The sequence below is a fragment of the Stutzerimonas stutzeri genome, assembly GCF_019090095.1.
Taxonomy (GTDB): Bacteria; Pseudomonadota; Gammaproteobacteria; order Pseudomonadales; family Pseudomonadaceae; genus Stutzerimonas; species Stutzerimonas stutzeri_AN.
Window position 1 is genome coordinate 57,210 of the sequence record NZ_JAGQFP010000002.1, and the last position, 455,438, is coordinate 512,647.

Consider the following 455,438-nt stretch of genomic DNA (forward strand, 5'->3'; position numbering starts at 1 on the left):
GATACGTACCAGCGCCTGTTCGGCGACGGCCAGCTCACGGCGCTGCAGCTCGACCATCTTGTACAGCGTGGCCTTGTAGCGCTGCTGGTTGTCGCGCTGCAGCGGCGTGCTCATCGGCACGCTGAAGCCGCACAGGCGGCTGAGGCCGGTAATGTTGTTGCGGTAGCGCTGGCAGAGGTTCTGCTGGTACTGAACCTGCCCGAGCATCTGCTTGACCCGGTTGCCGCGCAGGCTGGCCAGGCGCGAAAGCGTTTCGATCTGCTGTTTCATGGCTTCCTGATGATGCTCTGCAAAAGGTTGAGACTGGTTTCCAGCTCCGCCGCCTCACCCACCTCCTGGCGCAGAAAGCGCTCGATGGTCGGTGCCAGCTGCACGGCGCGGTCGGTCTTGATGTCCGCGCCCGGGGTGTACCCGCCCAGCGGGATCAGTTCCTTGATCTTCTCGTAGGTGCTGTAGAACTCCTTGAGCTGGCGCGCCGCGCCCAGGTGCGGTGGCTGGCCGACCTGGCTCATGCAACGGCTGACCGACGCGCAGACGTCGATGGCCGGGTAATGCCCGGCATCGGCCAGGCGCCGCGACAGGACGATATGGCCGTCTAGAATCGCCCGGGCGCAATCGACGATCGGGTCCTGCTGGTCATCCCCCTCGGCCAGCACGGTGTACAGGGCGCTCAGGCTGCCGATGTCGTTGGCACCGTTGCCGGCGCTTTCCACCAACTCCGGCAACATGCCGAACACCGACGGCGGATAGCCCTTGGTGGCGGGCGGCTCGCCCAGGGCCAGGGCGATTTCGCGCTGGGCCATGGCGTAGCGGGTCAGCGAATCGACCAGCAACAGCACATCGTTGCCCTGGTCGCGGAAATAAGCGGCGATGCTGTGGCACAGCTCGGTGGCCTTGAGGCGCATCAGCGGTGATTCGTTGGCCGGCGCCACCACCACCACGGCCTTCTTCAGGCCCTCTTCGCCCAGCGAGTGCAGCAGGAACTCCTGCACCTCGCGTCCGCGCTCGCCGATCAGCCCGACCACCACCACGTCGGCCTTGGTCTGCCGAGTGATCATCCCCAGCAGCACGCTCTTGCCGACGCCGGACCCGGCGAACAGGCCGACGCGCTGCCCCTTGCCCAGCGTCAGGGTGGCGTTGATCGCGCGTACGCCGACATCCAGCGGTTCGCTGACCGGCTTGCGCTTGAGCGGATTGACCGAAGGCAGCTCGGCCGGCAGCGGATCGCGCCCGCTGAGCTTGCCCATTTCGTCCAGCGGCTCGCCAAGGCCGTTGACCACACGGCCCAGCCAGGATTCGTCGATGTGCAGCTTGGCGTCATCCGGTGCCGGAAACACCCGCGAGCCGGCCGTCAGCCCCACCGGCTTCTTGAAGGGCATCAAATAGGTGATGTCACGGTTGAAGCCCACCACCTGCGCTTCGAGCATGCTGCCGTCGCCCTGCTCGACAAAGCAGCGCTGGCCGGTCATGCGTTGGCAGCCGAGGCTTTCCAGCAGCATGCCGGAGACGCGCACCAGCCGGCCGCTGACCTTTGCCAGCTGCACCGTATCCAGCGAGCGCAACGCCTCGTCGAGCCGGAAGCTCTCGCGCAGGGACATGTCAGGCCTCTGCCCGGATATGTTCGGCCAGGGTGTCCATGCACGAATCCAGGCGCTGCTGGCAGCCGATATCGGCTTCGGCCTGGGCCGTCACCACCCGGCATTCGCCGAGCGCCAGCTTCTCGTCCGGGACCAGGCGCCAGGCCGCCGCGCGCTCGGGCGCCAGCTCCTTGATCCGCGTGCACTCTTCCGGATTGAGCAGAATACGAACCTCCTCCTGATCGCCCGGCATGGCCGCCAGCGCCTCCTCGGCCAACGTCAGCAGCTGGGTCGGATGCAGGGTCAGCTCGCAGCGGATCACCTGCTTGGAGACCTTCTGCACCAGCTCGAGCAACTGCTCACGGCGGGCCTGTTCGAAGTCCCGGCGGAAGCGCTCGACCTGCTCGACCAGCTGGTCCAGCGGGCGTGCCGCCTGGTCGAAGGCCTGCCGGCCCAGGGCGCGACCCTCCTCGCGACCGATGGCCTTGCCCTCTTCCAGACCACGCTCGAAACCTTCGCGATGCCCGGCTTCACGGCCCTGCTCGAGGCCTTGCTCGTACCCCTTGTCGATACCTTCCTGAAAACCATCGGCCACGGCACGCTGCAGCGCTGCGGGGTCGCCAGCCATGCTGTCGGCCAACTCGGCGGCGCTGCGCACTCGTGGCGGGAAACGGTACGGGCGCCACGAACGGCCTTCGCCCTTGATGATCTTGATGCTCATCGGCGCTTACTCGACGGTCTGTTCGCGGAACAGCTGGATCTGCAGGTCGCCATCGGCGGACATCTCGCGAACCACCGCCATGATGTCCTTGCGCACCTGCTCGACCCGCGACAGTGGCACCGGCCCCTGACGGCGGTTGATCGACTCCATCTGCTGCGCCTGACGCTTGGGCAGTGCCGCCTGGATGGCCTTGACCAGCGCGGGCTCGGCGCCCTTCAGCGCGACGACCCATTCGTCCAGCGGGATCACTTCCAGCAGGGTCTGCAGCACATCCGGGTTTTGCCGCGAGAGGATGAAGAAGTCATACATTTCATCCTCGATCTTCTCGACCAGGTCCTCGTTGTGCGCGCGCAGCAGCTCGAACATCTGGTCACGGTTGCCCTTGAAGCGGTTCATGATATCGGCTGCCTGCTTCACACCACGGACCTGCGAGCCCTGCGTGCTGAGCACCTGCAGGCTGCGATCGATCAGCTGTTCCAGCTCGGCGATCACGTCGCTGTTGACCTCGTTGAGGTTGGCGATGCGGTACAGCAGTTCGTCCTGGCGCTCGGCCGGCATGCACTCGAGCACATCGGTGGCCATGCCCGGCGGCAGGAAGGCGAGGAACACCGCCTGCATCTGCGCATGCTCCTTGGCGATCAGCGCGGCGAACTGCTTGGGATCGAGCCACTCCATCTTTGCCATCTTGGCGCGGATCTCCTCGCCATAGATGGAATCGAGCAGCGAACGGGTGATGTCGCCGCCCAGCGCCTTGCCGAGCATGCCGGCCAGGTAGGTCCGCGACGCGCCCTTGATGCTGCTCTGCTCCTTGTAGTCGTCGAAGAAGCGGCTGATCACGTCGGACACCATCGGCTGCTTGACGTTGGACAGCCGTGCCATCGCCTGGCTGATGCTGATGATTTCTTCACGGGTGAAGTTGCGCAGGATGCCGGCGGAGATCTCATCGCCCATGCTCAGCATGAGGATGGCCGCCTGGTCCAGCGAGCTCACCGAGCGCAAGTGCACCGGGCGCGCCTTGATTTCCTTGCTCGAGCCGGTTCCCGACTCAGCTGGCTGGGTTGAGGTCTCTTTCATTGCGGCCTATCCAATGCTTGAGGACTTCCGAAACGCGTTCCGGGTCGTTCTTGGCGAGCATCTGAAGATGCTCGATCTGCAGTTCCAGCCCCGATCCCGGCGCCGGCAGGCGGATTTCCGAGAGCGGGTTGAGTTCGCCGAAGATGTTCGCCCCGTCGGCGGCAGCCGGACGCGGGCTGGCCAGCGCAGCGCGGGTCTCGGCCTCGATCGCCGCCTGTGCCGGCGCTGCGGCGAGCGTGCCTTCGAGCGCTTCCGGCACGGGCTCATCGGTGCGCCGGGTCAGGCTGCGTACCGCCGGGCGTACCACGATCAGCAACAGCAGCAGGGCGATCAGCCCGGCGACGCCAAGCTTGGCCAGCGCATGAACCTGGGTGTTCTCCCACCAGGGCAGCGCTTCGGCCACGCTTTCAACCGCGGCGAATGGCAGCACGCTGAGGGTGAGCAGGTCGCCGCGCTCCTGCTTGAAGCCCACTGCGCTGCGCACCATGGCTTCCAGTTCGGCGCGCGCCTCGTCGCTCCAACCCCCTTCCGGTGCGGCCGCCGCGTTGAGCACCACCGCCACGCTCTGCTGGCGCAAGGCGAAGCCGGCGTGCTTCACATGGATCACGCTCTGGTCGTAATCGAGCTGGCGGGTGGCTTCCTCGCGCAGCGAGGTGGCGGCCTTGGTCTCGTTCTTCGGCGGGGCGGGTTCCTCGCCTTCCTTGGGCGGTGCCACCGGGCGGTTCGCCAGCGAGCCGGGAACGCCCAGTGCCAGCTGATCCAGCGCGCTTTCGTTACTCAGCACCTCGCGGCGCAGGCGCGGCGTCTCGCCGTAGGACTGCAGCGTTTCTTCCTTCTGGCTGAAGTCGATATCGGCGGCCACGCTGATGCGGTAGTTGCCGTTACCCAGCACCGGCGCCAGCACCTGCTCGATGTTGGCCACGGCTTTCTGCTGGTAGTCCTCGACCGCGCCCCAGTTCTGCGCCGGGCCGTTGCCGACGTTCAGCCCGCGCGACAGCAGGGCGCCATACTGATCGACGACGCCGACGTCCTCGGGCTTGAGATTGGGCACGCTGCCGGCCACCAGGTTGACGATGGCGCCCACCTGGTCGGGTGTCATCTTGTAGCCAGGCTCGAGCTGCAGCATCACCGAGGCCTTGGTCGGCGCGCGCTTGCTCACGACGAACGAGCTGTTTTCCTCCTGCGCCAGGTGCACGCGGGCATGCTGGATGCCTTTGAGCGCCATCACCGTGCGCGCCAATTCGCCTTCCAGGCTGCGTTTGAGGCGCACGTCCTGGACGAACTGGCTGGTGCCCAGCGGCTCTTCCTTGTCGAACAGCTCATAGCCGGCCGGCAGCGAAACCTTCACGCCCTTGGCGGCGAGCAGCATGCGCGCCCGTGACAGCTGATCCTCGCGGACCAGCACCTGCCCGCTCTGCGGATGGATGCGGTACTGCACGGCTTCGCCGTCGAGCACCTGCATGACCTCGGCGGCGGGGAAATCTTCACCGGCCCCGTGCAGCGGGCGGAAGGAGCCATTGTCGCGCCACAGGTAGAAGGCCACGGCGACGGCCAGGCCGGCGGCGATCACCGCCATGCCGGCCAAGGTCACCCGCGGGTCGAGCTGGAGGCCACCGGCGGGCAGCTTGCTTTTGATTTTCTGCAGCACGTCTTAGCTCTCACGCCGGATCAAAGCGGCATTCTCATGACGTCATCGAACGCCGTGGTCAGTTTGTTGCGCACCTGCAGCAACGCGGAAAACGACACGCTGGCCTTCTGGCTGTCGATCATCGCGCCCACCAGGTCGTCGCTCTTGCCGCTGTCCACCGCCGCCATGGCGGCGCCCGCCTGGTGCTGCTGGGCATCGACCGAGCGCATCGCCGCCATGAACAGGCCACCGGCATCCGGCGCCGCCTGCTCGGCCGGCTTGATGACGGTGCCACTGGCGACGCCCTGCAGCTGCTGCATGCGGCCCAGCAAATCCTGCTGCACCTGCGTGATTGAACTCATCGCTGGCTCTCCCCTGTTCGGTAATAAAAGTGTCTGAATCAGAAATTCAGCTCGATGCCCTGCTCGCGCATGGCATTGAGGCGATAGCGCAGGGCTCGCGAGGTCATTCCCAGGCTGGCAGCAGCCTTGGTCTTGTGCCCGTCGAACTTGCGGATGGTGTCGATCACATGCTGGTACTCGGCCCATTTGCCACTGGCGCGCAACGCGGCCTTGCCGGTTTCGGCGGTCGGCAGCGGCAGTCGCTCGCTGCGCACTTCGGCTTGCGGCGGTGCGGCCAGCCCGAGGTCCTGCGGCTGGATGAACAGGCCATTGCGCAACACCAGGGCGCGCTGCACGGTGTTTTCCAGTTCGCGGGCGTTGCCCGGCCAGTCGTGCTGCAGCAGGGCGCGGCAGGCATCGCTGGTGAACAGTTCTTCGTCCGCTTCCTGCGGTGCGTACTTGGCCACGAAGCGACGAGCCAGCGGCAGCACGTCTTCCTTGCGCTCACGCAGCGGGCTGATGTGCAGCGGCAGCACGTCGAGGCGGAACATCAGGTCGGCGCGGAAACGCCCTTCGGCGACTTCCACCTGCAGGTCACGGTTGGTGGCCGCGATGATGCGCACGTTGAGCTCGATTTCCTTGCGCCCGCCGAGGCGCTCCACGCGCTGCTCCTGCAGCACGCGCAACAGTTTGGCCTGCAGGCCCAGCGGCAACTCGCCGATTTCATCAAGTAGCAGGGTGCCGCCGTTGGCCAGTTCGAACTTGCCCGGCTGCGCCGCCACCGCGCCGGTGAAGGCGCCCTTCTCATGACCGAACAGAATCGACTCGAGCATTTGTTCCGGGATCGCTGCGCAGTTCACCGCGACAAAGGGCGCCTCGGCACTGGCCGAGAAGCGATGGATGTAACGCGCCATCAGCTCCTTGCCGGTACCGGTTTCGCCGGTGATCAGGATCGGCGCCCGGGTCAGCGATACACGCTGCGCCATCGCCAGCAGACGGCGGCCCGCCTGGGAGCAGGAAACGAAACTTTCTTGCGCGGCATCGGCGAATTCCTGACGGCGCAACAACGCACTTAATTGGCTCTCGCTGAACGGAGACAACAAGTAATCGACACACCCGAGTTCAAGCAAGGCGGCGGCCTTTTCCTGATCGGCGTATTGCACGACAGGAATAACGCTGATGGAACGTCCGCGGCGAATCAGTGCATCGACCTGCGTATATAAGGCCGACTGTTGCACTGCGCTGGTGACGATAAAAACCAGCGACGCACCTTTCAGTGCGGTGTTATCCAGCTCGCTCAGCTCAGCATATGAAAAGACCGCACAACCTTCTTTGCGCAGGCCCGCCTCAAGAAACTCACAACCCACTTCAGTTGATTGACCGACAATAATGACTTTCTTGCGCGCCGGCGCTGGAGCGAATAGCTCATCGCGTGAGTAGTTCATTGCCTGACTGAGACTGTTCAATGTGACCACCTTGGCGCCGTTACGCCTGTTGCACGAACACAACGCCGGATTCGCTGAAAATTTATTTAAGTCTTCTGGAACTTTCGTCGCCCTGTCTGTCCAACTCGCTGAACAAGACAGGTATCTGCAGCCGACCGCTCCGAAACAATTGCGCGCACGCTAACAAGCCCGCCCGGAACCGCCCAATCAGTTCCGCTAAAATTAAATCAATTGCTCATCGCTGATCTCAAAAAAGATCAATTGATACCTATTGATTTAATCCTCCCTCGCGCCCAAGCCTAGACTGGCGGCACGCTAGAGCTGTGCCCGTGATCTCAGGCAACGCAATCCCACCCTGGCCAAACCTTCTTCTGCTTAATACCCGCGCGATCGGCATCGCCCGCTGCGCAAGAACCAGGAACACCCGTTCACAACATGTCTGGCAATTCAAAAGTCCACCATGGCGTGCCCGCCCAAAGCCTGACTGTATTGAAACCGCAGAAGCTTGGCCGGCATCACCACAAGATCCCGCAGTTCATCAAGGAAACGACCAACAAAAACCCGCGTTTGATCGGTGACTACTTCCTGCGTAATTACCGGATCAGCCTTGAGCTGAGCAAAGTGGACGTACAGGAAGCCAATGAACGCACACCCGAGTGCATCTTCCGCTCGCCCATGGGGAAAGTTGGTTTTTCGATTGATCGCGCCCTGCTGACCGAAGCACTCGAGTGCTATTACGGCGGCACTATCGTGCCCAATCAGGACACTCCGCCGTTGAGTTCATCCGAAACGCGGATGCGCAATCGCCTGGGTCTGGACCTGAGTTATATCTTTGCCCGTTCCATTTTGTCCGGCGAGACGTTCGGTGAACTCGAGCCCTATGAAAATGATTATGAAGAAACCGTCTGGGAGTATGTGGCCGAGTTCGAATATATCAGCCACCTGACACACAGCCGCTCGTCGATCTTCATTTATCTGGATGCCGAACTGGTCGATGAACTCACCATGCGTCTGGCCGGCGCACCGCCCGAGCGCCTGAGCGGCAACCCGATCGACCATATCCAGCATCTGCCGGTACGCCTCGACTGCGTGGTCGCCTCGGTGCAGATGCCCCTGTCGCAAGTGCTTGCCTTGCAACTCAACGACATCCTCATGGTGCGCCCGCTGGACCGCTACGAGGTGCGCATCAACCAGCAGAAGCTTTTCCGGGGGACCGTCTTCGAGGAAGACGGCGCCCTGTTCCTCACTTCACTTGAAAGCGTGAAAGCCCAATGACCGCTCAACTGTCCGACAACGAATTCGAGAACCTCATCAACGAGGGCGACCTGAGCCTCGACGGTGCCGACGACGCCGGCCCCGCCGCTGCCACGAAACCTCAGGCACCGCGCCAGGACCTGAGCTTCTTCGGCAAGATCCCGGTCAACGTCACGCTGGAAGTGGCCTCGGCCGAGATCTCGCTGAAAGAACTGATGGAATGCGACACCAGCAGCGTCATCGTGCTCGACAAGGTCGCCGGCGAGCCGCTGGACGTGAAGGTCAACGGCACCCTGTTCGCCAAGGCCGAAGTGGTGGTGATGAATGGCAGCTATGGGCTGCGCATCGTCGAACTGTCCGGCACCAGCCTGGATGCGCTGACCCAATGAAACGGCGTCGCGGGCTGTTGCTGCTGTGCCTGCTGCTGGCCAGCCTGTTCCCGCTGGTGGCGCAGGCCGCCGGCGGCGAGATCACCCTGTTCAACCTGAACGATACCGAGAACGGCCAGGAATTCAGCGTCAAGCTGCAGATCCTGATCATCATGACGCTGCTGGGTTTCCTGCCGGCCATGCTGATGATGATGACCTGCTTCACCCGCTTCATCATCGTGCTGGCCATTCTTCGCCAGGCCATCGGACTGCAACAGAGCCCGCCGAACCAGGTGCTGATCGGTATCGCGCTGATCGTCACCTTGCTGGTGATGCGCCCGGTCTGGCAGGAAATCCACAGCGCTGCGTTCGAGCCGTTCCAGAACGACGAGATCAGCCTGGAGCAGGCGCTCGAAGTGTCCAAAACCAGCTTGTCGGGGTTCATGCTGGCGCAGACCAACAAGACCTCGCTGGAGACCATGGTGTCGCTGGCCGGCGAAGAAGTGCCCGAGAACCTCGACGACCTGGACTTCTCCCTGTTGCTGCCGGCGTTCGTGCTGAGCGAGCTGAAGACCGCGTTTCAATTGGGTTTCATGATCTTCGTGCCGTTTCTGGTAATCGACCTGGTGGTCGCCAGCGTGCTGATGGCGATGGGCATGATGATGCTCTCGCCGATGATGATTTCGCTGCCGTTCAAGCTGATGGTGTTTGTGTTGGTGGATGGGTGGGCGTTGTTGATGGGGACCCTGACCACCAGTATTCAGCCGTTTTAGGGGGCGGTGATGAAAGCTGTTCGCGCGGGCTTGAACCCACTCATCGGACCCTATTGTAGGAGCGCAGGGGGACGCTTAGTCCTTGCTCGCGAAGCTTTGTGGGCTCGGTGGCCTAGGCCTATTGCCCTGGCAGTCCGAAGCATTGGTTTCGCCCTGCTGGGCGAGTCACTTTTTCCAAACGCCGAAAAAGTAACCAAAAACGCTTGCCCCTGCATCCGGGTCTCGCTGCGCTCGACTTCCCTCATTCCATCCACGCTCCGGGGGCCGGCGTACAAGGGCCATCCATGGCCCTTTACGCCTCTCGCGGCATCCATGCCGCTCGCTCCCCTCCGCGCGGATTCCATTCGGCCTCCTGAAAGGGGCGTTCGGCGTCGTCTGGTAGGTCGTGCGATGGAAAAGCAGAGAGCCGTTTCGAACCAAGGTGAATTGACCAGTAGCTGTAGGGGATTCGTAGGGTGGAAAACTGCGAAGCATTTTCCACCGCAATCGACGCAGCGATTGGTCTCGAACCTTGTGCAAGAAACTCGGTGGGCAAGCTTCGCGTTACCCACCCTACGATCGCCCGAAACTCGCACAACCGCTTCGCTGCACGGCCCATCAAATACCGCCGAGTTGTCCCTTTCACAAGGCCGAGCGCAGCAGCTCGTAGGATGGGTGCAACCCATCAACCATGGGCGATGGGCTTCGCCCATCCTACGTTCTGGGCGGTGGCTGGCAGCTTGCTCGCCAGCAAACAAGCGAAGCGCTTTTGTTTCGCTGTTTACGGCCTTTCAGACGACTCGGACTCGAGTCCCCTTCAGGAGGCCGAGCGTAGGTGCTGCGCAGGGGGACGCGAGGCATGGATGCCGAGCGAGGAGTGATGGGACATGGATGTCCCTTCGCGACGACCCCCGGAGCAGCACCGGAGGGAGGGGAGTTTTGCGAAGCAAAACCCGGATGCAGGGGTGGCCTTCTTTTTGGTTACTTTTTCTTGGCCACACAAGAAAAAGTGACTCGCCCAGCAGGGCGAAACCACTGCCTCAGCCAACCCGGCCAGCGGCTGTAATCGCCCGGATCCAGAGCCCAACAGCTTCGCGGTCAAGACCGCTCCCACAAAAAGCGAAAACGCTCCCATGCTAACCCCCGACACCGCCGTCAACATCGTCTCCAACGCCATCCACGTCATCGTGCTGGTGGTCTGCGTGCTGGTGGTGCCGAGCCTGCTCGGCGGCCTGCTGGTCAGCATCTTCCAGGCAGCCACCCAGATCAACGAACAGATGCTGAGCTTCCTCCCGCGTCTGCTGATCACCCTCGGCATGCTGGTGTTCGCCGGGCACTGGATCCTGCGTACCTTCAGCGATCTGTTCATCGAAACCTTCACCCAAGCCGGGCGGCTGGTCGGTTAGCCGTGGGCAACGAACCCATCATGCAGGCCGGTCAGTACCTGCAGTCGCTGCTGGGGTACTGGTGGCCGTTCTGCCGGATCATGGCCGTGTTCAGCCTGGCGCCGATGTTCAGCCACAAGTCGCTGAGCATCCGTGTGCGGGTGTTGCTGGCCATGGCCCTGACGGTCGTGCTCACCGCCGCCTTGCCAGCCACTGCGCCCATAGACCCGCTGTCGATGAAGGGCATCCTCACGGCGCTGGAGCAGATCGCCATGGGCCTGCTGCTGGGCGTGGCGCTGATGCTGGTGTTCACGGTGTTCACCCTGATCGGTGACATCGTCTCCACCCAGCTCGGCCTGTCCATGGCGGTCTTCAACGACCCCATGAACGGCGTGTCCTCGGCCTCGATCGTCTACCAGCTGTACTTCATCCTGCTGGCGCTGCTGTTCTTCGCCACGGACGGCCATCTGGTGATCGTCACCATCATCTACCAGAGCTTCATCTTCTGGCCGATTGGCAGCGGCATTCACTTCGACGGCCTGCAGACCATCGCGCTGTCGCTGAGCTGGGTGATTTCCGCGGCCTTGCTGATCGCCCTGCCCATCGTGTTCTGCATGACGCTGGTGCAGTTCTGCTTCGGCTTGCTCAACCGCATCTCGCCGGCGATGAACCTGTTTTCGCTGGGCTTCCCCATGGCCATCATCGCCGGCCTGACGCTGATCTACCTGACCCTGCCGAACCTGTCGGAAGCCTACCTGCACCTGACCCGCGAGCTGCTGGGCAACATCGGCGAGATCTTGCGGAGTGGCCGCAATGTCTGAGAACAGTACCCAGGACAAAACAGAAGAGGCCTCCGAGCAGAAACTCAAGAAGAGTCGCGACGATGGCCAGGTCACCCGCTCCAAGGACGTCGCCACCACCGTCTCGCTGCTGGCGACGCTGCTGGTGCTGAAGTTCAGCTTCGGTTTCTTTTTCGATGGCCTGCAGCAGGCGTTCACCTACTCGTACATCAACTTTCATCACAGCGAGATGACGCTCGACGACCTGCAGCTGATCCTCACCCACAACCTGCTGGTGTTCATCAGTGTGCTGCTGCCGTTGCTGGTGACGCCCATCCTGGTGATCGCCTTCGCCCTGGTCCCGGGCGGCTGGGTGTTCGCTTCGAAGAACTTCGCCCCTAAATTCAGCAAGCTCAACCCGATTACCGGCCTGGGGCGGATGCTTGGCGCGCAGAACTGGACCGAGCTGCTCAAGTCATTGCTGAAGATCACCACCCTGCTCGGCGTCGCCGTCGGCCAGCTTTATTACGCCGCGCCCAAGCTGATCGCCCTGCAACGCAGCGACATCAGCAACGCCATCGGCAGTGCCTTTTCGCTGACCTTCGATCTGGCCATCGCGCTGCTGCTGGTGTTTCTGCTGTTCTCGCTGATCGATATCCCGCTGCAGCGCTTCTTCTTCCTGAAAAAAATGCGCATGACCAAGCAGGAGCGCAAGGAAGAGCACAAGAGCCAGGAAGGCCGCCCCGAAGTGAAGGCGCGGATCAAGCAGCTGCAGCGCCAGCTGGCCCAGCGGCAGATCAGCCGGGTGATCAAGGACGCCGACGTGGTGATCGTCAACCCGACGCACTACGCCGTGGCGCTCAAGTACGACCCGAAGAAGGCCGAAACCCCCTTCGTCATCGCGCGTGGCGTCGATGAAACCGCGCTGTACATCCGCAAGCTGGCCCAGGCCAACAACCTGGAAGTGGTCGAGCTGCCGCCGCTGGCGCGGGCGATCTACTTCAGCACCCAGGTCAACCAGCAGATTCCGGCGCCGCTCTATACCGCGGTCGCCCACGTACTGACGTACATCCTCCAGCTCAAAGCCTGGAAACAAGGCCGTCGGGCCAAGCCCAGGCTGGCCAGCGACATCCATATTCCCGAAGAACTGTTCAACCGAGCGCGATCATGAGCCTGATTCAGAAACTGACCCCGACCTTCAGCAGCGGTCGGATTGGAATCCCGCTGATCATCCTGTCGATTCTGGCGATGATCATCCTGCCGCTGCCGCCGCAGCTGCTGGACGTGCTGTTCACCTTCAACATCGCCATGTCGATCCTGGTGCTGCTGGTCAGCGTGTCATCGAAAAGTCCGCTGGATTTCTCGCTGTTCCCCACGGTGATCCTGATCACCACGCTGATGCGCCTGACGCTCAACGTCGCGTCCACGCGGGTGGTGCTGCTTGAGGGTCATACCGGCACCGGCGCGGCGGGTAAGGTCATTGAAGCCTTCGGTGAGGTGGTCATCGGCGGCAACTTCATCGTCGGCCTGGTGGTGTTCATCATCCTGATGATCATCAACTTCATCGTCATCACCAAGGGCGGCGAGCGGATCTCGGAAGTGACCGCGCGCTTTACCCTGGACGCCCTGCCGGGCAAGCAGATGGCCATCGACGCCGACCTCAACGCCGGCCTCGTGACCCAGGAAGAAGCCAAGGCGCGCCGCCAGGAAGTGGCCAAGGAAGCCGATTTCTACGGCGCCATGGACGGTGCCTCGAAGTTCGTTCGCGGCGATGCCATCGCCGGCATCCTGATCCTGCTGATCAACCTCTTCGGCGGCTTCGCCATCGGTGTGTTCGTCCATGGCCTGGGCGCCGGCGAAGCCTTCAAGCAGTACGCCCTGCTGACCATCGGTGACGGCCTGGTGGCGCAGATTCCAGCGCTGCTGCTGTCCACCGCGGCAGCAATCATCGTCACCCGGATCAACGAATCCAGCGACATCACCAGCCAGGTTCAGCGCCAGCTGCTGGCCAACCCGGCCTCGCTGTACACCGTGGCCGGCATCCTCTTCGTGCTCGGCTTGGTGCCGGGCATGCCGCACCTGGCGTTCATCGGCTTTGCCGCGCTGATCGGTTTCATCGGCTGGCGTGTGTCGCTGCACGAGCCGCCAGCTGCCGGTGCTGATCTGAAGGACATCCAGGCCATCGGCCAGGCAATGGACAAGGAAAAGGCACAGACGCTGGCCTGGGACGACATCCCGCTGGTGGAGCGTTTGTCGATTTCGCTGGGCTACAAGCTCGTCGGGCTGGTCAATGAAGCCTCTGGCGCGCCACTGCCGGCGCGGGTGCGAGGCGTTCGCCAGACGCTGTCCGAGCATCTGGGCTTTCTGCTGCCGGAAGTGCAGATCCGCGACAGCTTGCGGCTCAAGGCCTCGCAATACGACATCTACATCAATGGCGAGAAGATCGACGGTGCCGAGCTGCACGCCGACCGCCTGATGGCGATCCCTTCGCCGGAGCTCTATGGCGAGATCGACGGCATCCTCGGCACTGACCCGGCGTACCGCATGCAGGTGGTGTGGATCCAGCCGTCGGACAAGTCGCGCGCGCTGAACCTTGGCTACCAGGTCATCGACTGCGCCAGCGTGGTCGCCACGCACCTGAACAAGGTGGTGCGCGAGCATCTGCCGGACCTGTTCAAACACGACGACGTCGAGCACCTGATGCAGCGCCTGACCCTGCAGGCACCGAAGCTGGCCGAAAGCCTGAAGAATGCCCTGAGCTACACCCAGCAGATGCGCGTGTACCGTCAGCTGCTGCTGGAAGAGGTGCCGCTGCGCGACATCGAAACCATCGGCAGTACCCTGCTCGAATGCAGCGAAACCACCAAGGACCCGGTGCTGCTGGCGGCTGATGTACGCTATGCCCTGCGTCGCAGCATCGTCTCGACAATCGCCGGTGATCGCCGCGAACTGGCGGTCTTCGTGCTGGAAAACGCACTGGAAAACACCCTGCTCAATGCCCTGGCAATTGCGCAGCAAGCCGGCCAGGTGAGCCTGGACAACATCCCGGTGGAGCCGAGCCTGCTCAACCAACTGCAGAACAGCATGCCGGTAGTGAAGGAAAAGCTGCGCAAGGACGGCCACCCGCCAATCCTGACCGTGATGCCACAGCTGCGCCCGTTACTGGCACGCTACGCCCGAGTGTTCAGCCCCGGCTTGCACGTGCTGTCGCAGAACGAGATTCCGGATCGGGTCGGGGTGAACATACTCGGGACGCTCGGCTAGCCATGGCGCTGCGAGGGCGCGCAAAAGACAGAAGCTTCGCCCCGAGGTCGGGGCTCCCACAACTACAGCCGGACCCACCGTCCGGCGCCTGCCTGCGACACTAGTAGAAGGCTTCCTGCCCAGCCGCCCCGGGCGCCATAGGCGCTTTGTGGGAGGCGCGCCCTCGCGCCGAATGGGCCTGTAACGCGACAGAAGCTTCGCCCCAAGGTTGGGGCTCCCACAACTGCAGCCAGCCCCACCGTCCGGCGCCTGCCTGCGACACTAGTAGAGGCTTCCTGCCCAGCCGCCCCGGGCGCCACAGGCGCTTTGTGGGAGGCGCGCCCTCGCGCCGAATGCGGCCTGTAACGCGACAGAAGCTTCGTCCCGAGGTCGGGGCTCCCACAACCACAGCCAGACCCACCGTCCGGTGCCTGCCTGCGACACTAGTAGGAGAACTCCTGCCCAGCGGCCCCGGGCGCCACAGGCGCTTTGTGGGAGGCGCGCCCTCGCGCCGAAGGCGGCCGGTAACGCGTCACCCTTGCTTTGGACGACCGCACAGCCACGGCGTGCGAACCACTCTGCTCAAGCTGACCAAGGCAGAACCCCGCTACAGATTCTCCGCCAGGAACACCAGACTGCGGCCATGGGCCAGCGCCGCGGCGTTCTGGTTGTAGGCCGGCCGCGCCCAGCAGTTGAAGCCATGGTCAACGCCCGGGTAGGTCTCGATCTGGGCTTGGCCGACCTGGGCCATCTTTTCCTGCACGGCGGCAACCGCGTCGCTGTCGATGTGGTCGTCTTCTTCGGCGAAGTGGAACAGCGTCGGGCATTTGATCTTCTCCGCCTGATCCAGACGCTTCTCGATGCTGCCGGGGTAGTAACAGACCGCCGCATCGACGCCGGCGTTGGCGGCCAGCAGATAAGACAGCACACCGCCCATGCAGTAGCCCACCGAGGCCACGCGTCCACTGCAGTAGTCGCGCCCACGCAGCAGCTCGGCGCTGCGGCGCAGATCGTCAATGGCAAGCTCGAAGTCCAGCGCCTTCATCAGGGCAAAGGCCCGCTCCCAGTCGTCCCCGTCATAACCGAGCTGCACGCCCGGCTCGCTGCGCCAGAACAGATCCGGCGCCAGGACGACATAGCCATCGGAAGCGTACTGGTCGGCGACCGACTGGATGTGCGCGTTCACCCCGAAGATTTCCTGAATCAGCACGATGCCGGGGCCATGGCCGGTCGGTGGCAACGCCAGGTACCCTTTGTAGGTCTTGCCGTCTTGAGCGGGAATGTCGATCCACTGTGAAGTCATGTTCGTCTCCTCTGGGGTGATGGCGTGCCGACCAAGAGATGCCGACTCGGCACCGGAGGTCGCCACAAAGGGTTGCGACACAAGCCTCCCGCCAGAGTTCGCGCCCGACCGCGCCCTGCCTGCCACCGCACACCCGGTCGAGGCGTCCGGATTCACGGGAACGAAACCTTGCACCCACCGGGTCGAACCCCTATTCATGTCCATCCGTAATGCGAGGACCCGCCGATGCCCCATGGCCCCGCCGCCCAGCCGAGCCAGGACGCCGAAGGACGGCGCCTGTACCGCAAGGTCGCCTGGCGCCTGATCCCGTTTCTCTGCTGTTGCTACCTGGCGGCCTATCTGGACCGCATCAACGTCGGCTTCGCCAAGCTGCAGATGGCCGACCAGTTGCACCTCAGCGATGCGGCGTTCGGCCTCGGTGCTGGCCTGTTCTTCGTCGGTTACATCCTCTTCGAGGTGCCGAGCAACCTGATCCTCAAACGCGTCGGGGCGCGGGTCTGGATCGCGCGGATCATGGTCAGTTGGGGCGTGCTTTCAGCCTGTACCCTGCTGGTCACCACGCCGACCCAGTTCTACCTGCTGCGCCTGCTGCTGGGCATCGCCGAGGCCGGTTTCCTGCCGGGCGTCCTGTATTACCTGACACTCTGGTTCCCGACCCACCGGCGCGGGCGGATGATCGCCCTGTTCATGATCGGCCTGCCGCTGTCCAGCGTGATCGGCGCGCCGCTGTCGGGATGGATCCTCGAAGCCTTCGATCAGGTCCAGGGGCTGCGCGGCTGGCAATGGCTGTTCCTGCTCGAGGGCGTGCCCAGCGTACTGCTCGGGTTGCTGGCCTTGCGGCTGCTGCCCGAAGGCCCGCAGGACGCCGAATGGCTGGACCTGCGCGAGCAAGGCCATGTGCTGCGCGACCTGACGCTGGACGAGGCGCAGAGCCCGGCCAGCGGCGAGAGTTTTCGCCAGGGCTTCTTCAATCTGAAGGTGTGGATGCTCGGCGGCATCGATTTCGCGATCCTGCTCAGCGCCTACGCCATGGGGTTCTGGATGCCGACCTTCATTCGCCAGGCCGGCGTCGCCGATGCGTCCGATATCGGTCTGCTGACTGCACTGCCGAGCATCGCCGCGGTGTTCGGCATGCTGGCGCTCGGTGCCAGCTCGGATCGGTTCCGCGAGCGCCGCTGGCATATCATCCTGCCGTTCTGGATCGGCGCCGCCGCCATGGCGGCCAGTACCCTCTTCACCGATAACCTGATGGCGACAGTACTGCTGTTCTCCGTTGCCCAGGCCGCGATCATCGGTGCGGTTCCGGTGTTCTTCAGCCTGCCGGCAACCTTCCTCACCGGCACCGCGGCGGCCACCGGCTTCGCCCTGGCCTGCTCCTTGGCGAACATCGCCGGCCTGGTGAGCAACACGCTGATCGGGCTGGTACTGGACATCACCGGCCGCAGCGGCGGCGCCCTGTTGTTCTTCGCCGCCTGCCTGGTGCTGGGCTCGCTGCTGGTGGTGGCGCTGCCGGCCAAGGTGGTCAATCGCTAGGCTCAGCGGCGCTTGGGCAGCAACCGGCCGACCAGTTCGATGAATGCCGGGCTCGGCCGGTCGAGCGAGAAGCCCATCTCGAAGGCATCGCGGCGCGAATCCTTGCGCACCCATTGGCAGATCACCACCACGTGTACCTCACGCAGCTTCTCACCCTCGTCGGGCACATGCAGGATCATCTCGTAGCAACCGCTCACGCCCAGCGGCTGTTTGGCCACCAGGCGCAGGCCGCCCATCGACAGGTCGGCGAGGTAGCCCATCGGCTCACCGCTGAGGTGATTGGTCACCAGGATGCGACTGAGGTGGCGAAAGCTGAGGCGGGAGTGTTGGCGCATGGAAAGCTCGGCTGTCTCGTTCGACCGCTAGGGTTCGGCGCGAAACGGGGTCAGCGCCGACCAATGGTTGCTTAGAGGCAGCAGGCGACCGCAACTGGCCGAACATTAAGCCGGCCGTTGGGTTTTTTCCGATGCGGTGGTGCGCCGGCCGTACCGCGGCTGGCACACGCCGAGGGCCAAACGACTAACGTGGCTTGCGCGGCGCACGGGCCGGGTCGTCGCTGACCTCTTCAGCCATGTCCTTGGGCACGTTATAGGCGCCACCCGGGACGTCATCGCGATCGCCGCCGGCGACCTCTCCGTTGCGCATGCGCTCGGTGGCGCTGCCGCTCGCCGGCTCGCCACGCCTGCCTTTACGGTCTTCGATGGATTCGAGGTTTTCCTTGCCGCGTTCGGATGGATTCATGGGCATCTCCTGCGTCTGATTGCGGAATGGGCGACATGGGCCCGTCCAGGTAGGAAGGCCGACATTGGCAGAAGTTGCACGCCGATCAGGCCGCAGCGATGGCCGGCCATTCGGCGGGAACGCTGAACAAAAACTGTCCGCCGTGGCCCAAAAAGCATCAGGGGACCACCCTCACTGCCGCCGTGTGACTGTATGCAATTGACCCGAAGCCTGCCCGTAACCGCGATTCCCGTTAGCATCGAAACGGTCGAGTCCGCCAAGTCGCTCTACTTCGCCCTGCTCGACACGCCTGACAGCGAGGAGGTGCGAGCCCAAGCGGTCGACTACCTCAACGCTCAGCTGGAGGTCGCCGCCCGCTTGCCCTGCGACTTGCCGCAGACGCCTGCCGGCCTCGACGCATGGCTGGACGCACATGTCGCCAAAGTCGGCGGTGAGTACCAGGGCTACCTCGAGGCTCGCCGTGCCGGCGCCCCGCGCCGCTATTTCACCAGCAAGGCACATGCGTTGCATTTTCTGCGCGGCGTGGCGCCGACCAAGCTGGTCGACGGCGCCTGGCTCTATGGCCTGTTGCATCACTGGGATGATGCGCGTTTTACCGCGCTGATCCAGACCTACCTGGAAGAGCTCGGCGAAGGGCTGCCGGAGAAGAATCATGTGGTGCTGTACCGCAAGCTGCTCGCCAGCCAGGGATGCGACGACTGGCAAAGCCTGGACGACGACAACTTCGTCCAGGGCGCGATCCAGCTGGCCCTGGCCGAGCACGCCGAGCAGTTCCTGCCGGAGGTCATCGGCTTCAACCTGGGCTATGAGCAGTTGCCGCTGCACCTGCTGATCAGCGCCTACGAACTCACCGAGCTGGGAATCGACCCCTATTACTTCACCCTCCACGTGACGGTCGACAATGCCGACAACGGCCATGCGAAGAAGGCCATTCAGGGCCTGCTCGCTGCCTGGCCGCAGGTGGGTGACAGCGACGAGTTCTATCGCCGCGTCATGAATGGCTATCGCCTCAATGACCTGGGTGCCAGCACGCTCTCGGTGATCGGTGGGTTCGACCCGGAGCAGGAAGTGCTGCGCGTGCTGGAAAAGAAGGCCGGGGTCGGCCAGTTCGTGCATTCGGATTATTGCCGCTTCGACGGTTACACGGTGAATCAGTGGCTGGCCGAACCCGAGCGGATTGCCCAATTCGTCGAGACCTTGCAGCGGCGCGGTTGGATCAAGCGCCACGAAGATCCGCAGCACAGCCGCTTCTGGCAGCTGATCACCGGTGAACAGGCGCCCATGTTCGGCGTCTTCAGCGCCCACGAGCAGCAGCTGATTCATGACTGGATCGCCGGTGACTGGCTGGCGGAACAGGCGCCAGCCCGCGGCCGGCCCCGTCCTACGCTGGCCCAGCGGCCGAGCGCGGAGAGCGAGCGGCCCGCCCCGGTGCCTGATCAGGCGCACACCGTGAGCGATTTCGACCAGGAAACCCAACTGCTGGAGGCACAACTGGCGCAACTGCCGACGCGCGAGGCCCGCATGCGCCATCTCCTGCCGTTGCTGGCCCCGAGCCGCCACCACAGCGCCGCAGGCCTGTTGGCCACCCGGCGCTTTACCGGACTTTTCAACTGAAGGCGAAACCTCGCCAGGGAAGCGAAGCACATGACCACCGAAACAGCCCAGGACCGCGCCCTGCTACAGCTGGCGCAGGCGCTGCGCGAGCGCGGCTACCATTTCATCACCCCCACGCCACTGACCCACGAGCGGGTCAACGCGCGGGTGGAGAACCAATTGGCGAAGGACCTGGCCGGCGTGTTCGGCTGGAGTCGGCCGTTCCAGCACGAGCTGCTGCCCTCCTCGATATTCAGCCTGATGGATCAGGCCGGTGTGCTTGCGCCCTGTGACACGCGCTGGCGCAGCCGGGTGCGGCTGTCGAGCCTCGACGGGCAGTTGTTCGTGCACTCGGCCTACCCCACCGACGCGGCCGACGCGGTGTTTTTCGGCCCCGACACCTACCGGTTCGCCCATGCGATCCAGGCCCACCTGGACAACCACAAAGGGCATATCGGACGCGCCGTGGACATCGGCTGCGGCTCGGGCGCTGGCGCCATCCTGACGGCACTGGCGCGGCCCCAGGCCGAGGTGCTGGCGGTCGACATCAACCCGTCGGCGCTGCGCATGACCCGCATCAACGCGGCGCTGGCCGGGGCCGACAACCTCATCGCGCGACACAGCGACCTGCTCAATGATGTCGACGGCGAGTTCGACCTCATCCTGGCCAATCCGCCGTATCTGGTCGACCCGGACGAGCGCGCCTATCGCCACGGCGGCGGGCCGCTGGGGGCCGGGTTGTCGTTGGCGATCTTCGACAGCGCCCTGCAGCGTCTGGCGCCGTGCGGCACCCTGCTGCTGTATACAGGTGTCGCGATGCAGGGCAACGAGGACCCGTTCCGTCGCGAAATCGAACAACGCCTCGAAGGCCGCGGGCTGGAATGGCGATACCGGGAAGTCGACCCCGACGTCTTCGGCGAAGAGCTGCTCGACGGTGCCTACACCGAGTGCGACCGCATCGCTGCAGTGGTGCTGGAAGTGACGCGCCCGGCGGGCTGACGTGACCGCGTGGAAAACGCTTCGCGGTTTTCCATGGGGTGGCCATCCACCCTACAACCGGCCCAGGCGTAGGGTGGATAACGCCGCAGGCTTATCCACGCGTTCCAGATCTTGATAGGGGCACCAGAGCCGTAGGATGGGTGCAACCCGTCTATCCCGGGAGGCCACATCTACACCGGCAACAGCACCAGGCATGCCGACAAGGTGAGCAACGAGCCGAGCGTCGACAGCAGCACCACACGCGACACCCGCGACGCCTCGCGCCCGTAGAACTCGGCGAGCATGTACGGCCCGGTGCCCGTGGGCAACGCACTCAGCAACAGCGCAGAGTAGGCCCACAGCGCCGGCAGTTCGAAGACCTGAAATGCCAGGAACCAGGTGATCAGCGGCTGGACCACCAGTTTCAGCGTGACCAGCGGCCATACGCCGCTGACCTTGCCGCCCGGCTGTGGCTGCGCGAGGAACAACCCCAGCGATACCAGCGCACAAGGCGCCGCCGCCGCGCCCAGCAGTTTCAGCAAGGTCGCCACCGGCACCGGCAGCTCCAGCCCGCTCGCCGCCCACAACCCACCCAGCATCGGTGCCACCACCAGCGGGTTGCGCAGCAGCGCGACAGAGACCTTGCGCAGCGTCCGGCTGAAGCCCTGGCCGGCGTGCAGCCCGGTCTCTACACAGGCCAGGGCAATGGCGAACAGCACGCACACCACGATGATCGAAGCCACCATGGCCGGCTGCAGCGCCTCGTCACCCAGCACCAGCATGCACAGCGGAATGCCGATATAGCCGGTATTGGCATAGGACGCACCGAGTGCATCGAGGCTGGCATCGGCCAGCGGCTGTTTCTGCAGCAGGCGATAGCCCAGGGTGAAGCCGAACACCCCAAGACAGCCCACCGAAAACGCCGTGATGAAGCCCGGCTGCCAGAGCTGCGTCCAGGTGGAATTGGCGACGACGCTGAACAGCAGCGCCGGCAGCCCCAGCCAGACCACGAAACGGTTGAGCTCGGAGGCCCCCGTCGGGCCCATGCGACCGGTGCGGCGGCACAGGTATCCCAGGAAAATCAGGGCGAAGACAGGAAGGACGACGTTGACGACGGCGGACATGGATTCTCATCGGGTGGCGGTACGGGGGCGGGCTGCAGACCTTAGCAAAAAATGGCTTATCGCATTGTTCGGGGCGGTTTGCTTTTTTCGGTTGCTAATAAGCGCGTAAGTCCCCTCGCCCCTGCATATTGCGCTTTTGTGGGAGCGGTCTTGACCGCGAAGCTTTTGGACTTTGACTTCCGAGCCCAGGGCCCGATGGCGGAGCTGGCTGGGGCATTGGTGTCGCCCTGCTGGGCGAGTCACTTTTTGGACGCCGGGATGGCTGGTTTTAGTGAGCACAATGTCTTGCTCGCGCACTTTGCGCTGTTGTGGGAGCGGTCTTGACCGCGAAGCTTTGGACTTTAACTTCCGAGCCCAAGGCCCGATGGCGAAGCTGGCTGAGGCATTGGTTTCGCCCTGCTGGGCGACTTACTTTTTTCAATTGCCAAAAAAGTAAGCAAAAACGCTTGCCCCTGCATCCGGCCCCGGCTGCGCCGGGGTTCGTTCGCTTCATCGCCGCTCCGAGGGTCGCCGTACAAGGGCCATCCATGGCCCTATACGGCTCTCGCCGCATCCATGCGGCTCGCCCCTCTACGCAGCGACTCCACTCACCCTTCTGATGGGGCGTTTCGCGTTGTCTGGCGGTTTGTGCGAAAGAAAAACAGAGCCAAAGAGCCAAAGAGCCAAAGAGCCAAAGAGCCAAAGAGCCAAAGAGCCAAACAAAAGAGTCTAGAGCGGTCGGAGCGCGTGAGTGCAAGCCGTCAAGCGCAGCGAAGAACATCATGCATCCTACGTTTTTGCTTCTCTATATAAGCGCACGGCCCGGCAGACAACACCAAATCGCCCCTTTCAGGAGGCCGAGCGTAGATCGTAGGGTGGGTAACGCGAAGCTTACCCGCCGCTTTTCGAAGGCGAAGCTTGATACCGATCGACGTATCAATTGCGGTGGAAAATGCTTCGCAGTTTTCCACCCTACGAACTTTTGATGGCCATTGATTAAGTGACCTTGGTTCGAAACGGCTCTCTGCTTTTCCATCGCACGACCTACCAGACGACGCCGAACGCCCCTTTCAGGAGGCCGAATGGAATCCGCGCGGAGGGGAGCGAGCGGCATGGATGCCGCGAGAGGCGTAAAGGGCCATGGATGGCCCTTGTACGCCGGCCCCCGGAGTGCGGATGGAGTGAGGGAAGTCGAGCGCAGCGAGACCCGGATGCAGGGGCAAGCCTTTTTGCTTACTTTTTTGGCGCTTGAAAAAAGTGAGTCGCCCAGCAGGGCGAAACCAATGCGTCGGCCGACTCCGCCATCGGGCCCTAGGCTCGGAAGCAAAAGCCCAAAAGCCCAATACGCAGGACCAGGGCTTTTTTTGGTCCCTTTGGCAGACCGTCCATCCGGGCGACTGCCAAAAGAAACTCACCCAGCAGCGCGAAACCAAGCCCTCAACCAACTCGGTAATCACCTACAGCGCAAAACCAACCCGCGCAACGCGTCCCGTCGGCGACAGCCGGAATGCCCCTTAATGCAACATCGTCGAGGGACTGTACCCATTCGGCTCGGCCCGCGCCGCGGCGAACTCCGCCTCGACCTTCCCCCGCATCGCTTGCGGATCCGCCGGGAAGCCGCTGCGGTCACTGTAGTCCCACTCGGTAACGTAATGACTCTCGGCGGCCAACCCCTTGGCGCAGCTGATATCCAGTGCCGTGATACCAGCCACCGCCCCCGCGGCAATGGCCGCGTTGACCTGCTCGGTGCCGTTCTCGATGCTCAGGCCCAGGCCGACCAGGTCGAGGGCATCGCCGCCGATGCGGCCGTAGATCCAGGGTTTGGGATCGTCGGTGAGCAGCAGGCCGACGCCGGTGGCGATTTCGCGGGCCCCGCAGGCGCGGATCAGCCCTTCGTTGCCGGGCACGCCGAGGAAGCGGGCCAGCTTGCCGGGCATCAGCACCTCGGCCAGCCCCAGGCCGATGCTGAACCAGCCCAGCCCGCGGGCCAGGGTGCGGGCGGAATGGTTGGGGCGGGTAACGCGATGTGGAACGCTCATAACTATCTCCTCCGTCAGGGCTCATGGCTGCATGGCGGTCCCGGATCAGGGCCCCGCCAGCACTGCCCTTTAAGGTTTGAGAACGACCTTGATGCAGCCGTCATGCTTGTCACGGAAGGTCTTGTACATCTCCGGACCCTGCTCGAGGCTGACGCTGTGGGTGATGACGAAGCTCGGGTCGATCTGGCCTTCCTGGATGCGCTTGAGCAGGTCGTCGGTCCAACGATTGACGTGGGTCTGGCCCATGCGGAAGGTCAGGCCCTTGTTCATCGCCGCGCCGAACGGAATCTTGTCGATCAGCCCGCCGTAGACGCCGGGAATCGAGATGATTCCGGCCGGACGGCAGACGTAGATCATCTCGCGCAGCACGTGCGGGCGGTCGGTTTCCAGCATCAGCGCCTGCTTGGCGCGGTCGTACATCGAGTCGAACGAGCGCGCCGCGTGCGCCTCCATGCCCACCGAGTCGATACACTTCTCCGGGCCCTTGCCGCGGGTCAGTTCCTTGAGCCGTTCGAGCACGCTTTCTTCGTCGAAGTTGATGGTGATGGCGCCGCCAGCCCGCGCCATGGACAGGCGCTCGGGCACGTTATCGATGCAGATGACCTGCTCGGCACCCATCATGATCGCGCTGCGGATGGCGAACTGGCCGACCGGGCCGGCGCCCCACACGGCAACCGTGTCGGTGGGCTGGATGTCGCACTGCGCCGCAGCCTGCCAGCCGGTGGGCAGGATGTCGCCGAGGAACAGTACCTGTTCGTCGGTGAGGCCGTCGGGAATCACCACCGGGCCTACGTCGGCATAGGGCACGCGAACGAATTCGGCCTGCCCGCCGGCATAACCGCCGGTAAGGTGGGTATAGCCGTAGAGCCCGGCCGTGGTGTGGCCGAAGACCTTGTCGGCGACATCCTTGTTGCGGTTGCTGCGTTCACAGACGGAGAAATTGCCGCGCCGGCACTGGTCGCATTCGCCGCAGACGATGGTGAAGGGCACCACCACACGGTCGCCGACCTTGAGCTTCTTGTTCGCCGAGCCGACTTCCATCACCTCGCCCATGAACTCGTGGCCCATGATGTCGCCGTGCTGCATGCCGGGCATGAAACCGTCGTACAGGTGCAGGTCGGAGCCACAGATGGCGCAGGACGACACCTTGATAATGGCGTCACGGGGATCCTCGATCGACGGATCGGGGACGTGGTTGTCGCAACGAATATCATGCTTGCCATGCCAGCGAAGGGCTCTCATGGAAAAATCTCCTGGTTCGGTGTTCGGAAACGCCGCCGTGGTGGTCCTTCCTGATGTCTTCGCCGCGCTGCGGCAGCTGCTCCTGACCCGACTGCTGCCGTGCGGCAGGGTATATGGCGTGCGTGCTATCAGATTTTTAGTGTGCGCGGTGGCGGCAGAGTTGCGAGACAGGCTGCCTCGACGGGGAAATCACCGACGGGCTGTCATGCGTCGGCAGGGCCAACGAGGCCGCACGGGAGCCGCTCGCCCATGATCACGTCGCTCCGCCGGCCTGCACACACCGCCTGGCCACACGCTGTCGCCGGCTGTTTCGCGAGCAAAGCTCGCTCCTACAAAAACGGTGTGCTTATCCGGCGGCAACCGTTACCAGCGCCGTGCGACCACTCGCGACCCACTTGTAGGAGCACGCTCTGCGTGCGACCCCGCGCACTGAGGCCGACGTGATGCGCCGCGTCCAAGTCGCCGGTACACAAGTCAGCGCCGGGAGCGAGCCCGCTCACGAAACCGGTATGCACCGCTCGCGACCCACCTGTAGGAGCACGCTCTGCGTGCGAACCCGCGCGCTGAGGCCGAAGTGGTGCGCCGCGTCCAGGTCGCCGGTACACAAGTCAGCGCTATGAGCGAGCTCGCTCACGAAACCGGTGTGTACCGCTCGCGCCCCACCTGTAGGAGCACGCTCTGCGTGCGACCCCGCGCGCCGAGGCTGAGGTGGTGCGCCGCGTCCAGGTCGCTCGCTCGCGAACCGGCGCGCTGGCGCGCCGTCGCAGTCAGATCATCCGCGACGCGGCTTCTCAGCCCTTGCCCGGGCGCACGGAGGCGTAGCCGTTGCGATAGCTCGGATATTGCGGCGCCCAGCCGAGGGCGCGCGCCCGGGCGTTGCGGCAGCGTTTGCTGCCGGCGCGGCGGGTCATGCTCTGCTCGGCCCACTGGGTCACGCCAAGCCGTTCACGCAGGAAGTCGATTACCTCGTGCAGCGGCGCCGGGTCGTCATCGACGCCCAGGTAGCAGTCTTCCAGATCGCCACCGGCGTGATCGGTCTGCAGCAGGCAGGCGAGCAGCGCGGCGGCGTCGTCGCGATGGATGCGATTGCTGTACTGCGGCGGCTCACGGTCCACACGCAGGCCTGCGCGTACCTGATTCTGCATCCACGGCCGGGCCGGGTCGTACAACCCGGCCATGCGCACCCGGGTGGCCGGAATACCGCTGTCCAGCGCCAGCTGCTCGGCCTCGAGCATCACCCGGCCGGTGTAGCCGGTGGGCGCGGTCGGCGATGTCTCATCGATCCAACCACCGTCGCTCTGCGCATAAACGCCCGTGCTGGATACGAAGAAAAGCCGCTTGGGCTGCTGGCCACGCTGTTCGAGCCAGCCGAGCACATTACGCAGGCCATCGATATAGGCCGACCGGTAGCCGGGCTCGTCATGCTGGCTCGCCGAGGCGGCGTAGACCAGGTAGTCCAGCTTGCCATTGGGCCAGCTACGCGGCAGCTCCGCAGCCGACAGGTCGCCCTTGACCGGGAGGATGGGTACCGGTAGATCCGCCGCCTGGCGACGCAGGCCATAGACTGTCCAACCCGCCCGGCTGAGCTGCAATCCGAGACGAATACCCACATCGCCGCAGCCGGCGATCATTACCGAAGGTCGAGTTGCCATGGCGGTTGCTCCATAACCGTGCGGGCCACCGATCGGCCCACGTGGATCAAGTGTAACGCTGCCGCGAATCGGCCGCCGATCAGCTTTGACGGAACGGCTGGCAGCCAGTTGGTTCGAACACGAGCAAAGGCTATGCTAGCCGGCACTCTGATGGAATAACGCTATGACACTGACCGAACTGCGCTACATCGTCACGCTCGCCCAGGAACAGCATTTTGGCCGCGCGGCCGAACGCTGCCACGTCAGCCAGCCGACCCTGTCGGTGGGCGTGAAGAAGCTCGAGGACGAGCTTGGCGTGCTGATCTTCGAGCGGACCAAGAGCGCAGTCCGCCTGACGCCAGTCGGCGAAGGCATTGTCACCCAGGCGCAGAAGGTGCTCGAGCAGGCGCAAAGCATTCGTGAGCTGGCCCAGGCCGGCAAGAACCAGCTGGCCTCGCCGCTGAAAGTGGGCGCCATCTACACCGTCGGCCCCTACATGTTCCCGCACCTGATTCCGCAGCTGCACCGCGTAGCGCCGGACATGCCGCTGTATATCGAGGAAAACTTCACCCACATCCTGCGCGACAAGCTGCGTACCGGCGAGCTGGACGCGATCATCATCGCGCTGCCGTTCCAGGAAGCCGACGTACTGACGCTGCCGCTGTACGACGAGCCCTTCTATGTGCTGATGCCCGCCGGGCATCCGTGGACGAAGAAGGAAACCATCGACGCGGAGATGCTCAACGACAAGAGTCTGCTGCTGCTTGGCGAAGGCCATTGCTTCCGCGATCAGGTCCTCGAAGCCTGCCCGACCACCCGCAAGGGCGAGGCGCCGAGCCACACCACGGTGGAGTCCTCGTCGCTGGAAACCATCCGCCACATGGTGGCCTCCGGCCTGGGCGTATCGATCCTGCCGCTGTCGGCGGTCGATAGCCATCACTATTCGCCGGGCGTGCTGGACATTCGCCCGATGACCGCGCCGGTCCCCTTCCGCACCGTGGCGATCGCCTGGCGCGCCAGCTTCCCGCGACCGAAAGCCATCGAAGTGCTGGCCGACTCCATCCGCCTGTGCTCGGTCGCCAAACCGGCAGCGGCGAACGCCTGAAGCGATGAGCGAACTGGCGGCGGTGCCGGTTACCGCAATCAAGGGCGTCGGCGCCGCGCTGGCCGAGAAGCTGGCCAAGGTCGGTCTGGAAACGCTGCAGGACCTGCTGTTCCACCTGCCGTTGCGCTATCAGGACCGCACCCGCATCGTGCCGATCGGCGCGCTGCGCCCCGGGCAGGACGCCGTGGTCGAAGGCACGGTGACCGGCACCGACATCGTCATGGGCCGCCGCCGCAGCCTGCTGGTGCGCCTGCACGATGGCAGCGGCAGCCTCAGCCTGCGCTTCTATCATTTCAGCCAGGCGCAGAAGGAAGCGCTCAAGCGCGGCACCCAGGTGCGCTGCTACGGCGAAGTGCGCCCCGGTGCGTCGGGACTGGAGATCTACCACCCCGAATACCGCGCGCTGAGCGACAGCACGCCGGTCGCCGTGGAACAGACGCTGACCCCGATCTACCCGACCACCGAAGGCCTGACCCAGCAGCGCCTGCGCCAGTTGACTGAACAGGCACTGGCACGGCTCGGCCCTCACAGCCTGCCGGACTGGCTGCCCGCGGAGCTGACCCGCGACTACCGTCTGGCCAAGCTCGACGAAGCGATCCGCTACCTGCACCGGCCTCCGCCGGATGCCGACCTGGAAGAGCTCGCCGAAGGCCGGCACTGGGCGCAGCACCGTCTCGCCTTCGAAGAATTGCTGACCCACCAACTCTCGATGCAGCGTCTGCGCGAGAGCAGTCGCGCCCAGCACGCGCCACCGCTGCCGGTCGCCTGCGAGCTGCCAAAACGCTACCTGACCAACCTCGGCTTCCAGCCCACCGGCGCGCAGCAGCGCGTCGGCGCCGAGATCGCCTATGACCTGGCCCAGGACGAGCCCATGCTGCGCCTGGTGCAGGGTGACGTTGGCGCCGGCAAGACGGTAGTCGCCGCCCTCGCCGCCCTGCAGGCGCTGGAAGCCGGCTATCAGGTCGCGCTGATGGCACCGACCGAGATCCTCGCCGAGCAGCACTTCATCACCTTCTGCAAATGGCTGGAGCCGCTGGGCATCGAGGTCGCCTGGCTGGCCGGCAAGCTCAAGGGCAAGGCGCGCACAGCCGCACTGGAGCGCATCGCCGCCGGCTGCCCGATGGTGGTCGGCACCCATGCGCTGTTCCAGGACGACGTGCAGTTCCGCCGCCTGGCGCTGGTGATCATCGACGAACAGCACCGCTTCGGCGTCCAGCAGCGCCTGGCGTTGCGGCGTAAGGGCGTCGAGGGTCGACTCTGCCCGCACCAGTTGATCATGACCGCCACGCCCATCCCGCGCACCCTCGCCATGAGCGCCTACGCCGATCTGGACACCTCGATCCTCGACGAGCTGCCGCCGGGCCGCACCCCGGTCAACACCGTGCTGGTGGCCGACAGCCGCCGTCTGGAAGTCATCGAGCGGGTGCGCTCGGCCTGCAACGAGGGGCGCCAGGCCTACTGGGTCTGCACCCTGATCGAGGAATCCGAGGAGCTGACCTGCCAAGCCGCGGAAACCACCTTCGAGGACCTGTCGGCGGCGCTCGGTGGGCTCAACGTCGGGCTGATCCACGGCCGCATGAAGCCGGCCGAGAAGGCGGCGGTGATGGCCGAATTCAAGGAAGGACGGTTGCAACTGCTGGTCGCCACCACGGTGATCGAGGTAGGCGTCGACGTGCCCAACGCCAGCCTGATGATCATCGAGAATCCCGAGCGCCTCGGGCTCGCCCAGTTGCATCAGTTGCGTGGCCGGGTGGGCCGGGGCAGCGCGGCCAGCCATTGCGTGCTGCTCTATCATCCGCCGCTGTCGCAGATCGGCCGCGAACGGCTGGCGATCATGCGCGAAACCTGCGACGGCTTCATCATTGCCGAGAAGGACCTGGAGCTGCGTGGCCCCGGCGAAATGCTCGGCACCCGGCAGACCGGGCTGCTGCAGTTCAAGGTTGCCGATCTGATGCGCGACGCCGATCTGCTACCGGCGGTGCGTGACGCCGCCCAGGCGCTTCTGGCACATTGGCCGCAGCATGTCAGCCCGCTGTTGGAGCGCTGGCTGCGGCATGGTCAGCAATACGGCCAGGTCTGACGCTCGTCGACAAACGCAAACCACACTAACCATAAGGCTATACTGCGCCCATTGGGAATAAGACGGACACCGCTCATGAACAAGGCCGCCAGCAGCAACCACAACATCACGCTCCCGCCAATGATCGTCCAGTTGCTGGACAAGCTGGCGCTGCCCTACCGCATCTGCGAGGACCGCGCGGACTTCGATCCTTCCCGGCGCGTGCAGGCCGTACTGGTCGATGATGCCATCGGCGCGCTGCTGGTGCTTTACCCCCGTGACCACCTGCTCGACCTGCCAAGCCTGGTGGAGCTCACCGGACGGCAGCTGGTCGCGGTCAAGCCCGAGCGGCTGATGCGCATGCTGACCAAGCACGACCTGAAAATACTGCCCGGCCTGCCGCCCCTGACCAGTTCGCCGTGCCTGTACGAGGAGCGACTGCTGCAACAACCGGAACTGCTCGTCGAATCCGGGCAGCCGGGCGTGCTGCTGGCTATGGCAAGCAGTGATTTCAAATTGCTGCTGAGCAAGGCCAGCGCCGGGCGCTTCGCCGTACCCTTGAGCCAGATCCGGCCCAACCTCGACCGCCCCGAGGACGACAGCGCGCAGATCACCCAGGCGGTGCAGAGCTTTACCGCCAGGCGTATCCAGAAGCGCCTGGAAGAAACCATCGAGATCCCGCCACTGGCGCAGACGGCGCAGAAGATCATCAAGCTGCGCGTCGACCCCGACGCCACCGTGGATGACATCACCGGCGTGGTGGAAACCGACCCGGCCCTGGCCGCGCAGGTGGTCAGCTGGGCGGCCTCGCCCTACTACGCCGCGCCCGGCAAGATCCGTTCGGTGGAGGACGCCATCGTACGGGTGCTCGGCTTCGACCTGGTGATCAACCTGGCACTGGGCCTGGCGCTGGGCAAGACCCTGAGCCTGCCCAAGGATCAACCGCAACAGGCCACGCCCTACTGGCAGCAAGCGATCTATACCGCCGCGGTGATCGAGGGCCTGAACCGTGCCATCCCGCGTACCCAGCGACCCGAGGCCGGGCTCAGCTACCTGGCCGGACTGCTGCACAATTTCGGCTACCTGGTCCTCGCCCACGTCTTCCCGCCGCATTTTTCGCTGATCTGCCGGCACCTGGAAATCAACCCGCACCTGAGCCACAACGTCATCGAGCAGCACCTGCTGGGTATCACCCGCGAGCAGATCGGTGCCTGGTTGATGCGTTACTGGGGCATGCCCGACGAGCTGTCCACCGCGTTGCGCTTCCAGAACGACCCGTACTATCAAGGCGAGCATGCCGGACACGCCAATCTGGTCTGCCTGGCGGTACGCCTGCTGCGCAACCGCGGCATCGGCGACGGTCCCTACGGTGAGATCCCCGACGAGCTGTTCGGCCGCCTCGGGTTGAGCCGGGACAAGGCCAACGATGTGGTCAACAAGGTGCTCGACGCCGAGGCCGCACTCCGCGCCCTGGCGATGCAGATTCATCCCTCGACCTGAGTACACCTGAGCTCCGGGCCAGCCCTCGGCCCGGAGTCGCTACTCCCACCCTCTACTCTTGCTGCGGCTCCTGCTGCTCCTGCTCCTGCTCCTGCTCCTGCTCCTGCTCCTGCTCCTGCTCCTGCTCCTGCTCCTGCTCCTGCTCCTGCTCCTGCTCCTGCTCCTGCTCCTGCTCCTGCTCCTGCTCCTGCTCCGTTGGATCCTGGGCGTCGACAGGTTCCGGCGACGGCTCCGGGTCGGCCGCGGTCTCGGTGGCCGGACCGCTACTGCGTGGCTCGCCGCGCAGCCTGGCGGCCGCATAGCCCAGCGCAGGCCCGGCATCCGACCGGTCGGCGATGGCTTGCAGGGCCTCGTTCATGCCATCCCAGAACAGGCTCATCTCCGGCACCGAGGGCATCGGGCGACCGAATGTCACGCCATCCATCGAGATCCGCAGGTGTTCATCGGTGACCATGTCCCAGAACAGGCGTTTGTTCAGCGGTACGCCGATCGGCTTGTCCGCATTGACCCGGCTCAGGCCGTCGCGCGTCAGCAGGTAGTCTTCGATGAAGCGAGTGGCGGCGCCCGGATTCTGGCTGCGTGCCGACACCATCGCGCCCAGTACCCCGACGAAGGGACGGGCAGGCTGTCCGGCGACCGTCGGCAGCGGCGCCACACCGAAATCGATGCCCGCCTTGCGCAGCCCTTCCCACGCCCAGGGACCGGTCACCCATAGCGCCTGCTTGCCGCTGTGCATCGCCGCCTCGGCGGCGTTGCCAGGCATGCCGCCGGCCGGCAGCACGCCGGTCTCGACGAAGCGTTGCAGCAACCGGGCCCCGGTCAGGGCACCTGGATTGTCCACGCCGACATCCTTGATGTCGTACCCGCCATCGGCCTGACGCTTGAACACGTAACCGCCATTGGCAGCCAGCAGCGGCCAGCTGAAATAGGCGTTGGCGTAATCCCAGCCGATGGCCTTGATACCGCGCGGCGCGAGCGAAGCCTCGAGCGCGGCGATGTCTTCGAAGGCCGCCGGCGGAGTCGCGACCAGCGCCTTGTTGTAGATCAGCATGACCGCCTCGGCACCGACTGGGTAGCCCCAGGTCTTGCCACCGACGGTGAACGCATCCCAGCCGACGGAGACCAGCGCATCGCGCAGGGCTTGTGGCGGGTCGACCGGAACGACCAGGCCTTTCTCGATGAAATCGCCGAGGCGATCCTGAGGCCAGAGCACGATGTCCGGACCGCCGCCGGCGGCGCTCGCCTGCTCGAATGCTTTGGTCAGGTCATCGGGGTGTTCGACCCGCGCGGTAATGCCGGTCTGCCCGGTGAACTCCTCGGCGACCTGTTGCAGGCCCTGATAGCCCTTGTCCGAGTTGATCCAGATGAGCAGTTCGCCGCGCTCGGCAGCGCTGGCCACCAGCCCGCAGAACAACAACGGGAGGGCGATAAGTATCGGTTTGATGCGCATGCTTGGCTCCAGGCTCAATAGCGGTAACGCGAGATGTCGGCGATCATCCGCTCGGACAGCTGGTGCAGTTGGTCGGCCTCGCGGGCGGTCTGGTTGGCCGTCGCGGTGTTCTGTTCGGTCATCGACGCGATGGTCTCCACCTGAACGGCGATCAGGTTGCTCGCCGCGCTCTGCTCGCGGATGGCGTAGGAGATCTCGCTGGCCATCGCAACGGTCTGCGCCGAGGCGTCGCGAATCAGCTGCACGGCCAGCCCCGCCTCACGCGCACGCTCGGCACTGTGCTGCACGGTGCTGACCGCATGCTGCATGCGCGCCACAACATCGCTGGCACCCTGCTCGATGGCCTCGACGATGCCGGTGATTTCGCTGGCTGACTCCGCCGTGCGTGCGGCCAGTTTGCGTACCTCGTCCGCCACCAAGGCGAAGCCGCGCCCCTGTTCGCCCGCGCGTGCGGCTTCGATGGCCGCGTTCAGGGCGAGCAGATTGGTCTGCGCCGCCACGTCGCTGATCACGCTCATCACCGTCGAGATCCGCGTGGTCTCCCCTTGCAGATGATCGACACTCGCGGCCGTCCCGGTGACCTGCTCGGCGATCGCGCCCAGGTCATCGATCGTCGCCTGCATGACCGAGATCCCCTCGGCCGCGCGAGTGCCGGCCTGGGTGGAGGACTGCGCGGCGTCTTCGGCGCGTTCGGCGACGTGGCTGATGCTGACGGTCATCTCTTCCACGCCGGCAGCCATCTGGGTGGCGGCGTCGGCCTGGGTCGTCGAGCTGCTGGAAAAGCTGTTGGCGTTGGTGCGCAGGCCGGACGCCGCGCCGCCCACCTGCCCGGCGCTCTGCGCCAGGGTGTTGAAGCTGCGCTGCAACGCATCGACCATGCTGTTGAACGCCTGCACGGTCTGCCCGATCTCGTCGCCGGAACGCACCTCGACGCGCTGGGTCAGGTCGAGTTGCTCACCGATCGCCATGACCGTGCGGCGCATGGCCTGCAGCGGCTGCATGATCGAGCGGCCCAGCGCGAAGCCGAACCCGAGCATCACCACCAGAGCCAGCAGGACGATGCCGGACAACAGACTGAACGCGCCTTCATAGGCGTCGGCCGAGGCTTTCTGTGTAGCGTCCAGGCCGGCCTGTGCATCGGCCGCCAGCTGCGCGAGCAGCTGGGATGTGAGCACCGCCGCGTCTTCGATGAAGGGGCTGACGGCCAACTCCATCGCCGCTTCGGTCTGATTCTGACGGGAACGAGCCAGCGCGGTTTCGCAAACGATCAGATAGGCATTGACGGTCTTGCGGAACTCTTCCAGCGCTGCCGCGACCTCGGCGGAATCCGCCGCGGCGATGGCACGGGCAACCTCGGCGTCCAGCTCGCGGCTGCGTTCGGCCAGCAGCTGGTCGAGCTGCCGTTTGCGCACCAGATCCGGGTCGGCGATATGGCGGAAGATGATGCCGCGCAGCTCCTCGTAACGGGCCGCGAACGCTTTGGCATCGATCAGCCGGGGCGTTTCGTGGGTGGTCACCCGAACGACCGCACGGTCAATCTCCTTGAGCCCGTACAGTCCCAGTCCGCCGATGGCGAATAGCGCGAACAGGGCGATCGAAACGAGCGCCGTCAGGCGTAGCTTGATGGTCATGGAAGTCCTTGGGAATGGAGACGGGACGGCTGCGCCCTGGCGGAGACGCACAGGCGCAGCGGTATACGGTCCGTATCGACTTCCGGTCCCCGGCCTTGAACGCGACCGACGAGCGGCCTGCCTTAGCGCGCGCAGCCAGGGCAGCTTGGCGATCACCGCCAGGCTTGGCGCGACGAGCTCAGCCGCCGGCGCGGAAACTCACCCGGGCGTCCACCAATCCTTCACCGACCCGGCTGATGCTGACTTCGGCAAGGCTCGCGCCCGCCGCCTGCAGCTCGTCGAACCAGCTCAGCAAGGTGGCATAGGACGCCCCGGGCAGCGCCACCTGCAGGCTGCCGTCGTTGCCGATATCGAAGCTTTCGATAACCAGCCCACGCTGTTGCGCGCTCTGGGTTACCAGGCCCTGGAGCTGCTCGGGCGCCAGCGAGACCGACTGGTTGCGCGACATCTGCCGGGCCAGCTCGGTGTTCTGCTCCAGATAGCCGTACAGCTGGCGCTCCTGCTGGAACGCGGCGCGGGCATCGCGCGCGCGCTGCTGCGCCGGTTGCCAGAGCAACAGGTACAAGAGCACCACCAGCAGGAAGGCCCCGAGCAGGGTCAAGGACAGCCGCTCGCGCGGCTGCAGGCGCTGCCAGCGCAACCACAGCGGGGACTCGGTCAGGCGCACCTGCATTTGCTGTCTCAGATTCATCCCTGACCTCCGATCACCACACGCGCGCTGACCGCGTCGCCGTCGCGGCTGGCCGAGCCCAGCTGGACGTTTTCGGCGGTTTCGCCCAGGCGTTGGCGCAACTGCTCGAGCGTGGCGAAGTCGCTGGCGCGAACCTGCAGGGCGAGATCGCCGCGCGCCTGGTTGTAGTCGAGCTGACTGACGGTCACCGCAGGCCCGTCAGCCATGGCCCGCGCCACCTCGTCGAGCAGGCGCATGAAGCCCGACGGCCCGCCGGCACGCTGACCGATGTGCTCATCGAACTGCGCACGCAGGTTGACGATGCGCCGATCTTCGGGGAACAGCTCGCTGTACAGCGCACGGCTGGACTGCGCGTAACGCTCCGCCTGTCGCTCCAGCGTCCAGGCCTGGACCAGGTTGAAGACCAGTTGCACCGCCAGCACCAGCGCGAGCACCACCAATACTGGCTTCCACTGCCCCAGCCCACTGCCGGCGGCCTTCACCGCGAAATCGCCCTGGGCCAGGTTCAACGCCGCCGCGCGCCCGGCCGCGAGAAAGCGATAGGGATCGTCCACTGGCTGATAGTCATCGAGCAGCCGCGGTGCTTCGTCCACGGTGCCATGGCCGTGACGCGGTGCCGGGCACTGGTTGGCCAGATACGGCCATTGCTGGCTGTCAAAGGCCAGCCGCGCTTCCGGAGCGCCGCCCAGCAAGGCGCGTCCGCCGATGACCAGCAGCTGCGTGCCATCACGGGGCAAGAGGTCGGCGTCGACGTGGATGGCGACGATGGTCAAGCCCTGCGCCTGCAGGTCTTGCAGCCAATCGGCCAGCAGCTGTCGACGGACCGCGATGACCCGCCGCCGGCCGTCGTCCAGCGCATCGCCGTGCGTCAGATGCAGGTCGTCGACGTTCTCGGCCAGCAGCTCCTCCACCGCATAGGCCAGCGCCTGGTTCAACCAGCGGGCCTTGCGGGTCGGCAGATTGACCGCCACGGCGCTGCAGACCTCGACCGGCAACACCAGGGTCACCGCTGCCGGGGCCAGCTCGGCGCACCGGGCCAGCGACATCCAGCCGCCTTCACCCTCGCCCGGTAACCAGTAGACCTGTGATTCGGCACCGAGTCGGGTGCCGCAATCGGCAGGCAGAAACAGGCAATCCATCGGCTATCGTTCTCCATCGGTAGTTTGACGAGGCAGTCGCGGCGGCTGCCCCAGGTTGCGCTGAAGGACCCGGACGTCGCCGTTTTCCTCGCGCCGCAACCGGCTCACCAGAGCCAGCTGTCGATCACCCAGACGCACCTCGCTGGTGACCTGGAAGAATTGACTGGTCACCGCGATGTTGGTGCCTTGCAGTTGGACACCGCCAAGCGCCGGTTGCGCCATGAAACTCGCCGTATCGCGAAACGGCGCGGCTTGCCGGGCCTTGACCATGACCTCGGCCATCCCCGGACTGAGACTATCGGCCAGGCTCGACAGGACCATGGCGCTGGCGGTGTTGACGTTCAGTGGCATGTCGGCCGGCAACGCGGTGACGTAGGGTGCCAGACGCTGGAAATCCTCGTCGCGCATGTCCAGCAACAGGCGCAGTTCGGACAGATCGTCCAGCCGGCGCCCGGCGGTGCGATAGGGCGGGTCGAGCAGCAGATAGGCATTGTCTTCGGCACCCAGCTCACCGCTGGGTTGCTGGTCGCTGTCGAGCCAGTCGAGCAGCCGCTCGGCATAGGGCTCGCTGATCTGCAGGCGCAGCAGCAGGCGTCGGAACTGCGCCAGCGCCGCCGCGTTCGGCTGTTGCTGGCGCACCAGGCTGTTGAGGTTGAAACGTCCGGCGAGGTCTTCGATACGGATCTGCACCTGGCCCTGGCCTTCATCGAGGTCATAGGCCGGCTGCGGCAGTGCCCAGGGCTCGAGCAGATGATCGACAGGCGGCTGTGCCGTCCCGTTGCCGGATGCTCGCAGGTCACGCCGCAGGATCGACTGCGCCAGTGCCTCGCCACCCAACGCGTAGTGCCAGGCCTGGCGAGCCTGCACCTGGTTGGCGGTGCCGCGGATGGACAACTGCTGGCGGGCGATCATGCCGGCACAAACCACCGTGACGATGGCCACCACCAGCAATACGGTGATCAGCGCGACCCCGCGCTGGGCGCTCACTGCATCTCTCCTTCACCGTCCGGCTCAGGCACGCCCTGCGAATCGGGCTGAACGAACTGTGCCGCCGGACGCGGGCCGTCGGGCAGGCGCAACAGGCGTGTGATGGTACCGTAGCGCTGATGATCGAAGGACACCTCCACCGCCTGGGGCATCCGCCGCGCTTGCTCATCAGGGTCACCGCGACCGAACTCGAACGGCGGCCATTCCTCCTGCCAGCTACCGTTCGTATCCAGATAGCGCACGCGCAGCGCGGTCACGTCGTCCAGCACCTTCTGCACCCGCGGCTGGCTGTCCAGGTCTCGATCCAGAACGATCCAGTAGAGCCGCTCCAGGGTGTTGCCGGCGAGCTGCCAGCGCACCCGTTGCAGGTTGGCGCGACGCATGCCGGTGGGGTTGCGCCAGCCGCTGCGGGTCAGCTCCAGCGAGACCCCGCCCTCGGTGCCCGCCAACTGGCCGATGAAGGCGTTCTGCTCATCGCCGTAACCGTCACGCACCGGCCGCGGCACGGCCTGTATCAGATCCTGCTCCAGGCGCCACACGGCACGGCTCAACTGCCGCAGCTGCAGCTCCTGGGCGCGGACCACCTCGTCGCTGCGCAGCACCGATTCGAGCATGCGATAGGTCGCCAGGCCCAGCAACGCGAACAGGGCGATGGCGATCAAAAGCTCGAGCAAGGTAAAACCGGCAGGGGCACGACGCATCATGGCGGCACCCCGACAAAGCCGGTCAGACTGGTCACGGCACGCTTGTCGATCGGGCCGCCGCGCCCGCCGCGCGTCTCGGCAGCGGCGACCCAGACGCGAATACGCAGCAGCCCCGGTGTGCCACTGGTTTCCACTTCACTGAGCGTCTGCCAGCGACGCCCAGCGAACTCGATCGCCAGGTCTTCGCGGCCGATGCCCGGTGCGGGCTGCTGCAATTGCAGTTCGGTGAGGCGGTTGTCGGCGATCCAGCTGGCCAGGGTCAGCGCTTCCAGCCGTCCGGCATTGTTCAGACTGCGGCCGGCGGCGGTCAGCACCACGGCGGCGACGATGGCGAAGATCGCCAGCGCCACCAGCACTTCCAGCAGGGTGAAGCCATCCGCACGGAGCCGGCCACGGGTCATCGGCGCGTTTCCTGCGGCTCGGCACGCGGCATGCTGAAGCCATCGCTGGACACCACCCAACGGCTGCCGTCCGGCCGTTGATCGACGAAGGTCAGGGTGAACGGCGAGAGCTCGCCACTGGACAGGATCAACAGTTGCGGCTGTACCCGCGGGGCTCGGCGCCGCTCGCGGTCGCCCTTATCGGACAGGCCGATGGGGTCATCCTCGCGCTTGACCGGCGCCACCAGCTTCAAGGGGGCGCCATCGAGTTCCAGCTCCAGGCGCATCCAGTCCGGGGCACGGTGCGCCTTGTCGTCGCCGGCATCGCGCCAGCGAGCATCGGCTTCGTCATAACGCATCAACCGATAGCCGTCGCGGCTGATCAACAACCCGTACTCCCGGTTATCGAGCACCGCCTCGTCGGCCATCAGGCTGATCAGCGTCGCCAGCCGCTGCGCTTCGTCGCGCAATTCGCGAGACGAGTTGGTGTTGCCCATCGAGAGCACCGCCAGGCCCACCAGGCTGCCGAGGATCACGATGACCACCATCAGCTCGATCAGCGTGAAGCCGCCCTCCCGGCGCGCTCGAGGCATGGATCAGAGATCCCAGTTACCGATGTCCGCGTTCAGATCCGAGCCGCCCTGCTTGCCATCGGCGCCGTAGGAATAGAGGTCGTACTGGCCCTTGGTGCCGGGTGACAGGTATTGGTATTCGTTGCCCCAAGGGTCCTTGGGCAGGCGCTTGAGATAGCCATCGCGGTTCCAGTTCTTCGGCTGCGGATTGCCGCTGGGCTTCTCCACCAACGCCTCCAGACCCTGCTGGGTGCTGGGGTAGGAATAGTTGTCCAGCTTGTACATGTCGAGGGCAGCGCCGATGGCTTTGATGTCGCCCTTGGCCACGGTCACCTTGGCCTGGTCCGGGCGGTTCATCACCTGCGGCACCACCAGCGCGGCGAGGATGCCGAGGATGACCACCACGACCATGATTTCGATGAGGGTGAAGCCCCTCTGTTTGCGTTCGTTCAACGTCATGCTCACTAGCCCACCAGTTGGTTGAGAGAAAGAATCGGCAGCAGGATCGCCAGAACGATCACCAATACCACAGCCCCCATGAACACCAGCATGAAGGGCTCGAAAAGTCCCACCATCAGCGAGATCTGCGCGGCCAGATCGTTCTCCTGATTGCGGGCGGTGCGCGCCAGCATCTGGTCCAGCTCGCCGGACTTCTCGCCGCTGGCGATCATGTGCAGCATCATCGGCGGAAACTCGCCGGTGGCATCCAGCGCCCGCGTCAGGCTACCGCCTTCGCGCACCCGTTGTGCCGCCTCGATCACCCGGTCGCGAATATGCAGGTTCGCAATCACGGCGGCGGCGATGCCCAGCGCATCCACCAGCGGCACGCCACTGCGGGTGAGGATCGCCAGGGTCGAGGCGAAGCGCGCCGTGTTGGTCGCCCGCGCCAACCGGCCCACCAGAGGAATCCGCAGGATCAGTGCATGCCAGCGGCGCCTGAGCTGTTCATCACGCAGCGCCTGGCGCATGGCGAGCATCAGCGCGACGATGCCCAGCAATATCAGCCAGCCCCAGCGCTGTACCACCTCGCTCACCGCAATCAGGCCGGTGGTCAGCGCCGGCAGCGCTTGCCCGGTGTTGACGAATACCTTCACCACGTCCGGCACCACGTAGCCCAGCAGCAAGGAGACAATGGCCAGCGAGGCCACCAGCAGAATTACCGGGTACAGCAAGGCGAGCTGAATTTTCTGCCGCGACTGCTGGCGCTGGTCGGTGTAGTCGGCCAGCTGGTCGAGCACCAGGCCGAGGTGACCGGCATGCTCGCCCGCCGCCACCGTGGCGCGGTACAGCTCGGGAAAGGCCGAGGGGTACTCACGCAGTGCGCCGGCCAGACTATGGCCCTCCAGCACTCGCGCGCGCACGGCCAGCAGCATGGACTTGATCTTCTGCGAACTGGTCTGGGCGGCCGCCGCCCGCAAGGCCTCCTCGATCGGCAGCGCTGCCTGTACCAAGGTCGCCAGCTGGCGTGTCACCAGAGCCAGGTCACGCGCCGACAGCCCGCGACCGAAGGCGAAGCCGCCACCACCGCTGTCTTCCTTGGCCTTGGCCTGCTTGACCTCCAAAGGCGACCACTGCTTCTCGCGCAGCAGCTGGCGCGCCTGCCGGGCGCTGTCCGCCTCGATCAGGCCCTTCTGCTCGCGCCCCCGCGGGTCGAGGGCAATGTATTCGAACGCCGCCATCAGCGCAGGCCTGCGCCAGGGCAGTGAAAAGCTCGCGGTCGAGACCGCTCCCACAACGCCCTGTCACGCCGCCGACACAACGCCCCCGCTTCGAGCCCCAGGCTCGTGGGAGCGGTCTTGACCGCGAATCGCGCACCTACGCTGAGCGATGCCTGCACCTCACTCCCAAATCGCCTGCGCGCATTCATCATGGCCTGCGCCTCGAAACCAGCGTTCCACCGCACGCCCATGGGAGCGGTCCTGGCCGTGAGCGCTTCGGTGAAACCGAACGGAGCCTTCACCGTTATTCCTCCCGCGTCACGCGCAGCACTTCTTCGATGGTGGTCACGCCTTCACGCACCTTGCGCAGACCATCCTCGCGAATGCTCGGCCCCAGCCGGCGTGCGTGGCGGAGCATGTCCTGCTCGGGTGCACGGGTATGAATCATGCTGCGCAGGGTGTCGTCGAACATCACCAGCTCATAGATGCCCGTGCGCCCGCGATAGCCCAGCTGCCGGCAGACGTCGCAGCCCTCGGCGTGGTACAGCGTCGGCGCCTCGCTCGGATCGAGGCCGAACAGGGCGCATTCGGCTTCGTCGGCAACATAGGCGCGCTTGCAGTCATTACACAGCACGCGCACGAGGCGTTGGGCCAGCACGCCGAGCAGCGAGGAGGAAATCAGAAAAGGCTCGACGCCCATGTCCACCAGGCGCGTGACGGCGCCGATGGCACTGTTGGTGTGCAGGGTCGAGAGCACCAGGTGGCCGGTCAGCGACGCCTGCACCGCCATGTCGGCGGTTTCCTGGTCGCGGATCTCGCCGACCATCACGACGTCCGGGTCCTGGCGCAGAATCGCGCGCAGGCCACGGGCGAAGGTCATGTCGACCTTGGTGTTGACCTGGGTCTGACCGATGCCCTCGAGGTTGTATTCGATCGGGTCTTCGACGGTAAGGATGTTGCGGGTGCGGTCGTTGAGCGTGACCAGGCTGGCGTAGAGCGTGGTGGTCTTGCCCGAGCCGGTCGGGCCGGTGACGAGGATGATGCCGTGCGGCTTCTGTACCGCCTGTTCCATCACCCGGCGGTCGCGCTCGCTCATGCCCAGGTGACGCAGGGTCAGGCGCCCGGCCTGCTTGTCGAGCAGACGCAATACCACGCGCTCGCCGTTGGCCGAAGGCAGCGTCGAGACGCGGATGTCCACTTCCCGCCCACCGACGCGCAAGGAAATCCGGCCGTCCTGAGGAATGCGCTTCTCGGCGATATCCAATCTCGCCATGACCTTGATCCGCGACACCAGCAGCGCTGCCAGTTCACGTTTGGGCTGCACCACCTCGCGCAGGATGCCGTCGATACGAAAACGGATCACCAGACGCTTCTCGAAGGTTTCGACGTGGATATCCGAGGCGTTCTCCTTGATCGCCTCGCCGAGGATGGCATTGATCAGACGGATGATCGGCGCGTCGTCTTCCTGTTCCAGCAGGTCTTCGGTTTCCTGGATCTGGTCGGCCAGGCTGTGCAGGTCCATGTCGTTGCCGAGGCCCTCGACCATCAGCATCGCCGCCGAGGAATCATGCTGGTAGGCGGCGCTCAACGCCTGCTCGAACTCGTCTTGCGCCAGCCATTGCATCGCCAGTGGCCCACCGGCGATACGTTGCGCTTCCTGCAGGGCGGTCAACGGCGCGCCTTCACGGGCACACAGGCGCAGGCCTTCGGGACGATCGAGCAGGATCACGCCATGGCGGCGCGCAAAGGCGAACGGCAAGCGCCGCTGGACCGGTTCCAGCAGGGTGGTCATTTCGTTGACGTCCAGTTCGGGCATGTGAATTTCTCACGAATAATGCAATCGAAGTCCGTCGGCAGTCCCGACGCCGGCGCAACCAAGGGCTTTGGACTACGAGCACGGCATGACATTGCAGGCTTTTGCCGGTTTTTTTGTGCATTCGACGCAGCGACCGGCACCAAGGTCGCATATAGACAAGCCCGACGGCGAGTACACCGTCTATGTTGCGTCATTCATGATTGCGCCGCGCATAACTTGGTATGGAACCTTAGACGAACGTCTAAGCCAATGCTCGCGCTGTCTGCAGCCATGCAGCGCAACCGAATGGTCATTACGTGAACGAAGCGCCACTGGCTCGTTCTGATTAAAACAGTTGTTTGATAATCCGGGCGATTGCAAAATGCCGCGCTGACCAGGCTGTGGGAAACGTAGCGAGCGAGTTCAAGCAGGCGCAACGACCAGGGAATTCAGCAGCCGGAGGCTGCTCCCGGGTGTTTCAACCCCGCATGAACGAGCATCGCGATGCTCACACCGCCCTGTTCAGCAGGCTCTACCGAGTGCAGGGGCCGTTAGCCGATCCACACCCGAGCACCACCGCAGTGAACGGGCGAATACAACACCAGCGGTTTACAGCCGGTCGACCGGTACCGCCGCTGGTTACGATCAAGCAGGAGAACAAGAACAATGCACATTGGTGTTCCTCTCGAAACCAGGCCCGGTGAAACGCGCGTTGCCGCGACACCGGAAACCATCAAGAAGCTGATCGGGCAAGGGCATCGGGTGACGGTGCAGAGCGGAGCTGGCGTACAGGCCAGTATTCCGGACAGTGCCTTCGAAGCGGCAGGCGCAACCATCGCCGATGCCGCTGCGGCGTTCGCAGCAGAGATCCTGCTGAAGGTGAACGCACCGAACGAAACCGAACTGGCGCAGATGCAGCCCGGTACGGTTCTGGTCGGCATGCTCAATCCCTTCGACAATGAAAACATCGCACGCATGGCCGAACGCGGCATTACCGCCTTCGCCCTGGAAGCCGCGCCGCGCACCTCGCGCGCGCAAAGCCTCGACGTGCTCTCCTCTCAGGCTAACATTGCCGGCTACAAGGCGGTGATGGTCGCCGCCAACCAGTACCCGCGCTTCATGCCGATGCTGATGACCGCTGCCGGTACGGTGAAAGCCGCACGGGTACTGATTCTCGGTGCCGGTGTGGCCGGTCTGCAGGCCATCGCCACGGCCAAGCGTCTGGGCGCGGTCATCGAGGCCTCGGACGTGCGTCCGGCGGTGAAGGAGCAGATCGAGTCGCTCGGCGCCAAGTTCGTCGATGTGCCCTTCGAGACCGACGAAGAGCGCGAGTGCGCCGAAGGCGTCGGCGGCTATGCCCGGCCCATGCCGGCCTCGTGGATGGCGCGCCAGGCGCAGGCCGTGCACGAACGCGCCAAGCAGGCCGACATCATCATCACCACCGCGCTGATCCCGGGCCGCAAGGCACCGACGCTGCTGCAGGAAGAAACCGTGCAGCAGATGAAACCCGGCTCGGTGGTCATCGACCTTGCCGCCTCCCAGGGCGGTAACTGTCCATTGACCGAAGCCGATCAGGTAGTGGTCAAGCACGGCGTGACCCTGGTTGGCTACACCAACCTGGCGACCCTCGTGCCGGCAGATGCTTCGGCGCTATACGCACGCAACCTGCTGGACTTCCTCAAGCTGGTGATCGATGGCGAAGCCAAGTTCCAGCTCAATCTTGAAGACGACATCGTCGCCGCGTGCCTGATGTGCCGCGACGGCCAGGTCGTGCGGACCAACGGTTAAGGGAGCCCGAACGAATGGACCTGATATCTGATGGCATCTACAACCTGATCATCTTCGTGCTGGCGATCTATGTCGGCTACCACGTGGTCTGGAACGTCACCCCCGCCCTGCATACGCCGCTGATGGCGGTCACCAACGCGATTTCGGCGATCGTCATCGTCGGCGCCATGCTCGCCGCTGCCCTGACCGTCACGCCGATGGGCAAGCTGATGGGCACCCTGGCCGTGACCCTGGCCGCGGTCAACGTGTTCGGTGGCTTCCTGGTCACCCGTCGCATGCTGGAAATGTTCAAGAAGAAGGAGCGCGCAGGCGCCAAGGCGGAGTCCAAGCCATGAGCATGAACCTGATCACCCTGCTCTACCTCATCGCTTCGGTGAGCTTCATCCAGGCCCTCAAAGGCCTGTCGCACCCGACCACTTCACGCCGCGGCAATCTGTTCGGCATGGTGGGCATGGGTATCGCCGTGGTCACCACGGTGTTCCTGGTGTTCAAGCTCGGCGCGCAGCTGGCCGAAAGCGCCAGCCCCTGGGGCGGCCTGGGCTTCATCATCCTCGGCCTGCTGATCGGCGGCAGCGTCGGTACGCTGATGGCCAAGCGCGTCGAGATGACCAAGATGCCCGAGCTGGTCGCCTTCATGCACAGCATGATCGGCCTGGCCGCGGTGTTCATCGCCATCGCCGCGGTGCTCGAGCCGCAGTCGCTGGGTATCGTCCAGGCGCTCGGCTATCCGATTCCGGCCGGTAACCGTCTGGAGCTGTTCCTCGGTGCGGCCATCGGTGCCATCACCTTCTCCGGTTCGGTGATCGCCTTCGGCAAGCTGTCGGGCAAGTACAAGTTCCGCCTGTTCCAGGGCGCGCCGGTGGTGTTCCCCAACCAGCACAAGATCAACCTCGCCGTGGGCGTGGCGATTCTGGTACTGGGCCTGATCTACACCTTCAGCGGCAACTTCACCGCGTTCATGATCCTGGTGGCGCTGGCCTTCGTGATCGGCGTGCTGATCATCATCCCCATCGGCGGCGCCGACATGCCGGTGGTGGTCTCGATGCTCAACAGCTACTCGGGCTGGGCGGCGGCCGGTATCGGCTTCTCGCTGAACAACTCGATGCTGATCATCGCCGGCTCCCTGGTGGGCTCGAGCGGCGCGATCCTCTCGTACATCATGTGCAAGGCGATGAACCGTTCGTTCTTCAACGTCATCCTCGGTGGCTTCGGCGCCGATGCCGACGCCGGCCCGGCCAAGGGCAGCCAGGAACAGCGTCCGGTCAAATCCGGTTCCAGCGATGACGCCGCCTTCCTGCTGTCGAACGCCGACACCGTGATCATCGTCCCCGGCTACGGCCTGGCGGTGGCCCGCGCGCAGCATGCACTGATGGAGCTGGCCGAGAAGCTGACCCATATGGGCGTGACCGTGAAGTACGCGATCCACCCGGTTGCCGGCCGTATGCCTGGCCACATGAACGTGCTGTTGGCCGAGGCCGAAGTGCCGTACGAGCAGGTCTTCGAGATGGAAGACATCAACTCCGAGTTCGGCCAGGCCGACGTGGTACTGGTGCTCGGCGCCAACGACGTGGTCAACCCGGCGGCGAAGAACGATCCGAAGTCGCCCATCGCCGGCATGCCGATCCTCGAGGCTTACAAGGCCAAGACAGTCATCGTCAACAAGCGCTCCATGGCCAGCGGTTATGCCGGTCTGGATAACGAACTGTTCTACATGGACAAGACCATGATGGTCTTCGGCGATGCCAAGAAGGTCGTCGAGGACATGGTAAAGGCCGTGGAATAAGCGACACCGCGACACCAAAGCCCCTCCCGGCATAGCCGCGAGGGGCTTTTTCTTGCCCGATCAGCCGCCGAACACCCGCGCCAGGTGCGCTTCGTAACGCTGGATGTCGGCCTCGATCGAGGGTCGCTTCATGACATCCACGCAGAGGAAGGTCGGCAGGCCTGTCATGCCGAGAAATTCGTTGGCCTTGTGGAAGGGGAAGTAGACGGCATCCACCCCCTTGCCTTCGAAGAAGTCCGTCGGATCGTCGAAGGCCTGCTGCGGCGCGTTCCAGGTCGCCGAAATCATGTACTGCTTGCCCTGCAACAGCCCGCCGCTGCCGTACTTCTGCGAGGCATCGGAGCGCGTGCGCCCGTCGTTGGCGTAGAGGCTGCCGTGGCCCTCGGTGAATACCTCGTCGAGGTATTGCTTCACCGTCCAGGGCGCGCCCATCCACCAGCCGGGCATCTGATAGATGATCACGTCCGCCCAGAGAAACTTGGCGACTTCTTCGGCCAGGTCGTAACCGGCGTCGATCTGGGTTTGCTTGACGTCGAAGCCGGCACGGTCGAGAAACCGCAACGCGGTTTCGTGAAGCGTGGTGTTGTAGCGACCATCGGAATGGGCGAACTGCTTGGCACCGTTGAGGAGCAGGATTTTTTTCATGGAAGGCGTATCCAGCAAATGAGAATGGCGGGCAGCCTAACGAGCCGCGGCGCGGCAAAACAGCGCGCTCCGGGCAAAAGCGTCTTGATTGAAAGTCACAAATGCTCGGCCTGTTCTTGCCTTAGGCTGTGGGAACCAACCACTGGAGCACGCCCATGAGCGAACCTTGCGCCTTTATCCTTCATGCCCATACCCGGCCGGAGAAATCCGCTGAGTTCGAGGCGCTGTTTAGCCGCTACGTCGACGCCAGCCGAGCCGAAGACGGTTGCATCGAGTACCACATGCTGCGCGATATCGAGGACCCCACGCTGTTCATCTTCTACGAGGTCTGGCAGTCCGCCGAACACCTGCAAACGCATACGGCACTGCCGCATATGCAGCGCTTCCATGATCAACGAATGGAGTTCCTGACGCGCGACTTCGAGATTCGCCCGATCGAAATGCTCAGCACGCCATCGGCCAGGCGCGGCAACGAGCCATGAACAGTTTCGTCCTCCACCAGCAGTACAGTTGCCCAGCGACTGCAACTGAGCCGGCACAATCCACAGTGCCTGTGACTGTTACGTAACAGCGCGACGCGCGACCCTGTCTTCCCATAACTCATGCCCGCGCAGGCGGGAAGGAGAAGGCAGATGGAACGCGTACTGCCGCGCACGTTCAGGCTCGCTGCTGGCCCGATCTCGCTGAACCGTTTGGTCGATTTGCTGCACCAGTGGCGGCGGCGGGCGCGCACCCGTCGACAGTTGGCAGCGCTGGACGACCATCAGCTGTCGGACATCGGCATCAGCCATAGCGAGCGGATGGCCGAGCTGGACAAGCCTTTCTGGCGATGAAGCCGCCCTTCCCAGGCGAGGTCGTGCAGCCTAAGCTGAACGGCCCTGCCCGCCGGAGGGTCAAAGCCTCTGACGGCGCAAGCCCACCCAGCCTGGAGAAGACCATGAACAAGTACCTGTTGTCTGTTGCTGCGGCTGCCTGCCTGGTCGCCGGCCCTGTCTCTGCCGGTAGCTTCACCGGCACCATCGATGCCATCGGCGCCTCGCTGGTCAATACGGTTGAAGGTACGTCGGATATCACCTCGAACCTGGGCGACGACAAGCTGGTGATCGACGCCAAGGATGACGCTGCCCGTTTCGTCGCCAGCAACGGTCAGGCGCGCGGCGCTCAGCTGGAGGCTGCCCTGAAGCACATCCGCAGCCAGGCGCCGGACCTGCACGCCAGCGACCTGCAACTGGCCAGCGCAATCCTGGCGCTCTGACCCAGCACCGCGGGTTCGGCGCTGGCCCTGTGGCCGGCGTTTCGCTAGCCTTGGCGGCTGGTTTCGTTCAGCTTCAGGATCCACATGCGTTCGCTTTACCTTGCACTCGTCGGCTGCTGCCTCTGCGGCAGCGCCCAGGCATTCGACAGCCTCACCGGCGGCAGCGTCGCCTCCACCTACGTCGCCAGCCAGGTGACCAGCGCCCCGTTCGACAACAAACTGATTCTCGACTCACGCGACGACGCGGCCGCGTTCGTCGCCAGCCACGGCGAAGCGCGTGGTCCCTGGCTGGAAACCGCGCTGCGCTGGCTGCATGAGCAGCATCCGCACGTGGCCGCGAGCGACCTTGAACTGGCCGAGGCGATCCTCGTCCAATGACCCACCTGTTTTCATGAGCACCGTTATGAACTTCAAGCTGATCGCCGTGCCGCTCGCACTGGCACTCCTCGCTGGCGGCGCCCAGGCGCAGACGCTGGTCGCCACCAGCAACATCGTCATCAACGCACTGGATCGCAGCATCAACTTCACCTCCGACGTGACCAGCCGCATCAGCGACATGAAGGTGGTCAGCGAGGCCCGCGACGAGGCCGCGGGCTTCGTCGCCAGCGCCGGTGAAATCCGCGGAGCGCGCCTGGAGGCGGCCTTCGGCAGCTTGCGTGAAGCCTTCCCCGAAGCCCGACAGGCCAGCGATCTGGCCCTGGCCGAAACCATCCTCGCCCAGTGAAATCAGCGCGCGCCTGGTGGGCGGCCGTGGCATGGATGGTCATGGCCAACCTGTGCCAGGCCGAGCTGCGCCTGACTCCGGACGTGGAAGGCCTGGCTCCGGCCGAACGGGTCGCCACCCGGCAACTGCTTCGCGAAGCCATGGCCGCCCTGCCGCCGCGGATGATCGAACGGCTCGATCGGGACGTGCAGGTCCGCTGGTATGACGGGCTGGCTCACGACGTCTATGGCAGCGCCGGCGGTCGAACGCTGCTGCTCAACCGGCGCCTGCTGCCAGCCTTGACCGACGGCAGCGCGGCCACTGAACGCACGGCGCGCCCCCACGGCACGGTGCGCCAGGAGCTGCTGGCGACACTGATCCACGAACTGGCCCATCTCTATGACCGCTCGCACCTCTGGTCCGCGGCCAGCCGCCAGCAGCTTGGCTTCTGTCACCAGCGCGCCAGCAGCCTCGGCAAGATCGGGCTGCCGGATGATTGTCGCGGTCAGACCGAGCGGCGCTTCACCCTGAGCGACGACCCGCGTCTGCTCGACCTGGCCGGCTGGCCGCAGCGTGTCGGCCAGCGCGGCGAACGCGAGCGAGACAATGCCCAGGTGGCCCGCAGCCCGGACAGCTACGAGCTGACCAATCCACTCGAGTTCGTCGCGGTGAACCTCGAGTACTTCCTGCTCGACCCAAGCTACGCGTGCCGGCGGCCATCGTTGCACCACTACTTTCGCGAGCATTTCGGCTGGCAGCCGGCGAACGTACAGCCCTGTGCAAGCGGCCTGCCGATTCTCAACGCCGGTCATGATTTTGCCCGCACGCCCTTGCTCGAGCTCGATCCGGAACGGGTGTACGCGGTCGATTACCTGTTCGCCGAAGCCAACGACGCCTGGGTCAGCCGCTGGGGCCACAGCATGCTGCGCCTGGTCATCTGCGCACCCGGCCGGCCACGCGGGCCTGACTGTCGTCTGGATCTGGACCAGCATCTGGTGCTGTCCTTCCGTGCGTTCGTCGGCGACGTGCAGCTGTCCAGCTGGGACGGGCTCACCGGTGTCTATCCGTCGCGCCTGTTCGTCCTGCCGCTGGGCCAGGTGATCGACGAGTACACCAAGGTCGAGCTGCGCAGCCTCGCCTCGATCCCGCTCAAGCTTGATCGCGACGAGATCAACGCATTGGTGGCGCGCAGCGCCGAGCTGCACTGGAGCTACGACGGTAACTACTATTTTCTGTCCAACAACTGCGCGGTGGAGACCTTGAAACTGCTGCGCAGCGGCACCGCGCGCCCCGAGCTCACGGCGCTGGACAGTATCCTGCCCAGCGGACTGCTGGAACTGCTGATCAACCGAGGCCTGGCCGACGCCAGCGTGCTGGATGATCCGCGCGAGGCGCTGCGACTGGGGTATCGCTTCGATTCCTACCGCGACCGCTACCAGGCCATGTTCGCGGTGCTACGCGACCGCCTGGGCCTGCCACAAACGGACGTCGAAGCCTGGCTCGACCTCAGCGCCGAGCAGCGCCGCCCCTGGATCGAAAAGGCCGACCTGCGCGCCAGCGCCGCCCTGCTGCTGGTGGAGCAAGCGGCACTGCGCCGGCACCTGCTGTTGGCGCAGGAGGAACTGAAGAAACGCTACCTGGGCGGCCGTGAGCACGGCGATACCAGCCTGGCCAAGGCCGACGAAGCCTTGCAGGGCATCCTCGCCAACAGTGGCTATCTCAGCCGCCCGGCAGAGCTGCTTGAGGGCAGCGGCTATGGCTTGCCGCAGGCCAGCGAGTGGCAGCGCCTGGAGCAGGAAAGCAGCCAGCGCCAAGCGCGCCTCAACCAGCTTACCGAGGCCTTGAACACTGAAGTCCGCTCATTGCTGGGTGACGAGCGCCGGCGGGAACTGGAAAGCGTCGAGGTCAACCTGACGCAGATCGGCGACCACCTGCGCGGGCTGCACAAGGCCGCCGGCGGACTGCAACTGCCCTGACGCCCGTCGCGGGGTGCGCCGTTACCTCGCACCCAGATCGCGGGCAGAGCCCGCTCCTACAAAAGCCAAACCCAAGCCGGTCGCATGCGCCGCGCGCTCGCTTCCGTAGGAGCAAGCTCTGCTTGCGACCCGCAGCCACGCAGGCCCATACCTCGGGCACCCAGGTCGCGGGCAGAGCCCGCTCCTACAAAGCCAAACCCAAGCCGATCGCACACGCCGCACGCTCGCTTCTATGTAGGAGCAAGCTCTGCTTGCGACCCGCAGCCACGCAGGCCCATACCTCGGGCACCCAGGTCGCGGGCAGAGCCCGCTCCTACAAAAAGCCATGCCCAAGCCGATCGCACGCGCCACGCGCTTGCTTCTGTGTAGGAGCAAGCTCTGCTTGCGACCCATCGCCACGCAGGCCCGTACTCTCACACCCAGCTCGCGGGCAGAGCCCGCTCCTACCAAAAGCCATGCCCGAGCCGATCGCACGCGCCACGCGCTCGCCTCTGTAGGAGCAAGCTCTGCTTGCGACCTGCAGCCACGCAGGCCCATACCTCGCACCCAGATCGCGGGCAGAGCCCGCTCCTACAAAAAGCCATGCCCGAGCCGGTCGCACGCGCCACGCGCTCGCTTCTGTAGGAGCAAGCTCTGCTTGCGACCCGCAGCTACGCAGGCCCATACCTCGCAGCCCCAGATCGCGGGCAGAGCCCGCTCCTACAAAGCCATGCGCGAGCCGGTCGCACGTGCCACGCGCTTGCTTCTGTGTAGGAGCAAGCTCTGCTTGCGACTCGTCACCATGCCCTTACCTTGCGACCCGCAGCTTTTCTCGAGACGAAAAAAAACCTCGAACTTCGTTGGGGGAGGGGGAAGTTCGAGGTCCAAATCCGGACCGCTAGGGCGAGGTCCAGAGATCTGCCAACACTTAACACAACAAGGAGCATCGAAGGGCTTTTACACCCTTCGTAGCCTCAGACCGCCCTGTAGCTCTGCAAGTTCAACGCGGCTGAAAATATTTTCTGCCAGGTGCTGGCGGCGTCATGACTGCGGCGCAAGACGCGGCGAGCCATCACTCGCCGCCGCGGACACTCAGTGCGCCTCGTCCCAATTGTTGCCGACGCCGGCCTCGACCAGCAGCGGCACGTCCAGCTGAGCGGCCTGGCTCATCAGCGGGCAGATCTGCTCACGGACCTGCTCGACCAGGTCCTCGCGCACTTCCAGCACCAATTCGTCGTGTACCTGCAGGATCACCCGCGCATCCAGCCCGCTCTCCTGCAACCAGCCGTCGACCGCGATCATTGCGCGTTTGATGATGTCGGCCGCGGTGCCCTGCATGGGGGCGTTGATCGCCGTGCGCTCGGCGCCCTTGCGCATGGCGCCGTTCTTCGAGTTGATTTCCGGCAGGTACAACCGGCGTCCGAACAGCGTCTCGACATAGCCTTGCTCAGCCGCCTGGGCGCGGGTGCGCTCCATGTAGGCGAGCACGCCCGGGTAACGGGCGAAGTAGCGGTCGATATAGGCCTGGGCGTCGCCTCGGCTGACGTCGATCTGCTTGGCCAGGCCAAAGGCGCTCATGCCGTAGATCAGGCCGAAGTTGATCGCCTTGGCGCTGCGCCGCTGATCATTGCTGACCTGCTCCAGCGCGACGCCGAAGACCTCCGCCGCGGTGGCGCGGTGCACGTCCAGGTCGTTCTGGAAGGCGTGCAGCAGGCCGGCGTCCTGCGCCAGGTGCGCCATGATGCGCAGCTCGATCTGCGAGTAGTCGGCCGCCAGCAGCTTGTAGCCGGGCGCGGCGACGAAGGCCTGACGGATGCGCCGGCCCTCGGCGGTGCGGATCGGGATGTTCTGCAGGTTCGGGTCGGAGGACGACAAGCGCCCGGTCGCCGCCACCGCCTGGTGGTAGCTGGTGTGGATACGGCCGGTGCGCGGGTTGATCTGCTGCGGCAGCTTGTCGGTGTAGGTGCCTTTGAGCTTGCTCAACGAGCGGTGCTGCATGATCACCTGGGGCAACGGATAGTCCCGTTCGGCCAGTTCGGCCAGCACGCTCTCGGCGGTGGACGGCTGACCGCCCGCGGTCTTCGACAGCACCGGGCAACCGAGCTTGTCATAGAGAATCGCGCAGAGCTGCTTGGGCGAACCGAGGTTGAATTCCTCGCCGGCGATCTCGTAGGCCTCGCGCTCCAGCTCGACCAGACGGTTGCCCAGCTCGACGCTTTGCAGCCCGAGCAAATTGGCGTCGACCAGCGCGCCGTTGCGCTCGATGCGCGCCAGCACCGGCGCCAGCGGCATTTCGATTTCGTTGAGGACCTTGAGCAGCGACGGCGTGGCCTCCAGCTTGGCCATCAGCGTCTGATGCAGGCGCAGGGTGACGTCGGCATCCTCCGCCGCGTAAGGCCCGGCCTGTTCCACGGCGATCTGGTCGAAGGTCAGCTGCTTGGCGCCCTTGCCGGCGATGTCCTCGAAGCGAATGGTGCCCCGGCCGAGATACTTGAGCGCCAGGCTGTCCATGTCGTGGCGCGTGGCCGTGGCGTCGAGCACGTAGGATTCGAGCATGGTGTCGTAGGTCATGCCGCGCATCTCGATGCCGTAGTGCATCAGCACGTTCATGTCGTACTTGCCGTGCTGACAGATCTTGCGCTTGCCCGGGTCTTCCAGCAGCGGTTTCAGCGCGGCCAGGACAGCCTCCAGATCCAGCTGTTGCGGTACGCCCATGTAATTGTGGCCAAGCGGCACGTAGGCCGCCTTGCCCGCCTCGATGGCAAACGACACCCCAACCAGCTGCGCCTTCTGCGCGTCCAGGCTGGTGGTCTCGGTATCGAAAGCGAAACAGTCGGCGGCCTTCAGGTGTTCGAGCCAGGCGTCGAATTCGGCCTGCTCGAAGACCGTTCTGTACTCGGCCTCGGCCTGGATGGAACAGCCCTCGGGCTGCACCTCGCAGTTCTCGCCGGCCGCCTTGGCTTCACGCAGCAGTTCGTCGAGCCATTGCTTGAACTCCAGCTCGCGGTACAAGGCGATCAACGCTTCACGGTGTGGCTCGCCGGGCATCAGGTCCTCGACCTGCACGTCCAGCGGCACGTCGAGCTTGATGGTCGCCAGCTCATAGGACATGAACGCCGCCGTGCGATGCTCTTCGAGCTTGGCAGCCAGCGACTTGGCACCGCGAATCGGCAGCTCGGCGACCTTGTCGAGGTTCTCGTAGAGCCCCTTGAGGCCGCCCTCGATGCCGTTGAGCAGGCCGCAGGCGGTCTTTTCGCCGACCCCGGGCACGCCGGGAATGTTGTCGACCTTGTCGCCCATCAGCGCGAGGAAGTCGATGATCAGCTCCGGGCCGACGCCAAACTTGGTCTTCACGCCTTCGATGTCGTAGACGCTGCCACTCATGGTGTTGACCAGGGTGACGTGCGGGCAGACCAGCTGCGCCATGTCCTTGTCGCCGGTGGAGATGATCACGTCGCGCTTGAGCGCCGCGCATTGGCGCGCCAGTGTACCAATGACGTCGTCGGCCTCGACGCCGTCGATGCACAGCAGCGGCATGCCCAGTGCACGCACGCTGGCATGCAGCGGCTCGACCTGGCTACGCAGGTCATCGGGCATCGGCGGGCGGTGGGATTTGTATTCGGCGAACAGGGTGTCGCGGAAGGTCGGGCCTTTGGCATCGAAGACCACCGCGAAGGGGCTGTCCGGGTATTGCCGGCGCAGCGCCAGGAGCATGTTCAGGACACCCTTCACCGCCCCGGTGGGCTTGCCGGTGGAGGTGGTCAGCGGCGGCAGCGCATGAAAGGCGCGGTAGAGGTAGGACGAACCGTCCACCAGAACGAGGGGCGTTTGGCTCATGAGCAGGATCAACCTTTTCGGCGGGACCGCAGCTAGAATGCATCGGACCACTGGGCGACAAAGGGACAAGGTTATCATGCGTGCGATCAAACCTCTGATGCTGGCCAGCCTGCTGGCGCTCGTGCCGCTGAGCGGTTTCGCTCAGGACCCGGTCGAGGGTGAACCCGACGTGACCATCCGCCAGGAGGGCGACCGAACCGTCGAGGAATATCGGGTCAACGGCTTCCTCTATGCGGTGAAAATCACGCCCAAGCACGGCAAGCCCTACTTTCTGGTGCGCGCCGACGGCGACAGCAATTTCATCCGAGCGGACAAACCGGAGATGCTGATCCCGGCCTGGGAAATATTCAGCTGGTAACGCAGCAACGACGTTAACGGAAGCACTTCATGTCGGTATTCACACCGCTGCAACGCGAAGAACTCGAAGCCTTTGTGGCGCCCTATCGACTCGGGCGCCTGCGGACCTTCGAGGGCATCGCGGCGGGCAGCGAAAACAGCAATTTCTTTGTCAGTCTCGAGCAGGGCGAATACGTCCTGACGCTGATCGAACGCGGTCCCAGCCAGGATCTGCCGTTCTTCATCGAGCTGCTCGACGTGCTGCACCGCGCCGGCCTGCCGGTCCCTTACGCGCTGCGCGACGACCGTGGCGAAGCCCTGCGCTCGCTTGCCGAAAAGCCGGCACTGCTGCAACCGCGGCTGCCCGGCAAGCATGTCACCTCGCCCAACCCGCACCATTGCAGCGAGGTCGGCCGCCTACTGGCACGCCTGCACCTGGCTACCCGCGACAACCTGCTCGAGCGGCGCAGCGACCGCGGTCTGGACTGGATGCAGCAAGAGGGCCCAGGGTTGGCCTTGTCGCTGGACGAAGATCAGCTGCCCCTGCTACGCGATGCCCTGGCGGAGATGGCCGAGCTCAAGCCGAAGATTCTCGCCCTGCCGCGGGCCAACCTGCACGCCGACCTGTTCCGTGACAACGTGCTGTTCGAAGGCAACCACCTCACTGGGGTGATCGATTTCTACAACGCCTGCTCCGGGCCAATGCTCTACGACATTGCCATTGCGGTGAATGACTGGTGCACCCACCCCAACGGCGAGCTGGACGAAGAACGCTGCCAGGCATTGCTCGCCGCCTACTCCGCGCTGCGCCGCTTCACCCCGGCAGAAGCCGAGCTGTGGAGGCCGATGCTGCGCGTGGCCTGCGTGCGTTTCTGGCTGTCGCGCCTGATCGCCGCGCAAGCCTTCGCCGGCCAGGCCGTGCTGATCAAGGACCCTGACGAATTCCGCCGCCTGCTCGCTGCTCGCCAGCAATGCGATAGCGCCTTGCCGTTTGCCTTCTAAGCGCGTCTCGCCGGCGAGACGCAACCGCCCGGTCCTGGCACCTGCCGTTATAAAAACCCTGCGTGCATCCTGCACTCAAACGCCCTTGTCGCTGTCCAAGTCGATGACACAAGGAGTCGTACGGGATGTACGCATGAATAAAGCGGTGCTCGGGAAAGGGCTGACAACACGCACGTCATCGCATCGACGCCAAACCTGGCTGACCAGGAAACCGGCGCAACGCGGCTGGGGTAACATGCCCCACGCCGATCACTGGCTCGTCGCCACGACGCCGTTTGCCGCGGCCTGCAGGCCCGCGCGCTGGCGCAGCACCCGCCCCGATCACCGTCCTAACGCGCCGCTGCCCCGGGCATCGACGCTCATCCTGATGCGCTCGGCCGCGCCAGCCGAGCCGCATTGTTTTCAGGGAAAACACGCATGACCTCACGCTATGTAATCAACGCCTCGGTGAGCCCCAAGGGCAGTCTGGAAACCCTGTCTCAACGTGAAGTTCAGCAACTCAGCGAAGCCGGTTGCGGCAGCACCTACACCCTGTTTCGCCAATGTGCGCTGGCGATCCTCAACACCGGCGCGCGCATCGACAATGCCAAGACCATCCTCGAGGCCTACGACGACTTCGAGGTGCGCATCCATCAGCAGGACCGAGGCGTGCGCCTGGAGCTGCTCAACGCGCCAGCGGACGCCTTCGTCGACGGCGAGATGATCGCCAGCACGCGCGAGATGCTGTTCAGCGCGCTGCGCGACATCGTCTACACCGAGAGCGAACTGGGCAGCCCGCGCATCGATCTGAGCAGCTCGCAAGGGATCACCGACTACGTCTTCCACCTGCTGCGCAACGCCCGCACCCTGCGCCCCGGTGTCGAGCCGAACATGGTGGTGTGCTGGGGCGGCCACTCGATCAGCAGCGAGGAATACAAGTACAGCAAGCGCGTCGGCCATGAACTCGGCTTGCGCAACCTGAACATCTGTACCGGCTGCGGCCCGGGCGTGATGAAAGGCCCGATGAAGGGCGCCACCATCGCCCACGCCAAGCAGCGCATCATCGGCGGCCGCTACCTCGGGCTGACCGAGCCGGGCATCATCGCGGCCGAAGCGCCGAACCCGATCGTCAATGAGCTGGTGATCCTGCCGGACATCGAAAAACGCCTGGAAGCCTTCGTCCGCGTCGGGCACGGCATCATCATCTTTCCCGGCGGCGTCGGCACGGCAGAGGAGTTTCTCTACCTGCTGGGCATCCTGCTGCACCCGGACAACCGCGACCTGCCGTTCCCGGTCATCCTCACCGGGCCGGAAAGCGCGGCGCCCTACCTCCAGCAGTTGCGGGAGTTCGTCGGCGCGACGCTGGGCGAAGAGGCGCAAAAGCTCTATCAGGTGATCGTCGATGACCCGGCCGAAGTCGCGCGGCAGATGGCCGAGGGGCTGAAGGCGGTCAAGCAGTTCCGCCGCGAGCGCAACGATGCCTTCCACTTCAACTGGCTGCTGAAGATCGACGAAGGCTTTCAGCATCCCTTCGATCCCACACATGAAAACATGGCCAGTTTGCAGCTGACCCACGAGGTACCGCCGCATATCCTCGCCGCCAACCTGCGTCGCGCGTTCTCCGGCATCGTTGCCGGCAACGTCAAGGACAAAGGCATTCGCCGCATCGAGCGGTACGGCCGTTACGAAATCCATGGCGAACAGACGATCATGAAGCCGCTGGATCGCCTGCTGCAGGCCTTCGTCGAACAGCACCGGATGAAGCTGCCCGGCGGCCGTCCGTACGAGCCCTGCTATCGCGTCGTGACCTGAGGTTCGGAAAGGGCTGCGGTGGCGATCACCACCCGGCCCGATCCACGCGGTAAACGACGGAAGCGCCTGCGGCGATTCCATCCTACAACTCACCCACGCCAACGTAGGTTGGATCAGCCGTCGGCGTAATCCGACGGTCCGAAGGCGTAGTCCGGTGCTCCAGAGAGCGAACCGGCCGCCGCATCGTCTTCCGCCCAAGCCACGTGGTGAACGACGGAAGCGCCTGCGGCGATTCCATCCTACAACTCACCCAAGCCAACGTAGGTTGGATCAGCCGTAGGCGTAATCCGACGATCCGTAGGCGTAGTCCGGTGATCCAGAGAGCGAACCGGCCGCCGCCGCATCGTCGCCCGCCCAAGCCACGTGGTGAACGACGGAAGCGCCTGCGGCGATTCCATCCTACAACTCACCCAAGCCAACGTAGGTTGGATCAGCCGTAGGCGTAATCCGACGGTCCGTAGGCGTAGTCCGGTGATCCAGAGAGCGAACCGGCCGCCGCCGCATCGTCGTCCGCCCAATCCACGCACGGAAGCGCCTGCGGCGATTCCATCCTACAACTCACCCACGCCAACGTAGGTTGGATTAGCCGAAGGCGTAATCCGACGGTCCGAAGGCGTAGTCCGGTGATCCAGAGAGCGAACCGGCCGCCGCATCGTCTTCCGCCCAAGCCACGTGGTGAACGACGGAAGCGCCTGCGGCGATTCCGTCCTACAACTCACCCACGCCAACGTAGGTTGGATTAGCCGAAGGCGTAATCCGACGGTCCGTAGGCGTAATCCGACAATCCGAAGCCGCCGCCCCGAACGCGTCGTCCGACCCGCCTAACCGCACTTCGAATTGCCGCAATTCAGGCAGGTCGCGCAGCCGTCCATCTGCACCACCGCCTGGGTGCTGCATTTGCTGCACAGCTGCGCGCCAGCCGGAAAGCCCTCGCCGGGCTCCACCGTGGCCGCGCCCTGGCTGGCCTCGTACGCGGCACGCTTTTCCGCCAGGTACTTGAGCTGGGTGTCGTCCAGCGCATGGCCTTCGAGCATGCCGATGGCGATCAGGTGCCGCTCCAGCACGCCGCCGATCTCGGCAACGATGGATGGCATGTAGACACCGCCCTTCTTCAGGTAGCCGCCTCGCGGGTCGAACACGGCTTTCAGCTCCTCGACCAGGAAGGTGCAGTCGCCGCCCTTGCGGAACACCGCGGACATGATCCGGGTGAGCGCGACGATCCACTGGAAGTGGTCCATGTTCTTCGAGTTGATGAAGATCTCGAACGGCCGGCGCTGTTCGTGCGGGGTGCCGGCGTTGAGCACCACGTCGTTGACGGTGACGTAGAGCGCATGCTCGAACAGTGGCGACTTGATCTTGTAGGTCATGCCGACCAGCGTTTCCGGGCGTTGCAGACTTTCGTCCATTTCCACCACGGTGGCCTTGCCGGGCGCACTGTCCGCGGTAACGGCTGGGCGTTCGAGGGTCTCGTCGACAACCTTGAAGCCCTTGATGCGCTGGGTGATTTTAACGGTCATTGCGAATTCTCCATCCGGGCGGCCGGTGCCGCCCGGTGCTCAATACTTGCCGTAATAGCCTTCTTTCAGGGCATCGAACAGGTTGGCGGCGGTATTCACCTCGCCGTCGTATTCGACCTCCTGATTGCCCTTGAGCTCGACCACGCTGCCATCCTCGAGGGTGAAGCGGTACAGGGTCTTCTCCAGGTCGGCCTCCTTGACCAGCACGCCTTGGAAGGCGGCCGGGTTGAAGCGGAAGGTGGTGCAACCCTTCAAACCCTGGTGCCAGGCGTAGCGGTAGATGTCCTTGAACGCCTCGAACGGGTAGTCGGTGGGCACGTTGGCGGTCTTGGAGATCGACGAGTCGACCCAGCGCTGCGCGGCGGCCTGGATGTCGACGTGCTGGGTCGGGCTGACGTCGTCGGCGGTGATGAAATAGTCCGGCAGCTTCTCGCCTGGCTCGGTCGACCCCGGCTTGGCGCGCGGATTGATCAGCGTGCGATAGGCCAGCAGTTCATAGCTGAACACCTCGATCTTCTCCTTGGCCTTGCGACCGGGGCGGATCAGGTTGCGCGAGTACTGATGGGCGAAGCTCGGCTCGATGCCATTGGACGCATTGTTGGCCAGGCTCAGACTGATGGTGCCGGTGGGCGCAATGGAGCTGTGATGGGTGAAGCGCGCGCCCTGCTCGGCCAGTGCCTCGATCAGCTCGGGGGCGTATTCGGCGATCTTCTGCATGTAGCGCGAATACTTGGCGTGCAGCACACGGCCGGCCACCTGATCGCCGACCTTGTAACCGTCCCGGACCATTTCCGGCCGCTTGCGCAGCATCTCGGCGGTGACCTCGAAGGTCTGACTCAACAGCGGTGCCGGGCCCTTCTCCTTGGATAGTTCGAGTGCCTGCTCCCAACCCACCAGCGCCATTTCGCGGGCGACTTCCTCGGTGAATACGCAGGCTTCCGGGCTGCCGTAGCGCAGCTTGAGCAGCGTCAGCGTCGAGCCGAGGCCGAGAAAGCCCATGCCGTGGCGGCGCTTGCTCTCGATCTCGTGGCGTTGCTGCTCGAGCGGCAGGCCGTTGATCTCCACCACGTTGTCGAGCATGCGGGTGAAGACGCGCACTACCTCCCGGTAGCTGTCCCAGTCGAAGCGCGCCTCGCTGCCAAACGGGTCGATGACGAACCTGGTCAGGTTGACCGAGCCCAGCAGGCAGGAGCCGTAGGGGGGCAGGGGCTGCTCACCACAGGGATTGGTGGCGCGAATCGCTTCGCACCACCAGTTGTTGTTCAGCTGGTTGACCCGGTCGATGAGGATGAAACCCGGCTCGGCGTAGTCGTAGGTGGACACCATGATCATGTCCCACAGATGCCGCGCCTTGACCCGACCGTAGATCTTGCAGGCGACCAGGCCGTCCTCGCGTACCAGATAGTCATGGTGGATCGGCCACTCGCGCCAGAGCACCTGCTCGGCGTCGGCCAGATCCAGCTCGCCCGCCTCCTTGGCGTGCACCGGGAAGATCAGCGGCCACTCGGCATCGGCCTCCACCGCCTGCATGAACTCGTCGGTGATCAGCAAACTGAGGTTGAACTGGCGCAGCCGCCCGTCCTCGCGCTTGGCCCGGATGAATTCGCGCACGTCCGGATGACCGACATCGAAGGTGCCCATCTGCGCGCCGCGCCGCCCGCCGGCCGAGCTCACGGTGAAGCACATCTTGTCGAAGATATCCATGAACGACAGCGGCCCGCTGGTGTGCGCGCCGGCGCCGGAAACGAACGAGCCGCGCGGGCGCAGGGTGCTGAATTCGTAGCCGATGCCGCAGCCGGCCTTGAGCGTCAGCCCGGCTTCATGGACCTTGCCGAGGATGTCGTCCATCGAGTCGCTGATGGTGCCCGAAACGGTGCAATTGATCGTCGAGGTGGCCGGCTTGTAGTCCTGCGCACCGGCGTTGGAGATGATTCGCCCCGCCGGTATCGCGCCATGACGCAAGGCCCAGAGGAAGCGCTCGTACCAGTGCTCGCGCTGCTTGACTGGCTCGACCTCGGCCAGCGCCCGCGCGACCCGTTGCCAGGTTGCGTCGACGCTTTCATCGAGCGGCGTACCGTCCTTGCGCGTCAGGCGGTACTTCTGCGCCCAGATATCCTCGGACGCCGCCTGCAGGGCGATATCGGAGTGGGTTTTGCTGTTCGCCGCTATGGGCCCGTCCGTCTTCGCCATGCGCTGCGTATCCTCGTGTCAATGGAACGGAATCCAAAGGACGAAGCATAGTCACCAGCGCCGCCAGCGCTATGACGCGCATCAAGTCGACTGACGGGCGAACCACTCGAGCGCCAGGCGGCAGCATGCGGCCACCTGGCGCGGAACGATCAGAGTGATTCCAGGCAGCCGGCCAGCGAGCTGCCAAGCTCATCGATCAGCTGCTCGTAGCCGCCCGCCGACGCGTCGATGCCGTATCCCAGCGCATCCAGCTCGGCGACCTTCACCGGCAGTCCGCGGGTCAGGCTATCAGCCAGGCGCGGACGCACCGGTGGTTCGTAGAACACGCAGCTCGGCCCGGCCTGCTCCAGACGTTCACGCATCGCCGCCACATGGCGCGCGCCGGGCTGGGCTTCGCCACCGGCGCTGAACACACCGGCATGCTTGATCCCGTAGGCGGCCTCGAAATACTCATAGGCCTCGTGGAAGACGAAGAACGGCTTGGTTCGGGTCGCGCTCAGACGCTGGCTGAGGCGCTTGTCGAGGGCGTCCAGCCGCTGCTTGAACGCGGCGAGGTTGGCCTGGTAACGCTCGGCGTTGGCCGGGTCGGCCTTGCTCATGTCCTGCGCCATGCTTTCGGCGATGGTCACGGCGTTGGCGGGCAACAACCAGAGGTGCGCATCCAGGCTGCCGGGGCGGTGGGCATGATCGTGTTCGTCGTGGTCATTGTGACCGACGGTATGGGCGTCGGCGGCTTCATGCGCAGGGTCGTCATGTGCCGGCTCGTCGTGCGCTTCGTGGGCATGCTCGTCGTGATGGTCATGCTCGGCCTCGTGCGCGCCGGCCGCTTCGCCGAAGTGACGCAGCGTCACCCCGGGCAGCGACTGTATCGCCACGCTCGGTCCTTTGCGGCCTTTCAGCACGGGGGCGAGAAAGCCTTCCATGTCCGGACCTATCCAATAGAACAGGTCGGCGCTGCGAATCTGCCGGACGTCGGACGGGCGCATGGCGTAATGGTGGGGCGAGGCGCCCGGCGGCAGCAGGACGGCGGGCGTGCCGGCGCCGTCCTGAACGGCCGCGGCGATCAGCTGCAGGGGCTTGATGCTGGTCAGCACCTTGAGTTCGGCATGGGCGTGGGCGCTGCTGAACAGGCTGGCAGTCAGCAGAAGCGGTAGAGAAAAAAGACGAAACACGGTCAACACTCGATTGAACTGAATGGGTAACATAATAACGTCTCTAAGCCACCTCGTCTCCGCTCATGCCCAAGTCCCCGCTGGCCTGCACGCCCCATGATCATGACCACTGCGTAAGCAGCGCTCTGGCTGAAGCCGACCTCCTTTGCGAGCGCTCCGGTGTGCGCCTGACCGCATTGCGCAAGCGCGTACTGGAGCTGGTCTGGCAAAGCCACAAGCCCCTCGGTGCCTATGACATCCTTGCCGAGCTGACCGCCCAGGATGGCCGCCGCGCCGCGCCGCCCACCGTCTACCGTGCGCTGGATTTCCTGCTGGAGAACGGCCTGGTGCACCGCATCGCCTCGCTCAATGCCTTCATCGGCTGCAACCATCCGGAGCACCCGCACCAGGGCCAGTTCCTGATCTGCCGCAACTGCCACACCGCCATCGAGCTGGAGCAGCCCGCCATCAGCGAGGCGATCGACCAGGCTGCGCGCAACGTGGGCTTCCAGGTCGAAGCCCAGACGGTCGAGGTGGTTGGCCTGTGCGCGCCCTGCCGGAGCGCGGCATGAGCGAAGCGCTGATCCGCCTGGAAGACATCCATGTACGCTTCGCCAAGCAGGCGGTGCTCGAAGGGGCTCAGTTGCAGGTGCACGCTGGCGAGATCGTCACGCTGATCGGCCCCAACGGCGCGGGCAAGACCACCCTGGTACGCGCCGTGCTCGGCTTGCTCAAGCCCGATAGCGGCCGCGTCTGGCGCAAGCCCAGACTGCGTGTCGGCTATATGCCGCAGAAGCTGCACGTGGACCCGACCCTGCCGCTCTCGGTGCTGCGTTTCCTGCGCCTGGTCCCGGGTGTGGATCGCGCCGGAGCCCTGGCCGCGCTGAAGGAAGTCGGCGCCGAACAGGTCATCGACAGCCCACTGCAATCGATTTCCGGCGGCGAGATGCAACGGGTGCTGCTGGCCCGCGCCCTCCTGCGTCAACCGGAGCTGCTGGTGCTGGACGAGCCGGTGCAGGGAGTCGATGTCGCCGGCCAGGCCGAGCTCTACCGGCTGATCGGCCGGCTGCGCGAGCGTTACGGCTGCGGCGTGTTGATGGTCTCCCATGACCTGCATCTGGTGATGAGCGCGACCGATCAGGTGGTCTGCCTGAATCGCCACGTCTGCTGCTCGGGCCATCCGGAACAGGTCAGCACCGACCCGGCCTTCGTCGAGCTGTTCGGCCAGGATGCACGCAGCCTGGCGGTCTATCACCACCAGCACGATCACAGCCATGACCTGCACGGCAGCGTGGTCACCGGCAAACCGCATATTCACGGCCCGAACTGCAAGCACTAGACAGAGCCTCAGATGCCCGATTTCCTCCTCAACGCACTGTTCGCCGGCCTCGCGCTGGCACTGGTCGCCGGCCCGCTGGGTTCCTTCGTGGTCTGGCGGCGCATGGCCTATTTCGGCGACACCCTCTCGCACTCCGCGCTGCTCGGCGTGGCGCTGGGGCTGATGCTGGAGGTCAACCTGACCCTGGCGGTGATCGTCTGCTGCGTACTCCTCGCGGTTCTGCTGGTGACCTTGCAACAACGCCAGCCACTGGCCTCGGACACGCTGCTGGGCATCCTCGCCCACAGCAGCCTCTCGCTCGGCCTGGTGTCGTTGAGCTTCATGCAGGACGTACGCATCGACCTGATGGCTTACCTGTTTGGTGATCTGCTGGCCGTCAGCACGACCGACCTGACGTGGATCGTCGGCGGCAGCGCAATCGTGCTGCTGGGGCTGATCCCGCTGTGGCGGCCACTGCTGGCGGTGACCGTGCACGAAGAGCTGGCCAAGGTCGAAGGCCTGCCCGTGGCGGCCATCCGGTTGTCGCTGATGCTGCTGATTGCCATGGTCATTGCCGTGGCGATGAAGATCGTCGGCGTACTGCTGATCACCTCGCTGCTGATCATTCCCGCCGCGGCAGCCCAGCGTCATGCGCGCACGCCGGAGCAGATGGCGCTGGGCGCCAGCCTGGTCGGCCTGCTCGCCGTCTGCATGGGCCTGTCATTGTCGTGGTACGAAGACACACCGGCAGGCCCGTCGATCGTGGTGTCGGCCGCCGCGCTGTTCCTGCTCAGCTTTGCCTGGCGGCGCAGGGCCTAGCCGATGACCGCCCTGAAATACCTGAACGGCTACCCCGAGTCGCTGCAACAGCAGGTCCGCCAGTTGATCGCCGAGGGGCGCTTGGGCGACTATCTCGAGCGGCGCTATCCGCAGCGCCATCAGGTGCAGAGCGACAAGGCGCTGTACGGCTATGTACAGCAGCTGCGCCAAACCCATCTGAAGAGCGCGCCGGGTATCGACAAGGTGCTCTACGACACCCGGCTCGACCTGACCCACCGCGCCCTGGGGCTGCATACCGCGGTGTCACGGGTGCAGGGTGGCAAGCTCAAGGCCAAGAAGGAGATCCGCGTTGCGGCGCTGTTCAAGGAGGCCGCACCGGAGTTCCTGCAGATGATCGTCGTCCATGAGCTGGCGCACCTGCGCGAGAGCGAGCACAACCGCGCCTTCTACAAGCTCTGCGAACACATGATGCCGGGCTATGCGCAGACCGAGTTCGACCTGCGCTGCTACCTGCACTGGCGTGAACTGAGCGCCCGCTGAACGAAGGATGCGCACCAACCGGCGGTCAGAACCGCTGGATGGCTGGTAACCCAAGCGTCGCCCCCGAGAGGCCCGCATCGACGACCACCGGCCTGCTGCGCCAAATGCCCACAAACGCGTAGAATGCACGCCTTTGGCCAACTCATCCGGCCGCAGACGACGCACCCACAAGGTTCGCCCGTGATCGAATTTCATCAAGTCCACAAAACTTACCGGAGCACCGACGGCCGTGGCGCGGGTCGCGAGATTCCCGCGCTCAAGCCGACCGAGCTGACGATCGGCGCTGGCGAGGTGTTCGGCCTGATCGGCCACTCCGGTGCCGGCAAGAGTACCCTGCTGCGCCTGATCAATCGCCTCGAGGAACCGACGGGCGGTCGCATTCTGGTCAACGGCGAGGACGTCACCGCGCTGGACGCCGATGGCCTGCGGCGTTTCCGGCAGCGCGTCGGCATGATCTTCCAGCATTTCAATCTGCTGATGTCCAAGACGGTCGCCGACAACGTCGCCATGCCATTGCGCCTGGCCGGAACCTATTCGCGCAGCCAGATCGACGCCCGCGTCGCCGCCCTGCTGGAGCGGGTGGGCCTGCAGGAGCATGCACGCAAGTACCCGGCGCAGCTCTCCGGCGGGCAGAAACAGCGTGTCGGCATTGCCCGTGCACTGGCCACCGAACCTGACATTCTGCTCTGCGACGAGGCCACCAGCGCGCTCGACCCGCAGACCACGGCTTCGGTGCTGCAATTGCTGGCGGAAATCAACCGCGAGTTGAACCTGACCATCGTGCTGATCACCCACGAAATGGACGTGATCCGCCGCGTCTGCGACCGCGTCGCGGTGATGGACGGCGGCGAGATTGTCGAGCAGGGCCCGGTCACTGAGGTATTCCTGCATCCTAAACATCCCACCACCCAGCGCTTCGTGCTCGAAGACGAGGCGGTCGACGAGGGCGAACAGCGTGATGACTTCGCCCACGTGCCGGGCCGCATCCTGCGCCTGACGTTCCAGGGCGAGGCCACCTACAAGCCCTTGCTGGGCACCGTCGCGCGGGACACCGGGGTAGATTTCAGCATCCTTTCGGGCCGCATCGACCGCATCAAGGACACCCCCTATGGCCAGCTGACCCTGGCGTTGATCGGCGGTGATATGGCGGCCGCACTGGCCCGCCTGGATGCCGCTGACGTGCACGTGGAGGTGCTGCGCTAATGGACGCCCTATTCGGTTCGTTGTTTACCAACGTCGACTGGTACGAGATCTGGCTGGCGACCCTGGACACCCTGCTGATGCTCGGCGGCTCGCTGCTGTTCACCATCGTGCTGGGCCTCCCGCTGGGCGTGCTGCTGTTCCTCGCCGGCCCGCGCCAGTTGTTCGAGAACGGCCCGCTGTATGCCTTTCTGTCCTTCGTGGTCAACGTCCTGCGCTCGCTGCCGTTCATCATCCTGCTGATCGTGATGATTCCGTTCACGGTGCTGATCACCGGTACGTCCCTGGGCGTTGCCGGCGCGATCCCGCCACTGGTGGTGGGCGCCGCGCCGTTCTTTGCGCGACTGGTGGAGACCGCGTTACGCGAAGTCGATCGCGGCATCATCGAAGCGACCCAGGCCATGGGCGCCACCACCCGGCAGATCATCTTCAGTGCATTGCTGCCCGAGGCGCTCCCAGGCATCATCGCGGCCATTACCGTCACGGCCATTACCCTGGTGTCCTACACCGCCATGGCGGGCGTGGTGGGTGCCGGCGGGCTCGGCGATCTGGCCATCCGCTTCGGCTACCAGCGCTTCCAGACGGACGTCATGGTGGTCACCGTTGTCCTGCTGCTGTTGCTGGTGCAGGTCCTGCAAAGCGTCGGCGACAAACTGGTCACGCATTTCTCCCGTAAGTAATCGCCTGGCCCCGTCGTCCGCGGGGCCGCACAACCGTTTTCGGCGATCGGTTCGCCGTATCGATAAGGAGCTCTCCATGAAAAAACTGCTTGCCGCCTTCGCCGCTGTTGCGGCCTTCTCGGCCCAGGCCGCCGACGAGCTGAACGTTGCCGCCACGGCCGTCCCGCACGCCGAGATTCTCGAATTCGTCAAACCCCAGCTCGCCGAGCAGGGCGTCGACCTGAAGGTCAAGGTCTTCACCGACTACGTGCAGCCGAACATTCAGGTCGCCGAAAAGCGCCTGGACGCCAACTTCTTCCAGCATCAGCCGTACCTGGATGAGTTCAACAAGGGCAAGGGCACCGACCTGGTCAGCGTCGCTGGCGTGCACATCGAGCCCTTCGGCGCTTATTCGAGCAAGCTGAAGTCCCTCGACGAGCTGCCCAATGGCGCAACCGTGGTCATCCCCAACGACGCCACCAACGGCGGCCGTGCGCTGCTGCTGCTGCAGAAGGCCGGTGTGATCACGTTGAAGGACGGCGCCGGCATCACCGCCACACCCAAGGACATCGCCGAGAACCCCAAGCACATCAAGATCCGAGAGCTGGAAGCCGCCACCCTGCCGCGCGTGCTGACCCAGGTCGACCTGGCGCTGATCAACACCAACTACGCGCTGGAAGCCAAACTGAACCCCACCGAGGACGCACTGGTGATCGAGGGCAGCGACTCGCCTTACGTGAACATCCTGGTGGCCCGCCCGGACAACAAGGACAGCGATGCCATGCAGAAGCTGGCCAAGGCCCTGCACAGCGACGCCGTGAAGCAGTTCATCAAGGAAAAGTACCAGGGCGCCGTGGTCCCGGCGTTCTGATTGCAATTAGCGGCACCTTTGGAACCCCGCCCCGTGCGGGGTTTTTTATGAGTTGCTCACCGCCAAAGAAAGCAGCCAATGCCGAACCTGGCAGAGTTTCAGTGAATTGATTCATGTCGCAGCCCCCCGGTTGTTGAGGTCGCCTGGTTAGTACGTCAGTCTGCAGTCGCGATATATCTCCAAGGATGGAACCGACATGCACGCGCACGCTGACGTGACACCGATTTACCTAGCACCGAGAGCACCAAACAGCCGTCCTGCTGTAGGGAGTAACCAGGTGCGACATATCCTCCGGCCATTCGGCCTTTCCCTTCTTGCGACAGCACTGAGCGCCTGCGCCTCATTGGCCTCGCTCACAGCTGACAGCTTTACTTTCGAAGGGCAGCTACCCGCCAACTTCTCCATGCGAGCCCAGGCGCATTACGGCGTGGCTAACGGATGTGAGGGTCACAGCCAGGCACGCTCATTCGAGAGTGGCTTTCAGGACGCGCCGCAGCAGTATCGCTTCAAGATTCCCGTCACCTACCGCGACGGCCTTTGCGAGATGCAGCTGGCCCGTGTCGGGCTGTACATCCATGGCCGCTACGGCGAAAAGGACTGGCAACGCACCTATGACAACGGTGGCCTGGTGCTGGTCGACGCTTTGCCGCAAGGCGCGCCCGGTTTCGACGCGGAGGGCCACCTGAACAAGACGGCTGAATGCACATGGCTGTTTCAAGTCAGCAAGCTCTACCTAGAGCTGTCGAAGCTTTTGAGCTGCAAAGGGGCTGGCGCTCATCTATTGCGTAGCGAACTAGCCGGCAAAACGGTTCGGTTGGACGTACAGGCTAACCCAGCGGAAGAGCCCTCTTATGACCGGCGATGGATAAAAACCGACTCAGGCTGGCGTCCATGTATGGGCACGGATACATCCGAGCGCTGCCAGACTCCTCCTATATTTCAAACCTTCAAAATGAACGGTCAGGAATGCACCGTCTATCCCAACTGCAAGGAATGAACAAGGATGCGAACTGCCCTGGGCCGGCTACCCGGTCTTATCATGCTCGCGACAGCACTGAGCGCCTGCACCTCATTGGTCTCGCTCACAGCTGACAGCTTTACTTTCGAAGGGCAGCTACCCGCCAACTTCTCCATGCGAGCCCAGGCGCATTACGGCGTGGCTAACGGATGTGAGGGTCACAGCCAGGCACGCTCATTCGAGAGTGGCTTTCAGGACGCGCCGCAGCAGTATCGCTTCACGATTCCCGTCACCTACCGCGACGGCCTTTGCGAGATGCAGCTGGCCCGTGTCGGGCTGTACATCCATGGCCGCTACGGCGAAAAGGACTGGCAACGCACCTATGACAACGGTGGCCTGGTGCTGGTCGACGCTTTGCCGCAAGGCGCGCCCGGTTTCGACGCGGAGGGCCACCTGAACAAGACGGCTGAATGCACATGGCTGTTTCAGCTAAGCAAGGCGTACTCACGGAAAGGGCAAGTCAGCAAGCTCCTGAGCTGCAAGGGAGCGGGCGCACATCTGATGCGTGACGAATTGCCGGGCAAAACGGTTCGGTTGGATATTCAGACCAGCCCAGAAGAAAGACCCTACAGAGACGATACATGGCTCCGATTGCCAGAAGGCTGGAAGCCATGTTTACCGAAAGAAGGCTGGCAGCGTTGCCAAACGCCACCGTTGTTCCAAACCTTCAAAATGAACGGTCAGGAATGCACCGTCTATCCCAACTGCAAGGAATGAACAAGGATGCGAACTGCCCTGGGCCGGCTACCCGGTCTTATCATGCTCGCGACAGCACTAAGCGCCTGCACCTCATTGGTCTCGCTCACAGCTGACAGCTTTACTTTCGAAGGGCAGCTACCCGCCAACTTCTCCATGCGAGCCCAGGCGCATTACGGCGTGGCTAACGGATGTGAGGGTCACAGCCAGGCACGCTCATTCGAGAGTGGCTTTCAGGACGCGCCGCAGCAGTATCGCTTCAAGATTCCCGTCACCTACCGCGACGGCCTTTGCGAGATGCAGCTGGCCCGTGTCGGGCTGTACATCCATGGCCGCTACGGCGAAAAGGACTGGCAACGCACCTATGACAATGGTGGCCTGGTGCTGGTTGACGCTTTGCCACAAGGCGCACCCGATTTCGACGTGGAGGGCCACCTGAACAAGACAGCTGAATGCACATGGCTGTTTCAAGACAGCAAGCTCTACCTAGAGCTGTCGAAGCTTTTGAGCTGCAAAGGGGCTGGCGCTCATCTATTGCGTAGCGAACTAGCCGGCAAAACTGTTCGGTTGGATATTCAGACCAACCCAGAAGAAAGACCCTATTACGACGATACCTGGGTACGAGTCCCCCAAGGATGGAAACCATGCCTGCCGAAAGCAGGTGGATGGATACGTTGCCAGAACCCACCGGTATTCAAAACCTTCAAAATGAACGGTCAGGAATGCACCGTCTATCCCAACTGCAAGGAATGAACAGGGATGCGAACTGCCGTTGGCCGGCTACTCGGTCTTATCATGCTCGCGACACCACTGAGCGCCTGCACCTCATTGGTCTCGCTCACAGCTGACAGCTTTACTTTCGAAGGGCAGCTACCCGCCAACTTCTCCATGCGAGCCCAGGCGCATTACGGCGTGGCTAACGGATGTGAGGGTCACAGCCAGGCACGCTCATTCGAGAGTGGCTTTCAGGACGCGCCGCAGCAGTATCGCTTCAAGATTCCCGTCACCTACCGCGACGGCCTTTGTGAGATGCAGCTGGCCCGTGTCGGGCTGTACATTCATGGCCGCTACGGCGAAAAGGACTGGCAACGCACCTATGACAACGGTGGCCTGGTGCTGGTCGACGCTTTGCCACAAGGCGCGCCCGGTTTCGACGCGGAGGGCCACCTGAACAAGACGGCTGAATGCACATGGCTGTTTCAGCTAAGCAAGGCGTACTCACGGAAAGGGCAAGTCAGCAAGCTCCTGAGCTGCAAAGGGGCGGGCGCATATCTGATGCGTGACGAATTGCCGGGCAAAACGGTTCGGTTGGACGTGCAGGCTAACCCAGCGGAAGAGCCCTCTTATGACCGGCGATGGATAAAAACCGACTCAGGCTGGCGTCCATGTATGGGCACGGATACATCCGAGCGCTGCCAGACTCCTCCTATATTTCAAACCTTCAAAATGAACGGTCAGGAATGCACCGTCTATCCCAACTGCAAGGAATGAACAAGGATGCGAACTGCCCTGGGCCGGCTACCCGGTCTTATCATGCTCGCGACAGCACTGAGCGCCTGCACCTCATTGGTCTCGCTCACAGCTGACAGCTTTACTTTCGAAGGGCAGCTACCCGCCAACTTCTCCATGCGAGCCCAGGCGCATTACGGCGTGGCTAACGGATGTGAGGGTCACAGCCAGGCACGCTCATTCGAGAGTGGCTTTCAGGACGCGCCGCAGCAGTATCGCTTCAAGATTCCCGTCACCTACCGCGATGGCCTTTGCGAGATGCAGCTGGCCCGTGTCGGGCTGTACATCCATGGCCGCTACGGCGAAAAGGACTGGCAACGCACCTATGACAACGGTGGCTTGGTGCTGGTCGACGCTTTGCCGCAAGGCGCGCCCGGTTTCGACGCGGAGGGCCACCTGAACAAGACGGCTGAATGCACATGGCTGTTTCAGCTCAGCAAGGCGTACTCACGGAAAGGGCAAGTCAGCAAGCTCCTGAGCTGCAAGGGAGCGGGCGCACATCTGATGCGTGACGAATTGCTGGGCAAAACGGTTCGGTTGGATATTCAGACCAGCCCAGAAGAAAGACCCTATTACGACGATACCTGGGTACGAGTCCCCCAAGGATGGAAACCATGCCTGCCGAAAGCAGGTGGATGGATACGTTGCCAGAACCCACCGGTATTCAAAACCTTCAAAATGAACGGTCAAGAATGCACCGTCTATCCCAACTGCAAGGAATGAACAGGGATGAATAGCGTGAATACAGCGGGAAATTCGCTGTCCTGTCCCCAACGAACGGACTGGATAAGATTTCGCCTGGTTGACGAACATGGCGATGGAAAGCCGTACGCAAGACTGAGCTATACGCTGCACGACAGCCAGGGCCAACAGTATCTCGGCGTACTGGATGACGACGGCTTTGCTTATATAGACCAGATCTACTGTGGCCCGGCCGTTCTCGACCTATCAAAATTGGCTGATGGTCGCCTCGACCCATGGCATGAAAGATTAATTCTTCGCGATTCCTTCAAGATACCTCTAACCAACTTGCAGATCGCTGCTGAGCAATCCCCGTCTGGCCCCCGCCGACCTAATGGCCGCACCTACCTTGCCGAAGAGCGCGCCGGGCTGGAAACCGCCCTCTTACTGCGGGTGGAAGTCAGCGACCTGGTCGAGGCCAAAGGGCATTTGCCCGACCCTGATCCGGCCTGGCAGCCAAAGCCTTCCGCCATGCTCAAGCACAATGCCGGGAAGGCTTCCGAACGCACCGGCGTAGCGCTTAAACCCAATTGTCATCAGCTCCTGGAAATCAAAGCGCTACGCGCCTACAGCCCGCTGCTCTCGCGCGACAAGGCGTTTTGTGCCATCAATGCCTACCATCTAGCAGTTATGAGCACCTTCGTGTATGCGCCGTTCGGCGAGCCAAAGCAGCCGACCGGTACTTATGCTTCCAGCCCGCCTCCCTATAACCGCAGCGGGTGCATTGGGCACGTACTACGCGAACAACTGGCACGCTTGGAAAAAGCCACCGCGTTCGATAGTGCCCGCTACCAGCTGTTGTATGAAGAAGTGCCTTATTCCAAAAGGCTGGAGATCATGCCCTACGACCCGGCCCGCTACCAAGACGAAGCCGCCAAAGGCTGGGCCAATCCGGAAGACGTTCATTTTCTTTACGACGAAGAGACGGACACCCAGGCCTTCATTTCGCATAACGATAAGCTGGTGCTCATCTCCATCCGGGGCACGCTGGGAGCGCCAGACATGTTGCGAGATCTGGACGCGCGGCAAGTTCCTTACGCGGAAGGCTCAGGCCAAGCCCACCGAGGATTTTATGACTCGTTCCGGGCCGCAAAGGTATTCGTCGAGCGCTATCTGGACGCTTTCTATACGGGCGAGCAGGCCCTTATCGTTTGTGGACATAGCCTGGGTGGCGCAGTAGCACTTCTCTTAGCTGAATGGCTGCGGACAAACTGGTCGCGTGACATTCAGATCTACACATTCGGCGCCCCCCGCGCTGGCGACCGGACCTTTGTACAAAGTGCCCAAGCGCTCGTTCATCATCGTCTCGTCAATCACAACGACCCTATCCCTGCCATGCCCTTCGCCTGGCTGGATGCCGAGTGGAAGATGGTCAGCGCAGGTACCGTGGTGCTGTTCAGTTCACCGTTGTTGGGCGTGGCGCTGCTCCTGGGCGGGTTGCTCAACTTGCAAGGTGACCCTTACGAACACCATGGTCAACAACGCCACTTCGTACCCCGCAAGCCCGGCGGCGGTAGCGAAGTATCCATACTATGGCAACCCGACTGCGCCTTGATCGACGAACAGGCTTGTGCACGCTATGTCGGTGCCATTGATCTGCAAGGCGATATGCCAAAGCGAATGTCCTTCATCGAACAGGCATTCGCTGGTGCAGAGCATTCCTCGGACAGTGGCTATAGCCGTGCCATGCTCACCACGCTGCTGCGCTGGAATGCAGCTGTTGAAGAGCGGAAGGGTGTCTTGTTCACGCCCCGTGAAATCCACGACATCGACAAGCTGATCCAACTGGCCGAAGCCGAGCTGGCCAGTTGGCAGCCGCGAGATTTCATGGAGTTTCGCCGGGCTGTGAGAGTGCGTCACGATTCCCGCTTCTATAACAAATCCGATTTGGAGCTCCGCCAGATGTACGATGCAGGCGTCGCCCTGGCGCGCTCGCTTGGTAGGCAGCAGCGAGATGCCCTGGAACGCGCTAAACATCGGCTGCTGAACGAGGCGGGCAAAATTCTGACGGCTACCGATGTATTCGGCGACCTGATTCACCGTCATGACCTGCCTGAATTGGTCGCACAATGGCGTGGGCTGGAGCAAAACCAAAAAGCTGAAAAACTGGCCGACATAACGAGCCCCCCGGAACGTCAATACGCCTGAACGACGATAAAGACACCCGACCGGCACCGACCCGCTCGCTTCCACAAAGCATCTGAGCAGCGTGCTCCTGCCGACACGACTCGGCTCCGAACTTCGCCAGTACGCAGCGTTGATCAAGAATGGCGGCGCTGGCCAGGATCACGGGGAGCTTGCCAGCTTCACAGACGGCTAGCCTCGCGAGACTCGTCCCAGCGGATGCCATCTGCCGGGCAGGCCTTCTCCTCATATGCGCGGCCCGCCCTAACGCCCGCCCTCGCTGAGCAACAGTTTGCGCAACTGTTCGGCCAGCTTCTCGGTGCGCATCGGCGCGCGAATGAAGCCACGCAAGCGGCCGTCCGGGCCGATCAGCGCGAGGTTCGCGCCGTGATCGACGGTGTAATCCTGCTTTGAGGTATCCCCCGGAATGAACGGCACGCCCGCCGCGTTGGCAAGGGTCTGGATGTCCTCCAGCGGCCCGGTCAGACCGATGAAGCCGGCACCGAAATAATCCAAGTACTTCTTCAGTTGCTCGGGTGTATCACGCTCGGGATCGACGCTGACCAGGATCGGCTGTAGCCGTTGGTTTACGTCTTCCGGCAGTTTGCCGCGCAGCTGGCGCAGTTCGGCGAGCGTGGCTGGGCAGATATCCGGGCAGAAGGTGTAGCCGAAGAACAGCAGGTTCCAGCGCCCTTCGAGCTGCTCCATCGAAACCGCTTCGCCGTCCTGATTGGTCAAGCTGACGTCAGGCATGTCGCGTCCCTGGGGAAGCATGACGATACCGGCATCGAGCAACTCGGCGGTGTCGAGCTGGCGCTCGGTATTGAGCACCTTGTAAACCGTCAGGCCGATGACCAGTGCGACCAGCGCGACGAGGAAGAAGACGGTTTTCTGGATGCGGGTCATGGGGTTCCTATATTGGCTGCGTCTGGCCGGCGAGCGCGTCTAGCAAGCGGCCCTAGATATTGAGCAGCAGATAATGATCAACCAGCAGCGCGATGAACAGCGCGAACAGGTACCAGATGCTGAATTTGAACGTCTTGATGGCTGCATGCGGGCGGCTGTCGCGGTAGAGCACCAAGGTCCAGAACAGGAAGCGCGCACCCAGCAGGACGGCCGCGGCGAGGTACAGCGGACCGCTCATGTGGATGGCGAACGGCATGACGCTCACGGCCAGCAGCATCACGGTATAGAGCAGGATGTGCACCTTGGTGTAGTGCTCGCCATGCGTCACCGGCAGCATCGGCACGTTGACCTTGGCATATTCGGCCTTGCGGTGAATCGCCAGGGCCCAGAAATGCGGGGGCGTCCAGGCGAAGATGATCAGCACCAGCAGCAACGGCTCGGCCGTCACCTGGCCTGTCACTGCCACCCAGCCGAGCAGCGGCGGTGCAGCCCCGGCCAGACCGCCAATCACGATGTTCTGCGGCGTGGCGCGCTTCAGGAAGCCGGTGTAGATCACCGCGTAGCCGATCAATGAGGCCAGTGTCAGCCAGGCGGCCAGCGCGTTGGTGAAGGTCAGCAGCAGGCCCATTCCGGCGAGCGCCAGCAGCAACGCGAAGAACAGGGCGGCAGCCGGTGACACGCGGCCCTCGGCCAGTGGCCGCTTGTGGGTACGCGCCATCACCGAGTCGATTCGCCGATCGACCACATGATTGACCGCCGCGGCGCCCCCAGCGCACAGGGCAATGCCGAGGTTGCCAAAGACCAGCACGGTCCAGGGCACGCCCGCCCGGGTGGCGAGGAACATGCCGACCAGGGAGGTGATGAGCATCAGCAGCACCACCTTCGGCTTGGTCAGCTCGAGATAGTCGCGCCAGGTGGCCTGCGTACCGCGTTCGCTGAGAAGAGTCGCCATGGGGTTCTCCTTGTGGTCAAGCGCGAGGCAGGTCGAGCCCGCCTATCGTGTCTGGAGTCGGATGTGCCCGAGGCGCCGGCGCGACGGCGGCCTCGCGGCTCGTATGCAAGCGGTAGTTGATCAGCACCAGTACCAGCAGCAACAAGGCGCCGCCGCCGTTGTGCGCGACGGCGACTGCCAACGGCAGATTGAGCAGGACATTGCTGATGCCCAGCCCGACCTGCAGCGCCAGTGCGGCCAACAGCAGCCCGGCAAGGCGTGGCATCCCGTTGCGCCAGAGTTGGCCGCTCAGCACCAGTAGCAGCATCGTCACGGTCAGTGCGCCGAGCCGGTGAGTGAAGTGGATGGCGGTACGCGCTTCGCCGAAAAGCAGGCCGCCGAGGTAGTTGGGGCCGATGTCGTGGTGGGTCAGGTTGAAGGCGTTGGCGAAGTCCATTTCCGGCCACCACTCGCCGTGGCAGGTGGGAAAGTCCGTACAGGCCACCGCGGCGTAGTTGCTGCTGACCCAGCCGCCCAGCGCGACCTGGATGACCACCGCCAGCAGGCCCAGCATAGCGAGGCCTCTGATCCGCGCCGGGACCGCACGGAGCGCCGGGCTGGCCCCCGACAAGCGCAACGTCAGCAGAAACAGCAGGCTCAGGGTCGTGAAGCCGCCCAGCAGGTGTGCGGTCACCACCTGGGGCCAGAGCTGCAGGGTCACCGTCCACATGCCGAACGCCGCCTGGGTTATGACCACGGCCAGCAGCACCAGCGGCAGCTTGACCGGCTGCCCCGGTTGCGAGCGACGCCGCAGCGCCTGCACGGCAAGCGTGAGGATTACCAGCCCCAGTGCACCGGCGAAGTAACGATGGACCATCTCGTTCCAGCCCTTGTGCACCTCCACTGGCGCATCCGGGAAGCGCAACGCAGCCAGGCTCTGCGCCTGCTCGCTCATCGGCACGGCGAGAAAACCGTAGCAGCCGGGCCAGTCCGGGCAGCCGAGGCCGGCGTGAGTCAACCGTGTATAGGCTCCGAGCAGCACCACGACGACCGCCAACAGCGTGGCGACGAGAGCAAGACGGTATCCGGGTTTTGCCATCTGGTTCTCCTTGGGCGACCTCGTTGAGACTCCAGCGAGGCGGCCGAGTGCCTGGTTCAGCCGATCTGGGAGATTTTCAACAGGTGTTTGAGGTCTTCGAGAATCGCTTTTCCGTTGGCTTTGGCGTCGTAGCGCAGGACCAGATTGCCGTGCGGGTCGATGATCCACAGCTGCGCGCCATCGGGTGCTTGCCGGTTGCGCGCATAAGCGCCCGGGTCCAGCGCATAACGCTGCAACTGTGGGTATTCGCGCTGCAGACGCTGCTCGTAGTCCGGGCTCAAGGCCTGGGCGCTGGCCAGCGCATGGCTGGCACGGCCCGCCTCACGCGCCAGGCCGATATTGATCTGCCGCGCCAGGTAGACCAGTTGCTGGCAGTCCTCAGCACAGGATTGCGGCGCCGTCACCAGTAATTCCCAGCGTGGCTCGGCGGCAGCCGGCACGGTGACACCGAGCGTTTCGCGGCCCTGGCCGGTGGCGACCAACGCGCCGTGATAGGTTCGGCTTTCGGGGATCCAGAAGCCGAACCGATACATCGCTGTTGCCAGCAACATGGGGCCGATCACTACCGCCAGGATCAGCAGCAATTGCAGACGCCCGCGGCGACGTTGGGGTTGGGCGGGGTTGAAGGTCGGATTCATCGCGGTCACTGCTTGCTCCCCCGTGCCTGATGCACGCCGAAGTAGATGAACAACGCCAGCAGCGCCGCCGCCAGCGCAAACCACTGTACTGCGTAGCCCAGGTGCTGCTGCGGCTGCATGCTGGTGATCGGCCAGTCCGCGCGATAGGCCGCTGGGCCCGGCTCGAGGCGCAACTCGTATTCGAGCCCATCTCGTCCGAGCAACTGCCAGAGCGCGTTGGCGTCGACGTGATTGAGCAGCCTCGGCCAACCTTCGGTCATGCGCTCGTTGAGCAGGAACGGCTTGCCGGACGGCGCATAAACCCAGGCGGCCAGTTTCAGCGGTTGGTCCGGCGTATCGAATGTCGGTGGGACTCGTCGATCAGGCCAGGGCAGCCAGCCGCGATTGACCAGCACCCAGCGGCCGCTGGGCTCATCCCGGAACGGCTGTAACAGCTCCACGCCGACCCGGCCATCGCGCGTGCGGCTATCGAGCAGGAAGCTGTGCGCGGCATCGAAGCGCCCCTGCAGATAGACCCGCGCGTAAGCAGGATCCTCGAGCTGCTCGATCTGCTCTGGCGACACAGGCGCGGCGGCTTCTCGAGCGGCCTGCCGTGTCAGCATGTCGCGCTTCTGGTCGGCGCGCTCAAGCTGCCAGAACCCCAACCAGACCAGCAGCGGCAGCAGGCACAGCACCACCAGCGTGGGCAGCAGGCCTGGCTTGAAGCCGCTCATGGCACGTCCCGCGGCGTATCGATACGGCTGGCTATACTGCACCCCACTTCCCCCAGTTCACCTGTTACGGCGGGCCCGCTCATGCTCAAGGCGGTAATTGTTCTATTGTTAGTGGCCACGCTGGTCAGTCTGTTCAGTGGTCTGTTCTTTCTGGTCAAGGATGAGGGCCGCCGATCACGTGTGCTCACCGCCCTCTTCGTTCGCGTCTCCCTTACCGCCTTGACCGTCGCCCTCATCGCCTGGGGTTTCTATTCCGGCCAACTGCGACCGGGGTTCGGTTGAGGGGCCGCGGCGCAATACCTGGTACGCCTCCGCGACGCCCCCTGCCTCGCTAGAGGACGTAGACAAAAATGAACAGGCCGATCCACACCACGTCGACGAAGTGCCAATACCAGGCCGCTGCCTCGAAACCGAAATGCTGGTCAGGGGTGAAGTGACCGCGGATGCTGCGCACCAACATCACCGTCAGGATGATCGCGCCGATGGTCACGTGGGCCCCGTGAAACCCGGTGAGCATGAAGAAGGTCGCGCCGTAGATGCCCGAGCCAAGCGTCAGGCCCAGCTCGGTATACGCATGGATGTACTCTTCGATCTGCAGGCTGAGGAAGGCGACACCCAGCAGCACGGTGATGCCCAACCCCAGCTTGAGCTGCTTGCGGTGGCCCTTGCGCAGCGCATGGTGCGCCCAGGTCAGCACGAAGCTGGAGCTGACCAGCAAGATGGTATTGACCAGTGGCAGGCCCCAGGGGCTGATGGTGCCTTCCGGTGCGGGATAGACCTTGGGGTCCGGGTTGTTCAGCAGCGGCCAGCTGAACTCGAAGTTCGGCCAGAGCATCGCGCTGACGCCCTTGTCGCCTTCACCGTCGAGCCAGGGCCCGACCCAGTAGCGGACGTAGAACAGCACGCCGAAGAAGGCCAGAAAGAACATCACTTCGGAAAAGATGAACCAGCTCATCCCCCAGCGGAACGAGCGATCCATCTGGTGGCTGTAAAGCCCTGCGCGGCCCTCGCGCACCACTGCGCCGAACCAGCCGAACATCATGTAGGCGATCAGCAGGGCGCCGATAAAGAAGATCAGCGGCCCATGGGACTCGGCGCGGTCGGCCTTGAGGTCGTTGAACCAGGTACCCAGCCCGTAGACCGTGGTCAGCAGCGCCACCGTCGCGACGATCGGCCACTTGCTCTGGGCGGGAACGTAGTACTTCTCGTACGCAGGGGTCGGTTGGCTCATTGCAGACTCTCCTTGCCCGCCGCCCCAGGCGCCTGGACCACGGCGACCGGAGGCTGACGAGACGTGATGTCGAACAGGGTGTAAGCGAGCGTCAGGTGACGCACATCTGCGGGCAAATCACGATCGACAATGAAGCGCACCGGCATTTCGATGCGCTCACCGGGCTGCAGCACCTGCTGGGTAAAGCAGAAGCACTCGGTCTTGTGGAAATAGGCCGCCGCCTTGGACGGCGAGATGCTCGGCACCGCCTGGGCCGTCATCGGGTGATCGGTGGGGTTGAAGGCGACGAAGCGCATCTCCTGGGTGGCGCCAGGGTTCACGCTGACCTGGTCGGCCAGCGGCTGAAACTCCCAGGTCATGCCCGAGGCGTTGGTGGCCAGAAACTGCACCCGCACCTGCCGCGCTTCGTCTGCGGTCTGGGCCCCTTCGTAGGCGCCCGCCGTCTTGCCGTTGATGCCGAAGGCCTTGCACATGACATCGTAGATCGGCACCAGCGCGAAGCCGAAGGCGAACATCGCCACGACCACCAGCAACAGTCGGCGAATCAACTTGGCCAAAGAAAGCTCGTCATTCATCCCGCAGCCCTCGGTATATCGGCTGACCTGCCGGTGAACAGCTCGCGGTCGAGACCGCTCCCACCGGCGCCCCAAAGACCGTCACTGCTCGCAGAATCTCCCCGGGAGCGGTCTTGACCGCGAACAGACCCACCACCCCACTCAGGCCCTCCGTGGGAGCGGTCTCGACCGCGAAAGGCGCAACGCGGTCGTGTGCCCCGGCACGGCGTTCAGATGTCATGGCAGCGACTCGCCAGGCTAATCATGTTTCGGGCCGGTGCGGTGCTCATGCAGCTCATCCATCGTCGGCGGCACACTGAAGGTGTGATAGGGCGCCGGCGACGGCACGCTCCACTCCAGCCCTTCGGCGCCATCCCAGGGTTTGGCTGGCGCGGCCGGGCCGCCGCGGATGCACTTGATGACGATGAACAGGAACAGCAGTTGCGTGGTTCCGAACATGAAGGCGCCAATGCTCGACACCATGTTGAAGTTGGCGAACATCAGGTTGTAGTCCGGAATCCGTCGCGGCATGCCGGCCAGCCCGACGAAGTGCATCGGGAAGAACGCCAGGTTCATGCCGATGAAACTCATCCAGAAATGCAGCTTGGCCAGCGTCTCGTCATACATGTGCCCGGTCCACTTGGGTAGCCAGAAATAGGCCGAGGCGAAGATGCCGAAGATCGCCCCCGGCACCAGCACATAGTGGAAGTGCGCCACCACGAAGTAGGTGTCGTGGTACTGGAAGTCCGCCGGGGCGATGGCCAGCATCAGTCCGGAGAAGCCGCCGATGCTGAACAGGATGACGAACGCCACGGCGAACAGCATCGGCGCCTCGAAGGTCAGCGAGCCGCGCCACATGGTCGACACCCAGTTGAACACCTTCACGCCCGTCGGCACCGCGATGAGCATGGTGGCGTACATGAAGAACAGCTCGCCGGTCACCGGAATGCCGACGGTGAACATGTGGTGCGACCAGACGATGAACGAGAGGAAGGCGATAGCGCCGGTGGCGTAGACCATCGAGGTGTAGCCGAACAGCGGCTTGCGGCTGAACGCCGGGATGATCGAACTGACCGCGCCGAACGCCGGCAGGATCATGATGTACACCTCGGGGTGACCGAAGAACCAGAACACGTGCTGGAACAGCACCGGGTCGCCGCCGCCCGCGGCGCTGAAGAAGCTGGTGCCGAAGTGGATGTCCATCAGCATCATGGTCACCACGCCCGCCAGCACCGGCATCACCGCAATGAGCAGGAAGGCGGTGATCAGCCAGGTCCAGACGAACAGCGGCATCTTCATCAGCGTCATGCCGGGGGCACGCAAATTGAGAATCGTGGCGACCACATTGATCGCGCCCATGATCGAGCTGATGCCCATCAGGTGAATCGCGAAAATGAAGTAGGTCACGCTCTCCGGCGCATAGGTGGTCGACAGCGGCGCATAGAAGGTCCAGCCGAAATTCGGTCCGCCGCCCTCCATGAACAGGGTCGAGACCAACAGGCCGAACGCGGCGGGCAACAGCCAGAAGCTGAAGTTGTTCATCCGCGGCAGCGCCATGTCCGGCGCACCGATCATCAGCGGAATCATCCAGTTGGCCAGGCCGACGAAGGCCGGCATCACCGCGCCGAAGACCATGATGAGGCCATGCATGGTGGTCATCTGGTTGAAGAATTCCGGCTGCACGATCTGCAGGCCCGGCTGGAACAGTTCGGCGCGGATCACCATCGCCATCGAACCACCCAGCAGGAAGGCGCAGAAGCTGAACCACAGGTACATCGAGCCGATGTCCTTGTGGTTGGTGGTCAGCAGCCAGCGCGAGAGGCCCTTGGCCGGGCCGTGGTGGTGGTCATGCCCGGCATGCCCATGATCGTCGATCACTGCACTCATCGCTGCCTACCCCTTATTGACTGGCTTCTTCGGCCTGTTTGAAATCGAGCACGTCTTTCGGCGTAACCATGTCGCCCTTGTCGTTACCCCAGGCGTTGCGCTCGTAGGTCACCACGGCGGCCAGGTCGACTTCCGACAGCTGCGGGCCGAAGGCCGGCATGGAGGTGCCCGGACGGCCATGCACCACGACGCTGAGATGGTTCTCGGCATCGCCTGTGGCCACCGGCGAGCCCTTGAGTGCCGGGAACATCGGCGGCAGCCCCATGCCCGTGGGCTGGTGGCAGGAGGCGCAGTTGGTCAGGTAGACCTTCTCACCACGCGCCACCAGTTCATTGAGCTTCCACTCTTTGCTGGTCAGCTCAGCGAGCTTGGCGGCCTCGGCCTTCTTCTCGCCGAGCCAGGCGGCGTAGTCCTCGGCGGACTTGACCTCCACCACGATGGGCATGAAGCCGTGGTCCTTGCCGCACAGTTCGGTGCATTGCCCGCGGTAGATGCCGGGCCGCTCGACCCGGGTCCAGGACTCGTTGATGAAGCCGGGGATGGCATCCTTCTTCACCGCCAGATCCGGCACCCACCAGGAGTGGATGACATCTGCGGCGGTCACCAGGAAGCGCACCTTGGCGCCTGCCGGAATCACCAGCGGCTGGTCCACTTCAAGGAGGTAGTGCTCGCCCTTGGGCGCCAGGTTGTTGATTTCGTCGCGCGGTGTGGTGAGGTTGCTGAAGAACTCGACGTCCTCGCCCAGGTACTTGTAGTGCCACTTCCATTGGTAGCCGGTGACCTGGATATCCACATCCGACTCGGAGGCATCGTAGATGTGGATCAGCGTGCGGGTGGCCGGTACGGCCATGCCGATGAGGATCAGCAACGGGATGATGGTCCAGAGCACCTCGACCTTGGTGTTCTCGTGGAAGTGCGCCGACTCGAGCCGCTTGGAGCGGCGGTGCGCGAACATCGACCAGAACATGACCGCGAACACCAGCACGCCGATGATCACGCAGATCCAGAAGATGGTCATGTGCAGATCGAATACGGAGCGACTGACATCGGTCACACCGGTTCGCATGTTTACGTCCCAGGCCGCCTGGGCCTGCGCAAACAGCGACCACAGCCCAATCCCCATCCAGACTCGTGGATGTCGCGACATTGCGGGTTCCCCTTATGGTTCTTGTTATCCCGCCGACCGCCTGTCCGGTCGCAGTGCCGAGCAAAACGCTCACGCCCACGGCCTGACCACGCTCCGGTCTGGTTCCCCCCAAAGGCTGGTCGCCAGTCCTCGCTTTGCACGCGCAGTCGGATTCAATCGGTACGCTTACGAACGGAGTATAGACAGCGATCCAAACCTGGCAATTTCACCGCTCAGGCGCTGGCCTGAGCCTGCGCAGGCCGCTCGTTCTTCTTCACGCCACGCAGATTCATCAGCGCCAGGCACAGCTGCAGCGTGATCAACGCCCAGGCTTCGGCTTGCCAGCCCCAGACCACCCAGAGCAGATTGCTCAGCAGAAAACACCAGAATCCCACCGTGCGTCGTCGCGGCTTCAACGAGCCGATCAGCCAAGCAGCCAATACCGTGACCACCATGGCTGGCCATTGCAGCAGATCGATCCAGTCCAAGAGACCTCCAGAATGCACAGGCGCGCCGGCCGGCCAACGCGGCGGCGATACCTGGTTTGGGTCATGAAGCGCGCCGCAGAGTTCCAACGAGCCGCCCTGCGGCGTCGCCTTGCGCGCATCCGCAACCACGCCTGGACCCAATCGACAGGTTTCCGACGGCACAGCCCCAATAAACGATCGCCATCGTGCTAGAGGCGAACCGAGCCCCGTCCTACAGGCCTGCGCATCAAAGACGCAGCCGAGCCATTCGCGGTCGAGACCGCTCCCACGGGGCTGGCGTTGCACCAAAGGCCATGCGCGGCACTGCTCTTGTGGGAGCGGTCTTGACCGCGAGCTTTACAGCGAAGCCGCGCTCAGCGACTACAGCAACGTCATTTGCTGCCCCGGCGGGGCAAAGCGGGTGCAATCGAGGCCGTAGTTCTGGTCACGCCGGTTATAGCCGAGGCGCTTGCAGGCCAGCTGGAACCGTTGCGCGAGCAGCTGGGCAAACTGGCCCTCACCGCGCATCCGGCTGCCGAAGCGGCTGTCGTAATCCTTGCCGCCGCGCGACTGGCGCACCAGGCTCATGACGTGCGCGGCGCGCTGCGGGAAATGCTCCTGCAGCCACTCGTCGAACAGCGTCGCCACCTCATGCGGCAGCCGCAACAGCACGTAGCCGGCAGACCGCGCTCCGGCTTCCCGCGCGGCCTCCAGCATGCGTTCGAGCTCCATGTCGTTGATCATCGGGATCATCGGCGCGCACATCACACTCACCGGCACGCCGGCCTCATGCAGGGTACGCAAGACCCGCAAGCGCGCCGAGGGCGAAGCGGCGCGCGGCTCCATGATCCGTTTCAGTTCGTCATCGAGCGTGGTCAGGCTGACCGAAACGCTGGCCAGCCGCTGCTCGGCCAGCGGCACCAACAGATCCAGATCGCGCAGCACCAGCGAGCCCTTGGTGATGATGTGCACCGGATGCTTGAAGCGCAGCAGGATTTCCAGCGCCTGGCGGGTCAACCGCTGCTCGCGCTCCAGCGGCTGGTAGGCATCGGTATTGACGCCCAGCGCGATGGGTTGCGGCACGTAGCCTGGCTTGCTCAACTCCTGCTCGAGCCGCTCGGCCAGGTTGGTCTTGGCGATCAGCCGCGTTTCGAAGTCGATACCCGGCGACAGGTCCCAATAGGCGTGGCTGGGTCGGGCAAAGCAGTAGATGCAGCCATGCTCACAGCCGCGATAGGGATTGACCGAGCGATCGAAGCCGACGTCCGGTGACTGGTTGCGGGTAAGCACGCTCTTGGCCGTTTCCAAGCGCACCTCGGTGGCGCGGGTCGGCGGCACGTCCTGCTCCCAGCCATCGTCGTACGCCTCGCTACGCGTCGGGGCGAAACGGTTGTCCGGATTGATTGCGGTACCGCGGCCACGCGGCGTCGACGACGGAACGGGCATAGCCATATCCTGATAACTGTATTTATATACAGTATGCATGACTGCAATCCTCGCTCCATGCCGACCGTCGGGAAAATCAGGCGGGCCGGGGAATTTTTTCGGCAGTAGCCGGACAAACATCCCACTGCTTGAAATTCCCGGTATCGACATGGAGGTTGAGATGCCCGCCCGCCCCGGCCTGACGTCTGCTCGCGAGAACAACTTCGATTTCCTGCGATTCTTCGCGGCAACCCTGGTGCTGTTCGTTCACAGCTATCCGCTGACCGGGCGTCGCCCCGATGAACCCATCGAGCTGCTGACCGGTTACGAGAACGGCGGCGAATTTGCGGTTGCGGTCTTCTTCGTGATCAGCGGCTACCTGATCACCTCGTCGTGGCTCAACAGCAGTGGCACCAAGAGCTTCCTGATCAAGCGCGCTTTGCGGGTATTTCCCGCGTTGATCATGGCCGTGCTGCTGTCGACCTTCATCATCGGGCCGCTGGTCACCGACCGCAGCATCACCGAGTACCTGGCGTCTCCGCTGACCTGGACCTACCTGCAAAATGTCCTGCTGGTGACGCGCTTCGAACTGCCCGGCGTGTTCAGCCAGAACATCTATCCGGACGTGGTCAACGGCTCGCTGTGGACGCTGCCGCTGGAAGTGATGATGTACCTCGGTGTGATGGCCCTCGGCTTGACCCAACTGCTGAGGCCTCGCCTGATCTTCCTGCCCATCGCCGGCCTCGCCGTCGGCTACTTCTGGCTGCTCGGCCGCCTCGGGATCGAATCCTTCTTCATCGTTAATTTTTTCAAATTGGCGCTGCTGTACTTCACCGGCGCGGCGATCTACCTCTATCGCGACGCGTTGCCGTGGCGCGGCTGGATAGCCGTGCTGCTGGCCGCCGCCCTCGGCCTGACCTTCCATACCCAGGCGGGCCCCTACGTCTACATGGTAGCGCTGCCCTATCTGGTGATCTACCTCGCCTATGCACCGATCCCGCTGATCGCCCGGTTCGGCAAGTACGGCGACTTTTCCTACGGCATGTACATCTATGCCTTCCCGTTCCAGCAACTGACGATTTACCTGCTCGGCCCCGAGATTGGCGTGTTCGGGCTGACCGTCATCAGCCTCGCGCCAACGCTGCTGCTGGCGATCCTGTCCTGGCACCTGATCGAGTCACCGGCAATGAAACTCAAGCAGCGCTTCGCACGCGCGGCGCGTCCGGAACTGGCCGGCGGAAAGATCGCCGGCTGAGCCGGCACGGGGGTTCGGTTGCGGTTGCGACCTGGACGAGAGGCAGGCGCGGTGGATGCCAGCTCAACCCGCTGCGCGACGCACCTGCACCGATGCATAGCCAGCGCCGTGGTCATCGGTCAGGCATAGGACGCCGCGCTGCGCCAGCTCACGGGCGCGCCAGTAAAGCAACATGTCGGTCGCGAAAAAACCGTCGCAGCGGGCCATGACCCCGGCCATGGCGCGGGACAACGGCATGTCCTCGTCGCCGCAGGCTTCGGTCAGTTCATGGTCGATTTGCCGATAGTCCTCGCCGACGAAACGCCCCTCCAGCCAACGTCGTATCGCGGCGTTTTCCGCCACGGCAGCGCGCCACTGACTGGCGAGCGCGGCGACCCTGGCTGGCTCGACAGGCTGCGGCTGGTCGAGCGCCACCAGCGCTTCGGGCGTATGCATGGAAACCGCCATGCGTGCGCCGACCCGGCTGTCACCGGTGCCGCAGGCGACTTCGTAAAAGGGCAGCGAGCTTCCCTCCAGCGCCGCGGCTACGCGCGCCAGCATCAGCTGTTCGGACGCGCTATCCCCATGCCAGACGGTGACCGGCCGCGACTGGCCAGACAGCGCCTCGAGCCACAACGCATCGCCGGCGATGCCGGAGAAATCCGGGCGCGATGTCATGGCTGCGGGCCACAGGGTCTCCCAGAAGGCCAGCCGCCCCGAACACGGCGGCGTATCGATACCGGCAAGCGGGCCAACGGCCAGGTCATCGCGCAGCACGCGAACCTCGCTGCCATCAGCCAGCAGCGGCCGGACGCTGTCCGCGGCGAGGTCGCCACAGGTGAGATGCCACATGGCGAGCCTCCTTCGGATCAGTCGGACTTTTTCTTCAACTTCGGATTGGGAAAGAATTGCACGGCCTGCACCTGCGGATCGGCCGGCTTCGGCTTGGCCTGGTTGACCCGCGTACCCAATTCCAGGGGCACCGACTGGCCCTGGGCGTTGAGGGTATCGGCGTAGCCGCACTCGACGCACTCGCGATGCGGAACGCCGTCGACATCCCACATCTTGATGCTGTCGCTGGCGCTGCACGCCGGGCATACAGCCCCGGCGATGAAGCGCTTGGTGGTCACCTTGGGCGCGTCGCTCATGCCACGTTCTCCGTCAGGCCGAGGTGGCGCAGCAAGGCGTCGGTCGACGGCTCGCGACCGCGGAAGTCGACGAACAGCACCATTGGCTCCTGCGAGCCGCCGCGCGCCAGGATGGCCTCGCGGAAGGCGCGGCCCGTGTCGGGGTTGAACACGCCCTCTTCCTCAAAGCGCGAGAAGGCATCGGAGGACAGCACCTCGGCCCACTTGTAGCTGTAATAGCCCGCCGCATAGCCGCCAGAGAAGATGTGCGCGAAGCTGTTGGGGAAGCGATTGCTGGCCGGCGGACGCATGACCGAGACCTCGTCGCGGATGCTCTCCAGCACTTCCAGCACGCTGCGGCCGTCGCCGTGCGTGGCGTGCAGCTCGAAGTCGAACAGCGAGAACTCCAGCTGGCGCACCATCATCAGGCCGGACTGGAAGTTCTTCGCCGCCAGCATCTTGTCGAGCAGATCCTGCGGCAGGGTTTCACCGGTCTGGTAGTGGCCGGAAATCAGCGCCAGCCCTTCGGGCTCCCAGCACCAGTTCTCCATGAACTGGCTCGGCAGCTCGACCGCGTCCCAGGCCACACCATTAATGCCCGAGGCACCGGCATGCTCGACCTGCGTCAGCAAATGGTGCAGGCCATGGCCGAACTCGTGGAACAGCGTGGTGACTTCATCGTGAGTCAGCAGCGCCGGGCGCTCACCCACTGGCGGAGTGAAGTTGCAGACCAGGTTGGCGACCGGCGTCTGCAGCGTGCCGAGGCAGGTACGGCGCTTGTCGCGCGCCCCATCCATCCAGGCGCCACCGCGCTTGTTGGCCCGCGCGTAAAGGTCGAAGAAGAAGCGCCCGACGTGCTCGCCTTTCTCACGGATTTCGAACAGGCGAACATCCGGATGCCAGCTGTCGAAGCCTTCCAGCTCGTGGATCTCGATACCGTACAGGCGCTTGACGATGGCAAACAGGCCGGACAGCACCTTGTCCACCGGGAAGTACGCACGCAGTTCTTCCTGGCTCAGGCTGTAGCGGGCCTGGCGCAGCTTCTCGCCGAAGTAATTGACGTCCCAGCTCTGCAGATCGGTGACGCCCTGCTCCGCGGCGAAGGCGCGCAACTCTTTCAGGTCACGCTCGGCGAACGGCTTGCTGCGCGTGGCCAGATCCCGCAGGAAACCCAGTACCTGATCGGTGCTATCGGCCATCTTGGTCGCCAGCGACAGCTCGGCGTAATTGCCGAAGCCCAGCAGCTGCGCCAGCTCCTGACGCAGGTCGAGGATCTGCTCCATCACCGGGCCATTGTCGAACTGGCCGGCATTCGGCCCCTGGTCGGAGGCACGGGTGGAATAGGCGACGTAGACCTCTTCACGCAGCGCACGGTTGTCGGCGTAGGTCATCACCGCGTAGTAGCTGGGGAATTCCAGGCTGATCAGCCAGCCATCCAGCTCCTTGGCCTTGGCGGCTTCGGCCATCTGCGCCTTGGCCGAATCGGTGATGCCGGCCAGCAGGCTTTCGTCGGTGACGTGCTTGGTCCAGGCCTGGGTCGCGTCGAGCAGTTGGTTGGAGAAGGTGCTGCCCAGCTCGGCGAGCTTCATGCGGATCGCGCCGAAACGTTGCTGCTCGGCAGGCGGCAGGTCGATGCCGGAGAGGCGGAAGTCACGCAGGGCGTGGTCGATGATGGTCTTTTGCGCCACATCGAAGCCGTCGGCCTCGGGGCTCACCGACAGCGCCTGGTAGGCGGCGAACAGGTCGGGATTCTGGCCCAGCTCGGTGGCGTAGGCCGAGAGCTTCGGCAAGCAGGCCTCGTAGGCGCTGCGCAATTCAGGGTTGTTGCGCACCGCGTTGAGGTGGCTGACCGGGCCCCAGGCGCGGCTGAGGCGCTCGTTCATTTCATCGAGGCCGACCACCAGGGTGCTCCAGTCAAGGCTCTCGGCCGGGCGGCTGAGCAACTCCTGCAAGGCGACGCGGTTCTCGCCGAGGACGGTATCGACCGCCGGCTCGACGTGTTCCGGGCGAATCTCGGAATAGGGCGGCAGGTCGAAGTCCCGAAGCAGCGGGTTGGTATCGGTCACGGCAGTTGCCCCTTCTGAATGAATAATCACCGGTGCATGTTAAAGACAAATGCCCGACCGCGCAGCTGGGGAACTGACCGATAGCGCCTGTCTATGTTCGAGACGGGGTTGGCGTCGTGCCGGAACTCGTCAGCCTGCCGGCGCGGCCAGCATGTTCATCACTAGGCGAATCATGACGTCCTTGTTGGCCGGGTCTGACTCGGCGACCAGCAAGGTCAATGCCGCCAGCCCCACGTCATTGATGACCGGCTCGCCATTGGTCGCCAGGAGGCGGCCATTGCGGTACAGAAAATCGACGAACAGGAAGGCCGCGCTGCGCTTGTTGCCATCGGAAAATGGATGATTCTTGATGACGAAATAGAGCAGGTGCGCGGCCTTGGCTTCCACGCTGGGATAGGCCGGTTCGCCGAACACCGTCTGGTCCAGATTGCCCAGCAACGAGGCCAATCCATCGCCACGATCACGCGCGAACAAATCCGTCGCCTCCCCGCGGGTCATCAACTCGATCTTCAGCTTTTCCAAGGCTGCACGGGCTTCGACCGGGCTTGGCAAGGTACCGCCAGGCTGGGCTTCGGGCTCGGTCAGCAAACCCTCGTCGTAACGCTGCAGCAGCAGAAATGTTTGTGCATAGCGGCTAACGATATCTACCAGGCCCCGGCCGCTCTGCGTGTCTAGTGCGGGACTCTGTGCAGCCTTGCGCACCAGAGTCAGCGCAGCTTCCAGCTCACGGGCGTTGGTTTCGAAGCGTTGCTGGTTGAGCGTCCAGCCCTGCGTCAGGTGCTCACGCAGGATGCGGGTTGCCCATTGGCGGAAGCGTGTGGCCTGCTGGGATTTCACTCGATAGCCGACCGAAATGATCACGTCGAGGTTGTAGTGCTCAACGGATCGGGCGACCTCTCGACGACCCTCCTGACGAACTATCCGGAAATCCCGGATAGTTTCCTCACGCAGCAACTCTTCCTCAGCGAATACGTTCAACAAATGCTCATTGACGGTACGCACATCCTTGCCAAATAGCTCGGCCATCTGACGCTGGCTCAGCCAGACCGTATCGCGAGCGGCATCCAACCGCACCTCCACGGCCTCGTCGGCCGCGTTGAAGATGACTATGGGCACCCGGTTTTCAGCATCCATGGGCGACCTCTTCCTTTAGCTTGTGGGGGCCTGCCATTGTGCAGCCTCATTACTAAGGTGCACACCGCGACTCTCCCGGCGCGGGCTCCTCCTCCCGCTGCGCATAGCGCTGGGCGAGCACCGTGCAGACCATCAGCTGGATCTGGTGAAACAGCATCAGCGGCAGGATGATCATGCCGACCGCGCTGGTGGCGAACAGCACCTGCGCCATGGGCACGCCGGTGGCCAAGCTCTTCTTCGAACCGGCGAAGAGGATGGTGATGCGGTCTTCCAGGTTGAAGCCCAGCAGCTTGCCCAACAGGCCCGTTAGCCACAGCACGATTGCCAGCAGCAGGCAGCAGGCCACCACCAATCCAAGCAGGTGGCCAAGCGGTACGATCTGCCAGAGCCCCTCGACAACCGCACCACTGAAGGCGGTGTAGACCACCAGCAGAATCGAGCTCTGGTCCACGGTTTTCAGCCAGGTCTTGTTGCGCGTCACCCAGGCGCCGATCCAGCGACGCGCGACCTGCCCGGCGATGAAGGGCACCAGCAGTTGCAGGACGATCTTGCCGATCGAATCCAGCGTCGAGCCGCTATCGCCTTCGACGCCCATTAGCAGCAGCACCAGCAGCGGTGTGAGGAAGATGCCGATCAGGCTGGACGCCGCGGCGCTGCAGATCGCGGCGGGCACATTGCCGCGCGCCAGTGAGGTAAAGGCGATAGCCGACTGCACCGTGGCGGGCAGGGCGCAGAGGTAGAGCATGCCCATGTACAGCTCGTTGCCCACCAGCGGGGTCAGCACCGGTTTCAGTGCCAGCCCCAGCAGCGGAAACATGATGAAGGTGCAGGCGAATACCAACAGGTGCAGACGCCAGTGGCCGGCACCGGCAAGGATGGCTTCGCGCGACAGCTTGGCGCCGTGCATGAAGAACAGCAGTGCAATGGCGGCGGCGGTCAGCCACTCGAAGAACACTGCGCCGCGCCCCTCGCAGGGGAACAGGGTGGCGATGGCAACCACGGCGAGCAGGGCCAGGGTGAAGTTATCGAAGAGCAGGCGGAGCTTGGCCATGTGGATTCCTTGGGACTTGCAGACGACAGGGATCGACCTTAACGTGGGCGCCACCTTCCGACTAACGCCAAGCAGGCACGAAATGTCGCCAATCGGACAAGAAGCAGCGTTGATCACCCGCCTCGGTGCGCTCAAGTCGCTGCCACGGCCGGTCTATGGCCAGCTCGACTCACCGCCCAACCTCAAGCTTGGCTACCGCCACAGCCACCCCTGGGTGCAGCTGTCCCACGCGGTCGAAGGCGTGCTCGAAGTGCGTACCGACAGCGGCCGCTTCATAGCACCACCGCTGCGCGCGGTGTGGATTCCGGCGGGCGTGACGCATCAGGTCTTCTGCGCGCCGGACACCTGCATCCGCAGCCTCTACATCGACCGGGCTGTCGCCGGCGATGCGCCCGAGCATTGCCGGGTGCTGCAGGTCAGCCCGCTGCTGCGCGAACTGATCCGGCACTTCAGCACCCTGCCCGAAGCCTATGCCGAAGACGGCGCGGAGGGGCGCCTGGTGCAGGTGCTGCTCGATCAACTGGGAAGCGCGCCAGAGGTCGAACTGGTGCTGCCCCTGCCCGCAGAGCCGCGCCTGCATCGGCTGTGCAAAAGCCTGCAGGCGCAACCGGAATCCCAGGAAGGGCTGGCCGACTGGAGCCGCACTCTGGGCGTTTCGGAACGGACCCTGAGCCGGCTGTTCCTGCGCGAAACCGGCCTGACCTTCCGTGCCTGGCGCCAGCGCATGCGGCTGCTCAGCGCCTTGCCGGCGCTGGAGCGTGGCGAGCGGGTGACCGACGTGGCGCTGGGCTGCGGTTATGAATCCCTATCGGCGTTTATCGCCGCCTTTCGTGAACAGTTCGGCGCCACGCCGGGCGAATTCTTCCGTCCCGGCAGCAACGCCGCCGAAGGTCGGGTCTATCAGTGACCAGCCGTTCTTACGCCTATAGGAGCAAACGCATGAGCATCCGAACCTTCCAGGGCCACACACCCGCACTCGGCGAACGCGTCTTCGTCGACCCCAGCGCCGTGCTCATCGGCGACATCGAAATCGGCGAAGACAGCTCCGTGTGGCCACTGACCGTGATCCGTGGCGATATGCACCGCATCCGCATCGGCGCGCGCACCAGCATCCAGGATGGCAGCGTGTTGCACATCACCCACGCCGGCCCGTTCAACCCGGACGGCTTCCCGCTGACCATCGGCGACGAAGTCACCGTCGGTCACAAGGTCACGCTGCATGGCTGCACCCTGGGCAGCCGCATCCTGGTGGGCATGGGTTCGATCGTGATGGACGGTGCGGTGGTCGAAGACGAGGTCATCATCGGCGCCGGCAGCCTGGTGCCGCCGGGCAAGACGCTGGAAAGCGGTTACCTCTACGTCGGCAGCCCGGTGAAGCAGGCCCGGCCGCTGACCGAGAAAGAGCGCAGCTTTTTCAGTTACACGGCCGGTAACTACGTGAAGCTGAAAAACCAGCACCTGGCCGAGGGCTGCGACGGCTGACGACCGACGCAGGCCCACAACGCCATGGCCTTGCGCGGCGCTGCTAGGCCCGTGTAGGAGCGGGCTCTGCCCGCGATCCCGGAGCCACGCCGAGCCACTCCAGCCGCCCATTGGCGACCAACGTCGCTCCCCCAAAAAGCCGACCCAGCCACGCCTGCACGCAGCCAACCTACACGCACGCCCCTGTAGGAGCGGGCTCTGCCCGCGACCCCGGATCCACGCCGTGCAACTCCAGCCGCCCATTGGCGACCAAGGTCGCTCCCCCAAAAAGCCGACCCAGCCACGCCCGCTCGCAGCCAACCTATACACGCGCCCCCTGTAGGAGCGGGCTCTGCCCGCGACCCCGGATCCACGCCGTGCCACTCCAGCCGCCCATTGGCGACCAAGGTCGCTCCCCCAAAAAGCCGACCCAGCAACGCCAGCACGCAGCCAACCTATACACACGCCCCCTGTAGGAGCGGGCTCTGCCCGCGATCCGGCGGTCACGTCCCGCTAGAGAAACATCCCGCCCGACGCCTCGATCCGCTGGCCATTGATCCAGCGTCCGCCCTCGCCGAACAGGGCGGCCACGGCCAGGCCGATGTCATCGGCCTGCCCCACCCGCCCCAAGGCCGTGTTGCTGGCGACGAAGGCGTTGAGGTCGGCGTTGTCACGCACCGCGCCACCACCGAAGTCGGTTTCGATGGCACCCGGGGCGATCACGTTGACGCTGATGCCACGCGCACCCAACTCGCGCGCCTGATAGCGGGTCAGCACTTCGATGCCGCCTTTCATCGCGGCGTAGGCGGCATAGCCCGGCAGCGAAAAGCGGGCCAGACCACTGGAAACGTTGAGGATGCGCCCACCGTCAGCGATCAGCGGCAGCAGCGTCTGGGTCAGGAAGAACGGCCCCTTGAGGTGCATGTTCATCAGCAGGTCGAACTGCGCCTCGCTGGTGTCGGCGAAGCTCACGTGCTCGCCGACGCCCGCGTTATTGAACAGAAAATCGATATCGGAACGGCCGAAGCGCTCCGGTAGCGCACCGCGCAAGCGCTCGGCGAACGCCGGGAAGCTCGCGCTTTGCGTCACGTCCAGCTGCAGCATCAAGGCCTGCGCGCCGCGGTTTTCGATCTCGTGCACCACCGCTTGCGCCTCAGCCGCCTTGCTGTGGTAGGTGCCGATGACGTCGACGCCCTCTGCGGCGAGATGCAGAGCCGCGCTACGCCCCAGCCCGCGGCTGGCACCGGTGATCAATGCGAGTTTGCGTTTCATGGTGGATCTCCCGACTGGTTAGTGACGGGACCAGCGTATTGTTCCAGGCAGTCCGGTTAAATCCATGAAGCTTGGATAGACTGTTCGTACACACCGATCAATCGATGCCGTCATGACTAATATTCTCGAATTGCTGCGGACCTTTGTCCGGGTCTATGAACTGGCCAGCTTCACCGCTGCGGCGGACAACCTCGGCCTGCCCCGTTCCACCGTTTCCGAACAGATCCGCGCGCTGGAGCAACGCCTCGGTGCCCGGCTGCTTCAGCGCACCACCCGGCGGGTCCAGCCGACCCAGGACGGCCAGCTACTGTACGAGCGCAGCCGCGACATGCTCGACCAGGCCGACGACATCGAGGCGCTGTTCCGTGACAGCCGCGCGCTCACCGGGCGTCTTCGCATCGACCTGCCGGTGGCCCTGGCGCGCAGCCTGGTGATGCCGCGGCTGGGCGAGTTTCTCGAGCGGCACCCGGCCATCGAGATCGAAGTCAGCGCCACCGACCGGCTGGTGGATCTGGTGCGCGAGGGGTTCGATTGTGTGTTGCGCATCGGCGAGGTGGCAGACACCGGCCTGGTTGCACGACGGCTCGGCCGCTATCCGCTAGTGAACTGCGCCAGCCCGGCCTATCTGAAACGGTACGGCATACCCAAGACGTTGGCAGACCTCGCCGACCACCAGCTGATCCATTACGTGCCGGTGCTAGGCGCACGTTCTGCCGGCTTCGAATACCAGGAAAACGGCAAGCCGATGTGCCTGCCGATGCAGGGCCGGGTGACGGTCAACAACAGCGACAGCTACAAACTGGCCTGCATCGGCGGTTTTGGCCTGATTCAGGTGCCGCTCGCCGGGGTCCGCGACGCCCTCGAAAGCGGCGAGCTGCAGATGGTGCTGCCGGACTACGTTCCGGCGCCGATGAGTGCATCGCTGCTATACGCCCACCGGCGCAACCTGCCGCGCCGGGTGCGCGCGTTCATGGACTGGCTGGCCGCGCTGATCGAACAGGACCTGGCCGCCGCGCAGGCGCTTGCCCAGCACATGCAAACGCGGGCCAGCTGAGCCCGTCACCGTTTGCCCTGACGCCGCGGGTTCGGGACAATTGTGGACCCACCCAGCAGCCGGCCGCCCTCCATGCACCACTCCACCATTCTTTTCGACCTCGACGGCACCCTCACCGACCCGCGCGAGGGCATCACCCGCTCGATTCAGCATGCACTGGCCCAGCTTGGCATCGACGAACCGGACCTGACCAAGCTCGAGCCCTTCATCGGGCCGCCGCTGCTGCAGGCATTCATGGAGTTCTATGGTTTCGACGAAGCGCGGGCCTGGGAAGCCGTCGGCCATTACCGTGAGCGTTTCAAGACGGTCGGGCTGTACGAGAACCTACTGTTCGACGGCGTGCTGGAGCTGCTCGAACACCTGCGCGGGCAAGGCCGGACGCTCTACGTCGCGACCTCGAAGCCGTCGGTGTTCGCCCGCGAGATTGCCCGGCATTTCGCCTTCGACCACCACTTCAAGCTGATCTATGGCAGCGAGCTGGACGGCACCCGCACCAACAAGGTCGAGCTGATCGCCCATGTGATTGCCGAAGAAGGGCTCGATCGGGAACAGACGCTGATGATCGGCGACCGCAAACACGACCTGATCGGCGCGCACCAGAACGGGCTGAAAGCCGCGGCGGTGGGGTACGGCTTCGGCAGCCATGCCGAGCTGAAGGCGCAATCGCCAGCGTATTACTACGCCACGCTGCCCGAGCTGCGCGCGGCGTTCGGCTAGGGCGTCTGGTCGCGCTCGGGAGCGAAGCTCACAGGCGGTGACCCATCGGCGTTGATCTGCTGCACCTGCGACGGTCGGCCCTCGGCATCGAGCCGAATACGACCGATGCCCGAGCCGTTCCACAGACGTTCGCCAGACCGGCTGCGGCTCGGCAGCCACGGCTGGACCCGCACCCGGCGGCGCTTGGTGAACCAGTTCAGTGGCGAGCGCGGCGAATACAGCCAGCGGTTGAGCCGGTCGAACAGGTCGAGCAAGCGCGGCGGAAACTCGTTCTTCACGCCGCTGCTGGTGATCTGCCATAACCGTGGCCCTTCGGCACGGCCACGAATGCGCACTTCATAGGCGAACGAGTAATGCACGTCGCCGGAGAGGATCACGTAGTTACCCGGCGTGCGGGTATGGCGAAAGATATTGAGCATCACCTGCGCCGCGCCGCGGTGGGCCATCCAGTTTTCCGCATCGACCAACAGCGACAGCCCGGCCCAGCTGAACACGCGTTGTACGGTCTCGATCAGCTTGACGCCGAACATCGGCGCCGGCGAGACGATGATCACCGAACGATGGTCGAGCAATTCCTGCTGGAAGTCCGTCAGCGCTTCCCAATCCATCAACCCGGAAGGCCGGCTCAGGTTTCGCTCGCTGCGCCAGCGTCGGGTACGGGTGTCGAGCACCACCAGCGCCGGCTCGCTGGGGATGACATAGCCCCAGTCGCCTCTGCCGAGTAGCTCGTCGACCACCCGATCGTGCAGCGCGCAATCGAGTCGCCCGTCTTCGCCGCTGCCCAGCAGCGCCTCGACCGCGCTCAATGACGTGACGCAGGCATCCGGCGCGTTGCCCCAGGCCTGGCACAGCAGATAGCCGAGCAAGGCATTGCCGATGATCCGCCGGGAAAATGGATGGCCGTAGGCGGTCTGCTCCCAGCGCGCGCTGAGGTTCCAGTCATCGGTGATGTCGTGGTCGTCGAAGATCATCAACGACGGCAGATGTGCCAACGCCCTTGCGACCTGCGGCAAGCCTGTCTGAAAGGCATCGATGCAGCGCAGCTCGCGCTCCCAGCGCTCGGCCAGTTCGGTATCCAGCGTGGGTTGCTCAAGCTCGATCAGCTGCCAGGGCACCGGCGACCAGACCAGCAGGTACATTGCCAGCACCTCGCCCAGCGACACCAGATGGTTGTGCGCGCTGGCCGTGGTGAACACCGGCTTTTCCACGCCCCCGAAGAACCGCTCGCGCAGGGCTTCGTTGGATCTGAACGCGGGCAACAACTGCTCGCGCCGGTAATAGGTGGCCGGATGCGCCAGCAGTTCATCGCTATCAGCGACAGTGGCGCCCTCGAGGCACTCGCCATACAGCCCGAGCCGGCGGATCAGCGCATGAATGGCGACCAAGGTCGGCCCGGCCACGTCGTCGGCGTAGATCTGGTCGCCAGTCATCAGCAGCGCGGCGGGCCAGCTTTCGGGAGATTGGCGGGTCTGGGCCACCAGCGAGTCCACAATGGCCAGGCCGTCTGTCGAGGGGTGATGAGGCTTGCGGCAGGAGCCATGCAGCAGGTGGTCGTAGCGCGAGCGGACCACGAATGCCGGCCGCTCGAATCCTTCGTGGATCAGGTGTGGTGCCCAGTCGGCGATGCCTCGCTCATGGCCGTCGGCCTGGATCAACAGGTCGTACTCGATCAACCGGTTGACGGGCAAGGGCTCGTCCAGGCGCAGATCGATCAGGCACAGCCAAGCCGAAGTACCGATACGCAGCCTCCGGCAGGCGTTACCGTTCAGCTCCAGTGATCGCATCGGCTCGCCGTCGGGGTGCAACGCCAGACGCAACGACAGCGGCTCACTGACCACCAGCCAGAGCACCAGGCGGTCCGCCTGCAATCTGCGCAGCAAGGGCCCTGCGAGCACGGCCGGCAAAGACGAAGGGTCAGCAGGTGGCACGCGGTCGTTCATGCATCGCTCGATCGGGTCGGTCAGGAATCAGAGTGTAACCAGCTCTGCGGGTTCGCCTGCAGCCGGTACACCCCACGACGACCAAGGAGCTGCGCCGGAACTTCAGTCCAGCGCGTGGTTGTGCTGCCGAGCAGAACTGACGCTGGATGATTACGGCGTCAGCTACATTACGGCTGAAACCTGCACCAACAAAGCCGCGCGCGAAGCCTTCTTGTGACAGCACCAGCGCAGCGGCCATCCCGGAGTCAGGCGCGCCGCCGCGCCTGTTGCTCGATCAGCGTCTGCAGACGATAGAGGAAGGCGAAGCCCTGCTCCCACCGATGATGGCCGGACTTCACGTTGATATGCCCGACGCCCGGTAGCACAGTCACCTCGCTGCCCCAGCTCTGGCCGAGGGCCTGGGCACGCTCGGCGCTGGCAGCGACATCGTTGTCCGATCCCACCAGCACGCTGGGGAATGGCAACGCCTCGACCGGCAACGGGGCAAAGTTCTGCAGCGCCTCTGGGCAGCCAACGCGCTCGACGTCCGCCGGCGCCACCAGCAGCGCACCACGCACGTGGCGCAGCGTGTCGTGCGAGGCGCTGGCAGCCCAGTGCGCGACCGTGACGCAGCCCAGGCTATGGGCGATCAACACCACCGGTCCCGCCACCGACGCAACGCTGCGCTCGAGTTCAGCCACCCATGCCTGACGCTGCGGCAGCCACCAGTCTGCCTGCTCGACACGTGCGGCGTTTGGCAGCGTGCGTTGCCAATGGCTCTGCCAATGCAGGTCAGGCGAGCCCTGCCAACCCGGCACGATGAGGTAATGAGTGGTGTCGCTGGCCATGGGAGAGGCTCCAAGATGCGTCAAGTGCCAGCGAGATTAACCAAGACGTTACCGTCAACAAAAGAATAAGAATTTATTTGCTTATGCATTTTTTAGCAGAAACGGATTGTCAGGCAGACGCTTCTGTTATCTCTAAAAAGAATATAAATGTTCTTAAACATTATTTTAAAGCATATCCGAACACCCCTTATGATCCGCTCGACTCCGGTTAGAACCGCCGCACCACCCTGTGGCCTATACCCGTCGAGGAACCAAGAATGACGAACACGCTTCCTCCTCCGGAGGCACCGGACGACGCAGCCCTGCTGCGCGAGATCCGCGCGGCGCTGCACGATCTGAAGTTTGGCTCGGTCGAAATCACCCTGCATCACGGTCAAGTGGTGCAGATCGAGAGAAAAGAAAAATTCCGTCTGCAGCCCACCGGCAAGCAGGCCTGACCCAAGACCCACCCCGACCGGACCACCGGAGGGCGTGACATGAACCTACGCCAGGAAAGCCCAACCATGTACACGCCGACCCAGACCGCCCTTCTGCTGCACCGCTGTCGCTGCCGAATGCGTAGCTGACGCACCCGCCCGACCCAAAACCCTAAGCAATACACAACGCGTCCGCACGGATGCGAGAAGGAGCCGTCATGTCCATCGGAAAGTCCATCCTGGCCGTTCTGGCCAGCACCCTCATCGCCGGCCAGGCGTTTGCCGCCAGCGAGCTGCTCAACGTGTCCTACGACCCGACGCGCGAGCTCTACGTCGATTTCAACGCAGCCTTCAACAAGCATTGGCAGGCCCAGGGCAACGAGCCGCTGCGTATTCAGCAGTCCCACGGCGGCTCGGGCAAGCAGGCCCGTTCGGTGATCGACGGCCTGCGCGCCGATGTGGTGACGCTGGCGTTGTCCGGCGACATCGACGCGCTGAACCTGAACCAGCGCTTGATCGACCCGAACTGGCAGGCGCGTCTGCCGGACAACAGCACGCCCTACACCTCAACCATCGTGTTCCTGGTGCGCAAGGGTAATCCGAAGCACATCAGGGACTGGGACGACCTGATCAAGGAGGGTGTCGAGGTCATCACCCCCAATCCGAAAACCTCCGGCGGTGCCCGCTGGAACTTCCTCGCCGCCTGGGCCTATGCGCGCGAAAAGTACGGTAGTGAAGACCAGGCGCTGGCGTTCGTCACCGAACTGTATCGCCACGCGCCGGTACTCGATACCGGTGCCCGCGGCTCCACCATCAGCTTCGTTCAGCGCCAGCTCGGCGACGTGTTGCTGGCCTGGGAAAACGAAGCCTATCTGTCGCTGGCCGAAGAAGGCGGCGACCAGTTGGAAATCGTCACCCCCTCGCTGTCGATCCTCGCCGAGCCGCCCGTTGCGGTGGTCGACGCCAACGTCGACCGCAAGGGCACCCGCAAGGTGGCCGAGGCCTACCTGGAATACCTTTACAGCGAAGAAGGCCAGCGCATCGCCGCGAAGCACTTCTACCGCCCGCGCAACGCCGGCGTGGCAACCGAATTCAAGGATCAGTTCCAGGACCTGAAGCTGGTCACCATCGACAAGGATTTCGGCGGCTGGAAACAAGCGCAGCCCAAATACTTCGATGACGGTGGCGTGTTCGATCAGATTTTTAAAGTGATCAATCAGTAACTGGACGCTGACCGAGCGCGAACCAGCGCTGAGTGAGGGGACCGCCACACGGCGGCACCTCACACGGCCTGAACGTCAACGCTGCCCAAAAGTACGGAAGACCTATGTCTCGACGCACGTCCCCGGTCATACCCGGCTTCGGACTGACCCTGGGCTACACCCTGACCTACCTGACGCTGGTGGTACTGATTCCGCTGGGCGCCATGTTCGTCTACTCCCTGCAGCTGAGCCTGGATCAATGGTGGGCCCTGCTCACCAGCCGCCAGGTGCTGTTTTCCCTGAAGCTCTCCTTTGGCACCGCGCTGCTGGCAGCGCTGATCAATGGCGTGCTCGGTATCGTCATCGCCTGGGTACTGGTGCGCTACACCTTTGCCGGGCGGCGCGTCATCGATGCCATGGTCGACATGCCCTTCGCCCTGCCCACGGCAGTGGCGGGTATCGCCCTGACTGCCTTGTACGCCCCCAACGGCCTGATCGGCTCGCTGTTTCCATTCAAGATCGCCTACACGCCGCTTGGCATCACGCTGGCGCTGGTGTTCGTCACCCTGCCCTTCGTGGTGCGCACCCTGCAGCCGGTGCTGGCCGACATCCCCAAGGAAGTCGAAGAAGCCGCCGCTTGCCTGGGTGCCCGTCCGATGCAGGTATTTCGTCATGTGCTGCTGCCAAGCCTGCTGCCCGCTTGGCTGACCGGTTTCGCACTGGCGTTTGCCCGCGGCGTCGGCGAATACGGCTCGGTGGTGTTCATCGCCGGCAACATCCCGCTGAAGACTGAAATCCTGCCGCTGCTGATCGTCTCCAAGCTGGACCAGTACGACTACCCTGGCGCGACCGGGATCGGCGTTCTGATGCTGGTGGTGTCTTTCATCCTGCTGCTGTTGATCAACCGGCTGCAGCGCCGCATGCAGCCGCGCCTCTGAGGAGCCCACCATGAGTCTTGCCACCCTCGGCAGCGCCACCGTGCGCGCCTCGACCCGCCGCTCCCCCGGCGCTTTCATCCTGATCGCCATCGCCTGGGCGGTGTTCGCCGTGATCCTCCTGCTGCCGCTGTATATGGTGCTCAGCCAAGGCCTGAGCCGCGGCCTGGACTACTTCTGGGACGCCATCGGCGAGCCGGACGCGATCTCGGCGCTGCAACTGACCTTGCTGGCGACCGCCATCTCGGTGCCACTCAATGTGATTTTCGGCCTCGCCGCCGCTTGGTCGGTGGCCAAGTTCGACTTCCGTGGCAAGAGCCTGCTGGTGACCCTGATCGATATGCCGTTCTCGGTCTCGCCGGTGGTCGCCGGCCTGATTTACGTCCTGCTGTTCGGCAGCCAGAGCGTTCTCGCGCCTTGGCTCGACACGCATAACCTGCAGATCGTCTACGCGGTGCCCGGCATCGTCCTGGCAACGCTGTTCGTCACCGTACCCTTCGTTGCCCGGGAGCTGATTCCGCTGATGGAGGAACAGGGCAGCACGGAAGAGGAGGCCGCTCGGCTGCTCGGCGCCAACGGCTGGCAGATGTTCTGGCACGTGACGCTGCCCGATGTGAAGTGGGCGCTGGTCTATGGCGTGGTGCTGTGCACGGCGCGCGCCATGGGCGAGTTCGGCGCGGTCTCGGTGGTCTCCGGGCACATCCGCGGTGCGACCAACACGCTGCCGCTGCACATCGAGATTCTCTACAACGAATACAACATCGTCGCCGCCTTCAGCGTTGCCATCCTGCTGTTGCTGATGGCCCTGGTCGTGCTGCTGCTTCGCCAGTGGAGCGAAGTGCGCCTGAGCCGTCAGCTGCAGGCCAATCGAGACGACTGATCGCACCACGCCGCATCCGTGCGGCCCGCCAACCGAATCCAGAAGGGCACTGCCATGAGTATCGAAGTCAAAGGCGTCAACAAACGGTTCGGCGCATTCAAGGCGCTGGACGACATCAGCCTGAACATCCAGAGCGGCGAACTGGTCGCCCTGCTCGGCCCTTCCGGCTGCGGCAAGACCACCCTGCTGCGCATCATCGCCGGCCTTGAGCAGCTGGACAGCGGCAGCATCGGCTTCCACGGCGAGGACGTCTCGAACCACGACGTGCGCGACCGCAACGTCGGTTTCGTGTTTCAGCACTACGCGCTGTTCCGCCACATGACAGTGTTCGACAACGTCGCCTTCGGCCTGCGCATGAAGCACAAATCGGTACGCCAGAGCGAAACGACGATCAAGCAGAAGGTCCATGAGCTGCTCGATCTGGTTCAGCTCGACTGGCTGGGCAACCGCTACCCCGAGCAGCTGTCCGGCGGCCAGCGTCAGCGCATTGCCCTGGCCCGCGCCCTGGCGGTGGAGCCCAAAGTGCTGCTGCTCGACGAGCCTTTTGGCGCGCTGGATGCCAAGGTGCGCAAGGAGCTGCGCCGCTGGCTGGCACGGCTGCACGAGGAGGTGCACTTGACCAGCGTGTTCGTCACCCATGATCAGGAAGAAGCGATGGAGGTCGCCGACCGGATCGTGGTGATGAACAAGGGTGTGATCGAGCAGATCGGCTCGCCCGCCGAGGTCTACCGCCAACCGGCCAGCGATTTCGTCTATCACTTCCTGGGCGACGCCAACCAGTTGCAGGTCGGCGCACAGCAGATTCTCTTCCGCCCGCACGAGATCCACCTGTCACGCGACGCCGGGGTCGATCTTCAACCGGCCGAAGTGCGCGACATTCGACCGCTTGGCGCCGTCACCCGGGTCACCCTGCGGGTCGCCGGCCAGCTGCAGCCCATCGAGGCAGAAGTCGCGCATGATCACCACAGCCTGCCGGACCTCGTGCGCGGCGAAACGCTGTTCTTCAGGCCGGCAACCGCCGTCGCAGCGCGCTGATGCACAGCCGCCGCGCTGTTCCGGCGGCCAAATGCGCAAAAAAAACGCGCCCGAAGGCGCGTAAAAGGATGAAGCGCACGCGTATTACTTGACCTGGGCGACCAGGTCTCGACGTATCAACGTCTTGATCTTCACCAGATGGTCGTCTTCCTGGTCCTTGGCCTTGTGAAAGCCCTTGGCGATGCGCGGATGCCCGCCCGCGTCGGCCAGCTCGATCAGCAGCTCCCAGGCGGCGTTGTCTTCGAGTTCGGCGGTCAACAGCGCGCTGAGGCCCTGAGCAACATTGGTTCGCGGATCGGTCAGCACCTGCATGAGGCCCATTGACTTGACCGCGACCACATCGGCGCACGGCGTTTGCGCAGTCGGGTCGGCGCCGAGCGTCTCAATGGCGTCGGCGACCATGTTCATGTGCTCGAATTCTTCGTCGCGGATGTGCTGCAGCACCTGTACCAGTTCCGATTCGCCTGCCTCGAGCGCCTTGGCCTTGGCAATCATCGCGTCGTACAGGCGCACGCCGCTACGCTCGAACGCCAAGCGTTCGCCGAGCTTGTCGACCAGCAGCTCGGGGCTCTTGCCCAGCGCCATGTCGAATGTCGACTTGAGCATGCCCTTGGCCGAACCGGGGACCGGAACCGAGCCGATGCGATCGGCCTCTTCGGCACGGGTGGCACGTTCCATCATCAAGCCCTTGGAATCGCCCGGCACGTCCGGATGGATCTCGTTGACGGCGTCGAGCAGGCGCTTGGTGTCCTTCGGTGACATCTGCACGCCAGTGAAATTGGTGCCCAGTTTTGCTGAATTAGCCATGTCCTTTCTCTCCTCAGGAAACCTTGCGCATCTGCATGAGTTCGCCGCCCGGCGCCCACTGGTAACCGGCCGAGACGATGTTCGACGCGATGCCTTCGGAATTGAGCTGGGCGCGGTAATCCAGGGAGTTTTGCGGCTCCTGGCTCTTGTCGACGTATTGGGTGCCGTGGGTGCGCAGGTTGACCTCGGCGGCGAGGACCTGACGGACGAATTCGCGCTGGCTCTTGAACTCGATCATTTTCGGCAAGGGTCCGCCGAGGATTTCCGCCGGATCGCGGCGCTCGATGTTCTTGAAGTGCTCGCAGGCAACGTTCAGATGGCCCAGCTCGTAATCGAGGAAGCGCTCCCACATCGCCTTGATGCGCGGGTTGGTTTCCTGCTCGGCGCAGCTGGCGTAGGCGTAGACTTCCATCGCCTCGTGCACCAGCCACTTCTCCATGAAAGATTCCTGCGGGTCGGCCAGCGAACCGTACTGGGTCACGTGCTGCTCTTCGACCGAAGCGATCTCGGCATACAGCTGACGGGCCAGCGGATCGGCGAACAGCGGGCCGATGTTCATGTAGTAGTCGTGGGTCTGGAATTCGGCTGCGGTGATCATCGCCGCATGGATCTTGGTGATCAGTGCGGCCTGCTCTTTCTCGTAGCTTTCGCGTAGATCGTTGTCCGGATGACGATGATGTTCGGACGTCTGCCGACCCGGCACGATGTCGGTATAACCCTGCAGGATGTTGTTCGCATCCTTGCCTTCGAGACGATCGAGCATCGCCGAATAGCGGTATAGGTGATCGAAGTCTTCCAGCAGGCCGAAGCGATAGGTCTGCGCCTGGTAAGGATCGGGCTCGGTCTGCGCAACCGCCGCAGTCACCTCGATGGCGACCTGCTCATAGGCGACGGTGGTTTCCAGCGGTGAGTGGTCAGCCGAGATCAGCCAATTGACCATGGTCGCCTGATGCTGCTCGACGCGACGGATCTCGGCGAGCGGACCACGTAGCTGGCCGGTGATCCGCGCAATGCCGTGCTTGAGGCGCAGCGCATCGGTTTCGATCCCGTTCATCAGGATGATCCGCACACGGGTAAACGCGTCATCGTCGAGCTTGCTGATCGGCTTGCCCGCCATCTCTTTCCAGGTGAACGTTTGCTTTTCGAGGGGCGTGCCCTTGTTGTCAAGGATGCCGGATAGGTTATCCATGGAGCCTCCGTTTGAACGGCTTGTCTTGGCTAGGCGTACGGGTTCATACGGCCAAAATCACGGGCCAGCTGAGCTGACGGTCTAGAAAATGGACGGAGGCACGGCGAAAAGAATTCCATCGCTTCGAGCGCGAACGCGCAGGGAGACGACAAGCGGCAGCCGCCAACCTCGTCGATCAGGCGCCGAACCGCTTAGCGATAAAGTGCCGCCACGCCGCGACCGGCCTGCCATGAAGCGAAGCGGTGTGACCTTTCAGCGGAGCGCTTCGAGCTGACGTGTCCGCTCGTCGGCGGGCAGCTGCCCCAGCGCCTCGACCTGGGTATGGAAACGCTGCCAGTCGCCACCGACCTGGTCGAACAGCGCCGCGAAGGCAGGCACCCAGCGGTCGTAGAGACCGAAGGGCACCAGGCTGGCGTTGTTCAGCGGCTGAGCCATCCAGCGGTCGAAACGGCCGTCGCCCTGCCAGGCACCGTCTCGCAGCTGGCGGTAACGCTGGCGCAGCTGCATGAACGTTTCCTGTTTGGCGGCGCGCATGGCCGCTTCGTCCAAGTCCGAGGCATACAGCGCGGCCAGGCGCTCACGGGTGTCGAGCAGCAGCTGGCTGAACTCGGCATAGCGTTGCCGAGCGGTCTGGTCGGGCGGCGGCAGGCCCTGGCTGCTGCGCCACTGGCGCAGCCCCTCGCGTTCGACGAAGGAGGCATAGGCTTCGTTGAACGCGGTGTCGCCAGACACATACAGACGCTGGTGCGCCAGCTCGTGAAAGATCAACCCGGCCAGGCGCTCATCGTCCCAGCGCAACATCGAGCTGAGCAGCGGATCGTCGAACCAGCCGAGGGTCGAATAGGCATGCACCCCGGCGACCAGGGTGTCGTAGCCCTTGGCTTCAAGCAGCGCCGCCGCCCCTCGCGCCCGTCCTGGCTGGTAATAGCCGCGATAGGCCACACAACCGGCGATCGGAAAACAGTGCTTGAGCGGCGTGACCGAAAAGGCCTCGGTGGCGAACAGATTCCACACCACGTAGGGCCGCTGGATATCGGCGTAGAGGGTGTAGCTGCCATTGTCCGGCAACCCCAACGCGGAACTGGCGAAGCGTCTAGCCTGCAGCGCCTGGGCCAGGCGTTGGCGCAGGTGTGGCTCGGTTTGCGGGCGTTCGATGATCGCCGCGATGGGTTCGCGTTGGCGCAACAACTGCAGCTGACCGACCGCCAATTGCCCGTAATAGGTGCTGCAACCATTCAGACCAACGGCAAACAGCAGCGGAACCCAGAGCCGGCTGCGCTTGTCGACAAGGGCGGTTTTCAGCTTCGACACCAACAAATCGCTTACCCGCATGCGTGACCCAAGGGGTCGGTGCGCTGAGCGTACAACGACGGCGAAGCCCACCCAATCATCAATGGCAACGTGCTCTTGCAGCCAGACCGTCCAGCCAGCGGTCGGAGACCCACTCATGCGAATCCTGCTCCTTGCTCTCGTGCTTTCCACCTTTGGCGGCTGCGCCCTGTGGATGCCCCGGCCGGACCCGAATCAGGCCTGGATCGAGCTGGCCCCGCGCGATGAAACGACCACCTTGAAGGCCGTCGCAGTGGACCAGCAGCCCCTGGATGACCACCGTTATTTCCAGGTTCCCCCTGGCAGCCACCAGCTGGGCATGCGCTACCGCTTCGAGGTCGGCCCGGCCAATGTCGGTGGCGACAGCGAGGCCCTCGAGCGCGATTGCCGTCTGACCCTGGAATACGACAGCTTCGATGCCGGCGCGCGCTACCGACTGGTCGCCGGCGGTTACGGCTTCCGCCCCTGGGCGCGCCTCTATGACCAGCACGACCAGCTATTGGCCAAGGCCACCGAACGCGGCTGCGGAGGCGTCGCGACGCGCTGAGGGGCGGCTGAACCGTTGCCGCGTCACGCAGTCGTTGAAATAGGGCCGCGTCTGGCTCAGGCTCAGAGGCTGACCGTCGCGGCACCTGCCGATCCGGCGGTCGTCCGGAGGATTTCATCATGCGTGCCCCGCTTGCCCTGTTTCTCGTGTTCGGTCTGGCCGGTTGCGCCGGCCCGCTGCCCGCGCCGCAAGCCGACATGGCCTGGGTCGACCTGAGCGCCCAGCCCAGCGATATCTTCATGTCCGATCGGCTGGACGAAAAACACACGCCCGACGGTCGCTATTTCCAGGTCAGCCCCGGCGCGCATGAACTCGAGGCGCGCTACGAATTCGAAATCAGCAGCGGCGGCCTCGGCGAGTTCGGCGAAACCCAATACCTGCGCTGTACCCTGGTCATCCGCTATGACAACTTCCAGCCCGGCCAGCGCTACCTGTTCCAGGCGCGCTCGCTGGGCTTCACGCCACAGGGCTGGCTGTACGACGAGCAACGCAACGTCCTGGCGCGCGCCGAAGCTGAACACTGCTACTGAGCGCGTCGCGGTCAGCCAAGAGGTAGATGATGTCCCGTATCGAACACACCCGTTTTTCCACCCTCGACCTGGCGCCGATCCGTGATGATGGTGACGCCGGCCTCGCCCTGCGCAACTCGCTGGCCCTGGCGCAACATGTCGAAAAGCTCGGCTTCGAGCGCTTCTGGGTCGCCGAACACCACAACATGGATGGCATCGCCAGTGCGGCCGCCTCCGTGCTGATCGGCTACCTGGCCGCCGGCACCTCGCGCATCCGCCTGGGCGCCGGCGGGGTGATGTTGCCCAATCACGCGCCGCTGGTGATCGCCGAGCAGTTCGGCACGCTGGAGGCGCTCTATCCGGGGCGCATCGACCTGGGTCTCGGCCGGGCGCCGGGCGCCGACCAGTTCACCGCACACGCGCTGCGCCGCGACCGCATGGGCAGTGCCGACGACTTCCCGGCCGATGTCGAGGAGCTGCAGCGCCTGCTCGGTCCGCGCCAGCCCAACCAGCGGGTGATTGCCATGCCGGGCACCGGCAGCAAGGTGCCGATCTGGTTGCTCGGCTCGAGCCTGTTCAGCGCCCAGTTGGCGGCGGCCAAGGGCCTGCCCTACGCCTTCGCCTCGCACTTCGCGCCGCGTTATGTGCATGAGGCGATTCGCCTGTACCGCGAAAACTTCCGACCCACGGAGGTGCTGGACAAGCCCTACGTGATGCTCGGCGTACCACTGATGACCGCCGATACGGACGAGCAGGCCGAATACCTGGCGACCACCGCTTACCAGCGCATCCTCGCGCTGATCCGCGGCCAGAGCCTGGTGCTGGTGCCACCGGTGCCGAGCATGCAGGGCAAATGGCTGCCCCACGAACAGGAGGCCGTCGGCAATTTCCTCGGCATGGCCCTGATCGGCGGACCGGAGAAAATCCGCGCACGGCTGGAGATCCTGCTGGAACAGACCGGCGCCGACGAGCTGATCTTCACCTGCGACTTCTACGAGACCGCCGACCGCCACCACGCCTTCGACATCCTCGCCGGGCTGCGCTGAGCCAAGCAGGCGCGCCTTGGCAGAGCACAGGCCTGCCAAGCCCCAAAAGCTTCGCCCCGAGGGCGGGGCTCCTACAAAAAAAACAGTGCACGCCGCCCCCATTGTGGGAGGCGCGCCCTCGCGCCGAATGTCGCCAATCCGGCGCTAGAAAGCTTCGCCCGAGTCGGGCCTCCGAGGGCGGCCCGGGCATGGCGCCGCTTGTGCAGACGGCGCGCTTTGTCCTGTGGGAGGCGCGCCCGGCGGCAGACGCAGGCCTCAGGCCTGCCAAGCCCTAACAGCTTCGCCCCCAGGTCGGGTCTCCTACAGAAAACGCACCGCCCTTACCTGCTTTCGCTCGACGAACGCGGCTGAACCCCGTCGAAGCATCCCTATCGAATCATCTGCCATGCGCACTTCGGCGCGTCGCGCTTGTTTGCGGAAGACTGAATGAATTTTCTTGAATGGATGGCCGTTCTTGGCGTCCTGCTATTGATCCTCGCCTTGGCATCGGCCTACCTGCGCTGGCTGCCAGTTACCACCTCGCTGATCTATCTCGGCTTCGGGCTGCTGATCGGGCACCTCGGCATCGGCCTGTGGGAGATGGAGTTCCTGCTGATCGCTGACTGGATGGAGCACCTCACCGAAGTCGTCGTGCTGGTGTCGCTGTTCGTCAGCGGCCTGAAATTGCGTATGCCGCTGCGCCATCCGGCGTGGCGCAGCACCTATGTCCTGGCGGGCCCGGTGATGCTGGCCTGCATTGCCGGCGTCGCGCTGTTCTGCCATTACGTGATAGGCCTGAACTGGGGCCTGGCGGTATTGACCGGCGCGATCCTGGCGCCTACCGATCCAGTGCTGGCCAGCCTGGTGCAGGTCAACAATTCTCGCGACAGCGATCATGTGCGCTATGGCCTGTCCGGCGAAGCGGGGTTCAACGACGGCACCGCCTTCCCCTTCGTGGTGTTCGCCCTGCTGCTGATCGAGCAGGAAAACCTGGCGCTGGGCTGGGTCAGCGAATGGGCGCTGCACCGGTTGGTCTGGGCGGTGCCGGCCGGGCTGCTGTTCGGTTACCTGCTGGGCAAGCTGATCGGCAAACTGGCGATCTACCTGCGCACCCGCTACGTCGATACATCAATGTCGCCAAACGATTCGCTGGCGCTGGCCCTGATCGCGCTGGCCTATGTCGGCTCCGAACTGATCGGCGCCTGGGGCTTTCTGGCGGTGTTCGCTGCGGGGCTGGGGCTGCGGCGGGCCGAGGTTTCGGTGGCCAAGCGATCCGAAACGCCATCCGAAGAGCTGATCGCCCATGTGGTTCCGCATTTGGCCGAAGGCGGCATGACGCCCCGTGAGCTGCCGTTGGAGCGCGACAGCATTGCCGAACCCAAGGTCGCGGCCGGGGTGATGATGGGCGATATCCTCACCTTCGGTGGGCAACTGGAGCGCAGCCTCGAGGTGCTGCTGGTGACCATGCTCGGCGTGCTGGTATCGGAGCACTGGGACTGGCGAGCGGTTCCGCTGGCGCTGACGTTGTTCCTGCTGATCCGGCCGTTGAGCGTCTGGTTGCTGATGCCGCGGCGCTACCTCGATCGCCGCCAGATGCTGACCGTCGGGTGGTTCGGCATCCGTGGCATCGGCAGCCTGTATTACCTCAGCTACGCCGTCACCCACGGCCTGCTGCCGAACGAAGCCGAGCAGGTCATCGAACTGGTGATTCCGGTGGTCGCGCTGAGCATCCTGTTGCATGGCCTCAGTACGCAACCGCTGCTGCGCTATTACGAGCGTAGCCGCGGTCAGGTACCGACCTCCCCGCCTTGACGGCGCAGTGCCGGGCAAGCCGAACCGCCGGACTACGCTGCCAACGACGCCGATCAACTCTCGGCGAGGCGGAAACCGACCTTCATGGTGACCTGATAATGGCCGACCTTGCCGTTCTCGACATGGCCGCGGATTTCGCCGACTTCGAACCATTCGACATTGCGCAGCGTCCTGCTGGCTTCGGCGATGCCGTTCTGAATCGCCTCGTCCACGCTGGTGCGCGAAGAGCCGACGATTTCGATCTTTTTGTAGGTGTGGTGATCCGACATTAGATTTCCCCTTTTGCGATCTGAGGGAGCCTCCGCTCGGTAGTGACGCGTCCTGTCTAGCTGAGGCCCGTACAGCGGGTTGGAAGTTCAGCGCAACGGCTCAATGGCGTGCAATACCGCTGAACCGACACCCCGTCCTGGGCAGGCCGGCTTGCCGCCGGAATTCGCGGTCAAGACCGCTACCACGCAGGCCTCGCGGCGGGCGGGACGACTTCAAGCCGGGGGAGATTTGTGGGAGCGGTCTCGACCGCGAGCTTATAGCTCAACACCGACGCGCCAGTTGTCCTGCGAGCCCATCGGGGATACGCATGACGAGGCCGGCTTGCCGCCGGAATTCGCGGTCAAGACCGCTACCACGCAGGCCTCGCGGCGGGCGGGACGGCTTCAAGCCGGGGAGGAACTGTGGGAGCGGTCTCGACCGCGAGCTTTTGTGGATGGCGCGATCAGCTTATTCGATGCGCCGATAGGGGTACTGCTGCGCCTTGAACACCTGGTTGAAATGGCGCCCTAGCGAGTCGGCCTCCAGCAACTCCTGCACCACCTCGGCCGGCACCTGTTCGTAGCGATAGACCGAGCCGTTGTGAAACTCCACCTCCAGTGCCTGTTCGTCGGGGTCGTAGCCCAGGGCGCGCAGGCTGCGCGAGGTCACCGCCACCCTTTTCATCGGGTCGGATCGGGGCGCTGGCGGAAGCCTTCGGCCTGCATGCGCCACAAGCCATCGAACTCGCCGCCGCGGCTACGCAGTTCGTGCGGCGGGCCGTCCTCGACGATGCGCCCGTCACGCAGCACGATGATCCGGTCGAAGTTCGACAAGGTCGATAGCCGATGCGCCACCGCTACCACGGTGCGGTTGTGCACCAGATCGTTGAGCGCGACCTGGATTTCGGCTTCGGAGTGGGTGTCCAGCGCCGACGTGGCCTCGTCGAGGATCAGGATCGGCGCGTTCTTCAGGAACGCCCGGGCGATACCCAGCCGCTGGCGCTGGCCGCCGGAAAGCATCACCCCGCGTTCGCCGACCAGGGTGTCGTAGCCCTGCGGCAACTCGCGGATGAAGCCGTCGCAAAAAGCACTGCGCGCGGCCTCGACCACCTCGTCGTCGGTCGCGTCGGGGCGACCGTAGCGGATGTTCTCGCGGATGCTGCGGTTGAACAGCGCGGTCTCCTGCGGCACTACCGCGATCTTCTCGCGCAGGCTGTCCTGGCTGACGCTGCGGATGTCCTGGCCATCGATGAGGATGCGTCCGTCCTGCACGTCGTCCAGGCGCTGGATGAGGTTGATCAGCGTCGACTTACCCGCCCCGGACGAGCCCACCACGCCGACCTTCTGCCCGGCCGGGATATGCAGGTCGAGATGCTGAAACACGGTTTCGCGATTGGGATAGCTGAAGCTCACATCCTTGAAGGTGATATCGCCCTCGGCGAGCAGCAATTGCGTGTCGCTGTCTTCCAGGCCATGCGGTTGGACGATGATGCGCAGGGTGTCATCGATGGCGCCGATCTGCTGCGTCGTGTCCACCAGCGCCAGCGCCAGGTCGCGCGAGCCATGCAGGATGCGAAAGGTCAGCGCACTGACCAGGACCACGTCGCCGGCAGTCACCGCGCCGGCGATCCAGAGATCGATGGCCCAGATGAGCATGCCCCCGGCCATCAGCGACAGGCAGATGTCGTGCATCACCCGCGCCTTTTCCAGGTACATCCAACTGCGGCGCTGGGCACGCGCTTCGTAACCGATCTCCTGCGCCAGGCGTTCGGCCTCGCGATCGCGCGCCGAGAAGGCCTTGATGGTCCAGACGTTGGAGACGGCATCCACCAGCTCGCCGCCCACCCGGGCCGACTGGGCGGCGAAGCGCTGGTGCTTGCTGCGCCCGCGTATGCCGAAGCCGGTGATCAGCGCGGCGACGATGGCGACGAAGAGGATCAGCGCCAGCGCCATGCGCACATCCACGGTGAGCAGCACCACCACGGCGCCGAGAAAGTCGACGATCGGCGGCACGATCTTCCATGCCAGGCCGCCGTAGATGGCGCCTGCGGCCTGGCCCAGCGCCGAGATACGGTTGCCCAGCGAGCCGGCGAAGTGCTCGGTGAAGTAACGCATCGGGTGGCCGGTGAGGTGCTTGAACAGGTCGACGCGGATGTCCACGACGCTGGCCACAACCGTGCGGCAGCCGAGCCAGCCGCCCAGGCGCCAGAAGACGTTCTCGATGACGATCAGGCCGATGAACAGCCCCAGCGGCCACCAGACGTTGGCCGACGCGCGGTCAGCGCTGCCTTGGGCCATGGAGTCGACCAGCAGCTTCATGCCGTACTGCACCGCCACCGCGCAGCTCGCCGCACCGACGATCAGCGCCAGCAGGCCTCCGAAGTGCCAGGGCCGCGCGCAGATGTAATGCCAGAGAAACGCGACAGGCCGGCTGGGCAACGGCACGTCACCCGCACGGGCCTTGGGCGGTGCGGCGGGGGCGTTCATGGCAAGGCTTCGGCCGGGTGCTCGACGGCGCGCGTCTGGCTGAAGCGCATCTGCTGCAGGCGCAGTTCGTCCGCCAACCCCTCATGTACGCGACGATTGCCGTTTTCATCTGGGAATCCCAACAGCCCGACCGGGCAATGCCGCTCGTCGGTCCAGCCGGGGTAGTCCAGCACCGGATACAGGCAGATGCCTTCCACCGGCACCCCGCGCTGCATCGCCAGACCCGCCTGCTCGCTGACATAGCGCAGCCAGTCGCCGCGCACGTCCCCTTCGGCACCGGTTTCAGCGATCAGCAGGGGCCGTTTGTAGCGCTGCCAGATCTCCGTGAGGATGCCCTTGAACGGCCGATAGTCCGGATTGTCGCGCTCGATGGTGCGGCCATCGCCGTGGTACCACTGGTTATCGGAGTAGTAGTTGACCCCCAGGACGTCGAGGTACTCCGGCGCGCCGCCCAGGCCCGGCCAGGCCTCGCCGCAGAGCATGTCCCAGGCCTCGAACTGCGACTGACGGAAGCGCTCGGCGTCGCGCTGCGGGCCCGGTCGGTCGTTGGGCGACACCACATGTATGGCCGGGTCGACCTGGACGAAGCGCGCCCGTGGCTCGACCGCTCGGATCGCCTGCATTGCGGCGAGGGTGGCACGCACCAGCTGGTGCTTGAGCTCGAAGCCGCGACCGCGCGCCATGGGGTTGAAATAGGCCTCGTCGCCACCAGCCCAGGCCCAGAAGGAGATTTCGTTCAGCGGCGCGTAAAACGGCACCGTGTCGGTCTCGTCCTTGACCAGCTGCGCCGCCGCCGCCGCGTAACGGGCGAAACGCTCGACGAACTGCGGCCGCCAGATGTCGAGGTCGTCCGGCCAGCCGTAGTGGCACAGATCCCAGATCACCTGCGTGCCCTGACGTTGCGCCGCCTGCAGCATCGGCAGAAAGCTCGACCAGTCGTACCGGCCGGGCGCCTGCTCGATCAGGTGCCAGCGCAGGCCGTCGCGCACACTGTGCAGGCCATGCCGATGCAGTACGGCGTAATCGTGCGCGGCCCAGCGGTCGTGCCCGGTAGCGGCGAGCAAGTCCAGCCGCCGGCCGTCGCTGCGGCGGTGATTCGAGCATTCGAACCCGCCCATGAAGAAGCTTTGGAACAACGTGGGCTGATGCATCGTCAGTCTCGCCTCAGGGGGCTTGTTCAGCCAGCGACTGGCTGTGATCGGCACTTTCGCCGGGCGCAGGGCCGCGCTCGGCCTCTTCGATACGCTTGTACAGCGCCAGCGCCTGCCCGACCACCTGATCCATGTTGTAGTACTTGTACGTACCCAACCGCCCGACAAAGGTCACGCCGGGTGTCTCGTCCGCCAGCTGCTGGTAGCGCTTGTACAGCTCGGCGTTTTCCGGCCGCGGGATCGGGTAGTAGGGGTCGCCCTCGGCCGAGGGGTATTCGTAGGTGATGCTGGTGCGCGGATGGACCTGCCCGGTGAGGTGCTTGTACTCGCTGATGCGCGTGTAGGGCACGTCTTCGCTCGGGTAGTTGACCGTGCCCACCGCCTGGAACTGCTCCTGCTCGAGCTGCTTGTGCTCGAACTTCAGCGAGCGGTACGGCAGCTTGCCGAAGCGGTAGTCGAAATACTCGTCGATCGGGCCGCAGAAAATCAGATGGTCGAACTGCACCTCGTCGCGGATCTCGCGGTAGTCGGTGTTGATCATCACCTTGATGTTCGGGTGCGCGAGCATCTTCTCGAACATCTTGGTGTAGCCGTACTTGGGCATCTGCTGGAAGCTGTCGGTGAAGTAGCGGTCGTCGGTATTGGTGCGTGTCGGGATGCGCGAGGTCACCGACTTGTCCAGCTGCGACGGGTCCAGGCCCCACTGCTTGCGGGTATAGCCGCGGAAGAATTTCTGGTACAGCTCGCGGCCGATGCCGTTGATGACCACGTCTTCGCTGGTCTGGATGTCCTCGACCGGCTCGGCGCGGCTGGCAAGGAAATCCGCCGCCTCCTGCTCGGTGGTCATGTTCAGGCCGTAGAGCTTGTTCAGCGTGGTCATGTTGATCGGGATCGGCACCTGCTGCCCGTCGACCTGCGCCAGCACGCGATGCTCGTAGGGGCGCCACTCGGTGAACCGCGAGAGGTAATCGACGATGCGCTGAGCGTTGGTGTGGAAGATGTGCGGGCCATAGCGGTGGATCAGCACGCCAGCTTCATCGTAATGATCGTAGGCGTTGCCGCCGATGTGTGGTCGCCGATCGACCACCAGCACGCGCTTGTTCAGCCCGGCCGCCAGACGCTCGGCCAGCACGCTGCCGGCAAAACCGGCACCGACGATCAGATAGTCGAAGCCGCGACGGTGGCCGGACGCGCCCTCGCTGGCGCCTCCGCCTGCGTGCTCGGGGTTGCTGTCTCGCAGGCTCATATCGCGCATTGCATCTTCTCCTTCATCAGCGCCCAGGTGTGGTCCCAGGACATGTCGCCGAGAATCTCGTCAGCGGTCTTCAACAAACGGTCGCGGTCCTCGCCATCGGCCAGGGCCTGCTCGACCGCGGCGATGAACGCCTCGGGCGTATCGGCGATATGGACGATCGCGGTATCGCCGTAGGTGCGCACCACGTCCTTGATCGGCGTGGACACGACCGGACAGCCGCCGGCCAGGTATTCGGGCGTCTTGGTCGGGCTGATGAAACGGGTCGATTCGTTCATCGCGAACGGCATGATCGCCACGTCCCAGCCGGCCAGATACCTGGGCAACTCGTCGTAGGTCTTGCCACCCAGGTAATGAATGTTGTCGCGCTGCGGCAGGTCGGCCGGGTCGATCTTCACCACCGGGCCGACCAGCACGAACTGCCAGTCCGGTCGCTTTTCGGCGACGTGGGCGACCAGGTCGATGTCGAAGCGCTCGTCGATCACGCCGTAGAAGCCCAGGCGCGGATGCGGAATCTCGGCCTGGTCGTCCGGGTCATGCTGTGGCCGCCGCGCCTCGGCGAAGTGCGCCACGTCGACACTGCTGGGAAAGGCGAAGGCGTTGTCGTGCAGCTCGCGCTTGGCTTCCCAGATGCTGTAGCCGCCGGTAAAGACCAGATCGGCGCGCTCGAGCAGCTCGCGCTCGCGTTCGACCAGCTCGGGTGGCGCGCCGCGGAAGGCCGACAGCTCGTCCATGCAGTCGTACACCGTCAGCCTGGGCTTCAAGTGGCCGGCATAGCCCAGCGCCATGGGTGTATAGAACCAGAGCATCAGCTCATTGACGCCAAGCTTGGCCAGGTAGCCGTCGAGCAGGTCGCGCTGGATTCGCAAGGCGGTATCGCCTTCGCAGCCCTGAGGCAGACGCGGTATCAACACCTGGACACCATTTTCCTCGGGCCGCACCTCCAGCCACGGCTGGGCGTCTTCGGTGGGAATCGGCTCCTCGACGAATAGGACGTTGAAGTCCCGCGCGAAGCGCGACATCAGATGCTGTGGGCGCTGGTAGACGAAGCTCCAACGCAGGTGGGAGAGACACAGCAAGGTCGGCGCCTGCTCATCGAAGACAACCTCCGGTGGCGTCGCCTGTTTATCGAGGGATTTGCCAATTTCGTATTGGTAGGGGCCGGCCCAGCTCATGGAAACCTCGTAATGGGTGGCAATGCCCTCCAGAGTTCCCTTCTGCCGCATCGCATCAGCCCGCGCAGTCCGCGCAGAGCAAAACCGGGTGCGCTCGGTAGCAGACAAAGACCAGCCTGCTAGCGCTACCTGCCGGCTATGGACGGCGCTGCAGCAGCCAAGGTTCCCTGTTTCGCCGTGCTGCGGTCGGTCATCGACTGGCCGTCGCTTCGTTGGAACTTGCTCGCACCTTCCCCCGTCCCTATCCCAGGACGCCTGATTTATTCCGGCAAAGACCCGCGCCCCGTGCTCGCACACCGGCGCTGCTGTATTGCCGAACCCAACCCTGGAGATGTGCAGCGACCGTGCTCATGAGGCCAGCCGCGCATCGCCCATGCGCGTCGAATAATTCGCTATGCGAGGTAGACACATGATTCTGGTAACAGGTGGAGCGGGGTATATCGGGTCGCACGCCGTGCTGGAGTTGCTCCTGGCTGGCCATGAAGTGCTGGTGTTGGACAATCTTTGCAACAGTTCAAAAGTCGCGCTGGATCGGGTTAATTCCCTGGCCGGTCGCAACGCCCATTTCGTCAAAGGTGACGTGCGCAACCGCGCCTTGCTCAACGCCCTGTTTGCTTCTTATCCGATCAAGGCCGTGTTGCATTTCGCCGGCCTCAAGGCGGTGGGCGAAAGCGTGCGCGAACCGCTTCGTTATTACGAGACCAACGTCGGCGGCAGCATCGCACTGTGCCAGGCGATGGCCGAGGCGGGCATCTTAAAGCTGGTGTTCAGCTCATCGGCCACCGTCTACGGTGACTCACCGCGGATGCCGATCACGGAAAACTGCCCGACCGGCTTGCCGACCAATCCCTATGGCCAGTCCAAGCTGATGGCGGAAAACGTGCTTAGAGGCCTGGCCGAGTCCGACCCGCGCTGGTCGATCGGGCTGCTGCGCTACTTCAACCCGATCGGCGCGCACGAGTCAGGCCTGATTGGTGAAGACCCCAACGGTATTCCCAATAACCTGCTGCCCTACATGCTGCAGGTCGCGGTGGGTCGGCGAGAGCAACTGAGCGTGTTTGGCGCGGACTACCCGACGCCGGACGGCACGGGTGTACGGGATTACATCCATGTGGTGGACCTGGCCAAGGGGCACCTCAAGGCACTGGAGCGCCTCGATCGGGTCCAGGGTGTTTCCACGTGGAACCTCGGCACCGGTCGCGGTTATTCGGTACGGCAGATGATCACCGCATTCGAGGAAGTCATCGGCCGACCGCTGCCGCATATGTTCAGGGCGCGCCGGCCGGGCGATATCGCCCAGTGCTGGTCGGACCCGACCAAGGCTCGCGAAGAGCTGGGCTGGCAAGCGGAACGGGATCTGCCGGCGATGCTCAGCGACGCCTGGCGCTGGCAGAGTCGCAATCCCAACGGCTACGCGGCCGAAGACGTTGCCGCCGGCCAGGCGGCCAACGCAGAGACTGCGCTGGCCAGTTAAAACGGCGCGTCCGGCTACCGGCGGGTGCCGTAGCCGGACCGGTTCTCAGTACTCCACCTGCCAGCCGAGGGTGAAAGTGCGCCCGCGGCCCTGGTAGTCATACAGGTAGGCCGGCCCGTAGGTGGGCGAGTAGAACAGCGCAGCGCGCTGGCCCCATACGGTGCTGTACTGCTCATCCAGCAGGTTCTGGATGCCGACGCTGAACGTGCCGACGTCCGTTTCACGCTGCGCCGTCAGGTCGAAAGTGGTGTAGCCATCGATCTGCCGATCGGCATTGTCCTCAAGATCCATCGCGTGGTTACCCTGCAAGCGCGCCGTGGTAAGCCCATCGCTCCATCCAACGAAGGCGGTGGCCTTCGATAGCGAGGCGTAGCGCGCGTCACGCTTGACCCAGTCGCCGTCGGCGTCTTCCTCTTCCGACCGCACCAGGTGCAGGGTTCCGCCGGTCTGCCAGCCGCTGTCGAAGTAACGCGTCAGCGCGCTCTCGAAGCCGTAATCGCGGCTCTTCTGGTCGGTTACATCAATGGTCAGCGTGGCGGTGTCGACGTTGATCGCCTTGTCCGACCAGGTGTAGTACAGGGCGGTCTGCGCCTGCCAATGCGCATCGTTGTAGCGCCACCCGAGCTCGACCTGACGGCTCTTGATGCCCGCCAGTGGGTTGTCTTCTACCGACAGCCCAGGCTTGCCGTAATACTTTGCCGGGTCGGCCAGTTCGAAGCCTTCGCTGTAATTGCTCCACAGCTGATGGCCGTTTTCGAAGGCGTAGATTGCGCCGACGTTATAGAGGTTGACGTCGTAGTCGTTGCTGCCGCCGGGTACGCCTTTGAAGTCGCTGACGTCCAGGTCCATGACCTGATGACGCGCGCCGCCAGAGACGGTCAGATGATCGGTAAGCTTCCAGTCGACCTGACCGAACGCCGACAGGCTATCGACCACATAGCTCGGATAGCGCGGGGCGCTGCTGACCGTATCGAGGTCCAGACCGCCGCTGTCCGAGGAGCGCTGCGGATCAAAGACCTTCTGCTGCGCGTTGAAGCGCTCGTGGTCGTAGTCCATCCCATAGCTGAAGGTGACGCTGTCCCACTGCTTGGCGAACAATCCCTTGAGCCCGGCAACCTCGAAGTTCTGCTGGGACGCGGCGAAGTAGACGCCTTTGCTGCCTCGCGGACTGCCTGGGTTGTAGTAGGGGAACGGATAGAAGTTGTTGTCCTCCTTGCGGTAATAACCCTGCAGGTAGAACTCCTGCCCCAGCCAGTCGGCGTGGTGGTAGTTGGCGTTGAGCAAGGTTCGCCGCGAGCGAGGTTCCAGATCGGTGTCCAGGCCGCTGCGGATCTCCGCGTCTTCGAGATCCGAAGGGGCATTGGCGTTCAGGTTCGGGAAATAAATACCGGTGTTGCCGTCGTTACCCGAGTCGTAATACTGCGCAAGCAGCGTCAGGCTCTGCAGGTCCGTGAGCTGGGCATCGAGCGTACCCATCACGTCGATGGCGCGGTTGTACTGCAAGTCGGTCTGGGTGTTATCGATGAATATCTGATCACCGCCACCGTCGTAAAAGGCTTCGTTCTTTTCTACCGAAACCCCAAGCCGTCCATGCAGCCGCTCACTGCCGCCGCTGACCGACTGAGCCAGGCGGGTGGACACGTCATCGCTGTTGTTGAAGCCACTGCTCATCGCGGCTTGGGTCTGAAACCGAGCCTCGCCGGCTTCGCCCTTGCGCGTCACGATATTGATGATCCCGCCCGTCGCTCCGCCACCGTAGAGCGCACTGGCGCCGGACAACACTTCGACACGCTCGACGTTGAACGGCGAAATGCTGTCGAACAGCCGCGACAGTCCACGTGAACTGTTCTGGCTCACGCCATCGATCATCACCAGCGTATTGCGGCCACGCATATTCTGGCCGTAATTGGTCCGCCCTTCCGGGCCGAAATCCAGCCCTGGCACCAGCTTGCCGATGGCCTCCTTCAGGCTGACGCCGGTGTCCAGTTGCTCACGGAGCTGGGTGCGGTCGACGACCCAGACGGTGCCGGGAATGTCGGCGATCTTCGTGGGAGTGCGCCGGGCCACGCTTACCTGCATGGCGTCTAGCTGCAACGGGCCTGAGACTTTCTTAGCCGGACGCTGTAGCAGCACCGTGTCGTTATCGGTGAAGGTCCAGGTGACACCGGTGCCATCCAGCAGTCGCTCCAGCGCCTGCTCGGGCGTAAAGCGGCCCTGCAAACCCTGGCTTTGTAGGCCAGTGAGATCATCGGAGCTGAACAGCAGACGCAGTCCGGACTGATCGGCGAATTCGGTCATCGCGCTATCCAGACTGAGCGGCGCAATGTGCAGTTCGACCGGGGCGCGCTCGGCGGCGTGGGTCAGCAGCGGTGAACTGGTGACCAGCGTGGCGAGAAGCAGTGCGCGGTACAGCGGAGAAACCTGTCGAGGCATGGTGAGCTATCCGTTTCGTGTTGAGAACGATCGACGTTTGGGAATAAGTCGCGTTTGCTCTACGACGAAACGGCGAAGCCAATCTTGCAGTGCGAATGCAAAAAAAACTTCGAAAATCAGGATTCAGGAGCCGGTCGTACCACCACCAGCCAGGGCAGTCGTGATATCCGCACCGACTGCAACCGGTCGAGACTGGCCAGCAACGCCGCGGGATCGTCGAGATCGGCGACGCCGCTGATCCGGTGCTGGCGCAACGCATCATCGGTTATCAGGATGCGCCCGGGCAGGTACCGCTCGATTTGCGCGAGTACATCGCCCAACGGCCTTTGATTGAAAATCAGCTTGCCTCGCCGCCAGGCGCTCGCATCGTCCGGGTCCAGTGGCTGGACCGTCGCGACAGGCATCTCCTCGCCAAGGCTCACCTGCTGCCCTGCGATAAGACGCAAGGGCGGGGCGTCGGCGCCGTCGACCTGCACGATGCCTTCGCTGACTTCGACATGCATATGGCGGCCAAGCAGATTGACGTCGAAGCGCGTCCCCAGCGCCCGAACCTCACGTTCCGCCGCCCTGACCACGAACGGGCGCTGCGGATCATGGGCGACCTCGAACAGCGCCTCGCCGCGATGCAGGCGAAGCGCACGCTGACGTCCTGACATGTCCACTGACAGCGCGGTATCGCTGTTCAACCAGGCACGGCTGCCATCGCTCAGCTCGACCAGGCGGCGCTCACCGACGGCGGTGCGATAGTCGGCCGACAGGGCCGCAATGCCGCCCGGCTGAACGAGCAGGCCGATCAGCACGGCCAGACAAAGCACAGCGGCTACCGCAGGCACGTGCCAACCAACAGGTACACGGCGATGCCGTTGCGCCGCTCGAGTACGGGGGATGGCGGCCCAAAGCGCCTCCGCTTCCCGCGCCGCTCGCTCATGCTCTGCGCTCCGCTCGCGCCAACGTTGAAACCGGTCGCGGGCCGCAGCGCCATCCGTGCCCGAATGCAGCTGGACCAAATGCTCGACGGCTTGGTCTTCCAGTTCGCCGCGGTTCATTCGTCAGCTACCTGACGGCTGCGCCAAGCCCGGCAATGCCGCATCGCCTGGACCAGATACTTGCCGACCATGCTTTCAGACACGCCCAAACGACACGCGATCTGGGCGTGCGTCAGGCCATCCAGGCGATTGAGCAACAACGCCTGCCGAACGTTGCTCGGTAATTGTTCAAGCGCCGCATCCAGCAACGCCAGGCTCTCCTGCGCAAGCATCCTCGATTCCAGCGCGGCCTGCGGATCGCTCAGTTCCTCGAGCGGCGCGTCGGCAACGTGAAGCTCGGCGAGGCGGTGCTCGCGTCGTAAGTCATCGATGGCAAGGTTGCCTGCCACGCGGAACAGGTAGGCCCGGGGATTCTGTACGGCATGTTCACTGGGGTGATCGGCCAATCGCAGCCAGGTGTCCTGCGCGACATCAGCGGCACGCTGCGTATCGCCCAGACGCCGGGCGAGAAAACGCATCAGGTCGGCATAGTGCGCCTGGAAGCTTCGCTGTAACAGGGATGTGCCTGGGGGCCGCATGGTTGTGGTGCTCTCGGAGGCCGATCGTTTCCGGACCCTGAGTCCGGGTCGAGAAGCATACACGGTGATGAGAGTAATGATCATTAGTGTTCAGCGAAGCGGCACGCCGGCTTCCAACTCAGGCTGGAAGCCGGACGCCGCTGCGTGGCGGTGCCGGCGCCTTTGACTACCGACGCCTAGCCTCGCCTTGTCACCTTGACCGAGCCATGCGCGAGCGCGTGAAGGCAAGCGCTCACTGAGCGGTACAGGTCAGTTCGCTGCGGATTTTGGAGACATCGAGCCGGCGATTCTGCTGCACCACACCGGTGAGCTGCGGATCGCGCACCGCCAGTCGCAACAGGGCCTCGCGAATTTGCGCGGCGGTAGCGCAGGGGTTGAGCGAGGCATACAGCGCCGCCGCCCCGGTCACGTGTGGCGTCGCCATGGAGGTGCCGCTCATGTAGGCGTAGCCCGCCGTGCTGGACGCGGTGGGCACCGTCGACGGGATATCGACACCGGGTGCGGCGATATGCACGCTGTTGACCCCGTAATTGGAGAAATACGCACGCTGGCCATTCTGGTCGATGGCCGCCACCGCGATCACGTTAGGTAGTTTGTAGCTCGCCGGATAGCTCGGTGTGGCATCGATATCGAAGCCGTTATTACCGGCCGCTGCGATGAAGAGGATGTTGGCGTTGCCGGCCGCCTTGATGGCGTCATACAGCGCCTGCGAGTAACCGCCGCCGCCCCATGAGTTGTTGGTGGCGACCAGGTTGATCTTCTTCGCCAGTTTCAGTTGCGTCAGGTAGTTGATGGCCTTCACCGCATCCACGGTGGTGCCGCCATTGGCGCCGAGAAACTTCGCGGTGATGTACTTGGCCGTTGGGCAGACGCCGAACACGCCGGCACTGTTGTTCGCCACCGCCGCGATGGTGCCGGCTACGTGGGTGCCGTGATCGTCGGCAGGCCCGTCGAATATGCTGGCGTTGTTGGCAGCGAAATCCCAGCCCAGGATGTCATCGACCAGGCCGTTGCCGTCGTTGTCCAGGCGATCGGCTCGGCTGCCCTCGCCCGGGTTGATCCACACGTTGGGGCGCAGGTCACCGTGCGTCGCCATCACGCCTTCATCGACGATCCCGACATATACCTTTTTGGAGCACAGCGCGCCCGCGTTCCAGGCTGCCAGCGCACCGCTGCCGTAGGGTTGAGCCGGCGAGGTGGTGGCCCCCTGCAGGCCCCAGAGCATACCGAGCCCCGGATCGTTGGGGTTGGCCACCTGGGTGTGGTAGATCCAGTTGGGCTCGACGAACTCCACGGCAGGGTCCTCGGCAAGCCGGGCAATGAGTGCCGCGCTGACCTTCTGACCTTTGCCCAGTTTCGTGCGGACCAGATCACCCCTGGCGTCCTTGCGGGCCGCCTTGTCGAGCAGCTTTTGCGCCGCCTTGGCGCCATGCTTGGACAGCGCAGCAGTCTTGGCCACCTCCGACGCACCGGACTTGAACTGCACCAGCAGCTCGCCCTGGACGAAGGGCCTGCCCGTCTTGAGCGAAGCCTCCATCGAGGGGTTGGGTTTCGCCGCTACCTGCCCGGCCCCGGCAGCCAGTAGCGCAGACAGAAAAAGACCGACACGCCGACTCATGACCATCACTGTTCTCCTTGAACGACTGCAGATAGCCGGCGCCAGATCGCCAGGCCTCCCCTCACGGGGTATCGGCGAATGTATCGACAAGGGCGGAAGCGTTTTAGCGACGCCGGACGAAACGACCCGCCGTTGGTCGGCAAGGCACTGGAGTGAGGCCATGGCCCGCTTCAGGCTGCCAGCGCTGTCGGCTGAGCTGAGCTGAGGGCATTCGACGACGAGCCGGGCGAGGCGCCGCTGCCGTCCATCGACCTACATCGGGAATGCGAGCGACCGGCGACAGCTCAGCATGCCGATGGCTCGGCATCCGTCAAACCAACTGCTGACGCAACCAGTCCGCCAGCATCGCCGCACGTCGGTCAGCGCGCCGCGCCGGTACCCACAGCACCAGTCGCGCCTGCGTTTCGACGAAGCCCCAGGGCGCCAGCAAACGGCCCTGGCGCAGGTCATCGGCGACCAGCTGATGGGGCGCGATGGCCACACCGAGCCCCGCCAGTGCCGCTTCCAACAGAAAATACAGATGCTCGAAGCCCTGCCCCATTTGCAGCCGGGCCGGATCGAGGCCGTTGCCCAACGCCCAGGCTGGCCAGGCCTGCGGGCGTGAAGCGGTATATAGCAGCGGCTCGCCAAGCAGCTCATCCGGCCGCGCCTGACTCAGCGCAGCGAAACGCGGATGGTGCGGGCTCAGCACCGGTCCGATGCGTTCGACGGCCAGCTCGTGAACCTGCATGTCCGCCGGCCAGGGCGGCTCGGCAAACCAGAGCGTGGCATCCAGCCCGGCGCGGCGCGGATCCAGCTCGCCCTCGCTGGCCGCCAGCTGCAGATGCAGGTCCGGTAAGTCACGGTTGAGCCGATCGAGCCGCGGGATGAACCAGCGCGCCAGCAAGCTGCCCGGGCATCCGAGGACGAAGGGCTGTTCGGAGGCCCCGCGCCGCAGCTCGGAGCAGGTGCCGCGCAGACGTTCAAAGGCATCGGAGGCGGCGTCGCGCAGGCGTACGCCAGCATCGGTTAGCTTGACCCCCCGCCCGTCCTTGTCGAACAGGCTGACCCCCAACTCCTCTTCAAGCGCTCGAATCTGCCGGCTGATGGCACCGTGCGTCACGTGCAGCTCCGCGCCGGCACGGCTGACGCTTTGCAGGCGGGCAGCGGCCTCGAAGGCGCGCAGTGCATTGAGTGGTGGCAGGTCGCGGCTCATGGGAGAGGTGATTTTTCCTGACGAATCGGATGCATCTAATCACGTCCCGGTCGAACCGCCAACCGGGCGCATCGCTACTGACGCTGAAGGCTGTGCTCGCCGCCGCTGGTCTCGACTGTCGGATCGTCTCCGCGCCAGGTGACCTGCTGGCCGACACCGTTGACCTCCAGATGCACCGGCCCTCGCAGGTCCAGCGTGAGTCTATTGCCGCCGCCATACAGCACGACCGAGGCCGGTTGCTGGCCGTCGCCTTGCACCTGAGTGGTGATCCGGTGATCGGCACCACTCACATCCAGGCCCCCGACTCGCTCAGCTTCGATCTGATTTTTTCCGCCGGTCACCTCCAGGCTGGCGACACTGCCGATGGTCACCACCTGGTCCGATCCGTCCACCTCGACCTTGCCGCAGTCACCACTCAGACGAAAGTGATTGGCATTGCCGGTAATGCTGACGTCCTGCCCCTTGCACATCACATCACGTGAGTTGCCGATGCCATCGAGTTCCAGCGTCTCGGCCTGGGCCGTCGTTGCCAGCGCCGCACATAGCGCACCCACCACCATTAGCTTCTGCATTCTCGTGTCTTCCTGTCGGAGCGGCGCCCATGCCGCCTGCGCTTGGGACTGATACGCCGGCGCCGAGTTCTGCGCCGCTGGCGGCATCCTGCGTCACGCGCCCGGCCGCCTGAGCTATGTGTGAGTTTTACTGACAGGTCGAGACGATCTAATCGCTTTTCCATCAGACGCTGAGCGATACAATGGGCGCCATCAACCACTCGCCCTGCCAGCCGAGCGCTGTCGACAAGGAGCACGCCATGACCTCATTGCGCAACGGCCCTGACGCCAAGGGCCTGTTCGGCCACTTCGGCGGTCAGTACGTCGCCGAAACCCTGATGCCACTCATCCACGAGCTGGCCGCCGAGTACGAAAAAGCCAAGCAGGACCCCGAGTTCGCCAAGGAGCTCGCCTACTTCCAGCGCGACTACGTCGGCCGCCCCTCCCCGCTGTATTTCGCCGAACGCCTGACCGAGTTCTGCGGTGGCGCGAAGATTTACCTCAAGCGCGAAGAGCTCAATCACACCGGCGCGCACAAGATCAACAACTGCATCGGCCAGATCCTACTGGCCAAGCGCATGGGCAAGCAGCGCATCATTGCCGAGACCGGCGCCGGCATGCACGGCGTGGCCACCGCCACCGTGGCCGCGCGCTTCGGCATGCAGTGCGTGATCTACATGGGCACCACCGATATCGAGCGCCAGCAGGCCAACGTCTTCCGCATGAAGCTCCTGGGCGCCGAGGTGATTCCGGTCACTGCCGGCACCGGCACCCTGAAGGACGCAATGAACGAAGCCCTGCGCGACTGGGTGACCAACGTCCACAACACCTTCTACCTGATCGGCACCGTCGCCGGCCCGCACCCCTACCCGGCCATGGTCCGCGATTTCCAGGCCGTTATCGGCAAGGAAACCCGCGACCAGATGCAGGCCCAGGAAGGCCGCCTACCCGACTCGCTGGTCGCCTGCATCGGCGGCGGCTCCAATGCCATGGGCCTGTTCCACCCCTTCCTCGATGACCAGAGCGTGGCCATCATCGGCGTCGAAGCGGCCGGCCACGGCATCGAGACCGGCCAGCATGCCGCCAGCCTCAACGGCGGCGTACCCGGCGTGCTGCACGGCAACCGCACCTTCCTGCTGCAGAACGACGACGGCCAGATCATCGACGCCCACTCGATCTCTGCCGGCCTGGATTATCCCGGCATCGGCCCGGAACACGCCTGGCTGCACGACATCGGCCGCGTCGAGTACACCTCGATCACCGACAAGGAAGCGCTCGCCGCCTTCCACAAGTGCTGCCGCCTGGAAGGCATCATCCCCGCGCTGGAGTCCTCCCACGCATTGGCCGAAGTCTTCAAGCGCGCGCCGACCCTGCCGAAGGATCACCTGATGGTGGTCAACCTCTCCGGCCGCGGCGACAAGGACATGCAGACCGTCATGCACCACTACGACGAACAGGAAGAACACATATGAGCCGCCTGCAGACGCGCTTCGACGAGCTGAAACAACAGAACCGCGCCGCGCTGGTGACCTTCATCACCGCCGGCGATCCGGACTACGCCACCTCGCTGCAGATCCTCAAGGGCCTGCCCGCCGCTGGTGCCGACGTGATCGAACTGGGCATGCCCTTCACCGATCCGATGGCCGACGGCCCGGCGATCCAGCTGGCCAACATCCGCGCCCTGGCCGCCAAGCAGGACCTGGCCAAGACGCTGCAGATGGTTCGCGAATTCCGCCAGGACAACCAGACCACGCCGCTGGTGCTGATGGGCTACTTCAACCCCATCCACAAGATGGGTGTCGAGCGCTTCCTTGCCGAGGCGGTGGAAGCCGGCGTTGACGGCCTGATCGTGGTCGACCTGCCGCCGGAACATAACGAAGACCTCTGCGACCCGGCCCAGGCCGCAGGCATCGACTTCATCCGCCTGACCACCCCGACCACCGACGACAAGCGCTTGCCCACCGTGCTCAACGGCAGCTCGGGCTTCGTCTACTACGTCTCGGTGGCCGGCGTGACCGGTGCCGGCTCGGCGACGCTGGAACATGTCGAAGAAGCCGTGGCGCGACTGAAGCGCCACACCGACCTGCCGGTGTGCGTCGGTTTCGGCATCCGCACCCCAGACCAGGCAGCCGCCATTGCGCGCCTGAGCGAGGGCGTAGTGGTCGGCTCGGCGTTGATCGATCAGATCGCCAACTCCGAGAGCAGCCAGCAGGCGGTCGAGGGTGTGTTGGGATTGTGTCGGGAACTGAGTGAAGGGGTTCGAAAAGCACGCAGTTGAGGGCCGTGGTGGGCTAAATCCCACCCTACACGAGCGCTTCGGTCAGAACCCGTTGCCCCCGGTAACCCGGCGGACGGTAGGGTGGGCGTCAGCCCAGCAATCTCACAACGCGCTCCTGGTGGGCTAAAGCGGAACGCTGCCCGGCCCACCGCAATCCAGGAAGGCAAGGAGGCCTCCATGTCGAACTACCGCCGAAGCCATGTGCCAGGTGGCACGTGGTTTTTCACTCTCACCCTGGCCGACCGCCAATCCCAACTACTGATCGAAGAAATCACACTTCTTCGCCATGCCTACGGCCAGACCCGGCGCGCCCGTTCTTTCCAAACCCTCGCTATCTGCATCCTGCCTGATCACCTGCACGTTATTTGGACGCTACCGGAAGGCGACGCCGACTACGCCGGTCGCTGGAGCCTGCTCAAAAGTACCTTCTCCCGACAGCTTCCCGTAGCCGCGCAAAGTCCCAGCAAGGCACGCAAGCGAGAAAAAGGCATCTGGCAGCGCCGCTATTGGGAGCATCAGATTCGCGACGAATGTGACCTGCAGCGCCACGTTGATTACATTCATTACAACCCGGTCAAGCATGGGCTAGTCGAGAGAGTTGCCGACTGGCCCTATTCGAGCTTCGACCGATACGTGAAGAACGGGCTAGTGCGAGGCGACTGGGCAGGCAGCACGGCGGTCGATGGCTGCTATGGTGAGTAATCATCGTTCATTTCTGCCCAACGGGCATGTAGGTATCGGTGGGCCGAAGCCCACCCTACGAGGGTCGCGATATCATCGATGCCTCGTCCGGCCGCAGCTGTAGGGTGGGCTTTAGCCCACCGCATGCTGCTCGGAGCCAAGCGAACTGCCTGATCCGTCATCGCCCTCCGATGGTCTTGGTGGGCTAAAGCCCACCCTACGGTTCTGCCGCGGAATCAGGGTTATGTCCTGCTGCGGGCCTTCGGGACTTGGCGTCTGATCGCAGAACCAACCGTTCCTCATCGATGACCACTATCGACCCGCTCGATTTCGACCACGCCGCCTGAGCGCGTAGGATGCCCTGCACAACCGGAATCCACGCGAGGAGATTGTCCATGCCTGATAGCACTTACGTACCGCCGAAAGTCTGGACCCATGACGCGCCCTCGGGCGGCAAGTTCGCCAGCATCAACGCCCCCACCGCCGGTGCGCGCGAGGAGAAGGCGCTGCCGGTCGGCAAGCATCCGCTGCAGCTCTACTCGCTGGCCACGCCAAACGGCGTGAAGGTCAGCATCATGCTCGAAGAATTACTCGCGCTCGGCCACAGCGGCGCCGAGTACGACGCCTGGCTGATTCAGATTGGCGAAGGCGACCAGTTCGGCAGCGGTTTTGTCGAGATCAACCCGAACTCCAAGATTCCGGCCCTGGCCGACCATAGCATCGGTGGCGAGCCGCTGCGGGTGTTCGAGTCCGGCTCGATCCTGGTCTACCTCGCCGAGAAGTTCGGCGCCTTCCTGCCGACCGAAACCCGCGCCCGTACCGAAACCCTGAACTGGCTGTTCTGGCAGATGGGTTCAGCGCCCTTCCTCGGCGGTGGCTTCGGGCATTTCTATGCCTACGCGCCGGAGAAGTACGAGTACCCGATCAATCGCTACGCCATGGAGGTCAAGCGCCAGCTCGACGTGCTCGATCGGCAACTGGCCGAGAACCGCTACATCGCCGGCGACGAGTACAGCATCGCCGACATGGCCGTCTGGCCATGGTACGGCGTGCTCGCCCGTGGCGAACTGTACGAGGCTGGTGAATTCCTTTCCGTGCAGGACTATAAGCACCTGCAGCGCTGGGCGGCGGAAATCGCCGAGCGGCCCGCGGTGATCCGTGGTCGCAAGGTCAACCGCACCTGGGGCGAGCCGTCGGAGCAGGCGCCGGAACGGCACAGCGCCGCCGACCTGGATTGACCCCAACGCTTACCGCATGAGGCAGGCCGCGCAAGCGGCCTCGCCGCTACGGCATTCGCGGTCGAGACCGCTCCCACAAATAACCGTGCCGGGCAGAGCGCTATGCCTTGCCACAACGCCGCCTTGCAACCCCACCCAAAAAGCACAGCCCCTCGCACAGTGGCCGAACGCCCCCCGTCCCTCGTGGGAGCGGTCTTGACCGCGAATTGGCTGGCGAGGCCGCGCGAGGCCGCGCCGGACTGAGGAGCCATCCTCACCAGTCGATCGACGTGGGCGAAACGAACGCGCAACTTCGTGCCGCCGTTCGTTCGCGGTCGAGACCGCTCCCACGCAAAGCCCCTCCAATACCCTTCAGGCCATACCCGCTCAACCGAGGCGGTCGACCTGCTGCCGCTTATTTTCTGAACTATGACCGGCCCGCCAGACCCAATATTCATGGGCGCTGCTCTGATGAGCGAACGAGCTGCATCGTGACGGCCGCGGTACTCATCGCCCCCTGAATAGGGGCAGTGCTCGGATAACCCAGTTGTTCCTTACAACGCGAGGTGAACCATGAGACACACATTGGTAGCAGCGTTCGCGACGCCGACCGACGCCAATCGCACCTACGGCGACCTGATGGCGAGGGGCATCGCGCGCGAGCAGATTCATAGGGTCGGCGCCGACAGCGCAGAAATCCATGGCTACGACGAGCCCTACTCGACCGCTGACGGCACGGTCGATCCGGCGCATCACGAGTCCAAGGTTGCCCACTTCTTCAAATCCCTGTTCGGCCATGAGCCGCATGAAACGCATCGTCACCACGCCACGGCCTACCCCGAGGCGGTGCGCCGTGGCGCGACGGTGATCGCGGTCGATGCGCGCGACGAGGACGAGTTGGTCAAGGCGCGCGATGCACTGGAATACAACGGCGCCCTGAACATCAACGAGCGCGGTGGCGGTAGCGGCGCGACGCCTGGCTACGCCGGTCCGACCAGCCCGTACGCCGGCGCCACGGGTGGCGACAGTCACCTGGACAAGCATTTCAGCGGAACGGCCGCCAGTGCCTCGACAACGACTACCGCGACCAGCCACGCCAGTGACGACCGCTTCAGTCACGCGGCCGGGGCCGGCCCCACCGACGAAGCACACCCGACCGACCATGACCGGACCGGCACCGTCGACACCGGCCGCTACGACGTCGGCAGCAGCGCCAAGCGAGCCGGCACTGATTACCCGGGCACGCTGGCCACCAACAATGTCACCGGTGCCGAAGCCGCTGACAACAGCACCAGCGTGCTGGGCCAGGAAGTGGCACCGGGCGTCGGTACGCGCGAGGCCGGGATGTGCACGGATGATCGGGTCTGTGTGATCCAGCGGCCCAGCTGATCGACCACGTGCGCCGTGTCAGGCCGCGCCGGGCGGCCTGTCATCGGCGCCGGCGAGGTCAAGTCGTGGCAGCTGGGCGAACAGTCATTACCTGCAGGCGCCGGGCACCGAGAGCACGCGCGGGCGCGGCGGCGTGATGGCGATCTTTCGCGATCAAGGTCGCTCCCACAACAGTAGACCGCGCGGGGCGAGCGGGAGCGCGGTCGTGTTCCTGTACCAGCTTGCTGACGAACCTGTACCCCTGGGCGTCCAATGATCGCTCGAGTACAGCGGCGTGATCGCAATCTTCCGCGACCAAGGTCGCTCCCACGCCAACAGCCCCGCGCTAACCCAATGCGCGCCGCAGTCCGGCGTTGCCGATGGTCACCGCCAGGCCGTCCTCTGCCAGCCCGAGGGCCGCATTGAGCAGCGGTTGCGGCTGGTACGGCTTGCGCAGCCCAAGGCCGATCTTCGAGGAGACCAGCGCCGCCGTCGCCCCGATCAGTGCCGGCAGCAGCAAGGGCTCGCGCCGCATGCTGGCCAGCGCCGCTGCCGTTACGCCGCCAGACAGCGCGCGGAAGATCATCGACGGGACAATGGTGCGATCCGGCGCAAAGGGCATCTTGTCACCGAGCAGCTCCGCCGCCGCCATTGGCAGCAGCACCTGCTGCGCACGGCGCGACGCCAGGGTACGCGCGGGCTCGTTGGCATACTCGATATCGTCATGCGCAGCCAGCGCACGGCTGGTCATCGCTGGCGCCAGCGTGCTGCGCATGCCGGTCACCAGGCCAAGTGCGAGGGCACCCAGCAACACACCCGTGGATGAAGTCATGCGGTCGTCTCCTGCAGGGCTTTCCTTTGCGACCTGCCGTCCGCCGCCGCCGTTCAGATCAGCCTCCGAACGGTCGTCCGGTTAGGCGGTGACGGCCGCGAACTTCTCCACCAGCCGGGTCTCGCCGGCAACGACCACGATGTCGCCCGCCTGAATCAGGGTCTCCGGCGTGGCGCTGATGAAATCCTCGCGCGGGCGTTTCACACCGATGATGGTCACCCCATAGCGTTGGCGCACGCCGGCATCGGCCAGGGTCTGCTTGTGAATGGCGCGCGGCGCGCTGGTCGAGGCAATGGCGAAACCATCGTCGAACTCGATGAACTCGTACATCTTGCCGGTCACCAGATGCGCCACCCGCTCGCCCATGGAGGCCTCGGGATAGACGACGTGGTGAGCGCCAGTGCGCTCGAGGATCAGCCCATGACGCTTGCTCAACGCCTTGGCCCAGATGTCCGGCACGCTCAGCTCCTGCAGCGCGAGAACGGTCAGCACGCTGGCCTCCAGGTCGCTGCCGATGCCGACCACCACATGGTGGAACTGATCGACGCCCAGCTGGCGCAGGGCGCGAATGTCCGTGGAGTCCGCCTCGGCCACGTGGGTCAGGCGGTCGACCCAGTGCTGCACGTTGAGGCTGTTGTTATCGATGCCGAGCACCTCGTGGCCCATCGAGGTGAGCGACTCGGCCACTGCCGAACCAAAGCGCCCCAGGCCGATGACCGCGACGCTGTCATTCTCGAATGTCTTGCCGAACAGGTTAGCCAACAATGGGACGCTCCTCCGGGTAACGGTAGTGTTTGGTCGTGCTGCGCAGGGCCAGCGCGGTGGCCAGGGTGATGGTGCCCACCCGGCCGATGAACATCAGCGCGATGATCACCAGTTGGCCGGACGGCGGCAGGTCCGCAGTGATGCCGGTCGACAACCCCACCGTGGCAAAGGCGGAAACGGCCTCGAACAGCACATCACCCAGCTCGAAGCGCGTCACGCTGAGCAGCAGCATGGTGCCGACCGCCACCGTGAGCGAGCCGAGGAACAACACCGTCAGCGCCTGGCGCTGCGTCTGGTAGGAAATACGCCGACGAAAGGTCACGGTGTCGGCGTTGCCGCGAATCTCGGCCCAGATGAAGAAGAACAGCAGGAAAAAGGTGGTCACCTTGATGCCCCCGGCCGTGCCGGCGCTGCCGCCACCCACGAACATCAGGAAGTAATGCACCGCCAGTGTCTGCGGCACGAACTGGCCGACGTCCAGGCTGTTGAAGCCGGCCGTGCGCGCCACCGCCGAATGGAACAGTGCCGAGAGCAGCTTGTCGCCCAGGCTCATGCCGCCGAGGGTGTGCGGATTGCTCCACTCGTAGAAGCCGATCGCCAGGGTGCCACCCAGCAGCAGCACCGCCGAACCCCACAGGGTAATGCGGGTATGAATGGTCCAGGGCTTGCCGCGCTGGTCGCGGCGAAACTCGTACAGCACCGGAAACCCGAGCCCGCCAATGATCAGCGCCAGCATGATCGGCACCAGCATCACCGGGTCGGTGGCGAACTGCATCAAACTGTCGGAATAGGTGGAAAAGCCGGCATTGTTGAAGGCCGAGATCGCATGGAACAGGCCGTTCCAGAGCGCCCGCGTCCAGGGTTCGGCATACGTGGTGTGCAGGTGCACCGCAAGCACGCCCGCCACCACGATCTCGACCACGACGGTGACCAGCAATATCAGGCGCAGCACACCGATCACGTCACCCAGCCCCAGGCTGCGGGTCTCCTGCTGCGCGATCAGACGGCTGCTCAGTTGCAGGCGGCGCTTGACCATCAGCCCGAGCAGCGTCGCGCCACTCATGATGCCCAGGCCGCCGATCTGGAACAGCAGCAGAATCACGCACTGGCCGAAGAAGGACCAGTAGGTGGCGGTGTCCTGCACGATCAGGCCGGTGACGCAGACGGCCGAGACGGCGGTGAACAGCGCGGTCAACGGCGGCGCCTGGCCGGGCCCGGCAGTGGCCGCCGGCAGCGACAGAAGCACCGTGCCCAGGGCAGTGGCGACCAGAAAGGCTAGCGGAATGAGGCGGGCCGGACGGCGGACGGCATTGCTGAGCAAAGGCGGTTCCTTCGAGTAAACGGTGGGGCGAGGCCGTGGCGGCATGGCTGGCCGGGCGAGTGGCGCGCCGGCCTGCGCCGCAATGCCCACCACAATAACAAAAGCCCCACCACCGGCGCCTCCGCCCGCTTTTCATGACGAACGACGACGCGCGCCGCCAGCCCGGCAAAAACCGCCCCAATTCCGGTGGACTAATCCCTACAAGGCCAGCCGCCGCCGGCCTCGTTTAAACCTGGTCCACCCAAACCACCCTGGCGCTCGCCTACCCAAACCAAAAAAGGCGCCCGAAGGCGCCTTTCCTGCATTCACCACACCCGTTACTGGCCGAGCAGGCCGGCCCCCTGTGCCGAACCGAAGGCAAAGGCCATGAACTCCTGAACGCTCATGTCGCGACCGTTCAGGTTCACCCGATCATTGGCGTAGTGCAGCGTGCTGACCAGGTGCTCGCCATCCAGGCGCGACCAGCCGCTGTCGATCGCCAGGCCGCTGAACAGATCGGTGGTGGCGTCAGCTTCCTGCTTGATCGCCACCGGGTCGAGGTGTCCGTCCGGCTGGCCGCGTTGCGCCACCAGGCCTGCTACGTCGCGTACCAGGTCCTTGTCGACACTGGCGTCGGCCTTGAGCGAGGCCAGCATGCTGGTGATCATCGCATCCGGGGTGAACGCCTCGGCGCTCGGCTCTCGCAGATCCAGTACGACGGACAGGCGGGCCGCGCCGTGGGCCGTTTCGAAGCCGAACTCATCGACGGCCAGGGTGGGGTTGTGTTCGAGCAGTTGCAGGCCCAGCGCCTGCAGTTCCTGCTGCTGAGCAGCGGTCAAGCTGGCAAGCGACTCCTGCGGCGTGGAGCCGCTGTCGAGTATCGCCTTGTAGCGATCGACCAGGGCCTTGAGTTTGCTGGCCTCGAGATTGCGCAGACCAAAAACCAGCGCCAGGTTACGGAAGGTCTGGCCCTGCGCATCCACCTGACCGACACGGTAGCCGGTCGACAGGTCGAGGCCACGCGCGCCCTCGCTCAACGCCGCGTCAAACGATGCGTTCTGGACGATCACGGCCGGCTCGTCACCCGTCTGGATCTCCATGCGCTTGAGGGTGATGGCCGAGGGCCCCAGGGCGAAGCCATTGGCATCTTCATGATTGTCCACGCTCAGCCCCAGGCCGCGCAGACTGAGGCGCACCGGCTGGCCGGAGACGCTGTGTTGCAGGTTCATGTCGAGCTCGGGCAGTTCGCCGTTCAGGCGCACGGTGGTGGCGTCCTGCGTGGTTTCGATGCTGACCACCGCGGGCGAGACGCGAACCGTGCCGTCCTCGTTCTGCAGGTTGAACGCGGCCGAACGCATGTCGCCATACTGGCGCCCGTCATAGCCAATGGTGACGTCACCGACCAGGGGAATCTCGCCAGCCGCCGCCTCGAACAGCCCTTCGGTCAGCGATGAGCGCTCAAGCTGAAAGTGGCTCTGCGCGGCGACCGGCATCAGCTGGCCGCGCGCCAGGCGCGAAATGGGAAAGGGGCCGTGCTCGAGATGATCGTGCAGCAGCACCGAGAACTGCCGGGTGCCGCCGTCGTCGTCAGGCACCTGCACGTCGATCTCGTAGCGCGCCGAGCTGGACAGCAGGCCGCGGTCGAAGCTGAGCAGCTTGAGGGTGACCTCTGCACCGGCGCCCATGCTCATCTCGCGCAACTTGACGTTGGCCTGCTCGACGGCATCACGGGCGGTCGTTTCGACCTGGGTACTGGTGTAAAAGGTGGCGGCCCCGAAAAGGGCCAGGGGAACGGCGACGGCAAGCGCGAGCTTTTTCATGGAAGCATCCTGTGCGGCGGCTGGGCAGACATCCTGTCAGCCGATGGTGGGTAAGCGCCGGCACTCTATCAGCGAGTCTGCGCGCGCTCCAGCGCCCCGAATCAGGCAGATGACAGGCTGAGAACCCCAGCACCAAAACGCCTCACCAGTGATAGAGCCCATACGCCACCACGCCCAGCCCGAAGCCCATCTGCGCCAGCAGCAGCGCACGGATGGCAAAGGTGTAGCTGATGACCGGGTTCTGGCCCAGCGCATCGTTGGCGAACAGGCGGTAACTTGCCGGAAATTCGGACTCGATCTCCTTCAGCGCCGTGATGGTCAGCTGCAACAGTTGCCGGCTCCGTGCATCGACGAGCCAGAACACCATCGCCAGCAGGATGGTGAACGCGCCCAACAGCACCATCAGCCCCGGCGAGAAGCCCCGCTCCAGTGCGGCCAGCACCCCGCCATCGGCAAAGATCGCCAGCACCACGAAAAAGTTGAAGCCGCGCAACCGCTGCTCGGCATTGAGCTTGAAATGCGCCCAGACAAACCCTCGACTGTCCACACCGGTCCCCTGATCGAAGAGGCGGCATCAGCGCCGCCTGGAGCAGTAGACCCCGGCGGGAGGATGAGGTTGAGCGAAGCGATAGCCGGCCAAGGCATGGACCTGCCGGTTAAAGCTATCAATCACCTTGAGGAGGCAGGAAACCGCGAAACGCTTGTGCATCCGCGTCAGCGAGCTGGGCTGCCGTGGCACCGGGATGCCTCGAAAGGAAACGTGCAATGAGCTGGTGACCCATGGAATACCCCAGCCATCGTGGGAGGTCGCCATGGCCAAGGAACCAGGCAGGGTGATCATAGTTGAGGCTGCTCCAATGACGTTCCGCTCTGGACACGTACGGCCCAACTTCGCCTAGGCTCAGCCTTTCCCAAGGCTCGAGCGCACCGCCGCATACTTCCCGCGCGAAAAAACCGGCCAGTCCCTCCGAAACAAGCGCCTCCCCCAGGGAACGCCCATAACCTGGGCCATCCCAGCGGGCCACGTGATGAAGCTCATGGGCGAACATACGCTCAAAAGAATCTTCGTTATTAGCTCGGAACAGAGGACTGCCCGGATCGACAGACACGAACACGAGGCCTGGCTCTGGCGCGTAACCCAGGTGTCCTTTCTCAGGGATGACGTCCACGCTCGGCTTTACGACGACGTCGAGAGGCCCTAATGCCAACAGGGTGTTGGCCTTGATGAACGTTTCCGTCAGGGCGGCATGAACCCACTCTCGGACATCGGAGAGCGCTTCGCGCGCATCGAGGAAGTGGATATTCAAAGAGTTCATGTGCGCAACATAGCGCATTGCGGACGGCTCAAGCGCCTATAAAGCGCCGTCACGCATCACGATCAACCGCTTAGTAAAGCCTGAACCTGGGCGACGGCCTGCTGCTCGCGGCTGGCCCAGTTCCCGGCGACCTCGACGACGGGTTGCCGGTGCCGTTCGAGCCACCTGCGGCAGTCGACATGAAAGGCCTGACGCTCGGCGAGTGCCGGCTGGCAGCGCTGGCCGTCGGCGTGCCACTCGGCTCCCTCGGGCGACAGCAGCAGGTGCAGGTCGTAGCGGCGCGCGAGCAGTTCGTCCTCCAGCCACGCCGGATAGCTGCCGAACAGCGTCTGGCTCCAGAGCATGTTGCTCAACAGGTGCGTATCGAGGATCAGCAGCGCCGGCTGCCGGCCACGTGCGGCGTCTTCCCAGGCCAGCTGGCCGCGGGCGATGGCCGGGATGTCGGCCAGGCAGGTGTCGCGCTGCTCGCTGTCAATGAAATGCCGGACGTACTCGCCCACCACTACCCCGCCGAAGCGCTGTTGCAGGCGCGCGGCCAGCCAGCTCTTGCCGGTCGATTCGGCTCCGGCGAGCACCAGCACCTTCACTGGCGCGTTCCCCCCGCCTGCCTGGCGATTGCCCTGTTCATCCATCCCCCTTTCATCTGCCGTCAGGCCGTTCAATCCACACCGACAAAGCCACCGGTCTGATGCTGCCACAGGCGCGCATACAGCCCGCCATGCGCGATCAATTCGGCGTGGCTGCCGGTCTCGATCACCTGGCCGTTGTCGATCACCACCAGGCGATCCATGCGCGCGATAGTCGACAGTCGGTGCGCGATGGCGATCACCGTCTTGCCTTCCATCAACGTATCCAGGCTCTCCTGAATCGCCGCTTCGACTTCCGAATCCAGCGCCGAGGTGGCCTCGTCGAGCACCAGGATCGGCGCGTCTTTCAGCAGCACCCGGGCGATGGCGATGCGCTGCCGTTGGCCACCGGAAAGCTTGACGCCCCGCTCGCCGACCATGGCATCGAAGCCCAGACCGCCCTGGCTGTCGTCCAGCGTGGCGATGAATTCGTCCGCCCGGGCTTTGCGCGCGGCCGCCCAGAGCTGCTCATCGCTGGCGTCGGGTTTGCCGTAGCGCAGGTTATCGCGGATCGAACGGTGCAGCAGCGAGGTGTCCTGGGTGACGACGCCGATGTTGGCGCGCAGGCTTTCCTGGCTGACCTCGGCGACGTTCTGACCGTCGATGAGGATGCGCCCCGCTTCCAGGTCATAGAGGCGCAGCAGCAGGTTGACCAGTGTCGACTTGCCAGCGCCTGACGGCCCGACCAGGCCGATCTTCTCGCCCGGGCGAATGTCGATGGTCAGGCCGCCGATGACGCCGCCCTGCTTGCCGTAATGGAAATGCACATCATCGAAGCGCACACCGCCCTGCGTTACCTGCAGCGGCTTGGCGCCCTCGCGGTCGAGCACGTGGCGCGGCTGGACGATGGTCTGCATGCCGTCCTGCACCGTGCCGACGTTCTCGAAGATGCCGTTGACCACCCACATGATCCATTCGGACATGTTGTTGATGCGGATCACCAGGCCCAGCGCCAGGGCGATCGCACCGGTGGTGATCAGCGCCTCGCTCCACAGCCACAGCGCCAGCGCGCCGGTGCCAACGATCAACAAACCGTTCATGCAGGTGATGAGGAAGTCCAGGCTGGTGATGGTGCGCGACTGCAGGCGAAACTTGCCGAGCAGCTCCTGCATCGCCTCGCGGGCGTAGCTTTCTTCCTCCCGCGAATGGGCAAACAACTTGAGCGTGGCGACATTGCTATAGCCATCTACCACCCGCCCCATCACCTTCGAACGCGCCGCGGACGCCCCCGCCGAGCGCGACCGGATGCGCGGCACGAAGTACCAGAGGGCGGCGCTGTAGCCGATGATCCACAGCACCAGCGGCAGGATGAGCCGAAGGTCGGCCGCGGCGAACAGATACAGCGCGCTGCCGGCGTAGACCACCACGTGCCACAGCGCATCGATCACCTGCATGGCCGAATCGCGCAGTGATGGGCCGGTCTGCATCACACGCTGGGCGATGCGCCCGGCGAAGTCATTCTGGAAGAAATTCAGGCTCTGCTTGAGCACATAGCGGTGGTTCTGCCAGCGCACCAGGTTGGTCAGCCCGGGATTGATCGCCTGATGGGTCAACAGGTTGTGCAGGCCGGACATGAGCGGCCGGATCACCAGCGCCACCAGCGCCATCCACAACAGCTCATGGCTGTGCTCAGTGAAGAAGGTCCGCGCATCGCCCGTCGCCTGCGCCAGGTCGATCAGGCGGCCAAGAAAGCTGAACAGCGCCACCTCGATCACCGCGACGAAGAAGCCGACCACCAGCAAGGCCACCATCGGCGGCCACACCTGTTTCAGGTAATGGGCATAGAAGCGCAGCATGCCGGCGGGCGGTTCGACGTCAGGGCTGGGCTTGAAGACATCGATCAGGTTTTCGAAGCGGCGGAACAACATGGGTGCGTCTGCTTTTTTGGCGAGGGAGCGCAGCGTGGCGCTTGGCTCTGTTGGACGCCAGCAACCGGGCGGCGTTTCGGCGGCAGACGCTTGGCCGGCTCCCGCCTGTCGATTCGCTGCCCGCTCATGATCAGCCAACCGCCGCAGGGCTTGTCAACCGACGCCCTGGTTCGAGGTTCGCATGGGTGTGCAACGCGAAGATGTCACCGGCATTTGGACAGCGACGGAAACCCCACTTGTCCGATCAGCCGCAAACCGCATTGACGTGTAAAACGATCGCTTTACACTCAAGCCCATGGATAAACGAACTGAAATGATCGCAGGCGCACTCCGCATATTCGAGGCGGAGGGGTTCCGGGGAGTCGGGATCGATCGGGTGATCGCGCCTTCCGGGGTGTCCACCCGCACGCTCTACAAGCACTTCGGCTCGCGTGACGGGCTGGTTATCGCCGTGCTCGAAACACGACACCGTGCGTTCATGGATCTGCTCCAGGTGAGCGACAAGAACGCCGATCCGGTCGACAACCTCTTCGATTCGCTTGAGGCCTGGATGCAGACGCACAGCGCGTGCGGATGCATGTTGCTTCGGGCACGCAGCGAATATGCGACGGCGAGCGAGCCAATCGTCTCGCTCGTGCGCCAGCAGAAGGACGAGTTTCGCGCCGAGGTCGCCAGCCGTGTCCGGGCAGCCCTTGGCCGAGACGATGCGCAGCTCGCTACGCAGATCTGGCTACTCTTCGAAGGCGCCACCGCGGCGGCCAGCGTGGCGAACACGGCGGTCATCGAAGACGCCAAAGCTGCCGCGCTGGCGCTTGTGGCGCATGCCCGAGAGCGCCTTTGATGAGGCGCGGGATCAATCTCGTCGCCGCCGCATTCGCGCTGACAGCCCTTTCCTATGGGCTGGCGCGCTTCGCCTATGGCTTGCTGCTCCCGCAGATCCGTGCGGACCTTTCGCTTGGCGTGACCGCCGCCGGATGGATCGGCGGCAGCGCCTTCCTGGCGTATTGCCTGGGCATCGTCTTTACCTTCCTGGCGAACCGCACGCTCAGCCCACGCACCATCGCGGTACTGGCCGGGCTTGCCGCTACGTGCGGCATGGCGTTGGTCGCCGTTTCCAGCTCGGGATGGACGCTGGGCACTGGCATCGCACTGGCCGGATTGAGCACCGGGCTGACCTCGCCACCGCTCGCCAGCGCGGTTGCCAGCCGGTTCAGCTACGAAGACCGCCCCAAGGCGAACGGGACGATCAATGCCGGGACAGCCGCCGGGATCGTGTTTTCCGGCATGGCAGCGCTGCTGGCCGCCGGCGCCTGGCGCGAGCTCTACACTCTGTTCGCACTCATCGGTGCGGGCGTATCGGTATGGCTATGGTTCGCAATGTCGGCTGGCAAGGATGATGGAGGCGAAGGATTTGCCTTCGTGACCCTGAAGCGGCCGGGCCTGTTTGCGCTCTGCGTGAGTGCGTTTCTGATGGGCCTTTCGAGCACGGCAATCTGGACGTTCGGCGCGGACATCCTGCGCGACGAGTTCCGCTTCACCGATGCCCATATCGCATGGGCCTGGATTGCACTGGGCGCCGCGGGCATCAGCGGCTCACTGACCGGCCTGCTGACCAACCGGCTCGGCACCAAGCGGGTTCAGCGCCTGGCCCTGACGGGGATGGCCGTCGGGACTCTCGGCCTGGCAGCTACGTCCTTCTCGATTGCTTACGGGTTTATCGCCATGGGCCTGTTCGGCGCGGCCTATATCGTTTCGAGTGGCACTTACCTGATCCAGGGCATCGACCTGCTATCAGATCGGCCCGACCTGGGTCTTGGCATTCCCTTTCTCGTCCTAGCGCTCGGTCAAAGCGTGGGGACGCCGCTGTTCGGGGCAACGTTGGCGGGCGCGGGACCACTGGCTGCGCTAGCGGCTTTCGCGGCAACGGCGTGCCTGGCGATGGCCATTCCTCTGAACGGTCATGCATTCGGGTCGTCCGTGAATCACCAGCTGAATACCGAATCCTGATCGAACTGCTGCTATCGACCCTATTGCGCCACGAGCCTCGACTGCCGCCACTCGCGTAGGCCCATCACCGCCAGCAGGGTGAACAACCCGTACAGCCCGGCGGTGAGCCAGTACTCCTGAAAGAGAAAGAACCCGACATAGAGCGTGTCCACGACGATCCACAGCACCCAGCACTGCCACCGCTTGAGCGCCATCCACAACTGCGCCAGCAGGCTGAAGGCGGTAAGCGCCGCGTCCGGGCCGGGATAGGCCGCTTCGGTATGGCTCATCAACAGGCCCAGCGCGACGCTACCAAGCGCTGCCCCAGCGAGCCCGACGCCGATTTCCATCGAGGTGGCCCCCACCACAGGCCGCCCGCCTTCGCTGCTGCAGCCCCGTGTCCACTGCCACCAGCCGTACAGCTGCATCGCGGCGAACACGCCGTTGAGCAGCACCTGCGAATACAGGCGCACCTCGAAGAAGAACCAGGCGTAGAGCGACACCATTACGAGCCCGATTGGCCAGCACAGCGGGTTCTGCCGCACGGTAAGCCAGACGGCCAGGACGCCAAGCGCGGAGGCGATGAGTTCGAGGGTGGTCATTGGGAATGAATCAATGGCAGCGGGGGGCGGGCATGGTACGTCAGCCGGGCGCGACTGTTCGAATCGCGATTTAAGCGAAACAAAAACAGGCTGCTTCTATTCAGGTCGCGCTCATTCGAACCTGCGCGACTCAGCTTGATAACTACTGTTTTGGAATCGTTTCCGGACGAAGATAAGGAAACATGTGCGCGACATAATCCGCCTTGCCGAGATTGATCCCTTCCCTGCGCAAGATCGAATAAGCCGTCATGATGTGAAAATAGAACTGAGGCAGCGTCCAGTCTCGAGCGTATTGCTCGGCGGTCAGATCGAAAATCATCCCATTTGGCAGTTCATGCGCAATGGCTTCATGGGCCTTCGCATCCAGGGCATCGGGTGCGAGGGCGTCGAGCAACTTCAGCGTTTCATCGATGCGAGCCTGAGCGTCGGCCAGAGACTTGGGCTGCTCGCCAGCGTGTCGCCCTTCCTCCAACAGCTCATGAACAGACGCCGGCAACGCCTCGCCTCTGAGGCGGCACAGGGCTTCCCGGGCCTGTACGCACGCAAACCGAACCTGGGTCGACAGCGGAAACATGTCGGGCGCAAGGCGCGCGGACAACAGTTTCTCCGCGTCTGCTGGTGGGATTTGCTCCTGGGCCTTCTTGAGCCAGCTGGAAAGCGCTCGCAGCATTTGCGTGTAGGTTGGCACCAGCAGCGTCGTTAGTGTCATGGGTTTCCCTTCAAATATTGGTGATTATTTAACCGCTATTACCGAGAGGGTAATTCCCTGATCAAACCATGGGCAATAAAGCGTTATGGTCTAGCCAGATAAGCCGATTTATTTGTTGAAACCCAGTAAAGGGCAACACCGCCCCTTCTGCTTTACCCCTGCCTTTCATTAATGTTGCCTGGCGAGCCCAAGCGCTACCCAAACCCTCGAAACGGAATCATTGATGGCCGAGGACACTGTCAACAACCCAGGCACCGCCGGGCTCATTCTCTCGGGCGGCGGTGCGCGAGCCGCCTATCAGGTGGGCGTGTTGTCGGCGATTGCCGATCTGCTGCCCGCTGCCTCGGGCAATCCGTTTCCGGTGATCGTCGGCACCTCGGCGGGGGCGATCAATGCCGTCAGCCTGGCCTGCGGGGCCATGCACTTTCACGAAGCAGTGCGACGGCTGGGCAGCGTATGGCGCAGCTTTCATACCGATCAGGTGTACCGCAGTGACTGGCCGGGCGTGTTGCGCCAGGCCAGCCGATTCGTCAGTCACAACTTGTTGGGCTTCGGCAGGCAGGTGCCGGTTGCCCTGCTCGACAGTTCGCCACTGGCCAGGCTGCTCGAGCGTGAGCTGGATTTTTCCGGCATCGCCGCGGCTATACGCCGTCGGCATTTACGCGCGATCGCCGTCACGGCGTTCGGCTACGAGTCGTCCCAAGCGGTGACCTTCTACCAGGGGCGCGCAGTCATCGACCCCTGGTTTCGCCATCGCCGAGTGGGTGTGCCGACCCGGCTGGCGCTGCCACATTTGCTGGCCAGCACGGCCATCCCGCTGATCTTCGAGCCGGTCAAGATCAACCGCGAGTACTTCGGCGACGGCGCGGTACGCCAGATGGCGCCGATCAGCCCCGCCCTGCACCTGGGCGCCACCCGCGTGCTGGTGGTCGGGGTCAGCGGCAATCCGGTAGGCGAGCCGGCCAACACCGCGCTACCACGCCGGCCGGCGGGCGCCATGCCGAGCCTGGCGCAGATCTCCGGGCACATGCTCAACAGCACCTTCATCGACAACGTCGAGAGCGACATCGAGCTGCTGGAGCGTCTCAATCAGCTGGGAAAACTGGTGCCGGTCGAGCAGCGCAAGCGCGCCTACGGCCTGACGCCTATCGAGGTGCTGGTGATTTCCCCCAGCCAGCCGCTGGACAAGATCGCCGCCCGCCATCGGCGCGAAATGCCGGCAGCCCTGAGGCTGTTTCTGCGCGGCCCTGGCGCTACGCGCGAAAGCGGCGGTGGGCTGCTGAGCTACCTGCTGTTCGAGCCCGGCTATTGCAGCGAATTGATCGACCTGGGTTACCGGGACGCCATGGACAAGCAAGCCGAGCTTCGGGCGTTCCTCAGGCTTGGCGAACCCCCGCAGCCGTAGTCCACCCCGTCGCCAAGCGTTTCCGTCAGTTTTGATAGAGATGAGCGGGACACAACCCGTTTGACAAACTTCAGGTCATTTCATAGTTTTAAGGGCACGCAAACGTTTGCGTATTCAAAAATAATGACAATCGCCACGGAGTTTGCCCATGTTCGGTTTCCGTCCTGCCCGCCTTTGCGCTGCCATTGCTATCGGCGCGACTGCCCTTCTCAGCCTCTCCAATGCCCAGGCCGCCGAGGGTGAACCGCCTCAGGTCGCACTGGTGATGAAGTCCCTCGCCAACGAGTTCTTCCGCACCATGGAGGACGGCGCCAAGGCCTACCAGAAAGAACACCCGGACCAGTTCACCCTGATCGCCAACGGCATCAAGGATGAAACCGACACCTCGGCGCAGATTCGCATCGTCGAGCAGATGATCGTTGCCGATGTCGATGCACTGGTCATCGCACCCGCCGATTCCAAAGCCCTGGTGGCGGTGATCAAGAAAGCCAGCGATGCCGGGATCAAGGTCGTCAATATCGATAACCGTCTCGACCCCGAGGTGCTGAAGAGCAAAGGGCTGGATGTGCCCTTCGTCGGCCCGGACAACCGCAAGGGCGCACGCCTGGTCGGTGAGTACCTGGCCAAGAACAAGCTGAAGGCAGGCGATGAGGTCGGCATCATCGAAGGCGTGTCGACCACCACCAACGCGCAGCAACGCACCGCGGGCTTCAAGGATGCGATGGAAGCCGCCGGCATGAAGATCGTCGGCGTGCAGTCGGGCAACTGGGAGATCGACCGCGGCAACGCCGTGGCCTCGGCCATGCTCAACGAGCATCCAAACCTCAAGGCCTTGTTGGCCGGCAACGACAGCATGGCGCTGGGCGCGGTATCCGCGGTGCGCGCGGCCGGCAAGCAGGGCCAGGTGCAGGTGGTTGGCTACGACAACATCAATGCCATCAAGCCCATGCTCAAGGACGGTCGCGTGCTCGCCACCGCCGACCAGTTTGCCGCGCAACAGGCCGTGTTCGGTATCGAAGCGGCGCTCAAGCTGGTCAAGGGCGAAGCCACCGATGCCAAGGACGGCGTGATCGAAACCCCCGTCGAACTCGTGACCCAGCCGTGACCACCACGGTCGTAACCGGCGAGACCGTTCTCGCCGCCAGCGGTATCGGCAAGACCTACGCCCAGCCGGTGCTGGGCGGGATCGACCTGCAATTGCGCGCCGGCGAGGTGCTGGCGCTGACTGGCGAGAACGGCGCCGGCAAGAGCACGCTGTCGAAGATTCTCTGCGGGCTGGAACAGCCCACCACCGGCTCGCTGAGCTTTCTCGGCCAGCCCTACGCGCCGGCCAGCCGACGCGAGGCCGAGCGCCTTGGCGTGCGCATGGTGCTGCAGGAGCTCAACCTGCTGCCGACGCTGACCGTGGCCGAGAACCTGTTTCTCGACAACCTGCCCAGCCGTGGCGGCTGGATTGCCCGTGGCCGCCTGCGCGAAATGGCGCACCAGGCCATGGCGCAGGTCGGCCTGGAATCGGTTGACCCGGATACGCCGGTCGCCGCCCTGGGCGTCGGCCATCAGCAGATGGTCGAGATCGCCCGCAACCTGATCGGCGACTGCCGCGTGCTGGTACTCGACGAGCCGACGGCCATGCTGACCTCCCGCGAGGTGGACCTGCTGTTCACGCAGATCCAGCGGCTGCGCGAAGCCGGCGTCGCCATCATGTACATCTCCCATCGCCTGGAAGAGCTGGCGAAAGTGGCGCAGCGCGTCGCCGTGCTGCGTGACGGCCAACTGGTGGCAGTAGAACCCATCAACCGCTACAGCAGCGATGAGCTGGTCACCCTGATGGTCGGCCGCGATGTCGGCGAAGCCATCGATCTGGGCGAGCGACAGATCGGCGCGCCGCTGTTGCAGGTCGACAACCTCACCCGTCGCGGCAAGGTCGAGGATGTCTCTTTCAGTGTGCGAGCCGGGGAGATCTACGGTATCTCCGGGCTGATCGGCGCGGGCCGCACCGAATTGCTCCGACTGATCTACGGCGCCGACCGCGCCGACAGCGGCCAGGTGTCGCTCGGCAACCCGCCCGTACCGGTCCAGGTGCGCTCACCAGCCGAAGCCGTGCGCCAGGGCATCGCCCTGATCACCGAAGACCGCAAGGGCGAAGGCCTGCTGCTGAGCCAGCCCATCGCCGCCAACCTGGCGCTGGGCAACATGCCGGCGGTGTCGCGTCACGGACTCATGCGTCCGGCGGCGGAACAGGCGCTGGCGCAACGGCAGATCGACTCGATGCGCATCCGCTGCGATGGCGCCCATCAGGCGGTGGTCGAGCTGTCCGGTGGTAATCAGCAGAAGGTCGTCATTGGCCGCTGGCTGGAGCGCGATTGCCGCGTGCTGCTGTTCGACGAGCCCACCCGTGGCATCGATGTCGGCGCCAAGTTCGAGATCTACCGCCTGCTCGGTGACCTGGCGCGCCAGGGCAAAGCGCTGGTGGTGGTGTCCAGCGACCTGCGCGAACTGATGCTGATCTGCGACCGTATCGGCGTGCTGTCCGCCGGCCGCCTCATTGAAACCTTCGACCGCGACGACTGGAGCCAGGATCGCTTGCTGGCTGCGGCTTTCGCCGGCTACCGCAGCCGCGACGCCATGCTCGGCGATGTCGCACCCCCGTCTCAGGAGCTTTCCCAATGACCACCTCGTCCGTCACGCCCGCCGCCAAACGCACCGGCACGCAGCAGGGCCTGGGCACTTACTTAGGCCTGGCGGCTGCGCTGCTGGCGATGATCGTGCTGTTCTCCTCCATGAGCAGTCACTTCCTGTCGTACGCCACCTTCACCACCCTGGCCAACCAGATTCCCGATTTGATGGTGCTGGCGGTCGGCATGACGCTGATCCTGATCATCGGCGGCATCGACCTGTCGGTCGGCTCGGTGCTGGCGCTGGCGGCCGCCGTGGTCAGCGTGGCGACCCTCGGCTTTGGCTGGGGCATCGTGCCCGCCGCGCTGCTCGGCATGCTTTGCGCCGCGCTGGCCGGCACCGTGACCGGCACCATCACGGTCGCCTGGGGCATCCCCTCGTTCATCGTCTCCCTTGGCGTGCTCGAGATGGCGCGCGGCCTGGCCTACCAGCTCACCGATTCACGCACTGCCTATATCGGCGATGCCTATGCCTGGCTGTCGACGCCGTTCGCGGCGGGCATATCGCCGGCGTTCGTCATCGCCCTGCTGGTGATCGTCGCCGCGCACCTGCTGCTGACCCGCAGCGTGTTCGGTCGCTATCTGGTGGCCATCGGCACCAACGAAGAGGCCGTGCGCCTGGCCGGCATCAATCCCAAGCCGTACAAGGTCGCGGTGTTCGCGCTGATGGGCCTGCTCGCCGGCCTGGCCGCGCTGTTTCAGATTTCGCGCCTGGAGGCGGCCGACCCGAATGCCGGCTCCGGCCTGGAGCTGCAGGTCATCGCCGCCGTGGTCATCGGCGGCACCAGCCTGATGGGTGGGCGCGGTTCGGTGATCAGCACCTTCTTCGGCGTGTTGATCATTTCCGTGCTGGCCGCCGGGCTGGCACAGATCGGCGCCAACGAGCCGACCAAACGCATCATCACCGGTGCCGTGATCGTGGTGGCGGTGATCCTCGACACCTACCGCAGCCAGCGCGCCAAGCGTCGGGGCTGACCCTTCATGGCCACCATCAAAGACGTCGCCGCGCGCGCCGGCATCTCCTACACCACGGTATCCCACGTGGTGAACGGCACCCGGCCGGTGAGCGACGCGGTGCGCGAGAAGGTCGAGGCCGCCATCGCCGAGCTGGGCTACGTGCCCAGCGGCGTGGCGCGCTCGCTCAGAGCCCAGGCCACCGGTACCCTCGGATTGCTGGTGCCGAACGCCAGCAACCCCTACTTCGCTGAGCTGGCGCGGGGCATCGAGGACCATGCCGAGCGCAACGGCTACAGCGTGATCCTGTGCAACTCCGACGACGACATCGACAAGCAGCTGCGCTACCTGCGGGTGCTGGTGGAACGTCGCATCGATGGCCTGGTCGTCGCCACGGTGGCCAGCGATACGGCGTTTGCCCAGGCGCTCGCCAGCCTCAAGGTGCCACTGATGCTGGTCGACCGCTCGCTGGACGGCGTGACGGCTGACCGCGTGCAGGTCGATCATGAACGCGGCGGCTTTCTCGCCACGCATCACCTGCTCCAGCTCGGCCATCGCCGGATCGCCTGCATCGGCGGGCCGGCCAGCACGCAGGTCGCGCAGCTACGGGCGGCGGGCTATCGACGGGCGCTGGCGGATGCCGACGTGCAAGCGCTGCCGGTCGTGGATTGCGCTTTTACCAGCCCCGCCGGCTATGCCGCGGCACAAATGCTGCTGGCGGGCGATAAGCCGCCCACGGCGATCTTCGCCGGTAACGACATGATCGCCCTGGGCGTGCTGCGTGCCGCGGCCGAACGCGGCGTGCGCGTGCCGGAGCAGCTCTCGGTGGTCGGCTTCGACGATATCGAAGTCAGCCGCTACCTGTATCCGGCGCTGACCACGGTCGGCCAATCCATCGGTCAGCTGGGTGAAACGGCGGCCGCGCGCCTGCTCGCGCGTATCCGCGAGCCCGAGCTGAGCGCCGCACATCAACTCGTCGAACCCACCCTGGTGCTGCGCGAATCCAGCGCGGCACCACCGGCTTGAGCGGCACCTTCGGCTTGAACAGCCCCGAAGCGTCAGCCCCTCGCCGAGAGAGAGGAATATCAGCAATGCAAGCGAAGGTAGTTGTGGTGGGCAGTCTGAACATGGACCTGATCGTCCGGACGCCGCGCCTCCCGGTGGGCGGTGAGACCCTGGCCGGCCATGGCTTTGCCACCGCGCCCGGCGGCAAAGGCGCCAACCAGGCCGTAGCCGCCGCGCGCCTCGGTGCAAAGGTCGCGATGATCGGCTGCGTCGGGGATGACGCCTATGGCGCCGACCTGCGCGCCGGGCTGATCGCCGAAGGCATCGATTGCAGCGCCGTAATGAGCGCGTACGGCGTGCCCACCGGCATTGCCACGATTCTGGTGGACGATGCCGGCCAGAACGCAATCATCATCGCGGCTGGCGGCAATGGCGAGCTGACCCCGGAACGGCTCGCCGATCACCGCGCGTTGCTGGAGGCGGCCGACATTGTCATCGCCCAGCTGGAGGTGCCACTGCCGACTGTCGAGGCCACCTTACAGCAGGCCCATGCATTGGGCCGTACGGTCATCCTCAACCCGGCGCCCGCCACCGGCCCCCTGCCCGCTCACTGGTACGGCCTGATCGACTACCTGATCCCCAATGAGAGTGAGGCGGCGTTGCTCACCGGTGTGCCGCTCGATTCGCCGCAGAGTGCATTGCTTGCCGCGCAAGAGCTCTTGAGCCGTGGCGCCCGCCGCGTGCTGATCACCCTGGGCAGCCAGGGTGTGCTCTACGCCGACGAAACCCGCCATCTCCATCTGCCCGTTCAGCCCGTAGCGGCCGTCGATACCACGGCTGCTGGCGACACCTTCGTCGGTGGCTTCGCCGCTGCCCTGGCTACCGGGCAGTCACTGGAAGCCGCCATCAGCCTGGGCCAGCAAGCCGCTGCACTGGCCGTCACCCGGCCCGGCGCCCAACCCTCGATTCCCTACCGCCACGAGTTGCCCGCATGAAGAAGACGCCTCTGCTCAACGCCGCCCTCTCGGCCGCCATCGCCCGGCTCGGGCACGGCGACATCATCGTCATCGGCGACGCCGGCATGCCGATTCCGCCCGGTACGCCGAGTATCGATCTCGCGTTGACCGCCGGCGTGCCGGACTTCGCCACGACGCTAAAAGTCGTCTTGAGTGAAATGCAGGTGCAGGGCCATCTGCTGGCCCGCGAAACCCTGGAGGTAGCGCCCGTGGGGCTCGAGGCAATCGAAGCGCTGCACGCGGCGGGTGAACTGGGCGAGCGCCTGCTGGTAAGCCATGACGAACTCAAGGCCGCCTGCGCCAAGGCCCGCGTGCAGATACGTACGGGAGAGTGCCGGCCTTACAGCAATATCGCGCTGATTGCTGGCGTGACCTTTTGAAGAGCACTCAACGCCAAGCCGGTAGCGGGCATAACGTTGCCGCATGGAGAAACCAGGGAAGCGGGACAGATCCGTTTTCTTGAAGATGACCACCGTCAGGAAACTAGACCTGTCCCCTCCTCCTTTCAGCTGTCAGCCGCCCGAGGCACGTTGCACGTAGTCCTGGTACGCAGGAATAGCAATGGCCGCGAGAATGCCCACTATCGCAACGCCAAAGATGAGAAGACTCCAGAGCGACCAACGCCTTTGCACGCGTTGGAAGTGCTCGACGCTTTCCCACTTCTTGTTCCTCCAGGCCCACTCCCGGCCCTTGATTCCAAGCGCCACTGCCATGAGAAATCCAACATAGGGAAGCAGTGCAAACAGCCCTATCCACGTGCGATTACTCACCGCCCAAATCCAATTGAACATAAAGGCGCCCCAGCTCCACCCCTTAACGCCATCTGGAATCTCAGCGTCGCGCCCCATGCCGGAGGTGTTTTCGGTAGTTACCAGCTTCGCTAACGGCGGAGCGTATTGGTTATCCATGCTATGTCCCTATAGTGATTGGTGAGCTTTCTGTATCAGACCAGGAGCCGGTGGCCCGCGCCCTTCAACGCCGCCACCGCGCCGTCGAGATTAGCCGACTTGACCAGGATGTAATCCGTATCGAACGTGCTCACCGCAAAAATACCGATGGCAGCCACCGCGAGCGGGTCTAGGAAGGACGCCAGCACCCCCGTTTGATCAAAGGCAAACGGCCCCTGCACCTTGATCGCCCGCCAAGCCTTATCCACCCGGGCCAACCCGGCCGCGACATCCTCAGCGCAGACGATCGACAGCTCATCCGCCGTCCGGGTGATGGACAAAAAGCCCGGCGATGCCAATACCGCGCTCGGCAGGTCAGCGTTCGGCTCTAAGCGTGCGATTACAAAATTCTGTGGGAGTACGGAGAAGGAATAACTCATATATGTAATCTCAGTTGTGATCATCAATGTACGCCCCATTGAGAGGCCCCCAACTGAATCCACAGCCTGCGCTCTCTGCAATACTTCTTACTCTCTCAAGAAAGCCCAACGCTACCTCGGTTGGCCGAAACTGGCAAACTAAGCTAAGAAGAAAATTGGCGCCTTTAGCACATGGGTAAGATTCATAAATCTCACCGCTTTCGAGGAAACGAAAGTATGAGTTTAGCTTTTCTTGTAGCAGCAAGAGGTGCTCATTTTCAGCGTCCCACTCCAGATGATCGGATATGGTAAGCACAACAGTGCCATCTGGTGCTTGGCTTATGATGTCGACGGTTTCAGACTGATCAATACTCATGGCATTACCAGCTAACGTTTGGTTTAGGTGCGGGCTTTAGCCCGTCCCAGTGAGCGGAGCGAACGATTTGAACCATTTGTTAGCGCTTACCCGGAGCCATTCTAAGGCGTTCTGAAATCTCAAACTCGATAAGTATTTTCTTTATCTCCTGTTCCCGTTTCCTTGGGTCTAGAACTTCTTGAATATGGCTCACAAATTCACGCTGGCACATTGCCAACTCTGATTTTGCGTCGTACTCGGGGCCTGACTCATTTAGTGCATCGTATGCGGCAACAACGCAATCTAAAACTGGTTGACGTACCCCACGGTATGCTGGCTCTTTGTGTGTGCCGTAGTCATCTGCCCATTGATTTGGAAAATACCAGCGACCAGTGTCGATGAGGGCACTTAACTTAATAAGCATTGGCCTCTTGTGTTCTCCGTTCAGTTCTGCGTGCTCTGAGATATGTTTGGCTTCAGAGATGGCGGAACATACTTCCTCGGCCCAAATTCGCGCAGAATTAAAATATTGGTCTGTCCACTCGCGAAGTTTTAGGTCGTGTTCTTTTTCAAGGACTTCAGCATTAAATATGGCTTGGCGGGTGGCTTCTTTCTGTTGTTTCTCTGCTGCCTTCGAGGACTTTGCGGCAGCAATGGCTGATGCAATTGCAACCAGGGTTGCTGTCCATGTTGCAACATCTCCAAATGCAATGTTCTGCATTCTTACCTCTAGCGTTAACGTTTGGTTAAGGGGCCCGGCTCTAGCCGGTCCCGAGTGAGCGAAGTGAACGACTTGAACCAATTGTTATGGGTCGACCAGTACTGCCTCGGAAAAGCCGCAAGTACTGCAAGTGTATTGACGCTCCTTGCAGCCGAGATCACCAAAAGTCGGGTGAGGCTTAGTGGATGTGATTTTATAGGTTCTATTATTGCAACTAGGGCAGGACTCTCCTGTGGCGCTAGTTAAAGCCCTTAGTTTTTCTTTAAGCTCAGTGTTCTCGGTTAATAGTCCTGCAACTTTCAATTTAGTGTCCGCCAACTCAAGGCTCAGGTCAGCAAGGATGTTCTTGAACTCAGCATCTTCAATATTTTTACTTATTTCGCGCAGTCGAGATGCAAGGCTTACGGCAGTTGTGATTGCTGAGATTAGATCTGACATGTGTGCTCCTTGCTAAGACCCATAACGTTTGGTTAAGGGGCGGGCTTTAGCCCGTCCCAGTGAGCGAAGCGAACGGTTTGAACCAGTTGTTATGTTGCATTTAGTACCACCGACCTACGGCTGTCCAAGTGAACTCAGTTACACCTGGTACACAAGGGTTACCTTCAGAGTCTGTGAACTTGGCACGCATGCCGCTGCGAGTAGCGATAAAGGCACAATAAACCGCCGGTAAAAAAGCCGGCTCTAGCTCTTGGACTTGAAGTGGTAGATTTTTGAGGAAGTTGAAATACTCTATATTATGTTCTTTTTTGCCCGGTATCAGGTAGTCAATACCCTCAAGAATGTCTTTTTCGGAGAGAAAGAAAAGATAGTTGAGGACAAGGCCCTCAAAAGTCTCTCCATTTTTCAGTGGTACAGTGTAGCGATGGAAAATTTGATTTCGTATTTGGTTTTCCGGGAGCTGGGATATGTTTGATATGCCTAGAGCTGAATTCACGATTGTTTGTTCTGCGTGCTTTAGAACAGCGCAACCCGCCCACTCCTGTTTAAGCTCAAATTTAGCAAGTTCTGGAAATCGTTCACTTAGAAAAATATTTCTTTCTTCATCGTATAGGAAATCACCCTGACTTATTGCTCCTCGCAGTGGTAGCTTACTTTTGAAGCCGAATTCAAGTAGTAGCGATACTGCGCTAACAAAATTATTAACGTTGTAAACATCATCTATTGGGCAGGAAACTAATACGATTGAGTCGAAGAGGAATTGTGAGAATTCAAAATTTTTCCTGCCGGTATTGTCACCTTGTGCTGTAAAAAATGTTGCATTCTTTGCTTCGTCAATAAAAGCGGAATACTGTTGATGTAGTGATTCAATATCTTCACCTTTCAGGCGCGCTGAGAAACCAAGCACGTCTAAAAATGCAATGAGCCTATTTTCTAATTTGACTATCAAAGCGCCTCCTTGCGAATGCAATATAACGTTTGGTTAAGGGGCGGGCTTTAGCCCGTCCCAGTGAGCGCAGCGAACGATTTGAATCAGTTGTTAGACCCCAGCAGCGCCATACATTGTTAGTGCGGCAGATACTACAGGCCAGGGAATGCACTTGCGTACTGCGGCGGCTTTGCTCGCTAGTGATGAAGCGCTTTCAGATGCGCGTACTGCTCCTTGGATTAGCTCAGGACTAACCCTGGCCGCTGAGGCAAGCCACAAGAGCATCTTCGGTTCCATAATATGGTTGTAAACATACCGCGCATCACGATCGGGTTTGCTTACACGCGGATATGTACCTGTACCCGAGTTAGGGTTAAGCCAGCCGAGCCAATGTTCTTTCTGTGTCGAATAGTTGTTGTAGCCTGGCGTCCGATTCGCGACAGGGTCGTCAGACGGTAAATCCCGAATCGACTGAATAAACCATTCAATGCTATCTGGCCTCATCAGTGAACTTTCCTTGTGTGGGTCTAACGATTAAGCTAAGGGGCGGCGGAACGCCGTCCCAGCGAACGAAGTGAGCGATTTCAGCGTCTTGTTAGGCATTTTTAACGCCTAACTCTTGGCGGGCTAGCTCTTTAATTTTTTCTAAGCACTTCTGAATTGCAGCGTATTCCTGCTCGGCGTGCTCAAACGACGAGTCAGAGGTTCGTGCCTCCCCAATTCCCCGCTCCATTTCAATAATTGCTTCATTTACTTTTGGGGAAACGAGGAATAACGCTGAGTCCGCGATTTTCCAGACACTACGTCGTGCCTCTTTGTACTTTTTCCAGTAGTCGGCTGTGTCTTCTTCAGGAATGTCTCGGTGCTCAATAGCGGCGTCAATGTATTCGCTTGGGTACCATTTCATGCGATGAAGCGCCTCAACAAGCTCACTATATGCATGGGATTTCCGCTCCCACCATTTTTCGGCGCGAAATCGGCGCATTGATAAATGTGCTGCTAGAAATGCGCCGATAACTGCAATTGCAGCTTGGGCTATGAACCTCAGGATCTCAATGGTCATTTGAAATGCCTAACGTTTGGTTGAGGAGCCGGCTCTAGCCGGTCCCGAGTGAGCGAAGCGAACGGCTTGAACCATTTGTTAGGTGGTAACGGTGCTGTAACGATTATTGATGGTGTTCTGGAGTTTGATCAGTTCTTTCATTGTTCGCTGATATTCTTTCATCTCTTTGTTTGGGAGGCTTATTTCTCCGTGTTCGTATGCTCGCTTACCGCGGTTCAAAATTTGAAAGCGCTTTGTGCTTAGATACAAGAATCGAACGACGTCGTTGTCGATCACCAGTGGCTTGCGGATGTTGTCTATTTGCCTTTCTTTATACTTTATTTTTTCGTCTGGAACGAACAGTATTGTTTTTATATTGAATGCTGGGTTGCGTGGATTTAGGTCTAGGTGGATTCCGTTAGGCTGCTGCCATATTGAGTGAAACTCAGCTTCTATGAAAACCCCCGGTTTTTCCCAAACAGCCCAGCCAAATATTTGATTCCCTCCGAACTCTTGAACTTTTCTTTTAACTAATTCAAAGCATTCGTTTTCAGCTGCATCGTGCGTTGGAGAGCACTCAACTATCACGGGTGCGCTATGTGGGCTGATGCTTGAGCAAAATTCCATTACATAAGTTTGTTTTGCATCGGCAGTTTTCATACGGCCTCTTTATAGCCTAACTATTATTAGACACCAATTGGTACATAACACCCTGAACGGGCGTGGTGGATAACATTCTCTTCGTCGCGACTTGAACAGCTCTACGCCGGGCAGCACAACGATTTCGACGCCCGTCTGGCTGGTTATGCACCATGGCGCGGCCATACTTGTGGCTTTCGTAGTGGAGCAAACCGGGAAAGGCATTAAGACGGACTGCGAGTACAGGGAAGATGGCGGGGACGCGGTATTCGCTTGCGCCGTAACCTGAGAGCAGTTCGAAGAAAGATTGGGCCATCGCTACCTTTCCTTGGTGTGGGCGGGGTGTCCGTTGTGCTGGCCGCTGGGCTTGAGCCGGAGCGGCGAAGTGCGCGCACAGATCCCGGCGCGCCCTGGCACGTTACCGATGGCGATGTGCCAGGTAAAGGGTCCGGAAGGCTTAATCAGTAGTTTTTGCAGGGTTATCCGATAAAGGGTTTCGCTGAGTTCAACGGCAGGCCCTGAGCCGGTACCGCTGGCCAAGACGACGGCCCTGTTGCTTGCTCCTGACGATTGCGGTGTCGAAGCCGGGCGGCTTAATCGGTGCTGACGATGAGCACCGGCCACCGACCTGCTGCAAGTGAGGTCTGGCGATCATCATCGGCGTGGGCGAAGTCAGCTTGCGCTGGCGGCCGGTTATACAGCTCTGCCAGCGCCAGTGAAGTGAGGTGCTGCCTGTGTCTGCCCGCTGGATACAAAAGGTAACAAACCCTCACGCAGCCACAGCGGCCATCGCAATGGCGCGGCCGGGCGCCTCGTAGGCCGTCTCGGCGTGACGGCCTGCCGCCGGTCCGTGCTTAGTTGGTTGCAGCCGAACGGACGCCGGCTATCGCCGCTCCGCCCTCGCGATGGCTAACGCCTTTGAGCCAGGCGGCGACGGTATCCGGGTTGTCCTTGATCCATTGCTTGGCGACCCGTCGGCGGTTGGTGTTGGGTTCTTGTACCGCCGCCATCAGCCCGCTGACCGACGCGATGGTGAAGGTCATGTTGGTGAACAGGCGGGTGAGGTTCTGGCAGTCTTTGGAGAAGCCGCCGCGGGCGACGGTGTTGACCTGTGCGGCGCCGTTGTTGGGGCCGAAATAGGCGTCGCCACCGGACAGGTAGGCCATGCGCAGGCGCTCGTTCATCGGGTGCGGCTCCCAACCCAGGAAGACCGCGGGTTTGCCGAGGCGCTGGGCGAGCTCGACGTGGTTGAGCATTTCGTTCTCGTTCGATTCCACCAGGGTGAAACCCTTCAGGCCGAAGACGTTGCCGTCGATCATGCTCTGGACCATCTTGTTACCGCCATTGCCACGTTCGAGCCCGTAGATCTTGCCACCCAGCTCTTTCTCGAAACGCTGGATATCGGCGAAATCATGCAGCCCGGCCTGGTAGGCAGGCTCGAGCACGGCCAGGGTGTAGCGCACGACGGGCAGGTTGGTCTGCAGCTTTTCGATCCGGCCCGCATCCAGATGCGGTTGGGCAAGGGCGGCCTGCGCGGGCATCCAGTTGCCGAGGAAGACGTCGATCTTTCCATCGGCCAGGGCTGCGTAGGTTTCCGGCAGCGAGAGCCGCGAGACCTGGCTGCGGTAGCCCAGTTCGCCGAGCAGCAGCCGCGTAACCGCGGTGGTCATGGTGATGTCGGTCCAACCGACGTCAGCCAAGCGCACGACCTCGCATTGCGAAGATTCGGAAGCCTGGAGACTGCCGGCGCAAGCCAGTGTGGACGCGAGCATCCAGGTCATTAGACGTTTCATAAAACCTACCTGTTTCAGTGAAGAGTCTGTTTCTGCCAAGTCCTGCTTCTGGGAATTAACTACCCAGCACGTGGCGAACAGCTACCACCGAGCAAGTAGCGGACCAGTGCCCTGTGAATCAGGTCGCATCTGCAGCATCAGGGCCCAGGCCGTCACGTCGCGAAGGCACGAGGACGAGGGCTAACAGGACGGTGCGCCGATCAATGCCGGCTCGCGGTCTCGGTCCTGGCCTGGTCGCATCTTGGCCGGACGGTCGCCGGCGGGGCGGTTTCGCTTGATTGCGGCGCGTAGTGGCACGCGTCAGCGGGCCTGTGCGCCGAGCATTTCGCGAACCTTGCTGGCGAAGGCTTCGATGGCGAAGGGCTTGGTGATGACGGCCATGTCCTTGCCGAGGAAATCCTTCGCGGTGGCGCTTTCGGCGTAGCCGGTGGCGAATAGCACCTTGAGGCTGGGGCGGTGTTGGCGGGCGACATCGGCCAGTTGCCGGCCGTTCATGCCGGGCAGGCCGACATCGGTGATCAGCAAGTCGATGCGCTGGCCGTCTTCAAGGCTGGGCAGGGCTTCGGTGGCGTCGCCGGCCTCGATGGTTTCGTAGCCGAGGTCGTTGAGCACTTCGACGACAAGGGAGCGGACCACCGGCTCGTCCTCGACCACCAGGATGGTCTCGCCCGCGCCGTTCGGCACCGGTTCGTTTTCCGGCAGCGGCGTGACCGCTTCGCCGTGGTGGACGGGCAGGTAGAGGCAGACGCGGCTGCCGCGGCCCGGCTCGGATTCGATCTGCACGTAGCCCTTGGCCTGTTTGATGAAGCCATAGACCATCGAGAGCCCGAGGCCGGTGCCCTGACCGATGGGTTTGGTGGTGAAGAAGGGCTCGAAGGCACGGGCGATGACCTCCGGCGTCATGCCGGTGCCGGTGTCGGACACGGTGAGCAGGATGTATTCGCCCGCGGTCAGGCCGCGTTTGGCCGGATCCGGTCGGTTACCCATGACGAAGGAGGCCGTCGACACGGTTATATGGCCGCCGTGGGGCATGGCGTCGCGGGCGTTGATGACGAGATTGATCACCGCGCTTTCCAGCTGGTTGGCGTCCATGCAGGCGGGCAGCAGGCCGGCGCTGAGCCGGGTCTCCAGGGTGATGTTCTCGCCGGTGGTGCGGTGCAGCAGATCCTCCAGCGAGGCCACCAGCTGGTTGACGTCGACCGGTTTGAGGTGAAGGGTTTGCCGACGCGAGAACGCCAGCAGCCGCTGGGTCAGCGCCGCGGCACGCTGGGCCGAGGTGACCGCGGCGTTGATGTAGCGATCCACATCCGCCTCGCCGCGGGCATGGCGCCGCTGCATGAGGTCGAGGCTGCCGACGATGCCGGTCAGCAGGTTGTTGAAATCATGGGCGATGCCACCGGTGAGCTGGCCGACAGCTTCCATCTTCTGTGCCTGGCGCAACGCGTCTTCGGCACGGCTGCGCTCGGCGACCTCGGAGGCGACGCGGGCTTCGAGCTCGTCGTTGAGTTGCCGCAGCCGGGTTTCGCTGACGCGCAACGCCTCTTCGGCCAGCTTGCGTGCGGTGATGTCGGTACAGGCGCCGGCCACGTAGGAGAAGCGGCCGTCCGCGCCGCGAAACGTTTGCCCCTTGCAGGACAGCCATCGCAGCGGGCCCGGACGGGCCAGCCGAAACTCGACAGCGTGATCGCCGCCGGCGGCGTAGCGGTGCAAGGCTCGCCGTACGCTGGCCCGGTCGTCGGGGTGAATCCGGTCGATGAAGCGCTCGAAGGTGTCGAGCTTCTGCCCCACGCCAAGGCCGAACAACTGGTCCAGGGCGCTATCGATGTGCAGGCTGCCGTCGTCCGGATACCAGGTGAAGGTGCCCGTGCCCGACGCCAGCAACGCGGCCCGAAAGCGCTCGTCGGCATGCCCCAGCACGGAGGCGTCCTGGTTCAGGACCTGGTCGGTGACGTCCTGGGTCTGGTGGATGATGCACTGGATGGCGCCCTCGGCGTCCAGCACCGGCACGTTGATCGGGCTCCAATAGCGGACTTCGAAGCCGCCGCCCTCCGAGTCAGGCCGTGGAATGTCGTAGCGGGTGGTGGCCATGCGATCCGGTGTGCGCGTGCGCAGCACGCGTTCCAGCGAGGCCCGCAAGATACCCGCCCCAAAGGCGACGGGTTCGTCCGGGCTGTTGCCGAACACCTCGAAAATCGAGCGGCCGATACTGGCCTCGCGCGTGGTATGGGTGGCCCGCAACCGCATGTCGCTGGCCGCCAACATGATGAAATCCGAGTCGGCGGACAGGATCAGGTCGAGGCTCGGTAGCGCTTCGAAAATAGCTTGGTAATCAAGGGCTTGCTTCATCAGATAGGGCGGACCAGGGTGAGAAGGGTGAAGCGCTTATTCCTTACCTCGGCATCGGGCGGCGTGCAGGCGAACCGCATGGTTCAACCCGGCGGTGCCGCGCGCCGGCAATGCGCCATGTCCTATCGGCTGGTGTTCAGGTCAGGCCGAGCCAGTCAGTGCTCGCCGCGGCCTTCCGGCTTCGGCATGGGAATCGAGACGCTGCTTTCGACGCTGCCAGCGGTGGCGTCGCCTTCCTTGTAGAACTCGACCTCGTCACGGGCCTGAGCCCAATGCTCGGCGTCCTGGCCCTCGGGACGGCCCTTGGCTTCCCAGATCTGGTGGGCGCGTTCGCGGATACGTTGCTCGTCGCTCATGGCGTTACCTCCCGTGCAGATGGTCAGGGCCGGCGGGCGTGGCAGCCCACCGGCTCTAGACGGCGACATTCGCCTGTATTCAGCAGAGGTGGCAGGCGCCTGGATGGTTCCAGAATTCGGACGAGCGCCAGCCCTGTCCGTCGGAGGTGCTCGGCGATCGCTTCGGTGACGGGCGGGGATCAGGCGTAGGGTTTGCGCAGGGTCCCGGCGCTGGCGCTGACGACTTGCCACAGAATCGGGCAATAGATGCGCCTATCCAGCGGATTGGCCTCGTGGTGCCCCGGTGGGCGGCGCACCGGACCTCAACCGCTGGTTTGACGAGGCGCTAGCGCGGCTTGCGTTCGGCTTCGCGCAAAGCCAGCTCGCGCTCGATCTTGAGTTCCATGGCGTAGCCCGGCTGTTCGACGCTGTGGTAGTCCTCGGTGTAGCGCCGGGCGAACTCGCCGACGCCCCAGCGCAGGTACTGCTCGACGTGCTTGAGCTCGTGCGCCCAGAGCGCGACGTTGTCGCGGGCATCGGCCTCGTTGCGAAAGACGATGATGTCCACCAGCGTGATGGCGGCGATGTCCGGGTTGCGCAGCAGCGTGTTGGCGGCGGTGAGCACGTTGTCGTCGCCTACCCGGTAGCGGGCCGTCTCGAGTACAGCCAGGTCGTAGTAGGGCTCGAGCTGCGAGCGGATATGCAGCGGCACGGGCAGGCTCGGTTGCAGGGCCAGCTGGTCGCGCGACTGGCGGATCCAGGTTTCCAGCCCGGCGCTAGCCAGCCCCAGCATCCGCTGGTACAGCGATTCGGATGGCTGCACCGAAGGAGCCGGCATGCAGACGCAGCTGCCCAGACAGATCGGCTCCTCGCCGGCCGGGCAGATGCTCTGCGCCGAGGCGACAAGGGGCAGGGCGACGAGCATGCCCAGGCACGCGACGCGCAGATGACGAAGGCGGGAGAGGGCAGACACGGAAGTTCTCAGGACGGCGGCGCGGAGGGGCGGGGACTCGCCGCGCACTATAGCCCGGCCGGTGCGCCAGGCAAACGGACGCCATCTGCCTGCACTCGCATTCGGTCAGGTTGGCGACGGCCGGCGCCAACCGGGTAACGACAACGGGGCGCGTTGAGCCGGTGTACTCACCGCCGCCGCAGAACGGCACGGACGTGCGGCTGACGCCGACTCACGGGGACGTGGCGTCAGCGGCCCAGCCGCTTAGGGCGCGACTTCCAGCATGATCTTGCCGATGTGCTGGCTGCTTTCCATCAGCCGGTGCGCTTCAGCGGCCTCGGCCAGCGGAAAGGTGGCGTTGATCACGGGGTGGCAGCGGCCCTGGTCCAGCAGCGGCCAGACCTTCTCGCGCAGTGCCTGGGCGATGCCAGCCTTTTCCTCGCGGCTGCGCGGGCGCAGGGTCGAGCCGGTGAAGGTGAGGCGTTTGCGCATGATGGCCGAGGTGTCGAGTTCGACACGGCTGCCTTTGAGGAAGGCGATCTGCACCAAGCGACCTTCCACGGCGAGGGACTTGATGTTGCGCGGGATGTAGTCGCCACCGACCATGTCGAGGATGACATTGACGCCGTTGCCTTCGGTGGCCTGCGCCAGCACCTCGACGAAGTCTTCCTCGTGGTAGTTGATGACCCGGTCGGCGCCGGCGCGGCGGCAGGCGTCGGCCTTCTCGTTATTGCCGACGGTGGTGAACACGGTGGCGCCGAATTGTTTGGCCAGCTGGATTGCCGTCAGCCCGATGCCGCTCGAACCGCCATGGACGAGGAAGGTTTCGCCGGATTGCAGGCGGCCGCGCTCGAACACGTTGCTCCACACGGTGAAGTAGGTTTCCGGTAGCGCCGCGGCTTCCAGCAGCGACAGCCCGGCGGGGACCGGCAGGCAGTGTTCGGCCGGGGCCACGCAGTATTCGGCATAGCCGCCGCCGGGGGTCAGGGCGCAGACCTGGTCGCCCAGTTTCCAGCCGTCCACCTCGGCGCCGAGGGCGACGATCTCGCCGGAGACTTCCAGGCCTAGCAGGGGCGAAGCGTCCGGCGGCGGCGGGTAGCTGCCGGAGCGCTGGAACACGTCCGGCCGGTTGATGCCGGCATAGGCCACCCGCACCAGCACGTCGCGCGGGCCCGGCTCGGGGACCGGCCCGTCGGCCAGTCGCAGGCAATCGGCGGCGCCGCCCGGTCGGTGCTCAACATGACGCATGGTTTGCTCACTCATGGGTAGTCATTCCTTTCAAAGACCTGTTGGCCGCATCCGTTTATCGGACGCGCTCGTGGTGACACGGTAGTGCGCCGCAGCCACCACGCCAACCCCAGGCGAGGTCTGGGCGCGGCAGCCAGGCGCCGTTCGGCCGCTAGAGCACCGGCGAAGCCGCACTCACCACACGCAAGGCCAAGCCCTCATAGGGATCGAGGTTGAAGGTCATCTCGCCGTTCTCGGTCAGGTCGCCTTCGACGCTCTCGTGGATGATGTCTACCACCGGACCGGGCGCGATGCCGGGCAGGGTGAGCGTCTCGCTGATGGTCTCGGCGCTGAAGTTCAGCGCGGTGATCTGCACGCCCTTGCCAGCCGGCAGTTCATGGACCATGACCAGCAGCCCCGGGGACTGCACATCGGGGATCATGATCTGCTTGCTGGCGGCGATGTCGTAGGCACGGCGCACGCTGAGGATGCGCTTGAGCTGGCAGGCGAAGGAGCCGCCGCTCTGCAGCTGCTCGACCAGGCTGCCGTACAGCGAGCGCGCCTTGGGCAGGCCTTCGCTGGACGTTTCGGCGTCTGGCGCCAGATCGGCCAGGTCGTAAGCGCCCCGGTGCAGCCAACGGGTATCGCCGTCGCCCATCAGGTGCTCGACCTGCTCGGCCTCCAGCGGCAGGGCGCCGACCAGGTCCCAACCGGAGAGGGCGAAGACGCCGGGCTGCATGGCGTTGAACATCACCAGCAGGATATGCAGCCGCTGGATCTGCTCGATGTCCGCCGGGCCGATGGCGTTCAGATCACGGATACCCAGCGCCGCGGTGATGACGCTGACCGTGGTGCAGGACACGCCGTTGGTGACGAACTTGAGGTTGTAGGGCGCATGCTCGCCGGTCAGCCGCTCGTACATTTCCTCGCGAATGTGCTCGCGCAGGATGCCGCCGGACAGCGTCTGGCCGTGGTAGTGGTAATGGTCGTAGGCATGCAGCGTCCAGAAATGCACCAGCTCGAGGGTCAGCTCGTCGTGGTTCTGCATGGCATGGATCAGCGAGGCCGGGTCGATGCCGAAGGCGTGCACCTCGCGCAGCATCAGCCTGAGGAATTCGGTGTCGCCGGTGAGCAGGGCGTGGTGGTAGGCCGGCCGGGTGATGAAGTCGTAGGAAAGATCAGCGCCCCCGTGAGACATCGCGGCGATGTCGTCGATGGTCAGGTTCAGCTCCTGGAAGCTGAAGCCGCCAGCCTTGCGAATGGTGCTGGCGATCAACTGATTACCGGTGACCGACAGCGGATGCCCCTCGGACCAGGCGGTGCCCTCGGCACGCCGCTCGACCCCGAGGAAGCCGTTGGCATCCAGGCGCAGCACGCGCGCGCCGGAGACATCGATGGCATGCAGGGCATCGCCAATGATCAATTGCTGGGCGGCAAAGGTCGGGTCCAGCCAGTTCAGTGAAGGCTGGCCTTCCTTGAAGTAGTGCAGATAGACCCAGCGCCGACGCTTGCCGTCGACGCCGGTGATGACGCCGGTGGCGCTCCAGTCGGTGTCCTTGATGCCGGGCTCGAAGAAGATCACCCGTTGCAGCTGGCCGACGATGTAGTGCTTGTCCTTGAGCTGATCGACCACGATCGGCGACAGGTTGACCGAGTCGCGACCCTTGGGCACGTCGGGCAACAGCGGCCAGTCTTCTTCGTTGATCTCCACCATGTGGTAGAGGCCGGGATAATCGCCGTAGGCCATTTCTGCGAGGCGGAAATCCGCCCCCTTGCCGGTGTGCGCCGGGACGATGTCGTCGATGACGACCGCATTGTGCGCGGCCGCCATGCGGCTGAGCTGCAGCATTTCGGCCTCGGTACCGAGGTTGGGGTCGATGTCGAAGCTGATGCGGTCGAAGTTGCCGTCGATGGTCGGCGTGAACTCGCGCCCGCGCAGCCCGCCGGAGCGTTTCATCGGGCCGTTGTGAATGCCTTGCACGCCCAGCTCGGAGAGCGCGCTCCAGAGCCGGTCGTCACCCAGCGCCTGGAGCACCGAACCGCCTTCGGGCGTGATGATGGCCGCTGGGTAGGCGGTGAACCACACCGAGGCGATGGCACTGGCATCGCGTGGCCGTGCCTGGGCGTAAGGACGCTGCCAGAGCCGCGCCTGGCCCGCATAGAGCCGGGCCCGCTGGCGGGCGGCGTTTAGCATGGACTGGTTTTCCAGCCACTCGATGTAGGTGTTGTCTGGCGTGCTCATAACGACGTTCGAATCCCGTTGCGCTGAGGGAGAATGTAGTCGTTTGAGTCAGCTGTACCGGCATCGTTGCATCGAGGCGCGTATCGAGGCGCGCATCAGCGGCGGCCACCCGGTTCGTCGGCCGCAGGAAGGGGATCGAAGGCACGGCGCCGTGCGGGCTGCACACGGCGCCGCAAAGGGTCTGGCTCAGCGAGCGCCGGCGATCACCGTCGTCGCGCCGCCGGCTTGAGCGGCCAGGCGCCGCTCAGCCATCTTCTGCTGCTTGTACGCCAGGGCGGCGGGCGCGACCGGCGTCACCTTGCCGGTTTCCATCCACTTCTTCAGGCGGCTCGCGTCCGCCATGTGCGTGTACTTGCCGAAGGCGTCGAGCACCACGAACGCGACCGGGCGCTTGTTCATCACCGTGCGCATCACCAGGCAGTGACCGGCGGCGTTGGTGAAGCCGGTCTTGGTCACCTGGATGTTCCAGTCAGGCTTGCGCACCAGCGCGTTGGTGTTGCGAAAGCCCAGGGTGTAGTTGGGCTTGTGGAAGGCAACGGTCTTCTCGTGGGTGGTGCTGAACTGCTCGATCAGCGGGTAGGCCTGGCTGGCCTTGAGCAGCTTGACCAGATCGCTGGCGCTGGAAACGTTCTGCACCGAAAGGCCGGTGGGTTCGACGTAACGGGTGTCGGTCATGCCCAGTGCCTTGGCCTTGGCGTTCATCGCCTGGATGAAGGCCGAATAGCCGCCCGGGTAGTGATGGGCCAGGCTCGCCGCAGCGCGGTTTTCCGACGACATCAGTGCCAGCAGAAGCATCTCGCGACGGCTGATTTCGCTGCCGAGGCGGACCCGCGAATACACGCCCTGCATCTCCCGCGCGTCACGAATGGTGACCGGCAATTGCTCGTCGAGCGGCAGCTTGGCATCGAGCGCGACCATCGCGGTCATCAGCTTGGTCACCGACGCGATCGGCACCACCAGGTCAGGGTTGCTCGAATACAGCACTTCGTTGGTCTTCAGATCGATCAGCAGGGCGCTGCCGGACGCCAGCTCCTGTTTCGCGGAGGGCGCCGGAGCAGCGGTGACGGCGGGAGACAGGACGACGCTGCCGCAGGCGAGCAGGAGACCGAGGATCGTTTGACGAATTTTCAAGATAAACACCGATGAATTGGCAGTGAAAAAAAGACGCGCCGAAGCCGACGGACGCGGCGCGCATTATTAGGTAAACCCAGGCCGAAGATAAGGCCCCGCGCCGCTTATTTCGCGGCGCGACGCACCGGCTTGGCGGCTCGGGTCGTTCGGCGCGTCCGGCAGGGACCACAGCGGCCGGCCGAACGCTCGCGAGTCCGTCGCCGCCTGAGTGTAGAAGAACATCCGCCGCCTCGCCGGCCCGCAGCCCTTGCGAGCGCTGCCATCGGCACTTGTCTGGCTATCGGCGGCAGCGCCGCGCAGGCTCAATCGGCCCGACGGACGGGAACCCTCGGCGCCCGTTGTGGGTCCGCTGCCTACCAGACCGTTGCCGTACGGCTGCACCTTCAGCCGTTCACGGGGTCCAAAAACTGCACACTCAGAGGGGAGAACCAGCCATGTCCCGCTTCAGCCGCAAACCCACTACACGCGACGAGATCGAACGCGAGATCCACAACCTGATGACGGCGCTCGACGACCTCAAGCACGACGCCGCGCAAGGATCCCGGCACCGCCTCGATTCGCTGCGCTCGCGCGCGGAATCGCTGTGGCACGACGCCGACTGGGATTCGCACTGCCGCGACCTGTCCAGGCGCAGTCGAGATGCCAGCCGCATGGCCAAGGAATGCGTGCGTGAGCATCCGCTGAGCACCGTGGCGCTGGCCGCCGGCGCGGTAGCGCTGATCGGCTATCTGGTCAGCCGTCGCTGACGCCATGCTCAACGCCGAGACACCCCGCCTCAAGTTCGCCCTGTACGGCGCGCACTCCAGCCTGGGCAACGCCCTGCTCTGCGAGTTGTTGAGCCGCCAGCACGAGGCGGTCGCCCTGGTCGACGATCTCAACTCGATGACCGTCCGCCCGGGGCTGCGGGCCAAGACCGGCGACCTGTTCGACGCGATCAGCGTGTCGCAGAGCGTTGCCGGCATGGACGCGGTGATCTGCCTGTTCGACAGCCGCTCGGTGCCCACCGCCTCGGGCGAGGCGGCAGACACCCAGCCACATGATTTCTATCAGGCGGTCGACGCCTTGCTGTCCGGGTTACCGAAGGTCGACGTCGAGCGCCTGCTGCTGGTGGCCGACTTCAGTGCTCATGGCGCGGAACCGCAGGTGGCGGCAGCGCTGCAGCGGATCGCCGAGCATCCACTGAAGTGGACGCTGGTGGATGCCGAAACCGACGGCGAAGACCTGTCGATCGAGGACTTCGCCAATCTCGAAGGCTTGCAGGAAGACGACCGTCGCGTGCAGCTCCGGCGCGTCGCCGCCGGCATGGTCGACGAGCTGGAAACGCCGCAACATCTGCACCAGCAGATCCATTTCCGCCTCTGAGCGATCCTCAGCCGGCCAGCTGGCGGCGCAGGTGCGCCAGCACCGGCGCCGAGTCCGGTCGCACCCCACGCCAGAGTTCGAAAGCCGCCGCTGCCTGCTCGACCAGCATGCCCAGGCCGTCGCGGGTCTGCGCGCCAAGGTTTGCCGCCCACTGGCAGAACGGCGTCGGCGCCGCGCCGTACATCATGTCGTAGCAAAAGGTCGCGCCCGAGCCGATCAGGCTGTCGGCGAGGGGCGGCAATTCACCGCCGAGGCTGGCCGAGGTGCCATTGATGATCACGTCGAACGTGCCTTCTAGCTGCTCGAAGGCGCTGGCCTGCACCGGCCCCAGCTCGGCGAACTCGCCGGCCAACTGCTCGGCTCGGGCGACCGTGCGGTTGGCGATGACCAGCGCCGAAGGCTGCTGCGCGAGCAGGGGTTCGAGCACGCCACGCACCGCACCGCCGGCACCCAGCAACAGGATGCGCTTGCCCTGCAGCGCCACACCGGCGTTATCCAGCAGATCGCGCACCAGACCGATTCCGTCGGTGTTGTCGCCCAGCAGCCTGCCGTCTTCAAGCTTCTTCAGGGTGTTGACCGCACCGGCGCGGCGCGCACGTTCGGTCAGCTGATCCGCCAGGCGATAGGCTTGCTCCTTGAACGGCACGGTGACATTGGCACCCAGCCCCTGGGCGAAGAACTCACGGGCGAAACCGGGAAAATCGTCCAGCGGGGCCAGCAACGGCTCGTAGCCAAGCGTCTGGTCGGTCTGCTCGGCGAACAGCCGGTGGATCTGCGGCGACTTGCTGTGAGCGATGGGGTTGCCGAATACGGCGTAGCGATCCATGGATGTCCTCGTCTGAAGCGGAGCTTGTCGTGGCCCGGGTTATGGCTGCTCGGCCAGCCAGTCGCGGTCCTGCAGAAAGTATTCGGTCAACCGCGCCTCCGCTGTGCCGGGCTCCGGATGCTTGTCGTAGCCCCAGCGCACCAGCGGCGGCAGCGACATGAGGATGGACTCGGTGCGCCCGCCCGATTGCAGGCCGAACAGCGTGCCGCGGTCGTAGACCAGGTTGTATTCCACGTAACGGCCGCGACGCAGTTCCTGAAACGCCCGCTCGCGCTCGCCGAACGGCAGGGCCTTGCGCTTCTGCACGATGGGCAGATAGGCCTCGATATAGGCGTCGCCGACGGCACGCATGAAGGCGAAGCTGGTATCGAAATCCCACTCGTTGAGGTCATCGAAGAACAGCCCGCCGACGCCGCGCGGTTCGTTGCGGTGCTTGATGTGGAAGTAGCGGTCGCACCACGCCTTGTAGCGCGGGTAGACGTCCGCGCCGAAGGGCGCACAGGCGTCGCGGGCCACGCGGTGCCAGTGGATGCAGTCTTCCTCGTTGCCGTAATAGGGCGTCAGGTCGAACCCGCCGCCGAACCACCACACCGGCTCTTCGCCTTCCTTTTCGGCGATGAAGAACCGCACGTTCGCGTGCGAGGTGGGCACATAGGGGTTTTCCGGGTGGATCACCAGCGACACGCCGAGCGCCTCGAAGCCGCGCCCGGCCAGCTCCGGACGGTGCGCGCTGGCCGAAGGGGGCAGACCGCTGCCATGGACATGCGAGAAGTTCACGCCACCTTTTTCGATCAGCGCGCCGTTCTCGATCACTCGGGTGCGGCCACCGCCACCAGCAGGGCGGGTCCAGGCGTCTTCGACGAAGCGGGCGCCGCCGTCTTCGGCTTCAAGGGCGGCGCAGATACGGTCCTGCAGCTCGAGCAGGTAGGCTTTGACGGCTTCGGTACGCTCGTTCACGAAATCACCTTGGCAAATAACCGCACGGGCCCGGCAGCCTTGGCTGGCCTGGCCGCGTTTCAGCAAAAGGGTCGGCAAGCATATCACCCAGCCGATTGACGGACGCGCCCGGGAAGCGTTGGATAGGCTCCTTTGCATTTGCCCAGGAGTCGATATGTCGCAGCGCATCCAGTTCAGCCAGCACGGCGGTCCCGAGGTTCTCGAACAGGTGGATGTGCCTGTCACGGCGCCGGGGGCCGGTGAGGTTCGCGTACGTAACCACGCCATCGGCCTGAATTTCATCGATACCTATTTCCGTGGCGGGCTCTATGTACCGCCGAGCCTGCCGTCCGGCCTGGGCACCGAAGGGGCGGGCGAAGTCGAGGCGGTCGGCGAGGGCGTCACCGGTTTGCAGGTCGGCGATCGCGTCGCCTATGGCACCGGCCCGTTAGGCGCCTATGGCCAGCACCACACCTTGCCGGCGCGGCATCTGGTGAAGCTGCCGGACGCCATCAGCTACGAGCAGGCCGCCGCAGTCATGCTCAAGGGCCTGACCACACAGTATCTGCTGCGTCAGACCCACGCCCTGCAGGCCGGCGAAACCGTGCTGTTCCATGCCGCGGCCGGCGGCGTCGGCTCGATCGCCTGCCAATGGGCCAAGGCCATCGGCGCCAAGCTGATCGGTGTCGTCGGCTCGCCGGAAAAAGCCGAGCGGGCCAAAGCACTGGGGGCCTGGGCCACCATCGACCGTACCCGCGAAGACGTTGTCCAGCGCGTGCTGGAGCTCACCGATGGCAAGAAATGCCCGGTGGTGTATGACTCGGTGGGCAAGAGCAGCTGGGAGATTTCGCTCGATTGCGTCGCCCCGCGCGGCCTGCTGGTCAGCTTCGGCAACGCCTCAGGGGCGGTCACCGGAGTGAACCTCGGAGTCCTGGCGCAGAAGGGCTCGCTGTATGTCACCCGGCCGACCCTTGCCGGCTACGCCGATACCGCCGAACGCCTGCAAGCGATGGCGACCGAACTGTTCGAGATGATTGCCAGTGGCAAGGTCAAGGTCGAGATCGACCAGCGCTACGCCCTCGCCGACGCCGCCGAGGCGCAACGCGCGCTGGCAGCGGGCCAGACCACGGGGTCGACGATTCTGCTTCCCTGAGCGGGGCCCGGCCGTCCTGCCAGCGATCAGGACGGCCGAATGACTTCGCCGTTGCGCAGATCGCGGATGGTGCTGGGGTTGCGCCGGCCACCCAGGCGGCCGTTGAGCACGGCGTCGAGCTGGCCGGGGAAATACTGCTCGACACGCAAACGCGAGCGCGCCGAAGGGCGGCCGGCCGGGTTCGCCGAGGTGGAGACCAGCGGCCCGGTCAGCGCACACAGCCGGGCAACCAAGGGGTGATCGGTGACACGCAGGGCCACGCTGTCGTGCTTGCCTGTTATCCAGTCCGGTAACCGCTGACGGTGCGGTACCAGCCAGGTGTTGGGCCCCGGCCAGGTGCCTGCCAGACGATCCAGCCAGCGTTCGGGCAGGTCTTCCAGCAAGAATTCGAACTGTTCGATGCAGTCGGCCACCAGGATCAGGCCCTTTTCCACCGGTCGCTCCTTCAGCGCCAGCAAGCGGTGCACCGCATCGCTGTCCCAGGGATCGCACCCCAACCCCCAAACCGCTTCGGTCGGATAGGCGATGACGCCACCCTTCCTGACCACCTGCGCCGTCCGCTGCACCCGCCAGTTACCGACCATTCGCACCCCCCGTTTAGACTGAGGCGCAGTGTACCCGCGCATGCTGCTGCACAGCCACGCTCAAGCGGTCCGCGCGACCCAGAGACCATTTTCACAAGCCACCAGCCCTTCGATTTCCAGCTCGGTCAGTTCCGCCAGGACCTGCGCCAGCGGCTGCGTCACCGCCGCGGCGAGGCTCTCGCTGGACATCGACCCGGCAATGAGCTGGGCCAGCAGCGGATGTGCTGGCCGCTTTGGTTGAGGCTCGCCGACTGCGGTCGTTTGCTGCCAGCCCTGGAGGGCCTGCAGGATATCGTCAACGCCCTCGACCAGCGCTGCGCCTTGGCGGATCAGCTGATGGCAACCGCGGGCGCCGGGGTGATGAATCGAACCGGGGATGGCGTAGACCTCGCGGCCTTGTTCGGCGGCGAGCCGGGCGGTAATCAGCGAACCACTCGAGGGGCTGGCCTCGACCACCAGCACGCCGAGCGATAGCCCGCTGATGATGCGGTTGCGCCGCGGAAAGTTGGAGGCGTGCGGCGCACAGTCCAGGGGGAGTTCGGAGACCAGCGCACCGCCACCCTCGACGATGCGTCCGGCCAGGCCGACATGCCGACGCGGGTAGAGCTGCTGCAGACCGGTCCCCAGCACCGCGATCGTTCGTCCGTCTACGTCCAGCGCGCCCTGGTGCGCGGCACCGTCGATGCCGAGCGCCAGGCCGCTGGTGATGACGAAGCCGCCCTTGGCGAGGCTGCGGGCGAACGCGGTGGCGTTGTCCAAGCCCGGGCGTGAGGCGCGACGGCTGCCTACCATGGCCAGCTGGGGGCGCTCGAGCAGGCTCGGATCGCCCTCGACGAACAGCAGCGGCGGAGCATCCGGCAGCTCGGCCAACAGAGCGGGGTAGTCGGGGCTGTCCCAAACCACCACATGATGGTCTGGCTGCTCCAGCCAGCGCAGCGCCAGGGCCGCGCGCTCACGTATCGCCGGGCTGCGTCGGGGTTCGGCACAGCTGCCCGGCAGGCCCAGTGCACGCCAGGCGGCGGCCGGTGCACTGAGCGCGGAAGCAGCGTCGGGGAAGGCACTGAGCAGTTTATGCAGTCGCCGCGGGCCGAGGTCCGGCAGTAGATGCAGGCGCAGGCGCGCTTCCAGTTCGGCAGGGGATATAGCAGGCATGGGTGAGCATTCCTTGTCTCGTCGCACCGCATCCATGCGGTGGTGTCGGCTGTAAAAAAAAGCCCCGCATTCAGGCTGCGTGAAAACGTAGCGAGCGAAGGTTAAGCAAGGCAAAAACAGGCGAGGAAGCGGAGTTTACGAGCTGTAAATGAGCATTCCGAGCCTGTTTTTAACGCGGCATAACCGAGCGCAGTAGTTTTCACACAGTCTGATCAGCGGGGCTCGGGAATCAAGGATTACGAACCTTATCCATCACCGACAGCGAGCGCGTCGCCTGCAGGACCAGGCCATAGCTGAGCTTGTCGTAGGTACGGAAGACCATCAGCAACCCGGACCGCTCATCGGGGATCTTGACCCGTTCACCCGTCACCCGATCGCGTACGGTTTCGCCGGTTTTGTACACCGCCAGCACGTTGCCGATGCTGAGCCCGTCACGCGCGCCCTTGTTCAGGGTGACCACATCGAACTGGCCGATCTGGGTCACGCCCCGCGGGACGTCGAGAATCACGCCGTTGACTTCGCCTTTCGGCTCGCTGGGCATGAAGGTGGAATTCACCGCCCGCTCTTCGCTGGGGAACATGCGATCGCCAAGACGGACTTCCTGGGTGACCCGGGTGAGCATCATGGTGGCGATGTCGCCCTCCATGTCCAGCAGCTCGGCAGTGCCCACGTCGTCGGCATTAATGCCGAGGAACTCCTGGGTGTCGGGGTCCAGATAGGTCTTGCCCTGACGGAAGATGCCGTAAACCTTGATGTTGTCCTGGAACTCACCGCGACCGTAGACGCGATCGCCCGCACCACTGATGACGCGCTCGGCGTTGCCCGCGACGATGTACGGGGCGGCCTGGAATTCAGCGGCGTCGTCGACGATACGGTTGCTCAACAGGAAGCTGTTGATGGCTTCCAGCGGGATGGTGCTGATCGCCTCGGCCATGGGCGTGGTGCGAACGGTCGGCGAGAGTTTGATGGTGCCGCGCGACGCGCCGCGGTTGAGCATGATGCGCGGCTGGCCGTCGATGTAGACCAGACTCAGGCTGTCGCCGGGATAGATCAGGTGCGGGTTTTCCACCTGCGGATTGGCGTGCCACAGCTCCGGCCATTTCCAGGGTTCCTTGAGAAAGCGCCCGGAAATGTCCCAGAGCGTGTCACCTTTCACCACGGTGTATTGCTCGGGATGGCCATCCTTGAGCGCTACAGCGGCGTGCGCCAGGCCGCTGGCCGCGACCAGCAGCAGGGCGAGTAGTGATTTCCTCATGTGGTGAATCCCTTTATGATGTGCCTTCACGTAAAGCGCCCTAGCGCCGCAGAAACCCTTGTGGAAAGCGGCGTTAAGCCGTTTACAAGCTGCCCGGCATCTTAGCAGCGGCTTTTGACTTTATTCCATAAGTGCATCACAAACGCATATGGCAATCCTGAACATCCTAGAATTTCCCGATCCACGCCTGCGCACCATCGCCAAGCCGGTGGACGTGGTCGACGACGGCATTCGTCAGCTGATCGACGACATGTTCGAGACCATGTACGACGCCCCGGGCATCGGCCTGGCCGCGACGCAGGTCAATGTGCACAAGCGCGTGGTGGTCATGGACCTGTCCGAGGACAGGTCCGAGCCGCGGGTCTTCATCAATCCCGAGTTCGAGTTTCTGACCGACGAGATGGAGCAGTACCAGGAAGGATGCCTGTCGGTGCCGGGCTTCTACGAGAACGTGGATCGACCGCAGAAGGTCAAGGTCAAGGCGCTGGACCGCGACGGCCAGCCCTACGAGCTGATCGCCGAAGGCCTGCTCGCGGTGTGCATCCAGCACGAATGCGATCACCTCAACGGCAAACTGTTCGTCGACTACCTCTCCAACCTCAAGCGCGACCGGATCAAGAAGAAGCTCGAAAAGCTTCACCGTCAGCAGGCTTGATCACCGACCCAAAGGCTTGCAGCGCAGGCTGTTTGAAAACGTAGCGAGCGAAGGTCAGGCAAGGCAAAAACAGACGAAAAAGCGCAGTTTACGCGTTGTAAATGAGCATTTTGAGGCTGTTTTTAACGCAGCATGACCGAGCGCAGTAGTTTTCATGCAGCTTGCAGCAAGCCTTTTTCATTGATGAGTCCCCTATGCGCATCGTTTTTGCCGGTACCCCGGAATTCGCCGCCCAGCATCTGCAGGCCCTGCTCGACGCCGGTCGTCAGGTGGTGGCGGTCTATACCCAGCCGGATCGGCCGGCCGGGCGCGGGCAGAAGCTGATGCCCAGCCCTGTCAAGCAGCTCGCCCTGCAGCACGGGATTCCCGTCTATCAACCGCAGACCTTGCGCGACCCCGCGGCCCAGAGCGAACTGGCCGAGCTGAACGCGGACCTGATGGTGGTCGTAGCCTACGGATTAATTCTGCCGCAAGCCGTGCTCGATCTGCCGCGCCTGGGCTGCATCAACAGTCACGCCTCGCTGCTGCCGCGCTGGCGAGGCGCCGCGCCGATCCAGCGCGCGGTCGAAGCCGGCGACAGCGAATCCGGTGTAACCGTGATGCAGATGGAAGCGGGACTGGATACCGGACCGATGCTGCTCAAGGTCAGCACACCGATCACGACTGAGGACACCGGCGGCAGCCTGCATGACCGGCTGGCCGTCCTAGGTGCGGATGCGGTGGTGAAGGCGGTCGCCGCGCTCGAAGCCGGCACACTCAGCGGCGAGGTGCAGGACGACAGCCAGGCTACCTACGCACACAAGCTGAACAAGGACGAGGCGCGCCTCGACTGGAGCCGTCCGGCGGCGGAGCTGGAGCGTCTGGTACGGGCGTTTCATCCCTGGCCGATCTGCCATAGCCGGCTGGATGAGGCCGCCGTGAAGATTCACGCGGCTCGCCAGATTCCAGGGCAGGGTGCCCCCGGCCAGATCCTCGACGCCAGCAAGGATGGGCTGCAGGTCGCGTGCGGCGAAGGTTCGCTGCTGCTCACCCGGCTGCAACTGCCGAACGGCAAGCCGCTGAACTTCGGCGAGCTGTACAACAGCCGACGCGAGCAGTTCGCGCCGGACAAGGTGTTCGAATAATGTCGATGAACCCGCGCCTCGCCGCGGCGCGTGCACTCAGCACGGTGCTGTCCGGCAAGGCCTCGCTGAACAGCAGCCTGCCCGAGGTACTGGGCAAGGTCGAGGCACGCGATCGCGGGCTGACCCAGGAACTGGCGTTCGGTGCAGCTCGCTGGCAACCGCGCCTCGTCGGCCTTGCCGAGCGCCTGCTGCAAAAGCCGTTCAAGGCGGCCGACCGCGACGTCGAAGCGTTGCTGCTGGTCGGCCTCTATCAGCTGTTCTACACCCGTATTCCGCCGCATGCGGCCATCGGAGAAACCGTCGGCTGCGTGGAAAAGCTGAGAAAGCCCTGGGCCAAGGGACTGCTCAACGCCGTGCTGCGCAACGCCCAGCGTGACGGTGAAGCCTTGTTCGCCGAGCTGGAGCGCGACCCGGTGATCCGCTTCGCCCATCCCCGCTGGCTACAGAAATCGCTGAAGGCGCACTGGCCCGAACATTGGCAGGCCATCTGCACCGCGAACAACCTCCACCCGCCGATGATGCTGCGGGTCAACCGCCGTCAGGTGACGCGCGACGCCTACCTTGGCGAGCTGCAGAGCGCCGGCCTCGAAGCCTTTCCTTGCGACCATAGCGACGACGGCATTCGCCTGGCCGAGGCCTGCGACGTCAACCAGCTGCCCGGCTTTGCCGAGGGCCGGGTCAGCGTGCAGGACGAAGCCGCGCAGCTCGCGGCCGGCCTGCTCGACCTGGCACCCGGCCAGCGGGTGCTGGACGCCTGCTGCGCGCCCGGCGGCAAGACCTGCCACATCCTCGAACGCGAGCCGGCACTGGCGGAGGTGGTCGCGCTGGACCTGGAGCCTAAGCGGCTGCAGCGCGTTCAGGAAAACCTCGAGCGCCTACAGTTGCAAGCCAAACTGGTCGCAGCCGATGCGCGCGCGACCGACGTTTGGTGGGACGGCCAGCCGTTCCAGCGCGTTCTGCTCGACGCACCCTGCTCGGCGACGGGCGTGATTCGTCGTCACCCGGACATCAAGCTGGCCCGTCAGGCCGATGACATCGCGCCGCTGGCGACACTGCAAGGCGAGATGCTCGACGCGCTCTGGCCGACGCTGGCGGTCGGCGGCGTGCTGCTCTACGCCACCTGTTCGGTACTGCCGACCGAGAACCGCGAGGTGATCGAAGCCTTCCTGGCGCGCATGCCGGGCGCGCGCGAACTGGCGCTACCGAGCGGATTCGGTATCGAGCAGTCTCACGGTCGCCAGCTGTTGCCGCAGGAAGACGGGCACGACGGTTTCTATTACGCCAAGCTGATGAAGGTTTCAGCCCAACCCAGCGGGCAGAAACCCAGATGAGCCCAGCCCTAACATGGTTGCCACAGCCAGCAGCCGCCTTTCAGGAGTGATCACGTGAAGATCATCATTCTCGGTGCAGGGCAGGTCGGCGGCACGCTTGCCGAAAACCTTGCCAGCGAAGCCAACGACATCACCGTGGTCGATACCGATGTCGATCGCCTGCGTGACCTGGGCGACCGCCTGGACATCCGCACCGTGGTCGGCCGCGGCTCGTTCCCGACGGTACTGCGCCAGGCGGGCGCGGACGATGCCGACATGCTGGTGGCGGTGACCAACAGCGACGAAACCAACATGGTCGCCTGCCAGGTCGCCTACACGCTGTTCCATACGCCGACGAAGATCGCCCGGGTGCGCGAATCGGTGTACCTGACCCGCTCCGGCCTGTTCAGCAACGAAGCGATCCCGGTCGACGTGTTGATCAGCCCCGAGCAGGTGGTGACCAACTACATCAAGCGGCTGATCGAGCATCCCGGTTCGCTGCAGGTGATCGACTTCGCCGAGGGCAAGGCACAGCTGGTCGCCGTGCGCGCCTATTACGGCGGCCCACTGGTAGGCCAGGAGCTGCGCCAGCTGCGCAAGCACATGCCCAATGTCGATACCCGTGTGGCCGCGATCTTCCGCCGTAATCAGGCGATCCTGCCGCAGGGCGACACGGTGATCGAGGCCGACGACGAGGTGTTCTTCATCGCCGCGCGAGGGCACATTCGCGCCGTGATGAGCGAGATGCGCCGGCTCGACGACAGCTACCGGCGCATCGTCATCGCCGGTGGCGGGCATATCGGCGAGCGCCTCGCCGAAGCCATCGAAAGCCGCTATCAGGTGAAGATCATCGAGTCGAACCCGGCCCGCTGCCGCCACCTCTCCGACACCCTGGACAGCACCATCATCCTGCAGGGCAGCGCGTCCGACCGCGACCTGCTGGTGGAGGAGAACATCAACGACGCCGACGTGTTCCTCGCCCTGACCAACGACGACGAAGCCAACATCATGTCGTCGCTGCTGGCCAAGCGCCTCGGCGCGCGCAAGGTGATGTGCATCATCAACAACCCGGCCTATGTGGACCTGGTCCAGGGCGGCGAGATCGACATCGCCATCAGCCCGCAGCTGGCCACCATCGGCACCTTGCTGACCCACGTGCGCCGCGGCGACATCGTCAGTGCACATTCGCTGCGCCGGGGCGCGGCCGAGGCCATCGAAGTGATCGCCCACGGCGACCCGCGCTCGAGCAAGGTGGTCGGACGCGCCATCGGCAAGATCGCCCTGCCGCCAGGCACCACCATCGGCGCGGTGATCCGCGACGAAGAGGTGCTGATCGCCCACGACAACACGGTCATTGCGTCGGGCGATCACGTCATCCTGTTCCTCGTCGACAAAAAGCACATCCGCGATGTGGAACGCCTGTTCCAGGCTGGGTTGACCTTCTTCTAAAGGGCAACGGGGTGCCTCACAGCACCTCGGCCGCCACCGCGTCCACCGCGCTTCTGGCGATCTCGATCACCTGGTCCGCTTCCGCCTGGGTCAAAACCAGTGGCGGGGCGAAGCCGAGGATGTCGCCGTGCGGCATGGCGCGGGCAATCATGCCGCGCTCCAGGCACGCGGCCGAGACACGCGGGCCAACCTTCAGCGCCGCATCGAAGGGCGTACGCGCCTTGCGGTCGGCCATGAACTCGAGCGCGGCGAGCATGCCGATCCCACGCACCTCGCCGACCAGCGGGTGGTGTTCGAAGGCCTGGCGCAGCTGCGCGTTGAGATAGGCGCCCACTTCGGCAGCATTGCCGGAGATGTTCTCCCGCTCCAGGATGTCCAGATTGGCCAACGCCGCCGCGGCACAGATCGGGTGCCCCGAATAGGTCCAGCCGTGGCCCATGGCACCGTCGCGTGCCGAGGCTTCGTCAATCACATTCCAGACCTTTTCCCCCACGATCACCGCAGATAGCGGCGCATAGGCACTGGTGAGCCCTTTCGCGGTGGTGATGAGGTCCGGACGCATGCCGAACAGCTGGCTGCCCATCGGCGTGCCCAGACGACCGAAGGCGCAAACCACCTCGTCGGCGATCAGAAGGATGTCGTATTTCGCCAGCACCGCCTGGATCGCCTCCCAGTAGCCCTTGGGCGGAACGATGATGCCGCCGGTGCCCATCACCGGTTCGCCGATGAACGCGGCCACGGTGTCCGGCCCTTCGCGCTGGATCAGCTGCTCCACGTCGTCAGCGCAATGGCGCACGAATGCGGCCTCGTCCATGCCGGCCGGCGCCTTGTAGAAGTGCGGGCAGGCGGCGTGCTTGATGTCCGGCTGCGGCAGGTCGAAATGCTGGTGGAAGCTGGCCAGGCCGGTCAGGCTGCCGGTCATGATGCCCGAGCCGTGATAGCCGCGCTGGCGGGAGATGATCTTTTTCTTCTGCGGGCGGCCGAGCACGTTGTTGTAGTAGCGCACCAGCTTGATCTGGGTCTCGTTGGCATCCGAGCCGGAAAGCCCGTAATAGACCTTCTTCATGCCCTCCGGCGCCCAGTCGATGATGCGCCGCGACAGTTCGATGATGGCCTCGGTCGAGTGGCCGACATAGGTGTGGTAGTAGGCCAGCTCCTTGGCCTGCTGATAGATGGCCTCGGCCACCTCCGTGCGACCATAGCCGATGTTCACGCAGTACAGCCCGGCGAAGGCATCGATCAGCTCGCGGCCTTCGTGATCACGGATACGGATGCCCGAAGCGCCAGTGACGATGCGCCCCTTGAGCGCCCCGCTGGCATGGTCGTGGGCATGGGTGGAAGGGTGCATGAAGTGGGCACGGTCCTGGGCGAAGAGGGCATCGTAGTCATGGCTCATGGGCGTCTCCTTTTGCGGTGTTGGATGGGGCTCGGATTCCGCTTCCCTCATCCTGACCCGCCCTTAAGGGCGGTAATGGCTCGGTTTGCCTGACGGGCTGTTTTCGGTCCGCCAGTTGGTTGTTGGCTCTTCGGCTAGTGGCCAAGTTCTGTGGGAGGCGGCCCCGCGGCGAATGGCGCCAACTCGGTGCCAGAAAAGCTTCGCCCCGGGGTCGGGCCTCCCACGAAAGCCCGACCAACCAGGCCATCAGTAACGCTGGCCCTGGTGATGGATGCAGACGTACTTGGTCTCGACAAAGGGCTCGAAGCCCTCGCGGCCACCCTCGCGGCCGAGGCCGGAAGCCTTCATGCCGCCGAAGGGAATCGGGTGGCCGGTGAATTTGGTGCCGTTGACCGCCACCATCGCGTGGTCGAGCCGCCGGATGAGCGGGTGGATCACGTCCAGCCGATTCGAGCAGATGTAGGCGGCCAGCCCGTATTCGGTGTCGTTGGCCATGGCGACCGCCTCGTCGAGGCTGTCGAACGGCAACACGCCGGCGATCGGGGCGAAGTTTTCTTCGCGGTAGATGCGCATGTCGGGGGCGACGTCGGCCAACAGCGTCGGCTGCCAGAACCAGCCACCGAGGGCGTGGGGCTCGCCACCGGCCAGCAACCGAGCGCCCTTGTCCAGCGCGTCGGCAACCCGCGCGGCGGTGGCGTCGAATGCCGCCTGATGCATCAGCGGGCCGATCTGGCTGCGTTCATCCAGCCCAGGGCCGACCCGCAACGCACGAATGGCTTGGGCGAAGCGCGTCAGGAACGCCTCGTAGACCGGCCGCTGGACGAGGATGCGGTTGGCCGCGCAGCAGTCCTGTCCAGAGGTCTGGAACTTGGCGTCCATGGCCACCTGCACGGCGTGATCGAGATCGGCGTCGGCACAGACGATCAGCGGCGCATTGCCGCCCAGCTCCAGCGCCACCTTCTTCACTCCGGGCGCGGCGGCCTCGAGGATCAAACGGCCGACCCGGGTCGAGCCGGTGAAGCTCACCGAGCGCACGCGTGGGTCCCGCACCAGGGTTTCCATGACCATTTGCGGCTCGCCGAGCACCACGTTGAACACGCCGGCCGGCAGGCCCGCTTCCTCGGCGAGCTGGGCCAGGGAAAAGGCCGAGTAGGGCGTCTCGTGCGCCGGCTTGACCACCACGGTGCAGCCGGCCGCGAGTGCCGCGGCGGCCTTGCGAGTGATCATCGCGCTGGGGAAATTCCAGGGGGTGAGCAGGGCGCAGACACCGACCGGCTCGGTCAGCGTGCTCAAATCGGCATTGGCGATATGGCTCGGGATGGTCCGCCCATACAGCCGCCGGGCTTCCTCGGCGAACCAGGGAATGAAACTGGCGGCGTAGCGAATCTCGCCTCGCGCCTCGGCCAGCGGCTTACCCTGTTCCTCGCAGAGGATCGCCGCCAGGTCCTCCTGATGCTGCAGGATCAGCGCGGCCCAGCGCTGCAGCAGATCCGCGCGCTCGTCCAGGCTTTGCCGACGCCAGGATGCAAAGGCCCGTTCGGCGGCATCCACCGCGGCGACGATCTGCTCGCGTTCGAGCATCGGTACATGGGCGATCTCGGTCAGATTGGCCGGGTTTTGCACGGCAATGCTGGCGCCGCTACGGCTGTGGATCCACTGACCATCGACGTAGCAAAGCGATTTGAACAACAGCGGGTGTTTGAGCGACATGGCACTGTCTCCGAACCGAGTGGCATGGGAGACAGGCTAGGGCAGGGCGGCTTGGTGGTTTTTCCGTAGCGGCCCGATTGGCGGGTGGATTTTTCTGTTTGGCCGGGCGCAAACGAGAAAAGCGCGGGAGGTCTGCGGTGGAAAAGGCTTCGCCGTTTTCCACCCTACGCAGCGTTATTGGCGCTGTCGCTTACGCGGTCGCGGTCTGCTGCCCCGGCAGCAGGCGCACGATGGCGTTGAGCAGCACGCCATAGAGCGGCACGAACAGCGCCAGGCTGATCGCCAGCTTGATCACGTAATCGACGCTGGCGATCTCCACCCAGTTCGCCGCCATGAACGGATCGTCGCTGTGCCAGAAGGCGATGGAGAAGAACAGGAAGGTATCGAGCAGGTTGCCGAACACGGTGGAGGCGCTGGGTGCGATCCACCACTGGCGCAGCCGCCGCAGCCGGTCGAACACCTGGATGTCGAGGACCTGGCCGAAGACGTAGGCGAGGAAGCTGGCAATGGCGATGCGGAACACGAACAGGTTGAACTCACCCAGCGCAGCGAAGCCGCTGAAGGCGCCCTGGTGGAACAGCACCGAGACCACGTAGGACGCCATCAGCGCCGGGACCATGACACGGGCGATCACCCGCCGTGCCGGCCCCTTGCCGAGCAGGCGCACGGTCAGGTCGGTGGCCAGGAAGATGAACGGGAAGCTGAACGCACCCCAGGTGGTATGCCAACCGAACAGGGTGATCGGCAACTGCACCAGGTAGTTGCTGGCGATGATGATCAGGATGTGAAACGCGATCAGGCCGGCCAAGGTGACCCGGCGGACCGACGAAGGGATCTGCAGCATGACATGTCCTTTTTGAACGTGATGGGGTGAGGGAACCCATGTGCCGGGCCAACAGGGCCGAGGCGGCGCGCATTCTAGTGGCATTCCGGGCGCGGAGATAGTCGCGCCGGTCAGAAGGTCTCGGTCGGCGGCGCCTGCGTTCCATCGTCGAGTGCTGCGGGAGCGCCGCCCTCGTCGCGCTTGACGCTCTTGGTGACGATGTAGGTGTAGTAGCGTTCGATGCCCAGGTCTTCCAGCAGCAGCATGTCGATGAAGCGCTGGTAATGGTCGATATCGCGCGCGCGGATCATTGCGATGTAGTCGATACCGCCGCCGGTGGCGTAGCAGAAAGCGACCTCCGGCGCCTCGGCCAGGCGCCGTTCGAAGCGCCGCATGTCCTGCGCGGTATGCCGCGCCAGGCTGATTTCCACCAGCACCTGCTGGGTACGGAACAGCGCGCCCCAGTCGATCAGCGCCCGATAGCCGCGCACCAGCCCGGCGGCCTCGAGCTTGCGCACGCGCTCCCAGGCCGGGGTCACCGACAGGTTGATGGCCTCCGCCAGCGCCGACTTGGTGATCCGACCGTCCTCGGACAGGATGCGCAGGATCTTCAGGTCATAGCGATCGAGCTTGTGCATGGTTCCTCCCAGCAAAAGCGCGCCCGGGGCAGGCCGCACATCGTTTGCGCCCTTCGGCAACACAAGCACCGCCGAACGCCGCCCAGCCGACGACCAGACTCACTGCAGCACCTGCGCGATCACCGCCAGTGTGTCGCCACTCTGCACCCGCCCCGGGAAATGCCGGGCGCTGATCAGGCCGCTGCGCCGTGCACGGTACTCCACCGGCGCGGCACCGGTACGCCTTGCATCATGCACCCGCGCCACCAGCTCGCCGGCCCGCACGGTCTCGCCCAGGTCCCTGCACAGCTCGAGTAGCCCATCGCTCTCACTGCACAGGTAACAATCACCGTCCGGCATGTCCAGCATCACCGAATCGGCCGGTTCGATTTCGCCGTCGAGCAGCTCGAAGTGGATCAACAGGTTGCGCACGCCACGCTCGGCGATGGCCAGGCTCCGGGCACTGATGGAGCCGCCGCCGCGGAGCTCGGTGGTGACGAACACCTTGCCCTGCGCCTCGGCCGCGGTGTCGTACATGCCATGCGCATCCTGCTCCAGCATGCGCATGCAGTAGGGCGCCGCAAAGGCGCGCATGCCCGCCTCGCAGCGCGCCTGCTGGGCCGCATCCGGCAGCAGGTGGCAGGCGGCGAAGGGCAGGAAGTCGAGCGTCTTGCCGCCCGAATGGATGTCCAGCACCAGGTCGGCCAGCGGCAGCAGGCTGCGCTGGAAGTAATCGGCGATCTTCTCGGTCACGCTGCCGTCGGGCCGCCCAGGGAAGCTGCGGTTCAGGTTGCCGCGATCGATCGGCGAGGTGCGGGTGCCGGCCCACACCGCCGGGGCGTTCATGAACGGGATGATGATCACCCGCCCCTGCACGCGTGCCGGGTCGAGGCTCGCCGCCAGCTTGCTCAGCGCCAGCGGGCCTTCGTACTCGTCGCCGTGATTGCCACCGGTGAACAACGCGGTGGGCCCCGCGCCGTTCTTCACTACACAGAGCGGGATCATCACCGCGCCCCAGGCCGAGTCGTCGCGCGAGTAGGGCAGGCGCAGATAGCCGTGCTGCACGCCGTCACGCTCGAAGTCGACGGTGGGGCTGATGGGGTTGCGCAACGGTGTTTCGCTCATGGCTAGTCCTTGACGTAAAGCTTGCGTGGCAAGTCGCAGAAGGTTTCCATCCCGGTCTCGGTGATCAGGATGCTCTCGGTGATTTCCAGTCCCCAGTCGTCCATCCATAGCCCGGGGATGAAATGGAAGGTCATCCCCGGCTCGAGCACGCTTTCGTCGCTCGGGCGCAGGCTCATGGTCCGCTCGCCCCAGTCCGGCGGGTAACTGATACCGATCGGGTAGCCGCAGCGGCTGTCCTTCTGGATGTCGAACTTGTCGAGCACCTTGAGGAAGGCGCGGGCGATGTCGCCGGTGGTATTGCCCGGACGCGCCACCGCGAGGCCCGCGGAGATGCCCTCGACCACCGCCTGCTCGGCCTCGAGAATGTGCGCCGGTGGCTTGCCCAGGTAGATGGTGCGCGACAGCGGGCAGTGGTAGCGCTTGTAGCAGCCGGCAATCTCGAAGAAGGTGCCGGCGCCCAGTCGGAACGGGTTGTCGTTCCAGGTCAGATGCGGCGCACTGGCGTCTGCGCCGGTGGGCAGCAACGGCACGATTGCCGGGTAGTCACCTCCATGGCCTTCGACCCCGAGGATGCCGGCGCGGTAGATGTCGGCGACCAGCTCGTTCTTGCGCAGCCCCGGTTCGATACGTTCATAGATCGTCTCGTGCATACGCTGGACGATGCGCGCGGCGACGCGCATGTACTCGATTTCCTGTGGCGACTTCACCGCTCGCCGCCAGTTGACCAGCGCGGTGGCATCGAAAAACTGCGTGTGCGGCAGGTGCTGCTGCAGCGAGCGGAAGGCGGCCGCGCTGAAGTAGTAGTTGTCCATTTCGACGCCGATGGCCAGGCGGTCCCAACCGCGCGCAGCGATCACGTCGCGCGACAGGTAGTCCATCGGATGGCGCACGCTGGACTGCACGTAGTGGTCCGGGTAACCGACGATATCGTCGTCCGCCATGAACACGGTGCGGCGCGCGCCATTGGCGTCCTGGTCACGGCCGAACCACAGCGGGTCGCCGTCGAGCGCCAGCAACACGCACTGATGCACGTAGAACGACCAGCCGTCATAGCCGGTCAGCCAGGCCATGTTCGAGGGATCGCTGACGATCAGCAACTCGATACCGTGGGCCGCCATGACTTGGCGAACCTTGGTGATGCGCAATGCATATTCCTCCCGGCTGAACGGGAGATTGACGACGATTTCGGACATCTTCTTTGCCCTCGTGGGTGAACCGCGCTTGCTCTGCAGGGGCGAGCTGGCTCGCGAGCCGCAACGTGCGGCCCGGGCGCGAGTAGGCTCGCGTCTGAAGATCAGGGGTTGAAGATGAAACCCCTGCCCGCTGCGTGCGCCCGGTCGAAGGCGAAGCTGGCGATGGCAGTGTCCTGCGCGCCGGTGCCGGTCAGGTCGCAGAGGGTTACCTGACCGGCCGAGGTGCGGCCGGGGTGATGCCCGGCGATCACCTGGCCGAGTTCGGCCAGGGCTGATGAATCTCTGGCCACCATGCCCGCCTCGAGGGCGTGGTGCAGTTCGCCGAGCAGCCGGGTCTGGCTCAGCCGGTCGGCGACATAGAGATCGCAAGCGGCCAGCGCGGCGGGGGCGATCTCGTTCTTGTGCTCGGCATCCGAGCCCATGGCGGTGATGTGCAGGCCCGGCTGCAGATGATGCGGCTGGATCAGCGGGGTGCGGCTGGGCGTGGTGGTGATGGCGATGTCGACGCCATCCATGGCCGCATCGACATGGTCCGCGACCCGCGCCTCGACGCCCTGCAGCTCGCTGACGAGCGCCGCCGCCTTCGCCGGATCGCGGGCCCAGATGCGCACCTCGCGGATATCGCGCACCAGGCGCAGCGCGGCCAGTTGCAGACGCGCCTGCTCGCCGGCGCCGAGAATGGCGACGCGGTTGGCATCCGCCCGGCTCAGCCATTTCGCTGCTACCGCACCCGCCGCAGCCGTGCGCACCGCGGTGAGAAAGCCGTTGTCCAGCAGCAGGGCGTCGAGCAGGCCGGTGCGCGCCGAGAACAGCATCATCAGCCCGTTCAGGCTCGGCAAGCCAAGCGCCGGGTTGTCGAAGAAGCCGGGGCTGACCTTGATGGCGAAGCGCGGCAGGCCCGGCAGATAGGCGGTCTTCACGTCGACCTCGCCGTTATGCTCGGGAATGTCCAGGCGCAGAATCGGCGGCATCGCCACCGCCTCGGTCGCGAGCAGACGGAACGCATGTTCGACCGCGTCGAGGCTGGCCGGATCGAGGGCCAGGCAGGCGCGGAGATCGGTTTCGCTGAGCAGCACAGTCTCGGCCATGTTGATCTCCATCGGGGCTACTCCGGACGCACCGGTAGCAAGGTTGTCGGGTTTGGGTTGGGTTATTCGTCAGCGCCGTTGAGCACGCGCAGGTGCTGCCCGGTATCCAGGTTGCGGCCGCTGATCACGATGACCACCGGCCCGCGAGGCTTGATCGCGCGCTCGAGCAGCGCAGCGATGCCGACGGCAGCGGCGCCTTCGATCACCAGCCGCTCCTCGTGGTAGGCATGGCGAATGCCCGCGGCGATGGCCGGCTCGTCGAGCAGCAGCACCTGGTCGGCCAGCTCGCGAACCAGGTCGAAGGTGTAGCGATTGGTCAGGCCGATACCGCCGCCAAGTGAGTCAGCCAGGCTGGGGCACTCCTCCACCTCGACCGGATGACCCGCCTCGAGGCTCGCGTGCATCGCCGCGCCACGGCGCATGCTGATCCCATGCACGCGGATCTCCGGGCGCTGGCGCTTGAGGCCGAGGGCGACCCCGGCAAACAGGCCACCGCCGGAAAGCGGCACCAGCACCTCGGCGACTTCGGGGCATTGCTCAAGGATTTCCAGCCCGAGCGTGCCCTGGCCGGCGATGACATGCCGGTGATCGAACGGCGGGATGAAGGCCGCGCCGCGCTCACGGGCGATGCGCTCGGCCTCGACCTGGGCGTCGTCCTGGCTGTGCCCGACGATGACCACCTCGGCGCCCAGCTCGCGGATCGCCTGCACCTTGTTGGGCGGCACCCGCTGCGACAGGCAGACGATGGCGGTACCCCCCTGCTGCGCCGCCGCGTAGGCCAGCGCACGGCCATGATTACCGGTGGAGGCGGTCACCACGCCGAGGCGTTTCTGCGCCGCGGACAACTGTGCAATCGCATGGCTCGCGCCACGCAGTTTGAAGCTGCCGGTGGCCTGCTGCGATTCCAGTTTCAACCACACCGGCACGCCAACCAGCCGGCTGAGCGAAGGCGAACGCTCCAGGGGCGTTTCCCGAACGAGGCCGCGAATGCGCTCGCGGGCGTCGAAGAGCTGGTCGAGAAGAATCGGCTGCATGGCGAACATTCCGATGGTGAATGTGGCCGAGTGTAGGAGCGCCGATTTGGGCAGCTTAATGTACTAGGACTCTTTTTTTTCGCCCCGTTATCGCGCCGTGCCAGCGGCCCATGGCGCACCATTTTGCGGCGCTGTCATCGCCTCGTTGCGCGGCCCAATAACCCCTCGGTGATCAACGCGCGCCCCGAAACTCGTGAATTTCCGGGAACTGCTCGAAGACCTCGCGCACGCCCCACAACCCTTCGCGCAAACGCTCGTCATCGCATTCGGCGCCCACGCACAGGCGCATCGCCCGAGGTCGTCGGGTACCCGGCGGCAGGAAGGGGTCGGGCAGGGTCAATGCGATATCCCGTCGGCGCAATTCATGCTGCAGCGCGTCCAGCTCCCAATGCTCGGGCACGTTGAGCCAGGCGCTGAGCGACGCCGGATGGCTGCCGCGCACGTACTCGCCCAGCTCGGCGCTCACGGCAGCCTGGCGGGTTGCGATCAGCCGCCGCTGGATACGCACCAGCTCATCGGCCACACCACCCTCGATCCAGCGCGCGGCGATCTCGCCCAGCAGCGGCGCGGCCATCCAGCTGTTGACCCGCAGAATGCTTTCGGTACGCAGCGCCAGCCGCCGCGGCATGGCCATGTAACCGATGCGCAACCCGGTGAGCACCGACTTGGTCAGGCTGGTGCAGTAGAACGAGCGTTCGGGCAGGTAATGGCTGATCGGCAAGGCATCGCGGTGTTCGCCCAACAGCGGTCCGTAGACATCATCCTCGATCACATAGACGCCGTAGCGGCGGGCGATCTCGGCGATCTCGCGGCGGCGCACGTCCGGCATCACGGTGCTGGTGGGGTTGTTCAGGTTCGGTGTACAGACCAGGGCCGTCACCCGCTCGTTGCCACACAGGTCCTCGAAATGCTCCGGATCGAGGCCGTGGCGGTCGGTCTCTACGCCTTGCAAGGTGAAGCCGAGCACCTGCGCGGTACCGATCACGCCATGGTCGGTACAGTTTTCACAAAGGACCAGATCATCCGGCCCCGCCAAGGAGGCGAGGGCGAGAAAGATGGCGTGGGAGGTTCCGTTGGTCAGCAGCAGGTCCTGCAGCTCCACGTTCAACCCCAGACCGGCGAGCCATTTCACCCCGACCTCGCGATGATGTTCGAACCCGGCGATCGGCCGACAGGCGTGAATCCAGGGCTGCTCATGTTCGGCCGCCAGCTCCTCACAGGTCTGCCGCCAGTAACGGTCGTGGCTGTCGGTCCGGACGATGCGCGCGGTGGAGAAATCGAGCAGCGAATTTTCGCCGCGATCGAGCATCGAGCTGGCGACGCGCTCGCTGATGCGCCGGCTGACGAAGCTGCCGCGGCCCACCTCGCAGCGCACCCACCCCTGGCGCTCCAGCTCCTTGTAGGCATTGGTCACGGTCTGCACGCTGATATCGAGTTGTTCGGCCAACAACCGTTGCGGCGGCAGGCGCTGACCATCGTGCAGGTTGCCCTGCTCGATGTCGGTTGCGATCGCGGTGACCAGCAGCTTGTATTTCGACGCACCGCTGTGGGCAGCGAGCAAGGCCTGTTTCCAGTTGCGCATGACGATCCACCTTCTGTCGAGGCAACAGGATCAGCCGAAGTGCAGTGTCGTGCAATTGTCCTAGTGCAATCCCATCGAGAAAACGGTGTTTGTTATGCTCGGTCGGCGAAACGCGGCGCACGTCCCGAAGAAAAAGAAGTCCGAAGCCGCGCTGAGGCAGGGAATGCCCTGTCCTGATGCTCATGAAACTGCCCTCCTAATACAGCAGGCTCGCCTGCGAACCATAAAAGCACAGGAGAATTCACGATGAATCGCGCACGTCCTTTCCGTTTCGGCAAGCTGCTGCTCGCCTCCGCCGCCATGGCCGGCCTCTCGCTCGCCAGCCTGGCCAACGCCGACACCCTCGACGACATCAAGAAGAGCAACAGCGTCCGTATCGGCTACGCCAACGAAACCCCCTTCGCCTACACCGCCACCGACGGCAGCGTGACGGGCGAATCGCCCGAAATCGTCGAGAAGATCTTCCAGCGCATGGGCGTCGAGACCATCAAACCCGTCCTCACCGAGTGGGGCTCGCTGATTCCCGGCCTGCGTGCCGGGCGCTTCGATCTGATCGCCGCCGGCATGTACATCACGCCCGAGCGTTGCAAGCAGGTGATCTTCACCGATCCGCAGTATCAGCTGCCCGATACCCTGTTGGTCAAAGCGGGTAACCCGAAGAACCTGCACAGCTACGAGGACATCGCCAAGAGCGGCGCCAAGCTGGCCATCATGTCCGGTACGGTCAACCTGGCCTATGCACGCGACGGCGGTATCAGCGATGACCAGATCCTGCAGGTCCCGGATACCACCGCACAGCTGCAAGCGGTACGCAGCGGTCGCGCCGATGCGGCGGTGGGCACTCAGCTGACCATGAAGGGCCTGGCGGAGAAGGGCGGCGACTCGCTCGAAGCGATCAGCGAGTTCAAGGACGATCCGGCGCACACCGGTTATGGCGCGCTGGCGTTCCGTCCCGAAGACACCGCACTGCGCGACGCCGTGAATGCCGAGCTGAAGAAATGGCTCGGCAGCGAAGAACACCTGAAGACTGTCGAACCGTTCGGCTTCGACAAATCCAACATTACCGACAAGACCGCCGCGCAACTCTGCGCCCAGTGATCCACGAGCGGGGCGTCGGCCATGATTGGCGCGGCGCTCCGCCCGTGTGGTTTCGTTCCTGCAAAGAGGCATCGAACCTATGGGCGAACTCCTTCCCCTCATGTTCCAAGGGGCCTGGGTGACACTGCAGATCACCTTCTGGGCCTCGCTGCTGGCGATCGTCTGCGCCGTGCTCGGCGCCTTGGGCCGCCTGTCACCGTTCGCTCCATTGCGCTGGTTCACCACTGCCTATATCGAGGTGTTCCGCGGCACCTCGTTGCTGGTCCAGCTGTTCTGGCTGTATTTCGTGCTGCCGATGCCACCGTTCCACGTGGAACTGTCGGCGTTTACGGTCGCCGTGTGCGGCCTGGGCCTGCATATCGGCGCCTACGGTGCGGAAGTCATGCGCGGCACCATCCGCTCGGTGGCGCGCGGGCAGTACGAGGCCTGCGTTGCACTGAACATGTCGCCGTTCAAGCGCTTTACCCGGATTATCCTGCCGCAGGCCCTGCTGGCCGCCATTCCGCCGGGCACCAACCTGCTGATCGAGCTGTTGAAGAACACCTCGCTGGTATCACTGATCACCATTTCCGATCTGGCCTTCCGATCGCGCCAGCTGGATCAGGCGACCTTCATGACGCTGGAGATCTTCGGCCTGGCGCTGGTGATGTACTTCGTCATGGCGCAGGCGATCAACTTCGGCATGCGCCTGATTGAACGACGCCTCAGCCGCGGCAGGATCAAAGGAGGCATGGCATGAACTTCTTTGATTGGCAGTTCGCCTGGGAAATCCTGCCACAGCTGCTGGAGGCCTCCCTGAAAACGATTGGCATCACCCTTGCCGGCTTTGCCATTGCCGTCGTGCTTGGCTTGCTGCTGGCGGTCGCCCGGCGCAGCAAGCGCGCCTGGCTGTCCTGGCCGGCCACCGGACTGATCGAATTTATCCGCAGCACACCGCTGCTGATCCAGGCCTATTTCCTGTTCTACGTCTTCCCGAACTATGGCATCAACCTCAGCGCATTGCAGGCCGGCATCGTTGCCATTGCCGTGCACTACGCTTGCTACACGGCAGAGGTCTACCGGGCGGGGCTTGATGCGGTGCCACGAGCACAATGGGAGGCCGTCACCGCGCTGAACATGAAGCCGACGACCGCCTACCGCGATGTCATCCTGCCGCAGGCGCTGCGCCCGATATTGCCGGCACTGGGCAACTACCTGGTGGCCATGCTGAAGGACACCCCGGTGCTTTCGGCGATCACCGTTGTCGAAATCATGCAGCAGGCCAAGAACATCGGTTCCGAGAGTTTCCGCTACCTGGAACCGATCACCATGGTCGGCTTGTTTTTCCTGATCCTGAGCCTGGCTTTGGCCTGGTGTGTCCGCCGTCTCGAAAACCGCTTGGAGCTCGCCCGATGAACACGACACCGCATCTCGACGCCAGTCCGAACACGTCCACCAACGGTAGCCCAGACGTGGCCGAGCCACTGGTGCGCTTCGACCAGGTCACCAAGCGCTACGGCGACCTCACCGTACTGGATCACCTCGATCTCGAGGTCGCCAATGGCGAGAAGGTCGCCATCATCGGCCCCAGCGGCTCCGGTAAATCCACGCTGCTTCGCGCCTTGATGACACTGGAAACCATCGACGACGGCGTCATCGAGGTCGACGGCGAGCCGCTCACCCACATGCCCGCGTCCGATGGCCATCTGATCCCGGCCAGTGGCCGCTACCAGCGCCACGTGCGCGGTAAGGTCGGCATGGTGTTCCAGAGCTTCAACCTGTTTCCGCACATGAATGCGCGGCAGAACGTGATGGAGGCCCCGGTGCAGGTACTGGGACTGTCGAAGGACGAAGCCCGCGAACGCGCCGACGAGCTACTGGCGATGGTCGGGCTGGAGGACAAGCTCGAGCATTACCCGGCGCAACTGTCCGGCGGCCAGCAGCAGCGCGTGGCCATTGCCCGCGCCATGGCCATGCGCCCGAGGGTGATGCTGTTCGACGAAGTGACCTCGGCGCTGGATCCGGAACTCTGTGGCGAAGTGCTCAACGTGATCCGCCGCCTGGGCGACGAGCACAACCTGACGATGCTGATGGTCACCCACCAGATGGGCTTCGCCCGCGAATTCGCCGACCGGGTATGCTTCTTCAACGAGGGCCGTATCCACGAGCAGGGCACCCCGGACGAACTGTTCGGCAATCCCCAGGAAACGCGCACGCGGGAATTTCTCAGCGCGGTCACCCAGGCCAGCTAGCCGTCGGCGGCAGGGGTCGGTCCGCGTCATCGCACTGACCATTGCCGCACGCGCGGCCGAGAGGACGTCATGCTCGAATCGCTGGAAAAGATGCTTGCCAAAGGCATGGACAATCCCATGCTGCGCTTTGGTCTCGGCAAAGGTTATCTGGATGCGGGCGACCCCGCGCAAGCCGCCACGCACCTGCAGCGCTGCGTCGAGCAGGATCCCAAATATTCAGCCGCCTGGAAACTGCTGGGCAAGGCGTTGCAGGCCAACGGCGACCTCGCAGGCGCACGTCGCGCCTGGGAGCAGGGCCTGGTCGCGGCGCAGGCGCATGGCGACAAACAGGCGGAAAAGGAGATGACGGTGTTCCTGCGCAAACTGGACAAGCAGGTCACGCCCTGACGGGAGCGCCGCCCTCAGCGAGGCAGGCGCCGGGGCAGGCCGGATCACTCAGCTCCGTGCCTGCCGCGCCCCGAATCGCCGCCAGCAGTCTTTCCGCAAGCGCGTCGTAATTGCCGTCGAGATAGTGCCGAGCCGCCCGGCGACGCCCGAGCCCCGCTCGGTCAGTCACTGTCGACGAACCGAAGCCCGGCGCCCTCGGCATCGACCCGCATGACTTCCATCGCCAGTTCCGGCGCGGGAATCGGCAGGTCCTGCACCTGGCCATGGACGATCGTGCCCGGTTGCAGGTCGGTCAGCTGCGGGTGCCGGACGTAAACGCCGCCGTCCGACAGATCCCTGGTGTGGGCGAAGACTTCGCCAAATGATGCGTGGCTGATCCGAATGCGGCATTTCATCGGTGCACGGGGGTGCTGGCGCTGGTTTGGGCTTCCCATGGTTTCCCTGTCGTGGTTCGTTGGCTTTCGTCAGTACCAGCGGCTCTCGCCTGCCGGCCGCTTCTTGAAGCGCTTCATCGTCCACATGTACTGGCTCGGCCAGGTACGCACATAGCGTTCGATGACCCCGCTCATGGCCGCCACCGCGACCTCGACATCCTCGTCGTACATGGCCGGCGGTGCCGCTTCGAGGATGACTTTGTAGCCCGAACCGTCGGGCAAGCGCAACGCATGGAGAAACACCCCAACCGCTTTGCCGCCGGTAAGCATGCCGGGCACGAACTTACTGGTCAGCGCCTGAGTAGCCAGGAAGGGCACGAATACTCCAGCGCCTTCGCTGGGTTCCGGGTCGGCCGGGATGCCCACGGCACCGCCTTTGCGGACTTCCTTGATGACACTGATGATGCCCTCACGGGTCGAAGGAGCCACCTTGTTGCCCAGTTGCACACGCTGGCGCTGCAGCAGGTCGTCGACGGCCTTGAGCTTCGGTGGCCGGTAGAAAATGATCGGTTTGCATTGCGCACAGTAGAAGTGGTTGAGCACTTCCCAATTGCCCAGGTGGCTGGTGATGCCGACCACGCCCTTGCCGGACGCCAGCGCCTGTTCGAGCACCTCCAGTCCCTCGACCTGCTTGACCAGGCGCAAGGTCTTGTCCGCCGGCCAGATCCAGGCACAGGCGCTTTCGGTGAAGGTCTTGCCGATCTGTTGCAGGCTCTCTCGCAGCAACCGTTCCCGCTCGGCGTTCTCGAGCTCGGGGAAGCATTTGCCCAGATTAATGCGGGCGACATCGCGGGAACGGTTGGGCAGTTTCCACATCAGCCAGCCGATAACGCTGCCCATTCCCTGTACCGCGCGCCAGGGCAAGAGGGCGAACAAACGCAGGAAGCCAACCACCAGCGCACCTTTGAACTTGTCCAAGGATCTCTCCCGAAAAATCAAAGGCGCTAGTGTAACTGCTTCGGATGCCCGGCTACTCGCAACGCGGCGCCGCTACCGGGCGCCAACCAGCATGGGGTAGCGATCACAATCGATGGTGTGGTCCATCACCATGCCGCACGCCTGCATATAGGCGTAACAGATGGTCGGGCCGACGAAACTGAAGCCGGCTTTCTTCAGCGCACGGCTCATGGCCTCGGCTTCGGCCGTGACAGCCGGTACCTGCTTGATCGATTCGAAATGGTTGATCTTCGGTTCGCCGCCGACGAACGACCACAACCAGCCGACCGGATCGTCCAGTTCGAGCCACAGCTGGGCGTTGCGGCGTGCCGCTTCGAGTTTGCGACGGTTGCGGATGATGCCCGGGTCGAGCATGCGCTCATCGATTTCGGCATCGGTCATCTGCGCCAGCCGCTGGGGGTCGAAACCGAACAGCACCTGGCGATAACGCTCGCGCTTGCGCAGTACCGTAATCCACGACAACCCGGCCTGGAAGGCCTCGAGGATGAGGAATTCGAACAGAACCTGTGGATCGCGGGTTGGCACACCCCACTCGCTGTCGTGATAGTCGATATACAGCGGATCGTCACTGCACCAGGCGCAACGCGGCATCTTTTTCTTGTCCTTCGAAAAAAGGCAACGAGCAGATCGCTTGGCCATCGGCGCCTACGCAAAGGCATGCGCCACCACGGCCCGGAGCCGTTATCGGGTATACTCCGAGGCTTTCTGTCGAAGCCAGCACAGGTGAAATTTTGACCCAGCCTACGCCTGCCGTGCGCACCTTCCAAGACCTGATCCTCGCCCTGCAAAGTTACTGGGCGGAGCAAGGTTGCGTGGTCCTGCAACCCTATGACATGGAAGTGGGCGCCGGCACATTCCACACCGCCACGTTCCTGCGTTCCATCGGACCTGAAACCTGGAACGCGGCCTACGTGCAGCCCTCCCGCCGTCCTACCGATGGACGTTATGGCGAGAACCCCAACCGCCTGCAGCACTATTACCAGTTCCAGGTGGTGCTCAAGCCCAACCCGGAAAACTTCCAGGAGCTTTACCTCGAGTCGCTGCGCCGGATCGGTGTCGACACTTCGGTCCATGACGTTCGTTTCGTCGAGGACAACTGGGAGTCGCCGACGCTCGGTGCCTGGGGGCTCGGCTGGGAAGTCTGGCTCAACGGCATGGAAGTCACCCAGTTCACCTACTTCCAGCAGGTCGGCGGCATCGAGTGCTATCCGGTCACGGGCGAAATCACCTATGGCCTGGAACGTCTGGCGATGTACCTGCAAGGCGTCGACTCGGTCTACGACCTGATCTGGACGGACGGCCCGTTCGGTACCGTCACCTATGGCGACGTCTTCCATCAGAACGAGGTCGAGCAATCGACTTACAACTTCGAACACGCCAACGTCGACAAGCTGTTCGAACTCTTCGATTTCTACGAGGCGGAAGCCAACCGGCTGATCGAGCTGGAGCTGCCACTGCCCACCTACGAAATGGTGTTGAAGGCCTCGCATACCTTCAACCTGCTCGATGCCCGCCGGGCCATCTCGGTGACTGCGCGTCAGCAATACATCCTGCGCGTGCGAGCACTGGCTCGCGCGGTGGCGCAGAGCTACCTGCAGGCGCGCGCCAGACTCGGCTTCCCGATGGCGACCCCTGAACTGCGTGACGAAGTATTGGCCAAGCTGGAGGCTGCAGAATGAGTGCACTGGATTTCCTGGTCGAGCTCGGCACCGAAGAGCTGCCACCGAACGCGTTAGGCAAACTCAGCGACGCATTCCGTTCGGGTATCGAAAAAGGCTTGAAGGAAGCGGGACTCGCACACGGACGCGTCCAGGCGTTTGCCGCTCCGCGGCGTCTCGCCGTGCTGATCGATCAGCTCGAAACCCAACAGCCGGATCGCAGCATCAACCTCGATGGCCCGCCGCTGCAGGCCGCGTTCGACGCTGACGGCGAGCCGACCCAGGCGGCCCTGGGCTTTGCCCGCAAGTGTGGCGTCGAGCTGGCCGAGATCGACCGTAGCGGTCCGAAGCTGCGCTACAGCCGCTCGATTCCCGGCCAGCCGACCGCCGAGCTGCTGCCTGGCATCGTCGAAACCTCGTTGAACGAACTGCCGATTCCCAAGCGCATGCGCTGGGCCGCGCGCAAGGAAGAGTTCGTTCGGCCGACCCAATGGCTGGTGATGCTGCTCGGTGACCAGGTGATCGATTGCACGATTCTGACTCAGCGTGCAGGACGTGAATCGCGCGGCCATCGTTTTCACAGCCCGGGCCCGGTGCGCATTTCCAAGCCGGCGAGCTACCTCGAAGACCTGCGTGGTGCTCGTGTGATCGCCGATTTCGCCGAGCGCCGCGAGCTGATCGCCAAGCGTATCGAGCAGCTGGCTGGCGAGCAGAACGGCAGCGCCATCGTGCCGCCGGCCCTGCTCGACGAAGTGACCGCGCTCGTCGAATGGCCGGTGCCGCTGGTGTGTTCCTTCGAAGAACGCTTCCTGGAAGTGCCGCAGGAAGCGCTGATCACCACCATGCAGGACAATCAGAAGTACTTCTGCCTGCTCGATGCCAACGGCAAGCTGCTGCCACGCTTCATCACTGTGGCCAACATCGAATCCAAAGACCCGGCACAGATCGTCGCAGGCAACGAGAAAGTCGTCCGCCCGCGTCTGACCGATGCGGAGTTCTTCTTCAAGCAGGACAAGAAGCAGCCACTGGACAGCTTCAACGAGCGCCTGAAGAACGTGATCTTCCAGGCGCAGCTGGGCAGCGTCTATGACAAGGCCGTGCGGGTTTCACGGCTCGCCGCTTTCATCGCCGAGCGCACCGACGGCAACGCCCAATGGGCGGCGCGCGCCGGTTTGCTCAGCAAGTGCGACCTGGCCACTGAAATGGTGGGCGAGTTCCCGGAGATGCAGGGTATCGCCGGCTACTACTACGCGACCAATGGTGGCGAGCCCAACGACGTCGCCCTGGCCTTGAACGAGCAATACATGCCACGCGGCGCGGGTGCCGACCTGCCCACGACCCATACCGGCGCGGTGCTGGCCGTCGCGGACAAGCTGGACACCCTGGTCGGTATCTTCGGCATCGGCATGCTCCCCACTGGCAGCAAGGACCCCTACGCGCTCCGTCGCGCAGCCTTGGGCATCCTGCGCATCCTGATCGAAAAGCAGCTGGACCTCGATCTGGTCGCTGCAGTGCAGTTCTCCGTTGGCCAGTTCGGCAAGCAGGTGAAGGCCGAAGGCCTGGCCGATCAGGTGCTGGAGTTTATCTTCGACCGTCTGCGGGCACGTTACGAAGACGAAGGCGTCGAGGTGGCGTCCTATCTGTCGGTGCGCGCCGTACAGCCGGGATCGGCGCTGGATTTCGACCAACGTGTACAGGCGGTGCAGGCATTCCGTAACCTGCCGGAAGCGGCCGCGCTGGCGGCAGCCAACAAGCGTGTCTGGAATCTGCTGAGCAAGTTCGAAACGAAACTACCGGAGACGGTAGAACCGCGTTACTTCGACAACGCCACCGAGTTCTCGCTGTATTCGGCCCTGCAACAGGCCGAGCAGGCCGTACAGCCTCTCGCCTCGAACCGCCAGTATCGCGAGGCGCTGGAACGTCTGGCGCACCTGCGTGGCCCGGTGGATGCCTTCTTCGAGGCGGTACTGGTGAACGCCGAAGATCCCTCGGTGCGCGCCAACCGCTATGCCTTGCTTGCCCGGTTGAGAGGATTGTTCCTTGGCGTTGCCGATATTTCCGCACTTGGCTAAGCCGGTGAAGTTGATAGTGCTCGACCGTGACGGGGTGATCAACGAGGACTCCGACGCGTACGTCAAAAGCCTGGCCGAGTGGATCCCGATTCCGGGGTCCATCGAGGCCATTGCCCGGCTGAGCAAGGCGGGCTGGACGGTGGCCGTCGCCACTAACCAGTCCGGCTTGGCACGGGGCCTGTTCGATGCAACCACGCTCGACGACATGCATTTCAAGCTGCAGCAGCTGGTGATGGAGCAGGGCGGTCGCATCGATCTGATCGTGCACTGCCCGCACGGGCCGGACGCGGGTTGCGATTGCCGCAAACCCTTGCCCGGTTTGTTCCGGAAAATCGCCGAGCACTTTCATCTGGAAAATCTGGAAGGCGTGCCGGTTGTCGGTGACAGCCATCGCGATCTGCATGCTGGCATGCGTCTCGGCGGCGTGCCCTACCTGGTGCGGACCGGGAAGGGCATGAAGACGCTGGAAGGGACGCTGCCGCCCGGAACGCGAGTGTTCGATGACCTGGCGGCCGTGGCCGACCATCTGCTGGGAGCCAAGCAATGAACCTGTTGCTGCCGGTGCGCATCGTCCTGTTCTATCTGCTGCTGTCCTTCACGGCTTTTGCCTGGTGTCTGGTCAGTCTGGTCTTCGCGCCATTCATGTCGTTTCGCACGCGCTATCGCTTCGTCGTTCAGACGTGGTGCCGTAGCGCCGTATGGCTGGCCAAGACCATCGTCGGCCTACGCTATGAAGTCAGCGGTCAGGAAAACATTCCGGAGCGGCCCTGCGTGATTCTCGCCAAGCACCAGAGCACTTGGGAAACCTTTTTCCTGTCCGCCTATTTCGAGCCGCTGAGCCAGGTGCTCAAGCGCGAGCTGCTGCGCGTCCCGTTCTTTGGCTGGGCGATCATGCTGCTCAAGCCGATTGCCATCGATCGCGATAACCCCAAAGCCGCGTTACGACAGGTGGCCAAGCAAGGCCAGGAGCGCCTGGAGCAGGGCGCCTGGGTGTTGATCTTTCCGGAAGGCACCCGCATGCCGGTCGGCCAGCCAGGCAAGTTTTCACGCAGCGGTGCGGCGCTGGCGGTAAACGCCAAGCTGCCGGTACTGCCGATTGCGCACAACGCGGGAACGTTCTGGCCCAAGTCCGGATGGGGCAAGCGGCCGGGAACCATTCGGGTGGTGATCGGGCCGGCGATGCATGCCGAAAGCGAAGGACCGCGGGCGGTTGCCGAGCTCAATCAGCGTGCTGAAGACTGGGTCAACGCGCAGGTCAGCGAGCTCGAACGCAGCGCCTGACCTCAGCAAGCGATAACGAAAAAGGGGGAGCCGACCTGCATCGACTCCCCCTTTTTGTTACCCCCGCCTTAGTCGGCGACCGAACTGCGGATCAGGTGATCGAAGGCGCTCAGCGAGGCCTTGGCCCCTTCGCCGACCGCGATGACGATCTGCTTGTACGGCACCGTCGTGACGTCTCCGGCGGCGAAGATGCCCGGCAGCGAAGTCTCGCCACGCGCATCGACGATGATCTCGCCACGCGAGGTCAGCTCCACCGTGCCCTTGAGCCAGTCGGAGTTCGGCAGCAGGCCGATCTGCACGAAGATGCCTTCCAGCTCCAGGCTGTGGAACTCGCTGGAGGTGCGGTCCTTGTAGGTCAGCCCGGTGACCTTCTGGCCGTCGCCGTGCACTTCGCTGGTCAGCGCGCTGGTGATGACGGTGACGTTCGGCAGGCTGTGGAGCTTCTTCTGCAGCACGGCATCGGCGCGCAGCTGGCCATCGAACTCCAGCAGCGTGACCTGGGCAACGATACCGGCCAGGTCGATGGCCGCTTCGACACCGGAGTTGCCCCCGCCGATCACCGCCACACGCTTGCCCTTGAACAGCGGGCCATCGCAGTGCGGGCAGTAGGCGACGCCACGGCCACGGTATTGCTGCTCGCCCGGCACGTTCATTTCACGCCAACGGGCACCGGTGGCGAGGATCAACGTCTTGGCCTTCAGCGAAGCGCCGTTCTCCAGCTTGATCTCATGCAGACCGCCTTGGCCCGAGGCTGGAATCAGCTGGGCGGCACGCTGCAGGTTCATGATGTCGACATCGTATTCGCGCACGTGGTTTTCCAGTGCACGGGCCAGTTTCGGGCCTTCGGTTTCGTTCACCGAGATGAAGTTCTCGATGGCCATGGTGTCCAGCACCTGACCGCCGAAGCGCTCAGCCGCGACGCCAGTACGAATCCCCTTACGCGCCGCATAGATAGCCGCCGCAGCGCCAGCCGGGCCACCGCCCACCACCAGCACGTCGAACGGCTCCTTGGCGCTGAGCTTCTCGGCGTCGCGCGCCGAAGCGCCGGTGTCGAGCTTGGCGAGAATCTCTTCTTCACCCATGCGGCCCTGGCCGAACAGCTCACCGTTGAGGTAGATGCTCGGCACGGACATGACCTGGCGAATCGTGACTTCTTCCTGAAACAGCGCACCGTCGATGGCGACGTGGTGGATGTTCGGGTTGAGCACGGCCATCAGGTTCAGCGCCTGGACCACGTCAGGACAGTTCTGGCACGACAGCGAGAAGTAGGTCTCGAAGCGGTACTCGCCGTCGAGGTTTCTGATCTGCTCGATGAGCTCCGGCGCCGCCTTCGACGGATGCCCGCCAACCTGCAGCAGGGCCAGGACCAGCGAGGTGAACTCATGGCCCATCGGAATGCCGGCGAAACGCAGGTCGATGTTGCCGCCGATGCGGTTGAGCGCGAACGACGGTTTGCGTACGTCATTGCCGTCGGTGCGTAGGGTGATCTTGTCGCTGAGGCTGGTAATTTCTTGCAGCAGCTCGAGCATTTCCTGGGATTTTTCGCCCTCACCGAGGGACGCGACGATCTCGAACGGCTGGGTGACCTTTTCCAGGTAGGTTTTCAGTTGCGCTTTCAGGTTAGTGTCGAGCATGAAGATTCCTCTGCGGCCAAGGGCTCAAAAAAGTTGATGAGCACAGGATAAGGGCGAAGCGGGCATCTTATAAATTGATTAAGCAAAGCGACGCGATTGATTGACCCTATCGTGTTCCACGTGGAACAAAAAACCCGGCTTTCGCCGGGTTTGAGGATTGCACAGCCGAAACGATTAGAAATCCAGGTTGGACACCGCCAACGCGTTGGACTCGATAAAGTCGCGGCGGGGCTCTACTGCGTCGCCCATCAATGTGTTGAATATCTGGTCGGCTGCGATTGCGTCTTCGATCGTGACCTTGAGCATCCGTCGAACCGCCGGATCCATGGTGGTCTCCCAAAGCTGGTCCGGGTTCATTTCGCCCAGCCCTTTGTATCGCTGCACGCTATGCCGCCGGGTACCCTCGGTCATCAACCAGCTGAGCGCCTCCTTGAAGGTCGCAACCGGCTTCTTGCGCTCGCCGCGCTGAACATAGGCGCCGTCTTCGAGGAGGCTGTTCAACTTCTCGCCAAGCACGGTGACCGTCTTGTAGTCGTTGCTGCTGAAGAAGTCCCGGTTGAAGGTGATGTAGCTCGCCAGCCCGTGGGACACGATCTCCACCTCTGGCAGCCACAGATTGCGCTCTTTGTCCTCGCGCAAGCTCGCCTTGTAGGTCAGACCGGACCGCTCGACCCCTTTGAGCAGCGCAGCGTATGGTTCCAACCAGGCCTGCATGGCAGCCTGATCGCCGAGCTGCTCGACGGTCACCCGCGGCAGGTAAATGAAGTGCTCGGTCAGTTCCTGCGGATAGAGCCGCGAGAGCCGGTCCAGCGTCTTCATCACGGTACGGTAGTCGTTGACCAACCGCTCCAGCGCCTCGCCGGACAGCCCCGGCGCGTCCTCGTTGACATGTAGGCTGGCGTCTTCCAAGGCCGACTGGGTGAGGTATTCGTCCATCGCCTCATCATCCTTGATGTACTGCTCTTGCTTGCCGCGCTTGACCTTGTACAGCGGCGGCTGCGCGATATACACGTAGCCCCGCTCGATCAGTTCCGGCAGCTGACGGAAGAAGAAGGTCAGCAGCAGCGTGCGGATGTGCGAACCGTCAACGTCGGCATCGGTCATGATGATGATGTTGTGATAACGCAGCTTGTCGATGTTGTACTCTTCCCGGCCGATACCGCAGCCGAGCGCAGTGATGAGCGTGCCCACCTCCTGGGAAGAGATCATCTTGTCGAAACGGGCCTTCTCGACGTTGAGGATTTTCCCCTTCAGCGGAAGGATCGCCTGAGTCCTGCGGTTACGGCCCTGCTTTGCAGAACCGCCCGCGGAGTCACCCTCCACAATGTACAGTTCGGAAAGGGCAGGGTCCTTTTCCTGGCAGTCGGCGAGCTTGCCGGGAAGCCCGGCGATGTCCAGCGCGCCCTTGCGACGGGTCATCTCACGTGCCTTGCGCGCCGCTTCGCGCGCGCGCGCTGCATCGATCATCTTGCCAACGACGGCCTTGGCTTCGTTGGGGTGCTCGAGCAGGAAGTCCGCGAAATGCTTGCCCATTTCCTGTTCGACCGCGGTTTTGACTTCCGACGAGACGAGCTTGTCCTTGGTCTGCGAGCTGAACTTGGGGTCAGGGACCTTAACCGAAATGATCGCCGTCAGGCCTTCGCGCGCATCATCACCGGTGGTCGAAACCTTGTGCTTCTTCGCCAGACCTTCCTGTTCGATGTAGTTGTTCAGGTTGCGGGTCAACGCGGAGCGGAAGCCCGCGAGGTGCGTGCCGCCATCCCGCTGAGGGATGTTGTTGGTGAAGCAGAGCAGATTTTCGTTGAAGCTGTCGTTCCACTGCAGCGCCACTTCCACACCCACGCCATCATCGCGCTGAACATTGAAGTGAAACACTTCATTGACCGGCGTCTTGTTGGTGTTGAGATAGGCGACGAACGCACTGAGACCGCCTTCGTACTTGAACAGCTCTTCCTTCGCGTTGCGCTCGTCGCGCAGCACGATGCCCACACCGGAGTTCAGGAACGACAGTTCACGCAGGCGCTTGGCCAGAATGTCCCAACTGAAATGAATGTTCTGAAACGTTTCGGCCGATGGCTTGAAGTGGATCTCGGTGCCCGAGTCACCAGTTTCGCCAACGGCGGCTAACGGCGCTTGCGGTACGCCGTGGCGGTAGGTCTGCTCCCAGACTTTACCTTCACGACGGATCGTCAGCACAAGCTCTTCAGACAAGGCGTTAACCACCGAAACACCTACACCGTGCAGGCCACCGGATACCTTGTAGGAGTTATCGTCAAACTTACCGCCAGCGTGCAGCACAGTCATGATGACCTCTGCTGCGGACACACCTTCTTCATGAATGTCCACCGGGATACCGCGACCGTTATCGCGAACGCTGATGGACTCATCTACATGAATGGTGATGCTGATTTCGCTGCAATGGCCAGCGAGTGCTTCGTCGATCGAGTTGTCGACCACTTCGAACACCATGTGGTGCAAGCCGGTCCCGTCGTCCGTGTCGCCGATATACATGCCGGGACGCTTACGTACCGCATCGAGCCCTTTCAGAACTTTGATGCTGGACGAATCGTACGTGTGGTTTTCGCTCATGCCTTCACTCCCGAGGGGCCGTGGATCGGGGCTATCGCACCGTGTTCCACGTGAAACATTGAGACCGGCGTATCGTCACGCCAGCCTTCTCGCAATACTTCTGAATCGACGCAGGTAATGAACACCTGGCAATTCAGCTGTTCCAGCAACCGGCACAACGCTAGCCGGTGTTGATCGTCCAATTCGGACGGGAGGTCATCGACCAGATAGATGCACTGACCACGCTTGGTTTCGCTGACCAGATGCCCTTGGGCAATACGTAGCGCGCAGACCACCAACTTCTGCTGACCGCGCGACAGCGTTTCGGCAGCATTATGGTTGGCGATCCGCAACCGTAAATCGGCGCGCTGCGGCCCGGCCTGGGTATGGCCCATCAGTCTGTCGCGCTCGATCGACGCGGCCAAAACCTCCGCCAAAGGACGCTCTTTGTCCCAGCCGCGGTAATAGCTCAGCTGAAAACCTTCCAGCGATAACAGAGCAGCCAAGGTACGTTCGAATACAGGCTTTAGCGCTTGAATATAAGCGCGCCTATAGCCATCGATTTCATCGCTCGCGGAACTGAGCTCACGGCTCCATGCCGCCTGCGAAGCGGCGTCCAGTGTACCACGCCGCAGCCACGAGTTCCGTTGCCGAAGCGCCTGCTGCAGCCGCTGCCAGGCTGGCAGGAAGCGAGGTTCCACGTGAAACACCCCCCAGTCCAGGAACTGGCGCCTAAGCTTGGGCGGGCCTTCGAGCAGGCGGAAACTGTCCGGGTTAATCAACTGCAATGGCAAGGCATCGGCGAGTTCGGCGGCGCTTCGTACGCTCTGTCCGTTGATGCGAATCCGCACCTCTCCACTGCGGTCGCGCGAGATACCCAGGGCACTCGACTGCTGCTCATCCAGCTGGACCTGACCAAAGACCGTGCAGCTACTCTGTTCATGGCCGATGACCGGATTCAAACGTGTGCTGCGAAAAGAGCGCGCCATGCCAAGCAGGTGAATGGCCTCGAGGAAGCTGGTCTTTCCGCTTCCGTTGTCGCCATGGAGGATATTGATACGAGGGGAGGGATTTAACGTCACCGGCTGCAGGTTGCGAATGCCGGTGACGGAGATGCGGCTAAGTGACATTAACTAGCGGGTTACAGACGCATCGGCATGACGACATACGCCGAATCATCGTTATCGAACTCCTGAACCAACGCGCTGCTGTTCGCATCGGAAAGAATCAAGCGAACCTGATCCGTGGTCATGACGCCCAGCACATCCAGCAAATAGCTGACGTTGAAACCAATCTCCAGCGAGCTACCCGTGTAGTCGACCGCTACTTCCTCTTCGGCTTCTTCCTGCTCCGGGTTGTTCGCCTGGATCTTCAACAACCCGTTTTCGAGTTGCAGGCGGATACCGCGGTATTTTTCGTTGGACAGAATCGCCGTACGGCTGAAGGCCTCGCGCAGCGTTTGCCGCTCGCCTACCACCAGCTTGTCGCCTCCGCGCGGCAGCACACGCTCGTAGTCGGGGAATTTCCCGTCCACCAGCTTCGACGTAAAGGTAAATTCACCGGTGGTGGCACGGATGTGATGCTGGCCGAGAACAATGGCCACTTCGCCATCCTGATCGGTAAGCAACCGCGCGAGTTCGAGAATACCTTTGCGCGGCACAATGACCTGATGGCGATCGGGCTGTTCGATACCGGCCTGCATCGAACACATCGCCAGTCGATGGCCATCGGTCGCGACCGCCCGCAGCATACCGCTGGATACTTCGATGAGCATGCCGTTCAGGTAATAACGCACGTCTTGCTGGGCCATTGCAAAGCTGCTGCGCTCGATCAGACGGCGCATCTTGCCCTGGTTGACGCTGAAATTCAGGGACCCCGGCCCCTCCTCGACAGTAGGGAAGTCGTTGGCGGGCAGGGTGGAGAGCGTGAACCGGCTCCGCCCGGACTTGATCACAACCTTCTGGTCGTCCAGACGAATGTCGATCAGCGCATCGGGCTGCAGGCTCTTGCAGATATCCATCAGCTTGCGCGCCGGCACGGTGATTTCGCCCGGTTCGGAGGCGTCCTCCAGCGCAACTCGGCCCACCAGCTCGACTTCAAGGTCCGTACCGGTCAGCGACAACTGATGGTCCTGCACAACCAGCAATACGTTGGACAATACCGGCAAGGTCTGGCGCCGTTCGACAACACCGGCAACCAACTGCAGAGGTTTCAACAGGGCTTCGCGTTGAATAGTGAAATGCATGGTCTGGTCCCTTGCCTATTAATGGCCGCAGTCTGTTAAGTCGTCAAAGTGCGCAGCAGGTTTTTGTAATCTTCGCGAATATCCGCATCCAGTTCGCGAAGTTCAGCAATCTTACGACAGGCGTGCAAGACCGTCGTGTGATCACGCCCGCCAAAGGCATCGCCGATTTCAGGCAGGCTGTGGTTGGTCAGCTCTTTCGACAACGCCATCGCGACCTGCCGTGGCCGAGCCACCGAGCGCGAGCGACGCTTGGACAGCAGGTCGGAAATCTTGATCTTGTAGTACTCGGCGACCGTACGCTGGATGTTGTCGACGCTGACAAGCTTATCTTGCAACGCAAGCAGATCCTTCAGCGACTCACGGATGAGTTCGATGGTGATATCACGACCCATGAAATGCGCATGGGCGATCACCCGCTTCAGCGCGCCTTCGAGCTCACGAACATTCGAACGGATGCGTTGGGCAATGAAGAAAGCCGCATCATGCGGCAGGTCGACGTTGGCCTGATCCGCCTTCTTCATCAGAATCGCCACCCGGGTCTCGAGCTCGGGCGGCTCGACCGCCACGGTCAGCCCCCAGCCGAAGCGCGACTTCAGTCGCTCCTCGAGGCCATCGATTTCCTTCGGGTAACGGTCGCTGGTCAGGATGACCTGTTGCCCACCTTCGAGCAGGGCATTGAAGGTGTGGAAGAACTCTTCCTGCGAACGTTCCTTCTTGGCGAAGAACTGGATGTCGTCGATCAACAGCGCGTCCACCGAACGGTAGAAGCGCTTGAACTCGTTGATGGCGTTGAGCTGCAGCGCCTTGACCATATCCGCCACGAAACGCTCGGAGTGCAGATATACGACCTTCGCGTTGGGGTTCTTTTTCAGCAGGTGATTGCCTACCGCGTGCATCAAGTGCGTCTTGCCGAGCCCCACCCCACCATAAAGGAACAGAGGGTTATAACCATGTTTGGGGTTGTCAGCGACCTGCCAGGCGGCGGCGCGGGCTAGCTGGTTGGACTTGCCTTCGACGAAGTTCTCGAAGGTAAAGGTCCGATTGAGGTAGCTGGTGTGCTTGAGCCCACCCTCGACCTGCACATTGCGCTCGGTACGCGCTGGGTTAACGGCAGGAGGCGGCTCGGTAGCGGCCGCCACAGGCGCTTCTGCTGGCGGCGTTTGCGGGGGCGCGGCAGCGGCTGGCGCGCCGACTGGCTGCGGACTACGCATCGCCGCGCTCATCGGCTGAGCAGCCGTCGTGCGCTTGCTACCTATTAATAGTGATAACGAAGGTGCCAAACCCGTCGCGCGTTCGGACAGTAGCTCGAGCAATCGAGACAGGTACTTTTCGTTCACCCAGTCGAGCACGAACCGATTCGGGGCATAGACGCGCAGCTCGTCCCCTTCGGCTTCGACCTGGAGCGGTCGGATCCATGTGTTGAATTGCTGGGCCGGCAGCTCATCTCTCAAGAGGTCAATGCATTGCTGCCAAAGTTCCACCGACACGGAATCTCCTAGACGCTGTCGAGCTGTAAAACGGCAGCCATTGTAGCCCTCAGACGGGCAGTTATCCACAAAGGGGACGTTTTTATCTGGACCATGGATCGGTCTTCGGCCGGCCTCCGCCAGACAGGAACTCTGTTAATAACCCACCATAAAAGCTTAGGAAAAGCCTGTGTACACCGCTAGCATAACGCCGCCTGTGGATAAGTCGCATAGTCACCCACAGGTCATCCAAACGATGCACACCGAGAACACACTGTTTTCACAGAACCTTTTGATTCCCATGCAGGCCCCAGTGCCCCTGGCATCCAGCGATCTATCCACAGAAAATCGTTTTACCATTTATAAGCTCTGCATTAAGAAAGCCTTAATTTCTTTTCTTCTTATCTATTTCTCTGCCTATCGCACTGGTTGGAAATTGACCTGGCGACAGAGCTTCTCTACAATCGCCGGTCTCTTAAAAGGGGGCCATTCCGGCCCGCAACGGATCACCAGGTAACGCATCATGAAACGCACTTTCCAACCCAGCACCCTCAAGCGCGCTCGTACTCACGGTTTCCGTGCCCGCATGGCCACCAAGAACGGCCGCGCCGTCCTGTCGCGTCGTCGCGCCAAAGGTCGTAAGCGCCTGGCAGTCTGAACACGTCGGAACAGGTAGTGAGTCGAGACTTCGGTCGGGAAAAGCGACTGCTGACCCCGCGCCAGTTCAAAGCAGTCTTCGACTCCCCTTCCGGCAAGTTACCGGGCAGGAACATCCTGCTCCTGGTGCGTGAGAATGGATTGCCGCATCCCCGTATCGGGCTGGTGATCGGCAAGAAGAGCGTCAAGCTCGCGGTAGAGCGCAATCGCATCAAGCGGCAACTGCGTGAAACCTTTCGTCTCCACCAGACGGAGTTGACGGGGTGGGACATCGTGGTGATCTCACGCAAGGGATTGGCTGATCTGGATAACCCCGAACTGGCACGGCAATTCGCCAAGCTCTGGAAGCGGTTGTCTCGCACCCCTTCTTCCCAGACCGCCAGCCATCCGGAACAGGGCAAGCCCCTCCATGCGTAATCTGGCCTTGATCCCAATCCGGATCTATCGCTATGCCATCAGCCCCATGATGGCGAGCCATTGTCGTTTCTACCCCAGTTGCTCCTGCTACGCACAAGAGGCCATTGAACGTCATGGCCTGCTGCGCGGTGGCTGGTTGAGCCTGAATAGGCTTGGCCGTTGCCATCCATGGAATCCGGGCGGCTATGATCCCGTGCCTTCCAACCACACCTCCAATTCATCTTCGATGACCGAGTAACCATGGATATCAAACGCTCGATACTGCTTGTCGCACTGGCAGTCGTTGCCTACCTGATGGTTTTGCAGTGGAACCAGGACTATGGGCAAACCGTGCTCCCGGACGAGTCGCGCCAGGAGCAAGCTTCGTCGTCCCAGGTGCCGGCTACTCCCGCGCTGGGCGACAACACCGCTGGAACACACGCGGACATACCGGCCGTCGCCGAAGGGCAGGCAGCCAGCGCGCTGCCAGATGCTCAGCCGAGCTCACAGCTGATTCGGGTCCGTACCGACGTCCTGGATATCGCGATCGACCCGCGTGGCGGCGACATCGTCGACCTGCGTCTGCCCAAGTATCCACGTAGCCAGGATCGTCCCGATGTGCCGTTTCAACTGTTCGAGCGCAGCGGCGAGCGTACCTACGAAGCGCAGAGCGGGCTGATTGGCGATGGGCCGGACAAGGCCAGCGGGCGTCCGCTGTACAGCAGCGAACAATCGCAGTACCAGCTCAGTGAAGGTCAGGATCAACTCGTCGTTGATCTGAAGTACAGCGAAGACGGGGTCAACTACACCAAGCGGTTCCGTTTCGACCGCGGTGACTACGATTTCAATGTCGCCTATCTGGTCGACAACCAGAGTGAGAAGCCCTGGACCGGTCACATGTTCGGTCAACTGAAGCGCGACAGCAGCAAGGACCCGTCGTCAAGCACTGCCACCGGTACCGCGACCTATCTGGGCGCTGCGCTCTGGACCAAAGACGAGCCCTACACCAAGGTCTCCATGGGCGACATGGATGACAAGGCGCTGAAGAAAACCGTCGAAGGCGGTTGGATCGCCTGGCTGCAACATTATTTCGTGACGGCTTGGATCCCGCCGGCAGATCAGACCAACCAGGTTCAGACCCGCAAGGACAGCCAGGGCAACTACATCATCGGCTTCACCGGCCCGGCAGTATCGGTCGCGCCCGGCAGCCAGGGTGAGACGTCTGCCACCCTCTATGCCGGGCCAAAGAGTCAGGATCAGCTGGAAGAGTTGTCGCCCGGGCTGCGCCTGACCGTCGACTACGGGATCCTCTGGTTCATCGCCCAACCGATCTTCTGGCTGTTGCAGCATATCCATGCGCTGCTGGGCAACTGGGGATGGTCGATCATTGCCCTGACGGTAATCATCAAACTGGCCTTCTTCCCGCTGTCGGCAGCCAGCTACAAATCCATGGCCCGCATGCGCGCCGTGTCGCCGAAGATGCAAGCGCTCAAGGAACAGTTCGGCGATGACCGCCAGAAAATGTCCCAGGCGATGATGGAGCTGTACAAGAAGGAAAAGATCAACCCGCTCGGCGGCTGCCTGCCAATCCTGGTGCAGATGCCAGTGTTCCTTTCCCTCTACTGGGTGTTGCTGGAAAGCGTCGAGATGCGCCAGGCGCCCTGGATGTTCTGGATCACTGATCTGTCCATCAAGGATCCGTTCTTCATTCTGCCGATCATCATGGGCTTGACCATGTTCATTCAGCAGCAGTTGAACCCGACGCCGCCGGACCCGATGCAGGCGAAAGTGATGAAGTTACTGCCGATCATCTTCACCTTCTTCTTCCTCTGGTTCCCAGCCGGCCTGGTGCTGTACTGGGTCGTCAACAACTGCTTGTCGATCGCGCAGCAGTGGTACATTACCCGCAAGATCACCGGAACCACCGCAACAGCGAGCTGATTCCGCTGAGCTGACAGAACGCCCCTTGATTGGGGCGTTTTGCTTTTTTCGATCCGCCAGGGAGACAACCGCATGAGCCAAGATCGAGACACCATTGCCGCCGTCGCTACCGCGCCCGGACGAGGTGGGATCGGCGTGGTGCGGGTCTCTGGGCCCCGCGCCAAGGCCGTTGCGATAACGCTGAGTGGCCGCGAGCCGGCGCCGCGATATGCCCATTACGGGCCCTTTCATGCCGATGACGGCGAGGTGATCGATGAGGGGGTGATGCTGTTCTTCCCTGGCCCACATTCGTTTACCGGCGAAGATGTACTGGAGCTGCAGGGCCACGGCGGGCCCGTGGTCATGGACATGCTGTTGCGGCGCTGCGTTGAGCTCGGTGTTCGTCTGGCGCGCCCGGGTGAATTCAGCGAGCGCGCGTTCCTCAACGACAAGCTGGATCTGGCCCAAGCCGAGGCTATCGCCGACCTGATCGAAGCGAGCTCGGCGCAAGCTGCACGCAATGCGGTGCGCTCGCTACAGGGTGATTTTTCCCGCCGTGTGCATGCCCTGACGGAGCAGCTCATTCAGCTGCGCATTTATGTCGAAGCGGCTATCGACTTCCCTGAGGAAGAAATCGACTTCCTGGCCGATGGCCACGTGCTCACATTGCTACAAGCGGTCCGGCAGGCGTTACAGGTGGTCATCCATGAGGCGGGGCAGGGTGCTTTGCTGCGAGAAGGCATGAACGTGGTCATCGCCGGGCGTCCCAACGCCGGCAAGTCCAGTTTGCTGAACGCCCTGGCTGGCCGTGAAGCGGCTATCGTCACCGATATCGCCGGAACGACGCGTGATGTGCTGCGCGAGCACATCCACATTGACGGGATGCCGTTGCACATCATCGATACCGCCGGCTTGCGGGACACTGACGATCAAGTCGAACGCATCGGCGTGGAACGCGCCATCAAAGCTATCGAGGACGCCGATCGGGTGCTGCTGGTGGTGGACGCCTGCGCGACCGCGGCGAGCGGCGACGAATGGGCGGATTTCCCCATGCTAAGGCCGGACCACGCCAAGACAACCCTCATCCGCAACAAGGCCGATCTGACTGGCGAAGCGGTCGAACTTCGCGTTGCGGCAGACGGTTTTACGACCCTCAGCCTCTCGGCTCGCTCCGGGGAAGGGCTGGAATTGCTACGAGAGCATCTCAAGCGCTGCATGGGCTACGACCAAACCGCCGAAAGCGGCTTCAGCGCCCGCCGCCGTCACTTGGACGCGTTGCGGCAGACTGCCGAGCACCTCGATCACGGTCATGCTCAGCTAACCCTCGCCGGTGCAGGCGAGCTGCTTGCCGAAGACCTGCGCCAGGCCCAACAGACACTCGGCGAGATCACCGGGGCGTTCAGCTCGGACGATCTCCTGGGCCGGATATTTTCCAGCTTTTGCATCGGCAAGTAGCCTCGCCAGCGCCTGCCAGCAGGCCGCCGCTTCTCCCTCCCGCAGCGCCTCAAGGCACGGCCTTGGGCTGCTACGTGTCTGCCGTGCCCCGATTCGCTTTTCCGGCGGCTCCATTTATCGTTCTGAAACCCATGGTTTCGCTCGCAGCACGTAAGCCTGAGGTCTGTGGAAAACTGGCCATGAGCTCGGTCCATAACGCTATGGATAACTTGCTCTGAAACGCCACTGTGGATAACGGCCACTTTCATGCACAGGCTACTCACGGCTATCCCACCACCACAACCCAGCTTCAGCACAGGGTTTCGATCATCTGAGACCCGTTGTAATCAAGGGGTGTAGCGTTCTATCCACAGAAAGCGGGTAACCATTTATAAACATAAAAATAAGCTTTAAAACATTTCCTTATCTTTTTATGTTCTGAAGCCAATTCGTGCCGCTACCAGCGCTGCTGGTCATTTTTTATCCAAAGCCCTTCTTTCAGGCACCCTCAGCCCCTATACTTGCGCGTTTCCCAGAACTCATCTGAACAGGCACGAGGTGCGTGGTGGATTTCCCTTCCCGTTTTGACGTCATCGTGATCGGCGGTGGCCATGCCGGTACCGAAGCTGCGCTGGCGGCCGCTCGAATCGGCGTGAAAACCCTGCTACTCACCCATAACGTCGAGACCCTTGGCCAGATGAGCTGCAATCCAGCCATTGGCGGCATCGGCAAGAGCCATCTGGTGAAGGAAATCGATGCCCTCGGTGGGGCCATGGCGACCGCTACCGACCGTAGCGGTATCCAGTTCCGCGTGCTCAATAGCCGCAAGGGGCCAGCGGTCCGCGCTACGCGTGCGCAGGCTGACCGCGTGTTGTACAAGGCCGCTGTACGCGAAACGCTGGAAAACCAGGAGAACCTGTGGATATTCCAGCAAGCCGCCGACGATCTGATCGTCGAATCGGATCAGGTCAAAGGTGTCGTCACCCAAATGGGCCTGCGTTTTTTGGCTGACTCGGTTGTGCTGACCACCGGAACCTTTCTCGGCGGGCTTATCCACATCGGTCTGCAGAATTACTCGGGAGGACGTGCCGGCGATCCGCCCTCGATCGCACTGGCCAGGCGTCTGCGCGAGCTGCCCCTGCGCGTTGGTCGGTTGAAGACCGGGACCCCGCCTCGCATCGACGGACGTAGCGTGGATTTTTCGGTGATGACCGAACAGCCGGGGGACACACCCATCCCGCCGATGTCCTTCCTCGGCGAAGCGGCTCAGCATCCGCGCCAGGTCAGTTGCTGGATTACCCATACCAACGCACGGACCCACGAAATCATTGCCGCCAACCTCGATCGCTCACCGATGTACTCGGGGGTAATCGAAGGCGTGGGCCCGCGGTATTGCCCGTCGATCGAAGACAAGATCCATCGTTTCGCCGACAAGGAGAGTCATCAGGTTTTCATCGAACCTGAGGGCCTGACCACGCATGAGCTCTACCCCAACGGCATCTCTACCTCCCTGCCTTTCGACGTACAGCTGCAGATCGTGCGCAGCATGCGCGGCATGGAGCAGGCGCACATCGTTCGTCCCGGTTATGCCATCGAATACGACTACTTCGACCCGCGGGATTTGAAGTACAGCCTGGAGACCAAGGTCATCGGCGGGCTCTTCTTCGCCGGCCAGATCAACGGCACCACCGGTTATGAGGAGGCCGGGGCGCAGGGGCTGCTCGCCGGGACCAACGCAGCCCTGCGCGCTCAGGGAAAAGACAGCTGGTGCCCGCGGCGAGACGAGGCCTATCTCGGGGTCCTGGTCGACGACCTGATCACCTTGGGCACCCAGGAGCCCTATCGAATGTTCACCTCGCGAGCCGAGTACCGGTTGATTCTCCGCGAGGACAACGCGGACCTGCGCCTGACCGAGAAAGGGCGAGCCTTGGGGTTGGTCGATGATGCCCGCTGGGCCGCCTTCGAGCGCAAGCGTGAACGCATCGAGCAGGAAGAGCAGCGCCTGAAAAGCACCTGGGTACGCCCGGGGACGCCGCAAGGCGACGCCATCGCCACGCGTTTCGGAACGCCGCTGACGCACGAGTACAGCTTGCTGAATCTACTGGCTCGACCGGAGATCGACTACCGCAGCCTGATCGAAGTCACCGGTGCGGGCGTCGAGGATGTTCAGGTAGCCGAGCAGGTGGAGATCAAGACCAAATACGCCGGTTACATCGATCGCCAGCAGGAAGAGATCGCCCGCCTGCGCGCGAGCGAAAACATCGCGCTGCCGGCGGACCTGGATTACGGGAGCATTTCCGGCTTGTCCAAGGAAATCCAGCACAAGCTGTCGTTGACGCGTCCCGAAACCCTCGGCCAGGCCTCGAGAATTCCCGGTGTTACGCCAGCGGCGGTTTCACTGCTGATGATTCATCTGAAAAAACGCGGCGCCGGTCAGAAGCTGGAGCAGAGTGCCTGATGGGAGCCGAACACGAGCACTATGCTGAAGAACTCCGCCAGGGCGCGGTCGCGCTGGGCGTCGAGCTGAGCCCCGCGCAGCAGGAACAACTGCTTGCCTACCTGTCGCTGCTGACCAAGTGGAACAAGGCGTATAACCTGACCGCCGTGCGGGATCCGGCCGAGATGGTCTCGCGGCACCTGCTCGATAGCCTGAGTGTCGTACCCTACGTGATGCAGGGCGGTTCGAACTGGCTCGATGTGGGCAGCGGCGGCGGCATGCCCGGTATTCCGTTGGCCATCCTGTTCCCCGAGCGCCGCTTCACTTTGCTCGATTCCAACGGCAAGAAGACCCGCTTTCTCACCCAAGTAAAGCTGGAGCTGAAACTCGCCAACGTCGAAGTTGTCCACAGCCGCGTCGAGCAGTTCAGGCCGGCCGAGCCGTTTGCCGGTATCACCTCCAGGGCATTCAGCTCGCTGGAGGACTTCACGAACTGGACGCGTCATCTCGGCGATTTCGATACGCGCTGGTTGGCGATGAAAGGCGTCCAGCCCGACGACGAGCTTCAGGCGCTGCCCGCCGATTTCCAGCTGGAGCGCTGTCTGGTTCTCAAGGTTCCCGGTTGCCAAGGGCAACGCCATCTGTTGATACTGCGCCGCACTTCAAGACTCCGGACAGACACTGACCATGGCTAAAGTATTTGCCATCGCCAACCAGAAGGGCGGTGTCGCCAAGACCACCACCTGCATCAATCTTGCCGCTTCGCTGGTCGCCACGCGTCGCCGCGTGCTGCTTATCGATCTTGATCCACAGGGCAATGCGACCACGGGCAGCGGTGTGGATAAGTTGAGCCTGGAATATTCGATCTATGACGTGCTGATCGGCGAATGCAGCCTGGTCGATGCGATGCAGTTCTCCGAGCATGGCGGATATCAGTTGTTGCCGGCCAACCGCGATCTCACCGCGGCGGAGGTCGCGCTGCTGAAGTTGCCGGCCAAGGAAAATCGCCTGCGCGAAGCCTTGGCGCCGGTACGCGAAAATTACGACTACATCCTGATCGACTGCCCGCCGTCGCTGTCGATGCTGACGATCAATGCGCTGACTGCGGCAGATGGCGTGATCATTCCCATGCAGTGTGAGTATTACGCCCTCGAGGGGCTGACCGACCTCGTCAATTCGATCCAGCGTATTGGCCAGGCGTTGAATCCATCACTGAAGATCGAGGGGCTGTTGCGCACCATGTACGACCCGCGCAGCAGCCTGACCAACGATGTGACCGAGCAGCTCAAGACGCATTTTGGCGACAAGCTCTATGACACGGTCATCCCGCGCAACGTCCGACTGGCCGAGGCACCCAGTCACGGCATGCCAGCGCTGGTCTACGACAAGCAATCGAAGGGCGCCTTGGCCTATCTGGCGCTGGCGGGTGAATTGTCGCGCCGCCAGCGGCGAGCTGCCCGCAGCGTAACCGCATAAGGAAATTTTCATGGCGACCAAAAAACGAGGCTTGGGACGCGGGTTGGATGCGCTGCTCGGCGGCGCCGGTGTCACGGCGGTGCAGGAGGAGACCGCTCAGGTCGATCGCAATGAGTTACAACAGTTGCCGGTCGACATCATCCAGCGTGGCAAGTACCAACCGCGTCGCGATATCGACCCTGTCACCCTCGATGAACTGGCCCATTCGATTCGCAGCCAGGGCGTGATGCAGCCGATCGTCGTGCGTTCGATCGGCTCGGGACGTTACGAGATCATCGCCGGCGAGCGACGCTGGCGTGCGAGCCAACAGGCTGGTCTGGACAAGATTCCTGCCATCGTTCGCGAGGTTTCCGACGAAGCGGCCATCGCCATGGCGCTGATCGAGAACATTCAGCGCGAGGACCTCAATCCCATTGAGGAAGCCGTGGCGTTGCAACGGTTGCAGCAGGAATTTCAGCTGACTCAGCAACAGGTTGCCGACGCGGTGGGCAAATCGCGTGTGACCGTCAGCAATCTTTTGCGCTTGATCGCCTTGCCTGACGAGATAAAGACGCTACTGTCTCATGGCGATCTGGAAATGGGACATGCCCGCGCATTGCTGGGTTTACCTGCCGAACAGCAGGTCGAGGGTGCGCGGCACGTTGTCGCACGCGGCTTGACCGTGCGTCAGACCGAAGCGCTGGTTCGTCAGTGGCTGAGCAAGACCGAGCACGAAAAAACTGCGCCCAAGAGCGATCCGGATATCGTTCGTCTGGAACAGCGATTGGCCGAGCGGCTGGGCTCTCCGGTGCAAATCAAGCATGGCGAGAAGGGTAAAGGACAGCTGGTCATACGTTACAACTCGCTGGACGAACTGCAGGGTGTGCTAGCCCATATACGTTGAAACAATTTCACACGGATGGGGTTGTAGTAATGCTTGGAATTCACTACCGAACGGTTGTACCTGCTACTGCTGGCCCATATAATCTGCGCGCATTTTTGAAGACATGGGCATGGCGCTAAGCGGCATGCCGGCGAAAGCCAAGGGTAAATATTGGTCGGTTCCGTGCAGAAGCGCCTAGCCATCCATCGGATCGCGGTTTTTCCAGTTCTGTTGGCACAGTTGGCGTTATTGCTTAGCGCGGCGTCGTTGCTTTGGCAGTGCGTGGATCGTGTTGCGGGCTATTCTGGTTTGCTCGGCGGGCTGATCGCCTTGCTACCGAACATTTATTTTGCCCATAAGGCTTTTCGCTTTAGTGGCGCCCGGGCTGCTCAGGCTATCGTCCGGTCATTTTATGCCGGCGAAGCAGGGAAACTGATCTTTACATCGGCGCTGTTTGCGCTGGTATTCACAGGGGTGAAACCGCTGAACCCACTCGCCTTGTTTGGTGTGTTCATACTGACTCAGGGAGTCGGTTGGTTCGCTCCTCTGCTGATTAAGAAAAGAATTTCAAATTGATCCATTGAGGCAATCATGGCAGCAGAGAACGCTTCGGGTTACATCCAGCATCACCTATCGAATCTGACCTATGGCCGCCTTCCAACCGGCGAATGGGGCTTTGCTCATTCTGCCGAACAAGCCAAGGAAATGGGATTCTGGGCGTTTCATGTGGATACGCTCGGTGTATCGGTGGTACTCGGTCTGATATTCATCCTGCTCTTCTGGATGGTGGCTCGGAAAGTCACCGCCGGCCAGCCGGGTGGCGCACAGAATTTCGTCGAGCTGATGGTGGAGTTCGTCGACAACAGCGTCAAGGACACCTTCCACGGTCGTAATCCGCTAATCGCGCCGCTGGCGCTGACGATTTTCGTCTGGGTCTTCCTGATGAACTTCATGGACCTCTTTCCGGTGGATTGGCTGCCCATGCTGGCTGCCAAGATCACTGGCAACGAGCACCTGTTCTTCCGGGTGGTCCCGACCACCGACCCGAACGCTACGTTGGGCCTGGCTTTCTCGGTATTTGCGCTGCTGCTGTTCTACAGCGTCAAGGTCAAGGGCATCGGCGGCTTCCTCGGCGAGCTGACCCTGCATCCGTTCAGCAGCAAGAACATGGCCGTTCAGATCCTGCTCGTGCCGGTCAACTTCCTTCTCGAATTCGTTACCCTGGTCGCCAAGCCCGTTTCGCTGGCGCTGCGTCTGTTCGGCAACCTGTATGCCGGCGAACTGATCTTCATCCTGATTGCCATCATGTTCGCAAACGGTCTGGTGCTCGGTGGGCTGGGTATTGTTCTGCAGTGGGCATGGGCCGTGTTCCATATCCTGATCATCGTGCTGCAGGCTTTCATCTTCATGATGCTGACGATCGTGTACCTGTCGATGGCTCACGAAGATAACGATCACTGATTCGATTCGCTTTACCTAAACCCTTAACCAATACGACATAAAGTCGGAGGAAAGATGGAAACTGTAGTTGGACTGACTGCTATCGCTGTAGCTCTGCTGATCGGCCTGGGTGCTCTGGGTACCGCAATCGGCTTCGGCCTGCTGGGCGGAAAATTCCTGGAAGGCGCTGCGCGTCAGCCGGAAATGGTTCCGATGCTGCAAGTGAAAATGTTCATCGTCGCCGGTCTGCTCGACGCCGTGACCATGATCGGTGTTGGTATTGCACTGTTCTTCACCTTCGCGAACCCCTTCGTTGGTCAAATCGCAGGCTGATTCGCTACCCAGTGAATTGGTTTGACGGACAACGAACGAGCGAGGTGTTGGCGTGAACATTAATGCAACCCTGATTGGCCAGTCCGTTGCCTTCTTCATCTTCGTGCTGTTCTGCATGAAGTTCGTATGGCCTCCGGTCATTGCGGCTTTGCAGGAAAGACAGAAGAAGATCGCAGACGGCTTGGACGCTGCCAACCGCGCGGCTCGTGATCTGGAGCTGGCCCACGATAAAGTGGCCGAGCAACTGCGCGACGCCAAAGGCCAGGCTGCTGAAATCATCGAGCAGGCCAAGAAGCGCGCGGCTCAGATCGTCGACGAAGCCCGTGACCAGGCTCGTGTCGAAGCTGACCGTGTGAAGGCTCAGGCTCAGGCCGAGATCGAACAGGAAATCAACGGCATCAAAGACGCCCTGCGCGCCCAAGTGGGCAGCCTGGCAGTCAGCGGTGCGGAGAAGATCCTGGGCGCATCCATCGACCAAAGCGCGCATGCGGAGCTGGTTAACAAACTGGCAGCCGAAATTTAAGCGAGGGCGCGATCATGGCAGAACTGACCACGCTGGCCCGACCTTACGCCAAGGCTGCCTTCGAGCACGCACAGGCCCACCAGCAACTGGCCAATTGGTCAGCCATGCTCGGCCTGGCTGCAGCGGTGTCGCTCGACGACACCATGCAGCGCGTGCTCAAGGCCCCGCGTCTGACGAGTACAGAAAAGGCCACCGCCTTCATCGAGGTGTGTGGCGACAAGTTCGACGCCCAGGCACAGAACTTCATCCAAGTGATCGCCGAGAATGATCGTCTGGCACTGTTGCCGGACATCTACGCCCAGTTCGAGCTGTACAAGGCCGAGCAGGAGAAGTCGATCGACGTGGATGTCACCAGTGCCTTCGCATTGAGCGATGAACAGCAAGACAAACTCGCCAAGGTTCTCAGTGCACGGCTCGGCCGAGAAGTGCGTCTGCACGCCGCGGAAGATGCCACCTTGATTGGTGGTGTACTGATCCGCGCCGGCGACCTGGTTATCGATGGCTCAGTTCGCGGCAAGCTCGCGAAATTGGCCGAAGCATTGAAATCTTGAGTTTGAAGGGGCAGCAGAGCTATGCAGCAACTCAATCCATCCGAAATAAGTGAAATCATCAAGGGGCGCATCGAGAAACTCGACGTCGCCTCCCAAGCCCGTAACGAAGGCACCATCGTCAGCGTTTCTGACGGTATCGTTCGAATCTATGGTCTGGCCGACGTCATGTACGGCGAAATGATCGAGTTCCCGGACGGCGTCTTCGGTATGGCGTTGAACCTGGAGCAGGATTCCGTCGGTGCCGTTGTGCTGGGCGCCTACACCAGCCTGGCTGAAGGCATGAGCGCCAAGTGCACCGGCCGTATCCTCGAAGTACCGGTTGGCCCGGAACTGCTGGGTCGTGTCGTCGATGCGCTGGGTAACCCGATCGATGGCAAAGGTCCGATCAACGCGACCGCGACCGATGCGGTCGAAAAGGTTGCACCAGGCGTGATCTGGCGTAAGTCGGTCGACCAGCCGGTGCAGACCGGCTACAAGTCGGTCGACGCCATGATTCCGGTTGGCCGTGGCCAGCGCGAGCTGATCATCGGTGACCGCCAGATCGGTAAGACCGCCTTGGCCGTCGACGCCATCATCAACCAGAAGAACAGCGGCATTAAGTGCGTGTACGTGGCCATCGGTCAGAAGCAGTCGACCATCGCCAACGTCGTGCGCAAGCTGGAAGAGAACGGCGCGATGCAGAACACCATCGTGGTGGCTGCCTCTGCTTCCGAATCCGCCGCGCTGCAATTCCTGGCCCCCTACGCCGGCTGCACCATGGGCGAGTACTTCCGCGACCGCGGTGAAGACGCGCTGATCGTGTATGACGACCTGTCCAAGCAGGCCGTGGCCTACCGTCAGATCTCCCTGCTGCTGCGCCGTCCGCCGGGACGCGAAGCCTACCCGGGCGACGTGTTCTATCTCCACAGCCGCCTGCTGGAGCGCGCTTCCCGCGTTTCCGAGGAATACGTCGAGAAGTTCACCAACGGCGCGGTAACCGGCAAGACCGGTTCGCTGACCGCTCTGCCGATCATCGAGACCCAGGCTGGCGACGTTTCCGCGTTCGTTCCGACCAACGTGATTTCGATCACCGACGGTCAGATCTTCCTGGAATCGGCCATGTTCAACGCCGGTATCCGTCCGGCGGTCAACGCCGGTATCTCGGTGTCCCGTGTGGGTGGTGCTGCGCAGACCAAGATCATCAAGAAGCTGTCCGGTGGTATCCGTACCGCTCTGGCGCAGTATCGTGAACTGGCGGCATTCGCCCAGTTCGCCTCTGATCTGGACGAAGCCACCCGCAAACAGCTCGAGCACGGTCAGCGTGTCACCGAACTGATGAAGCAGAAGCAGTACGCGCCGATGTCGATCGCCGACATGTCCGTATCGCTCTACGCTGCCGAGCGCGGCTTCCTGACCGACGTGGAAGTGAACAAAGTTGGCGCCTTCGAAGCATCCCTGCTGGGCTACTTCAATCGTGAGCTGGCCGATCTGATGGCCAAGATCAACGTGAAAGGTGACTTCAACGACGAAATCGACGCCGCCATCAAGGCCGGTATCGAGAAGTTCAAGGCCACCCAAACCTGGTAAGCCGCAGCGGGTGTCGCGAGACACCCGCCTGCTAACCCGATAGGTGTCAAATGGCAGGCGCAAAAGAGATTCGCAGCAAGATTGCGAGCATCAAAAGCACGCAGAAGATCACCAGCGCCATGGAAAAGGTGGCGGTCAGCAAGATGCGCAAGGCTCAGCAGCGCATGGCTGCTAGCCGTCCCTATGCGGAGCGTATCCGCCAGGTGATTGGTCATCTGGCCAACGCCAACCCGGAATATCGTCATCCCTTCATGGTCGAGCGCGAAGTCAAGCGTGTCGGCTACGTGGTGGTGAGCAGTGACCGTGGTCTGTGCGGCGGCTTGAACACCAACCTGTTCAAGGCCCTGGTCAAGGACATGGCGAATGATCGCCAGCAAGGCGTGGAGATCGATCTCTGCGTGATTGGCAGCAAGGGCGCGGCGTTCTTCCGCAACTTTGGTGGCAATGTCGTTGCTGCGATCAGCCACCTCGGCGAAGAGCCTTCGATCAATGACCTGATCGGTAGCGTCAAGGTCATGCTCGATGCCTACCTCGAAGGGCGTATCGATCGTCTGTCCGTGGTCTCGAACAAGTTCATCAACACCATGACGCAGAAGCCGACAGTGGAGCAGCTGGTTCCGCTGGTGGCCGATCCGGATCAAGAGCTCAAGCATCATTGGGACTATCTGTACGAGCCCGATGCCAAAGAGCTCCTCGACGGCCTGATGGTTCGCTACGTCGAATCCCAGGTGTACCAAGCGGTGGTCGAGAACAACGCGGCCGAGCAGGCGGCGCGGATGATCGCGATGAAGAATGCGACCGACAACGCCGGCGAGCTGATCAGCGATCTCCAGCTGATCTACAACAAGGCGCGTCAGGCTGCGATCACCCAAGAGATTTCGGAAATCGTCGGCGGCGCTGCCGCGGTTTAAGAACGGTTCAAATATTCTGAGGAACCAAAGATGAGTAGCGGACGTATCGTTCAAATCATCGGCGCCGTTATCGACGTGGAATTCCCGCGTGATCAGGTGCCAGCCGTATATGAGGCGCTGAAGGTAGTCGGCGCCGAAACCACTCTGGAAGTTCAGCAGCAGCTGGGCGACGGTGTGGTGCGTTCCATTGCGATGGGTTCGACCGAAGGCCTCAAGCGTGGCCTGGACGTCACCCGCACCAACAAGGCCATCTCCGTACCGGTCGGTAAAGCGACCCTCGGCCGGATCATGGACGTACTGGGCAACCCCATCGACGAAGCCGGTCCGATCGGCGAAGAAGAGCAGTGGGAAATCCACCGCGCCGCGCCGAGCTACGCCGATCAGGCGGGTGGCAACGAACTGCTCGAAACCGGCATCAAGGTTATCGACCTGGTCTGCCCGTTCGCCAAGGGCGGTAAGGTCGGTCTGTTCGGTGGTGCCGGTGTGGGCAAGACCGTCAACATGATGGAACTGATCCGTAACATCGCCATCGAGCACAGCGGTTATTCCGTGTTCGCCGGTGTGGGTGAGCGTACTCGTGAGGGTAACGACTTCTACCACGAGATGAAGGACTCCAACGTTCTGGACAAGGTAGCCCTGGTCTACGGTCAGATGAACGAGCCGCCGGGCAACCGTCTGCGCGTCGCCCTGACCGGCCTGACCATGGCCGAGAAGTTCCGCGACGAAGGTCGTGACGTACTGTTGTTCGTCGACAACATCTACCGTTACACCCTGGCCGGTACCGAAGTGTCCGCACTGCTGGGCCGTATGCCGTCCGCGGTGGGTTATCAGCCGACGCTGGCCGAAGAGATGGGCGTTCTGCAGGAGCGCATCACCTCCACTAAGAAAGGCTCGATCACCTCGATCCAGGCCGTCTACGTTCCCGCGGACGACCTGACCGACCCGAGCCCGGCGACCACCTTCGCCCACTTGGACGCTACTGTCGTACTGAGCCGTGATATCGCTTCGCTGGGTATCTACCCGGCCGTTGACCCGCTGGACTCCACCAGCCGTCAGCTGGACCCGAACGTGATCGGCAACGAGCACTACGAAACCGCGCGTGGCGTACAGTACGTACTGCAGCGCTACAAGGAGCTGAAGGACATCATCGCCATCCTGGGTATGGACGAGCTGTCGGAAAGCGACAAGCAGCTGGTATCGCGTGCTCGTAAGATCCAGCGTTTCCTGTCCCAGCCGTTCTTCGTGGCCGAAGTCTTCACCGGTTCCCCGGGCAAGTACGTGTCCCTCAAGGACACCATTGCCGGCTTCAGCGGTATTCTCAAGGGCGACTACGATCATCTGCCGGAACAAGCGTTCTACATGGTAGGTAGCATCGAAGAAGCCATCGAGAAAGCGAAGAAACTGTAATCACCCGTGCGTCCGGCGACGGACGCGTCAAGGTTGTGGGCAACCGCCCACAACCTGTCACGTGAGGCAAGCGAATGGCTATGACAGTCCATTGCGATATCGTCAGCGCGGAAGCGGAGATCTTCTCCGGTCTGGTCGAGATGGTGATTGCGCACGGTAACCTGGGAGATCTGGGTATCGCTCCGGGCCACGCGCCGCTGATCACCGATCTGAAGCCGGGTCCGATTCGTCTGATTAAGCAGGGTGGCGAAGCCGAGGTGTTCTACATCTCTGGTGGCTTCCTCGAAGTGCAGCCGAACATGGTCAAGGTTCTCGCCGACACCGTGCAGCGTGCTGCCGACATCGACGAAGCGGCGGCTCAGGAAGCCCTCAAGGCTGCCGAGAAAGCGTTGCACGAGCAAGGCGCGGAATTCGACTACGGTTCAGCTGCCGCTCATCTGGCCGAGGTCGCAGCGCAACTGCGTACCGTCCAGCAGCTTCGCAAGAAGTTCGGCGGCTAACGCCAGCGGCTTCAACCGCGTTGGGAGAAAGGGTAGCCTTGGCTACCCTTTTTCTTTTTCCACTGTTTAGTTTCGCGGTCCTGGCCTTGGCTGACGGACTGCTTCCGGATCAGTTCCGGTTTTCGAAAGGATCTGCCTCATGTCGCTCGATATCGTCATCCTTGCCGCGGGCCAGGGAACGCGTATGCGTTCCGCTTTGCCAAAAGTCCTGCATCCCGTCGCCGGGCAATCCATGCTTGGTCACGTTATTGGCACTGCACGGCAGCTCTCGCCTGATCGAATTCATGTCGTGATCGGTCACGGCGCAGAGGAGGTCCGCCAACGCTTGGCGGCCGATGATCTGAATTTTGTCGTCCAGGCTGAGCAACTCGGGACCGGTCATGCCGTGGCGCAGGCGGTGCCCGCCCTCAGCGCCGAGCGGGTGTTGATCCTCTATGGCGATGTCCCCTTGATGGAAGTCGCTACGCTCGAACGACTGTTGCAAAAGGTCGGCGCGCAGCAGATCGCGTTGCTCACCGTAGACCTGGCCGACCCGACCGGATACGGGCGAATCGTGCGTGACGAGCAGGGCGTGGTGCAGGCGATCGTCGAGCACAAGGACGCCTCGGCGGAGCAGAAGCGGATCACCGAAGGCAACACGGGCATCCTCGCCGTACCGCGGGAGCGTCTGGGCGACTGGCTCGGACGACTCTCCAACAGCAACGCGCAAGGCGAGTACTACCTGACGGACGTGATCGCCATGGCGGTCGCCGATGGCCTGGTGGTCGCCACCGAGCAGCCGCTGGATGCGATGGAAGTGCAGGGCGCCAATGACCGCATTCAGCTTGCCGAACTCGAACGGCACTACCAACAACGTGCAGCTCGCCGGTTGATGGCCCAAGGGGTGACGCTGCGTGACCCGGCGCGCTTCGATCTGCGTGGTGAGGTCGTCGTCGGCCGTGACGTGCTGATCGACATCAATGTGATTCTCGAAGGCAAGGTGGTGATCGAGGACGGTGTCGAAATCGGGCCCAATTGCGTGATTCGGGACAGTACGCTGCGCCGTGGCGCGGTGGTCAAGGCCAACAGTCACCTCGAAGGCGCCGAGCTCGGCGACGGTGCCGATTGCGGCCCCTTTGCCCGCTTGCGTCCCGGCGCGGTGCTGGGCGCCAAGGCGCACGTCGGCAATTTTGTCGAGGTGAAGAACGCGCGCCTGGGCGAGGGGGCGAAAGCCGGGCATCTGGCGTACCTGGGCGATGCGGATATCGGCGCGCGGACCAATATCGGCGCCGGCACCATCACCTGTAATTACGATGGCGCGAACAAATTCCGCACGGTTCTGGGTGAAGACGTGTTCATCGGCTCCAACAGTTCACTGGTCGCGCCCGTGACCCTTGGCGATGGTGCGACCACCGGCGCCGGCTCGGTCATCACGGCTGATGTGCCGGCTGGCACCCTGGCATTGGGTCGCGCTCGTCAGGCCTTGATCGACGGCTGGCAGCGTCCGCAGAAGACGCGCAAGTAAGCAGCCTGGGCGAGCACGACGATACGTGGCAGGCGAGTGGTTCCTCTGATGCTCAAGAGATCGTACATCTGGCCGATCTCTTAGGGCATAACCACACAGGACGTCGTCATGCTCTTGCTCAATCGCCTGTCCATCCAGTGGAAGCTCACGCTGCTGGCTGGTCTCTGCCTTCTGCTGATCGTCGCGTTGCTGGTCGGTGCTTCGCTTTATCAAGCCCGCCAGACCGTAGCCCTCGTCAACGCCTCGAGCAGTGCCATGCTTGAAGAGTCCGCACGCAATAACCTGCAGGCGCGGGGTCTCGCTCAGGCGCTGCGCATAGAGCGCCAGTTCAACGATGCCTATCAGTACGGGCTGGGCCTGACGCGTCAGATCTTGTCGCTGCGCGAGCAGTCCATCGAACGCATGTCGAATGCCTTCGAGCTGCGCGAGGACCTGTCCCACCAGCTGGAGATGGCCTTGCAGGCCAACCCCGAGCTGATCGGGTTGTACGTCGTCTTCGAGCCGGATGCGCTGGATGACAAGGACGGCTTGTTCATCGACAACGCCGAGATGGGCGGTAACGATCGTGGTCGCTTCTCACTGTACTGGTCGCAGCGCACGCCCGGCCAGCTGAAGGCGGAAACCATGAACGAGGACATGCTCGCCGATACGACGCCGGGTATCAGTGGTGCGCCTTACAACGCCTGGTATGCCTGCCCTCGCGATGGCGCCCGGGTCTGCCTGCTGGATCCCTACTTCGATGAGGTGGACGGCCGGAACCTGCTGATGACCAGCGTGGCCTTTCCGCTGATCGAAGGCGGCAAGGTCATTGGCGTCATCGGTGTGGATATCAGCCTGGCGTCGCTGCAGGCGTTCAGTGAGCAGGTGCACCAGGAGCTCTATGAGGGCGAGGGCCATCTGAGCGTGATCAGCCCGGCCAAGCTCCTGGGCGGGCACAGTCGCGACGCCAAGCTGCTTGGCAAGCCGTTGAGCGAGGCCTACGGCGCTGAAAGCGAGGCGATCGGCCAAGCGGTCGATGCGGGTCAGAAGGCGATGCTCCAGCAAGGTGACATGCTTCGGGTGCTGCAGCCGGTGCAAGCGATACCCCAGCTCGCGCCTTGGGCCGTTCTACTGGAAGTGCCGCGGCAGGTGCTGCTCGCGCCGGCGGTGCGTCTCGAGCAGAGTCTGCAGGAGCAAAGCCGCAAGGATGGCGTGTTCGCCCTGGCGATCGGGCTGGTTGCCGTGCTGTTGGGGCTGGCACTGATGTGGCTGACCGCGAGGGGCGTTACCCGGCCGATCGAAGGCGTAGCAGCGATGCTCAAGGATATCGCCAGTGGCGAGGGCGATCTGACACGTCGGCTCGCCTACGATCGTCGGGATGAGTTGGGCGCGCTGGCCGGGTGGTTCAACCGTTTCCTCGACAAGTTGCAACCGACCATCGCCGATGTGAAACGCTCGGTACAGGATGCACGCAGCAGTGCCGACCAGTCGGCGGCGATCGCCAGCCAGACCAGTGCCGGCATGCAGCAACAGTTCCGGGAGGTCGACCAAGTGGCGACCGCCTCGCAGGAAATGAGCGCCACGGCGCAGGACGTGGCCCGCAACGCGGCCCAAGCGGCCGAAGCGGCACGCGACGTTGATCAGGCGACGCATGAAGGATTGGCGGTCATCGACCACACCACGCACAGCATCGGCACCCTGGCCAACGAGCTGAACCACGCGATGAGTCAGGTCGAGAGCCTGGCTGCGAGCAGCGAGCAGATCGGCTCGGTGCTGGAGGTGATTCGCGGCGTGGCCGAGCAGACCAACCTGCTGGCGCTCAACGCGGCGATCGAGGCGGCTCGGGCAGGCGAGGCGGGCCGCGGCTTTGCCGTGGTCGCCGACGAAGTGCGCAATCTGGCTCAGCGGACGCAGGAATCGGTCGAAGAAATCCGCCAGGTCATCGAGCGCTTGCAGAACGGAACACAGGATGTAGTGACCGCCATGCAGGGCAGCCGTAATCAGGCCCAGGGTAGCGTCGACCAGGTCGGGCAAGCCGTCGCGGCGCTGCGCAAGATCGGAGAGGCCGTGACGGTGATTTCCGATATGAACCTGCAGATTGCCAGCGCAGCCGAGCAGCAGAGCGCGGTCGCCGAGGAGATCAACCGCAATGTGGCTGGCATTCGTGATGTCACCGAGTCGTTGTCCGGACAGGCAGAGGAGTCAGCGCAAGTCAGCCAGGCATTGAATCAGTTGGCCAACCATCAACAGACGCTGATGGGGTACTTCCGCGTCTGAAGTGGATCAGGGTTGACTGAGCCGGCGCTTTAGGTTTTGATTCGCGCAGTTTTCTTTCGAATCGAAACTTAAGCATGTCGAAACGCAACACGCCGCAGCGACGCCACGCGATACTCGCCCTGCTGAGCCAGCAGGGGGAGGTGAGCGTCGATGAGCTGTCCAGGCGTTTCGAAACGTCCGAAGTGACCATCCGCAAAGATCTCGCGGCACTGGAAAAGAACGGCCTGTTGCTGCGCCGCTACGGCGGCGCGGTGCCCTTGCCCCAGGAGCTGATCGGCGACACCACCCAGCCCGTCTCGCCCTGCAAGCAAGCCATTGCCCGAGCCGCCGTCGGCTGCATCCGCGAACACGCGCGCATCATTATCGACAGCGGTACCACCACAGCGGCGATGATCCCGCAGCTGGGCTACAAGCATGGCCTGCTGGTCATGACCAACTCACTAAGCGTGGCCAATGCGTTGCGCGAGCTGGAGCACGAGCCCACGTTGCTGATGACCGGCGGAACCTGGGATCCGCATTCCGAGTCCTTCCAGGGGCAGGTAGCCGAACAGGTGCTGCGCTCCTATGATTTCGACCAGCTGTTCATTGGCGCCGATGGCATCGACCTGCAGCGCGGTACCACGACATTCAACGAGCTTTTGGGTCTATCACGGGTGATGGCCGAGGTGGCGCGTGAAGTCATCGTGTTGGCCGAGTCGGACAAGATCGGGCGACGCATTCCCAACCTGGAGTTGCCCTGGAGCGACATCCATACCCTCATAACGGACGAGCACCTCAGCGAGGCGGCCCGTTCAAGTATTCAGGCCCGCGGCATCAAGCTGATTTGCGCGGCCGTCGAAACCCATCAGGAGACCTGACCATGTGTGGCATCGTTGGCGCCGTCGCCGAACGTAACATCACCGCTATTCTGCTCGAAGGCCTCAAGCGCCTTGAGTACCGAGGCTACGACAGTGCCGGTATTGCCGTACTGGATGCCAAGGGCACCCTGCATCGTCTACGCCGTTCCGGCAAGGTAGCCGAGCTGGAGCAGGCACAACAGCAAGAAGAACTGGCGGGTCGCCTGGGCATCGCCCACACCCGCTGGGCCACCCATGGCGCGCCCTGCGAGCGCAACGCGCATCCGCATTTTTCCGGCGCCGAACTGGCAGTGGTGCACAACGGCATCATCGAGAACCACGAGGCGCTGCGTGCGCAACTGAAGGCGCTGGGCTACGACTTCGTTTCTGATACCGACACCGAGGTCATCGTCCACCTGCTGCGCCACAAGCTCGACCAGCTAGGCGATCTGACGGTCGCGCTCAAGGCAGCGGTCAAGGAACTGCACGGTGCCTATGGTCTGGCCGTGGTCAGTGCCCAACAACCCGATCGGCTGCTCGCTGCCCGCAGCGGCAGCCCGCTGGTGATCGGATTGGGCATGGGCGAGAACTTCCTGGCCTCCGACCAGCTGGCCCTGCGCCAGGTGACCGACCGCTTCATGTACCTGGAAGAGGGCGATATCGCCGAGATCCGTCGCGACAGCGTGCAGATCTGGGATGTCGACGGCCAGGCCGTTGAGCGCGAGAGCGTGCAATACCACGAAGGTGCCGAAGCCGCCGACAAGGGCGAATATCGCCACTTCATGCTCAAGGAGATCCATGAGCAGCCCAAGGTGGTGCAGCGCACCCTGGAAGGCCGGCTCGGCGATCAGCAGGTGCTGGTCCAGGCGTTCGGCCCACAGGCGGCTGAGTTATTCGCCAAGGTGCGCAACGTACAGATCGTCGCCTGCGGCACCAGCTACCATGCCGGCATGGTGGCTCGTTATTGGCTGGAAGAGCTCGCCGGCATTCCCTGCCAGGTGGAGGTCGCCAGCGAGTTCCGCTACCGCAAGGTGGTGGTCCAGCCCGACACGCTCTTCGTGACCATCTCCCAGTCCGGGGAGACCGCCGATTCGCTGGCGGCATTACGCAACGCCAAGGCACGCACCGAGCAGGAAGGCCGTTATCTCGCCAGCCTCGCGATCTGCAACGTCGGTATTAGTTCGCTGGTACGCGAGTCCGATCTCACCCTGCTGACCCAGGCCGGTCCCGAGATCGGTGTGGCCTCGACCAAGGCATTCACCACGCAGTTGGTCGGCCTGTTGTTGCTGACCCTGTCGTTGGGCCAGGTGCGCGGTACCCTGGCGCCTGCCCTGGAAGCCGAACTGATCGATGAGCTGCGCCGGCTGCCGACCCGTCTGGGCGAGGCATTGGCAATGGATACCACGGTGGAGAAGATCTCCGAGCACTTCGCCGAGAAGCACCACACGCTGTTCCTGGGACGCGGCGCGCAGTACCCGGTGGCGATGGAGGGGGCGCTCAAGCTTAAGGAAATCTCCTACATTCATGCCGAAGCGTATCCCGCCGGTGAGCTCAAGCACGGCCCGCTGGCGCTGGTCGACGCCGATATGCCGGTGGTCACGGTGGCGCCGAACAACGAGCTGCTGGAAAAGCTCAAGTCCAACCTGCAGGAAGTGCGCGCCCGCGGTGGCGAATTGATCGTCTTCGCTGACCGGGAAGCGGGCATCGAGAACGGCGAGGGCACCTTCATCGTCAGCATGCCGCACATCCACGACGTGCTGGCGCCGATCCTCTATACCCTGCCGTTGCAGCTGTTGTCGTATTACGTAGCCGTACTGCGCGGCACCGATGTCGATCAGCCTCGCAACCTGGCCAAGAGCGTGACGGTGGAATAACAGCGGCGCCGCCGCTGTGGCGTTTCGAGTGCGGCGTTCAGGGCTGGGTATCAGGAACCTGCTGGCGCGAGCGCTCGTGACTCGAGCGCGGCGGCGCGCATGAACTGTTCGAAGGCTGCCTGGACGCCGACCAGCAGTTGAGCACGGTCGATCGACAGGGCGTGCTGTTCGAACTGCTCGAGAAAACGTGGCCACAAAGGGGTTCCCTGGCCATGGGCGAGGTAGCGCAGCGGCCCGTCCGGCCAGCCTTCGAGAACCCGTTGAGACAGGACTCGGCCCCCCAATCGCGAGCCTTCCAGCACATAGGCAACCCCCCAGTACCAGCCTTCGTCCGCGCCCGGATCGTGGCCCAGCGGTGCTGGGGCGGCGAGCTGCAGCCGCTGTAGGTCTTCATGCAGTGCGGCGCTGCGACGGCGGTCGGGCCAGTCCGTCAGCAGACGTTCGATCCCGCCTCGCTCAAGCGCCGCTTCCAGGCCGAACAGCGCCCTGGCATGGGCGCGCAGAAACCGGCCGTAGTCGTGCCGGTCGCTCAGATCAAAGCGAGAGAAAGCGGCATCGACGCGCTCGTGCAGCGCAGCGCTGCGTTCGCGGACCCATGGGCGCAACACGGACATCAGGCCGGACTCGCTTCGTTGAGCGCGCTGAGGACCTTGCTGGCCAGTTGTTCCTCGCGGAAGGGCTTCTGGATGATCGTCGTGCTGCCCATGCCCAGTTCGCCCAGTTCCGCGTAGCCGGTGATGAATACCACCGGCAGCGTCGGATAGCTCGATTGAACGGCACGCGCCAGTTCGCCACCGTTCATGCCTGGCATGGCGAAATCCGCCAGCAGCAGGTCCACGGCAGTGCCGTCTTCCAGCAGTTGCAGCGCCATTCGCCCGCTCTCCGCCTGGATCACCGAGTACCCCAGGTTACTCAGCATCTGCGCGGTCACTTCGCGGACGCTGTGGTCGTCATCGACCAGCAAGACGGTATTGGAGGCGTCGCCGATCGGCGTGCTCTGCTGGCATTCGGGCACCCCGGTCGGCTGCTCCGGCGCCTGCACCCGCGGCAGGTAGACCTTGACGGTGGTCCCTACGCCGACCTCGGTCTCGATTCGCGCGCCGCCGCCGGACTGCTTGGCGAAGCCGAACACCTGTGCCAGCCCGAGGCCAGAGCCCTTGCCCACTTCCTTGGTGGTGAAGAAGGGTTCGAAGGCCTTCTGCAGGACTTCGTCGCTCATCCCCGAGCCGGTATCCCTCACCGACAGCACCACGTATTCGCCGGGGCCGGGTTCTTCGGCACGCAGCGCAGGCGTGTCGATCACCGCGTTTGCCGTACTGAGCGACAGGCAGCCGCCGGACCCCATGGCGTCGCGCGCATTGATGGCCAGGTTGAGAATGATCATTTCGATCTGGGTCGGATCGACCAGGGCGTGCCAGAGCCCGGCGCAGGTGTCAGTCTCGATGGTGACCGAACCGCCGAGCGTGCTGTGCAGCAGGCTGAGCAGGCCGACCAGGGTGTCGTTGAGGTCCACCGCCTTGGGTGCCAGCTGCTGGCGTCGGGCGAAGGCCAGCAGTTGGCTGGTCAGGGTGGCGCCACGCTCGCCGGAATCCTGAATGTACTGCAGCCGAGCCAGCGACTTGCCCAGCGGCGCGCCGCGCTCCAGGTCGTTCTTTAGGAAGCTGGCGCTGGTGAGGATGACGGTCAGCAGGTTGTTGAAGTCGTGCGCGACCCCGGCGGTGAGCTGACCGACGGCCTCGAGGCGCTGCATCTGCTGCAAGGTGGCCTCGATACGCTCACGCTCCTTGATCTGCTCCGTCAGCTCGCGGTTAGCTGCTGCGAGCCGGTCGACGGCGGCGATTTCGCTGGTGATATCGCGCCCCGCGGCGTACATCCGTTCGCCTTCGGGCACGGCAGTCCAGGAGAGCCAGCGATAGCTGCCGTCGCGGTGCTGCATGCGGTTGACGAAGCGGTCGGTGACGTTACCCCGGCGAAGCCGCTCGGTTTCGGCCTGCGTCGAACTGATGTCGTCCGGGTGCACCAGCCCCCAGAGCGGTTGATCCATGAGGGTTTCGCGTGGCCAGCCGAGCGTGCTCTCCCAGACCGGATTGAGGGCGATCACGCGGGTCTCGAAGGACATCACCACGAGCAGGTCGCGCGACAGTTCCCAGGTACGATCGCGCTCGCGGGTGCGCGCCTCGACGCGTTCGCCGAGTGCTTCGTTCATGCGCTTGAGCGCTTCGGTCGCCAGCTTTTGTTCGGTGACGTCCATCACCACGCCGATGAAGCGTATGCGCTTGCCGTTCTCGAAGAAGCCCTGGCCGCGCGTTTCCACCCAGCGCACCTGGCCATCGTCGAGCAGGATGCGATAGTCGACCGTGAATTCCTTGTCGTTGCCCTCGGCCAGGGTGTCCCAGATCTCCTCGCGCAAGCGCTGACGGTCATCGGGATGACAGAGGGATTCGAACAGGCCGATGTCGACCGCAGCATCGGCAGCCAGGCCGAACATGGCGCGGCAGCTATGGTCGAGAATCAAGGTGCCGCTTTGCGGCTCGAAGTCCCACATGCCCAGGCCTGCGGCGTCGATGGCCAGACGGGCACGGACTTCGACTTCCCGCAACGCCTCTTCGGCGCGCAGGCGCCTGCGGCGTTCCCGCACCTCGCCCAACGCGCGCTCCACGGCCTTGGGTAGAAACGCCAGGTTCTGTTTGAGCACGTAGTCGATGGCGCCGGAACGCATCATGTTGACGGCGTGCTCTTCGCCGAAGACGCCAGAGAGGAAGATAAATGGCGTATCGGGAGCTCGCTGCCTGGCTTCTTGCAGCGCCTGGCTGCCCGAATAACCGGGCAGGACGTAGTCCGACAGAATCAGATCGAAGCAGCGCCTGTGCAGCGCCTCGACCACGCCGGCGTGATCGAAGACGATCTCGGTATCGACGTCGTAGCCGTTTCGCTCGAGCGTCAGCAATGCCAGTTCGGCGTCATGTGGACTGTCTTCGACGAACAGGATGTTGATAGGTGTTCTCGACGGCATAACCATCCTGTCGCGGGTTTCGCACTGCTTGAAAGAAGGCGGTGGGTCAGCGGCAGCCGTGGCGTGCTCAGCTGGGCTTGTCATCACCATTGCCACGGTCTCGACGCGAGCGCTGCAGCCGCAACGAGCCTGGGGGAGGCTCGTTGAGCACCGCCCAGAAAATGCCCAGGTCGGAAATGGCCGCAACGAAATCTCGGAATTCGACCGGCTTGACCACGTAAGCGTTCACCCCGAGTTCATAAGCTCTTACCAGATCGGGCTCTTCGCGCGAGGACGTCAGCATCACCACCGGAATGCTGCGCAGCTCAGGCGTCTCGCGAACGGTCTTGAGCACGTCCAATCCGTCGAGCTTCGGCAGCTTCAGATCGAGCAGCAACACGGCCGGATTGCCATCGGCGCGGCTGGCATGGTCGCCGCGACGCAGCAGGTAATCGAGTGCCTCGGCACCGTCGCGCAAGACGATTACCTCGTTGGCCAGCTGGCTGCGCTCGAGCGCGACCAGCGTCAGCTCGAGGTCGTGAGGGTTGTCCTCGACCAATACAATCGGTTTGAGCATCTAGAGTCCTGTACTAAATGGGGGAGGCATAGCTCAGCCTGGGAAGCGAAAAGAAGAAGGTCGCACCCTGGTCCAACTCGCCGGTGGCCCAAACCTGGCCATCGTGGCGCTCGACGATCCGGCGCACGCTGGCCAGCCCGATGCCGGTACCTTCGAATTCTTCCATGCGATGCAGGCGCTGAAAGACACCGAACAGCTTGCTGGCGTATTGCATGTTGAAGCCCACGCCGTTGTCACGGACGTAGACGATGGTCGCTTCGGCGCGCGCCTCGGCACCGATCTCGATCACGGCGTGTTCGCGCTTGCGGCTGTACTTGATGGCGTTGGAGATCAAATTGCGCAGCGCCATGTGAATGAAGGCTGCGTCGGCTACCACGATCGGCATGGGGTTGAGCCGCCATTCTATCTGCCGTCCCTCGCAGTCCGGCGCCATTTCCTGACGAATGGATTCGACCAGCGCCTGCAGGTTGACGTCCGACAGCCGCAGCGCCGCGCGGCCCATTTGCGAAAAGCTCAGCAGGTTGTCGACCAGCGTGCCGGCGAAACGGGCCGCGTCGCTGATGTTGTCGAGGAAGCGTAACCCACGGTCGCTGAGCTTGCTGCTTTCGAGTTCACCCAACAGCTCGGCGTAGCCGGCAATGTGCCGCAGCGGTGCGCGCAGATCGTGCGAGACGCTATAGGAAAAGGACTCCAGCTCCTTGTTGCTTTCCCGCAGTTCGCCGGCCAACTGGGCCATTTCCTCGGCCTTGCGCAGGACGATGCCGAGCACGGCGGTACGCAGCTCCAGCGCGCCCTCGAGCTCTACCGGCTGCCAGGGCTGAGCATAGCCGCGGACCGTCTCGCGCCAGCTTTCGAAACTGTCGCGCGGCGACAGGCCGCCGTGGCTATCGCGCTGTTTGTCCAGCTGCCCGGCCCAGGTGACGGTCTGGATCTGCTCGCGGCGAAACCACAGCAGGTAATGCGGATGCAGCCGCGAAATGGATATCGCCAGCACGCCCGCGCAATGCGAGGCCAAATCCGCCAACGCGGGGATGTCACGCGCCACGCTATCGGTGCTGAACACCAGCCGCTCGTGTTGCTGCGACAACCACTGGGTCAGCGCGGTCAGCAGCTCGGGCGGCGGCGTATGGCCCACGGTTTCCTGGCACTCGTCGGAAATGATCGCGGCGCCGTCGGCGTTGGCGAAGCCGAGCACCACCGAAGGCAGGTGCCTGAAGCCTTCGATGACGCTGTCCTGATCAGCCATGGCCGACAACAGCTCAACGGTCTGGCGGCGCAACTCCAGCTTGCGCTGAGCCAGCATGGCCGCTTCCTTCGCTTCGATCTGCAGGGACAGGATGCGTCCCAGCAGCTCGCAAGCCGTGCGCGTCTGGTAGCCAACGCGTCGCGGATAAGCGTCGTGGCAGGAAATCATGCCCCAGAGCTGGCCACGAATGACGATCGAAATCGACATGGAGGCGAGGGTGCCCATGTTGCGCATGTATTGCAGGTGCACCGGCGACACGCTGCGCAGGGCGGCGAAGCTCAGGTCCAGCGGCTTGCCGGTGTCCGGGTTGATGGCCGGAACCAGCGGCGATGGTTGGTAATTGGCGTCCTGAATCACGCGGATCAGGTTGTTGCGGTAGAGCTGGCGCGCTTGGGGCGGGATGTCCGAGGCGGGGAAGCACAGGCCGAGGTAGTGCGGATAGCCCTCATCGGCGTCCTCGGCCAGTACCAGGCCGTTGCCTTCGGCATCGAAGCGGTAGGCCTTGACCCGTCCGAAGCCGGTGATGCGCTTGACCTCGCGCACGGCCAGTTGGCAGATGAGGTCGAGCTCTTGCGCATCCTGCAGCTGGACCACGAACGTCCGCATCAGAGGGTAAAGCGTGTCGTAAGCCTTGCCCGAGCTGCCTGCGGTCTCGAACTCGACGATCAGTTGATCGGCATAACGGTGGGCCATCAAGGCGAACGAGGGGCACTCGTCACGGCCGGGCAGATTGAAACGAATGTCGCTCAGATGCAGCGGATTGTGGTCGCCGGGGGCCAGCGTCGCCAGGCGCTCGACGAAGTCGCAGTCACCGATCAGCTCGGTGATCGGTCGGCCCAGCAGCGCCTCGGCGTCGACACCCAGCCACTGCGCGACGTTGGCGCTGGCTTGGATGACGGTCAGCTCAGGCTCGCGCAGAGCCAGCAAGAAGCCATGCGGCTGGATGCTGCCTGGGATATGGATGGGTTCTTCACCGCACTGCGTGAAGGCGGACCTGTCGTTTTCTACGGTGGATGCCACGATGTCTCCTAATCGAGCCCGGGCGAGCTGGGGGCGGCGGGCAGGCATCCATGCGGTTGTCGCCAGGGTGCCAGCCATACGGCGGTTGTGTGATGCCGGCACACCGGTTTTTCGAGCGGCAGTCACTTTAGCGCGACTGGGACTGGCTAGCCAATGCGAGGGCTTGTATAAACGGCGCATTCCGGAGACTGCTGAAGGGGGACCGTCATGGAGGAAGTGATCGAGCAACTGCGTGAACTCAACGAGCCGGTGCCGGTTCCGCTGGAACTGCCAGACGATGACCGTCTGGTCGAGGTCGAAGAGGAGCTGCTGATCAATCTGCCGTTCGGCCTGCGTGAGTTCCTGCTCACGGTCAGCGACGTCGTTTACGGCCGGTTGGAACCGGTCACCGCTGTGGACCCGCAATCGCACACCTACTTGCCGGAAGTCGCCGCAAACGCCTGGGACGCCGGCGTCGCCCGCGACCTGTTGCCGATCTGCCAGGACGGAGCGGATTACTACGTGGTCGATCTGGAAGGCGAGGTCATGCTCTTCGATGGCGACGAGCACGAGCTGACCGACCAGAGCTGGGAGTCGGTATGGCATTGGGTACGCGACGTCTGGCTGGAAAGTTGAGCGGCCCTGCCAACGCCGTCAGCGGCCGCCTGCCGCTGTACCGGCCAGCCACCCGCGGGGAGGCGCATCGCGCATGCTGACACTGGGCAACCTGTTCATCTTTCTCCTGCTGATGACGGCAGTCGCCTGGCTCTGGAACGGCCACGGCATCCGCGAGCGAGCGCTGGCCGCGGTACGGCGTCATTGTCAGAAGATGGACGTGGAGCTGCTCGACGGCAATGTCGCGTTTCGCCGGCTGGGACTGCGCCGCGATGCCCGCGGCCAGCGCCGCCTCGCTCGCGTGTATGGGTTCGAATTCACGGTCACTGGCGAGCAGCGCCACCAGGGCAGTATCGTCATGTTCGGCGCGCGACCGGGCCCGATCGAGATGGACGCGCATCCGTTCCAAGCGCCGGTGGAATCCGGGCGGGTCATCCAGCTGGACGACTGGCGGCGCCGCGACTCCTGACGCGGCACGCCGCCATCGCCCTTTGCAACCCTGACGCCTCCTGCGGTTCATCGAAGATCAGCTCGAGCCTCGAGTCCTTTCGCCATTCGCTGGGTTTGAATCGCAGCGCTTCGCCGGCCAAGGCGTTGGCCGAACACCAGCCGTCCGCTCCGTGCAGCACCAGTTTCGCTCGGCGCCAGTCCAGGCTCGCCAGCCATTGTTCCACCTGGATCAGGTCGAAACGCTGGCTGGGATGCCAGCGCCAACCAATGCTCCAACCTTGCGCACTGCCTTGGCTCTGGCAGATGGGCTGCTGCGGGTCGAGCCACACCGCGCCGGAAAAGCCTGGGGCGGCCGGTTGGGTCGCGACAGGGGCTGCGTCCTGGCCGGGTTGCTGCTCGATGCCAGGCAGTTTGCCGATCGGCAGGGCGCCCTGCTGCGTCCAGTGCAGCGGCAACGGCGGCAGCTGGGCGATGATGCGCTGGCGCGCGGTTTCGCTCAGGTCCTCGCTTTTGTTCATCAGCAGCAGACCGCTGTGGGGCAGCACCTGCTGCTGGCTCGGCGGCAGCGGCGCGCCGCGGGCGAGGGCAGCCGCGTCGAGCACCGTGACACAGGGCTGCAACGCGAGCACGCCTTGCCAGGGTGGCGCGGCGAGCTGCGCCAGCAGCTCGGCTGGGTGGCCCAGGCCCGAGGGTTCGATCAGCAGCCGGTGAGGTCTGGCCTTGCGCAACAGACGGCCCAAGCCGACCTGAAACGGCGCGCCATTGACGCAGCACAAGCAGCCGCCCGCGACCTCGGCCAGGCTGATGCCTGCCGCATCGGTGCTCAGCAAGGCGGCGTCGAGGCCGATCTGGCCGAATTCGTTGATCAGTACGGCCCAGCGTTCATGCATCGGCTTCTGCGCCAGCAACGAGCGGATCAGGCTGGTCTTGCCCGCGCCAAGCGGGCCGCCGATCACATGGGTCGGGATCTGGCTCAGCATGGGGCCACGCTGCGCGCTCGGTTGGTTGGCAGCGCTTTCGAGGCCTGCGTGCTAGAGTCCGCGACGGGCAGTTCAGGGGTAGGGTTCATGCGTTCGGCGTGTCTTCTTGTGGTGGTGTCGCTGGTGGTTGGCCAGGCGTGGGCCGAGGGTTGCGTTATACACAGTCAGGATGAGCGGATCGAGGTCAGGCTCTGCCAGCAGAACCGCACCATCCCGACGGAATTGTTCCGATCCGGTTTTTGTCAGCCGCAGCTCAAGGACCAACAGATTGAGGTGACCTTCGTCGAGCAGTGCCCGGAGGGCGCCTTCGGCGTTTGCCGCAACGCCCAGGTGTCGAACATGCCCTATCGGCAGGACATCCATTATTACGGCATCGCCAGTGACGCACGTTTCCTCAAGCCCGCCTGTGAACAATCCAGCAAGGGTCAGTGGCAGGCAGAATAGCGTTCAGTGGCGCTGCCCAGGTTCCACGTGAAACGTCGCGCTAGTTTTTCGGTTTGAGCGTGCCGCAATCCTCTCCCAGCCACTTGCCGTGCGACTGCATCCGGCTGGTGCCCTGCTGGTTGCCGACGCGATAGTCGGTTTCGATCATGCTGGTCACTTCGCGATCGCTGACCAGCCGGGCTTCGCCGTGGCCTTTGGCGTCCGGGCATTGAAAGGTGAATTTCCAGAGTCGGTCGCTTTGCTCGGTGACGTTCTGGCTGCAATCGGGATCGTCTTGAAACGGCAGTTCCCTGGATTTCACCTGCGCCGGGCTCAGGCACATGCGTACGCCGCCGGTACCCAGCTCGACGCCCTGGGCGGCGAGCATGTCCTCCATCATCCTCTTCTGCTCTGCAGGCAGATTTTTCATCTGCTCGACCATCTCGGTCATGCCTGGCATTTGCCGGCCATCTACCTGGACGTCGTCACTGGAGAACTCCCAAAGCCCAGGCCGCATCTCAAGCGCGTGGACGGGCAGTGCACCGAGCAGCAAGGCTGCGGCGGACAGCTGAGTGATGCGTTTCATCTGGCGATCCTCCCATTGGGTTTGCTGCAAGCCTAGTCGAGCCCGGTGCTCTGCGGGGGCGCTATTGGTCGTTGCCGCGGCGATGAACGTGGCGTCTGTTGATGAGAAGCGTTAGCATTCACGCTTCGACAGCGAAGGGCAACGACCATGGCGACTGAGGGTATGGTCCGGCAACGGCTGATGCATCGGTTGTATGTCGATCATCAAGGCTGGCTGAACGGCTGGTTGCGCCGTCAGCTTGGCTGCAGCCAGAAGGCGGCCGACTTGGCGCAGGACACCTTTGTTCGTCTGCTGACCAAGGATCAGGACGTCGCAACCATCCGCGAACCGCGCGCCTATCTGCACACCATCGCCCGTGGCCTGCTGATCAATCACTGGCGGCGCAAGCAGCTCGAGCAGGCATACCTGGAGGGGCTTGCGCTGCAGCCGCAAGCCATTATGCCTTCGCCTGAATCGCAGGCGTTGGTCATCGAAACGCTGATGCAGGTCGACGCGATGTTGTCGCGCCTGCCATCCAAGGTGCGCCGCGCGTTTCTGCTCTCGCAGTTGCATGGGATGACTTACGCGGCCATCGCTGTACAGCTCGAGGTGTCCGAGCGGATGGTCAAGAAGTACATGGCGCAGGCCATGCTGCATTGCCTGCTGCTGGCCGAGGATGAACCATGAGCCTGGATTATCAGGTCTTGCAGGAGGCCGCGCGGTGGTTTGCGGTGCTGCAGTGCGAGGCGGTCAGCGAGGCGGATCGCGACGCCTGGCGCGCCTGGCTGGCGACGCCCGAGCACGCCCGTGCCTGGCAACGAGTCGAGCAGATCAGTGGGCGGCTCGAACCCTTGTCCGGCGATCCGTTCAGCCCTGCGGCGACGGCCTTGTTGCGTCGTCGCCAGCCCGGTCGTCGGCAGGCGCTGAAAACCTTGTCGATTCTCTGTGGTGGCGGTGCGCTGGCGCTGGCCGCGGGATGCTTGCCGTGGCGAAGCTGGGCCGCCGATCAGCGCACCGCGGTCGGCGAGGTGCGTGACTGGCGCCTGAGCGATGGCTCGCAACTGTGGCTCAATACCGACAGCGCCGTGGACATTGCCTTCGAGGCGCCCACTCGCACGCTCTCGCTGGTGCATGGTGAGTTGCTGATGCAGGCGGTCGCCGAGCCTCGGCCATTGCTGTTGCGCACCGCCGAGGGCCGTTTGCAGGTGCACGACGCCGCGCAGTTTTCGCTGCTGCAGCGCGACGGGCGCAGCCAGCTCAACGTATTCGCGGGTGCGGTCGAGGTACAGCTGGCTGAACCCGGCCAGTCACGCACCGTTGTGCAGGGGCAGCAGGTCAGCTTCGACAATCAGCGGATCGATGCCGGGCGCCCGGTACAGCTGGGGCGCCAGGCCTGGACCCGAGGCGTATTGCTGGCCGACAACCTGCGGCTGGACGAATTCGTCGCCGAGTTGGCGCGCTACCGGCAGGGCTACCTGGGTTGCGATCCGCGGGTGGCCGGGCTGCGCGTCGTCGGCGCCTACCCCTTGGCCGATACCGAGCGGGTGCTGGACGCGCTGGCGAGCACGCTGTCATTGCGGATCAACCGCCGGTTGCCCTGGTGGGTCAGTCTTGAACCGAGACGGCAGGGCGTCAGCTAGTTAACACGAATGTAAAAAATTCTTATCCGCAGTTCCCTTTTTGCGTCGGCCGCTGGGCATAACGACAACGATCACGATCCTGCCTTCGCAAAAAGGATGACTCATGCGCTCTATCGTCACACCGCTCCGCCGTTCCAGCGCGCTCGGCCACGCCGTCCGCGCTGCCCTGTTCTGCCTGCCCTTGGCCGCGCTCGCCAGCTCACCGGAGGCGCTGGCGCAGTCGGCCAGCCAGCAATCGGTGCGTGGCTACGACATTCCGGCCGGTCCGCTGTCCAGCGCCCTGAGCCGCTTCGCCGGTGAAGCGGGGATCCTGCTGTCGGTCGAGGGAAGCCTGATCGAGGGTCGCCAGTCGAAGGGCTTGCAAGGGCAATTCGGAATCGAGGAGGGCTTTGAGAGGCTGCTCCAGGGCAGCGGCCTGCAGGCGGTGCGCGATGAGCAGGGCACCTATTCATTGGCGCCGCGTCCGCCGTCGGGCGACACCGTTGAATTGAAGCCCATGGTGGTCGAAGGCTTCGCCCTGGGTAACGCTCTGGGCGAGATGGAAGGCTACAACGCGACCCACAGCAGCGTGGCGACCAAGACGAGCATGCCGCTGGTCGAAACCTCCCAGACCGTGTCGGTGGTTACGCGTCAGCAGATCGAGGACCAGGGCTCCCGCTCGATCGCGCAGGCGGTGCGCTACACGCCGGGCCTGATGAGCACGCCCTACGGCGCCACCACTCGCTACGATTATGTCGCCATGCGCGGCATCACTGATGGTGCGGTGGATAACCTCTACCTTGATGGCCAGAAACTGCTGGGCGACAGCGGCACCTACAGCAGCCTGCAGGTCGATCCCTATTTCGTCGAGCGCATCGACATCCTCAAGGGGCCGTCATCAGTACTCTACGGCCGCAGCCTGCCCGGCGGCCTGGTGGCGATGACCACCAAGAAGCCGCAGCAGGAAAGCCACCGTCAGCTGCAGTTTTCCTACGGCAGCAACGATTACAAACAGACCGCCTTCGATTTTACCGGCCCACTGGACGACGAGCGGGTCGCCTACCGCCTCGCGGGTGTCATCAAGGATGCCGATAATCAGGTCGATGGCATCGAGGAACAGCGCTACGCCGTGATGCCATCGTTGAGCATCGACTTCACCGAAGACACTCGCCTGACCTTGCTGGCGATGCTGCAGAAGGACCCGGAGAGCGGCTACCACGGCGGTCTGCCTGCCGACGGTACGGTGACCTCGCATAACGGCCAGCGCATCTCGCGCAGCTTTTTCGAAGGCGATAAAGACTACGAGACGTTCGAGCGTGACCAGCAGATGCTGGGCTATCAGCTGGAGCACCGCTTCAACGATGTCGTGTCGGCCCGGCAGAACTTCCAGTACCTGGACTCGACCGTGGATTCGGGGCAGGTGTATCAGTACGGCTACGTGGCCGCGGGTTCCGACGAGCTGGTGCGCTACTACACCGGCGCCGACGAGGCGCTGCACGCCTGGACCATCGACAACCAGTTGCAGTTTCTCTTCGATACCGGAGCTCTCAGCCACACCCTGGTGACCGGCCTCGATTATCAGCGGCGCAAGGCCAAGGTCGATTACGACGCCGGTTATGGTTTGTATGCGATCAACCCCTACACTGGCGCCGTCGGAACGGGTAGCCCGGTGTTCTACCACCAGTACGACGAGACCCGCGAGCTGGAGCAGACCGGACTCTATGTGCAGGATCTGATCAGCCTGAATAACTGGCGTTTCTCGTTGGGCATGCGCCAGGACTGGGTGGATGTCTCTTTCGCTCAGACCGAATCGATCTACGGCGATCAGTCCGATCAGGCCAAGCTCGATCAGTTCACCGGACGCGTCGGGGTGCTCTATGCCTTCGACAACGGTCTGTCGCCCTACGTCAGCTACTCCGAGTCGTTCAATCCCAACGCCACCGGCGCCTATAACTTCGACGGCAGCGCCTACGACATCACCTTGCTGGACCCGACCGAGGGCGAGCAATACGAGGTCGGTCTGAAGTACCAGCCGCTGGGCACCGACGACCTCTACACCCTTTCCTACTTCGATCTGAAGCAGTCCAACCTGGCGAACAAGGACTCCAACGAGAATTTCTACCGCGCGGTGGGTGAGCTCAGCTCCAAAGGCGTGGAACTGGAAGCCCGCCTGCGGCCGATCGAGCAGGTCAACGTCATCGCCAGCTACACCTACATGGACGTCGAGTACTCCAAGGACTTCACCGGCGCAGCCGGGGTGAACAACCGCGGCAACACGCCCAACGCGGTGGCGCGCAACATGGCTTCGCTGTGGAGCGACTATACCTTCGACCAGGGCCCGCTCGCGGGCCTGCAGGTGGGCGGCGGTGCGCGCTACTTCGGCAAGAGCTGGGCCGATGCGGAAAACACCCTGCGGATTCCGTCCTACACGCTGTATGACGCCATGCTCGGCTACGACCTGTCACGGGTTGGTCTGCAGGGCGTCGGTGTCCGCCTGAACCTCAACAACCTCACCGACGAAAAGTACGTGGCGGCGTGTAACAGCCTGAGCCAGTGCTACTACGGTGAGGCGCGCAACGTCATGGCCACCGTGACCTACGACTTCTGAGCCGCTAACGCTGCCGCCGTCCTGCAAGGGTCGGCGGCTTTTGGCTATCTGCAAGACGGAAACCGACGATGCGCCCGATTCTCGTACTTCTGCACCGCTATATTGGCTTGGCCACGGCGTTGTTCCTGTTTCTCGCCGGGATCACCGGCAGCGTGCTGGCTTTCCACCATGAACTGGACGAATGGCTGAACCCCGAGTTCTATCACACCGAAAGCCGCGGGCCGGTGCTGGCGCCGGGCACGCTGGTCGATCGGGTCGAGGCGGCCAATCCGCGGATGCAGGTCTGGTACATGGAGTTTCCCGACGAGCCTGGCCATGCCGCCCTGATGGCGCTGGTGCCACGCAATGACCCGGCGACCGGCAAGCCGTATGACGAGCGGCCAGTGGTGCGGTATCTCGATGTGGTCACTGGCGAGCAGGTCGGCACGCGTTATTGGGGCGAGTGCTGCTTCTCGCGACAGAACTTTGTGCCGTTCCTGCTGGAGTTTCACTACAACCTGACCCTGCCGGGCGGCTGGGGACTCTGGCTGATGGGTATCGTCGCGATCCTGTGGACGCTCGACTGCTTCGTGTCGCTGCTGCTGACCTTCCCGCGTGGACGGCCGTTCTTTGGCAAGTGGGGGACGGCCTGGAAGATCAAGCGTCAGCGCCTCAACCATGACGTGCATCGTGCCGGTGGTCTGTGGCTGTGGCTGCTGCTCACGCCGGTGGCGATCAGCAGTATTGCGATGAACCTGCCCGAGCAGGTCTTCAAACCGGTGGTGTCGTTGGTATCGAAGGTGGAACCGAGCGTTTACGCGGCGCGGGGCAAGCTACCCAAGGACGCCTTGGGCGTGACCCAGTACGACTTCCATCGCGCCTATGACTTCGCCATGCAACACGCAGCCGACCTGGGCCTCAGCGAGCCCATCGGCGAGCTGTATTACAGCTTCGAGTACAACTTCTACGGCGCCGGTTTCGGTGATCACGACAGCAACCAGGGCAATGCCTGGCTGTTCTTTCATGGCAGTGACGGCACGCAATTGCTGGGGCAGGAGATACCGGGGCAGGGCACGCTGGGCGAGCAATTCCATATGCTGCAGCCGGCGATCCATGGTGGGCGGATTCTCGGCTTTCCCGGCCGCATCCTGATTGCGGTATTGGGCCTGGCGATCGCCGTGCTTTCGGTGACCGGCGTGGTGATCTGGTGGCGCAAGCGGCGCGCCCGGTGCATAGCGGCAAGCAGGCGCAACGAGACGCTGCAAGCGATCTGATGACCGCCTTCGGCGCTGAGTCAACGTAGGGTGGATCACGCTTCACCGATCCACCAACGGCCCTCGCAGCCCCTGCGTGGCTCAGGCCACGGCGACAGTGACCCCGAGCGCGGCAAGATCTCCAGCTAACGTAGGGCGGATCACGCTTCACCGATCCGCCGAGGCGATGTACGCGCCCCGAACGAGGCGAAGCCTGACACAGAATCAGGTGGAGCCGTCCGCTTGCGCGGCGCAGCTCCAGAGTTCCAGCGCGGGCCGGTCCGCTTTTGGCGGGCCGAGCCATTCGCTCATGGCGTGGCAACGCTGGTCGAAACACAGTTGGAAATCCCCTGCTTCGGGGGTTCGCCCCAGGCGCAGAGGTTGTAACGGCGGGAGCTGGCGCTGGTAGTGCCAGGTGCCGTCACGCAGTTCGGCGCCATCGGGGATTTCCATTCCGGCACCTGAACCCTTGACTCGCGCCTCGCCGAGCAGCAGCCCGTCCGGCGTGACGCGGTAATCTTCTTCCCAGCGGATCTTCTCGATCGTATGGGTCCAGGCCAGGGTGAAGTCGCTGACGGGCAACTGTGCCCAGACCACCCCGGCCAGCCCCATGCACAGCCCGATCATGCGAGCGCCGGCCCGGCGCGGCGCGCTCGGACGATGTGCTGGGCGAGCAGCAAGGCACCGATGCCGAAGCCGATCTCGTCGGTGATGGGCAGGGCCATGATCAGCGTTACACCCGCGGCAAACCCAAGCACACGCTCCCACCAGGCCAACGGCCGCTGCAGATAGCCAATCGAGGCGATGCCCCACAGCCCGATCGCGAACGCCGCCTTGAACAGCATGTAGACGGTCATCCCCAGGCTATCGCCCTGCAGCATCAGGGCTGGGTTGTAGACCGCCATGAACGGCACCACGAACCCGGCGATGGCGATCCGCACTGCCCACAAGCTGATCTTCAAGCCGCGCTCCTTGGCGATCGGGGCGGCGGCGAAGCAGGCCAGCGCAACCGGCGGCGTCAGGTCGGCCAGAATGCCGAAGTAGAAGACGAACATGTGCGAGACGATCAGCGGCACACCCAGATCCAGCAGCGCCGGTGCGGCGATGGAGCTGGTGATGATGTAGTTGGGGATCGTCGGGATGCCCATGCCCAGCACCAGGCAGGTCAGCATGGTCAGGATCAGCGAGAGGAGCAGGTTGTCCTGCCCGACCGCCAGGATGTAGCCGGCGAAGGTCGAGGCCACACCGGTCAGCGATACCACCCCGATGATTACGCCCACCAGGGCGCAGGCGATCCCCACCGGTACGGCGTGGCGGGCGCCTTCGACCAGCGCATGCAGGCACACCAGGAGCGTGTCGCGACCGCCTTTGATGAACCAGCAGCTCGCGACCAGCACGCCGATGACGGCGAAGATCACGCCGATGCCCAGCTGGAAGAACCCGGCACAGAGCAGGCCGAGCGCGATCCAGAAGGCGATGCGCAAACCGAACGAAGAGACCTTCAGGATGATCGCCGAGCCGAGGATGACGATGGCCGTCAGCGCCAGGCCGATCGTACCGGCGAACATCGGCGTCCGCCCGGAGAACAGCAGCCAGACCAGCACCACCAGCGGAATCAGCAGGAACCAGCGCTCCTTGACCGCCGCCATGGCGCTCGGGCACTGGTCCTTGGGAAGGCCGCGCAGACCGGCGCGCTTGGCCTCCAGGTGGACCATCCAGAACGTCGAACCGAAATACAGCAGGGCGGGGATCAGTGCCGCCTTGGCCACTTCGACGAAGGGCACGTTGATGGTCTCGGCCATGATGAAGGCCACCGCACCCATCACCGGCGGCATCATCTGGCTGCCCATGCTCGCCGTCGCTTCGACGCCTCCGGCAAAGGCCGCGCGATAGCCGAAGCGCTTCATCAGCGGAATGGTGAACTGCCCGGTCGTCACCACGTTGGCAACGCCCGAGCCGGTAATGGTGCCCATCAGCGCCGAGGACACCACCGACACCTTGGCCGGGCCGCCCAGCTTGTGGCCGAACAGGCCCATGGCGAAATCGGTGAACAGCTTGATCATGCCGGCCTGTTCGAGGAACGAGCCGAACAGAATGAACAGGAAGATGTAGGTGGCCGACACGTAGGTCGGCGTGCCGTACAGGCCTTCGGTGCCGAACGCCAGCTGGTTGACCATCTGGTCGATGTCGTAGCCGCGGTGCGCCAGATCGCCCGGCAGGTACTGCCCGAGCAGGCCGTAGGCGAGGAACAATGCGCAGATCAGCGGCAGCGCGATGCCCATCACCCGACGTGCCGCCTCGAAAACGAGGACGATGAGCACTACCCCGACGACGAAGTCGGCGGTGGTCAGATCACCGGAGCGCTGGATCAGGTCGCCTTCGAAATACCACTGGTAGAACGCCGTGCCCATGCCGGCCAGCGCCAGCACCCAGGCCATGGGCTGCCAGGGACGGCCTTTGCCGTGCAGCGGGAAGCTCAGGAAGACGATCATCAGCAGGAAACCGACGTGCCCCGCCCGCAGCACCTGGCTCGAGACCGGGTGAAACGCCGCCATGATGATCTGGTAAACGGAAAACAGCAGGGCGACATAGAACAGCGCCTTGGGCCACTCGGCGGGGCTGCCGCCCAGGCCTTGTTCTTGTTGTAATTCGCTCATGAAGTGCCTCGAGCTGATAAAGCGTGGTCGCGGAGAGCTGCTAACAAAACCTGCCGTGCACACACGCTGGTTTTACTAGCATCTCTGCAAAGTCGTTCAGGGAATCCGGCGGCGGGTGCGGGCGCACTCGCCACCGGGATCGGAGCGGCGGATGCCGCTCCTCGACGCAATCAGAGTGCGCCGACTTCCTTGTAGTAGCGCTCAGCGCCCGGGTGCAGCGGGATCGGCAGCGCCTTGGTGGCGTTTTCCAGCTTGATGTCCTTGGCGGCCGAGTGGGCCTTGGCCAGCTGGTCGAGGTTTTCGAACAGCAGCTTGGTCATCTGATACGCGACGTCGTCCGAGACGCCCTCATGGGTCACCAGGATGTTGGTGATCGCCACGGTCGGCACGTCGGCGTCCTGGCCGTCATAGGTACCGGCCGGAATCGTCGCCGCCTGATAGGCGTCGTTGCCGATCTTGGTGACCACGTCCTGCGGGATCTCGACGTAATTCAGCGGCATGGTCGAAGCCAGGTCGCGGATCGCCGCCATGCCCAGGCCGGCCGATTGCAGGGTGGCGTCCAGCTGGCGGTTCTTGATCAGCTCGACCGATTCAGCGAACGGCAGGTACTCGATCTTGCCCATGTCCTCGTAGCTCAGGCCGGCTGCCTTGAGGATGGCGCGGGCGTTGAGCTCGGTGCCGGACTTCGGCGCACCGACCGACAGCGACTTGCCCTTGAGGTCGGCCAGGGTCTTGATGCCCGATTCCTTGCTGGCAACGATCTGGATGTAGTTGGGGTAGGCGCCGCCAATGGCGCGCAGCTTCTTCAGCGGCGCCTTGAAGCCGGCATCTTCCACGCCGTTCCAGCCGTCGGCGACCGAGTCGCCCAGGGCCAGGCCCAGCTCACCACGACCGGCTTGCAGCAGGTTGAGGTTTTCCACCGAGGCCTTGGTCGCCTGAACGGAGGTCTTCGAGCCCTCGATGCCTTTGCTGTAGAGCTGAGAAATGGCCACGCCGATCGGGTAGTACACGCCGCTGGTGCCGCCGGTCAGGATATTGATGAAGGTCGGCGCGGCAACCGCTGCGGTGCTGGCGGTGAAGGCCGCTGCAGCAGCGAGCAGGCCGAGTTGCTTGGTCAATTTCATGGTGTTTCTCCGTTTCGTTGTTATTGGTTTTCGCAGAACTGACGATAGACGATCAGGCGCAGCCACTGCGCAGCGGCGGACAAGACGGGGCGAGACACACGGTTGGCCTTGGCAGAGAAGGCAGAAGTGCGCTGTGCGGCTGTTCTTGTCGTTGATCGCATCGGGCATTGCTGAGAGGAGCACGAACCGTGCCATTAACCGTGATGGCTCTGGCGCGTGCCCTGCGTTGCGGGTTACCCCTCAGGTGCGCGGAAACCTGCCGATGTCCACGCTGCGATAGGCGGAAATTTGCCTATGTCCGTCAGGTGCGCAACCGCCCGACGAAACCTGCCGGTCCTCCTGGCGTCGCAGTTAGAACGCGGCGCAACCAGCGAGGTGCAGCATGGCGGGTGAGATCAGTGCAAAGGACCTGGGTATCGACGTCGAGAAGGGCGAGGGCGAGCTGTTCAAGTGGTTCATTGCCAGCTTTCCTGTTCGGCAAGCGAATCCAGCGCGACATCGCCGCGGACACCTATCGGGTGATCGTCGACCGACATGGGCGCGACACGCCAGGCAAACTCTGCGAGTGTCGCCGGCAGGCATTGGTGCGCATGCTCGGCGAGGGACGTTACACCCGCTACGACGAGTCCACCGCGGATCGCCTGCTCAAGCTGTGCGCCAAGCTCAACGCTGACTACGGTGGCAAGCTCGGCAACTTGCGCGAGCAGTGCCAGGATCGCCAAGAGCTGGAGAAGCGGCTGGCCGAATTCGAAGGCGTCGGGCCGAAAACCGTGGAAATCTTCATGCGCGAGGCGGGCAAGGTCTGGCGCTGAGCCGTCGTGGCTCGCCGTAGGGCAGTCGCCACGACCAGTTGCGCTTGCGCCGTTCGGCGATCCGGTTACAGTGGCGCCAGCGCCTCTTCGAATGCCTGCCCATGCGTGCCTTGCTTGCCTATGCCGTTCTGTTTCTGTCCACCCTGGCTGCAGCGGGGCCCGCGCCCTATTACCAGTGGCAGAGCAAAGCCGACGGCACCGTCATCTGCCGGCAGACCTCCCCCGGACACGGCTGGGAGCTACTCAATGGCCAGCCGTTTCGCGACCTCAACTGCACCCAGCCGGCCGGTCATGTGGAACGTCCAAGCGCGGTGCCTGGTTTTCGTCCGCAACCGGGTCGCTGAGTCGGCCGTGCGCCTGGTCGCCCACGCGATACCCAGAGACCGGCAGCAAGCCGGACTCGTGATGCCTGGCATTGGTTTGGTTCACAGCGCAGCGGGCGTCGGTGGGGTTTCGAGAAGCTCGCGGTCGAGGCCGCTCCCACAAAATCCTCGGCTCGATGCCGTCTTGCCGGTACAACAGCCAGCCCGCCGTGGGAGCGGTCTCGACCGCGAATGACTGATCTGACCGCCTACGTCGGCCTGTTCACCGCCGCCTTCGCCGCGGCCACCTTGATACCGGCGCAATCGGAAGCCGTGCTTGTCGGCTTGCTGCTCAAAGGCAGTGCCTCGCCGGCCGCGCTGTTGGCCGTGGCCACGCTAGGCAATGTACTGGGTTCGCTGGTCAACTGGCTGCTCGGTCGCGCAATCGAGCGGCTGGGCCACAAGCGCTGGTTCCCGGTCAGCGAGCAGCAGCTGGCACGGGCACAGCAGCGTTACCACCGTTATGGCCGCTGGTCATTGTTGCTGAGCTGGGTGCCGATCATCGGCGATCCACTGACCGTGGTCGCCGGCACGCTGCGCGAACCCTTGTGGAGCTTCCTGCTGCTGGTGACCTTGGCCAAGGGCGGCCGCTACCTGCTGTTGGCCAGCGTCACCCTCGGTTGGCTGTAAACCGCGCCAAGCGTAACCGCAGGTCCGGTGCCTGATCGCCGCGGTTAGCGATCAGGCCGCCTCTCGCTCAGCTCAGAAGGCGACTCGGGTCTGCAGGGCGTAGCCGTCGAAGGCGGGCACCATGCTGAGCTGGTAGGCGTGCGGCTCGTCAGGCTCGAGCAGCAGGTTGAAGGCAAAGTTGGAGACGAAATTGCCCAGGGCGATGCCGGCCAGCACGTCCGTCGGGTAGTGCTGGTCGGCTTCCATCCGCGCCAGTCCGGTCAGCCCGTCGAGCGTATGCAGACCGATCTTGGCGGCGTCGCGCAGGGTTGGGTTCATGTCGATGTAATCGAGATTGCGCCGGGTCATGGCGGTTTCGGCCGCACTCGTCGCGCTGTGGCGTGAGGGCATGGCGTCATCCTCCACCCCGTCGGGGCGTTCACGTCCGGAAACCTCCTTGAGCCGCCCGGTCAGCTCATCGACGCCGGTCTTGCTGGCGACGAAGGCGGCGACGTTCGCCGCCTTCCAGTCCAGCGCGTCGGTGAAGGCCTGATCATCGGGTGCGGCGAACACGACGCTGGTCGCATACAGCACGGTGCTGGCCTGGAGCAGTTCGTTACTGGCGTCTTCGCCGTCGTCGCCGAACAGGTACTGATGCTTGCTGAGCGAGCGCTGCCACGGGTGATCCCAGCCGCCGGCCGCGATGGCGACGGCACCGGCGAGTGGCATCCAGGTGCCGCTGTCGCGCGCCGCACGGCCTGCCGAGTCGGCCCAGTGCGCCCAGGAGAGCAGGCCGTCGTCGGGAGGCGCTGCCTGGCAGGTGGCACTACCGGCAAACAGTGCGGCGACGATCAAAAGGCGATACGACGTCGATCGTGGCCGGGCGCAGCAGCGGAAGACGCGCAGCGAAGATTGAATGGCGGGCATACCAGCATCACTCGGGGAGGGTGCCGGCAGGCTAGAGCCTGACGGATCAAGGATCCGTCAACGCCGCGTGAAGAATTTGTCAATGCCGAACGGCGGCGCAGCGCCAGACGCCTTGGCCTGCTGAGTTGCCGGAGTCAGACCGGCGTCTGGGCTTGCTTTAACGTTACAACGAACGTAACGGTCGGCCGCCCGGCTTGATTGATGGCCACTCTCAGCTTCCTACGGTGCGCTCTGCGGACTCAGGTCACTGCCGACTCGACATGCACATCGCATGGGACAGCGACAGAAGTCATGCATTTTGCAACGGAACGGTGATTGGGCGATTATCTAACTAATTGATAAACAAAGGATTATTTTTAATTAAGTGATGGCACGTTCGATGCTCCAGTTGTGGTTTGCCGGCTAGCAAAGCTCACAACAATTTGAACATCGGCAGGACGGATGGCTTCCGCCGAGGATATGGAAATAAATGAATAACAGGCTGAACACCGAAACGCAGATTTGGGCCGATGGATACTCCTTCATGGAGGTCACCGAGACGCTGCTGATGGCCTTGGGAATTCGCACGGAAAGTCAGCCGCCCGGCGCACGTCCTGACCGGGTCGAGCCCAGCGCGACCGCGGACGAGGATCTGCAGCACACAGAGACCAATCGGTAGATCGGACCACGCCCACGTGGTGTCGCAGCGAGGTGGGCTTCGCTCGCCTCGAGCCGTTCAGGACTTTTCCAGCTCGCTCAGAATGCGGTGCGCGAGCCTGACCCGTTCCTCGTTCGGGTAATACCGGTTGGCCAGGATGACGATGCCCAGCTGTCGGGCCGGGATGAAGGCCAGGTAGGCGCCGAAACCGTTGGTCGAGCCGGTCTTGTTGATCCAGGCATCGGCCTGCGGCGGCTGCGGCGGAACGATGGGTTCCACCGGCTGGCTTTCGAGCACCATCTGGCTGCTGTTGCCGGTCAGCAGATCGTCCAGCGCGACCGGGTAATCGTACTGTTCCCATACCAACGCCTGGGTCATGGCGCCGATCCGGTAATAGCCGGTTCGGGTTGTCGCCATGGCCTGTCTGACCGCGTCGTCGGTGTCGACAGTGCCGAGCTGCGCCTCGACGAAGCGCAGCAGATCCTGGCTGGTGGTCTTCACGCCGTAGGCTTCGTCCGCCAGCAGCGCGGGGTTCAGCCTGACGGGGTCGCCGTTCTTGTTATAACCCTGGGCATAGCGCGCCATCTCGCTTGAAGGCACGTCGACGAAGGTATCGCGCATCCCCAGCTTCGGTAGCAGTTGGGTCTGCAAGGCTTCGGCATATGGCATCTCCAGGCTGCGGGCGGCCGCCAGGCCCAACAGACCCATGCCGGGATTGGCGTAAACGCGCCGTGTGCCTGCTGCGAAGTGCGGGCGCCAGGCGCTGAAATAAGCCATCAGTTGCTGGTCGGTGCGGATCTCGTCGGGCAGCTGCAGCGGGAAATCACCAGCCGTATGAGTGGCCAGGTCGATCAGTTTGATCCCATCGAGCTGGCTACCTTGCAGGGCCGGCAGGTAGCGGGTCGGGCTGTCGCTGAGCGAGAGCTTGCCCTGGGACTGGGCATAGGCGGCCAGCGTAGCGGTCAGGGTCTTGCTGACCGAGCCGATCTCGAACAGCGTGTCGCGCGTCACGGGCTGCTGCGTCGCCTTCGACGCCACACCGAACGTATAGAAGCGCTGCTCGCCCCGCGCCGTGATCGCGATGGCCATACCCGGAATCTCCTGTCGCGCCATCACGGCTTGGGCGGCGTCGGTTACGGTCGCGTCGATGTCGGCGACATCCACGTCGGCCCCGGCCAGGCGGCTGAACGTCAGCAACGCGATGACGGACAGCCGTGCCCGGCAGATTCTGGATAGGCGCATCACGATCACTCGATCACAGCTGGAGGGCCCGAAAACCTACCATTCGGCCACCCATTGCAGAAGCCCTGCCTGGGATCGCCCGTGACGTTGTATCGACGCGCCGGGGCGTTCAGCCCACCGTGACGTCCAGCGTACCGATGCCGTCCACGCCGCCGCTCAGGCGATCACCCCGCTGCACCGCGCCAACGCCGGCCGGCGTGCCGGTCATGATCAGGTCGCCGGGCTCGAGTCTGAACAGCCGCGACAGGTAGGCCACCACCTCCGGCACGCTCCAGATCAGCGAGGCGAGGTCGCCTTCCTGGCGGGTTTCGCCATTGATCTCGAGCCAGATGCGGCCCTCGCGCGGATGGCCGATGGTCGCTGCCGGGACCAGCGCCGAGCAGGGTGCGGCATGGTCGAAGCCCTTCGCTACCGCCCAGGGCCGGCCCATCTTCTTGGCTTCGGCCTGCAGGTCGCGGCGGGTCATGTCCAGCCCCACAGCGTAGCCGTAGACATGCTCGAGCGCCTGTTCGGCCGGGATATCGGCGCCACCGCGGCCGATGGCCACGACCATCTCGATCTCGTGGTGCACGCTCTCGGTGCCCGGCGGGTAGGGGAACACGCTGCCATCGGGCAGCAGGCTGTCGGGGTGCTTGGTGAAGAAGAACGGCGGCTCGCGATCCGGATCGTGACCCATCTCGCGGGCATGCTCGGCGTAGTTGCGTCCGACGCAGTAGACGCGTCGCACCGGGTAGCGCTGGCTGCTGCCGGCAATTGCGAGGCTGGGAATGGCGGGGGTGAAGAGGTAGTCGTTCGGGTCGGTCAAATTCACTGCTCAGGCTCCGGGTCATTGTGGTTTTCGCGTCGCGGATGCGACGCGACGCTTGGGGATTCATTTACGCAGTGGCACGCTGCCGGCTTCGTCCAGGCTGCGCAGAAAGTCGAAATCGCAGCCGTTGTCGGCCTGGGTCACGGTGTCGAGGAACAGCTTGCGGTAGCCGCGCTCGTCACCTTCGCGCGGTTCCGGTCGTTCGAGCGCAGCGCGCCGACGCGCCAGCTCCTCGTCGCTGACCAACAGATCCAGGGAGCGCTCGGCCACGCTCAGGCGCAGTCGGTCGCCGCTTTCGATCAGCGCCAGCGGGCCGCCGACCGCCGCCTCGGGCGTGACGTGCAGGATGATGGTGCCGCCCGCCGTGCCGCTCATGCGCCCGTCGGAGATGCGCACCATGTCCTTCACCCCGGCACGCGCCAGCTTGCGCGGGATCGGGATATAGCCGGCTTCGGGCATACCGGGGGCGCCCTTGGGGCCGATGTTTTTCAGCACCAGGATGTCGTCGGCGTTGACGTCCAGGTCCGGGGCGTCGATGCGCTGGGCCAGATCCTCCAGGCCATCGAACACCACCACGCGACCTTCATGCTCCATCAGCTCGGCGCTGGCGGCCGACTGCTTGATGATCGCCCCGTCCGGCGCCAGGTTGCCGCGCAGAAAGGCGAGGCCGCCCTGCGGGTAGATCGGGTTGTCCAGTGGGCGCACCACCTCCTGCGGGAAGGCGGCGATGGCGTCGAGCTCTTCGCCCAGGGTGCGCCCGGTGACGGTCAGTGCATCGAGGTGCAGGAAGGGCCGCAGTTCGCGCAGCACAGGGGCCAGCCCGCCGGCCTTGTGCAGGTCTTCCATGTAATGGGTGCCGGACGGCTTGAGGTTGACCAATACCGGAATCTTGCGGCCGAGTGCGTCGACCTGGTCCATGTCGATGCGGATGCCGCAGCGACCGGCAATCGCGGACAGGTGCACGATGGCATTGGTCGAACCGCCGATGGCCAGCAACACCATCAGCGCGTTCTCGAAGGCCTGCTCGGTGAGAATCCGGTCCGGCGTCATGCGCGACTGAATCATCGCCACGGCCTGGGTGCCGGTGCGCTCGGCAATGCGGATGCGATCGGCCGTCACCGCCGGTGGCGTGGCGCCGCCAGGCAGCATCATGCCCAAGGCCTCGGTGACGCAGGCCATGGTGCTGGCGGTGCCCATCACCGAGCAGGTGCCGACGCTGGCCACCAGCTGGTCGTTGACCTCGGTGATCTCCTGCTGGTCGATCTCATCGCCGCGGTACATGCCCCAGAAGCGCCGGCAATCGGTACAGGCGCCGACCCGCACGCCGCGGTGCGAACCGGTCAGCATCGAGCCGCTGACCAGTTGAATGGCCGGCACGCCGGCGCTGGCGGCACCCATCAGCTGCGCCGGGACGGTCTTGTCGCAACCGCCGATCAGCACCACCGCGTCGATCGGCAGGGCGCGGATCATTTCCTCGGTATCCATCGACATGAGGTTGCGCAGGAACATGCTATTGGGGTGGGCGAAGCTCTCGTGGATGGAGATGGTGGGGAAGTCCACCGGCAGCCCGCCGGCCAGCATGACGCCACGCTTGACCGCCTCGATCAGCTGGGGCGCGTTGCCATGGCAAGGGTTGAAGCCGCTGCCGGTGTTGGTGATACCGACGATCGGCCGCGACAGGGCATCGTCCGAATAGCCGGCGCCCTTGATGAAGGCCTTGCGCAGGAACAGCGAGAATTCCGCATCGCCATAGTTCGTCAGGCCTTTGCGCATGCCTTGCGCTGCGCCTTCGATGGAGTTGCCGTTGTTCTTGTTCATGGGCGTTTCCTCTCGGTGGTTGGATCGACGCCGCAGCGATCGGCTCCAGGGTAAGGGGGCTGGGCTCAGCGGCCTCCGGCCGGTGCCGGCCCGGAGCTGCCGCGCACCACCAGTTCGGTGGCGGTCTCGATCAGGCCGGCCGGCTGCTTGCCGGACAGGGCCTCGAGCAGATAGGTGCCGGCGTTGTGACCGATCTGGGTCAGGTCCACGCGAATCGTCGTCAGCGGCGGGGACATGTATTTGGCGTAATCGAAGTCGTTGAAGCCGACGACCGAGATCTCCTCGGGCACCCGTACGCCCAGGTTCTTCGCCGCCAGCAGGGCGCCGAACGCCAACAGGTCGTTGGCGCAGATCACCGCGGTGGGCCTGGCCGGCCCGCGCAGCAGACGCTGCATGGCGACGATGGCGCCTTCCAGGGTCAGGTCGGTTTCCATGTGCCATTGTTCGGGAATGGCCAGACCGTCCTCGGCGAGGCGCGCGCGGGTCCCTGCGATCCGGTCGCCGACCCGGTCGTTGAACCCCGGTTCGCCGACGATCATTGCGAATTCGCGATGCCCGAGTGACAACAGGTGCTCGACCATCTGCCGCGCGACGGCGATGTTGTCGAAGCCTACGCTGGGGCGGTTGGGGTCCTGCGCCCAGGCCTGCACGCAGGGGATACGCTTGCGCTCGATCAGCTCCCACATCTTCGGATCGTGGGTACGACCGACCACCATCAAGGCGTCCACACCATGCTCAAGCATGGTCTGGACTTCCTTTAGCTCGACTTGCGAATCGAAGCCGAAACTGGCGACCAGCAGGGTGTAGCCAGCCTCGTGCACGCGCTGCTGAAAACCGGCAAGGGTGCGGGAAAAGGTCTCGGTCGCCAGCGTCGGCACCACCGCGCCGATGGTCATGCTGCGGCGCGAAGCCAGGGTTCGCGCGGCGGCGTTGAGGACGTAGCCGAGCTCATCGCAGGCGCGCTGCACGGCCTGGCGCTTGTCATCGCTGACGGTGGCGCTGCCGTTGATCACCCGGGAAACCGTGGCCGTCGACACGTTTGCCAGACGGGCGACGTCCTGCAGGCTGGCGCGGGTCAGCAACGGGGGGAAAGGAGGGGCCGAGTCAGCCATTTCAGAGTCCTTGTGCATACGTTGAACAAATTGGTGTTTGACATTAGGAAAAACCGAAACTAGGTTTTTGTAAACGCTTACATCGCATTTTTATTCAAATGTAAGCGATTACACAGTGGCTTTCTTTCTCAAAAACACCCACCTGAACAGCTTGTAGTGGTGGCTTAAGAGCTGAAATGAAAGCGCTTACATTTCAACGCAGCGAGAGATTCGGGACGAAAAACAATGGCAAAAATCAGCTCCATCTCCGTTTGTGCGGCTCGCGTGCCGCTGGATAAGGTCACCTCATTCTCCAACCGCACGGTGCACGCTCGCGACTACGGCCTGGTCAAGGTGACTGGCGCCAACGGCGTGACCGGCATTGGTTTCTGTTACGTCGGCAGTGCCGGTGGTGAGCTGCTGCCGATCGCGGTGGAAAAGTTGCTGGCGCCGGTGCTGCTGGGCCGCGACTCGCTGGACGTCGAGGCGCTGTGGCGGGAGATGTATCAGGAAGCGCTGCTGCAGGGCCGCGCCGGTGTGGTCATGCGTGCCCTCAGCATTCTCGACACCGCGCTCTGGGACCTCAATGCACGCAGCGCCGGCTTGCCGCTGCACCGTTATCTCGGTGCGGCCAGTGCCGATCGGGTGCCGGCCTACGCCAGCGGTGGCTACTACCTCGACGGCAAGACCCCCACGCTGCTCGGCGAGGAGATGGCGCACTACGTGTCGCTCGGCTTCAAGGCGGTGAAGATGAAGACCGGCCGCCTCTCGCCCAAGGAAGAAGAGGCGCGGGTGGCGGCCGCCCGTGAAGCCATCGGCCCGGACGTCGAACTGATGCTCGACGTCAACAACGGCTGGAGCGATGTCACCCAGGCGCTGCAGTACGTACGCCGCTTCGAGCGTTACGCGCCGAGCTTCGTCGAGGAGCCCTTCCTGGTCGACGACATCGACAGCCATGCGCGGCTGGCGCGGGCCACACCGATTCCGATCGCCACCGGCGAGGTAGAGGTTGGACGCTGGCGCCACAAGGAGCTGCTCGACAAGGGCGCCGCCGCCATCCTGCAGACCGATGCGGTGGTCTGCGGCGGCATCACCGAATGGCGCCGTATCGCCGCGATGGCCGCCGGGTACGGCGTGCCGATGTACCCGCACTGGTTCCACGACGTGCATGCACCGCTGGTGGCCGCCACGCCGAATGCACGTTACGTGGAGTTCTTCTGGGATGACCAGGTCCTCAACTTCCGCCGGCTGATCGACCGCCAGCTCGAGCAGGAAGACGGCTACATCAAGCTGCACCAGACCCCGGGGCTCGGCTTCGACTTCGACGAGCAGGCCGTTGCGCGCTACGCGATCGCGGCCGGCGGCCAACCCTGGATGACCCTCGAAAACAACCGATGAGAGTTGCATGACCCGCTGTAGGGGCGGCGGCGCGCGGTTGCCGCCCCTGACCACGTCTGGGCTTGCCTGGCCAGACACGATAAATCCAACAAGAAACGTGGAGTGAGCGAAATGAAGATCAACAAGCAACTGTTCGCAGCCGTTTTGACCGCCGTCACGGCGTTTTCCGTTCCTTTTGCGGCCCAGGCGGACTACGTCGCCGGCGACGAGGTCACCGTCCTGCAAGGGTTCAAGCCGGGTGGCGGCAGTGACGTGCTGGCGCAGCTGGTACAGCCCTACCTGACCAAAAAACTCGGCGCCAATTTCGTCAACGAGTACATCCCGGGTGCTACCGGCGCGATCGCCTGGACGCGTCTGGCACGGCAGTCGAAGAAGGACGGCACGGTGATCAGCATCACCAACACGCCGATGCTGATGACCAACTACATCATGAACGACGCGATCACCTACAACATCAAGGACCTGACGCCGATCGCCAACGTGGTGACCGACTCGGGCATCGCGGTGGTCGCCAAGGACAGCCCCTACAACACCATCGAAGACCTGTTCGCGGCCGCCAAGGAGAAGCCCGGCCGTATCACCGTCGGCAACTCCGGCGTGGGCGGCGACGACTTCTTCACCACGCTGGTGATCGAGAAGGCCACCGGTCTTTCCTTCAAGAAGGTCCCGTTCCAGGGCGATGGTCCCTCGGCCACCGCGGCCATGGGTAACAAGATCGACGTCAGCTTCAACAATGTCGGTAACGTTTACAGCCAGATCCAGAGCGGCAACCTCAAGGCGCTGGCGGTGTTCGCGGACGAGCGTTTCGAGAGCCTGCCCGATGTGCCGACCCTGAAAGAGAAAGGCATCAACGTGGTCGCCGGCTCCTCGCGCGGCTACAGCGCACCGGCCGGGATTCCGGATGAAGCGCGCCAGCAGCTGATCGCCGCGTTCGAAGCGCTGAAGACCGACGAGGCCTTCCTGGCCGACGCCAAGAAGCGTGCACTGCACATCGACATCGTGACCGGCGACGACTACGGCCAGATGTTCGAGGACATGGAGCAGGAGTTCCAGGGCATCTGGAGCGAAGTCGGTGGTAAGCAACAGTGAAGCCATCGGCTGAACGCGACGAGGGGAGGCGCTCATGAACATGAACAGGCTGGTACTCGGGCTTTTTGGTATGGCGCTGGCGGCCGCGTTCTTCGTCAGCGCGCAAGGCTATCCGGAGGCCGCTGCGCAGATGCCGCTGATCTATTCGGTCACGGTGGGGCTGTTCTCGCTGGCCATGGTGTGTTCGGAACTGCTGCGCTGGCGCGCGGCCCGGCAACGCGAGGTCGAGCCAGCGGTTGCCGGCGAAGCCCCCACCACCCCGCCGCGTTACGCGGTGACGGCCCTGGTTTTCGTGCTGGCGATTGCCTACGTCGCGGCCATCACCACGCTCGGCTATGTGCTGGCGACCGTGTTGTTCATGGCGGTGGCGCTGGCGCTGATCCGCACCGTCTCGATGCGCTTCGCCGTGATCGGCACGGTAGTGCTGGTGGCAGTGGTATGCCTGGTGTTCGTGCAGTTTCTGGGGCTTCCCATACCGCTGTTGCCGTCTGCGATCGCCTGATCGCTCCCTTTCATTTTCGACGAGGCTTTTTCCGTGGAAAGTTCGATCGTCATGACGGGGTTGGTCAACGTACTGACCCTGGCCAACTTCGCTGCGATTTTTGGCGGCATCCTGCTGGGGTTGTTCGTCGGCGCCATGCCCGGGCTCTCCGCCACCATGGCGCTGGCCTTGTTGTTGCCGCTGACCTTCAGCATGGACACCGCGACCGGCCTGAGCATGCTCGCCTCGCTGTATGTCGGTGCCTCCTACGGCGGTTCCATCGCCGCGATCCTGCTGCGCACACCGGGCACCCCGTCAGCCGCGGCGACGGTGCTCGACGGCTTCCCGATGTCGCAGCAGGGCCAGGCGGGCAAGGCGCTGGGGATCTCGCTGTTCGCCTCCTTTATCGGCGGCACCATCAGCGGCATCGCGTTGTTGCTGGCGGCGCCGTTGCTCGGCAGCATCGTGGTCGAGTTCGGGCCCATCGAGCTGTTCGCCATCGCCGTGCTGGGCATCACCATCATCGGCTCGCTGGCGCAGGGCTCGGTGATCAACGGGCTGTTTTCCGGGGCGGTCGGGTTGCTGGTGAGTACCGTGGGGATGGATCTGATGACCGGCACGCCGCGCATGGCGTTCGGCAATATCAATCTGTTCTCCGGCATCAGCTTCACCGTGGCCTTGATCGGGCTGTTCTCGATACCCCAGGCGCTGTCGCTGATCGAGAATTCACATGGCGCCGCCAAGGTCGCCAGCCGTATCACCGACCGGTTGATCCCGAAGTTCGGCGAACTGAAGGCGTTGATGCCGAACATCCTGCGCTCGAGCGGCATCGGGGTGATCGTGGGGCTGATTCCGGGCACCGGCGGCGATACCGCCAGCTGGTTCGCCTACAACGAGGCCAAGCGTTTCGCCAAGGACAAGAGCCGCTTCGGCCTTGGTGAGCCGGCCGGGGTCGCAGCACCGGAGGCGGCGAACAATGCGGTGGTCGGCGGTGCGCTGATCCCCACCATCGCCTTGGGCATTCCCGGCAGCTCGGCCACCGCGATCCTGCTCGGGGCGCTGATGGTGCAGGGCATTCTGCCGGGGCCGAACCTGCTGACCGACTATGGCGACGTCACCTACACGCTGATCTGGGCGGTGATCTTCGCCAATATCGGCCTGCTCGCCGTGGGCCTGATGTTCACCAAGGCCAGCGTAGCGGTCACCCGTATCCCGGACGGCTTCGTCGCCTGCGCGATCATCGCGCTGTGCATCATCGGTGCCTATGCGCTCAACAACAGTTTGTTCGAGGTGGGGCTGATGCTCGGCTTCGGCCTGTTCGGCTACTGGCTGGCCAAGGCCGGCGTCTCCCCGGCGCCGATGGTCATCGGCCTGATCCTCGGTCCGGTGATGGAAAATGCCTTCCACCAGTCGATGCTGATCGGCAATGACGATTACCGGATCTTCCTGACCAGCCCTATCGCCGTGGTGCTGCTGTCCATCGCGTTGCTCTCGATATTGCAGGCGACGCCGGTATTCCGCTGGCTGCTCGCACCCTTGCGCCGTCGTACACGCCTCGCCTGAGGTCATGGCTGGCAGCTCGTGGGGCTGCCTGATCAACACATCAAGAGGAGAGCATCATGGGTCAGGACAAGGGGCGCGTCTGGGCGCCGGTCATCACGCCGTTCGGCGCGGATCATTCGCCGGATACCAAGCGTTTCATCGCGCATTGCCGCTGGCTGCTGGAGCAGGACGTAGGCCTGGCCGTCTTCGGCACCAACTCCGAAGCCAATTCACTGGTCGCCGGAGAAAAGATCCGCCTGCTCGATGCGCTCATCGATGCAGGCGTGCCGGCCGCTCGGCTGATGCCGGGTACCGGCAGTTGCGCGCTGCCGGACACCGTGGCGCAAACCCGCCACGCGACAGCCCTGGGCGTTGAAGGGGTGCTGATGCTGCCGCCGTTCTATTACAAGGGCGTGTCCGACGAGGGCCTGTTCCGCTATTTCAGCGAAGTGATCGAGCAGGTCGGCGATGACCGTCTGCGCATCTACCTCTACCACATTCCGCCGGTCTCCCAGGTGCCGCTGTCGCTGGCCTTGATCGGGCGGTTGCGCAAGGCCTACCCGAACAACGTGGTCGGTCTGAAGGACAGCTCCGGCGACTGGGCCAACACCCGGACCGTGATCGAGCAGTTCGGCGCGGACGGCTTTCAGGTCTATGCCGGCAGCGAGTCCTTTCTGCTGCAGACGCTGCGCGCGGGTGGCGCTGGCTGCATCAGCGCCACGGCCAACGTCAATCCAGGTTCCATCGCGCGGCTCGCCAGGAGCTGGCAGGCCGCCGATGCCGACGACCAGCAGGCGGCGCTGATACGCACCCGCAAGGTGTTCGAGCGCTTTCCGCTGATCGCGGCGCTCAAGGCGGCGACGGCTCGGTACAGCGGCGACGAGCAGTGGGCGCGGCTGCGCGCACCGCTGGTCGAGCTCAATGGGCACCAGTGCGCCGAACTGTTCGTGCTGCTTGGCGATGCCGGCTTCGACATGCCCGGACTCAAACACAGCTGACTGGAGTGACCGATGCATCAGAAACGAATCGTCGCCCTGCGGCGGCTTAAAGACTCGCACCTGCAGCGCTTGCGCGAAGGCTTCGAGGTCGATTATTTCGAAGCGCCGGAGCTGCAACCCGAGGCCGTCGCCACCGCGCTGCGCCAGGCGCACGGGTTGATCGGCGGCAAATTGCAGGTCAGTTCGGCGTTGCTTGACGAGGCGCCGCAGCTCGAAGCCATCGCCACGATTTCGGTGGGCTACGACAACCTGCCGGTGGCCGAGCTGAGCCGGCGCGGCATCCTGCTGACCAATACCCCGGAGGTGCTCACCGAAACCACCGCCGATACCGGCTTCATGCTGATCATGGCCAGCGCCCGGCGTCTGGTCGAACTGGCGAACATGGTGCGCGAGGGTCGCTGGACGCAGCATGTCGGCGAGTCGCACTTCGGCAGCAACGTGCACGGCAAGACCCTCGGCCTGGTCGGGCTCGGGCGCATCGGCCAGGCCATCGCCCGCCGCGCGCTGGGTTTCGACATGCGGGTGCTGTACAGCAACGCTTCGCCCAAGCCCGAGCTGGAAGCCGAATGGGGGCTGGAGCGGCGCAGCTTCGAGCAGCTGCTGGCCGAATCGGATTTCGTCTGCCTGACCGTGCCGCTGACCGAACAGACCGAGCATCTGCTCGGCTACGAACAATGCCGGGCGATGAAACGCTCGGCCTTCCTGATCAACATCGCCCGCGGCCGGGTGGTCGACGAGGCCGGGCTGATCCGGGCGCTCGACGAGGGCCTGATCGCCGGTGCCGGGCTCGACGTGTTCGAACAGGAGCCGCTGCAGGAGTCTCCGCTGCTGCGCATGGACAACGTGGTGACCCTGCCGCACATCGGCTCGGCCACCCATGAAACCCGCGAAGCGATGGCCAATCGCGCGGTGGAAAACATCTGCCAGGCCTTGCGCGGCGAACGCCCGCGGGACCTGGTCAATCCCGAGGCCCGCCCGAACGGGTTTTCAGCAGCACAGCAGGAACAGTCGTTAGATGCCCAGTAACCCCTCTCGACGCCTGGCGTCGATCCTCAACCTGCATGATCTCGATCGCGCGGCGAAGCGCCATCTGCCACGGCCGATTTACGGCTACATCGCCAATGTCGCCGAAGACGGGCACACCGCCCGAGCCAATCGCAGCGCCTTCGACGCCTATTCGTTCCTGCCACGGGCGCTGGTGGACGTGTCCAACATTTCGCTCGAAACCGAATTGCTGGGTCAGCGCTACGCCTTGCCGATCGGCATCGCCCCGATGGGCATCAGCGCGCTCTCGGCCTACCGCGGCGACCTGGTGCAGGCGCAGGCGGCGGCCAAGGCCGGTATCCCGATGATCCTCAGCGGCAGCTCGCTGATCCGCATGGAGGACGTGCTCGATAACGGCAACACGGACTGGTTTCAGGCCTACCTGCCGGGCGATGAAGCCGGCATCGAGGCATTGATCGAGCGCGTGCGCAGCGCCGGCTTCGACAAGCTGGTGATCACCGTCGACTACCCGGTACCGCCCAACAGCGACAACAACACGCGCTCGGGCTTCAGTTCCCCGCTGCGCCCCAGCCTGCGCCTGGCTTACGATGGGCTGATGCGCCCGCGCTGGCTGTTCGGCACCTTCATGCGCACCCTGATCAATCACGGCATGCCGCATTTCGAGAACAACTACGCCACGCGCGGCGTCGCGATCCTGTCCGGCAACGTGAAGCGGGATTTCTCGGGGCGCAGCCATCTCAACTGGCGCTATCTCGAGCTGGTCCGGCGGCTGTGGCCGGGCAAGCTGGTGGTCAAGGGTGTGCTCCATCCGGACGACGCGCGCAAGGCGAGGGATGTGGGGGCGGATGCGCTCATCGTGTCCAACCACGGCGGACGACAGCTCGACGGCACGCTTTCGGCGCTAGAAGCCTTGCCCGGAGTCGTCGAAGCGGTCAGCGAGTTGCCGGTGATGGTCGACAGCGGCTTCCGCCGCGGCACGGACGTATTGAAGGCGTTGGCGCTGGGCGCACGCATGGTGTTCATCGGCCGGCCCTTCAACTACGCGGCGGCCTATGCGGGCGAGGCGGGCGTGACCCATGCGATCGACCTGCTGGCGGCCGAACTGCAACGTGACATGGCACTGCTGGGGCTGACCCGGATCGAGGAGGTCACCCGGGCATGCCTGGTCAATAACAAAAAATAGAGCGTGAAGCCGATAGCGGAGGGTTTATGGGACGCGGACTGTTATCAGGACTGTGGGACGTTGAAGCCGCCATCTATGCTGGCCCGCCGCCGCTGGAGGATCGTTTTCAGCTCGGCCTGCAGCGCGCGGAAACGGCGTTGCGTGCGGCGCGTGCCGAGGCCGAACGCCATGGCTGGGCGGTGTCCATTGCTGTCGTCGATACCGCGGGCGAACCGCTTGGCCTGGTCAAGCTCGACGGCAGTCCGCCCGACAGCGCCCGCTGCGCGATCAGAAAGGCGCAACAGGTCGCCGCCCAGCAAGTCGCCCGGGTCGGCGAGACGTCGCCGAGGTTCGGTGCGGGGCATCTCCGCTACGGTCTCGACGCCATCGCGCTCTACGTGGAGGAACGCTGCATCGGCGCGGTTGCCGTGCATGGCGTCCATCGCAGCGAAGCCGCGCAGGTGGCCCAGGCGGGCGCCGAGGCGGTCGAGCGAACGGGCTGAATCCGGTGGTGCCCCTCAGGCTGAGGCTGCGGATATCCCGCCTTTGGTCAGAACACGTGCCTCGATATGTGCTTGGATATTTCCACCATCGAGGTCTTGCCGGTGAATTCGAACTTTACCTGGCCCAGCGACGAGAAATAGATTTCCAGCTCGGAGTCCAGGTCGAAGGTGCCGGACGTTTCCACCGAATAGGCGACGATGTTCTTGTAGGGCAGGGAGGTGAAATCCTTCTTGCTGCCGGTGAGGCCCTGCACGTTGACCGCGATGATCCGCTGGGTGGTGAACACCACGCCGTCGCGCATCGACTTGTACGCGTCGATGACCTGCTCGCCGTCCAGCAGCAAGGCCCTGACCCGCTCGGCGTATTCGTCGTTCTGCTTGAGCTTGAAGAAGCCTTTGTTGTTGAAGTCGATCATTCAGTTTTCCCCTTTGGCCCTTGCCTTGGTGTCCATGTGTCGCTCTGCGAGCGTCCCCGATCCGCCATACAGGCCTTGGGTAACGTCTATGCCTGACGCCGCGACGATATGCCGAGCGCCGGTCGGGTCGCCGACTTGAGGTCGACAACCGGGCGCTGTACGTGTTTTCCTGCGCGCTCTTTCTTCCTGCCAATGAACCGTCGACGAGCTATTCAGCTGATCGTAGCGGAGCAGATGCCATCGCGTAGTAACGTTGGATAACTATGTTCCGCCACACGCTAATGAAGGGTGACGTGCCCGCTCAGAGCGGAGTCGCCCTCATCAGCCTGCTTTCACAGGCGTTTAGTCAGGGCGGACCAAGGATTACAGATGGTGACGCAAGAGGAACCTCCCAGGGAACCATGTGAGTACGATCACTTGGTCTCGTTGGATAACAGCACGATCGATGTCTTTCCCGGTGCGGTCTATCTCTGTAACCGTGAGGGATGGCTGGTCAGATACAACACCGAAGCGGCTGAGTTGTGGGGCAGAACGCCCCTGGTTGGCGTAGCGGGTGACCGCTTCTGTGGCTCGTATCGGCGTTTCAGACTGGACGGCGCGCCGCTGGCAGTAGACGACTGCCCGATGGCGTTGGCGCTCAAAACCGGCGCGGCTATTCGCAATGCCGAAGTGATCGTTCAACGTCCGGACGGGTCGCGGTTCGTGGCGCTTGTGAACGTCAGGCCACTCAAAGACCGCCTGGGGGCCGTTCAAGGCGCCATGGGTTGTTTCCAGGATGTCTCCGCTTATCACGCGATTGCCGAGGAGCTTCAGCGCAAAAGCGCCGATCTGGAAGACTTCTTCGAAAACAGCGCGGTCAGCCTTCACATCGTCAGCGCTCAAGGCATCATCCTGCGGGCCAACAAGTCGGAACTAGCGCTTTTAGGTTATACGGCCGACGAGTACATCGGCCAACCCATCACGGCGTTTCATGTGGATGCGCCCGTGATCGGTGACATCCTCAGCAACCTTGGCCGCGGCGACTGTCTGAAAAGTTATCCGGCGCGCCTGCGGGCCAAGGATGGAACGATCAAGCACGTCCAGATCACGTCGAACGGCCGGTTCGAAGACGGCAAGCTGTTCAATACCCGTTGCTTCACAATCGATGTGACCGATGTCCACCTGGCTGAGACCGCACGCCGCGAGAGCGACGATCGACTTTCGGCAACCTATCAGGCGGCCACGATAGGCATAGCCGAGGCCGATGCGGATGGCCAGCTGCTGCGGGTGAACGACGCCTTCTGCACCATGCTCGGTCGAAGCCGAGAGCAGCTTCTGGCCATGACGTTCCTGAACTATACCCACCCGGACGACGTTGAGCAGGACGCTGCACTGTATGCCCGGCAGGTGGCCGGCGAGCTTGATCGCTATGTGCTTCGCAAGCGTGCGCTCAAACCGGATGGCGAACTCGTTTATCTGGATATCCATAGCTCGTCGGTACGGAACCCGTCCGGTGGCTTTCGCTATGGCGTGCGGGTGATCCAGGATGTCACGCTGACGCAGCGAATGGAGGCGCGAATTCGAGAAAGCGAACGGCATATGCGAGACCTGCTCGAAGCATTGCCCGCGGCGGTTTATACGACCGACGCCGAGGGCCGCATCACCTTCTTCAATCAGGCCGCTATCGAATTGTCCGGCCGAACGCCCCAGCTGGGTGAGCTGTGGTGCGTCAGCTGGCGGCTATTCAACGCGGACGAAAGCCCGCTTGCGCACGATGAATGTCCGATGGCGATAGCGCTCAAGGAAAACCGCGCAATACGAGGCGTGGAGGCCATTGCCGAGCGTCCGGATGGCACCCGTGTGCCGTTCATTCCTTATCCGACGCCCCTGCATGATACCGATGGAGTCGTGATCGGCGCGATCAACATGCTGGTCGACATCACCGAGCGAAAGCAGGCTGAAAACCGACAGAAGACCCTGATCGACGAGCTCAACCACCGGGTCAAGAACACGCTTGCCACCGTGCAGTCCCTGGCCGCCCAAACGGCGCGCAACGCACAAAGCGCGGGTGATGCTTACAAGCGGTTCGAAGCAAGGCTGCTCGCGTTGTCGCGGGCCCACGATCTGTTAACGAAGCGGCATTGGGGCGACACCCCGCTGGATTCGCTTGTCCGTGAAGTGCTGATGCCGATCGTAGGCCATGAGCCTGGCCGCGTTCGGGTTGACGGCGCATCCATTGAGGTCAATACCCGAGTAGCGCTCAGCCTCACGATGACGCTCAACGAGCTCGCGATCAACGCGCTCAAATACGGCTCGATGTCGACCGAGACCGGTTCTCTGTCAGTGACCTGGGATGTCCAGGTGCGCCCGAGCGAAACCCGGGTCAGCTTCCTCTGGCGCGAGCACGGAGGGCCTACGGTGGTCAGCACTGGGCGGCATGGGCTGGGCTTCCGTTTGATGGAACGCTGCATCGAACGGGATCTGGAAGGGACACTCGAAACCGATTTCGCCACAGCGGGGTTTGTGTGCCGCTTTTCGATCCTCATCGGAGCGAAAGATCCATGACCTCGTTGGTTGGAATCAAGGTGCTGGTCGTGGAGGACGAAGGCGCCGTCGCGATGATGATCGAGGAAATGCTGGAAGAGCTGGGCTGCGAAGTCGTCGCGTCAGTGGCACGGCTGGCTGCGGCGCTCGATGCTGCGCGATCTGTGGACGTGGACCTGGCCATGTTGGACGTCAACCTGGCCGGCCAGTTCGTCTTTCCTGTCGCTGAAGTGCTTCGTGATCGCGACATCCCGTTCATTTTCAGCACGGGGTACGGCGCCAGCCGAATACCGGCTGAGTTCAGCGGATGCCACATTCTGCACAAGCCTTTTTCGGAATGTCAGCTGCGCCAGAAAATCACCCTGACCGCATCGGAAGCCAAGCGCCAGAAGCGCTCGCTGCCATAGCCGGGATACCGCCTGCTCAGGCATGGGCGACTGCTTTGCTCAGGGGTTCGCGCTGGGCTTATTGAAGCCTCAGCGCCATCTTCCGCAATCAGAAATACGCGGTCTCACTGAGCTCAAGGCAACAGTGCCGGCCTATTGCGCAAAGCCAGTAGCTAGCGCGTGACAGCGGACTTGCCTCGGCCCCGCCCAGCTCCAGGGAAATGATCTGGTTCAACGTCGCGTCGAAGGACGACGTCGATGCGCTATGGCATTGGCCTATACCGCCGCCCGTGCCAAAAAGCGTCAATGGCGCTTTGCAGAGCGGTCGCGCCCTTGACAGCGGCAAAACGCTTCGCTCAAATGTTATGGTATAACATCTAAACGGAAGCGTTATGAGCAGGTGCAGGGTTTCAACGAGGTCTATTGCGATTGCGGCGGTTACGGGCTTGGCATCGATGCCGGCGTTGGCACAGGAGGACGACACGGCTGTGCTCGATGACGTGGTCGTCATGGCGGATCAGGACGGGGCAGGTAGCCAGGGCTATCAGGCACGGCGCTCCGCCAGCGCGACCAAGACGGATACGCCACTCGAGGAGATCCCCCAGGCAGTCAGCGTCATCCCGGCAACGGTGCTCGACGACCTGCGCAGCCCCCGCATCGAGAAAGCCCTGGATTACGCGGGCGGCGTGGCCCGCCAGAATGATTTCGGCGGTTTGACGATGTACGAGTACAGCATCCGCGGGCTGACCACCTCGGAGTTCTACAAGGACGGCTTCAGCGTCAACCGCGGCTATATGAACCCCCAGGATTCATCCAACGTCGAGCGCATCGACGTGCTCAAGGGGCCGGCGTCCAGCCTCTATGGTCGAGGCGATCCGGGCGGCACCATCAACATTGTCAGCAAGCGCCCGCAGCAGGACCGGTTTGCCCGGCTGGACCTCAGCGCCGGTCGCTGGGATCGCTACCGCGGCAGCCTGGACGTGAATACGCCGCTCGATGGCGAGGGCACGATGCTCTATCGGATGAATCTTGCGGTAGAGGACAGCAACAGCTTTCGTGATCACCGCGCCGGTGAGCGCCAGTTTTTCGCACCGGCGTTCAGCTGGGAGTTCTCGCCTGAGACCCGCCTGCTGGTGCAGGCCGAGGTGATCCGCAACAGCCAGGTATTCGACCGTGGCGTGGTTGCGCCGCATGACCACCTGGGGAGCGTGTCGCGTGCCGACTTTTTCGGCGAGCCCGGTGACGGCGACATCGACAACAACAACGAGACCCTGCAGGCCGAGCTCGAGCACGACCTGAACGCCAGCTGGACGCTCCGCCTGGCCAGCCACTACAAGCAGGGACGCCTGAGTGGCGGTGCCACGGAGGCGAGTTTTCTCGACGATGACGCGCGCACCCTCAGCCGCGAATACCGCTACCGCGATTACGATTGGCAGGACAGCATCACCCAGCTGGAGCTGCGCGGCCTGGTCTACACCGGCAGCGTCGAGCACAACCTGCTGATCGGCACCGAATACGAGCGCTTTGCCAAGACCGAAGAGGTGCTGCGCACCCGCCCCATCTCGCAGATCGACATCTACCAGCCTGTGTATGGGCAGCCACGGCCGCCATTCAGCGTTGGCCCCGGCGGGCGTAGCACCGATCGCCACGAGCTGATCCATTCCAGATCGCTGAACCTGCAGGACCAGATGCGCTTCAGCGAAAAGGTGTTCGGCGTCATCGGCGCGCGCTACGACCATTACGAGCAGCGCCTGGACAACGAAGTCGCCGGCACCCGTGCCGAGCAGACCCATGAAAAGGTCACGCCGCGCGTTGGGGCGCTTTACCAATTCATCCCTGAAGTGGCGGTATTCGCCAACGCTTCGCAGTCGTTCAAGCCCAACACCGGCGCGCCACGACCCGGTGCCGGAACGTCGTTCGATCCGGAGGAGGGCGTTGGCTACGAAGCGGGCTTCAAATTCGACCTGCTCGACAGTCGTCTGGGTATGACCGTCGCTGCCTTTCACCTGACCAAGGAAAACGTCCTCACCGCCGATCCGGTTGACTCCGCGTACCAGATCGCCGCTGGCGAAGTGCGCAGCCGCGGCATCGACCTGCAGCTGACGGGACAGCTGACCGACGAAGTCCGCGTGATCGGCGCCTACGCCTATGTCGATGCCGAAGTCACGGAAGACAACACCCTGGCGCGCGGCAGTCGCCTGCTCAACGTGCCCGAGCACAGCGGCAGTCTGCTCGGTGTGTATGAGTTCCTCGACGGCGAACTGCGCGGTTTGGAGCTGGGCGGCGGGGTCAATTACGTCGGTGAGCGCTCCGGCAACGTAGCGGACAGCGGTTTCGAGCTGCCGGGTTACACCACCGTGGATCTGCTGGCGCGCTACCAGGCCACGCCGGACCTGACGCTTGGCGTGAACCTCAACAACGCGCTCGACCGCACCTACTACGAGCGCTCCTACAGCAACGTCTGGGTGATGCCGGGCGAGCCGCGCAACCTCAGCCTGAGTCTGTCGCTGAATCTGTAACGCAGAGTCGGTCCACCCCGGGCCGGCTCGTCATTCTCTAGATCCAAAAGGATGGAAGATGAACAAGTACCACGCGAAATACGCCATGGCTTTGATGGCTGCACTGATGGCAGGGCAGGCCGCCGCCCATGGCATGTGGACCGAAGAGCGCCGCGGCAATATCGAAGTGATCTACGGCCACGGCGCCGAAGACAACGCCTTCGATCCGAAGAAGATCTCCGGCGCCTGGGCGGCTGATCACCATGGCGGCCGAATCCCGGTTACCGTTGAGCGGCTCGAGGACCATGCGCGCCTCAAGCCACTGGAGTCCGCCGCGGTGCTCAGCGTGGCGCTGGATAACGGCTACTGGACCCAGGCGCCGGACAAGCAGTGGCTCAACGTCGGCGAAACCAAGGTCCCCGGCGCGCTGGATTCCGGGCATTACTACAAGTACAGCCTGACGGTGCTGGAGGAGGGTGCCAAGCTGCCTGCACTGGACAAGCTCAAGCTGGCCATCGTGCCGCAGCGTGATCCGTTGTCGGTGGAAGTGGGCAAGGCGCTGGAGGTTCAGGTCCTGGTCGATGGTAAACCGGCCGCCGATGTCGAACTGATCGCCGACTACGTGAACAACCCCGACGAAGTGGCCGCGACCACCGACAAGCAGGGCAAGGCGATGATCACCGTGCGCAACCACGGCCTGAACGTCATCGCCGCCTCCACCACCGTGCCGAGCGAAGACCCGGACGCACGCGTGCGCGGCATGTTCTCTTCGCTGAGTTTCGTCAGCGCCAAGCACGAGCATTGAAGGGCATCGTCCTTCCGCCCGCCAAGGCCGATCGAACGCAATCGCTGCGGATAACCGGTGGTTCGCGACATTGGGCGCGCAGCACCACGCTACCGACAACACGCTCGCCCCATGTAAAGGCCCCGGATGCTCATCCGGGGCCTTGGCTTATGACGATGGCCACATGGCGTGGCGGTCGCGGTCATAGTCGAGCCGGCATGGCGCTTTCCCAGGCGGCCATTCGGCTGCCTCATGGATCCGAGGGCCCCGCTCTGGAGCGTTGCGTTGAATCTCCAATCCACCCCCTTCATCGCCGGGGCGACCTGCCGCTGGCGCGCCCGTCGCTCGACAGCGCGGCTAGCGTGCCGCCGTCTGGCTGCCAGCCTTCGGTTCGACCAAGGGGAAGTCGGGGCTGAAGCTGTCCATCAGCCCTAGCAGCTCGAGCACCTTGCTGGCCTCGCCGTCGACACGGATCTCGCCGCTTTGCAACGCCTTCGCAAAGCTGCTTTCGCCCAGCAGGATGCTATCGAGCGTCTTGCGCGTCAGGGTCAGCGCGGCGTCCGGGTTGCTGGCCTGGCGATCGGCGAGCCAGGTCAGCGCACTGTTTTGCAGATTCAGCCGAAAGCGCTCGTCGGTATCGGTGAATACCCAGTTGATCACGATGTGCTTGCCTTCGGCCTTGGGTCCGTTCAGCCGCACGCCGAGCAGGTCGAAGAACATGCCGGTATCCAGGGAACGGAGCAGGTCGGCCCGCAGGCGGGGATCGCTGGGAGGGGTTTCGCGTGGTGCGCGTAAATCCTGCGCACCGGACAGGTAAACGTCACGCCAGGGTCCGGATTCCGCCTGATAGCCCAACTGCTCGAGGGCGTCGGCCTCCAGCTGACGGGCTGCGCGGTTGTCCGGCTCGGCAAACACGGCCTGGCTCATCACCGACGCCACCCAGCGGTAATTGCCCGCGGCGTAGTCGGCACGCGCGCGCTCGAGTACCGCCTCGATACCGCCCATGTACTCGATGGTCTTGCGTGCTGCATCGACCGGGGCGGGTGGGTCCAGGTTGGCCGGGTTGCCGTCGTACCAGCCCAGATACCGCTGATAGACACCGCGCGCGTTATGGCGAAGGGTGCCGTAGTAACCGCGGGCATACCAGCGGTTGGCCAGGCTCGTTGGCAGTTGCAAGGCCTCGGCGATCTCTCCGGGTCGGTAGCCCTGGTTCATCAGCCGCACCGTCTGGTCGTGAATGTATTTGTAGAGGTCGCGCTGGCCCGCGAGGAATTCTTGAGCGTGCGCGCTATCCCAAACCGGCCAATGGTGCTGCGCAATGATCACATCGCTGATCGGGCCGTAGCGATCCAGCGCCTCGTCGATATAACGCGACCATTGGCTGGCATCCCGCACCTCTGCGCCGCGCAAGGTATAGACGTTGTGCATCTGCTGAGAGGTGAGCTCGGCGGTGTTCAGCACGCGCTGGGCTGGGAAATACATCATCATCTCGGCCGGGGCCTCGCTTTCCGGGGCGAGCTGGAAGTCGATGTCTACCCCGTCGATCCGGCGAACGCCATTCTCGCTGATCAGGTCGGTCGGCTGGATGAGCGTCAGAGGACCGCGCGCGAGCCCCTTGCCGAGCCCGGTGTCGATGTGGCCTTGCGGGTCGATCGGCAGGTCGGTGCCGTACATGTAGCGGGCGCGACGGGTCATGGCATTGCCGGCGATGACGTTCTCGCTGACCGCATGCTCCATGAACCCGGTCGGTGCATAGATGTGCACCGCGCCGGCATCCACCTCGGCCTGGCTGGTTACGCCCTTGACGCCACCGAAGTGGTCGACGTGGCTGTGCGTGTAGATGACCGCCACCACCGGCCGGTCCGCTCGGTGTTGGCGATACAGGGCCAGCGCTGCCCGTGCAGTGGCGGGGGTGAGCAGCGGGTCGATGATGATCAGCCCGGTCTTGCCCTCGACGATGGTCATGTTGGCCAGGTCCATCCCGCGTACCTGATAGATGTCATCGGTGATGCGGAACAGACCATGAATGGCGTTGAGTCGGGCTTGCCGCCAAAGGCTGGGATTGACGCTGGGTGGCGCCTGCTCTTCGTTCAGGAAGGCGTACGGCTTGTTGCTCCAGGCGCGCTGGCCGTTGCCGTCGCTCACCTCGGCGTCTGGCAGCGCGGCCATGAAGCCGCGCTGGGCATCTTCAAAGGCTTGTCGGTCGCTGAAATCCAGCTGGCCAGCTACGGCGGCGTTCGCGTCGCGAGTAGCGGCGGTGGCGGGACCAGCTTCGGCATGGGCGACCGCCGCGAACGAAACGATCGCCGCAATGGCACTGATAAGACGCGTCGACATGGCAGCTCCTTGGTGGCAGTGGCGTCAGGCCGATAGGCCTCGCATTCGTTGCCACTCTGCCGGCGCACTGGTGATAATTCCAATGCAATCAAATACAGAATCCGATGCAGGACGCGCATGAACGATCTTCGCCAACTGCGCCATTTCGTGGCGCTCGTGGACCATGGACACTTTTCCCGCGCGGCCGATGCCCTGCACTTGAGCCAGCCGGCGCTCAGCCGCAGCATTCAGGCCCTGGAAGCCGCGCTTGGCTGTCCATTGTTGAATCGCCATAGCCGCGGGATCAGCCTGACGGCCCAGGGGCGCCTGGTCGAGGCGCATGCCCGACGCCTGTTGCTGGGCAGCCGCGCCCTGATCGAGGCGGTGCAGCAGATCGACAACCTCGAAGCCGGGCAGCTGCGTCTTGGCGCGGGTCCGTTCCCGGCGTCGCGGCTGGTGCCCGAAGCCCTCGCCAGGCTGGTCGACAGGCACCCGCGGCTGGCGGTCACGGTGACCGTCGGCGATTGGAGGACGCTGCGCGAGGCCCTGCTCGATGAGCGCATCGAGCTGTTCGTCGCCGATATTCGCGAGCTGGAAAGCGATCCGGCGCTGGAAATCGTGGCGCTGCCGGTGCATCCGGGCACGCTGGTCTGCCGGCCGGGGCACCCATTGCTTGCCCAGCGCCACGTGAGGTTCGAAGACCTCGCACGTTACCCCTTGGCAGGCTCGCAACTGCCAGAACCCGTGGAACAGGCGGTGCTGGGCGAAACCGGACGCGAAATGCTCAGCATCCAGTGCGACAACTTCCTGCTCCTGATGAAACTGACCGAGCAGAGCGACGCGATTTGCCTGGCGCCACGCGATGTCGTCCAGGAGGCGCTCGACGAGGGACGCCTGACAAAACTCGATCCGCTCAGCGAACGACTGAGCCACCATTCCGCATACGGGCTGGTACACCGACGCGGCCATCAGCTGTCGCCGGCGGGCCATGCGTTGCGTGCGGAAATTTTGCGGTGAGCGCAGGTACCTGGCGAAGACAAAGACGGCGCGGAGGTCGCCCGCAGCCCATCGCGCCAGGCGGTGGTGCAGACCAATTAAATAGGTTTTTAGCGGTTGCCGGGTGTCGGCTGGTGACACCGGGAGGGCGACATGCGAGCCGTTGAAAACGAGCCCGAATGATCGAAAGATGGCGCATCCGGCGGGATTCGAACCCACGACCCCTGCCTTCGGAGGGCAGTACTCTATCCAGCTGAGCTACGGATGCGTTGCGGGGCGCAATCATACGCATGTCGTTAGCGGTCGTCCATGGCGGTTCGGCGGGCTGGGCGGCGGAGGGCGGGCAGGCTGCGGTGCGTCGCGGGGCTGCTATCAGGGCGGGCTATGGTTCGTTAATTTTTTCGAACATGGTGTTGCCTGTTGTCGGGCTATGGGCCTAGCATTCGTTCGGGATTTCAAACGCTTTCAGGCGATAGGAACCCAGAGCTTGCCGCTCGCTCTGAGGTAGCTCAGGCGGTTCCATCCCCAAACGCCTCATATCGGCCAGACGGCCTCGGTCCAATTCCCGGTATCACGCCGGCTCTCAGGAGACTGCCATGCAACTCAAAGACACCACGCTGTTCCGCCAGCAGGCCTATATCGACGGCGCCTGGCAGGACGCGGACAGCGGCCAGACGATCAAGGTCAACAACCCGGCCAGCAACGAGATTCTTGGCACCGTGCCGAAGATGGGCGCCGCCGAAACCCGCCGCGCCATCGAAGCGGCCGAGCGCGCGCTGCCGGCCTGGCGCGACCTGACCGCCAAGGAGCGTTCGCAGAAGCTGCGCCGCTGGTTCGAGCTGATGATGGAGAACCAGGACGATCTGGGCCGGCTGATGACGCTGGAGCAGGGCAAGCCGCTGGCCGAGGCCAAGGGCGAGATCGCCTATGCCGCCTCCTTTATCGAGTGGTTCGCCGAAGAGGCCAAGCGCGTCTATGGCGACACCATCCCGGGGCATCAGAAAGACAAGCGCATCATCGTGATCAAGCAGCCGATCGGCGTCACCGCCGCCATCACGCCGTGGAATTTCCCGGCGGCGATGATCACCCGCAAGGCCGGTCCGGCGCTGGCGGCGGGTTGCACCATGGTGCTCAAGCCGGCAAGCCAGACGCCATTCTCCGCGCTGGCCCTGGCCGAGCTGGCCGAGCGTGCCGGGATTCCCAAGGGCGTGTTCAGCGTGATCACCGGATCGGCCGGCGACATCGGCGATGAGCTGACCGCCAACCCGACGGTGCGCAAGATCAGCTTCACCGGTTCCACCGAAGTCGGCGCCAAGCTGATGGCGCAGTGCGCACCGGGGATCAAGAAGGTCTCGCTGGAACTGGGCGGCAATGCGCCGTTCCTGGTGTTCGACGATGCCGACCTCGACGAGGCGGTCAAGGGTGCGATGCAGTCCAAGTACCGCAACGCCGGGCAGACCTGCGTCTGCGTCAACCGCATCTATGTGCAGAACGGTGTGTACGACGAGTTCGCCAGGAAATTCCAGGCGGCGGTGGAGAAGCTGAAGGTCGGCAATGGCCTGGAAGAGGGCACCGATATTGGCCCGCTGATCGACGACCGCGCGGCGGCCAAGGTCAGGGAGCACATCGAAGATGCCGTCGCCAACGGTGCGCAGGTGGTCACCGGCGGCAAGGCGCACCAGATGGGCGGCAGTTATTTCGAGCCGACGCTGATGGTCAACGTGCCGCACAACGCCAAGGTGGCCAAGGAAGAAACCTTCGGTCCGCTGGCGCCGCTGTTCCGCTTCGAAGACGAAGCCGAGGGCATCGCCCTGGCCAACGATACCGAGTTCGGCCTGGCCGCCTACTTCTATGCTCGCGACCTGGGGCGCGTATTCCGCGTGGCCGAGGCCATCGAGTCAGGGATGATCGGTATCAACACCGGAATGATCTCCACCGAGGTGGCGCCGTTCGGCGGCGTGAAGTCGTCCGGCCTGGGCCGTGAAGGCTCCAAATACGGCATCGAGGATTATCTGGAGATCAAGTATCTCTGCCTCGGGCTGTAAAACGCCCCGCAGTACCAGAAGGAGCCAGTCCCGTCCGGGGCTGGCTCCTTTTTTCGTTTATGGCGGCTTATCCCGCTGGTCAATAAGCCGAGCCGGTAGCGCCCAATCGCGCGAGGGTCTGCTGTTATTTGCGGACTGCGGGTATCCGAGCACCTCACTGGCGCGCCCCGAGCGCCGCTATCACCAGCGAAGACGGTGACGCGCGGGCGCGATGCAACGTTGTGGCAGTTGTCAGTCGATGTGATTGTTGCCACGCTCTCGACATGCAGAAATGAGTCGACTATTCTGCTGTGCGAAACATAGTTCCGTGAAATTACAAATCCAATCATCATTTCACAAAGCGGAGGCCTGTCATGTCGGACGCCGTACGGCTCGAACGTCAGGGCGAGATTGCTCTGATCACGGTCAACAACCCACCGGTCAATGCGCTCGGCCATTCCGTGCGCGAAGGCTTGCTGCATGCTTTTCAGAGCGCCGAGGCGGACCCGCAGGTGCGCGCCGTGGTGCTGGTCTGCGAAGGCAATACGTTCATCGCCGGCGCTGACATCAAGGAATTCGGCAAGCCGCCGCAGGCGCCGAGCCTGCCGGAGGTGATCGAGGTCATCGAGGGTTCTGGCAAGCCGAGCGTCGCCGTGATCCATGGCACGGCCCTGGGTGGCGGCCTGGAAGTCGCGTTGGGCTGCCATTACCGCATCGCCCGCAAGGACGCCAAGGTCGGCTTGCCGGAAGTGAAGCTGGGCCTCTTGCCCGGCGCTGGGGGTACGCAGCGCCTGCCACGCCTGGCGGGCGTCGCCAAGGCGCTCGACATGATCGTCAGCGGCACGCCGATCGGTGCGGCCGAGGCCGTCGAGCACAACATCGTCGATGAGCTGTTCGACGGCGAGCTGGCTGAGGCGGGTATCAGCTTTGCGCGCCGCCTGCTCAATGCCGACCGCGGCCCGCGTCGCAGCGGCGAGCAAACCTTCGGTCTGGAAGGCGCCGACAACGAGGCGCTGATCCGCGCCAAGCATGCCGAAGTCGCCAAGCGCATGCCGGGGCTGTTCTCGCCGCTGCGCTGCATCGCGGCAGTCGAAGCGGCGACCCAGCTGCCGCTGGCCGAGGGCCTCAAGCGCGAGCGTGAGCTATTCGCCGAGTGCCTGAACTCACCGCAACGCGGCGCGCTGATCCATTCCTTCTTCGCCGAACGCCAGGCGAGCAAGATCAACGATCTGCCGGCGGATGTGAAACCGCGGGCAATCAACACCGCCGCGGTGATCGGCGGCGGTACCATGGGCGTCGGGATCGCCCTGTGCTTCGCCAATGCCGGGGTGCCGGTAAAGCTGCTGGAGATCAACGAAGAGGCGCTACAGCGCGGCCTGCAGCGCGCCCGTGACACCTACGCGGCCAGCGTCAAGCGCGGCAGCCTGACCGAGGAGGCGATGGAAAAGCGCCTCGCGCTGGTCACCGGTGTCACGGATTACGGCGCGCTGGCCGACGTCGACGTAGTGGTCGAAGCCGTGTTCGAGGAGATGGGCGTCAAGCAGCAGGTCTTCGAACAGCTGGATGCGGTATGCAAGCCCGGTGCGATCCTCGCGTCCAACACCTCGTCACTGGACCTGAACGTCATCGCCGCCTTCACCAAGCGCCCCGAAGACGTGGTCGGCCTGCACTTCTTCAGCCCGGCCAATGTCATGCGCCTGCTGGAAGTGGTGCGTGGCGAGAAGACCAGTCATGAGGTGCTCGCCACCGCCATGGCCATCGGCAAGAAACTGAAGAAGGTCTCGGTGGTGGTCGGCGTCTGCGACGGCTTCGTCGGTAACCGCATGGTCTTCCAGTACGGGCGCGAGGCGGAATTCCTGCTGGAGGAGGGCGCCACGCCGCAGCAGGTCGATGGTGCGCTGCGCAACTTCGGCATGGCCATGGGGCCCTTTGCGATGCGCGATCTGTCCGGCCTCGACATCGGCCAGGCGATCCGCAAGCGCCAGCGCGCGACACTGCCGGCGCATCTGGATTTCCCTACCGTGTCCGACAAGCTCTGCGCCGCCGGCATGCTTGGGCAGAAGACCGGCGCCGGCTACTACCGCTACGAGCCGGGCAACCGCACGCCGCTGGAGAATCCCGAGCTCGCGCCTATGCTCGAAGCAGCCTCGCGGGAAAAGGACATCGAGCGCCGCGAGCTGGACGAGCAATACATCGTCGAGCGCTGCATTTTTGCGCTGGTCAACGAGGGTGCGAAGATTCTCGAAGAAGGCATCGCCCAGCGCTCCAGCGATATCGACATCATCTACCTGAACGGCTACGGCTTCCCGGCCTTCCGTGGTGGCCCGATGTTCTACGCCGACAGCGTTGGCCTGGACACCGTGCTGGCGCGGGTCAAGGAGCTGCACGCACGGTGCGGCGACTGGTGGAAGCCAGCGCCGCTGCTGGAAAAACTGGCCGCCGAAGGCCGCACCTTCACCGACTGGCAGGCCGGGCAATGAGCGCCGCCCGCCTGCAATCCGAACGCACCATGAGGACCTTCCCATGAACGTCAACTACACGGCCGAAGAGCTCGCCTTCCGCGATGAAGTGCGCGCCTTCCTGACAAACGAGCTGCCGGCGGACATCGCTGCCAAGGTCAAGCTTGGCAAGCACATGTCCAAGGAAGACCATCAGCGCTGGCAGCAGATCCTGGTCAAGCGCGGCTGGTACGCGCCGGGCTGGCCGGTGGAGCTGGGCGGCACCACCTGGGGCCCGGTCGAGAAGCACATCTTCGACGAGGAGTGCGCCGCGTTCGGTGCGCCGCGCAGCGTGCCCTTCGGCGTCAACATGGTCGCGCCGGTGATCATCAAGTTCGGCACCCAGCAGCAGAAAGACTACTACCTGCCGCGCATCCTCTCGGGTGAAGACTGGTGGTGCCAGGGCTATTCCGAACCGGGCGCCGGCTCCGACCTGGCAAGCCTGAAGACCCGTGCGGTGCGTGACGGCGACCACTATGTGGTCAACGGCCAGAAGACTTGGACCACCCTCGGCCAGCACGCCAACATGATCTTCTGCCTGGTGCGCACCGATCCTGAAGCCCAGCAGCAGCGCGGCATCAGCTTCCTGCTGATCGACATGAGCACGCCAGGCATCAGCGTGCGGCCGATCATCACCCTGGACGGCGACCATGAGGTCAACGAAGTCTTCTTCGACAACGTCCGCGTGCCGGTGGAAAACCTCGTCGGCGAGGAAAACCAGGGCTGGACCTGCGCCAAGTACCTGCTGACCCACGAGCGCACCGGCCTGGCCGGCATCGGCGCGTCGAAGGCTGCGCTGGCGCACCTCAAGCGCATCGCCATGAAGGAAGTCTGCGACGGCAAGCCGATGCTCGAAGACCCGCTGTTCCGCGCTCAGGTCGCGGAAGTCGAGATGCAGCTGATGGCCATCGAGATGAGCACCCTGCGCATTCTCGCCGCGGCGAAAGAGGGCGGTGTGCCCGGCGCCGAGTCCTCGATCCTCAAGGTCAAGGGCACCGAAATCCGCCAGGCCATCACCAGCCTGCTGCGCAAGGTCATCGGGCCGTACGCGCTGCCGTTCCTCGAGGAAGAGTTGCAGCTGGACTACGACGGCGAGCTGTTGCATGCCGACTACAGCGCGTCGCTGGCCGGCGACTACTTCAACATGCGCAAGCTGTCGATCTTCGGCGGCTCCAACGAAATCCAGAAGAACATCGTCTCGAAGATGATTCTCGAGCTGTAAGGGGGCACCGCAATGGACTTCAAACTGACTGAAGAGCAGCAAATGCTGCAAGACACCGCGGCGCGTCTGGTGCGCGACGCCTACCCGTTCGAGCAGCGCGAGAAATTCAGCGAGTCGGAACTGGGCTTCTCAGCCGAGTTCTGGGCGCAGCTGGGCGAGCTGGGCCTGACTGCCGTGCCGTTCTCCGAAGAGATCGGCGGCTTCGGTGGTGGCGGCGTGGAAACCATGCTGGTGATGACCGAGCTGGGGCGCGGCCTGACGCTGGAGCCCTACCTGCAATCGGTGATCTTTGGCGGCGGGCTGTTGAATCAGCTGGGCAGTGACGCGCAGAAGGCTGATCTGCTGCCGCAGGTGGCGGCCGGTTCGCTGCAATTGGCGGTCGCCTTCGAGGAACCGCAGAGTCACTACAACCTCAACGATGTGCAGACCAAGGCCGAGGCGGCCGACGGCGGCTATCGCCTGAGCGGCCGCAAGGCGGTGGTGATTGGCGGGCACAGCGCCGGCAAGCTCATCGTCTCGGCACGTACGGCAGGCGATAGCCGTGACGAGGCCGGGATCAGCCTGTTCCTGATCGACCCGACTGCCCAAGGCGTCAGCCGTCGCGTCTACCCGACCATCGACGGGCGCAAGGGCTGCGAACTGTTCCTCGACAACGTGCAGGTCGGTGCCGATGCCGTGCTGGGCGAGATCGGCAACGCGCTCCCGGCGCTGCGCTACCAGCAGGGTCGCGCCATCGCCGCGCAATGCGCCGACGCGCTGGGCAGCATGGACGAAGCCTGCAAGCTGACCCTCGACTACCTGAAGACGCGCAAGCAGTTCGGCGTGCCGATCGGCAAGTTCCAGGTCCTGCAGCACCGCATGGTCGACATGCAAACCGAGCTGGAGCAGGCCACCAGCATGGCGATCCTCGCGGCGACCTTTGCCGATGGTGAAGACAACGACGACCGCCGTCGTATCATCGCCGCCGCCAAATACATCTGCGCCCGCGCCGCCCGCAAGGTGGCCGAAGAAGCGATCCAGCTGCACGGCGGCATCGGCATGACCTGGGAATACAACCTCGCCCACCACGCCAAGCGGCTGGTGATGATCGCCCACCAGTTCGGTGACGATGACCATCATCTGAAGGCGTACGCGAAGTTGATGCAGGTGGCGTGATCGCCTGACCGCACGACAACCGAACCCGCTCTCAGGAGCGGGTTTTTTTATCAGAGCAAAATGTCGGCAAGGGACGCCGCTCGGTAGGGTGGATGTCGCTTTTCACATCCACGCGGTTGGGTCGGCACGGTGGATCGGTGGAGCGTGATCCACCCTACGATGGCCGGTGTGACGCAGGGGCTGATACCACGGTTCGCACAAGTGCCGTGCGGCGAAAGCGCGCCGTTGCCAGCGCTGCAGTTCGTAGGGTGGATGTCGCTTTTCACATCCACGCGGTTGGGTCGGCACCGGTGGATCGGTGGAGCGTGATCCACCCTACGATGGCCGGCGTCGCACAGGGGCTGATACCACGGTTCGCATAGGTGCTGTGGTGGCGAAGCGTTATGTCGCCGTAGCCAGCGCTGCAGCCTGAGCCTGGTGGTGCGGCTCCAGCTCCGGCAGCAGGTGTTCGGACCAGAGTGTCGGCTTGAAGGACTCGCGAAAGAAGCCGAAATGGCCGATGCGATCCGCGCCGACTTCGCTGGGCGCAATCCGACGCAGGGTTTTTGGCGCGCCGGTATAAAAACCGTGCAGCGATTCGGTGTTGCGTGCCGACATCATTTCGTCGTCGGTGAACGAAAGTGAGGTCAGCGGCGTTCGCACCGCGGCGAAGGCCTGACGCATGGGTTCGCCCTCGATACCGACCAGGTAGTCCGGGTGCAAGCACCAGCGTCGCCATTGGCGAATGACGCCGGCGGGCAGGTCGCCCACGGCGCCGATACGGTCACCCGGAAAGTACCCGGCGATCGCCGTGAGCGCCGGCGCCAGGCCGTGCCAGAGCAGCCAGGCCTTGCGCCGGATCTGCGGGCTATTCTCGCGCCAGTAGCCGCTGCCCGCCGCGATGGTGACGATGCGGCTCAGCCGTCCATGACCTTCGACCAGCGGCAGGATCTGCGCGCCGACGCTGTGGCCGATCCAGTAGATCGGCAACTCGCCGGCAGCGTCGGCTACCGCCGCCAGCACGGCGCTGCAGTCGTGGCGGGCCCAGTCGAGGATGTCGACCTGCAGCTGGCGCAGCGGTACGCGGCGGGAGCGGCCCATGCCCAGATAGTCGAAGGTGACGACCAGATAGCCTTGCTCGGCGAGCCAACCGGCAAAGGTGGCGTAGAAGCGTTGCTTGACGCCCATCGCCGGTACGATCAGCACCGCCCCGCGTGGTGTGCCCGCTGCTGGGTACCAGTAGCTGGACAGCAGATGACCGTTGCCGTTGTCGATCGAGCGCTCTTGTGCCTGTATCGTCGCCATTTTTTGTTCTCCGCTCTTCTAGGTTTGCCACGCGCCATGCAGTATACGAAGAGCAGAAGATAATTCTAGAAAAATATTCTAGTTCACCTTGGAGGTCGGATGGCTCGCAGTAGCCGTAAACAGGAAATCCTGCAGGCCGCACTCGCCTGTTTCACCGAGTTCGGTGTCGAGGCGACCACCATCGAGATGATCCGCGATCGGTCAGGAGCGAGCATCGGCAGCCTCTACCATCATTTCGGCAATCGTGAGCGGATCATCGCGGCGCTGTACCTGGAAGGCATCGGTGAGTATGCGGCGCTGCTGGAGGCCGGGCTGATCGAGACGCTGGATGCCGAGGCGTGTGTGAAGCTATTCGTGACCAGCTATATCGACTGGGTGGTGGCGAACCCCGACTGGGCCCGCTTCGTGCTGCACAACCGCGGACGGGTTGAGGCCGGCGAAATGGGTGAGCGGCTGCGTGAAGTCAACCAGGCGCACGGCGAGCGGGTCAGCACCATCCTGCGGCGGCATCGGGACAGCGGCGCCTTTCGGCGGATGCCGGGTGACTGTTTCCTGGCCGTGGTGATCGGGCCCTGCCACGACATGGCGCGCAACTGGCTGGCCGGGCGCTCTCGCACCGCGTTGGCCGATGTACGCGAATTGCTCGCGGAGATCGCCTGGGCCAGCGTCAGGGCGCAATAGATGAGGACGGCTCGCCGGCCCGGCAGCGTCTCCGCGCGGGGACTGGCGTGGCCGCGCTAGCGATCAGACGCCCAGGCTCTCGATATCGCGGGCGAGCATTTCCAACTGGTGTGCCAGGGAGCCGCGCAGCGTCTCTTCGCTGAGCTGGAAGGAGGGCGCACCACAGGTCAGCGCCATGATGCTGCCGTCGGCCAGGTGCAGCGGCACCCCGGCTGCCTTGACGTTACGGTCCCAGTCGCCGAGCGACAGGCAGAAGCCGTGACGGCGGAACTCTTCGAAGGAGCCTTCCAGTGACTGCTTCATGGCGGGCCAGTCGTCGCCGTACTTGGCTTCCAGCGCGGCCATGAGGTGCTCGCGCTCCTTTTCCGGGGTGGCGGCCAGAAAGGCACGGCCCGCGGAGGTGGTCGCCAAGGGCAGGCGGACGCCAACATCCATGCGCAACGTCGAAACCTCGGCCGGGCGGCAGTTTTCCACGTAGATCATCGACAGGCGATCACGGCATGTCAGGCCGACCGACGTGTTGGTCCGGCGGGCGAACTCATCCATGTAGGGCTTGGCCAGCTGGCGCACGCGAAGATTGGACACGTAGGCGTAACCCAGTGCCAGAACGCCGGAATCGAGCTGATATTTCTCCAGCTGCTGGGAATAGCTGAGATAGCCAAGCTTGGTCAGGGTGTAGGTCATGCGCGACACGGTGGGCTTGGGCAGGCCGGTGATCCGTGCGATGTCCTGATTGCCCATCACCACCGAACCGTGGGTAAAAGCGCGCAGCACGTCCAGGCCACGAGACAGGGCCTCGACGAACTTGCGGTCTTTCGGGTTCTCGATGTCTTCAGCGTCGCTCATGATGATGTCGGTCTTTTTCCGGTAGTGGGGCAGCGGGGGCGAACGATAGCAGAACGCCTTGAGAGGCAGCAGTACGGCTGCGCCGGCGCGTGTCATCGTCCGAGGTCAGGAAGATCCTCCGCTCTGTCGATGGGCATTGTTTCATAGTAGTGGAAAAATCCCACTCCGAATTTCGCACAGTAAAATTGTGATTCGCTAAAGCGGCACCTGTTTGTGGTGGGGCCCCACCGGAGGGCTGTCCCCTGTCGAGCCTGCTGGCGGGGCGGCGGCACGCTGAGCTGCGGCGTCGGGCCGGTTCGTTTCATCTATTCGATCCAAAATCAGCCGACGAACGGCAAAGCGGTGCATAGGCGCCCCGACGCGCTCTGCCGCCTGTCGAGCGCGCACGGCGCGGCTCGGGAAAAGTCATGCCGCGCTTGTTGCTCGGGGGGCTTTCTGATATAAAGCAGCGCTCTTTTCTAGGGGCCCGGTTTCTTCGCTTGCCGCGTAGCCGGTAAGACCCCAATGAAACGTGGCGCTGAGCGCCGAAAGACAAGTGAATTCAAGCGGCCAACCCATGCCGGGTTGGGCATGTGGTTTTAGAGGGCTGAGGCATGTCGAGAGTCTGTCAAGTTACCGGTAAGGGTCCGGTAACCGGGAACAACGTTTCCCACGCAATGAACAAAACCCGTCGTCGTTTCCTGCCGAACCTGCAGCATCATCGCTTCTGGGTCGAGTCCGAGAACCGCTTCGTCCGTCTGCGCCTGAGCGCCAAGGGCATGCGTATTATCGACAAGCGCGGCATCGACGCCGTTCTGGCTGAACTCCGCGCTCGCGGCGAAAAGGTTTAAGGAGAACTATCATGCGTGATCTGATCCGTTTGGTGTCCAGCGCCGGTACCGGCCATTTCTACACCACCGACAAGAACAAGCGCACTACGCCCGACAAGATCGAAATCAAGAAGTACGATCCGGTCGTGCGTAAGCACGTGATCTACAAGGAAGCCAAGATCAAGTAATTGATCGGCCCTTGAAGGAAAAACCCGCCAGCTGGCGGGTTTTTTCGTTTCTGGTCTGCCGTCACGCGGTCTTGCGGATGGCCCCGGCGAGGCGCTCGATCATGGCGTCGATGTGCTCGCGTTCGACGATCAAGGCCGGTGACAGCGCAATGGTGTCGCCGCTGGCGCGCGCCAGCAGGCCGTCGGCGAAGCACTGGCGGAACACCTCGTAGCCGCGCTTGCCAACGCCGTCGGGGTGCGCCGCGAACTGGATACCGGCAACCAGGCCAACGGTGCGGATGTCGGTCACGTTGGGCAGCCCCTGCAGGCTGAACAAGGCGTCCTGCCAGTAGCCTTCGAGCTCGATGGCTTTCTGGAACAGGTTTTCACGCTGATAGATTTCCTGCGTGGCCAGGGCGGCAGCGCAGGCGACCGGATGCCCGGAATAGGTGTAGCCATGGAAGAACTCGATGGCGCTTTCCGGGCCCTGCATGAAGGCGTCGTGAATCTGTTCGTCGACGAACACCGCCCCCATCGGGATCGCGCCGTTGGTCAGGCCCTTGGCGCAGGTGAGGATGTCCGGCGTGACGCCCCAGCGCTGTGCGGCGAAGGCCTCACCGACGCGGCCGAAGCCGGTGATCACTTCGTCGAAGATCAGCAGGATGCCGTGCTTGCGGGTGATCTCGCGCAGGCGCTGCAGGTAACCTTGCGGCGGCAGGATCACACCGGCGGACCCGGACATCGGTTCGACGATCACCGCCGCGATGTTCTCCGCCCCGTGCAGGGTGACCAGGCGCTCCAGTTCGTCGGCCTTTTCGGCGCCCTGTTCCGGCAGCCCGCGGCTGAAAGCGTTGCGTTGCAGGTCGAGCGTATGCGGCAGATGATCGACTCCCGGCAACAGCGCGCCGAATGCCTTGCGGTTGTTGGCCATGCCGCCCACCGAAATGCCGCCGAAGCCGACGCCATGGTAAGCGAGCTCACGCCCGATCAGCCGCGTGCGACTGCCTTGGCCGATCGCGCGCTGGTAGGCCAGGGCAATCTTCAAGGCGGTATCGGCCGATTCCGAGCCTGAGTTGGTGAAGAACACCCGGTTCAGCCCGGCCGGGCTGATCTGCGCCAGCCGCTCGGCCAGCTCGAAGGGCAGCGGATGGCCCATCTGGAAGGTCGGCGCGAAGTCCAGCTGGGCGATCTGCCGGCTCACCGCTTCGGTGATTTCACGCCGCCCGTGTCCGGCGTTGCAGCACCACAGCCCGGCCGTGCCGTCGATCACTTGGCGCCCCTCGGTGTCTGTGTAATACATGCCCTCGGCCCGTTCGAGCAGGCGTGGGCTGCCCTTGAACTGACGGTTGGCGGTAAAAGGCATCCAGAAGTGGTCGACGCAATCGTGGGTCATGGCGCGCTCCGGCAGGGCAGTTTTGGCGGCTATGCTGGTACACGACAGCCATTACGGGTAGCCAGCGGTTTCGGCGAGTCTATGTTTAATAAAACGAACAAAACAAGCCGGAAACCGGCGGACGCGTAAAAAATATTGATAGCCCCGGCGCCCCTGGTTTAGGGTGCCTCTCTGATTAGTCAATTGTTACCGAGGACGTTTCATGACCACCCTGACACTTGCCGATTGGCAACAGCGCGCTCGCGACCTGCGCATCGAAGGCCGGGCCTTCATCCAGGGCGAATACACCGCGCCCAGCGCCGGCGCCAGCTTCGATTGCATCAGTCCGGTCGACGGCCGCGTGCTGGCGCAGGTGGCCAGCTGTGACGAGGCCGACGCCGATCGGGCCGTGATCAGCGCGCGCATGGCGTTCGAATCCGGTGCCTGGTCGCGCATGGCGCCGGCCAAGCGCAAGGCGACGATGATCCGCTTCGCCAACCTGATCCAGGCCAACGCCGAGGAGCTGGCGCTGCTGGAAACTCTGGACATGGGCAAGCCGATCAGCGATTCGCTGGGCATCGACATCCCCGGCTCGGCCAACGCGCTGCGCTGGTCGGGAGAGGCGATCGACAAGATCTACGATGAAGTGGCGGCGACGCCGCACGATCAGCTGGGCCTGGTGACCCGCGAACCGGTGGGTGTGGTGGCGGCCATCGTGCCATGGAACTTCCCCCTGATGATGGCCTGCTGGAAGCTCGGCCCGGCCTTGGCCACGGGTAACTCGGTGATCCTCAAACCTTCGGAGAAATCGCCACTGACTGCCATCCGCGTGGCGCAGCTGGCCATCGAGGCGGGTATCCCGCCGGGCGTGCTCAACGTGCTGCCGGGCTACGGCCACACCGTGGGCAAGGCGCTGGCGCTGCACATGGATGTGGATACGCTGGTGTTCACCGGTTCCACCCGGGTCGCCAAGCAATTGATGATCTATGCCGGCGAATCGAACATGAAGCGCGTCTGGCTGGAGGCGGGCGGCAAGAGCCCGAACATCGTCTTCGCTGATGCGCCGGATCTCGAAGCGGCAGCTCGTTCCGCAGCCAGCGCCATCGCCTTCAACCAGGGCGAGGTCTGCACGGCGGGCTCGCGGCTATTGGTGGAGAGTTCGGTCAAGGAGCGGTTCCTGCCGATGGTGGTGGACGCGCTCAAGGGCTGGAAGCCGGGCAACCCGCTGGATCCGGCCACCAATGTCGGCGCGCTGGTCGATACCCAGCAGCTCGACACCGTGCTCGGCTACATCGAGGCGGGTCGCAACGACGGCGCCCAGGTGCTGATCGGTGGCCAGCGCACCATGCAGGAGACGGGCGGCCTCTATGTCGAGCCGACCATCTTCGACGGTGTCAGCAATGCCATGAAGATCGCGCGAGAAGAGATTTTCGGTCCGGTGCTGTCGGTGATCACCTTCGATACCGCGGCCGAGGCCGTGAGCATCGCCAACGACACCCCGTATGGCCTGGCCGCAGCGGTATGGACAGCGGATCTCTCCAAGGCCCACCGCACCGCACGCGCGCTGCGGGCCGGCAGCGTCTGGGTCAACCAGTACGACGGTGGCGACATGACCGCGCCGTTCGGCGGCTTCAAGCAGTCCGGTAACGGTCGCGACAAGTCGCTGCATGCGTTCGACAAGTACACCGAGCTGAAGGCGACCTGGATCAAGATCTAAAAGGCAGGAACCGTAGGGTGGATGTCGCTTTTTACATCCACCTTGTTGCACCGTCACGGTGGATCGGAGAAGCGCGATCCACCCTACGAGGCCTGTCGGTGATCACCTTCGATACCGCGGCCGAGGCCGTGAGCATTGCCAACGACACCCCGTATGGCCTGGCCGCAGCGGTATGGACGGCGGATCTCTCCAAGGCCCACCGCACCGCACGCGGGTTGCGGGCCGGCAGCGTCTGGGTCAACCAGTACGACGGTGGCGACATGACCGCGCCGTTCGGCGGCTTCAAGCAGTCCGGTAACGGTCGCGACAAGTCGCTGCATGCGTTCGACAAGTACACCGAGCTGAAGGCGACCTGGATCAAGATCTGAGAGGTAGGAACCGTAGGGTGGATGTCGCTTTTTACATCCACCTTGTCGCACCGCCACGGTGGATCGGAGAAGCGCGATCCACCCTACGGCTTTTTGAGTGCTCAGCTAGCTTTGCCCCCACAGCCCGCTGCGGCGCATCGCGCCCCACTGATGTTTGCGGCGGGAAAACCACTGCCACAGCCCGCGGCAACGCCAGAGGGTATTCAGCTGGCGATAGCCGAAGTTCTCCAGCACTGCCATCAGAAACAGCCGCAGCATGTCGCGACGCCGCTCGTAGACGCGAAACGACAGAGTTTCCAGCAGCAGGCCGTTGACCGACAGCAGGATGCCCATGCCGACGGCGACCAGCAGGAAGGCCGCCAGCGCGGCGTAGGACACCACGCCGAGCACGAACCCACCGATCATGAAGCCGTAGCCGACCAGTTCGATCAGCGGCCCCAGCCACTCGAACAGCGCCATGAACGGCCAGGCCAGCCAGCCGGGCGTGCCGCCCCGAAGGCTGAAGGCCAGGCGCGCATGACGACCCAGGCTTTCGGCCAGCCCGCGCTGCCAACGGCTGCGCTGACGGCCCAGGGTGCCGATGTCCTCGGGGCACTCGGTCCAGCAGATCGGGTCTGGCAGGTAGCGGATGCGGTAGGGAATGCGCCGCTCCCGGTGATAGCGATGCAGGCGCACCACCAGCTCCATGTCCTCGCCGACGGTGTCGGTGCGATAGCCACCCACCGCCATGACCCGTTCCTTGTCGAACAGGCCGAAGGCGCCGGAGATGATCAGCACCGCGTTCATCGGCGACCAGCCGAGGCGTCCGAAGAGGAACGCGCGCAGGTATTCGACGATCTGGAAGCGAGCCAGCCAGTTGCGCGGCAGCCCGGCGCGAATCAGGAAGCCGCCGCGCACCTCGGAGCCATTGGCGATGCGCACGGTGCCGCCGGCGGCGACGGTGCGTTCGTCCTCGAGAAACGGCTGGACCACGCGCAACAGGCTGTCGCGCTGGAGGATGGAGTCCGCATCGACGCCACAGAACAGGCCGTACCGCGCGGCGTTGATTCCCGCGTTGAGGGCATCGGCCTTGCCGCCGTTGGCTTTGTCGATCACCCGCAGGTTGGCGTAGCGCCGCGAGCGGTAGATGGCCTGCACCGGCTGATGCGCGACCGCCTGGCGCAGCGGTTCAGGGTGTGGCACCAGCTCGAATTCCTCGATCAGCAGCGCCAGGGTGCGGTCTTTCGAACCGTCGTTGATCACCACCACTTCGAACTCGGGGTACTGCAACTGCAGCATCGAGCGCACCGAGGTACGAATCGTCGCCTCCTCGTTAAAGGCCGGCATCAGCACCGACACGGGCGGCTCGACGCCGAGATACGGGGCGACTTCACCGGTCTCGGCGCGTTGGCGGATGTAGCCCATCAGGCTGACCATCGACAGCACATTGAGCAGCAGGTACATGCCGTTGAGCAGCAGGAAATAGAGGATGAACCCCAGTTGCAGCCACCAGAGCCAGTCGATGTTCAACGTCTGACCTCCGCAATCGCGCGGCGCAGGGCGTCCTGGCCGTAGCGGTCGTCGACCCGATCGAGCAGCCCCGTCAGCCGCTCGTACGTGGCGTTGGGGAGCGTTGCCAGGCTGTCCGCGGCGGCCTGACGGACCCACCAGCTGGGATCGCGCAGCAAGGGCAGGAACAGGCCGGTGTCATCGCTGCGCGCCTGCTTGTGCAGCGCCAAGAGTGCGGCCAGTCGCACGTCGGCGTGGTCATGGCGCAGCGTACGAATCAGCCGGTCTCGGTCACGCGGGTCACCCAGTTCCTGCAGGCAGCGCAGGGCAACTTGCAGCTGCTCCGCTGGGGCGTTTTCCTCAAGGCGGGCACGCGCCCAGGGTGCCGCGTGGCGGGGATCGCCGTAGACCAGCAAATTCACCAACCGCTCGCGGCGGGGGTCGTCGGATCCGGTCAGCGCGATCAACAGCGGCAACGTCACTGCCTGCTCGCCGGCCTGCTGGCAAAGACTGGCCAGGCGCGGCAAAGCCCAGTCGGGGCGTGCCACGGCGGCGGGAAGAATCAGCTGCATGGCACGCGGCGCGTCCATGGCAATGAGCGTCTGGGCCGCGGCCAGCGAGACGATGGCGTTACGGTTCATCAGCAGGGCCTGCACCGCGTCCCAGTAAGCCGGATCGGCCAGATGGCGCAGGCAGGTCAGCCCGATCAGCCTGCCGCGCACCCGTCCGCGCAGCAGGGCTTGCGCCTGCCGGTCCACGCCCAGGGCGACCAGCGCCCGGTTCATCCGCTCGCGTGCGGTGCCGCGCAATTGCAGCTGGGTGCGGTTCCATTGCAGCAGGAACCACAGCTGGCGATTGGCCGGGAGCGTCGGAACCGGCTCGGGAAGCTGGTCGTCGAGGCTGCACAGCGCGAAGAACGGGCGCCACTGGTCGTTGAATTGCTGGCGGCGAAGGGCGCGGCGGCGTGCAATCTCACCGAGCAGCAGCACCTGTAGCATCACCAGCACGGTGAGGCCACCGAGGCCCAGCGCGCAGTACAGTGCCAGCTGCAATGTGCCGTCTTCCGGCCAGACCGCCAGCCAGGCGCGGCGCGGTGCGGCGCACAGCCAGGCCGGACAGTTCAGTTCAGAAAGCATGCCGCAGCCCGAGCTGAAGCCAGCGGCGCGTGTAGTAATCGCCTTGCCGATGCTGGCCCACTTCCCAGGTCAGTGCCCAGCGGCTGTCGAGCCAGTGACGGCCCTGCAGGCTGATGGCGCGCACGTCGCTGGTGATCAGTCGTTGTTGCTCGACGGCCTCTTCCTCGCCGACGGTCAGGCGCAGGCCGGCGTAGCTGAGACCGGCGTAGTAGTAATCGAGGGCCAGGTCGTGACCGATCGGGGTGCCGGCATTGGCCACGTCCGTTACGTTCAGCGTGTAGCCTGCGCGCCAGGCATTCCAGTAGCGTTCGGCGCTGAGCGCCAGTCGGTCGACCCGCGTGGTGTCGTATTCGGTGCGCCTGACGCTGACGGCGCCGAGAAAGCCCGCCGGCAGGCGCCGTTGCAGGCGCAGGTCGGCATGCCACTCGGGCAGGAAGTAGGGCGACGGCTGATAGCCGACCTCGGGTTGCAGCGTCCAGTTATCGTCAAGGGCGACGACCATCCCCGCTTCGACACCCTGGTCCCGCTCGCCGAAGCGCTCCTCGTTCAGCAAGGCGCCATACCAGCCGAGGCCTTCCGGTTGCGTCGAGGCGTAATCCAGGCGCTGGCTGCGCCAGTTGTCGAAGCCGCTGTCCAGCCAGTCCTGCCGGAGCGACAGCTCCAGCTCGTGGCGGCGTTGCGCCGGTGCGATGGCGGCCGGGGCGGTCTCGGTTACCGGTGACGTCAGGGCCGCGCGGGCCTGCTGCATCACCTGTTGGACCTGCATGTAGTCCGGCGCCAGCATCGCGGCCCGCTCGAGCGGGACCAGCGCCGCCTGTGGCCGACCGGCCCAGAGCAGTGCCTGGCCCTGGCCCAGCAGATAGTCGGTGTTGTCGGGTTCACGTTGCAGCAATTGCTGGTACAGCGGCAGCGCCTGCTCGGGGGCGCCCTGCCAGGCACGAACACGCGCCAGCAGGAACGTCGCTTCACGGTCGTCGGGGTGACGCGCCAGATGCGCGCCGAGGGTCGCCTCGGCGGCGTCCAGCTGTTGCGCCTCGACCTGACGCTGTGCCGTGGCGAGGTCGGCCAAGGCCAGTGAGGGCAGCAGCCAGGCGGGTAACAGCAAGGCCAGTATCAGCCGGCTCATCGAGTCCTCCTTAGCAGGCGACGGATGCGTGCCAGCAGTTCCTCCGGCTGGAACGGCTTGGTCACGTAATCATCGGCGCCCAGTTCCAGCGCCCGGACAATGTCCACCTCGCGCGCTTTGGCCGTCAGCATCAGCACCGGCACGCTTTCCCAACCCGGTTGGGCGCGCAGCCGCTCGATCAGCTCGAGACCGTCGTGATAGGGCAGCATGATGTCCATCAGCGTCAGGTCGGGTGGCTGGGTATTGCCGAGCTTTTCCAGCGCCTGCCGGCCATCAGCGGCGTGCTCGACGCTGAATCCGTGGCGTTCGAGCATGTAACGGATCAGGAAGGCGATGTCCTCTTCGTCCTCCACCATCAGGATTCGCTGGCTAGCGGACACATTCATGCATTGACCTCTTCGGCATCTCGGGTATGGCCAGGCGGCCAGTGTTGCAGCAGCTGCTGGATCAGCGCGGCGAGCTCATCGCCGTCATGGCGCGACTTGATCAGTTGGCGCAAGGCCAGACGGCTGTCCTGCACCGGTGAGTCCAGCGCGGAAAAGATGATCACCGGCGGCGGGGGTACGGTCTGGGCCAGTTGATCGAACAGCTGCGTGCCGTCGCCATCGGGCAGCATCAGGTCGATGATCGCCAGATCGAAGTGGCGGCGAGCCAGCAGCTGGTGGGCTTCGGCCAGGCTGGCGGCGCTCTCCAGTTCGACGCCCAGCGGCTCGACCAGCCGGGCCAGCAGCGTCTGCAGGTCCTCGTCATCCTCGACATGGAGGATCCGTGCCCGCTCGTTGCGGCCCAGGCAGGCGCGCACCACCTGGATGATGCGCGAGGGGTCGACTGGCTTGTCCAGCCAGTCGATCACCCCCACCGCACCGCCGCGAAGGGCGCCGTTGTCGTTGTCGCGTCGTTGCGGCTGGAGGCTGACGATCAGCACCGGCAGATGCTGATAGGCGCTCTGGTTGCGCAGGTTCTGCAGGAAGGCAACGCTGTCCTCGTCGCGCAACACCGGGCTGAGGGTCAGGGCCTGGACGCGGTATTCGGCCAGCAGGGCGCGCGCCTGGACGGCGGTCTCGGCGATCAGCGTGGCATAGCCGTGTTGCTGCAGGACGCTCGCCAGCCGCTCGGCAGCCGCGCTATCGGGTTCCAGCACCAGGATGCGTGCGCGCGAAGGCTGCAGGTCGGGGGCCGCTGCGGCCGTGACCGGAGCGCTGGCAGTCGCGTGCGGCAGAGGCGCACGGGGCAGCCTGAACCAGAACCGCGTGCCCTGGCCTTCCTGTGAATCGAAGCCGATCTGGCCATGCATCTGCTGCACCAGTGAGCGGGTGATGGCCAGGCCCAGCCCGGTGCCGCCGCGCGTGCGCGCGTCCGACGCATCGGCCTGGGCGAAGCGCTCGAACAGGCGCGAGCGGAAGCTTTCCGGAATGCCCTGGCCACGATCGCGAACGCCGACCTCCAGCTCGTCGCCGTCCGCCTGCAGCTCGACGTGGACCACGCCACCGACCGGCGAATGCTTGATCGCGTTGGACAGCAGGTTGGCCATCACCTGGGCGAAGCGGTCCGGATCGAGTTCGGCCTCGAGCGGCGCCGAGCCGCTGGCCACGTCGAGCTGCAGGCGGACGCCATATTCGTCGGCGTAGGGTTTGAGGTCGAGCAGCGCCTGCTCGACCAGCGTCTCGACGTCGTTGCGGCTGAAGTGAAAGGGCAGGCGGTCGGCTTCGAGCTTCTCGATGTCGAGGATGTCGTTGATCAGGCGCACCAGGCGTTCGCTGTTCTTGTAGGCGATGTCCAGCAGCGGCCGAGCCCCTTCGTCGATTGCGCCGGCGACGCCACCGGTGAGCATGCCCAGCGCGCCTCGAATGGCGGTCAGCGGCGTGCGCAGTTCATGGCTGACGGTGGAAATGAACGCGGTCTTCATCTGTTCCATATGTCGGCGGAGGGACATGTCGACCGCCACGGTCACCACGTGGCAGGCGCCGCTGGATGTGCTCATGGGGCGCTTGACCACCTGTAGCCAGCGCTCTCGCCCCTGCGCATCGGTCAGCTGAACCTCGGTGGTGCGCAGTTCACCGCTGCCGCCGAGCAATTCCGCTTCGCCCTGTAGCAACGGCAGCAGCCGCTGCGCATCGGGAAGCTCCTCGGCGCGGCGCTGCTCGATCTCCTCGGGACGCCGATCGAGCAGGGCGGCGAGGGCGTCGTTGCACAACAGGAAGCGACCTTGTCCGTCCCGCACGAAGATCAGGTTCTCGTCCGTGTCCACCACGCGCCGCAGGAACACCTTCTGGTCTTCCAGGGTGTCGCGGCTGCGCTGCAGCTCGGTGACGTCGCGGGCGATCGCCAGGTGATCACCCAGGCCGGTCGGTACCAGCCGGACCTCGAACGTGCGTCGGCTCTGCACTTCGCACCAGGTCGTCCGGCGGCGCTTCAGGCTGTTGTCGGCCTGCCGGCGCAGGCCGGTCAGCAGCGGCTCGATGGCCTCCGGTGCGGGGGCGCGGCTGGCATGCTGCTGTGACAGCGCGGTAACGCGTCGTTGGCTGTCGATGGCGTACAGGTGGTCGGGGATGGCCTGCAGCAGGGCGGCCAGGCGTGCCTCACCGGCCTGGGCCTGGTTCGCCAAGGCCTGGCGGCTGTGCAGGTCGCGGCGAAGGGCCCACAAGGCCGCGAAAAACAACGCGGCTACGGTCAGGCTGCCGAACATGCCCAGCCACCTGCTGCGCTGGATGGTGGCGGCCACGGCCTGGTTGGCCGCGTCGAGCTGGGTGCGCTCGTAGCGCTCGACGGCTCCGAGCAGGGCCCGCAGGCGGTCCATGATCCGCTTGCCACCGGCCTCCCGCACGCGCCCGGCCGCCGCTTGCAACCCGGCATCGCGGCGCGTCTGGATGTTGTCGGCTGCGATCATCAGGCGTGTGGCGATGCTCTGGTCCAGCAGGTCGAACCAGTGGTGGTCGGGATAAGTCCGGTCGCTCAGCAAGGTCTGCAACTGGCGGCGGTGCGTCTCGATCGCACCCAGTCCGCGCTCGTAAGGCTCCAGATAAGCGGCCTCGCCAGTCAGGACGAAGCCACGCGCGCCGGTCTCGATGTCCTGTAGGGCCGACAGCGTGGCCTGGGTCGAGGTGATGACCGCCAGGCTGTGCTGGACGGACCGGTTGGTGGTCAGCATCGCCTCCTGGGTGCGCTTGACCTGCCAGCCGAGCGCGACGAGCAGGCCAAAGGCGATCGCCAAAGCCAGTGCACGCCAATTTATCCAGGATTTTGTCGGCAAACCGGAACTCCTCACACCGGTTGAACGGGCCTGGGGCAGTGATGCCTTCCGTTTCCGCCACGTCGGCCTTGCGACAGCGGCGCACGCGGCGGCCACGGTACCGGTGCACTGTAGTTGAGTCGAAAATGGCGCGACGGTTCGCCGGGCGACGCGATCAGCGCGGGGAGGCGACCTGGATCTGGTTACGGCCGTTGTGCTTGGCGGCATAAAGCGCCTGGTCAGCGCGCTCCAGCAGTGCGGCCGGGCTGGAGTGGCCGTCGGTTTCGCTGATGCCGGCACTCAGCGACACGTTGAACACCCGGCTGCCGGCATGGAAGGGCAGCGCCGAGAAGCGCTGGCGGATTTCATCGAAGATCTGCCGGGCCTGTTCGAGGGGGCAGTCGGGCAGCACGGCGACGAATTCCTCGCCGCCATAACGACCGAGGCTGTCGATGCGGCGCAGGCGCTGACGCATGAGGTTGGCCAGGGAGCGGATGACGTTGTCGCCGGCGGCGTGCCCGTACTGGTCGTTGACCTGCTTGAAGTGATCCAGATCGAGCATCACCACGCTCGCCGGCTTGCCGCTGCGTTGCGCGCGTTCCACCTCGAGCGCCACTTGCTCCTTGATGTCGGCATGTTTGAGCAGGCCGGTCAGGCTGTCACGCGACAGCGCCATGCTCAGCGAACGGGCGCGCTGGACGTGGGAAAACACCGCGGCGGTCAGGGCGCTGTCGCTGATGGGTTTGGTGATGAAGGCGTCGCCGGCCTTGAGCAGCGCGGCCATCTGCCGGTTGATATCGGTTTCCCCGGACAGGTAGATGATGGTCACGCGCAGCCACTCATCGTTCAGCCGGATCATCTGCGCCAGCTCGAGCCCGGTGAAGTCCGGCATGTTCATGTCGAGCAGCACCACTTCCGGGTTGAACGCCCGCATGACCTCGAACAGCTGGCTGGGGTCGGTCAGGGTCTGCACCAGCATCTGGGAATTGCGCAGCACCAGGCTGTAACGGCTGGACAGGTCCGCATCGTCGTCGACGATCAGTACCCGGTACGGCTCGCTCAGTTGCAGGTTGAGGCAGTTTTCCAGGGTGTTTTCCAGCTGCGTGACATTCAGCGGTCGGGTGAAATAGCCCCTCGCACCCGCCCGCACCGCGGCCAGCTGGCTGTCGAAGTCGGCCTGATCGCCGATCACCAGCAGTGGCAACGGCGTTTCCAGGTCCTGCTGCAGCAGGCGCACCTCGTCGAGCTCGTCGCTGTGCTGACTGACCACCAGGGCGTCCGGCAGCTGCCCCTGGATGGCGGTCTGCAACAGGGCGGGTTCCGGGAACAGCAGCATCTCGTAGCCGAAGCTGCCCAGCGCCCTGCACATCTCCTGTCCCGCCTCGAGGTCGCGCTCGAGCAGGTAGACGCGGCAACTGGCCGGCCGGCTGTCCTGAACGGTCGATGGCGCCGCGGCGGCGTGTCGGGGATCGTCCGCCTGGGTGGCCAGGGCCAGCTGGCGGACGGCCTGGATGAATTCGGAGAGCGCCTGGCCGCTGGGCCGGGCGGCTTCCAACCAGCAGTCGGCGCGTTGCTCCAGCAGGCGCGCCTGCTCGCCGACCGTGGTGAAGCCGAAGGTCCCGGCAGTACCGGCCAGGCGGTGCATGCGTTCGTGCAGATCGAGCATCAGCTGGCGGCGCTGCTCCTGTTCGCGGGCGCTGGACAATTGCTCGGCGCGTTGCCCGAGCTCGGCCAGCTCCGTGCCCAGACGTTCGGCGAATTTTTCGTTCAATGCCTGCAGTTGGTCGTGCAGCGCCTGTTGGGTGCCGTCAATCATGTTCGGCATTCCAGACTTCTTCCAGTTGTGCGGCCAGTTGCATAGGGTTGAAAGGCTTGTGCAGCAGTTTGCGCACACCGAGCCGGCGCAGCTCCTCGGGTGTGGCAACCTCGTCGGCCTGCCCGGTCAACAGCACCACCGGGGTCTGCCGCAGGTCGATCAGCGCGCTCAGCTGGTCGAGAAGCTCCAGGCCGGTCATTTGCGGCAGCATCATATCCAGCAGGATCAGATCCGGCGCGAATCCCTGCACCTCGGCCAGGGCCGCCTGCCCCGAGGCGCAGCTGAGCACCTCATAGCCGCCGAGCTTTTCCAGCGCGATCCGGGTCACCACCTGGATGGACGGCACGTCCTCGACATGCAGCACGCGGTGCAAGCGCTTCATGGCTGCGGCTCGGAGAGCGGCTGACAGGGCAGTTCGAACCAGAAGCAGGCGCCTTGGCCGGGCGTCGAATCGTAGCCGATCTGTCCGTTCATATGCTCGATCAACTCTTTACTGATCGCCAGCCCGAGCCCGGTACCGCCTTGCTGGCGCGTATCGGAGGCATCTGCCTGAGCGAACTTGCTGAATATCCGTTGGCGAAAGGCTTCGGCGATTCCCGGGCCGCTGTCTCGCACACTGACGCGCACCCTGTGATCGGCTGCGGGCTCCGCCCATAGCGTCACCACCCCGCCAGGCGGCGAATACTTGGCGGCATTGGACAACAGATTGCTCAGGACCTGCTCCAGGCGCATCGTATCCACCTCGATCGAAACGGCCGGGCAACCGTCCAGCACGATGCTCACAGCATAGCTTTCGGCGTAGCCCTGGTTGCTGCGCAGCGCTTGCTCCAGCAGGGGCAGCAGCGGCTGCCACTGCAGTTCGAAGCGCATCTTGCCGGCGTACAGCTTGTCGATGTCCAGCAGGTCGTCGATCAGCGCGCTCAGGCGTTGGCTGTTCTGGTGGGCGATGTCCAGCAGCTCGTGCAGGTGTTCGGGTACATCGCCGATCACCCGACCGCAGATCAGTCCCAGGGACGCCGTGATCGATGTCAGCGGCGTACGCAGCTCGTGGCTGACGGTGGAGACGAAATCGCGCTGCAGGTTCTCGACCTGTTTGCGATCGGTGATGTCATGCAGCACCACCACCGCCCCGTTCTGCTGGCCGTTGGAGGCGTACATCGGGTCGGCGTTGGCGAGCACGTGGCGAGCGCTGCCCTGCAGCACGATGGTCATCTCCACGTTGCGAATGTGCTCGCCGCGCAAGGCCCGCATCAGCGGGACCTCATCGGGCGCCATGGGCGTCACCCCGTCGGCATGGTAGAGATGGTAGACGTCCGGCCATTGCTCCGGCGACAGCTGCTGGGCGTCGAGCCCATGCCAGCGGCGCGCGGTGTGATTGAACAGGGTCAGGTTGCCGTCAGCATCGCAGGCGACGACGGCTTCGGACAGGGCTTCGAGCAGGCGTCGGTTCATTTCCTGCTGCTTGTCGAGCTCCAGCTGATCGGCCTTGCGTTCGGTGATGTCGGTCACCAGACCGTGCCAGAGCACCGAACCGTCGGCCTGGCGCATCGGCGTGGCGCGCGCCTCGACCCAGATCGTGCCCTTGCGCGGATGGTTGATGCGGTGTTCGAAATGCCAGGGCGTCAGGGTCGAGGCGGCCTGGCGGATGCTCGCCAGGACATGCTCGCGGTCATCCGGATGCACCTGCCCGTAGATCGGGCCGATGCTTTGCGCCATCTCGGCCGCGCTCAGGCCGTAGATCTCCTCGGCACCCTCGCTGAGGTAGGGAAACGAGCTGCTGCCGTCGGGCCGCCAGCAGAACTGGAAGAGCATGCCCGGCACCTGCGCGGCGATCTGTTGCAGACGCAGCTGCAGGCGCTCCTGATGCGCCAGGTCGTAGGCGCTGACGATGTAGCCGCGCAGCAGCTCGCGCTCGTCATGGATGGCCGAGACGTTCAGCAGCACCGGTACGTTGCCGCCGTTGCGGTGCAGCAGCCGCCATTCGCGCATTTCGCGGCGTCCTTCGAGCAGTGGGGCGGTGAGCACAGCAAACCCCGGCTCGACCGGCTCGCCCAGCTCCTCGGCGAGGATACGCGCGCGGCGTGCCAGCGCATCCGCCGGGAACAGCGTCGTGGTCAGCGGCCGGCCGATCAGCAATTGCTCGGGGTAGCCGAACAGCCGCTCGGCGGTCGGGTTGACCCCTGAAATGCGGCCCTCGGCGGTGGTCACCAGCATCGCGCTGGCCGCACTGTTGAGCAGCGCCTGTTGCATGGCCGCCTGCTCGGCGTAGCGGTGGGCCTGCAGGCGCTCCTCGAACAGCCGCATGATCTGTCGGCTCAGGCGCACCAGCGCACTGCGCTGGGCCTCGTCGAGGTGGCGCGGTTGGCGATCGATCACGCAGAGGGTGCCCAAGTTGAAGCCGTCCGGGGTGGTCAGCGGCGCGCCGGCATAGAAGCGGATGAGGGGATCGCCGGTCACCAGCGGGTTGTCGCGAAAGCGCAGGTCCCGTTGAGCATCCTCGACCTCGAAGACGCCGGAGCCGTCGATGGTATGGGTGCAGAAGGAGATATCGCGTGGGGTTTCGCTGACCTCCAGGCCGACTCGGCTCTTGAACCACTGGCGATGGTCATCGACCAGCGAGATCAGCGCGATCGGGGTGCCACAGATATAGGCGGCCAGCTCGGCGAAATCATCGAAGGCCGCCTCATCGGGCGTATCGAGGATCTCGTAGCGAAGCAGGGCAGCGAGACGGGACAGTTCGCGGGGCGGCGTGGACGCTGCGGTCGACTTCGGTGGTTCCATCTGCGGACCTGTCTCGCTGGGTTGAGGGCTGGTCGCGACGGCTACAGGCCGTCGGCGTCCCAGATGGACTGGATCTGTCCGGCCAGGCGCATCGGGTCGAACGGCTTGACGATGACGTCGCGCGCGCCGAGCTTGCGCAGGTGTTCGATTTCGCCCGGCTGAACCTTGGCCGTCATGAAGACCACCGGAATCTGCGCCAGATCGATTCGCTCCGCGAGTCGGGTCAGGGTTTCCGTACCGCCCATGCCGGGCATCATCACGTCGAGCAGGATGAACTGCGGGGCGAAGCCCTCGACTTCCTCCAAGGCCTGCGTGCCGGACGAGCACGACAGCACTTGGTAGCCGCCGATGGCCTCCAGGGCCACCCTCACCACGGCCTGGATGGAGGGGTCATCCTCCACGTGAAGTATCCGTTTGAGCACGGTCATGCGGGTCTCCGGTATCGATGCTTTGACCATTCAAAAGGCAGGCAGTTTGCCATCTCGCTCGGTCGATGGCGCACCCTGCGAGAAAAATAGCCGGTCTGCCGGCCACGGCACGCAGCGAGCGGATGCCGCCAGACGCGCAAGAGAGGGCCAGGGTCGGGCAACCTAGACAGCGAGGCGATCGGTGGCGGCCGTTCAGGGTTGGACTTCGCCTATGGCCGGAATTTCCATCGACCGCCGTCGGCGTGACGTGAGGCGCTGTCCGGCTTGGATTAGCGCGCCTAGGCCGATCGATGGGGCGCTCGATCGCCGGCAGCCATTTGCCATGGGTGGTCAAAGACGCAGGGTGCGACCGTGTCATCGGCCTGCAGACCGGAGTACGGAGGATGGCCCCGGCCTTGTGAGCCGGGACCGCACGGCAGGGTAGCAAGCAACGGGTCAGACAGCCCTTGTGAGGCCTCGACCCACAGCAAAGCCGTCAGACCCAGCTGCGAAGCAGACGCAGATGAGCGTCTTGTGCGGCCTGCTGGCCGATGGGGCGCAGGCGCAACTCGGTGCCGGGCAAGCATTGACCAAGCCGTGCGACGGCTTCTGGGGTCAGCGCGCCCAGGCGAGGATAGCCGCCGATGGTTTGCCGGTCGTTGAGCAAGACAATGGGCTGCCCATCTGGTGGAACCTGGATCGCACCGAGCGGAACCCCTTCCGAGACGATGCCACCCCGTCGGCTTCTGAGCTCAGGACCGATCAGTCTTACGCCCATGCGGTCGCTGCGGCTGTCGACCTTCCAGCTGCTGTTGAAGGCATCGAACAGGCTCTGGCCGCTGAATTCGCCAATCTGAGCGCCAAGCACAACGTCCAGCGGGCGAGCGCTCGAATAATCTGGCACTTGCGCGACAGGTACGCGCTTGAGCAACCCGGACTGTCCGTGCCAAACAAGGTTGTCGCCCTGCTTGATCGGCTCGCCATCGCCGGTCAAACCACCGAGCGACTCACGGGTAACGGTCGAGACGCTGCCGAGCATCCTCGTCGCTTCGAAGCCGCCCGGGGCGGCGAGATACGCACGCGCGCCCTGACGCGCCTGAGTGAATTTGAGGCGCTGCCCACGCCGGATACTGAACGCTTGCCAGGGCAGTAGCGGCTGGTCGTCCAGCGTCGCGCCCAGATCGCCGCCGGCCAGTGCGAGGCAACCATCCCGTTCGCAGGTGGAGCTGAATCCGCCGAGCGTAATCTCTACCACGGCCGCCGAGAGCGGGTTGTCCAGCAACCAGTTGGCCCAGTACATCGCGATCCAATCGAGTGCGCCGCCCTGCGTGACGCCCAGGTGTCGAACGCCGAATCGGCCGCCGTCCTGCAATTGCACCAAGCGGGTACTCCGTTCCACTTTCAGACCGCTCATGCCGTGGCCCCCTCGTTCCCAGCCAGCGGCGTGTCGTCACCGCCGAGCTTGAGGAATGTTGCGTGATCGACCGGCTCGAACCGCACGCGATCCCCCGGTTGCAGGAGGCTGTAGATCTCGCGTTCGTAATCGAACAGGCTCACCGGAGTCCGGCCGATCAGGTTCCAGCCCCCTGGCGACTCCACCGGATAGGCCGCCGTTTGCCGATCAGCGATGCCGACGCTGCCAGGCGCCACGCGTTTGCGCGGAGTGCCGAGACGGGGTGTGGCGAGAATGGGTTCGACCAATCCCATGAAGGCGAAGCCCGGCGCGAAGCCCACGGCGAACACCTGGTATTCGTGCTGGCTGTGTCGCTGGATGACCTCGTCGACGCGCAGCCCGGATCGTTCGGCGATCAGCGACAGTTCGGGGCCCACCGAGGGGTGATACCAAACCGGCAGGCTGTGAGTATGGCCACCGCGCTCCGATGCAGGCGTCAGCCCTTCGAGCGCAGTGGCCAAGGTCGAGTGGGCCTGAGTGCAGCGCATGCGGGTCAGGTCGAAGTGGATCATCAGCGTGGTGTAAGACGGCACCAGGTCGACCAGCGCCGGACCGAACGCAGCGGTGATGCGCTGGCTGGCTGCGAGCATCCACGGCATGTTGTCTTCGTCGATTTCGTCGAACAGCCGCAGTGTCAGGCAATCGATCGATGCGACCTCAATGCGCGCCTTCATGCCTGCTCCAGCCGGGTAAGCGCTTCACGAATCTGGCGCACCGCCGCAACCGAGCTGGCGTTGTCGCCATGTACGCAAAGGGTGTCACTGGTCAAGCGTATCGAGCTGCCATCGCTCGCGCGAAGGGGCTCGCCGCGCGCCAAGGTGAGTGCCTGGCCGACGATGGTTTCGCTGTCGTGATGTACCGCGCCGGGAAGCTTGCGCGATACCAGGTAGCCTTGGGCGTCGTAGGCACGGTCGGCGAATGTCTCGTACCACAGCGTGAGACCGAACTCTTCACCGATCAGCTGCGGACCACTGTTGTCCGCCGTGCTCATCAGCATCAGCGGTAAGCTGGCGTCGTAGAGCGTTATGGCGCGCATCACCGCACGCAGCGTGGCCGCGTCGCGCATCATGTCCTGATACAGCGCACCGTGCGGCTTGACGTAGCTCACCCGCTGTCCGAGCGGACGACAGATACCGTCGAGGGCACCGATCTGGTAGAGCAGCATGTCTTCCACTTCCTGCGGGCTGCACGCCATGGAGCGGCGACCGAACCCGACCAGATCGGGATACGCGGGATGCGCGCCGATGCGTACGGCGTGCTCCGCTGCCAGGGCGACCGTCTTGCGCATGGTGCCGGGGTCCGAGGCATGGAAGCCGGTGGCGATGTTGGCGCAGTCAATGTACGGCATGACCTCGGCATCCAGGCCCATGCTCCACGCCCCGAAACTCTCCCCGATGTCGCAATTCAAGAGCAGCTTGTTCACAGGGATGTCCTCTTGCTGGTCCATGGGCTGTTAGCGCAGCACCTCCCTGGGGAGGCAGATGGTGGTTGAAGTAATTGTTGGGGGGAGCTCGCACCACGTCCAACAAAATAAGGCGGGCAGGGGGGATAGGAAAAATCGATGTGCGTGCTGACCTGCCCATCGGGCTGGCTGATACGGCTTCTTGAACAAGGGGCATGAATGAGAGCCGCACGCCGTCACCACAGTGCGAGGTTGTAGCTGACGATCAGGCGGTTTTCGTCCAGGTCGTTGCCAAAGTTGGAGCGAACCGTGGCGTTGCGCCACTTGATGCCCAGGTTCTTCAGTGGACCCTTCTGGATGACATAACCCAGATCCATGTCGCGCTCCCATTCCTTACCGTCATTCGCGGTTCCGAGGTCGACGTTGTCGCCGGAAATATAGCGCGTCATGAAGGTCAGTCCCGGTAAGCCGACAGCAGCGAAGTCATAGTCGTAACGGGCCTGCCAAGAGCGTTCTTCACTATTGCTGAAGTTGTTGATCTGGACGAAGTTCACCAGGTACGGATCGCTGATATACGGGAAGGGATCTTCACCACTCATGCGCTGATAGGCACCGGCGAAGGTATGGGCACCCAGGTTGTAACTGACCATGGTGCCGAACGCTTTGTTATCAACATTACGAAAGGTGCCATCCTCGGTAGACTTCGCATAACGTACATCGGTTTTAACTGATTGGCTGTCACCGAGGGGGAGTACATATACTAGCGTGCCGTAATACTGTTTATAGACTTCTTCCAAGTTGCCGTAATGCAGACCAGCGGAAAGATTAGGCGTGAACTTGTAATCGCCGCCGAGGAAGACGAACTCGTCGCTGGTGCCGCCTAGTGCCGACATGCGCTCATAGTTGCTGCTGTTGTTGTGGCGAATCTCGGTAAGCTTTCCGCCCTGCACGATAAGGTTGTCGATTTCCTGTATGTTCAGCAGGCCGCCTTTAAACGAGGCCGGCAACAGTCGGCTGTCGTTCGAGGAAACGATCGGGCTGCGCAGACGGAGGTCACCCAGACGCAGCGTACTCTTGGAGTACTTCGCCTTGGCGGTCAGCCCCAACTTCGAATATTCGTCTTCCGAGCCCCGCGGCGGCTGTCCGTCGTTCGGCAGCAGGCCGCTGCCATAGGTGCCGCCGCCCGAGTCGAGCTGCACTCCGATCATTGCCAGGGCGTCGATGCCAAAGCCGACCGGGCCGTCGGTATAGCCAGACTCCGCGTTTAGCAGAAAGCCCTGCGCCCACTCTTCGGCTTTGTCACGCGCCCCATCCTGGCGGAAATCACGGTTGAAATAAAAGTTACGAAGTTCTAGGTTCCCTTTGCTATCGGCAAAGAAATCCGCCTGCGCCAAACTGGGAACGGTAGTGCCTACCATTGCCAGGGCGGCAACTCGGGTAATTGGTTTCATCAGTGTCTCCTGATATGCACGCAGCCGTTATTTCCTTTGGCTGCTGGCAGCGCGTGATTGGAAGTTTTGTTGTTGGCTCATGTACTGCCCGCGTATTCTTCGTAGCTCGCGCGGATTTAGTCCAACCAGAAAAAACGTTATCGCGCTACAAGAAAAACCTATCGCGAAAATTTAGGGTATTTAACTGTGTGGCATGACGATTGCTGGAGAAAAGACGCAGAACAGGGGCATTCGGCCTTTGCGTAGCAATAGTCAGGAGTGGTCATCGGCGATGAATACGCGATTTCTCGAAACTTTCGTTTGGGTAGCCAGGCTGAAGAGCTTTCGACTGACGGCAGAGAAGCTGTTCAGCACGCAGGCGTCTATTTCCAGCCGCATCGCTGCGCTTGAGGACGAGTTGGGCGTGCAGCTTTTCCTACGCGATTCGAAGGGCGTAACGCTGACGTCCGAGGGCCAGAGGGTACTCGGCTATGCCGAGCACATGATGGATACCATGCAGGCCATGAAGCAGGCGATCAGCAATGCGGGAGAGACGCGGGGCTTGGTCCGTATTGGTGCGATGGATACCGTCATGCACACCTGGTTGAGTTCCTTCGTAGCGCGAATCATGGAGTGTTACCCCGCCGTCGAGATCGAATTGACGGCCGATACCGCTCGCAACCTTTGCGATCAGCTGCAGAAGGGTTATCTGGATATCATTTTCCAGACCGATGAAGTGCGCGCCGACTCGGTGTGCAATCAGGCCTTGGCGCGCTTCCCCGTTCAGTGGGTCGTTTCATCCGGCTCGATCTTCGATCGTCACTACCATGGCCTTGAAGAGCTGGCGCGCGAGCGGGTGATCACCTTCTCCAAGAACTCCCGTCCCCACCAAGATCTTCTCAACATGCTGCACGCAGGCAATATCGTTTCGCCGCGCGTCAGTTGCGTGAATTCCGTCGCCGCCATGACGCGGCTGATCCGTGATGGCTTCGGGATCGGTGCGCTGCCAGCGGCGTTGGTCACCGAAGAGCTCAGGCATGGGGTGCTGACGGTACTGGACAGCGTACCCGTGCCGCCGGCAATGGACATTGTCGCAACCTGGCGCGCAGGGGTTGGCCTGGAAGTGGTCGATGGTGTCGTTGCACTGGTTCATGAGGTCATCGCGGAGTACGCCCAGGCGATGGGAGGTGCCGTGGTCCAATTGCTGGAGCCATCAGGGGGCGTGAAGGCGTCGGCCTGATCATCAGGTTTGCCGGGCCAATCCACGGGGGCAGGGAAGCGGTGCCTTGCTCGCTCGTTGATTCCCTCCTATGCCTATGTGGGTGCCAGGCCGGGAGCTGTCCATTCCGGTGCGTTCCAAGCGCCGTATCCCGTACGTCAGGCCGATCGGGGCTCATAAGGTTTTCTGATCAGGCGCTGTCGGATTTTCTAGTTGGACACTGCGCCACGGACTGCCGAGACTCAGAACAGCTCCAAGGTACCGCGTTACCAAAACCAACAAAGCAAACGCCAACTGAGCGACTGGAGAATTCCACCATGAAGACACGCGCATTGCGTTTCGGCCTGTCGGCCCTGGCTTGTGTGATCAGCCTGTCCGCGTTCAACGCCCAGGCAGCCGATAAATGGAACATGACGGTCGAGAACCCCGAGGGTAATTCAATTACCGAGGTCGCCAAGGATTTCGCCAAGAACGTGGCCGAGGCGACGAACAATGACCTCCAGATTCGTGTTCATTCCAACTCCGTATTGTTCAAACGCCCTGAAGTGAAGCGAGCCGTTCAGACCGGCCAGGTTCAGCTGGGCGACGTGCTGATGTCAGTGCTTGGCAATGAAGATCCGATCTTCGAGGTCGATAGCGTGCCGTTCCTCGCGCGCAGTTATCCAGAGGCACGCAAGCTGTGGGAGGCCAGCCGTTCGCTGGTCGAGGAGCGTCTGGAAAAGCAGGGTATCAAGCTGCTCTACGCCATGCCCTGGTCGCCACAGAGCATCTACACACAGAAGCCCGTCTCCAGCATGGAAGACTTCAAAGGCATGAAGTTTCGTGCCTACAACCCAGCCACGTCGCGTATGGCTGAGCTGATGGGCGCCGTCCCGACCGTCATCAATGTGGCGGAAATTCCACAGGCGTTCAGCACCGGCATGATCAACGGGATGCTGACCTCGCCGACGACAGGGGTCGACACCCAGGCCTGGGACTTCGTCGAGCACTACTACGACGTACAGGCGTTCATTCCCAAGAACTTTGTGATCGTCAATGCGCGCGCTTTCAAGCGCCTGCCTGAGGCATCTCAGAAGGCGGTGCTGGAGGCGGCGGCCAAGGCTGAAGCTCAGGGTTGGGAAGCGGCCGAGTCTGAAACGGCGCAACTGGTCAAGACGCTCGGTGATAACGGCATGGACGTTCACGCCAAGGCACCCGCCGAGCTCGAGGCAGGCCTGGGCAAGATTGGCCAAACCATGACCGAGGAATGGCTGAAGAAAGCCGGTTCGGACGGGCAGAAGATCATCGGCGCCTATCAAAACTGACGCAAAGACCGATCCCGCTTCCTGGCGGGATCACTCTTCTGGTGACCGAGGTCTCTTCATGAAAGCGCTCAAGTCGCTCTATGGAATCTGCGGGCTGTTGTCGGGCGTCTTCATGGTGCTGATCTGCCTGCTCATCGTCGCTCAGATCGTTGCCCGCTTATTCGGAACAATGGTTCCTTCGTCTGACGAATTGGCCGGTTATGCCATGGCGTCGTCCGGATTTCTGGGGCTTCCCTACGCCCTGCACCGGGGCGCCCATATCCGCGTATCGCTGATGTTCAAGTTGCTGTCGGAGCGAGGGCAGCATGTGCTGGAGGTGGCCGGAACCCTCGTGGGTCTGGCAATTGCTGCATACCTGGCGTGGTGGGCCACGCTGTTCGTTCATGAAAGCTATGTGTTCGGCGAGGTGTCCTCGGGGCTTATTGCGATCCCGATGTGGATACCACAGGTTCCGATGAGCGTCGGTACGCTGGTGCTGGTCATCGCCATGCTGGATCGGCTGGTTTGCGCATTGACCTATCGCAGTTTCGAGCGGGTCGACGCACAGCCCGCACTGAGTGAGTGAACCCGCGCTCCGTAACGCAAAATAATAATCAGCGAGAATACCGTGGACTATTTCATCATCTCAGCGACGCTACTGGTCGCACTCTTCGTGCTGTTGGGCGGCGGTGTATGGGTCGCTTTTTCGCTGCTGGGCGTGGGCATCATCGCGATGGAGGTCTTCGGCGGGGCACCCGCTGGGCCAATCCTCGCCACTACGAGCTGGGCATCCAGCTCAAGTTGGACACTGACCGCCTTGCCCCTGTTTATCTGGATGGGGGAAATTCTTTACCGCACCAAGCTATCGCAGGACATGTTCCACGGTCTCTCACCCTGGGTCAGAATCCTTCCGGGCCGGCTACTGCACGTGAATGTGTTCGGTTGCGGCATCTTCGCCGCGGTCAGTGGCTCGTCGGCGGCTACCGCTGCGACCATCGGCCGTATCTCCTTGCCGGAGCTGAAGTCGCGGGGTTACCCGGACAGTATCGCGATGGGTTCGCTTGCTGGCGCCGGTACGCTGGGTTTGCTGATACCCCCTTCGATCATGATGATCGTCTATGGGGTCGCCGCGCAGGTTTCGATCTCCCGCCTTTTTATCGCCGGGCTGGTACCGGGCCTGTTACTGCTGGTGATCTTTTCCGGGTATCTGATGATCTGGTCGGCGCTGAACCGTGATCAGGTCCCGCAAGAGTCGGAGCGCCTGTCGTTTCGGGAAAAGCTGGTACGGGCCAAACTGTTGGTCCCTGTGATGCTGCTGATCATCGCCGTCATCGGGTCAATCTATGCGGGCTTCGCAACCGCTACCGAGGCCGCGGCGGTGGGCGTGGTCGGCGCCTTGCTGATAGCCCTGGTGTCTCGCTCCTTGAGCCGCGAAACCTTCATGGCCAGCCTCATGGGCGCAGTCGCCACGTCTTGCATGATTTTCTTCATCCTGATCGGAGCCCACTACCTCACCGCGGCAATGAGTTTCACCGGTCTGCCTTCGGCACTCGCCGACTGGATCGTGGCCAAGCAAATGTCGCCATACCTGCTCCTGGTATCGCTCACAGTGTTGTTCGTAGTGCTCGGCTGCTTCCTGGACGGTATATCCATCATCCTCCTGACTACCGCGGTCGTGATGCCAGCGATCCACGCGGCTGGCATCGATCTGCTGTGGTTCGGCGTGTTCGTCATCCTCGTCGTCGAGATGGCGCAGATCACGCCACCGGTGGGCTTCAACCTCTTCGTTATCCAAGGGCTGACCGGACGAGACATCGGTGAAGTGGCGCGCGCGAGCTTGCCGTTCTTCTTTCTGATCGTCCTGGCCGCGGTGCTGATCACGTTGTTTCCGCAAATAGTGCTCACGCTGCCTCAGGCGCTGGTTGGCCGGTAGCATGATCGTCCTGGCCGGGATTTGACGATACTGCGGGTTGGGCTGAAGAGCTGAACGGAAGCTATCGCGAACCGGCCGTCCGGCCCGAATGGATGTAGTCGGGCGCTGAAACGAAAAAGACCCCGCTGACGGTCCCTGGCGTCGTCGGAAAAACCTGGTCTTGCGACGGGCGGATGCGGCAATACGCCGCTATAAGCAGATAATGCTTCGGGGCTGGCGTTTGCCGGTCCGTGTTTTCCTTCGCTGCGAGGCTGCAACAACTATGTGGTACACCGGTTTTCTCGACCTTACGGCCTGGGAGGTGGTTGCGGCCACTTTGCTGCTGACCCACGTGACGATCGTCGCCGTCACCGTTTACCTGCACCGCTACTCCGCCCACCGCTCGCTGGAACTCAATGGCGGGCTCAAGCATTTCTTCCGGTTCTGGCTGTGGCTGACCACGGCGATGAACACCCGCGAGTGGACCGCCATCCACCGCAAGCACCACGCCAAATGCGAAACCCCGGACGACCCGCACAGCCCGGTGCAGAAGGGCCTGGGCACCGTGCTGCGGCGCGGCGCCGAGCTGTACATGGATGAGGCGAAGAACGAGGAAACCCTGCGCATCTATGGCAAGAACTGTCCGGACGACTGGATCGAGCGCAACCTGTATTCGCGCTTTCCGAACCTCGGCATTGTCTTGATGCTCGGCCTCGACCTGGCGCTGTTCGGTGTGATCGGTTTGACCGTCTGGGCGGTGCAGATGATCTGGATTCCGTTCTGGGCCGCCGGTGTGGTCAATGGCCTGGGCCATGCGGTGGGCTACCGCAACTTCGAATGCCGTGATGCGGCGACCAACCTGCTGCCCTGGGGCATCCTCATCGGCGGCGAAGAGCTGCACAACAACCACCATACCTATCCCAATTCGGCCAAGCTGTCGGTACGCAAGTGGGAGTTCGACATGGGCTGGGCGTGGATCAAGCTGTTCAGCCTGTTCGGTCTGGCCAAGGTCAATCGCACCGCGCCGATCGCCCATCGCGTGTCGGCCAAGCCACAGCTGGACATGGACAGCGCCATGGCGATCCTCAACAACCGCTTCCAGATCATGGCGCAGTATCGCCGGCTGGTGATCAAGCCATTGGTGCGCCTGGAGCTGGAGCGCGCCGATGCCTCGGTACGCCATCAGTTCCGACGTGCCAAGCGCCTGTTGTCGCGCGAGCCGAGCCTGCTGCAGCACGAGCAACAGGCCCGTATCGCGGTGATACTCGAGCAGAGCCAGGCGCTGCGGGTGATCTACGAACGCCGCCTGGCCTTGCAGCAGATCTGGTCGCGGACCAGCGCCAACGGACACGAGATGCTCGCGGCCATCAAGCAATGGGTACAGGACGCCGAAGCCAGCGGTATCCAGTCGCTGCACGAGTTCGCCGAGCACCTGCGCACCTACTCGTTGAGACCGGCTGTCGCCCATGCATGACCTCTGATCGGCGCGCGCGTCGGCCGGCGCGCCGGCTGGAACTTTGCTTCGAAGACGCTCTCTGATTGGCATTCCGGTGCTTTCGCGACAGTTGCCCCTGCGGGTTCCCGTTTGGTGCCTGGCGCCATGTGAGAACGCAGTTATGAAGTTCGTGAACCAGCGAAGCGAAGCGGGGGCAGGCATTCTGCCTCCGTCCGAGGCGCAGACCTTGTTGGCCCTGATGCACGCTCGCGCCGAAGTCGAACGCCTGAGCGAGCGTGAGCAGCTGTTCAGTACCCTCATGGGGGCGGTCAACGCCGTCTTGTGGGCCTTCGACTGGCAGGCGCAGCGGATCATCTACGTCAGCCCCGCTTATGAGCAGGTGTTCGGTCGCTCGGCCGCACTGCTGCTGGCTGATTTTGGCGAATGGCGTAACAGCATCTATCCGGATGATCTGGAATACGCCCAGCGGAGCATGCTCGAGGTGCTCGACAAGGGTGCCGTCGAAGCGCGCGAGTACCGCATCATCCGCGCCGACGGCCAGTTACGCTGGCTCAGCGACAAATGTTTCATCGCGCGCAACGCGGACAGCGCCCACGGGCCGATCATCGTCGGCATCGCCGAAGACATCACCGAGAAGAAGCAGCTCGAAGGTGAACTGCAGCGCCTGGCCACCACCGATGTGCTGACCCAGAGCAGCAACCGCCGCTACTTCTTCGAATGCGCCCAGCGTGAATTCGACATGGCGCGGCAATACGCGTCCCCGCTGGCCTTCCAGCTGCTCGATATCGACGACTTCAAGCGGATCAACGATACCCACGGCCACCAGATGGGCGATCAGGTGTTGCAGCGCGTGGCGCAGTGCGGTGCGTCGGTATTGCGTCGCGGCGACCTGTTCGGCCGCATCGGCGGGGAAGAATTCGCCTTGCTGCTGCCCGGCTGCCAGCCGGATCTGGCCGAGCAGATTGCTGAACGGTTGCAGCGCGAAATCCAGCGACTGGTCTTCACCAGCCCGGATGGGCAGCGCTTCGGCGTCACCATCAGCCTGGGCGTGACCTACCTCAGGGCCAGCGATCCGGATCTCAGCGCGCTGTTCGCCAGGGCCGACGCGGCGATGTATACCGCCAAGCGCCTGGGCAAGAACCAGATCATCGTCTCCTGATCCGCTCGGCTCGCCGGTCGAGGCATCGGGACCAGCGCGTGAACCCGATGCAGCAGACAACGACCTTGACCGCCGGTGTACCGGTGGCGGCAGCCTGCCCAGCCGATCGGCTCTGAGGGGCAGGCTGCCGGCGTCGCGAGGCTACGCCGGGGCGCGGCTGGCCGCGGCCGGTTGCTGCTGGGTGATGCAGTGGATATTGCCGCCGCCCAGCAGGATTTCGCGGCCCGGCACCATCACCACCTGATGGTGCGGGAAGAGTCGGTTGAGGATGGCCTCGGCTTCGCCATCCAGCGGGTCGCCGAATGACGGCGCGATGATGCCGCCGTTGACGATCAGGAAGTTCACATAGCTGCCCGCCAGGCGGATCGAGGGATCGCGTGGTTGGCTGCCCACCAGCGGTACGACGCCGGCACATTCCGCTTCGGTGGCATGCAGCGGGCCGGGAATTGGCATCTTGTGCACGACCAGCTGGCGATCCCAGGCGTCGGTTGCCTGTTCCAAGACTCGCATGGCGGCCTGGCAGCGCGAGTAGTTGGGGTTCTCGGGATCGTCGGTCCAGGCCAGCAAAACCTCGCCGGGGCGGACGAAGCAGCAGAAGTTGTCCACGTGGCCGTCGGTTTCATCGTTGAACAGGCCATGCGGCAGCCAGATCACCTTGTCGATCGCCAGGTAGTCGGCCAGCATGCGTTCGATCGCTTCGCGGTCCAGATGGGGGTTGCGGTTGGGGTTGAGCAGGCATTCCTCGGTGGTGATCAGCGTGCCTTCTCCGTCGACGTGAATCGAGCCGCCTTCGAGCACGAACCCTTCGGTGCGGTAGCGATCGCAACGCTCGATCTCGAGGATCTTGCGTGCGACCTCGTCGTCGCGCTGCCAGTTTTCGTAGAGCCCGCCGTTCAAGCCGCCCCAGGCGTTGAACGTCCAGTCGATCCCGCGCAGGCCGCCTTTGCCGTTGATCACGAAAGTCGGGCCGGTGTCACGTACCCAGGCATCGTCGCTGCTGATTTCGACCACGCGTATGCGTGGATCGTCGAGTTGCTCGCGGGCGGCGACGAACTGCTCGGCAGTCGCACAAACCGTCACCGGCTCGAAGCGCGCGATGGCCTTGGCCACGGCGGTGAAAGCCGCTTGCGCCGGTGCGCCCTGGTCGCGCCAGTTATCCGGACGCTGCGGCCAGACCATCCAGGTCTGGCTGTGCGTGGCCCATTCGGCGGGCATGTGGAAGTCGTCGGAGCGTGGCGTGGTGGTCAGGGTGGTCATCGTTGTACCTGCGAATAAAGGGCGTTTTCTTTTGGGCCGGTCCGAGCGCCGGCCCCTCTTCGGTGTGTGGACATCTGACCGCGGCGAACGGGATTGTGCCGCAGTGGCCGGGCGAACGGCCGAGCCGACTGACCGTCAGGCGTGCTGTACGCCGTCCAGTGTCCTGATCGGGCCGTATAGGTCCGGGCGGCGATCACGAAACACGCCCCAGGCACTGCGGGCGTGCTCCAGCTGATCGAGATCGAAGGTGTGCACCCGCACGCCTTCAGCGGTTTCATCCATTTCCTCGACCTTGGCGCCGAACGGATCGGCGATGAACGAGGAGCCGTAGAAGGTGATCGCGTAGCCGTCCTGCGCTTCCGTACCGATGCGGTTGCTGGCTATCAAGGGCATCAGGTTGGCCCCGGCGTGGCCTTGCTGCACGCGCTGCCAATGGTCGCGTGAGTGGATGCTCGGGTCATGCGGCTCGCTGCCGATGGCGGTGGGGTAGAGCAGCAGCTCGGCACCCATCAGCGCCATGCTGCGCGCGGCCTCGGGGAACCACTGATCCCAGCAGATGCCCACACCGATCTTCGCGTAACGGGTATGCCAGACCTGGAAGCCGGTGTCGCCGGGGTTGAAGTAGTACTTCTCGTGGTAACCGGGGCCGTCCGGGATGTGGCTCTTGCGGTAGACGCCGAGTACCTCGCTGTCGGCATCGATGATGGCGATGGAATTGAAGCGCGCGCGGCCGGCCAGTTCGAAGAAGCTGATCGGCAGCACCACGTGCAGCTCGGCAGCGACCTTGCGCAGGTGCTGGATCGCCGGGTTCTGGTCGACCGGTGTGGCCAGTTGCAGGTAATCGGGATTGGGCTTCTGGCAGAAGTACGGCGTCTCGAACAGCTCCTGGAGCAGGATCACCTGCGCGCCCTTGGCCGCGGCTTCGCGGACCAGCTTTTCAGCGTTGGCGATGTTGGCCTGGCGATCCCAGGAGCAGGCCATCTGGGTCGCGGCGACGGTAACGGTACGGGACATGAGCACCTCCAGTGCCGATCGGGTGAATTGGCGATTGCGCCAATCTAGTCGATATTTATCGGCTTGGAAAGCGTAATGAACGCACATGAAAAATATTGTAGCTCTTAAAGCCGATAATTATCGGTAACTAGGCGAGCGGTTGGACCCGCTTCGGCAGGCACGGCGGCAGGTAGAGACTCAGATAGGCGTCGAGCACGCGCATGCCTTCTTCGGCCATGCGCTCGGTGATCCGGCCGTGCTGATGCACCGAGCGTGCATAAACCCGATCGCCCAGCTCCAGCGCGAGCGCGAATACCTCGACGTCGTCCGGCAGTGGCGGCAGCTGGAAGTGCCGGGCGAAGAGGGCGCGCATCAGTTCGCCGAGTTCGAGGTCGTGCTGCCGGTCCGCCTGCATGACCTCAGCCAGCCCGTGCTGGGCGAGGATCAACTGGCGCGCCGCGGCATCGCGCTCGTAGATCGCCAGCATGCGCCGTTCGATCAGCCGCGACAGATCGTGCCAACCCCGCAGCGCCTGATGATCGACGGGTTGTTCGAGGCTGAGCCGAAAGGCCGCATGCACATCGGCGGTCAGTGCCTCGAGCAGCGCTGGCACGCTGGCGAAGAAGTGATAGACCGAAGACGGCGGAATGCCGGCGCGTTCGGCGACGCTGTAGATCGACAGCCCAGCCATGCCCTGCTCGGCCAGCAGGCCGCGGGCGGCGGACAGGATTTGCGCGATTCGCGCCTGGCTGCTGGCGCGAGGCTTGCGGCCGCTGGGCGAGTAGGAGCTGGGGGGCGTAGTGTTCATAGGCGCTATTGGATGCCACGGCGGCGACGGATGCAACGGGTCCGCGTATCGCCGTGCTGGGCATCGCACGCAGCTCAGCCGCCTGCCGGCGTAGCGCGGGCTATCACTGCCGAACTCGCGGTGACCCGCTTCGCATGTCGGCGAGGGGCAGGCGAACGCGCTGAAACCAGTCGTCATCACGGCTTGGCGCTGCATCGCGCAGTGGCTTAAATCAAGAGTACGGCGGCTCATTGGAGGAGGAGGCCATGCGCACACTGAGACTGCTCACGATCATGCTGACGGCGCTCAGCCTGAGCGCCGCCTTTGCCCATCTGCTGGAAATGCCGGCCAAGCTCGGCTATGACGCCGATCTCTGGCTGCACTGCTCCAGACGCTGTATCCCAACTACGGCAGGGTGTCGGGCGTCTGTGAAATTGGCGCGGTTGTCGCGAGCCTGGTGCTCACGGTTGCCGTGCGCAGGCGGCCGGTGGCCTTTCGCTGGTCGTTGCTGGCGGCCGTCTGCCTGGTCGTCACCCATGCCATTTTCTGGATATGGGTAGCGCCGGTGAATGCCGCGCTGGTGCCGCTGGCGCCAGAGGCGCTACCGGCCGACTGGGCGTCGTTACGCAACCAGTGGGAGTTTGCCCATGCCGCGCGCGCGTTGCTCCAGCTCGTCGCGCTGGCAGCGCTGGTGATGTCGATACTGGTGGAGCTACCGTCTACGCACGCTCGCGCCGTGCACGAGTGAAGCATCAGCCAACGCCTTTTGCTCAAACAGGAGTTCACATGCAGGTCAAACGTATCGTGGCCAACCTGAGCGTCGCCGATCCGGCGGCCGCTGACGCGTTCTACCGGGACATCCTCGGTCTCGAACTGGCCATGGATCATGGCTGGATCCGCACCTACACGAGCCCGTCGCAGATGACGCCACAGGTCAGCTTCGCGAGTCAGGGCGGCTCCGATACCCCGGTTCCGGACCTGTCCGTCGAGGTGGACGACCTGGACGAGGCCCTGCGACGGGTGCAGCACGCGGGCATACCGCTGGCGTACGGCCCTGCCATCGAGCCGTGGGGCGTGCGGCGCTTCTTCGTCAGGGACCCGCTGGGCAGGCTGATCAACATCCTTCAGCACCAGTAGCCCCAAGTGGGGGCCGAGGGGCTAAGGCGGTGACGCGGGCTGCGCTAGGTTGGCGCGACGCAAGTATGGGGCCTGACCGGCGGCCCGGTCGTCACGCTCGCATCGCGCCGGCAGGGCCCGCCAGGCGGCGGGCTCCGGTCAGACGGTGTGCAGATACCAGTTGTACTCCAGGTCGGAGATCGAGTGCTCGAACTCCTCCAGCTCGCTTTCCTTGCAGGCGACGAAGATGTCGGTGTACTGCGGGCTGATGTAGCGGGCCATGATTTCGCTGTCGTCCAACTCGCGCAGGGCATCGCGCAGGTTGGTCGGCAGGCTCGGCTCCACCTGCTCGTAGGAGTTGCCTTCGATCGGCTCGTCCGGCGCGATCTTGTTGGTCAGGCCGTGATGGATGCCGGCCAGGACGCTGGCCAGCAGCAGGTACGGGTTGGCGTCGGCACCGGCGACGCGGTGCTCGATGCGCACGGCGTCCGGGCTGTCGGTCGGCACCCGCAATGCCACGGTGCGGTTGTCCAGGCCCCAGCAGGGGGCATTGGGTACGTAGAACTGGGCACCGAAACGGCGGTAGGAGTTGACGTTGGGGCAGAGGAAGGCCATCGACGCGGCCATGGTCTGCTGAATGCCGCCGATGGCGTGGCGTAGCGTCTCGCTTTCCAGCGGATTGCTGGTGGCGAAAATGTTGTTGCCATTCTTGTCGAGCAGCGAAATGTGCACGTGCAACCCGTTGCCGGCCTGACCCGGGTAGGGCTTGGCCATGAAGGTGGTGTCCATTTCGTGGTCGTAGGCGATGTTCTTGATCAGGCGCTTGAGCAGCACTGCGTAATCGCAGGCCTTGATCGGGTCGGCCACGTGGTGGAGGTTGACCTCGAACTGTGCCGGTGCGCTTTCCTTGACGATGGCATCGGCGGGTATGCCCTGTTCCTTGGCGCCTTCGAGAATGTCCTGCAGGCAGTCGACGTATTCATCGAGGTCATCGATCAGGTAGACCTGGGTGGAATGCGGTCGTTTGCCGGAAATCGGCGAGCGGGGAGGCTGTGGACGACCGTTCACGTTTTCCTGATCGATCAGGTAGAACTCCAGTTCGAAGGCGGCGCAGATGGTCAGGCCGAGCGCATCGAACTTGCTCACCACTTGGCGCAGCACTTCACGCGGGTCGGCGAAGAAGGGCGACCCGTCACGCTCATGCATGGTCATCAGCAGCTGCGCGGTCGGGCGCTTCTGCCAGGGCTCGTTGCTCAAGGTGTTGGGGATGGGGAAGCAGGTACGGTCCGAGTCACCGATGTCCATACCCAGGCCCGTGCTTTCCACGGTGATGCCATTGATATCCAGGGCAAAGAGCGAAGCCGGCAGGTTGATACCTTTTTCATAAACCCTGTGCAGGCTGGCGCGTTCGATGCGTTTGCCTCGAACGACACCGTTCATGTCTGCGATCAGCAGGTCGACGTACTGGACCTCCGGGTGTTCTTTGAGAAATGCGTTCGCTTCGTTGAGCTGAACGGCACGCGGCGGCGAGAGCATGATGAAGCACCTTAATTGTTAAAAATTTCAATCATCAAAACGGTGTGGTTTGGAGTCAATCGAAAAGCCTTGTCGCTGTCAATAGCCCCCTCTAAATGCCCCATAGCGGCCCGCTGTGGGCGTTTCTGGGGCAGTTCGGCGAAAAAACACAAATCGCAAAAAGCTTCTTCCCGAAGCGCGAATGCTCGGCTATTGTCTATAAAAACGAACAAGACTACTCTCCGATGAGCCCCATCCGGAAAGACGAGTATCCCATGCCTCGCGTGCCTTTGATCGGCGTTTCGGCCTGTACCAGGCAGATCGGCCTCCACAGTTTCCACATCGCCGGCGACAAGTACCTGCGCGCGGCGGCTGTGGCCGGTATACCGCTGGTCATCCCGGCGCTCGGCGACCTGATCGATCCTGTTGCACTAATCGATAGCGTAGACGGCCTGCTCTTCACCGGCTCGCCATCGAATGTCGAGCCCCATCATTACGGCGGGCCGGCCAGCGCGGAAGGTACGCCGCACGATGCGGCGCGCGATCAACTGACGCTGCCGCTGATTCGCGCGGCCGTCGCGGCAGGCGTCCCGGTGTTCGGTGTCTGCCGAGGGTTTCAGGAAATGAACGTTGCGTTTGGCGGCAGTCTGCATCAGCGGGTCCATGAGGTGGGCCCCTATGCCGATCACCGTGAGCGCGCCGAGGAACCGGTGGAGGTGCAATACGGCCTCAGTCATGCGCTGCACGTTCAGCCTGGCGGTCTGCTCGAGCAGCTCGGACTTCCGGCCCAGATCGAGGTCAATTCGGTACACGGTCAGGGCGTGGAGCGACTCGGCGAGGGCTTGCGCATCGAAGCGCTGGCCCCCGATGGCCTGATCGAGGCGTTTTCCGTCGAGGGCGCGCAGCGTTTCGCCCTTGGCGTGCAGTGGCATCCGGAATGGAAGGTGCAGGAACACCCGTATTACCTGGCGTTGTTCGAGGGCTTCGCCCGGGCATGTCGGGAACGCGCAGGACGGCGCTGAGCGCGGGCCGGCACGGCGCTCGTATCACTAAACTCTGAGGTCGTTATGTCCAGCAAGCTCGACCAGCTCACCGGCTGGCTGAAAGAACGCAAGATCACCGAGGTGGAATGCCTGATCAGCGACCTGACCGGCATAGCCCGCGGCAAGATCTCCCCCACCAACAAGTTTCTCGATGAAAAAGGCATGCGCCTGCCGGAGAGCGTGCTGCTGCAGACGGTCACCGGCGATTACGTCGAAGACGACATTTATTACGAACTGCTCGATCCGGCCGACATCGACATGTTCTGCCGGCCCGACCCGGACGCGGTATTTCTGGTGCCCTGGGCCATCGAGCCGACCGCTCAGGTGATCCACGACACCTACGACAAGATGGGCAACCCCATCGAGCTGTCGCCGCGCAACATCTTGAAGCGCGTGCTGAAGATGTATGCCGACCGCGGCTGGCAGCCCATCGTCGCACCGGAGATGGAGTTCTACCTGACCAAGCGCTGCGAGGATCCGGACCTGCCGTTCCAGCCGCCGATCGGCCGTTCGGGCCGTCAGGAGACCGGGCGCCAGTCGTTTTCCATCGACGCGGCCAACGAATTCGACCCGCTGTTCGAAGATATGTACGACTGGTGCGAAGCCCAGGGCCTTGATCTGGACACCCTGATCCACGAGGAAGGCACCGCGCAGATGGAAATCAACTTCCGTCATGGCGAGGCGCTGCACCTGGCCGACCAGATCCTGGTGTTCAAGCGCACCATGCGTGAGGCGGCGCTCAAGCACAACGTGGCGGCCACCTTCATGGCCAAGCCCATGACCGGCGAGCCCGGCAGTGCCATGCACCTGCACCAGAGTGTGATCGACGAGACCGGGCGCAACATCTTTTCCAACAGCGACGGCACCATGAGCCAGCTGTTCCTGCACCACGTCGGCGGGCTGCAGAAATATATTCCCGAGCTGCTGCCGCTGTTCGCACCGAACGTCAACTCGTTCCGCCGCTTCCTGCCGGACACCTCGGCGCCGGTCAACGTCGAGTGGGGCGAGGAGAACCGTACCGTCGGCCTGCGCGTGCCGGATTCCGACCCGCAGAACCGTCGCGTCGAGAACCGCCTGGCCGGCGCCGACGCCAACCCGTACCTGGCCATCGCCGCCAGCCTGCTGTGTGGCTACATCGGCATGGTCGAAGAACTGAAGCCGAGCCAGCCGGTCCGGGGGCGGGGCTACGAGCGGCGCAATCTGCGCCTGCCGCTGACCCTCGAAGCCGCGCTGGAACGCATGGAGAACTGCCGCCAGCTGGAGAAATACCTGAGCCCGAAATTCATCACCGGCTATGTCGCGGTCAAGCGCGCCGAGCAGGAGAACTACCACCGGGTCATCAGCTCCTGGGAGCGCGAGTTCCTGATGCTCTCGGTGTAACGCACAGACGTCGGGTGGATGAGGTCATCCACCGTCCATACCCACTACTCAAGAGGTGATTGATGAGCGATTCGCAAACCCTGCAATGGCAAGCCCTGAGCCGCGACCATCACCTGCCGCCGTTCACCGACTTCAAGGCGCTCAACGCCAAGGGCACGCGGATCATCACCCGCGGTGAGGGCGTCTACCTGTGGGACAGCGAAGGCCACCAGATCCTCGACGCCATGGCCGGGCTCTGGTGCGTCAACCTCGGTTATGGCCGCGAGGAACTGGTCGAGGCCGCGACCCGGCAGATGCGCGAGCTGCCCTACTACAACCTGTTCTTCCAGACCGCGCACCCGCCGGCCCTGGCGCTGGCCAAGGCGATCGCCGAGATCGCCCCGGACGGCATGAACCATGTGTTCTTCACCGGCTCGGGTTCCGAGGCCAACGATACCGTGCTGCGCATGGTGCGCCATTACTGGGCAATCAAGGGCCAGCCACAGAAGAAGGTGGTGATCGGTCGCTGGAACGGCTACCACGGCTCGACCATTGCCGGTGCCAGCCTCGGCGGCATGAAGGCCATGCACGAGCAGGGTGACGGGCCGATCCCGGGCATCGAACACATCGACCAGCCCTACTGGTTCGGCGAGGGCGGTGACCTCAGCCCGGACGAGTTCGGCGTTCGCGTCGCCGAGCAGCTGGAGCAGAAGATTCTCGAAGTCGGCGAAGACAAGGTCGCGGCCTTCATCGCCGAGCCGATCCAGGGCGCTGGCGGCGTGATCATCCCGCCGGACAGCTACTGGCCGAAGATCCGCGAAATTCTCGCCCGCTACGACATTCTCTTCATCGCCGATGAAGTGATCTGCGGTTTCGGCCGCACCGGTGAGTGGTTCGGCAGCGACTACTACGGCAACGCGCCGGACCTGATGCCCATCGCCAAGGGGCTGACCTCGGGCTACCTGCCCATGGGCGGCGTGGTGGTGCGCGACGAAGTGGTGCAGACCCTCAACGAAGGCGGCGAGTTCTACCACGGCTTTACCTACTCCGGGCACCCGGTGGCGGCCGCGGTGGCGCTGGAAAACATCCGCATCATGCGCGAAGAGCAGATCGTCGAGCGGGTGAAAAGCAAGACGGCACCTTATTTGCAATCTCGCTGGCGTGAGCTGGTCGAGCACCCCCTGGTGGGCGAGGCGCGTGGCGTCGGCATGCTCGGCGCGCTGGAGCTGGTGAAGAACAAGAAGACCCGCGAGCGTTTCGCCGATCCGGGCGTCGGCATGCTCTGTCGAGAGCACTGCTTCCGTAACGGTCTGGTCATGCGCGCGGTGGGCGACACCATGATCATTTCGCCACCGCTGGTGATCAACGAAGAGCAGATCGACGAGCTGATTGGCAAGGTGCGGATCTGCCTGGATGCGACGCTCAAGGATGCACGTGGATGATGGCCGTGGCGCTGGCGCAGCGAATCGCGGACAGCGCGGTTTCAGTGCTAGCCGATTGCCTGCAAAAGCCGTCCGGGCGGTTGAAAAAACGCTACCGACCTTGCCAGACTGCGCGCGTGTTCTGGCCTGACCTGCCGAGGGGTGTGTCGATGCCGGTACCGCCGCACTAGTAGTCCAGGCGTGATGGGATCCGGCGCGCGACGCCGGTCCTTCGTGACCTGTCCCTAGCCCCAATACAAACGATCACAACAGGAGCTACACGGATGAAACCCTTTGCCAAGACACTCCTTGCACTGACGCTGGCTGCTACTGCCGCTGGCGCCGCCCAGGCCGAAGATAAGGTACTGCACGTCTATAACTGGTCCGACTACATCGCCGAAGACACCTTGGAGAACTTCACCAAGGAAACCGGCATCAAGGTCGTCTACGACGTGTTCGACAGCAACGAAGTGCTCGAAGCCAAGCTGCTCGCCGGCAGCTCGGGCTACGACGTGGTCGTCCCGTCCAACCCCTTCCTCGCCAAGCAGATCAAGGCTGGCGTATTCCAGAAGCTCGACAAGAGCAAGCTGCCGAACTGGGAAAATCTCGACAAGGACCTGCTCGAGGCGCTGCAGCCCAGCGATCCGGGCAACCAGTACTCGATTCCCTACATGTGGGGCACGATCGGCATCGGCTACAACCCCGAGAAGGTCAAGGCAGTCCTGGGCGAGAACGCGCCCGTCGACTCCTGGGATCTGGTGTTCAAGCCGGAGAACATGGAAAAGCTGAAGTCCTGCGGCGTCTCCTTCCTCGACTCGCCGACCGAAATCCTTCCGGCGGCACTGCACTATCTGGGCTACAAGTCCGACACCACCAAGCGTGACGAGCTGCAGAAGGCCGAGGATCTGTTCATGCAGATTCGTCCCAACGTGGCCTACTTCCACTCATCCAAGTACATCTCGGATCTGGCCAACGGCAACATCTGCGTCGCGATCGGCTATTCCGGCGACGTCTATCAGGCCAAGGCGCGCGCCGAAGAAGCCGGCGGCAAGGTCAAGGTCAGCTACAACATTCCCAAGGAAGGCGCTGGCACCTTCTTCGACATGCTCGCCATCCCGGCGGACGCGAAAAACGTCGATAGCGCGCATGTCTTCCTCAACTATCTGATGAAGCCTGAGGTGATGGCGTCCATCACCAACTACGTGCAGTTCCCGAACGGCAATGCGGCGGCCACGCCATTGGTCGACGAGGCGATCCGCACCGATCCGGGCGTCTACCCGAGCCAGGCCGTGCTGAAAAAGCTGTACACCTTCCCGGATCTGGATCCCAAGACCCAGCGTGCCATGACACGCAGCTGGACCAAGATCAAATCCGGACGTTAAGCAGTACAGCGTTGCGTGCAGGGCTTCGGCCCTGTTCGCAACGGTGCGGCAGGCGGCACGCCGTCGCCTGCCATGGATGAGGATGCCAAGCATGGCGCTCACTGTTCCGATGGTAGGTCACCTCGCACTGCTATCCCCGAGCATGGCCGTATTGCCAGTTGCTTGTTGATTTTCAGAGGCTTTTCCAATAAACAGCCCGCCTTTCGCCCCGCTGAGCCCTGGCGGCTGTCATAAAGAGGACCATTCCATGCGCTCGACACTGAAGTCGCTAATCGTCGCCGTTGCCGTTTGCGGTGCCGCCTCGGCCCAGGCTGCCTCCGTACATATCTACAACTGGTCGGACTACATCGGTGAAACGACGCTGGAAGAGTTCGAGAAGGCAACGGGCATCACCCCCGTCTACGATGTCTTCGACTCCAACGAGACCCTGGAGGGCAAACTGCTCGCGGGCCGCACCGGTTACGACGTCGTGGTCCCCTCCAACCATTTCCTCGGCAAGCAGATTCGTGCCGGCGCGTTTCAGAAGCTCGACAAGAGCAAGCTGCCGAACTGGGAAAACCTCGACCCGGCGCTGCTCAAGCAGCTGCAGAAGAACGACCCGGGCAATGCCTACGCGGCGCCCTATCTCTGGGGTACCAACGGCATCGGCTACAACGTCGAGAAGGTGACCGCGGCGCTGGGCATCGAGAAGGTCGATTCCTGGGCCGTGCTCTTCGAGCCGGAAAACGCCAAGAAGCTTGCCGGTTGCGGCATCGCCTTCCTCGACTCGGCCGACGAAATGATTCCGGCCATGCTCAATTACCTGGGGCTGGATCCCAACAGCGAAAATCCCGAGGACTACGCCAAGGCGGAGGCCAAGCTGCTGGAGATTCGCCCCTACGTGCGCTACTTCCACTCGTCCAAATACGTGTCCGACCTGGCCAACGGCAACATCTGCATTGCTGCGGGATTCTCCGGTGACGTGTTCCAGGCGGCCGCGCGGGCCGACGAAGCCGGCAAGGGCATCGACATCGCCTATGCGATTCCCAAGGAGGGCGGCAACCTCTGGTTCGACATGCTGGCCATCCCGGCCGATGCGCAGAACGTCGACGAGGCGCACGCTTTCATCAACTACCTGCTCAAGCCGGAGGTGATCGCCTCGGTGAGCGATTACGTCGGGTATGCCAACCCCAACCTCAAGGCCGGTGAGCTGATGGACCAGGAGGTGCGCAATGACCCGTCGGTCTACCCGCCACAGGAAGTGCTCGACCGGCTCTATGTCTCGGCCGAGTTGCCGCCCAAGATCATGCGTCTGATGACGCGCAGCTGGACCAAGGTCAAGTCCGGCCAATAGCGACACCCAGCGTGGCGATTGCGCTCCGGCCAGATCGCCACACCTCCAACACAACATGTTTCCGGCACCGTCCGGTGTCTCTTTTCATTCGGGAGTTCGCGTATGGCCGTAGCCTCCAGCGCTTATAAGAAGGCCCTCACCGGCGAGAGCCAGAGCAAGCAGGTGCTGTTGAAGATCGACCGCGTCACCAAGAAGTTCGATGAAACGGTGGCGGTCGATGATGTCTCGCTGAACATTCACCAGGGCGAAATATTCGCGCTGCTGGGCGGATCGGGGTCGGGTAAATCAACGCTGCTGCGCATGCTCGCCGGGTTCGAACGGCCCACCGAGGGGCGCATTTTCCTGGATGGGCAGGACATCACCGACATGCCGCCCTACGAGCGGCCGATCAACATGATGTTCCAGTCCTACGCGTTGTTCCCGCACATGAGCGTGGAGCAGAACATCGCCTTCGGCCTCAAGCAGGATGGGCTGTCGAAGGATGAAGTGAAGGCGCGTGTCGATGAAATGCTTGGCCTGGTGCAGATGACCCAGTACGCCAGGCGCAAGCCGCATCAGCTGTCCGGTGGCCAGCGCCAACGCGTGGCGCTGGCCCGCTCGCTGGCCAAGCGGCCGAAGCTGCTGTTGCTCGACGAGCCCATGGGCGCGCTGGACAAGAAGCTGCGCTCGCAGATGCAGCTCGAACTGGTGCAGATCATCGAGCGCGTCGGGGTGACCTGCGTGATGGTGACCCATGACCAGGAAGAGGCCATGACCATGGCCGAGCGCATCGCGATCATGCACCTGGGCTGGATCGCCCAGGTCGGCAGCCCCATGGACATCTACGAGACCCCGGCCAGCCGCCTGGTCTGTGAGTTCATCGGCAACGTCAACCTGTTCGATGGCGAGCTGATCGAGGATGTGGAGGACCACGCGGTCATTGCCTCGCCGGGCCTGCAAAACCCCATCTACGTGGGCCATGGCATCAGCACCCGTGCCCAGGACAAGCAGATCACCTACGCCATCCGTCCCGAAAAGCTGCTGATCGGCACCGAACTGCCCGAGCTGGAGCGTCCCGGCTACAACTGGGCCAAGGGCGTCGTACATGACATCGCCTACCTTGGCGGGCATTCGGTCTACTACATCCAGCTGCCGTCCGGCGGCGTTCTCCAGGCCTTCATGGCCAACGCCGAACGCCATGTGAAACTGCCGACCTGGGAAGAAGAGGTCTTCGTCTATTGGTGGGACGACAGCGGCGTGGTACTGCAAGCATGAGCCGCCCATCATTGAATGTCGGGCGCCGTCTGGTCATCGGCGTACCCTTCTTCTGGCTGATGTTGTTCTTCCTGCTGCCGTTCGCCATCGTGCTGAAGATCAGCTTCGCCGAAGCCGACGTGGCCATCCCGCCGTACACGGACATCTTCGCCTATGCCGACCAGCAGCTGCAGGTGCTGATCAACCTCGGCAATTACATTTTCCTCAGCGAGGATGACCTGTACTGGGCAGCCTACGCCGGGTCGTTGCGAATTGCGTTCTTCAGCACCCTGATGTGCCTGTTGATCGGCTATCCCATGGCCTATGCCATCGCGCGGGCGCGTAAGGATCTGCAAACGGTTCTGCTGCTGCTGATCATGATGCCGACCTGGACGGCCATCCTGATTCGCGTCTACGCCTGGATGGGGATTCTCAGCAGCAACGGCATCCTCAACGGCCTGCTGCAGAGCCTGGGGCTGATCGACGCGCCGCTGCAGATCCTCAACACCGACCTGGCGGTCTATATCGGCGTGGTCTATTCCTACCTGCCGTTCATGATCCTGCCGCTGTACGCCAACCTGGCCAAGCACGACCTCAGCCTGCTTGAGGCCGCGTCCGATCTGGGCGCCAGCAACCTCAGCGCGTTCTGGAAGATCACCGTGCCGCTATCAAAGAACGGCATCATTGCCGGCTGCATGCTGGTGTTCATTCCGGTGGTGGGTGAGTTCGTCATTCCGGAACTGCTCGGCGGGCCGGAAACGCTGATGATCGGCAAGGTGCTCTGGCAGGAATTCTTCAACAACCGTGATTGGCCGGTGGCCTCCGCGCTGGCGGTGGTGATGCTGGCGATCCTGCTGGTACCGATCATCCTGTTCAACCGCAACCAGACCAAGGAATTGGAGGGCAAGCTATGACTCGTTCGAGCGGCGGGCTCCCCTGTTCGACTGGCTCTCCAGGCCGATGGGTGACCTGGGAAAAGGGAGTTAGGCCATGAAACGCTACAGTTTTTCCAATCTGATCCTGGTGCTGGGGCTGCTGTTCATCTACCTGCCGATGGTGCTGCTGGTCATCTACTCGTTCAATGCGTCGCGCCTGGTGACGGTGTGGGGCGGCTGGTCGATCAAGTGGTACGTGGGGCTGCTGGACAACAGCCAGCTGATGGGTGCGGTGATGCGCTCGCTGGAGATCGCCCTGTATACCGCGGGTTCGGCCGTGGCGCTGGGCACCATGGCCGCCTTCGTGCTGACCCGCATTCCGCGCTTCCGTGGGCGTGCGCTGTTCGGTGGCCTGGTAACCGCGCCACTGGTCATGCCGGAAGTGATCACCGGTCTGTCGCTGTTGCTGCTGTTCGTGGCCATGGCGCAACTGATTGGCTGGCCCGCCCAGCGCGGCATCGCAACCATCTGGATCGCCCACACCACCTTCTGCTCGGCGTACGTCGCGGTCATCGTGATGGCGCGTCTGCGCGAGCTGGATCAGTCCATCGAAGAAGCGGCCATGGACCTCGGCGCGCGCCCCTGGAAGGTGTTCTTCCTGATCACCATGCCGATGATCGCGCCTTCGTTGGCTGCGGGCGGGATGCTGTCCTTCGCCTTGTCGCTCGATGATCTGGTGCTGGCGAGCTTCGTCTCCGGGCCGGGGGCGACCACCTTGCCGATGGAGATCTTCTCGGCAGTCAGGCTGGGTGTGAAGCCGGAGATCAACGCGGTGGCCAGCCTGATCCTGCTGGTGGTCTCGGTGGCGACCTTCCTCGCCTGGTACATCAGCCGCCGTGCCGACAAGCGCCGGGCGCGTGCCATGCGCCAAGCCATGGACGAGGGCGCGCAGCAGAACTGGCGGCCGACGGTCGAGAGCAATGTCGTCACCACGCCGCCGGCCGCGCACAGCTGAGGCACCACACGGGATTGTGGTCCGCCGGGGGTCAGTCCGACCCTGGCGGGCCCCAGTCACAGAAACAGCCCACCGCCAGCGAATGCGTAGCCTTGACCGGGCGGCCGGCCAGTACCGCCTCCAGAATCGGTTCGATGAAGCTGTTGCTGGAGTTGCACACCGCGCCTTCGCTGTAGGGGCCCAGATAGACCAGTTGTCCGTTGGCATCCCAGACCCCGACCGCGGGGCTGGCCGGCAGGCTTTGCGAGCCGGGCAGAGCGTCGAGAGGCTGCAGGGCGGCCAGCGGCTCGGGCAGGCGGCCCTGGCTGCCCGGCTTCTGCAGGGCGTAGAAGTGCACGCCGCGCTCGCCGAAGCGCTCCAGCAGCTCGGCCAGGTGCTGCTGATTGCCGGCATTGCACGGGCAGGCGGGGTCCCAGAAGTGCACGACGCGGACGCCTCCGGCGTTTTTCAGGGCGTCGGGTAGTTCCAGGCGATCGCCGGAAAACAACTGCGCGCTTTCACGATCGAAGGGCCGCAGGTAGCGAGCTTCGAACCAGCGGAAGGCCGCCAGCATGGCAGCGCCCCACAGCAACGCGATCAGCGCTGCGATCAGATATTTACTGCGTACGGACATCTCGGCACCCTGCAACGGAGGCGCCAGCTTGCCACGTCGCGTTACAGAGCTGAAGATTCCGTTCAATTCGAGCCAGAAACGCTGTCATGTCCTCGCGAATCGACCCCGACGCCCTCCGCGCGCAGCTACAACCGCTTGCTGCCGGCACGCCGCTCAGCGCCGCGGCACGCTTCTACCAGGGCTACTACGGCCTGGATCTGCCACAGCACCCTCATATCGAGCATCGCCTGGGCTGCTTTGCGGTCCACGGCTACCAGGTGGCCGCGCAGGCGTGGTGCCCGCCGCAGCCGGTCGCCACGCTGCTGATCCTGCACGGCTACTACGACCACATGGGCCTCTACCGACACGTTGTCGACTGGGGGCTGCGCATGGGCTTCGCGGTGTTGGCCTGCGACCTGCCCGGTCACGGGCTATCCAGCGGACCACGCGCGAGCATCAATGAGTTCGACGAATACCAGGCGGTGCTGGCAGGCCTTCTGCACGAGGCAGAGACGCTGCGGCTGCCGCATCCCTGGCATCTGCTGGGGCAGAGCACCGGGGCCGCGATCGCGCTGGACTACCTGCTGGCCCATCCGGACGACCCGCGGCTCGGGCGCGGGGTGCTGCTCGCGCCTTTGGTGCGGCCGCGGGCCTGGCGCTGGTCCAAGTTCAGCTATGAGGTGATGCGGCGCTTCGTCAAGCAGATCCCCCGGCAATTCAGCGAGAATTCGGGAGACCCGGCCTTTCTCGAGTTCGTCCGGTCCAGCGACCCGCTGCAGCCGAACACCTTGCCCACCGCCTGGGTCGGCGCGCTGTCGCGCTGGATCCCGCGCATCGAGGGCGCGCGGCGCAGTCCACACAGCCCGATCATCGTCCAGGGCGAGGCCGACATGACCGTGGACTGGCGCTACAACGTCCCGGTGCTCGAGAGCAAGTTCAGTGCGCCGGAGGTCCTGTACCTGCCGGGCGCGCGTCACCATCTGGTCAACGAACAGGAGGCGATACGCCGCCGCTACTTCGATTTTCTCAGTGAGCGCCTGGGCTAGGTGGGGATCACCAGCCTGGCGGCCCGAGCCTGGGTTGCGCTGCCGCTCGTACCTACCGCGAGACCCGCACGCAGCGCTTGCAGGGCTGCCCGGTAATAGTCTTGGCCGGCGTCGGACTGCGCGAACTGGACGAACTCTTCCAGTTCGGCATCGGACAGATCCCGATAGATGAACAGCAGCGTGTTATCCAGGTCGCTCTCGACCTGCTGCTGCAGGCGTTCACGCTGGCTTTCCACCAGACCCTGGGCCTGACCGCCGCCGAGCAGACCGGGGATCATCTGGGCGAGGCTGTCGGCGGCAACGCCGGCCAGCGCCAGGCTGACTTCCGCGCCCGCCTCGGCGGCGGGTAGCGCCTGGGCCAGGTGGCGAATCAGCAACTGCCGATTGCTGCCGGCCTGCATTCTCGGCAAGCCGTTCTCATAACGCGCCAGCTGCTCGCGGCGACCGGCCAATACCTCCGCGGCGACCACGTTGTGGCCCAGCGGCGATTGAAAAAATTCGAGTGCCGGCTGTGGATCCGACAGCGCCTGCCGCAGCGCCTGCTTGGCGCGCTGATCGACGGCATCGACGGCAAAACGGCGGTTGCTGTTGGTCACCAATGCCTGGAACACCGCCGGGGGCAGGCTGCCCTTGTAGCGCTGCTGGGCGGCGGTCAGGGCATCGGAAAAATTGGCGCGCTGTTCGCTCCAGCCCGCCGCCTCGTAGAGTTCGTCGTAGCGATCGGCCAAAGCGTTCAGGCTGAAAGCGAGTAATACACAAGCGATAAGGGCGCGCATGAAAGCTCCTCTGTGGCGGGCGGTTTATTTTCGGCGTCGCGACCCGGGGTTGTCGAGGTGCGAAAGCACTGCTGCTAGACTCAGCGACGGTTTCCGCGGGCCCGCCTGGGCCGCAGGGGAAACGCCATCCGACCCACTGGAGTCACCGTTCTTGCCGTTCTCCACGATCATTGATGACCTGGCCGCACGCGGCTGGTCGTTGCAGAGTGCCTTCCTTGCACAGGATGTGACCCAAAAGCTGGCCGACGAGTGCCGCAGACGCTATGCCGAAGGGGCGCTGGCGCCGGCCGGCGTCGGTCGCGGCGAAGAGCAGGCGGTGCGCGAAGGCATCCGAGGCGACCATATCCACTGGCTGGAAGAAGGGCAGGCGCAGGTGTGCGATGCCTATCTGGCGCTGATGGATCAATTGCGCCAGACGCTCAACCGCGAGCTGTTCCTCGGTCTTGAGGAGTTCGAATGCCACTTCGCGCTCTATCCGCCGGGCGCCTTCTACCAGACTCATCTGGATCGGTTCCGTGATGACGACAGCCGATGCGTCACCGCAGTCGTCTACCTGAATCCGGACTGGCAGCCGGCTGATGGCGGCGAGTTGCGCCTGTATCTCCCCGATGCGTCGAGCTTCGATATCGCACCGCTGGCCGGCGATCTGCTGATGTTCCTGTCCGGCGATTTCCCCCACGAGGTGCTGGTGACCCAGGCCGAACGACTGTCGTTGACCGGCTGGTTTCGCCGGCGTCCGGTGGACGTGCTGGCGCTCTGACCAGACAGCAAACGATGGTGCATGAAAAAGCCCGGCACTGGGCCGGGCTGAGAGCAATCGATCGACGCGGCTACATCCCCAGCAGGCTAGGCAGGCCTAGGGAGATCATCGGCACATAGGTAATCAGCACCAGGAACGCCATCATCAGCGCCAGCCATGGCAGCACGGCGCGGATCACCTGGGTGACCGGCATGCCGGTCACGGCCGAGGCGACGAACAGGTTCAGCCCCACCGGTGGCGTGATCAGGCCGATTTCCATGTTCACCACCATGATGATGCCGAGGTGGATCGGGTCGATGCCCAGCTGAATAGCGATCGGGAACAGGATCGGCGCCAGGATCAGGATGATCGCCGACGGCTCCATGAAGGCACCGGCTACCAGCAGCACGATGTTGACGACCAGCAGGAACATCCAGGGCTGCAGCCCGGCCTCGAGGACCATGGCGGTGATCTGCTGGGGCAGCTGCTCGGTGGTCAGCACGTGGGCGAAGAGCATGGCGTTGGCGATGATGAACATCAGCATGATGGTCAGCTTGCCCGACTCCAGCAGCACCTTCGGGCAGTCGCGCAGGGTGATGTCCTTGTAGACGAACAGCGCGATGAAGGCGGAGTAGACCGCGGCCACGGCGGCGGCTTCGGTCGGCGTGAACATGCCCGAGTAGATGCCGCCGAGGATGATCACCATCAACAGCAGGCCCCACAGCGCCTGGCGAGCCGAGGACAGCCACTGGCGGAAGGTCGCCCGCGGCATGGCCGGCAGCTTCTTCTTCACCGCGACGATGTAGATCGCCACCATCAGGCCGACGCCCAGCAGGATGCCCGGCACCACGCCCGCCATGAACAGCTTGCCCACCGAGGTTTCGGTCGCGGCGGCGTAGACCACCATGACGATCGACGGCGGGATCAGGATGCCCAGGGTGCCGGCGTTGCAGACAATGCCCGCGCCAAAGGCCTGCGGGTAGCCCGAGCGGACCATGCCGGCGATGGCGATGGAGCCGACCGCGGCCACGGTCGCCGGCGACGAGCCGGACAGCGCGGCGAACAGCATGCAGGCCATCACGGCACCGATGGCTAGGCCGCCGCGGATGTGACCGACGGTGGCGTTGGCGAAGTCGATCAGGCGCTTGGCCACGCCACCGGTGGTCATGAAGGCACCGGCCAGCAGGAAGAACGGAATCGCCAGCAGGGTGTAGTGTTCGGACGTTTCGAACAGCTTGATCGCCAGCGAGCGTACCGAGTCGGGGCTGAAGAACATGATCGTCAGCGAACCGGCCAGGCCGAGGGAGATGGCCACCGGGACGCCGATGAACATCAGTGCAAACAGCGCCAGGAAGAGGAACAGGATAGTCATTACTTCGGCTCCTCTTCACCGAGACGGGCCGCTTCGGCGGCTTCGTCGGCCAGGCCCAGTCCGGTCTGATCGTTGCGCAGGATGCGCACCAGGATCTCTGCGAATCGAATGAAGACCATGGCAAAGCCGATCGGCACGATCATGCCGATCTGCCATTGCTTGACGCCGATATGGCCGAGATCTTCAGCGCCGATACCGGCCGTGAACAGCGTCTGGATCCACTCGAAGCTCGCCACGGTGATCAGGCCGGCGTAGCCCAGGCAGAACAGGCAGGCGATTACGCCGATGTAGCGCTGGATGTTGCGCGGGGCGAGCTTGACCAGCGCATCGACGCCGATGTGGCCGGCGGTGCGCACGCCATAGGCCAGGCCGGAGAAGATCAGCCAGGCGAACAGCGCCCGGGTGAGCGCCGAACTCCAGGTCATGGACTGCGCTAGGCCGATGATGAAATCACCGGCGGCAAAGAAGAAGTCTTCCGCGGCGGGAATGGTGTCCCCCAGCGAATAGAAAACGGTGTAGAGGTTGTTCAAGACCACATAAACAAAGGTCACCAGAGTCATGGCGGCCAGCAAGAAGGCGATGAAGCCTTCCTCGAAGTGGTCCCAGACGCGCCAGAGGGCGTTCATGGATGACATCTCCCGATGAAATGCATTGGATTCGATGGGCGTACGCACTGTGCGCCATAAGCCGGTCTGGTAACCGGGCGACAGGATCAGGACACGCTTGTTGTAGTGGCGCAGCGGCGGAGATCGATCCGTCGTTGCGCCGGTTTGTCGCGTGCCTCCGGTGCGCTGTCAGTACCGCAACGGGGGTGGAGGGCGGGTGGCCGCCCTCCGGTGATGCTTACTCGGCCTTGTTGGAGGCGTCGGCGGCTTTGATCAGGTCAGCGCCGATCTCGCCTTCGAACTTCTTCCAGACCGGCTTCATGGCTTCACGCCACTTGGCACGCTCTTCCGGGGTCAGGACCAGAATTTCAGTCGTACCGGCATCGAGGATCTGCTGCTTGGCCTGCTTGTTCAGGTCATCAGCCTGCTTGTTCACTTCGACGGTCACCTCGCCGATGATCTCGTTCAGTTCCGAGCGCACGTCGTCCGGCAGACCGTTCCAGAACTTGGTGTTGGTGATCAGCATGTAGTCCAGCAAGCCGTGGTTGGACTCGGTGATGTGCTTCTGCACCTCGTGCATCTTCTGCGAGTAGATGTTCGAGTAGGGGTTCTCGGCACCGTTGACGACGCCGGTCTGCAGGCCCTGGTAGACCTCGGCGAAGCTCATCTTGCGCGGGTTGGCGCGCACGGCCTTGAACTGCTCCTCGAGCACCTGGGACGCCTGCACGCGGAACTTCAGGCCACGCGCATCCTTCGGCTCACGCAATTCCTTGTTGGCCGACAGCTGCTTCAAGCCGTTGTGCCAGTACGCCAGACCGGTAATGTTCTTGTCGACCATGGAGGTCAGCAGAGCCTGGCCTTTATCGCTCTTCTGGAAGCGGTCGACCGCGGCCATGTCATCGAACAGGAACGGCAGGTCGAACACCTGCAGCTGCTTGGTGTACTGCTCGAACTTGGCCAGCGAAGGGGCGATCAACTGGACGTCGCCCAGCAGCAGCGCTTCCATTTCCTTGCCGTCGCCGAACAGCGAGGAGTTCGGGTAGACCTGGACCTCGACCTTGCCGGGCAGACGCTCCTCGACCAGTTTCTTGAACATCAGTGCGCCCTGGCCCTTCGGCGTGCTGTCAGCAACCACGTGGGAGAACTTGATGATGATCGGGTCTGCGGCCTGAGCCAGCGTGGCCATGCCTAGGGACAGGGCGCAGGCGAGCGCGGTGGCGGTCAGTTTGAACATTGTTGTTTTCCTCTTGTTGTGAAGTGAGCCGCCGCGTTGGCGATCGGCTCGGCTGTAACCAGCAAGACAAGTCTAGGCGTCATTGAGCAACCTGCGCCCGTATCGGCTCGTACCACCGGTCCATCGTGTCAGGTAGAGCAAAGGGTGTGCCAATGGTTATGGCGCGCTGCTACCGTGACGCGGGAGTTTACCCGCATGATGGCAAAATACTGACGAGTATTTCTCAGCCAGCCCGTCTGGCCCGCAGGTTTGCCGCGTTAGGCGGGTCATGAAGAACGGTGAGATGGCGCATTCTCGTGGCCTGTTGGCTGCTTCGGCGTCTCGATCGATGCATCGTGCAGGGACTCTACCCGGCCTCGTCGACCGCTGACATTCATCATTGAACAAGCCTGGCTTCGCCGTCGGCGAAAGCCCCGGTGTTGGGCCTACGCGGGCTCGCGCCTGGGCCGCAGCGGGCCTGCGCCGGATCGGTATCGCCTCGGCAGGACGTGGCGGAAATCCGCCAGCTATTCGTCCTCATCCGGCGAGGTTCCGCCAGCATCGCTGAACACCAGGCCGTGCTTGCGCAGCTTGTCGTGCAGCGTCTTGCGCGGCAGGCCGAGTGCTTCGGCGACACTGCGCAACGAGCTGTGAGAGCGTGACAGTTCGGCGGCAATCAGCGCGCGTTCGAAGGCCTCGACCTGCTCGTTGAGCGTTGTGGCGGTCGCGGCCGACGTCCCGGCGGTGCGCTGGGCCGGATCTTCCAGGCCGAGTTCGAGGCCCAGGGCGAAGCGCTCGGCCGTGTTCTGCAGCTCGCGGACATTGCCCGGCCAGGCGTGCCGGAGCAGTTGCGCGCGTTGCTCCGGGCGCAGCTCGCGGATCGGCAGGCCATGGCGACTGGCCGCGGTCTCAGCGAAGTGCTGGAACAGGAACAGCAGGTCCTCGCTGCGCTCGCGCAACGGCGGAATGCGCAACGGGGCGACGTTCAGCCGGTAGTAGAGGTCGGCGCGGAAGCGCCCCTGGTCGGCGGCGTGGCGCAGGTCTTCCTTGGTCGCGGCGATGACGCGAATATCCAGCGCGATCGACTGGTTGCCGCCCAGCCGCTCGACCACCCGCTCCTGCAGCATGCGCAGCAGCTTCACCTGCACATCCAGGCTCATGCTCTCGATCTCATCGAGAAACAGGGTGCCGCCGTTAGCGAATTCGAACTTGCCGATGCGACGTTTCTGCGCGCCGGTGAAGGCACCGGCCTCGTGCCCGAAGAGCTCGCTCTCGACCACCGATTCAGCCAGCGCGCCGGCATTGATGGCGACGAAAGGCCCGTCACGACGGCTGGACAGATCATGCAGCGCGCGGGCGACCACCTCCTTGCCGGCGCCGGTTTCGCCGAGGATCAGCACATCGGCCTGGGTGCCGGCGAGGGCGCCGATCTGTTCGCGCAGGCGCTGCATGGCGGGTGACTGGCCGAGCAGGCGCGCCGACAGTTGCTGACGGTCGGCCAGCGCCAGGCGCAGGCTGCGGTTGTCGAGCACCAGCTGGCGCAGGGCCAGGGCGCGGCGCACGCCATCGAGCAACGCCTCGCTGGGAAAGGGCTTTTCGAGGAAGTCATAGGCCCCGGCGCGCATGGCCTGCACCGCCAGCTGGATGTCGCCATGGCCGGTGATCAGCAGCACCGGCAATTCGCTGTCCAGCGCATGCAACTGCTGTTGCAGTTCAAGCCCATCGAGCCCCGGCATGCGAATGTCGCTGACCACCACGCCAGCCCAGTCCGGTGGCAGCATCGCCGGCAAGCCGCGCGCATCGCCGAGACTGAGCACCTTGAGCCCGGCCAGATCGAGGGTCTGGCTCAGTGCCTTGCGCAGGTGGGGATCGTCGTCGACCAGGACTACCTGATACTGCGGGTCGATCTGACTGGTCATGCTAATCCTCGCTGGGAAAGGCGACGCCGGGGTCGGCGGATCGCAGATAGAGACTGAGCTGAGCGCCGCCCTCGGGGTGATTGGCCAGGGTCAGCTCGCCGCCCAGGGCGCGTGTCAGGGTATCGCAGATGGCCAACCCCAGGCCGAGGCCCTGAGCGCTGGTCTTGGTGGTGAAGAAGGGCTCGCGGGCGCGTTGCAGCGCGTCGGCCGAGAACCCGGGGCCGTTGTCGCGCAGGGTCAGCAGCACGCCGTCGCCCTGGCGCTCGGCGCGCAACCAGATACGTCGTACCGGGGGGCGCTCATTGAGCGCATCCAGCGCATTGGCGAGCAGGTTGGACAGGATCTGGCGCAGGCGGGTCTCGCCGGCCTGGACCCACAACGTTGCATCCGGCAGATCACGGATCAGCTCGACGCCCATGGCTTGTCTGCGTTTGGCCAGCAAGGCCAGCGCATCGTCCAGAGCCGGTTGCAGGGCCACCCGCTCCGGCGCGTGGCGGTCACGGCGAGCGAAGGCGCGCAGGTGCGCGATGATCGAGGCCATTCGGGCGGTCAGCTCGCTGATCAGCCGGAGGTTGTCACGGGCTTCCTCGTTGCGTTGTTGATCGAGCAGCACCCCCGCGTTGTCGGCGTAGCTGCGAATCGCGCCCAGCGGTTGATTGAGTTCATGGCTGATGCTCGCCGACATGGTGCCCAGCGCCGACAGTTTACCGGCCTGCAGCAGCTCGTCCTGTGCGCGGACCAGCTCCTGCTGGGCTTGCTCGCGTTCCAGCACTTCTTCCTTGAGCCGGCTGTTCAGCGCTTCCAGATCCTGGGTCCGCTCCTGTACGCGGCGCTCGAGTTGCTGGCGCGCCTTGGCATCCAGGGCGATACGTTCCAGGTAGTGGCGGCGGCGTTGCATCAGCAGGCCGAGCAGCAGCAACAGCGCAGCGAGGGTGGCGGCGCCGATGGCCACGACGGTTTGCACCGGGCGCTCGACCAGGCTGATCGGCGCCAGAATGCGCACCGTCCAGCCGGTTTCCTTGAGCTCCCGGCTCTGGATCAGCCAGGCGTCGATGTCGAGGGTGAGCAGCTGGGGATCGAGGGTCGGATAGGGCCGCTCGGAGGCGATCTGCTCACGTTCGTCGGCATCCAGCGCGCGACTGGCGCGGAATCGCCATTCGGGCTTGGAGGTCAGTATCACCACGCCGAAGTTATCGGTGACCATCAGCTGTTCGGGCGTGCTGCCCCACAGGGTCTCGGTGTGGTCCAGATCCACCTTGACCACCAGTACGCCGAGCACCTGGTCGCCATCACGCACGGCCGCGCCAAAGTAGTAGCCACGTTTGCCCGAGGTCGTGCCGAGGCCGAAGAAGCGGCCCAGCTTGCCGGCCATGGCCTCGCGGAAGTAGGGACGAAAGGCGAAGTTGCGCCCGACGAAGCTGTCTTCGTCGTTCCAGTTGGAGGCCGCGAGGGTTTCGCCGTCCGGTGCCATCAGGTAGATGACGTCGGCGCCGGTCTCCCTGCGCAACTGGCTCAGCAAGCGGTTGGCCTGGTCCTTTACGGCCGGGCTGTCCGGTTCACGCAGCGCCGTGCGTAGCGTCGGCAGGTCGCCCAGGATGCGCGGCAGCACCTCGTAGCGGCGCAGCGAGCCGAGCAGGTTGGCGACGTAGAGGTCGAGGGTCTGGCGATTCTGTTCGATCAGCTCGTTGCTGTAATAACGCTCGGCCAGTTGCTGCAACGGCCACAGCAGCGGTGCCAGCAGCAGTGCCAGCAGGGCCAGGTTGCGCCAGCGTGGGCGGCGGGGGGGAAGAGGTGAGGTCATGCCGATGCGCCTGTGATTCGGGCGACATTATGCACGTTCAACTTGTTGCGAGCGCCGGGTACTGAGAGACGGCGGCGGCCGACGCTGATCTAGACGCTCTGGACCGAGGGGGTGGTCTGACCGGCCTGGGCGCCGTATACACCCGCCAGGCACTGATGCAGCGCGGTCTCCCAGTCGGGCAGTTCAATGCCCCAGTCGCGCTGCAAACGCGCACAGCTCAGGCGCGAGTTGAGCGGCCGTTGCGCCGCCGTCGGGTAGTTGCTGGACAGGATCGGTTCGAGCCTGGCGCGCAGCAGGCCTTGCTGTTGCAGGTGCTGGGCAATGCTGCAGGCGAAGCCATACCAGGAGGTCTCGCCAATCGCGGTCAGGTGGTACAGACCGTCCGGGCCGCCGGTTCCTGCCCGCCATTTGCGGACCATCGCCGCCGTGGTGCTGGCGATGGTGTCGGCCCAGGTTGGCGCGCCGATTTCATCGGATACCACCGACAGCGAATCGCGTTCCTGCAGCAGCCGCTGCATGGTCAGCAGGAAGTTGCTGCCTTGCAACGAGTAGACCCAGCTGGTGCGCAGGATCAGGTGCTTGCCGCCCACTGCCTGAATCGCCTGCTCACCGGCCAGTTTGCTCGCGCCGTAGACGCTGAGCGGCGCCGGCTGATCGGTCTCTTCGTAGGGGCCGGGTTTGCGCCCGTCGAAGACATAGTCGGTGGAGTAATGGATCAGCGGCACGCCAAGCGCCGCGGCTTCCTCGGCCAGCACGCCGGGACCGATGGCGTTGACGGCGAAGGCCCGCTCGCGGTTGTCCTGGGCCGGATCGACCGCCGTGTAGGCGGCGGCATTGATGATCAGGTCAGGGCTGAGCAAGCGGATCTGCTGACGAATCTGCGCCGGTTCCGCCAGGTCGAGTGCCTTGTGGCCCAGCGCGAGCACCTTCCCCTCACCGGCGAGCGTCCGCTGCAGTGCCTGAGACAGTTGCCCCTTGCTACCGGTGATGAGGATTTTCATGCGAACAACTCCGCCTCGCTCAACACCTTGCCGTCGATATCCTTCTGCGACAGTTGCGGCGGCTCGGTGAATGGCCAGTCGATGCCGATCTGCGGGTCGTTCCAGAGCAGCGAGCGCTCATGGGCCGGCGCATAGTAATCGGTGGTCTTGTACAGGAACTCGGCACTCTCGCTGAGCACCACGAAGCCGTGCGCGAAGCCTTCCGGGATCCACAGCTGGCGGCGGTTCTCCGCGCTCAGGTGAGTACCGACCCAGCGGCCGAAACTTGGTGAGCTTTTGCGCAGATCGACCGCGACGTCGAACACTTCCCCGGCCACCACGCGCACCAGTTTTCCCTGCGGTTGCTGGATCTGGTAGTGCAGCCCGCGCAGCACGCCGCGCTGGGATTTGGAGTGGTTATCCTGCACGAAGCTGCGTTTGATGCCGGTCGCGGCCTCGAAGGCGGCCGCGTTGAAGCTCTCGTAGAAGAAGCCGCGCTCGTCACCAAATACCTTGGGCTCGATGATCAGCACATCGGGAATGGCGGTTTCGACGACCTTCATGCGTCTTCACCGGCCAACTTGAACAGGTACTGGCCATAACCGGTCTTGCCCAGGGCGTCGGCGCGCTGCAGCAGCTGCTCGCGGTCGATCCACTTGTGCTGGTAGGCGATTTCTTCCAGACAGGCGACCTTCAGGCCCTGCCGATGTTCGATGGTCTGCACGTACTGCGAGGCCTCGAGCAGGCTGTCGTGGGTACCGGTGTCGAGCCAGGCGAAGCCACGGCCGAACCGCTCGACATTGAGGTCGCCGCGCTTGAGGTAGGCCATGTTGACGTCGGTGATCTCCAGCTCGCCGCGGGGCGAGGGCTTGATCGACTTGGCGATCTCGACCACATCGTTGTCGTAGAAGTACAGGCCGGTCACCGCGTAGCTGGACTTGGGCTTGGCCGGTTTTTCTTCGATGGAAAGGGCCTTGCCACTCTCGTCGAAATCGATCACGCCGAAGCGCTCCGGGTCCTTGACCCAGTAACCGAACACGGTCGCACCCTTTTCCTGACGGGAAGCACGCTGCAGCTTCTCGGTGAAGTGCTGGCCGTGGAAGATGTTGTCGCCGAGGATCAGGCACACCGAGTCATCGCCGATGAACTCTTCACCGATCAGGAAGGCCTGCGCCAGGCCGTCCGGCGAAGGCTGCTCGGCATAGCTGAAGCGGACGCCGAACTGGCTGCCGTCGCCCAGCAGGTTCTGGTATTGCGGCAGGTCCTGCGGCGTCGAGATGACGAGGATGTCGCGGATCCCGGCCAGCATCAGCACCGAGATCGGGTAGTAGGCCATGGGTTTGTCGTAGATCGGCAGCAACTGCTTGGATACGCCCAGGGTGATGGGGTGCAGACGGGTGCCGGAGCCTCCGGCGAGGATGATTCCTTTCATGCGGTCTCCAGGGCGCCGAGGCGCTCGCGTTGATAGCTACCGTCCTGAACGCGACGGCACCATTCGAGGTTGTTCAGGTACCACTGCACGGTCTTGCGCAGGCCGGTTTCGAAGGTTTCCTGCGGGACCCAGCCGAGCTCGCGCTCGATCTTGCTGGCGTCGATGGCGTAGCGCAGGTCGTGGCCGGGGCGGTCCTTGACGAAGGTGATGAGGTCTTCGAAGCGCGCCACGCCAGCGGGCTTGCTCGGGGCCAGCCCTTCGAGCAGGGCACAGATGCCGCGTACCACGTCGATGTTCTTCTGCTCGTTGTGGCCGCCGATGTTGTAGGTTTCGCCGACCTTGCCTTCGCTGACCACCTTGAACAGGGCACGCGCATGGTCTTCGACGAACAGCCAGTCGCGCACCTGGGTGCCGTTGCCGTAGACCGGCAGCGGTTTGCCATCGAGTGCATTGAGGATCACCAGCGGGATCAGCTTCTCGGGGAAGTGATAGGGCCCGTAGTTGTTCGAGCAGTTGGTGATCAGCACCGGCAGGCCGTAGGTGCGCTGCCAGGCGCGCACCAGGTGATCCGAGGAGGCCTTGCTGGCCGAGTAGGGCGAGCTGGGCGCGTAGGGCGTGGTCTCGGTGAACAGGTCGTCCACGCCGTGCAGGTCGCCGTACACCTCGTCAGTGGAAATGTGGTGGAAGCGGAAGGCCTCGCGACGTTCGACCGGCAGCGTCTGCCAGTAGGCACGAGCCGCTTCGAGCAGCTGATAGGTGCCGACGATGTTGGTCTGGATGAATTCCGCCGGGCCGTCGATGGAGCGATCGACGTGGGACTCGGCGGCCAGGTGCATGATGGCGTCCGGCTGGAATTCCAGCAGCGCTTCGCTCACCCGCTCACGGTCGGCGATGTCGGCTTGCAGGAACCGATAACGATCACTGGTTTCGACTTCGGCCAACGACTCGAGGTTGCCGGCGTAGGTCAGCTTGTCCAGGTTGAGGACGCTGTGCTCGGTGTCCTGAATGAGATGGCGGATCAGAGCAGAGCCGATAAATCCGGCTCCGCCGGTAACGAGAATGCGCATGATTGAAGGCTTCCTTGGCGCGCTACAGAGCAACAGGCTCTTGGCATGTCGGCAGGATAGACCTGTCGAAAATATAAAAATTCCCAGGCAGGGTGCGCAGCGCGCCGGGGAGCTGGAAAAACCTGAGCGCCGGCGCTGGCGGACGAGGACTGACGCGCCATCGCGAGGTTGCGCGACGCCGCGGAGCAGACGGTGTCATGCGCCTTGGCCAGTTGCCACGGCCGGCTCGCACCGGCGCAGAAAAAATTCTGCGAATGGCGAACAGATGCATGGCGTGGTCGATGTAATTGAGTACTATCGCGTCGACTTTTCGCCACCGGACGCAATGGAATGCCTATCCGTCACGACCAGCTCGCTGAGCTGCTGAACCTTACCGCACACAGCGTTACGCAGCTTTCCGAGGCCCTGACGTGCTTCTCCCTGGAACTGATGGCCAGTGAAGATCCGGCCGTGCGCATCGCCAGCCGGCGCATGGTGTCCCGCGTCGCGGCGTTGCAATCGGCGTTCGGCCAGCAGTTGTCGGCGTTCGGCCTCGAGGCGCCCGAGAGCAGCGGCGCGGATCGGGCCGGCGAGCCCCTGGTCGGCCGCTAGCGCAAGGACACCCGCAAGCGCGACAGCGCGCCGAGGAAGAACACCGTGCCGATGGCCAGCAGCGCCGAGAGCTGCGGCCAGATGACCGGCAAGCCTGCCCCACGGAAGAGAATCGCCTGGGCCAACTCGACGAAATGCGTGGTCGGTGCCACCAGCATGATGTGCTGAACCGCGTCGGGCATGCTCTCGCGCGGGGTGACACCCCCGGAGAGGATCTGCAGCGGAATCAGCGTCAGGATCACCAGCAAGCCCAACTGCGGCATCGAGCGCGCCACCGTGCCGAAGAAGATGCCCATGGATGTGGCGGCGAACAGGTGCAGGGCGGCGCCGCAGGCGAACAACAGCAACGAGCCCTGGATCGGAATGTCGAGCCATCCCTCCACCACGAAGCGCAGGGCGAAAGCCGCCGCGGCCAGTACCACCAGCCCCATCGCCCAGACCTTGCCGACCATGATCTCGAACGGCGTCACCGGCATGACCAGCAGGTGTTCGATGGTGCCGTGCTCGCGCTCGCGGATCAGCGCGGCGCCGGTCAGTATGATCGCCAGCATTGTGATCTGGTTGATGACCTCGTTCACCGCACCGAACCACGCACGGCTCAGGTTGGGGTTGAACGCCGTGCGCACCACCGCCTCGACCGGGTAGGCCTCGTTGCTGCGGTATCGGCTGACGAATTCGGCGGTCTCGCTGGCGATGATCTGCTGAATATGCCCGGCACCGGTAAAGGCCTGGCTGACCTGGGTAGCGTCGACATTGAGCTGCAGCGTCGGTTGGCGGCCGGCCAGCAGGTCCGCCTGGAAATCCGGCGGAATGTTCAGGGTGAAGGTGTACAGGCCGGCGTCCATGCCGCGGTCCATTTGCTGCAGGGTGATGGCCTTCGGCGCGATGAAATACGGCAGCTGGAAGGCATTGACGATGCGCAACGAGGCCGGCGAGCGGTCCTCATCGACCACGGCGATGCTGGCGCGGTGTGGCGCCTCGGGGACTGCCGTGGCCCCTTCGTAGATCGCCAGGGTGAACGAATAGAGGATCAGCACCAGCATCGCCGGGTCGCGGTAGAGACTGCGCAGCTCCTTGAGGCCGAGCTGGACGATGTTGCCGAGCTTGCGTCGCAGGTCGCCCATGTCATTTCTCCTGCTTGCGCAGGCCGGCGACGCTGATCAGGGTCAGCAGCGGAATGGCCAGCAGCATGGGAATGAAATAGGGGTACAGCTCGATCAGGCCCAGTCCCTTGGAGAACACACCGCGGCTGATGATGAGGAAGTGGCTGGTGGGGTAGAGCTTGCCGAGAAAGGCGCCGACACCCTCCATGGCCGAGACCGGATGGATCAAGCCGGAAAACTGGATAGCGGGCAGCAGCGTCACGATGGTGGTGCCGAAGATGGCCGCGATCTGGCTGTTGAGGATCGATGACATCAGCAGGCCCAGGCCGGTGGCGCAGGTGACGTAGAGCAGCGCACCGAGGCAGAGCGTCAGGAGACTGCCCTTGATCGGGATGCCGAACACCAGTACCGCCAGCAGTGCCAGGGTCGCGAAGTTGAACAGGCCCAGGGCGATGTAGGGCAGCTGCTTGCCGAGCAGAAACTCGAGACGGGTGGTCGGGGTGACGTAGAAGTTGGTGATCGACCCCAGCTCTTTCTCGCGCACCACACCGAGGGCGGTGAGCATGGCCGGGATCATCATCAAGAGCAGCGGAATCATCGCCGGGACCATGGCCGGCAGGCTTTGCACATCGGGGTTGTAGCGATAACGGATGGCCACGTCGGCGGGCGAAAGCTGCCCGCGGACTCCGTTTTCCCGCGCCAGCTGCTGCAGATAGCTCAGGTGCATTCCCTGCACGTAGCCTTTGATGGTGTCGGCGCGCATCGGCATGGCGCCATCGATCCAGAACGCGACCTGCGGGACCGCCCCGCGCTTGAGGTCGCGGCCGAAGTTCGGCGGGATCTCCACCGCCAGGCTGATGTCGCCGCTGCGCAAGCGCCGGTCAAGGTCGGCATGGCTGGCCAATGGGGGCCGCTCCACGAAATAGCGTGAACCGGCGATGTTCAGCAGATAGTGCTGGCTGGTGGTGGTCTGATCGCGGTCGAGCACGGCGTAGGTCAGGTTCTCCACATCGAAGCTGACGCCGTAGCCCATGATGAACATCAGCATGACACCGCCGAGCATGGCCAGGGTCGTGCGGATCGGGTCGCGGCGCAGCTCCATGGCTTCGCGGCGGCTGTAGCTCAGCAGGCGACGCAGGCTGAAGCGGGCCTGGCGGGTCGCGGCCGGCGGCGTGCGGGCAGGCGTACTGGCGGGAGCGGCGGTGGCGGCATCGCCGGTGCCGGTTGCGGCGGCTTCCTCGAGATAGGCGATGAAGGTCTGTTCCAGCGTCGGCAGCCCGCGCTTGTCCATCAAGGCCTGCGGCGTGTCGCTGTCGAGCACGCGCCCGGCATGCATCAGCGAGATACGGTCGCAGCGCAGCGCCTCGTTCATGAAGTGGGTGGAGATGAAAATGGTCACGCCGTCCTCGCGCGACAGCTGCACCAGCAGCGCCCAGAAGCCGTCGCGCGCGATCGGGTCGACGTCGGAGGTGGGCTCGTCGAGGATCAGGATCTCCGGGTTGTGGATCACCGCCACCGCCAGCGACAGCCGCTGGCGTACCCCCAGCGGCAGGCGGGTCGGCAGGCTGTCGGCTTCGGCGGCGAGGTCGAAGCGCTCGAGCATTTCCCTCACGCGCGGGCCGCGGCGCTCGGCGGGCAGGTGGAACAGCCGCGCATGCAGGTCGAGGTTCTGGCGGACCGTCAGCTCGCTGTAGAGGGAAAACGACTGCGACATATAGCCGACCCGTTGGCGGGTCTGCATGTCATGCGGATCGACCGGCTTGTCGAACAGCAGGGCTTCGCCTTCGCTGGCCGGCAGCAGGCCGGTGAGCATCTTCATGGTGGTGGTCTTGCCGCAGCCGTTGGAGCCGAGAAAGCCGAAGATCTCGCCGCGGGCGATGCGAAAGTTGACCCGATCGACGGCGACGAAATCGCCGAAACGCATGGTCAGCCCCTGGGCTTCGATGGCGATGCTATCGCTCGGCGGCTGCGGCGGGATGACCAGTGCGCGGTGCTGGCTGCGCTTGGCTTCCGGCAGCAGGCGGATGAAAGCCTGCTCCAGCGAGTCGCTGCCGGTGCGGGCCAGGAGTTCGGCCGGCGTGCCGGTGGCCAGTACACGACCGGCATCCATGGCCACCAGATGATCGAAGCGCTGGGCTTCGTCCATGTAGGCGGTGGCCACCAGCACGCTCATCTGCGGGCGCTCGTGGCGAATGCGTGCGATCAGCTCCCAGAACTGGCTGCGTGACAACGGGTCGACGCCGGTGGTTGGCTCATCGAGGATCAGCAGGTCCGGATCGTGGATCAACGCGCAACAGAGCCCCAGCTTCTGCTTCATGCCGCCGGAGAGCTTGCCGGCCGGGCGATCGACGAAAGCTGCCAGGCCCGTGCTGCGGGTCAGCTCGGCGATGCGTTCGCGACGCTCGTTGGCACCCTGGCCGAACAGGCGGCCGAAAAACTCGAGGTTTTCGAACACCGTCAGCGTCGGGTAGAGGTTCTTGCCCAGGCCCTGCGGCATGTAGGCGATGCGCGGGCAGACCGCGCGGCGGTGTCCCGCATCGCCCATGTCGCCGTCGAGCACCCGCACCTGGCCCTGCTGCAACTGGCGCGCACCGGCGATCAGCGCCAGCAGGCTGGACTTGCCGACCCCGTCCGGGCCGATCAGCCCGACCATGCAGCGTGCCGGCAGGCTCAGGCTGAGGTCGTCCAGCGCACGAGTCTTGCCGTATTGCAGGCTGACGCCGCTGACTTCGGCGACGGGGACAGAGGACGGGTTCATTGGCCGACGTTGATCTGCAGGTGCGCCGGCCATTCGGCATCAGCATCCAGCTTCAAATAGGCCATACCCGGCAGGCCGGTCTTGACCTGCTCCATGTGCTTTCTCAGCAGCTCGGGATCGATCCGCGCCTTGACCCGGAACATAAGCTTCTCGCGCTCGCTCTCGGTTTCCACCGTTTTGGGGGTGAACTGCGCCACGCTGGCCACGTAGCTGATCCGGGCGGGTATCACGTATTGCGGCGCCGCATCGACCACCAGGCGCGCCTCGGCGCCAATGGCTACCCGGCCGGCCTGGCGTTCGGGCAGAAAGAAGGTCATGTAGACATCGGCCAGATCGACCAGGTTGAGCGGCCTGCCGCCCGCCCCGAGGACTTCGCCAGGTTGGGCCACGCGATACTGCACGCGGGCCAGGCGGTCGCTTTTCAGCTCGCTGTCACGGATATCCGCCTGCAGGCGATCGACCCCGGCGTGTGCGGCCTCGACGGCCGATTGCGCCTCGATGACCTGCGAACGCGCCGCGGCGATGCCCGCCGTTGTCGACAGTACCTGGGAGCGCGCCGCCGCCAGCGCGGCCTCGGCGCTTTGCAGGGCAGCCAGATGGTCATCGAGCTGCTGGCGTGGCATCGCATTGCGTGCCACCAGGGTTTCGGTGCGTTGATAGCGTTTGCGCGCCGCGGTCAGCTCGGCCTGGCGTTGGGCCACGCCGGCTTCGGCCGCGGCTTTCTCGCTTTCGCGCTGCGCGACCATGGCCTGCGCGGTGAGGATGGCATTCTCGCCCTGCCGAAGCTGCGCTCGCGCCTGGTTGAGCTGCGCCTGCAACACCTCGGTATCCATGCGCGCCAGGACCTGGCCGGGCTGCACGAAATCGCCTTCGTCAACGAGGATCTCCAGCACCCGGCCCGGGCTCTTGGTCGCGACATCGATCTCGGTGGCCTCGATGCGCCCGTTTCCTGCCGCGAAGCCATCACCCAGCCCGCTGGGGCGTAGCTCGTTCCAGAGCAGCAGGCCGATCACGCTCAGCGTGACCAGAACGGCCAAGGCCTTGAACAGGGTTCGGCTGGATGGCTGGCTCATGTAACGGCTCCCGCGACGATAGTCCGGGCACCATGGTAGGCGTTAAAGATTACGGCTATGCCAATCTGGATCAATTTTGCTGCGAGTAACCGCCACGATCAGCGAATTTGCTCCGGTTACGGCTGGGTGTGCGCCAATGTCCAGTCGACGACTTCGCGGCTGAGCAGGTCGCTGGCCTTGCCGAACGCGTCCACCACCTGCTCGACGGCTGTGTCGCTGGCTGGCTGACGGACCTCGAAACGTCGGTTGGCCAGCGTGTGCTGGGTGTTGCGGTCGACCAGCCGGGCATCCAGGGTGATCAGCACCACCGGCTTGCCATCGACATAGACGCTCTGGAACGCGCGAAGGTCGCTGTGCAGGCTGTAGTCGGCGTAGAGATTGACGTCTTCGTTGCTCACCGACGGCATCCGGCCGTCACGCTGGAAGGCTTCGATCAGGCGGTCGCGCAGCAGCACCGGAGCGGCATCGCTCCAGCGAGCGCCGCCGTAGGCGCTGATCTCGTTGCCCTGCGGGACCACGGCGATGCGCTGACTGGAGAGGATGCGACTGGCCTGGGGGGTGTTGATGCGCAGCGCCTGTTGCCGGGTCGGCTGGCTGGCCTGCGGCTCGACGGGCGTTGTCGGCAACAGAAAGATCCGCAAGGTCTCGGATGCGGGCAGCACCGAGCAGGCGGCGAGCAGGCTGAACAGCCCGAGCAGCGCAAAGCGCGACAGGGAATGGCGAAGGCTCATGGGGTGAACTCCTGCAGTTTGTCGCGGCCGAGCAGGAAGCCGCTGGGGTTGTCTTCCAGACGCTGGGTGACGCGCCGCAGCGCGCCCAGGGTGGTGCGCAGCTCGTTGATGGCCGGGCCCAGTTCGTTGAAGCCCTGCATGCCGTTGTTGAGCGCGCCCTGGTTGTCCTCCAGCAGCGTATCCAGGCGGGCGGTGGTGCGGTCCAGCGCCTTCATCGAGTGCGCCGCGCTGTCCAGCACGCTGCGGCCCTGCTCGTCGAGCAGCCCGTTGGCGTTGTGCGCCAGGCTCGACAGCTCACCCATCACGGTATTGGCCTGCTGGCTCAGCTGGCTGAACTGCTCGAGCGTCCGCGCCAGGTCGCCACGTTGCTCGGACAGCACGCTGGTGGCCTGTTCCAGGTGCTCGAGCGTGCGGCTCAGGCGCGTGGTGTTTTCTTCGGAAAAGATCTGATTGGCGCTGAGCAAGAGGTTATTGATGTTGCTCAGCAGGTCTTCGCCGTTCTCCAGCAACGCGCTGAGCGAGGAGGGGTCGGCGATGATCAGCGGCGGGTCGTCCGGATCGCCTTTCAGGCGCGGGCTTTCCGGGGTGCCGCCGTGCAGCTGGATGACCATGCTGCCGGTGATGTTGGCCAGCGCCAGACGCGCCTGGGTATCGGCCTTGATCGGCGTGCCGCCATAGACGCGGATGCGTGCGCGAACCTTGCGCGGATCGTCCGGCTCCAGCCACAGCTGGACGACATCGCCCACCTTGATGCCGCTGTACTCCACTGAACTTCCGCTCGACAGGCCGCTGACGGCCTGGCTGAAGCCGATGTCGTAGTAGCTGTACTCGCGGTCCATGCTGGACTTGCCCAGCCAGAGGGCGAACAGCAGGGCGCAGCCGACGGCGACCACGGTGAACAGTCCGATCAGGACATGATGGGCACGGGTTTCCATCTCAGGGCGTCTCCAGCTTCAGCGCAGCATCCTGCGCGGCGCGGCCACGAGGGCCGTGAAAGTATTCGCGGATCCAGGGATCGTCGGTGGCGGCGACGGTCTCGAGGGTGTCGACCACCAGCACGCGTTTCTGCGACAGCACCGCGACACGGTCGCAGATGGTGTAGAGCGTATCCAGGTCATGGGTGACCAGGAACACGCTGAAACCCAGCGCATCGCGCAGGGTCAGGATCAGCTGGTCGAAGGCGGCCGCGCCGATCGGGTCGAGGCCGGCAGTCGGCTCGTCGAGAAACAGCACTTCCGGGTCCAGCGCCAGCGCGCGGGCCAGCGCCGCGCGCTTGACCATCCCGCCGGACAGTTCGTCCGGGTATTTGCAGGCCGCCTCGGGTGGCAGCCCGGCCAGCGCCAATTTCTGTCGTGCCAGGTGTTCGGCATCCCTGCGCTTGAGCCCGGCGTGCTCGATCAGCGGCAGGGCGACGTTCTCCTGCAGATTCAGCGAGGTGAACAGCGCGCCGCCCTGGAACAGCACGCCGAAGCGACGCTCGACTTCCGAGCGCCGCTGGGTCGAGAGCTTCAGCAGGTTTTCGCCAAACACCTTGACGCTGCCGGCGTTGGGCCGCCGCAGGCCGACGATGCTGCGCAGGAGCACCGACTTGCCGGTGCCGGAGCCACCGACCACGCCGAGGATCTCGCCGCGGCGGATGTCCAGGTCCAGATTGACGTGCACCGCCTGCTTGCCGAAACGGTTGACCAGGCCACGGACCTGGATCACGGGATCGTCTGCGTTCACCAGCCCATCTCCATGAAGAACAGCGCGGCCACCGCGTCGAGCAGGATCACCATGAAGATCGACTGCACCACGCTGGAGGTGGTGTGCTCGCCCACCGACTGCGCGCTGCCGCTGGCCTTGAAGCCTTCCAGGCAACCGATCACGGCAATCAAGAAGGCAAACACCGGCGCCTTGCCGATGCCCACCAGGAAGTGATTGAGCGGGATGTCGCGCTGCAGGATGGTGAAGAACATGGTCGGCGAGATATCCAGCGCCAGCGAGCAGACCACCAGCCCACCGACGATGCCGCTGAGGATGCCGATGAAGGTCAGGATCGGCAGGGTGATCAGCATCGCCAGCACCCGCGGCAGCACCAGCAGCTCGATCGGGCTCAGGCCCAGGGTGCGGATGGCGTCGATCTCTTCGTTGGACTTCATCGCGCCGATCTGCGCGGCGAAGGCGCTGGCGGTGCGCCCGGCGAGCAGAATGGCGGCCAGCAATACGCCGAATTCGCGCAGGAAGGAAAAGGCGACCAGATTGACGGTGTAGATGGTCGCGCCGAAGTCGGCCAGCACCGTGGCGCCGAGGAAGGCCACCACCGCACCGACCAGAAAGGTCAGCAGGGCGACGATGGGGATGGCATCCAGGCCGGTCTGCTCGATATGCGCGACCAGTGCGGTGATGCGCCAGCGCCGAGGGTTGGGCAGCACCGTGAACAGCGTCTGCAGCGTCAGGCCGATGAAGCCGAGCAAGGTGCGTTGCTGATTCCAGACGCCGGAGACGGTGCGGCCGATATGTGCCAGGACGTCGGCCAGGCCATTGGTCTCGGGCGCCTGTTCGGCTTCAGGCTGGTCCAGCGCGTGGGCGACGGTACGCAGCAGGGCCTGGCGCTCGCTGGCCAGTTGCGGCGCCCATTCGTCGAGCCGGGCGACCCGCGCCGGCCCGATCAGCTCGACCAGCAAGCCGGCCCCGGCGGTGTCCAGCTCGCCGATGGCGCCGAGCTCGACCCGATCGGCGTCGGTCACCTGGCGGCGCGTTCGCTCGACTTCGCGGCGCAGCGTCGCATAGTGCTGCAACGTCCAGTCGCCTATAACGGTGAGCGTGGCGGCGCCGGCATCCTGGGCGGGTTGTCGCTGCAGACTGCCGGCCAGCGAAGTGGGGTGCGTCAAATTGGTATCCCTGGGTGTAAAAAGGGCATGAGCGGCACAGGCCCTGATCGTCGCGTTATGACTGATGCTATCAGTTCGGACCTCGATGGCGCGGTTACGTTTAGCCGTTGCGGCGCGCGCGGCGGCAGTTGGTCGGCCAGGCCGGCTGTTTTTCCGCGGCGCGCGAACTATCGCCCGCTTTGGGCCTCCATAGCGTGCGCATCGAGGATGGGCTCGGCGCGTGCTGCGAAGGTTGCTATCTTACGCCGCCTTTGTCGCAGTCTTCAGCTTGCCCGCGCTTCGGGCCCTGCGATCCATCCCGGCTTTCCAATCCCGGCTCTCAACGATTTCAGCGAGGCTATCGCTTGCCTATGAATTACTTGCGCTTGCTGCCGTTCATCGCGGTCATGGCGATCATCATCTTCAGTGGGCTGCGCCCCGAGCCGGTGCCCCAGGTGTTCGATCAGCAGGACAAGCTGCATCACATGCTCGGCTTTGCCGCGCTGATATTCACGCTGCGCCTGGCCTTCCCGCAATGGCGCCTGTTCTGGGCGATCGCGGCGAGCCTGAGCGTGGCCTTCCTGATCGAGATGGGGCAGGAATTCCTACCCAATCGTGAGCCGTCTTTCGGCGACATGCTGGCCAACACACTGGGCGTGCTGGTGGGCTGGGGCTGCTCGTCGCTGGCGTACCAGTGGTACCTGCGCCGGATCGGCGTGACCACCGAGCCCGAGGTGCCCGAGGCCACCGAGCACCTCGCCAACCCCGAGCGCCCATGAGCTAAGCCTGGGCGCTCGCCTGGGGGCGTGCGTCAGCCCTGGCGTGGCGCATCCTGGTGGCCAGGGCGGTGGCCAGCATGGCGATCAGGGCGCCGAATGCCGCCACGGCCATGTCCTTCTGTGGGTCCCAGCGGTCGTTCTGCGTAGCCAGGAAGGTTCGCCCCAGACCGTCGCCGAGAAATTCCCCGCCGACCCATTCGATCAGTTCGTAGATCGCCGAGGTCGACAGCACGATGTCTACCGGCAGCACCAGGCTCCACAGGCCGGGACGTAGCCCAAGCCGAATCAGCACCTCGCGCATCGGATAGGCCAGCAACAGGCCATAGCTGAAATGAGCCAGGCGATCGTACTGGTTGCGCTCCCAGCCCATCTGATGGTCCAGCGTCTCGCCGGTCAGTGCTTGCCACCAGTCGTTGTACGGCACGTGGGCGTAGGTGTAGTGCGCGCCCAGCTGGTGAATGCAGAGGTAAAGGAAAATCAGCGTCGCCGCGCTGGGCGAGGGCACGTAGTAGCGATGGCCCAGCAGCAGGGCGGCGACCAATCCGAAGACCAGCATGTTTTCCAGTAGCCAGTCATGGCGGTCGTAGGGGGCTATCGCCAGCCCGGCCCAGACCAGCAGGAACAGGCCGGCCAGGCCCAATACATAACGCCGCTGGTAACGCTCCGTCTCCATGTCCATCTCCTCCTGATGTTCAGCTCTTGCATAAGACCAGCGCAGCGGTGAGAGGGTCCCGCAGGCAATGGAATCGATCGGAGAGCCAACTTTTCGCGCCGCTGGCAGGTCACAACCTTGATGTTCCAGCGAGGCGGCTCATGCCAGTCATCCCCAACCCGCTTTTCGTCCCGGCGTCCGGCGTCAGCCTCGGGCTCGCACTCGTGGTCCTGACGGGCTGTGACGGGCAGCAATCGGCCCTCGCCCCGGCCGGCACGGGCGCGCAAAGCATCGCCACCCTGTTCTGGTGGATGGCGGGCGGCGCGCTGGCGATCTGGCTGGTGGTGATGGGCATCGCGTTGTACGCCACCCAGGCGCGTCCGGAGGCGCACAGCCTTCGTGGTGCACGCTGGCTGATCATCGGCGGTGGAATCGTGTTTCCCGTGATCGTTCTGACAGGGCTGCTGATCTACGGGCTGACGCTGATGCCGAAGTTGAGCTCGTCCGAGAAGGTCGCATTGCGTGTCGAGGTGTCGGGTGAGCAATGGTGGTGGCGGGTGCGTTACCGAACCGAGGCGGGTGAGGCCGTCGAGCTGGCCAACGAGATTCGCCTGCCGGTGGGCGAGCGGGTGGCCTTCAGCCTGACCAGCCCGGACGTGATCCATTCGTTCTGGATTCCTTCGCTGGGCGGCAAGGTCGACATGATCCCCGGCCGCACCAACCAGCTGGTCCTGGAGCCGACCAAGACCGGCACCTTCCGCGGCGCCTGCGCCGAGTACTGCGGCACCGCCCATGCGCTGATGAATTTCGCCGTGGTGGTGATGACCCGGGAGGCCTTCGACCAATGGCTCGCCGAGCAGGCCGAGCCTGCGCAGCAGCCGGCCGGCGAGCTGCAGCAGGCGGGCCAGCAAGCCTTTCTCGCCAATGGCTGCGGTGCCTGCCATCAGGTGCGCGGTACCGAGGCGGACGGCACGGTCGGGCCGGACCTGACCCACGTCGGCAGCCGCTTGACCCTGGCCGCCGGCACCCTGCCCGCCGATGTCGAGGCCTTCAAACGCTGGATCGGCCACAGCAGCGCGATCAAACCCGACGTGAAAATGCCGGCCTTCGGCATGCTGCCCGAGGGGCAGCTGATCGCCATGGCTCACTACCTGAGCGGACTCAAATGAGCGAGCCGGTTCCGTACAACGACGCCCAGGAGGAGGCCCACGCCAAGGCGCAGGCCGAACGCCTGGCGGCGGCCTGGAAGACACCCACCGGCTGGCGTTACTGGTCGGCGGTGAACAACACCGAGGTGGGCCTCTGGTACACCGGCGTGTCGTTCCTGTTCTTCCTGTTTGCCGGCGTGCTGGCGATGCTGATCCGCGCGCAACTGGCGGTGCCGGACAACGATCTGCTGTCGGCCGAAACCTACAACCAGGTCTTCACCCTGCACGGCTCGGTGATGATGTTCCTCTTTGGCGTGCCGATTTTCGAAGCCTTTTCCATCCTGATCCTGCCGCAGATGCTTGGCGCGCGGGACCTGCCCTTTCCGCGGCTGTCGGCCTACGGCTTCTGGTGTTTCATCATCGGCGGCGTGTTCGTCTGCGGCTCGATCTTTTTCGGCGTTGCGCCGCAGGGCGGCTGGTTCATGTACCCGCCGCTCACCACCACCTACCAGGACGGCCTCGGCGCGGACATCTGGCTGCTCGGGCTGTCGTTCATCGAGGTGTCGTCGATCGCGGCGGCGGTGGAGCTGATCGTCGGCGTGCTGAAGACCCGGCCGCCGGGCATGCGCATCAACCTGATTCCGCTGTATTCCTGGTACATCCTGGTGGTGGCGGGAATGATTCTGTTCGCCTTTCCGCCACTGATTGCGGGGGATCTGTTGTTCGAGCTGGAACGTGCCTTCGACTGGCCGTTCTTCGACCACACCCGCGGTGGCGATCCATTGCTCTGGCAGCACCTGTTCTGGATCTTCGGCCACCCCGAGGTCTACATCATCTTCCTGCCTGCCGTGGCGCTGGTGGCAACCATCGTGCCCACCGCCGCGGGGCGGCCGATCGTCGGCTACACCTTCATCGTGCTGGCGGCGGTGGGCACCGGTTTCATCAGTTTCGGGCTGTGGGTTCACCACATGTTCACCACCGGCATGCCGGATATCTCGCTGGCGTTCTTCTCGGCCGCCTCCGAGGCTGTGGCGATTCCCACCGGGGTGCAGATCTTCTGCTTCCTGGCGACGGCGCTGGCCGGGCGCTTCGTCAAATCGGTGCCGATGCTGTTCGTCGCCGGCGCGCTGGCGATTTTCGTCCTCGGTGGGCTGACCGGGGTGATGGTGGCGCTGGCGCCGTTCGACTTTCAGGCGCACGACACCTATTTCATCGTCGCGCACCTGCACTACGTGCTGATCGGCGGCATGCTGTTCCCGGTGATCGCCGGGCTCTATTACTTCTTCCCGCTGGCGCGCAGCAAGACGCTGTCCGACCGCCTCGGCCGCATCGCCTTCTGGTTGATGTTCATCGGCTTCAACATCGCCTTCCTGCCCATGCACTTCACCGGTCTGCTGGGGATGCCGCGGCGGGTCTACACCTATGCGCCGGATATGGGCTTCGATGTGCTCAACATGGTGTCCACGGTCGGCGCTTTCATCCTGGCGGCTGGCGTCGCGGTGCTGGTCTGGGACGTATTACGGCCCAAGGGCAAACAACCTTACAGCCAGCGCAATCCGTGGAACGCCGGCACCCTCGAATGGCTGGCGGAAATGCCGGGCGAGGCCTGGGGCGTGCGCTCGATTCCGATCATCAGGAGCCGCTACCCGCTGTGGGACCAGCCCAACCTGATGCGCGACGTCGATGCCGGTCGCTTCTACCTGCCCGATGCCGAGGAGGGCAAACGCGAGACCCTGATCAGCAGCATCATCGATGCCGAGCCGATCCAGTGTCTGCGCGTACCGGGCCCGACCTTCCTCAGCCTGTGGGCGGCGATCTTCACCGGCGGCCTGTTCATCTTCGCCACCTACAGCTGGTACGCCGCGGCGCTGATCAGCGGCGGCCTCGCGCTGATTACCATCCTAATCTGGCTATGGACCGGCACGGCGGTGATTCCGGAAAAGCCGAAAAAGGACATCGGCCTGGACGTGACGGTGCCGCTCTATGCCTCGGGTGCCAAGTCGGTGGGCTGGTGGGCGATGTTCATCACCATGATCGGTGACATGAGCGCCTTCGGCAGCCTGGTGTTCGGCTACTTCTTCTTCTGGACCGTCCATGACGACTTTCCGCCTGCAGGTGCGGCGGGCCCAGGCGTGTTCTGGCCGCTATTGGGGGTGGGGTTGATAGCCGCGTCCTGGTCGCTGACGTTGCTGGCACGGCGCTGCAATGGACGCGATCAGGCGGCCGGCTTCTATGGCTCGCTGGGGCTGGCGGTGATCTGCACCGTCGCGGGGGCCTATTCGATGTGGGCCGGACCGCACTTCAGTGGCCTCGACCCCACCAGTCACGTGTATCCCGCCACGGTCTGGGTGCTGGTGCTCTGGTGCCTGATACACCTCTCCATCGGTCTGATCATGCAGCTCTACTGCCTGGCGCGCCGCGCGGCCGGCCGGATGACGGCGGTACATGACATCGATATCCGCAACGTCGCCCTGTTCTGGCACTTCATGTTCATCACCGTTGGCGTGACCGTGGCCGTCATCGCCGGCTTTCCGGAGGTGCTATGAGCGAGAACCTGAGCGAACAGCAACGGCTGGCCGATGAGCAGGCGCCGGAAGCACCGCCCGAGGAGCGCGATTCACTCTGGCTGATCACCTTCAGCCCGACCATCTGGGCCGTGCATTTCCTGCTGTCCTACATGGCCGCGTCGGTGTGGTGCGCGAAGGTAGCGGGCCGTGACGGCGAGCTGGGTGAGATCCGCATCGCCATCGGTGTGCTGACACTCGTTGCGCTGACCGGCATCGCGCTGACTGGCTGGCGCGGCTGGCGTCATCACTCCTTCGGACACGAGACGGCACCGCACGACTTCGACACGCCGGGCGACCGCCACCGTTTCCTGGGCTTTTCGACGCTGCTGCTCAGCGGCCTGAGCTTTGTCGCGACGATTTTCGTGGCGCTGTGCGTGGTGTTCATCAGGAGTTGCGCATGATCTGGCGGCCGTTGGCACTCATGCTCGGGCTGGTGACCCTGGGCGCCGTCTGGCTCGGGCCGCTGCCGGATCTGGCGGACCGCTTGTTCGTCGGCCATATGCTGATGCACGTGATGGTCGTGGCGGTGGCGGCGCCGTTGCTGGCGATCGGTATGGCCGGCGGCCGGCTCGATGTCTCCAATCGCCTCCCTGTGCTGTTCTCGCCGATCCTGGCCTCGGTGCTCGAGCTGTTCGTGGTCTGGGCCTGGCATATGCCGGCGCTGCACCATGCAGCGCGCACCTCGCAATCGGCCGAATGGCTGGAGCAGGGCAGCTACCTGTTGGTCGGCCTGCTGGTATGGCTTGCAGCGTTCGGCGGCGTGCGGCATCGACGCGCCTTGGCCGGTATCGCCGGTCTGCTGCTGACCTCGATGCACATGACGCTGTTGGGTGTGCTGCTGGCGATGTCGGGTCGACCCTTGTTCGAGCACACCGGCTCGGCGCTGTCGGGCATGAGCCCGCTGGAAGATCAGCAGATGGGCGGGGTGATCATGCTGGCCTTTGGCGGCAGTGCCTATCTCCTCGGCGGGTTGTATCTGCTGTTCGGGCTTTTACAGGACAAGCGCCATGCCGTTTCAGCCAGCTAGACGCATGCTTCGGCGAGGCCTGGCGCGCCTGCGGCGCTGGCTGTGCTGGCTCACCGGTGGCTCCTGGCGGCGCGTCGTGGCAGCCGTTGCGCTGCTGGCAGCGCTCGCGGGAACGGGCGCGTTCGTGCTGGTTTCCCTGGGGTTGGTCTCGATCAGTGCCAGCTCGGGTCACTGGAAGGCTACCGGCTGGCTGCTGCACTACGCCATGCGCCGGGCCGTGAGTACCCAGTCGATGGGCATCGAGGTGCCACCACTGGATGACCCGGCGCTGGTGCTCAAGGGGGCAGGGCACTATCACACCGGCTGCCTGGCCTGCCATGGCGCGCCAGGCCAGGCGCGCTCGCTGATCGTCCAGCAGATGACGCCGGAGCCACCGTACCTGCCGCCACGGATCGAACACTGGACGCCGCAGGAGCTGTTCTGGATCGTCAAACATGGCGTGAAATTTACCGCCATGCCGGCCTGGCCTGCGCAGCAGCGGGACGATGAGGTCTGGGCCATGGTGGCCTTCCTCCGGGCGATGCCGGGCCTGTCACCCGAGCGCTATCGGCAGCTGGCGCTGGATGGGCGCAGCGGCGACGCCTCCGACCCGTTGCGTTCGCTGCAGGACCCGCTCGGTCCGGTCCTGGCCAACTGCAACCGCTGCCATGCCGAAGACGGCGGAGGCCGTGGCGAGGGCGCCTTTCCGCGCTTGGCCGGGCAACGTGAGCCCTATTTGATTGGTGCGCTGCAGGCCTACGCCCGCGGCGAGCGGCATAGCGGCGTCATGCAGCCGATCGCCTCCGGCCTGGAACCGGCGGTGCTCGAGGCCTTGGCCCGGCATTACGCCGAACTGCCCGCGGTCAGCCGAACGCAAGCGCCGAGGCCTGCCGCCGATGTGCTCGCCCTGGGCCGGTCGCTGGCCGAGCGTGGCGTACCCGAGCGCGGCATTCCGTCGTGCCTGCATTGCCATGGTCCGAAGAATGGTTCGCGTAACCCGATGTACCCGAACCTGGCGGGGCAGTACGCCCGCTACCTGAAGTTGCAACTCGAGTTGTTCACCGCGGGCAAGCGTGGTGGCACCGAGTACGCCCATATCATGCACAGCGCCGCACAACGGCTCACGCCCGAGCAGATGCAGGCGCTGGCCGACTACTACGCATCGTTGCCGGCAGCGCCCTCGCGCGCCGACTCCTCTGCGCAGATCCCTCAACAGCAGAGGTAACCGATGTTCGACAAAATCGTGGAAATCGTTTCGGCGTTCGGCTACATCGGCGTGTTTCTGCTGATGTTGCTGGAGAATATTTTTCCACCCATCCCGTCGGAGCTGATCATGCCGCTGGCCGGCTTCGTCGCGGCGCGGGGTGAGCTCAACTTCATCGCGGTGATCCTGGTCGGTACGGCCGGCTCGGTGGTCGGTGCACTGCCCTGGTACTACGCCGGCGCCAAGCTCGGCACCGAGCGCATGAAACGGCTGGCGCGCCGGTGGGGGCACTGGTTGACGCTGTCGCCGGAGGACGTCGACAAGGCCGGCGCCTGGTTCGATCGCCACGGCAAGGGCGCGGTATTCGTAGGGCGCCTGGTGCCGGCGGTACGCACGCTGATCTCGGTGCCGGCGGGCATCGTCGGCATGCCAATGACGCTGTTTCTGCTCTACTCGACGCTGGGCTCGCTGATCTGGACCGCGCTGCTGGCGCTGGCCGGCTTCCTGCTCGAATCGCAGTACGAAAAGGTCCAGACGTATCTCAACCCCGTGTCCACCGGCATCGTGGTGCTGATGGTGCTCTACTACCTGTACCGCCTGATTCGCCAGCGGCTCGCCCAGCGTGGCTGAACGGGTGACTGTGGGCTGAGGCGGCGCGTGGCGCTGCACGCATCGCGCCTCCAGCTCGGGTTTTAGCCAGCACGTGTTCGCGGCGCGGCATGCTCACGCCTCGGCCGGCCGCGTGAAGGAGTGGCCAGCATCAGCCTTCACGCACCGGTCGCGCCGTGGCAGTCAGGCGGCGCCGGCGGTTTGCGGATGTGCCTGGCGGACTCGCTCGCACTGATCGATGACCGCGAAGACGTCCTGCCACATCTGCTCGGACTGCTGCTTGAGCTGGTCGGTACGGGCCTGAATCAGCGTCTTGATCCGCTCGCTTTCGTCGATCACCAGGTCGATCTTGCGTTTGATTTCGGCCTCATCGGTGGTGACCTGCACCAGCCCTTCGGGGAAGCCGTAATCCTCGAACAGCATCTGGTACTTGTGGCTCCAGCCGGTGGCCAGCGCCGGTACGCCTTGAGACAACGCACTGACCAGGCCGTGGAAGCGACTGCCCAGGGTGCCGCTGCAGGCGCCGAGGATGCCCTTGATCTCCAGTGCTCCGCTTTCCTGGACGATCGGGATACCGCCCACCGCTGCCGACAATTCGTCTGCCAGGCGTTGGTCGTCCTTGCCTTCGTGTACCAGTACGAAGGGCTTGGCTCCCTTTTCCTGCAGGTAGCGGGCACAGCTGATCAGAAACGGCAGGTAGGCCTCGCGCGTCTGCTGGTCGGTTTTGTCGAGCATCCGGCAGTTGGGCACGATGCAGAAGCGGTTCTGCTCGGTGTCGAAGTTCGCCGGCAGCACCCCCTTGATCAGGTTGGTGAAATCCGGCGATTGCCTGATTTTGCTCTGCTCGCCGACCAGGCCGGTCAGATGCTCGTAGGAGACGCGCTCGCGCGGGAAGATCAGGTCGATGTTCTCGACCGCCGTCTTCATGGCCGCCTGGTTCTTCTCCGATTTGAAAGGGCCCAGGGCCTGGGGCATGAGGATCACGCGGGTGCCGTTCTTCTTCCAGCGCTTGGCCGACTGAGCGAGTTCGGCACAGGGATCCTCGCCCCACTGGTCGCTGTAGGCGAAGCCGGCCGCATCGATGACCACATCGACCTCCTTGTCCAGCACCACGCCGTACATCTCGCGCAGCGGGCGCGGCGCGAAGTTGGCCAGCGTGCCCCACTGAATGCCGTAACGCCACAGCCAGGCCTTGGGGTAAAAGCCCAGCTGCACCAGCTTGCGAAAGGGTTGCTCGGCCTTCTTCGGCGTTGGGGCCATGACGAAGGTAGCGTCTGGATACCGGGCCTTCAGCTTCTGCAGCGCCGCATGCAACATCAGCTCAGCGCCTTTATTGACGAAGCCTGCCTTTCTGATCTCGATAATCATCGCTTACCTCAGTTGTATACGATCAAGTCTGTCTCGGTCTTCTTGTCCGAATAAGGAATCCCTCCCGTTGGATCGGCATAGCCCACGGCGAGCAGCATCACGGTGCGCTCGTGGTAGGCCAGGCCCAAGATTTTTGCCAGTTGGCGCTCGCGTTCCTCGACGTCCGGCCAGTTGATCGAGCAGCTCGACAGGCCCAGGCTTTCCAATGCCAGCATCAGTTGCATCGCGGCCAGCGAGCCATCGATATAGACCACGTGGCGGTCGCGTGCCTCGGGGTAGCAGCCCAGGTCACCGACCACGGCGATCACGCACGGCAGGTTGTCATGGAAGCCCGCCGTACCGCCGGCACACTGGGCGACCGCGGCGGCCTTGTCCTTACCGTTGCTGACATAGAAGCGGAACGGTTGACGGTTGCAGGCCGAGGGCGCCAGCGCGGCCGCGCGGACGGCCTGCTCCAGCACGTCGTTGCTGACCGGCTTGTCCTGATACCAGCGCACCGAGCGGCGGCGGCGGAACAGCACCATCAGCTCGTCGTAGCTGACCGGGCAGTCCGGCAGCTGGCTGTGCGGATAGGGCACGCAGCGATTGGCATCGTCGTGGTGGATGCCGGCGAAGGCCTGCCTGGCCGAATCGATACGTGGCGTGCTGCCGACCGCGCCGAAGTAGTCGGTCAACACATCGTTGGCCCAGCGCTGCTGGCCATTGGCAATGCCCGCCTGGGCTGCATCAGCGAAGCAACGCACGGTCGGGCCGATGTAATCCTCGGCAAAGGTCGCGCGCCGTGGCCGCATGATCAGCCCTTTTTCCAGCCGGTGAACGTTGCGCCGCAGGAAGGCGTCGTTTTCGCCCTTGCCCTGCATCCGCCGAGCGAAATTCAGGCGACCGAGCAGCACCGCACGGTGCTCGCGGTCGAATTCGCGGCTGACGAAGCAGTAATACAGCGAGGCGAGAAAGCCGCTGCTGGAAAACAGCCGGACCAAGGCCAGCCCGGTGGTGTCCCGGGTCGCCTTGATCGCGACCTTGACCGGCTCAGGCAGGGCTCTGGCTAGGGACATGAGGCTCATCGGGCGGCTCCTACGGCTTTGAATGCATAGCGGACGGGACTGACCATCGACTTGGTCATCATGAGAAACACCGGGCGCGTCTTGTTGTGCACCAACAGCGCAGCGTACGAAGCGACGGCGTAGGAAATGAGGGTCGCCATCGCCGCGCCTTCACCGCCGTAGTGCGGGATCAAGAGCGCGTTCAGACCGACATTGGCCAGCGCACCGAGGCCCTGGGTGATCAGGGAGAACATCAACGCCCCTTCGATCAGGATCCAGCGGCTGAACGCGGCGCGCATGAAGATGAACAGGCCTGCCCAGATATGGATGGTGAGGATCGATGCGGAGTTCTGGTATTCGGCACCGAACAGCAGGGAAATCAGCGGTCCGGCGACGAGTGACACCAGCAGCGCAACGGCGATGGCGAGGATGAACAGCAGATCGAGCAACTGCTGGAAGCGCTGATTGAAGCGGGCCGGGTCCGCCTCGTGCAGCTTGATCAGCTTGGGGAAAAAGGAGGCGACGATGGCGGTGGGCAGGAAATACCAGGCCTCCGACAGCTGCGCGGCCACGGCATAGACACCCACCTCCTCGGCGCCGACCATCCACTTGAGCATGACCTGGTCGATCTTCATGTAGACCACGGCGAAGATCGAGCCGAGGTAGATGATCCAGCCCTGGCTGAGCAACTCCCGCGCCCGCGCGAAACTGGCCTTCCAGGTCATCAGCGAGACACGGGTGGTGCCCTTGTAGAGCACCGCGAGGATCAGCGCGGCCATCACGAACTGCGCCGTATGCGCGAAGGCAAAGGCCACCACACCGGCTCCGCTGAACACCATCAGCAATTTCAGACCGGCCGAGAGCAGGATCGCGCTGGACTTGGCAATGGCCGGGTACTTGGCCTGGACCTGCGACTGGAACCAGTATTCCACCACATCGAAGGTCTGGAAAAAGATGGCCGAGGCGACGATGAGCAACATCCAGAACTCGGTCCCGCCGACCTCCTCGAACAGCGAGGCGTAGACCAGGATCAGCACGAAACCAAGGGTCATCCCGGTCAGCTTGAGCATGAACGTGGTGCCCAGCGTCTCCGGCACCGCCGCCGGCTGCTTGACCACCTCGCGCACCACCAGGCCCGCCAGGCCCATGTGGCCGGCGGAGGCGAAGATCGCCGTCATCGAAATGGCATAGGCAAGAATGCCGAATTGCTCTGGCCCCAGGTAACGGGCCAGCACGATCGCCATGAGAAAACCCACGCCGATGTTCAGCAACCGCTCCGCCATCATCCACGAAGCGTTGAAGAGGTAGAGCTTGAGTTTGTCGAATATCGTCTTGATTGCTGTCATCAGGTGGCCTGGCTCCTCAAGGCTGGCTCCGTGGTGGCAAGCATTGCCTTTCAGTTGCGCTGGAGTGGCGACGCACAGCAGACCGCGATTCGCCGGTCATGTTCCGGCCGCAGTCCGGCGGAGCGGCCCGTGGACTGCCGAAGCGGCGGCATGGCGGTGCCCGACTCGCCGTGCGGCGGGCGTCTTGCGTTTCGTCGGGTAGGCGCCGTTGCGCCGGATTCGGCTGAAAGCTCAGCGGCTCGGCTGGCCTGTCGGCGCTGTTCGGGGAAGGCTCATCGCGCACAACTACTTAATCTGATGGCCTTTTCATTTCAAAAGTGGAACTTTTGCCATCACGCCAGTTCTTAACCCTGGCGCCGCTGCTGGCCGCTGCCTGACCCGCCTCGCCGTGTCAGGCAGCGCCTAGCACGACGTCCAGCCCGCGAGCACTGGGCTGTGGCAAGGCTGCTGCGAAAGGAGCTTGCACGCGCCAGGATTGGCGCCAGGATCGCTGCAGGGAGCAGCCAAAGGGAAACGGACTCAGCCCGTAAACAGAAAAGCCCCGCATCGACCGATGCGGGGCTTTTTTGTGATTGTTCTCGGGCGGCGGCCGTGAGCGGCCGCAGACGGGGATGATTCCAGGCCGGCGTGCTTGATACCCGCCCTAAACAAAAAAGGCCCACCTTGCGGTGAGCCTCGATCGTTGTTTCGTATGGTGCCGGCACCAGGAGTCGAACCCGGGACCTACTGATTACAAGTCAGTTGCTCTACCAGCTGAGCTATACCGGCGAAAAGTGGGCGCCATTATAGCCATTGCTCGCGGCGAGTAAACCGTTTGTTGCCAGTTGTTTGCACGGCTTTGTTCATGTGCTTGCGTGTGGGTGGTCGAGCTCAGCCACCAGGATGAGATTGCGCGGTGTCAGCTCGGCCGCGCAGAAGGTGCCTAGCTGCACGCTATAGCCGTTTTCCGCCAGCAACAATGCGCGGTCGAGCGCGAGCCAGAGCTCCAGTGGCCGGCGGAACAGGGCGCGCAGCAGTTCCAGATTGCGTACTTCAGCGAGGCGTTGCCAGCCTTCGCGCTCGAGCTGCGCCCAGTCACGCGGCGGGGGCGCGGGTAGCGATTTCAGCGCTGCGAGATCGCGGCAATAATCGTCGAAGCTTTTTTTCAGCCAGCTTGCCGGCAGTGAAGGCGTTGGCAGGTAGTCGTCGACACCGCGCAGTTCACGTTGCAGCAGGTCGAAGCCGAGCCGCCAGGCCATCGATTGATCGCGCTGGCGGCGTTCGCGGGCCCCCGCGGTGACCGTTTCGCTGAGTGGCAGGCCCAGGTCGTCGCGCGACAGCCGCAGCGCCGATCGTGCCGCCCGACTCGACAGGGCGCGGTAGTGCTCACCCTGGATGCGGTTGTAGCAGCAGGGCGCGATTGCCAGCTGTCGGCAGCCCCGGGCGATGCTCTGTTCGATAAGGCGCACATGCAGGTCGCCACAGGCATGCAAGGCCACCGGGGTTACGGTCGGGCCGAGTCGCGTGGTCACGCTGTCATCCATGACGTCCTGCTGGCAATGCTCGGCTTCGATACCCAGCTTCAGGCTCAGGCGATGCCCCGCCTCGACCAGCACCGGGTCCCACTCCAGGCAGGTCACGGCCTCCCCGTGCGAGGCGAGCCTGCGCCCCAGATGGCCCTTGCCGGCGCACCAATCGAGCCAGTGCCGCGGGCGCTCGCTGAACGCCAGGGCCGAACCGAACGCCTGGATCTGCAGCCATTTGCGCCCGGGTACGTCGACCGACTGGCGAGGATCGGCTGCGGTCTCAGGCGCAAGGGCTATCGGCTCCAGCGCGCACAGAGCGGCAGCTTTCGCGGCCAGCTGCGGAAACGGCGCGGGGGCCATGAGATGGGTCGGGTGGTTGTGCTCCGCCTCGGCTTGGGCCAGGGAGCGCCCGCGCAGCCATTCGGAAAGGGCCGGGTGATCGGCTTCCCAGTCGAGGCGTAGCTGGGTGAACGGACGGGGTCGCCACAATGCCTGATGGCAGAGCAGGAAGGTGTCGAGCCGCTGAAAGCGCTCGACGAGTTCCGCGTGGCTGAAAGACTGGCTGGGCATGGCGGCTCGGGGATGGCGGCTTGGGTTCATGATCGCGCCAAAACCCCCGGCCGAAAAGCCAGACGCCCGTCGGAACGGGCGTCTGTCGGGTCAGTTGCCGTAGATCTGCTCCGGCAGCCAGGTGACCAGGCCAGGGAACTGGTAGGCGATGACCAGTAGCAGCAGCTGGATCAGGATGAACGGCACGACACCTTTGTAGATGGTGCTGGTGGGGACCGATTTCGGCGTTACGCCACGCAGGTAGAACAGGGCGAAACCGAAGGGCGGTGTCAGGAACGAGGTCTGCAGGTTCAGCGCAATCATCACGCCGAGCCAGATCGGATCCAGGCCCATGGCCAGCAGCACCGGACCGACGATTGGCACCACCACGAAGGTGATCTCGATGAAGTCCAGGATGAAGCCGAGCAGGAAGATCACCAGCATCACGACGAAGAAGGCGCCGAGCACCCCGCCAGGAAGCTGGGCAAAGACATCCTCGATCAACACTTCGCCACCGAAGCCGCGGAAGACCAGCGAGAACAGCGAGGCGCCGATGAGGATCAGGAACACCATGGCGCTGATTTCGGTGGTGCCGTAGGCCACTTCGCGCAGCTGGGCAAGGTTCAGCTTGCGCTTGTAGAGTGCCAGAATCATCGCGCCGAGGGCGCCGAGCGCCGCCGCTTCGGTGGGGGTCGCGTAGCCCGCGAGGATCGAGCCGAGCACCGCGCTGATCAGCAGCAGTGGCGGTACCAGGGCGTTGAGCAGCTTGCCCCATTCGATCGGTCCGAGTTCTTCCTGGGGCAGGGCTGGCAGCTTCTTCGGCTGGAAGATCGCCACGGCGACGATGTACAGGATGTACAGGCCGACCAGCAGCAGGCCGGGCAGCAGCGCGCCGACGAACAGGTCGCCGACCGACACGGTCTTCGGCGAGAAGACGCCCATCTTCAGCTGCGCCTGCTGATAGGCGCTGGACATGACGTCACCCAGCAGTACCAGCACGATGGAAGGCGGAATGATCTGTCCCAGGGTGCCGGTGGCGGCGAGGGTGCCGGTGGAGATGGCCGGGTCGTAGCCGCGACGAAGCATGGTTGGCAGGGCCATCAGGCCCATGGTCACCACGGTGGCGCCAACGATGCCGGTACTGGCCGCCAGCAGCGCGCCCACCACGCAGACGGAGATCGCCAAGCCGCCGCGCAGGGTGCCGAACAGCCGTGACATGGATTCGAGCAGGTCTTCTGCCACGCGGCTTTTTTCCAGCATCACACCCATGAACACGAACAGGGGCACGGCCAGCATCGTCTGGTTGTTCATGATGCCGAACAGGCGGTTCGGCAGCGCGCTCAGATAGCCGCCATCGAACGTCCCGGTGACCATGCCAAGGCCGGCGAACAGCAGGGAAACACCGCCGAGGGTGAAGGCGACCGGATAACCGGCCATCAATGCCACGCAGATGCTGATAAACAGCAGTATCGCCATCAGCTCAGCCATGCTTCACCTCCGGCGCTGGCAGTCGGCCGGCCATGATGTAGGCTGCCTTGATGATTTCGGCCAGGCCTTGCAGGGCCAGGCAGACCACCAGGATCAGGATGATGCTCTTTTGCAGGTAGACGAAGTGCAGGCCACCCGATTCGCTGGAGCTCTCCAGCGTCGCCCAGGAGTTGGTCACGTAATCCCAGCTGGCCCAGCCGAGAAACAGGCAGACCGGCAGGAGGAAAAGCAGCGTGCCGAGCACCTCGACCAAGGCCTGGTAGCGGGGACTGAAGCGTTGATAGAAGATGTCGACGCGGACGTGGCCGTTGCGCTGCAGTACCCAGGCAGCGGCGCCCATGAACACCAATGCGTGGGCGTATAGAACGGCTTCTTGCAGTGCGGTGGCGCCAATACCAAAGCCGTAGCGCAGCACGACCACGACCGCGGTACCGATGACCAGAAACAGGGTAAGCCAGGCGCAAGCCTGCCCGAAGCGGGCGTTCACCGCATCGATCGCCCTGGCGAGACCGAGCAGTGGGGGGGCATGTTTCGACATTGCAGATCCTTTATTGTTATGGCCCAGACGGCCGGCGATTCTAGGTGGCTGCGTAACAGTGTCGCAACCGGCAGTACTACGTACGTAGTCGCGGTACGTAGTCACGAAGCTTGAGCGAGAGATAGCCATATGATAGCTAGAACCACCTGAGTTCGGGGTCCCGATATTCAGCATTACAACAACAAGGAGTCATCCATGAAACGTCGTCAAATTCTGGCCGCCGCTGGCGTTGGTTTGGCCGCAACCGCGCTGGCCGGTTGCAACAAGGAAGCCGAAAAAACCGCAGGCAAGACCGAAGGCACCGCCAGCGCCGACACATTCCACTGGAAGATGGTCACCTCCTGGCCGAAGAACTTCCCCGGCGTCGGTGTCGGTGCGGAAAACTTCGCCAAGCGCGTCAACGAGATGAGCAATGGCCGGCTGACGGTCAAGGTCTACGCGGCCGGTGAGCTGGTCCCGGCCCTGGAAGTCTTCGATGCCGTGTCCCGCGGTACCGCCGAGATGGGTCATGGCGCGCCCTATTACTGGAAGGGCAAGGTGCCGGCGGCGCAGTTCTTCTGCGCGCTGCCGTTCGGCCCGAACGCCCAGGAAATGAACGCCTGGCTGCATTACGGCGGCGGCATCCAGCTTTGGGAAGAGGTGTACAAGCCCTACGGCGTACTGCCGATGGCCTGCGGTGCCACGGGCGTGCAGACGGCCGGCTGGTTCAACAAGGAGATCAATTCGGTCGAGGACTTCAAGGGTCTGAAGATGCGTACGCCGGGTCTGGGCGGCGAAGTGCTGACCAAGATGGGCGGTACCGTGGTCAACATGCCGGCCGGTGAAATCTTCACTGCGCTGCAGACCGGCGCCATCGACGCCACCGAGTGGATCGGGCCGTACAACGACCTGGCTCTGGGCCTGCACAAGGCGGCCAAGTACTACTACACCCCGGGCTGGCAGGAGCCGAACGTGACCTTCGAGCTGGACGTCAACCTGAAGGCCTGGGAGACCCTGCCCGACGATCTCAAGGCCATCGTCCGCTCCGCCGCCCGTGCGGTGAACGGCGACATGCTCGACGACTACAACGCCAAGAACATGGAAGCACTGGAGCAGCTGCGCGAGCAGGGCGTTGAAGTTCGTCGTCTACCGGACGAAGTACTGGCGCGTTTGAAGGAAGTCGCTGCCGAAGTGGTCGATGCCTCCGCTGCGGCCGATCCGGTTGCCAAGAAGGTCTGGGATCAGCAGAGCGCCTACCTCAAGCGGCTGTATGAATATGCCGAGCTGAACGAGAAGGACATCTACAACATTCGCGGCTGACTCTCGTCGCTGGCCGACACGAAAACGCCGCCCATCGGGCGGCGTTTTCCGTTCGTGGCCGTTCAGCTTTCCAGCGTCGCGTTCAGGCTGATCTGCGCGTTGAGGACCTTGGACACCGGGCAGCCTTCCTTCGCCTGGTTGGCGATCTCCTGGAACTGCGCTTCATCGGCGCCGGGAACCTTGGCTTTGAGGGTCAGCGCGATGGCGGTGATCGAAAACCCTTCACCGACCTTGTCCAACGTCACCTCGGCGGTGGTGTCGATGCGTTCGGCGGTGAGCCCGGCCTGACCCAGCATCATCGACAGTGCCATCGAGAAGCAGCCGGCATGGGCCGCGCCGATCAGCTCCTCGGGGTTGGTGCCCGGCGCGCCTTCGAAGCGGGTGTTGAACCCGTACGGGTTGTCTTTCAAGGCGCCGCTCTGGGTGCTGATGGTGCCTTTGCCGCTTTTCAGATCACCTTGCCAGACGGCCGATGCGGTTTTTTTCATGTCGCCTCCAATGCTGCGGGTGGGTGGATGCCGAGTCGCCCGGCGCCAGGCCTATTGCTGCTCGGTGGCGAGAATGGCGTTGGCCAGCTGCATGTCGCTGGCCTGGAGCTCTGGCTGCTCGCTGCGCACCTTCATCAGCATGGCTTCGAGATAGGGCCCGCGTATCGCGCCGTCACTGGCGACGAAGCTGCCGGCATCCTCGCGCGCCGCTGCGACCAGCTTGTCATCATGGAAGGTCATGTAGGTGGAGGCGGTGGTGGCACCCGAAGACAGAACCTGCCGCACGAAGCTGCTGTCCGCCATTGCCGCGCCAAAGGGAAGAACACTCAGGGTAATTGCCGTCAGTAGGGTCTTGCGCATGATGGTGCCTCCGCTTGATTCTTCACTAGAGAGTGTGCGGCGGCCGGCAGAGTTCCTCGGCTTCACTCATTGCGCTCGAGCAGCTGGCGGACCTTGCTGCCGAGCGTGTCGATGCTGAACGGCTTGGCCAGCATGTCCATGCCGGGCGCGAGGAACTCGCTGCGGACTTCGGCATTCGGCGCATAACCGGTGATGAACAGCACACGCAGGTCGGGGCGTTGCTGGCGGGCGAGTTCGGCCAGTTGGCGGCCGTTGATGCCCGGCAGACCGAAGTCGCTGACCAGCAGGTCGATGCGCTGGTCGCTGTGCAGGAAGGGCAGTGCGCTGGCGCTATCCACCGCTTGCTCGACCCGGTAGCCCAGTTCCTGCAGCACCTCGACCACCAGCATGCGGACCGCGGCTTCGTCCTCCACCACCAGTATGGTTTCGTCGGCTTGCGCGCCCGGTATCGGCTCGGGTTCGCTGCCTGGTGCCGGTCGCAGATCCACTTGTTGCCGGTTGCGTGGCAGGAACAGCGTGATCAGGGTGCCTTCTCCGGGCGTGCTGTGGATGCTGACATGGCCGCCGGTCTGCTTGATGAAGCCATAGACCATCGACAATCCCAGGCCCGTGCCCTGGCCGATGGGTTTGGTGGTGAAGAACGGATCGAAGGCTTTGGCCACCACTTCCGGCGGCATGCCCGACCCCGTGTCGGCCACGCTAAGGGTGACGTAGTCGCCCGGCTCGGGGCCGTCGGACTGTGATTGGTCGATCTGCGCGCAACCGGTCTGGATGACCAGCCGACCGCCGTCGCTCATGGCGTCGCGTGCGTTGATCACCAGGTTCAGCAGCGCGTTTTCCAGCTGATGCGCATCGGTGTACGCCAGCCAGGGGTCGGCCTGCAGGTGCATGGCGAACTCGATCTGCTCGTCCATGGTGCGGCGCAGGATCTCCTCCATGGACTGCACCAGCTGGTTGACATCCACCGGCTGCGAATCCAGCGACTGCCGCCGGGCGAAGGCCAGCAGACGGTGCGTCAGCGCGGCGGCGCGGTTCGCCGAACCGGTGGCGGCTTCGACATAGCGGGGCAGGTCGTTCAGCCGGCCGCTGGCAACCCGCCGTTGGATCAGGTCGAGGGCGCCCAGTACGCCGGTCAGCATGTTGTTGAAGTCGTGGGCGATGCCGCCGGTGAGCTGGCCGATGGCCTCCATCTTCTGGGCGTGGCGCAGGGTTTCCTCGGCGCGCTCTCGCTCGCCCATCTCCACGTGCAGAAGGTGGTTGATTTCCGCCAATTCACGGGTTCGCTCGGCGACGCGCCGCTCGAGGTTGTCATTGAGTTCGCGCAGCGCTTCTTCGGCGGCGACCTGGGCGGTGATGTCGGTATTGGTGCCGAACCAGTGGGTGACCTGGCCAAAGTCGTCGCGGATCGGTACCGCTCGCGACAGGAACCACCGGTATTGGCCGTCCTTGCCGCGCAGCGGGAAGGTTTCCTCCCAGACCGAACCGATGGCCACCGCTCGCTTCATCGAGGCGCTGACCCGGACATGGTGATCGGGGTGGTGCACCGACCGCCAGCCCAGCGCTCGCATGGCTTCCAGGGTGGTGCCGGTGTAGTCGTACCAGCGCTTGTTGTACCAGTAGATGCGCCCTGTCGGATCGGCCATCCAGGCGAACTGGCTCATGTTATCCGCCAGGGTGCGGAACTGCTCCTCGCTGGCGCGCAGGGCCCGTTCGGCGCGCATTCGCTCGTCGGCGGTCCAGGCGCGGTCGGCAACCTCGCGGATGAAGGAGATATCGTCCTCGGCCCACTGCCGCGGCCGGTCCTGCAGCAGGATCAGCGCAGCGATCAGGCGTCCCTGATCCTGCAGCGGCACGCAAACCAGGCTCTGGATGCGCCGCAACCTCAAGCTTGCCGCCTGCGCGGCGGTGCGGGTGTCATGCAGGACATCGTCGACCACGACCAGCTCGTCGTTCTGCAGGTCGTAGACGAAATCGCCGTAATCCGCGAAGCACATGCGCTCGCTGTACTCGCCGAGCGCACCGTCGCTCCAGTAGCGCTCCATGGTGGCGTACTGACCGCCCGGGTCGACGGTCAGAAAGGCCGCGCGGGTGACATTGAGCGTCACGCCCAAGGCGCGCACGGCGGCAGTGACGATGGTGATGCTGTCCGGCTGACCTCGCAGCAGATCGCCGAGCTCCATCAGCACCGTTTGCCGCTGTTCGGTCATCTGGCGTTCGCGGATCTGCTCTTCGAGCAGAGCGTTCATGCGCCGCAGCTTCAATTCGGCGTTGCGTTCGGTGGTGATGTCCCGCGCCGTACCGAGCATCCGAACCCGGCCATCGCCATCGACCAGGCGCCGGCCGCGGTTGGCCAGCCAGCGGAATTGATCGTTACGCTCGTCATAGACCCGATAAACCAGGTTCAGCTCGCCTTCGCCGGCGCCGTCGAGCGCGCTGCGGAAGGCTTCGATCAGAGGGCGCCGATCATCGGCATGAACGCGGGCGAGAAACTCGTCGACCGACAACGCCGGCTCGTTCGGCGCCACGCCCGCCAATGCCTTGAGTTGCGCATCCCAATGCAGCGTGTTGCGTTGGTAGTCGTAGTCCCAGACCCCGATCGAGGCAATCTCGTTGGCCAGGCTGACACGCTGCTCGGCCTCAAGCAGCGCCTTGCGCGCTCGGGCGCGGTCGGCAGCGGCGCGGATGCGCTCGGCCACTTCCCGCACCAGGGAAATGTCCGCCTGGCTCCAGGGCCGCGGCTGGCGACTGGCGAACAACAAGAAGGTGCAATGCGAGGTCGGGTCCTGCAGCGGCGCCAACAGCAGGCTGGGGTAGCCAAGGTGTTCGTGCAAGGCGCTGCTTCGGTCACGGCAGTCGGCTTCGTTGAGCAGGTCCTCGAACGGTACGATCAGCCCCTCGGCCAGGCGCAGGCGCAGGATGCCGGCACAGTCACCGAGCGAATGCGGCGCGCGAAGCCTCTGTTCCGCTATTGGTGGCCAGTGCCCGTCGAGATGCAGGTCGTCGTGCTCGTCGAGACGGCCCACGGCGATGCAGTCGACCTGCATCAGCGGCGCCAACTGCTCGGCCATCAGGTCGTTCAGTTCGATGCGCCCATCGGCGTCCTGCAGATGATCGCTGAGGTCCAGCAGATAGGCCTGCTGTGCGGCGCTGCGGGTGCGCTCGCTGATGTCGGTGAAGGTGCAGATGGCACCATGTAACTCGCCGTCGCGATACAGCGGGGCGACCCGATACTCCACCGGCAGGCTGCTGCCGTCCTGACGAAAGAACAGCTCGTAGGCGACGTGGGCGGGTTCGCCGGTCCTGGCGGTGCGCTGGATCGGGCAGTCCGCGGCGGCATAGGGCGAGCCGTCGGGGTGGCTGTGGTGAATGACCTGGTGCAACTGGTGGCCCAGCACCTGATCGCGGTTGGCGAAGCCAAGCAGCTGGATGAACGCCTCGTTGCACAACGTGACGAACCCCTGGGTATCGATCGAATAGAAGCCCTCGCTGGCCGAGTCCAGCAATAGGCGGGTGAACGCCTCGCTTTCCAGGCGTTCGGTCTCGGCGCGGCGCCGTTCGTCGATGTCCTGCGCCACCAGCACCCAGTGCAGCAGATTGCCGTCGCGGTCGTAGACCGGCGCGCCGCAGCCCTGGAACCAGCGCGCGGAGCCGTCGGCGGCAAGCAGAGGCACCTCGAAACTGCCGGATTTGCCGCTCTTGAGCGCCGAATGCCATTGCTTCAGCACCGCGTCCCGGTGATCCGGCGCGACTCCGTCGAGCCAGCCCCAGCCGGCCGAATCGCGCGCCGACAGCCCGGTGAATTTGCACCAGTATCGATTGCAGAAAATCAGGGAACCGCTGGCGTCGCACTGCCAGATGACCTGTGGGCTCAGGTCCACCAGCGCGCGATAACGGACATCGGCTTCGCGATCCGAGGCGGTGTCGGCCTGGGCCTCATCGTCATACTGCGGGTCCTCGCGGCGCTTATCACCGTAGGGCCGCGCCAGCAATGCCATGACCTGCCGAGCCAGTGTCTGCAACTGCGCAACCTGCCGCTCGGTCAAGGCGCGCGGTGCTTCGTTCATCACGCATAGCGCGCCGAGCGGCACGCCGTCGGAGCCGCGCAGGGCTACCCCGGCGAAACATCCGGAAGACGAGGCGTCGATCGGCTCATCGGCGAGGTTGGCGATGACCAGGGGTTGCGTACGCTCGATCACGCGGGCGTACAGCGCCGCCGCGGGCCCACCGGGAGGCAGCGCGTTGCCAAAGGCCGCCTTGATCCATTGACGACCGTTGTCGAGGAACACGATGGCCGCGCTGGAGCAGCCGCAGAGATCCGCTGCCAGCGCTGCCAGATCGTCGAACGGCATTTGCGCCACGGTGTGGGCGTCGTCGCGGTCTGGCGCGGTCATGCGCTTGGTCTCGCTAGCGATGTTGCCTGCTTTCTCCATGTTCACGTGTTCTGCTCGGCTTTCCATGACGGCAAAAATGTCGTGCCCAGCCGTAAGACCCGAGCATCGGCGAATTGGGTGTTAGTTGATTATTGACCGTTGATGGCCGCCGCGAAAGGAAACCGGCGACGGATGTGGCGTCAGTAGACCCGCCCCAGAGGCTTTTCGGCCAGTGCCGCCGATCCGGTCGTTTGCCGTCGCGCCTGCGCAACCTCATTGCTCGCCGGGACGCGTGGAGCGCTCACCGGCTGGCGGGCCGGCGAGCAGCCGGTCCCGATCGGCGGCCAGCAGGGCGGCCAACAGCGCGGGGTCCCGCCCGTAGACATCGGGCCGGTAGCGAGCCTGCCCGGCACTGTCGGCTTCGGCCGTCCAGTACGCCAGCAGGATCGGCGTGGGCTTGGCCAGGGAGAATTCGTGGGTCTGGCCCGACGCGAGCAGCCGGTCGAAGCGCTCGCGCTCGCCTTCGGTCAGCAGCAGGCCGACCAGTTGCATCACCGACTCGACCCGCACGCAGCCGGAGCTGAAGGTGCGCTGCGAGCGTTCGAACAGGCCTTGGCTCGGCGTGTCGTGCAAGTAGATGGCGAAGGGGTTGGCGAAGCGAATGGCCAGTCGCCCGAGCGGGTTGGCCGGCCCTGCGGCCTGACGCAGCAGAATCCTGCCGGGGTTGTCCCAGTCGATCTGCGCCGGGTCGAGCACCTGGCCCTGGTAGTCGAGCACTTGCATGTTCTGGCTGGCGAGATAGTCCGGGTTCTCGCGAATCTTCGGCAACTTGTCCTCGCGCAGGATGGTCGGCGGCACGGTCCAGGTCGGGTTGAGCGTCAGCCGGGTGATGTTCGATTTGATCGCCGGGGTCTGGCGGGTATCGCGACCGACCTGGCTGCGGGTCTCCCATTGCGGACGGTTGTCGCTGAAGAAAATCACCCGTCCGCCAGCGATGTCGACCAATAGCGAGCGTGCCTCGATGTCACGTGACATCCAACGAAACCGCTCGAGGTTGATCTTCAGTTGGTTGAGGCGATCGGTCGGGGTCGCGTTCAATGCGGTTCGGGTCTGGCTGCCCACTACGCCGTCATCCTGCAGCCCGTGCCGGCGCTGGAAGGCCTTGAGCGCCTGCTCGATCGGCGCGCCGTAACGCAGATCCGCGTCCGCTGCTGGGAGCGCCGCGGGCAGATAGCCGTCACTGGCCAGGCGTTGGCGCAACAGCGGCACGCGAGGGTCCGACATGCCGGGCCGCAGGGTCGGGCCGGCCGGGATCGGTAACCACGACGGTGGCGGTTCGGCCCGCAGCCGCGCATGCGCCTGGCGCAGGTTGTGGTACTGCTCGAGCGCCGGGCGCGCCCTGTCGAAGGCGCGAGCCGGATCCGTCAGGCCGACGTCGGCCATCTCCAGCAACGGATCGTCCTGCTGTGGCGCCGCCGCATTGGGGCTGCGCCAGACCGGCTCGAGGCGGTCCTGCGGCAAGCGGCCCTGGCTCAGGTGCTGCAGCGCCAACAGGTAGGCGTGCGTGGTGAGGATGTCGCTGCACTCGCGGTGCAGTGGTTCGCCGGTGGCCGTTTGCATGGCCCGGCGAATGGCTTCAGGGTGATAGACCGCTGGATTCAGGCCATCGTCGATCAAGGCGTCGAGTTGCTCGAGCAACGCCTCGAGCTGTGCATAGGAGGTCCAGAGCGCTTCGAATCCATGCCGGCGATACAGCGCCTCGAGCGGCTTGCGCAGCGCCGGGTCGATCTTGGCGAGGGGGCCTTCGCAGCTGCTGGTCAGGGTGTCCAGCGCGTGGCGGATGGGGCTTGGCGGCTCGTCGGCCGGTTGCGCCAGCGCCAGAAAAGGGACCAGCAACCACAGGATAACCAGACGAAATGCATGTTTTTTGTACAACGTTAGACTCCCGGGCATCCCTGCGACTGCTAGACTCCGCGGCAGCATCCGCTGCGGTTTGGGAAAGCCAAGCCCTCACGGACCACCACAATATGACCTGTCGCGTGGAAGCCCTGCCGGCTTCCGCCTGAGCTGTTTTGCTGTCGCCACCCTGGGTGGCAGTGCGTGAGGCGCCAGCCGAGGGATGTTCGGCCTTGGCGTCGGTGAGGTATTTCAACACATGATGGTTTCGTTCCGACGCCTTTTTCTCGTGGCAGGGCTTTTCCTGTCAGGCCCGCTGCTCGCGGCCACTCCCGCCTACCAGCCGATGGTCGATGACCTGTCGCCCTTGGCCCCCACGCTGAGCCGCAAGGTGCTCACCCATGCCGTCGCCGCCATGCAATGCGCGGTCAACAACGGTGCCAGCCCTGCGCAACGGCTTGCGGTAATCGACTTCTCGCTGCCCTCGTCGGAACGACGACTCTGGATCTTCGACCTGCAACAGCGGCGATTGTTGCTCGAAGATTTCGTTGCCCATGGAAATAAGTCCGGTGAAAACCTGGCCACGCGCTTCTCCAACGTGCTCGGCAGTCATCAATCGAGCATAGGTCTGTTCCGCACCGCCGAGAGCTACACCGGCAAGCACGGCTACTCCCTGCGCATGGACGGGCTCGAGCCCGGCGTGAACGACCTGGCACGCGAGCGGGCCATCGTGATTCACCCGGCCGACTACGTGAATCCCGCCTGGATCGAAACCCAAGGCCGCATCGGCCGCAGCCAGGGCTGCCCCGCGGTACGCCCGGAAGTGGCGCGCATGGTGGTCGATAGCCTGAAAGGCGGGCAGTTCATGTTCTCCTGGTATCCGGACCGGAAATGGCTGCGATCCTCGGCCTACTTGAATTGCAAACCCGCGCGGGTCGCGACGATCCTGGCGGCCAGGCAAGGATAAACGCCGATATAACCGCTGCGGGCTGGCAGGCGAAACGACAAGATGTTCCGGAACAACGTCCCTATCGGGACTGACGTAGGGTGGATCACGCTTCACCGATCCACCGAGCGGAGTCGTGGTGGATGTAAAAAGCGACATCCACCCTACGAAACAAACCCACGCGGGTCGCGACGATCCTGGCGGCCAGGCAGGGATAAGGGCCGATATAAGCGCTGCGGGCGGGCAGGGCTGAGCGACAAGGTGTGCCGGAACAGCATCCTATCGGGACTGACGTAGGGTGGATCACGCTTCACCGATCCACCGAGCGGAGTCGTGGTGGATGTAAAAAGCGACATCCACCCTACGAAACAAACCCACGCGGGTCGCGACGATCCTGGCGGCCAAGGGATGAGGCCGACATAAGCGCTGCGGGCTGGCAGGCGAAACGACAAGGCGTTCCAGAACAGCGCACCTATCGGGTAGACGTAGGGTGGATCACGCTTCACCGATCCACCGGGCGGAGTCGTGGTGGATGTGAAAAGCGACATCCACCCTACGAAACAAACCCGCGCGGGTCGCGACGATCCTGGCGGCTAGGCAGGGATAAGGCCGATATAAGCGCTGCGGGCTGGCAGGCGAAACGACAAGGCGTTCCGGAACAGCATCCCTATCGGGACTGACGTAGGGTGGATCGCGCTTCACCGATCCACCGGGCGGAGCCATGGCGGCCGCACAGCAACCTCCACCCGCTATCGCCTCTAGCTACTTCTGCTCACTCTGCGGTGTCACCCGCAGCACTTCCTCCAACGTGGTCAGGCCCGCGGCGATCTTCTGGGCGCCGGACAGGCGCAGGCTGTGCATGCCGTCCTTGAAGGCCTGGCGGCGCAGGGCGATGAGGTCGGTATCGGCGGTGATCAGCGGCTTGATCGCATCGTTGAGCAGCATGATCTCGTAAACCCCGGCGCGCCCACGGTAGCCGGTGTCGCGGCATTCGATGCAACCCACCGCCTGATGGGCATTGCCGGGCAGCGGCGCGTTCCAGGGCTTGGTCAGCGCCTGCCAGTCATCCGGGTCGAGTTGCACCGGCGCCTTGCAGTGCGGGCACAGCGTACGCACCAGACGCTGGGCCATGACCCCCAGCAGGGTGGCCCGCAACAGGTAGTGCGGCACGCCCAACTCCAGCAGGCGGGTAATCGCCGAGGGCGCGTCATTGGTATGCAGCGTGGAGAGCACCAGGTGCCCGGTCAGCGCCGCCTGGATCGCCATCTCGGCCGTCTCCAGATCGCGAATCTCGCCGACCATGATGATGTCCGGGTCCTGGCGCATCAGCGCGCGCACACCGCTGGCGAAGGTCAGGTCGATGTTGTGCTGCACCTGCATCTGGTTGAAGGCGCCCTCGATCATCTCGATCGGGTCTTCGATGGTGCAGACGTTCACTTCGGGCGTCGCCAGCTGCTTGAGCGTGGTGTACAGCGTTGTGGTCTTGCCCGAACCGGTAGGGCCGGTGACCAGGATGATGCCGTTGGGCTGGCCGGTCATGCTCTGCCAGCGGCGCAGGTCCTCGGCGGAGAAGCCCAGCTGATCGAAGCCCTTGAGCAGCACCTCCGGGTCGAAGATGCGCATCACCATCTTCTCGCCGAACGCGGTCGGCAGGGTCGACAGACGCAGTTCCACCTCGCCGCCGTCCGGTGTCTTGGTCTTGACCCGACCGTCCTGCGGCTTGCGCTTCTCGGCGACGTTCATCCGCCCCAGGGTCTTAAGCCGGCTGACCACCGCCATCGCCACCTGCGGCGGGAACTGGTAGACGTTGTGCAGTACGCCGTCGATGCGAAAGCGCACAGTGCCCTGCTCACGGCGCGGCTCGATATGGATGTCGCTGGCGCGCTGGTCGAACGCGTACTGGAACAGCCAGTCAACGATGTTGACGATGTGCGAGTCGTTGGCATCCGGCTCCTGGTCGCTGGCGCCGAGGTTGAGCAGTTGTTCGAAGTTGCCGGCGCCGCTGACCTTCTGGTCGTTGGCGGTGGCGCCGCTGACCGACTTGGCCAGGCGGTAGAACTCCACGGTGAAGCGCTGCAGGTCGACCGGATTGGCGACGACTCGCTTGATCGGGCGCTTGAGCACGTGGGTGAGGTTGGCTTCCCAGCTCTTCACGAACGGCTGGCTGCTGGCGATGGTCACCGCCGAGCTGTCCACCGCCACGGCGAGAATCTTGTGGCGCTGGGCAAAGGCGTAGGACATCAGCGGCGTGACTGCGGCCACGTTGATCTTCAGCGGGTCGATGCGCAGATAGGGCTGCCCGGCCTGCTCGGCGAGCCAGACGGTAAGCGTTTCGAGGTCGAGCTTCTTGCCCGGCCGCGCCAGGTCGTCGAGTTGTTGCGCGCCGAGGAATTCCAGCGGGTGCTGCTGGCCGTTCGCTGCGCTGCGCCGCAACGCCAGGCACTGTTCAGCGGTTTCCTGCCGCAGCCGGCCCTGGGCGACCAGGTCGCGTAGCAGGTCGTTGAGGTCGAGGAAACGGTCCTGGGCGGGAGCATTCAGCACGGGTAGGGCCTTTCGATCATGGCGGAAGCAGAGGCCAAGCTTGCCGATAAAAGCGCATCCTGTCTGCCGCTAGCTTCAACTTTGCGGCCTTGCGGCGCGTACTTCTGATGACGAGACGAGAGATTCATCCGAGAAGGGGCCGGGCAACCTTGTGCTTCGGCACAGCAGCACTCGGACGACACAGGCAACGCGTAACCCAGTCGGTGCGCGGTAACTGATGGGAAAGGCGCTGATGGGTTTCACCCATCCTACGGATTGAGGCTTGGCGGCGCGGCTTGCTTGGCTCGCCGAGGGGTTGAGCACACTCACAGCGTAGCCTTTACCCCAACGTAGGATGGGTGAAACCCATCGCGCTGGCTCCCGGCATAGTCAAGGCGCCCGCCTCGCACAGGTCATGCTGCATACAGCTGCGCGCTGCGGTGGATCGATGACGCGTGATCCACCCTGCGTTTGCGCTTCGGCCCCAGCTTACTTCGTCAACAGCTTCCACGGCTTGAGGGTCCACACCGTATGGGCCTGGTCCACTCGCGCATCGCGAAGTTCGTCGTTCAGCGGCTGGCCAGCCAGCGTGTAGAGCTTGGCCAGCTCGCCGTACAAACGATCGGTCTCCGGCAGGTCCAGCGTGGCGCGGGCCAGATGCAGCCAGACCAGCAGGCGCTCCATGCGTGGGCGCTGCTCGCTCAGGTCTTCGGGCTGTTGCTGGTAGCGGGGCAGCTGCAGCGCCTGGGCCTCTTCGGCCAGCAGGCGGGGCAACCAGCTGCCCAGCTCGGCGGCGCCCTGGCGGCTGCCGCGGTTGTTGCGCTCGGCGGTCCAGGCGCGCTGCAGCAGCCACAACGAGGCTTTCAGCGAGAACAGTCCCCAGCGTGGCATGGCCAGCTCGGCGGCAAAATCCTCCGGTGCCGACTGACGAATCGTTTCGTCGTCGCTGCCGGCCTCGAGGCGCGGACGCCACTCCTGGATCAGCGCGTCGAGCTGCTCGCGCAGTTCGCGGCTGCTGGCGCGCGGCGCGGCTTGGCCAAGGCTGCCGAGCAGGGCGCGTAGCTCGATCAGTTGCTGCAACCACTCATCGAGCAGTTTCCAGTGCCCGTTGTAGCGGTATTGCTCGGCCAGCCGCTGGCTGTTGCCGAGCAGAAACCAGGCCAGTGCGGCGAAGGCGTCGTCCAGCGGCATGCCAGGCTCGACCTGGGGTGCCGGCAGGGTCAAGGCGTAGCTATTGGCGTCATGCAGGCGGTAGCCGCGTTCGGCCTTGCTGATGTCGCAGGGCATCAGGGGCAGGTCGGCAGCTAGTTCGGCGGCCAGCTCCAGCAGTGCTTCGGGTTCGCCTTGGCGCAGTTCCAGCTCCAGCTCGCAGATTTCCTCGCTCTGTTTGCCGGCGATGACCTTGCCGAGGTCGAGGGCCGCTTCGATGACCACCTTCGACTTGCCACGCCCCCAGGCGATCTCGGCCTTTTCCCGGACGAAATCGGTGGTGAAGATCGGCTTCAGGGTTTTCTTGTCCAGATCGGCCAGGCTGGCTGGCCAGCAGTCGTCCGCGAGTTTCTTCACGTCCAGCTTGGCCTTGTCCAGGTACCAGTCCCACTCGTTGCGCTCAGACAGCCCGGCGACGCTCTGGCCTCGGCTCTTGAGCGTCTGGATGAACTGTTCGCCATCACGGCGCAGGCGCAGCGCGACCTTGGCCTGTGCCAGCTCGCGTTCCGGCGTGTCGTAGTACTGGTTGAACAATTCGTGCCGCTGCCAGCCGCTCTTGTTGCGCTTTTTCAGCAGCGGATGCTCGCGTAGCGCCAACAGGGTTTCGCGACTGGCGCGCAGTTTGATTTCGGTTTCTTTCTGCATGGTGCCCAGATGATGCCTATGTTTGAGTGTGACCTGCGTCACTTGGTGGCGGCGCTTTGAGGTCATCCGTATACTTGCCGCCTTCTGAAGCCGGGGTGTTCCCTATGCCAATCAATCCTTTCGTCAGCCTGTTCGGACGCTCGCCTATCGGTCCGATGCAACAGCATATGGCCAAGTCTCACGAATGTGCTGCCAACCTGGTGCCGCTGTTCCAGGCGATCACGGCAGAAGACTGGGAACGGGTCGAGCAGATCCAGAAAGAGATGGCCCGACTGGAAAACGAGGCCGACAAGCTCAAGAAGAGCGTCCGTCAGCACCTGCCGAAAAGCCTGTTCCTGCCGGTCCCGCGCTCGGATTTGCTGGAGCTGCTGAGTGTACAGGACAAAATTGCCAACCGCGCCAAGGACATCGCCGGCCTGATGCTTGGCCGTTGCATGGCGATTCCGCCGGCGCTGCAGCCGGAGATGATGGCGTTCGTGCAGCGCAGTGTCGACGCCAGCTGCCAGGCGCTCAAGGCGCTCAAGGAGTTGGACTCGTTGTTGGAAACCGGCTTCAGCGGTCGTGAGGCCACCTTGGTGGAAAAGATGGTCGAGGAGCTCGAGGAGATCGAGCGTGAAACCGACCGCATGCAGATCACGGTGCGCCGTGCGCTGTTCAAGCTGGAAAAGGAATTGCCTCCAGTCGACGTTATGTTCCTCTACAAGATCATCGAATGGATCGGTGACGTAGCTGACCGTGCCGAGCGAGTCGGCAACCGTCTGGAACAATTGCTGGCGCGCTGAGGCGCCAGCGTCCTTTCTGGGTTCAACAGGTAATTCCTTATGTCTTTTATCTCGGAATACGGCTTCGTACTCCTGGTGCTCGCCTGCGCCTTCGGTTTCTTCATGGCCTGGGGCGTGGGCGCCAACGACGTGGCCAACGCCATGGGCACCTCGGTCGGCTCGCGGGCGCTGACGATCAAACAGGCCATCGTGGTGGCCATGATCTTCGAGTTCTGCGGGGCATACCTCGCCGGCGGAGAGGTCACCGAAACCATCAAGAATGGCATTGTCGATGCGGAAGTCATATCGCCCGATCTGATGGTACTGGGCATGATGTCGGCCCTGCTGGCAGCCGGCACCTGGCTGATGATCGCCACCATGAAAGGCTGGCCGGTTTCCACGACGCACTCGATCATCGGTGCAGTGATCGGCTTTGCCGCGGTCGGCGTGTCCACCGATGCGGTGCACTGGCACGCCATCGGCCCCATCGTGGCCAGCTGGGTAGTAACGCCCATGCTGTCGGGCATTGTCGCCTTCGGCCTGTTCATGAGCGTGCAGAAGCTGATCATCAATACCGATGAGCCGTTCCGCAACGCCAAGCGCTTCGTGCCGCTGTACATGTTCCTCACGGGCTTCATGGTCGCGTTGATGACCGTCACCAAGGGCCTCAAGCACGTCGGTCTGACCCTGACCAGCAGCGAGGGCGTTGTCCTGGCGTTCGCCATCGGTGTGCTGGTCGCGCTGGTCGGCGTTGCCTTGCTGTCGCGCATCAAGGTGGACGAGGAAGCGGACCGTACCTTCCACTTCGCCAGCGTGGAAAAGGTCTTCGCGGTACTGATGATCTTCACCGCCTGTTCGATGGCCTTCGCTCACGGCGCTAACGACGTGGCCAACGCGGTCGGCCCGCTGGCTGCGGTGGTGGGCGTCATCGAGTCGGGCGGCGCAGCCGAGATCGCCGCCAAATCGGCGGTGCCGGGCTGGGTGCTGCTGCTTGGCGCCGTCGGTATCGTCATCGGTCTGGCGACCTACGGCTACAAGGTGATCGCGACCATCGGCAAGGAAATCACCGAGCTGACGCCCAGCCGTGGTTTTGCCGCTGAACTTGCGACCGCGACCACGGTGGTCGGCGCCTCGGCCATCGGCCTGCCGGTTTCGACCACCCACACCCTGGTCGGCGCGGTACTGGGTATCGGCATCGCCCGCGGTATCGGCGCGCTGAACCTGGGCGTGGTCGGTTCGATCTTCATGTCCTGGCTGATCACCCTGCCGGCGGGCGCGTTCCTGGCCATCCTGTTCTTCACCATCTTGCAGGCAATCTTCGTCTGATCCGCCCCGTCGCCGCAGTTTTTACCTCATCGTAAGGCTGCGGCGGCGCGTTTCATGTTTCACTGGGTGCCTTCGTAGCCGTCTTTCTGGAGGCCGCCGGTGCCCATCCCCTCGCTCAAAGACCAGTTTGCCGCGCTGATTGCAGCCCCGTCGGTCAGCTGCACGCAGGCGCATTGGGACCAGACCAACCGCCCCGTGATCGACCTGCTGGCCGGCTGGCTGGGTGATCTCGGCTTCGCCTGCGAGGTACAGCAGGTCACCCCCGGGAAGTTCAACCTGCTCGCCAGCTATGGCAGCGGTCCCGGCGGGCTGGTGCTGGCCGGACACAGCGATACCGTCCCCTACGACGCCGACCTCTGGAGTGCCGAGCCGCTGCGGCTGCGCGAAGCCGACGATCGTTGGTACGGCCTCGGCAGCTGCGACATGAAAGGCTTCTTCGCGTTGATCATCGAAGCCGTATTGCCGTTGCTCGACCAGCCGTTCAAGCAGCCCTTGCTGATCCTCGCCACCTGCGACGAGGAGAGTTCGATGTCCGGCGCCCGTGCGCTGGCCGATGCCGGGCGGCCGCTGGGGCGCGCGGCGGTGATCGGCGAGCCGACCGGGCTGCGGCCGGTGCGCCTGCACAAGGGCATCATGATGGAAGGCATCGAGATCCATGGGCAGAGCGGGCATTCGTCCAACCCGGCCTATGGCCACAGCGCGCTGGAGGCGATGCACGACGCCATGGGCGAGCTGCTGACGCTGCGCCGCGAATGGCAAAGCCAATACGACAACCCGCTGTTCGACGTGCCAAAGCCGACCCTCAACCTCGGCTGCATCCACGGTGGCGATAACCCCAACCGCATCTGCGGCCAGTGTTCGCTCGAGTACGATCTGCGCCCGTTGCCGGGGATGGAGCCCGAGCAGCTGCGCGAGGCCATCGCCCGTCGCCTGCGAACCGTGGCCGACCGGCATCAGGTCAAGATCGACCTGGCGCCGCTGTTCCCCAGCGTGCCGCCATTCGATCAGCCTGCCGATACCGAACTGGTCAGGCTGGCCGAACGCCTCACCGGCCATGCCGCCGAGGCGGTGGCCTTTGCTACCGAAGCGCCTTATCTTCAGCAGCTTGGCTGTGAGACGTTGGTGCTCGGCCCAGGCGACATTGCCTGCGCCCACCAGCCGGACGAGTACCTGGATCTGGACAGAATCGAACCCACTGTGAGGTTGTTGCGCGGGATGATCGAACACTATTGCCTGCAGTCAGGCCGAGGATAGGAGCAGGCCAGGCGATCCGATCGCCGCGCACCTGCTCCCGCCCCCCCTGCTCGAACCGACTCCCGGACTGAACAAGCTGTTACTGAAGGCTTTTGCAATGCACAACTACGTCACCTGGCTTCGCGACTCCTCGCCCTACATCAATTCGCACCGTGACCGCACCTTTGTCGTCATGCTGCCGGGCGATGGCCTGGAGCATCCCAATTTCGCCAACATCGTCCACGACCTGGTGCTGCTGCACAGCCTCGGCGTGCGGCTGGTCCTGGCGTTCGGCTCGCGGCCGCAGATCGAGGCGCGGCTGGCCGCGCGCGGACTTCAGCCGCGCTTCCATCGCGACCTGCGCATCACCGACGCGGCCACCCTGGAATGCGTGATCGATGCCGTCGGCCACATGCGCATCGCGCTCGAGGCCCGACTGTCGATGGACATGGCGGCCTCGCCGATGCAAGGCGCTCGGCTGCGCGTGGCCAGCGGCAACTTCATCACGGCGCGCCCCATCGGGGTTCACGATGGCGTCGATTACCAGCACACCGGTGAAGTGCGGCGCGTCGATCGCAAGGGTATCGGTCGTCTGCTGGACGAGCGCACCATCGTGCTACTGCCGCCCCTGGGTTATTCGCCGACCGGTGAGATCTTCAACATTGCCTGTGAAGACATCGCCACCCGCGCCGCCATTGACCTGCAGGCCGACAAGCTGGTGCTCTACGGTGCCGAACGCGGCCTGCGCGATGAAAGTGGCAAGCTGGTGCGCGAGCTGCGTCCACCGCAGATCCCGGCCTACGTGGAGCGTCTTGCCGGCACCTACCAGGCCGAACTGCTCGATGCCGCAGCCCAGGCCTGCAAAGGCGGTGTGCGTCGCAGCCACGTGATCAGCTATGCCGAGGACGGCTCGCTGCTCAACGAGCTGTTCACCCGCGACGGCGGTGACGGCACCCTGGTGACGCAGGAGCAGTTCGAGCAGCTGCGCGAGGCGACCATCGAGGACGTCGGCGGCCTGATCGACCTGATCACGCCATTGGAGGAGCAGGGCATCCTGGTGCGCCGTTCGCGGGAGGTGCTGGAGCGCGAGGTCGAGCAATTCAGCATCGTCGAGCGCGATGGTCTGATCATCGCCTGCGCGGCGCTCTATCCCATCGCCGATTCCGATTCCGGTGAGCTGGCCTGCCTGGCGGTGAATCCCGAGTACCGCCACGGCGGACGCGGTGACGAGCTGCTCGAGCACATCGAGGCGCGGGCACGCAAGCTGGGGCTGAAGACGCTGTTCGTGCTCACCACCCGCACGGCGCACTGGTTCCGCGAGCGTGGTTTCGAACCCAGTGGTGTCGAGCGGCTACCGGCGGCGCGGGCGTCGCTCTACAACTTCCAGCGCAATTCGAAGATCTTCGAAAAAGCGCTCTGAGCAGGCCGCTCAGCCTGGGACGAGTGGGGGCGGTCCGGGACCGCTCCCGCGCGTCGCTTCACGCAGCTCGACGCGCCGGGCAATCCGCCAGCAGGTGTGAAGCGGCCAAGCGCCGCTTTTGCTCGGATGCGAGCCCCTGCCAGCCGCCGCCCTTGCGCGGCCAGCAGGGGTTGTCAGTCTCAGACCGGCGCGAGACTGGTCAAGCTGCGCTGATACTCCTCGACGAAGCTGTCGAAGTCCTGTGTATCGGCCGCTTCCATTTCGGCTTGTTGGGCCAAGGATTCGCGGGCCGCGTTATCGAACCAGGCCACGTCGGCATCGGGCAGCGCTCGGCTGCGGAAGCCTTCGGCGTGCTGACGGGTCTGGCGCAGCGCGAACTGGCTGAAGCTTTCGCCATGGTGGCGCATCGCTTCGAGGACCTGGGCCGATGGGGTCAGGCTGCTGTCGGCGACCTTGGCCTGTTGCGCGGCGATGGCACTGACATGCTCGTCGCCGCCCTGGCTGCGGTCCAGCAGCTCGGCGACTTGGCTGATCTGGCCGATCAGCTCGCTGGCCCAATCCTGCAGGCTGACCGACTCACCGCAACGGCTCAGCTCCAGGCCCGGCTGGCGCCCTTGCTTGACCACCTTGAGGAAGTTATCGCTGCTGGCCCGGCACTCGCCCTCAATCAGGCAAGGGCTCTGCTGCAGCGCACAGAACAGCAGGAAGGCGTCGAGAAAACGCGCTTCGCTGATATCGATGCCCAGCGGCAGGAACGGGTTGATATCCAGGCAGCGCACCTCGATGTACTGGATGCCGCGGGCCCGCAACGCATGCAGCGGGCGCTCGCCGGTGCCGGTGACCCGCTTGGGACGGATGTTCGAGTAGTACTCGTTCTCGATCTGCAGAATGTTGGTGTTGAGCTGCTGCCAGTTGCCCTCGGCGTCCTTGGTGCCCAGCGCCGCATAGTCGGGGTAGGGCGTCGAGACGGCCTTGTGCAGGCTGCTGGTGTAGCTGGGCAGGTCGTCATAGCAGGGTGTGAGACCCGCCTGGGCGTTGCTCTGGTAGCCCAGGTCGCTCATGCGCAGGCTGGTGGCGTACGGCAGATAGAGGGTTTCGTCATCGAACTGCTCGAGCTGGTGCGCACGCCCGCGCATGAAGGACGCATCCAGCGCCGGCGAGGCGCCGAACAGATACATCAGCAGCCAGCTGTAGCGACGGAAATTGCGGATCAGCGCGATATAGCGCCAGGATTGGTAGTCCTGCGGCGAGCGGCCATCGCCCTCGTCGGCCTGCAGCAGCGACCACAACGCCTCGGGCAGTGAAAAGTTGTAGTGAATGCCGGCAATGCACTGCATGGTCTTGCCGTAACGCAGCGCCAGGCCCTGACGGTAGACGTATTTCAGCCGACCGATGTTGGAGCTGCCGTACTCGGCGATGGGGATCTGCGCTTCTTCCGGCAGAAGCCCCGGCATCGAGGGGCTCCAGAGGAACTCGCCCTCCAACCGGCTATAGGTGTAGCGATGGATGGCGTCGAGCTCGGCCAGCGTGCGGGCCGGGTCGGTTTCGGTGCCGGTGATGAATTCCAGCAACGCTTCGGAATAGTCGGTGGTGATCTTCGGGTGTGTCAGGGCCGAACCCAATGCCCGCGGGTGCGGGGTCATGGCCAGCTGACCGTCGTTGTCGATGCGCAGGCATTCCCGCTCGATCCCGTGCAGGCATTGCGAGAGCAGCGGAAGGTTTGGGTGCTCGGCCAACAGTGCCAGGCGGTGGGAGAGGAGGTCGCTCAAGTTTGGGTTCCTTCACGCATCAGTCGGCACAATATGGGGCGGCGCGCGCCAAGCTTCAAGCCACAAGAGCGGCCTTGGCGCGCTTAGTTGACGCTGGCAGCGTGTTGCCTGCCGCTTTTAGAGGCAGGCGAACGTCGATTGCGCCTTGGCCACCAGCTTCTCACCCTGATGCACCTCGGCTTCCAGCACCTGAGTACGTCGTCCGCCATGCACCACCCAGGCACGGCAAAGCAGCTCGCCGTCCGTCACCGGGCGGATGTAGTTGACCTTGCACTCGAGGGTCACGCTGTTCGGCGAGCCGTCGCCCAGGCTGTGGCTCGCCTGGCCCATGGCGGTATCGATCAATGAGAACAGCGCGCCGCCGTGCAGCTTGCCGTGCAGGTTGCGCAAGCCATCGTGCATCTTCAGGCCGAGAATGGCCTCGCCGCCTTCGGCCTTGAGAATTTCCAGGCCCAGCAAGCGCCCGAAGGCGCTGCTGTTGCCGATCGCTTCGGCCTTCACGCTCACGGCTTATTTCCTCAGGCTCTTGGCATTGGCGAACAGCGCAGCCATGGCGTTGTTGGCCGGTGCCGGCTTGGTATCCGGTTTGCTCGGGCGTGCCTGGGCGCCGCGGTTGTTGCCGCCGCCACGCATGTTGTCCGCTTTTTCGCCAGGGGTGTCGCTCATGCGCATGGACAGGCCGACGCGCTGGCGCGGGATGTCCACTTCCATGACCTTGACCTTGACGATGTCGCCGGCCTTGACGACTTCGTACGGGTCCTTGACGAACTTCTCCGACAGCGCGGAGATGTGCACCAACCCGTCCTGATGCACGCCGATGTCGACGAAAGCACCGAAGTTGGTCACGTTGGTCACCACCCCTTCGAGCACCATGCCGGGCTTGAGGTCGCTGAGCTTCTCAACGCCTTCCTGGAACTCGGCGGTCTTGAACTCGGGGCGCGGATCGCGGCCGGGCTTTTCCAGTTCCTGAAGGATGTCGCTGACGGTGACCAGACCGAAGGTTTCGTCGGTGAACTGTTTCGGGTCGAGGCGCTTGAGGAAGGCCGAATCACCGATCAGCGAGCGGATGTCGCGGCCGGTGTCCTCGGCGATGCGCTTGACCAGCGGATAGGTCTCCGGGTGCACGGCGGACGCGTCGAGCGGGTTGTCGCCGTTCATCACACGGAGGAAGCCGGCGGCCTGCTCGAAGGTCTTGTCGCCCAGGCGCGGCACCTTCTTCAGCTCGCTGCGCGCCTTGAATGCGCCGTTGGCGTCGCGGTAGGCAACAATGTTCTGCGCCAAGGTGGTGTTGAGGCCGGAGATGCGCGCCAACAGGGCCACCGAGGCGGTGTTGACGTCGACGCCGACGGCGTTCACGCAATCCTCGACCACCGCATCGAGCGAGCGCGCCAGCTTGAGCTGGGACACGTCGTGCTGATACTGGCCGACGCCGATGGCCTTGGGCTCGATCTTCACCAGCTCGGCGAGCGGGTCCTGCAGGCGGCGGGCGATGGACACCGCGCCACGGATCGAGACATCCAGATCGGGGAATTCCTTGGCCGCCAGTTCAGACGCCGAATACACCGAAGCGCCTGCCTCGGACACCATCACCTTGGTCAGCTTGAGGCCCGGCACCTTCTTGATCAGGTCGGCGGCGAGCTTGTCGGTTTCCCGGCTGGCGGTGCCGTTGCCGATGGCGATCAGGTCGACGGCATGCTTGGCGCAGAGCTTGGCCAGCACGGCCAGGGTGCCGTCCCAGTCGTTGCGGGGGGCGTGCGGGTAGACGGTGGCGGTGTCCAGCAGCTTGCCGGTCGCGTCGACCACCGCCACCTTGCAGCCGGTGCGCAGGCCCGGGTCGAGGCCCAGGGTGGCGCGCGGGCCGGCCGGCGCGGCCAACAGCAGGTCGTGCATGTTGCGCGCGAACACGCCGATGGCGTCGTCCTCGGCCTTGTCGCGCAGTTCGCCGAGCAGGTCGGTTTCCAGATGGGTGTAGAGCTTGACCTTCCAGGTCCAGCGCACCACTTCGCTTAGCCACTTGTCCGCGGCGCGGCCACGGTTGACGATGCCGAAGCGCTCGCCAATCATCACTTCGCCCGGGTGCACGCTGCCCGGCGCTTCGTCGCCGACCTTCAGGCTCACGCTCAGCACGCCTTCGTTGCGCCCGCGGAAGATCGCCAGGGCACGGTGCGACGGCGCGCTCTTGAACGGCTCGTCATGTTCGAAATAGTCGCTGAACTTGGCCCCTTCGGTCTCCTTGCCCGGCACCACGCGCGCACTCAGGGTGGCGTTGTGGGTGAGGAAGTCGCGCAACTTGGCCAGCAGGTTGGCGTCTTCGGCGAAGCGCTCCATGAGGATGTACTTAGCCCCTTCTAGCACCGCCTTGACGTCGGCGAAGCCCTTCTCGGCATCGACGAAACGTGCAGCTTCGCTCTCCGGATTCAGCTCGGGATCGGCGAAAATCGCGTCGGCCAGCTCGCCGAGGCCGGCTTCCAGGGCGATCTGGCCCTTGGTGCGGCGCTTCTGCTTGTAGGGCAGGTAGAGGTCTTCGAGGCGGGTCTTGGTGTCGGCGAGATCGATCTCACGCTTGAGCTCGGGGGTGAGCTTGCCCTGTTCTTCGATGCTGGCAAGGATCGACGCGCGGCGATCGTCCAGCTCGCGCAGGTAGCGCAGCCGCTCTTCGAGCAGGCGCAGCTGAGTGTCGTCGAGGCTGCCGGTGACTTCCTTACGGTAACGGGCGATGAAGGGCACGGTGGAGCCTTCGTCGAGCAGCGCCACGGTGGCGGCTACTTGTTGCGGGCGTACGCCCAGTTCAGCGGCGAGGCGGGAGTTGATGCTGTCCATTGAATGTCCTGCGGGCGGAAATGACGGCCGACCGGCCAGAAAAGCGGGCAAGTATAACTGCCGTCGCTCTGGCCGGGTCGGTTCTGCGTCGTCATCTGAAGTCGGCGTAGGGCACTAATGGCTCGATGGGCAGTGCAAGGTCGCCTCGCCAGGGTGCAAAGCTGTAGCGCAGATAGAGCATGGCGCGGCTGGGTGCGTACTCGTCGCTCTGTAGCAGGCTGAAGCCGCCGCCGAGGACGAAGTGATCGCTGAGCCGGCGCTCGAACAGGCCCTGCACTCGATAACTGAAGCCACGGCTGGTCGAGCCTTGGCTCGTCTGGTTGGCCACGTCTGGATCGATCGCGGCGACCTTGTCCCGAAGCGAAGCCAGCGGATAGTCGCGACTGCCATTGGATTGCGACACGGACCAGCCAATGCTGCTTTCCAGGAGTACGGACGAGTCCTGGTTGCGCCAGCCGTAGCTGACCGGGACGCTGATCGAGTTGTAGTTTTGTGGACTCCAATAACCGCCCTGGCCGAGGGTGTGGCCACTCAGGTCCTTGTCGTAGCCGAAGTGGATGAAGGTCAGCCCCGTCCGGACGCGCTCGTCGGGACGGTCGACCAGCTTGTAGTAATAGCCGGCCATGGCAGTTACCCGGCTGTTGCTCGCGACGTTGTCTCCCAGCAGCCAGTGGTAGCCCAATGAAGACCAAAGGCCGTGTGCACCGCCTTCGTCCCAGCTCAGACCGAGGCTCGTGCCATTGGCGGTCACCGCGCCCCAGCGGGTGCCGGTCACGGGATCGCGAGCACCGCCGTAGGACAGCAACGAGTTGCTCATCGGACGGCGTGACGCTGTGAGCGACCAGCTGATGGGGTCCAGGTTGCCGCGTCCGGTGACGCCGCCGAACAGGTTGTCTATCTCGAAGCCCTCGGTCAGCCCCAGATCGGCTTCCAGTCGCTCATTGCGCCAGCCTCCGGCGAGCAACGTCGCGGTGCCTCGCTGGCTCTCGCCAGCGCAATCGTTGCGTGCCCTGCAAGCGCCGAAGAACGCGTTGGCGTCCAGCGTGCCCGCATCAAGCGCGAGGCGTTCGGCACGCAGGAAACCGCGACCGTTGGCCATGGGGGTGTCCAGGTGCAGCAAGGTGGTGTCGGTGAGCAACTCGGAGATGCCCGGCGTGCCGTCGTCGTTACGCCAGCCGTGGTCGTGCTGCAGGGTCAGGGTGGTGTCCTGCCGCTGGTGAAGGGCGGCGGTGTCGCTGCGCAGGCTGCGAACCAACCAGTCATCCGCGGCGTTCTGCCGGGTGGCCTGAGTCAGTTCGGCGGTGCCTGCGGACTTGGCCAGCAGGTCGGCGTCGATCAGTGCCTGGCGGTAGTAACCCATGGCCTTGGCTGGGTCGACCTCGGCGAGCAGCCTTGCTGTATCTCGCCGTAACAGGGGATCGGGGCGCTTCGCCTTGGCTTCTATTTGCTGCAACATCTGCCGCGCCTTGTCCCGCTCGCCGACCGCGGCCCAGCTATTGGCCAGGCGCCGTTTGGCGTTCCAGTCATCCTCGGCTAACACGGGCGGCGTGGTTCGCAGCGCTTGCCTGGCGGCACCCGTCTGTCCCTCGGCGAGCAGCAGCTCGATACGCATCAGGCGTGCTTCCGGGTGAGCTGGATCGATGCGCAGTGCGCGCTCGACATAGGGAGCGGCGACCGCCGGCTCGCCGCGTGCCGCCGCCCAGTCGGCCAGCGCCAACAGGTCATCCACCGAATCGCCGTGTTTGCGCAGCCGCTCCTGCATCAGCTCGACGGCAGCCGCCTCGCGTCCGCTGGCGCGCAGCTTGTCGATACGCGTCATCAGTTCCCGGCGTTCCAGACGCGTTGCCAGGCTATGCATGTCGTCATCCCAGTCGCGTTCGCTGATGCGATGCAGGCTGGCGAGTGCCTGCGCGTCGCGCCCCGCGCCCGACAGATAAAGTGCATGGGCATAGTGCGCGACCGGATCGTCGGCCTGCCGCTTGAGCAAGTCACCGAACACCGCGTCGGCTTCACTGAAGGCTTGCTGCTGCTGTAACGAGCTGGCCAGGCGATAGGCCAGCCAGGGGTCGGTCGGTGCCAGGCTGCGAGCCTGCCTCAGGGCGGTGATCGCCGCGGGTTGGTCGTCGCGTTCCAGCGCCTGTTCGGCGAGCAGGCGGTAGCGGGCCAGCAGCAGGCTATTGCGCAGGTCGGCGAAGGAGTTTCGTTGGCTGCTGCTGAGCGTGTCGATGAAGGCCAACGCGCGCTCCGGCGATTGCGCCTGATAGAGACGGAGCAATCCGCGGATGGCGCTGGCATTGCCGGGATCTCGACTGAGCAGCCGTTGATAGCCGACTTCCGCGTCGGCGAGCCGGCCTTGTGCTTCAGCGACCTGGGCCAGTCCGAGCTGGGCGAAGGTGCTGCCAGGCTGTTGCTTGAGCGCGCTGGCGTACAGCGACGCCGCTTCGTCGGCCCGCTTTTGCTCGAGCGCCTGATCGGCCTTCTCGAGGGTGAGCCAGTAGCGGGTCGAGGTGATCAGGTCGCTCCACTTGCTCAGGTTGTCGATGTCGTCTTCGTGTTCTTTAGCGCGTCCGAAATACACCAGCGCTTCGCGCCGATGACCCGGTCGCATCAAGGCCAGGCCCAGGCCGCCGAGCAGCTCGGGATCGTTCGGGTAGCGGCGCAGGGCGTACCTCAGCTTGGCTTCGGCGGCCGCATCCTGCGATCGATCCAGCAAGCGCAGCCCGTCCTGCCCGGCGCGCCAGAACGGATCGGCCAGCAGGCGCTGGCTGCGTTCCAGGTTTGCGCGCGCATCGTTGGCATAGCGCCCCGCGGGGTAACGCTGCAGGAAGTCTGCCCAGGCTTTCACGCTGGTGTCGTCGATTCGTCGCGCGGCGAGGTATTCGAATTCACGCTGGGCTGCGGCGTCGGTCGCTGCCGGATTGCGCCCCAGTTCGCTCAATTGCGCGAGGGCTGCAGTGTCCTGCCCGTCCTCGAACAGCAGGTTGGCCAGCAGCTGACGAGCGGGCGGATTTCCCGGGTACTGCTCGTCGAGGCGGCGCAGTGCATCGATTGCCAACGAGCGCTGGCCGGGCTGTGCACTGCGCACGCGCCAGTATTCGACCGCCAGCTCGAGCGTCGGTGGCTTATCACCATAGAGCGCTCTGAAGCCTTGCAGCGCATCGTCAGGGCGGCCGGCCATGGCCGCCAGTCGGGCTTGCTGAAGCTGCTGCTGCCCGGCCTCGCTGCTCAAGAAAGCGAGTATGCGGCCATCGCGCTCGGCTTCGGTTCCAGGCGCCGCTTGTTGCAGCGCCTGCTGCAAGGCCGCTACCCGTTGCCCGTCGCGCTGGCGCAAGGCAAGCCGCATTTCGGCCAGCAACGCCCCTGAATCACCTGGCGATACCAGCTGAAGGCGCTTGAGCGCATCACGGACCAACTCGTCGCGGTTCACGGCCTCGGCGGCTCTGACTTGAGCCAGAAGCCATGCCGTTTGATCGGCGCGGTCCTCCGGCACCTGGGCGTGGCACCACAGCGGAAGTGCCGCGGCCACCAGCATCAACCGGTATCTACGCATGAGGGTTCGCCTGCTCACTCGTCTTCAGCCAGACGTCGCCGGGCAGCCCAGCGCAGCGCACGCCAAAGCACGATGGTGAACAGAAGGACGCTGGCGGCGGCGAGGAAGGCCAGCAGTACCGGGTGTGACGACAGATGGAACCACAGCAGCAACCACCAGGGCAGCTCGCCGACGTAGTACTGCTCACCCACGAAGTGGCTGCTGACGCCGCTGTTGCGGATCAGGGTTACCGCGCCGGCAAAGGCTTCCTGCTTGCCGGTGTCGGTCAGGGCCTGGCGTAGCAGGCGATAGTCCTGCGGCTCGGAGGCGAGGAGCGCGACCAGGCTACGTTGGGGATGGAAGGGAGACTGCTGGCCGACGACGGCCGCGAGCGGGCCGTTGGCGGTCATGCCCAGGTTGCCATTGGCCGGGGCGAGGGCCGGCCCGGTGCCGCCACTTTGCAACCAGCTGCGCGATTGCTCGAGCAGGATCGGGAAGCTCGACTTGTCCACCAGCTGCTGCGGCAGCGGACCCAACAGCAGCAGGTCGGCATCGGCTTGCTCGGCGGTCTTCCAGTCATCGGTGACACGCACGCGGAAAGCGGGATAGCCGGTGTGCGAACCGATCAGCGCGAGGGTATCGAGCAGGGTGCCAACCTGTGCTTCGTTGGGCTGCGGTGCGACCAGCACCAGCGTCTCGGACAGGTCGGCCATTCGGCTGAAGGGGAACCCGGTACGCGCGAAGGCTTTGAGGTCAGGCATAGCCAGGTAGTGGTAGTAACCAGACAGGTCGATGGTGGACTGTTCGTCGATGGCCGCCTGGATATTGGTGGGCAGATAGGTCTGGCAGCGATCGCGCTGGGCGTTGCCCAGCTTGCTGGCAAAGTTGAACTCGAAGCGCACCTTGTTGCGCATGCCCATCTTCAATGCCGGCACCAGCAGCTTTTCGCTCTCGGCGGTGCCGTCGGCCGTCAGTACTGACAGCCGCAGGTTTTCCACGCCGCTGCGAGCATCGCTGCCTTTCAGCGCGATGCTGCTGATGTACTGGTCGTTGATGCTGATATTGAGGCGTGACTCGTCCGTCGTCGTGGGCGGCGTGTAACGGTAACGCGTCTGCAGCGGAATGCCCTGGTTGCGCCAGACGAACAGATCCGGCGGCAGGTTGATATCCAGGGTGATCGGGTGAGGTTGCAGCCCGCTGACTTGTAACTGCTGCGGGTAGTCGATCAGCTCCGACAGCGGTACCGCACGATCGGTCCTGATCCAGCGCGGCGCATCGTAAGGCTGCCGCAGCGGCGGCTCCACACGTTCGAGCGTCACTTTGTCACCGCGCAGTTGACCGTTGCCCATGGCCAGTGCGGTGGCCGCAACGACCAGGTCAGCCTCGTCGCGACCGGCGATGAGCAGCAACTTGCTGTAGCGATCGTCCGGGTGATCGATCAGTTGGACGGTAGGCCCATCGACGGCTGGAAGATCGTTCAGGAACGAGGGACGGCGCGTGTTGGTGGCGAATACCACGGCCGGCCGGGGACGCTTCGCGGTCGAGGGCAGGGCGTCGAACATCACCGGAAAACTGGCGCCGCGCCAAGCCGCCAGACTGCCGAAATAGGACGCCAGAATACCCGCCGCACGCTGCTCTTCGGGCGTCGGTGCGCTGCCGAAGACCACTGGCAGGCTCAGACGCTGACTGTCTCGCTCATCGAAGAAGGGCAGCGGAAACCAGGCCAGGTCGCCAACGATGTCCAGCGCCTGCTCCCGTAGGCTGACGCGACTCTGCCGGCCGAGATTGAGCCACAGGCCGCTGTGCGCTGGGTCTTCGCAGACGTCGCTGTAATGACCGACGAATTCGATGCGCACCCGGTTGAAGTCACCCAGCAGGCGCGGGTCGAGCGTCAGGTCCGTGCTGACGCGCTGTCCGATCTGCTCCTGAGTGATCGGCAGGGTCCCCATCAATTCGTCGTTCAGGTAGATCCGCAGATGTGAGAGCACGGGAATCAGCGCGGGCGACGGTGTGTAATCGAGGTGCAGCGTGGCGTCGGGGGCGATCCGGTCGTGGCGCAGGCGGAACTCGACTTGCTCGGCATTGCGTATGCCGAGCAGCAGCTGATCGCGTGGGCGCCCCAGCTCGCTGAAACTACGGCTGGTATCCCAGCTGGGCGGCACGACGACGGGGTCGGCACTGGCACTTGGCTCGGCGCTGACACCTGGCTCGGCTATGGCGCCGGCGGCGAGCGCCAACAGCGCAAGGGTGAGCAACGTCCGCGGAAAGGTTCGGATGTTCATGACGGGTCTACCAGAGGTTTGTAGGCGGGGGTACGGGGACAGAAGCTGAACAGCCAGGCGGCCAGATTGAAAACGGGGCGAAGCGGTTTTCTGATGCTGTCCGGAAGCTGCTCGAACAAGCGGTGGTAACCACGTCCTCCGATTTGCAGGACTTCGAACAGGCTGTGTAAGGGACGGTCTGCACCGAAGTGTTCGTGCCGATCCAACCAGACATCGGCACGGGCGAAGGTGCACTGAACGAGGTCGATCTGCTGGCGCAGGTCCAGGCTGTCGAGTCGGATTCCCAGATGATCGCCAACCTGGCGTGAAGTCTGGCCGGGAAAGATGAATTCACGGTCGCCACGACGCAGGATCAGCGAAATAGCCTGGTCCACGCCCACCGACAGACCAGCGGGAAGCTGCAGCCCGGCACCGCCTTCGGCAAAATCCTTCAACGTACAGGGGAACAGGTGCCCGTTGCTGAGCTTGAGCGATGCCGGCAGGCGCGTCATGACGCGGTGGGCCCGGCGTATCTGCCTGACTTCCGAGGCGACGGCGACGGCGGCGCCAATGATCAGCAGGTTGTAGATCACCCAGGCGGAGCTGACCAGGACCGTACCGATTTCAGCAGCCGGACCGTTGAACAGTCTCCACCCGGCAAAGCCAAGCCCGGCGACATTGAGCACGGCCAGCACCAGATAGGGCCGGGCGATACGCCAGTCGAACTGGTCGTGATCCATCAGTCCGCCCTTGGCGGTCACGTTGAATTTGCCCTTGCCCGGATTGAGCAGGGCCACCGTCGTCGGTCGCGCGATGTACCAGGCCAGTACCGTTTCGTAGACCTCGCCCCAGAACGAGTGGCGGTATTCGCCCTGCATGCGCGCGTTGGTCAGGCTGGCATGAATCATGTGTGGCAGCACGTACAGAACGATCATCAATGCCGGCGCATAGATGATGTAGGCGTGAAGCAACAGGAACGCCAGTGGCGCCGTCAGATAGATCAGCCGCGGCAAACCGGCCAGAAAGTGCAGCATGGCGTTGGCGTAGCAGATCCGCTGGAAGAAGCTCAGCCCGCGACCCAGCAGCGGGTTGTCGGTGCGGAATATCTGCGCCATGCCGCGCGCCCAGCGTATGCGCTGGCCAATGTGCGCCGACAGGCTCTCGGTTGCCAGTCCGGCGGCTTGCGGCGTTGGCAGGTAGGCCGAGTTCCAGCCGGCACGGTGCAAGCGCAAGGCTGTGTGGGCATCTTCTGTCACGGTTTCAACGGCGAAGCCACCGATGCTCTCCACGGCTGTGCGACGCAGCACCGCGCAGGATCCGCAGAAGAACGAGGCGTTCCACATGTCGTTGCCGTTTTGCACCAGCCCATAGAACAACTCGCCTTCGTTGGGCTTTCGGCGGAATGAGCCGAGGTTGCGTTCGAACGGGTCGGGTGAAAAGAAGTGATGCGGGGTCTGCACCAGGGCCAGTTTCGGGTCGCGTAAGAACCAGCCGGTCGTGACCTGGAGAAAGGAGCGCACCGGAATGTGATCGCAATCGAAAATGGCGATCAGCTCGCTGCTGGTGACCGTCAGTGCGTGGTTGAGGTTGCCTGCCTTCGCATGGTGATTGTTCGGGCGGATGATGTAGCCGACGCCAACCTCTTCAGCGAAGCGCTTGAATTCGTCGCGGCGGCCGTCATCGCATATATGGATGTTCAGCTTGTCGCGCGGCCAATCCAGGCCGAGCGCCGCGAGGACCGTCGTACGCACGACGGAAAGGTCTTCGTTGTAGGTCGGTATCAGCAAGTCGACCGATGGCCAGCTCGCGGTGTCTTTCGGCAGCGGTGCCGGTTTGCGATCGAGTGGCCAGCAGGTCTGGATGTAACCCATGACCAGCACTATCCAGGAATAGGTCTCCGCTGCCAGCAGCGTCAGGCCGCACGCCAGGTCGAAATACGAGTCCCATCGAAGCGTTGCGGTGTAACGCCACCACAGATATCGACACGAGATGATGGTCGAGAGCACGATCAGCATCAGCACGGCAAAGCGCCCGGGAACGCGCCTGACCAGCATTGCGATCCCCCAGAGCAGCAGCACGAAGGTGACCTGCGCGGTGTAGCCGAAGGGCTCGGTGATACAGAGCACGCCGAGCAATGCCGCCAGCACCGCAATAGCCACGGTGATGCCGTACTTGGCAGGTTTTGCCAGCGCGCTAAACCAGCGTTCGGCCTGGCTGGCGCAGGCTTCTACGTTCTCCAGGCTGTTTTGCCCCGGCATACGTTTGGCGCCGGCGCGTAACGGCAAGCTGCCCTTGCTTGCGACAGCGCGCAGCCAGGCGCCTATCGATCGAGTCGGTTTCGAGGGTTTCGTACTACCGATGTCCAGCGGACGCGCGACCGTTAGCCAGACGCTTTGCAAAAGGATGCGCAGCGGATCCCCTGCCTTCGGGCGCGTGCCGACAATGTGTGGGTAGAGCCGCCGGCGTTCGGCCAGAAGCCACTGCCAACCAGGTGCTTCTAGGCGCAGCAGTGACCAGGCCAGCGTGTAGAACACCGCCCAGCTGAAGGCGCCGCACCGGCTCGCACCGCGCCGATACCGAACGTCCTGGTAGTAACGCAGTGGGCTGAGCATGCTCAGCACTCCGACCGCTGCGAAAGGCACCAGATCGCGAGGCTTCGCACGTCACTCGCTGCTTGACTCTTGGGAGCGTATTGGCCGATTGGCGCCTTGTGGGCCAAGGCTTCCTGAACGGCTTCGTCTTCATGCACGAGCTGGGGCTGACGCGTGAGCCCATGACGCTTGCGCCAGATCATCAGCAGGTCTCGCTGCAGCTGACTGGCCGGATCGAAACGATTGATCAGCAAAAGATCCGCAGCAGGTGTTGGCCGCTGTTGCAGCAGGACATGACAAGCCGGGTCGGGTATGACGAGGTCGATCAGAATATCGCCGCGATTGCCGGCCGAAAGGCCGAACCGATGACCTGGCATGCGTTGCGGTAGATCGAATAACACCCAGTCGTAGGCGTGTGAAACCAGGTCGCAGCGTTGCGGCCAATAGCCCGGATCAGCACAAAGCAAGGCTTCGATCTGTGCGAACTCAACGTCGCTCAGCCGCCCGTACGGCAGCAGATGCAAGCCCGGAAGAACCTCCAAAGCGGCTTGATGCCATGCGTTCCCGTCCAGCTGCGCACGAGCCCAGCCCGACTCGAGGCCGATATCGACGTTGAAATGCAGGCGCAGCATGTTGTCCGGACTGAGATCGACCAGCAGCACGCGCTCGCCCTGCTCGTGAAGGGCCAAGGCCAGATCGGCGAGCAGCGATGTGGCACCCAGCCCGCCACGCATCGCTCGCAAGGTCAGGCGTTTCATGCGGGACGTCTACCGCTGGTGGACGACATCGCGCTATCGAGCGAAAGCGTCTCCAGCGCAGCGTTGAGGTCGTCGAGCACTGATAGCTCGGCCAACAGCGGCCAGCGATGGATGGCCTTGTCCAGCTCCAGCGACGCGGAAATATCCTGATAGCCCAGCTCCGAAAGACCTATATGGCGTTCCAGGCGGCCGATATCGTCGTTTTGAACCCGCTGAGTCATGCTGACCATATTCGTTACTCGAAACGGTTTGGGTAAGGGAGCCAGGTGGTTTGCCCACCCAGGCGCACGTAAGGCTGTCCGGCATGCTCGATGACCTGCGCACCGGCAGTTTCTGAAACCGGCTCGGTCCGTGGCAGATCCGCGGTCAATGCATTGATGTCCACCTGGCTGCCGTTGCGCTGCGCGCTGTAGAGCCTGGAAACCAGTTCGGACAGGGCCAGGAAGCTGGTCGGCTGCTGGACGTGTACCGGTTGCCCGGCATTGGTGGAGTTCATGCCGATCAGCTTCAGCCCCACAGGGACCTGGGTGATGGACGGGCGCGGAATCTCGCGCATACCGGCGATCTGCATGCGGTCCCCATGCAGTGCGGCGCCGTGTTCGGGCACCAGCAGCACGGCGACTGGCTTGCCGCTGCGCTCCAGCTCGTCGATGAACTTGGAGATATCGTCCAGCAGCCGCTGGGCTCTCGGACGGTATTCGGCCGATTGGGCATTGCCATCGGCGCCAATGATCCGGTTCCCGTCATGCAGGCTGATGCTGTTGTAGAAAAGGCCGACACGCGCATCGGGTTGCTGCTGCCGTTGCTTCCACCAGCCGCTGAGCACATCGAAATCCCGCGCGATCGGCGAGCCGTCGAAGCCTGCAAGCGCTCGCGAGAAGCTCTGGCTGGCCAGCGCCGGTTGCGGCATGCCTTGCGCTGAGATTTCGTCGCTGAAGCCATCGAAGCGGCCGTTGTGGTTCATCAGGGTTTCGGAACGAAAGCCCAGGTTGGCCAGGTTCTGGAACAGCAGGCACTGCTCCGGCGCGGGTTCGTACAGCGCCTGGTGGCGCGGCTGGCCACAGCTGGCGCGCAATAGCCGGATCGCCGCCGGACCGCTGTATGACGTTGCCGAGTTGAACCGATCGAACACGACGTCCATACGTTGCAGCAATGCATTGTCCCGCAGGCCGACCGCGTCGAGATCGTCCCAGGCCAGCGAGCAGATGTTCAGCACGACCACATCGAACGCAGCGGCCTGCTCGCTGGGGGCGGGGAACTGGGTGCGGCGCGTGGCTTCGGTGTTGAAGAAGCTATCCAGCCAGGTATCCAGCGCGACGTTGTCATCGGCGACTGCGGGGGCCGATCCGGTTGTGCCGTTCACCGCCGACCCGGCGGAGGCGGCGACCACGTTGGGCATGGAAGCCCATAGCGATGTGCCGCTGAGATTGAGCCAGAGCAGGCCGCCCAGGCAGAGCACCGATAGCCGGACCCAGTTGGCAACGTAGCTGTAGGCAATCACCAACAGTGTGCAGAGGCCCAGCAGCTTCCAGTCGACGAATCGCGCGGCGAGGTCGAGCAGGTAATCCGGGGTGAAATCGAGCACGCCGGGCTGCGCGAGCAGACGCTCGAAGGGCGGTAGCCAAGTGTCGTGGTAGAGCAGGACGACGCCGACCGGGACGGCGATCAGCTGACGCACGATACGCCAGCTCCGGCCGGGCAGCGGCACGACCAGGCAGGCCGCGAATACCAGGTTGGGTAGCGCCTGGAAATTCAGCAGGCCGAGCCCCAGCAACAGAAACTTGAGGAGGAAATACAGATTCCAAGCGCCAAGGCCAGGCCAGGACACCTGGGTAGGCACGGAAACGCTCAGGGGTTCATGCGCGGTCATGCTTGCCTTCCCCTCTGATCGTTTCGACCGAACGGCGCCGCAGCGCAGCCGTGCGCAGATAGCGAGGCGGCAGCATCCGGTCGATCGACCGCAGCAACTTGTGCCGGCTCGTCGCGAGCAGCCAGCCGATACACAGCCCGATCGCCGTGAACAGGCTGGCTAGTTCGAACAGTTGTGTGAGCGTCACGGCCGTGTCTCCAGCGCAAGGTTAAGTGGGCGCGGTTTGAAAACCTGGCGCGGTGCGCTGGCGCTCGTTGGCAAAGGCGTGTCTCGTTCGGGTGAGGCGTCACTCTGGAAAGCGGGCTGAAACAGAAAGCCAAGATCGGAAAATTCTTCCAGGCCGAGGAAGAGCTCCTGCCATTTGACGCCAAAGATGTTGCCGAGGGCGTCGTCCAGCGATTCGGGGCGGCACGCGAAAAGGAACAGGTAAAGCGCCTTATCGGCGATACAGGCGATATCCCCGTTGCGCCTTAGCCGAGTCTGGCTCAGTACCTGGCTCAGACTCAGGCCGGGCACGGGCTGTAAGCGAATCAACTGATGGCTGATGCCGCTCGCTGTGCTGTCCGGCCACATGCTGCGGACGGCCTCGGCAAACCCCAGGGGGCTCTGCTGACCGCACAGCGGAAGCGGCTTCAAGCCATAAAGATGGGCGTCGATGTCTTTCAATTGCCGCTGCCAGACGTGCCCCTGAACGCTTTCCACCAGGGTGAGGAAGCGCGGGAGCGAGGTGCCGAACGGGACCACGAGCGTCGCGCCGCTGCTAAGCAGAAGCTGCTCGTCACGGTAGCGAAGGCAAGGTGCGATCTCGCGGACGATAAGCTTCAATCGATTGCCGCAACTGCGGCGCAACTGGTTGAGCTGATGAGCCAGTTCGTCCGCTTGTTCGTTTTTACTGATGGCGAACAGAACGCTGGCTGCTCTCGCGGTGAGCGCGTGTTGCAACAGCTCGTGGCTGTTGTCGAACAGCCGCCATTGCGCCGAGGCATGGGGGGCGGCCTCCAGCACACTGCGCTCGGCATGCACGCGACCCTGATCCGAATATTCCAGGATCGGGGCGATATCGGACGAGGCTGAGACGTTGAACCTGTCGTCGTGGCGTTCGAGGGGGATTTCACGTGCGCTAATCAGGCCTTGGTTGCCATGCCAGAAGTGCAGGAACAGCCGAGTGCCGGACGGGGTGCGGTTCAATGACGCAAGGGCCGCAAGCGAACAGGACAGTTGGTTCAGGTGCTCGCTCAAACTGTCACAGATGCCATCGCTGACGATAATCAGCGTCGCTCGCCGCTTGACGAGCCAGGCGCCAATTCTACGAAGCCAGGAGGCGATCGCTTGCTTACCAAACGATGCCCAGGCCTGGGTGGGAAGCGCCAGCAGGATGTGGCGGCTTCGAACATCGACGGCCCGTTCCAGTTCGGATTCGGCCCGCTTCAGGAAGGCGTTGCAGTGATCGGTCGCCAGCGACAGCAGCAACAGCTCGCGGGGGCCCGCGTCGGGCGCGAGGTTGGTGATCAGACTCTTTGGGTTCGTCTCGGCGGTTACCAGGACGGCGAGGTGCTCGTGGGTGAACCCTGTGATGATCTGCCGCGACAACAGCGCCGCGTCACCTGCCTGCTCCGCGAGGATCCAGTGCACACGGCCGATGCTCAGCATCAGAGCGTCGGCGTCGCGGCCATCCAGCCCTAGCGAAGCTGGATGCTGTTTCGAAAGGCTATCGGTAGGCAAGGCGTCACCTATGAGATCAAGAGGGACGCGTTTCTGATGCGTCCTTGCCAGAATTCGGCCGGCGCAAACCAAGCTTGAGCCGGTTCGTTGCAGCCTGTCGGAAACTGACGAGAAAGCTGCGTCGATGTCATTATGATATCACGGCGGGCGTGCGTCCAATAACCGCAGCCGGTATCCGGGATTAATTCGTGGCGGGCTGACAAACGGCGGCGTCTGAACACCAACATTTGGGGAAGTCCATGAACACCGAAACAGTGAATGACGCTGCGGAACTCAAGGCGAAGACAGGCCTGGCACGGGTGTTCAAGGCTGCCGGCTATTCGCTGGCCGGCCTCGCCGCTGCCTGGCGACATGAAGCCGCTTTTCGCCAACTGCTCTGCATGGCCTGTGTATTGATTCCTGCTGCTTTTTTCGTAACGTCCGCGCCGGTCGAGCGGGCGTTGCTGATCCTGCCGGTTCTGATGTCTCTCGCCCTGGAGCTGGTGAACTCCGCCATAGAGGCAGTGGTTGATCGGGTGTCTCTGGAGATTCACCCGCTCTCCAAACGCGCCAAGGATATGGGTAGCGCGGCACAGCTGGTGGGGCTGTGCACCATCGTGATCGTCTGGCTCGCGATTCTGCTCTGAAGCCGCGCCCCAGCGGCGACGCCTGCCTCGCGGCGAAAAATCTGCTAACAATGGCCGTCAGGTGCGCAGTCCTGACTACGCGCATAATGCATCAACGATTTTTCCGGGGAGTTCCCATGAGCAGCACTGCGCCCGCCAGCGAAGGCGAAAAGATCCTGATTGTCGATGACGACGCACGGCTGCGGCGTCTGCTCGAGCGCTTTCTCGACGAGCAGGGCTACCGGGTGCGCACCGTGGAAAGCGCCGAGCAGATGGACCGTGTGCTCAGCCGCGAGCTGTTCCACCTGGTGGTGCTGGACCTGATGATGCCGGGCGAGGATGGTCTTTCCGCCTGCGCACGGCTGCGGGCCGCCGGCAACCAGATCCCCATCATCATGCTCACCGCCAAGGGCGACGAGGCCAGCCGCATTCATGGTCTGGAGCAGGGCGCTGACGATTACCTGGCCAAGCCGTTCAACCCGCGCGAGCTACTGGCACGGATCCGGGCGGTCCTGCGCCGGCAGGCGCCGCAGGTGCCAGGCGCGCCGGGCAGCGAGGACGAGACGGTCACCTTCGGCGACTACGAGCTGTTCCTCGGCACCCGCGAGCTGAAGAAGGGTGACCAGGTGCATATGCTCACCACCGGCGAGTTCGCCGTGCTCAAGGCCCTGGTGCAGCATGCCCGCGAGCCGCTGACCCGCGACAAGTTGATGAACCTGGCGCGCGGCCGCGAGTGGGACGCGCTCGAGCGTTCCATCGACGTGCAGATTTCCCGCCTGCGTCGCCTGATCGAGCCCGATCCGTCGAAGCCGCGCTACATCCAGACGGTCTGGGGCGTAGGCTACGTGTTCGTGCCGGACGGCAACAAATAGCAGCCGGCTGCGGGTGAAGGCTGAGCGGCGTTGCGCCTCAGCCCGCCTCGCCCGCTCGATGGGGAGGGCTGAACCCAGCCCTCATGCCTTTCTGCCTGGCGCTTGCAGCCCGCCTTCCAAGACTTTTCCATGAAGACCCCGCTCTGGTTCCCGCAAAGCTTTTTCGCCCGCACCCTGTGGATGGTGCTGATCGTCGTGCTGTTCTCCAAGGTGCTGATGCTGGTGTACCTGATGATGAACGAGGACGTCATGGTCGATCGCCAATACAGCCACGGCGCGGCATTGACCCTGCGGGCCTACTGGGCAGCCGACGAGCAAAGCCGCGAGCGCATCGCCGAGGCTGCCGGGGTGCAGCGCGTCGTCGCTGACGAGGTGCCGCCCAGCGAATACCACTGGCCCTACACCGAAATCTTCCAGCGCCAGATGCAGCTCGAGCTCGGCGCGGATACCGAGGTGCGGGTGCGCATCCAGCCGCAGACGGCGATCTGGGTACGGGCGCCGAGCCTGGGGCCGGACTGGTTGCAGGTGCCTTTATATGCCTACCCGCTGCGTGGGCAGCGGATCTGGAGCGTGCTGGGCTGGTTCCTGGGCATCGGCCTGCTATCCACCGCGGCGGCGTGGATCTTCGTGAGTCAGCTGAATCTGCCACTCAAACGGCTGGTCTACGCGGCGCGGCAGATCGGCAAGGGCCGCAGCGTGAGGCTGCCCATCAGCGACACGCCAAGCGAGATGACCGAGGTTTATCGCGCGTTCAATCAGATGGCGGAGGACGTCGAGCAGGCGGGGCGCGAGCGCGAACTGATGCTGGCCGGTGTTTCTCACGACCTGCGCACGCCGCTCACGCGCCTGCGGTTGTCACTCGAGCTGATGACCAACGATTCCGAGCTCACCGAGGACATGGTGCGCGATATCGAAGACATGAACGCCATCCTCGACCAGTTCCTGGCCTTCGTTCGTGATGGCAGCGACGAACCGCTGGAAAACATCGATCTCGGTGAGCTGGTGCGAGAGGTGGTGGCCCCCTACAACCAGCATGGCGAGACTGTGCGGTTGTGCGTCGAGCCGATGCCACCGCTGCCCCTGCGGCGGGTTTCGATCAAGCGCCTGCTGGTCAACCTGATCGAAAACGCCCTGCGCTATGGTGGTCATGGCGTCGAGGTCGCCGCCCATGTCTCGGGTGACAGCAGTGCGCCTTATGTCGTGCTCAGCGTCCTCGATCGAGGCACGGGTATCGACCCGCGGGAGCTGGGTGAGATCTTCAACCCGTTCATTCGCGGCGACCGCGCGCGCGGCGGGCAGGGTGCCGGGCTGGGGCTGGCCATCGTCAAGCGGATCGCCTCGCAGCATGGCGGCATCGTCGAGCTGCGCAACCGTGAGGGCGGCGGACTGGAGGCGCGGGTCAGCCTGCCGTTGGGGCTGGTGCTGCCGAGGGATGCGATAAGAGGGTGAGGCCGACCTGCTAGCTCTTGGGCGTTCGGCGAGGTGACGTCTGCCCCCGTGGCTGGCGCGACGGATCTAGCCAGCCCAGCGGTATGTCTCCCGCTTGCTAGCCTTTGCCTTTGGTCCGCGTCAGGTGCGGGCCGGCGTTCTTTTCCAGGTATTGAATGATCAGCCCGGCCACGTCCTTGCCGGTGGTCTCCTCGATGCCGGCCAGGCCGGGTGAGGAGTTCACCTCCATCACCAGCGGGCCGTGGTTGGATCGCAGGATATCGACGCCCGCCACGGAGAGGCCCATCACCTTGGCGGCGCGGATGGCGGTCATGCGTTCTTCCGGGGTGATCTTGATCAGGCTGGCCGTGCCGCCACGGTGCAGGTTCGAGCGAAACTCGCCGGGCTTGGCCTGGCGCTTCATGGCGGCGATCACCTTGTCGCCGACGACGAAGCAGCGGATATCCGCGCCGCCGGCTTCCTTGATGTACTCCTGGACCATGATGTCCTGCTTCAGGCCCATGAAGGCCTCGATCACCGACTCGGCGGCCGTGGCGGTCTCGCACATGACCACGCCGATGCCCTGGGTGCCTTCGAGCACCTTGATCACCAGCGGCGCGCCGCCGACCATCTGGATCAGGTCGGCGATATCGTCCGGCGAGTGAGCGAAGCCGGTCACCGGCAGGCCGATACCGCGGCGCGCCAGCAGCTGCAGCGAGCGCAGCTTGTCGCGTGAGCGGGCGATGGCCACCGATTCGTTGAGTGGAAACACGCCCTGCATTTCGAACTGACGCAGCACGGCGCAGCCATAGAAGGTAACCGAGGCGCCAATGCGCGGGATCACCGCGTCGAAGCCTTCCAGCGGCCGGCCACGGTAATGGATCTGCGGTTTATGGCTGGCGATGTTCATGTACGCGCGCAGGGTGTCGATGACGACCACCTCATGGCCACGTTGCTGGCCGGCCTCCACCAGACGGCGGGTCGAATACAGACGTGGATTGCGCGACAGCACGGCGATTTTCATGGGGCACCGGAAGAAGTGAGGTTCTGGGGTTTTTCCTGCACGTAGGTGCGTGCAGGGTCGACCAGCCATTTGCCGTCCATCAGGGCTTTTGACCCGAGCAGCAGGCGATAGCGCATGGTCTTGCGACAGGTAAGGGTGAACTCGACCGGCCACAGGTGATCACCCAGCGCCAGCAGTGTGCGTACCACGTAGCGGGTCTGGGCCTGGCCGTTCGAACTCTTGATGAGCTTGCGTGCCACCACCGGCGCCTCGCAGCGATGGCGGCGTTGAACCAGCGTGCCCAGGTGCGCGGTGAAGCGAACCCAGCGCTCGCCGTTACGCTCGAATTCGCTGATATCGGTGGCATGTAAAGCCGAGGTGCTGGCGCCGGTATCGATCTTGGCACGCAGGCCGACCACGCCGAGCTCGGGGAGGGCGATCCATTCGCGCAAACCGATGATTGTCTGGGGGTCGGGACTGTTCAAAAGCTGTATCCAGTAGATTTCCGCGCATTCTAGACGGGGTGCATGACAACCGCATCTACCTGTACGAACCTATGACAACGAGACGCCACGCAGAGTTGAACGATGAGCGAGAAAGACGATGACAAGGTCCGCTTGGACAAGTGGCTGTGGGCCGCGCGCTTCTTCAAGACACGCGCGCTGGCCAAGGCTGCCATCGAGGGCGGCAAGGTGCACTGCCGTGGCGAGCGCTGCAAGCCGAGCAAGGAGCCCAAGCTGGGCGAGGAGTTGGTGATCCGAGCAGGCTTCGACGAGCGCACCGTGGTGATCAAGGCGCTGTCGGCGGTGCGCAAGGGCGCGCCCGAGGCCCAGCTGCTCTATGAGGAAACCCCAGACAGCCTGGCCCGCCGCGAACATGCCGCTGCCATGCGCAAGGCCGGCAGCCTGGGCGTGGAGACCGAGGGCAAGCCGAGCAAGAAACAGCGCCGCGCCTTGCAGCGTTTTCGTTCGGATGCAGGATGACCCGCGTCCGGTTGGACGGCGGTCACTTTGGACCTAGAATGCGGTCCCTTCCTTATCCGGGATGATCTCCCGGACGTCGTCCTGCGCGGCGCCATTACTCCTTTATTACCCTGGTCATGCCCATGCTCGATTTCGATTACACCCAGCGTTTCCTCTTCGATGACTCCGACGTGCGCGGTGAGTGGGTCGGGCTCGAGCGTAGCTACGCCGAGGTGCTGGCCAAGCACAGCTATCCGGAGCCGGTGGCGCAGTTGCTTGGTGAGCTGCTCGCCGCTGCCTCGTTGCTGGTCGGCACCCTCAAGTTCGATGGGCTGATGGTGCTGCAGGCGCGCTCGTCCGGCGCGGTGCCGCTGCTGATGGTCGAATGCTCGAGCAATCGGGAAGTACGCGGCATTGCCCGCTATGACGAAGCGCTGTTGCGCCCGGGCGCTACCCTGGCCGAACTGATGCCCGACGGCGCATTGGCAATGACCATCGATCCTGCCAACGGGCAGCGTTACCAGGGCATCGTTGCCCTCGATGGCGTCAACCTGGCGGAAAGCCTGTCGAGCTATTTCGCCTCGTCCGAGCAGCTGCCGACGCGTTTCTGGCTCGCCGCCGATGGCCGCCGCGCCTGCGGCCTGTTGCTGCAGCAATTGCCGGCCGACCGTATCCGCGACGATGAAGAGCGCGAAGCCAGCTGGCAGCACCTACGCACGCTGGCCGATACCTTGTCGGCAGAGGAGCTGCTCGGCCTCGACACCCAGACCGTTCTGCATCGCCTCTATCACGAAGAGCAGGTTCGGCTGTTCGAGCCACGGCCGATCGTGTTCCGCTGCAGCTGCTCGCGCGAACGTTCGGCCAAGGCCGTCATCAGCCTCGGCCAGCTTGATGCCGAACAGCTGCTGCAAGAGCAGGGCGGTGAGATCACCATCGATTGCCAGTTCTGCAACCACACCTATCGCTTCGATGCGGCCGACATCGCCCAGCTGTTCGCCGGTGCGGGTACGGCGGAACCCTCGGGCACGCGGCATTAAAAAGTGCGGGGGGCGTAGAGCAAAAAATGCCGCAGGGCGTAGAACCTTTTAGCCATTACGCCCTCATACCCTGCGCCGCGGCTTTTCTGTCATAATCGCGCGCACTTTTTTCGATGTAGTCCATCGCCAGGTGGGCTACAACAGCATGGAGGAATCGGCCCAGGGCCGACGGGGAACTCATGACGCAAGCCACTAACGCCGTTTATATCGATATCAGCATCGCTCAACTGGTTGAAGAGGCCATCAAGCGCGGTGAGGGTGAATTGGCCGCCAACGGCGCGCTCGTCGTGAAAACTGGTCACCGGACCGGTCGTTCACCTGCTGATCGTTATATCGTCGAAGAGTCCAGCACCCAGTCCTCGATTGCCTGGGGACCGATCAACCGTCCGTTCCCGGCTGAGAAGTTCGATGCCCTGTGGGACCGCGTCGAGACCTTCAACAAGGCCCAGGATCACTTCGTTTCCCATGTCCATGTAGGCTCTTCCGAAGGCCACTACCTGCCGGTCAAGATGACCACGGCGACCGCCTGGCAGAACCTCTTCGGCCGCCAGCTGTTCATCAATCCGGCGCAGTACAACCCGGCCGGCAAGGACGAGTGGCAGGTGCTCAACGTGGCCAACTTCGAGTGCGTGCCCGAGCGCGATGGCACCAACTCCGACGGCTGCGTGATCATCAACTTCGCCGCCAAGAAGGTCCTCATCGCCGGCATGCGTTACGCCGGTGAAATGAAGAAGGCCATGTTCTCGGTACAGAACTTCCTGTTGCCCGAGGCCGACGTGCTGCCGATGCACTGCGCGGCGAACATCGGTGAAGAGGGCGACGTCACCCTGTTCTTCGGCTTGTCCGGCACCGGCAAGACCACCCTGTCGGCCGACGAGTCGCGCTACCTGATCGGCGACGACGAGCACGGCTGGGGCACCGGTGTGGTGTTCAACATCGAAGGCGGCTGCTACGCCAAGTGCATCGATCTGTCCGAAAAGAACGAACCGGTGATCTGGAAAGCCATCCAGTTCGGCACCGTACTGGAAAACGTGGTACTGAACGAAGAGCGCGTTGCCGACTACACCGACGACAGCCTGACCCAGAACAGCCGCGCGGCCTATCCGCTGGAGTACGTCGAGAAGCGTTCCGAGAAGAACCTGGGCGGCGAGCCCAACGCGGTGATCTTCCTGACCTGCGACCTGACCGGCGTTCTGCCGCCAGTGTCCATCCTCAATGAAGAGCAGGCGGCCTACCACTTCCTCTCCGGCTACACCGCGCTGGTCGGTTCTACCGAGATGGGCTCGGGCAGCGGCATCAAGTCGACCTTCTCCACCTGCTTCGGCGCGCCCTTCTTCCCGCGTCCGGCCGGCGTTTACGCCGAGCTTTTGATCAAGCGCATCCAGGCGTTCGGCTCCAAGGTTTACCTGGTCAACACCGGCTGGACCGGCGGTGGCTACGGTGTCGGCAAGCGCTTCAACATCCCGACGACCCGTGCCGTGATCGCCGCGATTCAGAGCGGTGCCCTGGTCGGTGCCGAGACCGAGCATCTGCCGATCATCAACCTGGACGTGCCGAAGGCCGTCGAGGGTGTCGATACCCAGCTGCTCAACCCGCGCAACACCTGGGTCGACACCAACGCCTACGATGAAGCCGCGAAGGAACTGGCGAACAAGTTCATCGAGAACTTCAAGAAGTTCGACGTTTCCGACGCCATCAAGGCCGCCGGGCCGCAGCTCTAAGCGGCGGGTGTGGCACTGAAAAAGCCGCCTTCGGGCGGCTTTTTCGTGGGCGGCGTTCTGCCGGCTCGGTCGCCCCGGCGTGGTCGGCGGCGAGCGCGGCGAGCCCATGCTGCAGGAGGCCGACGCAATCCCTCTTATCGGTTCGGTTGATAACTTCCATCAACCAAGACGGATGGTTTCGCTGCACGTCGGCGCATAGCATAGCGGCCACGTTTTCAGTCAATCGGAGCTACGCCATGCAGATCGAAGAAGCCATCCAGACCCGCCGCGCTGTCAAAGCCTACGACCCGACCTTCCAGCTCAGCCGCGAAGAAAAGGACGAGCTGTTGCAGCTGGCGTTGCTCGCGCCTTCGGCCTTCAACCTGCAGCACGTACGCTTCGTCGAAGTGAGCGACCCGCAACTGCGCGCGCAGATTCGCGAGGTGGGCTGGAATCAGGCGCAGATGACCGATGCCTCGATGCTGGTCGTGGTCTGCGCCCAGGTCGATAGCTGGGAGAAGAATGTCCGCCGCGTCTGGGAGGGTGCGCCGCCCGAGGTGCAGGACTACATGGCTGGCGCCATCGACACCTACTACCGTGGCAAGCCGCAGGTTCAGCGCGACGAAACCATGCGCAGTTGCGGCCTGATGGCTCAGACCCTGATGCTTGCCGCCCGTGGTAAGGGTCTGGACTCCTGCCCCATGGACGGCTTCGATTTCGACGCCGTGGCCAAGCTGATCAACCTGCCGGACAACCATGTCATCGCGATGATGGTCGCGGTCGGCAAGCGCGCCGCCGAGCCCAAGCCGCGTGTCGGCAAGCTGCCGTTCGATGAGGTGATCATCCGCGATCGCTTCTGATCGCTCGGCAAGGTAGGTGTCCTTCCGGTGGATCGATGAAGCGTGATCCACCCTACGCCCCGCGCCTTGCTATCCTCCGCGCTCAATCAAGGGTGTGACGCCGTGTGTAGGGTGGATGTCGCCTTTTACATCCACCGTGACGCCACTGCTGCCCGTCAGGTGGATCGATGAAGCGTGATCCACCCTACGCCCCGCGCCTTGCTACCCTCCGCGCTCAATCAAGTGTGTGACGCCGTGTGTAGGGTGGATGTCGCCTTTCACATCCACCGTGACGCCACTGCTGCCCGTCAGGTGGATCGATGAAGCGTGATCCACCACGCCCCCGCGCCTTGCTACCCTTCGCCCTCAATCAAGGGCGTCACTCACTGTGTAGGGTGGATGTCGCCTTTTACATCCACCGCTATGCCACTGCGATCTGTCTGGTGGATCGGTGAAGCGTGATCCGCCCTACGCATCCCATCCCTTGCTACCCTCCGTCCTCCAGTCAAGGGAGTGACCCAGCATGATCGAGCAGACGCTCAAACAGACATTCGGCTACGACGGCTTTCGTCCTGGCCAGGAACAGGCCATTCGTGCCGTGGTGGCGGGCCGCTCGGCGGCAGCCATCTTTCCGACCGGCTCGGGCAAGTCGCTGTGCTATCAACTGCCGGCACTGCTGTTGCCGCATCTCACCCTGGTGGTCTCGCCGTTGCTGGCGCTGATGCAGGACCAACTCGCCTTCCTGCACCGCCACGGCATTGCCGCCGGCAGCATCGATTCGGCGCAGAGCCGCGAGCAGACGAGCGCCACCATGGCCCGCGCCAAGTCCGGCGAGCTGAAAATCCTGATGATTTCCGTGGAACGCCTGAAGAACGAGCGCTTCCGTAACTTCATCGGCCAGGTGCCGATTTCGTTGCTGGTCGTCGACGAGGCGCACTGCATTTCCGAGTGGGGGCACAACTTTCGCCCGGACTACCTCAAGCTGCCGGACTACCAAGGCCAGTTCAATATCCCGCAAGTGCTGCTGCTGACAGCGACGGCGACGCCGCCGGTGATTGCCGACATGCAGGCCAAGTTTGCGATCGCGCCGGGCGACGTCGTGACCACCGGGTTCTACCGTTCCAATCTCGACCTGCTGGTGGAGCTGGTCGCCGGGTTCAACAAGCAGCGCCGGCTGGTGGAATGGCTGGCCGAGAAGGGCGGGCAACCCACCATCGTTTACGTCACGCAACAGAAAACCGCCGAGCAGGTCGCCGAGCATCTGGCACAGCGCGGCTTTCCGGCCAGCGCCTATCACGCCGGTATGGCCCACGAGCTGCGCGAGTCGATCCAGCAGCGCTTCATGGCCGGCGAGCTGAACTGCATCGTCGCCACCATTGCCTTTGGCATGGGCATCGACAAGGCGGACATCCGCAACGTGGTGCACTACGACCTGCCGAAATCGATCGAGAACTACAGCCAGGAGATCGGCCGTGCCGGGCGTGATGGGCAGCGGTCCGACTGCCTGGTGCTGGCCAATCGCGACAGCCTCACCGTGCTGCAGAACTTCGTCTATGGCGATACGCCCGAGCGCGGGGGCATTCGCGGCGTACTCGACGAGCTGCGGCAGGCCGGTGCCGGCGGGCAATGGGAGCTGATGCTCAACCAGCTGTCCGACCAGAGCAACATCCGCCAGTTGCCGCTGAAGACCTTGCTGGTTCAGCTCGAGCTGCGCAGCATTATCGCCCCGCGTTTCGCCTACTTCGCTGAATATCGCTTCAAGTACCTGCTCGAACCCGAAGCGCTGGTGGCGAAGTTCGAGGGCGAGCGGCGCCAGTTCGTCGAGGCCATCGTGCAGACCTCTGCCCGGGCACGAACCTGGTGCACCCTGGATTTCGATGCGCTGTATCAGCAGCACGGCGCCGATCGGGCGCGGGTGGTGAAGGCGCTGGAGTACTTCCAGGAAAACGGCTGGATCGAGCTGGAAAGCAAGCGGATGACCGAGGTCTATGCCGTGCTGGATGGCGGCTTCGATACCGAGGCCTTGAGTAGCGAGCTGCACGATTACTTCAAACAGCACGAGTGCAGCGAAATCACCCGCATCGACAACATGCTCGCGCTGTTCGAATCGCGTGAATGCCTGAGCCAGCGACTGGCCGCCTACTTCGGCGATCGCCAGGCACCGCAGCGATGCGGGCATTGCTCGGTCTGCCGCGGTCAGGTGGCGCAGCTGCCCGAGCCGCCCGCACTGGCGCCACTCGCTGAGATCGACGTCGAGCGCCGCTGCGCGGAGTTCACCCAGCGCTACCGGCAACTCAAGGGCGATGCGCCCAGCGCCGAGTGCCGGACACGCTTTCTCTGCGGCATCAGCGTGCCCGTGTTCACCAAGCTCAAGGCGCGCCAGCTCCCGGGATTCGCCTCGCTGGAGGCTTATCCCTATGCCGAGGTCCGTGCCCGACTGGCTGGCTAGCGCGCGGTCAGGCCGATCAGCCGGTCGGCCACGCCCTTGGTCTGGCGTGAGGTGCCCGCGGTGAGGTTGCTGGAGTTCTCCAGCGCATCGAGCAAGCCGGTGAGCGAGCCGACGCCAGCCGACTGCGTTTCGATGTGCTGCGCCACTGCGTGGATCTCACTGGCCAGCCGGTCGATGTCAGTGCCGATCTCCTCGGCATTTCTGCGGGTAATCTCGGCCAGCTTGCGCACCTCGTCGGCCACCACCGCGAATCCGCGGCCCTGCTCGCCGGCACGTGCGGCCTCGATCGCCGCATTGAGCGCGAGCAGGTTGGTCTGTCCGGCGATCTGCTGAATGGTCTGCACCACTGACTGGATGCGCTGGCTCGATTGCGCCAGGTCGTGGGCGCTGCTGACCACCTCATCGGCCTGCTGGACCATCTGCTTGACCGAGCTGCCGGCCTGTTCGATGACAGCGCCCTGTTGGTTGATGTTCAGCGTCAGGTCATCCATCGAGCCGTGCAGCTCGGTGGCGCACTGGCTCAGCTGCTCGGACATGGAGCGGCGCTCCTGATCCGCCTGCGACAGCACCTGCCCGAGGTCGGCCAGGCCGCGGAATACCGGGCGGATGTGTTCATCGAGGCCGCTGATGTCCACCGCGCTGCTGTAGTCCTGGCGCTTGAACTGCTCGATCTGCTTGACCACCACCTGGCTCAAGCCGGTGAGCTTCTTGATCTGACGGCGCAGGAAAAAGGCCTTGAACTCGCCGTGGTAGGCGATGAAGTTGTCGGTGTAGTCGTCGTGGAACGCTTCGTTGTCCCGGACGCGAAAGAAGAACACCGCGGTCAGCGTCTGGTTGAGGTTGAGGCCGAGGATCTCGCCGAAGGTCGAGTAGCCGGCGACCGGCACGTCGTCGAACACCGGGTCCATGCGGCCGAGTGCCTGCTCGTTGTTCAGGCGCCGCAGGATGCAGTCGTTGAGGATCCCGACCAATGGCTTGCCGGGCTTGTTGCGCATGAATTTCTCGTAGTCGCGGCGGGTCGCCTCGGCCAGCGGGGTGCGCTTGACCATGATCAGCTCCTCGCCGGGCGCCACGTCGCAGAACAGGTGCACGCGTTCGTTGGCGAAGTCGATCTGCGAGATCGACCGGACGAAGACTTCCTCGCCGACGCGGATGGCGAAGGAATAGTCGGCGAGCCGCTGCTCCAGCTCCTGCGGTGCGCACTTGAGCGCCTCGCAGAGCGCCTGAACCATCGTGCAGATATTGCCGCGGGCATCGACCACCTGGCTGATGTAACGGTCCTCCAGCGAGGCACTGAGCACGCTCAGGCTGAGCGCGGTGGGCTCGAAGTTCTGGCTCTTGAACACGCCGAAACGCACGTCCCGCGCGCACTTGAGGAAGACGATCAGCGCGTGGTTCTGGTAGCTGCGCCGGCCGTCATGCAGTTGGGTCTTCTGGAAGTCCAGCTTGCCACCGGCCGAGCCGCCGACGAACAGGCAGGGGAAGCGCCCTGACTCGTACAGCGCTTCCATGAAGAAGGACTCGGACGCCGAAAGGCCGTCGAAGAAGATGGTCGCCAGGGTGTCGCGGTAGTCGATCTTCATCGACACCTGCAGGCGCTTGATCGAGGCGGTGAGTTTGGCGATCCGTTGCGCCATGCTCATTCGCTCGGTGCCCTTGCGGATGTCTTCGCACTCCAGCGGCACCTGCACGATCTCGGCGGCGGCGATCACACTGGCGTCGAACAGCTGCAGCACCACGCCATCCCACTGCGCGCCCGTGGTGCAATAGAGCCGCTGATTCTCGCTGGACAGCTCGCCTGCGGTGGTGCACAGGCTGATGACCGCCTGCGGGAAGCGCTGCGAAATCTGCCGTGCCACCTCGTCCAGATTGACGTGCGGCGAGACGAAGCCGGCGATGTAGGTCGGGTTGAACTTCAGTCCTGCGAGCTGTCGCGCCAGTTGCCCAGCCGTGCTGAGCAGGCTCAGGGTGCCATCGGTTTGTTTATTGCCTGGCTTGAAACGGGAGAAGGAAAGCATGGGCAGTACTCGCGTGAAGGAGTGAAGCGAAAACTCGCGCCCTTCGCTTTTACTGTGCAGTGGCGTTCAGGGCTTGCTCGTGTCTACAGGGCCGGCTCGGGCGGTAAGCCGTTGGGCGCCGCCGCCGTTCCACGTTATCGGCTGCTCGGCGAGCGACCGCCATGCCACCTTGGTACCTGTTCGAAAGTCGTAGCCAGCTGTAGCCACTGCCAAGCGGCTGGGTGCGGCGTTGTGCCATTCGACGACCGGTCTCTCGTGATGAGACGAGCGGTCGATAACCAAGGACAGTCCCACTTGGAACGACGCCATGTCTCGTTTTCTCACTGATCTCGGATTTCGCTGGAAAATCACGCTGCCCATCGGCGCGTTGGCCCTGTTGCTGATGCTGATGGGCCTGTTCGGCATGCGCGGCATCGATCATGTCGTCGATTCCAGCGAGGTGCTGGCCAAACGGCACCTGCCGGCGATCAGCCTGCTGCTCAATGCCGACCGCGACCTCTACCAGGCCTTCGTCGCCGAGCGCAGCCTGCTCGACAGCGATGCGGGCGACTACACCCAGGCGCTCAAGGACAGCCACGCGGAAAATCTCAAGCAAGCCTACGACCGCGTGCAGCGGTACGCGGCCATGCAGCCTGGCGCTGAGGCCCTGGCGTTGGTCGAGCAGTTCAACCGCGGTTTCGCCCAGTGGACGGCGGTGTCGCAGCGGGTGATCGACCAGCTCGATCTCGATCCGCAGGCCGCCAGTGCGCTGAGCTTCGGCGACAGCGAGGCGCGTTTCGATGCTATGCGCGATGCGATCGACAAGCTGGGCGAGCTGGAAGACCGCGCCGCCCACGCGGTGGGCGAGGAGGCGATGGCCGACGGTGGGAAAACCGCGGCGCAACAGAGCACCTTGCTGGTGATTGGCCTGCTCGGCTGCGTGGCGCTGGTGATCGGCCTGCCGTTGGTGGTGCTCAAGCCGCTGCGCCGTCTGCTCCAGCGCGTCCAGGAGATCGCCGAAGGCGACGGTGACCTGCGCACGCGGCTCGAGGTGCGCTCTGCCGATGAGCTGGGCCAGTTGGGCAATGCGTTCAACCGCTTCCTCGACAAACTGCAGCCGCTGATTGCCGAGGTCGGGCAGGTGACCGGCAAGGTCGATGTGGCGGCTCAGGGCATGGCCGGTATGGCGGCAACCAATGATCGTCTGATCAGCAGCGAGCACGCTGCCGTCGACCAGGTCAGCACCGCTGCCACCGAAATGAGCGCCGCTGTCCATGAGGTCGCGCAGAATGCCCAGAGCGCCTCGGATGCGGCACGCGATGCCGAGAGTCAGTCGCGCAAGGGCGCGGCGGTGGTCGGCAGCACCATCGAGTCGATCCGCCAGCTGGCGGTGGAAGTCGAAGCCACCTCCGAAACCATCGAGGCCCTGGCCGAGGAAACCGCCAGTATCGGGGCGGTGCTCGAGGTGATCCGCGGGATCGCCGAACAGACCAATCTGCTGGCCCTGAACGCGGCCATCGAAGCGGCGCGGGCCGGCGAGCAGGGCCGTGGCTTCGCGGTCGTCGCTGATGAGGTCCGCGCGCTGGCGGCACGCACCCAGGATTCGACCAGGGATATCCAGCTGCGTATCGAGCGCTTGCAGAGTGGCGTGGCCAAGGCCGTGCAGGCGATGCACGCCGGCAGTAGCAAGGCACGTGACAGCGTCGAGCGTGCCGCGGGTGTCGATCAGGTGCTGGCCGATACCACCGCGTCGGTGCAGCGCATCAGCGACATGGCCGCACAGATCGCCGCGGCGTGCGAGGAGCAGAGCAGTGTGACCGAGGAGATCGCGCGCAACATCACCGATATTCGCGAGCTGTCCAACGAGGCGGCGTCGAATTCGGCCGAGGGCATGCAGGCCAGCCAGCAGCTGTCGGCACTGTCGCAGCGTCTGGCGGGGCTGGTAGGCCGTTTTCGGGTCTGATGCGTCCTGCGCCTCGCCTCAGCCCCAGAGCAGCTTGCCCAGGCCGGTATCGTTGGGCAGCAACAACAGGCTGAGCAGGAACACCAGCAGCAGTCCCAGGCCGTAGGCGAGGCTGATCAGCCGCTGGCGTCGGCGACGAGTCGGCGAGGGCGTGCCTGGGCGAGGCAGGTGATGCGGGGAGTGGCTGGTCATGCTGGGTCGATTGGTTGGGTGTCGTGGGGCTGGCCGGCATAGTCCGAACGAGCGTGTTAGGCCGCGCAGTAGAACCGAACTAAAGGCATATTGCCACTATCGCCTTCTCGATCCGACACGCGGTCGGGGCTCCGCTGAAACAATCGGAAAAGCTCTGCCGCGCCGTCTGGCCCGCGGATTGGCCGGCCTCGACCATACTCAGAACGTCGAATGCCGATCGATCCGGAGACTCGCCCATGCAGACGCGCCGCCAGCTGCTCCATCGTTCCGTCCTGCTTGCCACTGTCGCCGCGTTCAGTGCGTTGTGGCCCTCACTGGCGAGGGCTGATGAGCCGCCGCAGACGCGCCAGTTGAGCGACGATCCGGGATACGTTGGGTTGGCATCTCGGCAGCCGGGCGATCGCCCGAGCATCAGCGCCAAGGGCATGCGTTGAGTCAAGGGTGATGGCAGAATGGCATCTCTCTTGATCGACAGGACGTCCCCATGCGCGCCGCATCGCTGTTTCTCCCCCTTGCCCTGCTGGCCCTCGCTGGCTGCAGCATCAAGCAGACCGTGACGCCGGCTGCGCTGTCGGCCGAGTTGACCCCAGAGATCTGTACGGTTCCGGCGATCGGCCTGCGCGCCGGGTTTGGCGTCGCCTACCAGCAAGCGCTGCGTGACAAGGGCTTCAGGACGCGGCAGCTGGCGCCAGGCAGCGACCCGGCACGCTGTCCGCTCAGCACGACCTATACCGGTACCTGGCGTTGGGATCTGTTGCTTTACATGAGTTACGCCGACATCCGCGTCTACCAGAACGGGCGCCAGGTGGGCCGGGCCGAATATGACGCCCGTTGGGGTAGTGGTCGGCCGGACAAGTTCATCGATGCCGAAAGCAAGATCAAGGAGCTGACGCAGCAGCTGTTCCCGACCGGTGCCGCGGGTCTGGGCATCACCCCGCCGGCAGCGGCCGCCACCGCGCCGATGAACAAGGAGGCCTATCGTCAGGCGCAACTCCAGCGGCTCCTGGAAGAACAGCTTCCCTACGACGAATACCAGCGTCGCTACCGTGCCTTGATGGACGACTAGGCTTTGTACGAAAAGTCCCTGCGCTCGGTGATGCTGCGTTGAAATCGCTCTGGTACGCCAGCCCGGTCAGAATGCTCATTTACACTGCGTAAACTGGGCTTCTTCGAGCGTTTTCGCCTTGCCTGACCTTCGCTCGACGACTTGCCGTACAGAGCCTAGCAAGACTCGTCTCGCTCCGCCCTGGAGCGGCTCGCACCGCTTTGCTGACCTGGATCAGCCGGGACGGTAACGGTGATGACGACAATCTACCCAAAGCGAAGCCGCTGAACCTCGACGGTGCCGGCGCCTCGAACACTGGGTAAGTACGTCATCAATCAGGAGTAGTCGTATGCATGTTCAAGTCAACAGCCATCACATCCCCGGCAGCGTGGAACTGCACGAATGGGTCGGTTCGACGGTAGAAGAGCGGCTGGAGCGCTTCGACGATTTCCTCACCCGCATCGAGGTCCATGTCAGCGACGAGAACGCGCAGAAAGCCGGCGCCGATGACAAGCGCTGCCAGATCGAGGCTCGTCCGAAGGGGCATCAGGCCGTATCGGTAACGCACAAGGCCGAATCGCTGCAGCTGGCTGTCGACGGCGCTGCCGAGAAGATGCGCCACGCGCTGGAGCATCTCATGGGCAAGCTGGACACCAAGGTCAAGTCCGGTGGCGAGCTGAATGACCCGCTGCGCGATGAACAGCCACAGGCGGTGAAGGACGCCATGCTCGAAGAGGAATTTCTGGATAAGCAGGACGCCCTCGACCGGTGATGGTCCGGCTCCGGTGTGCTGCCGGAGCCTTCCCCAGATCGCGGCGCTTTCATCGATCCTTCGCAACGCCCGGAACCCACCGCGGCGGGTGCTTTTCAAACCAGCATCTTTCCTCTCGGTGTGCCCTTCATGCAGATCATCCTGGTGCGTCATGGGCGGCCTGATCACCGCGCCCGGTCATGGAGTACGCCGGCGGGCATGAAGCGTTGGGTCGAGCACTACAACGCCGCCAATGTCGTGGTCGCCGAACGTCCCGAGGCGCTGCGCCAGCTGGCCGGCGCGGCGGGTGCGGTGGTTTGCAGCCCGTTGATGCGCTGCGTGGAGTCGCGCACCGGGCTCGGCTGCGACTGTCGTGCCGAGCCGGATCCGCTGTTCGCCGAGGCACATCTGCCTTATCCGGACTGGCCGTTCCCGCTGATGCCCGCGCGCTTCTGGCGCATCACCTTTCGCACGGCCTGGTTCTTCGGTTTTGCTCGCCACACCGAGCCGGTGAGCGAGTCGAGACGACGGGCGCGTGCAGCCGCGGACAAACTCATCGAACTGGCGCAGACCCATGAGTGCGTGCTGCTGATGGGTCACAAGATCATGAACGCCTTGATCGCCCGCGAGCTGCTGCGTCGCGGCTGGAGTGGGCCGGCGCTGCCGTTGCTGTCCGGCTACTGGCAGCCCAGCCGCTATCACAAGCCCACCTGACCTGCCGAGCGCTACGCCTGCGCCATGAATGCCGGCCTTCGAGGTCATCTGCTGCGCTTTTCCTAACGTCTCTACCGATCACCGTGGCAACGCTTCGGCTTGCAAGCTGAAACGTTTCAGCTAACGTGGTGGTGCATGCATAACAACAAAGGAAGAAATCGTATGACCCGTTTGCAGCTTCTTTGCGGTCTGGCCTTGTGTGTGGCCAACCCGGCCATGGCCTGGGAGCAGGTGCTGATCGACCCCGACAAGCCTGCGCAGAACTGGCGCATCACCAGCGAAGCCCTCGGGATCAAGGCCGAGCAGCCATTTACCGTCAGCCTGCGCACGCTGCACGGAGGACGTCAGGAAGGCGTCAGCCTGATCGAGATCGACAATGGCGCGATGCAGATCACGGTGGTTCCGACACGGGGCATGAACGTGCTCGAGGCGGTGGCCGGAGACGTGCGCCTGGGCTGGGATTCGCCGGTGGACGAGGTGGTCAACCCTGGCTTTATCGAGCTCAACGGCCGTGGTGGCCTGGGCTGGCTGGAAGGCTTCAATGAGCTGGTCACCCGTTGCGGCTACGAGTGGGTCGGCCATCCCGGCGAAGACAACGGCGAGCTGCTCACCCTGCACGGTCGCGCGGCGAATATCCCCGCGTCTCGCGTGGTGCTGCAGATCGACGAAAAGCCGCCTTACGCCATCCGTCTGCGCGGCGAGCTGAAGGAAAAGGCCTTCAAGAAGGTCGACTTCGCGATCATGACCGAACTGAGTACCGAGCCCGGTCGCCGCGGATTCTCCCTGCACGACACCCTGACCAACCAGGGCGACTACGCCAAGGAATACCAGGCGCTGTATCACACCAACTTCGGCACGCCGTTGCTGGAGCAGGGTGCCCGCTTCGTCGCGCCGGTCAAGCAGGTCTCGCCGTTCAACGCCAAGGCCGGCAAGGAGCTCGGTGATTGGCAGACTTATCGTGGCCCGACCCCGGATTACGACGAAACCGTCTACAACGTCGTGCCCTATGCCGATGCCCAAGGCGAAACGCTGACGATGCTGCACAACCGCGACGCCGCACGAGGTGTCACCGTCGGCTTCAATACGCGTGAGCTGCCGGTGTTTTCGCTGTGGAAGAATACCGATACCGAAAAGCAGGGCTACGTCACCGGGCTGGAGCCGGGTACCAGCTACTCCTACAACCGCTCCTACCAGCGCCCGCTCGGGCTGGTGCCGACGATCGAAGCGGGTGAGCAGACGCATTTCCACGTGCGCTACGAGCTGCTGACCAATCGTGCGGCTGTCGAGGCGGCGCGCAAACGCATCGAGGCGATTCAGGCCGGCCGTGCGACCGAGGTCCGGCAGCAGCCGCTGGTCGATCTGAGCAAGAAGGACTAATACACACGAAAGAAAAGGCTTTAGCCGCGCCGAGGCTGCTATCCGTCGCGCGCCATCGTGCGTTGCCGCGAAGCCCCCCATGGGCGAAGCGCCGAATGGCTGAAAGCGCTCTACAGCGAGGGTTGCAGGCCGTGCCCCGGCGGGGCGGGCAGGCCTGCAGGGTGCCTGACGTGAAAGGATGCAGTGCGCTATAGCCAATGGCTTACAACAAGTCGCGCTGAATGCCGCTTCAAACGGACGGCCGCGATACTTAATCTACACCCACTCTGAAGCGCAGGACGCGCTCAGGATCAGGATGATCGACCATCGCCAGGACGGCACTCGAAAGGATTCGGTACGGTCAGAAAAAACCCGCTTCGGCGGGTTTTTGCTTTTCTGGCTCTTTTGTTCGTCTGCTCATTTGTTTATTCGTATGGGCCAACCGGCGACGCAGCACCGCTATCGGAAACGGGAGCGGAATCGTTGCGTAAAGGAGCGAGCCGCATGGAGGCGGCGAGAGACTCGAAGGGCCAAATGGCGTTGGAAAGCCGGTTCCTGAAACGGTGAAGACTAAACGAACCCGGGCGCAGCCGGGGTAGGTAAGGGCGAAGCGTTTTTGCTTGCTTTCGGGCCGGCAAATCCGCGCTGTTGATAGGTGCCTGGCCCAGCAGGGCGAGACCAAAGCTTCAGCCAACCCCCTCAAAAGGGGCGAAACGGCTCAGACCCAAAGCCCAAAAAAAGCGGGCCATCGCTCGAATGGCCAGCAGCGCAGGGCAGACGTGTCCTATTTAGACGATCTGCCGCATTTTACGGACGTTGTGCAGCCGAAACGTAATCTCTCCTCGGCAATATGGCTTCACCGGCAAGCACAGCGCTTACCGCCCCAGCCATCGATTACGAGGAACAGATCATGAGCACAGCGACCTACGCATCGACATCCAGCCAAGCAGCAGCCAACGCACCGGCCGGCAGCTACATCACCACCCGCGATGGCGTCAGCCTCTACTACAAGGACTGGGGACCGCGTGACGGTCAGGTGGTCACCTTCAGCCATGGCTGGCCGCTGAATTCGGACAGTTGGGAATCGCAGATGATGTTCCTCGCCTCGCAGGGCTATCGGGTCGTTGCGCATGACCGCCGCGGCCATGGCCGCTCCAGCCAGCCCTGGGACGGCAACGACATGGACCACTACGCCGACGACCTGGCCGCGGTGCTCGACGCGCTGGATCTCAAGGAGGCCACCCTGGTTGGCTTCTCCACCGGTGGCGGCGAGGTAGCGCGCTACATTGGTCGCCATGGTACGGGCCGCGTGAAGAAGGCTGTGCTGGTCGCGGCGGTCCCGCCGCTGATGCTCAAGACCGAGAGCAACCCCGACGGCGTTCCGCTGGAGGTGTTCGACGGGCTGCGTCAGGCTTCGTTGGCCAACCGCTCGCAGCTGTACCTGGATATCGCCTCGGGACCGTTCTTCGGCTACAACCGACCCGGTGCGACGCCGTCGCAGGGCCTGATCCAGTCGTTCTGGGTGCAGGGCATGCAAGCCGGCCACAAGAATACCTACGATTCGATTGCGGCGTTCTCGGCGACTGATTTCCGCGAGGACCTGCAAAAGTTCGATGTCCCGACGCTGGTCATTCACGGTGACGACGATCAGATCGTGCCGATCGACACCGCGGCGCGGGCGTCGGCCGCCATCGTCCGGAACGCCGAGCTCGTCGTGTACCCGGGCGCGCCGCATGGCCTGGCGGATACCCACAAGGACCGTTTGAACCAGGACCTGCTGGCCTTCCTGCAAGGATAATCGCAGCCCGCCGATTGGTCCCATCCAAGGACCGATCGGCCGTCCGGCGGCCGTTTCAGGCATCGCGCGGGGACAGCGCAACGGCCAAATGGTTGCGGGTATAGCGAAAGGCTTACACGGATCGCAGCGATCGGCTATTTAGCCAAGGCCCGCAGATGCCTATTCTATGCCCATCTCTGAAGCGCAGGACGCGCTCAGGATCAAGGAGGATCGACCATCGCCAGGACGGCAGCCGGAAGGATTCGGAATGGTCAGGAAAAACCCGCTTCGGCGGGTTTTTTGTTGCCTGCCGGAAAGTCGCGAAGAGGCCCAGGTACCGTGTCAGCGGACCATGCCGCTATCCGTGATCGCCGCGATCTGCTCGATCAGCCACTGCAGCGCCGCGTCCCGCTCTCGTTGGGCCACGCTGACGATGTCGAGCTGAAAGGCGCCGAGATCGAACGGCAAGTCGAAGAGCTGCAGCGGCAGCAGTTGGGCGAAATAACGCGCCAGCTGCGTCGGCAGCACAGCGGCCAGGTCACTGCGCGCGACGATATGAGCGGCTTGCAGGTAGTTCGGCGTGGTGTAGACGACGTCGCGGCTGAGCCCTTGCTCCTCCAGCCACTGATCGACCATGCCACGCGTCTGGCCGCCATGGACCCAGAGGTGCCGCAACCGCAGGAAGCCATCGAGATCCAGGGTGCCGCCAACCAGTGGGTGTCCGTTGCGCACCGCGACCTGCAGCGTCTCGCTGGCCCAGCGGCGCGTATGAAAACGCGTCGGCACCTCGACGAAACGCCCCAGCACCAGGTCCAGCTTGCCATCATCCAGGGCCGCTGCCGGCAGGCTCGGGGTCAGGTGCTCGATCGCCAGCTGAATCCCCGGCGCCACGCGCGCCAGATGTGCCATCAATGCCGGCATGCAGATCAGCTCGACGTAATCGGTCACGGCAATGACGAAGCGCTGGCGGCTGGTGGCGGGGTCGAAGTAATCGCCGGCGTTCAGCGTGTGTTCGATCTGCTGCAGCGCATCGCGAATCGGCACTTCCAGGCTCAGCGCGCGTGGCGTCGGCTGCATGGCGCGCCCGACCCGTACCAGCAGAGGATCATCGAGCAGTTCGCGCAGGCGGCTCAGCGCATTGCTCACCGCCGGTTGGCTGAGCGAAAGCCGCTCGGCGGCGCGCGAGACGTTGCGTTCACGCAGCAGGGCGTCCAGTACGCGGAGCAGGTTGAGGTCGAAGTTGTAGATATTCATTCGGTGAATCTGAAACATCACAAGACTAAATTTCAAAAATAGTAGCGTCTTCGTCTATGGTTGGTCTCCAGTTTTTTCCGCCTTGCGACGAGGACAGCTGCAATGAGCCAAACCCGCTTCGATATCCAGACCGCTGCCGTGATCGGCGCGGGCACCATGGGCCGCGGTATCGTCATGAGCCTGGCCAATGCCGGTGTGCAGGTGCTGTGGCTGGACAACAATCCCGAGATGCTCGAGCAAGCGTTGGGCGTGGTCGCCGACACCTACGCCCATAACGTCCGTCAGGGCCGCATCGACGACGCCCAGGCTCAGGCGCGTCGCGCCTGCATCAACAAGGCGGCCGACTATCAGGCGCTGGCGGATGTGGATCTGGTGATCGAGGCGGTCTACGAAAACCTTGAGCTGAAGCAGACCATCTTCCGCGAGCTGGACGGCATCGTGAAGCCGACCGGCATCCTGGCCAGCAACACCTCGGCGCTGGATATCGACGCCATTGCCGCTGTCACCAAGCGCCCGGAACAGGTAGTGGGGCTGCACTTCTTCAGCCCGGCACACATCATGAAGCTGCTGGAAATCGTCCGCGGCGCGAACACCTCCAAAGCCGTGCTCGACGCCTCCACCGAGCTGGGCAAGCGCATGGGCAAGGTCAGCGTGATCGCCGGCAACTGCCAGGGCTTCATTGGCAACCGTATGCTCGCCACTTATGTGCGTGAGGCACGGATGATGCTGCTCGAAGGCGCCTATCCGCATCAGGTGGACGCCGCCCTGCAGGGCTTCGGTTTCGCCATGGGGCCGTTCCGCATGTACGACGTGGTCGGCATCGATCTGGAATGGCGCGCCCGCGAGCTGGCCGGCAAAGGTCAAGACGAGCCCGAGGTGCAGATCGACAACCGCCTCTGCGAGCTGGGCCGCTTCGGCCAGAAATCGCGTATGGGCTACTACCGCTACGCCGAGGGCAGCCGCCAGGCCGAACACGACCCGGAAGTGGACGCGCTGGTGCAACGCGAGTCCGAGCGCCTGGGCTTCCAGCGTCGTGACATCGGCACGGAAGAAATCCTCGAGCGCTGCCTGCTGGCGCTGGTCAACGAAGGCGCGAAGATTCTGCAGGAAGGCATGGCCGAGTCGAGCACCGACATCGACACCGTATACCTCAATGGCTATGGCTTCCCGGCCGAAGTCGGTGGCCCGATGACCTGGGCCGATCGGCAGGGGCTGCCCGCTATCCGCGATCGCCTCAACGCACTGGCCGAGCGCCACGGCGAGCACTGGCAGCCGGCCGGACTGATCGACAGCCTGGCCACCCTTGGCGGCGGCTTTGCCGACTACAAGAAGGAGGCTTGAGCATGGAATACAAGGCTCCCCTGCGTGACATGCGCTTCGTACTGCACGAGCTGTTCGACGCCTCCGCTCATTGCGAACTGCTCGGCAACGGCCTGGACCGCGAGCTGATCGATGGCGTGCTGGAAGAAGCCGCGCGCTACACCGGCGGCGAGATCGCGCCGCTCAATCGCAACAGCGATGAAGAAGGCGTGACTCTGGAGAACGGCGAGGTGCGTACGCCCCAGGGCTTCGTCGAGGCCTACCGGCAGTACGTCGACAACGGCTGGGCCAGCATGACCGGGCCGACCGAATACGGCGGCCAGGGCTTCCCGCAGCTGGTCGCCTGCAACTTCCACGAAATGCTGATGGGCGCCTCGCTGTCCTTCCGCATCTATTCGGGCCTGACCGAAGGCGCGGTGCTGGCGCTGTACAAGCACGGCAGCGACGAGCTGAAGAAGGCCTATCTGGAGAAGCTGGTCAGCGGCAGCTGGAGCGGCACCATGTGCCTGACCGAGCCGCAGGCCGGGACCGATCTCGCGCTGCTGCGCACCCGCGCCGAGCCGCAGGCCGACGGCAGCTACCGGGTCAGCGGCAGCAAGATCTTCATCTCCGGTGGCGAGCACGACATGAGCGAGAACATCGTGCATCTGGTGCTGGCGCGGCTGCCGGATGCGCCGGCGGGCGTGAAGGGCATCAGCCTGCTGCTGGTGCCCAAGTTCATCGCCAACGCCGATGGCACGCCGGGCGAGCGCAATGCGCTGTCCTGTGGCGCTATCGAGCACAAGATGGGCATCAAGGGCGCGGCCACCTGCGTGATGAATTTCGACGGCGCCACCGGCTGGATCGTCGGCGAGCCCAACCAGGGCCTGGCGTGCATGTTCACCATGATGAACGACGCGCGTTTCCAGGTCGGTCTACAGGGGCTCGGCATTGCCGAGCAGGCCTATCAGGGCTCGTTGGCCTACGCCCGTGAACGCCTGCAGTCGCGCGGTCTGGCCGGCGTGCAGCACCCGGACAAACCGGCCGACCCGATCATCGTCCACCCGGACGTGCGGCGCATGCTGCTGACGCAGAAAACCCTGGTCGAGGGCAGCCGCATGCTGGCGGCCTATTGCGCCCGGCAACTGGACCTTGAGCACGGCCATCCCGAACCCAGCTATCGCAAGGCGGCGAGCAAGCGCGCGGCGCTGCTGATCCCCATCGTCAAAGCCTTCTTCACTGACATGGGCCAGGAGGTCGCGAGCCTCGGCGTGCAGGTCTACGGCGGCCACGGTTATATCCGTGAGTGGGGCATGGAGCAGCTGATGCGCGACAGCCGCATCACCCAGCTGTACGAAGGCACCAATGGCATTCAGGCGCTCGATTATATCCGCCGCAAGCTGCTGGTGGACGGCGGCGCGGAGCTGTCGGCGCTGCAGGCGGAGTTCAGTGAGGTCTGTGATCGGCAGATCGATCGACCGGCGCTGCACGACATGGCGAGCAAGGTGCAGGCGCGGCTCGGCGAATGGCGCGAGCTGACGGCCGACATCATCGCCGCGACCGGCCGGGATCCGCAGGAGATTGGTGCGGTGTCGGTGGATTTCCTGCAGTACTCGGCCTATGTGTTGTTGGCCGGGCTCTGGTTGCAGGCGGCCGCCCGCGCGCAGGATGCGCTGGAGGGGGGCGCCAGCGAAAAGGCGTTCTATCAGGCCAAGCTCGCCAGCGCGCAGTTCTACCTGCGCCGTGTATTGCCCCGAGCCAGTGCACATCGGGAAGCGATTCAGGGTGGCGCCGAATGTTTGATGGCGTTGCCGGAGGCGGATTTTGTGTTTTGAGTGAGGCCGGGGCGTCCATCCCCTCACCCCAACCCTCTCCCCGGCGGGGAGAGGGAGTCGGTCCGTGTGGAATCGATCGTCGGCGCTCGGGTGTTGCACGGAAATACCCCCTCTCCCTCCGGGAGAGGGCTGGGGTGAGGGGGCTTTTGATTTGCTGCTCTCTCAAGCCGAATCAAAACAAACAGGAGGCACCGATGCATCCGTTCAGCTTTGCCACAACCGCTCAATTGATCTGCGAGCCCGGCTCGTCGCGCCGGCTGGCCAGCCTCTGCAAGGAGCGCGAGGCGCGTTCCGTGCTGGTCGTGACCGATCCGGGGATCACCCGCTTCGGCCTGCTCAACGAGGTATTGCCGGGCTTCGAGACGGAAGGGTTGCAGGTCGCCGTTTACGATCAGGTCGTCGCCGATCCGCCGGAAGCCATCGTGCTGGCCGCGGTTGAGCAGGCGAAAGCAAGCAAGGCCGATCTGATCATCGGCTTCGGTGGTGGCAGTTCGATGGACGTCGCCAAGCTGGTCGCGCTGCTGGCCCATCCTGATTGCGCGCAATCGCTGCAGGACATCTACGGCGTGGGTAACGCCAAGGGCAGGCGCCTGCCGCTGATCCAGGTTCCGACCACGGCCGGCACCGGCTCGGAAGTCACGCAGATCGCCATCATCACCACCGGCGAAACCACCAAGATGGGCGTGGTCTCGCCGCTGTTGTTGCCGGACCTGGCGCTGCTCGACGCCGACCTCACCCTTGGCCTGCCGCCAGCGGTGACCGCCGCTACCGGTATCGACGCCATGGTGCATGCCATCGAGGCCTACACCAGCGCGCTGAAGAAGAACCCGATGTCCGACCTGCTGGCCCGCGAAGCGCTACGCCTGCTGGCCGCCAACCTCGATGAGGCGGTGCACAACGGCAGCAACCGCGAGGCGCGACAGGCCATGCTGCTCGGCGCCTGCCTGGCCGGGCAGGCCTTCGCCAACGCCCCGGTGGCCGCCGTGCACGCGCTGGCGTATCCGCTGGGCGGCAACTTCCACATTCCGCATGGGCTGTCGAACGCGCTGGTGCTGCCGCAGGTGCTGCGTTTCAACGTCAGCGCGGCGACCACGCACTACGGCGAGCTGGCGCCCATCGTCCTGGGCGATCGGCTGCGCAGCGATGATCCGTCGACCTATGCCGAGCAGCTGATCGAGGAATTCGAGCAGATGAGTGCGCGTGTCGGCCTGCCGACCCGCCTGCGCGACGCGGGAGTACCGGAGGACATGCTGCCGCAACTGGCCAAGGAGGCGATGCTGCAGCAGCGCCTGCTGGTCAACAATCCGCGCGAAGTGACCGAGGCCGATGCCTTGGCCATCTACCGCGCCGCGTACTGACTCCGTTGGTGCACCGCGTCGCCTGCGGTGTGCCAATTTGCTGAACAAGGACTTCTCGTATGGCCGAACAACCGCAGCACCTGCGCGCCGATTATCGTCACTTCCAGCCCATCACCACGCGCTGGCATGACAATGACATCTACGGTCACGTGAACAACGTCGTGTACTACAGCTATTTCGACAGCGCAGTGAATGCCTATCTGATCGCGCGTGGCGGGCTGGATATCCACGACGGCGAAGTGGTGGGGTTCGTCGTCAGTTCGTCGTGCGACTACTTTGCCTCCATCGCCTTTCCCGATGTGCTGGAAGTCGGTTTGCGGGTCGGCAAGCTGGGCAATAGCTCGGTGCAGTACGAGCTGGCGATATTCAAGGCAGGCGAAGCGCAGGCCTGTGCGGCGGGGCGCTTCGTGCATGTGTTCGTCGACCGCGCCAGCAACCGGCCGACGCCAATCCCGAGCGGTTTGCGCCAGGCGCTCGAAGCGCTGGTAATGACGGCCGGATAAACCTCGGCCCTGCGGTTAGACAGCTGAACGGCCGAACTTTTTCGGCCGTTTCATTGTGGATGGTCGCGCCGCGCTACGGAGCGGCTGACTCAGCGGTGATGCTTGTGTTTGTGCTTCCAGTGTCCCTTGGCTTTGCCCGGGTGGCCGTAGTAGTGGCGGTCGTCACGGTAGCGGCGGTCGCCGCGATAATCATCATCGCCGTACTCGTTGCCGAGCGCTCCACCGGCGCCACCGCCCAAGGCTGCGCCGATCAAACCGCCGGTGCTGCCCCCGACGCGCTGGCCGATGACATTGCCGCCTGCAGCACCGAGACCGCCACCGATGGCCGCTTCGGTACGGCTGCGCTTGTCGGCGCCGACCATACCACCGGCGGCACCGCCGACACCGGCACCGATGGTCGCGCCGGTCGAGCCGCCCAGCTGTTCACCCACCACCGTACCGAGGACGCCTCCCAGGGCGCCACCCACGGCTGCGTCGGTGTTGCCTGCCAGCGCGGTACCGCCACAGGCCAGGCCAAGGGAGAGGAGGAGCAACTGCATGGACTTCATAGACACCTCGAGGACAGAGCCGCCTAACGGCGAGATTTGCGCCATAGACTGGTGAACCCGCGCCGAGTTCCCCGCTTCGGTTGTTCGTTCGCTGGGTCTGTGCGCTCGCTCACGATTTCCTTTTCGCGGGCTCCACAGGCTAGGCCGCGTGGGAGCGGTCTGGACCGCGAACACGCCTGGCGCAGGGTGACAGCTGTTTCCATACGGAGCGCGGGGCCGGCCAGCGCAGCACTTATGTGCGGTCGACGTAAGGGGTTCTCACAGCAGGCTCTCGCGGCTCCACTGCTCCAACGCCTGGGAAAGCGGCAGCACTTCGCCGGGCCGGCTCAAGGCGTAACCGGGCAGTTGGCTGATGCGCGCTTGAAACTCCGGGTTCTGCAACACTCTTAGCAGCGCGGCCATCGCCGGCAGCTCGAGGCTGTCCTCGCGGCATAGCAGGCAATAGTGTTCGCGGACCATGGGCAGGAAGGTCAGGCCGAACTGGCGCGCCGCCGCTTCGACGCCGAAGCCGACATCGGCCATGCCGCTGGCCACGTAGGCAGCCACGGCGGCATGGGTGAATTCCTCGTTGTGGAAACCCTTTATCGCGGCGCTATCGAGCTCGTCACGGCGTAGCAGATCCTCAAGCAGCAGGCGTGTGCCCGAGCCCGGTTCGCGATTGACGAAGCGCGGCTCGCCACGTGTCAGGTCCGCCAGCCCCTCGATGCCGAGCGGATTGCCGGGGGCAAGCATCAATCCCTGGGTGCGTACGACGAAGGTAATCACCCGCTGGTCGGGGCGCAGCCAGGGCTGGATGCGGTTGATGCTCGGTGTGCCGAGCGGCCCGGCCGGCACATGCAGGCCGGCGACTTCGCAGTCGTGGCGATGCAGGGCGATCATCGCCTCGCTACCGCTGCGAAACTGCACCTCCCACTGCCAGCTTTGGTCGCGTTCCAGCCACTCGCGCAGCGCGGCTACCGCGAAGCCGTGGCTGGCGTGGATGCGCAGGCCGGGGTTGCTGGCCTGGAGCACGCGGTTCAGTTCCAGCTCCAGCTCGCCGGCCAGGTTGTCCAGCTGCGGCGATAGCCGCGCGCGAATCCGTTGGTCGGCCCAGAGCAGCTTCTCCCCCAGCGGCGCCAGACGCGCGCCTTTGCCGCGTTCCAGTTCGATCAGCGGGCTGCCGAAGAAGGCCTGCCACTTGCCCAGCAGGTTCCAGGCGTGGCGGTAGGAATAGCCGACGCGGGCTGCGGCCTCGGTCAGCTTGCCGGTGTCATGCACCGCTTGGAGCAGTTCCAGGCCCTGGGGGTCGAGGCTGCTGCCGTCGGGTTGATGGAAGCGCCAGCGTGGCTGTATTTCGATACGGATCATATGCTCACGGCTTCATATTTGTTCGGCTAATTGCCCATGATAGTGTGCCGCACATGGGCGCTCTGCGGCCTAGTATAAGAACTTTAATTCATATGTGGCGCACCTTCGAGTGCCGCCCGGGATAAACGCCAAAACCGTGGGAGCTGGTGAAGCAATCGTCGCGCGTGAACGCATTCGATTATTCACAGGCTCCGATGGCGCTTATCTCCTGACAGTACCGGTATAGCCGCCGGCTGGAGCATAGAACATGGCCATTCTTCCCCAGCGCTTTGCCCCCGAGCAGTGCCAGGCCGTCGCCCGTGAGGTACTGGCCGCCCACCGCGGTCGGCCAGGCGCCCTGTTACCCATCCTGCACGACATCCAGGATCGCCTCGGTGCGGTGCCGCCGGAGCTGCTGCCGATGATTGCCGAGGACCTCAGCCTGTCGCGTGCCGAAGTGCACGGCGTGGTCAGTTTCTACCACGACTTCCGCGCCACGCCGCCGGGCCGTCAGGTGCTCAAGCTGTGCCAGGCCGAAGCCTGTCGTTCGATGGGGGTCAAGGCCTTGACTGCCGAACTCGAGGAAAAGCTCGGCCTGCCGCTCGGCGAGACCCGCGAAGACGGCAGCCTCACCTTCGAGCCGGTGTATTGCCTGGGCAATTGCGCCTGCGCGCCGAACGCCATGCTCAACGGCGAGCTGCATGGCCGCGTCGATGCCGAGGGTCTGTTGGAACTGTTGGCTGAACAGGAGGTTCGCGCATGAGCGAGTCCATTACCGTTTACGTTCCGCGTGACGTCACCGCGCTGAGCCTGGGTGCCGACAAGGTCGCCCAGACCATTGCCGCCGAGGCTGCGGCCCGTGGCCTCGACGTGAAGCTGGTGCGCAATGGCTCGCGTGGGCTGTTCTGGCTCGAGCCGCTGGTCGAGGTCGCCACCGCCGCCGGCCGTGTCGCCTATGGCCCGGTCAAGGCCAAGGATGTCGCCGGATTGTTCGATGCCGGTTTCCTGTCGGGCGGCGAGCATCCGCTGGGCCAGGGCCTGACCGAGGAGATCGAGTACCTCAAGCGTCAGGAACGCCTGACCTTTGCCCGCGCCGGCATTACCGACCCGCTGTCGCTGGAGGATTACATCGCCCACGACGGCTATCGTGGCCTCAAGCGCGCCTTGGGCATGACACCCGAGGCCATCGTCGCCGAAGTCACCGAATCCGGCCTGCGCGGCCGTGGCGGCGCGGCGTTTCCCACCGGCATCAAATGGCGCACCGTGCTCGGCTGCGAGGCGGCGCAGAAGTACATCGTCTGCAACGCCGACGAAGGCGACTCGGGCACCTTCTCCGACCGGATGGTGATGGAAGACGACCCCTATGTGCTGATCGAGGGCATGACCATCGCCGGTCTGGCCGTCGGCGCCACCAAGGGTTACATCTACCTGCGTTCGGAATACCCACACGCCGAGGCGGTGCTACTCGAGACCATCGCCCGCGCAAACGCCGCCGGCTACCTGGGCGACGACCTGCTGGGTAGCGGCAAGACGTTCCATCTGGAGCTGCGCCGCGGCGCTGGCGCCTACATCTGCGGCGAGGAAACCGCGCTGCTCGAAAGCATCGAGGGCAAACGCGGCACCGTGCGGCCGAAGCCGCCGCTGCCGGCCATCGAAGGCCTGTTCGGCCAGCCAACGGTGATCAACAACGTGATCTCGCTGGCCTCGGTGCCGATCATCCTCGACAAGGGCGGCGCCTATTACAAGGATTACGGCATGGGCCGCTCGCTCGGCACCCTGCCGATCCAGCTGACCGGCAATATCGCCCGCGGCGGGCTGATCGAGAAGGCCTTCGGCATCACCTTGCGCGAGCTGCTATATGAATATGGTGGCGGTTCGGCCAGTGGCCGGCCGATCCGTGCGGTGCAGGTGGGCGGCCCGCTGGGTGCCTATCTGCCGGAGTCGCAGTTCGATACCCCGCTGGACTACGAGGCCTTCGCCGCCCTCGGCGCGGTGCTCGGTCACGGCGGCATCGTGGTGTTCGACGACACCGTCGACCTGGCCGAGATGGCGCGCTACGCCATGGAATTCTGCGCGGTGGAATCCTGCGGCAAGTGCACGCCCTGCCGGATCGGTTCGACCCGTGGCGAGGAGCTGCTCGACCAGATCATCGTCGCCCGCTCCGAAGGTCCGCAGCCGGGCCGTATCGAGCTGCTCAAGAGCCTCTGCGACACCATGCTCGGCGCATCGCTCTGTGCCCTCGGCGGGATGACGCCCTACCCGGTGATGAGCGCTATCAACCACTTTCCCGAGGACTTCGGGGTGTCGAAAGACGCCGCCGAAGCCCGCTGATCCGGAGGCATAGACATGGCCCTGTATCGTGAACTCGACTATGGCACTCCCGCCCGCACCGGCGCCCCGGTAACGGTGGAAATCGACGGCACCGCCATCACCGTGCCGGCTGGCACTTCGGTCATGCGTGCTGCACAAGAGGCCGGCATCGCCGTGCCCAAACTGTGCGCCAGCGACAGCCTCGAGCCATTCGGCTCCTGCCGCCTGTGTACCGTTGAAATCGAAGGCCGCCGCGGTTATCCGGCGTCCTGCACCACCCCGGTGGAGCCGGGCATGAAAGTGCGCACGCAGAGCCCCAAGCTCGCCGAACTGCGCCGCGGCACCATGGAACTGTACATCTCTGACCATCCGCTCGATTGCCTGACCTGCTCGGCCAACGGCAACTGCGAACTGCAGGACATGGCCGGCGTGGTCGGCCTGCGCGAGGTGCGCTACGACCCGGTGAAGACTCACCTGGCCGAGCCCAAGGACGAGTCCAACCCCTATTTCACCTATGACCCGGCCAAGTGCATCGTCTGCAACCGTTGCGTGCGGGCCTGCGAAGAGGTGCAGGGTACCTTCGCCCTGACCATCGACGGCCGCGGCTTCGACTCGCGCGTGGCCGCCAGCCAGGACGAAAGCTTCATCGATTCCGAGTGCGTCTCCTGTGGCGCCTGCGTCAATGCTTGCCCGACCGCGACCCTGACCGAGAAGTCGCTGATCGAAATGGGTCAGGCCGAACGCAGCGTGACCACCACCTGCGCCTACTGCGGCGTCGGCTGCTCGTTCAACGCCGAGGTCAAGGGCAATGAAGTGGTGCGCATGGTGCCGAACAAGAATGGCCATGCCAACCACGGCCATGCCTGCGTCAAGGGCCGCTTCGCCTGGGGCTATGCCACCCACCCGGATCGCATCAAGACGCCGATGATTCGCGACAGCATCAGCGAGCCCTGGCGTTCGGTGAGCTGGGACGAGGCGATCGGCTATGCCGCCCGGCGCTTCAAGGAGATCCAGGCCCAGTACGGCCGCGATTCGGTCGGCGGTCTGACCTCCTCGCGCTGCACCAACGAGGAAACCTACCTGGTACAAAAGCTGGTGCGCGCCGCCTTCGGCAACAACAACGTCGACACCTGCGCACGCGTCTGCCACTCGCCGACCGGCTACGGCCTCAAGGTCACCCTCGGTGAGTCCGCCGGTACCCAGGACTTCGATTCGGTACTGGCTGCCGACGTGGTGCTGGTGATCGGTGCCAACCCCACCGACGGTCACCCGGTGTTCGGCTCGCAGCTCAAGCGCCGCCTGCGTGAAGGTGCGCGGTTGATCGTCGCCGACCCGCGCGGCATCGACCTGGTGCGCAGCCCGCACATCAAGGCCGAGCATCACCTGCAACTGCGTCCGGGCAGCAACGTCGCCCTGCTCAACAGCCTGGGCCATGTCATCGCCACCGAAGGCCTGATCAACGAAGCCTTCGTCGCCGAGCGCTGCGAGGCCGAGGCCTTCGAGCAATGGCGCGCCTTCGTCAGCGAAGCGCGCAACAGCCCCGAGGCCATGGAAGCGCTGACCGGCGTGCCGGCCGCTTCGGTGCGCGCCGCCGCCCGGCTGTACGCCACTGGCGGTAACGCCGCGATCTACTACGGCCTGGGCGTCACCGAGCACAGCCAGGGTTCGTCCACCGTGATGGCGATCGCCAACCTGGCCATGGCCACCGGCAACATCGGCCGTCCGGGCGTCGGGGTGAACCCGCTGCGCGGACAGAACAACGTGCAGGGCTCCTGCGACATGGGCTCCTTCCCCCACGAGCTGCCGGGTTACCGCCACGTCTCCGACCCGGTGGTACGGCCGCAATTCGAAGCCGCCTGGGGCGTCAGCCTGCTCGACGAGCCGGGCCTGCGGATTCCCAACATGCTCGCCGCGGCGCACGCCGGCACCTTCAAGGGCCTCTATGTGCAGGGTGAGGACCCGGCGCAGTCCGACCCGGACACCCAGCACGTCACCGATGCGCTGAAGGCGATGGAGTGCGTGGTGGTGCAGGACCTGTTCCTCAACGAAACCGCCAAGTACGCCCACGTGTTCCTGCCGGGCGCCTCCTTCCTGGAGAAGAACGGCACCTTCACCAACGCCGAGCGGCGCATCTCGCCGGTGCGCAAGGTGATGCCGGCGCTGGCCGGCAAGGAAGACTGGGAAGTGACCGTGGCGCTGTCCAATGCCCTCGGCTACCCGATGAACTACACCCATCCGTCGCAGATCATGGATGAGATCGCCGCCCTGACTCCGACCTTCACCGGCGTCAGCTACGCCAAGCTCGACCGCATGGGCAGCATCCAGTGGCCTTGCAACGACGAGGCGCCGGATGGCACGCCGATCATGCACGAGGACGCCTTCGTGCGCGGCAAGGGTCGCTTCATGGTCACCGAATACATCCCGACCGAGGAGCGCACCTCGCGCAAGCGGCCGCTGGTGCTGACCACCGGACGTATCCTCTCGCAGTACAACGTCGGCGCGCAGACCCGGCGCACCGCGAACAAGGCCTGGCACGCCGAGGACATCCTCGAGCTGCACCCGGTGGACGCCGAGGACCGCGGCATCAAGGACGGCGACTGGGTCGGCATCAACAGCCGCGCCGGCGAGACGGTGATGCGTGCCAAGGTCACCGAACGGATGCAGCCAGGTGTGGTGTACACCACCTTCCACCACCCGGAGTCGGGCGCCAACGTGATCACCACCGACAACTCCGACTGGGCCACCAACTGTCCGGAGTACAAGGTCACCGCGGTGCAGGTGCACAAGGTCGAGACGCCGTCGCAATGGCAGCAGGAGTTCGAGGCCTTCACCCGCGAGCAGGTCGAGTTCCTGCCGCGCATCCAGGTCACCCAGCTGTAAACCCCAGCGGCGGGCCTTCGCGGCCCGCCGTTGGCTCCTGTTTTCTCTTCAGCGCATCGAGGTGTGCAGATGGGCATGAATGCCACGCAACTGATCAAGATGGCCAACCAGATCGGCGCCTTCTTCGCCTCCCAACCCGACCCTGCCCAGGCGCGCAGTGAATTCGCCCACCACCTCAGGCGCCAGTGGGACCCGCAGATGCGCACCGCGCTCTATGCACATCTGGACGCCCACGGCGGCGAAGGGCTCAGCGAGTTCGCCCTGCAGGCGCTGCAAGGGCTGCGTGAGCAAATCGAACCGCAGGTGGCGTGAGCAGCATAAGGTCCCGGTTCGGCGAGGGTGGATGACGCTCTTTTCATCCGCCGTCGCGGCGCCTATGGTGGGTCGATAAAGCGCGATCCACCTACGATCATTGCGAGGAACCCAACGCCATGTCACGCCGTGCCTCCCGTCCGCTCGCCGCTGATCGCGTCACCAACCCGGCGCCGGAGGCCTACAGCTACGTCGAGCTGGACGCTGCCGCGCAGCGGGGCAATGCGGTGCTGGCCGAGGAGTGCGCCCTGGCCATCGCCTATAACGGCATCAGCCATGCGGTGATGATGGTCTCGCCCAGTGCGCTGGAAGACTTCGTCGTCGGCTTCAGCCTGAGCGGCGAGCTGGTCGGGAGTATCGACGAGATCTACGACATCCAGCTCAGTCGTCGCGGTGAGGCGTTCAGTGCCGAGGTAGAGATCGGCAATCGCGCCTTCTGGGCACTCAAGCAGCAGCGCCGCCATCTGGCGGGCACCAGTGGATGCGGCCTGTGCGGCGTGGAAGCGATCGATCAGGCGCTGCCGCAGTTGACCTCCCTCGCGTCCAGTCCGTTGCCGCCGGCGGCACACCTGCACGAGCTGCGCGCGCGGATCAACGATGCGCAGCGTCTGGCGCGACAAAGCGGTGCGCTGCACGCCGCGCTATACGTCGACGAGCACGGCGAAATCGTGCTGTGTCGCGAAGACATCGGCCGGCACAATGCGCTGGACAAGCTGATCGGTGCGCTGCGTCGTGAAGGCCGCGACAGCCGGCGGGGCTTTGCCGTGGTCACCAGCCGTTGCAGCCTGGAGCTGATCCACAAGGCCGTGCGCGCCGGGTTGTCGACGTTGGTCAGCCTGTCGGCACCGACCGACCTCTGTGTGCGCTGGGCGCGGCAGCATCGGCTGAACCTGATCCACCTGCCGCACCACAGCGCACCGCGGGTCTACAGCCCGGGCGACAGCGCGGCATAGACCCACCCCTCGCGTTGCGCTGAAGCGCAGGCTTTCGCCGCCGCTCCGAACCTCGGTCGATCACGCGGTGCCCTGCGCCGGCGGCCGCGCTCAACGGCCCGCCGCGCGGCGGCGCCTGTCCCTGGCGCTAGCGGTCACCGGACAGCATGTCGCGCACCCGCGTCGCCAGATGATTGATGGAAAACGGCTTGCTGATCATGTCCATCCCGGTGTCGAGGAAACCGCTGCTGGCGGCCTGCTCGGCGTAGCCGGTAATGAACAGCACTTTCAATGCGGGCCGGTGCTGGCGGGCCACGTCGGCCAGCTGCCGGCCGTTCATGCCCGGCAAGCCGACGTCGGAAATCAGCAGGTCGATGCGCTCGCCACTGCGCAGTATCTGCACCGCCGCATTGGCTTCGGCGGCCTCTAGGGCGCGATAGCCGAGCATGTCCAGCACGTCCAGCACCAGCGACCGCACGGCGGCGTCATCTTCGACGAGCAGCACGGTCTCGCCCTTGGACATCGGTGGGGCCTGTTGCGCCGTCTCGTTCGGGGCCGGCCGTGAGCTGGCATCCTGATGCGCCGGCAGATAGAGCGTCACTTCGGTGCCTTGGCCTGGCTCGCTGCGGATCTGCAGGTGGCCGCCTGCCTGGCGCGCGAAGCCGTAGATCATCGACAGTCCCAGGCCCGTGCCCTGGCCGATGGGTTTGGTGGTGAAGAAGGGTTCGAACGCCGCCGCCAGAACCTTCGGCGACATGCCGCAACCGCTGTCGATCACGCTGAGGCTGACATAGCGCCCCGGTGCCAGTTCGCCGACTTCCGACTGTCGCTGCAACTGCACGTTGGCCGTTGCGATATACAGGCTGCCGCCGTCGGGCATGGCGTCGCGGGCGTTGATTACCAGGTTGAGCAGCGTACTTTCCAACTGGTTTTCGTCGCTGCTCGCTGGCCAGAGATCGGGCTCGAGCTGGGTATCGACCAGGATATGGCTGCCCAGGGTGCGCACTATCAGGTCGCGCATCGAGTCGACCAGTTCATTGAGATCGACGCGCTTGAGGTTCAACGGTTGTCGACGGGCGAAGGCCAGTAGCCGGTGGGTCAGTGCGGCGGCGCGATTGGCCGAGTTCATCGCCGCATCGATGAAGCGCTGGGTTTCGCCGTGGCGCCCGGACTGGTTGTAGCGCTGGATGAGATCCAGGCCGCCGATGATGCCGGTGAGCATGTTGTTGAAGTCGTGGGCGATTCCGCCGGTCAGCTGACCGACCGCCTCCATCTTCTGAGCCTGGCGCAGGGCTTCTTGCGCCTGCTCGCGGCTGGCCATTTCCTTGACCAGGCGCTCGTAGACCTCGGCCAGCGCCTCGGTGCGCTCCTGGACCCGGCTCTCCAGTGTCTCGTTCAGGTCACGCAGCGCCTGTTCGGCCTGCCAGCGCTCGGTAACATCCTGGGCCAGGACGAAGAAGCCCTGAACCTGTCCGGTGTCGTCTCTGCGCGGCAGGTATTGCACCTGGGAACGGCGCGTTCGGCCGTCGCGGTGCGGGCTGTCGGCCTCGAAACTGCTGGGCTGGCCGGCGAGTGCCGCTTCGATGTTCGCGCGTCGCAGCGTATAGCCCTGCTCGCCGAGCACCTCACGGATGGACTTGCCGTACAGGTGCTCGGGAGACAAGCCGAACCAGTCTTCATAGTGGCGATTGTTGAAGCGAAAGCGCTCGTTCCGATCGATGTAGCCGATGAGCACCGGCAGCGCATCGGTGATCATGCGCATCTCCGCTTCGCTGCGCCGCAAGGCCTGTTCGTCGCTGGGGCGCAGGCACAACAACTGCCCGGCGATGCGCTCGCCGTCGCGGATCGGGCTCAGGGCCAGGTCGAACCAGGCCGCGGCACCCTTCGCGGTGCCATCGCTCGAGAGGCGATAGTTGCGCAGCAGGCAGGCGTGGCTGGGTTCGTGTCGCTCACGGGCTTCGAGCAGCTCCGGCCACACCGGGCCCCAGGTTTCGGCGACGGGCGTTCCCAGCGCGGCCGGATGATGCGTACCGATCAGCCGCGCGTGGGCATCGTTGTACAGCTGCAGGCCGTTCTCGCCCCATAGCACGCACATCGGCAACGGCGCATCGAGCACGGTATCGAGCAGGATACGCAGCGCGGCAGGCCAGTCGTCGATCGGCCCCAGCGAGGTCGCGCACCAGTCGTGACGACGGATGCGCCCACTCATTTCATCGGTTCCGGGGGGCCAGCGCCCTGGGTCTACAGCCATAGGTCACCCATCGATGCGCGGCGGCGTGTTGCCCAACGCGCCAGCCGCGCTCGGCATGATCCGCCTAATGTGGCGCAGCCAGCGGCTGGCCTTCGTTGTGTTGTCCGTTCAGATGCCTCTCCATCCTAACCAGCCCTGCCGACGATCACCGAGTTATAGGCGACCTCCGACCACCACAATTAAGTCAGCGCCCGCCGTTCAGGCTGGATAGCCTTGCAGGCTGCGAATCAGCGTCAGGTAATCGACCACGGCGGTGAATTCTTCGGTGTCCTTGCGTCCGCGACGGCTGTCCGGTTCGCTGATCGCCAGCAAATGTGCGATGCCGAAATCGCGCGCGCTGCGTAACACCGGCAGGCTGTCGTCGATGAACAGCGAGGTGGCGGGATCGAATTCCAGATCCGCCTTCAGGGCGTACCAGAACTGCGCCTGCTCCTTGGGAAACCCGTAGTCGTGGGAGCTGATAAGGCGATCGAACCAGGGCGCCAGTTCGACGCGCTCGAGCTTCAGCGACAGCGAATCGCGATGGGCATTGGTGATCAGCACCACCCGCTTGCCTGCCTCGCGCAGGGCGGCGAGAAATTCGTCGGCGGCCGGACGCAGGGCGATGAGGTCGGCGATCTCGCGCTTCATCTCGCGGATCGGCAGGTTCAGCTCGCGGGTCCAGAAGTCCAGGCAGTACCAGGTCAGCTTGCCTTCGTGCTCGTTGAACAGCGGAGCCAGCTCCAGCTCGGCCATCGCCGGGCTGATGCCGTGCAGTTCGGCGTAGCGCCGGGGCATGAATTCGAGCCAGAAGTGGTTATCGAAGTGCAGATCCAGCAGGGTGCCGTCCATGTCCAGCAAAACGGTGTCGATGTCGGACCAGGGCAATGAATCGATCATGTCGGGCTCTCGGTGGCGTTGGCGCAATGGTGCGACAGCGGTCGGCTCGATGCAAAGCGTTCACGGCGACGGGGAAAAGGCGGGTTATGATTGCGGTTCGCGTTTCAAGGATATCCCCCATGCGCCAGAAACCTACCGTACTTGCTCGTGAGATCGTTGCCAGCAGCCGTCTGTTCCGTGTCGAGGAGTTGCAGCTGCGCTTCTCCAATGGCGTCGAGCGCACCTACGAGCGGCTCGTCGGGCAGGGCACCGGCTATGGCGCGGTGATGATCGTCGCGCTGGAAGCCGACGGACGGGCATTACTGGTCGAGGAATATTGCGGCGGCACCGACAGCTACGAGCTGTCGCTGCCCAAGGGGCTGATCGAGCCGGGTGAGGATGTCCTCGACGCCGCCAACCGTGAGCTCAAGGAAGAAGCCGGCTTCGGCGCGCACCGCCTGGAGCTGCTCACCGAGTTGTCGCTCTCGCCCGGTTACATGAGTCAGAAGATTCAGGTGGTGCTGGCGCGCGACCTGTATGCCGAACACCTGCCCGGCGATGAACCGGAGCCGATGCGCGTCGACCGGATCGACCTGCGCGACCTCTCCAGCCTGATCCAGAACCCGCAGTTCAGCGAGGGCCGCGCACTGGCGGCGCTGTATCTCGCACGGGACCTGCTGACCGAGCGCGGGGAGTTCAGCCGATGAGCCACCCTTATCTGACGCGGGTCATCGATCTGGTTCGCGACGCCGGGCAGGCCATCCTGCCGCACTGGCGCAACGACGTGACGGTGCATGAAAAGGCCGACGCCTCGCCGGTCACCGCTGCGGACATGGCCGCCCATGATGTCCTCGTCGCGGGCCTGCAGGCACTGGATGCGGGGATCCCGGTATTGTCCGAAGAAGACTGCGCGCTGAGCCTGGCCGAGCGTGCCGGCTGGAGCCGTTGGTGGCTGGTCGACCCGCTGGACGGCACCAAGGAGTTCATCGCCGGCAGCGACGAGTTCACCGTCAACGTGGCGCTGATCGAGCGTGGACGGGTGCTGTTTGGCGTGGTCGGTGTGCCGGCCAATGGCCGCTGCTATTACGGTGGCGGCGACTTCGGCGCCTGGCGTGCCGAGGCCGATGGCGCAGCGCAACCGCTCCGGGTACGCGCCGAGTCGATCGGAGCCTTCACCGTCGTGGCCAGCCGTCGGCATACGAGCCCGGCGCAGGAGCACCTGCTCGATGGCTTGCGCCAGCGTTTCGGCGATCTGGCGCTGGCCAACGTTGGCAGCTCGCTGAAGTTCTGCCTGTTGGCCGAGGGCGCTGCCGATTGCTACCCGCGGCTGGCGCCGACCTCGCAGTGGGACACCGCCGCCGCCCAGGGTGTGCTCGAGGGGGCCGGGGGCGAGGTGCTGGATGTCAGCGGTGCGCCGCTTACCTACGAAGCGCGTGAGAGCTACCTCAACCCGTCGTTCCTGGCGTTGCCCCGTGACGCAACCTGGCGTGGCGAGCTGATCGAGTTGGCCAACCGCTAGCGCTGCCGCGACAGGTCTGCATTGGTCCTATTCGCGGTCAAGCGGAGCGCGACGGCCGCCATGCTAGGATTTCCCGCCGTGGCCAAGCCAAGCGCTTGAGCCTGATTGCAGGAGCTGCGCTGTGTCGAAAACACCCACCGGGATACGTCAATGGATCTGGCGCGTCATCGTCCAGACCGCGCTGATTCCGTTGGTGCTGGTCGAAGTGGTGCTGGTGGCCACCTACCTGCTGACCAACAACGCCATCCGCGAGGCGCAGATCGACTACCTGCGCGAGACGGCGCTCGGCGATCTGCAGGCCGCGGTGACGCTGGAGACACGGATCATCGACGAGCAGCTGCAACAGGTGGCACGCGCGACCGACCTGCTGCGCAGCGCCACCCGGCGAACCCTGGCATCCGACGAGCCGATCGAACCCTACGCGCTGCCGATCAATGCCGAGGGTGTTCGTTACAGCCCGCGCGACGACGGCGGCGCGGCCAGCTTCTATTCGGCGCGCACCCCGGCCGAGCGTCAGGACCTGCAAAAGGTCGCCCGGTTGCACCGGCTCGATCCGCTGATGGCGGACCTGCACGCCGGCAATCCGCTGATCGCCAGCGTCTACTTCAACAGCTGGGACAGCTACAACCACATCTACCCCTGGTTCGACACGGCGCAGCAGTATCCGCCGGACATGGCCATTCCCGACTACAACTTCTATTACCTCGCCAACGCCTGGCAGAACCCGTCGCGCAAGGTCGTCTGGACCGACGTCTACCTGGATCCGGCCGGGCAGGGCTGGATGATGTCGGCCATCGCGCCGGTCTACCGCGGCGATTTTCTCGAAGGGGTCAGCGGCATCGATGTGACCGTCGGCGGCCTGCTCCGGCAGATCGGCACGCTGCGGGTGCCCTGGAGCGGTTATGCCGTGCTGGTCAGCCGCGACCTGAGCATCATGGCCCTGCCGGCCGCCGGCGAGCGGGAGTTCGGCCTGGATGAGCTGACCGATCATTCCTATGACGAGGCCATCCGCCGCGAGGTATTCAAACCGGAGGATTTTCGCCTCGATCGGCGCGAGCAGACGCGGCGGCTGGCCCATGAGCTGGCCAATCAGAGCGAGGGGGTGATGCGCCTCGAGCTCAACGGCGCACAGCGACTGGTTGCCTGGACCACGGTGCCGCAAACCGGCTGGCATCTGCTGGCGGTGGTCGATGAAGCGCAGGTGTTCAGCCAGACCAACGCGCTGGCCAGCCACTTCCAGCAGATCGGCTACCTGCTGATTGGCGGCCTGCTGGTGTTCTACCTGTTGTTTTTCGCCTTCATCTGGCTGCGGGCGCGGCGGCTCAGCCAGGCGCTGCTGACACCTCTCGCCGGCATCTCGCGGATGATGGCCGCCATCGGCTCGGGGCAGTGGCGACCGCAGCCGCCTGAGGCGTCCGCCATTCGCGAAGTCGACGAGCTGACCCAGCACACCCTGGCTCTCGGCGGACGGCTGGAAACCAGCGAGGCGCAGCGCAGCCAGGCGCAGGAGCGCCTCGAGCTGGTCCTGGAAAGCGCCACCGAAAGCCTCTGGGAACTGGACATGCGCAGCGGCACGATGCAGTTGCGTGGCCGCCTGCCGGCGCGCTTCGGGCTGCCCGCCGCGCAGCTCAGCGAAGCGCAGTTCCTGCAACGCATCCACCCGCAGGACGTGCCCCAGGTGCGTGCCGAGCTGGAGCGTATGCATCTGGGCGGCGTCCAGCTGCGCTACGAAAGCGAGTTTCGTTTCGTCGACGCCCTGGGGACCTACCACTGGTTGCTCAGCCGTGGCCGTGTGCTCGAGCGCGATCCGGTGAGCGGCCAGGCGACGCTGATCGCCGGCACCCACGTGGATATCGATGCGATCAAGCGCGGCGAAGAAGACCTGCGCCTGGCGACCCAGCAGGCCCAGGCCGCGAATCAGGCCAAGACCCATCTGATTTCCAGTATCAGCCATGAGTTGCGCACGCCGCTCAACGCCATCCTTGGTTTTGCCCAGCTGATGCGCATGGACTGCTCGCCTGATGCCGACGCCCAGGCCGTCGATTACCTCGATGAGATCCTGCTGGCCAGCCGGCATCTGAACCAGCTGCTGGCGGACATCCTCGACTGGTCCAGCTTGCAGGCCGAGCGGCCGCGGCTGGAACTCGAGCCGGTCGAGGTCACCGGACTGATGCGCGAGTGTGCCGAGCTGGTGGCGCTGGAGGTCCGGCGCCATGGCCTGCAGCTCAGCTTCGACTTGCCGGCCGAACCGGTCGAGGTCGTGGCCGAGCCTCGGCGGCTGCGTCAGGTGCTGCTCAACCTGCTGTCGAATGCGATCAAGTACAACCGCCCGGCGGGGCAGATCCGCCTGGCTGTGGAAACGCTGGCCGGCCAGGTGCGCCTGCTGGTCGAGGACACGGGCCTGGGCATCGACGAGGCCCTGCATGCGCAAATGTTTGAGCCGTTCCGACGGCTGGGCCGCGAGAGCTCGAACATCCAGGGCGCCGGCATCGGCCTGTCGCTGTGTCTGGAGTACGCCAAGCTGATGGGTGGCAGCATCGGCGTCAAGAGCAGCCCCGGCGTCGGCAGCCGCTTCTGGATCGCTCTGCCGGCGTTCGAGCCGCAGGCCCAGCCGCGGCGGCATGAGCGCCCACGAATCCTGTACGTCGAAGACGACCCGGCCAGCCAGCTGCTGGTGCGCAAGGCGTTGGCCGATCTGGGGGAGGTCAGTGTGGTCGACAATGGCCGTCTGGCCCTGGAGCGCGTGCTGGCCGATCCGCCGGATCTGTTGCTGCTGGACCTGAACCTGCCCGAGCTCAGCGGGGAGCAGCTGCTGGGGTTGCTGCGCCAGGCGCCCGCCACGCGCCGGCTACCGGTTATCGTGCTGAGCGCAGCAAGCCAGATCGACCAGGGGCTCGATTGCCAGGACCGCTTGAGCAAGCCGCTCAACCTGAGCGAACTGCGCCGGCGCGTGCGGGAGCACCTTCAAGCCCTGGACCTGACAACGGGCTGACCCGCAGCCCGAGGTGCGCATGGCCTAGCGGCCAGCCCGCGCATTCGTGGCAGGCGCAAGGCGCCGGGGTGGCGCGTTTCAGTCGGCGCGCTCGCCGCAGAGGTCGAGTGCGAACCAGTGTTCGACTTCGCTCTGGGACAGCCCTGCGCCCAGCAGCGCGAACAGCTTGCCCAGCGCGGCCTCGCGGGTCATCCCGCCGCCGGAGATCAGCCCACTGGCGGCCAGCTGACTGCCGGCGGCGTAGATACCGAACTCCACATGCCCCTGTGGGCACTGGCTGATCGCAGCCAGCACGATGCCCCGGCGGTGAGCGGCTGCAAGTGCTTCGAGCAGGTCGGCGTCATCCGCCGGGCCGGTTCCGCTGCCATAGCATTCGACCACTATCCCCTGCACGCCGCTGGCCAGAAGCGCACTGAGCTGCGCGGCCTGGATGCCGGGGTACAGCGGTAGCACGGCCAGGCTCACCGGCTGGCGCGCTCGGCGATAATCGAGCGCGGGCGGGACGGCGGCTGCGCGCGCGCCCTGACGCTGTCGCGTCAGTACGCCGAACGCATCGAGGCTGGCGGTACCAAGCTTGCTGACCCGAGCGCCATGCATGAGCTTTCCCGCGAAGTACAGCTGGACGCCAGGCTCGACACCCGCATGCAGCGCCTGCATGGCGCCGAACAGGTTGCCCCAGGCATCGCTGTCGGGCGCGCCGGCCGGCAGCATGGCACCGGTCAGCACCACCGGCACCGGCAAGCCAAGCAACAGGAAACTCAGAGCGGCGGCGCTGTAGGCCAGGGTATCGGTGCCATGCAGCACCAGGACGCCATCGCAGCCGTCCTGCTCCACACCGGTCCGAATAGCCTCGACCATGGCCAGCCAGTTCTCCTGGCGCATGTTGGCGCTGTCGATCGGCGGCAGCAGTTCGCGAAATTGCCAGTGCGGCAGGGTCAGCTGCGGCTGTTGGGCCTGCTGTTCGCGCAGGCGCTCGGCAAATCCGGAGGCGGGCACCAGGCCCTCGGCACTCTGCTGCATGCCGATGGTGCCGCCGGTGTACAGCACCAGGATGTTTCTGGACATAGAGCTCTCCTATGAAAACAGGAGGCCGTAGCCCCCTGTTCATATCCCGCTGCGGGCGCTTAGCGTTGCGACGCCGGCGAAGCGGTTGCCGCTCCCGTGGCCGCTGATGCGCGGGCTTCCTGGACGGGCCAGACGCTCGGGTCCAGGTCCAGATCGGAGAAATTCTTCGGGTCGAAGACCGGCTGCTCGACGCCGGCATCACGCTGGCTGTCGTAGTCGCGCATCAGGCGCAGACCGACCTTGAACAGCAGCGCCAGGGCGATGAGGTTGCAGATCGCCAGCAGGCCCATGGTGACGTCGGCGAAGCCGAATACCGTGCCCAGGTCCTGGATCGAGCCCCACATCACCAGGCCGATGACCATGATGCGGTACACCAGCACCGGCCAGCGCTTGGCGGTGAAGAAGCCCAGGGCGTTCTCGCCGAGGTAGTAGTTGTAGATCAGCGTGGTGAACACGAACAACAGCAGTGCCACGCTGATGAACACCCGGCCCCACTCGCCGACGACGGCAGCGACGGCGGTTTGCGTCAGGACCACACCGGCCATGTCGCTGCCCGGCTCGAACACCCCGGAGAGGATGATGATCAGCGCGGTGCAGCTGCACAGCACGATGGTGTCGATGAACACGCTGAGCGACTGGACGATGCCCTGGGCCACCGGATGCTTGACCTCGGCGACTGCCGCGACGTTTGGCGCGCTGCCCAGACCGGCTTCGTTGGAGAACAGGCCGCGCTTGACGCCCATGATGATGGCCGCACCGATACCGCCCGCGAACGCCGGCTCGAGACCAAACGCGCTGCGGAAGATGGTGCCGAACGCCTCAGGGATATCGCCGGCATTGCTGCCGATGACGAAGATCGCCATGGCGATGTAGGAGAACGCCATCACCGGGACCAGCACGTCAGCGAATTTGGCGATGCGCTTGATGCCGCCGAAGATGATCAGGCCGATCACCACCATCAGCACGATGCCGCTGATGAAGGTGGGCACGCCGAAGGTGTCGTTCATCGAGCTGGCGACGGTGTAGGACTGCACCGCGTTGAAGCCGAAGCCGAAGGTCACCAGCAGCAGCAGCGACACCACGATGCCCAGCCAGCGCTGGCCGAGGCCGTGCTCGATGTAGAAGGCCGGGCCGCCGCGATAGCCGCCGTCGGGTTCGCGGCGCTTGTACAGCTGCGCCAGGGAACATTCGAAGTAGCTGGTGGCCATGCCGACCAGCGCGACGATCCACATCCAGAAGATCGCGCCCGGGCCGCCGAGCATGATGGCGACCGAGACACCGGCGATGTTGCCGGCACCGACACGGCCGGCGACGCTGAGCATCAGCGCCTGGAACGAGCTGAGCTGTCCGGGCTGGCGTTTGAAGGCTTCGCCGAAGATCTGGAACATGCTGCCGAAGTAGCGAAACTGGACGAAGCGCGAGGCGATGGTGAAGAACAGGCCGAGGCCTATCAGCATCACGATGAGCAGCTTGCTCCAGATGAGATCGTTGAGTAAGTCGAGCATGACGGTAGGGTCTCTCTTGTTGTTGTGACAAATGTTGAAACACAGAACGGGAATGGTTGGCCAGACCCGACAGTCATGCAATTACGCGGATCGCGGCGAACTGGCGCGAGTTGATGCTAGAATCGCGCCGCTCGCATCACCCGGACTCCCGCATGGACAACCACCTTGGCGCCAACCTCAAGCTGCTCTGCAGCCATTACCGCTCCATTGCCGAGGTCTGCCGCAAGCTCGCGATCAACCGCGCCCAGTTCAACAAATATCTGAACGGCCAGAGCCGCCCGACGCCGCACAACCTCAAGCGGATTTGCGATTTCTTCGGCGTGGAAAGCTACGAGCTGAGCCTGCCCGTCGAGCAATTCGCTCAGCTGATCGGCCTCCGGCAGCACGACCAGGAACGCATCGCCGCCAGCGATCCGCTGCTGGAGCTGTTCCAGCCGATGCGCGACAACGCCAACAGCCTGTCCCGTTATTGCGGCTACTACTTCGAATACGCCAACTGCATGTCGGTACCGGGGCAGATCCTGCTGTCGCTGGTGCACCTGCGCGAGGACCGCGGCAGCTATGTCTTCGAGCGCCAGGAGCGTCAGGAGCAGTCGCGCGCCGATAATCCCAAGCAGGAAGATGGCGTGGTGCGCTGTCGCTACCTGGGCGCCGCCTTCTACCTGCAGGATCGCCTGTTTCTCATCGACTACGAGTCGTTGACCGACAACGAGATGAGCCAGACCATCCTGATTCCCAGTTTCAAGAGTCGCATCAGCCGCCTCAACGGCCTGAAGACCGGCGTCTCCAGCGGCGACCGTCGCACCCCGGCCTGCACCCGCGTGGTCTGGGAATACCTGGGCACCGAGATCAACCGGGTCAATGCCTATCGCCAGGTGATGCTCTATGAGCTGGACGACCCGCGGATCGACCCGGAAATCCGCGCGCGACTGGCGGCGGTGTCCCTGCGCGACGGCTTGTTCGAGATCGAGTAAGACCTAGCGCGGATCGCCGCGGAGCGCTTCCAGACGCCGCCGCTGCTGGCCATGGGCGTCGAAGTTGTCCGCCTGCAGCCAACGTTCGAGCGCTTCGCCGCAGACCGGCCACTCGTGGTCGAGCAGGGCGAACCAGGCGGTGTCGCGGTTGCGCCCCTTGATCAGCATGTGCTGACGAAACAGCCCTTCATAGCTGAAACCCAGCCGTGTGGCGGCGCGCATGGAGCGGGCGTTTTCGGCATTGCATTTCCATTCCAGGCGCCGGTAGCCCAGCTCGCCCAGGGCCAGCCGGGCCAGCAGGTAGACCGCCTCGGTCGATGCCGGGCTGCGCTGCATCGCCGGGCCGAAGACGACGTGACCGATCTCGATGCAACCGTGTGCCGGCGTGATGCGCATGAAGCTCAGCAGCCCGACCGCCCGCCGTCGGCGCCGGTCGATCACGGTGAAGAACATCGGATCGGCAGAGGTGGCGCAATCGTCCAGCCAGCAGTCGAATGCGGCGCGCTCGAGAAAGGGGCCATAGGGCAGGTAGTCCCACAGCGCGGGGTCGTCTGCCCCTTGCAGCGCGCTCCAGAGGTCGTCGCTGTGCTGCGTGAGGGACAGTGGCTCGAGGTCCACGTACTGCCCCATCAGTGGGGCTCGGGGCGGGATGGGCACCGGCTGCCAGCCGGTCAAGGTCTGCATGGTCATCTGGCACCTGTTCAGAGCAGTTTGCGGTATTGGACGAAACCCGAGCGAGCCGCGATGCGCTCGTAGAGCTGCATCGCGTTGTGGTTGCTTTCGTGGGTCAGCCAGTGCACCCGCGACGCCCCCGTGTCACGGGCATGGGCATAGACGTGCTCGATCAGACGCCGGCCGACACCAGCGCCGCGCAGGCCATCGCTGACGAACAGGTCCTGCAGGTAGCAGTAGTCGCCGGTGGTCCAGCAGGAGCGGTGGTAGAGGAAGTGCACCAGACCAACCGCCTGGCCGTCCTGCCAGGCCAGTGCGGCATGCATGGGTTCGGTTGGATCGAGGAAGCGTTGCCAGGTCGTGACGCTGGTCTGCTCGGGCACGCTGCTTTGGTAGAAGGCCAGGTAGCGCTGCCACAAGGGAAACCAGGCAGCCTGGTCGTCGGCGGTGATGGGGCGGATATCAATGCTCATGCAGCATCCTTGGGGTCGTTGCGTGATGGAGTTGGGCGGCCAGCTCACGGTCGCGGCTGTCGTAGCTGCTTGCCAGGCCGTCACGCACGCCGGCCTGGTCGGCCGGGCTGCGGTTCTGGCTGAGCTTCCATTTGCCTTGCAGCTGTTCGATCGGCAGGGCGAAGCCGACGATGGCGCGCAACAGCTTGTCGATATAGGCCGCGGGCGCATCGCCCACCGCCCAGGGTTGCTCACGCTGGGCCTCGTGCTGCGCGCTGAGACGGGTCACCAGCTGCAGCAGGCGCTCGCTGTCGTCAAACACCTCGGCGCGTCCTCGCGCCTGCACGCTGATGTAGTTCCAGGTCGGCACCACCTTGCCGTGCTCGGCTTTGCTGGCGTACCAGGACGGGCTGACATAGCCCTCGGCGCCCTGGAATATCACCAGCGCCGGCTGGCCTTCGGCGAGGTCGTGCCATTGCGGGTTGGCCCGGGCAAGGTGCCCGTACAGCGTGCCGAAGCGACCCTCATCAGGCGCCAGCCACAGAGGCAGATGGCTGGCGAGCAGGCCCTGGGCGCCATGGCTGACGAGAGTGGGCAGGCGGCTGTCGCGCATCTGCTGATGCAGTGTCGCAAGGTCGTCCTGGCGAAAGGCGGTGGGGATATACATCGTCCGGCTCCTGACTGATGAAGCCATGCTAGGCGGAGCATTGGTCTGCTGTAAGATCCACTTTCTGTGACTTTCATGGAGCCAATCTGCGATGCCGATCCCGTCTGCTCCGCCGTTGTCGGTCGACCTGTCCGGCATTCGCCTCGATCCGCAGCGCGGCCTGGCGCGTCAGCTCTACCAGGCGTTGCGCGAACGCATCCTCGACGGGCGCCTGCCTGGCAGCACGCGGCTGCCCGCGAGCCGCGATCTGGCCGGCCTGCTGGGGGTTTCACGCAATACGGTCATCCGCGCCTTCGATCAGCTGTACGCCGAAGGGTATGTCGAGGGCCGCATTGGCGCGGGCACCTTCGTCGCCGGGTTGGGTGCGAAGGCCGCGCCGATTCCAGTCGCGCCGGCCGACACCCTGCAGACGGGCGCCTTGCAGATGCTGCAGAGCCATCACCTGAATCCGCCGCTGAGTGGGCCGCCACGGGCGTTCCGGGTTGGCGTACCGGCATTCGACCTGTTTCCGTTCGAGACCTGGGCACGGCTGTCCGCGCGCTTCTGGCGCAAGCCGTCGCCGGCGCGCCTGGGCTACGGTGATCCGGCTGGCGATCTGCAGCTGCGCGAGCTGATCGCCGCCTATCTGCGCAACAGCCGCGGCCTGCACTGCGCGCCTGGACAGATCCTGGTCACCAGTGGTGCACAGCAGGCCATCAGCCTGTGCGCGCAGTTGCTGGTCAGCCCCGGCGCGCGGGTGGCGGTGGAAAACCCCGGCTACCGCGCCGCAGGGCACGCCTTGGCGATCGCGGGGGCGCAGCTGTGTGGGGTGGCGGTGGACAGCGACGGTCTGGATACCGCCGAGCTGGCGCAGGTAGACGGCTGCAAGCTGGTATACGTGACGCCGTCGCATCAGTACCCGACCGGCGTCACCCTGTCGCTGGCGCGGCGGCTGGAGCTGCTGGAGTGGGCGCAACGCAACGATGGCCTGATCATCGAGGACGACTACGACGGCGAGTACCGCTATAGCGGCACACCGTTGGCGCCGCTCGCCGCCCTCGATCGGCAGGGCCGTGTGCTCTATGTCGGGACCTTCTGCAAGATCGCGTTTCCGGCGCTGCGCCTGGGCTATCTGGTCCTGCCGCCGGCGTTGGCCGAAGCCTTCGCCCGCCGTCGTGCGCTGGATATGCGCCACTCGGAGATCGGCACCCAGGCGGTCATGGCCGAATTCATCGCCGCCGGGCATTTCCAGCGACACATCCGGCGCATGCGCAGCGCGGCCCGGGCCCGGCGCGATGCCTTGCTGGCGGGTTGGCCGAGCGCGATCGACGGCTGCGCGCCGCTACCGCCGGTGCATGCCGGGCTGCATCTGTGCGTGCGGGTGAACAGCCTGGCGCGCGAGCGGGCGTTGATCGCTGCGGCTGAACGGGTTGGCGTTGAGATGTCGGCCCTGAGCCGCTACTGGCTGCCTGACAGCGCCACCCCGGAGGATGAACGAGCGGGGCTGGTGCTGGGGTTTGCCGCGGTGCCGGAGGCGCAGATCGAGCAGGCGCTGGAGGCGCTGCGGCGCGCCTGGCACCCATAGAAAGGCGGGGCGAAGCCGCCGCGCTCGCGGCGCGGCGGCCCGCTTTCGGTCACGGACGCAAGGGCACCAGTCGCGGCGCGATCATGTTCTCCGGGCGCAGGATGTCGTCGAGGGTGGCGTCGTCCAGCAACTGCTCCTCGCGGACCAGTTCCAGTACACCGCGGCCGCTGAGCAGCGCCTGGCCGGCGATGCGGGTGGCGTTCTCGTAGCCGATGTAGGGGTTCAGCGCGGTGATCAGGCCGATGGAGTTCTCCATCAGGCGCCGGCAGTGGTCTTCGTTCGCCGTGATGCCGACGATGCAATGCTCGCGCAGCATGTCCATGGCGCGTTGCAGCAGGCGGATCGAATCGAACAGTTTGAAGGCGATCAGCGGCTCCATCACGTTGAGCTGCAGCTGGCCGGCCTCGGCGGCCATGGTCAGCGCCAGGTCGTTGCCGATGACTTCGAAGGCCACCTGGTTGACCGCTTCGGGAATCACCGGGTTGACCTTGCCCGGCATGATCGAGCTGCCCGGCTGGCGGGGCGGCAGGTTGATCTCGTTGATCCCGGTACGCGGACCGCTGGAGAGCAGGCGCAGGTCGTTGCAGATCTTCGACAGCTTCACCGCCAGACGCTTGAGCATGCTGGAGAAAGTGACGAAGGCGCCCATGTCGGAGGTGGCTTCGATCAGGTCGGCAGCGGGTTTCAGCGGATGGCCGCTGATGGTCGCCAGGCGGTGCACGGCAAGGGCCTGATAGTTCGGGTCGGCGTTGATGCCGGTGCCGATGGCGGTGCCGCCGAGGTTCACTTCGACCAGCAGCTGTGGCGCGATCAGGCGCAGGTGCTCGAGATCCTCGCCGAGGGTGGTGGCGAAGGCGCGGAATTCCTGGCCGAGGGTCATCGGCACCGCGTCCTGCAGCTGGGTACGGCCCATCTTGAGGATATGCGCGAACTCCGCCGACTTGCCGGTGAAGGCTTGCACCAGGCTGTCGAGGCTGGCCAGCAAGGTGTCATGGCCGAGCAGCAGGCCCAGGCGAATGGCGGTGGGGTAGGCGTCGTTGGTCGACTGCGCCATGTTCACGTCGTTGTTCGGATGCAGGTGGCGGTACTCGCCTTTGGCGTGGCCCATGTATTCCAGCGCCAGGTTGGCGATCACCTCGTTGGCGTTCATGTTGGTCGAGGTGCCGGCGCCGCCCTGGATCATGTCGACGACGAATTGGTCGTGGTGCTCGCCGCGGATCAGTCGGGCGCAGGCCTGGCTGATCGCCAGGTGCTTGGCGTCGCTGAGGTGTCCCAGCTCACGGTTGGCGTCCGCGGCAGCCTGCTTGACCATGGCCAGTGCCACCACCAGCTTGGGGTAGTGCGACAAGGGTACGCCGGACAGATGGAAATTGTGCACGGCGCGCAGCGTCTGGATGCCGTAGTAGGCGTCGGCGGGTACTTCGAGAGCGCCAAGCAGGTCTTTTTCGAGGCGGAACGATGCAGCAGAGGACATGAGGGTTCTCATCCGAGAGAAAAGCGGCAAGTGCCGCGAAGGCCGCTACGATAGGGCCTGAGGCCTGTTGCGGGCCAATGCCGTTAAACGCTGGGTCATGCACAATCGGCATAACGAGCATGTGACGTCGCCTCGCTGGCGAGCGTTATTGCGACGTACGATCGTCCCTGACACGGCTGCCCGGAGCACCCATGAACATCGAAACCAAGTGGCTGGAGGATCTGGTCGCCCTGGCTGCCACGCGCAGCTTTTCCCAGGCCGCCGAGCGGCGCTTCGTCACCCAGCCGGCCTTCAGCCGTCGCATTCGCAGCCTGGAAAATACGCTGGGCCTGACCCTGGTGAACCGCGCCCGGACGCCGGTCGAACTGACCGAGGCGGGCCAGCTGTTTCTGGTCACGGCACGCAACATGGTCGAGCAGCTGGGCGAAGTGGTGCATTACCTGCACAACCTCGAGGGGCAGCGTGGCGAGGTGTTGCAGATCGCCGCCGCGCATTCGCTGGCGCTGGGGTTCTTCCCCGGATGGCTGGCGCGCCTGCGCCAGGACGGTGTACCGGTCAACAGCCGGCTAGTGGCCACCAATGTTGGCGAAGCCGTGCATTCGTTGCGTGAGGGCGCCTGCGACCTGATCCTCGCCTATTACGATCCGGATGCCGCGTTGCAGATGGACCCGGAGCTGTTCCCCTCGCTGGCGCTGGGGCGCACCGAGATCGTCCCGGTCTGCGCGGTCGATGACGCGGGTCGGCCGCTGTTCGATCCTGACAGCGGTCAGAGCGTCCCGCTGCTGGCCTACAGCGCCGGTGCCTCGCTGGGGCGCTCGGTCAATCTGCTGCTGCGCCAGCGTGGGCTGCGCTCGACCACCGTGTACGAAACGGCGATGGCCGACAGCCTGAAAAGCATGGCCATGCAACGGCTGGGGCTGGCCTGGGTGCCGCGCCTGAGCGTCACCGCCGAACTCGAGCGTGGCGAACTGGTGGTCTGCGGTGGCGAACACTGGCGGGTGCCGCTGGAGATACGCCTGTATCGCTGTGCACTGGTACGCAAGGCGCCGGTGCGGTTGCTCTGGCGCAAGCTGGAGAGCGGCGCGGGGCAGGAGGGCGAGGCCCTGACAGTCGAGTGAGACCCGGACGCGATCGACGCGTCCGGGCGTGGCGTCACATGCCCAGCACGATCCGGCCTTCGATGGTGCCAGCGCGCATCTGGTCGAAGATCTGGTTGATATCGTCCAGCTTGCCGTGGTGGATGGTCGCCTTGACCAGCCCTTCGGCGGCAAAGTCCAGCGCCTCCTGCAGATCCGCGCGGGTGCCGACGATGGAGCCGGTGATGCTGATGGCCTTGAGCACCACATCGAAGATCGGCGTCGGGAAGTCGCCTGGTGGCAAGCCGACCAGGGCGACGGTGCCGTGCCGCCGCGCCATGCCGATGGCCTGCCCGAAGGCGCTGTTGGACACCGCGGTCACCAGCACGCCGTGAGCGCCGCCGATGTCGCGCTGGATGACCGCCACCGGATCCTCATGGCGAGCGTTGACCGTCAGGCTGGCGCCGAGGGTGCGCGCCAGTTCCAGCTTGGCGTCGTCGACATCCACCGCCGCGACGTGCAGGCCCATGGCCTTGGCGTATTGCACGGCGACGTGGCCGAGCCCGCCGATGCCGGAAATCACCACCCACTGGCCCGGGCGGGCGTTGGTCACCTTCAGTCCCTTGTACACGGTGACGCCGGCGCAGAGGATCGGCGCGATCTCGTCGAACGCCACCTGCTTGGGCAGGATGCCCACGTAGTTGGGATCGGCCAGGACGTATTCGGCGTAGCCGCCATTGACCGAATAGCCGGTGTTCTGTTGATCGGTGCAAAGCGTTTCCCAGCCGGTCAGACAGTGCTCGCAGCAGCCGCAGGCCGTGTACAGCCAGGGCACACCGACCCGGTCGCCTTCTTTGACGCGGGTAACACCGCTGCCGACGGCGGCGACATAGCCGACGCCCTCATGGCCAGGAATGAACGGCAGCGACGGACGCACCGGCCAGTCGCCCTCGACGGCGTGCAGGTCGGTATGGCACACCCCGCAGGCCTCGATCTTGACTAGGATCTGCCCTGCGCCTGGCAGCGGCACCTTCACTTCCTCGATGCGCAACGGCTCGCCGAAGGCATGTGCCACGGCGGCTTTCATGGTCTGGTTCATGACGGAATCTCCTTCGCCTGGGGACCGCCAGTCTGCGCCGCGGCCATGACCGCATCATTGGCGTCGAGCAATGCCCGCCGCGATCCGAGACCTGGCCGGACGCACGGTCGCGGGTGCCGGCGCGCGGGGGCTTGCGCTATACTGCGCGGCCTTCGGTCGGACCGGTTCCGGCCATGTACCTGCACGGCCGCGCTGTTTTCAGTGCGGCCGTTGTTCCTGATGCGCCGGCAGGCGCCGAAGAGAGGCACGACGATGACCGCACTGGTAGGCGTGATCATGGGCTCCAAGTCCGACTGGTCCACCTTGAGCCACACCGCAGACATGCTGGAAAAGCTCGGCATTCCGCACGAAGTCACCGTGGTGTCCGCGCACCGCACGCCCGATCTGCTGTTCCAGTACGCCGAGCAGGCCGAGGCGCGCGGCCTGCGCGTGATCATCGCCGGCGCGGGCGGTGCTGCCCACCTGCCGGGCATGTGCGCGGCCAAGACCCATCTGCCGGTACTCGGCGTGCCGGTGCAGTCTTCCATGCTCTCCGGCGTGGACTCGCTGTTGTCGATCGTGCAGATGCCAGCCGGTGTGCCGGTCGCCACCCTGGCCATCGGCAAGGCGGGCGCGGTTAACGCCGCGCTGCTCTCGGCCAGCATCCTCGGCCACGAATTCCCCGAGTACCACGCCGCGCTGAAGGCATTCCGCGACGAACAGACCCAGACCGTGCTCGACAACCCGGACCCGAGGAACGCGTAAATGAAAATCGGCGTGATCGGTGGCGGCCAGCTGGGCCGCATGCTCGCCCTGGCGGGGACTCCGCTGGGCATGAACTTCGCCTTCCTTGACCCGGCCCCGGACGCTTGTGCGGCGGCCCTTGGCGAACACCTGCGGGCGGACTACAGCGATCAGGATCACCTGCGCCAGCTGGCCGATGAGGTCGACCTGGTGACCTTCGAGTTCGAAAGCGTGCCGGCCGAGACGGTGGCGTTTCTCTCGCAGTTCGTGCCGGTCTATCCGAGCGCCGAGGCGCTGCGCATTGCCCGCGACCGCTGGTTCGAAAAGTCCATGTTCAAGGACCTCGGCATCCCCACGCCGGAATTTGCCGACATCCAGTCCCAGGCCGATCTCGACGCCGCTGCGGCCAGTATCGGCCTGCCGGCCGTGCTCAAGACGCGCACCCTGGGTTACGACGGCAAAGGTCAGAAGGTCCTGCGCAAGCCGGCCGATGTCGCCAATGCCTTCGCCGAGCTGGGCAGCGTGCCCTGCATCCTGGAAGGCTTCGTGCCGTTCAGCGGTGAGGTCTCGCTGATCGCCGTGCGCGGTCGGGACGGCGAGACCTGTTTCTATCCGTTGGTCCACAACACGCATGAAGAAGGCATCCTGCGGTTGTCGGTGGCCAGCAGCAATCATCCGCTGCAGGCGCTGGCCGAGGACTATGTCGGCCGCGTGCTGACCAAGCTGGATTATGTCGGCGTGCTGGCTTTCGAGTTCTTTGAGGTCGATGGCGGGCTCAAGGCCAACGAGATCGCGCCGCGGGTGCACAACTCCGGTCACTGGACCATCGAGGGCGCCGAGTGCAGCCAGTTCGAAAACCACCTGCGTGCCGTGACGGGCCTGCCGCTGGGTTCGACGGCCAAGCTGGGCGAGAGCGCGATGCTCAACTTCATCGGCGAAGTGCCCGCCGTGGAAAAAGTCATCGCGGTCGAGGATTGCCACCTGCATCACTACGGCAAGGCATTCAAGGTCGGGCGCAAGGTCGGTCATGCCACCCTGCGCTGTCCGGACCGCGCCACGTTGGATCGTCAGATCACGGCGGTCGAGTCGCTGATCAGCCGCGATTGATCCTCCGGTCGTCTGGCGCG

At 64.1% G+C, this 455,438-nt stretch carries 407 protein-coding genes, 2 tRNA genes and 3 pseudogenes (1 of these 412 only partly in view); 204 read left to right on the top strand and 208 right to left on the bottom strand.

The annotated features are described in order from the left end of the window. The 7 genes in view from KVO92_RS09960 to KVO92_RS09990 are tightly spaced (at most 38 nt apart) and all read right to left on the bottom strand, a layout consistent with a single transcriptional unit that may run on beyond the window. A protein-coding gene (locus tag KVO92_RS09960) for a flagellar FliJ family protein (RefSeq protein WP_217475506.1) crosses the window boundary here: on the bottom strand, positions 1–270 show its 5' portion. It extends 156 nt beyond the left edge of the window; 270 of the gene's 426 nt are visible here — the first part of the coding sequence; the start codon lies at positions 268–270; the stop codon falls past the left edge of the window. Then, positions 267–1,598: a flagellar protein export ATPase FliI gene (gene fliI / locus KVO92_RS09965; RefSeq protein WP_217475507.1), complete on the bottom strand. Its 1,332-nt coding sequence runs from the start codon at positions 1,596–1,598 to the stop codon at positions 267–269. Before fliI ends, KVO92_RS09960 begins: the two co-directional genes overlap by 4 nt. Before the next feature lies 1 nt (position 1,599). Continuing rightward, positions 1,600–2,298, bottom strand: a complete 699-nt coding sequence (gene fliH / locus KVO92_RS09970; protein ID WP_217475508.1) for a flagellar assembly protein FliH — start codon at positions 2,296–2,298, stop codon at positions 1,600–1,602. A gap of 6 nt (positions 2,299–2,304) precedes the next feature. Next, on the bottom strand, positions 2,305–3,372 hold the full coding sequence (locus KVO92_RS09975) for a FliG C-terminal domain-containing protein (RefSeq protein WP_217475509.1): 1,068 nt from the start codon (positions 3,370–3,372) through the stop codon (positions 2,305–2,307). Continuing rightward, positions 3,344–5,020 carry a flagellar basal-body MS-ring/collar protein FliF gene (gene fliF / locus KVO92_RS09980; protein WP_217475510.1) on the bottom strand — a complete coding sequence of 559 codons (1,677 nt, stop codon included), beginning with the start codon at positions 5,018–5,020 and terminating at the stop codon, positions 3,344–3,346. Before fliF ends, KVO92_RS09975 begins: the two co-directional genes overlap by 29 nt. Before the next feature lie 20 nt (positions 5,021–5,040). Continuing rightward, positions 5,041–5,361 (bottom strand): flagellar hook-basal body complex protein FliE, encoded by a 321-nt coding sequence (locus tag KVO92_RS09985; RefSeq protein WP_217475511.1) that lies wholly within the window; start codon positions 5,359–5,361, stop codon positions 5,041–5,043. A gap of 38 nt (positions 5,362–5,399) precedes the next feature. Then, entirely contained in the window at positions 5,400–6,785 is a 1,386-nt protein-coding gene (locus KVO92_RS09990; protein WP_217477217.1) for a sigma-54-dependent transcriptional regulator, read from the bottom strand. A gap of 435 nt (positions 6,786–7,220) precedes the next feature. Between KVO92_RS09990 and KVO92_RS09995 the strand changes: the two genes are divergently transcribed. From KVO92_RS09995 to KVO92_RS10025, 7 genes are all read left to right on the top strand, one after another. Then, positions 7,221–8,060 carry a FliM/FliN family flagellar motor C-terminal domain-containing protein gene (locus KVO92_RS09995; RefSeq protein ID WP_217475512.1) on the top strand — a complete coding sequence of 280 codons (840 nt, stop codon included), beginning with the start codon at positions 7,221–7,223 and terminating at the stop codon, positions 8,058–8,060. Next, a complete protein-coding gene (gene fliN, locus KVO92_RS10000) occupies positions 8,057–8,428 on the top strand; it encodes a flagellar motor switch protein FliN (RefSeq protein ID WP_217475513.1) in 372 nt (123 codons plus the stop codon). Before KVO92_RS09995 ends, fliN begins: the two co-directional genes overlap by 4 nt. Beyond that, positions 8,425–9,180, top strand: a complete 756-nt coding sequence (fliP, locus tag KVO92_RS10005; RefSeq protein WP_217475514.1) for a flagellar type III secretion system pore protein FliP — start codon at positions 8,425–8,427, stop codon at positions 9,178–9,180. Before fliN ends, fliP begins: the two co-directional genes overlap by 4 nt. A gap of 1,112 nt (positions 9,181–10,292) precedes the next feature. After that, positions 10,293–10,565, top strand: a complete 273-nt coding sequence (locus KVO92_RS10010; protein WP_021209062.1) for a flagellar biosynthetic protein FliQ — start codon at positions 10,293–10,295, stop codon at positions 10,563–10,565. 20 nt (positions 10,566–10,585) lie between these two features. Continuing rightward, a complete protein-coding gene (gene fliR, locus KVO92_RS10015; RefSeq protein WP_217475515.1) occupies positions 10,586–11,365 on the top strand; it encodes a flagellar biosynthetic protein FliR in 780 nt (259 codons plus the stop codon). Continuing rightward, positions 11,358–12,494: a flagellar biosynthesis protein FlhB gene (gene flhB, locus KVO92_RS10020; RefSeq protein WP_217475516.1), complete on the top strand. Its 1,137-nt coding sequence runs from the start codon at positions 11,358–11,360 to the stop codon at positions 12,492–12,494. The genes fliR and flhB overlap by 8 nt, the downstream gene beginning before the upstream one ends. Next, positions 12,491–14,587 (top strand): flagellar biosynthesis protein FlhA, encoded by a 2,097-nt coding sequence (locus tag KVO92_RS10025; RefSeq protein ID WP_217475517.1) that lies wholly within the window; start codon positions 12,491–12,493, stop codon positions 14,585–14,587. Before flhB ends, KVO92_RS10025 begins: the two co-directional genes overlap by 4 nt. Positions 14,588–15,173: 586 nt before the next feature. On the opposite strand, the gene KVO92_RS10030 is transcribed toward KVO92_RS10025, so the two are convergent. Continuing rightward, positions 15,174–15,869, bottom strand: coding sequence for a dienelactone hydrolase family protein (locus KVO92_RS10030; protein WP_217475518.1), 696 nt, complete (start codon positions 15,867–15,869; stop codon positions 15,174–15,176). Positions 15,870–16,094: 225 nt separating this feature from the next. Between KVO92_RS10030 and KVO92_RS10035 the strand changes: the two genes are divergently transcribed. Continuing rightward, entirely contained in the window at positions 16,095–17,402 is a 1,308-nt protein-coding gene (locus KVO92_RS10035; RefSeq protein WP_217475519.1) for an MFS transporter, read from the top strand. Between the two features lie 2 nt (positions 17,403–17,404). Here KVO92_RS10035 and KVO92_RS10040 read toward each other — a convergent pair whose 3' ends face one another. Continuing rightward, positions 17,405–17,737 carry a PilZ domain-containing protein gene (locus KVO92_RS10040; RefSeq protein WP_217475520.1) on the bottom strand — a complete coding sequence of 111 codons (333 nt, stop codon included), beginning with the start codon at positions 17,735–17,737 and terminating at the stop codon, positions 17,405–17,407. A 184-nt stretch (positions 17,738–17,921) separates the two neighbouring features. Further along, positions 17,922–18,143: a hypothetical protein gene (locus tag KVO92_RS10045; RefSeq protein WP_217475521.1), complete on the bottom strand. Its 222-nt coding sequence runs from the start codon at positions 18,141–18,143 to the stop codon at positions 17,922–17,924. Positions 18,144–18,335: 192 nt separating this feature from the next. Between KVO92_RS10045 and KVO92_RS10050 the strand changes: the two genes are divergently transcribed. Both KVO92_RS10050 and KVO92_RS10055 read left to right on the top strand, forming a co-directional pair. After that, entirely contained in the window at positions 18,336–19,757 is a 1,422-nt protein-coding gene (locus KVO92_RS10050) for an iron-containing redox enzyme family protein (protein ID WP_217475522.1), read from the top strand. A gap of 30 nt (positions 19,758–19,787) precedes the next feature. Further along, a complete protein-coding gene (locus KVO92_RS10055) occupies positions 19,788–20,735 on the top strand; it encodes a methyltransferase (RefSeq protein WP_217475523.1) in 948 nt (315 codons plus the stop codon). 170 nt (positions 20,736–20,905) lie between these two features. Here the strand turns inward: KVO92_RS10055 and KVO92_RS10060 are convergent, their stop codons facing one another. The 4 genes from KVO92_RS10060 to KVO92_RS10075 all read right to left on the bottom strand — a co-directional run bounded on the left by KVO92_RS10060 (position 20,906) and on the right by KVO92_RS10075 (position 26,750). Beyond that, a complete protein-coding gene (locus KVO92_RS10060) occupies positions 20,906–21,838 on the bottom strand; it encodes an AEC family transporter (protein WP_217475524.1) in 933 nt (310 codons plus the stop codon). Positions 21,839–23,331: 1,493 nt separating this feature from the next. Further along, entirely contained in the window at positions 23,332–23,856 is a 525-nt protein-coding gene (locus tag KVO92_RS10065) for a transcriptional regulator (RefSeq protein WP_217475525.1), read from the bottom strand. Between the two features lie 69 nt (positions 23,857–23,925). Further along, positions 23,926–25,098: a zinc-dependent alcohol dehydrogenase gene (locus KVO92_RS10070; protein ID WP_217475526.1), complete on the bottom strand. Its 1,173-nt coding sequence runs from the start codon at positions 25,096–25,098 to the stop codon at positions 23,926–23,928. A 791-nt stretch (positions 25,099–25,889) separates the two neighbouring features. Then, positions 25,890–26,750 carry an NAD(P)H-binding protein gene (locus KVO92_RS10075; RefSeq protein ID WP_217475527.1) on the bottom strand — a complete coding sequence of 287 codons (861 nt, stop codon included), beginning with the start codon at positions 26,748–26,750 and terminating at the stop codon, positions 25,890–25,892. Positions 26,751–26,913: 163 nt separating this feature from the next. On the opposite strand from KVO92_RS10075, the gene KVO92_RS10080 reads away from it, so the two are divergent. The 3 genes from KVO92_RS10080 (at position 26,914) to KVO92_RS10090 (ending at position 31,393) form a co-directional block, all read left to right on the top strand. Next, complete coding sequence (locus KVO92_RS10080; RefSeq protein WP_217475528.1) at positions 26,914–27,834, top strand: hydrogen peroxide-inducible genes activator; 921 nt, start codon at positions 26,914–26,916, stop codon at positions 27,832–27,834. A gap of 4 nt (positions 27,835–27,838) precedes the next feature. Next, entirely contained in the window at positions 27,839–29,914 is a 2,076-nt protein-coding gene (gene recG / locus KVO92_RS10085; RefSeq protein WP_217475529.1) for an ATP-dependent DNA helicase RecG, read from the top strand. 75 nt (positions 29,915–29,989) lie between these two features. Then, on the top strand, positions 29,990–31,393 hold the full coding sequence (locus KVO92_RS10090) for an aminoacyl-tRNA deacylase and HDOD domain-containing protein (RefSeq protein WP_217475530.1): 1,404 nt from the start codon (positions 29,990–29,992) through the stop codon (positions 31,391–31,393). 52 nt (positions 31,394–31,445) lie between these two features. Here the strand turns inward: KVO92_RS10090 and malE are convergent, their stop codons facing one another. From malE to gspE, 11 genes are all read right to left on the bottom strand, one after another. Then, complete coding sequence (malE, locus tag KVO92_RS10095; RefSeq protein WP_217475531.1) at positions 31,446–32,843, bottom strand: maltose/maltodextrin ABC transporter substrate-binding protein MalE; 1,398 nt, start codon at positions 32,841–32,843, stop codon at positions 31,446–31,448. Positions 32,844–32,857: 14 nt separating this feature from the next. Continuing rightward, positions 32,858–34,474, bottom strand: a complete 1,617-nt coding sequence (locus KVO92_RS10100) for a methyl-accepting chemotaxis protein (protein ID WP_217475532.1) — start codon at positions 34,472–34,474, stop codon at positions 32,858–32,860. A gap of 178 nt (positions 34,475–34,652) precedes the next feature. Then, on the bottom strand, positions 34,653–35,165 hold the full coding sequence (locus tag KVO92_RS10105; protein ID WP_217475533.1) for a type II secretion system protein M: 513 nt from the start codon (positions 35,163–35,165) through the stop codon (positions 34,653–34,655). Beyond that, entirely contained in the window at positions 35,162–36,304 is a 1,143-nt protein-coding gene (gene gspL / locus KVO92_RS10110) for a type II secretion system protein GspL (RefSeq protein ID WP_217475534.1), read from the bottom strand. Before gspL ends, KVO92_RS10105 begins: the two co-directional genes overlap by 4 nt. 3 nt (positions 36,305–36,307) lie before the next feature. Beyond that, positions 36,308–37,291: a type II secretion system minor pseudopilin GspK gene (gspK, locus tag KVO92_RS10115; RefSeq protein ID WP_217475535.1), complete on the bottom strand. Its 984-nt coding sequence runs from the start codon at positions 37,289–37,291 to the stop codon at positions 36,308–36,310. After that, positions 37,288–37,992, bottom strand: coding sequence for a type II secretion system minor pseudopilin GspJ (gspJ, locus tag KVO92_RS10120; RefSeq protein ID WP_423836241.1), 705 nt, complete (start codon positions 37,990–37,992; stop codon positions 37,288–37,290). The genes gspK and gspJ overlap by 4 nt, the downstream gene beginning before the upstream one ends. Then, positions 37,992–38,396, bottom strand: a complete 405-nt coding sequence (gene gspI / locus KVO92_RS10125) for a type II secretion system minor pseudopilin GspI (protein WP_217475537.1) — start codon at positions 38,394–38,396, stop codon at positions 37,992–37,994. Before gspI ends, gspJ begins: the two co-directional genes overlap by 1 nt. Further along, entirely contained in the window at positions 38,393–38,968 is a 576-nt protein-coding gene (gspH, locus tag KVO92_RS10130) for a type II secretion system minor pseudopilin GspH (RefSeq protein ID WP_217475538.1), read from the bottom strand. Before gspH ends, gspI begins: the two co-directional genes overlap by 4 nt. A gap of 3 nt (positions 38,969–38,971) precedes the next feature. Continuing rightward, complete coding sequence (gspG, locus tag KVO92_RS10135) at positions 38,972–39,406, bottom strand: type II secretion system major pseudopilin GspG (protein ID WP_217475539.1); 435 nt, start codon at positions 39,404–39,406, stop codon at positions 38,972–38,974. 5 nt (positions 39,407–39,411) lie between these two features. Continuing rightward, positions 39,412–40,626: a GspF family T2SS innner membrane protein variant XcpS gene (gene xcpS, locus KVO92_RS10140; RefSeq protein WP_217475540.1), complete on the bottom strand. Its 1,215-nt coding sequence runs from the start codon at positions 40,624–40,626 to the stop codon at positions 39,412–39,414. Positions 40,627–40,909: 283 nt separating this feature from the next. Continuing rightward, a complete protein-coding gene (gene gspE / locus KVO92_RS10145; protein WP_272876504.1) occupies positions 40,910–42,421 on the bottom strand; it encodes a type II secretion system ATPase GspE in 1,512 nt (503 codons plus the stop codon). 645 nt (positions 42,422–43,066) lie between these two features. Here gspE and KVO92_RS10150 point away from each other — a divergent pair. The 3 genes from KVO92_RS10150 to KVO92_RS10160 are packed head-to-tail and all read left to right on the top strand — an operon-like array spanning position 43,067 to position 45,971. After that, entirely contained in the window at positions 43,067–44,188 is a 1,122-nt protein-coding gene (locus KVO92_RS10150) for a Re/Si-specific NAD(P)(+) transhydrogenase subunit alpha (RefSeq protein WP_217475541.1), read from the top strand. A 14-nt stretch (positions 44,189–44,202) separates the two neighbouring features. Then, on the top strand, positions 44,203–44,523 hold the full coding sequence (locus KVO92_RS10155; RefSeq protein ID WP_014851051.1) for an NAD(P) transhydrogenase subunit alpha: 321 nt from the start codon (positions 44,203–44,205) through the stop codon (positions 44,521–44,523). After that, complete coding sequence (locus KVO92_RS10160; RefSeq protein ID WP_217475542.1) at positions 44,520–45,971, top strand: NAD(P)(+) transhydrogenase (Re/Si-specific) subunit beta; 1,452 nt, start codon at positions 44,520–44,522, stop codon at positions 45,969–45,971. The genes KVO92_RS10155 and KVO92_RS10160 overlap by 4 nt, the downstream gene beginning before the upstream one ends. A 60-nt stretch (positions 45,972–46,031) precedes the next feature. Here the strand turns inward: KVO92_RS10160 and KVO92_RS10165 are convergent, their stop codons facing one another. After that, positions 46,032–46,616 (bottom strand): NAD(P)H-dependent oxidoreductase, encoded by a 585-nt coding sequence (locus KVO92_RS10165; RefSeq protein WP_045160089.1) that lies wholly within the window; start codon positions 46,614–46,616, stop codon positions 46,032–46,034. 155 nt (positions 46,617–46,771) lie between these two features. On the opposite strand from KVO92_RS10165, the gene KVO92_RS10170 reads away from it, so the two are divergent. The 6 genes from KVO92_RS10170 to KVO92_RS10195 all read left to right on the top strand — a co-directional run bounded on the left by KVO92_RS10170 (position 46,772) and on the right by KVO92_RS10195 (position 50,550). Next, positions 46,772–47,098 (top strand): putative quinol monooxygenase, encoded by a 327-nt coding sequence (locus tag KVO92_RS10170; RefSeq protein ID WP_217475543.1) that lies wholly within the window; start codon positions 46,772–46,774, stop codon positions 47,096–47,098. 150 nt (positions 47,099–47,248) lie between these two features. After that, positions 47,249–47,449 (top strand): DUF1127 domain-containing protein, encoded by a 201-nt coding sequence (locus KVO92_RS10175; RefSeq protein WP_217475544.1) that lies wholly within the window; start codon positions 47,249–47,251, stop codon positions 47,447–47,449. Positions 47,450–47,553: 104 nt separating this feature from the next. Further along, positions 47,554–47,871, top strand: coding sequence for a DUF2388 domain-containing protein (locus KVO92_RS10180; RefSeq protein ID WP_217475545.1), 318 nt, complete (start codon positions 47,554–47,556; stop codon positions 47,869–47,871). A gap of 84 nt (positions 47,872–47,955) precedes the next feature. Next, positions 47,956–48,249 carry a DUF2388 domain-containing protein gene (locus KVO92_RS10185; protein ID WP_217475546.1) on the top strand — a complete coding sequence of 98 codons (294 nt, stop codon included), beginning with the start codon at positions 47,956–47,958 and terminating at the stop codon, positions 48,247–48,249. 25 nt (positions 48,250–48,274) lie between these two features. Then, on the top strand, positions 48,275–48,595 hold the full coding sequence (locus tag KVO92_RS10190) for a DUF2388 domain-containing protein (protein WP_217475547.1): 321 nt from the start codon (positions 48,275–48,277) through the stop codon (positions 48,593–48,595). 35 nt (positions 48,596–48,630) lie between these two features. Beyond that, positions 48,631–50,550 carry a DUF4105 domain-containing protein gene (locus tag KVO92_RS10195; protein WP_217477219.1) on the top strand — a complete coding sequence of 640 codons (1,920 nt, stop codon included), beginning with the start codon at positions 48,631–48,633 and terminating at the stop codon, positions 50,548–50,550. Positions 50,551–51,621: 1,071 nt separating this feature from the next. Here KVO92_RS10195 and polA read toward each other — a convergent pair. After that, positions 51,622–54,366, bottom strand: a complete 2,745-nt coding sequence (gene polA / locus KVO92_RS10200; protein WP_217475548.1) for a DNA polymerase I — start codon at positions 54,364–54,366, stop codon at positions 51,622–51,624. A gap of 76 nt (positions 54,367–54,442) precedes the next feature. Between polA and KVO92_RS10205 the strand changes: the two genes are divergently transcribed. The 4 genes from KVO92_RS10205 to ppnN all read left to right on the top strand — a co-directional run bounded on the left by KVO92_RS10205 (position 54,443) and on the right by ppnN (position 57,495). Then, positions 54,443–54,724 (top strand): DUF2782 domain-containing protein, encoded by a 282-nt coding sequence (locus KVO92_RS10205; protein ID WP_021209099.1) that lies wholly within the window; start codon positions 54,443–54,445, stop codon positions 54,722–54,724. A 29-nt stretch (positions 54,725–54,753) separates the two neighbouring features. Then, the gene (locus KVO92_RS10210; protein WP_217475549.1) at positions 54,754–55,704 is read left to right on the top strand and encodes a homoserine kinase; all 951 of its coding nucleotides are present in this window, start codon (positions 54,754–54,756) and stop codon (positions 55,702–55,704) included. 133 nt (positions 55,705–55,837) lie between these two features. Next, positions 55,838–56,125, top strand: coding sequence for a hypothetical protein (locus KVO92_RS10215; protein WP_217475550.1), 288 nt, complete (start codon positions 55,838–55,840; stop codon positions 56,123–56,125). After that, positions 56,122–57,495 (top strand): nucleotide 5'-monophosphate nucleosidase PpnN, encoded by a 1,374-nt coding sequence (ppnN, locus tag KVO92_RS10220; protein ID WP_217475551.1) that lies wholly within the window; start codon positions 56,122–56,124, stop codon positions 57,493–57,495. The genes KVO92_RS10215 and ppnN overlap by 4 nt, the downstream gene beginning before the upstream one ends. A gap of 821 nt (positions 57,496–58,316) precedes the next feature. Here the strand turns inward: ppnN and KVO92_RS10225 are convergent. From KVO92_RS10225 to KVO92_RS10235, 3 genes are all read right to left on the bottom strand, one after another. Next, complete coding sequence (locus KVO92_RS10225; protein WP_217475552.1) at positions 58,317–59,012, bottom strand: NrdJb; 696 nt, start codon at positions 59,010–59,012, stop codon at positions 58,317–58,319. Between the two features lie 39 nt (positions 59,013–59,051). Next, positions 59,052–61,202: an adenosylcobalamin-dependent ribonucleoside-diphosphate reductase gene (locus tag KVO92_RS10230; RefSeq protein WP_217475553.1), complete on the bottom strand. Its 2,151-nt coding sequence runs from the start codon at positions 61,200–61,202 to the stop codon at positions 59,052–59,054. 149 nt (positions 61,203–61,351) lie between these two features. Continuing rightward, positions 61,352–62,374, bottom strand: coding sequence for a zinc ABC transporter substrate-binding protein (locus tag KVO92_RS10235; RefSeq protein ID WP_217475554.1), 1,023 nt, complete (start codon positions 62,372–62,374; stop codon positions 61,352–61,354). Between the two features lie 65 nt (positions 62,375–62,439). Between KVO92_RS10235 and zur the strand changes: the two genes are divergently transcribed. The 13 genes from zur to KVO92_RS10300 all read left to right on the top strand — a co-directional run bounded on the left by zur (position 62,440) and on the right by KVO92_RS10300 (position 73,833). After that, a complete protein-coding gene (gene zur, locus KVO92_RS10240; protein ID WP_217475555.1) occupies positions 62,440–62,925 on the top strand; it encodes a zinc uptake transcriptional repressor Zur in 486 nt (161 codons plus the stop codon). Beyond that, entirely contained in the window at positions 62,922–63,692 is a 771-nt protein-coding gene (gene znuC, locus KVO92_RS10245; protein WP_217475556.1) for a zinc ABC transporter ATP-binding protein ZnuC, read from the top strand. Before zur ends, znuC begins: the two co-directional genes overlap by 4 nt. A gap of 12 nt (positions 63,693–63,704) precedes the next feature. Beyond that, positions 63,705–64,490 (top strand): zinc ABC transporter permease subunit ZnuB, encoded by a 786-nt coding sequence (gene znuB, locus KVO92_RS10250; RefSeq protein WP_217475557.1) that lies wholly within the window; start codon positions 63,705–63,707, stop codon positions 64,488–64,490. 3 nt (positions 64,491–64,493) lie between these two features. After that, complete coding sequence (locus tag KVO92_RS10255; protein WP_217475558.1) at positions 64,494–64,991, top strand: M48 family metallopeptidase; 498 nt, start codon at positions 64,494–64,496, stop codon at positions 64,989–64,991. A gap of 180 nt (positions 64,992–65,171) precedes the next feature. Next, positions 65,172–66,194 (top strand): methionine ABC transporter ATP-binding protein, encoded by a 1,023-nt coding sequence (locus KVO92_RS10260; protein WP_217475559.1) that lies wholly within the window; start codon positions 65,172–65,174, stop codon positions 66,192–66,194. Beyond that, on the top strand, positions 66,194–66,871 hold the full coding sequence (locus tag KVO92_RS10265; RefSeq protein WP_217475560.1) for a methionine ABC transporter permease: 678 nt from the start codon (positions 66,194–66,196) through the stop codon (positions 66,869–66,871). The genes KVO92_RS10260 and KVO92_RS10265 overlap by 1 nt, the downstream gene beginning before the upstream one ends. 76 nt (positions 66,872–66,947) lie before the next feature. Next, entirely contained in the window at positions 66,948–67,721 is a 774-nt protein-coding gene (locus KVO92_RS10270) for a MetQ/NlpA family ABC transporter substrate-binding protein (RefSeq protein ID WP_217475561.1), read from the top strand. 196 nt (positions 67,722–67,917) lie between these two features. Beyond that, the gene (locus KVO92_RS10275) at positions 67,918–68,718 is read left to right on the top strand and encodes a hypothetical protein (RefSeq protein ID WP_254621406.1); all 801 of its coding nucleotides are present in this window, start codon (positions 67,918–67,920) and stop codon (positions 68,716–68,718) included. 6 nt (positions 68,719–68,724) lie between these two features. Then, entirely contained in the window at positions 68,725–69,456 is a 732-nt protein-coding gene (locus KVO92_RS10280) for a hypothetical protein (RefSeq protein ID WP_254621407.1), read from the top strand. A gap of 6 nt (positions 69,457–69,462) precedes the next feature. Beyond that, positions 69,463–70,188, top strand: a complete 726-nt coding sequence (locus KVO92_RS10285; protein WP_254621408.1) for a hypothetical protein — start codon at positions 69,463–69,465, stop codon at positions 70,186–70,188. A gap of 6 nt (positions 70,189–70,194) precedes the next feature. Beyond that, the gene (locus KVO92_RS10290; RefSeq protein WP_254621409.1) at positions 70,195–70,926 is read left to right on the top strand and encodes a hypothetical protein; all 732 of its coding nucleotides are present in this window, start codon (positions 70,195–70,197) and stop codon (positions 70,924–70,926) included. A 6-nt stretch (positions 70,927–70,932) separates the two neighbouring features. Continuing rightward, complete coding sequence (locus KVO92_RS10295) at positions 70,933–71,667, top strand: hypothetical protein (RefSeq protein ID WP_254621410.1); 735 nt, start codon at positions 70,933–70,935, stop codon at positions 71,665–71,667. A gap of 6 nt (positions 71,668–71,673) precedes the next feature. After that, a complete protein-coding gene (locus KVO92_RS10300) occupies positions 71,674–73,833 on the top strand; it encodes a lipase family protein (RefSeq protein ID WP_217475562.1) in 2,160 nt (719 codons plus the stop codon). 240 nt (positions 73,834–74,073) lie between these two features. Here the strand turns inward: KVO92_RS10300 and KVO92_RS10305 are convergent, their stop codons facing one another. Genes KVO92_RS10305 through KVO92_RS10325 form a run of 5 tightly spaced genes read right to left on the bottom strand, consistent with a single transcriptional unit; the run spans position 74,074 to position 78,096 of the window. Beyond that, entirely contained in the window at positions 74,074–74,715 is a 642-nt protein-coding gene (locus tag KVO92_RS10305; RefSeq protein WP_217475563.1) for an SCO family protein, read from the bottom strand. Positions 74,716–74,767: 52 nt separating this feature from the next. Beyond that, positions 74,768–75,667 carry a heme o synthase gene (gene cyoE, locus KVO92_RS10310; protein WP_217475564.1) on the bottom strand — a complete coding sequence of 300 codons (900 nt, stop codon included), beginning with the start codon at positions 75,665–75,667 and terminating at the stop codon, positions 74,768–74,770. A 16-nt stretch (positions 75,668–75,683) separates the two neighbouring features. Then, entirely contained in the window at positions 75,684–76,745 is a 1,062-nt protein-coding gene (locus KVO92_RS10315) for a COX15/CtaA family protein (protein WP_217475565.1), read from the bottom strand. Between the two features lie 56 nt (positions 76,746–76,801). Further along, positions 76,802–77,383, bottom strand: a complete 582-nt coding sequence (locus tag KVO92_RS10320; RefSeq protein ID WP_217477225.1) for a hypothetical protein — start codon at positions 77,381–77,383, stop codon at positions 76,802–76,804. Positions 77,384–77,388: 5 nt separating this feature from the next. Then, a complete protein-coding gene (locus KVO92_RS10325; RefSeq protein ID WP_217475566.1) occupies positions 77,389–78,096 on the bottom strand; it encodes an SURF1 family protein in 708 nt (235 codons plus the stop codon). 81 nt (positions 78,097–78,177) lie between these two features. Between KVO92_RS10325 and KVO92_RS10330 the strand changes: the two genes are divergently transcribed. Beyond that, positions 78,178–78,378 (top strand): twin transmembrane helix small protein, encoded by a 201-nt coding sequence (locus tag KVO92_RS10330; protein ID WP_217475567.1) that lies wholly within the window; start codon positions 78,178–78,180, stop codon positions 78,376–78,378. A 49-nt stretch (positions 78,379–78,427) separates the two neighbouring features. Here KVO92_RS10330 and KVO92_RS10335 read toward each other — a convergent pair whose 3' ends face one another. The 6 genes from KVO92_RS10335 to KVO92_RS10360 form a co-directional block, all read right to left on the bottom strand. Continuing rightward, positions 78,428–79,327 (bottom strand): cytochrome c oxidase subunit 3, encoded by a 900-nt coding sequence (locus KVO92_RS10335; RefSeq protein ID WP_217475568.1) that lies wholly within the window; start codon positions 79,325–79,327, stop codon positions 78,428–78,430. Further along, on the bottom strand, positions 79,324–79,902 hold the full coding sequence (locus KVO92_RS10340) for a cytochrome c oxidase assembly protein (protein ID WP_217475569.1): 579 nt from the start codon (positions 79,900–79,902) through the stop codon (positions 79,324–79,326). The genes KVO92_RS10335 and KVO92_RS10340 overlap by 4 nt, the downstream gene beginning before the upstream one ends. Positions 79,903–80,139: 237 nt before the next feature. Then, entirely contained in the window at positions 80,140–81,768 is a 1,629-nt protein-coding gene (gene ctaD, locus KVO92_RS10345) for a cytochrome c oxidase subunit I (protein ID WP_217475570.1), read from the bottom strand. Positions 81,769–81,781: 13 nt separating this feature from the next. Then, the gene (coxB, locus tag KVO92_RS10350) at positions 81,782–82,915 is read right to left on the bottom strand and encodes a cytochrome c oxidase subunit II (RefSeq protein WP_217475571.1); all 1,134 of its coding nucleotides are present in this window, start codon (positions 82,913–82,915) and stop codon (positions 81,782–81,784) included. 212 nt (positions 82,916–83,127) lie between these two features. Beyond that, on the bottom strand, positions 83,128–83,382 hold the full coding sequence (locus tag KVO92_RS10355; RefSeq protein ID WP_217475572.1) for a hypothetical protein: 255 nt from the start codon (positions 83,380–83,382) through the stop codon (positions 83,128–83,130). Positions 83,383–83,742: 360 nt separating this feature from the next. Beyond that, entirely contained in the window at positions 83,743–84,807 is a 1,065-nt protein-coding gene (locus tag KVO92_RS10360) for a PA0069 family radical SAM protein (protein WP_217477226.1), read from the bottom strand. Between the two features lie 160 nt (positions 84,808–84,967). On the opposite strand from KVO92_RS10360, the gene KVO92_RS10365 reads away from it, so the two are divergent. After that, complete coding sequence (locus tag KVO92_RS10365; protein ID WP_217475573.1) at positions 84,968–86,041, top strand: acyltransferase family protein; 1,074 nt, start codon at positions 84,968–84,970, stop codon at positions 86,039–86,041. A gap of 63 nt (positions 86,042–86,104) precedes the next feature. Here the strand turns inward: KVO92_RS10365 and KVO92_RS10370 are convergent, their stop codons facing one another. The 5 genes from KVO92_RS10370 to KVO92_RS10390 all read right to left on the bottom strand — a co-directional run bounded on the left by KVO92_RS10370 (position 86,105) and on the right by KVO92_RS10390 (position 91,398). Next, positions 86,105–86,872, bottom strand: coding sequence for a DUF1835 domain-containing protein (locus tag KVO92_RS10370; protein WP_217475574.1), 768 nt, complete (start codon positions 86,870–86,872; stop codon positions 86,105–86,107). Between the two features lie 17 nt (positions 86,873–86,889). Continuing rightward, entirely contained in the window at positions 86,890–87,168 is a 279-nt protein-coding gene (locus tag KVO92_RS10375; RefSeq protein WP_217475575.1) for a YheV family putative zinc ribbon protein, read from the bottom strand. Further along, a complete protein-coding gene (gene prlC, locus KVO92_RS10380) occupies positions 87,165–89,213 on the bottom strand; it encodes an oligopeptidase A (RefSeq protein WP_217475576.1) in 2,049 nt (682 codons plus the stop codon). The genes KVO92_RS10375 and prlC overlap by 4 nt, the downstream gene beginning before the upstream one ends. A 129-nt stretch (positions 89,214–89,342) precedes the next feature. Beyond that, complete coding sequence (rhuM, locus tag KVO92_RS10385; RefSeq protein WP_217475577.1) at positions 89,343–90,347, bottom strand: virulence protein RhuM/Fic/DOC family protein; 1,005 nt, start codon at positions 90,345–90,347, stop codon at positions 89,343–89,345. A gap of 52 nt (positions 90,348–90,399) precedes the next feature. Next, the gene (locus tag KVO92_RS10390; protein ID WP_217475578.1) at positions 90,400–91,398 is read right to left on the bottom strand and encodes a bile acid:sodium symporter family protein; all 999 of its coding nucleotides are present in this window, start codon (positions 91,396–91,398) and stop codon (positions 90,400–90,402) included. Between the two features lie 82 nt (positions 91,399–91,480). On the opposite strand from KVO92_RS10390, the gene KVO92_RS10395 reads away from it, so the two are divergent. Both KVO92_RS10395 and KVO92_RS10400 read left to right on the top strand, forming a co-directional pair. Then, on the top strand, positions 91,481–92,305 hold the full coding sequence (locus KVO92_RS10395) for an AraC family transcriptional regulator (RefSeq protein ID WP_217475579.1): 825 nt from the start codon (positions 91,481–91,483) through the stop codon (positions 92,303–92,305). A gap of 32 nt (positions 92,306–92,337) precedes the next feature. Further along, entirely contained in the window at positions 92,338–92,880 is a 543-nt protein-coding gene (locus tag KVO92_RS10400) for a gamma carbonic anhydrase family protein (RefSeq protein ID WP_217475580.1), read from the top strand. A gap of 492 nt (positions 92,881–93,372) precedes the next feature. On the opposite strand, the gene KVO92_RS10405 is transcribed toward KVO92_RS10400, so the two are convergent. Further along, the gene (locus tag KVO92_RS10405; protein ID WP_217475581.1) at positions 93,373–94,131 is read right to left on the bottom strand and encodes an SDR family NAD(P)-dependent oxidoreductase; all 759 of its coding nucleotides are present in this window, start codon (positions 94,129–94,131) and stop codon (positions 93,373–93,375) included. Positions 94,132–94,243: 112 nt separating this feature from the next. On the opposite strand from KVO92_RS10405, the gene KVO92_RS10410 reads away from it, so the two are divergent. Both KVO92_RS10410 and KVO92_RS10415 read left to right on the top strand, forming a co-directional pair. Then, positions 94,244–95,185 (top strand): LysR family transcriptional regulator, encoded by a 942-nt coding sequence (locus KVO92_RS10410; RefSeq protein WP_217475582.1) that lies wholly within the window; start codon positions 94,244–94,246, stop codon positions 95,183–95,185. Positions 95,186–95,257: 72 nt separating this feature from the next. Then, positions 95,258–95,902, top strand: coding sequence for an HAD family hydrolase (locus tag KVO92_RS10415; protein WP_217475583.1), 645 nt, complete (start codon positions 95,258–95,260; stop codon positions 95,900–95,902). On the opposite strand, the gene KVO92_RS10420 is transcribed toward KVO92_RS10415, so the two are convergent. Together KVO92_RS10420 and KVO92_RS10425 are read right to left on the bottom strand one after the other, a co-directional pair. Next, complete coding sequence (locus KVO92_RS10420) at positions 95,899–97,842, bottom strand: alkaline phosphatase D family protein (RefSeq protein WP_217475584.1); 1,944 nt, start codon at positions 97,840–97,842, stop codon at positions 95,899–95,901. The two genes, KVO92_RS10415 and KVO92_RS10420, sit on opposite strands and share 4 nt — an antisense overlap. 245 nt (positions 97,843–98,087) lie before the next feature. Then, on the bottom strand, positions 98,088–98,669 hold the full coding sequence (locus KVO92_RS10425) for an alpha/beta hydrolase (RefSeq protein ID WP_217475585.1): 582 nt from the start codon (positions 98,667–98,669) through the stop codon (positions 98,088–98,090). A gap of 257 nt (positions 98,670–98,926) precedes the next feature. Here KVO92_RS10425 and oscA point away from each other — a divergent pair, with 257 nt between their 5' ends. From oscA to KVO92_RS10450, 5 genes are all read left to right on the top strand, one after another. Further along, on the top strand, positions 98,927–99,106 hold the full coding sequence (gene oscA, locus KVO92_RS10430) for a sulfur starvation response protein OscA (protein ID WP_217475586.1): 180 nt from the start codon (positions 98,927–98,929) through the stop codon (positions 99,104–99,106). 197 nt (positions 99,107–99,303) lie between these two features. Beyond that, a complete protein-coding gene (locus KVO92_RS10435; protein ID WP_217475587.1) occupies positions 99,304–100,308 on the top strand; it encodes a sulfate ABC transporter substrate-binding protein in 1,005 nt (334 codons plus the stop codon). A gap of 104 nt (positions 100,309–100,412) precedes the next feature. Further along, on the top strand, positions 100,413–101,225 hold the full coding sequence (gene cysT, locus KVO92_RS10440) for a sulfate ABC transporter permease subunit CysT (RefSeq protein ID WP_217475588.1): 813 nt from the start codon (positions 100,413–100,415) through the stop codon (positions 101,223–101,225). Between the two features lie 10 nt (positions 101,226–101,235). Next, entirely contained in the window at positions 101,236–102,102 is an 867-nt protein-coding gene (cysW, locus tag KVO92_RS10445; RefSeq protein WP_217475589.1) for a sulfate ABC transporter permease subunit CysW, read from the top strand. 54 nt (positions 102,103–102,156) lie between these two features. Further along, positions 102,157–103,137 (top strand): sulfate/molybdate ABC transporter ATP-binding protein, encoded by a 981-nt coding sequence (locus tag KVO92_RS10450; protein ID WP_217475590.1) that lies wholly within the window; start codon positions 102,157–102,159, stop codon positions 103,135–103,137. Positions 103,138–103,221: 84 nt separating this feature from the next. On the opposite strand, the gene KVO92_RS10455 is transcribed toward KVO92_RS10450, so the two are convergent. The 3 genes from KVO92_RS10455 to KVO92_RS10465 form a co-directional block, all read right to left on the bottom strand. Continuing rightward, positions 103,222–103,944 carry a ferritin-like domain-containing protein gene (locus tag KVO92_RS10455; protein WP_217475591.1) on the bottom strand — a complete coding sequence of 241 codons (723 nt, stop codon included), beginning with the start codon at positions 103,942–103,944 and terminating at the stop codon, positions 103,222–103,224. Positions 103,945–103,957: 13 nt separating this feature from the next. Next, on the bottom strand, positions 103,958–105,133 hold the full coding sequence (locus KVO92_RS10460; protein WP_217475592.1) for a hypothetical protein: 1,176 nt from the start codon (positions 105,131–105,133) through the stop codon (positions 103,958–103,960). 252 nt (positions 105,134–105,385) lie between these two features. After that, entirely contained in the window at positions 105,386–106,444 is a 1,059-nt protein-coding gene (locus tag KVO92_RS10465; protein ID WP_336512625.1) for an aminopeptidase, read from the bottom strand. A 136-nt stretch (positions 106,445–106,580) separates the two neighbouring features. Here KVO92_RS10465 and KVO92_RS10470 point away from each other — a divergent pair, with 136 nt between their 5' ends. The 4 genes from KVO92_RS10470 to KVO92_RS10485 all read left to right on the top strand — a co-directional run bounded on the left by KVO92_RS10470 (position 106,581) and on the right by KVO92_RS10485 (position 110,355). After that, positions 106,581–107,009 (top strand): hypothetical protein, encoded by a 429-nt coding sequence (locus KVO92_RS10470; protein WP_217475594.1) that lies wholly within the window; start codon positions 106,581–106,583, stop codon positions 107,007–107,009. Positions 107,010–107,128: 119 nt separating this feature from the next. Next, on the top strand, positions 107,129–107,539 hold the full coding sequence (locus KVO92_RS10475) for a hypothetical protein (RefSeq protein ID WP_217475595.1): 411 nt from the start codon (positions 107,129–107,131) through the stop codon (positions 107,537–107,539). A 29-nt stretch (positions 107,540–107,568) separates the two neighbouring features. Beyond that, the gene (locus KVO92_RS10480; RefSeq protein WP_217475596.1) at positions 107,569–108,564 is read left to right on the top strand and encodes an LLM class flavin-dependent oxidoreductase; all 996 of its coding nucleotides are present in this window, start codon (positions 107,569–107,571) and stop codon (positions 108,562–108,564) included. Positions 108,565–108,990: 426 nt separating this feature from the next. Then, positions 108,991–110,355 carry a cation:proton antiporter gene (locus KVO92_RS10485; protein ID WP_217475597.1) on the top strand — a complete coding sequence of 455 codons (1,365 nt, stop codon included), beginning with the start codon at positions 108,991–108,993 and terminating at the stop codon, positions 110,353–110,355. 53 nt (positions 110,356–110,408) lie between these two features. Here the strand turns inward: KVO92_RS10485 and KVO92_RS10490 are convergent, their stop codons facing one another. The 6 genes from KVO92_RS10490 to KVO92_RS10515 form a co-directional block, all read right to left on the bottom strand. Continuing rightward, positions 110,409–110,624 (bottom strand): dodecin, encoded by a 216-nt coding sequence (locus tag KVO92_RS10490; RefSeq protein ID WP_021206313.1) that lies wholly within the window; start codon positions 110,622–110,624, stop codon positions 110,409–110,411. 448 nt (positions 110,625–111,072) lie between these two features. Then, positions 111,073–111,288, bottom strand: coding sequence for a KTSC domain-containing protein (locus KVO92_RS10495; RefSeq protein WP_217475598.1), 216 nt, complete (start codon positions 111,286–111,288; stop codon positions 111,073–111,075). After that, positions 111,285–113,090, bottom strand: coding sequence for an ABC transporter ATP-binding protein (locus KVO92_RS10500; protein ID WP_217475599.1), 1,806 nt, complete (start codon positions 113,088–113,090; stop codon positions 111,285–111,287). Before KVO92_RS10500 ends, KVO92_RS10495 begins: the two co-directional genes overlap by 4 nt. Then, entirely contained in the window at positions 113,087–114,241 is a 1,155-nt protein-coding gene (locus KVO92_RS10505; RefSeq protein ID WP_217475600.1) for a beta-glucosidase, read from the bottom strand. Before KVO92_RS10505 ends, KVO92_RS10500 begins: the two co-directional genes overlap by 4 nt. 13 nt (positions 114,242–114,254) lie before the next feature. After that, positions 114,255–115,496, bottom strand: coding sequence for a UDP-galactopyranose mutase (gene glf, locus KVO92_RS10510; RefSeq protein WP_217475601.1), 1,242 nt, complete (start codon positions 115,494–115,496; stop codon positions 114,255–114,257). Next, positions 115,484–116,668 (bottom strand): glycosyltransferase family 1 protein, encoded by a 1,185-nt coding sequence (locus tag KVO92_RS10515; RefSeq protein WP_217475602.1) that lies wholly within the window; start codon positions 116,666–116,668, stop codon positions 115,484–115,486. Before KVO92_RS10515 ends, glf begins: the two co-directional genes overlap by 13 nt. 409 nt (positions 116,669–117,077) lie before the next feature. Here KVO92_RS10515 and galE point away from each other — a divergent pair, with 409 nt between their 5' ends. Next, positions 117,078–118,142 carry a UDP-glucose 4-epimerase GalE gene (gene galE, locus KVO92_RS10520; RefSeq protein ID WP_217475603.1) on the top strand — a complete coding sequence of 355 codons (1,065 nt, stop codon included), beginning with the start codon at positions 117,078–117,080 and terminating at the stop codon, positions 118,140–118,142. A gap of 45 nt (positions 118,143–118,187) precedes the next feature. Here the strand turns inward: galE and KVO92_RS10525 are convergent, their stop codons facing one another. From KVO92_RS10525 to KVO92_RS10550, 7 genes and pseudogenes are all read right to left on the bottom strand, one after another. Next, positions 118,188–120,575 carry a TonB-dependent receptor gene (locus KVO92_RS10525; RefSeq protein ID WP_217475604.1) on the bottom strand — a complete coding sequence of 796 codons (2,388 nt, stop codon included), beginning with the start codon at positions 120,573–120,575 and terminating at the stop codon, positions 118,188–118,190. A gap of 116 nt (positions 120,576–120,691) precedes the next feature. Next, positions 120,692–121,408, bottom strand: a complete 717-nt coding sequence (locus KVO92_RS10530; protein WP_336512654.1) for a FecR family protein — start codon at positions 121,406–121,408, stop codon at positions 120,692–120,694. 75 nt (positions 121,409–121,483) lie between these two features. Next, positions 121,484–121,621: pseudogene (locus tag KVO92_RS22840) on the bottom strand (FecR/PupR family sigma factor regulator); the annotation flags it as partial. Continuing rightward, a complete protein-coding gene (locus tag KVO92_RS10535; RefSeq protein WP_423836229.1) occupies positions 121,618–122,223 on the bottom strand; it encodes a sigma-70 family RNA polymerase sigma factor in 606 nt (201 codons plus the stop codon). The gene KVO92_RS10535 and the pseudogene KVO92_RS22840, both read right to left, overlap by 4 nt. A 148-nt stretch (positions 122,224–122,371) precedes the next feature. Next, on the bottom strand, positions 122,372–123,757 hold the full coding sequence (locus KVO92_RS10540; RefSeq protein ID WP_254621411.1) for a S8 family peptidase: 1,386 nt from the start codon (positions 123,755–123,757) through the stop codon (positions 122,372–122,374). 310 nt (positions 123,758–124,067) lie between these two features. Beyond that, positions 124,068–124,952, bottom strand: a complete 885-nt coding sequence (locus KVO92_RS10545) for a LysR family transcriptional regulator (protein ID WP_217475607.1) — start codon at positions 124,950–124,952, stop codon at positions 124,068–124,070. A gap of 74 nt (positions 124,953–125,026) precedes the next feature. Further along, positions 125,027–125,524, bottom strand: coding sequence for a DUF3060 domain-containing protein (locus tag KVO92_RS10550; RefSeq protein WP_217475608.1), 498 nt, complete (start codon positions 125,522–125,524; stop codon positions 125,027–125,029). A 239-nt stretch (positions 125,525–125,763) separates the two neighbouring features. Here KVO92_RS10550 and trpB point away from each other — a divergent pair, with 239 nt between their 5' ends. The 5 genes from trpB to KVO92_RS10575 all read left to right on the top strand — a co-directional run bounded on the left by trpB (position 125,764) and on the right by KVO92_RS10575 (position 131,068). Next, a complete protein-coding gene (gene trpB, locus KVO92_RS10555) occupies positions 125,764–126,975 on the top strand; it encodes a tryptophan synthase subunit beta (protein ID WP_217475609.1) in 1,212 nt (403 codons plus the stop codon). Next, on the top strand, positions 126,972–127,781 hold the full coding sequence (gene trpA, locus KVO92_RS10560) for a tryptophan synthase subunit alpha (RefSeq protein ID WP_217475610.1): 810 nt from the start codon (positions 126,972–126,974) through the stop codon (positions 127,779–127,781). The genes trpB and trpA overlap by 4 nt, the downstream gene beginning before the upstream one ends. Positions 127,782–127,958: 177 nt before the next feature. Then, entirely contained in the window at positions 127,959–128,483 is a 525-nt protein-coding gene (locus KVO92_RS10565; protein ID WP_217475611.1) for an REP-associated tyrosine transposase, read from the top strand. 374 nt (positions 128,484–128,857) lie between these two features. Beyond that, on the top strand, positions 128,858–129,700 hold the full coding sequence (yghU, locus tag KVO92_RS10570; protein WP_217475612.1) for a glutathione-dependent disulfide-bond oxidoreductase: 843 nt from the start codon (positions 128,858–128,860) through the stop codon (positions 129,698–129,700). A 552-nt stretch (positions 129,701–130,252) separates the two neighbouring features. Then, entirely contained in the window at positions 130,253–131,068 is an 816-nt protein-coding gene (locus KVO92_RS10575; RefSeq protein ID WP_217475613.1) for a hypothetical protein, read from the top strand. Between the two features lie 325 nt (positions 131,069–131,393). On the opposite strand, the gene KVO92_RS10580 is transcribed toward KVO92_RS10575, so the two are convergent. The 8 genes from KVO92_RS10580 to KVO92_RS10615 all read right to left on the bottom strand — a co-directional run bounded on the left by KVO92_RS10580 (position 131,394) and on the right by KVO92_RS10615 (position 139,574). Beyond that, on the bottom strand, positions 131,394–131,879 hold the full coding sequence (locus KVO92_RS10580) for a DUF4126 family protein (protein ID WP_217475614.1): 486 nt from the start codon (positions 131,877–131,879) through the stop codon (positions 131,394–131,396). An 81-nt stretch (positions 131,880–131,960) separates the two neighbouring features. Then, entirely contained in the window at positions 131,961–132,644 is a 684-nt protein-coding gene (locus tag KVO92_RS10585; protein WP_217475615.1) for a potassium channel family protein, read from the bottom strand. Beyond that, positions 132,634–133,965 carry a TrkH family potassium uptake protein gene (locus KVO92_RS10590; protein WP_254621412.1) on the bottom strand — a complete coding sequence of 444 codons (1,332 nt, stop codon included), beginning with the start codon at positions 133,963–133,965 and terminating at the stop codon, positions 132,634–132,636. The genes KVO92_RS10585 and KVO92_RS10590 overlap by 11 nt, the downstream gene beginning before the upstream one ends. Positions 133,966–134,282: 317 nt before the next feature. Further along, positions 134,283–135,764 (bottom strand): YdgA family protein, encoded by a 1,482-nt coding sequence (locus tag KVO92_RS10595; protein ID WP_217475617.1) that lies wholly within the window; start codon positions 135,762–135,764, stop codon positions 134,283–134,285. Positions 135,765–135,906: 142 nt separating this feature from the next. Then, positions 135,907–136,311: a hypothetical protein gene (locus KVO92_RS10600; protein WP_217475618.1), complete on the bottom strand. Its 405-nt coding sequence runs from the start codon at positions 136,309–136,311 to the stop codon at positions 135,907–135,909. 118 nt (positions 136,312–136,429) lie between these two features. Further along, positions 136,430–137,080: a DUF2268 domain-containing putative Zn-dependent protease gene (locus tag KVO92_RS10605; protein ID WP_217475619.1), complete on the bottom strand. Its 651-nt coding sequence runs from the start codon at positions 137,078–137,080 to the stop codon at positions 136,430–136,432. Between the two features lie 62 nt (positions 137,081–137,142). Then, positions 137,143–137,667 (bottom strand): AAA family ATPase, encoded by a 525-nt coding sequence (locus KVO92_RS10610; RefSeq protein ID WP_217477228.1) that lies wholly within the window; start codon positions 137,665–137,667, stop codon positions 137,143–137,145. Between the two features lie 71 nt (positions 137,668–137,738). Further along, positions 137,739–139,574, bottom strand: coding sequence for an ABC transporter ATP-binding protein (locus tag KVO92_RS10615; protein WP_217475620.1), 1,836 nt, complete (start codon positions 139,572–139,574; stop codon positions 137,739–137,741). A gap of 313 nt (positions 139,575–139,887) precedes the next feature. On the opposite strand from KVO92_RS10615, the gene KVO92_RS10620 reads away from it, so the two are divergent. Beyond that, the gene (locus KVO92_RS10620; RefSeq protein WP_217475621.1) at positions 139,888–140,415 is read left to right on the top strand and encodes a TetR/AcrR family transcriptional regulator; all 528 of its coding nucleotides are present in this window, start codon (positions 139,888–139,890) and stop codon (positions 140,413–140,415) included. Beyond that, a complete protein-coding gene (locus KVO92_RS10625) occupies positions 140,415–141,581 on the top strand; it encodes an MFS transporter (protein WP_272876505.1) in 1,167 nt (388 codons plus the stop codon). Before KVO92_RS10620 ends, KVO92_RS10625 begins: the two co-directional genes overlap by 1 nt. Positions 141,582–141,601: 20 nt before the next feature. On the opposite strand, the gene pnuC is transcribed toward KVO92_RS10625, so the two are convergent. Both pnuC and KVO92_RS10635 read right to left on the bottom strand, forming a co-directional pair. Next, positions 141,602–142,162, bottom strand: a complete 561-nt coding sequence (gene pnuC, locus KVO92_RS10630) for a nicotinamide riboside transporter PnuC (RefSeq protein ID WP_217475623.1) — start codon at positions 142,160–142,162, stop codon at positions 141,602–141,604. A 142-nt stretch (positions 142,163–142,304) separates the two neighbouring features. Continuing rightward, positions 142,305–142,871, bottom strand: coding sequence for a DUF1993 domain-containing protein (locus tag KVO92_RS10635; RefSeq protein WP_217475624.1), 567 nt, complete (start codon positions 142,869–142,871; stop codon positions 142,305–142,307). A 223-nt stretch (positions 142,872–143,094) separates the two neighbouring features. Here KVO92_RS10635 and KVO92_RS10640 point away from each other — a divergent pair, with 223 nt between their 5' ends. The 7 genes from KVO92_RS10640 to rbsD all read left to right on the top strand — a co-directional run bounded on the left by KVO92_RS10640 (position 143,095) and on the right by rbsD (position 150,306). After that, positions 143,095–144,276: a patatin-like phospholipase family protein gene (locus tag KVO92_RS10640; RefSeq protein ID WP_217475625.1), complete on the top strand. Its 1,182-nt coding sequence runs from the start codon at positions 143,095–143,097 to the stop codon at positions 144,274–144,276. A 148-nt stretch (positions 144,277–144,424) separates the two neighbouring features. After that, complete coding sequence (locus tag KVO92_RS10645; RefSeq protein ID WP_217475626.1) at positions 144,425–145,381, top strand: sugar ABC transporter substrate-binding protein; 957 nt, start codon at positions 144,425–144,427, stop codon at positions 145,379–145,381. Beyond that, positions 145,378–146,946, top strand: a complete 1,569-nt coding sequence (locus tag KVO92_RS10650; RefSeq protein ID WP_217475627.1) for a sugar ABC transporter ATP-binding protein — start codon at positions 145,378–145,380, stop codon at positions 146,944–146,946. The genes KVO92_RS10645 and KVO92_RS10650 overlap by 4 nt, the downstream gene beginning before the upstream one ends. Next, positions 146,943–147,926 carry an ABC transporter permease gene (locus KVO92_RS10655; RefSeq protein ID WP_217475628.1) on the top strand — a complete coding sequence of 328 codons (984 nt, stop codon included), beginning with the start codon at positions 146,943–146,945 and terminating at the stop codon, positions 147,924–147,926. Before KVO92_RS10650 ends, KVO92_RS10655 begins: the two co-directional genes overlap by 4 nt. 6 nt (positions 147,927–147,932) lie before the next feature. Continuing rightward, positions 147,933–148,931, top strand: a complete 999-nt coding sequence (locus tag KVO92_RS10660; RefSeq protein ID WP_217475629.1) for a LacI family DNA-binding transcriptional regulator — start codon at positions 147,933–147,935, stop codon at positions 148,929–148,931. A gap of 65 nt (positions 148,932–148,996) precedes the next feature. Continuing rightward, positions 148,997–149,905: a ribokinase gene (rbsK, locus tag KVO92_RS10665; protein WP_217475630.1), complete on the top strand. Its 909-nt coding sequence runs from the start codon at positions 148,997–148,999 to the stop codon at positions 149,903–149,905. Beyond that, positions 149,902–150,306, top strand: coding sequence for a D-ribose pyranase (gene rbsD, locus KVO92_RS10670; RefSeq protein ID WP_217475631.1), 405 nt, complete (start codon positions 149,902–149,904; stop codon positions 150,304–150,306). The genes rbsK and rbsD overlap by 4 nt, the downstream gene beginning before the upstream one ends. Before the next feature lie 132 nt (positions 150,307–150,438). Here the strand turns inward: rbsD and KVO92_RS10675 are convergent, their stop codons facing one another. The 15 genes from KVO92_RS10675 to pbpG all read right to left on the bottom strand — a co-directional run bounded on the left by KVO92_RS10675 (position 150,439) and on the right by pbpG (position 165,381). Next, positions 150,439–150,834 carry a pilin gene (locus tag KVO92_RS10675; RefSeq protein WP_217475632.1) on the bottom strand — a complete coding sequence of 132 codons (396 nt, stop codon included), beginning with the start codon at positions 150,832–150,834 and terminating at the stop codon, positions 150,439–150,441. 35 nt (positions 150,835–150,869) lie between these two features. Then, the gene (locus KVO92_RS10680) at positions 150,870–151,253 is read right to left on the bottom strand and encodes an ACT domain-containing protein (protein ID WP_217475633.1); all 384 of its coding nucleotides are present in this window, start codon (positions 151,251–151,253) and stop codon (positions 150,870–150,872) included. Between the two features lie 10 nt (positions 151,254–151,263). Continuing rightward, the gene (locus KVO92_RS10685; RefSeq protein ID WP_217475634.1) at positions 151,264–151,608 is read right to left on the bottom strand and encodes a DUF6572 domain-containing protein; all 345 of its coding nucleotides are present in this window, start codon (positions 151,606–151,608) and stop codon (positions 151,264–151,266) included. A gap of 79 nt (positions 151,609–151,687) precedes the next feature. Beyond that, the gene (locus tag KVO92_RS10690; RefSeq protein ID WP_217475635.1) at positions 151,688–152,308 is read right to left on the bottom strand and encodes a hypothetical protein; all 621 of its coding nucleotides are present in this window, start codon (positions 152,306–152,308) and stop codon (positions 151,688–151,690) included. A gap of 84 nt (positions 152,309–152,392) precedes the next feature. Continuing rightward, the gene (locus KVO92_RS10695; protein ID WP_217475636.1) at positions 152,393–152,746 is read right to left on the bottom strand and encodes a hypothetical protein; all 354 of its coding nucleotides are present in this window, start codon (positions 152,744–152,746) and stop codon (positions 152,393–152,395) included. Between the two features lie 100 nt (positions 152,747–152,846). Continuing rightward, positions 152,847–153,695 (bottom strand): hypothetical protein, encoded by an 849-nt coding sequence (locus tag KVO92_RS10700; protein ID WP_217475637.1) that lies wholly within the window; start codon positions 153,693–153,695, stop codon positions 152,847–152,849. Positions 153,696–154,269: 574 nt separating this feature from the next. Then, positions 154,270–154,737, bottom strand: coding sequence for a hypothetical protein (locus KVO92_RS10705; RefSeq protein WP_217475638.1), 468 nt, complete (start codon positions 154,735–154,737; stop codon positions 154,270–154,272). A gap of 78 nt (positions 154,738–154,815) precedes the next feature. Next, positions 154,816–155,376, bottom strand: a complete 561-nt coding sequence (locus KVO92_RS10710; RefSeq protein WP_217475639.1) for a hypothetical protein — start codon at positions 155,374–155,376, stop codon at positions 154,816–154,818. 833 nt (positions 155,377–156,209) lie between these two features. After that, the gene (locus tag KVO92_RS10715) at positions 156,210–157,148 is read right to left on the bottom strand and encodes an ABC transporter substrate-binding protein (protein WP_217475640.1); all 939 of its coding nucleotides are present in this window, start codon (positions 157,146–157,148) and stop codon (positions 156,210–156,212) included. Positions 157,149–157,448: 300 nt separating this feature from the next. Further along, positions 157,449–159,494, bottom strand: a complete 2,046-nt coding sequence (locus KVO92_RS10720; RefSeq protein WP_217475641.1) for a hybrid sensor histidine kinase/response regulator — start codon at positions 159,492–159,494, stop codon at positions 157,449–157,451. A 155-nt stretch (positions 159,495–159,649) separates the two neighbouring features. Beyond that, positions 159,650–159,850 carry a DUF2934 domain-containing protein gene (locus tag KVO92_RS10725; protein ID WP_217475642.1) on the bottom strand — a complete coding sequence of 67 codons (201 nt, stop codon included), beginning with the start codon at positions 159,848–159,850 and terminating at the stop codon, positions 159,650–159,652. A 325-nt stretch (positions 159,851–160,175) separates the two neighbouring features. After that, a complete protein-coding gene (locus KVO92_RS10730; protein ID WP_217477229.1) occupies positions 160,176–160,754 on the bottom strand; it encodes a DUF4157 domain-containing protein in 579 nt (192 codons plus the stop codon). Positions 160,755–161,045: 291 nt separating this feature from the next. Further along, positions 161,046–162,044 (bottom strand): NAD(P)H-quinone oxidoreductase, encoded by a 999-nt coding sequence (locus tag KVO92_RS10735; protein WP_217475643.1) that lies wholly within the window; start codon positions 162,042–162,044, stop codon positions 161,046–161,048. 136 nt (positions 162,045–162,180) lie between these two features. Continuing rightward, entirely contained in the window at positions 162,181–164,250 is a 2,070-nt protein-coding gene (gene treS, locus KVO92_RS10740) for a maltose alpha-D-glucosyltransferase (RefSeq protein WP_217475644.1), read from the bottom strand. Between the two features lie 186 nt (positions 164,251–164,436). Further along, on the bottom strand, positions 164,437–165,381 hold the full coding sequence (gene pbpG, locus KVO92_RS10745) for a D-alanyl-D-alanine endopeptidase (protein ID WP_217475645.1): 945 nt from the start codon (positions 165,379–165,381) through the stop codon (positions 164,437–164,439). 434 nt (positions 165,382–165,815) lie between these two features. Between pbpG and KVO92_RS10750 the strand changes: the two genes are divergently transcribed. After that, a complete protein-coding gene (locus KVO92_RS10750) occupies positions 165,816–166,127 on the top strand; it encodes a glycine zipper domain-containing protein (protein ID WP_217475646.1) in 312 nt (103 codons plus the stop codon). A 4-nt stretch (positions 166,128–166,131) separates the two neighbouring features. Further along, positions 166,132–166,743 carry an NAD(P)-dependent oxidoreductase gene (locus KVO92_RS10755; RefSeq protein WP_217475647.1) on the top strand — a complete coding sequence of 204 codons (612 nt, stop codon included), beginning with the start codon at positions 166,132–166,134 and terminating at the stop codon, positions 166,741–166,743. 7 nt (positions 166,744–166,750) lie between these two features. On the opposite strand, the gene aroE is transcribed toward KVO92_RS10755, so the two are convergent. After that, positions 166,751–167,569, bottom strand: a complete 819-nt coding sequence (gene aroE, locus KVO92_RS10760) for a shikimate dehydrogenase (protein ID WP_217475648.1) — start codon at positions 167,567–167,569, stop codon at positions 166,751–166,753. Positions 167,570–167,608: 39 nt separating this feature from the next. Then, on the bottom strand, positions 167,609–168,526 hold the full coding sequence (gene hemF / locus KVO92_RS10765) for an oxygen-dependent coproporphyrinogen oxidase (protein WP_217475649.1): 918 nt from the start codon (positions 168,524–168,526) through the stop codon (positions 167,609–167,611). A 154-nt stretch (positions 168,527–168,680) separates the two neighbouring features. Here hemF and KVO92_RS10770 point away from each other — a divergent pair, with 154 nt between their 5' ends. Beyond that, entirely contained in the window at positions 168,681–169,658 is a 978-nt protein-coding gene (locus tag KVO92_RS10770) for an NADPH:quinone reductase (RefSeq protein ID WP_217475650.1), read from the top strand. A gap of 26 nt (positions 169,659–169,684) precedes the next feature. Here KVO92_RS10770 and KVO92_RS10775 read toward each other — a convergent pair whose 3' ends face one another. The 3 genes from KVO92_RS10775 to KVO92_RS10785 all read right to left on the bottom strand — a co-directional run bounded on the left by KVO92_RS10775 (position 169,685) and on the right by KVO92_RS10785 (position 172,649). Further along, positions 169,685–170,242 carry an L-threonylcarbamoyladenylate synthase gene (locus KVO92_RS10775; RefSeq protein WP_217475651.1) on the bottom strand — a complete coding sequence of 186 codons (558 nt, stop codon included), beginning with the start codon at positions 170,240–170,242 and terminating at the stop codon, positions 169,685–169,687. Between the two features lie 60 nt (positions 170,243–170,302). After that, a complete protein-coding gene (dprA, locus tag KVO92_RS10780; protein ID WP_217475652.1) occupies positions 170,303–171,394 on the bottom strand; it encodes a DNA-processing protein DprA in 1,092 nt (363 codons plus the stop codon). 229 nt (positions 171,395–171,623) lie between these two features. After that, complete coding sequence (locus KVO92_RS10785; protein WP_217475653.1) at positions 171,624–172,649, bottom strand: LysM peptidoglycan-binding domain-containing protein; 1,026 nt, start codon at positions 172,647–172,649, stop codon at positions 171,624–171,626. A 148-nt stretch (positions 172,650–172,797) separates the two neighbouring features. Between KVO92_RS10785 and def the strand changes: the two genes are divergently transcribed. The 4 genes from def (at position 172,798) to trkA (ending at position 177,187) form a co-directional block, all read left to right on the top strand. Further along, positions 172,798–173,304, top strand: a complete 507-nt coding sequence (def, locus tag KVO92_RS10790) for a peptide deformylase (protein WP_217475654.1) — start codon at positions 172,798–172,800, stop codon at positions 173,302–173,304. A gap of 194 nt (positions 173,305–173,498) precedes the next feature. Next, the gene (fmt, locus tag KVO92_RS10795) at positions 173,499–174,428 is read left to right on the top strand and encodes a methionyl-tRNA formyltransferase (protein ID WP_217475655.1); all 930 of its coding nucleotides are present in this window, start codon (positions 173,499–173,501) and stop codon (positions 174,426–174,428) included. Positions 174,429–174,433: 5 nt separating this feature from the next. Further along, the gene (rsmB, locus tag KVO92_RS10800; RefSeq protein WP_217477230.1) at positions 174,434–175,759 is read left to right on the top strand and encodes a 16S rRNA (cytosine(967)-C(5))-methyltransferase RsmB; all 1,326 of its coding nucleotides are present in this window, start codon (positions 174,434–174,436) and stop codon (positions 175,757–175,759) included. A 54-nt stretch (positions 175,760–175,813) separates the two neighbouring features. After that, complete coding sequence (trkA, locus tag KVO92_RS10805; protein ID WP_021206251.1) at positions 175,814–177,187, top strand: Trk system potassium transporter TrkA; 1,374 nt, start codon at positions 175,814–175,816, stop codon at positions 177,185–177,187. Positions 177,188–177,203: 16 nt separating this feature from the next. Here the strand turns inward: trkA and KVO92_RS10810 are convergent, their stop codons facing one another. The 9 genes from KVO92_RS10810 to KVO92_RS10850 form a co-directional block, all read right to left on the bottom strand. Further along, entirely contained in the window at positions 177,204–178,583 is a 1,380-nt protein-coding gene (locus tag KVO92_RS10810; RefSeq protein WP_217475656.1) for an aspartate aminotransferase family protein, read from the bottom strand. Between the two features lie 246 nt (positions 178,584–178,829). Continuing rightward, positions 178,830–180,293 (bottom strand): NAD-dependent succinate-semialdehyde dehydrogenase, encoded by a 1,464-nt coding sequence (locus KVO92_RS10815; RefSeq protein WP_217475657.1) that lies wholly within the window; start codon positions 180,291–180,293, stop codon positions 178,830–178,832. Between the two features lie 190 nt (positions 180,294–180,483). Then, the gene (locus KVO92_RS10820) at positions 180,484–181,137 is read right to left on the bottom strand and encodes a 7-cyano-7-deazaguanine/7-aminomethyl-7-deazaguanine transporter (protein ID WP_217475658.1); all 654 of its coding nucleotides are present in this window, start codon (positions 181,135–181,137) and stop codon (positions 180,484–180,486) included. Between the two features lie 110 nt (positions 181,138–181,247). Further along, on the bottom strand, positions 181,248–181,754 hold the full coding sequence (locus KVO92_RS10825; protein WP_217475659.1) for an Lrp/AsnC family transcriptional regulator: 507 nt from the start codon (positions 181,752–181,754) through the stop codon (positions 181,248–181,250). 99 nt (positions 181,755–181,853) lie between these two features. Continuing rightward, positions 181,854–182,858, bottom strand: a complete 1,005-nt coding sequence (gene doeB / locus KVO92_RS10830) for a N(2)-acetyl-L-2,4-diaminobutanoate deacetylase DoeB (RefSeq protein WP_217475660.1) — start codon at positions 182,856–182,858, stop codon at positions 181,854–181,856. Between the two features lie 2 nt (positions 182,859–182,860). Next, on the bottom strand, positions 182,861–184,051 hold the full coding sequence (gene doeA / locus KVO92_RS10835) for an ectoine hydrolase DoeA (protein ID WP_217475661.1): 1,191 nt from the start codon (positions 184,049–184,051) through the stop codon (positions 182,861–182,863). A 101-nt stretch (positions 184,052–184,152) separates the two neighbouring features. Next, a complete protein-coding gene (locus KVO92_RS10840) occupies positions 184,153–185,139 on the bottom strand; it encodes a cyclodeaminase (RefSeq protein ID WP_217475662.1) in 987 nt (328 codons plus the stop codon). Between the two features lie 62 nt (positions 185,140–185,201). Then, positions 185,202–186,173: a hydroxyectoine utilization dehydratase EutB gene (eutB, locus tag KVO92_RS10845; protein WP_217475663.1), complete on the bottom strand. Its 972-nt coding sequence runs from the start codon at positions 186,171–186,173 to the stop codon at positions 185,202–185,204. Between the two features lie 172 nt (positions 186,174–186,345). Beyond that, positions 186,346–187,755 (bottom strand): PLP-dependent aminotransferase family protein, encoded by a 1,410-nt coding sequence (locus tag KVO92_RS10850; protein ID WP_217475664.1) that lies wholly within the window; start codon positions 187,753–187,755, stop codon positions 186,346–186,348. Between the two features lie 246 nt (positions 187,756–188,001). Here KVO92_RS10850 and ehuB point away from each other — a divergent pair, with 246 nt between their 5' ends. From ehuB to KVO92_RS10875, 5 genes are all read left to right on the top strand, one after another. Then, complete coding sequence (gene ehuB / locus KVO92_RS10855; protein ID WP_217475665.1) at positions 188,002–188,853, top strand: ectoine/hydroxyectoine ABC transporter substrate-binding protein EhuB; 852 nt, start codon at positions 188,002–188,004, stop codon at positions 188,851–188,853. Between the two features lie 79 nt (positions 188,854–188,932). Next, positions 188,933–189,592, top strand: a complete 660-nt coding sequence (gene ehuC, locus KVO92_RS10860; RefSeq protein WP_217475666.1) for an ectoine/hydroxyectoine ABC transporter permease subunit EhuC — start codon at positions 188,933–188,935, stop codon at positions 189,590–189,592. Then, positions 189,589–190,248 carry an ectoine/hydroxyectoine ABC transporter permease subunit EhuD gene (ehuD, locus tag KVO92_RS10865; RefSeq protein WP_217475667.1) on the top strand — a complete coding sequence of 220 codons (660 nt, stop codon included), beginning with the start codon at positions 189,589–189,591 and terminating at the stop codon, positions 190,246–190,248. Before ehuC ends, ehuD begins: the two co-directional genes overlap by 4 nt. After that, positions 190,245–191,084 carry an ectoine/hydroxyectoine ABC transporter ATP-binding protein EhuA gene (gene ehuA, locus KVO92_RS10870; RefSeq protein WP_217475668.1) on the top strand — a complete coding sequence of 280 codons (840 nt, stop codon included), beginning with the start codon at positions 190,245–190,247 and terminating at the stop codon, positions 191,082–191,084. The genes ehuD and ehuA overlap by 4 nt, the downstream gene beginning before the upstream one ends. A 69-nt stretch (positions 191,085–191,153) precedes the next feature. Continuing rightward, entirely contained in the window at positions 191,154–191,471 is a 318-nt protein-coding gene (locus KVO92_RS10875; protein WP_217475669.1) for a tetratricopeptide repeat protein, read from the top strand. 161 nt (positions 191,472–191,632) lie between these two features. Here the strand turns inward: KVO92_RS10875 and KVO92_RS10880 are convergent, their stop codons facing one another. The 3 genes from KVO92_RS10880 to KVO92_RS10890 form a co-directional block, all read right to left on the bottom strand. Then, positions 191,633–191,905, bottom strand: coding sequence for a PilZ domain-containing protein (locus KVO92_RS10880; RefSeq protein ID WP_217475670.1), 273 nt, complete (start codon positions 191,903–191,905; stop codon positions 191,633–191,635). Positions 191,906–191,935: 30 nt separating this feature from the next. Then, on the bottom strand, positions 191,936–192,823 hold the full coding sequence (locus KVO92_RS10885; RefSeq protein WP_217475671.1) for a lysophospholipid acyltransferase: 888 nt from the start codon (positions 192,821–192,823) through the stop codon (positions 191,936–191,938). Positions 192,824–192,895: 72 nt separating this feature from the next. Next, positions 192,896–193,453: a DNA-3-methyladenine glycosylase I gene (locus KVO92_RS10890; protein ID WP_217475672.1), complete on the bottom strand. Its 558-nt coding sequence runs from the start codon at positions 193,451–193,453 to the stop codon at positions 192,896–192,898. Positions 193,454–193,593: 140 nt separating this feature from the next. On the opposite strand from KVO92_RS10890, the gene glyQ reads away from it, so the two are divergent. Genes glyQ through KVO92_RS10910 form a run of 4 tightly spaced genes read left to right on the top strand, consistent with a single transcriptional unit; the run spans position 193,594 to position 197,873 of the window. Beyond that, positions 193,594–194,541 (top strand): glycine--tRNA ligase subunit alpha, encoded by a 948-nt coding sequence (gene glyQ, locus KVO92_RS10895; RefSeq protein ID WP_217475673.1) that lies wholly within the window; start codon positions 193,594–193,596, stop codon positions 194,539–194,541. After that, positions 194,538–196,592 carry a glycine--tRNA ligase subunit beta gene (gene glyS, locus KVO92_RS10900; protein ID WP_217475674.1) on the top strand — a complete coding sequence of 685 codons (2,055 nt, stop codon included), beginning with the start codon at positions 194,538–194,540 and terminating at the stop codon, positions 196,590–196,592. The genes glyQ and glyS overlap by 4 nt, the downstream gene beginning before the upstream one ends. A gap of 4 nt (positions 196,593–196,596) precedes the next feature. Beyond that, on the top strand, positions 196,597–197,139 hold the full coding sequence (gmhB, locus tag KVO92_RS10905; protein WP_217475675.1) for a D-glycero-beta-D-manno-heptose 1,7-bisphosphate 7-phosphatase: 543 nt from the start codon (positions 196,597–196,599) through the stop codon (positions 197,137–197,139). Beyond that, on the top strand, positions 197,136–197,873 hold the full coding sequence (locus KVO92_RS10910; RefSeq protein ID WP_217475676.1) for a lysophospholipid acyltransferase family protein: 738 nt from the start codon (positions 197,136–197,138) through the stop codon (positions 197,871–197,873). The genes gmhB and KVO92_RS10910 overlap by 4 nt, the downstream gene beginning before the upstream one ends. A gap of 68 nt (positions 197,874–197,941) precedes the next feature. Here KVO92_RS10910 and ahpF read toward each other — a convergent pair whose 3' ends face one another. From ahpF to dnaA, 5 genes are all read right to left on the bottom strand, one after another. Beyond that, positions 197,942–199,507, bottom strand: a complete 1,566-nt coding sequence (ahpF, locus tag KVO92_RS10915) for an alkyl hydroperoxide reductase subunit F (protein ID WP_217475677.1) — start codon at positions 199,505–199,507, stop codon at positions 197,942–197,944. A 174-nt stretch (positions 199,508–199,681) separates the two neighbouring features. Further along, a complete protein-coding gene (gene gyrB, locus KVO92_RS10920) occupies positions 199,682–202,096 on the bottom strand; it encodes a DNA topoisomerase (ATP-hydrolyzing) subunit B (RefSeq protein WP_217475678.1) in 2,415 nt (804 codons plus the stop codon). Further along, complete coding sequence (gene recF, locus KVO92_RS10925; RefSeq protein ID WP_217475679.1) at positions 202,093–203,205, bottom strand: DNA replication/repair protein RecF; 1,113 nt, start codon at positions 203,203–203,205, stop codon at positions 202,093–202,095. The genes gyrB and recF overlap by 4 nt, the downstream gene beginning before the upstream one ends. Before the next feature lie 11 nt (positions 203,206–203,216). After that, positions 203,217–204,320 (bottom strand): DNA polymerase III subunit beta, encoded by a 1,104-nt coding sequence (gene dnaN / locus KVO92_RS10930; protein WP_217475680.1) that lies wholly within the window; start codon positions 204,318–204,320, stop codon positions 203,217–203,219. Positions 204,321–204,355: 35 nt separating this feature from the next. Further along, a complete protein-coding gene (gene dnaA, locus KVO92_RS10935) occupies positions 204,356–205,807 on the bottom strand; it encodes a chromosomal replication initiator protein DnaA (RefSeq protein WP_217475681.1) in 1,452 nt (483 codons plus the stop codon). A 502-nt stretch (positions 205,808–206,309) separates the two neighbouring features. Between dnaA and rpmH the strand changes: the two genes are divergently transcribed. The 22 genes from rpmH to glmS all read left to right on the top strand — a co-directional run bounded on the left by rpmH (position 206,310) and on the right by glmS (position 228,669). Beyond that, a complete protein-coding gene (gene rpmH, locus KVO92_RS10940) occupies positions 206,310–206,444 on the top strand; it encodes a 50S ribosomal protein L34 (RefSeq protein ID WP_019340723.1) in 135 nt (44 codons plus the stop codon). Positions 206,445–206,461: 17 nt separating this feature from the next. Next, positions 206,462–206,860, top strand: a complete 399-nt coding sequence (gene rnpA / locus KVO92_RS10945) for a ribonuclease P protein component (protein WP_217475682.1) — start codon at positions 206,462–206,464, stop codon at positions 206,858–206,860. Continuing rightward, a complete protein-coding gene (gene yidD / locus KVO92_RS10950) occupies positions 206,853–207,098 on the top strand; it encodes a membrane protein insertion efficiency factor YidD (protein ID WP_217475683.1) in 246 nt (81 codons plus the stop codon). Before rnpA ends, yidD begins: the two co-directional genes overlap by 8 nt. A gap of 2 nt (positions 207,099–207,100) precedes the next feature. Further along, positions 207,101–208,780 (top strand): membrane protein insertase YidC, encoded by a 1,680-nt coding sequence (gene yidC, locus KVO92_RS10955; RefSeq protein WP_217475684.1) that lies wholly within the window; start codon positions 207,101–207,103, stop codon positions 208,778–208,780. Between the two features lie 72 nt (positions 208,781–208,852). After that, complete coding sequence (gene mnmE / locus KVO92_RS10960) at positions 208,853–210,214, top strand: tRNA uridine-5-carboxymethylaminomethyl(34) synthesis GTPase MnmE (protein ID WP_217475685.1); 1,362 nt, start codon at positions 208,853–208,855, stop codon at positions 210,212–210,214. Between the two features lie 544 nt (positions 210,215–210,758). Beyond that, entirely contained in the window at positions 210,759–212,651 is a 1,893-nt protein-coding gene (mnmG, locus tag KVO92_RS10965; RefSeq protein ID WP_217475686.1) for a tRNA uridine-5-carboxymethylaminomethyl(34) synthesis enzyme MnmG, read from the top strand. Then, entirely contained in the window at positions 212,651–213,325 is a 675-nt protein-coding gene (rsmG, locus tag KVO92_RS10970; RefSeq protein WP_217475687.1) for a 16S rRNA (guanine(527)-N(7))-methyltransferase RsmG, read from the top strand. The genes mnmG and rsmG overlap by 1 nt, the downstream gene beginning before the upstream one ends. Next, positions 213,318–214,106 (top strand): ParA family protein, encoded by a 789-nt coding sequence (locus tag KVO92_RS10975; RefSeq protein WP_217475688.1) that lies wholly within the window; start codon positions 213,318–213,320, stop codon positions 214,104–214,106. Before rsmG ends, KVO92_RS10975 begins: the two co-directional genes overlap by 8 nt. A gap of 10 nt (positions 214,107–214,116) precedes the next feature. Further along, positions 214,117–214,989 (top strand): ParB/RepB/Spo0J family partition protein, encoded by an 873-nt coding sequence (locus KVO92_RS10980; RefSeq protein WP_217475689.1) that lies wholly within the window; start codon positions 214,117–214,119, stop codon positions 214,987–214,989. Between the two features lie 162 nt (positions 214,990–215,151). Next, a complete protein-coding gene (locus KVO92_RS10985; RefSeq protein ID WP_336512629.1) occupies positions 215,152–215,544 on the top strand; it encodes a F0F1 ATP synthase subunit I in 393 nt (130 codons plus the stop codon). A 15-nt stretch (positions 215,545–215,559) separates the two neighbouring features. After that, positions 215,560–216,429, top strand: coding sequence for a F0F1 ATP synthase subunit A (gene atpB / locus KVO92_RS10990; RefSeq protein ID WP_217475691.1), 870 nt, complete (start codon positions 215,560–215,562; stop codon positions 216,427–216,429). 54 nt (positions 216,430–216,483) lie between these two features. Next, on the top strand, positions 216,484–216,741 hold the full coding sequence (gene atpE, locus KVO92_RS10995) for a F0F1 ATP synthase subunit C (protein WP_003097235.1): 258 nt from the start codon (positions 216,484–216,486) through the stop codon (positions 216,739–216,741). Positions 216,742–216,793: 52 nt separating this feature from the next. Continuing rightward, positions 216,794–217,264, top strand: a complete 471-nt coding sequence (locus KVO92_RS11000; protein WP_217475692.1) for a F0F1 ATP synthase subunit B — start codon at positions 216,794–216,796, stop codon at positions 217,262–217,264. 14 nt (positions 217,265–217,278) lie between these two features. Further along, on the top strand, positions 217,279–217,815 hold the full coding sequence (locus tag KVO92_RS11005; RefSeq protein ID WP_217475693.1) for a F0F1 ATP synthase subunit delta: 537 nt from the start codon (positions 217,279–217,281) through the stop codon (positions 217,813–217,815). Between the two features lie 21 nt (positions 217,816–217,836). Continuing rightward, positions 217,837–219,381 (top strand): F0F1 ATP synthase subunit alpha, encoded by a 1,545-nt coding sequence (gene atpA, locus KVO92_RS11010; RefSeq protein WP_217475694.1) that lies wholly within the window; start codon positions 217,837–217,839, stop codon positions 219,379–219,381. Between the two features lie 50 nt (positions 219,382–219,431). After that, positions 219,432–220,292, top strand: a complete 861-nt coding sequence (gene atpG / locus KVO92_RS11015) for a F0F1 ATP synthase subunit gamma (RefSeq protein WP_217475695.1) — start codon at positions 219,432–219,434, stop codon at positions 220,290–220,292. Between the two features lie 30 nt (positions 220,293–220,322). Beyond that, a complete protein-coding gene (atpD, locus tag KVO92_RS11020) occupies positions 220,323–221,699 on the top strand; it encodes a F0F1 ATP synthase subunit beta (protein ID WP_217475696.1) in 1,377 nt (458 codons plus the stop codon). Between the two features lie 74 nt (positions 221,700–221,773). Continuing rightward, positions 221,774–222,199 (top strand): F0F1 ATP synthase subunit epsilon, encoded by a 426-nt coding sequence (locus KVO92_RS11025; RefSeq protein ID WP_068828730.1) that lies wholly within the window; start codon positions 221,774–221,776, stop codon positions 222,197–222,199. A gap of 139 nt (positions 222,200–222,338) precedes the next feature. Beyond that, positions 222,339–223,703 (top strand): bifunctional UDP-N-acetylglucosamine diphosphorylase/glucosamine-1-phosphate N-acetyltransferase GlmU, encoded by a 1,365-nt coding sequence (glmU, locus tag KVO92_RS11030; protein ID WP_217475697.1) that lies wholly within the window; start codon positions 222,339–222,341, stop codon positions 223,701–223,703. A 108-nt stretch (positions 223,704–223,811) separates the two neighbouring features. Next, complete coding sequence (locus KVO92_RS11035; RefSeq protein ID WP_217475698.1) at positions 223,812–225,959, top strand: methyl-accepting chemotaxis protein; 2,148 nt, start codon at positions 223,812–223,814, stop codon at positions 225,957–225,959. A 74-nt stretch (positions 225,960–226,033) separates the two neighbouring features. Continuing rightward, complete coding sequence (locus KVO92_RS11040) at positions 226,034–226,816, top strand: DeoR/GlpR family DNA-binding transcription regulator (RefSeq protein ID WP_217475699.1); 783 nt, start codon at positions 226,034–226,036, stop codon at positions 226,814–226,816. 2 nt (positions 226,817–226,818) lie between these two features. Continuing rightward, on the top strand, positions 226,819–228,669 hold the full coding sequence (gene glmS, locus KVO92_RS11045) for a glutamine--fructose-6-phosphate transaminase (isomerizing) (RefSeq protein ID WP_217475700.1): 1,851 nt from the start codon (positions 226,819–226,821) through the stop codon (positions 228,667–228,669). Between the two features lie 50 nt (positions 228,670–228,719). Here the strand turns inward: glmS and KVO92_RS11050 are convergent, their stop codons facing one another. The 4 genes from KVO92_RS11050 to KVO92_RS11065 all read right to left on the bottom strand — a co-directional run bounded on the left by KVO92_RS11050 (position 228,720) and on the right by KVO92_RS11065 (position 234,507). Continuing rightward, positions 228,720–229,283 (bottom strand): biliverdin-producing heme oxygenase, encoded by a 564-nt coding sequence (locus tag KVO92_RS11050; RefSeq protein ID WP_217475701.1) that lies wholly within the window; start codon positions 229,281–229,283, stop codon positions 228,720–228,722. After that, the gene (locus KVO92_RS11055) at positions 229,283–231,682 is read right to left on the bottom strand and encodes a response regulator (protein ID WP_217475702.1); all 2,400 of its coding nucleotides are present in this window, start codon (positions 231,680–231,682) and stop codon (positions 229,283–229,285) included. Before KVO92_RS11055 ends, KVO92_RS11050 begins: the two co-directional genes overlap by 1 nt. A gap of 67 nt (positions 231,683–231,749) precedes the next feature. Continuing rightward, positions 231,750–232,238, bottom strand: coding sequence for a response regulator (locus KVO92_RS11060; RefSeq protein WP_217475703.1), 489 nt, complete (start codon positions 232,236–232,238; stop codon positions 231,750–231,752). A 13-nt stretch (positions 232,239–232,251) separates the two neighbouring features. Continuing rightward, on the bottom strand, positions 232,252–234,507 hold the full coding sequence (locus tag KVO92_RS11065) for an ATP-binding protein (RefSeq protein ID WP_423836242.1): 2,256 nt from the start codon (positions 234,505–234,507) through the stop codon (positions 232,252–232,254). A 204-nt stretch (positions 234,508–234,711) separates the two neighbouring features. Here KVO92_RS11065 and KVO92_RS11070 point away from each other — a divergent pair, with 204 nt between their 5' ends. Continuing rightward, entirely contained in the window at positions 234,712–235,119 is a 408-nt protein-coding gene (locus tag KVO92_RS11070) for an SMI1/KNR4 family protein (RefSeq protein ID WP_217475705.1), read from the top strand. A gap of 73 nt (positions 235,120–235,192) precedes the next feature. Then, the gene (locus KVO92_RS11075; RefSeq protein WP_217475706.1) at positions 235,193–235,567 is read left to right on the top strand and encodes a DUF3301 domain-containing protein; all 375 of its coding nucleotides are present in this window, start codon (positions 235,193–235,195) and stop codon (positions 235,565–235,567) included. On the opposite strand, the gene KVO92_RS11080 is transcribed toward KVO92_RS11075, so the two are convergent. Next, on the bottom strand, positions 235,530–236,528 hold the full coding sequence (locus tag KVO92_RS11080; protein WP_217475707.1) for a CobW family GTP-binding protein: 999 nt from the start codon (positions 236,526–236,528) through the stop codon (positions 235,530–235,532). The genes KVO92_RS11075 and KVO92_RS11080 overlap by 38 nt on opposite strands. Positions 236,529–236,615: 87 nt before the next feature. Here KVO92_RS11080 and KVO92_RS11085 point away from each other — a divergent pair, with 87 nt between their 5' ends. Then, positions 236,616–236,972, top strand: coding sequence for an NADH:ubiquinone oxidoreductase (locus KVO92_RS11085; protein ID WP_217475708.1), 357 nt, complete (start codon positions 236,616–236,618; stop codon positions 236,970–236,972). A 40-nt stretch (positions 236,973–237,012) separates the two neighbouring features. Here KVO92_RS11085 and KVO92_RS11090 read toward each other — a convergent pair whose 3' ends face one another. Continuing rightward, positions 237,013–237,537 carry a DUF3617 domain-containing protein gene (locus KVO92_RS11090; protein ID WP_217475709.1) on the bottom strand — a complete coding sequence of 175 codons (525 nt, stop codon included), beginning with the start codon at positions 237,535–237,537 and terminating at the stop codon, positions 237,013–237,015. Positions 237,538–237,684: 147 nt separating this feature from the next. Here KVO92_RS11090 and KVO92_RS11095 point away from each other — a divergent pair, with 147 nt between their 5' ends. From KVO92_RS11095 to KVO92_RS11110, 4 genes are all read left to right on the top strand, one after another. Beyond that, entirely contained in the window at positions 237,685–238,203 is a 519-nt protein-coding gene (locus tag KVO92_RS11095) for a sigma-70 family RNA polymerase sigma factor (RefSeq protein WP_217475710.1), read from the top strand. After that, positions 238,200–239,156: a FecR domain-containing protein gene (locus KVO92_RS11100; protein WP_217475711.1), complete on the top strand. Its 957-nt coding sequence runs from the start codon at positions 238,200–238,202 to the stop codon at positions 239,154–239,156. Before KVO92_RS11095 ends, KVO92_RS11100 begins: the two co-directional genes overlap by 4 nt. A gap of 103 nt (positions 239,157–239,259) precedes the next feature. Beyond that, positions 239,260–241,743, top strand: a complete 2,484-nt coding sequence (locus KVO92_RS11105) for a TonB-dependent siderophore receptor (protein WP_217475712.1) — start codon at positions 239,260–239,262, stop codon at positions 241,741–241,743. Positions 241,744–241,811: 68 nt separating this feature from the next. Next, positions 241,812–242,996 (top strand): PepSY-associated TM helix domain-containing protein, encoded by a 1,185-nt coding sequence (locus KVO92_RS11110; RefSeq protein WP_217475713.1) that lies wholly within the window; start codon positions 241,812–241,814, stop codon positions 242,994–242,996. A 204-nt stretch (positions 242,997–243,200) separates the two neighbouring features. On the opposite strand, the gene KVO92_RS11115 is transcribed toward KVO92_RS11110, so the two are convergent. The 3 genes from KVO92_RS11115 to KVO92_RS11125 all read right to left on the bottom strand — a co-directional run bounded on the left by KVO92_RS11115 (position 243,201) and on the right by KVO92_RS11125 (position 246,756). Next, on the bottom strand, positions 243,201–243,602 hold the full coding sequence (locus KVO92_RS11115) for a DUF1850 domain-containing protein (protein WP_217475714.1): 402 nt from the start codon (positions 243,600–243,602) through the stop codon (positions 243,201–243,203). Further along, the gene (locus KVO92_RS11120) at positions 243,599–245,632 is read right to left on the bottom strand and encodes a TRAP transporter permease (RefSeq protein WP_217475715.1); all 2,034 of its coding nucleotides are present in this window, start codon (positions 245,630–245,632) and stop codon (positions 243,599–243,601) included. The genes KVO92_RS11115 and KVO92_RS11120 overlap by 4 nt, the downstream gene beginning before the upstream one ends. 170 nt (positions 245,633–245,802) lie before the next feature. Beyond that, positions 245,803–246,756: a TAXI family TRAP transporter solute-binding subunit gene (locus tag KVO92_RS11125; RefSeq protein ID WP_217475716.1), complete on the bottom strand. Its 954-nt coding sequence runs from the start codon at positions 246,754–246,756 to the stop codon at positions 245,803–245,805. 382 nt (positions 246,757–247,138) lie between these two features. On the opposite strand from KVO92_RS11125, the pseudogene KVO92_RS11130 reads away from it, so the two are divergent. From KVO92_RS11130 to KVO92_RS11140, 3 genes and pseudogenes are all read left to right on the top strand, one after another. After that, positions 247,139–247,568: pseudogene (locus tag KVO92_RS11130) on the top strand (DNA methylase). Positions 247,569–247,669: 101 nt separating this feature from the next. Continuing rightward, on the top strand, positions 247,670–247,912 hold the full coding sequence (locus KVO92_RS11135) for a hypothetical protein (protein ID WP_217475717.1): 243 nt from the start codon (positions 247,670–247,672) through the stop codon (positions 247,910–247,912). A 210-nt stretch (positions 247,913–248,122) separates the two neighbouring features. Next, on the top strand, positions 248,123–248,560 hold the full coding sequence (locus tag KVO92_RS11140) for a YqaA family protein (RefSeq protein WP_217475718.1): 438 nt from the start codon (positions 248,123–248,125) through the stop codon (positions 248,558–248,560). 72 nt (positions 248,561–248,632) lie between these two features. Here KVO92_RS11140 and KVO92_RS11145 read toward each other — a convergent pair whose 3' ends face one another. After that, positions 248,633–249,466 (bottom strand): phosphatase PAP2 family protein, encoded by an 834-nt coding sequence (locus KVO92_RS11145; protein ID WP_217475719.1) that lies wholly within the window; start codon positions 249,464–249,466, stop codon positions 248,633–248,635. Between the two features lie 469 nt (positions 249,467–249,935). On the opposite strand from KVO92_RS11145, the gene KVO92_RS11150 reads away from it, so the two are divergent. Continuing rightward, positions 249,936–250,124, top strand: a complete 189-nt coding sequence (locus KVO92_RS11150; RefSeq protein WP_217475720.1) for a hypothetical protein — start codon at positions 249,936–249,938, stop codon at positions 250,122–250,124. A 57-nt stretch (positions 250,125–250,181) separates the two neighbouring features. Here KVO92_RS11150 and ampC read toward each other — a convergent pair whose 3' ends face one another. From ampC to KVO92_RS11170, 4 genes are all read right to left on the bottom strand, one after another. Continuing rightward, positions 250,182–251,345, bottom strand: coding sequence for a class C beta-lactamase (gene ampC, locus KVO92_RS11155; protein WP_217475721.1), 1,164 nt, complete (start codon positions 251,343–251,345; stop codon positions 250,182–250,184). 109 nt (positions 251,346–251,454) lie between these two features. Then, positions 251,455–252,156: a fumarylacetoacetate hydrolase family protein gene (locus tag KVO92_RS11160; RefSeq protein WP_336512631.1), complete on the bottom strand. Its 702-nt coding sequence runs from the start codon at positions 252,154–252,156 to the stop codon at positions 251,455–251,457. A 60-nt stretch (positions 252,157–252,216) separates the two neighbouring features. Then, a complete protein-coding gene (locus KVO92_RS11165) occupies positions 252,217–253,926 on the bottom strand; it encodes an IlvD/Edd family dehydratase (RefSeq protein ID WP_336512655.1) in 1,710 nt (569 codons plus the stop codon). 110 nt (positions 253,927–254,036) lie between these two features. Next, positions 254,037–255,083, bottom strand: a complete 1,047-nt coding sequence (locus KVO92_RS11170; protein WP_217475723.1) for a LacI family DNA-binding transcriptional regulator — start codon at positions 255,081–255,083, stop codon at positions 254,037–254,039. 225 nt (positions 255,084–255,308) lie between these two features. On the opposite strand from KVO92_RS11170, the gene KVO92_RS11175 reads away from it, so the two are divergent. The 8 genes from KVO92_RS11175 (at position 255,309) to KVO92_RS11210 (ending at position 263,240) form a co-directional block, all read left to right on the top strand. Next, a complete protein-coding gene (locus KVO92_RS11175) occupies positions 255,309–256,460 on the top strand; it encodes a mandelate racemase/muconate lactonizing enzyme family protein (RefSeq protein WP_217475724.1) in 1,152 nt (383 codons plus the stop codon). A gap of 111 nt (positions 256,461–256,571) precedes the next feature. Then, on the top strand, positions 256,572–257,549 hold the full coding sequence (locus KVO92_RS11180) for a Bug family tripartite tricarboxylate transporter substrate binding protein (protein WP_217475725.1): 978 nt from the start codon (positions 256,572–256,574) through the stop codon (positions 257,547–257,549). Positions 257,550–257,583: 34 nt separating this feature from the next. Further along, positions 257,584–258,051 (top strand): tripartite tricarboxylate transporter TctB family protein, encoded by a 468-nt coding sequence (locus KVO92_RS11185; RefSeq protein WP_217475726.1) that lies wholly within the window; start codon positions 257,584–257,586, stop codon positions 258,049–258,051. 33 nt (positions 258,052–258,084) lie between these two features. After that, on the top strand, positions 258,085–259,593 hold the full coding sequence (locus KVO92_RS11190; RefSeq protein ID WP_217475727.1) for a tripartite tricarboxylate transporter permease: 1,509 nt from the start codon (positions 258,085–258,087) through the stop codon (positions 259,591–259,593). 56 nt (positions 259,594–259,649) lie between these two features. Beyond that, complete coding sequence (locus tag KVO92_RS11195) at positions 259,650–260,570, top strand: dihydrodipicolinate synthase family protein (RefSeq protein ID WP_217475728.1); 921 nt, start codon at positions 259,650–259,652, stop codon at positions 260,568–260,570. A 12-nt stretch (positions 260,571–260,582) separates the two neighbouring features. Beyond that, positions 260,583–261,596 carry a 2-hydroxyacid dehydrogenase gene (locus KVO92_RS11200; protein ID WP_217475729.1) on the top strand — a complete coding sequence of 338 codons (1,014 nt, stop codon included), beginning with the start codon at positions 260,583–260,585 and terminating at the stop codon, positions 261,594–261,596. Then, positions 261,586–262,758 carry an alpha-hydroxy acid oxidase gene (locus KVO92_RS11205; protein WP_217475730.1) on the top strand — a complete coding sequence of 391 codons (1,173 nt, stop codon included), beginning with the start codon at positions 261,586–261,588 and terminating at the stop codon, positions 262,756–262,758. The genes KVO92_RS11200 and KVO92_RS11205 overlap by 11 nt, the downstream gene beginning before the upstream one ends. A gap of 26 nt (positions 262,759–262,784) precedes the next feature. Continuing rightward, on the top strand, positions 262,785–263,240 hold the full coding sequence (locus KVO92_RS11210; protein WP_217475731.1) for a heme-binding protein: 456 nt from the start codon (positions 262,785–262,787) through the stop codon (positions 263,238–263,240). 47 nt (positions 263,241–263,287) lie between these two features. On the opposite strand, the gene KVO92_RS11215 is transcribed toward KVO92_RS11210, so the two are convergent. Then, complete coding sequence (locus tag KVO92_RS11215) at positions 263,288–263,656, bottom strand: PH domain-containing protein (protein WP_217475732.1); 369 nt, start codon at positions 263,654–263,656, stop codon at positions 263,288–263,290. A gap of 369 nt (positions 263,657–264,025) precedes the next feature. On the opposite strand from KVO92_RS11215, the gene KVO92_RS11220 reads away from it, so the two are divergent. The 4 genes from KVO92_RS11220 (at position 264,026) to KVO92_RS11235 (ending at position 269,868) form a co-directional block, all read left to right on the top strand. Continuing rightward, on the top strand, positions 264,026–266,200 hold the full coding sequence (locus KVO92_RS11220; RefSeq protein WP_217475733.1) for a PAS domain-containing sensor histidine kinase: 2,175 nt from the start codon (positions 264,026–264,028) through the stop codon (positions 266,198–266,200). Further along, a complete protein-coding gene (locus KVO92_RS11225) occupies positions 266,197–266,586 on the top strand; it encodes a response regulator (protein ID WP_217475734.1) in 390 nt (129 codons plus the stop codon). The genes KVO92_RS11220 and KVO92_RS11225 overlap by 4 nt, the downstream gene beginning before the upstream one ends. A gap of 371 nt (positions 266,587–266,957) precedes the next feature. Continuing rightward, positions 266,958–269,084, top strand: coding sequence for a TonB-dependent siderophore receptor (locus tag KVO92_RS11230; protein ID WP_423836230.1), 2,127 nt, complete (start codon positions 266,958–266,960; stop codon positions 269,082–269,084). A 58-nt stretch (positions 269,085–269,142) separates the two neighbouring features. Then, positions 269,143–269,868 (top strand): DUF4198 domain-containing protein, encoded by a 726-nt coding sequence (locus KVO92_RS11235; RefSeq protein ID WP_217475736.1) that lies wholly within the window; start codon positions 269,143–269,145, stop codon positions 269,866–269,868. Positions 269,869–270,204: 336 nt separating this feature from the next. Here the strand turns inward: KVO92_RS11235 and KVO92_RS11240 are convergent, their stop codons facing one another. Then, entirely contained in the window at positions 270,205–272,184 is a 1,980-nt protein-coding gene (locus KVO92_RS11240; protein WP_217475737.1) for an alkyl/aryl-sulfatase, read from the bottom strand. Positions 272,185–272,301: 117 nt separating this feature from the next. On the opposite strand from KVO92_RS11240, the gene KVO92_RS11245 reads away from it, so the two are divergent. Continuing rightward, entirely contained in the window at positions 272,302–273,180 is an 879-nt protein-coding gene (locus KVO92_RS11245) for a LysR family transcriptional regulator (protein WP_217475738.1), read from the top strand. A gap of 170 nt (positions 273,181–273,350) precedes the next feature. On the opposite strand, the gene KVO92_RS11250 is transcribed toward KVO92_RS11245, so the two are convergent. Next, positions 273,351–273,427 (bottom strand) — tRNA-Arg (locus KVO92_RS11250). Positions 273,428–273,755: 328 nt separating this feature from the next. Here KVO92_RS11250 and gabD point away from each other — a divergent pair. From gabD to KVO92_RS11270, 4 genes are all read left to right on the top strand, one after another. After that, positions 273,756–275,204 carry an NADP-dependent succinate-semialdehyde dehydrogenase gene (gabD, locus tag KVO92_RS11255; protein ID WP_217475739.1) on the top strand — a complete coding sequence of 483 codons (1,449 nt, stop codon included), beginning with the start codon at positions 273,756–273,758 and terminating at the stop codon, positions 275,202–275,204. 353 nt (positions 275,205–275,557) lie between these two features. Continuing rightward, the gene (locus KVO92_RS11260; protein WP_217475740.1) at positions 275,558–277,663 is read left to right on the top strand and encodes a 3-hydroxyacyl-CoA dehydrogenase NAD-binding domain-containing protein; all 2,106 of its coding nucleotides are present in this window, start codon (positions 275,558–275,560) and stop codon (positions 277,661–277,663) included. Between the two features lie 43 nt (positions 277,664–277,706). Then, positions 277,707–278,903: an acyl-CoA dehydrogenase family protein gene (locus tag KVO92_RS11265; RefSeq protein WP_019341979.1), complete on the top strand. Its 1,197-nt coding sequence runs from the start codon at positions 277,707–277,709 to the stop codon at positions 278,901–278,903. A gap of 12 nt (positions 278,904–278,915) precedes the next feature. Continuing rightward, positions 278,916–280,058 (top strand): acyl-CoA dehydrogenase family protein, encoded by a 1,143-nt coding sequence (locus KVO92_RS11270; RefSeq protein ID WP_217475741.1) that lies wholly within the window; start codon positions 278,916–278,918, stop codon positions 280,056–280,058. A gap of 381 nt (positions 280,059–280,439) precedes the next feature. Here KVO92_RS11270 and KVO92_RS11275 read toward each other — a convergent pair whose 3' ends face one another. After that, positions 280,440–281,342 (bottom strand): serine aminopeptidase domain-containing protein, encoded by a 903-nt coding sequence (locus KVO92_RS11275; protein WP_217475742.1) that lies wholly within the window; start codon positions 281,340–281,342, stop codon positions 280,440–280,442. A gap of 99 nt (positions 281,343–281,441) precedes the next feature. Between KVO92_RS11275 and KVO92_RS11280 the strand changes: the two genes are divergently transcribed. Continuing rightward, the gene (locus tag KVO92_RS11280; protein WP_217475743.1) at positions 281,442–282,023 is read left to right on the top strand and encodes a TetR/AcrR family transcriptional regulator; all 582 of its coding nucleotides are present in this window, start codon (positions 281,442–281,444) and stop codon (positions 282,021–282,023) included. 63 nt (positions 282,024–282,086) lie between these two features. Here the strand turns inward: KVO92_RS11280 and KVO92_RS11285 are convergent, their stop codons facing one another. Beyond that, positions 282,087–282,872 (bottom strand): IclR family transcriptional regulator, encoded by a 786-nt coding sequence (locus KVO92_RS11285; protein WP_423836243.1) that lies wholly within the window; start codon positions 282,870–282,872, stop codon positions 282,087–282,089. A gap of 590 nt (positions 282,873–283,462) precedes the next feature. Between KVO92_RS11285 and rpmB the strand changes: the two genes are divergently transcribed. Together rpmB and rpmG are read left to right on the top strand one after the other, a co-directional pair. Further along, positions 283,463–283,699, top strand: coding sequence for a 50S ribosomal protein L28 (gene rpmB, locus KVO92_RS11290; RefSeq protein WP_014854578.1), 237 nt, complete (start codon positions 283,463–283,465; stop codon positions 283,697–283,699). 11 nt (positions 283,700–283,710) lie between these two features. Further along, on the top strand, positions 283,711–283,866 hold the full coding sequence (rpmG, locus tag KVO92_RS11295) for a 50S ribosomal protein L33 (RefSeq protein WP_014854577.1): 156 nt from the start codon (positions 283,711–283,713) through the stop codon (positions 283,864–283,866). Between the two features lie 61 nt (positions 283,867–283,927). On the opposite strand, the gene KVO92_RS11300 is transcribed toward rpmG, so the two are convergent. Beyond that, positions 283,928–285,238: an aspartate aminotransferase family protein gene (locus KVO92_RS11300; protein WP_217475745.1), complete on the bottom strand. Its 1,311-nt coding sequence runs from the start codon at positions 285,236–285,238 to the stop codon at positions 283,928–283,930. Between the two features lie 202 nt (positions 285,239–285,440). Here KVO92_RS11300 and KVO92_RS11305 point away from each other — a divergent pair, with 202 nt between their 5' ends. Both KVO92_RS11305 and KVO92_RS11310 read left to right on the top strand, forming a co-directional pair. Further along, positions 285,441–286,934: an aldehyde dehydrogenase gene (locus tag KVO92_RS11305; protein WP_217475746.1), complete on the top strand. Its 1,494-nt coding sequence runs from the start codon at positions 285,441–285,443 to the stop codon at positions 286,932–286,934. A gap of 92 nt (positions 286,935–287,026) precedes the next feature. Continuing rightward, positions 287,027–287,302: pseudogene (locus tag KVO92_RS11310) on the top strand (aldehyde dehydrogenase family protein); the annotation flags it as partial. Between the two features lie 105 nt (positions 287,303–287,407). Here KVO92_RS11310 and KVO92_RS11315 read toward each other — a convergent pair. The 13 genes from KVO92_RS11315 to KVO92_RS11375 form a co-directional block, all read right to left on the bottom strand. Continuing rightward, positions 287,408–288,811, bottom strand: coding sequence for a glycosyltransferase family 2 protein (locus tag KVO92_RS11315; protein ID WP_217475747.1), 1,404 nt, complete (start codon positions 288,809–288,811; stop codon positions 287,408–287,410). Beyond that, positions 288,808–289,926, bottom strand: coding sequence for a HEAT repeat domain-containing protein (locus tag KVO92_RS11320; protein ID WP_217475748.1), 1,119 nt, complete (start codon positions 289,924–289,926; stop codon positions 288,808–288,810). The genes KVO92_RS11315 and KVO92_RS11320 overlap by 4 nt, the downstream gene beginning before the upstream one ends. Continuing rightward, positions 289,916–291,052: a YaiO family outer membrane beta-barrel protein gene (locus tag KVO92_RS11325; protein ID WP_217475749.1), complete on the bottom strand. Its 1,137-nt coding sequence runs from the start codon at positions 291,050–291,052 to the stop codon at positions 289,916–289,918. Before KVO92_RS11325 ends, KVO92_RS11320 begins: the two co-directional genes overlap by 11 nt. Then, positions 291,049–291,438 (bottom strand): response regulator transcription factor, encoded by a 390-nt coding sequence (locus tag KVO92_RS11330; RefSeq protein ID WP_217475750.1) that lies wholly within the window; start codon positions 291,436–291,438, stop codon positions 291,049–291,051. Before KVO92_RS11330 ends, KVO92_RS11325 begins: the two co-directional genes overlap by 4 nt. Continuing rightward, complete coding sequence (locus KVO92_RS11335; RefSeq protein ID WP_217475751.1) at positions 291,435–294,302, bottom strand: CHASE3 domain-containing protein; 2,868 nt, start codon at positions 294,300–294,302, stop codon at positions 291,435–291,437. Before KVO92_RS11335 ends, KVO92_RS11330 begins: the two co-directional genes overlap by 4 nt. Positions 294,303–294,456: 154 nt before the next feature. Further along, on the bottom strand, positions 294,457–296,097 hold the full coding sequence (locus KVO92_RS11340) for a diguanylate cyclase (protein WP_217477232.1): 1,641 nt from the start codon (positions 296,095–296,097) through the stop codon (positions 294,457–294,459). Beyond that, positions 296,090–296,479: a response regulator gene (locus tag KVO92_RS11345; RefSeq protein WP_217475752.1), complete on the bottom strand. Its 390-nt coding sequence runs from the start codon at positions 296,477–296,479 to the stop codon at positions 296,090–296,092. Before KVO92_RS11345 ends, KVO92_RS11340 begins: the two co-directional genes overlap by 8 nt. Then, the gene (locus KVO92_RS11350) at positions 296,476–298,878 is read right to left on the bottom strand and encodes a PAS domain S-box protein (RefSeq protein WP_217475753.1); all 2,403 of its coding nucleotides are present in this window, start codon (positions 298,876–298,878) and stop codon (positions 296,476–296,478) included. Before KVO92_RS11350 ends, KVO92_RS11345 begins: the two co-directional genes overlap by 4 nt. Positions 298,879–298,919: 41 nt before the next feature. Beyond that, positions 298,920–299,306 carry a response regulator gene (locus tag KVO92_RS11355; RefSeq protein ID WP_217475754.1) on the bottom strand — a complete coding sequence of 129 codons (387 nt, stop codon included), beginning with the start codon at positions 299,304–299,306 and terminating at the stop codon, positions 298,920–298,922. Between the two features lie 475 nt (positions 299,307–299,781). Next, a complete protein-coding gene (locus KVO92_RS11360; protein ID WP_217475755.1) occupies positions 299,782–300,699 on the bottom strand; it encodes a biotin-dependent carboxyltransferase family protein in 918 nt (305 codons plus the stop codon). Further along, positions 300,696–301,412, bottom strand: a complete 717-nt coding sequence (locus tag KVO92_RS11365; protein ID WP_217475756.1) for a 5-oxoprolinase subunit B family protein — start codon at positions 301,410–301,412, stop codon at positions 300,696–300,698. The genes KVO92_RS11360 and KVO92_RS11365 overlap by 4 nt, the downstream gene beginning before the upstream one ends. Beyond that, positions 301,409–302,161, bottom strand: coding sequence for a 5-oxoprolinase subunit PxpA (locus KVO92_RS11370; protein WP_217475757.1), 753 nt, complete (start codon positions 302,159–302,161; stop codon positions 301,409–301,411). The genes KVO92_RS11365 and KVO92_RS11370 overlap by 4 nt, the downstream gene beginning before the upstream one ends. A gap of 215 nt (positions 302,162–302,376) precedes the next feature. Then, on the bottom strand, positions 302,377–303,591 hold the full coding sequence (locus tag KVO92_RS11375; RefSeq protein ID WP_217475758.1) for an OprD family porin: 1,215 nt from the start codon (positions 303,589–303,591) through the stop codon (positions 302,377–302,379). 271 nt (positions 303,592–303,862) lie between these two features. On the opposite strand from KVO92_RS11375, the gene KVO92_RS11380 reads away from it, so the two are divergent. The 6 genes from KVO92_RS11380 to KVO92_RS11405 all read left to right on the top strand — a co-directional run bounded on the left by KVO92_RS11380 (position 303,863) and on the right by KVO92_RS11405 (position 310,599). After that, positions 303,863–304,810, top strand: a complete 948-nt coding sequence (locus tag KVO92_RS11380; RefSeq protein ID WP_217475759.1) for a LysR family transcriptional regulator — start codon at positions 303,863–303,865, stop codon at positions 304,808–304,810. A gap of 296 nt (positions 304,811–305,106) precedes the next feature. Continuing rightward, positions 305,107–306,093 (top strand): TRAP transporter substrate-binding protein, encoded by a 987-nt coding sequence (locus tag KVO92_RS11385; RefSeq protein ID WP_217475760.1) that lies wholly within the window; start codon positions 305,107–305,109, stop codon positions 306,091–306,093. A gap of 58 nt (positions 306,094–306,151) precedes the next feature. Further along, complete coding sequence (locus tag KVO92_RS11390; protein ID WP_217475761.1) at positions 306,152–306,658, top strand: TRAP transporter small permease; 507 nt, start codon at positions 306,152–306,154, stop codon at positions 306,656–306,658. 42 nt (positions 306,659–306,700) lie between these two features. Continuing rightward, positions 306,701–308,005 carry a TRAP transporter large permease gene (locus KVO92_RS11395; RefSeq protein ID WP_217475762.1) on the top strand — a complete coding sequence of 435 codons (1,305 nt, stop codon included), beginning with the start codon at positions 306,701–306,703 and terminating at the stop codon, positions 308,003–308,005. 262 nt (positions 308,006–308,267) lie between these two features. Then, complete coding sequence (desA, locus tag KVO92_RS11400) at positions 308,268–309,458, top strand: delta-9 fatty acid desaturase DesA (protein ID WP_217475763.1); 1,191 nt, start codon at positions 308,268–308,270, stop codon at positions 309,456–309,458. Positions 309,459–309,600: 142 nt separating this feature from the next. Next, on the top strand, positions 309,601–310,599 hold the full coding sequence (locus KVO92_RS11405) for a GGDEF domain-containing protein (RefSeq protein ID WP_217475764.1): 999 nt from the start codon (positions 309,601–309,603) through the stop codon (positions 310,597–310,599). A 141-nt stretch (positions 310,600–310,740) separates the two neighbouring features. Here KVO92_RS11405 and aguA read toward each other — a convergent pair whose 3' ends face one another. From aguA to KVO92_RS11420, 3 genes are all read right to left on the bottom strand, one after another. Next, positions 310,741–311,856 (bottom strand): agmatine deiminase, encoded by a 1,116-nt coding sequence (aguA, locus tag KVO92_RS11410; protein WP_217475765.1) that lies wholly within the window; start codon positions 311,854–311,856, stop codon positions 310,741–310,743. Positions 311,857–311,991: 135 nt separating this feature from the next. Beyond that, positions 311,992–312,870, bottom strand: coding sequence for an N-carbamoylputrescine amidase (gene aguB, locus KVO92_RS11415; protein WP_217475766.1), 879 nt, complete (start codon positions 312,868–312,870; stop codon positions 311,992–311,994). Positions 312,871–312,997: 127 nt separating this feature from the next. Continuing rightward, the gene (locus KVO92_RS11420; RefSeq protein ID WP_217475767.1) at positions 312,998–313,657 is read right to left on the bottom strand and encodes a TetR/AcrR family transcriptional regulator; all 660 of its coding nucleotides are present in this window, start codon (positions 313,655–313,657) and stop codon (positions 312,998–313,000) included. A gap of 436 nt (positions 313,658–314,093) precedes the next feature. On the opposite strand from KVO92_RS11420, the gene KVO92_RS11425 reads away from it, so the two are divergent. Both KVO92_RS11425 and KVO92_RS11430 read left to right on the top strand, forming a co-directional pair. After that, complete coding sequence (locus tag KVO92_RS11425) at positions 314,094–314,384, top strand: hypothetical protein (protein WP_423836231.1); 291 nt, start codon at positions 314,094–314,096, stop codon at positions 314,382–314,384. 38 nt (positions 314,385–314,422) lie between these two features. After that, positions 314,423–314,773, top strand: coding sequence for a VOC family protein (locus tag KVO92_RS11430; protein ID WP_217475769.1), 351 nt, complete (start codon positions 314,423–314,425; stop codon positions 314,771–314,773). A gap of 138 nt (positions 314,774–314,911) precedes the next feature. Here the strand turns inward: KVO92_RS11430 and KVO92_RS11435 are convergent, their stop codons facing one another. Further along, a complete protein-coding gene (locus KVO92_RS11435; protein WP_217475770.1) occupies positions 314,912–316,288 on the bottom strand; it encodes a glutamine synthetase family protein in 1,377 nt (458 codons plus the stop codon). A 254-nt stretch (positions 316,289–316,542) separates the two neighbouring features. On the opposite strand from KVO92_RS11435, the gene KVO92_RS11440 reads away from it, so the two are divergent. The 8 genes from KVO92_RS11440 to KVO92_RS11475 all read left to right on the top strand — a co-directional run bounded on the left by KVO92_RS11440 (position 316,543) and on the right by KVO92_RS11475 (position 325,928). After that, positions 316,543–317,289: a gamma-glutamyl-gamma-aminobutyrate hydrolase family protein gene (locus tag KVO92_RS11440; protein WP_217475771.1), complete on the top strand. Its 747-nt coding sequence runs from the start codon at positions 316,543–316,545 to the stop codon at positions 317,287–317,289. A gap of 45 nt (positions 317,290–317,334) precedes the next feature. Next, the gene (locus KVO92_RS11445; RefSeq protein WP_217475772.1) at positions 317,335–318,690 is read left to right on the top strand and encodes a glutamine synthetase family protein; all 1,356 of its coding nucleotides are present in this window, start codon (positions 317,335–317,337) and stop codon (positions 318,688–318,690) included. Between the two features lie 62 nt (positions 318,691–318,752). Continuing rightward, positions 318,753–320,111 carry an aspartate aminotransferase family protein gene (locus KVO92_RS11450; RefSeq protein ID WP_217475773.1) on the top strand — a complete coding sequence of 453 codons (1,359 nt, stop codon included), beginning with the start codon at positions 318,753–318,755 and terminating at the stop codon, positions 320,109–320,111. Positions 320,112–320,374: 263 nt separating this feature from the next. Beyond that, positions 320,375–321,472 (top strand): polyamine ABC transporter substrate-binding protein, encoded by a 1,098-nt coding sequence (locus KVO92_RS11455; protein ID WP_217475774.1) that lies wholly within the window; start codon positions 320,375–320,377, stop codon positions 321,470–321,472. A gap of 247 nt (positions 321,473–321,719) precedes the next feature. Then, complete coding sequence (locus KVO92_RS11460; protein ID WP_217475775.1) at positions 321,720–322,805, top strand: polyamine ABC transporter substrate-binding protein; 1,086 nt, start codon at positions 321,720–321,722, stop codon at positions 322,803–322,805. Positions 322,806–322,907: 102 nt separating this feature from the next. Continuing rightward, positions 322,908–324,059: a polyamine ABC transporter ATP-binding protein gene (gene potA, locus KVO92_RS11465; RefSeq protein WP_217475776.1), complete on the top strand. Its 1,152-nt coding sequence runs from the start codon at positions 322,908–322,910 to the stop codon at positions 324,057–324,059. Continuing rightward, positions 324,056–324,952, top strand: coding sequence for an ABC transporter permease subunit (locus tag KVO92_RS11470; RefSeq protein WP_217475777.1), 897 nt, complete (start codon positions 324,056–324,058; stop codon positions 324,950–324,952). Before potA ends, KVO92_RS11470 begins: the two co-directional genes overlap by 4 nt. 76 nt (positions 324,953–325,028) lie before the next feature. Next, complete coding sequence (locus KVO92_RS11475; RefSeq protein WP_217475778.1) at positions 325,029–325,928, top strand: ABC transporter permease subunit; 900 nt, start codon at positions 325,029–325,031, stop codon at positions 325,926–325,928. Positions 325,929–325,959: 31 nt separating this feature from the next. Here the strand turns inward: KVO92_RS11475 and KVO92_RS11480 are convergent, their stop codons facing one another. Beyond that, positions 325,960–326,541: a DUF6436 domain-containing protein gene (locus KVO92_RS11480; RefSeq protein WP_217475779.1), complete on the bottom strand. Its 582-nt coding sequence runs from the start codon at positions 326,539–326,541 to the stop codon at positions 325,960–325,962. Positions 326,542–326,627: 86 nt separating this feature from the next. On the opposite strand from KVO92_RS11480, the gene KVO92_RS11485 reads away from it, so the two are divergent. Next, on the top strand, positions 326,628–327,566 hold the full coding sequence (locus KVO92_RS11485; RefSeq protein WP_217475780.1) for an alpha/beta hydrolase: 939 nt from the start codon (positions 326,628–326,630) through the stop codon (positions 327,564–327,566). On the opposite strand, the gene KVO92_RS11490 is transcribed toward KVO92_RS11485, so the two are convergent. Then, positions 327,563–328,342 (bottom strand): hypothetical protein, encoded by a 780-nt coding sequence (locus tag KVO92_RS11490; RefSeq protein ID WP_217475781.1) that lies wholly within the window; start codon positions 328,340–328,342, stop codon positions 327,563–327,565. The two genes, KVO92_RS11485 and KVO92_RS11490, sit on opposite strands and share 4 nt — an antisense overlap. A 151-nt stretch (positions 328,343–328,493) precedes the next feature. Between KVO92_RS11490 and KVO92_RS11495 the strand changes: the two genes are divergently transcribed. Beyond that, a complete protein-coding gene (locus tag KVO92_RS11495) occupies positions 328,494–329,102 on the top strand; it encodes a 2OG-Fe(II) oxygenase (RefSeq protein WP_217475782.1) in 609 nt (202 codons plus the stop codon). Positions 329,103–329,172: 70 nt separating this feature from the next. On the opposite strand, the gene dctM is transcribed toward KVO92_RS11495, so the two are convergent. The 9 genes from dctM to rfbB form a co-directional block, all read right to left on the bottom strand. Beyond that, a complete protein-coding gene (gene dctM, locus KVO92_RS11500; protein ID WP_217475783.1) occupies positions 329,173–330,453 on the bottom strand; it encodes a C4-dicarboxylate TRAP transporter large permease protein DctM in 1,281 nt (426 codons plus the stop codon). Beyond that, positions 330,453–331,079, bottom strand: a complete 627-nt coding sequence (locus KVO92_RS11505) for a TRAP transporter small permease (protein WP_217475784.1) — start codon at positions 331,077–331,079, stop codon at positions 330,453–330,455. The genes dctM and KVO92_RS11505 overlap by 1 nt, the downstream gene beginning before the upstream one ends. Positions 331,080–331,296: 217 nt before the next feature. Next, positions 331,297–332,292 carry a C4-dicarboxylate TRAP substrate-binding protein DctP gene (gene dctP, locus KVO92_RS11510; protein ID WP_217475785.1) on the bottom strand — a complete coding sequence of 332 codons (996 nt, stop codon included), beginning with the start codon at positions 332,290–332,292 and terminating at the stop codon, positions 331,297–331,299. A 506-nt stretch (positions 332,293–332,798) separates the two neighbouring features. Then, positions 332,799–334,196 (bottom strand): sigma-54-dependent transcriptional regulator, encoded by a 1,398-nt coding sequence (locus tag KVO92_RS11515; RefSeq protein ID WP_423836244.1) that lies wholly within the window; start codon positions 334,194–334,196, stop codon positions 332,799–332,801. Next, on the bottom strand, positions 334,192–335,991 hold the full coding sequence (locus KVO92_RS11520) for a sensor histidine kinase (protein ID WP_217475787.1): 1,800 nt from the start codon (positions 335,989–335,991) through the stop codon (positions 334,192–334,194). The genes KVO92_RS11515 and KVO92_RS11520 overlap by 5 nt, the downstream gene beginning before the upstream one ends. Positions 335,992–336,080: 89 nt before the next feature. After that, positions 336,081–336,992, bottom strand: coding sequence for a dTDP-4-dehydrorhamnose reductase (rfbD, locus tag KVO92_RS11525; protein ID WP_217475788.1), 912 nt, complete (start codon positions 336,990–336,992; stop codon positions 336,081–336,083). Then, entirely contained in the window at positions 336,989–337,534 is a 546-nt protein-coding gene (gene rfbC, locus KVO92_RS11530; RefSeq protein WP_217475789.1) for a dTDP-4-dehydrorhamnose 3,5-epimerase, read from the bottom strand. Before rfbC ends, rfbD begins: the two co-directional genes overlap by 4 nt. Beyond that, positions 337,531–338,403: a glucose-1-phosphate thymidylyltransferase RfbA gene (gene rfbA, locus KVO92_RS11535; RefSeq protein WP_217475790.1), complete on the bottom strand. Its 873-nt coding sequence runs from the start codon at positions 338,401–338,403 to the stop codon at positions 337,531–337,533. The genes rfbC and rfbA overlap by 4 nt, the downstream gene beginning before the upstream one ends. Continuing rightward, a complete protein-coding gene (gene rfbB / locus KVO92_RS11540) occupies positions 338,400–339,470 on the bottom strand; it encodes a dTDP-glucose 4,6-dehydratase (RefSeq protein WP_217475791.1) in 1,071 nt (356 codons plus the stop codon). Before rfbB ends, rfbA begins: the two co-directional genes overlap by 4 nt. 330 nt (positions 339,471–339,800) lie before the next feature. Here rfbB and KVO92_RS11545 point away from each other — a divergent pair, with 330 nt between their 5' ends. Beyond that, complete coding sequence (locus KVO92_RS11545; protein WP_217475792.1) at positions 339,801–340,061, top strand: hypothetical protein; 261 nt, start codon at positions 339,801–339,803, stop codon at positions 340,059–340,061. Here the strand turns inward: KVO92_RS11545 and KVO92_RS11550 are convergent. The 7 genes from KVO92_RS11550 to KVO92_RS11580 all read right to left on the bottom strand — a co-directional run bounded on the left by KVO92_RS11550 (position 340,058) and on the right by KVO92_RS11580 (position 348,569). Continuing rightward, positions 340,058–341,185, bottom strand: a complete 1,128-nt coding sequence (locus KVO92_RS11550; protein ID WP_217475793.1) for an ABC transporter permease — start codon at positions 341,183–341,185, stop codon at positions 340,058–340,060. The two genes, KVO92_RS11545 and KVO92_RS11550, sit on opposite strands and share 4 nt — an antisense overlap. Before the next feature lies 1 nt (position 341,186). After that, positions 341,187–343,922: a ribosome-associated ATPase/putative transporter RbbA gene (gene rbbA, locus KVO92_RS11555; protein ID WP_217475794.1), complete on the bottom strand. Its 2,736-nt coding sequence runs from the start codon at positions 343,920–343,922 to the stop codon at positions 341,187–341,189. Beyond that, a complete protein-coding gene (locus tag KVO92_RS11560) occupies positions 343,919–344,995 on the bottom strand; it encodes an HlyD family secretion protein (protein ID WP_217475795.1) in 1,077 nt (358 codons plus the stop codon). The genes rbbA and KVO92_RS11560 overlap by 4 nt, the downstream gene beginning before the upstream one ends. A gap of 116 nt (positions 344,996–345,111) precedes the next feature. Then, a complete protein-coding gene (locus KVO92_RS11565) occupies positions 345,112–345,726 on the bottom strand; it encodes an ABC-type transport auxiliary lipoprotein family protein (protein ID WP_217475796.1) in 615 nt (204 codons plus the stop codon). Further along, on the bottom strand, positions 345,723–346,661 hold the full coding sequence (locus tag KVO92_RS11570; RefSeq protein WP_217475797.1) for an MlaD family protein: 939 nt from the start codon (positions 346,659–346,661) through the stop codon (positions 345,723–345,725). Before KVO92_RS11570 ends, KVO92_RS11565 begins: the two co-directional genes overlap by 4 nt. A 1-nt stretch (position 346,662) precedes the next feature. After that, positions 346,663–347,451 (bottom strand): ABC transporter ATP-binding protein, encoded by a 789-nt coding sequence (locus KVO92_RS11575; RefSeq protein WP_217475798.1) that lies wholly within the window; start codon positions 347,449–347,451, stop codon positions 346,663–346,665. Next, a complete protein-coding gene (locus KVO92_RS11580; protein ID WP_217477233.1) occupies positions 347,448–348,569 on the bottom strand; it encodes an MlaE family ABC transporter permease in 1,122 nt (373 codons plus the stop codon). Before KVO92_RS11580 ends, KVO92_RS11575 begins: the two co-directional genes overlap by 4 nt. A gap of 380 nt (positions 348,570–348,949) precedes the next feature. Between KVO92_RS11580 and KVO92_RS11585 the strand changes: the two genes are divergently transcribed. Then, entirely contained in the window at positions 348,950–349,357 is a 408-nt protein-coding gene (locus KVO92_RS11585) for a VanZ family protein (RefSeq protein ID WP_217475799.1), read from the top strand. 1 nt (position 349,358) lies between these two features. Here the strand turns inward: KVO92_RS11585 and KVO92_RS11590 are convergent, their stop codons facing one another. Then, complete coding sequence (locus KVO92_RS11590; protein WP_217475800.1) at positions 349,359–350,030, bottom strand: DUF2238 domain-containing protein; 672 nt, start codon at positions 350,028–350,030, stop codon at positions 349,359–349,361. Positions 350,031–350,170: 140 nt separating this feature from the next. Between KVO92_RS11590 and coxB (KVO92_RS11595) the strand changes: the two genes are divergently transcribed. From coxB (KVO92_RS11595) to KVO92_RS11620, 6 genes are read left to right on the top strand one after another with little or no spacing between them, the layout of a single operon-like run. Continuing rightward, positions 350,171–351,178 carry a cytochrome c oxidase subunit II gene (gene coxB / locus KVO92_RS11595; RefSeq protein ID WP_217475801.1) on the top strand — a complete coding sequence of 336 codons (1,008 nt, stop codon included), beginning with the start codon at positions 350,171–350,173 and terminating at the stop codon, positions 351,176–351,178. Then, a complete protein-coding gene (gene ctaD, locus KVO92_RS11600) occupies positions 351,175–353,703 on the top strand; it encodes a cytochrome c oxidase subunit I (RefSeq protein WP_217475802.1) in 2,529 nt (842 codons plus the stop codon). Before coxB (KVO92_RS11595) ends, ctaD (KVO92_RS11600) begins: the two co-directional genes overlap by 4 nt. Continuing rightward, a complete protein-coding gene (locus KVO92_RS11605; RefSeq protein WP_217475803.1) occupies positions 353,700–354,125 on the top strand; it encodes a hypothetical protein in 426 nt (141 codons plus the stop codon). The genes ctaD (KVO92_RS11600) and KVO92_RS11605 overlap by 4 nt, the downstream gene beginning before the upstream one ends. Then, a complete protein-coding gene (locus KVO92_RS11610; RefSeq protein ID WP_217475804.1) occupies positions 354,122–354,751 on the top strand; it encodes a cytochrome c oxidase assembly protein in 630 nt (209 codons plus the stop codon). The genes KVO92_RS11605 and KVO92_RS11610 overlap by 4 nt, the downstream gene beginning before the upstream one ends. Beyond that, on the top strand, positions 354,732–355,955 hold the full coding sequence (locus KVO92_RS11615; protein WP_217475805.1) for a c-type cytochrome: 1,224 nt from the start codon (positions 354,732–354,734) through the stop codon (positions 355,953–355,955). Before KVO92_RS11610 ends, KVO92_RS11615 begins: the two co-directional genes overlap by 20 nt. 3 nt (positions 355,956–355,958) lie before the next feature. Beyond that, entirely contained in the window at positions 355,959–356,564 is a 606-nt protein-coding gene (locus tag KVO92_RS11620) for a DedA family protein (protein ID WP_217475806.1), read from the top strand. A gap of 162 nt (positions 356,565–356,726) precedes the next feature. Here the strand turns inward: KVO92_RS11620 and KVO92_RS11625 are convergent, their stop codons facing one another. The 7 genes from KVO92_RS11625 to KVO92_RS11655 form a co-directional block, all read right to left on the bottom strand. Then, positions 356,727–357,911 (bottom strand): polysaccharide pyruvyl transferase family protein, encoded by a 1,185-nt coding sequence (locus KVO92_RS11625; protein WP_217475807.1) that lies wholly within the window; start codon positions 357,909–357,911, stop codon positions 356,727–356,729. Positions 357,912–357,919: 8 nt separating this feature from the next. Further along, entirely contained in the window at positions 357,920–358,975 is a 1,056-nt protein-coding gene (locus tag KVO92_RS11630; protein WP_217475808.1) for a nitroreductase family protein, read from the bottom strand. Continuing rightward, a complete protein-coding gene (locus KVO92_RS11635) occupies positions 358,972–360,300 on the bottom strand; it encodes a flippase (RefSeq protein ID WP_217475809.1) in 1,329 nt (442 codons plus the stop codon). Before KVO92_RS11635 ends, KVO92_RS11630 begins: the two co-directional genes overlap by 4 nt. A gap of 692 nt (positions 360,301–360,992) precedes the next feature. Beyond that, a tRNA-Thr gene (locus KVO92_RS11640) sits at positions 360,993–361,068 on the bottom strand. Between the two features lie 74 nt (positions 361,069–361,142). Continuing rightward, on the bottom strand, positions 361,143–362,375 hold the full coding sequence (locus KVO92_RS11645) for a methyltransferase (RefSeq protein WP_217475810.1): 1,233 nt from the start codon (positions 362,373–362,375) through the stop codon (positions 361,143–361,145). A 90-nt stretch (positions 362,376–362,465) separates the two neighbouring features. Beyond that, on the bottom strand, positions 362,466–363,842 hold the full coding sequence (locus tag KVO92_RS11650; RefSeq protein ID WP_217475811.1) for a TRAP transporter large permease: 1,377 nt from the start codon (positions 363,840–363,842) through the stop codon (positions 362,466–362,468). Further along, the gene (locus KVO92_RS11655) at positions 363,835–364,380 is read right to left on the bottom strand and encodes a TRAP transporter small permease subunit (protein ID WP_217475812.1); all 546 of its coding nucleotides are present in this window, start codon (positions 364,378–364,380) and stop codon (positions 363,835–363,837) included. Before KVO92_RS11655 ends, KVO92_RS11650 begins: the two co-directional genes overlap by 8 nt. 195 nt (positions 364,381–364,575) lie before the next feature. On the opposite strand from KVO92_RS11655, the gene KVO92_RS11660 reads away from it, so the two are divergent. Continuing rightward, positions 364,576–365,679, top strand: a complete 1,104-nt coding sequence (locus KVO92_RS11660; RefSeq protein ID WP_217475813.1) for a TRAP transporter substrate-binding protein — start codon at positions 364,576–364,578, stop codon at positions 365,677–365,679. A gap of 62 nt (positions 365,680–365,741) precedes the next feature. Here the strand turns inward: KVO92_RS11660 and KVO92_RS11665 are convergent, their stop codons facing one another. The 4 genes from KVO92_RS11665 to KVO92_RS11680 form a co-directional block, all read right to left on the bottom strand. Then, a complete protein-coding gene (locus KVO92_RS11665; protein WP_217475814.1) occupies positions 365,742–366,167 on the bottom strand; it encodes an OsmC family protein in 426 nt (141 codons plus the stop codon). A gap of 51 nt (positions 366,168–366,218) precedes the next feature. Further along, positions 366,219–366,527 carry a DUF2388 domain-containing protein gene (locus tag KVO92_RS11670; protein WP_217475815.1) on the bottom strand — a complete coding sequence of 103 codons (309 nt, stop codon included), beginning with the start codon at positions 366,525–366,527 and terminating at the stop codon, positions 366,219–366,221. Between the two features lie 62 nt (positions 366,528–366,589). Beyond that, positions 366,590–370,918, bottom strand: coding sequence for a PAS domain S-box protein (locus KVO92_RS11675; RefSeq protein WP_254621509.1), 4,329 nt, complete (start codon positions 370,916–370,918; stop codon positions 366,590–366,592). A gap of 252 nt (positions 370,919–371,170) precedes the next feature. Continuing rightward, the gene (locus tag KVO92_RS11680) at positions 371,171–372,832 is read right to left on the bottom strand and encodes a L,D-transpeptidase family protein (RefSeq protein WP_423836232.1); all 1,662 of its coding nucleotides are present in this window, start codon (positions 372,830–372,832) and stop codon (positions 371,171–371,173) included. Positions 372,833–373,052: 220 nt separating this feature from the next. Here KVO92_RS11680 and KVO92_RS11685 point away from each other — a divergent pair, with 220 nt between their 5' ends. After that, positions 373,053–373,760: a murein L,D-transpeptidase catalytic domain family protein gene (locus KVO92_RS11685; RefSeq protein ID WP_217475817.1), complete on the top strand. Its 708-nt coding sequence runs from the start codon at positions 373,053–373,055 to the stop codon at positions 373,758–373,760. Between the two features lie 741 nt (positions 373,761–374,501). On the opposite strand, the gene KVO92_RS11690 is transcribed toward KVO92_RS11685, so the two are convergent. Then, complete coding sequence (locus KVO92_RS11690) at positions 374,502–376,280, bottom strand: GspE/PulE family protein (RefSeq protein ID WP_217475818.1); 1,779 nt, start codon at positions 376,278–376,280, stop codon at positions 374,502–374,504. Positions 376,281–376,748: 468 nt separating this feature from the next. Then, on the bottom strand, positions 376,749–378,113 hold the full coding sequence (locus KVO92_RS11695) for an inorganic triphosphatase (protein ID WP_217475819.1): 1,365 nt from the start codon (positions 378,111–378,113) through the stop codon (positions 376,749–376,751). Positions 378,114–378,217: 104 nt separating this feature from the next. On the opposite strand from KVO92_RS11695, the gene KVO92_RS11700 reads away from it, so the two are divergent. From KVO92_RS11700 to argA, 4 genes are all read left to right on the top strand, one after another. Beyond that, on the top strand, positions 378,218–378,895 hold the full coding sequence (locus KVO92_RS11700; protein ID WP_217475820.1) for a TIGR00153 family protein: 678 nt from the start codon (positions 378,218–378,220) through the stop codon (positions 378,893–378,895). Between the two features lie 39 nt (positions 378,896–378,934). Further along, entirely contained in the window at positions 378,935–380,200 is a 1,266-nt protein-coding gene (locus KVO92_RS11705) for an inorganic phosphate transporter (protein WP_217475821.1), read from the top strand. 99 nt (positions 380,201–380,299) lie between these two features. Then, the gene (gene argE, locus KVO92_RS11710) at positions 380,300–381,454 is read left to right on the top strand and encodes an acetylornithine deacetylase (RefSeq protein ID WP_217475822.1); all 1,155 of its coding nucleotides are present in this window, start codon (positions 380,300–380,302) and stop codon (positions 381,452–381,454) included. A gap of 97 nt (positions 381,455–381,551) precedes the next feature. Beyond that, on the top strand, positions 381,552–382,853 hold the full coding sequence (gene argA / locus KVO92_RS11715) for an amino-acid N-acetyltransferase (protein WP_217475823.1): 1,302 nt from the start codon (positions 381,552–381,554) through the stop codon (positions 382,851–382,853). A gap of 179 nt (positions 382,854–383,032) precedes the next feature. Here argA and gshA read toward each other — a convergent pair whose 3' ends face one another. From gshA to bcsE, 11 genes are all read right to left on the bottom strand, one after another. After that, positions 383,033–384,622 (bottom strand): glutamate--cysteine ligase, encoded by a 1,590-nt coding sequence (gene gshA, locus KVO92_RS11720; RefSeq protein WP_217475824.1) that lies wholly within the window; start codon positions 384,620–384,622, stop codon positions 383,033–383,035. A 117-nt stretch (positions 384,623–384,739) separates the two neighbouring features. Continuing rightward, a complete protein-coding gene (locus KVO92_RS11725; protein ID WP_217475825.1) occupies positions 384,740–385,129 on the bottom strand; it encodes a PaaI family thioesterase in 390 nt (129 codons plus the stop codon). A 3-nt stretch (positions 385,130–385,132) separates the two neighbouring features. Then, a complete protein-coding gene (locus KVO92_RS11730; protein ID WP_217475826.1) occupies positions 385,133–387,442 on the bottom strand; it encodes a Tex family protein in 2,310 nt (769 codons plus the stop codon). Positions 387,443–387,533: 91 nt separating this feature from the next. Next, positions 387,534–390,992 carry a cellulose synthase complex outer membrane protein BcsC gene (bcsC, locus tag KVO92_RS11735; protein ID WP_217475827.1) on the bottom strand — a complete coding sequence of 1,153 codons (3,459 nt, stop codon included), beginning with the start codon at positions 390,990–390,992 and terminating at the stop codon, positions 387,534–387,536. A gap of 14 nt (positions 390,993–391,006) precedes the next feature. Then, on the bottom strand, positions 391,007–393,253 hold the full coding sequence (bcsB, locus tag KVO92_RS11740; protein ID WP_217475828.1) for a cellulose biosynthesis cyclic di-GMP-binding regulatory protein BcsB: 2,247 nt from the start codon (positions 393,251–393,253) through the stop codon (positions 391,007–391,009). After that, positions 393,250–395,844 carry a UDP-forming cellulose synthase catalytic subunit gene (gene bcsA, locus KVO92_RS11745; RefSeq protein WP_217475829.1) on the bottom strand — a complete coding sequence of 865 codons (2,595 nt, stop codon included), beginning with the start codon at positions 395,842–395,844 and terminating at the stop codon, positions 393,250–393,252. Before bcsA ends, bcsB begins: the two co-directional genes overlap by 4 nt. Positions 395,845–395,846: 2 nt before the next feature. Then, positions 395,847–396,581, bottom strand: coding sequence for a cellulose biosynthesis protein BcsQ (bcsQ, locus tag KVO92_RS11750; RefSeq protein WP_217475830.1), 735 nt, complete (start codon positions 396,579–396,581; stop codon positions 395,847–395,849). Further along, positions 396,578–396,802, bottom strand: coding sequence for a cellulose biosynthesis protein BcsR (bcsR, locus tag KVO92_RS11755; protein ID WP_254621414.1), 225 nt, complete (start codon positions 396,800–396,802; stop codon positions 396,578–396,580). Before bcsR ends, bcsQ begins: the two co-directional genes overlap by 4 nt. A gap of 14 nt (positions 396,803–396,816) precedes the next feature. Then, the gene (gene bcsG, locus KVO92_RS11760; RefSeq protein WP_217475832.1) at positions 396,817–398,451 is read right to left on the bottom strand and encodes a cellulose biosynthesis protein BcsG; all 1,635 of its coding nucleotides are present in this window, start codon (positions 398,449–398,451) and stop codon (positions 396,817–396,819) included. Further along, positions 398,438–398,638 (bottom strand): cellulose biosynthesis protein BcsF, encoded by a 201-nt coding sequence (gene bcsF / locus KVO92_RS11765; protein WP_217475833.1) that lies wholly within the window; start codon positions 398,636–398,638, stop codon positions 398,438–398,440. The genes bcsG and bcsF overlap by 14 nt, the downstream gene beginning before the upstream one ends. Further along, on the bottom strand, positions 398,635–400,173 hold the full coding sequence (bcsE, locus tag KVO92_RS11770) for a cellulose biosynthesis protein BcsE (RefSeq protein ID WP_254621415.1): 1,539 nt from the start codon (positions 400,171–400,173) through the stop codon (positions 398,635–398,637). The genes bcsF and bcsE overlap by 4 nt, the downstream gene beginning before the upstream one ends. Before the next feature lie 239 nt (positions 400,174–400,412). Between bcsE and KVO92_RS11775 the strand changes: the two genes are divergently transcribed. From KVO92_RS11775 to KVO92_RS11785, 3 genes are all read left to right on the top strand, one after another. Further along, positions 400,413–400,799, top strand: coding sequence for a diacylglycerol kinase (locus KVO92_RS11775; RefSeq protein ID WP_217475834.1), 387 nt, complete (start codon positions 400,413–400,415; stop codon positions 400,797–400,799). Positions 400,800–400,915: 116 nt separating this feature from the next. Then, positions 400,916–401,650, top strand: coding sequence for a two-component system response regulator OmpR (gene ompR / locus KVO92_RS11780; protein WP_217475835.1), 735 nt, complete (start codon positions 400,916–400,918; stop codon positions 401,648–401,650). Between the two features lie 129 nt (positions 401,651–401,779). Further along, positions 401,780–403,099, top strand: a complete 1,320-nt coding sequence (locus tag KVO92_RS11785) for an ATP-binding protein (protein WP_217475836.1) — start codon at positions 401,780–401,782, stop codon at positions 403,097–403,099. 97 nt (positions 403,100–403,196) lie between these two features. Here KVO92_RS11785 and rimK read toward each other — a convergent pair whose 3' ends face one another. Together rimK and KVO92_RS11795 are read right to left on the bottom strand one after the other, a co-directional pair. After that, positions 403,197–404,102, bottom strand: a complete 906-nt coding sequence (gene rimK, locus KVO92_RS11790; protein ID WP_021206227.1) for a 30S ribosomal protein S6--L-glutamate ligase — start codon at positions 404,100–404,102, stop codon at positions 403,197–403,199. Next, on the bottom strand, positions 404,099–404,566 hold the full coding sequence (locus tag KVO92_RS11795) for an ATP-dependent zinc protease (protein WP_272876506.1): 468 nt from the start codon (positions 404,564–404,566) through the stop codon (positions 404,099–404,101). Before KVO92_RS11795 ends, rimK begins: the two co-directional genes overlap by 4 nt. 102 nt (positions 404,567–404,668) lie before the next feature. On the opposite strand from KVO92_RS11795, the gene KVO92_RS11800 reads away from it, so the two are divergent. From KVO92_RS11800 to KVO92_RS11820, 5 genes are all read left to right on the top strand, one after another. Continuing rightward, entirely contained in the window at positions 404,669–405,064 is a 396-nt protein-coding gene (locus KVO92_RS11800; protein WP_217475837.1) for an RNA-binding S4 domain-containing protein, read from the top strand. Between the two features lie 122 nt (positions 405,065–405,186). Next, entirely contained in the window at positions 405,187–406,080 is an 894-nt protein-coding gene (gene hslO, locus KVO92_RS11805; RefSeq protein WP_217475838.1) for an Hsp33 family molecular chaperone HslO, read from the top strand. 179 nt (positions 406,081–406,259) lie between these two features. Further along, a complete protein-coding gene (locus tag KVO92_RS11810; protein WP_217475839.1) occupies positions 406,260–407,801 on the top strand; it encodes a phosphoenolpyruvate carboxykinase in 1,542 nt (513 codons plus the stop codon). Positions 407,802–408,037: 236 nt separating this feature from the next. Next, positions 408,038–408,640, top strand: coding sequence for a nitroreductase family protein (locus KVO92_RS11815; RefSeq protein ID WP_217475840.1), 603 nt, complete (start codon positions 408,038–408,040; stop codon positions 408,638–408,640). A 502-nt stretch (positions 408,641–409,142) separates the two neighbouring features. Beyond that, the gene (locus tag KVO92_RS11820; protein WP_217475841.1) at positions 409,143–411,068 is read left to right on the top strand and encodes a RecQ family ATP-dependent DNA helicase; all 1,926 of its coding nucleotides are present in this window, start codon (positions 409,143–409,145) and stop codon (positions 411,066–411,068) included. Here the strand turns inward: KVO92_RS11820 and KVO92_RS11825 are convergent. Beyond that, complete coding sequence (locus KVO92_RS11825; RefSeq protein WP_217475842.1) at positions 411,065–413,086, bottom strand: methyl-accepting chemotaxis protein; 2,022 nt, start codon at positions 413,084–413,086, stop codon at positions 411,065–411,067. The two genes, KVO92_RS11820 and KVO92_RS11825, sit on opposite strands and share 4 nt — an antisense overlap. A 307-nt stretch (positions 413,087–413,393) precedes the next feature. Here KVO92_RS11825 and KVO92_RS11830 point away from each other — a divergent pair, with 307 nt between their 5' ends. Further along, complete coding sequence (locus tag KVO92_RS11830) at positions 413,394–415,028, top strand: methyl-accepting chemotaxis protein (protein ID WP_217475843.1); 1,635 nt, start codon at positions 413,394–413,396, stop codon at positions 415,026–415,028. A gap of 18 nt (positions 415,029–415,046) precedes the next feature. Here the strand turns inward: KVO92_RS11830 and KVO92_RS11835 are convergent, their stop codons facing one another. Then, a complete protein-coding gene (locus tag KVO92_RS11835) occupies positions 415,047–415,220 on the bottom strand; it encodes a hypothetical protein (RefSeq protein ID WP_217475844.1) in 174 nt (57 codons plus the stop codon). Positions 415,221–415,456: 236 nt separating this feature from the next. Here KVO92_RS11835 and KVO92_RS11840 point away from each other — a divergent pair, with 236 nt between their 5' ends. From KVO92_RS11840 to KVO92_RS11865, 6 genes are all read left to right on the top strand, one after another. Continuing rightward, positions 415,457–415,654 (top strand): hypothetical protein, encoded by a 198-nt coding sequence (locus tag KVO92_RS11840; protein WP_217475845.1) that lies wholly within the window; start codon positions 415,457–415,459, stop codon positions 415,652–415,654. 50 nt (positions 415,655–415,704) lie between these two features. Continuing rightward, entirely contained in the window at positions 415,705–416,286 is a 582-nt protein-coding gene (locus KVO92_RS11845; protein ID WP_217475846.1) for an Sbal_3080 family lipoprotein, read from the top strand. A 328-nt stretch (positions 416,287–416,614) separates the two neighbouring features. Continuing rightward, positions 416,615–417,037, top strand: coding sequence for an HPF/RaiA family ribosome-associated protein (locus KVO92_RS11850; RefSeq protein WP_217475847.1), 423 nt, complete (start codon positions 416,615–416,617; stop codon positions 417,035–417,037). A gap of 129 nt (positions 417,038–417,166) precedes the next feature. Continuing rightward, positions 417,167–417,730 carry a histidine phosphatase family protein gene (locus tag KVO92_RS11855; RefSeq protein ID WP_217475848.1) on the top strand — a complete coding sequence of 188 codons (564 nt, stop codon included), beginning with the start codon at positions 417,167–417,169 and terminating at the stop codon, positions 417,728–417,730. A gap of 162 nt (positions 417,731–417,892) precedes the next feature. Beyond that, positions 417,893–419,107, top strand: coding sequence for an aldose 1-epimerase family protein (locus tag KVO92_RS11860; RefSeq protein WP_217475849.1), 1,215 nt, complete (start codon positions 417,893–417,895; stop codon positions 419,105–419,107). A gap of 889 nt (positions 419,108–419,996) precedes the next feature. Next, the gene (locus tag KVO92_RS11865; RefSeq protein WP_217475850.1) at positions 419,997–420,884 is read left to right on the top strand and encodes an alpha/beta fold hydrolase; all 888 of its coding nucleotides are present in this window, start codon (positions 419,997–419,999) and stop codon (positions 420,882–420,884) included. Between the two features lie 321 nt (positions 420,885–421,205). Here KVO92_RS11865 and KVO92_RS11870 read toward each other — a convergent pair whose 3' ends face one another. Continuing rightward, positions 421,206–422,117, bottom strand: a complete 912-nt coding sequence (locus tag KVO92_RS11870) for a LysR family transcriptional regulator (protein ID WP_217475851.1) — start codon at positions 422,115–422,117, stop codon at positions 421,206–421,208. 102 nt (positions 422,118–422,219) lie between these two features. Here KVO92_RS11870 and KVO92_RS11875 point away from each other — a divergent pair, with 102 nt between their 5' ends. The 4 genes from KVO92_RS11875 (at position 422,220) to KVO92_RS11890 (ending at position 427,112) form a co-directional block, all read left to right on the top strand. After that, positions 422,220–423,458: a 3-hydroxyacyl-CoA dehydrogenase gene (locus KVO92_RS11875; RefSeq protein ID WP_217475852.1), complete on the top strand. Its 1,239-nt coding sequence runs from the start codon at positions 422,220–422,222 to the stop codon at positions 423,456–423,458. A 2-nt stretch (positions 423,459–423,460) separates the two neighbouring features. Further along, entirely contained in the window at positions 423,461–425,251 is a 1,791-nt protein-coding gene (locus KVO92_RS11880; RefSeq protein WP_217475853.1) for an acyl-CoA dehydrogenase C-terminal domain-containing protein, read from the top strand. 194 nt (positions 425,252–425,445) lie between these two features. Continuing rightward, positions 425,446–426,609, top strand: a complete 1,164-nt coding sequence (locus KVO92_RS11885; RefSeq protein WP_217475854.1) for an iron-containing alcohol dehydrogenase — start codon at positions 425,446–425,448, stop codon at positions 426,607–426,609. Between the two features lie 59 nt (positions 426,610–426,668). After that, entirely contained in the window at positions 426,669–427,112 is a 444-nt protein-coding gene (locus tag KVO92_RS11890) for an acyl-CoA thioesterase (RefSeq protein WP_217475855.1), read from the top strand. A gap of 89 nt (positions 427,113–427,201) precedes the next feature. Here KVO92_RS11890 and KVO92_RS11895 read toward each other — a convergent pair whose 3' ends face one another. Together KVO92_RS11895 and KVO92_RS11900 are read right to left on the bottom strand one after the other, a co-directional pair. Next, entirely contained in the window at positions 427,202–427,651 is a 450-nt protein-coding gene (locus KVO92_RS11895; RefSeq protein WP_254621416.1) for a hypothetical protein, read from the bottom strand. 267 nt (positions 427,652–427,918) lie between these two features. Next, positions 427,919–429,007, bottom strand: coding sequence for a substrate-binding domain-containing protein (locus tag KVO92_RS11900; RefSeq protein ID WP_217475857.1), 1,089 nt, complete (start codon positions 429,005–429,007; stop codon positions 427,919–427,921). A gap of 247 nt (positions 429,008–429,254) precedes the next feature. On the opposite strand from KVO92_RS11900, the gene KVO92_RS11905 reads away from it, so the two are divergent. The 5 genes from KVO92_RS11905 to fdhD all read left to right on the top strand — a co-directional run bounded on the left by KVO92_RS11905 (position 429,255) and on the right by fdhD (position 435,441). After that, positions 429,255–429,749: a formate dehydrogenase subunit gamma gene (locus tag KVO92_RS11905; protein ID WP_168422956.1), complete on the top strand. Its 495-nt coding sequence runs from the start codon at positions 429,255–429,257 to the stop codon at positions 429,747–429,749. Next, positions 429,746–431,317: a formate dehydrogenase beta subunit gene (locus KVO92_RS11910; RefSeq protein ID WP_217475858.1), complete on the top strand. Its 1,572-nt coding sequence runs from the start codon at positions 429,746–429,748 to the stop codon at positions 431,315–431,317. Before KVO92_RS11905 ends, KVO92_RS11910 begins: the two co-directional genes overlap by 4 nt. Positions 431,318–431,332: 15 nt before the next feature. Next, positions 431,333–434,176, top strand: a complete 2,844-nt coding sequence (gene fdhF / locus KVO92_RS11915; RefSeq protein WP_217475859.1) for a formate dehydrogenase subunit alpha — start codon at positions 431,333–431,335, stop codon at positions 434,174–434,176. Positions 434,177–434,251: 75 nt separating this feature from the next. Continuing rightward, positions 434,252–434,488, top strand: coding sequence for a formate dehydrogenase subunit delta (locus KVO92_RS11920; RefSeq protein ID WP_254621417.1), 237 nt, complete (start codon positions 434,252–434,254; stop codon positions 434,486–434,488). Between the two features lie 119 nt (positions 434,489–434,607). Then, the gene (gene fdhD, locus KVO92_RS11925) at positions 434,608–435,441 is read left to right on the top strand and encodes a formate dehydrogenase accessory sulfurtransferase FdhD (protein WP_217475861.1); all 834 of its coding nucleotides are present in this window, start codon (positions 434,608–434,610) and stop codon (positions 435,439–435,441) included. 127 nt (positions 435,442–435,568) lie between these two features. Here the strand turns inward: fdhD and KVO92_RS11930 are convergent, their stop codons facing one another. Together KVO92_RS11930 and yrfG are read right to left on the bottom strand one after the other, a co-directional pair. Continuing rightward, positions 435,569–437,671, bottom strand: coding sequence for a PAS domain-containing protein (locus tag KVO92_RS11930; RefSeq protein WP_217475862.1), 2,103 nt, complete (start codon positions 437,669–437,671; stop codon positions 435,569–435,571). Positions 437,672–437,869: 198 nt separating this feature from the next. After that, a complete protein-coding gene (gene yrfG, locus KVO92_RS11935; RefSeq protein WP_217475863.1) occupies positions 437,870–438,550 on the bottom strand; it encodes a GMP/IMP nucleotidase in 681 nt (226 codons plus the stop codon). Positions 438,551–438,669: 119 nt separating this feature from the next. Here yrfG and nudE point away from each other — a divergent pair, with 119 nt between their 5' ends. The 3 genes from nudE to KVO92_RS11950 all read left to right on the top strand — a co-directional run bounded on the left by nudE (position 438,670) and on the right by KVO92_RS11950 (position 443,040). Continuing rightward, complete coding sequence (gene nudE / locus KVO92_RS11940) at positions 438,670–439,236, top strand: ADP compounds hydrolase NudE (RefSeq protein WP_217475864.1); 567 nt, start codon at positions 438,670–438,672, stop codon at positions 439,234–439,236. Beyond that, a complete protein-coding gene (cysQ, locus tag KVO92_RS11945) occupies positions 439,233–440,048 on the top strand; it encodes a 3'(2'),5'-bisphosphate nucleotidase CysQ (RefSeq protein WP_217475865.1) in 816 nt (271 codons plus the stop codon). Before nudE ends, cysQ begins: the two co-directional genes overlap by 4 nt. Positions 440,049–440,169: 121 nt before the next feature. Then, entirely contained in the window at positions 440,170–443,040 is a 2,871-nt protein-coding gene (locus tag KVO92_RS11950) for an ATP-binding protein (protein WP_217475866.1), read from the top strand. A 78-nt stretch (positions 443,041–443,118) separates the two neighbouring features. Here KVO92_RS11950 and KVO92_RS11955 read toward each other — a convergent pair whose 3' ends face one another. Continuing rightward, positions 443,119–444,105: an asparaginase gene (locus tag KVO92_RS11955; RefSeq protein ID WP_217475867.1), complete on the bottom strand. Its 987-nt coding sequence runs from the start codon at positions 444,103–444,105 to the stop codon at positions 443,119–443,121. Between the two features lie 59 nt (positions 444,106–444,164). After that, on the bottom strand, positions 444,165–445,610 hold the full coding sequence (locus KVO92_RS11960) for an alanine/glycine:cation symporter family protein (RefSeq protein WP_217475868.1): 1,446 nt from the start codon (positions 445,608–445,610) through the stop codon (positions 444,165–444,167). A 152-nt stretch (positions 445,611–445,762) separates the two neighbouring features. Between KVO92_RS11960 and KVO92_RS11965 the strand changes: the two genes are divergently transcribed. Further along, on the top strand, positions 445,763–446,584 hold the full coding sequence (locus KVO92_RS11965; RefSeq protein ID WP_217475869.1) for a helix-turn-helix domain-containing protein: 822 nt from the start codon (positions 445,763–445,765) through the stop codon (positions 446,582–446,584). Between the two features lie 3 nt (positions 446,585–446,587). On the opposite strand, the gene KVO92_RS11970 is transcribed toward KVO92_RS11965, so the two are convergent. The 3 genes from KVO92_RS11970 to KVO92_RS11980 are packed head-to-tail and all read right to left on the bottom strand — an operon-like array spanning position 446,588 to position 448,375. Continuing rightward, positions 446,588–447,274 carry a GNAT family N-acetyltransferase gene (locus tag KVO92_RS11970; RefSeq protein ID WP_217475870.1) on the bottom strand — a complete coding sequence of 229 codons (687 nt, stop codon included), beginning with the start codon at positions 447,272–447,274 and terminating at the stop codon, positions 446,588–446,590. 11 nt (positions 447,275–447,285) lie between these two features. Then, positions 447,286–447,729 carry a GNAT family N-acetyltransferase gene (locus KVO92_RS11975; RefSeq protein WP_217475871.1) on the bottom strand — a complete coding sequence of 148 codons (444 nt, stop codon included), beginning with the start codon at positions 447,727–447,729 and terminating at the stop codon, positions 447,286–447,288. After that, on the bottom strand, positions 447,719–448,375 hold the full coding sequence (locus KVO92_RS11980; protein ID WP_217475872.1) for an FMN-binding negative transcriptional regulator: 657 nt from the start codon (positions 448,373–448,375) through the stop codon (positions 447,719–447,721). The genes KVO92_RS11975 and KVO92_RS11980 overlap by 11 nt, the downstream gene beginning before the upstream one ends. A gap of 91 nt (positions 448,376–448,466) precedes the next feature. On the opposite strand from KVO92_RS11980, the gene KVO92_RS11985 reads away from it, so the two are divergent. Then, positions 448,467–449,939 (top strand): PLP-dependent aminotransferase family protein, encoded by a 1,473-nt coding sequence (locus tag KVO92_RS11985; protein WP_254621420.1) that lies wholly within the window; start codon positions 448,467–448,469, stop codon positions 449,937–449,939. Between the two features lie 49 nt (positions 449,940–449,988). On the opposite strand, the gene KVO92_RS11990 is transcribed toward KVO92_RS11985, so the two are convergent. Next, complete coding sequence (locus KVO92_RS11990) at positions 449,989–451,413, bottom strand: aspartate ammonia-lyase (RefSeq protein WP_217475873.1); 1,425 nt, start codon at positions 451,411–451,413, stop codon at positions 449,989–449,991. 191 nt (positions 451,414–451,604) lie between these two features. Here KVO92_RS11990 and KVO92_RS11995 point away from each other — a divergent pair, with 191 nt between their 5' ends. Then, positions 451,605–452,531, top strand: coding sequence for a LysR substrate-binding domain-containing protein (locus tag KVO92_RS11995; RefSeq protein ID WP_217475874.1), 927 nt, complete (start codon positions 451,605–451,607; stop codon positions 452,529–452,531). Positions 452,532–452,565: 34 nt separating this feature from the next. Here the strand turns inward: KVO92_RS11995 and adhP are convergent, their stop codons facing one another. Next, positions 452,566–453,588, bottom strand: coding sequence for an alcohol dehydrogenase AdhP (adhP, locus tag KVO92_RS12000; RefSeq protein ID WP_217475875.1), 1,023 nt, complete (start codon positions 453,586–453,588; stop codon positions 452,566–452,568). A 252-nt stretch (positions 453,589–453,840) separates the two neighbouring features. Between adhP and purE the strand changes: the two genes are divergently transcribed. Continuing rightward, positions 453,841–454,332: a 5-(carboxyamino)imidazole ribonucleotide mutase gene (gene purE, locus KVO92_RS12005; RefSeq protein ID WP_217475876.1), complete on the top strand. Its 492-nt coding sequence runs from the start codon at positions 453,841–453,843 to the stop codon at positions 454,330–454,332. Continuing rightward, positions 454,333–455,418 carry a 5-(carboxyamino)imidazole ribonucleotide synthase gene (locus KVO92_RS12010; protein WP_217475877.1) on the top strand — a complete coding sequence of 362 codons (1,086 nt, stop codon included), beginning with the start codon at positions 454,333–454,335 and terminating at the stop codon, positions 455,416–455,418. Positions 455,419–455,438 lie beyond the last annotated feature (20 nt).

What these genes read in the sequence shown, in the direction of transcription:
- KVO92_RS10575 (WP_217475613.1), top strand. Translation starts at nt 130,253, where the DNA reads ATGAGACACACATTGGTAGCAGCGTTCGCGACGCCGACCGACGCCAAT.
- KVO92_RS10060 (WP_217475524.1), bottom strand. Translation starts at nt 21,838, where the DNA reads ATGTCCGCCGTCGTCAACGTCGTCCTTCCTGTCTTCGCCCTGATTTTC.
- KVO92_RS10655 (WP_217475628.1), top strand. Translation starts at nt 146,943, where the DNA reads ATGACCACCTCGTCCGTCACGCCCGCCGCCAAACGCACCGGCACGCAG.
- rsmB (WP_217477230.1), top strand. Translation starts at nt 174,434, where the DNA reads ATGAACCCGCGCCTCGCCGCGGCGCGTGCACTCAGCACGGTGCTGTCC.
- KVO92_RS11860 (WP_217475849.1), top strand. Translation starts at nt 417,893, where the DNA reads ATGACCCGTTTGCAGCTTCTTTGCGGTCTGGCCTTGTGTGTGGCCAAC.
- KVO92_RS11875 (WP_217475852.1), top strand. Translation starts at nt 422,220, where the DNA reads ATGAGCCAAACCCGCTTCGATATCCAGACCGCTGCCGTGATCGGCGCG.
- KVO92_RS10475 (WP_217475595.1), top strand. Translation starts at nt 107,129, where the DNA reads ATGCGTGCCCCGCTTGCCCTGTTTCTCGTGTTCGGTCTGGCCGGTTGC.
- KVO92_RS10175 (WP_217475544.1), top strand. Translation starts at nt 47,249, where the DNA reads ATGGAACGCGTACTGCCGCGCACGTTCAGGCTCGCTGCTGGCCCGATC.
- KVO92_RS11700 (WP_217475820.1), top strand. Translation starts at nt 378,218, where the DNA reads ATGCCAATCAATCCTTTCGTCAGCCTGTTCGGACGCTCGCCTATCGGT.
- rfbA (WP_217475790.1), bottom strand. Translation starts at nt 338,403, where the DNA reads ATGAAAGGAATCATCCTCGCCGGAGGCTCCGGCACCCGTCTGCACCCC.
- bcsR (WP_254621414.1), bottom strand. Translation starts at nt 396,802, where the DNA reads ATGACTCAGCGGGTTCAAAACGACGATATCGGCCGCCTGGAACGCCAT.
- KVO92_RS10215 (WP_217475550.1), top strand. Translation starts at nt 55,838, where the DNA reads ATGAATAAAGCGGTGCTCGGGAAAGGGCTGACAACACGCACGTCATCG.
- KVO92_RS10820 (WP_217475658.1), bottom strand. Translation starts at nt 181,137, where the DNA reads ATGCTGCAGATCCCTTCGTCGGTCCGCCGGGTCACCTTGGCCGGCCTG.
- zur (WP_217475555.1), top strand. Translation starts at nt 62,440, where the DNA reads ATGCCCAAGTCCCCGCTGGCCTGCACGCCCCATGATCATGACCACTGC.
- KVO92_RS10150 (WP_217475541.1), top strand. Translation starts at nt 43,067, where the DNA reads ATGCACATTGGTGTTCCTCTCGAAACCAGGCCCGGTGAAACGCGCGTT.
- KVO92_RS11140 (WP_217475718.1), top strand. Translation starts at nt 248,123, where the DNA reads ATGACTGATCTGACCGCCTACGTCGGCCTGTTCACCGCCGCCTTCGCC.
- KVO92_RS10565 (WP_217475611.1), top strand. Translation starts at nt 127,959, where the DNA reads ATGTCGAACTACCGCCGAAGCCATGTGCCAGGTGGCACGTGGTTTTTC.
- znuB (WP_217475557.1), top strand. Translation starts at nt 63,705, where the DNA reads ATGCCCGATTTCCTCCTCAACGCACTGTTCGCCGGCCTCGCGCTGGCA.
- KVO92_RS11220 (WP_217475733.1), top strand. Translation starts at nt 264,026, where the DNA reads ATGGTGACGCAAGAGGAACCTCCCAGGGAACCATGTGAGTACGATCAC.
- KVO92_RS10425 (WP_217475585.1), bottom strand. Translation starts at nt 98,669, where the DNA reads ATGGCCAGCGACACCACTCATTACCTCATCGTGCCGGGTTGGCAGGGC.
- KVO92_RS10270 (WP_217475561.1), top strand. Translation starts at nt 66,948, where the DNA reads ATGAAAAAACTGCTTGCCGCCTTCGCCGCTGTTGCGGCCTTCTCGGCC.
- KVO92_RS11185 (WP_217475726.1), top strand. Translation starts at nt 257,584, where the DNA reads ATGAACATGAACAGGCTGGTACTCGGGCTTTTTGGTATGGCGCTGGCG.
- KVO92_RS11660 (WP_217475813.1), top strand. Translation starts at nt 364,576, where the DNA reads ATGAAACGTCGTCAAATTCTGGCCGCCGCTGGCGTTGGTTTGGCCGCA.
- KVO92_RS11650 (WP_217475811.1), bottom strand. Translation starts at nt 363,842, where the DNA reads ATGGCTGAGCTGATGGCGATACTGCTGTTTATCAGCATCTGCGTGGCA.
- dnaN (WP_217475680.1), bottom strand. Translation starts at nt 204,320, where the DNA reads ATGCATTTCACTATTCAACGCGAAGCCCTGTTGAAACCTCTGCAGTTG.
- KVO92_RS10840 (WP_217475662.1), bottom strand. Translation starts at nt 185,139, where the DNA reads ATGGCCGAGACTGTGCTGCTCAGCGAAACCGATCTCCGCGCCTGCCTG.
- KVO92_RS11445 (WP_217475772.1), top strand. Translation starts at nt 317,335, where the DNA reads ATGTCCAGCAAGCTCGACCAGCTCACCGGCTGGCTGAAAGAACGCAAG.
- atpD (WP_217475696.1), top strand. Translation starts at nt 220,323, where the DNA reads ATGAGTAGCGGACGTATCGTTCAAATCATCGGCGCCGTTATCGACGTG.
- KVO92_RS11390 (WP_217475761.1), top strand. Translation starts at nt 306,152, where the DNA reads ATGAAAGCGCTCAAGTCGCTCTATGGAATCTGCGGGCTGTTGTCGGGC.
- KVO92_RS11260 (WP_217475740.1), top strand. Translation starts at nt 275,558, where the DNA reads ATGTCGGACGCCGTACGGCTCGAACGTCAGGGCGAGATTGCTCTGATC.
- gspI (WP_217475537.1), bottom strand. Translation starts at nt 38,396, where the DNA reads ATGACCCGTGGCCGGCTCCGTGCGGATGGCTTCACCCTGCTGGAAGTG.
- KVO92_RS11070 (WP_217475705.1), top strand. Translation starts at nt 234,712, where the DNA reads ATGGAGGAAGTGATCGAGCAACTGCGTGAACTCAACGAGCCGGTGCCG.
- KVO92_RS11345 (WP_217475752.1), bottom strand. Translation starts at nt 296,479, where the DNA reads ATGAAGCGCTTGCACCGCGTGCTGCATGTCGAGGACGTGCCGTCCATC.
- KVO92_RS10365 (WP_217475573.1), top strand. Translation starts at nt 84,968, where the DNA reads ATGCCCGCCCGCCCCGGCCTGACGTCTGCTCGCGAGAACAACTTCGAT.
- KVO92_RS11830 (WP_217475843.1), top strand. Translation starts at nt 413,394, where the DNA reads ATGTCTCGTTTTCTCACTGATCTCGGATTTCGCTGGAAAATCACGCTG.
- rimK (WP_021206227.1), bottom strand. Translation starts at nt 404,102, where the DNA reads ATGAAAATCGCCGTGCTGTCGCGCAATCCACGTCTGTATTCGACCCGC.
- KVO92_RS11835 (WP_217475844.1), bottom strand. Translation starts at nt 415,220, where the DNA reads ATGACCAGCCACTCCCCGCATCACCTGCCTCGCCCAGGCACGCCCTCG.
- KVO92_RS11485 (WP_217475780.1), top strand. Translation starts at nt 326,628, where the DNA reads ATGTCCTCGCGAATCGACCCCGACGCCCTCCGCGCGCAGCTACAACCG.
- KVO92_RS10065 (WP_217475525.1), bottom strand. Translation starts at nt 23,856, where the DNA reads ATGAGCGTTCCACATCGCGTTACCCGCCCCAACCATTCCGCCCGCACC.
- KVO92_RS10165 (WP_045160089.1), bottom strand. Translation starts at nt 46,616, where the DNA reads ATGAAAAAAATCCTGCTCCTCAACGGTGCCAAGCAGTTCGCCCATTCC.
- KVO92_RS10690 (WP_217475635.1), bottom strand. Translation starts at nt 152,308, where the DNA reads ATGCAGAACATTGCATTTGGAGATGTTGCAACATGGACAGCAACCCTG.
- KVO92_RS11775 (WP_217475834.1), top strand. Translation starts at nt 400,413, where the DNA reads ATGAACACCGAAACAGTGAATGACGCTGCGGAACTCAAGGCGAAGACA.
- KVO92_RS09985 (WP_217475511.1), bottom strand. Translation starts at nt 5,361, where the DNA reads ATGAGTTCAATCACGCAGGTGCAGCAGGATTTGCTGGGCCGCATGCAG.
- KVO92_RS11900 (WP_217475857.1), bottom strand. Translation starts at nt 429,007, where the DNA reads ATGATCCGTATCGAAATACAGCCACGCTGGCGCTTCCATCAACCCGAC.
- KVO92_RS11230 (WP_423836230.1), top strand. Translation starts at nt 266,958, where the DNA reads ATGAGCAGGTGCAGGGTTTCAACGAGGTCTATTGCGATTGCGGCGGTT.
- aroE (WP_217475648.1), bottom strand. Translation starts at nt 167,569, where the DNA reads ATGGATCGCTACGCCGTATTCGGCAACCCCATCGCTCACAGCAAGTCG.
- KVO92_RS10545 (WP_217475607.1), bottom strand. Translation starts at nt 124,952, where the DNA reads ATGAGCCGCGACCTGCCACCACTCAATGCACTGCGCGCCTTCGAGGCC.
- KVO92_RS10750 (WP_217475646.1), top strand. Translation starts at nt 165,816, where the DNA reads ATGTCCCGCTTCAGCCGCAAACCCACTACACGCGACGAGATCGAACGC.
- KVO92_RS11615 (WP_217475805.1), top strand. Translation starts at nt 354,732, where the DNA reads ATGCCGTTTCAGCCAGCTAGACGCATGCTTCGGCGAGGCCTGGCGCGC.
- bcsA (WP_217475829.1), bottom strand. Translation starts at nt 395,844, where the DNA reads ATGCTCAGCCCACTGCGTTACTACCAGGACGTTCGGTATCGGCGCGGT.
- KVO92_RS11850 (WP_217475847.1), top strand. Translation starts at nt 416,615, where the DNA reads ATGCATGTTCAAGTCAACAGCCATCACATCCCCGGCAGCGTGGAACTG.
- KVO92_RS10275 (WP_254621406.1), top strand. Translation starts at nt 67,918, where the DNA reads ATGCACGCGCACGCTGACGTGACACCGATTTACCTAGCACCGAGAGCA.
- KVO92_RS10400 (WP_217475580.1), top strand. Translation starts at nt 92,338, where the DNA reads ATGAGCATCCGAACCTTCCAGGGCCACACACCCGCACTCGGCGAACGC.
- KVO92_RS11705 (WP_217475821.1), top strand. Translation starts at nt 378,935, where the DNA reads ATGTCTTTTATCTCGGAATACGGCTTCGTACTCCTGGTGCTCGCCTGC.
- eutB (WP_217475663.1), bottom strand. Translation starts at nt 186,173, where the DNA reads ATGCAGCCGATTCTTCTCGACCAGCTCTTCGACGCCCGCGAGCGCATT.
- cysW (WP_217475589.1), top strand. Translation starts at nt 101,236, where the DNA reads ATGAGTCTTGCCACCCTCGGCAGCGCCACCGTGCGCGCCTCGACCCGC.
- desA (WP_217475763.1), top strand. Translation starts at nt 308,268, where the DNA reads ATGTGGTACACCGGTTTTCTCGACCTTACGGCCTGGGAGGTGGTTGCG.
- galE (WP_217475603.1), top strand. Translation starts at nt 117,078, where the DNA reads ATGATTCTGGTAACAGGTGGAGCGGGGTATATCGGGTCGCACGCCGTG.
- KVO92_RS10890 (WP_217475672.1), bottom strand. Translation starts at nt 193,453, where the DNA reads ATGCCGCGTTGCGCCTGGTGCAGTGACGATCCGCTGTATATCGACTAT.
- KVO92_RS10625 (WP_272876505.1), top strand. Translation starts at nt 140,415, where the DNA reads ATGAGGCGCGGGATCAATCTCGTCGCCGCCGCATTCGCGCTGACAGCC.
- cysT (WP_217475588.1), top strand. Translation starts at nt 100,413, where the DNA reads ATGTCTCGACGCACGTCCCCGGTCATACCCGGCTTCGGACTGACCCTG.
- KVO92_RS11385 (WP_217475760.1), top strand. Translation starts at nt 305,107, where the DNA reads ATGAAGACACGCGCATTGCGTTTCGGCCTGTCGGCCCTGGCTTGTGTG.
- KVO92_RS11480 (WP_217475779.1), bottom strand. Translation starts at nt 326,541, where the DNA reads ATGTCCGTACGCAGTAAATATCTGATCGCAGCGCTGATCGCGTTGCTG.
- KVO92_RS10980 (WP_217475689.1), top strand. Translation starts at nt 214,117, where the DNA reads ATGGCGACCAAAAAACGAGGCTTGGGACGCGGGTTGGATGCGCTGCTC.
- KVO92_RS11840 (WP_217475845.1), top strand. Translation starts at nt 415,457, where the DNA reads ATGCAGACGCGCCGCCAGCTGCTCCATCGTTCCGTCCTGCTTGCCACT.
- KVO92_RS11880 (WP_217475853.1), top strand. Translation starts at nt 423,461, where the DNA reads ATGGAATACAAGGCTCCCCTGCGTGACATGCGCTTCGTACTGCACGAG.
- KVO92_RS11360 (WP_217475755.1), bottom strand. Translation starts at nt 300,699, where the DNA reads ATGAGCGGTCTGAAAGTGGAACGGAGTACCCGCTTGGTGCAATTGCAG.
- KVO92_RS09990 (WP_217477217.1), bottom strand. Translation starts at nt 6,785, where the DNA reads ATGAACTACTCACGCGATGAGCTATTCGCTCCAGCGCCGGCGCGCAAG.
- recF (WP_217475679.1), bottom strand. Translation starts at nt 203,205, where the DNA reads ATGTCACTTAGCCGCATCTCCGTCACCGGCATTCGCAACCTGCAGCCG.
- KVO92_RS10290 (WP_254621409.1), top strand. Translation starts at nt 70,195, where the DNA reads ATGCGAACTGCCGTTGGCCGGCTACTCGGTCTTATCATGCTCGCGACA.
- KVO92_RS11375 (WP_217475758.1), bottom strand. Translation starts at nt 303,591, where the DNA reads ATGAAACCAATTACCCGAGTTGCCGCCCTGGCAATGGTAGGCACTACC.
- KVO92_RS11265 (WP_019341979.1), top strand. Translation starts at nt 277,707, where the DNA reads ATGAACGTCAACTACACGGCCGAAGAGCTCGCCTTCCGCGATGAAGTG.
- KVO92_RS10360 (WP_217477226.1), bottom strand. Translation starts at nt 84,807, where the DNA reads ATGCCCGTTCCGTCGTCGACGCCGCGTGGCCGCGGTACCGCAATCAAT.
- purE (WP_217475876.1), top strand. Translation starts at nt 453,841, where the DNA reads ATGACCGCACTGGTAGGCGTGATCATGGGCTCCAAGTCCGACTGGTCC.
- KVO92_RS10480 (WP_217475596.1), top strand. Translation starts at nt 107,569, where the DNA reads ATGTCCCGTATCGAACACACCCGTTTTTCCACCCTCGACCTGGCGCCG.
- KVO92_RS10155 (WP_014851051.1), top strand. Translation starts at nt 44,203, where the DNA reads ATGGACCTGATATCTGATGGCATCTACAACCTGATCATCTTCGTGCTG.
- KVO92_RS11320 (WP_217475748.1), bottom strand. Translation starts at nt 289,926, where the DNA reads ATGCTTTCTGAACTGAACTGTCCGGCCTGGCTGTGCGCCGCACCGCGC.
- KVO92_RS11820 (WP_217475841.1), top strand. Translation starts at nt 409,143, where the DNA reads ATGATCGAGCAGACGCTCAAACAGACATTCGGCTACGACGGCTTTCGT.
- KVO92_RS11005 (WP_217475693.1), top strand. Translation starts at nt 217,279, where the DNA reads ATGGCAGAACTGACCACGCTGGCCCGACCTTACGCCAAGGCTGCCTTC.
- KVO92_RS10730 (WP_217477229.1), bottom strand. Translation starts at nt 160,754, where the DNA reads ATGCTCGTCGCCCTGCCCCTTGTCGCCTCGGCGCAGAGCATCTGCCCG.
- KVO92_RS11910 (WP_217475858.1), top strand. Translation starts at nt 429,746, where the DNA reads ATGAGCGAGTCCATTACCGTTTACGTTCCGCGTGACGTCACCGCGCTG.
- oscA (WP_217475586.1), top strand. Translation starts at nt 98,927, where the DNA reads ATGACGAACACGCTTCCTCCTCCGGAGGCACCGGACGACGCAGCCCTG.
- KVO92_RS11895 (WP_254621416.1), bottom strand. Translation starts at nt 427,651, where the DNA reads ATGCAGTTGCTCCTCCTCTCCCTTGGCCTGGCCTGTGGCGGTACCGCG.
- argA (WP_217475823.1), top strand. Translation starts at nt 381,552, where the DNA reads ATGCACAACTACGTCACCTGGCTTCGCGACTCCTCGCCCTACATCAAT.
- KVO92_RS11635 (WP_217475809.1), bottom strand. Translation starts at nt 360,300, where the DNA reads ATGACAGCAATCAAGACGATATTCGACAAACTCAAGCTCTACCTCTTC.
- KVO92_RS10620 (WP_217475621.1), top strand. Translation starts at nt 139,888, where the DNA reads ATGATCGCAGGCGCACTCCGCATATTCGAGGCGGAGGGGTTCCGGGGA.
- KVO92_RS10080 (WP_217475528.1), top strand. Translation starts at nt 26,914, where the DNA reads ATGACACTGACCGAACTGCGCTACATCGTCACGCTCGCCCAGGAACAG.
- ehuC (WP_217475666.1), top strand. Translation starts at nt 188,933, where the DNA reads ATGGGCGAACTCCTTCCCCTCATGTTCCAAGGGGCCTGGGTGACACTG.
- gspH (WP_217475538.1), bottom strand. Translation starts at nt 38,968, where the DNA reads ATGCCTCGAGCGCGCCGGGAGGGCGGCTTCACGCTGATCGAGCTGATG.
- KVO92_RS11075 (WP_217475706.1), top strand. Translation starts at nt 235,193, where the DNA reads ATGCTGACACTGGGCAACCTGTTCATCTTTCTCCTGCTGATGACGGCA.
- KVO92_RS10325 (WP_217475566.1), bottom strand. Translation starts at nt 78,096, where the DNA reads ATGAGCGGCTTCAAGCCAGGCCTGCTGCCCACGCTGGTGGTGCTGTGC.
- KVO92_RS12010 (WP_217475877.1), top strand. Translation starts at nt 454,333, where the DNA reads ATGAAAATCGGCGTGATCGGTGGCGGCCAGCTGGGCCGCATGCTCGCC.
- KVO92_RS10420 (WP_217475584.1), bottom strand. Translation starts at nt 97,842, where the DNA reads ATGAACGACCGCGTGCCACCTGCTGACCCTTCGTCTTTGCCGGCCGTG.
- KVO92_RS11055 (WP_217475702.1), bottom strand. Translation starts at nt 231,682, where the DNA reads ATGCCGTCGAGAACACCTATCAACATCCTGTTCGTCGAAGACAGTCCA.
- KVO92_RS11210 (WP_217475731.1), top strand. Translation starts at nt 262,785, where the DNA reads ATGGGACGCGGACTGTTATCAGGACTGTGGGACGTTGAAGCCGCCATC.
- rsmG (WP_217475687.1), top strand. Translation starts at nt 212,651, where the DNA reads ATGGGAGCCGAACACGAGCACTATGCTGAAGAACTCCGCCAGGGCGCG.
- KVO92_RS11205 (WP_217475730.1), top strand. Translation starts at nt 261,586, where the DNA reads ATGCCCAGTAACCCCTCTCGACGCCTGGCGTCGATCCTCAACCTGCAT.
- bcsB (WP_217475828.1), bottom strand. Translation starts at nt 393,253, where the DNA reads ATGAACATCCGAACCTTTCCGCGGACGTTGCTCACCCTTGCGCTGTTG.
- KVO92_RS11865 (WP_217475850.1), top strand. Translation starts at nt 419,997, where the DNA reads ATGAGCACAGCGACCTACGCATCGACATCCAGCCAAGCAGCAGCCAAC.
- KVO92_RS11855 (WP_217475848.1), top strand. Translation starts at nt 417,167, where the DNA reads ATGCAGATCATCCTGGTGCGTCATGGGCGGCCTGATCACCGCGCCCGG.
- potA (WP_217475776.1), top strand. Translation starts at nt 322,908, where the DNA reads ATGGCCGTAGCCTCCAGCGCTTATAAGAAGGCCCTCACCGGCGAGAGC.
- KVO92_RS11995 (WP_217475874.1), top strand. Translation starts at nt 451,605, where the DNA reads ATGAACATCGAAACCAAGTGGCTGGAGGATCTGGTCGCCCTGGCTGCC.
- KVO92_RS11825 (WP_217475842.1), bottom strand. Translation starts at nt 413,086, where the DNA reads ATGCTTTCCTTCTCCCGTTTCAAGCCAGGCAATAAACAAACCGATGGC.
- KVO92_RS11695 (WP_217475819.1), bottom strand. Translation starts at nt 378,113, where the DNA reads ATGCAGAAAGAAACCGAAATCAAACTGCGCGCCAGTCGCGAAACCCTG.
- KVO92_RS11460 (WP_217475775.1), top strand. Translation starts at nt 321,720, where the DNA reads ATGCGCTCGACACTGAAGTCGCTAATCGTCGCCGTTGCCGTTTGCGGT.
- glyS (WP_217475674.1), top strand. Translation starts at nt 194,538, where the DNA reads ATGAGTGCACTGGATTTCCTGGTCGAGCTCGGCACCGAAGAGCTGCCA.
- KVO92_RS11035 (WP_217475698.1), top strand. Translation starts at nt 223,812, where the DNA reads ATGCTCTTGCTCAATCGCCTGTCCATCCAGTGGAAGCTCACGCTGCTG.
- KVO92_RS10230 (WP_217475553.1), bottom strand. Translation starts at nt 61,202, where the DNA reads ATGGCGAAGACGGACGGGCCCATAGCGGCGAACAGCAAAACCCACTCC.
- gspL (WP_217475534.1), bottom strand. Translation starts at nt 36,304, where the DNA reads ATGGATTGCCTGTTTCTGCCTGCCGATTGCGGCACCCGACTCGGTGCC.
- KVO92_RS11110 (WP_217475713.1), top strand. Translation starts at nt 241,812, where the DNA reads ATGCGCCCGATTCTCGTACTTCTGCACCGCTATATTGGCTTGGCCACG.
- KVO92_RS10595 (WP_217475617.1), bottom strand. Translation starts at nt 135,764, where the DNA reads ATGAAAAAGCTCGCGCTTGCCGTCGCCGTTCCCCTGGCCCTTTTCGGG.
- adhP (WP_217475875.1), bottom strand. Translation starts at nt 453,588, where the DNA reads ATGAACCAGACCATGAAAGCCGCCGTGGCACATGCCTTCGGCGAGCCG.
- KVO92_RS11930 (WP_217475862.1), bottom strand. Translation starts at nt 437,671, where the DNA reads ATGGCTGTAGACCCAGGGCGCTGGCCCCCCGGAACCGATGAAATGAGT.
- KVO92_RS11105 (WP_217475712.1), top strand. Translation starts at nt 239,260, where the DNA reads ATGCGCTCTATCGTCACACCGCTCCGCCGTTCCAGCGCGCTCGGCCAC.
- KVO92_RS11675 (WP_254621509.1), bottom strand. Translation starts at nt 370,918, where the DNA reads ATGACCGCGCCAGACCGCGACGACGCCCACACCGTGGCGCAAATGCCG.
- KVO92_RS10370 (WP_217475574.1), bottom strand. Translation starts at nt 86,872, where the DNA reads ATGTGGCATCTCACCTGTGGCGACCTCGCCGCGGACAGCGTCCGGCCG.
- KVO92_RS11085 (WP_217475708.1), top strand. Translation starts at nt 236,616, where the DNA reads ATGCGTTCGGCGTGTCTTCTTGTGGTGGTGTCGCTGGTGGTTGGCCAG.
- KVO92_RS11305 (WP_217475746.1), top strand. Translation starts at nt 285,441, where the DNA reads ATGACCACCCTGACACTTGCCGATTGGCAACAGCGCGCTCGCGACCTG.
- KVO92_RS11180 (WP_217475725.1), top strand. Translation starts at nt 256,572, where the DNA reads ATGAAGATCAACAAGCAACTGTTCGCAGCCGTTTTGACCGCCGTCACG.
- fliH (WP_217475508.1), bottom strand. Translation starts at nt 2,298, where the DNA reads ATGAGCATCAAGATCATCAAGGGCGAAGGCCGTTCGTGGCGCCCGTAC.
- yidD (WP_217475683.1), top strand. Translation starts at nt 206,853, where the DNA reads ATGCGTAATCTGGCCTTGATCCCAATCCGGATCTATCGCTATGCCATC.
- KVO92_RS10090 (WP_217475530.1), top strand. Translation starts at nt 29,990, where the DNA reads ATGAACAAGGCCGCCAGCAGCAACCACAACATCACGCTCCCGCCAATG.
- rfbC (WP_217475789.1), bottom strand. Translation starts at nt 337,534, where the DNA reads ATGAAGGTCGTCGAAACCGCCATTCCCGATGTGCTGATCATCGAGCCC.
- treS (WP_217475644.1), bottom strand. Translation starts at nt 164,250, where the DNA reads ATGAGCACGCCAGACAACACCTACATCGAGTGGCTGGAAAACCAGTCC.
- KVO92_RS10660 (WP_217475629.1), top strand. Translation starts at nt 147,933, where the DNA reads ATGGCCACCATCAAAGACGTCGCCGCGCGCGCCGGCATCTCCTACACC.
- rpmB (WP_014854578.1), top strand. Translation starts at nt 283,463, where the DNA reads ATGTCGAGAGTCTGTCAAGTTACCGGTAAGGGTCCGGTAACCGGGAAC.
- KVO92_RS11025 (WP_068828730.1), top strand. Translation starts at nt 221,774, where the DNA reads ATGGCTATGACAGTCCATTGCGATATCGTCAGCGCGGAAGCGGAGATC.
- KVO92_RS10100 (WP_217475532.1), bottom strand. Translation starts at nt 34,474, where the DNA reads ATGACCATCAAGCTACGCCTGACGGCGCTCGTTTCGATCGCCCTGTTC.
- KVO92_RS10755 (WP_217475647.1), top strand. Translation starts at nt 166,132, where the DNA reads ATGCTCAACGCCGAGACACCCCGCCTCAAGTTCGCCCTGTACGGCGCG.
- aguA (WP_217475765.1), bottom strand. Translation starts at nt 311,856, where the DNA reads ATGACCACCCTGACCACCACGCCACGCTCCGACGACTTCCACATGCCC.
- KVO92_RS11380 (WP_217475759.1), top strand. Translation starts at nt 303,863, where the DNA reads ATGAATACGCGATTTCTCGAAACTTTCGTTTGGGTAGCCAGGCTGAAG.
- yrfG (WP_217475863.1), bottom strand. Translation starts at nt 438,550, where the DNA reads ATGATCGATTCATTGCCCTGGTCCGACATCGACACCGTTTTGCTGGAC.
- KVO92_RS11980 (WP_217475872.1), bottom strand. Translation starts at nt 448,375, where the DNA reads ATGTATATCCCCACCGCCTTTCGCCAGGACGACCTTGCGACACTGCAT.
- KVO92_RS11560 (WP_217475795.1), bottom strand. Translation starts at nt 344,995, where the DNA reads ATGAGCCAGCCATCCAGCCGAACCCTGTTCAAGGCCTTGGCCGTTCTG.
- KVO92_RS11630 (WP_217475808.1), bottom strand. Translation starts at nt 358,975, where the DNA reads ATGAGCCTCATGTCCCTAGCCAGAGCCCTGCCTGAGCCGGTCAAGGTC.
- KVO92_RS11990 (WP_217475873.1), bottom strand. Translation starts at nt 451,413, where the DNA reads ATGTCCTCTGCTGCATCGTTCCGCCTCGAAAAAGACCTGCTTGGCGCT.
- KVO92_RS10695 (WP_217475636.1), bottom strand. Translation starts at nt 152,746, where the DNA reads ATGTCAGATCTAATCTCAGCAATCACAACTGCCGTAAGCCTTGCATCT.
- cysQ (WP_217475865.1), top strand. Translation starts at nt 439,233, where the DNA reads ATGAGCCACCCTTATCTGACGCGGGTCATCGATCTGGTTCGCGACGCC.
- ehuD (WP_217475667.1), top strand. Translation starts at nt 189,589, where the DNA reads ATGAACTTCTTTGATTGGCAGTTCGCCTGGGAAATCCTGCCACAGCTG.
- KVO92_RS10605 (WP_217475619.1), bottom strand. Translation starts at nt 137,080, where the DNA reads ATGAACTCTTTGAATATCCACTTCCTCGATGCGCGCGAAGCGCTCTCC.
- coxB (WP_217475571.1), bottom strand. Translation starts at nt 82,915, where the DNA reads ATGTCGCGACATCCACGAGTCTGGATGGGGATTGGGCTGTGGTCGCTG.
- KVO92_RS10635 (WP_217475624.1), bottom strand. Translation starts at nt 142,871, where the DNA reads ATGACACTAACGACGCTGCTGGTGCCAACCTACACGCAAATGCTGCGA.
- rbbA (WP_217475794.1), bottom strand. Translation starts at nt 343,922, where the DNA reads ATGAACCCGTCCTCTGTCCCCGTCGCCGAAGTCAGCGGCGTCAGCCTG.
- cyoE (WP_217475564.1), bottom strand. Translation starts at nt 75,667, where the DNA reads ATGGCGACTCTTCTCAGCGAACGCGGTACGCAGGCCACCTGGCGCGAC.
- KVO92_RS10195 (WP_217477219.1), top strand. Translation starts at nt 48,631, where the DNA reads ATGGTCATGGCCAACCTGTGCCAGGCCGAGCTGCGCCTGACTCCGGAC.
- fliR (WP_217475515.1), top strand. Translation starts at nt 10,586, where the DNA reads ATGCAGGCCGGTCAGTACCTGCAGTCGCTGCTGGGGTACTGGTGGCCG.
- rbsD (WP_217475631.1), top strand. Translation starts at nt 149,902, where the DNA reads ATGAAGAAGACGCCTCTGCTCAACGCCGCCCTCTCGGCCGCCATCGCC.
- KVO92_RS10410 (WP_217475582.1), top strand. Translation starts at nt 94,244, where the DNA reads ATGACTAATATTCTCGAATTGCTGCGGACCTTTGTCCGGGTCTATGAA.
- KVO92_RS11550 (WP_217475793.1), bottom strand. Translation starts at nt 341,185, where the DNA reads ATGGGCGACCTGCGACGCAAGCTCGGCAACATCGTCCAGCTCGGCCTC.
- xcpS (WP_217475540.1), bottom strand. Translation starts at nt 40,626, where the DNA reads ATGGCGGCGTTCGAATACATTGCCCTCGACCCGCGGGGGCGCGAGCAG.
- KVO92_RS11870 (WP_217475851.1), bottom strand. Translation starts at nt 422,117, where the DNA reads ATGAATATCTACAACTTCGACCTCAACCTGCTCCGCGTACTGGACGCC.
- KVO92_RS11040 (WP_217475699.1), top strand. Translation starts at nt 226,034, where the DNA reads ATGTCGAAACGCAACACGCCGCAGCGACGCCACGCGATACTCGCCCTG.
- KVO92_RS11365 (WP_217475756.1), bottom strand. Translation starts at nt 301,412, where the DNA reads ATGAAGGCGCGCATTGAGGTCGCATCGATCGATTGCCTGACACTGCGG.
- KVO92_RS11245 (WP_217475738.1), top strand. Translation starts at nt 272,302, where the DNA reads ATGAACGATCTTCGCCAACTGCGCCATTTCGTGGCGCTCGTGGACCAT.
- KVO92_RS10880 (WP_217475670.1), bottom strand. Translation starts at nt 191,905, where the DNA reads ATGGGAAGCCCAAACCAGCGCCAGCACCCCCGTGCACCGATGAAATGC.
- KVO92_RS10515 (WP_217475602.1), bottom strand. Translation starts at nt 116,668, where the DNA reads ATGAGCTGGGCCGGCCCCTACCAATACGAAATTGGCAAATCCCTCGAT.
- KVO92_RS10715 (WP_217475640.1), bottom strand. Translation starts at nt 157,148, where the DNA reads ATGAAACGTCTAATGACCTGGATGCTCGCGTCCACACTGGCTTGCGCC.
- KVO92_RS10680 (WP_217475633.1), bottom strand. Translation starts at nt 151,253, where the DNA reads ATGAGTTATTCCTTCTCCGTACTCCCACAGAATTTTGTAATCGCACGC.
- KVO92_RS11785 (WP_217475836.1), top strand. Translation starts at nt 401,780, where the DNA reads ATGAAGACCCCGCTCTGGTTCCCGCAAAGCTTTTTCGCCCGCACCCTG.
- KVO92_RS11450 (WP_217475773.1), top strand. Translation starts at nt 318,753, where the DNA reads ATGAGCGATTCGCAAACCCTGCAATGGCAAGCCCTGAGCCGCGACCAT.
- KVO92_RS11545 (WP_217475792.1), top strand. Translation starts at nt 339,801, where the DNA reads ATGCCTATCCGTCACGACCAGCTCGCTGAGCTGCTGAACCTTACCGCA.
- yidC (WP_217475684.1), top strand. Translation starts at nt 207,101, where the DNA reads ATGGATATCAAACGCTCGATACTGCTTGTCGCACTGGCAGTCGTTGCC.
- KVO92_RS11200 (WP_217475729.1), top strand. Translation starts at nt 260,583, where the DNA reads ATGCATCAGAAACGAATCGTCGCCCTGCGGCGGCTTAAAGACTCGCAC.
- rfbB (WP_217475791.1), bottom strand. Translation starts at nt 339,470, where the DNA reads ATGCGCATTCTCGTTACCGGCGGAGCCGGATTTATCGGCTCTGCTCTG.
- KVO92_RS11955 (WP_217475867.1), bottom strand. Translation starts at nt 444,105, where the DNA reads ATGTCCAGAAACATCCTGGTGCTGTACACCGGCGGCACCATCGGCATG.
- KVO92_RS10185 (WP_217475546.1), top strand. Translation starts at nt 47,956, where the DNA reads ATGCGTTCGCTTTACCTTGCACTCGTCGGCTGCTGCCTCTGCGGCAGC.
- KVO92_RS10975 (WP_217475688.1), top strand. Translation starts at nt 213,318, where the DNA reads ATGGCTAAAGTATTTGCCATCGCCAACCAGAAGGGCGGTGTCGCCAAG.
- bcsG (WP_217475832.1), bottom strand. Translation starts at nt 398,451, where the DNA reads ATGACCGCGCATGAACCCCTGAGCGTTTCCGTGCCTACCCAGGTGTCC.
- KVO92_RS10910 (WP_217475676.1), top strand. Translation starts at nt 197,136, where the DNA reads ATGAACCTGTTGCTGCCGGTGCGCATCGTCCTGTTCTATCTGCTGCTG.
- KVO92_RS10685 (WP_217475634.1), bottom strand. Translation starts at nt 151,608, where the DNA reads ATGAGTATTGATCAGTCTGAAACCGTCGACATCATAAGCCAAGCACCA.
- ctaD (WP_217475570.1), bottom strand. Translation starts at nt 81,768, where the DNA reads ATGAGTGCAGTGATCGACGATCATGGGCATGCCGGGCATGACCACCAC.
- KVO92_RS10210 (WP_217475549.1), top strand. Translation starts at nt 54,754, where the DNA reads ATGTCGGTATTCACACCGCTGCAACGCGAAGAACTCGAAGCCTTTGTG.
- znuC (WP_217475556.1), top strand. Translation starts at nt 62,922, where the DNA reads ATGAGCGAAGCGCTGATCCGCCTGGAAGACATCCATGTACGCTTCGCC.
- KVO92_RS10160 (WP_217475542.1), top strand. Translation starts at nt 44,520, where the DNA reads ATGAGCATGAACCTGATCACCCTGCTCTACCTCATCGCTTCGGTGAGC.
- KVO92_RS11975 (WP_217475871.1), bottom strand. Translation starts at nt 447,729, where the DNA reads ATGAGCATTGATATCCGCCCCATCACCGCCGACGACCAGGCTGCCTGG.
- pnuC (WP_217475623.1), bottom strand. Translation starts at nt 142,162, where the DNA reads ATGACCACCCTCGAACTCATCGCCTCCGCGCTTGGCGTCCTGGCCGTC.
- KVO92_RS11905 (WP_168422956.1), top strand. Translation starts at nt 429,255, where the DNA reads ATGGCCATTCTTCCCCAGCGCTTTGCCCCCGAGCAGTGCCAGGCCGTC.
- KVO92_RS11435 (WP_217475770.1), bottom strand. Translation starts at nt 316,288, where the DNA reads ATGCTCTCGCCGCCGCGTGCCGTTCAGCTCAACGAAGCGAACGCATTT.
- ompR (WP_217475835.1), top strand. Translation starts at nt 400,916, where the DNA reads ATGAGCAGCACTGCGCCCGCCAGCGAAGGCGAAAAGATCCTGATTGTC.
- KVO92_RS10405 (WP_217475581.1), bottom strand. Translation starts at nt 94,131, where the DNA reads ATGAAACGCAAACTCGCATTGATCACCGGTGCCAGCCGCGGGCTGGGG.
- KVO92_RS11815 (WP_217475840.1), top strand. Translation starts at nt 408,038, where the DNA reads ATGCAGATCGAAGAAGCCATCCAGACCCGCCGCGCTGTCAAAGCCTAC.
- hslO (WP_217475838.1), top strand. Translation starts at nt 405,187, where the DNA reads ATGCTCGATTTCGATTACACCCAGCGTTTCCTCTTCGATGACTCCGAC.
- KVO92_RS10330 (WP_217475567.1), top strand. Translation starts at nt 78,178, where the DNA reads ATGCTCAAGGCGGTAATTGTTCTATTGTTAGTGGCCACGCTGGTCAGT.
- KVO92_RS11175 (WP_217475724.1), top strand. Translation starts at nt 255,309, where the DNA reads ATGGCAAAAATCAGCTCCATCTCCGTTTGTGCGGCTCGCGTGCCGCTG.
- KVO92_RS10435 (WP_217475587.1), top strand. Translation starts at nt 99,304, where the DNA reads ATGTCCATCGGAAAGTCCATCCTGGCCGTTCTGGCCAGCACCCTCATC.
- KVO92_RS10525 (WP_217475604.1), bottom strand. Translation starts at nt 120,575, where the DNA reads ATGCCTCGACAGGTTTCTCCGCTGTACCGCGCACTGCTTCTCGCCACG.
- KVO92_RS11405 (WP_217475764.1), top strand. Translation starts at nt 309,601, where the DNA reads ATGAAGTTCGTGAACCAGCGAAGCGAAGCGGGGGCAGGCATTCTGCCT.
- KVO92_RS11885 (WP_217475854.1), top strand. Translation starts at nt 425,446, where the DNA reads ATGCATCCGTTCAGCTTTGCCACAACCGCTCAATTGATCTGCGAGCCC.
- KVO92_RS10035 (WP_217475519.1), top strand. Translation starts at nt 16,095, where the DNA reads ATGCCCCATGGCCCCGCCGCCCAGCCGAGCCAGGACGCCGAAGGACGG.
- KVO92_RS11505 (WP_217475784.1), bottom strand. Translation starts at nt 331,079, where the DNA reads ATGAACGCCCTCTGGCGCGTCTGGGACCACTTCGAGGAAGGCTTCATC.
- KVO92_RS10225 (WP_217475552.1), bottom strand. Translation starts at nt 59,012, where the DNA reads ATGACCGTTAAAATCACCCAGCGCATCAAGGGCTTCAAGGTTGTCGAC.
- KVO92_RS11125 (WP_217475716.1), bottom strand. Translation starts at nt 246,756, where the DNA reads ATGAAATTGACCAAGCAACTCGGCCTGCTCGCTGCTGCAGCGGCCTTC.
- KVO92_RS11350 (WP_217475753.1), bottom strand. Translation starts at nt 298,878, where the DNA reads ATGGAACCACCGAAGTCGACCGCAGCGTCCACGCCGCCCCGCGAACTG.
- rfbD (WP_217475788.1), bottom strand. Translation starts at nt 336,992, where the DNA reads ATGAAAATCCTCATCACCGGTAGCAAGGGGCAACTGTCTCAGGCACTG.
- atpB (WP_217475691.1), top strand. Translation starts at nt 215,560, where the DNA reads ATGGCAGCAGAGAACGCTTCGGGTTACATCCAGCATCACCTATCGAAT.
- KVO92_RS11645 (WP_217475810.1), bottom strand. Translation starts at nt 362,375, where the DNA reads ATGCCCAGCCAGTCTTTCAGCCACGCGGAACTCGTCGAGCGCTTTCAG.
- KVO92_RS10720 (WP_217475641.1), bottom strand. Translation starts at nt 159,494, where the DNA reads ATGAAGCAAGCCCTTGATTACCAAGCTATTTTCGAAGCGCTACCGAGC.
- KVO92_RS10825 (WP_217475659.1), bottom strand. Translation starts at nt 181,754, where the DNA reads ATGCACAAGCTCGATCGCTATGACCTGAAGATCCTGCGCATCCTGTCC.
- KVO92_RS11730 (WP_217475826.1), bottom strand. Translation starts at nt 387,442, where the DNA reads ATGGACAGCATCAACTCCCGCCTCGCCGCTGAACTGGGCGTACGCCCG.
- flhB (WP_217475516.1), top strand. Translation starts at nt 11,358, where the DNA reads ATGTCTGAGAACAGTACCCAGGACAAAACAGAAGAGGCCTCCGAGCAG.
- KVO92_RS11150 (WP_217475720.1), top strand. Translation starts at nt 249,936, where the DNA reads ATGAATAACAGGCTGAACACCGAAACGCAGATTTGGGCCGATGGATAC.
- trpA (WP_217475610.1), top strand. Translation starts at nt 126,972, where the DNA reads ATGAGCCGCCTGCAGACGCGCTTCGACGAGCTGAAACAACAGAACCGC.
- atpG (WP_217475695.1), top strand. Translation starts at nt 219,432, where the DNA reads ATGGCAGGCGCAAAAGAGATTCGCAGCAAGATTGCGAGCATCAAAAGC.
- yghU (WP_217475612.1), top strand. Translation starts at nt 128,858, where the DNA reads ATGCCTGATAGCACTTACGTACCGCCGAAAGTCTGGACCCATGACGCG.
- KVO92_RS11470 (WP_217475777.1), top strand. Translation starts at nt 324,056, where the DNA reads ATGAGCCGCCCATCATTGAATGTCGGGCGCCGTCTGGTCATCGGCGTA.
- KVO92_RS10460 (WP_217475592.1), bottom strand. Translation starts at nt 105,133, where the DNA reads ATGGATAACCTATCCGGCATCCTTGACAACAAGGGCACGCCCCTCGAA.
- ampC (WP_217475721.1), bottom strand. Translation starts at nt 251,345, where the DNA reads ATGCGCCTATCCAGAATCTGCCGGGCACGGCTGTCCGTCATCGCGTTG.
- KVO92_RS11430 (WP_217475769.1), top strand. Translation starts at nt 314,423, where the DNA reads ATGCAGGTCAAACGTATCGTGGCCAACCTGAGCGTCGCCGATCCGGCG.
- KVO92_RS11270 (WP_217475741.1), top strand. Translation starts at nt 278,916, where the DNA reads ATGGACTTCAAACTGACTGAAGAGCAGCAAATGCTGCAAGACACCGCG.
- KVO92_RS10770 (WP_217475650.1), top strand. Translation starts at nt 168,681, where the DNA reads ATGTCGCAGCGCATCCAGTTCAGCCAGCACGGCGGTCCCGAGGTTCTC.
- KVO92_RS11490 (WP_217475781.1), bottom strand. Translation starts at nt 328,342, where the DNA reads ATGCGCGCCCTTATCGCTTGTGTATTACTCGCTTTCAGCCTGAACGCT.
- KVO92_RS10495 (WP_217475598.1), bottom strand. Translation starts at nt 111,288, where the DNA reads ATGAAAAGGGTGGCGGTGACCTCGCGCAGCCTGCGCGCCCTGGGCTAC.
- KVO92_RS11665 (WP_217475814.1), bottom strand. Translation starts at nt 366,167, where the DNA reads ATGAAAAAAACCGCATCGGCCGTCTGGCAAGGTGATCTGAAAAGCGGC.
- malE (WP_217475531.1), bottom strand. Translation starts at nt 32,843, where the DNA reads ATGCGCATCAAACCGATACTTATCGCCCTCCCGTTGTTGTTCTGCGGG.
- KVO92_RS10030 (WP_217475518.1), bottom strand. Translation starts at nt 15,869, where the DNA reads ATGACTTCACAGTGGATCGACATTCCCGCTCAAGACGGCAAGACCTAC.
- coxB (WP_217475801.1), top strand. Translation starts at nt 350,171, where the DNA reads ATGCCAGTCATCCCCAACCCGCTTTTCGTCCCGGCGTCCGGCGTCAGC.
- KVO92_RS11800 (WP_217475837.1), top strand. Translation starts at nt 404,669, where the DNA reads ATGAGCGAGAAAGACGATGACAAGGTCCGCTTGGACAAGTGGCTGTGG.
- KVO92_RS11195 (WP_217475728.1), top strand. Translation starts at nt 259,650, where the DNA reads ATGGGTCAGGACAAGGGGCGCGTCTGGGCGCCGGTCATCACGCCGTTC.
- KVO92_RS10040 (WP_217475520.1), bottom strand. Translation starts at nt 17,737, where the DNA reads ATGCGCCAACACTCCCGCCTCAGCTTTCGCCACCTCAGTCGCATCCTG.
- KVO92_RS11455 (WP_217475774.1), top strand. Translation starts at nt 320,375, where the DNA reads ATGAAACCCTTTGCCAAGACACTCCTTGCACTGACGCTGGCTGCTACT.
- KVO92_RS11605 (WP_217475803.1), top strand. Translation starts at nt 353,700, where the DNA reads ATGAGCGAGAACCTGAGCGAACAGCAACGGCTGGCCGATGAGCAGGCG.
- KVO92_RS11060 (WP_217475703.1), bottom strand. Translation starts at nt 232,238, where the DNA reads ATGCTCAAACCGATTGTATTGGTCGAGGACAACCCTCACGACCTCGAG.
- KVO92_RS11475 (WP_217475778.1), top strand. Translation starts at nt 325,029, where the DNA reads ATGAAACGCTACAGTTTTTCCAATCTGATCCTGGTGCTGGGGCTGCTG.
- KVO92_RS11080 (WP_217475707.1), bottom strand. Translation starts at nt 236,528, where the DNA reads ATGCTGAGCCAGATCCCGACCCATGTGATCGGCGGCCCGCTTGGCGCG.
- KVO92_RS11570 (WP_217475797.1), bottom strand. Translation starts at nt 346,661, where the DNA reads ATGGAAACCCGTGCCCATCATGTCCTGATCGGACTGTTCACCGTGGTC.
- KVO92_RS10710 (WP_217475639.1), bottom strand. Translation starts at nt 155,376, where the DNA reads ATGAAAACTGCCGATGCAAAACAAACTTATGTAATGGAATTTTGCTCA.
- KVO92_RS10735 (WP_217475643.1), bottom strand. Translation starts at nt 162,044, where the DNA reads ATGAGTGAGCAAACCATGCGTCATGTTGAGCACCGACCGGGCGGCGCC.
- KVO92_RS10450 (WP_217475590.1), top strand. Translation starts at nt 102,157, where the DNA reads ATGAGTATCGAAGTCAAAGGCGTCAACAAACGGTTCGGCGCATTCAAG.
- KVO92_RS10580 (WP_217475614.1), bottom strand. Translation starts at nt 131,879, where the DNA reads ATGACTTCATCCACGGGTGTGTTGCTGGGTGCCCTCGCACTTGGCCTG.
- KVO92_RS11625 (WP_217475807.1), bottom strand. Translation starts at nt 357,911, where the DNA reads ATGATTATCGAGATCAGAAAGGCAGGCTTCGTCAATAAAGGCGCTGAG.
- KVO92_RS10415 (WP_217475583.1), top strand. Translation starts at nt 95,258, where the DNA reads ATGCACCACTCCACCATTCTTTTCGACCTCGACGGCACCCTCACCGAC.
- mnmE (WP_217475685.1), top strand. Translation starts at nt 208,853, where the DNA reads ATGAGCCAAGATCGAGACACCATTGCCGCCGTCGCTACCGCGCCCGGA.
- KVO92_RS11215 (WP_217475732.1), bottom strand. Translation starts at nt 263,656, where the DNA reads ATGATCGACTTCAACAACAAAGGCTTCTTCAAGCTCAAGCAGAACGAC.
- dctP (WP_217475785.1), bottom strand. Translation starts at nt 332,292, where the DNA reads ATGTTCAAACTGACCGCCACCGCGCTCGCCTGCGCCCTGTCCCTAGGC.
- KVO92_RS11610 (WP_217475804.1), top strand. Translation starts at nt 354,122, where the DNA reads ATGATCTGGCGGCCGTTGGCACTCATGCTCGGGCTGGTGACCCTGGGC.
- KVO92_RS11240 (WP_217475737.1), bottom strand. Translation starts at nt 272,184, where the DNA reads ATGTCGACGCGTCTTATCAGTGCCATTGCGGCGATCGTTTCGTTCGCG.
- fdhF (WP_217475859.1), top strand. Translation starts at nt 431,333, where the DNA reads ATGGCCCTGTATCGTGAACTCGACTATGGCACTCCCGCCCGCACCGGC.
- KVO92_RS11655 (WP_217475812.1), bottom strand. Translation starts at nt 364,380, where the DNA reads ATGTCGAAACATGCCCCCCCACTGCTCGGTCTCGCCAGGGCGATCGAT.
- KVO92_RS10375 (WP_217475575.1), bottom strand. Translation starts at nt 87,168, where the DNA reads ATGAGCGACGCGCCCAAGGTGACCACCAAGCGCTTCATCGCCGGGGCT.
- KVO92_RS10190 (WP_217475547.1), top strand. Translation starts at nt 48,275, where the DNA reads ATGAACTTCAAGCTGATCGCCGTGCCGCTCGCACTGGCACTCCTCGCT.
- KVO92_RS11355 (WP_217475754.1), bottom strand. Translation starts at nt 299,306, where the DNA reads ATGACCGTGCTCAAACGGATACTTCACGTGGAGGATGACCCCTCCATC.
- KVO92_RS09995 (WP_217475512.1), top strand. Translation starts at nt 7,221, where the DNA reads ATGTCTGGCAATTCAAAAGTCCACCATGGCGTGCCCGCCCAAAGCCTG.
- KVO92_RS11970 (WP_217475870.1), bottom strand. Translation starts at nt 447,274, where the DNA reads ATGACCATGCAGACCTTGACCGGCTGGCAGCCGGTGCCCATCCCGCCC.
- KVO92_RS10010 (WP_021209062.1), top strand. Translation starts at nt 10,293, where the DNA reads ATGCTAACCCCCGACACCGCCGTCAACATCGTCTCCAACGCCATCCAC.
- glmU (WP_217475697.1), top strand. Translation starts at nt 222,339, where the DNA reads ATGTCGCTCGATATCGTCATCCTTGCCGCGGGCCAGGGAACGCGTATG.
- KVO92_RS11050 (WP_217475701.1), bottom strand. Translation starts at nt 229,283, where the DNA reads ATGTCCGTGTTGCGCCCATGGGTCCGCGAACGCAGCGCTGCGCTGCAC.
- KVO92_RS10395 (WP_217475579.1), top strand. Translation starts at nt 91,481, where the DNA reads ATGTCGCCAATCGGACAAGAAGCAGCGTTGATCACCCGCCTCGGTGCG.
- trpB (WP_217475609.1), top strand. Translation starts at nt 125,764, where the DNA reads ATGACCTCATTGCGCAACGGCCCTGACGCCAAGGGCCTGTTCGGCCAC.
- KVO92_RS11225 (WP_217475734.1), top strand. Translation starts at nt 266,197, where the DNA reads ATGACCTCGTTGGTTGGAATCAAGGTGCTGGTCGTGGAGGACGAAGGC.
- dprA (WP_217475652.1), bottom strand. Translation starts at nt 171,394, where the DNA reads ATGCCTGCTATATCCCCTGCCGAACTGGAAGCGCGCCTGCGCCTGCAT.
- KVO92_RS11520 (WP_217475787.1), bottom strand. Translation starts at nt 335,991, where the DNA reads ATGACCTCACCTCTTCCCCCCCGCCGCCCACGCTGGCGCAACCTGGCC.
- KVO92_RS10550 (WP_217475608.1), bottom strand. Translation starts at nt 125,524, where the DNA reads ATGCAGAAGCTAATGGTGGTGGGTGCGCTATGTGCGGCGCTGGCAACG.
- KVO92_RS10285 (WP_254621408.1), top strand. Translation starts at nt 69,463, where the DNA reads ATGCGAACTGCCCTGGGCCGGCTACCCGGTCTTATCATGCTCGCGACA.
- KVO92_RS11280 (WP_217475743.1), top strand. Translation starts at nt 281,442, where the DNA reads ATGGCTCGCAGTAGCCGTAAACAGGAAATCCTGCAGGCCGCACTCGCC.
- KVO92_RS10315 (WP_217475565.1), bottom strand. Translation starts at nt 76,745, where the DNA reads ATGGCAAAACCCGGATACCGTCTTGCTCTCGTCGCCACGCTGTTGGCG.
- KVO92_RS10340 (WP_217475569.1), bottom strand. Translation starts at nt 79,902, where the DNA reads ATGAATGACGAGCTTTCTTTGGCCAAGTTGATTCGCCGACTGTTGCTG.
- KVO92_RS10535 (WP_423836229.1), bottom strand. Translation starts at nt 122,223, where the DNA reads ATGATCATTACTCTCATCACCGTGTATGCTTCTCGACCCGGACTCAGG.
- def (WP_217475654.1), top strand. Translation starts at nt 172,798, where the DNA reads ATGGCAATCCTGAACATCCTAGAATTTCCCGATCCACGCCTGCGCACC.
- rpmG (WP_014854577.1), top strand. Translation starts at nt 283,711, where the DNA reads ATGCGTGATCTGATCCGTTTGGTGTCCAGCGCCGGTACCGGCCATTTC.
- KVO92_RS11670 (WP_217475815.1), bottom strand. Translation starts at nt 366,527, where the DNA reads ATGCGCAAGACCCTACTGACGGCAATTACCCTGAGTGTTCTTCCCTTT.
- KVO92_RS11420 (WP_217475767.1), bottom strand. Translation starts at nt 313,657, where the DNA reads ATGAACACTACGCCCCCCAGCTCCTACTCGCCCAGCGGCCGCAAGCCT.
- KVO92_RS10485 (WP_217475597.1), top strand. Translation starts at nt 108,991, where the DNA reads ATGAATTTTCTTGAATGGATGGCCGTTCTTGGCGTCCTGCTATTGATC.
- polA (WP_217475548.1), bottom strand. Translation starts at nt 54,366, where the DNA reads ATGAGCCAAACGCCCCTCGTTCTGGTGGACGGTTCGTCCTACCTCTAC.
- KVO92_RS10470 (WP_217475594.1), top strand. Translation starts at nt 106,581, where the DNA reads ATGCGAATCCTGCTCCTTGCTCTCGTGCTTTCCACCTTTGGCGGCTGC.
- ehuB (WP_217475665.1), top strand. Translation starts at nt 188,002, where the DNA reads ATGAATCGCGCACGTCCTTTCCGTTTCGGCAAGCTGCTGCTCGCCTCC.
- KVO92_RS11165 (WP_336512655.1), bottom strand. Translation starts at nt 253,926, where the DNA reads ATGCGCAAAGGCCTGACGAACTATGGCGATGCGGAATTCTCGCTGTTC.
- KVO92_RS10180 (WP_217475545.1), top strand. Translation starts at nt 47,554, where the DNA reads ATGAACAAGTACCTGTTGTCTGTTGCTGCGGCTGCCTGCCTGGTCGCC.
- KVO92_RS10615 (WP_217475620.1), bottom strand. Translation starts at nt 139,574, where the DNA reads ATGTTGTTCCGCCGCTTCGAAAACCTGATCGATGTCTTCAAGCCCAGC.
- KVO92_RS11620 (WP_217475806.1), top strand. Translation starts at nt 355,959, where the DNA reads ATGTTCGACAAAATCGTGGAAATCGTTTCGGCGTTCGGCTACATCGGC.
- KVO92_RS11920 (WP_254621417.1), top strand. Translation starts at nt 434,252, where the DNA reads ATGAATGCCACGCAACTGATCAAGATGGCCAACCAGATCGGCGCCTTC.
- KVO92_RS11135 (WP_217475717.1), top strand. Translation starts at nt 247,670, where the DNA reads ATGCGTGCCTTGCTTGCCTATGCCGTTCTGTTTCTGTCCACCCTGGCT.
- KVO92_RS10105 (WP_217475533.1), bottom strand. Translation starts at nt 35,165, where the DNA reads ATGAATCTGAGACAGCAAATGCAGGTGCGCCTGACCGAGTCCCCGCTG.
- KVO92_RS11095 (WP_217475710.1), top strand. Translation starts at nt 237,685, where the DNA reads ATGGCGACTGAGGGTATGGTCCGGCAACGGCTGATGCATCGGTTGTAT.
- KVO92_RS11440 (WP_217475771.1), top strand. Translation starts at nt 316,543, where the DNA reads ATGCCTCGCGTGCCTTTGATCGGCGTTTCGGCCTGTACCAGGCAGATC.
- KVO92_RS11090 (WP_217475709.1), bottom strand. Translation starts at nt 237,537, where the DNA reads ATGAAACGCATCACTCAGCTGTCCGCCGCAGCCTTGCTGCTCGGTGCA.
- recG (WP_217475529.1), top strand. Translation starts at nt 27,839, where the DNA reads ATGAGCGAACTGGCGGCGGTGCCGGTTACCGCAATCAAGGGCGTCGGC.
- ehuA (WP_217475668.1), top strand. Translation starts at nt 190,245, where the DNA reads ATGAACACGACACCGCATCTCGACGCCAGTCCGAACACGTCCACCAAC.
- fliN (WP_217475513.1), top strand. Translation starts at nt 8,057, where the DNA reads ATGACCGCTCAACTGTCCGACAACGAATTCGAGAACCTCATCAACGAG.
- KVO92_RS10500 (WP_217475599.1), bottom strand. Translation starts at nt 113,090, where the DNA reads ATGAACGCCCCCGCCGCACCGCCCAAGGCCCGTGCGGGTGACGTGCCG.
- KVO92_RS10055 (WP_217475523.1), top strand. Translation starts at nt 19,788, where the DNA reads ATGACCACCGAAACAGCCCAGGACCGCGCCCTGCTACAGCTGGCGCAG.
- KVO92_RS10205 (WP_021209099.1), top strand. Translation starts at nt 54,443, where the DNA reads ATGCGTGCGATCAAACCTCTGATGCTGGCCAGCCTGCTGGCGCTCGTG.
- KVO92_RS10645 (WP_217475626.1), top strand. Translation starts at nt 144,425, where the DNA reads ATGTTCGGTTTCCGTCCTGCCCGCCTTTGCGCTGCCATTGCTATCGGC.
- KVO92_RS11120 (WP_217475715.1), bottom strand. Translation starts at nt 245,632, where the DNA reads ATGAGCGAATTACAACAAGAACAAGGCCTGGGCGGCAGCCCCGCCGAG.
- gspG (WP_217475539.1), bottom strand. Translation starts at nt 39,406, where the DNA reads ATGACGTTGAACGAACGCAAACAGAGGGGCTTCACCCTCATCGAAATC.
- glmS (WP_217475700.1), top strand. Translation starts at nt 226,819, where the DNA reads ATGTGTGGCATCGTTGGCGCCGTCGCCGAACGTAACATCACCGCTATT.
- KVO92_RS11565 (WP_217475796.1), bottom strand. Translation starts at nt 345,726, where the DNA reads ATGAGCCTTCGCCATTCCCTGTCGCGCTTTGCGCTGCTCGGGCTGTTC.
- KVO92_RS11170 (WP_217475723.1), bottom strand. Translation starts at nt 255,083, where the DNA reads ATGGCTGACTCGGCCCCTCCTTTCCCCCCGTTGCTGACCCGCGCCAGC.
- KVO92_RS10045 (WP_217475521.1), bottom strand. Translation starts at nt 18,143, where the DNA reads ATGAATCCATCCGAACGCGGCAAGGAAAACCTCGAATCCATCGAAGAC.
- KVO92_RS11115 (WP_217475714.1), bottom strand. Translation starts at nt 243,602, where the DNA reads ATGATCGGGCTGTGCATGGGGCTGGCCGGGGTGGTCTGGGCACAGTTG.
- KVO92_RS10775 (WP_217475651.1), bottom strand. Translation starts at nt 170,242, where the DNA reads ATGGTCGGTAACTGGCGGGTGCAGCGGACGGCGCAGGTGGTCAGGAAG.
- gyrB (WP_217475678.1), bottom strand. Translation starts at nt 202,096, where the DNA reads ATGAGCGAAAACCACACGTACGATTCGTCCAGCATCAAAGTTCTGAAA.
- fliP (WP_217475514.1), top strand. Translation starts at nt 8,425, where the DNA reads ATGAAACGGCGTCGCGGGCTGTTGCTGCTGTGCCTGCTGCTGGCCAGC.
- aguB (WP_217475766.1), bottom strand. Translation starts at nt 312,870, where the DNA reads ATGTCCCGTACCGTTACCGTCGCCGCGACCCAGATGGCCTGCTCCTGG.
- ppnN (WP_217475551.1), top strand. Translation starts at nt 56,122, where the DNA reads ATGACCTCACGCTATGTAATCAACGCCTCGGTGAGCCCCAAGGGCAGT.
- KVO92_RS11685 (WP_217475817.1), top strand. Translation starts at nt 373,053, where the DNA reads ATGATGGTTTCGTTCCGACGCCTTTTTCTCGTGGCAGGGCTTTTCCTG.
- KVO92_RS10785 (WP_217475653.1), bottom strand. Translation starts at nt 172,649, where the DNA reads ATGAGGAAATCACTACTCGCCCTGCTGCTGGTCGCGGCCAGCGGCCTG.
- KVO92_RS11145 (WP_217475719.1), bottom strand. Translation starts at nt 249,466, where the DNA reads ATGCCCGCCATTCAATCTTCGCTGCGCGTCTTCCGCTGCTGCGCCCGG.
- rhuM (WP_217475577.1), bottom strand. Translation starts at nt 90,347, where the DNA reads ATGGATGCTGAAAACCGGGTGCCCATAGTCATCTTCAACGCGGCCGAC.
- KVO92_RS10025 (WP_217475517.1), top strand. Translation starts at nt 12,491, where the DNA reads ATGAGCCTGATTCAGAAACTGACCCCGACCTTCAGCAGCGGTCGGATT.
- KVO92_RS11585 (WP_217475799.1), top strand. Translation starts at nt 348,950, where the DNA reads ATGAATTACTTGCGCTTGCTGCCGTTCATCGCGGTCATGGCGATCATC.
- KVO92_RS10300 (WP_217475562.1), top strand. Translation starts at nt 71,674, where the DNA reads ATGAATAGCGTGAATACAGCGGGAAATTCGCTGTCCTGTCCCCAACGA.
- gspJ (WP_423836241.1), bottom strand. Translation starts at nt 37,992, where the DNA reads ATGCGTCGTGCCCCTGCCGGTTTTACCTTGCTCGAGCTTTTGATCGCC.
- KVO92_RS10335 (WP_217475568.1), bottom strand. Translation starts at nt 79,327, where the DNA reads ATGAGCCAACCGACCCCTGCGTACGAGAAGTACTACGTTCCCGCCCAG.
- KVO92_RS10295 (WP_254621410.1), top strand. Translation starts at nt 70,933, where the DNA reads ATGCGAACTGCCCTGGGCCGGCTACCCGGTCTTATCATGCTCGCGACA.
- gabD (WP_217475739.1), top strand. Translation starts at nt 273,756, where the DNA reads ATGCAACTCAAAGACACCACGCTGTTCCGCCAGCAGGCCTATATCGAC.
- KVO92_RS11890 (WP_217475855.1), top strand. Translation starts at nt 426,669, where the DNA reads ATGGCCGAACAACCGCAGCACCTGCGCGCCGATTATCGTCACTTCCAG.
- KVO92_RS10255 (WP_217475558.1), top strand. Translation starts at nt 64,494, where the DNA reads ATGACCGCCCTGAAATACCTGAACGGCTACCCCGAGTCGCTGCAACAG.
- KVO92_RS11965 (WP_217475869.1), top strand. Translation starts at nt 445,763, where the DNA reads ATGGACAACCACCTTGGCGCCAACCTCAAGCTGCTCTGCAGCCATTAC.
- doeB (WP_217475660.1), bottom strand. Translation starts at nt 182,858, where the DNA reads ATGAGCGAAACACCGTTGCGCAACCCCATCAGCCCCACCGTCGACTTC.
- KVO92_RS10455 (WP_217475591.1), bottom strand. Translation starts at nt 103,944, where the DNA reads ATGGCTAATTCAGCAAAACTGGGCACCAATTTCACTGGCGTGCAGATG.
- KVO92_RS10490 (WP_021206313.1), bottom strand. Translation starts at nt 110,624, where the DNA reads ATGTCGGATCACCACACCTACAAAAAGATCGAAATCGTCGGCTCTTCG.
- KVO92_RS10390 (WP_217475578.1), bottom strand. Translation starts at nt 91,398, where the DNA reads ATGGCCAAGCTCCGCCTGCTCTTCGATAACTTCACCCTGGCCCTGCTC.
- gspE (WP_272876504.1), bottom strand. Translation starts at nt 42,421, where the DNA reads ATGCCCGAACTGGACGTCAACGAAATGACCACCCTGCTGGAACCGGTC.
- fmt (WP_217475655.1), top strand. Translation starts at nt 173,499, where the DNA reads ATGCGCATCGTTTTTGCCGGTACCCCGGAATTCGCCGCCCAGCATCTG.
- KVO92_RS10875 (WP_217475669.1), top strand. Translation starts at nt 191,154, where the DNA reads ATGCTCGAATCGCTGGAAAAGATGCTTGCCAAAGGCATGGACAATCCC.
- bcsC (WP_217475827.1), bottom strand. Translation starts at nt 390,992, where the DNA reads ATGCGTAGATACCGGTTGATGCTGGTGGCCGCGGCACTTCCGCTGTGG.
- nudE (WP_217475864.1), top strand. Translation starts at nt 438,670, where the DNA reads ATGCGCCAGAAACCTACCGTACTTGCTCGTGAGATCGTTGCCAGCAGC.
- rpmH (WP_019340723.1), top strand. Translation starts at nt 206,310, where the DNA reads ATGAAACGCACTTTCCAACCCAGCACCCTCAAGCGCGCTCGTACTCAC.
- dctM (WP_217475783.1), bottom strand. Translation starts at nt 330,453, where the DNA reads ATGACTATCCTGTTCCTCTTCCTGGCGCTGTTTGCACTGATGTTCATC.
- KVO92_RS11960 (WP_217475868.1), bottom strand. Translation starts at nt 445,610, where the DNA reads ATGCTCGACTTACTCAACGATCTCATCTGGAGCAAGCTGCTCATCGTG.
- KVO92_RS10540 (WP_254621411.1), bottom strand. Translation starts at nt 123,757, where the DNA reads ATGAGTCGGCGTGTCGGTCTTTTTCTGTCTGCGCTACTGGCTGCCGGG.
- KVO92_RS10850 (WP_217475664.1), bottom strand. Translation starts at nt 187,755, where the DNA reads ATGCGCAACTGGAAACAGGCCTTGCTCGCTGCCCACAGCGGTGCGTCG.
- KVO92_RS10705 (WP_217475638.1), bottom strand. Translation starts at nt 154,737, where the DNA reads ATGACCATTGAGATCCTGAGGTTCATAGCCCAAGCTGCAATTGCAGTT.
- fdhD (WP_217475861.1), top strand. Translation starts at nt 434,608, where the DNA reads ATGTCACGCCGTGCCTCCCGTCCGCTCGCCGCTGATCGCGTCACCAAC.
- KVO92_RS10320 (WP_217477225.1), bottom strand. Translation starts at nt 77,383, where the DNA reads ATGAATCCGACCTTCAACCCCGCCCAACCCCAACGTCGCCGCGGGCGT.
- KVO92_RS10050 (WP_217475522.1), top strand. Translation starts at nt 18,336, where the DNA reads ATGCAATTGACCCGAAGCCTGCCCGTAACCGCGATTCCCGTTAGCATC.
- KVO92_RS10815 (WP_217475657.1), bottom strand. Translation starts at nt 180,293, where the DNA reads ATGTCGCTCAAACACCCGCTGTTGTTCAAATCGCTTTGCTACGTCGAT.
- ahpF (WP_217475677.1), bottom strand. Translation starts at nt 199,507, where the DNA reads ATGCTCGACACTAACCTGAAAGCGCAACTGAAAACCTACCTGGAAAAG.
- KVO92_RS10265 (WP_217475560.1), top strand. Translation starts at nt 66,194, where the DNA reads ATGGACGCCCTATTCGGTTCGTTGTTTACCAACGTCGACTGGTACGAG.
- KVO92_RS11235 (WP_217475736.1), top strand. Translation starts at nt 269,143, where the DNA reads ATGAACAAGTACCACGCGAAATACGCCATGGCTTTGATGGCTGCACTG.
- KVO92_RS10170 (WP_217475543.1), top strand. Translation starts at nt 46,772, where the DNA reads ATGAGCGAACCTTGCGCCTTTATCCTTCATGCCCATACCCGGCCGGAG.
- KVO92_RS10505 (WP_217475600.1), bottom strand. Translation starts at nt 114,241, where the DNA reads ATGCATCAGCCCACGTTGTTCCAAAGCTTCTTCATGGGCGGGTTCGAA.
- KVO92_RS10675 (WP_217475632.1), bottom strand. Translation starts at nt 150,834, where the DNA reads ATGGATAACCAATACGCTCCGCCGTTAGCGAAGCTGGTAACTACCGAA.
- doeA (WP_217475661.1), bottom strand. Translation starts at nt 184,051, where the DNA reads ATGTCCGAAATCGTCGTCAATCTCCCGTTCAGCCGGGAGGAATATGCA.
- KVO92_RS11590 (WP_217475800.1), bottom strand. Translation starts at nt 350,030, where the DNA reads ATGGAGACGGAGCGTTACCAGCGGCGTTATGTATTGGGCCTGGCCGGC.
- KVO92_RS10075 (WP_217475527.1), bottom strand. Translation starts at nt 26,750, where the DNA reads ATGGCAACTCGACCTTCGGTAATGATCGCCGGCTGCGGCGATGTGGGT.
- KVO92_RS11810 (WP_217475839.1), top strand. Translation starts at nt 406,260, where the DNA reads ATGACGCAAGCCACTAACGCCGTTTATATCGATATCAGCATCGCTCAA.
- KVO92_RS11300 (WP_217475745.1), bottom strand. Translation starts at nt 285,238, where the DNA reads ATGACCCACGATTGCGTCGACCACTTCTGGATGCCTTTTACCGCCAAC.
- bcsQ (WP_217475830.1), bottom strand. Translation starts at nt 396,581, where the DNA reads ATGAAACGCCTGACCTTGCGAGCGATGCGTGGCGGGCTGGGTGCCACA.
- KVO92_RS11275 (WP_217475742.1), bottom strand. Translation starts at nt 281,342, where the DNA reads ATGGCGACGATACAGGCACAAGAGCGCTCGATCGACAACGGCAACGGT.
- KVO92_RS11330 (WP_217475750.1), bottom strand. Translation starts at nt 291,438, where the DNA reads ATGAATGTGTCCGCTAGCCAGCGAATCCTGATGGTGGAGGACGAAGAG.
- KVO92_RS09975 (WP_217475509.1), bottom strand. Translation starts at nt 3,372, where the DNA reads ATGAAAGAGACCTCAACCCAGCCAGCTGAGTCGGGAACCGGCTCGAGC.
- KVO92_RS10305 (WP_217475563.1), bottom strand. Translation starts at nt 74,715, where the DNA reads ATGACCCGCATCCAGAAAACCGTCTTCTTCCTCGTCGCGCTGGTCGCA.
- KVO92_RS10070 (WP_217475526.1), bottom strand. Translation starts at nt 25,098, where the DNA reads ATGAGAGCCCTTCGCTGGCATGGCAAGCATGATATTCGTTGCGACAAC.
- KVO92_RS10725 (WP_217475642.1), bottom strand. Translation starts at nt 159,850, where the DNA reads ATGAGCGACGAGCAACGTATCCGCGAACGCGCCCACCAGATCTGGGAA.
- glf (WP_217475601.1), bottom strand. Translation starts at nt 115,496, where the DNA reads ATGCGCGATATGAGCCTGCGAGACAGCAACCCCGAGCACGCAGGCGGA.
- KVO92_RS10640 (WP_217475625.1), top strand. Translation starts at nt 143,095, where the DNA reads ATGGCCGAGGACACTGTCAACAACCCAGGCACCGCCGGGCTCATTCTC.
- KVO92_RS11100 (WP_217475711.1), top strand. Translation starts at nt 238,200, where the DNA reads ATGAGCCTGGATTATCAGGTCTTGCAGGAGGCCGCGCGGTGGTTTGCG.
- fliI (WP_217475507.1), bottom strand. Translation starts at nt 1,598, where the DNA reads ATGTCCCTGCGCGAGAGCTTCCGGCTCGACGAGGCGTTGCGCTCGCTG.
- atpE (WP_003097235.1), top strand. Translation starts at nt 216,484, where the DNA reads ATGGAAACTGTAGTTGGACTGACTGCTATCGCTGTAGCTCTGCTGATC.
- KVO92_RS10810 (WP_217475656.1), bottom strand. Translation starts at nt 178,583, where the DNA reads ATGAGCCATGACTACGATGCCCTCTTCGCCCAGGACCGTGCCCACTTC.
- atpA (WP_217475694.1), top strand. Translation starts at nt 217,837, where the DNA reads ATGCAGCAACTCAATCCATCCGAAATAAGTGAAATCATCAAGGGGCGC.
- KVO92_RS11340 (WP_217477232.1), bottom strand. Translation starts at nt 296,097, where the DNA reads ATGATTGACGGCACCCAACAGGCGCTGCACGACCAACTGCAGGCATTG.
- KVO92_RS11325 (WP_217475749.1), bottom strand. Translation starts at nt 291,052, where the DNA reads ATGAGCCGGCTGATACTGGCCTTGCTGTTACCCGCCTGGCTGCTGCCC.
- KVO92_RS11985 (WP_254621420.1), top strand. Translation starts at nt 448,467, where the DNA reads ATGCCGATCCCGTCTGCTCCGCCGTTGTCGGTCGACCTGTCCGGCATT.
- rbsK (WP_217475630.1), top strand. Translation starts at nt 148,997, where the DNA reads ATGCAAGCGAAGGTAGTTGTGGTGGGCAGTCTGAACATGGACCTGATC.
- ctaD (WP_217475802.1), top strand. Translation starts at nt 351,175, where the DNA reads ATGAGCGAGCCGGTTCCGTACAACGACGCCCAGGAGGAGGCCCACGCC.
- KVO92_RS11845 (WP_217475846.1), top strand. Translation starts at nt 415,705, where the DNA reads ATGCGCGCCGCATCGCTGTTTCTCCCCCTTGCCCTGCTGGCCCTCGCT.
- KVO92_RS10280 (WP_254621407.1), top strand. Translation starts at nt 68,725, where the DNA reads ATGCGAACTGCCCTGGGCCGGCTACCCGGTCTTATCATGCTCGCGACA.